The following is a 387,759-nucleotide window of genomic DNA, read 5'->3' on the forward strand; positions in this document are numbered from 1 at the left end:
ACCCGGGGCGAGCCGAACGGGGGCTACGTCGTCGACGTCGAGGACGCCCAGCGCCTCACCTGGGGCGGCGAGTTCATCCACGGCGCCCCGTGGTCCGAAGGCGACCAGGGCAGCACCAACGTGTCCCACGGCTGCACCAACCTCTCCGCCGCCGCCGCGGACTGGCTGATGAAGATCACCCAGGTCGGGGACCTGGTCACCGTCAAGGGCACGGAGGTCGAGCTGGACGAGGGCAACGGCTGGACGGCGTGGAACGTGAGCTGGGAGGAGTTCGCCAAGGGCAGCGCCCTGCCGGTACCGGCAGGGCTGCGGCCCAGCCCGAGCCTTGCGCCGCAGCCGAGCGCGGTGGCCGGCGGGTCACCCGCGCCGGCACCGTCGGGCAGCGGCGGCTGAGCGGACCGTCAGCCCGGGTCCCGTCAGTCCACCGGGACCCGGGCCACCCCGCCGGCGGTGAGGCTGCCCAACCAGAGCCGGTCGCCGTGCTGTCGTACCCCGGTGACCATGGGATAGCCGCCGCCGGGGCCGTGCAGGGTCCGCAGCACCCGCCCCTCGCCGTCGACCTGCGCCACCAGGGCGTACCGCAGCGGCTTCGGCTGCACCGCGGCCGGCAGCAGCGCGACCAGCTGGCGCAGTCGCGGCCGGGGCAGCAGCCGTTCCAGCGCCCGCACCCGAGGGCTGGGCAGCGCCAGCCAGTACGTCCCGTCGCCCACCGCCGACAGGTTGTCCGGGTACGCCGGCAGGTCGGTCAGCACCGTCACCGTGCCGTCGGGGAGCGACACCCGCACCAGGCGGTGCGTGGCCGTCTCGGCCAGCAGCAGGGCGGACTCGTCCGGGGTCAGCGCCAGCCCGTTGGGGAAGTACAGCCCGGTGCAGACGATCTCGGTGCGCCCGCTGGCCGGGTCGTACGCCAGCACCCGCCCGTTGGGCCGGTGCTCCAGCAGGTCCCGCTTCCAGTGCGAGAGCGGGAACCGCACGGACGAGTCGGTGAAGTACACGGTGCCGTCGCGGGCCACGGCGGCGTTGTCGGCGAGGTGGGGCCGCTCGCCGTCGCCGCCGAGCTGGCGCACCGCGCCGTCGCCGGTGATCCGCAGCAACCCCCGGTAGGCGTCGCAGACGACCAGGCTGCCGTCGCGCGGGTCCAGCTCGACGCCGAGTGGCCGGCCACCGGTCTCGGCCAGCAGGCGGGGCGGGCTGCCGGCCGGCGCGTCGACCGGCCACCACCACAGCCGGCCGTCCTCGGTGCCGCTGACCAGCCGGCCCACGCCGTCGACCAGGACGTCCTCCGGGCCGGCGACGCCGTCGGGCAGCGGCAGCAGCTCCACGTCGTCGAGCCGGGTGTCGGTGGAGGTCCACGGACCGTCCAGCGGGGGCGGGACGGTGGCGGGTTCGCGCACGGGGCGGATCAGCCGGGGTCCGCGGGCTGGGGGAGCGGCCATCGGCCCATTCTCGCCCCTCGCCGTGCCTGCCTGCCCTTCGCCGGGCCGTCTCGCCCCTCACGCCGGGCCCCGGCCCTGGTCCGGCGGGGGACGGGGTCCCCCTCAGGGAGGACACCGAGGTCCCGGTCCTCCTGCCCTGGGATTACCCGGATCCACGGCCGTGGTCCGAGGGAACTGTCGGTGGGCCGGGATAGGTTTCGAGGCATGGCAGAGCGGGACGACCGGCTCCACGTGCAGGTCAGCGTCGACGATGAGGCGGTGCGCCTCGGGGTGGTCGGCGTGGTCGACATCGCCACCGTCGGGGTGTTGCGGGCCGCGCTCTGGGCCGCCCCGGCGCGTGCGGAGCTGCGCGTCGACCTGTCGCAGGTGACCGTCCTGTCCGCCGCCGGGGTCCGCGCGCTGGTCGCCGCCCACCTGTGGGTCCGGGCGCGGGGCGGGGAACTGGTGCTCGTGCGTCCCGGCCCCGTGGTCGACCGGGTGCTGCGCGTCACCGGTCTGCGCCGGGTCGTCCCTGTCGTCGACGAGCTGCCCCGGCGGGTGCTGGTGGGGGTGTGAGCGCCGGTGCCGGCAGCGACCGCCGCCGGCACCGGTCGCTGGTCAGCGCACGCCGATCAGGTCCACCACGAAGACCAGCGTCTCGCCGGGCTTGATCACGCCACCGGCGCCCCGGTCGCCGTAGCCCAGGTGCGGCGGGATGGTCAGCCGCCGCCGGCCGCCGACCCGCATCCCGACCACGCCCTGGTCCCAGCCGGCGATGACCCGGCCCCCGCCCAGCGGGAACTCGAAAGCCTCGCCCCGGTTCCACGACGCGTCGAACTCCCGGCCGGTGGAGTGGGAGACCCCGACATAGTGGACGCGGGCCACCTGGCCCGGCTGGGCCTCGGGGCCGTCGCCGACGGTGACGTCCTCGACGACGAGGTCAGCCGGGGGCGCACCCTCGATCGGGCCCACCTCGGGCTTGCCTGCTGCCTGGTTCATGCGGCTGTCTCCTGCCGTGTGGTCCTGTCCGGTCTCCTGCGATCCTGCCGGATCGTGTCCCGCCGATGGCCACGGGCCCGGCCGTGCCCCGACATGGTGGAGCGGACGTCACCGGTGGTGACGTCCGCTCGGGGAGGGGGCCGGTCAGCGCAGCCAGCCGTTCCGCTGGACGATGTCCAGCTTGGCCCAGGCCCGGCCGAGGCCCCACGTGTCGCCGGCGTTGACGAGGGCGAGCACGGCGAGCACCGCGGCGTAGACCAGGTGGTCGTCCATGAACGGGTTGTTCGTGGGAGGCAGGGCGGCCGTCCACATCATGACCAGCATCAGGCCGCCGGCGGCGGCGGCGACCCGCACGCCGATGCCCAGCATCAACGCCGTGCCGATGGCCGCGAGACCGATCATGAACAGCCAGTCCGCCCAGGCCGCACCGGCCATGCCGGCGTAGAAGTCCTTGAACGGGCCGGCGGTGCCGTGGGTGAGGAAGCCCCTGGTGGGGCTGCCCCCGTTGATCCAGGCGTTCTTCGTCTCGGTGGCGAAGCCCAGCCCGAAGACCTTGTCCAGGAAGGCCCAGAGGAAGACCCAGCCCAGCGCCAGGCGAAGCCCGGCGAACAGGTAGCGGGTGGCCCGCTCCCGGGGGGTGTCGGCCGCCGGAGTGATGGTGGCGGCGGGGGTCCGCTCAGTCGTCGCGGTCATGGTGTCCACGTCCCTTCGGTGTCTGCACCGCGTTTCCGGTGGCATATCCATTACAGCCAGCGGTGGAACAGGCGGGCAGGGCCGAACGGGAGGTACCGGCCCGGGACCTTGGACCCCTCTCGCCCGGGCCCGTCGGCGGGCCCGACGCGCGGCGCGTCGACAGCGACGCGGCGGCCGGCGCGGTGCGGCGGCGTCGACCGGGGGCGTCACGACGGCCGGTCAGGTCGACGGGCGGGTGACCGTCAGGTGGACGGGCTCGCGGTCCGGCCCGGACGGCCGTCTCCACGGGGCGGGGTGACCGGCCGGGCGAGCTGGGCGGCGAGCACCGTGGGCGCCTCGGCCAGCGACGGGCCGTACCAGGTCAGGTGCCGGCCGGACAGCAACGCGCAGGGCACTCCCGGGAAGGCGTCCGGCCCGTCGGCGGCCGTGAACCGGTACGGCTCGTCGGGCAGCACCACCAGCTCCGGTTCTCGGCCCCGCAGGTCGGCGAGGTCGGGCCGCGGATAACGCTCCGGGTCGGCGTCGTACACGTTGACGACCCCGAGCCGGCGCAGCACGTCCCCGGCGAAGGTGTCGCTGCCGAGCACCACCCAGGGCCGCCGCCACACCGGAACCGCTGCCCGTCGGGGCCGGGTGGGCGGGGGCAGCCCGGCCCAGGCGCGTCGCGCCGCCACCAGCCAGTCCGGGTCGGCTTCGGCCCCCAGGGCCCGCAGCAGGCCGGCCAGTTCGGACAGCGCGTCGTCGACGGTGCGCGGGTAGGTGACCCGCACCTGGACGCCGGCGGCGACCAGGGCGTCCGCGTCGACGCGCCGGTTCTCCTCGACGTTGACCAGCACCAGGTCCGGGCGCAGCGCGAGGATCCGGTCCAGGTCGGGATACTTGGTGCCGCCCACCCGGGCCACGTCCAGGTCGGCCGGGTGGGTGCACCAGTCGGTCGCGCCCACCAGCACCCCCGGCAGGGTGACCGCGACCGCCTCGGTCAGCGACGGCACCAGCGACACGACCCGCATGATCGTCCCCCTTCCGCGACCGGCGCCCGTCGCCGTCGCACTGCCACCGCCGTACACCGGCGTGCCCGGGTCGATGCACCCGTTCGGCGTGCCCGGACCCGGCGTGTCTCCGTGCCGGCCGGTCAGCCGACCGCCGTGGCGACCTGCGGGGACACCGTGGCCACCGGCACCCGCTCCCGCACCGCCCAGTCCAGCGCCCGACGTACCTCGCCGACAGGCAGCGGACGGCGGTCGGACACGCCCACGGCCGCGTGCACCGCGAAGGTCACGAAGGGGTACGACCGGGCCAACGCCTCGACCCGCGCGCGTACCTCGCTGGCAACGGCGAGCGCCCCGGTCTCGTCGAGCGCTGGCAGCACCAGCAGGTAGTCGTGCGGGGCGAGCCGCACCGCACGGTCGACGGGGCGCAGCGCGCCGGTGAGGGCGGCGATGACGGCCTGGGTCTCACGGGCCACGCCACGCCGGCCGAGGCGCGCCGGCGCACCGGCCGGCTCCTGCACCCGCACGGCCACCAGGGCGACCGGCAGGGTTCCCGAGGCAGTGACCCCGTCGACGCCGGTCCAGCGGCGCAGGCCCGGCACGTCGAGCAGCGGCCCCGTCTCGTCGGCGGGCGGGGCGACCCGGCGGGCCCGTTCGACGCGGTCCGCCAGCAGTTGGATGGCGGCCTGGGCGCGGGTCTCGCCGGGGGCCGGCGGAACGTCGCGGACCCGGTCCAGGGTGTGGTCGATCGCCGTCCGGGCGGCCGGGGGCAGCCGGTCGGCGAGCTGGTCCCGCAGCCGCACCACCTCGTGCAGGGCGTCGTCCCGGCGGAAGCTCCAGTCGCCGTCGAACAGCCGGCCCGCCTCCAGGGTCGTCGCGTCGGGCGCCACCTCCGCCCGGTCGTACGCGACGAGGGCCGCGCCGAACCGGGGCGTCAACGCCACCACCGTCCACTCCCGCGCCAGGTCCTCGGTCTCGGCGAGGTCCACCGGGTACGCCCCGACGGGCGACTCCCCGAACGACTGCCCCACCACGCCGACCACGGTGACCGCAGCCCTCCGGGAGATCCGCTCGTACAGGGCCCGTTCCCGGGCGAAGTACGGCATCCGTTGGAACAGCGCGAGCACCACCAGCGGCCCGTCCTCGGCCGTGGCCAGGGCCGCCCGTTCGATGGCGTGGGAAACCGTCACGAGGGCCCGCTTGGTCAGCCGTTGCGATGCCTGTCCACTGTGCCGCACGTCGGGAGCCTAACCGTGGGGGGTCCCGGTGTCGCGCCGGAGGCGACACCGCAACGCGTCGTCGTCGGTGGCGGGGAAACCACGATCCGTAGGGGGCGGAAAAACTTGTCCCGCCCGTTGAACCGCGACCACCGTCGCTCCGTACCTAAGCGGGAATGGACAGGATCTCCCCACCCGCGTCGCCAGGCGCGGGAGACGGTGCGGAAAGGGCATCGTCGTTCATCGACGTGCCTTGGGCGCGTGCGGCGGTCAGCCGCCGGTCGCGCCACCTCAATTCCGTTCGGTCCGCCGAGGTCACGTATCAGATACCGGATCGAGAAGGAGAGCAATTCGATGCGCAGGTCCCCACGGGCGCGCCGGTCGTCCGGTAACGCGCGGAGCAAGCGGCTGCTGGCCGTCGGCGCCACGATCGCCGTCTTCGGTGGCGTCGTCGCCGTGACCCAGATCTCGTCGGCCGGCGACCGGCGGTCGAACAACACCACGCGTCCGGCGTCGGCGGCCTGTGTCGAGCCGAGCCCGGGTGCGACGGCACCGGCCCGCCGCGGTGCCACCACCACCAGGACCTGGCAGGACGGCCGCTGGGTGAACAACCACTGGGGTGACGGGCAGCAGTCGGTGCAGGAGTGCCGGCAGACGCGCGCCCTGGTCACCGGGGGTGGCGGGTCCGCCGTCGCCTGCCCGGACGTGGTGAGCCGGCTGCCGCGGGTGCCCGATCGGGCCCGAGCCGAGGTGGACCGCAATCTGGCGCTGTTGCAGACCCAGATCACCGAAGCCGACAGGCGGCTGGCCGCCGAGGGCGACAGGGGTGAGAACTTCATCCGGAACGCGATTCTCGGGCCGTTGGCCAGTAAGCGTCAGGCGACGCTGGACCGGATCACGATCGCGATCGACCGATTCGGTCCGCGCCCGAACGGGCTGCGGCAGTTCGTCCGGTGTCAGGTGCAGCCGTTGAATCCGAATGACGGCGGTGGCAACGGCGACAACGGCGGCGGAAACGACGGCGGCGGAAACGACAGCGACGCGCCCGGTGCCGGGCTCGGCGTGCTGGCCAACAACTGCGACGACAGTCGCCTCCAGGCGCACGACGGTTTCCAGCGGGGCAGCCGCTGCGTCAGCACGGCGTTCGGTGAGGTGGGCTCCGCCGAGAACAACCCGGGGCTGCTGATCACCGATTTCCCGCAGCAGGTGGGCCGCAACCAGCCGTTCACCCTGCGGGTCACCACGCGCAACCTGGTCCGCGACCGCTTCCTCGCCGCCGGCCAGGGCGGTTACTACGTGGAGAGTTCGCTGCTCAACGAGCAGGGGCTGACCCGCGGTCACTTCCACACCGCCTGCCGGATGCTGGGCGACGGTCGTCAGCCGCCGAACCCCGCCGACGTCCCGGCGTTCTTCGTCGCGACCGAGGACAGCCGGGGCGGTGCCGAGCCGGACGACGTGAACATCCAGATCCCCGGGCTGCCCGAGTCGGGAATCGCGCAGTGCGCGGTCTGGGCGGGTGACGGTTCGCACCGGCTGCCGATGATGGAACGGGCCAACCAGACCCCGGCCTTCGACGTGGTCCGGATCCAGGTCGACTGACCCGACGCAGACGGGTCGGGGCCGTCCGGGTGGACCCGGGCGGCCCCGACGACGTGGTGACCCGGCCGACGGGCCGCCCACGTTCACGGGGCCGCCCGCCTGCACGCCGCGACGAACCGACCCCGCGCGTCGGTCGGGACCGGTGGACGTGGAAATTGCCGCCCCCGGGTCGACGGTGGGGCCGGACCGATTTACTGCCGTGACCCCACCGATGCCGGATCGTTATCGCTGCGCGGCTCAGCGGTTCTTGTACGCCTCGGCCACCTCGACCGGGATGCGCCCCCGCTCGGAAATCTTGTAGCCGTTCTTGGCGGCCCATTCGCGGATGGCCCGGTTCTGCTCCCGGTCCATTCCCGAGGTGCCCGAACCGGCGGTCCGTCGGGGTGCCCGCGCGGACTCCACCGCGCCTCGACCGATTCGTCGGCCTGCGCTGATGTAGGGATCCAGAGCCTTGCGCAGGACTCCCGCGTTCTCGTCTGAGACGTCGATGGTGTACGCGACGCCGTCGAGGCTGAACTCGACCGTCCGATCGGCTTTTCCGCCGTCGAGGTCGTCGGTCAGGACCGTGATTACTTTTCTCGCCATCGCCGTTACTCCCTGTGTGGGGCGGGGTGTGGTCAAAGTCTGACTGATCCGCCGGCAATTACGCAACAAAGCGCGCACTTTCCTTACGGCGGGTCGCGTTTCCTGTTGCCGAAATCTTCCAGGCGGGAAACGCTGGCCGGCAATATCCGACGAGGCGCAGTGGTGTTCGCGGTATGTGCGCGGGGCGCGGTTCCGTGTCCTGGGTCACAGTCCCGGCGGCCGGGCGTGCGGGCAGGACGGGTCGGCGCAGCCCGGCGGCCGGGCGTCCACGGCCGGTCGACGCACCCGGACCGCGTCGACGTGACGAGGGCCCCGCCCGGATGGGAGAGGCCCTCGGCTCAGTGCCGTTAGCGGCGGCCGAAGTCCCGTTCGCGCCGGTCTCGTCGCTCGCCGCCGTCGAAGCGCCGGTCACCGCCGTCGAAGGGGCGCTCGCCGGCACCCTCGTCCCGGTCTCGGCGCACGGTCGCCTTGCGTCCCTTGATGGTGCTGCCCCGCAACCCGGCGATCACCTCGTTGGCCACCCCCACCGGCACCTCCACCAGGGAGAACCGATCGGCGATCTCGATCGAGCCGATGTCCCGCCCGTTGATTCCGGTCTCGCCGGTGATCGCGCCGACCAGGTCCTGCGGGCGTACCCCGGCACGCCGGCCCAACCCGATGAAGACCTGCGTGGTACCGCCGGCGCGGGGGCGACTCGGGCGGCGTTCACCCCGGCTCTCGTGCCCCCCTCGGCTCTCCCGCGGCGCGCGGACCGAGATCTGCGGGATCTCCTCCTCCTCGTCGGCGGTGCCCGGCAGGGTCGCCTCGTGGGCCAGCCGGACCGCCGCGAGGGCCACCTCCATCAGGTCGAACTCGTCGCTGAGGGTCTCCACGATGACCCGGAACGGCTCCAGGTCGTCTTCCAGGAGGCTCTCCCGCAACGCCGCCTGGGTCAGCTCAAGCCGTCGGGTCCGCAGATCCGCGACCGTGGGAATCTTGTCGACGGTGATGCGTTGGCCGGTGACCCGCTCGATGGTCTTGAGCATCCGGTGTTCCCGCGGCTCGGCCAGCGTGATCGCCACGCCCTCCCGGCCGGCCCGGCCGACCCGGCCGATGCGGTGCACGTACGACTCGGGGGCGGACGGCACGTCGTAGTTGACCACGTGGCTGAGCTGCTCGACGTCGAGGCCGCGGGCGGCGACGTCGGTGGCGACCAGCAGGTCGGCCGTGCCCGCCCGCAACCGCCCCATCACCCGGTCGCGTTGCTCCTGGCTCATCCCGCCGTGCAGCGCCTCGGCCCGGTAGCCGCGCCCGTTCATCGTCTCGGTGAGCCGGTCGACCTCCTCGCGGCTGCGGCAGAACACGATCGCCGCCGTGGGCGACTCGACGTCCAGCACCCGGCCGAGCGCCGCCGGCTTGTGTGCCCGCGCCACGAGGTAGGCGCCCTGCCGCACCCGGGGTGCCTCGCCCGCCACCGGCTGCTCGCGGGCGATGAGGATCCGGACCGGGTCGGTGAGGTGCTGCCGGGCCATCCCGTCGATGCGCGACGGCATCGTCGCGGAGAACAGCACCGTCTGCCGCTGCGCGGGCGCGTGTTCCAGGATCGCCTCGATGTCCTCGGCGAAGCCCATGTCGAGCATCTCGTCGGCCTCGTCGAGGACGACGGTGGCCAGGTTGCCCAGCCGCAACGTGCCCCGGGCGATGTGGTCCAGGGCCCGTCCCGGGGTGGCCACCACCACGTCCACGCCGGTGTCCAGGGCCCGCAGCTGCCGGCCGATCGGCTGGCCGCCGTAGATGGGCAGGACGCGGGCGCCGAGGTCCTTGCCGTAGCGGTGGAACGCCTCGGAAACCTGGACGGCCAGCTCACGGGTGGGCACCAGCACCAGGGCGACCGGATCCCCGCCGGGACGGTCGTCCGGCATCCGTTGCAGCAGAGGCAGGGCGAAGGCGGCCGTCTTGCCGGTGCCGGTCGCCGCCTGCCCCAGCAGGTCCCGCCCGGTCAGCAGGGGCGGGATCGCCTCCCGCTGGATCGGCGTGGGCTCCTCGTAGCCCAGGGTCGACAGCGCCCCCAGCAGCTCGGGGCGCAGGCCCAGGTCGGCGAAGCTGCCCGCCTCGTCGGCGGGGTCGGGGGTGGCGGGGTCGGTCGGTACCGGTGCGGAACTCATGGGTCAAGCTTTTCATCACGCCCGTGGGCCCGCTGCGGCGACCGCCGCAACACGTCGGCGGCCCCGGGCAGGCTCTAGCCTGGCGGGGTGCGTACCGTCGAGCTGATCTGTTGCGCGGAGCTGGACGCGGCCGTCCGGGCGGCCTGGGACCGGCTCGCGACGGCCGGCCTGCCGAGCCTCGCCCGTAACACGCACCCCACCAACCGGCCGCACCTGACCCTGGCCGCGGTGGACGCCTTCCCGCCCGGCGCGGTCGCCCGGCTGGCCGGGTTGATGGCCGCGGCGCTGCCCCTGCCGGTCCGGCTGGGCGACGTCACCGTGCTGGACGGCAGCGCCCCGCTGGTCTGGTTGGTGGAGCCCAGCGCCGAACTGGTGGCGTTGCACGCCGACGTCTGGGCGGCGCTGGCCGACGCCGAGGGGCGCCGTCGGTGGCACGCCCCGGGCCGGTGGATCCCACACCTGAGCCTGGCGCTGCGGTTCCGGGACGCGGACCGGGAACTGGCCCGCGCCGTCGTCGGCGGCGCGCGGCCCGGCGGCGGGTTCCCGGCCGCCCGCAGCTACGACGGCGCGACCCGGACCGTCCACCCCCTGAACGGCTGAGTGCAGGATCAACCCGGTCCGATCTTTTGCGGGGGCGTTGCGCGGGGTTTAATGGCCGGTAACTTGTGGCGCTCGCCACAGTGAGACCCCTGGGGGGCCGCCGGCAATGTTGCAGGTGCGGAATCTGGAGGTCGTCTACGACGACGTCATGCTGGTCCTGCGCGGCCTCAGCATCACCGTCGCGCCGGGCGCGATCGTCGCGCTGCTCGGAGCCAACGGCGCCGGCAAGACCACGCTGCTGCGGGCGCTCACCGGCCTGCTCGACATCCACCACGGCGCCGTCGTGCGGGGCGAGGTGACCCTGGACGGCGAGCCGGTGCACCGGCTGCGGCCCGCGGCGATCGTCCGCCGGGGGATCAGCCAGGTGATGGAGGGCCGGCGGATCTTCGGTGAGCTGACCGTCGAGGAGAACCTGCGTCTCGGCGGGCACACCGACCCCCGGCGCGTACCGGCCCGGCTGGACGAGGTGTGGGACATGTTCCCGGTGCTCGCGCAGCGGCGCCGCCGGCCGGCCGGTTACCTCTCCGGCGGCGAGCAGCAGATGCTGGCGATGGGCCGGGCCCTGATGGCCGGGCCCCGCTACCTGCTGCTGGACGAGCCGAGCCTCGGTCTCGCCCCCCGGCTGGTCGAGCAGATCCGCGAGCTGATCGTGCGGATCAACGCCACCGGCACCGCCGTGCTGCTGGTCGAGCAGAACGCCACCATGGCCCTGTCCGTGGCCGCGCACGGCTACGTGCTGGAGACCGGCCGGGTGGTGCTGGACAAGCCGGCCGAGCAACTGCTCGCCGACGACGACGTCCGTGAGTTCTACCTGGGACTGCACGCCGGTGACGGCCACGCCCGCCGGTCGTTCCGGGACGTCAAGCACTACCGGCGACGGAAGCGGTGGTTGTCGTGACCGGAATCCTGCACTTCGACGACGTCCGGCTCAGCTTCGCCGGCGTCCAGGCCATCGACGGGGTGAGCTTCACCGTCGGCGCCGACGAGCTGTTCGCCGTGATCGGCCCGAACGGCGCCGGCAAGACCTCCATCTTCAACGTGCTCTCCGGGGTCTACCGGCCCCAGTCGGGCCGGGTGGTCTTCGACGGCGTCGACCTGCTCGGCCGCCGCCCGCACGAGATCGCCGCCCTGGGCCTGGCCCGCACCTTCCAGAACGTCGAGCTGTTCGCCAACCTGACCGTCCTGGAGAACCTGCTCCTCGGCCGGCACCACCACCTGCGCTACGGCCCCCTCGCGGCCGTGTGGTGGCGCGGCCGGGCCCGCCGGGAGGAACTGGCCGCACGGGCCGCCGTCGAGCGGATCGTCGACTTCCTGGAACTGGAGCAGTGGCGGCGGATGCCCGTCGGGCTGCTCCCGTACGGGGTGCAGAAGCGGGTGGAGCTGGGCCGGGCACTGGCGATGGAACCGAAGCTGCTGCTGCTCGACGAGCCGGTCGGCGGGATGAACCTCGAGGAGACCGAGGACATGGCCCGCTACATCCTCGACGTCCGGGAGGAACTGCGCATCCCGATGGTGCTGGTCGAACACGACATGGGTCTGGTGATGGACCTGGCCGACCGGGTGATGGTCGTCGACTTCGGGCAGCCGGTGGCCACCGGCACCCCGGCGCAGGTCCAGACGCACCCGGACGTGCTCCGCGCCTACCTGGGGGAGGTGACCACGGCATGAGCGAGCGTCAGCGAGCGAACCATCGCCACGGTCCGCAGGTGCCTCGTGCCGGCGCGGAGCGAAGCGGAGGGGCGGCATGAGCGCCACGACCGCGCCGTCGGGCGCGTCCACCGTCGGAGCCGCCGGTGCCGCCGCCACGACGATCGCCTCCCGGGTACGCGCACACGCGCACGCCACCCCCCGGCGGGTCGCGATGCGGCAGAAGGTCCACGGCATCTGGGCGGAGACCACCTGGGAGTCCTACTGGGACACGGTGCGCACCGTCGCGCACGGTCTGCTCGCGCTCGGGGTCGTTCCCGGCGACCGGGTGGCCGTGCTGGCCGAGAACTGCCGCGAGTGGCTCTGGACCGACGTGGCCACGGTCGTGGTCCGGGCCGCCACCGTCGGGCTGTATCCGACGAACCCCGCCGACGAGGTCGGCTACCTGCTGGCCCACTCCGGCGCGCGGGTGCTCGTCGCCGAGGACCAGGAACAGGTCGACAAGGCCCTCGCGGTGCTCGACGACTGCCCGCACCTGGAGAAGGTGGTGTACGTCGAGCCGCGTGGCGTCCGGGGCCGCTACGACCATCCGGCGCTGCTGGCCTGGGACGACCTGCTGGCGATGGGGCGGGCGCACCGGGACGCCCACCCGGACGCGGTGGACGAGCTGATGGCCGCCGCCACCGACGACGACCTGGCCACCCTCATCTACACCTCCGGCACGACCGGCCGCCCGAAGGGCGCGATGCTGACCAACGGCAACGTCGACTTCGCGGTGCGTACGGTGACCGACGGCGGGGGCCTCGCCGACCCGGCGCCCGGCCCGGACGACCTGACCCTGTCGTACCTGCCGTTGTGTCACGTCGCCGAACGGGTCTTCACCACCTGGAGCAATGCCGGCGCGGGCGTGCAGGTCGCCTTCGCCGAGTCGATCGCCACCGTGCCGGCGAACCTGCGCGAGGTGCAGCCCACGCTGCTGTTCGGGGTGCCCCGGATCTGGGAGAAGATCCTTGCCACGGTCACCACCCGGGTGGCGTCCGCGTCGCCGCTGAAGCGGGCCGTGGCCCGGTTCTGGCTGCGGGTCTCCGACTGGATCGGTGCCCGCCTCGTCGACACGGGGGGCCGGCACACCGCGGCCACCCGGCTGGCGTACGCCCTGGGGTGGGTCTTCTGCTACCGCGCGCTGCGCGAGCGGATCGGGGTGGGCAAGGTGCGCTACGCCGCCTCCGGCGCGGCCCCGATCGCCCCCGAGGTGCTGCGCTTCTTCATGGGCATCGGAGTGCCGATGCACGAGGTGTACGGCATGACGGAGAACTCGGCCATCGCCACCGGAAACCGGCCGGGCCGGGTGAAGCTCGGCACCGTCGGCGAGCCGCAGTCCGGCGTGGAGCTGCGCATCGACGAGACGACCGGGGAGATCCTCACCCGCCATCCGGGGGTGTTCGCGGGTTACCGGGACGACCCGGACGCCACCGCCGCCGTGCGGGACGCGGACGGCTGGCTGCGCACCGGCGACGTGGGGGAGTGGGTCGACGGCACCCACGTGCGGATCACCGGCCGGGCCAAGGACATCATGATCACCGCCGGGGGCAAGAACATCGGCCCGGCGGGGATCGAGAACGAGCTGAAGACCTCCCCGTACGTCAAGGAGGCGGTGCTGGTCGGCGACCGGCGCCCGTACCTGGTGGCGCTCATCGGCATCGAGGCCGACACGGTGGGCCAGTGGGCGCAGGCGCGGCGGCTGCCGTACACCACCTACCGCGACCTGACCACCAAGCCCGAGGTGGTGGAGCTGGTCCGCTCGGTGGTCGACGAGGTCAACCGCCGACACCCGCCGGTGGAGCAGGTCAAGCGGTTCCGGCTGCTGCCCCGCGAACTCGACCAGGACGACGGGGAGCTGACCGCCACCCAGAAGGTACGCCGGGAGGCTGTCGCCCGGGCCTTCGCCGACCTGGTCGACGAGCTGTACGGCCCCGGAGGTGACCGGTGACGCAACTCGTCGAGGCCCTGCTGCGCGGCCTGGGCACGGGCAGCGTCTACGCCCTGCTCGCCCTCGGCTTCGTGATCATCTACAAGGCCACCCGGGTGATCAGTTTCGCCCAGCCGGCGTTCATGCTCGCCGGGGTCGTCGCGGTCACCTACCTCACCCCGGCCGTCGGCTTCTGGGCGGCCCTGCCCCTGGCGGCGGTCGGCACCGGGCTGCTCGCCCTCGGGGTGGAACGCACCGCCGTGCGCCCGATGGTGGGTCGCCCGGCGTTCGTCGTCGCCATCATCACCCTCGGCGTGGACGTCGCGGTGCGGGTCGTGGTCAACGCCTTCATCGGCCTGGACGTCCGGCACGTCGGCGACCCGTGGGGGCTGCGCACCCTCGTCGTCGGACCGGTGGAGGTGCAGCAGCGGCACCTCGCCGCCGTCGTCGCCGCCGGGTTGCTGGTCGCAGCCCTGTTCGCGTTCTTCCGGTTCACCCGGACCGGGCTGGCGATGCGCGCGGCCGCGCTGGACCAGGAGGCCGCGCTGGCCCACGGCGTCTCGGTCGGCGCGGTCTTCGCGCTGAGCTGGGCACTCGCCGGTGGCCTCGCCGCCGTCGCCGGGACCTTCGCCGCCGCCGGTGGCAGCGTCGACGGGGCGCTGTGGCTCATCGCGCTGACCGCCCTGCCGGTGATCATCCTCGGCGGGCTGGACTCGCTGCCCGGCGCGGTGGTCGGCGGACTGGCGGTGGGCGTGCTCCAGGAGCTGACCGCCACGTACGCCAACGACGTCGCCTGGCTCGGCGGCAACGTCTCGGTCATCACCCCGTACGTGCTGATGCTGATCGTGCTGCTGGTGCGCCCGTACGGGCTGTTCGGCACCCGGGAGGTGGAACGGGTATGACCAACTCACCGCCGCGCGGGCGGCCTCTGCTGCGCACCTCGTACGCGCAGGATCTCGCGCTGCTCGACACCCCGGCCAAGCGGTGGTGGACGGTGGCGCTGCTGGTGCTGGCGTTCGCATTGCCGCTGCTGCTCACCGACGACCTGTTGCAGTTGCTCGCGGTGGGCTGCGTGGCCGCGATCGGGGCGATCGGCCTGGGCCTGGTCACCGGGTACGCCGGGCAGGTCTCGCTGGGCCACGCGTTCTTCCTCGGCATCGGCGCGTACACGGCGGCGGCGCTCAGCGGCGACCCCGACGGGCGGGTGATCGGATTCGGTGTCACCGACATCGCCCTGTGGTTGCCGGCCGCGGGCCTGGTCGCCGGCCTCGCCGGGGTGCTCGTCGCGCCGTTGGCCACCCGGCTGCGCGGGCTCTACCTCGCCGTGGTCACCCTCGGCCTGGTCTTCATCGGCCAGCACGTGTTCAACGAGTGGTCGGCGCTGACCGGCGGCGCGGGGGTCGGGCGGGAGGCGGCCACCCTGGAGTTCCTCGGCCGGCCGATCGCGGTCACCGACGGCGTCGCCACCCGCGACCAGAAACTGTTCTGGCTGATGCTGGTGCTGCTGGTCGTCTTCGCGGTGGCGGCGCGCAACCTGGCCCGCTCCCGCGTCGGGCGGGCGTTCACCGCGATCCGCGACCGGGACATCGCCGCCGGGGTGATCGGGGTGAACCTGGCCCGCTACAAGACCGTCGCGTTCGCGGTGTCGTCGTTCTACGCCGGCTGCGCCGGCGCGCTGCTCTACACCATCACCGGGTTCTTCGACCCCGGTTCGTTCAGCCTGCTGCTGTCGGTGCAGTACATCGCCATGGTGCTCATCGGCGGCGCGGGCACGATCTCCGGCGCCATCGCCGGGGCGTTCTTCATCACCCTGCTGCCCCGGCTCACCCGGGAGTTGCAGGCGTGGGTGCCGTTCATCAGCACCCAGCCGAACGAGGTGCCCAACGTCTTCCAGGTGGAGACGATCCTCTACGGCGTCCTCATCATCGTCTTCCTCATCTTCGAACCACGCGGGCTGTTCGGACTGTGGGTCCGGGCCCGTGCGTACTGGAAGGCGTGGCCGTTCTCCTACTGACCCCAAGCGAGGAAAGCCATGGGAAGACCGACGTCGCGGATCGCCCTCGGGGCGGCCGTGGTCCTGCTGGCCGGAACCCTGACCGCCTGCCGGGGCGGTGACACCACCACCGACGACTCCGGGATCAAGACGGACGTGGGCGTCACCTCCGAGCCGTGCCCGGAGGCGGTCGACACGAACAAGGGCTGCATCTATCTCGGCATCATCTCCGACCTGACCGAGGGGCCGTTCCGGGCCCTGGCGGTGCCGATCACCGACGCGCAGAAGGCGTTCTGGAAGCGGGTCAACGCCGCCGGCGGCATCGGCGACTACGAGGTGGACGTCACTCGCCACGTACGCGACAACAAGTACAACCCGCAGACCCACAACCAGGCCTACCAGGAGATCAAGCCGAACGTTCTGGCGCTGGCGCAGAGCCTCGGCTCACCCACCACGGGGGCGATCCTGGCCGACATGAAGGCCAACAACGTGATCGCCGCTCCCGCCGCGTGGACGTCGGGTTACGCGTTCGAGGACGTCATCGTCGAGTCCGGGGCCAACTACTGCGTCGAGTCGATGAACGCCCTGGACTACGCGCGGGAGGCGTACAACCCGAAGTCGGTCATGGCCGTGCACCTGGCCGGCGACTACGGCGACGACGCCGCGGCCGGGGTGAAACTCGCCGCGCAGTCGCTCGGGATGACCTTCAGTGCCGTCAAGACCGACTCGGGCGCGGACAAGCAGGCCGGGGCGATCCAGGCCGTTCTTGCCGGCAAGCCGGACCTGGTGGTGCTCACCATGGGGCCGGCGGACGCGGCGACCATCGTCGGCCAGGCCGTCGCCCGGGGCTACGCCGGCCGGTTCATCGGCACCAGTCCCACCTGGAACCCGGCGCTGCTGCAGAGCCCGGCCGCCCCGGCGCTGCTGGCCCGCTACGAGCAGTCCGCGCCGTGGCACACCTGGAGCAGCGACACCCCGGGTCACCGGGCACTGCGCGAGGCGCTGCCCGGGGTCACCCCCAACGACGGCTACACCGCCGGCTGGGTGTGGTCGTACCCGATGAAGGCGGCGCTGACCAAGGCGGTCGCCGACGGCGACCTGACCCGGGCCGGTCTGCTCACGGCGGTCACGTCGCTGACCAGCGTGGACTACGAGGGGATGCTGCCCGCCACCGCCGGCAACTACGCCGCCGGCCCGAACGACGGCGCGGTCCGGGTGACCGCCATCTACAAGCCGGACCAGGCTTCGCCGACCGGGGTGACCCTGGTGCGGGACCTGTTCACCGGGCCGACGGCGCAGGCGTACACGCTGGATCGGCCCTGCTACGAGAAGCTCTGACCCGCTGCCGCTGCCGCTGCCGCTGCCGCTGCCGCTGCCGGTGATGGTGCCGGGCCCGCACGGGTCCGGCACCCGGCGGCGGTGCGGGCCCGGTCGCCCCGCCGGGGACGCCCGTCACGCTTCGGGGGTGGACCGGGGGATGCCGGTCGCCCTTCGGGGCGGACCCGGGGGTGTCGGTCGCCCTTCGGGGCGGACCCGGGGGTGTCGGTCGCCCTTCGGGGCGGACCCGGGGGTGTCGGTCCACCTTCGGGGCGGATAGGAGGATTGTTCGGGCTCCTCCCGTAACGGGCGGTTACTGTGTGCGACATAGTAGCCACGGTAAGGGAAGGGGCTGACCATGCGAGTGCCCAGTCGGAGCCCGGGTCAGCGGTCCGGCCCGCCCGGCTTCCCGGTCCGCCGCCGGCCACCGTCCATCCCGCCCGGCCCCGCGTCCCCGGTTCCGGACCTGGACGCCTACCGGGCCGCCGTGGCCGAACTCCTGGTCGAGGTCGGGGCCCTCGCCGGCGCCCCCGGTGCGGCGGCCCGGCAGGTCCTCGTCGACCAGCGACTGCGTGAGCCCGCGATCGCCGTCGTGCTCGACGCCACCAGCCAGGGCCTGGTGGGGGCGCGGGAGACCCTGCTGCTGGAGATGGCCCGCCACCAGCCCGGCCCGCACAGCTGCGCCGACCTGACCGCGCTCGTGCGCGGCTATCTGCTGTCCCGGATCGACATCATGTGGTGGCGGGACGCCGTCCCCTTCCTCACCGACGACGAGGTGCCGCGCAGCACCGAACTGGTCGACCTGGAGTGGCTGCGCCGCCGCGATCTGCTGAGCTTCCGCTACGCCGAGCAGCCCCGAACCCTGTTCGGTCGCGGGATGCGGGCGGTGCGGCACCGGCTGCGACCCGTCGCCACCCCGCGTGCCGAGGGCCTGATCTTCCCCCGGGCCCGCCGCGAGGTCGTGGCGCTGCTCAACGACATCGGCCGGGAGTTCGCCGCGACCGCTCCGCCCGGCAGCCCGCCGATGTGGGTGACCAGCCTGGTCCGCAGTCGCGAGCACCAGCACCGGCTGCGTCGCCTCGGGCACGCCGCTCTGGTGCCCAGCGCCCACTGCCTGGGCTGGGCCGCCGACCTGGCGGGGGAGGGATGGGACCGGCCCGGGGTGCGGGACGCCCTCGCCGGGATCCTGCTGGCCCGTCAGCGGGCCGGCGAGATCAACGTGGTCGACGAGGGGCGGGTCTGGCACGTGTGCCTCGCCCCGTTCGCAGCGCGGCGCCTGCGCCGGGCGTATGAGACCGAGATGGCGGCCTGAGGCGATCTGCCACACCGGGCCGGCGCGGGCGGCCGACTGCCGTCCGGCCCCTCGACAGGCCGAGTCGGATAGCCGACTCGGCCTGCGCTGCGCTGTCGCCCTGGGCGATTTTGGCTTGCACCTTATGCCATCTGAACTGCGGAAATGGTAGAAATCAATAGGCATCCGTCACTGAATGTGAGGGCGGATCAGATTTCCTCGCCAAAGCGGTTGGGCAACAGGCATGCGCACTTCCAGACGACAGACCGGCTCTGCTGCCTCCTCCCTTCCGTGGCGGTCTCCACCGTTCCCGCAGAGGGAGAAAACCACATGACCCTGGTGCACCGTGTCCATCCGCGGGCGGCCCTCGTCGCCGTCCTCGTCCTGCTCGCCAGCCTGCTCGTCGTGCCTCCCGCCGCCTCGGCGCGCGCCCCGGACCGGTCCGCCGTGCCCATCTCGTCCCTGACCTCCCAGCGGGGTCCGCTCGCCGCCCCGACCGTCACCGTCGAGGCGGAGGCCGATCCGACTCCGGCCGTCCGGCCCCGACCGCCGGCCGCGCCGGCGGCACCCACCGCGACCCGGCGAGGCACCACGGCCACGGTGACCTGGAAGGCCCCCGCCGCCCGGGGCGCGGACATCACCGGCTACGTGCTGACGGCGTACCGCAACGGCAAGAAGGAGAAGTCCGGGTCCTTCGACGCCGCCGAGACCACCCGGAAGGTGCCCCGGCTGACCAAGCGGGGGACGTACACCTTCACGGTGGCCGCGAAGAACGCGGTCGGCACCGGCCCGGCCAGCCCGCGCTCGAAGGCCGCCCGGCTGGTGGCCCTGCCCGGCCCGCCGACCATCATCGCGGTCACCGCCGACACCGCGTCGGCGGTGCTGAGCTGGACGCCCGGGCCCAGCGGTGGCCTGCCGATCACCGGCTACGTGATCACCCCGTACGTCGGCGGAGTCCGGCAGGCATCCCAGAGCTTCGGCCCGGCCACCACGAACACCGTCACCGGCCTGACCCCGACCACGACCTACCGGTTCACCGTGTCCGCCCGCAACGCCGAGGGCATCGGAGCCCCGTCGGCGCTGTCGGATCAGGTCACGGCGAACGTGTCGCCGACGCTGCTGTTCGACCCACCGCCCTCCGGCACCGTCGGCGTCGCCTACGTCGCCACCCTGAACGTCACCCACGGCGTGCCGCCGTACGTCTGGTCCGTCGAATCGGGCACCCTGCCGCCGGGGTTGCTGCTCAACCCGCTCACCAACGGCATCTCGGGCGTGCCGGCGGTCGAGGGTGACTACCCGTTGGTGATCCGGGTGGTGGACTCGGCCGGCCACACGGGCACCCGGCTGATCATCCTCGTGATCAACCGGGCCCCGGTGCTGAACTTCCCGGACCCGCCGCTGGGCGAGGTCGACGCTCCCTACGCCGACCAGTTCACCGTGATCGGCGGGACCGCGCCGTTCACCTGGTCGCTGGCCGCCGGCACGGTGCCGCCCGGCTTGACCCTAGCCCCGGGCACCGGCCTGCTCCACGGCCGGCCGACCGCCGCCGGGACCTATCTGTTCACGGTGCGGGTGACCGACGCCAACGGGGTCAGCGCCACCCGCAACATCCGGCTCGTGATCCAGCCGGCCAGCGAGATCACCCTGATCGCCTCGACCAACGCGACCACCTTCGGCACGGCCGTCCACTTCGACGCCATCATCGGCCCGGGGGTCGCCGAGGGCTCCATCACCCTCATCGACGAGCAGCCCAACGGGGTGGAGACTCCGCTGGGCACCTTCCCGGTGCAGCTCAACAGGGCCTCCTTCGACATCCAGGTGCCGGCCTTCGGGGTCAACCAGTTCCGCGCCCAGTACGACGGGGTCGACCCACTGGGCGAGGCCGTGTCGAACACCGTCAACGTCGAGGTCTCGGCAGTCAACGGCCAGGTGCTGATCCAACAGTTCGCCCAGTCCGGCATCACCGGCCTCACCGACCAGTACGTCTCGCTGTACAACGCCACCGACCTGCTCCTGCCGCTCGTCGGATTCCAGATCCAGGTCCCCGGCGGGCCGACCGTCGTGTTGCCGGGCAGCGCACGGCCGATCCCGCCGCGCCGCGGATTCCTGGTGGCCGCCGTCGGATACTCGTTGACCAACATCCAAGCCGACCTGGTCGTGCCGAGCCTCGGCCAGGGTGGCCTGCGGTTGATCGCCCCGGACGCGGCGAACACCTTGGTCGACGCCGCCGGCCCCACCCCCGGCTACTTCGAGAACACTCCGCTGCCGGCGTTCAGCGGTCCACCGTTCGTCCACCATGCCTGGACCCGGTTGATGGTCGGCGGGCGGCCACAGGACACCAACGACACCGCCGCGGACTTCCGGCTGGTGTCCACGGTGCTCGGGCCGATCAACGGCGTGCCGTCGGCGCTGGGCACCCCGTCACCCCGCAACAGTCTGGGCAGCTACCAGCAGAACGCCGCCATGCAGTCGACGCTGCTCGACCCGGCAGCCGCCCAGAGCGCTCCGCCCAACCGGGTCCGCACCCCGAACATGCTGGTCATCCGCCGAACCATCACCAATCGGAGCAGCGCGCCGATCATCCAGGCGCGGGTGCGGATCACCAGCCTCAGCCAGGAGAACGGTGCGCCGTACCCGGGCCCGACGTCGCCCGCGGTGCACTCGCACCTGCGCCTGGTCAATCCCGCCAACCCGACCAGCTCAATAACCATCAGTGACGGTCGGACGCTGCTGGTGCGGAACCTGTCCATGGACCGGCCCGCCACCGACCCGCCGGGCGGCGGGCTGGCCACCACCCTGGAGATCCCGTTCGATCTCGGTGGGCTGCGGCCGGGCGGCCAGGTGCACATCGCCCTGACCTTCGCCGTCGACAAGCCGGGACCGTTCTGGATCGCCTACGACATCGACGCCCTCGGCGGCGGGGCGGTGCCGACCGCGGTGAAGGACCTCAAGGGCGCGAAGGCAGCCAGACAGCGGGAGTTGGACGCCCGCCGACTGGCCGAGTCGAGGAAGCTGAGCGTCATCCGGGGCACTCTGCGCTGACGTGCGGCACGGTGCGGGTGGCCGCTCGACGACGAGCGGCCACCCGCACCGTGTCCGCCACACCGGTCGTTGACGAGAGCGGGAAGGGGGACCATGTCGACAGGCGGTCGGTTCGTCTACGGCCTGTGCGTGCGAGGGCTCGACGGGGTCGAGGAACTCTCCGCGCCCGGCGAGGCCGGGGACGGCCACATCGCGGTGCACGTCCGCCAGGCGACCGGGCCGCCACCGCCCCCGGCCCCGACGGACACCCAACGGGGGATCCGGGTGCTCGCCGACGGGCGGACCCTGGTCGTGGACCGGCTCCGGGGGACCGCGACCTTCTACGGCCCCGCCCTCACCCCGGACGTGCTGGCCCACCCCTACCTGGCCCCGGTGGCGACGATCTTCAACCGGTGGGCCGGGCGGGAGACCTTCCACAGTGGTGCCTTCGTCCAAGGCGGGCGGGCCTGGGCGGTGGTCGGCCCGCGTACCGCCGGCAAGAGCAGCCTGCTCGCCACCCTGGCCGCCCGGGACGTGCCGGTGGTCGCCGACGACATCCTGGTCGTCGACGGCAACCACGTGTACGCCGGCCCTCGTTGCGTCGACCTGCGGCAGCCCGTGCCGGGCACCGGGCAGCCCGGCCGGCTGGTCCGGGCCGGTGACCGGGTACGCGTCGCACTGCCGCCGATCGAGCCGAGGGTGCCGTTGGGCGGCTGGATCTTCCTCCGCTGGGGCGGGGCGGTGGAGCTGACCAGGGTGCCCGGCTCGGTCCTGCTGGCCCGGCTCGCCGGGCAGCGGTCCTGGCCCCGCCTGCCCTCGGACCCGGCGGCGTTGCTGACGATCGGGGCGCTGCCCGCCTGGGACCTCACCCGGCCGCGGGACTGGTCGGCGCTGGTCGCCACCCACCGCGTGGTGGAGGGCACCCTCGACGCGCAACGGGTGGCCGGAGGGGTCCGGTGAGCCGCTCGGCGACCGTCGCGGCCGCCCGCCAGCTTGCCCTCGACGCGACCGCCGTGGCGACCTGCGCCGCCCTGGCCGACCGGAGGGTGCCGGCCGTGCTGCTCAAGGGCGCCGGACTGGCCCGCCGGCTCGGCACCGAGGGTCGCCGGGCTTACACCGACGTCGACCTGCTGGTCGCCCCCGCCACGTTCGACCTCGCGGAGCGCTCCCTGGCCGACCTCGGCTACCGCAGCGTACTGCCCGATGGCTGCCCGGATCCGCGCCTGCACTGGTACGAGCGCCCGTGGTCGGTGCCGGGGCCGGTGCCGCTCACCGTCGACCTGCACCGGGGCTTCCACGGCGTGCCCGACCGGGAGGCGTTCTGGAACACCCTGTTCGCCTCGGTCGAGCGGGTGCGGCTGGCCGGTGGGTGGATCCTGGTGCCCGACCGGCCCGGCACGGCCCTGCAGGTCGCCCTGCACGCGGCCAGTCCGGGCCCCTCCACCCGGCCGTACGCCGACCTGGAGCGCGCACTGGACGTCTTCACGCCCGAGGTCTGGAGGGCGGCGGCCGGTCTCGCCGGGCAGTGCGGGGCGCTGCCGTTCTTCGCGTTCGGGCTGCGCCTGGCACCCGCCGGCGCCGTGCTGGCCGCCGAGCTGGGCCTGCCCCGCCGGGCGACTCTGGCCCAGTGGACCAGGGCCCGGCAGGCCACCGCCCCCGCGCAGGTGCTGGCCCGGCTCGCCGACCTACCCACCAACCGGGAGCGGCTGCGGCACCTGGCGCCGCACCTGTTCCCCCGGCCGGCCGCGCTGTGGCACACCAGCGCCCTGGCCCGCAGTGGCCGCACCGGGCTGCTGCTGGCCTACCTCGTGCGGACCGCCCGGTACACCGCCAGCCTGCCCCGGGCGGCCAACGAGTTGCGTGCGGCGGCCCGGTTCGTCCGGCACGCCGACCGTGACTGACCGGGGCCGTTCGCGGGCGCGGGCGCTGGTCGGGGCGTACCGCCGGGGTGGCCTTCCGGCGGTACGCCCCGCGTTCTGGGCGGCGCGGGCCGTCCGGTCGGTGCGGGCCCAACTCAGCCGGCGGACGATGGACGACATCCGGCTGCCGGGGCCCCCGGACGTCGCCGCCGCCCACCCCGGCGTGGTGCGCGGAGTGCTGCGTCGGACGGGGGCCAACTGTTCGGAACGCTGCCTGGTCCTGCAACGGTGGTACGGCGGTCAGCGGGTCGCCCGCACGGTCGTCATCGTGGTGACCGCCCCCAGCTCCGGGTTCCACGCGCACGCCTGGCTCGACGGTGACAGCGACGCCGAGCGGGAGGCCATGGTGGAGATCCTACGCCGCCCCGTCCCACCCGCCTGGTTGACGCCGCGGCGCGGAGCCGCTGAGGCGTGGGCGGGGCGACGCTAGCGGCGCCGGGCGATCAGGGACGTTGCAGCAGGTCGTGCCGGAGCAGCTCGTCGAGGAAGGTGGCCACGTCGGCACTCGCCCGGTCCCGGTCAACCCGGGCGCCCTCCATGAGCGTGGCGACCAGTTCGGTGCTGGTCGCCCCACCGACCAGGCGCTGCCAGAGCAACGTTGCGTTGCGGTCGAGCCCGAAGTAGACCGACCGGGCCGTGTCCAGGACGACCACCTCCTCGCCGGCCAGCCGCCAGGCCACCCGAACCGGGTCCACCCGGTGCACGGTCTCCTGCTGGGTCACCATGTCACCTCCGTGTCAGGTTCGGATCTGTTCGCCGGCACGCGGGGTGCGGGCCGGGGCGGCGGCGGGTTGGCCGCCAGCCAGAGCTGCTGCACCAGCCCGGCGGTGCCGCCCGGTATCGGCCACCGGGACCACAGCTCACGCAGCGCGGCGACGTCCACCAGATCCGGATCCACGCCGGTGCCGTCCCACGAGGCGACGAATCCGCGGGTCGGGTCCCGGAAGAACACCTCCAGGAAGCGGGCCTTGCGGCGCGGCCAGGTGATCTCGGCGGGCAACGACCCGCCGGAGATCTCGGCGACGAGGGCGTCCCGCGAGACGTGGCGGCGGTGCCCGGCACGCTCGGCCAGCGACGTGTGGAACCCACCGTCGAGCAGCGGATGGATCAGCGTGACGTCGTGGTCGGCGGCGACCGCGCCGAAGGCCGAACAGGTCAGCAGTAGGTCACGGCGTCGCAGGTGCCAGTCGATCCGTGCGCCCAACGGCCTCGGCTCGTGGCGTTGCTCCGCGCGGTACGCCCGGTGAACCTCGCGGGCCACCGGCGGGTGCAGCCAGGGGAAGCCCGCCAGCGGAAGGCGTCGGCGGCGCAGCCAGGCGCGGACGTCGTGGCGCAGCCGCCCCACCCGGGCCCGGGTCGACGTGGGCGGTGGCCGTCGCCATCCCGCCAGGACCTGGTCGCCGCCCAGACCGGTGAGCAGCGAGCCGCCGGCGGCGATCTCCACGATCGGCAGGTGCAGGTGCAGGTTCACCGGGTGCAGCACTCCGTACCGGTGCAGGAGCCTGCGCGCCACCGGACCGACCAGGTCCAGGTCGTCGTCGGCCGACAGGACCTGCCACGACCCGCCGACGGCCAGCGCGCGCACCACCCGGTCCTGCCACGCGGACTCGTCGGCCCGAGGCGCACCGGTGAACCGCCAGGTGACCGGGACCGGGTCCGGTAGTCCTTCCCGCCGGGCGACCCGGACGGCTGCGGCCAGGACGAGCGAGGAGTCCAGCCCACCCGAGAAGCTGACGACGCAGGGTGGCCTGCGCAGGGCGGGCAGCACGGCCTGTTCCAGCGCGACGAGCGGGTCCGCGACGGTCGCCGCAGCGCAGCGGACCGGCGGGCCCACACCCAGCATGGTGCCGGTGCAGATGTCGTAGGGGATCGGCCGGAGCATGGGCACCTCACTCGCGGGTCAGGGTTCCCCGCCGGGCGGCCACTGCCAGCGCCCGGTGGAACAGCAGGATCGACATCGGCAGCAGCAGCGCGGTGGCGGCGAGCAGCGTGAGGACGGACATGGCCCACGGCCCGCCGGACAGGGCCCCGCGCAGGCCGTCCAGCGCGAGGCGGCTGGGCAGCACGACGGTCAGCTCCGGCAGGACGCCGGGCAGGGCGGTGACCGGGAAGTACGTACCGGAGAGGAAGGACAGCCCGACGACGGCCAGCCGGGCGATCGCGTCGCCGTGCCCGACGACGACGGCGATCGCCGCCAGCGCGATGCCGACGCTCATCATGGCCGCACCGCCGACCAGCAGGAGGGCCGCCACCGCCCACCAGTGCGCCCGTGCCACGGGCAGGCCGAGCAGCGTCCCGAGAACGAGGAGGTAGACGGCGGCCCGCAGCAGCGCGAACAGGAACGGGTAACCGGCCAGCCCGACGGCCAGCGCCCCCACCGGCAGTGGCTGGGCAGCCAGCAGTTCCAACGTCCCGCTGCGCTGCTCCCGGCTCACCCGGGACGTTAACTGGCTGGTGGCGGCCTGTACGACGAGCATGAAGGTGAGGCCGGCGGCGACGAAGTCGAAGTAGCTCGCCGAGGGGAATCCCCCGTCGGTCGACGGGGTCAGCACCCGGGAGATGAACAGGTAGACGACCAGGTTCACCACTCCGAAGACGAAGTCGAGCAGCAGCGGCCAGCGGAGCAGGTGACGTTCGCCGAGGTCACGGCGGACCAGCGCGAGGACGGTGGCGGCGAGGCCGACCGTCGACGGCCGGCCAGCGGCACCGGCGCGGTCGGTCGACGGTCGGTCGGTCCGGGTCGGTGGCGTCATCCGGGCCGTCAGGGTGAGTTCCTGCTGACACCGGCTCCGGTCGTCGGTCTGGTGCGAGGCGACGACGACGGTGAGTTCCGACCGCCGGTCGAGGGCCTGCCACAACAGGCCTCGGGCGTGCTCGTCGAGGGACCGCCCCGGTTCGTCCAGGAGCAGGAGCGCGGGCGTGCCGACGAGGGCGCGGGCGACGCTGACCCGCGCCCGCATCCCGGCCGAACAACGCTCCACCGGGACGGCGGCGTAGCCGACGATGTCGAGTTCCTCCTCGACCCGGGCCACGGCACCGCGCACGACCCGCCACGGCAGCCGCAGGCGCGCGACGAACGCGATGTTCTGGTGGGCCGAGAGCTTCTCGTAGAGGCGGTGTTCCGGCGCGAGGCAGACGCCGGTCAGCTGGCGGGCGGCCGACGAGCCGACGGGATGGCCGTCGACCGTGGCCCGCCCGGAGTCGAGGGCGAGGGTTCCGGCCAGGCACCGCAGCAACGTGGTCTTGCCCGATCCGTTGGGGCCGCCCAGGAACAACCGGTTCCCCGCCGCCACCTCCAGATCGAGTCCGCCGAAGATGCGGAGCCTGCCGAACCACCGTGCCGCCTGACGGATTTGGAGCATCAGGAGTGGACCGGTGTGCCGTGGCTCGGTGGCTCAGAGCGATCCGTCGCCCTGGCCTCCCAGCCCGTCGTCCGGCCCCACCGTGCCGCCTCTGGTCAACTCGGCGAGAGTTCCCAGGCGCCGGATCGTCGGCGGATGGTACTCCGGTGCGCCGGTCGAGTCCGTCCCCACCTGGTTGTCGTGCTGCTGAACCATGGTGCTCCGATCATGCTCGGGGTTTGTGCGGCTCAACGAGCTTCCAGGGTGGACAGTTACGCCAGGCCTGCCGGGTGACGGGCTTCCGTCAGATGTTGCGTCGGTCGGCTGTCGACGGGTCGACCGGCGGCCGGCGGCACCGCCTGAAGAAAGGTGGTCCCGCCGGCCGCCGGGGTGGTGGCACCGGTCAGCCGGCCGGGGGGTACGGATCGTTCTGGTAGGTGTACTCGGTCTCGATGCGACCGTCGGCGGTGTGCACCACGAGCTGGCTGGGCTCGTGGGCGTGGGCGGCCTCGCGGCCGGCGTCGACCGCGCGTTGCTTGGTGTCGTACGTGCCGACCACGTTGCTGCCCTGCTCGACCTTCCACCCGCCACCGTTCGGCACGACGTGGTACTCGTTGCGCTTCATGGTCACCTTCCTCCCGTTCGTGACGGGTGTGGTACCCGCGACGGTCGGGAAGAAACCGCGGTCGATGGTGCCCCGGGACGCGGGCCGGGCCCGCCCCCCCGGTCGGGGTCGGGCCCGGTGCTGTTGCGGGATGTCACGCCGGGGCCGGCGTCACCAGCTCAGGTACCAGGGCTGGGTCTGCACGTTGAGCCGGGGGTAGTGCACGAACTTGGCCGTCCAGGTCCGCCAGTCGTTGAGTTCGAGCACGTCCAGGCCCTTCTGGATGTCGGACGAGTAGATGTGCCCGTTGTAGTAGTAGGTGGACCAGGCGCCACCCACGATGAGCTGGGTGTCCGAGAGCGGCCCGCGCTCCCAGAAGGCGATCTCCTTCGGCTTGCGGGAGTCGGTGAAGTCCCACACCGAGACGCCGCCCTGATACCACGCCTGGACCATGATGTCCTTGCCGAGCACCGGGATCAGCGAGCCGTTGTGGGCGACGCAGTTCTCGGTGGCGGCGTTGACCCGCGGGATCTTGTAGTAGCTCCGGAACTCCATCGTCCGGGCGTCACCGCGGCCGGTGATGTCGTAGATGGCGTTCGCGCCCCGCTCGGGGCCGACGGTCTCGTTGCAGGTGGCCCCGCTGCCGCCGCCCAGCTCGTCGGTGAAGACCACCTTGGTGCCGCGGTTGTTGAAGGTGGCCGAGTGCCAGAACGCGAAGTTGGTCGTGTCCCGGACCCGGTTGATGACCCGGGGCGCCTCCCGGTCGCTGATGTCCAGCAGCACCCCGTCGCCCATGCAGGCGCCGGCGGCCAGGTCCTTGGCAGGGTAGACGGTGATGTCGTGACACCCGCTGGTCGCCGAGCCGCCCTGCCGGCCCTCGTACCCGCCGTCGGGGAACAGGTTCGGTGTGGCCACCAGCGCGGCCTCGGCCGGTTTGTGCAGCGGCACCTTGACGATGCTGATCGAGTCGTGCGGCGGCTGGCAGTCGGGGAACTCCGCCCGCGGGCTGTACGAGGAGACGTACAGGTAGACCGAGCGGCCCCGCTTGGCCGGGACCAGGGTGTGGGTGTGCGAGCCGCAGGCGGTCTCGACGGCGGCGACGTAGCGCGGGTTGGCCTTGTCGCTGATGTCGAAGACCTTGATGCCCTCCCAGGACTCCTTGACCGTCGCCGACTGGGACGTGCTGGCGCACGAGTCGTCGCTGCGCGACGAGTCGGTGGACAGGAAGAGCAGGTCACCGTGGACGGAGATGTCGTTCTGCGCCCCCGGGCAGAGCACCTGGGACACGATCGTCGGGGCGCTCGGCCGCGAGATGTCGTAGACGACGAACCCGTTGTAGTTGCCGACGTACGCGTACCTGCCCTGGAAGGCGATGTCGGTGCCGAGTGCGGCGGTGGTGTCGAACGGCGCCTGTTTCGGCAGGTTGGCGATCTGGCGCAGGTTGGGGCTGCTGGAGATCTCGTCGACGCCCAGGGGGGCCTCGACGGCCGCCGCGGCGGCGGGCTCGGCCGCCTCCGTCACCGTCCGGGCGTGGCCCGGTGGTGCCGCCGCGACGGTGGCGAGGAGGATGCCGGTCGCGGCCAGACTGACAAAGCGCAGTTGCCGCCCCCGTGGCATGGTGAAGCTGATCATCGGCGACGCCCTTCGAAAGGGGGATTTCGATGGTCGGTACCTTACTCTCCGACGAGAGTCATCGATGTGATCTGGATCACATTAGCGTGCTGTCGGGAGTGGATACGATCGCTGCGACCTCGACCGGAGAGGAGGTCGCATGACCGCCCGACGTGGACGGCTGCTCGCCGTCGTCACAGCGGTGGCCGCCGCTGTCCTGGTCGCCGCCGTGGTCGTCGACGATGGCGACGACCGGCCGGCCGGGCCCACCGCCGCACCGGTCGCCGCAACCACCACACCGGCCACCGGCGGGCCCGTCGTGATCGTGCCCGGCCGGCCCGGCGAGGCCGCCGTCACCCGCCCGGCGGGCGAGGCCCGCGCCGACGCGCCGCCGCGGCACAACACCCTCGACACGTGGTATGTGCGGATGATGATCCCCCACCACGAACAGGCGTTGGAGATGGCCCAGCTGGCCGCCGGGCGGGCCGCCGACCCACGGATCAGCGCCCTGGCCGACCGGATCCGGGCCAGCCAGGCCCCGGAGATCGGGGTGCTGCGCGCCTGGCTCACCGAACGCGGCCTGTCCGCCGAGGTGGCTGGCCACGACCACCGCGCCATGAGGGGCATGCAGTCGCCGGAGGCGATGAGCCGCCTGGCCGCCGCCCGGGGCGTCGAGTTCGACCGGATGTTCGTGCGGATGATGACCGACCACCATCGCGGGGCGGTGCAGATGTCCGTCGACCTGCTCGGCGTGGGCGCCGACCAGCGCCTGCAGGAGTTCGCCAACTCCGTCGCCACCGAGCAGAACGTCGAGATCGACCGGATGCGCGACCTGCTGCCGGCCTGACCCCGACGACGGGGGCAGCGGCTCCTGGTCGTGTCGGTGCGTCGGCGGCGGCGCCGTCAGAGGTGTTCGACCGTGGGCCCGCCGCACCGGTGCCGGGTGTCGAAGACGTACCGGGCGTGGCGTACCACCAGGTCGTAGTCGAACACGTCGTGGTCGGTGACCACCACCACCGCGTCGGCGGCGAGCAGTTCCCGCTCGGTGAGGTCGACCATGACCACGCCGCCGGGCAGGTGGTGCGGCTCGGCGTACGGCTCGACGGCGTGCACCTCCGCGCCGAGGTCCAGCAACCGGCGGGCCACGTCCACCGCTGGCGAGTCGCGCATGTCGCCGGTGTTGCGTTTGTAGGCGAGCCCCAGCAGCAGCAGCCGGGAACCGGTCACGGGTCGCCCGGTGCGGTTCAGCCCGGCCATGACGCGCTGCGCCACATGCTCGGGCATCGCGTGGTTGACGTCGTTCGCCAGCTCGACGAACCGGAACTGGCGACCGAGTCGGCGCTTGACCTGCCAGGACAGGTAGCACGGGTCGATCGGCAGGCAGTGCCCGCCCACGCCCGGCCCCGGCCGGAAGGCCATGAAGCCGAACGGCTTGGTCTCCGCCGCCGAGATCGCCTGCCACACGTCGATGTCCAGGTGGTGCGAGAGCATGGTCAGCTCGTTGACCAGGGCGATGTTGACCTGGCGGAAGGTGTTCTCGAGCAGCTTCGTCAGCTCGGCGACCTTGGTGGAGTCCACCGGCACGGTCCGCTCCACCAGCCGCCGGTAGAAGCCGTCGACCCGTTCCAGGGCCGCCGCGTCCACTCCGGAGACCACCTTCGGGGTGTTCTCCAGCCGCCAGATCCGGTTGCCCGGGTCGATGCGCTCGGGGCTGTAGCCGAGGTGGAAGTCGCCCGGGCTGCGCAGCCCGCTGGCCGATTCGAGCAGGGGGCGCAGCAGTTCCTCGGTGGTGCCCGGGTAGGTGGTCGACTCCAGGATGACCGTGCAGCCGGGGCGCAGGTACGGGCCGATGCCGACGCCGGCCTGCTCCACGAAGCTCAGGTCGGGGGTGCCGTCGCGCAACGGCGTGGGCACGGTGATGACGCAGATGTCGAACCCGCCCGCGTCGGCGTACTCGGTGCTCGGGTGGTAGCGACCGCTGCTGAGGGCGCGCCCCAGCCGGTCGGCGGGGATGTCCTCCACGAAGGAATCCCCCGACGCCAGGCGCTTGACCCGGTCGGCGTCGACATCGAGGCCGATCACGTCCAGGCCGGCCTCCACCGCCCGCATGGCCAGCGGCAGACCGACGTATCCCTGGCCGATGACGACCAACTTCTCCACGTTCACCCGGACTCCCGACACCAGATGCGATAACTCCCGGTAAGGAGACTAGAGCGCAGGGTGGTGCCGTACGTCCGATTCGGGGAAACCGGGGTTCATGGGACAGCCGGGTCAGCCGGTGACCCCCGTGGCGTCGCCGCCGCCGGCCCCGCCGGTGCCGCCGGCCCCGCCGTCGTTCCCGCCGTCGTTGCCACCCCCGCCGGAGTCCGGCGGGGGTGCCGTGGTGGTGGTCGGCGTCGGGCCGGTGGTCGGCGTGGTCGGTCCCGGCTCGCCGGTCGTCGGCGCCGGCGCCGGCGAGGTCGTCACCGGAGCCGGGGACGTCGGCGGGATGGAGTCGCTGGGCTGCGGAGTCGTCGGTTGCGGCGACGCGGACTCCGTCGGGCTTCCGGTCGACCCGGCCGGCAGCATCGGTGGCAGCGGGTCCGTCCCGGGCTGCTCCTCGCTCGGTGATGCCTCGACGTCGCCCGGTTCGCTCGCGGGAGCGGTGGTCGGCAGGTTCACCGCCGGTGTGTTGGCCGTGTCGGTCGCGCCCAGAGCCGCACCGAGCGCGGTGAGCGCGACGAGAACGGCGGTCAGTGCGCCCACCAGGGCGCCCCGCCGACGCCGGCCCGCCGCCCCGCCGACCGCCGCGACCGGCAGGTCCGTCCGGGTGTCCGGCCCGGCGCCGCGCAGCGGGGCCGCCGGCGCGACCAGCGCCGTCGCCGTCGCCGTCGAACTGCCCGAGACGGCGGCGCGGGCGGCCTCGGCCATCGTCGCGCCGCTGGAGAACCGGTCCACCGGGTCTTTCGCCAGCGCGCGGGCGACCAGCGCCCGGACCGCCTCGGGAACGTCGTGCGGCAGCTCCGGTGGCTCGTCGTCGAGGTGCCGGACGGCGACCTGGAGGGGATTGTCGCCGGTGAACGGCGGGCTGCCGGTCAGGCAGCAGTAGGCGACGGCACCGAGGGCGTACAGGTCGGTGGCACCGGAGACGGGCCGCCCGGCGGCCTGCTCGGGCGCCATGTAGAGGGCGGTTCCGGGCACGGCGTTGGTGCTGGTGATGCTGGTCACGTTCGACGAACGGGCCACGCCGAAGTCGACCAGCACGACCGTGCCGTCCTCCTGGACCAGCAGATTGCTCGGTTTGACGTCCCGGTGCACGATCCCACCGAGGTGCGCGGCGTGCAGGGCCTGGGCCGCCTGCGCCACGATCGACATGGTCTCGGCGACGTCGATGCGACCCTCAGCCTCGATCCGCTTGGACAGCGGCTGGCCGGTGACGAACTCCATGACGAGGTAGTCGGCCCGGCCGCCGTCGGGCAGGTCGTCCTCGCCGCAGTCGAAGACCTGGACGATTCCCGGATGGCGCAGGGCCGCCATGATCCGTGCCTCGGCGCGGAACCGGGCGATGAAGTCGGGGTCGGAGACCAGCGCGGGCAGCAGGACCTTGACCGCGACCTGCCGGCCCAGCACCAGGTCGGAGGCGCGCCAGACGTCGCCCATGCCGCCGGTGGCGACACGCTCGTCCAGGCGGTACCGACCGCTGAGTACGACCTCCGATGACAACACAGCATAACCGTACCCACTCCCCGGGCACCCGGCTCGCCGCGGTGGGTCGCCTTCGGGTCGCCGAGGGCCCGCCACGCGGTCGGACCCACCGCCCCAGCGGGATCGGCGTCACCGGCCGGACGCGTACGGTGACGACGCCCGCCGGATCGCTGCCGGACCCGGGCCGCTCGGGCCCCGGGTGGGCCGTGGCGGGCGCGTGGCTGTCACGGGCGGGCGCGTGGCGTCACGGGCGGGCGCGTGGGCGTCACGACCACCGACCGCGTTACGGCGAACCGCCGTCCGGTGTGATAGACAATTCTCACCTTCGGCTCCGCCGGTGGCGACGCGTGCGGTGGGTCGTGCTCCTGTCATTGGTCCGGTTCAGGTCCGCCGCCGACGTCGCCGCTGCGAGCCGCGGTCGTCCGCGAGCCGTGGCCGACCTTCCGACCGGGCAGCCAGTCCCGGCACGACCATGCCAACGGGGGGCCCAGGTGCGCGGACAGGTCTGTTCGACGGGCCGGGCAGGCGTCACACCCACCCCCGGTCCACACCGCCGGGGTGCCGTCGACGAGCGGGGGACGGGGCCCCGTGTCCGGTGAGCTGACCGAGGCTGTCGCCGCGGCCCAGGCCGGCGACGAGGGGGCCTTCCGTTATCTCTACCGCACCCTCCAACCCGGCCTGCTGCGCTACCTCACGGCGCTGGTCGGCGCCGACGCGGAGGACGTGGCCTCGGAGACGTGGCTCCAGGTCTCCCGTGACCTGTCGTCCTTCACCGGCGGCGAGTTCCGCGCCTGGACGGTGACCATCGCCCGCAACCGGGCCATGGACCACCTGCGCCGCCAGCGGCGACGCCCCGCGCTGCCGGTCCCGGTGCAGGCCCTCGCCGACCTCGCCGCAGACGTCGACACCGCCGAACGGGCCGGCGAGACCATCGGCACCGAGGCCGCGCTCGCCCTGATCGCGTCGCTACCGCCCCGGGAGGCCGAGGCCGTCCTGCTGCGGGCGGTCGTCGGTCTCGACGCCGAGTCCGCCGGACGGGTTTTGGGTCGCCGTGCCGGTGCCGTCCGCACCGCCGCCCACCGGGGTCTGCGCCGGTTGGCCGCCCTCCTGGACCGTGCCGACCGCGTCGATCCCGGCACGCCGGCGACGAACCCGCAGCCGGCGACCCCGCCCCGGCCGCGCGCCGCCCGCCCCCGGCAGACGCCGCACATCGAACCGGCGGACGGCTGACGTGAGGGACATCAGGATGATCTTCCGACGGTCCGGGCCCGACGCGGCCGACCTCGACGCCCTCCTCGCCGCGCCCCGCACCGGCGACCCGGCGGCCGACCCCGTGGCCGGCGTACTGCACGCCGCCGCCGCCCCGGCTCGCCCCGACGAACTCGCCGGCGAGGAAGCGGCCCTGGCCGCCTTCCGGGCCACCCGGGCCGCCGGCCCCGCCCCGGTCGCGCCGCAACGTCGTCGTCGCCCCGCCGCCGGTGCTGTGGCCTGGCTCGCGGGCGTGGCCGCCGTCGCCACCGCCGGAGCGGCGTTCGCCGCGGCGGCCCTCGACCAGCCGACCGCACCGCCGCCGCCCGGGCCCCAGGCACCCGCACCGCCCACCGCCCCGGCCACCGCGTCCGCGACGGCGGATCCGACAGCCACCGACGGCCGGGACGACTCCACCACCGGGGCGCCCACCACCCCCGACGGCGCGACCACCGCCCCGCCCGACGGCGCCACCGCCGTCCCGGCCCCCTCACCGACGCCCTCCACCAGCGGTGGCACCGCGCCCGGCGACTCGAACAGCACCGCCGACCTGGCGGGCAAGTGCCGGGCCTACCTGGCGAAGTCCCCGCGGCAGCGGGAGCGCGCCCTCGACACTCCCGCCTTCGCCGAACTGGTCGCCGCAGCCGGTGGGCGTGACCAGGTCACCGCGTACTGCGAGGGGCTGGTCCCGCAGGAGGCGTCCGCCCCGCGGGCCGGCTCCGACCCGAGCACCGCGCCGCCCCCCGCCGACTGACCACCCGCCACCGCCACCGCTTCCGGCCCCGCTCCGCCCCGTTCCGGTCCCTCCCGGCCGACCCGGCACACCGGAATCCGCCCGGCACCCGGAGTTCCTCTGCTAGACACAAGATGGTGACGCTGTGGACGCCCCCGTCGATGACGGTGGGTCGCGGTACGGTGACACCGGTCGAAGTAGGCGCGGGGAAGGGAGCCCGGTCTGTGGTGACGTCGCCCGAGGTGGACACGATCAACGTCCTGCGGGACCACGCCGCCGCGGCGGGTCATCTCGCCCGGATCTGCTTCAAGACCGGCCCCCCGACCCACACCGGCGTCGAACTGGAATGGACGGTCCACGACGCCGCCGATCCCGCCCGTGCGGTGGACGCGGCGCGACTGCGGGCGGCGCTCGGGCACCACAGCCCCGCCACCCTCGACCCCGCCAGCCCGGCCCTGCGGCTCGGGCACGGCGGCACGGTGACCGTGGAACCCGGCGGCCAGGTGGAGATCTCCACCCCTCCGCAGCCCTCCCTCACCACCCTCATCGCCGCCACCGGCACCGAGATCGCCCAGCTCACCGGCCTGCTGCGCGCGGCCGGACTGGTCCTCGGACACAGCGGCATCGACCCGCACCGGGTGCCCCGCGCGGTCCTCGACACGCCCCGCTACCGGGCCATGCGCACGATGTTCGACCGTCGCGGACCGGCCGGGCGGACCATGATGTACAGCACCGCCGGCCTGCAGATCTGCCTCGATGCCGGCCAACCGGACCAGGTTCCCGCCCGCTGGGCCATGCTGCACGCCGTCGGGCCGCCGCTGCTGGCCGCCTTCGCCACCGCCCACCGGCACGCCGGGCGCTCCACCGGGTGGGCGTCGGCCCGGATGGCTGCCTGGTGCGACATCGACCCCGCCCGCACCGCCCCGGTCTGGACGCCGCAGACCGCCGACCGGGACCCTGTCGCGGCCTGGACGGCGTACGCCCTCGCCGCCCCGCTGCTGTGCCTGCGCGCGGCCGACGGCGACTGGACCGCCCCGGCCGGCGTCACCTTCGCCGACTGGCTCGACGGCGCGCTACCCCGGCCGCCCACCACCGACGACCTCGAATACCACCTCAGCACCCTGTTCCCGCCGGTGCGCCCGCGCGGCTACCTGGAGGTGCGCTACCTCGACACCCAGCCGGGTGACGGCTGGCGGATACCGCTGGCGGTGCTGGCCGCCCTGCTCAGTGGCGCCGACATCACGGCCGAGGCCAGGGCCGCGGCGACCGGGGTGGCGCACCGCTGGTCCGCCGCCGCCCGCGCCGGCCTGGCGGATCCGGCCCTGGCCGCCGCCGCGGCGAGGCTGCTCGACCTGGCATTGACCGCCCTGCCCCGGCTCGGGCTGCCGGCGGCCCTGCACGACGAGATCGACCGAGGCGTACGGCGGCGCCGCGCCGCCGCGGGAAGGGGAGACCGGTGACCGGGACCACGACCGGGCGTACGGGCGCGGAGGAGCTGCGTGGCCGCATCGCCGCCGAACTGGAGCGCACCCGCGCCCGTACGGTGCTGCTGACCGACGCCGTCGACGACGCGGACCTGATGCGGCAGCACTCGCCGCTGATGTCCCCGCTGGTCTGGGACCTGGCCCACGTCGGCAACCAGGAGGAGTTGTGGCTGGTTCGTGACGTCGGTGGCCGGGAACCGGTCCGGCACGACATCGACGACCTGTACGACGCCTTCAAGCAGCCCCGTCGTGACCGCCCGTCGCTGCCGCTGCTGCCGCCGGCCGAGGCACGTGCCTACGTGGACACCGTCCGGAGCAAGGTGTTCGACCTGCTCGACGGCCTCGCGTTCAGCGACCGGCCGTTGGTGGCGGACGGCTTCGCCTTCGGGATGATCATCCAGCACGAGCAGCAGCACGACGAGACCATGCTGGCCACCCACCAGCTGCGTGCCGGCCGGGCCGTGCTGCACGCCCCGCCGCCGCCCGAGCCGGCCGTACGGGTCGGCGGGGAGGTCCTGGTGCCGGCGGGCCCGTTCACCATGGGCACCGACACCGACCCGTGGGCGCTGGACAACGAGCGGCCCGCTCACCGGGTCGACCTGCCGGCGTACGCGATCGACGCGACACCGGTGACCAACGGGGCGTACCGCGCGTTCATCGCCGACGGCGGCTACGACGAGCCGCGCTGGTGGACCGCCGAGGGCTGGCGACACCGGCGGGAGGCGGGGCTGAGCGCGCCGATGCACTGGCGGCGCGACGGCGACGGCTGGGCGTACCGGCGCTTCGGCCGCTGGTCGCCGGTGCGCGACGACGAGCCGGTGGTGCACGTCTGCTTCCACGAGGCGCAGGCGTACGCGACCTGGGCCGGCAAGCGCCTACCGACCGAGGCGGAGTGGGAGAAGGCGGCCCGCTTCGACCCGGCCACCGGGCGGTCCCGGCGCTACCCGTGGGGCGACGACGACCCGACCACCGCCCACGCCAACCTGGGGCAGCGGCACCTGTGGCCGGCGTCCGTCGGCGCGTACCCGGGCGGGGCCTCGCCGCTGGGGGTGCACCAGCTGATCGGCGACGTGTGGGAGTGGACGTCGACGGCGTTCCGGGGGCATCCGGGCTTCCGCGCCTTCCCCTACCGGGAGTACTCGGAGGTGTTCTTCGGCGACGACCACCGGGTGCTGCGCGGGGGGTCGTTCGGCACCGACCGGTCCGCCTGCCGGGGCACCTTCCGCAACTGGGACTACCCGGTCCGGCGTCAGATCTTCAGTGGTTTCCGCTGCGCCCGGGACGTCCACCCGGACGAGGTGACGCGGTGAGCGTGGACGGTGGGACGGTGTTCGGCTGATGTGCCGCCACCTGGCTTACCTGGGGCCGCCGGTCTCCCTGCGGGAACTGCTGTTCGACCCGCCGTACTCGCTGCTGCGCCAGTCGTGGGCCCCGCGGGACATGCGTGGCGGCGGGACGGTCAACGCCGACGGGTTCGGGGTCGGCTGGTATCCCGGCGACGGCGAGCCGGTGCGCTACCGGCGGGCCCAGCCGATGTGGAGCGACCCCACGATCGCCCAGCTGGCGGCTGTCACGTCGGCCGGCGCGGTGCTCGCCGCGGTCCGTTCCGCCACCGTCGGCATGGCGGTGCTCGACGGCGCCGCCGCACCCTTCGCCGAGGGGCGGTGGCTGTTCAGCCACAACGGGGTGGTCCGGGGCTGGCCGGACTCGATGGTGCCGTTGGCCGGCGGGTTGCCGGTGCGTGACCTGCTGACGCTGGACGCGACCACCGACTCGGCGCTGCTGTGGGCGCTGGTGCGGCACCGACTGCGGGCCGGGGTGAAGCCGGCTCGCGCCCTCGCCGAGACGGTCACCGCGGTCGCCGTCGCCGCGCCCGGTTCCCGCCTGAATTTGCTGCTCACCGATGGGCACACCGTGGTGGCCAGCGCGGCCGGCCATGCCCTGTCCCTGCGGGCGACGCCCGCGTCGGTGGTGGTGGCGTCCGAACCGCACGACGACGAGACCGGCTGGCGGGAGGTGCCGGACGGGCACCTGGTGGAGGCCACCGCGACGGGCGTGCGGGTGCGCGCCCTCGCGGAGGTGTGAGGCGCAGGCACGTCGATCCGAGCCACGTCGATCCGAGCCACGGAGGGAAGCACATGAGCGCGGAACCGCTGGAGATCCACCTGGAGGAGCAGGACCTGGGCCGCAGTCTGCGTCACGACGTCCGGGTCGGTCTGACGGCCGACCCGAAGTGGCTGCCGCCGAAGTGGTTCTACGACGCCCGGGGCAGCGAGCTGTTCGAGGAGATCACCCGGTTGCCGGAGTACTACCCGACCCGGGCCGAACGCGCGATCCTGGCCGGGCGCGCGGGGCTCGTCGCGGAGCTGACCGGCGCGAAGACGCTGATCGAGTTGGGCAGCGGTTCCTCGGAGAAGACCCGGCTGTTGCTCGACGCGTTCACCCGCCGGGGCGGGCTGGGCACCTTCGTGCCGTTGGACGTGTCGGACAGCGCGCTGCGCCGTTCGACGGCGCAGATCGCCGACGACTATCCGGGGCTGCGGGTGCGGGGCATCGTCGGGGACTTCACCCGGCACCTCGACCGGCTGCCGGCGGGCGGACGGCGCTTGGTGGTGTTCCTCGGTGGCACCATCGGCAACCTGCTGCCGGCCGAGCGGGCGAACTTCCTGGCCGCGATGCGGGCCGCCCTGGAGTCGGGGGACTGGCTGCTGATCGGCACCGACCTGGTGAAGGACCCGGCGGTGGTGGTGCCGGCCTACGACGACGCGGCCGGGGTGACCGCCGAGTTCAACCGCAACGTGCTGCGGGTGCTCAACCGCGAGTTGGGTGCCGACTTCGATCCGGAGGCGTTCACCCACGTCGCCCACTGGGATCCGGAGCGGGAGTGGATCGAGATGCGGCTGCGCGCCGAGCGGCCGATGCGGGTGCGGGTGCTCGACCTGACGGTCGAGTTCGCCGCGGGCGAGGAGCTGCGCACCGAGGTGTCGGCCAAGTTCCGCCCCGCGGGTGTCGCCGCCGAACTGGCCGCCGCGGGTTTCGTGGCCGAGGCGTTCTGGACGGACCCCGATGCCCTGTTCGGCGTCACCCTGGCCCGCGCCGACTGAGCCGGGCGGGGGCGGTGAGGGCCACGCCGGTCCGCCCCCGCTGGTGCGGATCTCCACCCCCGCGGCGGACCTCCGCCCGGCTGGGCTAGGGTGGTCGCGCGAAGGGGAGTAGCCCCCAATGTCGTGGTCGACACACTGGTGCGTCGCGCACCCGGCCACGCGGCCTCGTTGCACGGGGCGGGCGAGACCTTCGACCCAGGCTGTCACAGCCGGGTCGAGGGCGCCCCGTACCTCCTCCCGGCCTGATCCGGAAGGATGTCATGGAGGGTTTCCTCGTCGCGCTGGTGGTCAGCTTCGGCGTCATCTTCGTCGCCGAGCTGGGAGACAAGTCCCAGCTCATGGCGCTGACCTTCGCCACCCGCTTCCGCACCGTGCCCGTGCTGATCGGGATCACCGTCGCCACCGCCGTGGTGCACCTGGTCTCGGTGGCGATCGGGTACGGGCTGGGTGCGGCCCTGCCCACCGGCTGGATCGCCCTGGTGGCGGGCCTGGCCTTCTTCGGGTTCGGGGCGTGGACCCTGCGCGGGGACACGCTCACCGAGGAGGAGAAGCGCAAGGCGGACAAGGGCGGCACGTCGGCCGTGGTGGCGGTGGGGGTGGCCTTCTTCCTCGCCGAGCTGGGTGACAAGACGATGCTGGCGACGATCACCCTCGCCACCCAGTACGGCTGGTTCGGCACCTGGGTGGGCTCCACCGTCGGCATGGTGGCGGCGGACGCGCTCGCCATCCTGGCCGGCCGGCTGCTCGGCCGGAAACTGCCGGAACGGACCATCAGGTACGGCGCGGCCGTGCTCTTCGCGGCCTGCGGGCTGTGGCTGGTGCTGGACGCGGCGGGCCAACTGGGCTGGATCTGACGACTAACGCCCGCCCGCCCGGGTAACGCTCCCGGGTGGAGCCGGGGGACGTGCTGCGCTCGGGGCACGAGGTGCTCGTCACGATCGTGGAGAGCGCGGGCGCGGTGGTCATCTTCGTCGGCGCCGTCTGGGCCGCGCTGCGGTTCGTCTGGGCCGGACTGCGAGGGCGGGACGCCGTCGGGTTCACCGTCATCCGACTGTCCCTGGGCCGGTTCCTCACTCTCGGCCTGGAGTTCCAGCTCGCAGCGGACATTCTCCGTACGGCGTTCGCGCCGACGCTCGCGCAGATCGGTCAGCTCGCGGCCATCGCCGCGATCCGGACCGCTCTGAACTTCGTCCTGAGGTGGGAGGTCGAGCAGGAGCAGCGGCAGGTGGGGCAGTCGGGCGGCGGCGGGTGAGGCCCGGCCGGCCACGGGCGCCGTGGCGGGCGACCGGCCTCGGGTGTGCCCGGAGCCGACCCCCGCCGATCACCGGTCGACAACCGCCGGAACCGACCGGGCGCCGACGGACGGCGCCCGGTCGGGCGCTCAGCCGCCCGGCTGCTGGTAGACGTCGGGGACGCCGTCCTGGTTGACGTCGACCTGCTCCTTGAGGGCGATCCGCCGGTACGCCGCGTTGCGGCGGGCCAGCACCACCGTGGCGGCCACCGCGGAGATCAGCGACCCGGCCAGCACGGCGGTCTTGACGTTGTCGCCGGAGGCGCTGTCCACCCCGAAGGCCAGCTCGCCGATCAGCAGCGAGACGGTGAAGCCGATGCCGGCCAGGAACGACACTCCGAGCAGGTCGGTCCAGGTGATGTCCTCGTCGAGTTCCGCCCGGGTGAACCGGGCCAGCAGGAACGTCGAGCCGAGGATGCCCACGCACTTGCCGACCACCAGGCCGAGCACGACGCCGAGCACGATCGGGTCGGTCACCACGGCCCCGAGGTCGGCCCCGCGCAGCGACACCCCGGCGGCGAAGAACGCGAAGACGGGCACCGCGAAACCGGCGGAGATGGGCCGCCAGCGGTGCTCCAGGTGTTCGGCCAGCCCGTTCCTGGCGTCACCGTCGCCGTCCTTGCCGCGCAGCACGGGGACGGTGAAGCCGAGCAGCACGCCGGCGACGGTGGCGTGCACCCCGGAGGCGTGCACCAGCGTCCAGGCGACCAGGGCCAGCGGGATGAGCGCCCACCACCACGTCTTGCGCTTCTGCACGAGCAGGCCGAACAGGGCGATGGGCACCAGGGCCCCCAGCAGCGGCAGCAGGCTGAAGCCCTCGGTGTAGAAGATGGCGATGATGGTGATGGCGAACAGGTCGTCGACGACGGCGAGGGTGAGCAGGAAGGCCCGCAGCCCCTGCGGCAGATAGGAGCCGATCACCGCGAGCACGGCCAGGGCGAACGCGATGTCGGTCGCCGTGGGGATGGCCCAGCCGCGCAGCCCTTCGCCGCCGCCGATGAGGTTCACCCCGACGTAGATGAGGGCGGGTAGCACCATGCCGCCGACGGCGGCCACCACCGGCAGCGCCGCCCTGCGGGGGTCGCGCAGCTCACCGGCGACGAACTCGCGTTTGAGTTCGAGACCCACCACGAAGAAGAAGATCGCCAGCAGGCCGTCGGCGGCCCACTTGGCCAGGCTGAGGTCGAGGTGCAGCGACTCGCCGCCGGACCACGGCACCCACTTGCCGAGCGCGGTGTAGGTGTCGCCCCAGGGAGAGTTGGCCCAGACCAGCGCGATCACCGCACCGACCAGCAGCAGGGCGCCGCCGACCGTCTCGGTGCGCAGCACGTCGGCGAGGAATCGGGCCTCCGGCCAGGACGTGCGGGAGAAGAGTCGGCGGTAGCCACCCGGGCGTTCGGTGGGCGGGGTGCGGTCGGACATGCGTGTGGTCCACCTCGTGGCTCGAGAAGGGCAGCGGAAAGCCAATCGCCGACCAGTCTTCCCGGCACACCTCCTGCGACCCTATCCAGCGCGCCGGCCCGTCGCGAGTGTGGCGGAAGCGAGACCGCCCACATCCTGGCCGGCTTCGTCACCGGTCGGAACCCGCCGTCCCGTTTTTCCACGCCCGGAAAGCGATTCCCGGCGGCCCCTGTCGAGGTTGGGTATGACGGCGCACATCGTCACCGGATAAAACGCATAACTCCGGACATAGCGCGCATGAAGCGCTTTAATGGTTTCACGAGATTCAAGTCGACCTTGGGGGTTTTCGTGAAGTTCTTTGGCGTTACCGGCCCGGTACGGGGGCGCGCCTGATGGACCTGTACCGCCAACTTCGTCTCGTGCGCCGGCACTGGTGGATCGTGCTGGTCACCCTGATGGTGGCGCTGGGCACGACCGCGCTGGTCACCATCCGCAGCGAACCCCGCTACGTGGCCTCGGTGACGTTCTTCGTCACCACGCCCAGCGAGGGCGTCGCCGCCGCCTACCAGGGTGGGCTGTTCCTTCAGCAGCGCATCAAGTCGTACGCGGACCTGCTGGTCAGCGACCGCCTGGCGCAGAGCGTCGTGGCGGAGGGCCAGGTCGGCCTCACCGCCGAGCAGATCCAGGGCCGGGTCAGCACCTCCACGGAGACCGGCACGGTGCTGCTGCGCGCCTCGGTCACCGACACCGACCAGACCCGCGCGCTGAAGCTCACCGAACTACTCTCGGCGAAGTTCGTCGACCTGGTGCAGAAGGTCGAGACGCCGCCGAGCGGCGAACCCGGGCCCATCAAGATCGAGATCGTCAGCGGCCCCCGGGTCTCCGCGAGCCCGGTCTCCCCGCAGCCGCTGCGCAACTTCACCATCGGCGGTCTGCTGGGCCTCGTCGCGGGCGTGGCGCTGGCCGTCCTGCGCGGCATGGCCGACGTGCGGCTGCGCGACGCGGCCGGCCTCCAGCGCGTCACCGGCAGCCCCCTGCTCGGGGAGATCCCGCTGGACACCGCGGCGCGCACGGCCCCGCTGATCGTCGGCGAGGCGGCGACCTCGGCCCGCGCCGAGGCGGTCCGCAAACTGCGCACCAACCTGCGTTTCGTCGACGTGCACGAGCCGGCCCGGGTCATCGCCGTCACCAGCGCCCTACAAGGCGAGGGGAAGACGACCATGTCCTGCAACCTGGCCATCGCGTTGGCCGAGGCCGGGTGGCGGGTGCTGCTGGTCGACGCCGACCTGCGCCGGCCCAAGGTGGCCGACTACCTGGGCCTCGACGGCGGCGTCGGGCTCACCGACGTGCTGGTGGGCGACGTCCAGGTCGGCGACGTCGTGCAGCGCTGGGGCGACAAGTCGCTGCTGGTGCTGCCCAGCGGCTCCACGCCGCCCAACCCCAGCGAGCTGCTCGGCTCCAAGGCGATGGCCGACCTGCTGCTGGGTCTGCGGGAGTCGGCCGACATCGTCATCATCGACACCGCGCCGCTGCTGGCGGTCACCGACGGAGTCGTGGTCGCCGTGCAGTCCGACGGCGCGCTGCTGGTCTCCCAGCAGGGCCGCACCTCCCGTACGCAGGTCGCCGCGGCGGCCCGGGCGCTGCACGCGGTCTCGGTGCGCCTGCTGGGTTGCGTGCTCAACATGGCCAAGGTGCCCAAGGCGGACGCGTACCAGTACGAGGCCTACCGGGTGGTGGCCGGGCTGGGCACCCCGTCGGTCCCGGCGGACCGGGCCACGTCCGGCCGGCACGCCGAGCACGCGGCGGCTGGCGTGAGCGACCGGACGCAGGAACTCACCCGGCTGCCCCGATGAGGGTGGCGAAGGGACGCAGCGACCGCTCGATCTCCTCGGCGCACCGCCGGAAGTCGGCGGCGGTGCCGCCGATCGGGTCCTTGAGGTCGTCCGCGTCTGCGGCGGCGGGCTGCATTCCCGACCGGGCGCGGGCCGCCGCCGCCACCGCGGCCCGCAGCAGGTCCTCGGTCGGGTCCACCCGGGGCTCGACGGCCGCCGCCAGCCGCCCGAACTGGCGCAGCGTGAAGGTGCGGTGCAGGGCCGCCGGGGCCAGTGCCGTACAGACCGAACGCTGGCGGCGGGTGGCGGTGAGCACCAGCGACGCCCCCGTCAGGTACTCGGGCAGCAGGGGCCGGCTACGGAAGGCCGTGGGGTCGCAGCCCGTGGCGGCGGCGATCGCCGCCGCGTACGGGTGCATCTGGAGCCCCTCGACAGCGTCGGTGCCGGCGCTGGCGACCTCGACCGGCCGGCCGGCGAGCACCCGGCGGGCGAGGTATTCGGCCATCGGCGACCGGCACAGGTTGGCGTGGCAGACGAACAACACCTTGTCGACCATCTGTTTCCCTCTCGTCGGCGGGGTCGCGGGCACGGTCGCCGCGATCCCGGGCGGGTCGCGGGGGCGACCGCCGTCGGAGGGGTTGCCGGCATCGTACGCGCGCGGCGGTGCCCGCGCGTCGCGTGCCGCGCCGGCCGGCCGGGCCGTCAGCGGGGTGAGCCGGTGCGGATCGGCATCCTGACCTACCACTTCCCGCCCGAGCCCGCGTTCGTCCCGGCCAGCCTCGCCGAACAGTTGGCCGCCCGGGGCCACGAGGTGCGGGTGCTCACCGGCTTTCCCGACTATCCGGGCGGCCACGTCTACCCCGGCTGGCGGCAGCGTTGGCGGCACGAGTCGCGCAGCGAGCGGCTCACCGTGCGCCGGCTGCCCCGGTACTGCGGCGGCGACGGCTCCGTGCGCAGCCGGGTGGCCTCGTGGCTGTCGTTCGCCGGCAGCGTCGCGGTGACCGGCCGCCGGTTCCTCGCCGACGTCGACGTGCTGTACGTGCACCAGCCGCCGGCCACCGTCTTCGCCTCCGCCGCCCTGGCCCGGTTGCTTCCCCGGCTGCCCATGGTGCTGCACGTGCCCGATGTGTGGGCCGAGGATGTCGTCGGGGGTGCCCCCGGCGGGCGGTGGCCGGCGCGACTGACGGCGGCGATGACCCGGACCTACCGGGCCGCGGCGGGCGTGGCGGTCGCCACGTCGTCGCTGCGCGACGCGGTGGTCGCCGCCGGGGCGGACCCGGCCCGGGTCCGGGTGGTGCGTACCTGGACCGACGAGCGGATCTTCCGCCCCACCGAGCCGGGGCCGCAGGCCCGCCGCCTGGTCCGCCGGGACGGCCGACGCGTGGTGATGCACGCGGGGACGATCGGCGTACGGCACGGCCTGGAGACGGCGGTGCGGGCGGCGGCGACGCTGGGCGACACGATGGACCTGGTGTTCGTCGGGTCCGGCGGGCAGGAGCGGCGGGTGCGGAGGCTCGCCGCGGAGCTGCGGGCCGACAACGTACGTTTCGTGCCGCGGCGTTCGCCGTTGGAGATGCCCGAGTTGTACGCCGCGGCCGACTACCAGTTGGTGATGCTGCGTGACCTGCCCGAGCTGCGCGGTGCGCTGCCGGGCAAGCTGCCCGCGGTGCTGTCCTGCGCCGCCCCGGTGGTCGCCTCGGCGGCGGGGGACACGGCGGCCCTGGTGGAGCGCGCCCGTGCCGGGCTGTCGTGCCCGCCGGAGGACTGGGCGCAGCTCGCCGACCGGTTCTGGCTGGCCGCGACCATTCCGCCGGCGGCGCGGACGGAGATGGGCCGACGCGGCCGGGAGGCGTACCTGCGGGAGATGTCGCTGTCGGCGGGGGTGGACCGCGTCGAGGAGATGCTGCGTGGGGCCGCCGTCACGCGAACGTCCTGACCGGCGAGCGGCACTCACGTACCGGTCAAGAGCGTCATTCCCGACCCACGTCGATCGTTAGGTGTTAAGAACAATGGTGCCTTCTGTCCGAATCCTGGAGTGGAGAGCGGAGTGACGCAGAGCGAGAGCCCGCGTCGGCGGCGGTCCCGCCGGCGCCGACGTCGTACCCGGCTGCGTCGTGCCCTGCTCACCGCGCTGGTGGTGGGGTCGGTGCTGCTGACCTCGGCCGGCTGGGTCGGGTTCCGGGGCTGGCAGGCCCGCGCCCACCTGCTCAACGCCGCCGGACTGGCCGGCGAACTGAGCGCGCAGGTGGTCGGTGGGGACACCGCCAGGGCGCACCGCACCCTGGCCGCCCTCCAGCAACAGGCGGGCGCGGCCCGGGCCGTCACCTCGGACCCGGGGTGGTGGGTGGCCCGACGCACCCCCTACGTCGGCGACGACCTGACGGCGGTACGCCAGATCGCGATCGCGATCGACGACCTGGCCCGCGCGGCGTTCCCGGCGCTGCTGCGCACCGATCTGACCGGGCTGGTGCCGCGCGACGGGCAGCTCGACGTCGGCCGGCTGCGGGCCGTCGGCGCGGAGTTGTCCGAGGTGGACCGGGAGGTGCAGCGCGTCCGCGCCGACCTGACGGCGGTGCCCGTCGAAGACCTGGTCGCCGAGGTCCGCGCCGCGTTGGTCCGGTTGCGTGACGAGATCGACCAGGTGGCGGCGCTGACCGCCGCGGCGGACCGGGCCACCCGCCTGCTGCCGCCGCTGCTCGGGATGGACGGGGCGCGGCGCTACCTGCTGGTGTCGCAGAACCCGGCCGAGCTGCGTGCCACCGGCGGCATGATCGGGGCGTACGCCGTCCTGGAGGCCGACCGGGGCCGGATCCGGATGGGCCGCCAGGGTGCCAGTGGTGACCTGGGGATGTTCGATCCGCCGTTGAAGCTGCCGGCCGAGGTGCGACGGCTCTGGGCGGATCTGCCGGGCAGATATCCGGCCGACGTGAACCTCACCCCGCACTTCCCGACCGCAGCGGCCCTCTACCGGGAGATGGTCCACCGCCGCACCGGTGTGCGGGTCGACGGGGTGATCGCCATCGACCCGGTGGTGCTGTCCTACCTGCTCCGGGCCACCGGTCCGGTGATGGTTCCCGGCGGTACGCCGCTGACCAGCGAGAACGCTGTCAAGACACTGCTGAGCGACAGCTACCGGCGGCTGGACCACCGGGCGCAGGACCGCTACTTCGCGGCAGCCGCCGCGGCGGTCTTCGACGCCTTCCTCACGAAGAATGTTGACCCTAAGGTGTTGTTGTCCGCATTTGACCGTGCTATCACCGAACGCCGGATATTGTTCTGGAGTGCCCACCCGGCGGAACAGCGGACGTTCGGCGACAGCCGGATGACCGGGACGCTTCCGGACCAGGACACCGTGCCGACGGTCGGCGTGTTCCTCAACGACGGCAGCGGCGCGAAACTCGGCTACTACCTGCGGCCGACCGCCACCCTGGCGGTCGGGGACTGTCACCACGACGGTCGTCGCGAACTGCGGCTGCGGGTGACCCTCACCTCGTCGGCGCCGACGTCCGGGCTCAACCGGTCCGTCCTCGGCCTCGGCCTGGCGGGAGACCCGTACACCGTCCGCACGTTCGTCTCGGTCTACAGCCCGGCGGGCGGTGCGGTGCTCGAGGCCCGACTCGACGGCGCGGCAACGTCGGTCGCCACCGGCACCGAGCGCCGCCGCCAGGTGGCCACGGCGAACGTCGAGGTCCCGGCGGGCGGCACCCGGAGCCTGGAGGTCTCCGTGCTGACCGGACGGACCCGTGCCGGAGCCGCCGAGCTGTGGCTCACCCCGACCGCCACCCCATGGACCACCCAAGTAGTTACCGCACCAAGCTGTGACCAGTAGGAGGGAACCAAAAATGCGGCTATCCCGCATCATCATGGCGCTCGCGGTCGGTATGGCCGTGGTGGCCGTGCCGACCGCGGCGGGGGCGGCACAGCCGCAGCCGGCGCCCACGATCACCGATACGCCCCAGCCACCGCCGTACCCGCCCGCCGTCGCCTCGCTGACGGTCAGCCGGTCCACGATCTTCCTCGGGGAGTCGGTCGTCCTCTCCGGCAGCGGCTTCGCGCCCAACGAGACGGTCGACATCGTGGTGTCGGTGAATCCGCTCGCCGCGCCGGCACCCGGCCTGGCCCGGCGCGGTGACGGCAGCACCGTCGCCCTGAGGCCGGTGGCCTTCCAGGCGAACGCGCCGCTCAGCTTCACCGTGCAGACCAACGCGGCCGGTGAGTTCAGCACCACGTACACCCCGGACGTGACAGGCCGGCTCATCTTCACGGCGACCGGTCGCGAGTCGGGCCGCACCGCCACCACGGAACTGCGGGTGCTGCCCAAGCGCCAGCCGTTGCCGGTGACGGGCAGCAGCCTCGACACGCCGATGAAGGTCGGTGGCGGGCTGGTCGGCGCGGGCGCCGTCCTGCTGCTCACCACGCTGGTCTGGCGTCGCCGCCGGTTCGGCTCGGGAGCGGCCCACTGATCCGTGCAACGACCCGGGCAGTGCCCGGGGTGCGAGATGCGTGCCCGTCGGACCTGGTCCGGCGGGCACCGTCGCGTCGGGTCGACAGCGGGTTGCGGCATGGGTGCCCGGACAGGGCACGGGCCGCCGACGCACGCTCATCGGCGGTGGTTGCCGACGATCTCCACCAGCGCGGCGACCAGCGCCAGGGTGATGATTCCGGCCGCCAGCAGCAGGGACCGCCCGAAGGCGGTGGTCCAACCGTCGTCGCCCACGGCGGAGAAGAACACCGCCCCGACGGCCGCGATGCCGGCGGCCGAACCGACCCGCTGCCCCGTCTGCAACATCCCCGCACCGCTGCCGGCCTGGGGCACGGGCACCTGCGACAGGGTCAGCGTCTGGTTCGGCGCGATCACCAGGCCGCTGCCCAGCCCCGCCACCAGCAGCGGCGCGGCGGTCACCCAGGGCACCGGAACACCGTCGGGCACCAGCGTCAGCACCCCGACCACCGCTGCCAGGCCCGCCACCACCGTGGCCAGTCCCACCGCCACCAGCCGCCGGCCGAACCGGTCGACGATCCGCCCACCGATCGCGGACGTGGCGGCGGAGCCCAGCGCGAACGGGGTGATCGCCAGGCCGGCGACCAGGGCGCTGTACCCGAGCCCGTTCTGCAGGTACAGGGTGAACACGAAGAAGATCGCGGTGAAGCCGCCGAAGTAGACCAGGGCGATCAGCGAACCGAGCGCGTACGACCGCAGCCGGAACAGCCGCAGGTCGAACAGGGGCTCGTGGCGTCGCCCGTACCACCGCTCCCAGACCCCGAACCCGGCCAGCGTCAGCAGGCCGGCGGGGACGAGCAGCCACCAGGCGGTTCCCCGCCACTGCTCGCGTTGGATCAGCGGCAGCAGGACCAGGGTCACCCCGATGCCGAGCAGCAGCACTCCGACCGGATCCAGTGGGCGGTGACCGGGGGCGCGGGTCGGCCGGGCGGGCAGCAGCCGCCAGCCCAGGACGACGGCGACGATCCCGACCGGAACCTTGACGAAGAACACCCAACGCCAGCCGTGCTCCGTGCCGCCGCCGGCGATGAGCAGCCCGCCGAGCAGCGGCCCCACGGCGGTGGACACGCCGATGGTCGCGCCGAGCAGGCCGAACGGGCGGCCCCGCTCCGGCCCCCGGAACAGCTGCTGGATCAGCCCGGTCACCTGCGGGTTGACCAGGCCGGCGGCGGCGCCCTGAAGCAGCCTGGCGGCGACCAGCCAGTCGGGGGAGCGGGCCGTCCCGGCCAGCGCACTGGTGAGAGTGAACAGGGCGATGCCGAGCACGAACGCGTTGCGCCGGCCCCGGACGTCGCCGAAGCGTCCGGCGGGCACCAGCACCAGCCCGAACGTCAGGGCGTACCCGGACAGCACCCACTGCAGGTCGCTGGGGGACGCGCCGAGCGCCGCCTCGATCGACGGGACGGCCACGTTGACGATGCTCACGTCGAGCAGCGTCATGAACGCGGCGACCAGCCCCACCCCGAGGGCCTGCCAGCGTCGCCGGTCGTCCGGCGGATCGGTCGTGCCGGCCGCAGCGGACGCCGGGCTCATGGTGACTGGCCCTCCGTCGGTCGCGGATCCCCGAGCGCCACCCCGCCTGCGGGGCGACGACGTGGGCCGTCAGGTCAACTGCTGCGCACAGAACCGGGGGCCGAAGTCGAGCCCTGCCATCGGGGAGTCCTCCCGGTGCAGCAGGTTCTTCTCGGTGAGCAGGTGCAGCGGGGCGTGCAGCTGCTCCTCGCTCAGGCCGCACTCCTCGGCGATCAGGTCCGGGTAGGGCACCTGCCCCCGTGCCTCCAGGGCCGCCACCGCGTCGTACACCCGTGCCTCGACGTCCGACAGCTGCACCTGTTGCATGGCGTCCTCCTTCTGCTCCCGCCTCGCGCGGGCGGTCCGCCGCGCGGTTACCCCCTGCCGAGGCGAAGATGCGCGTGGCATGCCGGCCGTCGTGCCGCCGCCCGCGCACCGCCGACGTCGCCTAGGCTGCACCGGGTGACGGTCTGGGATCTGGCGGTGGTCGGTGGCGGGCCGGCGGGGCTGTCCGCCGCGTACGTCGCCGCCCGCGCGGGCGCGCGCACCCTGGTGGTGGAGCGCGCGACGCATCCGCGGTACAAGACGTGCGGCGGCGGGCTGATCGGCACCTCACTGGCGGCGGTGCGCGAGCGGATCGAGGTTCCCACCCACGACCTGGTCGACCGGGTCACGTTCACCCGCGACGGCCGGCGGGGCTTCACCCGGCGGCATTCGGCCGGGCCGCTGGTGGCGATGGTCCGCCGCGAGGAGTTCGACGACCGGTTGCGGGCCGCGGCGATCGCCGCCGGGGCGCAGGTCCGTCAGGGAGTCGCGGTCCGGGCGCTCGAGCAGGAAACCGACGGGGTACGCCTGCGGCTGGCCGACGGGACGGGTGTGCGGGCGCGGGCGATGGTCGGCGCGGACGGCTCCTCCGGGGTCAGCGCCCGGCACGTGGGGGTCCGTCACCGGCAGGTCGACCTGGGTCTGGAACTGGAGCTGCCGGTGCCGCCCCCGGAGCAGGAGCGCTGGCGGGGTCGGGTGCTGCTGGACTGGGGGCCGCTGCCCGGCTCGTACGCGTGGGTCTTCCCGAAGTCCGACCGGCTGACCGTCGGGGTGATCGCGGCGCGGGGCGAGGGGGAGCGGACCCGGGCCTACCTGCGCCGGTTCGTCGAGCGGCTGGGGCTGTCCGGGGTGGAGCCGGCACACGACTCGGGGCACCTGACCCGCTGCCGCACCGAGGACGCGCCGCTGCGGCGGGGGCGGGTCCTGGTCGCCGGGGACGCGGCCGGGCTGCTGGAGCCGTGGAGCCGGGAGGGGATCAGCTACGCGCTGCGGTCCGGGCAGTTGGCGGGGGAGGCGGTCGTGGCCGGCGACCTGGCGGGATACGAGCACGCGGTGGGTCGGGCGCTCGTGCCGGCGATGCGGGCCGGCCACCGCCTGCTGGATGTCTTCTCCCGTCGCCCGGAGGTGTTCCACGCGGCGTTGGCCAGCCCGCCGGGCTGGCGCATGTTCGTGGGGTTCTGTCAGGGCCGGTCGAGCTTCGACGAAACCCTGCAACGGGTTCCGGTACGGGCGGCGTTGACCCTGCTCGACCGCCTCCCGGCAGCCAGGAGAGCCGTAGCGGACCTGCCGTCGTGACCGGCGTGGCGACCGAGGTGCCGCCAGCCCTTCTCCCAGGATCCTAGGACGCCTTGGCGGTGGTGTCGCCTCGCACCGATGCCCGACACTGTCCCTGTCGGAAGGGGAGCCACCATGGCCCGGACACCCGAACCGTTCACCGACGACGAGTACGCGTTCCTGCGCCACGCCCGCTTCGGGGAACTGCCCCCCGCGGTGCGTCCCGAGGAACGGATCGCTGCCACCGAGACCGACGCGCGACGCGACCGCCCCGAACCGGCCGACGGTCCACACCGGTGGGACCTGCGCCACGGCGGAATCTGACCGACCGTCCCGACCGGCACCGTTTTCGCCCATGCACGCGGGGTAGGGCATCCGGCAGCCCATCCGTGACCAGCATGCGCGAGGAGATCGTCCGTGAGCGAGGATCAGCACACCCAGCAGGACCCCACCACTCAGTACGGCCAGCGGTCGGGCCAGCCGAACCAGCAGCAGTCGCCGCCCGGCCGTACGGGCGAGATGGCACCGGAGCCGGACCACGGGGAGGAGACCTACCGGGGTACCGGCAAGCTCGACGGGAAGAAGGCGGTGATCACCGGCGGTGACTCGGGCATCGGCCGGGCCGTGGCGATCGCCTTCGCCCGGGAGGGCGCCGACGTGCTGATCTCCTACCTGGGCGAGGAGGAGGACGCCGACGCGCGGGAGACCGTCCGGCTGGTCGAGGCGGCCGGCCGCACCGGTGTGGCCGTTCGCGGCGACATCGCCGACGAGGGCACCTGCCACGAGCTGATCGACCGGGCTGTGCGCGACCTCGGCGGCATCGACATCCTGGTGAACAACGCCGCGTACCAGATGGCGCAGGACAAGGGCATCGCCGGAATCAGCACCGAGCAGTTCGACCGGGTGTTCAAGACCAACCTGTACGCGATGTTCTGGCTGTGCAAGGCGGCCCTTCCGCACCTGGGCGAGGGAGCCACCATCATCAACACGTCCTCGATCCAGGCGTTCGACCCGTCTCCGCAGCTGCTCGACTACGCCACCACGAAGGCGGGCATCGCCAACTTCACCAAGGCACTGGCCGCGGATCTCGCCGACCGGGGGATCCGGGTCAACGCGGTGGCGCCGGGGCCGATCTGGACGCCGCTGATCCCGGCCACCATGCCGGAGGGCAAGGTGGAGAAGTTCGGCCAGGACACCCCGCTCGGGCGTCCCGGCCAGCCGGCCGAACTGGCACCCGCGTACGTCTTCTTCGCCTCCCAGGAATCCAGCTTCGTCACCGGAGAGATCCTCGGTGTCACCGGTGGCCGGTTCACCAAGTGAGCCGACGCCGTCGGCGGGGCACGCCCGGTGGCCCCGCCGACGGCCGGTCCTCGGTCGGGCGGATGGCCAGCCTGTGCACCGACCGGGGCCGGCACGCATGTCTGCCAAGGTGAGCGGTCTGGGGCCTGGTGTCCGGTTTCGGGGTGTGGTCGGGGTCGCCCGCGGGTGGGAATGGCGGGTGGGTGGGGGTGGTTGTGTGGGGTGGCTGATCGAGCAGGGCCCGTGCCACCTCGGGTGCCGCGACCCCCCGGTGGGTTCCGGGGAATGGGTCGGGCCGGTCGGTGGTTACACATGGTCCCGGCGCCGTGAGGGGCATCCCCCGGTACCGGACATTCCCCCTTGGTTCTTTGAGCGCCTGTCGGTGCTTGCACCCACCGTGTCCCCCCTTGTGGTGGGTGTCGACCCCCGAACGGAGCTGTTGTCATGACCTCGAAGCTGCTGCGTAAGAGTGTGTTGGGTGTTGCTGGTCTGGCGTTTGCCGGTGGCATGGTTGCTGGTCCGGTTTCGGGTGCGGTCGCCGCGCCGGCCGAGGCTGCCCCGGTGACGGCGGTCGTGCAGGCCGAGAAGGCGGGTAAGCCGGACATGGGCAAGCTGGTGCCGCATGGTGTGCAGGGCGCCCAGTCGCGTATCGACCTGTCCGACGAGCAGGTCGCCAACGCCAGGGCGATCATCGCGGCGACGAAGAAGGCCGGGATGGACGAGCGTGCCGCCGTGGTCGCGATCGGTACCGCGTTCCAGGAGTCGAAGCTGGAGAACCTGGGCCATCTGGGTGACCGTAACGACCACGACTCGCAGGGCCTGTTCCAGCAGCGTCCGTCCAGCGGGTGGGGCACGGTGGAGCAGATCACCGACCCCGAGTACTCGACCCTGGCGTTCCTGAAGGGCCTCAAGCAGGTCGACGGCTGGCAGGACATGCCGCTGACCGTGGCCGCGCAGACCGTCCAGGTCTCGGCGTACCCCGACCACTACGCCCAGTGGGAACAGCAGGCCGCCGACCTCGTCGCCGAACACTGGAACAGCTGACCCCCCCGGACCGACCCACACAGACTTTCCACACAGGGGGAACCAACCGCTGGCCGGCACCCGACACCGGGTGCCGGCCAGCGGCGTACGCGAGGGTGTCAGCAGGCGGGGTAGAGACGTCGGGTGCCCACTCCGGCGGCGTACGCGGTCCGGTCGCTGAACCGACATCCGTAGCCGGGAGCGGCCACCACCCTCGGGTCGGTCACCGTGTCTCCGGCGGGCCGGCTGCCGGTGCGTACCCACGACACCAGGTCGTCCCAGGCGGCCCCCGCCTCGGTGGGGGTGAACTCGCAGTGCTGCGCGGCGCGGATGGCGCGCTGCACCACCAGTCGGCTCTTGCCGTGTCTCGCCACGTCCCGGGCGTAGACCTGCTCCATGCTGAACGGCACGAACAGGTCGCCGAGGTTGTGCAGGCTGACCACCGGCGCGGTGGGCCGACCGGCGATCCGGGGCACCTCGGTCAGGGTGGGCAGCAGCCGTTGCAACACGTTCTCCGGGGCGACTCGCTGCACGGCGGCGTTCACGTCGACCGGGGAGTTCGGCCGGTACCGGGTCAGCAGGTTGGTGGCGAGTTGCCCGGGGCGTTCGGCGGGGGAGTCGCCACCGTCGGTGGTGCTGATGGCGAAAAGGAAGTCCTTCCACACCGCGAACGACGCCTCCGCGCCGGGGCGGGGCCCGCCGGAGCGCGCGATGGTGATGTCCCGCAGTTGTCGGCCGCGCGGGTCGACGATGTCCGGGCTGGTCGGGGTGACCCCGGTGAGGCCCAGCGCCACCTGGATGCGCGGGACGGCGTTGGTCAGGTAGTCAGGTGGCGTGGGGTAGGCGCGCACCCCGGCGAGGGCCTGGGCGACGAGGTTGTAGTCGAGGAAGAAGTCGAGCAGCGCGTGGTCGCCGAGCACCCCGCACATCGGCAGGCCGCCGGCGTAGAAGCCCGGAAACTGCTCCAGCGACCGGGCGATGACGTAGCCGCCCATCGACACCCCGGCCAGATAGGTGCGGTGCGGACGCTTCACCAGTCGGCGGAAGTGGTCGGCCAGGTCCTTCGTGGCGAGCACCCCGGCCCGGATGTCGAAGCCGTTGCGGTAGTACGACGAGGCGGCCCAGGCGTACCCCTGTTCGAGGAGGCGCTGGCGCAGCCCGAAGCCGGGCGTCTCCGGGGTGAGCACCGGGTCGTGGCCGCGGTAGCCGTGCGCCCACATCACCAGGTCACCGTTCCAGGCGGCGGGAACCTCGATGATGTAGCCGGAGTGCCGGTGCACGCCCTGCCGGACAGTGGTGGGTGTGCCGCCGACGACCAGCGGGGCCAGCGGCGGGTTACTGATGGTGTAGCCGGGCAGCGGCTGCGTGCCGTCGGAACGGCGGTCCGGGCCGGCGGTCGCCGGCGCTGCCCCGGCGAGGCCCACCGCGAGGGTGAGGGCCACGCCGGCGGCCAGCAGCCGTCGGAGGGTACGGGTGGTGGCGGACAGCATCGGCTCTCCCTCGGACGGTGGTCGCCCGGGTGAGCGGGCGGGACGGGTGCCTACCGACCGGTAGGGATCTGACCGTAGGCCCGCGGTTTCGCCGGTGTCAATGACCGCCTGACCGCTCGGTCAGTCAGCCGGACGGCCCCGCCCCACCGCCGCTCACCCCCCGCATCCAGGGCGGACCGCCGTCCCGACTGATCCGCGGTGTCCCCGCGTCCGTACTGCGGGTCGGGGACTGTGAGAGGGAGGCAGGATGGCGGTGTCGGGGCAGGAGCCGGACCACCGGGCGCACCCGGAGGAACTGGCACAGGGCGGCGACGCGGAGACGATGCCCGAGATCACGGTGTTCGGGGACGCTGCGCCGGTCCCCGGCGTACCCGCCGACGAGACCCGGTCGTCGTGGCCGTACGGGGCCCGGCTGCTGGCCGCCGCCGCGGTGGTCGTGCTGGTCCTCGGGGCCGTCGCCATGGTGCTGACGCTCTCCGACACCCGGCGGCTCGGCGACGCCCTCACCGGCAGCCGGCGGGTGCCGGTTCCCCCGGTCACCGTGGCCGGTCAACCCGGAGGGCTGGGTGCCGCCGCCGATCGGCCCTTCGACTCGGCGCCCCTGGCCGGTCGACAGCGGGCCACGTTCGAGCTGGTCGACGGACTGACCGTCGTCGACCTGCGGATCGAGGACCTGGGCGACGAGCTGTATCGCGTCGCCGCCCCGCAGGGCTCGGCGGTGCGCCCGCGACCCGAGGTGCGCGGAGACCGGGTACGACTGCGGGTGACGCGTGCCGGCGGCACCGGCCCGGGCGCGGTCGAGGTGCTGCTCACCTCACGGGTGGCGTGGCGACTGCGGTTCACGGGCGGGGTGACCGAGCAGCGGCTGGATCTGGCCGGCGCGCGACTTGCCGGGCCGGTGGAGTTGGCCGGCGGTGCCACCCGCACCGACCTGACTTTGCCCCGGATCCGGGGTTCCCTGACGGTGCGGATGACCGGTGGGATGAACGACCTCACCGTCACCGTTCCGGACGGCCCTCCGGTGCGGGTCCGCGCCGCGTCCGGTGCCGGCACCGTCCGGGTGTACGACGTGCGCGACGCCGGCGTGGCGGCCGGTGCCCTGATCGGCTCACCGAACTGGGACCGGTCGGCCGACCGGGTCTACCTCGACCTGGTCGCCGGGGCGAACACGGTCACCGTCAGGGCCGGCTGACGAGGCCGGTCCCCGACGGCCCGCGGCGGCGTACGCTCGGGCGGTGGAGCGCACCGAATCGATGCCGGCGCAGACCCGACCTCCCGGCATGGCGACGGCCGATCCCGGCAGTGTTCTGCTGCCGGGGCACGACGTGCCGCTGGGCCGCTACACGACGGTGCGGCGGCTGCTGCCGCAGCGGCAACGGCGGATGATCGGCGCCTGGTGCTTCGTCGACCACTTCGGCCCCGACGACGTGGCCCACCGGCCCGGCATGGAGGTGCCGCCGCACCCGCACACCGGCCTGCAGACCGTCACCTGGCTGCTCGACGGGGAGATCCTGCACCGCGACAGCCTCGGCAACATCCAGCCGATCCGACCCGGTCAGCTCAACGTGATGACCTCCGGGCACGGCATCGCCCACTCCGAACGCTCACCCGAACGGCATCCGCCGGTGATGCACGGGGTGCAGCTGTGGGTGGCGCTGCCCGACCCGGCCCGCTCCGGGCCGGCCGCCTTCGCCCACCACGCCGACCTGCCCCGCTGGCGCGACGGCGACGCCGACGTCACCCTGCTGGTCGGCGAGCTGGCGGGGCAGCGGTCCCCGGCGGTGGTGCACACCCCGCTGCTCGGCGCGCAGGTCGAGCTGCGCGGTGTCGCGCCGACCACCCTGCCCTCGCGCCCCGACTTCGAGTACGGGCTGCTCGCCCTGTCCGGTGCCGCGCGGGTGGACGACGTGCCGCTGGCCCCGGGTGCGCTGCTGTGGCTGGGGGCCGGGCGGGAGACGCTGACCCTGGGCGGCACCGCCGGCACCCGGCTGCTGCTGCTCGGTGGCACGCCGTTCGAGGAGCCCCTCGTCATGTGGTGGAACTTCGTGGGTCGCTCGCACGAGGAGATCGTCGCCGCCCGCGAGGACTGGACGACCGGCCGGCGCTTCGGCGTGGTGGCCGACGACCCGGCTCCGCCGCTGCCCGCGCCGGCGCTGCCCGGCACCCGGCTCAAGGCCCGCGACCGCAGTGGCGGTGTCCACGGCTGACCTGCGGGGCGTGGGGTTCGCGCGGGCAGCACGACAGCCCTACCGACCATGATCGTTCGGGTGTTCTCCGCCACACGTCGGCGGTTTCTGGCCGTTCGGCTGATGGGCTTGACGTAAGGTGTAGGCGGCAGTGATGCCCGCCCGGTTCGGGCGAACGTCACCCGCCTGGTGGGCGCGACCCGGTTCGGGCGCGCATCGTCACCAGCGCAGGTTTCCAGGCGCCCCGGGACGCGGTTCGCGACCCGGGGTGCCGGCGTGCGTGGGGCCGTCCACCTGGCCGCCGGCCGCATCGCGGTCGCCCGCGCCGTCGGCGGTTCCCGCGCCGGGTCAGATGCCGCGCAGGTGCTGTGACACCCGCTGGTGCCGCTTGTCGCGGGCCTGCTCCGCCCGCTGCGCCGCATCCACCTCCGGCGCGGCGTCGATCCCGGCGGAGCGCGCGACCTCGGTGTCGTTGGCGTACCGCACCGGCGGCAGGGCCCGCAGGGCACGCAGCACGTCCGGCGGCGCGCCCTCCCGTTCGGCCTCACGCAGCACGGCGTCCTTCTCGGCCGGGTAGTCCAGGCTCGACAGGTACTGCAGGACGTCGGCGTAACTGGCCATGGTGTCGGCTCCTCGCAGGCTCGGGTCCGGTCACGACCGGCGGCGGTTACCCGCCCGGCCGGCGGTCACGCGCCCCGGGACGGATCGTTTCCGCGCCGGGTCCGCGGGTAACCGGCCGCCGTCGAAAGGGAGTACGCGATGAACTACGACACCTTCGTCGACCAGGTGGCCTGGCGTACCGGGACCGCACCGCAGCGGGCGGTGGAGCTGACCCTTGCGACGCTGGAGACCCTCGCCGAGCGGCTGACCGGCGGGGAGATGCTCGACCTCGCCACCCAGCTGCCGCGACCCCTGGCGATCGTGCTGCGCCCCACGCCGCACACCGAGGCGGCGGACCGGTTCGGTGCCGCCGAGTTCGTCGCCCGGCTGGCCCGACGGGGCGGCGTCGAGGAGCCCGCCGCCCGCGACGTCGCGCGGGCGGTGTTCGTCACCCTGCGGGAGGCGGTCACCGGCGGCGAGTTCGACGAGCTGATCACCCAACTGCCCCGCGACTACCGCGACATCGTCGAACCCGCACTGGCCCCCGGTGCCACCCTGCGTCGCGCCTGAGCACCGCCGTCGGTCGACCGCGCGGATCGGCTCCCCGGCGGGTGCGACCGCCGACGTGGTCCGTGCCCTCAGGCGACCGCGCCCGCCGCGCGTAGCGCGGCGACCCGGGCGGCGTCGAAACCCGCCTCGGCCAGCAGTTCGTCGGTGTGCTCGCCGGGCTGCGGCGGTGGGCGGCGCACGGCCGTCGGGGTGCTGGAGAACCGGGGCGCCGGGGCGGGCTGGACGGCCCCGTCCCGCTCGACGAAGGTGCCCCGGGCCGCCAGTTGGGGGTGTCCCGGGGCCTCCGCCCAGTCCAGGACGGGGGCCACGCAGGCGTCCGAGTGCGCGAGCAGGGCCGTCCACTCGTCGCGGGTACGGGTGCGGAACAGCCGGGCCCAGGACTCCCGCAACGCGGGCCAGTTCCCCGGGTCGGTCCGGTCCAGTGCCTCGTCGGGTGGCAGCGGAAAGCCGGTGCGCCGCACCAACTCGTCGTAGAAGCGCGGCTCCAACGCCCCCACCGCCAGGTGCCGGCCGTCGGCGCACTCGTACGTGTCGTAGAAGGGCGCGCCCCCGTCGAGCAGGTTCACCCCGCGCGGATCCTGCCACATGCCGAGCCGTCGCAGGGCGTGGATCTGCGTGCTGAGCACCGCGACACCGTCGACGATGGCCGCGTCGACCACCTGGCCCGGCGCGCCGGCGCGCACCGCGTACAGCGCCGAGACGATGCCCAGCGCCAGCATCATTCCCCCGCCGCCGAAATCCCCGAGCAGGTTCATCGGCGGCACCGGTCGCTGCCCGGCCCGGCCGACACCGTGCAGCGCCCCGGTCAGGGCCAGGTAGTCGATGTCGTGACCGGCGTACGGGGCCGCCGGGCCGTCCTGGCCCCAGCCGGTCATCCGCCCGTACACCAGGCGCGGGCGTACCGCGTGGCAGTCGGCCGGACCGAGGCCGAGCCGTTCGGCCACCCCCGGGCGGAACCCCTCGATCAGCGCGTCCGCGCCCCCGACCAGCGCCAACACCACCTCCCGGCCGCCAGCCGTCTTGAGGTCCACCCCGATCGAGCGGCGACCCCGGTTGAGCAGGTCGGGATGCGGGGTGCCGAACGCGGACGGGTCCACGTCGGTGACCCGGTCCACCCGCACCACGTCCGCCCCCAGGTCGGCGAGCATCATCGCGGCGAACGGGCCGGGCCCGATCCCGGCCAGCTCGACCACCCGCACGCCGGCGAGCGGGCCCGTCGCCGCGTCCTCGGTCATCGGTCCACGATAGGCGCTCACCCGGCGCGGCCGTAAGGCCGGCGGTGGACTCGCCGGAAGCGGGCCCCGGATCGCGGCGTCCGGCACGACGTCCGGCCCCGACGGCACCGGCACCCCCGGGGTGGTCGACCTGTCCCCGACCCGGCGGACACCGCCCGTGACCAGCACCGCTCACCGTGCCCCGCCTGGCGGCCCGAATCCGGCTGACCTATCTTTGTCCAAGCGAGGGGAGTACTTCCCACGAACCATGCCGGTCAGTACGGCGTGCCCAAAGCACGCCTCGGGTGGTTGCCCACGAAATAGTGGGTGAAGGAGACCTCGAACATGACACGGTGTTCGAGGAGGCTCCATGACCGAGACCCTGTACCTTGCTGCCGAACTGCAGTCGGTGGGCACACCCGCGCTCTGGGCGATCACCATCGGCGGGGTCATCGCGCTGTTGGCGCTCGACTTCCTGGTGACCAGACGACCACACGAGGTGTCGATCCGGGAGGCGTTGGGCTGGTCGGCCTTCTACATCGCGTTGCCGCTGGCCTTCGGTGCGTGGGTGTGGTCCCGGTACGGCTCGAAGCAGGGCGTCGAGTACCTGACCGGCTACCTGGTCGAGAAGTCCCTCTCCGTCGACAACCTGTTCGTGTTCATGCTGCTGCTCGCGGCGTTCGCGGTGCCCCCCGTGCTCCAGCAGCGGGTTCTGCTGTTCGGCATCACCGGCGCGCTGGTCCTGCGCGCGGTCTTCATCGCCATCGGCGCCGCCGCGCTGCAGACCCTCGACTTCGCCTTCCTGATCTTCGCGCTCATCCTGCTGGTCACCGCGGCCAAGCTCCTGCGTGACGCCGTCACCGGCCACGAGCAGGAGGTGGACATCAGCAAGATGCGGTCGGTGCGCCTGCTGCGCAAGGTGATGCCCGTGGTCGAGGAGTACCGGGGCACGAAGATGATCGTCAAGGAGGCCGGCCGGTGGGCGTTCACCCCCCTCGCCCTCGTCGTGGTCGCCGTCTTCGCCACCGACATCGTCTTCGCCGTGGACTCCGTCCCGGCCGTCTACGGCATCACCGAGGATCCGTACCTGGTGTTCGCCACCAACGCCTTCGCGCTGCTCGGTCTGCGGGCCCTGTACTTCGTGCTGCACGCCGCGCTCAGCCGCCTCGTGCACCTGACCTACGGGCTGGCCATCATCCTGGCGTTCATCGGCGTCAAGCTCGGCCTGCACTGGGCGCACGGCATCTGGGAGGGGGTGCCCGAGATCCCCACGCTGGCCTCGCTCGGCGTCATCGTCGGCGTCCTGGTGGTCGTGACGCTCACCAGCCTCCGGGCGACCCGTGGCCTCACGAAGGGCGAGAAGGAGATCGTCGCCGGGAAGCGGTGAACCGCTCGCGGGGCGATGTGCGGCAGACCGGGGTGCCCGGCGGGAGGCCGGCCGGCATGCCGCACATGCCATGGATCCGCGCGTACGGATCCTCGAGCGTCAGATGCGCGAGGTGAAGGTGACGAGGAAGCGGTGCGGGACGATGGTGCCGGTGTTGTCGAAGCACACCGTGTCCACCTCGGCGTTCGTGGAGTACGACCACGGCTGGGTCAGGTGGCAGTAGTTCGACCCGGGGCCCTGCGCCACCACCTGGGCGTGGGTCTCCTTCACCCCCAGCTGCGGAAACGTCGCGAGGTAGCGACCGGCCGGGGCCAGCGCGACCACCGGGTTGACGCCGACACCGAGCACCGAGTTGTCGTTGGTCGGGCCGCCGGCCGCCGGGCCCCGGTGACCGAAGCGGGTGGGCGGGGCGACCGACCCGACCACCGACCGGCGGCGGTGGTACGACAGCGTGAAGTCGGTGTTCGTCAGCGTGCCCGCGTGGTCGAAGCAGTGGACGTGTGCCACCACGTCGGTGCCGGATGCGAACCAGGTGTAGATCTTGCAGCGGCGCGGGCCGGCGTTGGGCTGCACGGCGGTGACCTGCACGTTCCCGGCCAAAACCCCGGCCAACCCGACACCCGGCAGCTTCACCGCGTACTGCCCGACACCCAGCGCGCCGGCGCCGTTGCCAGCTCCCGTCGAGTTGTACGACTGGGCCACGGCCGCACCGGCGGTGACCTGCGTGTACGCGTGCGCGGTGCCGGCCGGCAGCACGCCGGAGCTGGTCGTCCACAGCACGGTGAACGGGGTGTCGGCCCGCTCGCCGCCCGGCTTGTGACACTGGACGTCGACCAGTTCGTCGGCTCCGGACTGGTACCAGCGGACCACCTCGCAGTAGTGACCGGTGCGGTTGACCGGCGTCACGTGCGGTACTCCGCGCGAGCCCAGGCCGATCTGCGGGAAGCGGACCAGGAACCGGCCGGGACCGAGGTTCGCGCCCTGCGCCCAGGCCGCCGGGAAGGCGGTCTTCCAGCTGCCCCACTGCCTGCTGGTGTCCAGCACGGTCCAGGCCGGCACGGTGGGGTCCGCGACGTACGCGAAGCCCCACCGGTCGGCGGTGGCCGCCGTGGCGGGGGTGGCCGGTGTCAGCGTGCCGGCCGCCAGGACGGCGCCCAGCGCGACGGCCAGTGATCGGATGCGCATCGTTCCTCCTCGGTTGGGGATCGTTCGCCACGCATCCTGCGCCGTCGTGGTCCTTGGTCACAGTCGGCTGCCCGGCCGGCTACTGTCGGGTGTCGGCGCTCGACCGTGCGGGTGGGTCTGTTTCACCCCGACCGAGCCGGCGACGTTTGCCCCGCACCTCGCGGGGAACCGATCCCCAATGACGAAGCCTCGTGTGGTGATCGTGGGGGCCGGTTTCGCCGGTTACCACGCGGCCAAGACGTTGAGCCGGCTGGCCCGCGGCCGGGCCGAGATCGTCCTGCTGAACTCCACCGACTACTTCCTGTACCTGCCGCTGCTGCCCGAGGTGTCCGCCGGGGTGGTGGAACCCAGCCGGGTCTCGGTGCCGTTGACCGGCACCCTCGACGGGGTCCGGGTGGTGATCGGCGAAGCCGACCACGTCGACCTGCAGAACCGCTGGGTCGGCTTCACCCAGCCCGAGGGCGACCGCAACCGCCTGGCGTACGACCGGTTGGTCCTGGCCGTCGGCAGCGTGAACAAGCTGCTGCCCATCCCCGGGGTGACCGAGTACGCGCACGGCTTCCGCGGCCTGCCCGAGGCGCTGTACCTGCACGACCACGTGATCCGGCAGATCGAGCTGGCCGAGCAGGCCGAGGACCCGGCCGAGCAGCGGGCCCGGTCCACCTTCGTGGTGGTGGGGGCGGGCTACACCGGCACCGAGGTGGCCGCGCACGGCCAGCTGTTCACCGACCAGTTGACCGCCCAGCGGCCCCGGCTGAAGATCCGCCCCCGGTGGATGCTGCTCGACGTGGCGCCCCGGGTGCTGCCGGAGCTGGACCGGCGGATGTCCCGCACCGCCCACAAGGTGCTGGACCGGCGCGGGGTGGACGTGCGGATGGGCACCTCGGTGGCGGTCGCCACCGCCGACGGGGTCGAACTCACCGACGGCGACTACGTGCCCACCTGCACGTTGGTCTGGTGTGTCGGGGTGCGGCCGGACCCGTTCGTGGCGGAACTGGGCCTGCGTACCGAGAAGGGCCGGCTCGTGGTCGACGAGTACCTCAACGTGCCCGGCTTCCCCGAGGTGTACGCCTGCGGCGACGCCGCCGCCGTGCCCGACCTGACCCGCCCCGGCGAGATCTGCGCGATGACCGCGCAGCACGCCCAGCGGCAGGGCAAGCTGGTCGCCCGCAACATCGCGGCGTCGTACGGGCAGGGGCGGCGCAGACCGTACAAGCACCACGACCTGGGCTGGGTCGTCGACCTCGGTGGCAAGGACGCGGCGGCCAACCCGCTGAAGGTGTCCCTGTCCGGCCTGCCGGCCAAGGCGGTCACCCGGGGCTACCACCTGCTGGCCATGCCGGGCAACCGGGTGCGCGTCGGCGCGGACTGGATGCTCGACGCGACGTTGCCCCGCCCGGCGGTGCAGCTCGGCCTGGTGCCGGCCCACGCGGTGCCGCTGGAGAGTTCCTCACCCGAGGTGCCGGTGCGGGTGGCCCGCTGACCGCTGCGCGTCGGTTCGGCCGTCGGCGTGGCACCGGTGCGCGTCGACTCCGCCGTCGGTGGGGCACCGGTGCGCGTCGGCTCAGTCGCCGGCCAGGGCGGCGTCGGTGACCGGGCGGGCCCCGGCGACGAAGGCGTCGAGAGCACCGGCGTGCCGCACCCCGCCCGGCACCGGATCCCGGGCGGCCCGCGCGGCCAGGCGCTGCACCGGCAGGTCACCGGGCCGGTGCGCGGCGGCGAACACCAGGTTGCCGTAGCGCCGCCCCCGCAGCATCCGGCGGTCGGCGACCAGGCAGACGTCGGCGAAGACGGCCCGCAGCGTCGCCGCCTGCACCCGGGCGAAGACCAGCGGGGGCAGGTCGGTCACGTTCACCACGTACTGGCCCTGCGGGCGCAGGATGCGGGCCACCGCGGCGACGAACTCGACGGTGGTGACGTGACCGGGCATCCGGGCGGCCCGGTAGACGTCACCCACCACCAGGTCGTACGCCCCGGCCGGGGCGTCGGCGACCGCCTCCCGGGCGTCCGCCACGTGGACGCGTACCTGTGGCGGTGGGTCAGGCAGCTCCCGGCCGACCAGGTCGACCACCGCCGGATCCCGTTCGACGACGAGCTGGGTGGAGCCCGGCCGGGTGGCGGCCAGGTACCGCGGCAGTGTCAGGGCCCCGCCGCCCAGGTGCAGCACGGCCAGAGGGCGGCCCGGCGGGGCCGCGAGATCGGCCAGCGCGGCGATCCGTCGAACGTACTCGAAGTGCAGGTGACGGGGGTCGGCGATGTCGACGTACGACTGTTCGATCCCGTCGGCCAGCAGCCGGCGTCCGGTGCGACGGTCCGGGTCGACGAGCAGCTCCAGCCGCCCGGTGGCGCGTTCCATGGTCCGGCACCGTATCCCACCACCACCGGCGACCCGGAGGGCCGCCGATGCGCAGGCCCGGCCGCTGAGCGGCGCAGGCCGGCCGCCGGGCGCGGGCCGGTGGGTGTCACCGGCCGGCCCGCGCCGGTCCGAGGTCAGCCGGTCATGCCGGCGCCCGCCTCGTCGATCGCGGCGTCGACGGCGTGGGCCAGCTCGACGTCCGGGGCGGTGATCGCGTCGGCTGCCCCGGAGAAGACCGTCAGCACCGCCGTGCCCGGGTCGGGACGCCCGATGCGCGGGCTGCGCCCGATGTCCTCCCGCACCTGCTCGACCCGGTCGAGAACCCGGTCGAGGTTGTCCGCCGGAAGCTCCACGGTCCGGGTGAGCGACCGACCGTCACCGGACCAGTAGGGCAGGTCCGCCAGGGCCGCCCGGAGTTGCGCCTGCGTCAGCGGGGCCGTGACGGTGGACGCACCGACCACGCCGCCGCCGACGTCACCGGGCTCCAGCAGTTCCCGCAGGCCGTCGGGCACGTGCAGCGACTCGACCAGGTCGGCGTCGCGGGCCGCCAGGGTGGCCAGGGTCGCCTCGGCCTGCCGACGGGCCTGTTCCGGGCTGCGTCCGCTCATCCGGCTCACCTCCGTCAGGAAGCCGGGCAGGTCCGCGTGGCGCTCGATGCCGTCCACCGGCACGACGTCGTGCAGCGACGACGGCACGGCGGTCAGCAACCGCTGCCGGTCGGCCTCGCCTAGGGCCCAGGCCAGCGCCAGCACGGTGGCCTCGGCACCCACCTTGGCGGTACGGAAGTCGACCCCGGCCCGGCGACCGATCTCGTCGACCAGTTCCCGGTACCCCATCGCGGTGATCCCCGGGGCGGCCGGCTCGGGCGCGGTGCGCGGCCGGGGACGCTCGGGGACGCCGGCCGGCGGTGGGGCGGGGCCGCCCCGGGTGCTGTCCGCCTTGTGCCGGCTGCCCGCCGGCAGCGGCCCGGACCGTCGTCCCGTGTCCAGGTGGGTGAGCTGCTTCGAGGCGCTCAGGCTGGCGCCGGTCTCGCTGGCCTGCCTGCCGCGTTCGCGGGCCTGCCGGGCCAGGGCCCGGCGGCGCTGGTTGTCGCCCTCCATCTGCTTGCGCATGGTGACACCTCACTTCGATGCGGCTGCTGCCTTGCGCCGATCGCGTTCCCGGCGCCACCGGGAAGGAAACGGCCCGCGCCGGGGCCGCGGCGTCGTCGTGAGGTTCATCCCGGCGGGGTGAGGGAGCCTCACCCGCCGGTGGCACACCATCGGGACGGACTGGGGGAACGTCCGAGGTACGCGGAAGGAAGGTCGCCATGAAGCGGATCGTCGAGATCGTCCCCGCCCGACCCGGTTGGTACGCCCGCTGGCGGGTGTCGCCCGACCTCACCCGCTGTTACCCGGTGAGCCTGTGGGCGTTGCTCGAGGAGGCGGACGGCACCGGCCGGGAGGTGATCGGCGTCGACTGCGTGGGTCAGTGGCCCGGCAGTGACGACGCGCAGGCGGGCACGGAGTTCGTCCGCTACCTGTTCCAGACCCCAGACTCCGGCACCCCCGAAGACGTCGAGCCGCCGTCCGAGGTGCCGGCGGGCGGCACCCGGCGCGCGCCGGGCCCCCGGCTCCAGCCGGCACCGGCGCCCTGAGCCATCCTCCCGCCCCCGGCCCCTGGTCCCAGGGCCGGGGGCACCCCCCTGCCGTCTGGCCGATCCCTCTCGAGGGGATCCGCCGGACGTCGGGATGCCGCGATTCCGCAGCTGTCGGTTGGCGCTCCCGCGACTCAGCCGACCTCGCGGATCACGCTGTCGCCGACGACGTCGGGCAGTTCCAGCAGCTCGGTCAGGCCGGTGCGGTCCAGCAGAGCGCGCAGCTGGGAGCTGACGCCGGTCAGCCGGACGCCGTCACCGGTGCGGCGGAGCACCACGAAGGCGCTCAGCCCGGAGGAGTCGCACAGCCCCACGCCGGCGAGGTCGACGACCAGCTCCCGATGGCCGTCGCGGCGCAGCTCGGCGGCGGCGGCGATCAGCTCCGGGGCGGTGTCGTAGTCGAGGTCACCGGTCAGCCGCAGCCGGGCGGGGCCGGTGTCGAGCCGGGTCACCTCGATCATCAACAGCTGGGGGGACACCCTCCCATGGTGTCAGCTCGCGACCCGGTCGCCAACCAGGGGGGTCGTGGCGCGTCACACGCCGGTGGGCTGTCCACTCGGGCTCGCCGACGGGACCCGGGAGCCGGCGACGGGACGTCGCAGCAGCCCGCTGATGCCCGTCATGTCGAGGATCGCTTCCAGGAAGCGCGGCACCGACCGCAGCCGCAGGGTCGTGCCCGCCTGTTGCCCCTCCCGCCAGGCGTGCACGATCACACCCAGCCCGGTGCTGTCGATGAAGATCAGGTCGCCGAAGTCGAGCACCAGCTCGGGCGGGGCGTCGAGCAGCACCGCGTCGACCTCCGCGCGCAGCGGCGCGGCGGTGGTGTAGGCCAGATCGCCACCGACCCGGATCACGGGCGCACCGGGATCGCACCGGTCGACGGAGAGCCTCAGCGGTGTCGACTCGGGTTTCCGCCCATGAGACAGCACGATCACGCCTTTCCGCAGGCCGCCGGTCGGGCTCGGGACCTCCGGATCGTAACAACACCTTCGTCGCCGCGCGCGGCGACGAAGGTTACCGCCGGCCAGGGCCGGGCGCTGAGGTGGCGGTGCCCGGATACCGGCGTAGGCTGAGCGGTGGGGGATCCGACCACCGTGGCCCCTGCCGGTCACGTGGAGACATCGACGAAGGAGTGGGGCTCAAGCTGGTGAGTGGTGCCGACGTCAGGGACTTCGACCCCGGCGACGGACGGATCTCCACGCCGCATGTCGCCCGGGCGTCGGCGTGGTCCGCCGCCGCGCCCCGGTCCGGCTCAGCCCCGGTGCTGCCCGCTCTCGCCCCCGCACGTGCCCAGGCCGCCCCCGACTGGTCGGAGGTGGTCGAGCACTTCCGGGAGGGCCTGGTGGTCTGCGACGCCGACGGCGTCGTCCGGCACGTCAGCCCGGTCGCGGAGCGGTTGCTGCCGGAGGTCGCCGCCGGTGAACTGCTCGCCGCCGCCGGCATCGGTGGTCTCGGCCGCGACGACGGCGCGGAGTTCACCCATCAGGGCCGCCGGCTGCGAGCCCGCCGGGTCGCCCTGTCGGCGGGCCGTAGCTGCTGGTATGTCGAGGACGTCAGCGACAGTGTCAGCCGGGCCGACGCGCTGCTCGCCGAGCGGGCCCGGTCGGCGTTCCTGGCCGTGGCAGGGGAGCGGCTCGGCAACCCGCTGCATCCCGACCGCGCCGCCGCGGCGGTCGTCCGGCTGGCCGTGCCCACCCTGGCAGAGGTGGCCGTGCTCGTGCTCGCTCCCCGCTCGGGGCGGGCCCGGTGGTGGCGGGCGTCCCGCGCCGACGACGACGCGCCGAACGTCGACCGGGGCGTGCTCGCTGCCGCCGACCTGCCCGCCGCGATGATCGAGGCGCTGGGCGGGGCCGAGCCGCACGCGGTCGACTGGCTGGTGGAGCAGGCTCTGGAGGCGGGCTGGCTGCCCGGCCTCGACTCCGCCGACGTGTGCGCCCGGGTGGTGCCGCTGCCGGGCCGGGAGGCCCCCGCCGGGGTGCTCCTCGTCGCCCGCCGGGCCACCCGCTGGTACGACCACGCCGACGTCGAGTTGATCCGGGCGTTCGCGGGCCGCGCCGGGGCGGCGCTGACCACCGCCCTGCTCTACCGCGACCAGGCCGAGGTCGCCGACACCCTCCAGGCCAGCCTGCTGCCGGTGGAGCCGGTGGAGGCCCCCGGCGTGCAGTGGGGCACCAGCTACCGGCCGGCGCAGGCGGGGCTGCGTATCGGCGGCGACTTCTACGGCTCGCACCGGCTGGCCGACGGCGGGTCGGTGTTCTTCCTGGGCGACGTCTCGGGCAAGGGCGTGGAGGCGGCCGTGTTCACCGGCCAGCTCCGCCAGTGCCTGCACGCGCTGCACCGGGTGGAACACCAGCCGGGCCGGCTGCTCAAGCTGCTCAACGACGCGCTGCTGGAGACCACCCAGGCGCACGGGCAGGGCCGGTTCGCCACCATGGTGCTGGGCGTGGTCCGCCCGCATCGCGACGGCGGGTTGTCGTTGACCCTGGCCGGGGGCGGCCACCTGCCGCCGCTGGTGCTGCGCGCATCGGGCGAGGTCGAACAGGTGCCGCTGCGCGGCATGCTCATCGGCGTGGTTCCGGACCCGCGCATCGGGGAGGTCACCGTGCACCTGGCGCCCGGCGAGACCTGCCTGCTCTACAGCGACGGGGTCACGGAGGCGCGGGGCGGCCGGCGCGGCGACGACCAGTTCGGCACGGACCGCCTGATGCACGCCGTGTCCGGCTGCCACCGGATGCCGGCACCCGCTCTGGCGGAGCGGATCGAGCAGGTCACCTGCGACTGGCTGGGGCACGGTGACCACGACGACATCGCGGTGCTGGCCCTGCGCGCCACCGGTCCGGGCGGTCGTCCGGCCCGTCACCTGCACGCCGTGCCCACCACGACCGGGCCAGCAGCGGCTGAGGGTCCCCGATGACCGGGCCGGCCACGGCGTACGCGGGCTATCTGGACCGGCTGGAGGAGGCCGACGAGTACGGCGCCGTCGACGTGGCCCTCGGGCTGCTCGACGCGGGGGTGCCCGCCGAGCGGATCCTGTTGGACCTGGTCGCCCCCGCACAGGCCGAGGTGGGGGAGCGGTGGGCCCGCAACGAGTGGAGTGTCGCGCAGGAGCATGCCGCCACCCACATCAGTGAGCGGGTCGTCGCGGCGGTCGCGGCCCACACGAATCCGCGTCCGAACCGGGGCCGGATCGTGGTGGCCTGCATGGACGGGGAGTGGCACGCGTTGCCGCCCCGGCTGGTCGCCGAGGTGCTGCGACTGCGGGGATGGCAGGTCACGTTCCTCGGGGCGAGCGTGCCGGCCGCGCACCTCGTGTCGTACCTGCACCGGCACGACGCGCACGCGGTGGCGCTGGCCTGCGCGCTGCCGATGCGGCTGCCGCACGCGCACCGCATGATCGAGGCGTGTCGCCGCTCCGACGTGCCGGTGGTCGTCGGCGGGCGCGGGTTCGGGGTGGACGGCCGCTGGGCGCGGCGTCTCGGCGTGCTCTGGGCGCCCGACGCGCCGACGGCTGCGGATCTGGTCGCCGACGAGCGGGCGCTGCGCCGCACGTCGCCGGCGCGCCTGTCCCACCTCGCCGACGACGAGTACGCGAGCCTGGTGAAGCGACGCGGTGAGCTGATCGACTCGGCCCTGACCGACCTGGGGGAACGCACCCCGTCCATCCGCGACTACACCCCGGCGCAGCTGGATTCCACCGTCGGCGACCTGGGTCACCTCGTGGACTTCCTGGCCGCCGCGCTGTACGTCGACGACCCGTCGCTGTTCGTCGAGTTCGTGGAGTGGCTGGTCGCGATCCTGGTCAGCCGGGGCGTCCCGGCGGTCACCGTGGCGACGACCCTCGAACACCTCGGGCGGGTGCTGCACGACTTCCCGCGGGCGGCCCGCTACCTGGAGGCGGCTCGGGCGTCGCGTGGCCTGCTGGCCGCGCCGTCACACCGCTGACCGCCCGCGTCATCGATCCGCTGACCGCCCATCCCGGTCGTCGCGCGCGTACACTTGTTCCACTGCAAGCGTCTGCCTGCGGCAGAGCGAGGGGAGTCCGTTGACGTTCACCGTCACGTATGGCACGCACGAGGGTGGCGGCACGCGCCTGTGCCTCACCGGTGAGTTGGACCTGAGCACCGTCCCGCAGCTCGACGCCGTCATCGACCGCCTCACGGCGGCGGGGGAACGTAAACTGCTGGTCGACCTGTCGGAGCTGACGTTCTGCGACTCCACCGGCATCGCCGCCTTCGTGCGTGGCGACAACCGGGTCGCCGACGACGGCGGCTGGCTGCGGATCACCGGCGCGACCGGCCGGGTCGACCGGGTACTGCAGGTCACGGGCCTCGCCGAGGTGCTCAGTCACGGCGCCGACCCGGCGTGAGCGCCGGGCCCACGATGGGCTAGATTTCCCGCCAGCACGGTGACCCTCGGGTCCCGTCCCCGCCGAGCAGAGACAGGTGGATCCATGGGTGCAGAGACTGCGAGTCCGGTTCGCATCCTCGTGGTGGACGACGATCCCGGTGACGTGCTGATGATCGAGGAGGCCCTCGCCGACTCCGACGTCGAGAAGGTCATCGACGTGGTCAGCGACGGTCAGGAAGCGATGGAGTTCCTGCGCCGCGAGGGCCGGCACACCGACGCCCGGCGTCCCGACGTCATCCTGCTGGACCTGAACATGCCGCGGATGGACGGGCGGCAGGTGCTGGGCGAGGTCAAGGGCGACGAGGACCTGCGGACCATCCCGATCGTCGTGCTGACCACGTCGAACGCCGACACCGACATCGTCGGCAGCTACACGTTGCAGGCCAACGCGTACGTGACCAAGCCGATCGACCTCGACGACTTCAACGACGTGGTGCACCGCATCGACGAGTTCTTCGGTCGCGTCGTGGTGCTGCCCAAGCGGGTCTGACCGTGCTGTCCAGCGGGTCTGACCGTGTCGCCCGGGCGGCTCTGACGGTGTTGCCCGAACGGGTCTGACCGCTCGGCGTAGCGGTCCCGTCGGCGGATGCCGACGACTTTTCCCGAACCGACCCGCGAGGCGTCCGGGCGGCCGAGGATCCCAGGTGGGAGCACCGTCGGCTGCCTGGGGGGCGACAGCATGAGGTTCACCGTCGTGGAGATCGGCTACGACCAGTGGCAGGTGGACGCCCACCTCGCCGACCTGGGGATCCGGGCCGCCCGGCTCGCGGCCCGGCTGGAGGGCCTGGGGTCGGGCCGGGACTGGGACCTCGTGCGCGGCGAGGCGGCCGGCTTGTGCGACCTGGTGGGTCGGCCGCCGCTGGCCGCCGCCCCGTATTCCGTCGCCCTGGCCGGCCCGGCACCCTCGACCAGCTCGGCACCCCCGGCTCGCAGCCGGGGGACGACCGCGACCGAGCGGGAGGCGGCGCAGATCCTGGCCCGCGCCCGCGCGGAGCTCGACGCGGCACGCGCGGAGGCGCGCCGGGTGCGCGAGCGGGCGTACGCGGAGGCGGTGGCCGCCCGCCGGAAGGTCGAGGAGGCGTTGCGGGCCCGGGACCGGCGTGCCACCCGCCTGGCCGAGCTGCTGGACGGCCTGCCGGTCGAACGGGTGCCGGCCGAGACGGCCACGGCTGCGGCGGCGCGGCCCACCGAGGGACGCCAGGCGGCGCGGCCCGTCGACGGGCGCCGGGTGGCGCGCTGAGAATGGCTCAGCGCAGCGCGGTAACCACCGTGGTGGCCCGCTGCTCGTGCCGGGCGTAGGCGTCCGGGAACGCGGAGACCTGCACGGCCTGGGCGGCACCGGTGAGGCTCATCTCCTGCCAGCCGGGGACCTCCCGCAGAGCCTCGTAGAAGGCCCGGGCGGCGTACGACGGACGCATCAGCTCCCGCACGGTTCCCCAGCCGCTGCTGGGACGCTGCTGGAACAGCCCGACGGAGTCGTGGTCGGAGCCGCTGCCCTCGTCGGTGTACCGGTGGGACTCCGGCAGCACGTCGCTGGCGAGGTTGTGCAGGTTGCTCTCCTGCAGGGCGGTGGCCACGGCGATCACCTGCGCCCGGCGGGGCATCTTCATGGCCACCCCGACGTCGACAATGATCTTGGCGTTGTCCATCTGGGTCTGGGTGAGCCCGGCCACCGGCGTCGGCCGGCGGGGCTTGGCGGGTTTCCTGGTCGGCTGGCGGGTAAGCGTGGGGGAGGGCTTCGCGGTGGGACCGGGGCTGGCCGGGGTGGGGGAGGCGGTCCGGTTCAACGACCGTGAGGCGGCCTGTTCCTCGGCGGCGGCGGCCCGGTCGGCGATCGCCTCCGCGACCGGATCCCGTAGTGGCCCGTCGGTGTCGCGGATCCCGACGAAGGCCACGGCCCCCAGGCAGCAGGCGACACTGGTGGCCATGGCCGCCCGGACCGGGGTGCTGGCCAGCAGGGCCCGGCCGCGGCGCGGGGGGACGACGGCCCGATGGCGGCCGATCCGCCGTTCGGCCGACGGGGCGTCGGTCGACCGGGTCTCGGATGTGGCGGCGGTCGACTGCTGGTCGCTCTGGTGATCGGCAGGCACCCGCCGAGGCTAGAAAGTCGCGGGCCCGTTGCCATCGGCCTGATCGGTGGCCTGCACCACATTTGGCGGCGCTCGACCGGATCTTCGACCCCGAAGCTCCACCGATACGACGAAGCGCATCTGTCCGACTTTACGGCTATGCCGTAAAGGCACGGGCATAAGCGGCGGGGTGGTGCGCGTGCGGAGACCCCGTCCGGGACCGGGACCCGGTCCACCGAACGGTCGACGGCCCGGTGCCCGCCGGGCCCCGGCGGTCACCCTGTCGGCCGACCTCGCCGGACCCGGCATCCCGCGCCCACGGGCCCCCGCCGTCTCCGCGTGGGACGGCGGGGTGTCAGGCTCGACCGGGCATGCTCAGCGCCGGCCATCTCCGCCGGGTGGCGGTCAACCCGTGCCAGCTCACCGTCGGGGTGACGGTCGCCCGATGCCGGCTCAGTGGCGGCCGTTCTCCGCCGGGGTGACGGTCAACCGGTGCCGGCTGGCGTCGCCGCTGGAGAACGGCCACAGCCGGTCGGCGTACTCGACCAGCTCGGCGAGCTGCTCCCGGCTCAGTCCCGCCGAGGAGATCGAGGCGTGCACGTCCGCCCGGTACCGGCCGTCGTCGTCGCGGCCCAGCTTCGCCTCGGCGCGCACCTGCACCGTGTGCGCCTCGTTGGTGATCTCCCCGGCCGCCTCCACCGCTGCGTGATGCAGGCAGGAGGCGAAAGCGGCGGCGAGTAGCTGCTCGGGAGTCAGTCCGGAGCAGTGCGGCGCCAGCGGGGACGCCAGGGCGGTGGAGAGTTCACCGTCGTCGGTGCGTACGTGGCCGCCCTCGGCGGTCGCGGTGGCCACCTCGTTCAGCCAGGAACTCGGATCCGGCATCGCGTTCCTCCCGTCAGTCACCCGCCCGGCTACCCGACGCCGGTCCGGTGAAACGCGAGCGCGGCCTCCCGCCCTGCGGGCACCCGACGTCCCCACCCCTGCGGGCATCTGACGTCCCATCCCTGCGGGGCGGTGGTGCCCCGCCCGGTGGATCAACCGGCGCGGCGGGTCCAGTCCAGGACCGCGGCCTCGGTCGCCTCGGCCGCCGCCCGTTCCGTCCACGGCGACACGGCGGCGGGACGGGGGCGCGGCGGCACCGGCTGGTGCATCGGGACGTACACCCGGGCGTCGACCGCCTCGGCCAGCAGCAGCGCCGCCATCAGACTGCTGGGCCGGCGGGCCGGGTCTTCGGCCAGGCACCGCTCGCACAGATCGGCCACCTCGACGGGCAACCCGGTGACCGGCGGCAGCGGTCGTGGTGGCTGCCGCCGGCGGCTGCCGAGCAACTGGGTCATGGTCCCCGCGGCCGGGTACGGCAACTGCCCGGTGAGGCAGTAGTACAGCAGCACACCGAGGGCGTACATGTCGGCGGCGGGGGTGGCCGGGGCCCGGTCCAGCTGCTCCGGGGCGAGGTAGGCGGGGGTGCCGACCACGATGCCCTCGGGAGTCGGGTCCGGCGCGCCGGTGGGGGTGGCGATGCCGAAGTCGAGCACCTTCACCCCGGCCGGGGTGAGGATCACGTTCGCCGGCTTCACGTCGCGGTGCACGATCCCGTGCGCGTGGGCGGCGGCCAGCGCCGCGCTCACCTCCGCGCAGACCCGCACCGCGATCCGCCAGTCCAGCGGGCCGGCCCGCAGGTGGGTGGCGAGGGTCTCGCCCTCGGCCAGCTCCATCACGATGTACGGCGTCTGCCCGTCGGGCGGCGTGCGGCAGGTCCCGAAGTCGTGCACGCTGGCGACGTTGGGATGCACCAGACGCGCCGCGGAACGGGCCTCGGTGCGGATCCGTTCCACCGGGTCGTCCCCGTCCCGGCTGCCGGGCGACATCAGCTTCACCGCGACCGGGCGGTCGAGCACCTCGTCGTGGGCCCGCCAGACCTCCGACATGCCTCCGACGCCGATGCGCTGTTCGAGCCGGTACCGCCCGTCCAGCGTCTTCATCGACCGCTCCTCGCCCTCGTCCGCGCGGGCCCCGACCCGCGGCTTCCGCTTCTACCCCGCCCTCGATCAGGGCAAACCGGCACCGGCGCGGCCGTGGCGGCGGTAGCTTGCGAGCCGGACGACGCCGCGGCGGGGAGGGGGACGGCATGAGCGAGGTGACCGTACGGTTCGTCGGCGGCCCGGCGCACGACCTGGTCCGTGCCGTACCGGCCGGGGCCGACGGGGCGCCGCCCGACCGGTGGGTGCTGCGGCATCCCGAGGGCCCGGCGGCCCCCGAAGCCGACCACCTCTACGAACGGGACCGGCCGGTCGGCGAGGGGAGCTGGACGATGCGCTACGTCCGCACCGACCCGCACGGGATGACCGAGTGACCCCCCGCCGCCCGTGGCCGGGTGCCCCCGCGCGCCGGCTGGGCGTGTGACACGCTGGTCGGCGTGTACCGGGAACGGCCCGCGGGGATCGCCGGCGCGACACTGTGGACCAGCACCGCGCCGGTCGACGTCGGGCCCACCCGGGTCCTGCCGGACGGCTGCCTGGACCTGCTGTGGTCCAGCCGGGCCGGGCTGCTGGTGGCCGGGCCCGACCGCACGGCGTTCCTGAGCGTGAGCGCGCCGGGGGAGCGCTGGGTGGGCCTGCGGTTGCCGCCGGGCGTCGGCCCGGCCGTGCTGGGCACGCCGGCGGTGGAGCTGCGGGACCGCCGGGTGTCGCTGGCCGACCTGTGGGGCGCGCGGGTCGTGGCGCCGCTCGCCGAACGGGCGCAGACCGACGCCGGAAGCGTCCTGGTCGAGGTGGCGGCGCGGCGACTGCGGGCCGCCGGAGGGCCCGACCCGCTCGGGGCGCGGGTGGCCGCCGCGCTCACCGCCGGGGCCACGGTGGCCGCGACCGCCGCCCGGGTGGGTCTCGAACCACGGGTGCTGCACCGCCGCAGCCGACACCTGTTCGGGTACGGCCCGAAGACCCTCGCCCGGATCCTGCGGATGCGCCGGGCGCTGGAGCTGGCCCGCACGGGGACGGCGTTGGCCGAGGTGGCGGTCCGCTGCGGGTACGCCGACCAGGCCCACCTCACCCGCGACGTGCGGGATCTGGCGGGCGTGCCGCCGACCGCGCTGCTGCGTTGAGCGGGCCCGCTCCTCAACCGTCGGCGAGCGGGGCCTCGTCGTCGAGCGGGGCGAACAGGTCCACGCCGTTGCCGTCGGGGTCGTGCAGCACCGCGTACCGCTGGCCCCAGACCGCGTCCCACGGCTCCTTCGCGCCGTGGTGGCCGGCGTCGGTCAGCTCGGCGTACCAACGGTCGACCTCGGCCGGGTCGACGCAGCGGAAGGCGAGGCTGACCCGGGGGCTGCCGGTCGGCGGCGTCCAGGTCGGGTCGAACGCGCGGATCGTCGCCACGGTGTCCCAGGCGAGCCGGAGGCCACCGGGCAGCGTCACCTCCACGTGCGGTTCGGTGTCGGCGTCGGCGGGGATGTCCAGGCCGAGCCGCCGGTAGAAGGCCAGGGTGCGGCCCATGTCCGTGCTGGTCAGGCCGACGAGGTCGAAGCGTGGCGTCATGGGGCGACGGTACGACGCCCGGCGGTGGGCCGTCTTGAACGGAACGGACCGGGGCGATGTACGCGGTGTGGCCTACTCGCCACGGTACGTCGCGTACGGTGTCAGACAAGTCCGGTTTGTTGACTCGTGTCCCGCCTGGGGATGCGGTCGAGGAATGCCGGTGTCGAGACGGTGAGGGAAGGAGCGGGTCGGTGAACCATCTGGCCTACCTGGACGCGGGATCCGGCAGCCTGATCGTGCAGGCGGTGGTCGGCGGCGTGGCCGGCGTCGCGGTGGCCGCGAAGCTGTACTGGCGGCGGCTGGTCGCCAGGTTCCGCCGGCAGCCCACCGACCAGCGCTGAGCCACCGGGCATGACTGTCTCCCCCACCGACCTGCGCCCCGAGCCGGGTTCCTTCCGCGACCCCGCCAACCGGGTCTTCCACGCCGGCGACGACGTGCTGCGCGGCCTCGACGTCACCGCCGCCGCCCAGTGGCGGACGCTCGCGGCCAGCGAGTTCTTCCCGCCGCTGCTCGCCGCCGGCAAGGTCTGCGGCACCGAGGAACTGACCGGGCGGCCGGTGCCCGCGCCGTGGGCCGCCGTGCTGCGCCACGAGCGGATCCCGTTCGTCTCCCACCCGTACGAATGGTCCTTCGCCATGCTGCGCGACGCCGCGCTGCTGCACCTGGAGATCCTGCGCGCGGCGCTGCCGGCGGGCTTCACCACCAAGGACGGCTCGGCCTACAACCTCCAGTGGCGCGGCACCGCCCCCGTCTTCATCGACGTCGGTTCGTTCACCCCGCTGCGTGACGGGGAACCCTGGGCCGGCTACCGCCAGTTCTGCCAGACCATGCTCTACCCGCTGCTGCTCGGCGCGCACCTCGGCGTCGACTTCCAGCCGTTCCTGCGCGCCCGGGTCGAGGGCGTCGAACCGGACCAGATGCGCCGGCTCCTCGGCGGCGTCCGCCGGTTCCGGCCCGGGGTGCTCACCCACGTGCACCTGCACGACGCCGCACAGCGCCGCAACGCCGCCGCCAGCACCGCCGAGGTCCGCGCGCAGCTGCGCGCCGCCGGGTACACCCGGGAGCTGGCGCTGGCCGGTGTGCGCGGCATCGAGAAGCTGGTCCGCCGCCTCGACCACCGCCCCGGCGGCAGCCACTGGGTCGACTACCAGCGCACCTGCGGCTACACCTCCGACGATCGCGCGGTCAAGGAGCGGGTCGTCACGGCGGCGCTGACCGACCGGCGACCCCGCCTGGTGCTCGACCTGGGTGCCAACGACGGCCGGTACGCCCGGCTCGCCGCGCGGCACGCCGACCACGTCGTCGCCGTCGAGCAGGACCCCGCCGTCGTCGACCAGCTCTACCGTGCCCTGCGGGCCGAGGGCGACCGGCGCGTCCTGCCCCTGGTGATGGATCTGGCCGACCCCTCGCCCGGGGGCGGCTGGCGGGGGGTGGAACGGGCCTCGTTCGCCGACCGGTGCCGCGCCGACCTGGTGCTCGCCCTCGCCGTCGTGCACCACCTGGCGATCGGGCGCAACGTGCCGCTGCCCGAGGTGCTGGACCTGCTCACCGGCCTGGCCGCGCCAGGTGGGCGACTCGTGGTGGAGTTCGTGCACCCGGAGGACCCGATGGCCCGGCGGTTGCTCGCCAACAAGCCCGACGGACTGTTCCCCGACTACCGCCGCGAGGAGTTCGAGCGGCTGCTGACCGCCCGGGGCCGGGTCGAGGAGCGCACCGAACTGCCCTGCGGCACCCGCACCCTCTACCGGGTGGCCCTGGGTGGCTGACCCCGAAGCCCGGCGCTGGTGGGCCGGATGGCGGGGTGAGGCCGGCCGGGCGCTGGAGATCGCCGCGCTGGTCGGCCTCACGGTCACCCAGCCCCTGCTCGACGTGCTCGGGCAAAGCCCCGACTTCTTCCTGTTCCACCGTGCCGACTCCGGCGACATCCTGCTGCTGGTGGCGCTGGTGGCCGTCGTACCCACCGTGGCGGTGGCGCTGCTCGGCGCGCTGAGCCGGCTGGCCGGGCCGACTGCCCGATCGGCGACCCACACGGTGCTGGTGGGGCTGCTGGTCACCGCGCTCGCCATCCAGGTCGGCCGGCACGTGACGCCACTGCGGGGCGTACCGCTGCTGGTGGCGGCGGCGGGGCTCGGCGCCGCCGGGGTCGCCGCGTACCGGCGCTGGCGGGCCCTCGGGCGGGCGCTGCGGGTGGCCGCCGTGGGACCACTGGTCTTCGTGAGCCTGTTCGTCTTCGTCTCCCCGACCTCCGCGGTGCTGCTGCCGCGCGGCCCGGGTGGCGCGGCGGGCACCGCCAGCGGTGAGCTGCACCCGCCCGTGGTGCTGTTGGTGCTCGACGAACTGCCGCTGGTGTCCCTGCTCGGCCCCGACGGCCGCGTCGACGCCGCCCGGTTCCCGCACTTCGCCGAGCTGGCCGCCGGGTCGACCTGGTACCGCAACGCCACCGGGGTCAGCGGGTGGACGCCGTACGCCCTGCCGGCCATGCTGACCGGCCGCTACCCGCGGCGCGACGTCGCACCGCACTACTCGCACCACCCCGACAACCTGTTCACCGCGCTCGGGGGCCTGTACGACATCCGCGCCGAGGAGAGCATCGCCCGGCTCTGCCCACCCAGCCGCTGTGAACAGGCGACGACCCGCGAGCAGGGCCTCGGCGTGCTGCTCCGCGAGACGGGTGGTCTGCTGCGCCACCTGGCCGCCCCGGTGGACAGCCGGGTCGACCCGGAGGACTCCTACCGGGAGCGCACCGCCGAGGAAGCCGGCATCGACGCCGCCGAGCCGGTGCCGAACGACCCGAAGTTCCGCTGGGACCACCTCGACGTCAACCAGCCCGCCCGGTTCACCAGCTTCCTGCGCGGTCTGACCCCCGCCGACCGGCCGACGCTGCACTTCCTGCACCTGCTGATGCCGCACTCGCCGTGGACGTTCCTGCCCTCCGGGGCGCGCTACACCGGGCCGCCCGACCTGCCGAACGAGGGCGACGGCTGGGTCGAGCTGGCCCGCCAGCGGCACCTCGCCCAGCTCGGCTACACCGACCGGCTGATCGGCGAGACGCTGCGGACGCTGCGCGCCTCCGGCCTGTACGACCGGGCGCTGCTCGTGGTCACCGCCGACCACGGGGTCAGCTTCACCAACGGCGCCCAGGGCCGCGGGATGGACGCCATCCGCGCCGCCCCCGACGAGGTCGCCTGGGTGCCGCTGTTCGTCAAGAGCCCCGGCCAGCGCGACGGGCGCGTCGACGACCGCAACTGGCAGCACGTCGACCTGCTGCCGACGATCGCCGACGAGGCCGCCGTCCGGCTGCCCTGGAGCGTCGACGGCCGCTCCGCCCGGCACGAGCCACGCCCCGGGACGGGCCGGCCGTTCTACGACCGGCCGGGTGAGCCGACACCCCTCACGGGCGGGGTGCCGTCCCCGCCGCCGCCACCGGCACCTCACCCGCTGGTCGGCACCGCCGTCGGTGACGCGCCGGCCGGCGGCACCGCCCGGGTGGCCGACCTGGCCGCCTTCCGCGCCGTCGACCCCGACGAGGGCACCCTGCCCGCCATGGTGTGGGGGACGGTGCCCGGCGACGTGCCCGACGGCACCCTGCTGGCGGTCGCCGTCAACGGCACCGTCCGGGCCGTCGTGCCCGTCGTCTCCCCGGATCCGGGTGGTCGCCGCTTCGCCGCGCTGCTCGCCGACGACCGGCACTTCCGGGCCGGCGACAACCGGCTGGACATCTACCGCGTGGACCCGGCCGGCGGGTTGCGCCGGCTCACGCTCTCCTGATCCCCGCCGTCCCCGCTGTCGCATTCCGTCCAGGTCCCCGTGCCGCCGGGTCGGAGAATGCGTGCCGCCCGGCCCGGGTTCCGGTGCCCCCCGCGGGGTTCCGTGCCGCCCTCAGCCGGGTGTGGGTGCCGGCTCCAGCGGGGTTTCCGTGCTTCGCCGGCGGGGTTTCCCCGCCGCCCGGTCGGGAAGGTGGTGATGCAGACCTCACCGCGGAACCACGACGAGCGGTATCGCCGCAACCGCAATTACGGTAGAAGCGAAGGCAATTCAACGTAGATCTGCCGGCGAAGCGAGGAACCACATGACGGAAGTCAAGCTCGATCACCCCGGTGGGCAGCTGTCGATGCCGGTGCAATCCGCAGTCGAGGGCCCCGCCGGCATCGGGGTGAGCAAGCTGCTGAAGGAAGCCGGGATGACGACGTACGATCCCGGTTTCGTCAATACCGCCGCCTGCTCGTCCGCGATCACCTACATCGACGGGGATGCCGGGATCCTGCGGTACCGCGGCTACCCGATCGAGCAGCTGGCCGAGAAGTCCTCCTTCCTGGAGGTCTCCTACCTGCTGATCTACGGTGAGTTGCCGACCCAGCAGCAGCTCACCGACTTCAGCGAGCGGATCCGGCGACACTCGCTGCTGCACGAGGAGATGCGCCGGTTCTTCGACGGGTTCCCCCGTGAGGCACACCCGATGGCGGTGCTGTCGTCGGCGGTGAGCGCCATCTCGACCTTCTACCAGGACAGCCTCGACCCGTTCGACTCCGAGCACGTCGAGATGTCGACGGTCCGTCTGATGGCGAAGGTCCCGACCATCGCCTCGTACGCGTACAAGAAGTCGATCGGCCAGCCGCTGCTGTACCCGGACAACTCCCTGGGCTACGTCGAGAACCTCCTGCGGATGACGTTCGGCGTGCCCGCCGAGCCGTACGAGGTCGACCCGGTGATGGCCCGCGTGCTGGACATGCTGTTCGTGCTGCACGCCGACCACGAGCAGAACTGCTCCACCTCCACCGTCCGGCTGGTGGGTTCCAGCAACGCCAACCTGTTCGCCTCCGTCTCGGCGGGGGTGAACGCCCTGTTCGGCCCGCTGCACGGCGGGGCCAACCAGGCCGTGCTGGAGATGCTGGAAGGCATCCAGGCCGAGGGCGGCGACGTGCACTCCTTCGTCCGCAGGGTCAAGGACAAGGAGGACGGCGTCAAGCTGATGGGCTTCGGCCACCGGGTCTACAAGAACTACGACCCGCGCGCCGCGATCGTGAAGAAGGCCGCCCAGGACGTGCTCGGCCGGATGGCCAAGCCCGACCCGATGCTGGACATCGCGATGCAGTTGGAGGAGATCGCGCTCGCCGACGACTTCTTCGTCTCCCGGAAGCTGTACCCGAACGTCGACTTCTACACCGGCCTGATCTACAAGGCCATGGGCTTCCCGACCAAGATGTTCACTGTCCTGTTCGCCCTGGGCCGGATGCCGGGCTGGATCGCCCAGTGGCGCGAGATGATCAACGACCCGGAGACCAAGATCGGTCGTCCGCGGCAGGTCTACACCGGTGCCGCCGAGCGCGACTACGTGCCGTTCGAGCAGCGCTGACCCGACGGTCCCCGCTGGTCGACGGTCACTGACGGTCGCCACCTCCGGTCGACCGGTACCCCGCACGGCGAAGGCCGCCGATCCACGTGATCGGCGGCCTTCGCCGTGGTCGGACCGGCCGGGCGAACGGCCGTCCGGTCGACGGCAGCCCCGATCGACCGTGTCGCGGTGGCGACGGCCGTTCTGCGAGGACCGTCCGGCTGTGCTCGGCAGCCGTCAGCGCAGGCCGGCGGCGGCCAGCAGGTTGCCCTCGGGGACCGGGGCGAGGGTCCGGCCCGCCGTCATCCGCTTCGCGACACGTTCGGCGGTGAAGGCGGGCACCTGTGCGATGGCCGCCGCGTACGCCGACGCGGTGCGGCTGGCGATGGCCGACCAGCCGTACTGCTCGTGCACCAGCGCCCGGGCCCGGCGGGCCATGGCGCGGGCCCGCTCCCGGTCCGACAGCACGGCGTGCACCGCGTCGGCGAGGCCGTGGGGGTCGTGGGGGCGGAAGGTCATGCCGGTGACGCCCGGTTCGACGATCTCGGCGAGCCCGCCGGTGGCGGAGACGGCGAGCGGGGCCCCCGCGGCGGCTCCCTCCAGGGCGACCATGCCGAAGGGCTCGTAGATGCTGGGCACCGTGAAACAGTCGGACGCGGCCATCACGGCCGGCAGGTCGGTGCCGCCGAGGAAGCCGGGGAGGCTGACCGTGTCGGCCAGGCCGAACCGGTGCACCTCGGCCTCCAACTCGGCCCGGTAGGGGCCGTCGCCGACGATCACCGCGCGCAGCCCGGGGTGCTGTTCCCGCAGCCGGGGCAAGCCGGCCAGCAGGTGCTGCACGCCCTTCTCGTAGACGAGGCGTCCGGCGAAGGTGACCAGCGGGCCGTCGGCGGCGAACCGGGCCCGCGCCCGGGCCACCGCTGCGGCGGGTACCCGCCAACGGTGTGGCTCCACCCCGTTGGGCACCACGTCGACCCGGTCGGCGGGCACGCCGAACAGACCGGTGACCTCGTCACGCATGTAGCCGGAGCAGACGATGACCCGGCCGGACTCGGTGCTGAGCCAGTGTTCGACGCCGTGGATGGTGCGGTTCATGTCGTCGGGGAGCCAGCCCTGGTGTCGGCCGGCTTCGGTGGCGTGGATGGTGGTGACGAGGGGGATGTCGAGGTGTTCGGCGAGGGTGATGGCGGTGTGGGCGACGAGCCAGTCGTGGGCGTGGATGACGTCGTAGGTGGCGGATTCGGTGGCGCGGAGGGCGGCTCGGGTGAGGGTGTGGTTGAAGGCCATGGTCCAGGCCAGCAGTGAGTCGGTGGCGAGGGGGAAGGTGACGGGGTCTTCGGCGGCGCGCAGGATGCGGACGCCGTCGGCGTATTCCTCGTGGGGTGCGCCTTCGGTGTGGCGGGTGACGACGGTGACGTGGTGGCCGGCGGTGGCGAGGGCGACCGAGAGGGCGTGTACGTGTCGGCCGAGGCCGCCGACGAGGACGGGCGGGTACTCCCAGGAGAGCATCAGGATCCGGCGGGTCTGCGGCGGTGTGCCCGGCCCGGCCAGAGCCGGGACGTGCGGTCGCGAGGTGAGCGTGGGCCGGTGCAGCCGGTCCGGGGCGGTGGCGGGGTGCCCGCCTACCCGCAGCGTCGTCACAACAGTCTCCATCCATGCAGGAAGGTACGCGCCGGCGTCGATGACGGCGAACGGGGAGGGTGGTGGGGGAGGGCCCGGAGACCCGGTCGGTGACGCGCGTGCGCGCGCCCCGCGTCAAGCAAAGGGCATGCCGGCCGATCCCGCATCTCGAAGGTGGGCACAGTGACCGATGACACCGCAAGGGTTCACCTGGCATCAGTCAGGCGGATACCGGTCATTCACCCGTTCGGATGGATTGGCCACGCACTGTGCGGGGCAATATCCGCCCCGCATGCCACCTGCTCCACCGCGTGGTGTGCTCATGGTGCGGTGCGCGCTCATGATTCAGTGCCGAAGGAGCGACATGCAGGTCTGGCCGGGTGAGCGGTATCCCCTGGGCGCCACCTACGACGGGATGGGCACCAACTTCGCGATCTTCTCCGAGGTGGCGGAGCGGATCGAACTCTGCCTCTTCGACGAGTGGGACACCGGCGCGGAGCGGCGCGTGGAGCTGCGCGAGGTCGACGCGTACGTGTGGCACGCGTACATCCCGGGCATCGAGCCGGGCCAGCGGTACGGCTACCGCGTGCACGGGCCGTACGACCCGGCGGGCGGGGCGCGCTGCAACCCGCACAAGCTGCTCATCGACCCGTACGCGAAGGCCGTCGACGGGGACGTGCAGTGGGACCCGGCGGTCTACGACTACGTCCACGGCGACCCGGACCGGATGAGCGAGACCGACTCCGCGCCGTTCATGCCGAAGTCGGTGGTGGTGAACCCGTTCTTCGACTGGGGCAACGACAAGCCGCCCCGGACCCCGTACCACCACTCGGTGATCTACGAGGCGCACGTGCGCGGCCTGACGATGCGCCACCCGGACATCCCCGAGGAGCTGCGCGGCACGTACGCGGGCATCGCCTCCCCGCCGATGATCGAGCACCTGACGCGGCTTGGGGTGACCGCGATCGAGCTGATGCCGGTGCACCAGTTCGTGCACGACCACCGGCTGGCCGACCTGGGGTTGCGCAACTACTGGGGTTACAACACCATCGGCTTCTTCGCCCCGCACCACGGCTACTCGGCGCTGGGTCGTCTCGGCCAGCAGGTGCAGGAGTTCCGGGGCATGGTCAGGGCGCTGCACGCCGCCGGGATCGAGGTCATCCTCGACGTGGTCTACAACCACACCGCCGAGGGCAACCACCTCGGTCCGACGCTGAGCTTCAAGGGCGTCGACAACGCCAGCTACTACCGGCTCAGCGAGGCCGATCGGCGCTACTTCGTCGACTACACCGGCACCGGCAACAGCCTGAACGTGCGCAGCCCGCACTCCCTGCAACTGATCATGGATTCGTTGCGGTACTGGGTGACCGAGATGCACGTCGACGGCTTCCGGTTCGACCTGGCCGCCACCCTGGCCCGCGAGTTCTACGAGGTCGACCGGCTGTCCACCTTCTTCGAGGTGGTGCAGCAGGACCCGGTGGTCAGCCAGGTCAAGCTGATCGCCGAGCCGTGGGACGTCGGCCCCGGCGGCTACCAGGTCGGCAACTTCCCGCCGCTGTGGACGGAGTGGAACGGCAAGTACCGCGACACGGTGCGCGACTTCTGGCGCGGCGAGCCGGCCACCATCGCCGAGTTCGCCTCCCGCATCTCCGGCTCCGCCGACCTCTACCAGGACGACGGCCGCCGCCCCTTCCACAGCATCAACTTCGTCACCTGCCACGACGGGTTCACCCTCAACGACCTGGTGTCGTACAACGACAAGCACAACGCCGCCAACGGCGAGGACAACCGGGACGGGGAGAGCCACAACCGGTCCTGGAACTGCGGCATCGAGGGGGCCACCGACGACGCCGGGGTGCTCGCGCTGCGGGCGAAGCAGCGGCGCAACTTCCTCGCCACCCTGGTGCTCTCCCAGGGCGTGCCGATGATCGGCCACGGCGACGAACTGGGCCGCACCCAGCACGGCAACAACAACGCCTACTGTCAGGACAGCGAGCTGGCCTGGCTCGACTGGGAGCACGCCGACACCGGGCTGCTGGAGTTCACCCGCCGGCTGGTCGACTTCCGCCGCCGCCACCAGGTGTTCCGCCGCCGCCGGTTCTTCACCGGCCTGCCCGTGCGCGGTCGCGAGGTCGACGAGCCCCTGCCCGACCTGGCCTGGTACACCCCCGACGGCCGGGAGATGACCGACCAGGACTGGGGCAACGACTTCGGCCGCGCCGTCGCGCTGTTCGTCAACGGCGACGGCATCCGCGAACGCGGCCAGTACGGCCAGCGCCACCAGGACAACTCGTTCTGGCTCTGCTTCAACGCCCACGACGCCCCGCTGGACTTCACGCTGCCGCCCGTCGAGTTCGGGCAGCGCTGGGAACTGGTGATCAGCACCGCCGAACCGGAACCCGACAAGAGCACCGTGGTCGAGGCGGGCGGCGTCATCCACGTGCCGGACCGCTCGCTGGTGGTGCTGGAGAGGACGACCTGACATGCCCACCACCCCCCGCGTCGGCGCCACCTACCGGGTGCAGGTGCGCCCCGGCTTCGACCTCGACACCACCGCCGGCATCACCGGCTACCTCGCCGACCTCGGCGTCACCCACCTCTACAGCGCGCCGCTGCTGACCGCCACCCCCGGTTCGGCGCACGGCTACGACGTGGTCGACCACCGCGCCGTCAACCCGGAGCTGGGCGGGGAGGCCGGCCGGCAACGGCTGCTGCGGGCGCTGCGCGAGGTGGGTCTCGGCCTGGTGGTCGACATCGTGCCCAACCACGCCGGGGTGGCCGTGCCGTCGGCCAACCCGGCCTGGTGGGACGTGCTGCGCCGGGGGCGCGACTCGGCGTACGCCCGCTGGTTCGACATCGACTGGCGGCGGGGCCGGCTGCTGCTGCCCGTGCTCGCCGACACCCCCGACGCGTTGGACGACCTGAAGCTCTCCGACGGCGAACTGCGCTACCACGAGCACCGCTTCCCGGTCGCCGACGGCACCGGCGACGGCTCCCCCCGCGAGGTGCACGACCGCCAGCACTACCAGCTGGTGTCGTGGCGGCGCGGCGACGCGGAACTGACCTACCGCCGGTTCTTCGCCGTCTCCGACCTGGCGGGCCTGCGGGTGGAGGACCCGGAGGTGTTCGCCGCCACCCACGACCTCGTCCTGGCCTGGGCGGCGGCCGGGCAGGTCGACGGCATCCGCGTCGACCACCCCGACGGGCTGCGCGACCCCGCCGGCTACCTGGCCCGGCTGCGCGCTGCCGCGCCCGACGCGTGGCTGATCGTGGAGAAGATCCTGGAGTACGGCGAGGAGCTGCCGGCCTGGCCGGTGGACGGCACCACCGGGTACGACGCCCTGGCCGCCGTCGGTGGACTGTTCGTCGACGGCGACGCCGAGGACGACTTCACCGCCCTGGACACCCGACTGACCGGCCGGGCCACCTCCTGGGCGAACCTGACCCACGACACGAAACTCGCCGCCGCCACCCGGCTGCTGTCGGCGGAGCTGACCCGGCTCGCCGCGCTCGCTCCCGACGTGGAGACCGCCGCCGCCCGCGCCGCGCTGGCGGAACTGGCCGCCGGGTTCGCCGTCTACCGCGGCTATCCGCCCGAGGGCGCCCGGCACCTGGCCGCCGCCCGCGCGGAGGCCGGCCGCCGCCGTCCCGACCTCACCACCGCCCTGGACGCCGTCACCCGTCGCCTGCGCGACCCCGACGACGAGCTGACCCGCCGGTTCCCCCAGTTCACCGGCGCGGTGATGGCCAAGGGCGTGGAGGACACGGCCTTCTACCGGTGGAGCCGGTTCGTCGCGATCAACGAGGTCGGTGGCAGCCCCGCCCACTTCGGCACCCCGCCCGCCGAGTTCCACCGCTTCGCCGCCGCCCGGCACTCCCGCTGGCCGGCGAGCATGACCACCCTGTCCACCCACGACACCAAGCGCGCCGAGGACGTACGGGCCCGGCTGGCGGTGCTCTCGGAGCTGCCCGACCGGTGGGCGGAACAGGTCACCCGCTGGTCGGCCGCGCATCCGCTGCCCGACCCGGCGCTGGCGCACCTGCTGTGGCAGTGCGCCGTCGGCGCCTGGCCCATCGAGCGGGAGCGGCTGCACGCGTACGCGCAGAAGGCCGCCCGGGAAGCCTCGGTGTCGACCTCGTGGGCCGACCCCGACCCGGTCTTCGAGCAGGCCATGCACGACCTGGTCGACGCCATGTACGACGATGCGGTGCTGCACGCCGAGCTGACCGGGTTCGCCGCCGCCGTCACCCCCGCCGGCTGGTCGAACTCGCTGGGCCAGAAGCTGGTGCAACTGGCCATGCCGGGGGTGCCCGACACCTACCAGGGCACCGAACTGTGGGACAACTCCCTCGTGGACCCCGACAACCGCCGCCCCGTCGACTTCGCCGTACGCCGGGAGTTGCTGGCCCGCCTCGACGGCGGCTGGCTGCCGGAGGTCGACGCCGGTGGGGCGGCGAAGCTGTTGGTGGTGTCGCGCACCCTGCGGGCCCGCCGCGACCACCCGGAACTGTTCACCGGCTACCGTCCGGTGCCGGCACACGGGCCGGCCGCCCGGCACGCGGTGGCCTTCGACCGGGGTGGCGCGGTCGCCGTCGCCACCCGCCTGCCGCTGCGCCTGGCCGCAGCCGGCGGCTGGCGCGACACGACTTTGTCACTTTCCGTCAACGACGTCATCGACCTGTTCACCGGCCGCGTCTACGCTGGCGGTCAGGTCCGGCTGGCCGACCTGCTGGCCAGCTATCCCGTCGCGCTGCTCACTCCCACCACCGGATCCGGGGAGGCTGCGTCATGACCGAGTTCACGGTCTGGGCACCGGAGGCGTCGCGGGTGCGGCTGCGCCTGCCGGGCGTCGCCGACCACGACATGAGACCCGCCCGGGAAGGCTGGTGGCGGGTCGAGGTGCCCGATGCCGGCCCCGACTACTCCTTCCTCCTCGACGACGACGATCGGCCGCTGCCCGACCCCCGATCGAGGTGGCAGCCCGAGGGGGTGCACGGCCCGAGCCGCCGTTACGACCACGCGGCGTTCGACTGGACCGACGGGTCGTGGACCGGTCGACAACTGCCCGGCAGCATCCTCTACGAGCTGCACGTCGGCACGTTCACCCCCGAGGGCACCTTCGACGCCGCCATCGGCAAGCTCGACCACCTGGTCGACCTGGGCGTCGACATGATCGAGCTGCTGCCCGTCAACGCCTTCAACGGCGAACGCAACTGGGGCTACGACGGGGTCTGCTGGTTCGCCCCACACGAACCGTACGGCGGGCCCGACGGCCTCAAACGTCTCGTGGACGCCGCCCACGCCAAGGGCCTGGGGGTGATCCTCGACGTCGTCTACAACCATTTCGGGCCCTCCGGGGCCTACGCGCCGCTGTTCGCGCCGTACCTGGGCGAGGGCGACAACCCGTGGGGGCGGGCGGTCAACCTCGACGGCCCGCACTCCGACGGGGTGCGTCGCTACATCGTCGACAGCGTGCTGATGTGGCTGCGCGACTACCACGTCGACGGGCTGCGCCTGGACGCCGTGCACGCCATGCCCGACTCCCGCGCCACCCACCTGCTGGAGGAGATCGCCGTCGAGGTGGAGTCGCTGTCGGCGCACCTGGGTCGGCCGCTGTCGTTGATCGCCGAGTCCGACCTCAACGACCCCCGACTCATCACGCCCCGGGAGGCCGGCGGGTACGGGCTGCACGCCCAGTGGAACGACGACGCCCACCACGCCCTGCACACCCTGCTCACCGGCGAGCGGCAGGGCTACTACGGCGACTTCGGCTCGATGGAGTGCCTGGTGGAGGTGCTCACCGGCGGCTTCTTCCACACCGGCACCTGGTCCAGTTTCCGCAACCGCCACCACGGCCGTCCCGTGGACCGGCAGCGGACGTCCGGGCACCGGTTCGTGGCCTACCTGCAGAACCACGACCAGATCGGCAACCGGGCCACCGGCGACCGGATCTCCGCTTCGCTGTCGCCGGCGCTGCTGCGGGTGGGCGCGACGCTGCTGCTGACCGCGCCGTTCACCCCGATGCTGTTCATGGGGGAAGAGTGGGCGGCGTCGACGCCGTGGCAGTACTTCACCAGCCATCCGGAGCCGGAGCTGGCCTCCGCGGTGGTCACCGGCCGACGTCGGGAGTTCGCCGCGCACGGGTGGGACACCGACGACGTGCCGGACCCACAGGACCCGCAGACGTTCCTGCGGTCCCGGCTGGACTGGGCCGAGCTGGACAAGCCCGAACACCGCGACATGTACGAGTTCCACCGGAAGCTCATCGCGTTGCGCAAGTCGCGCCCGGACCTGTCGGACCCGCGCCTGCACACCCTGGACGTCCGGCACGGCGACCGGTTCCTGGTGATGCGGCGGGGCGGCTGCCTGGTGGCGGCGAACCTGGCGGACAAGCCGCAACGGGTGACGCTGCCGGGGGTGGCGCGGCGGGTGCTGCTGGCGACGGGGGCCGGGGTGACGGTGATGCGGGACCGGATCGAGCTGCCGGCGGAGACGGCGGCGATCGTGGCGCTCTGACCGCCAGCCAGGCGTTCGACCTGGGCCGCAGGAAGAGTCCACCAAGGACGGACGCGGTCCACGTCGACGGATGGCCGGTCGTCCTTGACCGACACCTCGGGCCGCCCTAACCTCGACACTCGATCGGGTTGCCGTGGTACCGCCCGTCGTCGTGAGGGAGGTTTCCTTGACCGCAGCCGGCCCGGAGGTCGTCACCGTCAACGTCGCGCTGGAGACCGTCTGGGACGCGGTGAACGACGTCGCGTTGTGGCCCTCGCCGCTCGACGACGCCTCCACCGTCCACCTGCTGCGCCAGACGCGGGACAGTCGCGAGCTGGAGATCTCCGTCGGCACCGGGACCTGGGTGCTGCGACAGACCCTCGACCCGGGGCCCCGTACGACCGACCCGGCGGCCCGCACGACCACCTTCGGCGTTCGCGACGCCGCCGCGTCGACCGCCGGGTGGCAGCGGCTCGTGCTGCGGGCGGTGCCGGGTGGCACGGAGTTGCGCTCGGAGACCGAGGGTGACCCGCCCCCGTTGACGCTGCCGGTTGCCCGGCTGGCCGAACAACTGCGCGATGTGCCAGCCCCGGCACCGGTCGACGACCCCCGCGCGGCCGCTCGGGGCCTCGCCGACCAGATCGCCGCCTCGGCCGCCCGCCACTGCCGTGCCCACACCCTCTCCGGGGGGCTCGTCGCGCAGTTGCGCGCGGCCGGCCTCTACACGATGGGGCTGCCGCGCTCACTGGGTGGCAGGCAGTCCGACTTCCGCACCATCGTGGACGTGGTGGAGGAGCTGAGCCGCGCCGACGGGGCCACCGGGTGGCACGTCCTCACGGGCAACACCAACGCCTTCCTGGCCTGGTTGGATCCGGCGGTCGCCAAAGGGCTCCTGGCCGGCGCCCCGTCTCCCGCCCTCGCCGGCTCCACCGCCCCGAACGGTCGGGGCACCCGCAGGGAGGACGGCGGGTTCCGGGTGAGCGGTCGGTGGCCGCTCTGCTCCGGGAGTACCCATGCGGGTGTGCTGATGGCCGGTTTCCTCGTGGACGGTGACCCGCCCGGGCCGGGACCGCTGCCGCCGGCCCGGGTCGGGTTCTTCCCGGCCGAGGCGGCCACCCTGCTCGGCACCTGGCGTCCGATGGGCCTGGAGGCCACGGGCAGCCACGACCTCGAACTGGCCGGGCTCGACATCCCGGCGGAGGCCACGGCGGCCCCGCACGTCGAACCGGCACGCCACGACGGCGAACTCTACCGACTGACGCCGTACAACATCCTCATGGTGCTGCTCGCCGGCTTCCCCCTCGGGATCATGCGGCGGGCCGTCGACGACGCCACCGCCCTGGCCCGTACGAAGTTCCGCGCGGGCAGCCGCAGCCCCATGATCGACGATCCGGAGACGGTGTCGACGCTGCTCGACGCCGAGTCGGCGTTGCGCGCCGCGCGGGCCCTGGTCCACGAGACGTTCGACGAGGCGTGGCAGGCCCTGGCCGCGGGTGACCAGCTGTCCGACCGGCAACGGGCGGCCATCGCCATGGCCGCTGGCCACGCCCTGCGCCGTGGGCGGGAGGTGGCCACCGCCATGCTCCGCCTCGGCGGGACCGGGGCGTTGAATCTGGACCACCCGTTGCAGCGCTGCCTGCGTGACGTGCACGCCGCGGGCCAGCACGTCGGCTTCGGCGACGACCTGCGGCAGCGCGTCGGCCGGACCTTCCTGGGCCTGGAGACGTCTCCCGCGCTCCACCAGGTGTGACCGCCCGATCCGGCCTGCCCCGACGAACGAGGTGACGATGACGCAGGCGACGACCTTCGACCGCGTGCCGGACACGACCGACGCGCAGGAGCCCGCGCTGTTGGCGGCGGCCCGTGCGTTGGCTCCGGAGATCGAGGAGCGGGCCACCGAGTTGGAGTCCGAGGGGACCCTGCCGGTGGACCTGGTGACCCGGATCCGCGACGCCGGGCTCTTCTCGATGGCGCTTCCGCCTGCGCTCGGGGGACCTGGGGCGGACCTGCGCACCATCGTGTCCGTGGTCGAAGAGATCTCCCGTGCGAACGGTTCGGCCGGTTGGACCGTCCTCATCGGGCAGGGTTCGGGCTTTCTGGGGTGGGTCGACCCGGACGTGGGTCGGCAGATCGTCGAGGCCGTGCCCCATCCCGTGATGGCGGGCTCGCTGGCACCCACCGGATGGGGCACGGTCGCCGACCCGGACTCCTACGTCCTGTCGGGCCGGTGGTCGTTCAACTCGGGCTGCTGGCACGCGGACTTCGTCCAGGTGGCGTTCTTCGTTCGGGACGGGGATGGTCCGCGGCTCGGGCCCTCCGGTCAGCCGGTCATGCGCTTCGCCCTGCTTCCGGCGCGGGAGGCGGAGATCCTCACCACCTGGGACACGATGGGGCTGCGCGGCACCGGCAGCGACGATCTCCTCATCAGCGACGCCGTGGTGCGGCACGACTGGACCCTCGACCCGATCTTCGAGCCGGCGCGGCACGACGGCCCGCTGTACCGGCTCTCACACTTCAGCTATCTGATGACGCTGATGGCAGGCTTCCCCCTCGGCGTCGCCCGGCGTGCGCTCGACGAGTTCCGCGATCTCGCCGAACGGGAGTCCCCGCCGGGCACCCGGCACCCCCTGGCGCACGACCCGATGGTCCAGGCCCGGCTGCTGCGGGCGACCACCGCACTGCGCGCGGCTCGCCTGCTGGTCTTCGACGCGCTGGACCAGGTGTGGGACGAGGCCCGGGGCGGTGCGGTCGAGCCGCGGACGCGGGCCTGCCTGGCCGCCGCCGTGCAGCACGCGCAGCGGACGGCGGAGGAGGTGGTGCAGTGGGCGTTCCAGACCTGTGGCGAGCCGGCCCTGTACGCCTCCCACCCGCTGCAACGCTGCTGGCGGGACATCACTGCGGCCGGCCAGCACATCGCGTTCGGTGCCGACACCGAACGGCGTACCTCCCGCACCGTGTTCGGCCTGGAACGGGAGCAGTTGCACCTCGTCTGACGCGTCCGGGCCGGCGGCGAACTGGTCGTTCGACGGCCCACTCAGCTACCGGGGGCGCCACCGGGCAGGATCCTCGTGGCCGTCCACCAGCCGGATCGAGGCCGCCAACTCCAGCGCGTCGTCCCGGCCTCCCACGGCCGTGTCGGCGCGCTCACTCAAGACCGTCAACTGGGCTACGCACGTGGCGCACCCGCCGGGGAGCTGCGCCACCCGGTAGATCCCTTCGCCGCTCCTGCGCCAATCGATCGCGGTGGCGGCACGGCCGGACACCGTGACGTCGTCGGTCTCGGAGTGGCGGCCACCGGCCAGGCTCTCGGTGCTCAGACCGACCACGAGGTCGTACCTCAGATAGCTCTGGTGATCCTCGATCGGCCCCGGCAGCAGGTAGCTGGAGTAGGCCCGCAGCGGGCCGTCCTCGGCCCATTCCAGGACCACGCCGCCGAGCACGGCGTCGTCGGGCAGTTCCACCGCCCGGAACGGCAACGCCAGTGGCGTCTCCTCCCAGCGAACTCCCTCGGCCACCTGACGCGTGATCTCCTCGGGGCGGTCCACACCGTGGACCGTCAACCGCATCCAAGCGTCCGGTGCGTACTCCCACGACAGCACGCGGCCATCGGGCAGCTCGTTCTGGAAGGCGGGACGACCCTGCACCGGCGCGACGGAGTCACCCGGGACGCTCAATCCGGCCTCTTCGTCGTACTCCCGATCGTAACGGTGGACGTCGATGCCCCGCGCTGCCATCCGGACCTCGACGTGCCACTCCCCGGCGGATGAGCGTCCGCCCTCCTGCTCGGTGGCCGAGGCACCCACGGCTGTTCCGTTCACCGTCATGGTGTGCATGTCGTGCTCGGTGTCGTAGCGAACAAGGCGGGCGGGGCCGGGCAGGTGGCCGAGGCGGAACAGTTGCTGGCCGGGAGCGAACTGGGCGGGCACCGACCTGGGCGGGCCGTCCGAGGTGTCCGGCTCCGGTCCCCGTCCGGCGGCCCACACGGTCAGGCCCGCCGCCACCGCCACCACCGTCGTCATGATCCCCAGGAGCAGGAAACGGCGGCTGCGCCGCTGGCCTCGGGCCGGTCCCATCTCGACGTCGGGTGCGGGCGAGGCCCCGTCCGTTCCGTTCGCGTCACTCGCCACGGGCGTCCTCCCAGCTCGGTGCACCGGCGCGACCCGGGGAGTCTACGGTCGGCCCGTCGTCGTCGCTGCCCGTCGACCGCGCGGTGTCGCCGACCGAGCAATCACGGGATCACTGGATGGCCGAGCCGCCGGCAAGGTACACCGACGTGGTCCGGGCTCTGGCCTGGATCGCCGCGCTGACACGTGGGGCGACGTTGCCGGGTAACCGCTGCTCGGCGAGGCGGGGCGGGAAGAAGGCGAGATCCTGGATCTCTTGTCGACACAGGGTGGAGCTTTCGAGGTTGGTGACGGTGCCGCAGTCGAAGGTGAAGTGGACAAGTGCGCGTGGCCGCTCCTCTGCCGGAAGCGCCCAGTCCACGACGAGCAGGTCTTTCACCACGACACCGATACCCAACTCTTCCTGAACCTCCCGGACGCAGGCGGCGTGCGGAAACTCGCCTTCATCAACGTAGCCGCCTGGAAAGGACCAGTGGTTGCGGTAAGTGGGTTTGACGAGGAGCACGTTGCCGGTCGGGTCGGTGATGAAAGCGGCTGCCGCCGCGTAGAAGGCGGGCAGGTTGGCGTACCAGATGGCGGGCTCCGTCCAGGTCACGTCGGTGACGCTAGCCGATGTCCATCGGCCAGGGTCTGCGTCACCTGGGCGGTGGCGCGGTCTCCAAGGCAACGAGGAGTTCCTTGACCTGGGCTTCTGCCTGATGTGGCCTCAGCGTGCCGACGAACTCGCGGACGCGCTGCCTCACTCGTGCGGAGTGGACCTTCGAGACATGCTGCGCCGATTCCCAGCCCCAGCCGCAGGAGGCGTCGACGTCACCGGCGCGGGCATGGGCCGTGGCGATGACAGTGGTGTGCAGGGCGAGTGTCCGGGCGTTCTGGCCCGCGAGTGAGATCGCAGCGGATGCGTGTCGCAGTGCTTGCGCGTGCAGGCCGAGGTCGCTGAGAGATTTCAGTGCGGCACCAGCGAAGTGGGCAACGCCGAAGTAGTTGACCCAACAGGGACTGCTGCCTGGGCCTGTGCGATCGAGGGCCCGCTCGGCTCTGGTGAGTGCGATCTGGCAGGCGCGCTTCTCGCCTGAACGTCCGTACGCGCTGGCAGCAGCGGTGTAGAGCCGGGCGCGGACAGCAGCAGGTGCGCGGCCTGCGCCGTCGATGGCTGCTTCCGCGAGGCGGGCGGCGTCCTTCGTGTGCCCGAGGTAGACCGCCTGGGTGGCGAGGTTGGCGAGTAGGTGAGCACCGTGAAGGCGGTCGCCCGCTGTCTTCGCGAACCGTAGGGCGATGGTCAGGTGCTGTTGGGCGAAGCCGTGGTCGCCTGCGTCATAGGACATGAAGGCGAGTTGGCCCGAGAGCGCTGCTGTTGCTTGCATCAGGTCGCGGCCGACTGCCTCGGTGTACGTGCCGCGCAGCATGGGGGCGACCTGACGGGCGAGGAGATCGGCCATGAGGTTCCGGAAACGAGGGGAACCGCCGCCGTAACGTCGATCAAGGTCGGTGAAGTGGTCGGCGAGTGCACGAAGCGATTGGACGTCGCCATTCGTGACCCGTTGCCGGCCGCTGCGTGTGACCGGTCTGTCGGGCAGGTCGTACCGCCAGGCAAGCGTGGCACGCAGTGCCTCGCTGCTGTCGAACGTTGCGTCGGTCTGAACACCGTGCTGGTTGGCCAGTGCCACCCAAAGTCGCTCGGCGGCGTCGACCGCGTCGACCGTGGATGTGGGATAGGGGACGCACGCGGGCGTTCGTGCGGCAAGAAACCCCAGTTCCGAGACATCGACCCGACGTTTCAGTCTACGGCTGAGCACCTCGGTCATGGTGACCTGGACATGGTTCGCAGGGCGGCGACCGCGCAGCCACCAGTAGACGCTGGCAGCGTCGTAGCGCCACGTCCCGTGGACGCGGCCGGCGTGGTTGAGTTGGCGGGCGAAGGCGGCATGAGCGTGGCCATAACCGGCTTCGCGCAGCAATCCGTCGAACGCTGCATTCGCAACTGGCCGCACCACGGCATGTGCCTCCAGAGACTGTCCGACTACTTTCCGCGATCTTATGCGTGTGGCGGCACCTGTGGGAGACCGCGCAACCCCGCACAAGCTCCGCGTCAGGCCAGCGCAACGGCACACATCGGCCGCCACCTGTTCCGTCGCCCAGCCTTCGGTTTCTCTGCATACAGCGGCGTCATCGATGACGCTCCCGTGGCGGAGGTGTAGATGGAGCAGGACAAGCCGGTGAGCCGGGGCGAGAGGATCGAGGCGGCCGAGCGGGAAGCCGCGAAGCAACGCCTCCTGGAGCAGGCCGAGGCGGAGCGCGTACCCGTGACGGACACCACCCGGGCGGTGCCGGACCGGCGGTGGCGGCGTGAGCGGTGACGAGCTGCCGATCGGTCGGCGGGTGGCGCGCTGGCGGGTACGGCGGGGGATGACCCAACAGGTGTTCGCCGACCGGTTGGGCAAGTCGAAGAGCTGGGTGGACAAGGTGGAGCGGGGAGCCAGGCGGTTGGACCGGTATCCGACGGTCCAGCAGATCGCCGAGGTGCTGCGGGTCGACCCGATGGTGCTGCTCGGCCAGCACCGGCCGCCGCACCAGCGCGACGCCCGTACGCCGGACGGGGTGGACGGGATCCGGGCCGCGCTGGCCCGCTACGACCGTGAGCCCGGCCACCCGGTGCCGGGCGTCGAGGTGCGGCGGCAGGTCGAGTACGCCTGGTCGAGCTACCAGCACGCGCACTACGCGCAGCTGGTGCGGGCGGTGCCGGGGCTGCTGGCCGCCGTGCAGGGCTCGTCGGGGCGGGAGGTGCTGGTGCCGGCGTACCGGATCACCGCGTCGGTGCTGGTGAAGCTCGGCGCGGCCGACCTGGGCTGGCTGGCCGCCGACCGGGCGATGGGTGCGGCGGGCGGCGACGCGGTGCTGGCCGCCACGGCGGCGGTGTCGGTCGGGCAGGCGCTGCGGGCGCAGGGCCGGCACCGGCTGGCCCTGGCCGCGACGCTCGCCGCCGCGAGCCGCCTCGGCACCGGCCCGCAGGAGGTGGCCGTGCACGGGACGCTGCTGCTCCAGGCCGCGCTGGCCGCCGCCGGCTGCGGCGAGCAGGGCCGGTGTGCCGAGCTGACCGGGCGGGCCGCTGGGCTCGCCGCCCGGATGCGGGCGGGGGAGGATCCGCAGCGGACCGCATTCGGGCCGGCCGCTGTCGAGTTGGCGCAGGTGGTGACGGCGATCGAGGCAGGGGACGCGGGGGCGGCGGTGCGCGGGCACTCGGCGGTGCTGCGGCGCGACGGGTGGCGGCGGCTGCCGGCCGAGCACCGGGGCGCGTACCTGGTGGACGTGGCGCGGGCGTACCTCCAGATCGGTGACCTGCGGGGCGCGGCGCGGGCGCTGGTCGACGCCGATGCCATCGCGCCGGCCGAGGTCCGGTGCCGGCCTGTCGCCCGTACGGTGATCGCCGAGATCGCCCAGCGCCACCCGGCACCGGCCGGCGTGGCCCGCCTGGCGTCGCTGGTCGGCCTCACCCGGTGACCCGGCTGGTCCTGTGCGCGGCCTGCCGGAGCTGCTGCTGCTGCGGCGCCGGCCGGGTTCACTGCCGCCGCCGGGGCACCCGGCGTTGATGAACTCCCATATTCTCGTACCCTGCGGTGACCCGTACGGAGGTGCGTGTGGAGGGCTGGCTGTCGTCCGGTCCGGTGGGGCTCGTCTCGGGTGCGGTGGCCGGCCTGGTGTTCGGGGTGCTCTTCGAGGACCCGCTCAAGGCATTCGTACGGCGGGTCGGCCGGGCCGCGGTGGGACTCGTCCGGGGCCGCCGCGACATCCCTCGACCGGGTCGTGAGTTCCGGCTGGGCCCGTTGCACGTGCCGTGCCAGATCATGGAGGGCGACGGCGAGCGGGCCATCGAGCCACGGCATGTCCGGGTCCTGGTCAATCCCGTGGACGTCCAGTTGCCCCTGGAACTTGTTGAGTGGCGCTCGGAGGTCCTCGCCGAGCAGGAGCGCAGACGGCGGTCCGGCGAGGTCAACCACTGGAACGGGCCGTGTTACGCGGTCGACGACCTGATCGTGTCCCGGACCGGGCCGCGCGAGGAGCCGGAGATCACCCTCATCCTCAAGTACTCCGACTATCACACGTTCCTGACGACGCAGCGGTTGGACCGGCGCTTCCGGGACGGTTCCACGCCACGCAGCCGCTACCTGGACGGGCGTGAGCCGTGCGACGTACCCGACTTCATGCGTACGACGTTCGGCCTGAACATGGCGGTCGTCACCGCCGACGGCTGGTTGGTGCTGTCCTGGCGCAGCAATCGTCTGGGGTCCGGGCAGGGCCTGTGGAACTCGTCGGCCAACGAGGGGCTGTCACGGGACAAGGACGGCGCGGGCGCCGGCCCTCCGGACCTCTTCGCGGCGGCACGCCGGGGGCTGTCCGAGGAGTTGCACCTGCCGCCCGACTCGTACGACCTCCGGCTGCTCGCGTTCACCGTGGTCACCTCGCTGAGCCAGTGGGGTGTCTGCTTCCTCACCCGGCTGCACGACATGTCGCGCGAGGAGTTCGAGGCGCACGTCTCCCGGGGCGTCGAGGACGGGTGGGAGCATCGCGAGTTCGCGCTGGTCCCGTTTCGGCCGGAACCGGTGCTGCGGCACCTGCTGCGCCGGGACCTGCGGGACCTCTGGGCACCCACCGCGCCGGTGCTCTACTACCTCGCGCTCGTCAACGCGTACGGTCGGAGGGCGGTCGACGCGGCTGCCGCCCGGGTGTTGCGTACTCCGTCCTGACGGCAGCGTGGCCGGGCTCGCCGGCAGCGGCCGGGTCCGTCGAGCCGGGCGTCGCACCAGACCCGGTACGCATCACCCGGGATGTGCCCGGATGGGTCAGAGTCCGGCGGCGGCGTCGTACCGGCGGCGCAGGTCGGCCATCTCCGAGGGGGCCAGCGCCTCCCGGAGGGCCGGCTCAGCGTGCTCGGGCGGGAACATCTGGCGCAGCCGGTCGACGAACATGACGTCGGCGGTCGCCTCGACCACCTGGATGCCCGGAGGGTCGGTCGACCTGTCCATGATGACCGGCCCGGCCAGCTTGACCGCCCAGTCCCAGGGACGCTTCGGTTCGGCGATCCCGCAGAGGTGGAACCCGTAGACCGTCCGCACGTCGGCGAGCGTGGTCACCTCGGCCGGCTCGTAGCCGTAGACGTGGACCCCGCAGATCACCGCCGGCTTCGCCGCCGCCGTGTTGGTCGCCTGCTGGACGTCGTGTCCGGCGTGGTGGTGTTGCTCCGGGTCGGCCTGTTCGAGGGTGGTACGCATCCAGGTCGTGATCTGTCCGGTCAGGTCCGCCGGCTGCGACTTCGAGATGGTCGAGTCGACCAGGACGAACGCACCGGCCAGCGCCGCCAGCAGGATCACCTCCGTCCACACGAAGGGGTTTCGGTGCCACCCCGCGAATCGGGAAACCATCGCTTTCTCACCTCGTCGCCGGTCGTGGTGGGTCGGGCAGGTTGCCCGACGTCGTGAATGGCCCGGACGATGCGGCGTGCGGACGGCTGCCAGGGCGGCGCACTGCCGGTGATGAGAGAGGCTCCCGTGCTGGCCGTTCCCAGCGCGGTTGCCCCCGCGCTGCGGCGATTGAGCCATTCCAGCATGCCCCGACGGGTGCCGGCAATATCGACCGCCCTCAACGCTGGACGCCTCAGCACGTGGACATGCCCCGGGAGAGTCTTCGACTTCGCCATTCGATTTGCATGACCATGCGTTCTGGCGCATACTTTTCCTCGTGTCCAAGGTTCTCACCTCCCTGCCCACCGGTGAACGGGTCGGCATCGCCTTCTCTGGCGGTCTCGACACCTCCGTCGCGGTCGCGTGGATGCGCGACAAGGGTGCCGTCCCCTGCGCCTACACCGCCGACATCGGCCAGTACGACGAGCCCGACATCGGCTCGGTGCCCGGTCGCGCGCTGCGCTACGGCGCCGAGGTCGCCCGTCTGGTCGACTGCCGTGCCGCCCTGGTCGAGGAGGGATTGGCGGCGCTGACCTGTGGCGCCTTCCACATCCGCTCGGGCGGCCGGGCCTACTTCAACACCACGCCGCTGGGCCGGGCCGTCACCGGGACGCTGCTGGTGCGGGCGATGATCGAGGACGACGTCCAGATCTGGGGCGACGGCTCGACCTTCAAGGGCAACGACATCGAGCGGTTCTACCGGTACGGCCTGCTGGCCAACCCGCAGCTGCGCATCTACAAGCCGTGGCTCGACACCGACTTCGTCACCGAACTGGGTGGGCGCAGGGAGATGTCGCACTGGCTGCTCGACCGGGGCCTGCCCTACCGGGACAGCACCGAGAAGGCCTACTCCACCGACGCCAACATCTGGGGTGCCACCCACGAGGCGAAGACCCTCGAACACCTCGACACCGGCATCGAGACGGTCACCCCGATCATGGGGGTCCGATTCTGGGACCTGTCGGTGGAGATCCCGACCGAGGACGTCACGATCGGCTTCGACCAGGGCCGCCCGGTGACGATCAACGGCAAGGAGTTCGCCAGCGCGGTCGACCTGGTGCTGGAGGCCAACGCCATCGGCGGCCGGCACGGGCTGGGCATGTCCGACCAGATCGAGAACCGGATCATCGAGGCCAAGAGCCGGGGGATCTACGAGGCGCCCGGCATGGCGCTGCTGCACGCCGCGTACGAGCGGTTGGTCAACGCCATCCACAACGAGGACACCCTGGCCAACTACCACAGTGAGGGCCGCCGCCTCGGCCGGCTCATGTACGAGGGGCGCTGGCTGGACCCGCAGGCGCTGATGCTGCGCGAGTCGCTGCAACGCTGGGTCGGTACGGCGGTCACCGGCGAGGTGACGCTGCGGCTGCGCCGGGGTGAGGACTACTCCATCCTGGACACCACCGGCCCGGCCTTCAGCTACCACCCGGACAAGCTGTCCATGGAGCGCACCGAGGATTCGGCGTTCGGCCCGTCGGACCGGATCGGCCAGCTCACGATGCGCAACCTCGACATCGCCGACTCGCGGGCGAAGCTGGAGCAGTACGCCACCCTCGGCATGGTCGGCGGTGCGCCGCAGCGGATGGTCGGCGCCGCCCAGGCGGCCTCGACCGGGCTGATCGGCGCGATGCCGCACGGCGGTGCGGAGGCCATCGCCTCCCGGGGCGTCCCCTCACCCGAGGACGAGGCGCTCGACCGCGCCGCGATGGAGTTCGGCGTCGACTGACCGGTTCCGGTTCCGGCTCCGCGAGCACGCCGCCCGGACCCGACCCGGCCGGGTCCGGGCGGGCGCTGTTCGTCAGGTCACCGTCGCCAGGTGGGTGGCGATGTCGGCGGCGATCTCCTCCGGGTGTTCGCCGTTGATCGCGTGTGAGGCGTCCGGATACACCTTCACCGTGCCGTCCGGTAGGACGCGTCGGGCACGATCGGCCCCGGCTACGGAGTCGTGCATCCGGGACTTTCCCGCCAACAGCGTGAGCACCGGCATCCGGACGCCGGCGAGCTGCTCGTCGCCGAGCCGGTCCGGGGTGGGCAGCTTGAGCACGTACGCCTGCATGCCGGCCTCGATCATGTCGGCGACCGGGACGTCCTCGACCGGCGCGTCGTTCGCCGTCCAACTGGCGAAGTCGTCCCGCCACGAGCGGGGGAGCCAGGGCAGGCTGGCCGGGATCGACCGGACGACCGCCTGCCAGGCCAGGTCGGTGAAGACCAGCACCGGCTCCAGCAGGATCACGCTGGCGATCTTCTCCGGCCGACGGGCCGCGAGGTTCATGGCGGTCCAGCCGCCGATCGACAGGCCGACCAGGTGCAGCCGTTCGACCGGCAGGGCCCGCACCACCTCGTGCAGCCACCGGGCCTGATCCTGCGCGGATTCGATCGGGCGCTGCTGGACGCTCATGCCGGGCTCGCCGAGCAGATCGACGGTGTACACGTCGCGCAGGCGCAACAGCGAGGGCAGGTTGTCGGCCCACACCGGCGACGGGGCGGCCCGGCCGGGCAGCAACAGCAGCGGAGCCGAACCGGGGGAGGCACCGGCGAAGTGGTAGACCCGCACCACCCCGTAGCTGGTTCGGATGTCGAGCGAGCGGTCCGGCTCGGGCAGCTCGGCCATCGCCCGCCGGTACGCAAGAAGGAACCGGTCCTGTGCCTGGGCCGAGACGAAGTAACCGACCGGGGAGGGGCGGTGCAGCGCGAATCCGGCGGCGACCGCCAGGGCGGCGAGCAGCGCCGCACCGCCGATGATCCATCGACGGCGGTGCCTGATGCGGGGTACGCGGAGTCGCATGTGGTCCACCTTCCGTTGCCGTGGGTGGTGCTCTCCGCTGCCATTCTACCGAGCGGTTAGTTTTTCAACCACGCGGTAGAAAGACCGACCGACCGGTCAGGCACCGGAGCGGCCGGTTACCCTGCTCGGGGCCACCGCACGACAACGACACGGGGCGCCGAGCGCGACACCGAGCACCGTGTAGGACATCGAGCACCGTGTAGGACACCGAGGACCGTGTATGACGCCGGAAGCCGTTACCCGCAAGGGCCGTCCCGACCGGCCGCTGACCATCACCGAGCAGGCCCGCCGCGCCCAGCTCGTCCGGGTGACCATCGACCTGGTCGCCCGGCACGGTCACGCCGGCACCTCCCTGGCCCGCATCGCCGAGGCGGCCGACCTGTCCAAGGCCGCCGTCCTCTACCACTTCCCGTCGAAGGACGCCGTGGTGCGGGCCGCCTACGCGACGGTCATCGAGGCGCTCACCACGGCTGTCGGTGCGGCCGTCGCACAGCGGGACGGGGCCGCCGCGCTGGAGGCGTACGTCCGGTCGCTCGTCGGCCACCTGCGGACACATCCCGACCACGCCCGGATGATCATCGAGGCGATCTCCGGGGAGGCCGGCGGCGACGACGGACCCCGCGCGACCTCGCGACAACGCAGCGTCGCGGACCTGATCGAGGCCGCCCGCTCCGCCGGGGACTACCGCGAGCAGACCGACCCCGACCTGCTCGCCGTCCTGCTCAACGGCGCGATCGACGCCATCGTCGCCGAGCAGCTCGCCAGGCCCGAGTTCGACAGCGCCCGCGCCGCCGACGAACTCGTCGACCTGGTGAACCGGGCGTATCGAAACCCGCCCCGCTGACCGGGGCGGGTTTCGCCGAAGGTACGGGGCGTCCACGCCGAAGGTACGGGGCAGCCTCGGTCGCTGCCGAGTTGCGGCGAGATGAGCCATGCCCGAGGTTGGAGGGGTTGACCGGTGCGGGGAGCGGCCCCGCGCGCTGCCGTCCCCGGGGCGGTTCGCGTCTGGGCCGGCGGGAGGCGGGTCGGTCCCATGACTGCTGTGGCGGTCCTCACGGGCGTACTGCTCGTGGGGCTGGTCCTGGTCGACGCCGCCCTGACCGCACTGTCGCTGGTCGGCGGGGCCGGCCCGGTGACCAGACTCGTGTCACAGGGGGTCTGGGCCGCGGCCCGTCGCCTCGGCGGCACCGGCCCCCGACGTCACCGGCTGCTGCGGTGGACCGGCACCGTCGTGCTCCTGATCACCTTCGTGACGTGGGTGGCCGGCCTGTGGATCGGCTGGTTCCTGGTGTTCGTCGGGTCTCCGGACGCGGTGCTCGACCAGTTCGGTCGGCCCGCCGACACCTGGTCACGGGTCTACTTCGCCGGCTTCTCGATCTTCACCCTGGGTGTCGGCGACTACACCCCCGGCACCACGGCGGCGCAGCTCGCGACCAGCGGTGCGGTCCTCACCGGCCTGTTCCTGATCACCCTGGGGATCACCTACCTCATGCAGGTGGTGCCGGCGGTGGTCGACAAGCGGACCGTCGCCGGCCACGTCGCCGCCCTCGGTGTGGATCCCGTCGACGTCGTCCGGCGTGGCTGGACCGGGGACCAGTTCTCCCCGATGTTCGAACAGCACCTGACCAGCCTGACCGCCGAAGTGATCCGGCTCGGTCAACGGCACCTGGCGTTCCCCGTGCTGCACTACTTCCACGCCGGCACCCGAGCCGGGTCGGCCCCGGTGGCGGTGACGGTGCTCGACGGGGCACTGCTGCTGCTCCGCGACGGCGTCGATCCCGGGCACCGACCCGACACCGGCGCGGTGCGGCCACTGTCGCGGGCCGTGCGACAACTCGTCCTGGCCCTCGACAGCGCCCTCATCCACGCCGTCGACGAACCGGTGCCCGCGCCTCGGCTGGCCGACCTGGAACGGGCCGGTGTGCCGGTCGCCGACGCGCGGGCCTACGCGTCCGCCGTCGAGCGCTACCGGGCGCACCGGTGCCGCCTGCGGGGCTGGTGCGCCTCCGACGGTTGGGACGACACCGACCTGCGGCTCACCGGCGACTGACGCAGCCGTGACGGCCCCACCCCTTGCGGCGGCGGGTCACCGTCCCAGGTGCACGTACGAAGCCCAGGCCGTCGGGGTGTCCGGGTAGCGCGTCCGGGCCGCCAGTGCCGCCCGGTGCAGCGCCTCCGCCGCGCCCACCGGGGCCGAGGTGGCACGCTCGGCGAGCAGCCCCGAATACACGTCGTCGGTCGTCCGCCGGGCCACCGGGTCCTTCACCGCCCACAGCGTGGCGACGACCTGGCCGAAGCCGGCGGTCAGGAAGCCCGCGGCCAGGTGCACCGCCTCGTCGGCCAGAGCCGGTCCCGACACCGCCGTCTCGCAGGCGGACAGGAAGGCCAGTTCACCGCCGTCCGCCCGCAGCCGCACCAGCCGGTCGACGGTGAGCGCGCCGTCGACCGGCGACGACAGCAGCAGCCGACTGGCCGACGGATCGGCCAGGTCACTGCGGGCATGACAGGCGAAGTGTGCCCAGGCGTGGCCGGGCAGGGCCGCGAGCACCTCCGCCGCACCCGCCTGCGCTGCGACGAGGTCGGTGTGTTCCGCGCCGAACCGATCCCGCAGGCCGGCCACCTCCCGGCGGGCGGCCGGCAGCCGGGAGCCGTCGGTCGTCCCGCCGGGGCCGGGCAGCACCAGGCACAGTCGGCGCGGCAGGGGCACCGGGGCCGCCCGCCGGCAGTAACCCAGAGACCGGATGGTCGGCACGACCGACGAGACCACCGCGTCGAGTGCGCCGTGGTCGCCGGCGGTGGCGGCGTGCAGCGGCAGGGACGCGAGCAGGCCGGTGGGTACCCACCACACCCGGGGCGGTCGACCGGCCGGGGTCGGCTGACCTCGCCGGTCACCTCGATTCGGCGTCGCCGTCACACCAAGTCGGGTGAGCACCGGCCCGACGGTCGACGACCACAGCCACCGCAGGATCTCCCGCATCGCCTCCTCGTTACCGTCGTGGGTCGCCGTGACGAGCTGCCCACCCCGGCACGCCGGTGCCGGATGCGGGTCTGGTGTGCCTCCGACGGCTGGGACGACACCGACCTTCGCCTCACCGGCGACTGGCGGAGCTGAACTACCCGGCGGGGTGCCGTTTCCCGGCCTATCGCGGCGGGCAGCATGACTGCTGCCGCGTCGTCGACCGGGAGGCCAGGACATGCCGAATTCCCGCACCGCTGTTCTCACCGCTGGCCTCACCGGTCTCGCGCTCACCCTGGCGGGATGCACCGCACCGGCCGAGCCCGTCGCGCCCACGGCCGCCGCGCCGTCGGCGGCCACGTCCGTGCCGGAGCCGACAGCAACCCCGGAGCCGACTGCCAGCCCGGAGCCGACGACATCGGGTTCCGCCTCCGCCGAGCAGATTCTCGACGGCAACCGGCAGATCCACATCCACCTCGTCGAACCCGCCGGCACCCTGCACGTCACCGAGGAGGGCCGACTCACCATCGGGCCGGCGCCGGTGGACTCCGGGCTGCTCGTGCTCGTCCCGTCGGGCAACGGCACCCATCTGATCATGACGGCCGCCACCGCGAACGGGGAACCGTCCTGCATGGGCATCCGGCACAACGGCATCAGCCCGCTCACCGTCGTCGCGGCGGCCTGCGACGCCCGCCGGGGCGGTCAGCTGTTCACCATCAGGCCGGTCGGGAACACCGCCGGCGAGCCGGCGTACTCGATCAGCAGCAGGTCCGCGTACCTGCAACGGGCCTCCTCCGGTGAGCTGATCGCCGAGGAACTCGGTGACGCCCCGCTGCGGACCACCTTCCGCTTCGACGACCAGGGTGTGGCCCCGGCGCGACCCGGCGAGTGACCGCCGCGGATCCGGGACGGGTGTCGAGGCCGTCCCCGGTCAGCTGCCGGCGGCGGCGACGGCCGGAGAGCCGACCGACCGCGCCCTGACCTGGTCGTCGCGGTCGGCGGCCTCGTCAGACCGGTGCCATGTCGTCCTGCCGGGCCGCCTTCACCGGCCCCTCGACCGTGGTCGCGCGGTCCACGAACCACGACCGGGTGGCGATCACACCGGCCGCCACCATGACGGCGGCGCCGACCAGGACGGCCGGGTATCCGACCCGGCCGGCGACGGCGAGCCCGACGCTGCCGGCGAGCAGCGAGGCGAGGAACGAGAAGCTCGCCAGCACGGTGAAGTCCGTTCCCGCACTCTCCGGGCGGCTCAGGTCCATGTTGATGGTGTTCACCACCGTGGAGGTGGCGGCGTACGCCGTGCTCAGGCCGATGGCCGCGACCGCCGCGGCCGTGCTGCCGCCCGACCCGAGCGCCAGCGGCAGCAGCCCGGCGATCGCCAGCAACTGGGCGATGCCGAAGGCCAGCATCGCCCGCCGCCGGCCGAGCCGACGCACCAGGAGCCCACCGCCGACCGCGCCGAGCATCGCCACCACCCCGCCGACCACGTTGACCACCGTGCCGATGGCCGACAGCGACCAGCCGGCGTCGACCAGCATCGGCGTCACGAGCGAGTAGGCGCCGCTGATGCCGATCCAGAACAGCGGCAGCAGGCCCAGCGCCCAGCGCGCCACCCCGGGCACCCGGAAGACGCTCACCAGTACGCCCAGCCCGACCCGGCCCGCCGCCACCGGGCGGGCCGGTTCCCGGTGGCGCCACACCTGCGCCGCCGGCAGGAGCGTGAACGCCGCGAGAGCGACCACGGCCGCGGTCCAGCCCCACCGGTCGTAGATGATCAGCACTCCGCCGCCGCCGAGCATGTTGCCCAGGTACCCGCCGGCGACCTGGATGCCGTTGCCCAGCCCTCGGGCGGCGGGGTCGAGGGCCCGTACCGCCAGGGCGTCGGCGGCGATGTCCTGCGTCGCCGACAGCAGGACCACCAGGCCCGCCAGCAGCATCAGCGAGCCGAAGTCGTCGACCGGGTCGACGACGAGCAGGCCGAGCAGTCCCACCGCCATCGCCGGCTGGAGCACCAGCAGCCAACTGCGGTAGTGACCGTGCCTGGTGCTGCCGAACCGGTCGACCAACGGCGACCAGAGGAACTTCAACGCCCAGAACAGCCCCAGCAACTGGGCGACGCCGAGCTGCTCCAGCGACGCGCCCCGGTCCCGCAGGATCGCGGCGAGGCCGGTGTAGAAGAAGCCGAGACCGAGGAACTGGCTGACGTACAGGCCGGCCAGCAGGCTGTAGGTGCGCGCCGGGGCGCGGCCCGGGGCCGACGCTTCGGACATGGACGCGACCATCCCTTCGACACCGTCGACCGCACCGGACGGGCGGCGTACGTCAGGTAAGGCTTACCTAAGCCCTCGTCGTGGTCAAGGGGTGATCACGAATCCCAGTTCAGCGCCACGTCCTCCGGCGTACCGGTGCGGAACTCCGGCGGATCGTGCAGCAGGAAGTCCCGGTGACTGATGTTCCACGCGTACGCCCCGGCCATGGCGAAGACGAGGACGTCGCCCACCGCGACCGGGCCGACGTCGGCCGCGCGGGCGAGCACGTCCCTCGGAGTGCAGAGCTGGCCCACGACCGTCACCGGCGCCCCGTCGGTGGCCGGACCGCGCCGACCACGGCGGTGCACCCGCACCGGCTGCGAGTGGCCCTTCGCGGCCGGGGTGCGCAGGTGGTGGGTGCCGCCGGCGACGACGACGAACCACTGCCCGTAGGAACGTTTCACATCGACCACCTCGGTCAGGTACCAGCCGCAGTAGGCGGTGACGGCCCGGCCCGGTTCGATCCGCAGTCGTACCGTCGGATGGGCGGCCAGGGCCGCACCCAGCAGCCGCCCGTAACCGGGCCAGTCGAACCGGGCGTCCGGGGCGGCGTAGTCGACGGCCATGCCCCCGCCGGCGTTGACCTCCGTCGCCCCCACCTCGGCGACCGCCCAGTCCAGCACCGCGCGGGCCGTCGCGGCGGCGGCCGGCGCGTCGAGTCCGCTGGCGAGATGGGCGTGCACCCCGCGCACCCGCACGCCGGCCGGCGGGTCGGCGGCCAGGTACGTCGCCTCCTGCGGCGACATGCCGAACGGGCTCGGCCCGCCGCCCATCACCAGGCTCGCCCCGCCCGCGTCACCCGGCAGGTTCACCCGCAGCAGCACGTCGACGGTGCGGTGGGCGGCGTGGGCCAGCCGGGCGAGCCGGTGCAGCTCCGCGGGGGACTCGACGTGGACCCGGCCCACCCCGGCGGCCAGCGCGGCGACGAGGTCCTCGTCGGTCTTGCCCGGGCCGGCGTAGGCCGCCGCCGGGCGATCGGGCAGCACCGTGGCCAGGTGACGCAACTCGCCCTGGCTGGCGGCCTCGAAACCGTCGACGGTGCGGGCGAGGGTCCGCAGGATCCCCGGGTCGGGGTTGGCCTTGACCGCGTACAGCAGATCCACCCGGTCGGGCAGGACCGCCCGGATGCCGGCCACGTGGACGGCCAGGGCATCGAGGTCGTAGACGTAGGCGGGACGGGTCACCGGGCACCGCCGAACGGGCCCGGCACGGTCACGTAGGGGGCGTTGCGGTCAGCCGCCCGCTGCCAGCGGACCAGCAGGTTGGCCTTGGCGGGCAGCGGGGCACCGGCGAGCAGCGCCGCCAGTTCCGGTGGGCCGCCGAGGTCGGCGTGGCTGGCCTCGACGACGGCGTGGGCCACGTTCCACAGCTCGGCCTCGATCCCGGGCCGGCCGTCGGCGAGGGCACCGGCCAGCCCGCCGAGGTGGTTGACGAACAGGCAGTAGGCGATCCGCCGGTACGCCTGCGCCGGCGAGTAGGCCACCTCGCGGGGCAGGCCGACGGGCCAGGTCGGCACGCGGCCCGTGTCGAGCTTGAGTCCTTCCAGGTCCCGCAGCACCAGCCGGACCGGCCGACCCGCAGCGTCCCGGACGACCAGGACGTTCTGCAGGTGCGCCTCGGGCACGACGCCGTGCGCCAACCACAACCGCAGGACGGCGGGGACCAGCAGCCGGACGTAGCTCCGCCACCAGCCGACCGGGTCGGCGACGGTCAGTGGCGCGGCGGCCAGCGCGGCGGCCAGCACCACGGACTCGCCGGGCCGCACGTGCGCGCGGATGCCGGTCCGGACGATCGTCCCGTACGCCTCGTCGAGACCGGCGAGGTCGACCGTGCGGTAGGCCGGTTCGGTGAGGACACCGACGCCGGGCGGGAGCGCGACGGTGGACAGGTGCCGGGTCAGCGCCACGGCCCCGGTCAGCTCGTACCGGGCGTTCTTGCGCAGGCAGTTGGTGATTCGCACGTGCAGGCTCGCCTTGAGGAACAGGTCGGCGGCCGGCGCGTACAGGGTGCGGACGCTGGCGGTGGGGCGCAGCGGCGCCCCGGCCGGGCCGAGGACCCGCAGCCGGCGGTCGGCCGGCGGCACGAGCGAGAGTTGCCACGGGTGCACCGGCAGCAGGCGGTGTCCCGTCGGGGCGGCCGGTGGGTCCAGCTCCGCGACGAGGTCGTCGAAGGGACCGTCCTCGGCCAGCAGCTCCGCGGGCACCGCGAGCCAGCTCAGCCTGACCGAGGTGCGCAGTTCCGGGGCGTGGCGCCGCCAGCCCACAGGGTCGCCGCCGTGCCACTTCGGACTGGGGTGGTGCGGGTGGCCGTAGACCAGGGACTGTTCCGAGGCGACGTAGGCGTCGGTCACCGGGTCGCCGGTCGGCGCGGGATCACGGGCGGGCCGCTCGCGCAGCACCAGGTCGATGGCCCCGCGACTGGCGGCCACCTGGCCGACGAACTCGTCGTTGCGGGTGCCGGTGCGGGTGGCCAGTTCGGCGGCGAACAGTTCCGCGAGCACGACGGCGTCGACGGTGTGGCCGGCGTCCGGCCCGACGCCGTGCCCCCGGTCCGCCGGGCGGTCGACGTCGGCGATGGTCGATCCGGGCAGGCACCGGACCTGGCCGGTGTAGCGGTGCGCCAGGATCGGCGAGATCCGCGTGACGCGGCACAGCACCGTCCGGTCGAGGTGGCGCAACCGCACCCGGGCGGTGCCGCCGACCATCTCGACGTCTCCGTCGGGAGCCGCGACCTCCCGCAGGTAGCAGCCGAACAGGGCGTGCGCGGAGGCCAGATCGGCGGTCTCCGACGGTCGCGCGGGCGGTCGGGTCGGGGCCGGTGCCGCCGGGCAGCTCACGGTCCCTCCCGCAGGGAGCCGGGGCCCGACCGCAGGTAGTTGGGGCCCGACCGCAGGTAGTACTTGTTGATGTCGGCACAGCCGAGCCGCTGCTTGGGCAGCAGAGTGCCGGCGGTCAGCATCGCCTTGACCGGAAGCCGGTCGGCGAGCAGCACCCGGTCGACGAGCCGCCGCGCGTCGGGCCCGGCGGCCCACCGGTCGCGGGCAGCGCGCAGTCGGGGCGTCACCAGGTCAGCGGGGGAGCCGACCGGCACACCCTGCCGGGCCAGGGCGAGCAGCGGCGCCGCCGCGGCCAGGTGCACGGTGATGGTGACGAACACGTCGACCAGTTCCTCGGGGCCACCGACCCACATGCGGCCGTCCCGCAGGGCCAACCCGGCGGCGTGCCGACGATCCAGGCGGGCACCGTCGTTGTCCTTGTAGAGCAGCCGTACCTCACCGTCGCCGGGAACGACGAGGTGGATGTTCTGTGGATGCGCCTCCAGGGCCACTCCGTAACGTAACCACAGGAACACATGCCAGTCGAGGAGCAGGTCCAGATAGGACCCGAGCAGGCGGGACGGGTCCGCTCCCGCGACGCGTTGGGCCACGGTGCCCGCGTCGGGATCGGTCGCGGCGAGTGCCGCCACGGGCACCACCGTCGCGTCGCCCAGCCCGGCTGGTAACCGCCGCAGGAGGAACGCGCGCAGCTCGTCGCCTCCGCAGTGGCCGAAGGTGCCCTCGTCGGCGTGCAGGATCCGCCCGGCGAAAGCGGGCTCACCCGCGGCGAGCCGGTCCAGCAGCGCGGCGACGGCGGCCCCGTCGGCGAGCGCGTCGGGAGACAGGGTGCGCCGGTTCCGGGTGCCCAGGGTGGCGGTGGGCAGCGGCAGTTTCAGGTGCGTCGCGGGGTCGGCGGCGAGGGCGACCGTGCGCATCGACAGGGTCGGTCGTACCGCGACGGCGGGTCGGTCGACGGCCGGCAGGTCGGCCCGGTCGGCGGTGAGCGGATGCACCGGCAGGAGCACCTGACCGGGCCGTGGCGGCGCGGGCCACCAGTCGGGCAGCGGGCCGGTCAGGCGCAGCTCCCCGGCGGGCACCGGCAACCAGCGCAGGGTGAAGACCCCGGCGTGCTCGGGTGCGTACCGGCGCAGGTCGGCGGCGTCGAGGCCGTGCCGGCACCGGTCGGTGGGGTAGACCGGGTGGCCGGCGCGGGCGGCGAGCACGTCGTCGAGCAGCGCACCCGCGTAGCCGTCGGGTGCGGCCGCCCGCGCGGCGCGGAGCCGGGCGTACGTGCGGTCCCGGGTGGCGGCGGCCAGCCGCCGGGCGAGCAGGTCTCCGGCGCACTCGTCGGCGAAGGCCCGCCACCCCCGCTCGGCGTCCGGGTCACCCCGGGGCGCGAGCTGGACCAGCAGCTCCGCCACCGTGTCCACCCGGCGGGCCGGCCCGCCGGGCCGGTGCACGTGCAGCTCCGGGCGGGCGAGCCGCAGGTCGTGCTGGAACCCGTCGGTCCGCACCGGCATCCGCAGCCAACCGTCGCCGAGCGACACCCGCCACCAGCCGGGCCCGTCGGGCCGCCCGTCCCCGCCCGCCCCGAGGCGGCCCTCCCGCAGCAGCGCGTCGACGACCCGGCAGAACACCTCCCGCTCCGCCGCGTCGGTCACGGGGCGATCACCCACTCGAGGTCGGCGCGGAAGTCCGCCAGCGCACGGCGCACGGTCGCCGGATCCGGACCGATGCCGTGCAGAACCGCCAGGTAGTCGCGGTTGGTGCCGGTGCGGGGAGCCGTGGCACCCAACGGACGCAGGGGACGGCAGCCCAGGTGGACGTCGTCGCGTCGTACGTCGACGCCGCCGGGGGCGGCGACGAGGGTGCCGCCACGGTCGGCGCAGACGTACTCGACGCGGGCCCAACGGTCGACCGTCGCCGGGTCGGGCAGGGGCAGCGCCGACAGGGGCTCGCCGAGATGCAGCCGGATGACGTACTCGAACAGCGGCACGCCGAGCAGCTCGGCCAGGATCAGGTCCATCCGGTCGCCGATCAGGCGGTCGTTGACCTCGATCAGGCGGGGCCGGTCGTCGTGGCGGACGTACTCGGTGTGGCAGGCGCCGAAGCGCACCCCGATCGCGTCGAGCTGGGCGTGCAGCCGGGCCGTGACCGCCGCGTCCGTCGGGGCCCAGTCGAGGGCCAGCTCGGCGAAGGTCGGCGGTGGGCCGAGACCGGTCCGCCAGCCGCCGAGCACCGCCAGACCGGTCGCGTCGCCGATGGTCTCGTGGGTGCGGACCTCGCCGGCCAGGTACTCCTCCACCACCAGGGTGACGTCGGGTCGCCGCCGCCGCACGTCGGCCACCCGGCGGGTCAGGTCGTCGCCGTCGACCACCAGGTACGCGTCCTCGCTGGCGACGCCGTCGCGCGGTTTGACCACCGCCGGGAACCGGTCGAACCGGGGTGCCTGCTGTGGTGTGACGACGACCGTACGGACCTGGTCGAGGTCGGCGTCGACGATCGCCCGGCGGGTCGCGGCCTTGTCCTTGCACCGCCTGGCCGCCTCGGGGTCCTTGCCCGGCAGACCGAGTCGACGGGCGGCGGACGCGGTAGCGGCCTGGAGGTGGTCGCTGTTGGACATCAGGCCGGCCGGGGCGGGGCCCGTCGCGACCGCGTCGGTGACCGCCACCTCGTCGCGCACGGCGCAGGCCCGCACGGGCGTCGACGGGGGCCACTGGCCCGGCCGGTCGGTCAGCACGGTGACCGGCAGCCCGAGGTTCCGCGCCGCCGGCAGCAGGCCGTCGAGCACCGCGTCGGTCGGGTTGAGCGCGGTCAGGTAGAGCACGTCCGGACCTCCGCCGCGCGGGCCGGCCGGCCAACTGGCCCCGGGCGGGCGGACCGTGCCGCCGCGCGGACGCGGCGCGCCCTCAGCGGGCGCTCCAGTAGGCCAGCGACTGCACCTGGTGCTTGCCCGCGCCGAGCCCTCGACGCAGGTGCCGGGTGATCGCGCGGGTGCTGGCCGCCTCGCACGCCACCCAGTAGAGGGCACCAGCGTCGACGGCGGGCAGGCCGGCGGTCACCGTGTCGACCAGGTGCGCGCCGTTGTCGCGGCGCGGCACCCACCGGACCTCGTGGTGGTCGCGGGCGCGTGGCGTCAACGCCTTCTCGCCCTCGTGCGCGTACTCGAGCCAGAGCGTCGCCCCGACGCCGTCAGCGGCGTCGAGCAGGCTGTTGACGGCCGGCAGCGACGCGGCATCGCCCACCAGGTAGAGATGACCGGGCGTCGGGTCCGGCATGGTGAACGCGCTGCCCTGCACGGTCGCCTCGACGGTGTCCCCGGGTCGGGCCGTGCTGGCCCACCGGGCGGCGCATCCGTCGTGCAGGGCGAACTCCAGGTGGAACCGCCCGGTCGCCGGGTCTGGGTCCACCAGGGTGTACGCCCGCTGGTGTGCCCGGCCGCCGTTGTCGAACCACAGGCGGATCCACATCGTGGGGTGGAGCGCGTGGCTGGCGAGCAGGTCGCCGCCGTCGACGAGCAGCCGCCGGTACCGGTCCCCGACAGGCTGGTTGTCGAGCACGGTCAGCCGATGGTCCTTCCCGCCCATCGCCCGCAGGACGACACCTTCCCAGCTTCGCTTCACGTTCACTCCGATCGGGGCGGGCCGGCAGGGGAGACCCGGCGGTGCCGGGCGGGTGGGGTCATCGCGAGGTGTGCAGGGGCAGCGACCGGACGAGCATGCGGTGTGAGCGCCAGCCGGGGAACGGCACGAGGTTCCCGACGTGGTGGAAGCTCATCCGCTGGAGGGCCCGCCACACCCGGACGTTGGTCTCGGCGACCGCCATGCTGACCCGTTCCTCCGGGCGCCGGCCGAGCAGTTCGGTGACCATCCGGATGCCGAGCCGCTGCCGGCGGAACTGCGGCAGCACGAACGCCTCGCAGATGGCGAAGGTGCGCCCGGTCCACTCGACGGTGAGTTCCGGGTCGCCGATCAGGTTCAGGTCGCGCCACCACAGCGTGTCCGGCGGCAGCGGGCAGCCCATCACGGTGCCGACCGGCCGACCGTCGACGTACGCGACGCCGGCCTGGAACCCGGGTGCCTCGGCGGTCCACCGCAGGCGCTCGGCCGGCGACGGTACGCAGTGGTCGGGCAGGTGCAGGTCGGCCGCGTGCACCTGCTGGTAGGTCGCGGTGAGCGCCTCGATGTCGACCTCACTCGTGATCACGACCTCGCTGTCGCAGCCGTCCACTGCGGGAGCCATCATCGGCGTCGACACTGTTCAGTTCCTCCCCTTTGGTTAGGCTAACCTAACTCATGGGGAGGGGTCAGGCAAGACGCGAGGACACCTCGCCGACCGGCCCGGACCCGGCCAGCCTCACAGTCAGGGCAGCGGCCACTCGTGGACGGGACGGTTGCTGTGCATCAGCGTCACGTAGTGCCGCACCACCTCGCGCAGCGCCTCCGGCCGGTCCAGGTGGTCGGCCGACTCCAGCCGGTGCAGAGTCTCCACCTGCCAGGTCGCGCCGTTGCGGCCGGTCAGACAGCGCTGCTCGATGATGCCGAGCAGCCGGTCCCGCTCACCGGGATCGACGCCCCAGCGGTCCAGGCCGTGGTGGGCCAGCGGCAGCAGCCGGCGCAGCACCAGCTCGGTCACGGGCAGGTAGCCCAGGCCCGGCCAGAACACCTGTGCGTCGATGCCGTGCCGGGCGCAGGTGGTGAAGTTCTCCTCGGCGGCGCTGAACGACATCTGCGACCACAGCGGCCGGTCGGCCTCCGCGAGGGCCCGCACCACCCCGAAGTAGAACGCCCCGTTGGCGATCGTGTCCAGCACCGTCGGCCCCGCCGGCAGGACCCGGTTCTCCACCCGCAGGTGCGGCCGGCCCTTGAGGACGTCGTAGACGGGGCGGTTCCAGCGGTAGATGGTGCCGTTGTGCAACCGCAGCTCCGCCAGCTTCGGCACCCCACCCTCGGCCAGCGCCCGCGCCGGGTCCTCCGGGTCGCACACCGGCAGCAGGGCGGGAAAGTAGCGTACGTTCTCCTCGAACAGGTCGAACACCGTGGTGATCCACCGTTCCCCGAACCAGACCCTGGGGCGTACCCCCTGGGCCTTGATCTCCTCCGGCCGCGTGTCGGTCGCCTGCTGGAACAGCGGGACGCGGGTCTCGCGCCACAGCTCACGGCCGAAGAACAGCGGCGAGTTGGCCCCCAGGGCCACCTGCACCCCGGCGACCACCTGCGCGGCGTTCCAGTAGTCGGCGAACTGGGCAGGGCTGACCTGGAGGTGGAACTGGGTGCTGGTGCAGGCCGCCTCGGGGGTGATGGTGTCGGCCGTGACCGACAGCCGCTCCACCCCGTTGATCGCGATCGGCAGGTCCTCGCCCCGGGCCGCGAAGATCTGCTCGTTGAGCAGCGCGTACCGGGGGTTGGCCGACAGCGTCGCGGCCGTCAGGTGCTCGGGTTCGACGGTGGGCAGGATGCCGATCATCACCATGTGCGCCCCGACCGTGCGGGCCCGCTGCTCGGCCGCGTTCAGGCTGGCCCGGACGTGTTCCTCGAAGGCGGCGGTGCCGCCGCCGGCCAGCCGGCGGGGCGCGACGTTGATCTCCACGTTGAACTGGCCCAGCTCGGTCTGGAAGGCCGGATCGGCGACGGCGGCCAGCACGTCTGCGTTGCGCATCGTCGGCAACGAGTCGTCGTCGACCAGGTTCAGCTCGATCTCCAGCCCGGTCATCGGCCGGTCGACGTCGAACCGGGACTCCCGCAGCATCTCCGCGAAGACGTCCAGGCAGCGCCGGACCTTCTCCCGGTATCTGGCCCTGTCCTCCCGACTGAAGGTCCGCACGCCGACGTCCTCGCCCATGGTCACCACCCTGTCACCGCTGGTGCCTCCAACGTCGCACGTTTACCGGGACCGGGGAAGACCCGAGGACCTTTCCGTGTCGCCCGGCCCCCCCCCGCGTCCCGCTCCGACCGTGGTGCCCGAAGGTCGCCGTCGCCGTCGCCGTCGCCGCCGGGGTGCGGTGATCCCCGTCGCGTCCCGTCCGGCGGCGGTGGGAGGCGTCGACGCGGCTAGCATGGGTCTCGTGCGTGAGACGGTGACCCGGTTGTTCGTGGTGGCGGCGATCGCCGAGGCGATCTCCTGGGCGGCCCTGCTGGCCGGCATGGCGGTCAAGTACGGCCCGCCCGCCAACGAGCTGGGCGTGCAGATCTTCGGGCCGATCGACGGCGGGCTGTTCGTGGCCTACGGCGTGCTGGTGCTGGCCGTGGCCCGCCTGCACCGGTGGAGCCTGCCGGCCACCGCCGTGGCGCTGGCCTGCGCCGTGCCGCCGTTCGCCACCCTCGCCTTCGAGCGGTGGGCCCGCCGGCGCGGCATGCTCCGCGTGAGCCGCGAGGCGACCCGTGAACCCGCCACCGTCGGCTGACCGGGCGACCCGCGAGCCCGCCGATCGTCGGCTGACCGGGCGGCCCGAGCCCGCCGATCGTCGGCTGACCGGGCGGGTTGACGCGCGCGACGCGGGTGCCGGGAGCGTCAGACCAGCGCTGCGCCGGCGACCACGGCGGCGAGCAGCAGTGCCCCCAGGAACGCCTGGAGCAGCAGCGGGGGGCCCAGATGCGACCACAGGGTCGCCGTGCGCGGCGTGAGCAGCTGGCCGGTCGTCAGGTTGACGATGCGCTCGATCTTGGGGGGCAGGTCGGGGTCGCCCTGCGGGCGCAGGGTCACCTGCACGTGGTCGGCCGGGTGCAGGGCGCTCTGCGGCAGGTGCCCGTGCAGCTCGACCTCGTACAGCAGGCCGTCCGCGTCGCGCAGCCGAACCGGGGTGACCAGGTATTCCGGGCCCTTCTTCAGGTCCTTGAAGCGGCGCCGGGACGCGCCCGAGCCGGCGGACCGCACCGCCCGCACCAGGCGCGCCAGCAGCCCCACCACGCCGGCTGCGGCGAGCACCGCCACCAGCACCGGCTGCCCGACGCGGATCTCCCGGGCGTAACCGTCCATCAGCCGGACGACCCGCGCGGTGAGGATCCGCTGTGCGGGGCGGTGGATCCGCCGGGATTGCAGCTCGCTGTCCAAGGTCACACCACCCAGAGTCCGGTTTCCGATACGTATCGTATCGATCCTCCGGGTTGAACGACGTGAATGAAAACCGGTCACGCGACCGGCGGGCACAGGTGACAACGCGGGTGGCGCGGGTAAGCGCAGGTCCGAGCTGGAAAGGGGTCGAGCATGCAGCTGTCCTTCCTGCGCCCGCTCTACGACCGTCCGGGCCCGTGGTGCTCGGTCTACCTGGATGCCTCCATGGACACCGAGGACGCCCATGCGGCCCTCGATCTTCGCTGGCGCGGCCTGCAGCGTCAACTGGTCGAGCAGGGTGCCGACGACGCGTCGCTGAACGCACTGGACCGGGTGGTCCGGGGGCACGACCCGATGGCGGGCGACTACGGCATCGCCGTGTTCGCCAGCGGGGGCCGGGTGGCGCTGTCGGAGTACCTGTCCGCGCCGCCGCTGAGTGACCTGGCCGCGTACGGGCCGTTGCCGCACGTGATGCCACTGCTCGCCCAGCGCGGCGAACAGGTGGCCTGGGTGCGGGTGCTGGCGGACCGCACCGGCGCCGACGCGACGGCGGTCAGCGCCGGCGGCATTCCCCGGCGGGCCCACGTCGACGGCCGGGAGGACTTCCCGCTGCGCCGGGTGCAACCCGGTGGCTGGTCGCAGTCCCGCTACCAGCGGGCCGCCGTGGAAGCGTGGCACCACAACGCCGGCGACGTCACGGCGGCCACCGTCGAACTGGCCGAGAAGGTCGGTGCGGAGGTCGTCGTGGTGGCCGGCGACATCCGGGCCACCGGCATGATCGCCGCCCAGATGCCGGACCGCTGGCAGGACATGGTGGTACGCACCGACGCCGGCTCCCGGGCCGGGGGCGCCGACCCCACCCTGCTGGACGACCTCACGGTGCAGACCGTCGCCGAGGTCGCCGACCAGCGGATCTCGGCGGCACTCGACCGGTTCGGCATGCAGGAGGACGTCGGCGCGGGCCTGGAAGCCGTGGTGGCGGCGCTGCAGCGCAACCAGGTCGACACGATGCTGATCGTCGACGACCCGTCGGCCGTCGGTGAACTGTGGATCGGGCCGCAGCCCACCGACATCGCCACCGACCCGGGGCAGCTCGCGGCCATGTCCGTGGCGCAGCCGCAGCGGGTCCGCGCCGACGCCGCCCTGGTCCGGGCGCTGGTCGGCACCGACGCGAAACTGACCGTGCTGGGCCCCGACGAGGCCCCCGACCTGACCGACGGGGTGGGCGCGGTGCTGCGCTACGTCGACCCCGCCACCCCGGGGCGCGCCGATGGCTGAGCACACCGTCGCCGACGTGGTGGTCGAACGCCTGCGGGCCTGGCGGGTGCCGCGGGCGTTCGGCTACCCGGGGGAGGCCGTCGCACCCGTGGTGCGGGCCCTGGACGACGCGGGCGGCGACCCGGAGTTCGTCCCGGCCCGCCACGAGGAGACCGCCTCCTTCATGGCCACCGGGCACGCCAAGTTCACCGGCGGCATCGGCGTCTGTCTCGCCACCCAGGGGCCCACCGCCGTGCAACTGCTCAACGGCCTGTACGACGCCAAGCTGGCCAGCAAGCCGGTGGTGGCGATCATCGGCGAGGACGTCTCCGGACCGCTCGGCGGCGCGCACCAGGAGATCGGCCTGAGCCGGCTGTTCGCCGACGTGTGCAACCAGTTCGTCCGGTACGTCGGCACCCCCGCCCAGGTGCCGTCCCTGCTCGACGAGGCGTTCCGCACCGCCGCGGCCACCCGCAGCCCCGTCTGCGTGGTGCTGCCCCGGCACCTCCAGGAGTCCGCCGTGCCGGACCTGCAGCCGTACGCCACCGGGTTGCTCACCGCCACCCCCGGCGAGCCGCTGGCCCGGGTGCTGCCGCACGACGCGGACCTGGACGCCGCCGCGCACCTGCTGGGCAACGGGCAGCGCACCGCCATCCTGGTGGGGCAGGGGGCCCGCAACGCGGCGCCGGAGGTGGTGGCCCTGGCCGACCGGCTCGGCGCGGGGGTGGCCGTCTCGCTGCTGGGCAAGCCGGTGCTCGACGAGCGGCTGCCCTTCCACACCGGGGTGCTCGGCGAGGTCGGCACCTCGGCCGCCGCCGAGCTGATGGGCGGCTGCGACACCCTGCTGCTGGTCGGCACCAACGACCCGTGGACCGACTACTACCCGCTGCCCGGCCAGGTGCGCACCGTGCAGATCGACATCGACGGCCGGCGGGTCGGCTCCCGCTACCCGGTCGACGTGCCGCTGGTCGGCGACGCGGCCGAGACGCTGCGGGCGCTGCTCACCCGGGTGCCCGACCGCCCCAGACCGTCGTGGCGCGCGACGGTGGAGGGCTCCGTGGACCGGTGGCGCGGCGAGGCCGCCGGCCGGGCCGACCTCCCCGCCGAACCGCTGAATCCGCAGCTCGTACTCCAGGAACTGTCCGCCCGGATGCCCCGCAGCGGGGCCGTCGCGGTGGACGTCGGTGCGGTCCTCTACTGGTACGCCCGCCACCTGCGCCTGCCGGTCGGGGTCAACGCGCAGCTGTGCGGCACGCTCGGCTCGCTCGGCTGTGCCCTGCCGTACGCGGTGGCGGCCAAGCTCGCTGCGCCCGACCAGCCGGTGGTGGCGCTCGTCGGCGACGGAGCGATGCAGCTCAACGGCCTGGCCGAGCTGATCACGGTGGCGCAGCACTGGCACCGGTGGCCGGATCCACGGCTGGTCGTGCTGGTGCTCAACACCCGCGACAACTCCGGTGCCGGCCGCTCCCGGCACCTGCCCGCCGACGCCACCCGGCGGCACGTCGACGTCCCGTACGCCGGTTGGGCGCGTCTGCTCGGGATGCACGGGGTCCGGGTGGACCGCCCGGACCTGGTGGGCGCGGCGTGGGACGAGGCATTGGCCGCCGACCGCCCCTGTGTGCTGGAGGCGGTGGTCGACCCCGCCGTCGACCTGGCGCCGCCGCAGCCGGCCTTCGTCGACCTGCGCGGCATCGTCGCCGACGGGGACGCCGCCCGGATGGTCCGCGACCGGGTGCTCGGCACCCAGGTGGCCGTCGAGGCCGACGACCTCGTTTAACGGTGCCGGGGCAGGGCACCACTGGTCTCGGTCAACCCTGGAGGTCGAATGTCCACGCCCACCGATCGGCGGTACGGTCCCGCCCCGCTGCCGCAGCCCCGCGGCCCCGTCTCCGCGGCCCTGCGCGCGTCGCTGTGTCGGGCCCCGCACGACCTGCCGGCCGGGCTCGCCGGGTGCCTCGACGGGACCGACCCGCTCGTCGACGAGGACCTCCAGCTCACCCTGTTCCTCTGCTACGAGCTGCACTACCGGGGCTGGCGTGGCGTCGCCGACGACTGGGAGTGGCAACCGTCCCTGCTGGCGCTGCGGGCGTCCGCCGAGCGCACGTTCGAGTCGGCGGTGCGCGACCTGGTGGGGACGCCGCCGCCGGTGTCCGCCGGACGGGTGCCGAAGGCCCTCGCCGACCTGGCGGCCGCCGACGACGGTCCGGCCCTGGCCGCCACCCTGCAACGGCGGGCCACACTGGAGCAGTTCCGCGAGTTCGTCACCCACCGCTCGATCTACCACCTGCGCGAGGCGGATCCGCACAGCTGGGGTCTGCCCCGCCTCGGCGGGCCGGCGAAGGCCGCCCTGGTGGAGATCCAGATGGACGAGTACGGCAACGGCCGCGCCGAGCGCATGCACGCCGAGCTGTTCCGTCGCACCCTGGGCCGGCTGGGCCTGGACACCGGCTACGCCGCCCACCTCGACGCGGTGCCGGCGGTCACGCTCGCCACCAACAACCTGATGTCACTGTTCGGGCTGCACCGTCGGCTGCGCGGGGCGTTGCTGGGCCACCTGGCCGCGTACGAGATGACCTCGTCGCTGCCGAACCGGCGTTACGGCAACGGGCTGCGCCGCCTCGGGTTCGACGAGGCGGCCACGCGCTTCTACGACGAGCACGTGGAGGCCGACGCCGTGCACGAGCAGATCGCCGCCCACGACCTGTGCGGTGGCCTGGTCCGGCAGGAACCGGCGCTGGCCGGCGACGTGCTGTTCGGCGCGGCGGCGGCAATGGCCCTGGACGCCCTGTTCGCCGCCCACCTCCTCGACTGCTGGGCGGCCGGCGGCTCCTCGCTGCGCCGCACGATCCCGGCTGCGGCCTTCCCGGCGGTGGCCGGTGCGTCGGTGGCTTCCCCGGCGGGGGCCGGTCCGTCGGTGTCCGGTCCGACCCGGCTCAGAGAAGCGGCCTGACCGCCGGCCGGGCGCTCAGCCGCGGAAGTTGACCGCCTTGTGGGTGCCGTCGCAGAAGGGCTTGAGGGCGGACTTGCCGCACCGGCACAGGGCGACCGTGCGGCGGCGTGCGTCGATCGGCTGGCCGTCCGGGGTGACCAGGGTGAAGTCGCCCCGCACCAGCAGCGGGCCGTCCTCGTACGGGGTGATGGTGGCGCCGGTCGGCTCGTCGTCTGCCTGCATGGGCGGTGAAGTGCCCGGGAGGGCGGCGGTGAAACCGTCCGGCGGCTCATCCCCGGCGCTGCCGCACGCCACGACGCCCGGCCGGGGATGTCCGGGCCGGGCGTCGCGGTTCGGCTCACACCGTGGTCGTGCGGTCGATCAGGGCTGCGTCACGGGGTGGTGATGCCCAGCGTGTAGCTGCCGGACCCGCTGTACGACTCGACCTGGTAGCGGTAGTAGCCGGCGGTGCCGTTGTAGCTCAGGGTCTCGTCCCCGCTCGGGGTGTACGCCCCGGCGACCTGGACCCAGCCGCTGCCGCTCCACTTCTGCAGGTAGAGGTCGAAGTCGGCGCTGTTCGGGCCGTCCAGGCAGGCCCGGTGGGTGCCCGAGGCCGAGTAGTAGTAGCTACCGTTGGGCTGGATCTGCTGGCCGCCCGAGGAGAGCGAGCCGGTGTAGGTCGACTCGTAGCCGCTGCACCCGGTGGGCGGAGGCGGCGGGTTGCCGCCACCGCCGCTGGTGCGCAGCGTCAGGCCGTAGCGGGACAGGATCTCGTTCACCGGCTGGAAGTAGGTCGTCCCGCCGGAGGTGCAGTTGCCGGACCCGCCGGAGGTGACGCCCTGCGCCTGCTGGCCGGAGAGCCACGAGCCGCCCGAGTCGCCCGGCTCGGCGCAGGCGTTGGTGCGGGTCATCCCGGTGACCGCGCCCTCGGCGTAGTTCACGGTCTGGTTCTTGGCCTGGATGGTGCCGCAGTGCCAGCCCGTCGTCGAGCCGGAGCGGCAGACCGCCGCGCCGATCGCGGCCTCGGTGGAGCCGGCCACGGTCACGTTGCCACCGGCGTAGTTGTTCACCCACGGCTGCGGGGTCCAGTTGGAGTTGGTGGAGACCCAGGCGTAGTCGTTGCCGGGGAACGAGGAGCCCTGGAAGGTGCCCTGCGCCACCCGGTTGTAGCCCTGGGTCGCGGTGCCGACGGTGCCGCAGTGGCCGGCGGTGACGAACCCGCCGGTGACGGCGAAGCCGACGGAGCAGCGGCCACCCATGTAGTAGGCGTCGCCGCCGCGTACGTCGTACAGGGGTCGCGGCGCCTCGGTGGTGCCGACGATCCGGACGGCCGACTTGTCGACCTTGCTGGCCTTGACGAACGCCTCCGCGGCCGCGGCGTCACCGCGGGCGAGCACCACCACCGTGTTGCTGGCGACGTCGACGTACCAGCCGGGAACGGCCGCGGACGCCTTGCGGGCGGCGCGGTCCAGGCCCGCCTTGACCCGGTCGAGCTGGGCGGCGCTGCGTCCGACGACGGTGGTGCGGGCGGCACCGGCGGCCTTGGCCCGGTCGGCGGCGCGCTTGTTCGTCACGGCCACGACGAGGCCGCCGTCGGCGGCGTCCAGCCAGCCGCCGGCGTACGACGCGCCGAGGGAGCGGCGCAGCTTGGCGTCGGTGCGGCTGCCCTTCTCGTCCTTGACGATCCTGGTCCGCGCCTCAGTGGTGGTCAGGCCGAGGTCGCGACGCATCGCGGCGAGCATGTCGGGCGTGGCGGCGGCGCCGCTGGCCTCGACGGAGCTGCCGGCCGGCTCGCCGGCCGCCGAGGCGGTCGGGGGATTGACGGCGAGTAGGCCGACAGGCAGCAGCAGGGCTGCCGCCACGGTGGCGAATCTTCGCATCTTCGATGTCTCCGATCCTGGGGGGACAGGTTGTGACGGGGTTTCTCGGGGTTTCCCGGCGGTGTACGCCGTGGGAATGTCGCCACCCTAAATCGATACGTCCGGATGAAGATAGATCACGTCTCGCTCATACCGCCGGTGGACGCGTCGCCCCGACCCGCAGTGTGTGCGGTGGTCCGGGCCCTGCCGACGCCGGTGGGCCGGTGCGCCGCGGGCCGCCCACGCGTCGTCGTCCGGCCCGGGAGTCGCCATGGTCCCGGGACCGGCGAACCGCCGACGATCACCTGATTGATCCCGCTCAGCCGTGGATGCCCTGTTTGAACCGCATCGGGGCGGGAAGCCGGGCCGCGTGGTGAGCGAACGAGGCAAGGGGGGCCCGGTGCACGCGGTGCGCAAGGGGCTGACGGCCGACGGCGCCGGCCTGGCCGGCGACCGGGTCGTGGCGGCCGGCAGCGCGGCGCGCATCCTGGTCGCCGCCACGGCGCGGGCGTTGCGCGGCGAGGACTGCGCCGACCTCGGGCACGTGGGGCCGCTGTCCCGTTTCGTCGGCGCCCCCGAGCCCGTGCGGCGTGCCGCCGCCACCCGGGCCGCGGGCCGGGTGGCGCTGACCGCCGGGCAGACGGCGGAGGTCGACGCGGACCGGGTGGCCCGCTGGTTCACCGACCAGTACCCGCGCCGCCGCTGGCCCGGTCTGCTGCTCGGCTCGCCCCACGGGGCGGCGGCGCACCTCGCGGTCGCCCTGGGCGTGCCCTGGCTGCCCGCCGGCTTCGAGATGACCGCACACTGGGCCGGGGGATCCGTGGACCGGCCCCGCGCCGCCCTGGACCACGGTGCCGCCCTCACCGCCCGGCTGCTGGCCGCCAACCCCGACCTGCACGTCCGGCAGGTGCACTGCCCGGCCAGCCGGGGCGCGCTGGCCGGGGCCACGGTGTCGCTGGCCGCCCGGTGGCTGACCCTGCCGGCCGCGTACCGCAGGTTCCTGGCCGACCGGCTGGAACCCGGCGCGCCGGTGCTGCTGCTGTCCGATGCGCGCACCTGGCCCGTGCTGGACTCCGCGCCCGGCCACAGCTTCCAGGTGGGCTGCCCGGCCAGCGGCCTCGACCCGGTCGACTTCCACCCCGACAGCCACAACCTGCGGCAGGTGCTGCGGGCCGCAGGTGGCGACGACACCCCGTGGGAGCCACCCGAGGTCGGCGCCCCGCCGGGATACGCCGAACACGGCGTGGAGTCCGGATTCGACCACCACGTCCGGGAGTGGACGGGCCGGCACGGACATCCCCTGCACCGCATCCACGTTCCGTGGCCCGAGGCCCTCAGCGCCGCCATCGCCGACCTGTACAGGCGTTGGCTGCGTGCCGCCGGGAAGACCGGTGACCGCCTCGTCGTCGAGTGCGGTCGGCTGCTGGACCCGTGGCAGGTCGTCCGGGCCGGGATGGTGCCGTACTGGTGCGAGAACGCGACCCGGCGCAGCGTCGAGGGCGTCGAGTGGTGGCTGGCCGGCAGCGAACCGTTCAGTTCGGTCGACGTGCTGCCCGAGCCGCCGGGGATGCGCTCGCCCGCCCTCGCCGGGCTGCCGCAGTGGCTGGCCGTGGCCGGTTTCGGTCACCGCCGGCGGGCGTTGGACCGCGCTTCCGCCCGGGGCTACCCGGTCAGCTCCGTACCCACCCGGCGGGCCACGGAGGTGCTGCGGGCGCAGCCGTACGACCTGCCCACGCCGAAGCCACTGGCCGTGCCGGAGGCCCTCGCCGGGCTGCGGGAGGGCGGCGCGGCCCAGGGCCTGCTGGTCTGTTGAGGCGGTCCTGCCGAAACATCCTCGCGAACCCGTGCTCCCGTGATTGAGTACCTACGGAGCGGGAACACCGCTGGCTGCGACGGCCTGATCACGCCGCGCGGCGCAGCGCCGTCACCCGCTGGCATCCCAATCACGTAACCCACTTCCGGCCCGGTGCGTGGGACGACCCCACGCGCACGACCGGTTCCTGAGTTCCGGGCGGGGGACCTTCCTGAGGGAGGCGCGGATGTTCGGACAGACCACCACGACCACACCACCACCCAGCGATCGCGGCCTGGAGGACCTGGACGCCGCAGCGCTGGCGTACGCGGCACGGATCGAGGGCCTGCCACCGGAGCGACACCCGGAGGCCCGCGACGACCTGGTGCGCTTCGCGCTGCCGTTCGCCGGGCGGCTCGCCCGCCGCTACCGGGGCAGGGGCGAGCCACTGGAGGATCTGGAGCAGGTCGCCCGCCTCGGCCTGGTCAACGCCGTCGACCGGTACGACCCGGAGCGCGGTTCGTTCACCGCGTACGCGGCGATCACCATCGTGGGTGAGATCAAGCGCCACTTCCGCGACCGCACCTGGGGTGTGCACGTGCCCCGCCGGCTGCGCGACCTGATCCTGGAGGTGGGGCAGGCGACCTCGGCGCTGACCAGCGAGTTGTCCCGGGCCCCGTCGGTGGCGGAGCTGGCGAAACGGCTGGAGACCCCGGAGGAGGAGATCCTCGCCGCGCTGGAGTCGGCCGCCGGATACAGCCCGGCATCGCTCAACGCGCCGGTCGGCGGGGAGAGCTCCGCCGAGTTCGGTGACCTGGTCGGCGAGTCCGACAACGCCCTGGAGTCCGTCGATGACCGGGTGACGGTCACCGGCCTGCTGCACCGGTTGCCCTGGCGGGAACGCCGGATCCTGGCGATGCGCTTCTACGGCAACCAGACCCAGGCCGAGATCGCGGCCCGGTTCGGCATCTCCCAGATGCACGTGTCCCGCCTGTTGTCGCGGGCCCTGACCTGGCTGCGGCAGGCGATGCTGGCCGATGCACCACCGCCGTGGCAGAACGGCACCGCCGAGGCCGAGACCACCAGGACGCGGATCTCCGTGCGACAGAACGGCGACCGGGTGGTCGTCGAGGTCGGCGGCGAGGTCGACCGGGACGGTGCGGCCCAACTTCGCCGCGCGATGCTGGAGGCGGTGACCGGGCAGCCGTCCGAAGTGGTGGTGGACCTGGTCGGCGCGGGTGGGTTCGACGCGGGTGGGATCGCCGCGCTGGTGGCCGGCCGGGAGGCCGCCGCGCGCACGGGGGTGCCGCTGCGGTTGACCCGGGTGCAGCCGGCCGTCCGTCGCTCGCTGACGGCCGCTGGCCTGGCCCCGGCCCGCGAGGGCTGACCGACGCCGAAGGGGGCCGCCACCGCACGGTGCCGGCCCCTTCCCGCGCGTACGCGTACCGCGTCACCGGTCCGGTTCGTCGCCGCCGTCGCTGTGGGGGTGCCGCCAGCGGGGCGGGGTCTGCCGGGGCCTGCGGTCGGAGTCGAGGGGGTTGGGGTTCTCGTCCTCGTCCGGCGCGTCGCTGTCGGCGAAGCTGGGCCGGCGGACGTCCTCGGGCTCCGGCACCTCCACGGGCCGGGCGCCGGACTGCGGTGCCGGTTGGTACTCCACCGCGTCGCGGGCACCGCGTGCCCCGCCGGCGGCCGGGGACTCGGGCCGGTGCTTCTCCATGTGCAGTTCCTCGTGGAACTCCTGCGGTGGCTTGGTGGTGCGCTGCGGCAGGTCGCGGCCGAGGTCGGCGACGAGTGGGCCGTACTTGGCGTCGAAGGCGGGTCGCTCGGAGCGGATCCGGGGCATCCGGTCGAAGTTGCGCAGCGGCGGCGGGCAGGTGGTGGCCCACTCGAGGGAGTTGCCGAAGCCCCACGGGTCGTCCACGGTGACCATCGCGCCGTACCGCCAGGACTTCCAGGCGTTCCAGATGAAGAACAGGGTGGAGGCGCCGAGCACGAAGGAGAAGATGCTGGAGATCGTGTTCAGCGTCGTGAAGCCGTCGCTGGGCAGGTAGTCGGCGTACCGGCGGGGCATGCCCTCGCTGCCCAGCCAGTGGTGCACCAGGAAGGTGCCGTGGAAGCCGAGGAACATCGTCCAGAAGTGCACCTTGCCGAGCCGCTCGTCGAGCAGTCGGCCGGTCATCTTCGGCCACCAGAAGTAGAAGCCGCCGAAGAGGGCGAACACCACCGTGCCGAACAGCACGTAGTGGAAGTGCCCGACGACGAAGTAGGTGTCGTGGGTGTGCCAGTCGACCGGCGGGCTGGCCACCAGCACCCCGGTCAGTCCGCCGAACAGGAAGGTCACCAGGAAGCCGATGGCGAACAGCATCGGCGTCTCGAACGTCAGTTGCCCCTTCCACAGGGTGCCGATCCAGTTGAAGAACTTCACCCCGGTCGGCACCGCGATGAGGTAACTGAGGATGCTGAAGAACGGCAGCAGCACCTGCCCCGTGGCGAACATGTGGTGCGCCCAGACGGTCATGGAGACCACGGTGATCGCGATGGTGGCCAGCACCAGCCCGGTGTAGCCGAAGATCGGCTTGCGGGAGAAGACCGGGATGATCTCGGTGATGATGCCGAAGAACGGCAGCGCGATGATGTAGACCTCCGGGTGACCGAAGAACCAGAACAGGTGCTGCCACAGCATCGGGCCGCCGGTGTCCGGGTTGAAGACCTGCGCGTCGAGCAGGCGGTCGGCCAGCAGGGCGAGCAGGGCGGCGGCCAGCAGCGGGAACACCAGGATCACCAGCACGCTGACGAACAGCATGTTCCAGGTGAAGATCGGCATTCGGAACATGGTCATCCCCGGCGCGCGCAGCGTCAGGATCGTGGCGATCAGGTTCACCGACCCGAGGATCGTGCCGAGACCGGAGATGACCAGGCCGGTGATCCACATGTTGGCCCCCGTGCCGGGGGAGTGCTCCACGGTGCTCAGCGGCACGTAGGCGGTCCAGCCGAAGTCCGCCGAGCCCTGCGAGGTGAGGAAGCCGCCGATGACCATCAGCCCGCCGAACAGGTACAGCCAGTACGCCAGAGCGTTCAGCCGGGGGAACGACACGTCGGGCGCGCCGATCTGGATGGGCACCAGGTAGTTGGCGAAGCCGAACGCCGCCGGGGTGGCGAACAGCAGCAACATCACCGCGCCGTGGGAGGTGAACATCTGGTTGTACTGCTCGGCGGAGAGCAGTTGCAGGCCGGGACGGGCCAGTTCGGCCCGGATCAGCATCGCCTCCAGCCCGGCGACGATGAAGAACCCGAACGAGGTGAGCAGGTAGAGGATACCGATCTGCTTGTGGTCGGTGGTGGACAGGAACCGGCGCAGCGAGTTGCCCGGGACGGGCGTACGCAGGGGGCCGGGGTAGCCGCCGAAGTGGGCCGGCGCAAGAACAGCCGGCCCCCGGTCGTTTCCGGGCTCGGTGGTAACCCGCTTGGGCATGAGTCTCACCCCGTCATGGCGACAGAAAGGACGGGCACGGCATGCCGGCCCTTCGACCATGTAACCAGGCGAGAGGGGTAAATTCGGTCAATTCGCGGGCAGCGTGGCCCAGACGGCCTTACCGTCACCAGCCGGGGCGCTGCCCCAGCGCCGTGCCAGCTCCCGCACGAGCAGCAGCCCTCGGCCACCCTCGTCGCGTACGCCCGGGGCCCCCGGGCGGGCCGTCGCCTGGCTGCCGTCGACCACCGCGAGTTGCAGCCACGGCCGGCGCAGCGTCACGGTGACCTGCATGGGCGTTCCGGCGTGCCGGACCACGTTGCCGACCAGCTCGCTCAGCACCACCGACGCCGGGCCCACCGCCTCGGGCAGGTTCCACCGCGCGCAGGCGTCGGTCACCAGGTCCCGGGCTCGCCGGCAGGCCTCCGCCACCGGCTCCAGACGGATCCGCAGGCGCGGCGACGCGGCGGCCTCCGCCGCCCGGGTGGCCTCCGCGCGACTGCCCCGGACCAGCACCCCGCGGCACGCGGCCGACTGGGTCAGCCAGCTCGCGGCCGGCGGTGGCGGCGCGCAGAGGACGAACGGCACGGCCGGCCAGTCCGCAGCCCGCCGGGCGGCGGCGGCGAAGACCGAGAGCGCGAGCCGGTCCTGCACCGCCACGTCGGCCAGGTCGACCACGAGGGCGTCCGGCTGTGCCGCCAGGCAGCGGTCGAGCACCCCGTGCACGGCACGGGTGGTCGCCAGGTCGAGGTCACCGGCGAGCCGCACGACGGTCACCGGGTGACCGTCGCGTATCTCACAGGTGATCCGGCTCGGCATCCTGCACCCCCACTGCGCTGCCTCGGGAAGCTCAGGATCTACCCGTCCCCGCCCCACCGGAAACCGGCCCCACCCGCCTGCGACCTCCGTCACCCCTGGTGGCCGCCCGGACCGGGACGGTCACGCCGCCGCCATCCGGCGGCGGGGCACCCGGTGCCGCAGCTGCGCCAGGGGCGGGCGTTCGTCGACGGAGACGTCCGTGACGACGATCTCCCGGTCGAGGTTGGGCAGCGCCTCGGAGCCACCCCGGCGGAACTGGGTCAGCACCTCGGCGGGCAGCGCCCCGGGCACCGCCCAGCCGCGCCGTTGCAGTCGCGACCACGCGGTCAGCATGATCTGGGCGGACATCCTGCCGAGCGCGGCCGTGTCCTGGTGCCGGTGTTTGCGCTCGCCCAGGTCCACCTGGGCCAGGGCGTCGAGCCCGACGAGGTCGAGCAGGTCGATCAGCATGGCCGTCTCCACGCCGTAACCGGAGACGAACGGCACCTGCTCCAGCACCGAGCGGCGGCCGGCGTACTCGCCGGCGAGGGGCTGCACGAAGCCGGCGAGCTCCGGCCAGAACAGGTTCAGCATGGGGCGGGCCATCAGTTCCGTCACCCGGCCGCCCCCGTCGGCCTCCACACCGGCCGCCCCGACCAGCGGCCGGTGGTAGAAGCCCTTCACGAAGGCCACCGACGGGTCGGTCAGCAGCGGACCGACCAGCCCCGTCACGAAGTGCGGCCGGAAGTCCCGCAGGTCGGCGTCGACGAACGCGACCACATCCCCCTCCGCCGCGGCCAGCCCGGCCCAGAGTGCGTCGCCCTTGCCGGTCAGCCGGGGCAGCCCCCGGGTCATCGCGTCCTGGCCGACCACCTCGGCGCCGGCGGCCCGCGCCACCCGCGCCGTGCGGTCGGTGGACCGGGAATCCACCACGATCAGCTCGTCGACCAGCGGCACCCGGTCCATCAGGTGCTCACGGATGGTCGACACGATGGCCCCGACAGTGGCCTCCTCGTTGCGGGCCGGCAGCACGACACTGACCCGGCTGTCGCCCTTGGCCCGCATCAGGCGTCGGGTCGGCCAGTCGCCGGCCGACGTGGTCCGGTAGGTCGACCACGCCTCCACCACCGGTGAGACCGAAACATCACTGTCCCGCACAGGCACCCCCTGATCGTGGCGGAATAACCGGCCGTGGATTTCCCACGTCCCGCCGAGCGCTAACCGGATGTGTCGCGTACAGCTTGATCACAGAGGTTCCCCGGCGCGTTTTCGGGGGATGAACGTTGGGTTGCGCTCACCCGGGAGTGGCTGCTCGCGCTCCCTGCGCAGGAGCGCCGCCGGATGGTCCGCCGGACGCGCCGCCGGCCGGAGCACCGGATGATCCGCGCCGGCCCGACCGGGGTGCCGGGGCCGGCTACCGTTCCCGCCATGAGCGCCTCCGATTCCCGGCCGGTCGGCCTGGCCGCTTTGCTGCCCTACCTACGTGCCCACCGCCGCGCTCTCGCCGTGGTGGGCGCACTGTCGCTGGCCGGGGCGGCGGCCTCCCTCGGCCAGCCGCTGCTCACCCGGTCGGTGCTCGACGCGGTAACCGTGGGCCGCCCCGTCGCCGCGCTGGTCACGGCCCTGGTCGGCCTGGTGGTGGCCGCCGCGGCGATCGGCGGGTTCCGAGATTATCTGCTGCAACGCGCCGCCGAGGGGGTGGTGCTGGGCACCCGGCGGCGGTTGGCCGGGCACCTGCTGCGGCTGCCGATCGCCGAGTACGACCGCCGCCGCACCGGCGATCTGCTCTCCCGGGTCGGCTCCGACACCACCCTGCTGCGGGCGGTGGTCACCTCCGGGTTGTTCGAGGTGGTCACCGGGGCGGTCATGGTGGTCGGGGCGGCGGCCGCGATGCTGCTGCTGGACCCGGTGCTGTTCGGGATCACCCTGCTCGGGGTGGCCCTCGGTGCCGGCTTCGCGATCGGCGTGGCCCGCCGGGTCCGGGGGCTGGCCCGCCGCGCCCAGGAGCAGGTCGGGGAGATGACCTCGGCGGTGGAACGGGCCATCTCCGCGGCACGGACCATCCGCGCCGCCCGCGCCGAGCGCCGGGAGGCCGAGACGGTGGGGGTGAGCGCCTCGCGGGCGTACGAGGCGGGGCTGCGGGTCGCCCGGGTGCAGGCGGTGGTGGGGCCGGTCAGCGCGCTCACCGTCCAGGGTGCCTTCCTGCTGGTGCTGGCCGTCGGCGGGGCGCGGGTGGCAGCCGGGGCGATCACCGTCGGCGACCTGGTCGCGTTCATCATGTTCCTGTTCTTCCTGGTGCTCCCGCTGGGCCAGGCGGTGCACGCCTACACCCAGTTGCAGGCGGGCCTGGGCGCGTTGCAGCGGATCGAGGAGATCCTGGCTGTCCCGGCGGAGGCCGACGACCCGGCGCCGGGCCGGGCGGGGGCGCCCGTGGCAGGGCCGTCGGTCGGTGCGGCGGCCGGTGGGACGGCCACCCGGCCGGTGGCGATCGAGTTCGACCGGGTCGGATTCGGCTACCCCGGGGGCCCGCCGGTGCTGCACGAGGTGACCTTCACCGTCGCGGCCGGCACCCGGACCGCGTTGGTCGGCCCCTCCGGCGCCGGCAAGTCGACCCTGCTGGCCCTGGTCGAACGCTTCTACGAGGTGACCTCCGGGTCGCTGCGCCTCGACGGGGTGGACGTGCGCGACCTGCCCCGCGACGTGTTGCGCGCCCGGCTCGGCTACGTCGAGCAGGAGGCCCCCGTGCTGGCCGGCACGCTGCGGGAGAACCTGCTGATCGGTGCGCCCGACACCACGCAGGAGCGGCTGCGGGGCGTGCTCGACGAGGTCAACCTGGGCCACCTGGCGCGGCGGACCCCGGAGGGGTTGGACGTGCAGGTGGGCGAGGGCGGGGTGCTGCTCTCCGGCGGGGAACGGCAGCGGCTGGCCATCGCCCGGGCCTTGCTCGCCGGGCCGCCGGTGCTGCTGCTGGACGAGCCGACCAGCAACCTCGACGCCCGCAACGAGGCCGCCCTGCGGCGGGCCATCGACGCGGTGGCCGTCCGCCGGACCCTGCTGATCGTCGCGCACCGTCTCGCCACGGTCGTCGACGCCGACCAGATCGTGGTCGTCGACGGCGGCCGGGTGGTCGCCACCGGCACCCACGACGAGTTGACCGTGGTCAGCCCGCTGTACCGCGAGCTGGCCACCCACCAGCTCCTGGTGGCCTGACCGGCCCGTCGGTCCGGGGCGGGGCCGGCCGGGGCGTGCCGCGTCGGCGGGTGCGGCGGGGCGGGCCGGGCGGGCCGGGCGCGGGGGTCCGCCGGGGCGCGCGGCAGGGCCGGCCGCGACACCCGGCGGCCGGGCCGCCACCGAGCGTCCGGGTCGCGTACCGTTGCCGCTCATGGGTGTGTCGCAACGGTTCAAGAGCAGGTTCCGCCGGTTCCTCCAGCGCCCGGGGACGACCGTCGACCTGGCGCCGCTGGAGAAGCTGCTGCCGGCCATCGAGGCCCGCGAGGATGAGCTGTCGGCGCTCGATGACGCCGAGTTGACCGAGGCCGCCGGCGCGGCCTCCGGCTACGAGGAGATCTGCGCGATCGGCCGCGAGGCCGCCCGCCGCGGCATCGACCTGCGGCCGTACGACGTGCAGCTGCTGGGCGCGATGGCGCTGCTGTCGGGCAAGGTGGCCGAGATGGCCACCGGTGAGGGCAAGACCCTCACCGCCGCGATCGCCGCGTACGGGCACGTGCGGCTGGGCAACGGGCCCGTCCACGTGATCACCGTCAACGACTACCTGGCCCGCCGCGACGCGCGGTGGATGGAACCCGTCTACACGCTGCTGGGGCTGTCGGTGGGCTGGGTGAACGAGGCGTCCACCCCGGCGCAGCGGCGGGAGGCGTACGCCTGCGACGTCACCTACGTCTCGGTCAGTGAGGCCGGTTTCGACTATCTGCGCGACCAGCTCGTCACCGACGTCGCCGACCGGGTCCAGCCCCCACTGTCCACGGCGATCGTCGACGAGGCCGACTCGATCCTGATCGACGAGGCCCGGGTGCCGATGGTCCTGGCCGGCTCGGTGCAGGGTGAGCAGGATCCGGTGCACACGGCCGCCGCGTTGGTGCGGGGACTGCGCAAGGGGAAGCACTACACGGTCGCGGAGGACGGCCGCAGTGCCGCCTTCACCTCCGCCGGCCTGGCCGCCGTCGAGGCCAAGCTCGGCATCGACCTGTACGACGAGGAGCACGTCGCCCAGCTGTCGGCGGTGAACGTGGCGCTGCACGCCCACGCGCTGCTGCACCGCGACGTCGACTACATCGTGCGCGACGGCTCGGTCGAGTTGATCGACGAGATGCGGGGCCGGGTGGCGCAGCGCCGCCGCTGGCCCGACGGGTTGCAGGCGGCCGTCGAGGCCAAGGAGGGTCTGGACGCGACGGCCGAGGGCGAGGTGCTGGGCACGATCGCCGTGCAGGCGTACGTCGGGCTGTACCCGGTCAAGTGCGGCATGACCGCGACGGCGGTGCTGGTCGGCGACCAGCTGCGCGAGTTCTTCGGCCTGGAGGTGGCGGTGATCCCGCCGAACACGCCGTGCGTGCGGGAGGACGAGCCGGACCGCATCTACGCCACCCGCGCGGAGAAGGAGGAGGCGCTGGTCGACGAGATCCGGCGCAACCACGAGCGGGGCCGTCCGGTGCTCGTCGGCACCCTCGACGTGAAGGAGTCCGAGAGCCTGGCCGCCGCCCTGCACGCGGCGGGGGTGCCCAGCGTGGTGCTCAACGCCAAGAACGACGACGAGGAGGCGACGATCATCGCCGAGGCCGGCGCGTACGGCGCGGTGACCGTCTCCACGCAGATGGCCGGCCGGGGCGTGGACATCCGCCTGGGCGGCAGCGACCAGGCCGACCGGGACCGGGTGGCGGAGCTGGGCGGCCTGTACGTCATCGGCAGCGGCCGGCACGACAGCCGCCGGGTCGACGACCAGTTGCGCGGCAGGGCGGGCCGGCAGGGCGACCCGGGTGGCTCGGTGTTCTTCGTCAGCCTGGAGGACGACCTGGTGGTGCGGCACGCGGGCGACGCGGTGCCGCCGTCGCCGCGGATGAACGCCGACGGACTGGTCACCGACGAGCTGGTCGACTATGCGGTGGAGCACGCCCAGCGCGTCGCCGAGGGCGTCAACCACGAGATCCACCGCAACACCTGGCGCTACAGCGTGGTCATCGAGCAGCAGCGCAAGGCGCTCGCCGAGCGGCGGGAGCGGTTGCTGACCAGCGACGTGGCGGCGCTGATGCTGCTGGACCGGCTGCCCGAGAAGGCCGGGGAGATGGATGAGGACCTGCTGGCCCGGGTGGCGCGCTCGATCGCGCTCTACCATCTCGACCGGCTCTGGGCCGAACACCTGGCGGAGCTGTCGGAGGTGCGCGAGGGCGTGCACCTGCGGGCCCTGGGCCGCCTCGATCCGCTGGACGAGTTCCACCGCTCGGCGGTTCCCGCGTTCAACGAGCTGGTGCCGGAGATCGAGCGGCGCACGATCGACACGTTCACCGAGACCGAGTTCGACGACGACTGGGAGCCGGACGCGGCGAAGCTGGTGCGGCCCAGTGCCACGTGGACGTACCTGGTGCACGACAACCCGTTCGGTTCGGAGCTGGACCGGCTTATCGCCTCGGTGGGGCGCCGGCTCGGGGCGGGCTCCCGCTGACCCGACGCCCTCTCCCGGCACCGGGCCGGGGGAGGGCACCTCGTTCTGCTCCGTTTCGACCCCTGTTGCCGGGGGTACCACGGCAGGTCCGTAGAGTCGGGGGAGAAACCAGACAAATGAGACGGGTGGCGACGCCGGCCGGGCCAACGGGGGCGCGAGCGGGAGCGGTGGAGGCTGGGGGCCGGTGAACCTGGAGACGCGGGACCCGGTGGTGCACACCCTGGGCGTGCTGGAGATGGCCGCCCTGTTGCGGGAACTGACCGCCGGGCTGCTCACCGTCGACGACTTCGACGAGGGGCTGTCCGCGCTGGTGCGGATCACCCGGGACGCCCTGGTCGGGGTGAGCTGGTGCGGATTCACGGCCCTGCGGGCGGGCGAACCGGCCGGCGTGGCGGCGTCCGACCCCGGGCTGGCCGAGCTGGACGACCTGCGGCGGGCCTCCGACTCGCCGGCCCTGGACGCCATCCGGCGCCGCGAGATGATCCGCGCGGAGGACCTGGGCCGGGAGACCCGGTGGCCCACCTGGACGCCCCGGGCCCGCGAACTCGGGGTGCAGGGGGCGATCTCCGCCCCGGTCGACATCGACGAGCAGGTGATCGGCGCGATCAACCTGTACGCCGCCACCCCGGAGACCCTGACGACCGGCCACCAGCTCACGGCGATGCTGCTGGCCGAGCACGCCGGGCTGCTGCTCGCCGCGGTACGCGACCGCGCCCGCCGGGCCGCGCTGGCGGGCGAGCGGGGCTCGGCGCTGCTCGGCGACGGGGTGGTGGGCCAGGCGATAGGGGTCATCATGGCCCAGCGGGGTTGCCCCGCCCCGGAGGCCCTGGAGGTGCTGCGCAGCGCCGCGACGTCGCTGACGATCCCGCTGCACGAGGTGGCGGAGCGGCTGGTCAGCACCGTGGCGCGCCCCCGGGACACCTGACCCGGCACCCTCGTGCGTCCCTCCGGCAGGTCGACCGCGTGCCACCGACGGGCCACGCGTGCCGTTTCGTCGGCCCGGGCCACGGGTAGCACCCTGGATTCACGTTCTGATCGACCTGGGGGAGAGACGATGCAGAGCCGGCTGCGGGTGCAGGGCCATCCCATCCAACCGATGCTGGTCACGTTCCCGTTCGGGCTCTTCGTCTGCGCGGTCGTCTTCGACCTGACCGACGTCCTCGGCGGGCCGGCCTTCCTCGGCCTGGTGGGCTACTGGACGGCGGTCGCCGCGCTGTTCGCCGCCGCCCTGACCACCGTCGCGGGCATGGTCGACCTGTGGGACGTTCCCGCCGACCGCACCCGGGCCACGGCGATCACCTTCAACCTGCTCAACGTGGCCATGTCGGCGCTTTTCCTGATCTCCTGCCTGGTGCGGGCGGACGCACCGCAGAGCGGCGCCTCGACGGTGCTGCTGGGCACGGAACTGGTCGGCCTGGCCGTCGGCGCGGCCGGGGTACGCCTGGGCGCCCGGCTGATGCGCCAGTTCGAGGTCGGTCGGGCCGACGCGACGTCTCTCGACGCGTTGCGCGGCGTCACCGGCTCCACCGTGGAGATCGCGCGTCCCCGGTCCTGACCGCCGAAATCTGGTTGCCGGCATCCGCCGGATGGGCCAGGCTCGGGCGGTGACCGCCCAACCGAGTCTCGACGACCTCCTGGCCGAGGGCGGTGCCGCGCCGATCGCCGGGTGGACCTTCGACTGGCTGGCCGGGCGGGCCACCGAGGAGCGTCCACCGTGGGGCTACTCGCGGCTCGTCGCCGCACGGATGGCGACGGTCGACTCGGCGCTCGACGTGGACACCGGCGGGGGGAGGTGCTGGCCGAGGTCCCCCGGCCGCCGCGGCTGCTGGTGGCCACCGAGGGGTGGCCGCCGAACGTGCCGGTGGCCCGGCGGAACCTGGTCCCGGTCGGCGCCACCGTGGTGGCGGTGTCCCCGGGCACGGGGCTGCCGTTCCGCGACGCGGCCTTCGACCTCGTGGTCAGCCGGCATCCGGTGCGTACCGACTGGGCGCAGACCGCCCGGGTGCTGCGACCGGGTGGGACGTTCCTGTCCCAGCAGGTCGGCCCCGGCAGCCTACGCGAGCTGAGTGAGGCGATGCTGGGCCCGCTGCCGCCGGACCGGCGGCACCCGGGTCAGGCGGTGGCCGCCGCCCGCGCCGCCGGGCTGGAGGTCACCGACCTACGGGAGGCGCGGCTGCGGACCGTCTTCCACGACGTGGGCGCGGTCGTGTGGTTCCTGCGCAAGGTGGTGTGGACCGTGCCGGGCTTCACCGTGCAGCGGTACCGGCCGCAGTTGGCCCGCCTGCACGAGCGGATCCGCGCCGACGGCCCGTTCGTCGCCCACGCCCGGCGTTTCCTGATCGAGGCCGTCCGGCAGCCGTCCGACTGATCCGACCCGGCCGACCGCCTGCCGGGTCGTCGGCGGTCACCGGGAGCGGAGCAGCGCCAGCATCTCCGGAAGGTCGAAGAACTGGGCGGTCTCCACGGCCGACGGGCTGCCGTGGCCCGGGTCGGCGCCCGCGTCGAGCAGTGCGCGGACCGCGCCCGTGCTGCTGCGGAACACGGCGGCGGCCAGGGCCGTCTGCCCGCGGTCGTTGGTGCGGGTGTGGTCGGCGCCCCGGGCCAGCAGCGCGGCGACGGTGTCTGGGTGGGCGTGGTATGCCGCGAGGATCAGCAGCGTGTCGCCCTTGTCGTTGGTCAGGTCGACCGGCAGCCCGGCGTCGACGTAACCGGCGATCTCGCCGGTCGTGCCGTCGCGCGCCAGGTCGAACATCCGGTGTGCGAACTCCAGGGTCTCGGCGTCGAGTTCCTCACTCACCGACTCAGGGTAGTCCGCCCCGGCCCGCCCCGCCGGGCGAGGACGGCATCGCCGCATTCGACGAGTGTCCCCCTCGGAACCGGGCCTGCGCGCGGGCGGCGGCGCCGGCCCGGTGCCCGCAGGGGTGGGCCGGCACCGCCCCCGTACGCCGGGGTGACGATCGGGTGTCTCACGGCCGTTACGAAATGCGTCTCCTGGGAGCGCGAACAGTCCTCGTGACCGGGGTGTCCCCGATTCGCGGCACGGCCAACGACGACGAACGCGAACCGGGCGGGGACCCCCCGTACCCGGTCAACTCGGCGGCTCTGCTGTAATCATCTGGCTTCGTACGCAGAGCGAGCGCTCGGCTCCGATGTGTCCGTCAAATGTCACATTCATGCAACGCAGCCGCCCCTTGACCCTCGCAGAGGCGCCGGGAAGCATCGATGAAGCGGCGTCCCGGGCCGTGGGGAGATACCCGGACCAGCCAAGGAGGACCATGTCGGTCAGCCCCGCCTCGTCGCGCGCCGGATGGCATACGTCCCAGCCCGCGGTCCCCGGTCGACCTCCCGGCGGCCAGCGTCGACCCGCCAACACCCCGGCCCCGGTGATCACCGTGACGCTGTCGATCCCGCTCGCCGGCGAGGAGTCGCTCACCCCGTCGGCCCGACGGCTGCTGGAGGCCGCCTGGGAGATGGTGGAGCGTGGTGAGGGCACCATCTCCACCACCGCCCCGGTGGAGCGCCGTCCCGACCCGGTGCCCGCCGGCCGGGGCCCGGCCACCTCCCGGGCGCTCGCGCCCACCGTCCCGACCCTGCACATCCTCGCCTCGTCCCGGTCGGTGCTGCGCGACGGCGAGCCGCTGCCGCTGACCCGGCTGGAGTTCGACCTGCTGCTACACCTGGTGGCTCACCCGCGTCGCGTCTTCACCCGCCTGCAACTGCTCAACGCGGTCTGGGGCTACGAGCACGCCGGTGTGCGCACGGTCGACGTGCACGTGCGTCGGCTGCGTGGCAAGGTCGGCGTCGAGGTCCCCCTGGTCACCACCGTCTACGGCGTCGGCTACCGGCTCGCCGACGACGCCCGGGTGACCATCGACCGCGCCGGCTGACCGCACCGCCACAGCCTCCGGTGAACGGCGGGGCCGTCGCGCCCGCAGCGGCCGTGGCGGGCACCATGAGGCCATGCGCGTACGGCCCATCTCCCCGCAGCGACTCGTCGCCGTCCTCGTCGACCGGATCGCCGACCAGCGCCCGCCGGGGCGACTGCGGGTCGCGGTGGACGGTGCCCCCGCCGCCGCCCCCGACACGCTCGCTGCCGCCCTGCTGGCCCCGCTGCGGGCCCGGGGTCGTCCGGTGCTGCACGTGCGGTCCGAGGACTTCCTGCGGCCCGCCTCGACCCGCCTGGAGCACGGCCGCACCAATCCGGACTCCTACTACGAGGGTTGGGTGGACCAGACCGGCCTACGCCGGGAGGTGCTCGACCCGGCCGGGCCGCACGGCGACGGGCGGTTGCTGCCCTCCCTGTGGGACGCCCGGGCGGACCGGGCCAGCCGCGCCTCCTACGTCGACCTGCCACCCGGCGGCGTCGTCCTGGTCAGTGGTGCCCTGCTGCTCGGCGCCGGCCTGCCCTTCGACCTCACCGTGCACCTGCAGGTCTCGCCGGCCGCGTTGGCCCGGCGCACCGAGCCGGCCCACGCCTGGACGTTGCCGGCCTTCCACCGCTACGCCGACGAGGTCGACCCGGCCGGGTTCGCCGACGTCGTCGTGCGGGTGGACGACCCACGCCGGCCCGCGCTCGTGGAGTCGGGAGCCTCGTCGGTTTGATCCGCCGCAGCCGGGGGTATTCGCCCGGCTCACAGCGCACCGGCGACGCCCGGGCGCCGCGCGAGTGGGCACGGCCCGCTCCGGCACACCACGAGAAAGGCAGGCAGCGATGCTCGTCCACGACACGGTCGGCACGGGCCGGTCCCAGGCGGAGACCGACCAGATCCGGCTCTCCCTGCAGGCTCGCTACGACGAGCTGTCCGCGGAGTACGAGCAGGCGGTGCTGCAGAGCCAGGTGCTACGCCTGGTGGAGGTCGGCGACACCGCCGGGGACGACCAGGCCGACAGCGGCACCAAGACCGCGGAGCGGGACACCGCGCAGTCCCTGCTGCGTACCATCCTCGACCGTCGCGCCCAGTACGAGCACGCCCTCGACCGGCTGGCGGAGGGCACCTACGGCTGGTGCGAGGGGTGCTCGGCGGCGATTCCCGTGGAGCGGCTGGAGATCTTCCCGTCCGCCACCAGTTGCGTGACCTGCAAGCAGAACCGGGAGCGGCGGGCCGCCTGAACCGAGGACTGGTCCACCCGCACCGGGTGAGGCGGCCTCACCCGCGCGGGCGGCAGCGTGGCAGGTGCGTGCGGTCGAACGCGACCGCCCGAGCCGACCGGTCGGAGGTGACGGCGATGACACGTCGGGTGGAATCGGAGCGGCGTCGCGGCGTCGTGCTGCACGTCGTCGGGTCGACCGGCGGTCGTCGTCGGGCGCCCCGCGGTGGCGGAGGCAGCCCGGTGCGGCCACGCGGCGGTCCGGTGGGGCCGCCGCGCCGCCGGGGCGACGGAAGCCGGCACACCGAGCTACGGGGGTGGACAGATGGCTGAGCAGTTGCATTCCGCGTTCGAGTCCTCCATGGACAAGACGAACGTCATCCTCAAGGAGATCGAGCAGGCGTACGGCTGGCCGAAGGAGCAACGCAACCAGTCGTACGCGGCGCTGCGCACGGTGCTGCACCTGCTGCGGGACCGGATGCCGGTGGCGGAGAGCGTCGAGTTCGCCCAGCAGCTGCCGGTGCTGGTGCGGGGCATCTACTTCGACGGCTGGCAGCCCGAGAACGTGCCGATCAAGCTGAACCGCGACGACTTCCTCTACGAGGTCCGTCAGGGGTTCCCGTACGACGTGCAGGGCGGCCCGGAGCAGGTGGTGCGGGTGGTCCTGGACACGTTGCGCCGGCACGTGACCCAGGGCGAGTGGCAGGACGTGAAGTCCACCATGCCCGGCGACCTGGCGAAGATCATCCCTTGATCGGCAGTCGCCCGGGGCCGCCCGCCGTCCGGTGGGCGGCCCTCGGGCGTCACCACAGGTCGAAGTGGAACACCTCGAAGGTCACGCCGTAGCGGACGCCGAGCCGACTGCCCGCCGGCCGGGCCAACCCCTCCAGGAACTCCTCGGCGTCGAAGCTGCCGTCACCGAGGCCGCTCAGGTACGCCTCGTGCGCCCGCAGCGAGGCCACCCCCCGGTCGAAGGTGGCGGTGACGTCGACGCCGTGGGCCGAGCGGGGCGAGGCCACCGCCCACACCTGGCGCACCCCGTTCCACGGCTCGACGCCGTCGGTGAGCTGCTCGGGAAAGATCCAGCGGTTGCCGGCGTCGCGCACCGCGTCCAGCGTCGCCCGGCCCACCGCGATGTGGTCGGCCTGGTTGAGCGTGTCCCCGCCGTCCCAGGTGTCGCGGAAGTTGTTGGTCAGCACGATCTCCGGCCGGTGCCGGCGGACCGCCGCCGCGAGTTCCCGGCGCAGCGGCACGCCGTACTCCAGGATGCCGTCCGGCAGGCCGAGGAACTCCACCGTGTCCACGCCGACCAGCGCCGCCGACTCCCGCTGTTCGGCCTCGCGGACGACCCGGGCGCGCTGCGGTGACATCCCGTCGATGCCCGCCTCGCCGCTGGTGACCAGGCAGTAGACCAACTGCTTGCCCTGCTGCGTCCAGCGGGCCACGGCCGCCGCGCCGCCGAACTCCAGGTCGTCCGGGTGGGCCACGACAACCAGCGCACGCTGCCAGTCCTCGGTCACCGGCTCCAGTGACTCGGTCATCCGCACCTCCGTGCCTCGCGTCCGACCATCGTGCCACCGCCGGTGACGTCCCGCCGCCCTGCGCCGTGCGCAACCACGTCCCGACGCCGCCACGAGCCGTGGGCCACCAGCTCCGACGGCCGGCTCGACCCCGGCCGTGCGCCGTTGTCGCGGACCGGCCCGCCGAACGGCCCCGGCGGCCCGGTCCGGGCGTCTACGGTGGGTTAGAGAAGATCGAGCGCGGGGTACCACCCGCTGCACGAGCAACCCCGACGCACGGCGGGGTGGTACATCCGAGGGGGGCACCGATGCCACTGAACGACGACGACATGCAGACCACCGGCGGCGGCGGTCTGGAGGGCCCGGCCGACGGCGGTGCCACGCCGGGTCACCAGGACGGTGGCGCGGACGGTGGGGCGGAGGGCCCGGCCGACGGCGGTGCGACCCCGGGTCACCAGGACGGTGGCGCGGACGGTGGGGCGGAGGGCCCGGCCGACGGCGGTGCGACCCCGGGTCACCAGGACGGTGGCGCGGACGGTGGGGCGGAGGGCCCGGCCGACGGCGGTGCGACCCCGGGTCACCAGGACGGCGGCGCCGACGGCGGCGCACGGTAACCGGTCCGACATGACGCATCTCGACCCGCCGGGCGGCCACGGCCGCCCGGCGGTCCCGTCCGCATCCGCCGCAGCGGCCCTGGCCCGGTGTGTCAGCGTCGAACCGGCGAAGTTCGCCACCGCCCACTGGGGGCGGACCCCGCTGCTGTCCCGGGCCGCCGAGCTGCCAGACCCCGGCTTCACCGACCTGCTCAGCCCCGCCGACGCCGACGAACTGCTCAGCCGGCGCGGGCTGCGCACCCCGTTCCTGCGCGTGGCCAAGGACGGCCAGTTGCTGCCGGCGGCGCGCTACACCGGCGGCGGCGGTGCCGGCGCCGAGATCGGCGACCAGGTTCTCGACGAGCGCATCCTGGAGCTGTACGCCGGCGGGGCGACACTCGTGCTGCAGGGCCTGCACCGCATCTGGCCCGCGTTGATCGAGTTCACTCGTGACCTGAGCACCGCCGTGGGCCAGCCGTTGCAGGTCAACGCCTACCTCACCCCGGCCGGCAGTCAGGGTTTCGCCACCCACTACGACACCCACGACGTCTTCGTGCTCCAGGTCGACGGCCGCAAGCACTGGCGTGTCCACCCGCCGGTGCTGCCCGACCCGCTGGAGCGGCAACCGTGGGGCGGACGCGCCGACGAGGTGTCCGCCACCGCCGAGGGCGAGGCCGCGCTCGACGTGACCCTCGAACCCGGCGACGCCCTCTACCTGCCGCGCGGTTGGCTGCACAGCGCCCAGGCGCAGGAGACCAGCTCGCTGCACCTCACCGTCGGAGTGCGCGCCCTGACCCGGTACGCCATGGTCGAGGAGCTGCTCGCGCTCGCCGCCGAGGACCGGCGACTGCGGGCCACCCTGCCCTTCGGCACCGACCTGGCCGACCCCGACGCCATCGAGCCGGAGCTGACCGAGACGGTCGAGGCGTTGCGGGACTGGCTGTGCTCCGCCGACCCGGCCGCCGTGGCCGAGCGCCTGCGGCAGCGGGCCTGGCCGGCCGCCCGGCCCGCGCCGATCCGGCCGCTGGCCCAGGCCGCCGCGCTGACCGCCGTCGACGCCGACAGCCGGGTCGCCCCGCGTGCCGGTCTGCGCTGGCGGCTGACCCGGGAGGCCGACCGGGTGGCGCTGCGCCTGTTCGACCGCACCGTCACCCTGCCCGCCTCCTGCGAGCCGGCCGTCCGCGCCCTGCTCACGGGCCCGGTGGCCCGCGTCGGTGACCTGCCGGGCCTCGACGACGACGGCGATCGCGTCACCCTCGCCCGTCGCCTGCTGCGCGAGGCCGTCCTGGTGCCGGCCTGACCGGCACCAGGGTCCACTGCGTGCTCAGCGCGGGGCGACGACCAGGAGCAGGAGGGTGGCGGCCAGGCCGGCGGCCACCACGACGATCACCGGCCGGGGGGTGAGCACCGCGTGCCGGCGGTCGGCCAGCAGCTTCGCCGGCACCAGACCCGCCAGCGGGCCCAGCAGCGTCACCACCAGAGCCAGCACCGGCAGGCCGACCGCCAGGTCACCGCCGTTGCGGTCACCGAGCGCCCGCGCACCGGCCCCGAGGGCGTACGCCACCACCGCGCCCGCCACTCCGTACAGCGCCAGCAGCGGATTCACCGCGGACGGCAGCTCGCCCGGCTGGCGGGTGCGGCGCAGCAGGTCGCGTACCCCCTCCAGCAGCGGCGTCGGGTCGCCGGTGGCCCCGTCGGCCGGGCCCGGAGGCGTGCCCGCCCGCCGCCCACCGCCGCCCAGCCGGGCGTTGAGTTCCTGCCACAGCACGGCCGCCTCCGTCTCGACCCGCTCCTGTTCCTCCCGTGCCGCCACCAGCTCCTGCTCGGCGCGGTGCAACTCGTCGTCGGCGTCCGCCACGGCGCGGTCCGCCGCCGCGCACTGCTGTGCGTACCACTCCTGCGCCTCGTCCCGCTGCTGGCGCACCCTGGTGGTCAGCTCGGCCAGCCGTCGTAGCTGAGCCGCGTACGACTCACTGGTCACCGGTTCGTTCATCGGGACGGACCGTACGGGATGATCGTCTGCCCGGTGCGGTGCACCGCCCGGTCGAAGAACAGGCCCCGCCACGGCCGGGGATACCAGTCCGGCCCTCCCGTGCCCGGGTACAGCGACGAGCCCAGCTCTCCGCCGTGGGTGTCCAGCGCCACCCAGGCGCCGATCTGGTCGGTGCGCGCCGCCGGGCCGCCCAGGTCGGCGCGCATCCGGGCCACGCCCCGCCACCAGGCCAGCACGTGGGTGCGCCGCTCCGGCCCGTCGTGCAGGATCCGCCGCAGGTGCTCCAGACCGGAACGACCGCCGACGCGCCCGGCGAGCGAGCCGGCCGCCGCGTCGACCGCGAACAGCAGCAGGTAGTGCGGTGCGCCGCCGCCCGAGCCACCCAACCCCTGCGCCGTCTCGGCCATCAGCTCCGCGACGGTCTCCTCGTCGTACCAGGCGGCGTCGTCGGCCAGATCCTCGTACAACGCGCGGGCCGCCGGGTCGGCGTCCGGATCCAGGCAGGCGATGGAGAACCGGGCGCTGCCCGGCCGGTGCTGCCGGGCCAGGGAACGGGCGGCGGCGTCGAGCACCGCGCACGCCTCGTCGATCCGGGTGCCCAGCACGGCGAGGTTGCGCCCCGGCGCGCGCGGCAGCCGCATGGCGGCGGAGCGGGCCTGCACGTCGATGATCTCGCCGAGCAGGGCCACCGGCCCGCGCGGCGTACCGACCTGCGGCGCGGCCAGTGCCCGGAAGTCCGGCGCGTCGACCAACCGGGGGACGGCGTCGCCGTCGAAGAGTCGGGCCGGGGCGGCCTCGGCGGGGCGCATCCGCCACAGCCGGTGCTGCAACCCGCTCCAGGTCTCCCAGTCACCCGCCGAGGGGATCCGCGCCACCTGGTTACCCTCGGCCAGCCCGGACTCGGCGTTGACGACCGCGTGGTACTTGGGCAGCGACTGCGCGGCGTCGTTCCGCTCGGCCAGGATCCGCAGCGCCTTGGGCAGCGCGATGCGCAGGGTGAACTGGGCGACCAGCGCCGGTCGCCCCCACAACGCCTCGATGCCCCGCACGTCCTGTGAGGCCAGCACCAGGTGGATGCCCTGCGACCGGCCCCGCCGGGCCAGGTCCTCCAGCAGGTCGGCCGCCTCCCGGGCCACCGCGTCGCGGCCGGCGAGCAGCATCTGGAACTCGTCGACGACCGCCACGATCCGCGGCCAGTGCCCCGCCGGGTCCACCGCCCGCAGCTCGGCCAGCTTGGTGACCTCGTGCTTCTTCGCCGCGTCAGCGCGCCGACGCAGCTCCTCGGCGAGGAATCGCAGCAGCGCCAGGCCGAACTCCCGGTCGGTGTTGACGTTGATGCCGACCAGCCGCATGTGCGGCAGCCAGCTCGGGTCCCGCCGCCCCTGCGCGAACCGGGCGAAGGACACCCCCTCCTTGAAGTCGAGCAGGTAGAACTCCAGCTCGGCGGGGGAGTAGCGGGACGCGAGCGCGCCGATCCAGGCGAAGATCAGATTTGTCTTCCCGGTGCCGGACGGGCCGCCGATCAGGGCGTGCGGTGGGTAGTCGCCGAGGGTGAGCAGCACCGGCCGCCCGTCCGGGCCCTCCCCGATCGGCGCGGTCAGCGCGACGGCCGAATCCTCCCGCCACATCGACTCCGGCGGCGGCAGCAGATCGGTGAACGGGGTGGGTGCCGGCCCGGCACTGACCACCCGAGCCACCTCCCGGCAGGTCAGCGTGAGCAGGGTCGCCGGGGGCGGCGGGTCGAGGCGCACCGGCAACGGGCCGATCCACGCGCCGTCGGGCTCCACCCGTACCCGCGTCACCGACGGCGCGTCCGGCAGCGCCACCCCCCACACCACCAGATGCACCCCGCACGCCGCGCCGGCCCGGACGATCCGGTCGAGCTGGCCGCGTTCGTGTCGGGACAGTTCGTCGCCGCCGAGCAGCACGGCCACCCGCCACGGTTCCGGTCGGCGGCCCGTCGCCTCGGCCAGCTCCCGCAGCGAGGCGTGCTCGCCGGCCAGCACGGTCTCGTTGATCCGGCGGATCTGCTCCACCAGGTCGTCGAGGAGCCCGCCCAGCCCGCCCGGTCCGACGAAGGTGAGCAGCCCGGCCGTGCCCAGTGGGGCGAAGCCGGCCAGGCCCCCGCCGAGCTGGTCGGGGTCGTACCCGACGAGCCGCACGGTGCCCGGCGCGCCCCGGCCCACCGCCCGCAGCAGCAGCGCCGCGACGACCGTCTCGCAGCCCCGTTCGTCGCCGGTGAGCGCGACGTGCCCGCCGTCGAGCAGCGGCAGCAGCGCGGGCACCGGTTCGGCCCCGGGCACCCGTACCGTGCCGATCCGCGCGGCGCCCGGCGGTTCGGCCCGCGACACCGGAGTGGGACGCCAACCCGCCCACTCGGCGGAACCGGCCCCGGGCGCCGCCCGCTCGGCCGCGGCGGCGGCCCGACGGGCCAGCTCGGCGATCCGGGTGGCGTGCCGGGCCTCGATCTCGGCCAGCCGGCGGTCCCGCTCGGCACCGACCCGCTCGGGCACCACCCCTGCCGCGCGCCGCACCCGTGCCGCCCGTTCCCGGGCCGCCGCCAGGTCGGCCGACGCGGTGGCGAGGCGGGTGCGGGACGCGCCGAGCGCCTCGGCGAGCATGCCCCGGACCCGGTCGACCAGTTGGGCACGCCGGTCAGCCATCGACGCCCCGACGTCCCGTCGGGTCGGTGCCGGGCGGCGGTCCGGGTCGCGACGGCGGGCGCGACCACGGCGCGTCCCGCCGGGTCGCCGCACCGTCCCGCCGGGACGCGGCCTCACCGCCGGGCCGGGGCGGCGACACCCCACCGGTGGCCTGGCGCGGCGGTGCCTGGCCGGTGGCCCGGGGCCGCGTGCGATCCTCGGCCCGCCGCGGTGGGTCCGCCGGCTGCGCGGCGGTGGGCGCTGCCCGGGCGGGCAGGTCCCGGCCCAGCCGGTCGAGCAGCACGCCGGTGAGCACCCCGGCCGTGACGGCCGGATCGGCGGCGTGTGGCTGTTCCGCCTCGCCCCGCCGGGGCGGGGGCATCCGGCAGACCCGGGTGAGCAGCGTGTCGAGCACCGGCGCGGGCAGGCCGGGCAGCAGGTCACGCACCCGGCCGTCCAGCTCCCGGTGCAGCCGGGGCAGGTCGTCGGCGCGGGGCGGATGCCCCAGCAGTTCCCCGGCCAGGTTCCGCAGCAGCGGCGGCGCGACCGCCGCCAGGCCCAACCCTACGTCGGCGTGGGCGCGGCGCAGCTCGGCGTGCAGCCGGTCCCGGTCCCCGGCGCGTACGCCGCGCACCACCCGGCGCAGCAGCTCGTCGGAGTCCTCGACCCGCTCGTCGGCCTCGTCGGGTGGTCCCTCCCGCCCGCCGGTCAGCTCCGCCACCCGCACCGCCCACCAGCGGCGCAACCGCACCTCACCAGCAGGCTCCGGCGCGTCCCCGGGCGGGGCCGCCTCGCGGGGCGCGTCGTGGACGGGCTGGCGCTGCTGCTCGGCGCGGGGCGGGGGCGCGCCGTCGGGGGCGAGCCCGATCGCGGCCAGGTAGGCGGCCAGATGCTCCTGCGCGACACGCAGCGCGTATCCGGCGGTCTCGGCGTGTTCCGTGGCGGCGGACAACTCCGGCACGCCCATCGGATTGGCCGACTCCTGCCGGACCCAGCGCAACCGCTCGGCGGCGAGCCCGAACTTCTCCAGCGCCTGGGCCAGCAGGCCCGTCGGCAGCTCCTCGGCGGCGGCGCGGACCTGCGCCCCGACATCCTCGACGATGGACACTCCGCCGCCTAGAGGGTCGCGACGTAGAGCTGCGCCTGCTCGACCGCGACGAGTGTGGCGGCGAGGCAATCCTCGAGTTCCTGGCTGGCCTGTGTCAGGGAGGCCTGCGCGGCCTCGACCGTCTCGTGACCGCTGCCCTCCAACGCCCCGGCCAGGGTCTGCTGTGCCTCGGACAACTTCTCGCCGGCAGCCTGCACCGCACTCTGGCCGTCGCCGATCTGTTGCAGCGCGACATCGATGGCTGCCTTGAGCTCGGCGACGCTCGCCACGGCGGAACCTCCTGGGGGCGGGGAGGTCTCCATTAGAGCGCACTGCGGCGGACGAGAGAACATCCGCCCTGTGAGTGTTCCTGCCCTACTGACCGGTTGTCACCCGAGTGCGCCGGGAGTCCGTGAGATGGGACTTCCACGACCCGTCAGTCGCGCAGCCAGCGGGGGCCGTACACCTCGGCGCCGAGCGTCGTGACCCGTTCCCGCAACCGCCGGTCGGCGGTGACCACCAGCCGCCGGCGCTCCGGCGCGGCGGCCACCAGGTCGACCACCGCGTCGTCGCCGGAACCGCTCGCGGCGACCACCCGCACCCCGTCGACCCCGGTCACGTCCCGCGCGGCACCCTCCACCACCAGCACCACCTCCACCGGCGGCGGCAGCCGTGCCGGCACCCCGCCGGCGGCCAGCGGGACGAGGGTGTCGCGCAGCCGGGCGGTGGCCCCCGCGCGGTCGCGCCACCAGCCGTCCGGGCGGGACCCGACCACGTTGGCGGCGTCCACGATCAGCAGCGGTGTCGAGTCCATTCCCCCAGCCTGTCACCCCCGGCCCCCGGCCCCGGCCCACCCGGCCCCGCCCGGCGTGGCGTTTGTCGGGCCGACCGCCGGGTAGCCCCAGGCGACCGTGGCGCGGCGGAACAGCGGAGGACAGAGATGATGGGACCCGGTGACTTCGGCTCCGACCCCTGGGACGAGTTCCTCGCCCGGTACTTCGGCCGGGGCGAGGGTGGGCGGCGGCCCGCGCACCGGGTCGACATCACCCGCCTGATGACCGCCGACGCCCGGGAGATGCTGGCCGACGCGGCCCGCCGGGCCGCCGAGAAGCACAGCAACGACCTGGACACCGACCACCTGCTGTGGGCCGCGTTGCAGCGGGAGCAGCTGCGCGACCTGGTTCGACGGGCCGGTGCCGATCCCGACACCCTGCTCAACGCTCTCGGCGGCAAGGGACAGGGCGCTCCGCAGGGTGAGGTGCCGCCCCACCTGTCCCTGACGCCCGCGGCGAAGCGGGCGCTGCTCGACGCCCACCAGTTGTCCCGTGCCATGGGGGCCAACTACATCGGCCCCGAGCACATCCTCATGGCGCTGCCGCTGAACCCCGAGTCCCCGGCGGGACGGATGCTGGCCGCCGGTCGCATCCAGCCCGAGTCGTTGCAGGCCGCCAACGCCGAGCGCGGGCCGATGACCGGCCCGAAGCCCGACCGGGGCACCCCCACCCTCGACCAGTACGGCCAGGACCTCACCGACCTGGCCCGCAACGACCAGATAGACCCGGTGATCGGGCGCGCCGACGAGATCGAACAGGCCGTGGAGATCCTGTCCCGCCGGACCAAGAACAACCCGGTGCTGATCGGTGAGGCCGGCGTCGGCAAGACCGCCATCGTCGAGGGCCTGGCGGAGCGGATCTGCGACGGCGACGTGCCGCAGACCCTGCTCGGCAAGCGGGTCATCCAGCTCGACCTGGCCGGGCTGGTCGCCGGCACCCGCTACCGGGGCGACTTCGAGGAACGACTGAAGAAGGTGATCGAGGAGATCCGCACCCACCGCGAGGAACTGATCATCTTCCTGGACGAGATCCACACCCTGGTGGGGGCCGGTGGTGCCGGCAGCGAGGGCGGGATGGACGCGTCCAACATGCTCAAGCCCGCCCTCGCCCGGGGTGAGCTGCGGGTCATCGGCGCGACCACCCTCGACGAGTACCGGCGCAGCATCGAGAAGGACGCGGCGCTGGCCCGCCGCTTCCAGCCGGTGTTCGTGCCCGAGCCCACCGTCGAGGACACCGTCGCCATCCTGCGCGGTCTACGTGACCGCTACGAGGCCCACCACCAGGTCCGGTTCGCCGACGAGGCGCTGATCGCCGCCGCCGAGCTGTCCGACCGGTACGTCACCGACCGGTTCCTGCCGGACAAGGCCATCGACCTCATCGACCAGGCCGGTGCCCGGATCCGGCTGCGGACCCGCACCCCGGACTCGGACGTGCGCGAGCTGGAACAGCAGCTCGACGAGGTGCGCCGGGACAAGGAGCAGGCCGTCGCCGACGAACAGTACGAGCGGGCGTCCGCCCTGCGGGACCGGCTGAGCGAGCTGGAGGAGCAGATCCGCCGGGCCCGGGGCGACGAGGGCGGCAGCCACGTGCCGTCGGTGGGGCCGCAGGACATCGCCGAGGTGGTGTCCCGGGCCACCGGCATCCCCGCCAGCCAGCTCACCGAGGAGGAACGCGACCGGCTGCTGCGGCTGGAGGGGCACCTGCACGAGCGGGTCGTCGGGCAGGACGACGCGGTCACCGCCGTCGCCGAGGCGGTGCGCCGCTCGCGTACCGGCCTGGCCGACCCCGACCGCCCGATGGGCAGCTTCCTGTTCCTCGGCCCCACCGGCGTGGGCAAGACGGAGCTGGCCCGCTCCCTCGCGGAGGCCCTGTTCGGCGAGCCCGACCGGATGGTCCGGGTGGACATGAGCGAGTACCAGGAGCGGCACACCGTCAGCCGACTGGTCGGCGCGCCGCCCGGGTACGTCGGGTACGAGGAGGCCGGCCAGCTCACCGAGGCGGTGCGCCGCCGCCCGTACGCGGTCGTGCTGCTCGACGAGATCGAGAAGGCCCACCCCGACGTGTTCAACATCCTGCTCCAGGTGCTCGACGACGGGCGGCTCACCGACAGCCAGGGCCGCACGGTCAACTTCCGGAACACCGTGCTGATCATGACGAGCAACCTCGGGTCGGAACTGATCACCGGCAGCCAGCGCGCGGTCGGCTTCGGCGCGGGTGCCCCCGGTGACCAGCAGGAGAGTGACGAACTGCGCGAGCGGCTGATGCGCCGGCTCCAGGAGAACTTCCGGCCGGAGTTCCTCAACCGCATCGACGAGGTCATCATCTTCCGCCGGCTGGAGGTCGAGCAGCTGCGCCAGATCACCGGACTGCTGCTGGAGGAGACCCGCCGCCGGCTGCACGCCCAGGACATCCAGGTCGACATCACCACCGCCGGCGTCGACTGGCTGGCCGAGCACGGCTACCAGCCGGAGTTCGGGGCGCGTCCGCTGCGCCGGATCATCCAGCGCGAGGTCGACAACCAGTTGTCCCGGATGTTGCTGGAGTCGACCGTCTCGCCCGGCCAGAAGGTCACCGTGGACGCCCACGACGGGGCCCTGACCTTCGACGTGGCCGCCGGAGACCGGGGGCACACCACGGCGACGACCACACATCCCCGATGAGCGGAGGGTGGCGATGACCGAACCCGAGGAGACCGGGGACGAGGCCGAGCGCCCCGAACCGATCCTGGCCCCGCCGACGGCGAACCCGACCCGCGTGCAGGTGCCGCCGGAGGGCGCGGGGCAGCGGACCGACGAGCGGAACCCGGGGCCGTCCGGGTCGCCCGCAGAGGAGGGCTGATGGTACGCGAGCAGCGGCTCGACCCCGAGGTGGAGGAACTCTGGGAGGACTTCCACGCCCAGGTCAATGTGCCGTCGGAACAGCTGCGACAGTGGCTGCTCACCCGGGGCTCCGGAGAGCAGGCGTTCGGCCCCGACCCGGATCTCGACCTGCCCGAGCCGGGCCGGCACATCCTGGCGGTGCTGCGCAAGCGCAAGGTGGACCTCACCCCGCAGGACGTGGAGGTGATGCGCGACGCCGTGGACCGCATCCGGTCCCTGACCGACGCCCGGCCGCCGCGCGGCTCCGCCGACGACGAGTGGCGGCACGCCCTGCTCGACCTGGGCCACGACGTGCTCGTCGAGCGCTGACCGGCCGACGCGACGTGCGGCCGGTCCGGTCGACCGGGGCCGGGCCGTCAGAGGTGGTCGGGGTCCAGGGTGGGGATGGACAGGCCGGCGGCGTCGGCGGCGGCCGCGCGGTCGGCCCGGGTCCGCTCCTCCCGGCTGAGCAGGGTGGCGTACTCGGCCACGTCGGCGGGGTCGGGCACCTGCGGCAGGCGACGCAGGAACGCCTCCACGTCGCGGGCGGCGGCGGTGTGCGCGGCGGCGGCCTGCCGCAGGAGGTCACGGTCGTCGGTGGAACCCGGTTCGGTCATGCCGCCGGATACCCGCCGTCACGCCGTTCGCACCCCGCCGGTGCCGGCCGTCGGCACGGCCGTCGTGGTGGACCGCCGCACCCCGAAGGCCGGGTTGCGTAGCAGCCACGCCAGGTACGTCGGGTGTGGTGTCAGCGCGTCGGTGTACGCCGCCAACGCCGTGTCCAGCACCAGGTCCGCCATCCGGGCGGCCGGGGATTCCGGATGCCAGCCCAGCATCAGCCGCCAGCGCAGCGGGATGCCCGCCAGTCGCCGGGTGACCAGGCCCGCCACCGGCCGGAACGTGGCCTGGCACAGGGCCACCGCCTCGCCCGCGTCCACCAGGTCGATGCAGCCGCGCACGTCGACCTCGTACACCTTGCGGGGGGTGAAGCCGGCGCGGGCGCACGCGGCGGCGAAGCAGTCGCCGAAGCACCCGTCGCCCGGTGCGGCCACCCACTGCTCGTGGCGCAGGTCGCCCAGGTCGACCTCGTCCTGCCCGGCCAGCGGGTGGGCCTCCGGCAACAGCACCAGCACCGGGTCGATCGCCACCTCCCGCCAGCACAACCCGAAGTCCGCCGACGGCGTCGAGTCACCGCAGACCCCGGTCAGCGCGTAGTCCAGCCGCCCGCCCGCCACGAGCTGTGCCAGCTCGTCGACCGACCAGGACGCGTGCGTGGTGATCTGGGCCTGCGGCTGCTCGGCGGCGAGCCGGTGCACCAGCCGACCCAGGATGGGGCTGTTCACCCCACCGATGCGGTAGCGGCGGGGTGCGTCGCCGGCACTGGCCAGTCGGGCGGCCTCGTCCTGCAACCCCTTCATCGCCGGCAGCAGCACCCGGGCGCGGGCCAGGACCAGTTCGCCCAGTGCCGTCGGCCGCGCGCCACGCCGGTCGCGTTCGAACAGCGGCCCGCCCAGGGTACGTTCGATGCGCTGGAGCTGTGCGGTCAGCGCCGGCTGGGCCAGGCCCAGCGTCGAGGCCGCCTTGGTCACGCTCCCGGTCTCCGCGATCGCGCAGATCACCCTAAGGTGACGCAACTCCAGGTTCATATTGTGACGGTAGGACTAGGCAGCACCCGGCGGAAGGGCTAGGACGAATCAACGACCGTGAACGTGTGCGGTGTTGATCACTGTCGATCACTCGGTGGGTGGCTCCGTCAGGTCCCGCAGGTGGGTCGACCGCCCGGTCACCGCGTCGCGAACCTTGTCGACCACACCCACCGCGGGCTCCACGATCCGGTTCCACGGCGGCGTCGTCGGAATGCCCGAGTGCGGCCGGGTCGGCGCGGCCTCCTCGGCGATCTCCAGCCGGTTGCCGAGCCGGATCAACTCCTCCTCGGTGGCCGAGGCGCGCAACCGGTCGACCAGGTCCCCGACCGCCGCCACGTGCGCATCGATCCGCGTCGTGACGTCGTCGATACTGCCCCGGCCGAGCCCTCGCAGCGCGGACCGCAGCCCCGCGTCCGCGGCGAGCACCTCGGCCACCCGGTCGTCGGTGCCGGGGACCGCGGCCCGGACGGCCGGCAGCAGGTACTGCTCCTCCGCCGACAGGTGCCGGGACAGCTCCGCCACCAGCACGTCGAGGGCACCCGCCGGGTCGGCGTCCGGGTCGGCCAGCCGGCGGGTCAGTTCCCGCAGCTGCCGGTGCTCGGCGTCGACGAGGTCGGCGATGCTGCGCCCGCCGGGCCGGTGCTCCTCACCGGGTACGGGCGGCAGCGGTGGCAGGTTGACGGTCATGGTGCCCTCCTCGGCTGGCGGGCGGTGCGACGACGGAAGCGGGTCCGCTGGTACCCGCCGGCCGTCGCCGCGAAACTCCGGACCGGCCGGGACGGGGCCGGGCCGCCCGCCGGCTGGTATGAAGGGGCGATGACGAGCGACCCCGCCCCCACCCTGCCCGATCCGACCGTCGAGGTCGTCGACCTGTGCCGCGACCTGCTGCGGATCGACACCACCAACACGGGGGACACCACCACCAGCGCGGGTGAGCGCCGCGCCGCCGAGTACGTGGCGGAGAAGCTCGCCGAGGTCGGCGTCTCCCCGGTACTGCACGAGTCGGCGCCCGGCCGGGCCAACGTCGTCGCCCGCATCCCCGGGGCCGACCCGAGCCGGCCCGCCCTGCTCGTGCACGGCCACCTCGACGTGGTGCCGGCCGACGCCGACGAGTGGTCGGTGCACCCGTTCTCCGGTGAGCTGCGCGACGGCTACCTGTGGGGGCGGGGCGCCATCGACATGAAGGACTTCGACGCGATGGTGCTGGCCGTCGTGCGGCACTGGCAGCGCACCGGGGTCCGTCCGCCCCGTGACATCGTGCTCGCCTACACCGCCGACGAGGAGGCGGGCAGCGACTACGGCGCGCACTTCCTGGTGGAACGGCACCGGGAGTTGTTCGACGGCTGCACCGAGGCCATCGGCGAGGTGGGCGGCTTCTCGTACTCGGTCGACGCCGACCGGCGGCTGTACCTGATCGAGACCGCCCAGAAGGGCATCGACTGGCTGCGGCTGCACGCCCGCGGCCGCCCCGGCCACGGCTCGATGATGCACGACGACAACGCCGTCACCGCCCTCGCCGAGGCGGTCGCAAGGGTCGGCCGGCACCGCTTCCCGGTCGTGCTCACCGACACCGTACGGGCGTTCCTGGAGCAGGTCTCCGACGTGCTCGGCATCGAACTGGACCCGGACGACCCGGAGGCCGCCATCGCCAAGCTCGGCCCGATCGCCAACATCATCGGCGCGACGGTCCGCAACACCGCCAACCCCACCCGGCTGGCCGCCGGCTACAAGGACAACGTCATCCCCGGCCGGGCCACCGCCACCATCGACTGCCGCAGCCTGCCGGGCCAGTCGGAACTGCTGGAACGCCAACTGCGCGAGCTGGTCGGCCCGGACATCGCCATCGAGTACGTCCAGCGCCAGCCGGCCCTGGAGACCACCTTCGACGGCGACCTGGTCGATGCCATGTCCGCCGCGCTGCGCGCCGAGGACCCGGGTGCCCGGCCGGTGCCGTACATGCTCTCCGGGGGCACCGACGCCAAGGCGTTCTCCCAGTTGGGCATCCGCTGCTTCGGCTTCGCACCGCTGCGGCTGCCCGCCGACCTGAACTTCTCCGCGCTGTTCCACGGCATCGACGAGCGCGTCCCGGTGGACGGACTACAGTTCGGCGTGCGGGTTCTCGACCGGTTCCTGCGCACCTGCTAGCCCGCGTCACCTCCGACGCGGTACCCGAAGAACGTGAAGGGGACGCCTCACATGACCGACCAGCACGGTGAGCTGGACGCCGCCCTCGAGCGCGTGATCGAAGCGGCCCGCCACCACCTCGCCGCCGTCCGCGCCGCGCAGGGCCGGATCGACGACGACGACGTCTGGCAGGCGTACGTGGCGTTGAACAACGCCTCCTACGCCTACGACGAGCAGCTCCTGGACGCCTTCGGGGAGGTCACCCCGTGGGACGTCGACTCGATCGACCCGGACGAGGCCGACCAGCGTCTCGGCGGTGCCGAGGGGGTGGAGGCCACCGACCCGCACCCGACGGTGATCTCGGTACGTCAGCGACGCGACTACCGGGTGCCCAGTGTCTCGGCGCTGCTGCGGGTGGCCGAGGTGGCCCGCCGGGAGGGCAGCCCGGCCGACGAGGACGTGGCCCCGGTCGAGGGCGTCGGCGAGGCGGTGCTGGAACTGCTGCAGAGCGGGGACGGCTCGCTCGGCGCGTTGGACGTGCCGGAGCTGGAACCCCTCGACGGGGTCGTCATGGTCAGCGAGGTCGGCACCCCCGTCGACCTGGAGTCCTTCGACGACGACGACCCGGTGGGGCCGTTCCAGCCGGCCGTCGACGACCGGCTGGTGGGCCGGCTCGACGAGCACCCCTTCCTGGAGTCCGACGACGAGCACGACCACGTGCACTGAGCCGGCCGGGCACCCGGGGCCGTCCTCGTGACGGGCCCCGGGCGCCCCGGGTGGCCCCGGTATGACAGGCCCGCAGGACCGACAGGCCCCGCTCAGTACGACAGGCCCGGCTGCGGCTGGGTGACCCGCCGACGTCGCAGCACCACCTGCCGCGTGCCGTCGCGGAACAGCCGCACCCGGGCCAGTTCCCAACCGGAGAACTCCGCCTGGATCGCCAACTGCGCCGCTGCGGTCGACCGGTCGACGTTCGGCGGCAACCGCAGCGGCGCGTACTCGTAGTCCATGGGCCCTATGCTGCCCAGCCCGTAGGCTCACCGCCACCCCTTCGACGGTGAGCCGCGCCGCGCCGGGGTCGTCAGCCGTCGCGTTCGGGGTAGCCGACCTCCACGGCCGACACGTCGTCCAGCGCGGTGGTGATCTCCTCGGGCAGGGTCATCCGTTCCACCTGCAACGCGCCGAGCAGTTGCCCGGCGGTGCGGGCGCCGAGGATCGGCGCGGTCACGCCGGGCCGGTCCCGGATCCAGGCCAGCGCCACCTCCAGGGGCGACACGCCGAGCCCGCCGGCGGCCGTGGCGACCGCCTCGACGATGCTGGAGCAGCGCGGTTCCAGGTAGGTCGCCACGAACCGCTCGAAGTGTGGCGACACCGCCCGGGAGTCGGCCGGCCGGCCGTGCCGGTACTTGCCGGTGAGGACTCCCCGCCCCAGCGGCGACCAGGGCAGCACGCCCAGCCCCAGGGCATCGCAGGCGGGCAGGACCTCGCGCTCCACGCCCCGCTCCAGCAGCGAGAACTCCACCTGGGCGGCGACGATCGGCGCCCGTCCCGGCCAGGCCGCCTGCCAGGACGCGGCCCGGGCGGTCTGCCAGCCGGAGAAGTTCGACACCCCGACGTAGCGGACCCGGCCACTGGCCACCGCGTGGTCCAGCGCCGCGAGGGTCTCCTCCAGCGGCGTGTCGGGGTCGTAGCCGTGCACCTGGAACAGGTCCACGTGGTCGGTGCCGAGCCGGCGCAGTGAGGCGTCGAGGGTCCGCAACAGGTGGCCGCGCGAGCCGTCGCGCCGTCGTCCGCTGCCCGGTCGCAGCCCGGCCTTGGTGGCGATGAGCAGTTCCTCGCGGGGGACCAGGGTGCCCAGCAGCGAACCGATCACCGATTCGGCGTCGCCGTCGCCGTAGACGTCGGCGGTGTCGACCAGGTTGCCGCCGGCGTCGAGGTAGCTCTTCAGTTGCGCGGCAGCGTCGTCGGCGTCGGTGTCCCGGCCCCACGTCATGGTGCCGAGAGCGAGCCGCGAAACCGCCAGCCCGCTTCGGCCGAGCGGTCGCTGTTGCATGCGTGAACCTTATTTCGAACCGGGCCGGGACCGATATCCTCGCTTCCGCCGAGTCTGCCCGGCGTGGCGCCGTCCGTCCGTCCCGGGCCACGCCGCCTGCCCGGACTCCGTGTCACGGCCACCCCCGGTTCGGCCGCCGGGGCCGGTCACGGCCACCGCCGTCGGCTGCTCGGACCCCGGTCCCGGCCACCGTCGTCCGGCCGTCAGGGCCATCTCCGCTCGCAGGGGGCGAGCCGGTGATCGTCTCCGACATCGGCATTGCGTAACCTGATGCGACCTGCGGATGGGGGAGGACCAGTGCGACTCGGGCTCAGCCTCGGATATCAGACGGCGTGGAGCACACCCGCCGACCACCTGGCTCTGGCCCAGGAGGCGGACCGGCTCGGCTACTCGGTGGTGTGGGCGGCGGAGGCCTACGGCTCCGACTCGCCGACCATGCTCGCCTGGATGGCCGGCCAGACCGAACGGATCGACGTCGGTAGCGCCGTCATGCAGATCCCGGCGCGGACCCCGGCGATGACCGCGATGACCGCCGCCACCATCGACACCCTCTCCGGCGGCCGGTTCCGCCTGGGCCTCGGCGTGTCCGGGCCGCAGGTCTCGGAGGGGTGGCACGGGGTCCGGTTCGGCAAGCCCCTGGCCCGGACCCGAGAGTACGTCGACATCGTCAAGATGGCGGTGGCCCGCAAGGACGTCGCCTACGACGGCGAGTTCTACACGCTGCCGCTGCCCGACGGCCCCGGCAAGGCCCTGCGCCTCGGTTTCCACCCGCCCCGCGAGCACATCCCGATCTACCTGGCCGCGGTCGGCCCGAAGAACCTGGAACTGGCGGGCGAGATCGCCGACGGCTGGCTTGCCGTGTTCTACGCCCCGGAGTTCGCCGAGGAGCAGCTGGCGGCGGTGCGTGCGGGCCGGGCGAAGGCCGGCAAGGAGCTGGCCGGCTTCGACGTGGTGCCGTCGGTGCCCGTGGTGCTGGGCGACGACGTCGCCTCGTGCGCCGAACTGGTCCGCTGGTATGCGGCCCTGTACGTCGGCGGCATGGGCAGCCGGCAGCAGAACTTCTACAACCAGCTGGCCACCCGGATGGGCTACGGCGACGCGGCCCGCGAGGTCCAGGACCTGTACCTGGCCAAGCGCCAGCGTGACGCCGCCGCGGCCGTGCCGCTGGAGTTCATCGACCGCACCTCCCTGCTGGGGCCGAAGGAACGCATCGCCGACCGCCTGCGGGAGTACGCCGCCGCGGGCGTCACCACCCTGTCGGTGACCCTGTTCGTCGCCGACCGGGACAGCGGCGTGCAGACCCTGCGGACCGTCGCCGAGGCGCTGGATCTCTCGGGAGTCGGGGAGTGACCTGGGTCGAGGCCATCGTCCTGGGCATCGTCCAGGGCCTGACGGAGTTCCTCCCGATCAGCTCGTCGGGGCACCTGCGGATCACCTCGGCGATCTTCTTCGACCAGGACGCCGGTGCGTCGTTCACCGCGGTCACCCAGCTGGGCACCGAGGCCGCCGTGCTGCTCTACTTCGCCAAGGACATCTGGCGGATCAGCCGTACCTGGATCGTGGGTCTGTGGGACCGTTCGGTGCGGACCAGCCTCGACTACCGGATGGGCTGGTACGTCATCGTCGGCTCGATTCCGATCGGGTTGCTCGGCTTCCTGTTCAAGGACCAGATCCGGGAGACCGCCCGCAACCTGTGGCTGGTCGCCACCACCCTCATCGTGTTCGCCTTCGTGCTGGCGTTCGCCGAGTACTGGGGCCGGCAGACCCGGACCCTGGAGAACTTCCGCATGAAGGACGGCGTGGTGATGGGCCTGGCCCAGGCGATGGCGCTGATCCCCGGCGTGTCCCGGTCGGGCGGCACGCTCACGGCCGGTCTGCTGCTCAACCTGACCCGGGAGACGGCGGCCCGGTACTCGTTCCTGCTGGCTATTCCGGCGGTGGTGATGTCCGGGATCTTCAGCATCGGGGACGTCTTCGAGCCGGCCGCCGCGGGCACCGCGGTGCCGAGCGTGGCGCAGATGATCGTCGCCACGATCATCGCCTTCGGCGTCGGGTACGCGGCCATCGCCTGGCTGCTGCGCTACGTCGCCCACCACACCCTGTACGTCTTCGTGCTGTACCGCGTCGCGCTGGGCACCCTGGTGCTCGCCCTGTTGATGACGGGCACGATCAGCGCCACCTGATCGACGGTTGGTGACGCCGCTGGCCGGCACCCGGTGTCGGGTGCCGGCCAGCGGTTTCGTTCCCCCTGTGTGGAAGGTCTGTGTGGGTCGGTCCGGGGGTCAGTTGTTCCAGTGTTCGGCGACGAGGTCGGCGGCCTGCTGTTCCCACTGGGCGTAGTGGTCGGGGTACGCCGAGACCTGGACGGTCTGCGCGGCCACGGTCAGCGGCATGTCCTGCCAGCCGTCGACCTGCTTGAGGCCCTTCAGGAACGCCAGGGTCGAGTACTCGGGGTCGGTGATCTGCTCGACCGTGCCCCAGCCGCTGGACGGGCGCTGCTGGAACAGGCCCTGCGAGTCGTGGTCGTTACGGTCGCCCAGGTGGCCCAGGTTCTCCAGCTTCGACTCCTGGAACGCGGTACCGATCGCGACCACGGCGGCACGCTCGTCCATCCCGGCCTTCTTCGTCGCCGCGATGATCGCCTTGGCGTTGGCGACCTGCTCGTCGGACAGGTCGATACGCGACTGGGCGCCCTGCACACCATGCGGCACCAGCTTGCCCATGTCCGGCTTACCCGCCTTCTCGGCCTGCACGACCGCCGTCACCGGGGCAGCCTCGGCCGGCGCGGCGACCGCACCCGAAACCGGACCAGCAACCATGCCACCGGCGAACGCCAGACCAGCAACACCCAACACACTCTTACGCAGCAGCTTCGAGGTCATGACAACAGCTCCGTTCGGGGGTCGACACCCACCACAAGGGGGGACACGGTGGGTGCAAGCACCGACAGGCGCTCAAAGAACCAAGGGGGGAAGAACAAGAGGGGGAGGATCCGTCCGGGCCGGGGGCGGGGGATGCCCCTCACGGCGCCGGGACCATGTGTAACCACCGACCGGCCCGACCCATTCCCCGGAACCCACCGGGAGGTCGCCGCACCCGAGGTGGCACGTGCCCTGCTCGATCAGCCACCCCCCACAACCACCCCCACCCACCCGCCATTCCCACCAGCGGGCGACCCCGACCACACCCCGAAACCGGACATCAGGCCCCAGACCTCGCGCCCTTCGCGGCGTGGCAGAACGCGGAGGTGATCGCCGGCGCGGACTTTAGTCGGGCGACCGTGCGGTCCCGCGCCGTGCAGGCCGACGTCGGTTGTACCGGACAGGCTCTAGGGTGGGCAGGGTGGCGACGCTTCTGCTTCTGCGGCACGGCCGCACCACTGCCAACGCCGACGGCGGGCTTGCCGGCCGACAGCCGGTCGAGCTGGACGACACCGGGCGGGCGCAGGCCGCCGCGGTGGGTGAGCGGCTGCGTGGGCTGCCGCTGGCGGCGGTGGTGACCAGCCCGCTGATCCGCTGCCGGCAGACCCTGGAGTTGGCGTTGCCGCAGGCCGTGCCGATTGTCGAGGACGGCCTGATCGAGTGCGGCTACGGCGCCTGGGAAGGGCAGCCGCTGAGGAAGCTGGCGAAGGAGCCGCTGTGGCCGGTGGTGCAGCAGCACCCCAGCGCGGCGGTCTTCCCGGACGGGGAGGCGATGGCCGCGATGGCGGCCCGGGCGGTGGCGGCGGTGCGGTCCTGGGACGCGCGCCTGACCGCCGAGCACGGGCCGGAGGCGGTGTGGCTCGCGTGCAGCCACGGTGACGTGATCAAGGCGATCGTCGCGGACGCGCTGGGCGTACACCTCGACCTGTTCCAGCGCATCGTCGCGGATCCGGCCTCGGTGACGGCGATCCGCTACACCCCGCTGCGGCCGTTCCTGATCCGCCTCAACGACACCGGCGGTGATCTGTCCGGCCTGGTGCCGCCGCCGCGCAGGAAACGACGTCGGACCGCCCGCGCCGAGTCGGACGCCGCGGTGGGCGGCGGAGCGGGTGCGGCGCCGCGGTGAGTCCGTCCGGCGCCGCGCCCGGGGTGGGTGGTCCCGGGCATGGGCGCGCCGGTCCGGCGATTCGGGTCGGTGGGGTACGCGGTGTCCGGGGCCGCCGGATAGGGTCGTGGGTATGAGCCACCAGGTGCACGCCTTCGAGCCGCCGGAGCGGTTCGTCGCCGGGACGGTCGGGGCGCCCGGAGAGCGCACGTTCTTCCTCCAGGCGCGCGGTGGCGGCCGGCTGGTCAGCGTCGCGTTGGAGAAGGTCCAGGTCTCCCTGCTGGCCGAGAAGCTGGAGGAGTTGCTGTCCGAGGCGCAGCGCCGGTTCGGCGTGGAGCTGCCCGACGCCGCCCCCGCCCCCGGCGACAACGAGCCGCTGGACACACCGGTCGACGAGGAGTTCCGGGTCGGCACTCTCGGCCTGGCCTTCGACGTGGACACGGCCACCGTGGTGATCGAGGCGATCGCCGTCGGGGAGATCGAGGCCGACGACGTCGAGCTGGGCGAGGCGGTCGTCGACGACGACGACGAGGACGACGACGTCGTCGTCGAGCCGGACGACGACCTGGACCGGCTGCGGGTGCGCCTCACCCCCGAGGCGACCCGTGAGTTCATCGAACGCGCCCGTCGTGTGGTCAACGCCGGCCGTCCGCCCTGCCCGCTGTGCGGCCAGCCGTTGGATCCGGCCGGTCATCTCTGCCCCCGGAACAACGGCTACCACCGGTGACCTCGTCCGACCTGGCACCCCGGCGGGACGGCACCGCCGCGCTCCGGTTGCTGCGCGACGGTGAGCTGGAGGTCGAGGGTCGGCTGGTCGACGCGTCGAACACGACGCTGCGTGGCGTGCTCACCCACGGCGCGACGACGGCACGGTGCGTGTACAAGCCGGTGCGCGGGGAGCGTCCACTGTGGGACTTCCCGGACGGCACCCTCGCCGGCCGGGAAGTCGCCGCGTACCTGGTCTCCCGGGCCACCGGATGGGATCTGGTGCCGCCCACGGTGTTGCGGGAGGGGCCGTTCGGTCCCGGTTCGTGCCAGCTGTGGATCGACGAGCCGGCGGGCGTGGAGCCGTTGGTCGGGTTCGTTCCCGCGGACGCGTTGCCGCCCCGCTGGTTCCCGATCGCGGCGGCCCGCGACGACGACGGCAACCCCTACGCCCTCGCGCACGCCGACGATCCTCGGCTGGCCCGCCTCGCCGTGCTCGACGCCGTGATCAACAACGCCGACCGCAAGGGCGGGCACGTGCTGCTCGGCCCGGACGACCGGGTGTACGGGGTGGACCACGGGGTCAGCTTCCACGTCGAGGAGAAGTTGCGCACCGTGCTGTGGGGTTGGGCCGGCCGACAGTTGCCGCCCGACGTGATCGAGGTGCTCGACGGCCTCGCCCGGCAGCTCGGCGCGGATCTCGGTGACGAGCTCTCCGAGCACCTGACGGCGGGCGAGGTGGCGGAGCTGTCGGGGCGGGTGGCGCGGTTGCGCGACGCGGGGCGGTTCCCGCAGCCGCCGAGGGACTGGCCGGCGGTGCCCTGGCCACCCATGTGAGCGGCTGTCACGTTGATCACCCGTGGGGTGGTCCGCCGTCGTCGTACGGCTGGTTAGGCTGACGGTCATGGAGTCTTGGGTGGGTCACGAGGTGCCACGGCTGCCGGGTCGCGGCGGTCCGGTGCGGTTGTACGACTCGGCGCGGCAGGGCGTGCATCCCAGCGTCCCGGCCGGCCCGGCGGGAATGTACGTCTGCGGCATCACCCCCTACGACGCCACCCACCTCGGTCACGCCGCCACCATGATCACCTTCGATCTGGTGCAGCGGATGTGGCGCGACGCCGGGCACGAGGTGCGCTACGTGCAGAACGTCACCGACATCGACGACCCGCTGCTGGAACGGGCGGCCCGCGACGGCGAGGACTGGAAGGTCCTGGCGATGCGGGAGACCGCCCTGTTCCGGGAGGACATGGAGGCCCTGCGGATCATCCCACCGGCCCACTACGTCGGCGCCGTGGAGTCGATCCCGGACATCGCCGACAAGGTCCTCGTGCTGCTCAAGGACGGTGCGGCGTACCGGCTCGACGACGGCACCGGCGACGTCTACTTCGACGTCTCCGCCGCCCCGGCCTTCGGCTACGAGTCCAACCTCGACCGGGCGCAGATGCGGGAGATCTTCCCCGAGCGTGGTGGCGATCCCGACCGGGCCGGCAAGCGTGACCCGCTCGATCCGCTGCTGTGGCGCGGTGCTCGGCCCGACGAGCCGTCCTGGCCGGGCGGTGACCTGGGTCCGGGGCGTCCCGGTTGGCACATCGAGTGCGCGGTGATCGCGTTGAACCTGCTCGGCGACCGGATCGACGTGCAGGGTGGCGGCAACGACCTGCTCTTCCCGCACCACGAGTGTTCCGCCGCGCACGCCGAGCGGCTCACCGGCGTCGCGCCGTTCGCCGGTCACTACGTGCACGCCGGCATGATCGGCCTGAACGGCGAGAAGATGTCGAAGTCCAAGGGCAACCTGGTGTTCGTGTCCCGGCTGCGGGCCGACCGGGTCGACCCGATGGCCGTGCGGCTCGGCCTGATGGCCGGCCACTACCGCGCCGACCGAGCCTGGACCGACGACCTGCTCAGCGCCGCGCAGCGTCGTCTGGAGCGGTGGCGGCGGGCCGCCGCGGTCACCGCCGGGCCGTCGGGGGAGGGCTTCCTGGCGGGGGTACGCGCGCGGCTCACCGACGATCTGGACACCGCGGGTGCCCTGGCCCTGGCCGACGACTGGGCCGACGGGGCCCTGGCCGGCGTGGGTGACGATCCGCATGCCCCGGCCCTGTTCGGCACCACGCTCGACGCCCTGCTCGGCATCCGGCTCTAGCCTCGCCCAGTCGCAGTCGCAGTCGCAGTCGCAGTCGCAGTCGCAGTCGCAGCCGCAGCCGCAGCGGTAGCGCCTCGGCCTCAGCCCAGGACCAGGCCGGGGTCGGGGTCCGGTTCGGGGGCCGGCCCGGGGATCCGGTACTCCTCGGTCAGCGTGGTGACCGGGCCGGGCCAGGTGGCCTGGGCCACCTCGATCGGCTTGCGGCGGTCGTCGTAGGCCACGTGCAGCAGGTGCAGCACAGGAGTGTCGGGGCGGATCTGGAGGATCTCGGCCTCCTCCCGGCTGGGCTGGCGGGCGCTGATCGTGTCGGTGGCCGACGCGTAACGTCGGCCGGTGGCCTCCTCGGCCTCCTGGTAGAGCGGCCGGCCGAACGCCTCGGCCCGCTCCAGCGAGGTGCCGGCGGTGTCGGCGGGCAGGAACCAGGAGGCGCCCACCTCGACCGGTGAGTCCTCGGTACGCACCAGGTGCCGGCGGCACAGCAGGTCCGTGCCGTCGGCCACCCCGAACGCGTCGGCCACCTCCGGTGGGGCGGGGGAGCGGCCGACGGAGACGAGGTGCTGGCGGTACCGGGCGGCCAGGTCGGTGTGGTAGCCGCGAAAGCCACCGTAGCGGCCCCGGGACAGCCGGTTGAGCCGTCGCCGGGTGCCCCGGACGTACGTGCCGGAGCCGGGCTTGGTGATCAGGATGCCCTCGACGCGGAGCTGGTCGACGGCGCGTTGCACCGTCTGCTTGGCCACCCCGAACATCTCGGCGATGGCCGGGATGGAGGGCAGCCGCTCGCCCGGCCCCCAGTCCCCGCGGCGCACCTGGGCCTTGAGCTGTGCGGCGATCTGCCGGTGGGGGAACTCGGCGGCTCCCGGATTGATCTGCAACGCCCGCCTCCTCATGACAGCTAGGTTCCTAGGATGCCCTAGCGAGGGTGAGCGCGCCACCCGACACCCAGACGAACCGTGGCCCCGGACCTGACGGTCCGGGGCCACGAGGCAGTACGGAGGGGGATTACCAGGAACCGGCGGTGGGGCCGGCGGAACCACCCCGACGGCGCAGGTACTTCTCGAACTCCTGGGCGATCTCGTCCCCGGTCAACGGGGTGATGCCGGCGTCACCGACCCGTTCCTCCAGCTCCCGCACGTACTCGCCCAGCTCCGCGTCCTGCTCGGCGGCGCTGCGCACCCGCTGCTCCCACTCCGCGGCCTCCTCGGCCAGGTCGGCCATCGGCACCGGCAGGTCGAGCACCTCCTCGACCCGGTGCAGCAGAGCCAGGGTGGCCTTCGGGCAGGGCGGGTTGTTGGCGTAGTGCGGCACGTGCACCCAGAACGACACCGCGTCGACCTCGGCGCGGGAACAGGCGTCGTGCAGCACGCCGACGATGCCGGTCGGGCCGTCGTAGCGGGTGGGGGTGAGCTGGTAACGCTGCGCGGCCTCGGCGTCGGAGGCCGATCCGCTGATCGGCAGGGGCCGGGTGTACGGCACGTCGGCGAGCAGCGCGCCGAGCAGCACCACCCGCTCGACCTCGAGGCTGTGGCAGATCTCCAGCACCTGCTCGCAGAACGTGCGCCACCGCATGCTCGGCTCGATGCCGCGGATGAGCACCACGTCGCGGTCGGTGCCCTCGGGGCTGGCCACCATGAACCGGGTGGTCGGCCACTCGATCCGGCGGGTCGCGCCGTCGGCCATGGTGATGGTCGGCCGGCTGACCTGGAAGTCGTAGAAGTCCTCCGGGTCGAGTTCGGTGACCTCGCGGGCCTGCCAGACCTGTTCCAGGTGCTCCACGGCGGCGGTCGAGGCGTCGGCGGCGTCGTTCCAGCCTTCGAAGGCGCAGATGGCCACGGGAGACCGCAGCACCGGCAGCCCGTCGAACTCCGTCACGCCGTCACCTCGCCCCGCTCGTTCCGGACGGCGCCGGGGGTCTGCCCGGTCGCCCGCCCGCCGGGCACGGAGGCGTCGCTGTAGTCCTTCACGTCTGCCAGCCTACGTGCCGGGGCGGAATGCGGCCCGTCGGCCGCGCCGGTCGGGCCGCCGCACCCCGCGGTGCCGGGCGGGTGGGGCGGACGCCGTCCCGGTGGTGTCGGGCGGGGTGGGACGGGGCGGATCGCCGGCCGGGCGGGGTCGTCCGACAGAATGTGGGAAGCGGCCCCGCCGGACCGTGCGCCGGTGGGTGTCGCACTAACCTGGGACCGTGCGGACTTCGTTCATCGACGCCCTGGCCGACCGGATCCTCGTCACCGACGGGGCGATGGGCACCATGCTCCAGGCTGCCGACCTGACCCTCGACGACTTCGAGGGCCACGAGGGCTGCAACGAGGTGCTCAACGTGACCCGGCCCGACGTGGTGCGCGGCGTGCACGAGGCGTACCTGGCGGCCGGTGCCGACTGCGTGGAGACGAACACCTTCGGCGCAAACCTGGCCAATCTCGGCGAGTACGACATCGCGCACCGCATCCGGGAGCTGTCGGAGGCGGGTGCCCGGATCGCCCGCGAGGCGGCCGACGCGTACGCCACGCCCGAGCGGCCCCGCTACGTGCTCGGCTCGATCGGTCCCGGCACCAAGCTGCCCACCCTCGGCCACGCCGCGTACGCGACCCTGCGCGACGCGTACGCGGAGAACGCCGCCGGCCTGATCGCCGGTGGCGCGGACGCCCTGATCGTCGAGACCTGTCAGGACCTGTTGCAGGTCAAGGCCGCGGTGGTCGGTTCCCGGCGGGCGATGGCCGAGGCCGGCGTCAGCGTCCCGCTGATCTGTCACGTCACGGTGGAGACCACCGGCACCATGCTGCTGGGCAGCGAGATCGGCGCGGCGCTCACCGCGATCGAGCCTCTCGGGGTCGACCTGATCGGCCTGAACTGCGCGACCGGCCCGGCGGAGATGAGCGAACACCTGCGCTACCTGTCGCAGCACGCCCGGGTGCCGCTGTCGGTGATGCCGAACGCGGGTTTGCCGCAGCTCACCGCCGACGGCGCGGAGTACCCGCTGACCCCGGTCGAGCTGGCCGACGCCCTGGAGCAGTTCGTCACCGGCTACGGCGTCTCGCTCGTCGGCGGGTGCTGTGGCACCACGCCGGAACACATCCGGATGGTGGCCGAGCGGCTGCACGGTGCCCGGCCGGCGCAGCGCGAGTCCCGCCGGGAGGCCGGGGTCTCCTCGATCTACCACCACGTGCCGTTCGCGCAGGACGCGAGCGTGCTGATGGTGGGGGAGCGCACCAACGCCAACGGCTCGAAGGCGTTCCGGGAGGCGATGCTGGCCGCCGACTGGCAGGCCTGCGTGGAGATCGCCCGCAGCCAGGCCCGGGACGGCTCGCATCTGCTGGATCTGTGCGTCGACTACGTGGGCCGCGACGGCACCGCCGACATGCGCGAGCTGGCTGGCCGGTTCGCCACCGCGTCCACCCTGCCGGTCATGCTCGACTCGACCGAGCCGGCGGTGATCGAGGCCGGGCTGGAGATGCTCGGCGGCCGGTGCGTGGTCAACTCGGTGAACTTCGAGGACGGCGACGGCCCGCAGTCCCGGTACGCCCGGATCATGCCGGTGATCCGGGAGCACGGCGCGGCGGTGGTCGCGCTGCTGATCGACGAGGAGGGACAGGCCCGTACCGCGCAGTGGAAGGTCCGGGTCGCCGAGCGGCTCATCGGCGACCTGACGGGTCGGTGGGGGATGCGCCGGGAGGACATCCTCATCGACGCGCTGACCTTCCCGATCGCCACCGGTCAGGAGGAGACCCGCCGCGACGGCATCGAGACGATCGAGGCGATCCGGGAGATCGCCCGGCGCTGGCCGGGAGTCAACTTCACTCTGGGCATCTCCAACATCTCCTTCGGCCTGAACCCGGCGGCCCGGCAGGTGCTCAACTCGGTGTTCCTGCACGAGTGCGTGCAGGCGGGGCTGACCTCGGCGATCGTGCACGCCAGCAAGATCCTGCCGATGTCGAAGATCCCCGACGAGCAGCGCGAGGTCGCCCTCGACCTGGTCTACGACCGGCGCCGCGAGGGGTACGACCCGGTGCAGCGGTTCATCCAGGTCTTCGAGGGGGTCGACGCGGCGTCGGCGCGGGCGACGCGGGCGGAGGAGCTGGCCGGGTTGCCGCTGGACGAGCGGCTGCGGCGACGCATCATCGACGGTGAACGCAACGGCCTGGAGGCCGACCTGGACGAGGCGATGGCGCAGGGGCGCACCCCGCTGTCCATCATCAACGACATCCTGCTCGACGGGATGAAGGTGGTCGGCGAGCTGTTCGGCTCCGGGCAGATGCAGTTGCCGTTCGTGTTGCAGTCCGCCGAGGTGATGAAGACCGCGGTGGCCTACCTGGAACCCCACATGGACAAGGCCGACGACGGTGGCAAGGGCCGGATCGTCCTGGCCACGGTCAAGGGCGACGTGCACGACATCGGCAAGAACCTGGTCGACATCATCCTGTCCAACAACGGCTACGAGGTGGTGAACATCGGCATCAAGCAGCCGATCACCGCGATCCTCGACGCCGCGCAGGAACACCGCGCCGACGCCATCGGCATGTCCGGGCTGCTGGTCAAGAGCACGGTCATCATGAAGGAGAACCTGGCCGAGATGGCTGCGCGCGGGGTCGCGGAGCGTTGGCCGGTGCTGTTGGGTGGCGCGGCGCTGACCCGGGCGTACGTGGAGGACGACCTGCGGTCGGTGTTCCCCGGTCAGGTGCACTACGCCCGGGACGCGTTCGAGGGCCTGTCCCTGATGGACCGGGTGATGGCGGCCAAGCGCGGCGGCGCGCCGGTGGTGGACCCGCAGCGGGAGGCGGCACTGGCGGCCCGCCGGCAGCGTCGTGAGCGGCAGCGGGCGGTTGTCACCGAGTCCCTGCCGGAGTTGAGCGACGCGTCGGTGCGGTCGGACGTGGCCGTCGACGTCACCGTGCCGACGCCGCCGTTCCTGGGCACCCGCGTGGTGAAGGGGGTGCCGCTGGCCGACTACGCGGCGCTGCTCGACGAGCGGGCCACCTTCCTCGGGCAGTGGGGGCTGCGTGGCGCGCGGGGCGGCAAGGGCCCGTCCTACGAGGAACTGGTCGAGACGGAGGGCCGGCCACGGCTGCGGTACTGGCTGGACCGCCTCATCGCCGACAAGGTGCTGGAGGCGGCTGTGGTGTACGGCTACTTCCCGGCGTACTCCGAGGGCAACGACCTGGTGGTGCTCGACGAGGAGGGGCGGGCGGAGCGGGCCCGGTTCTCGTTCCCCCGACAGCGGCAGGAGCGGCGGTTGTGCCTGGCCGACTTCTTCCGCCCGCGCGGCGACCAACCGGACGTGGTGGCGTTGCAGCTGGTGACGGTCGGCCAGCCGGTCAGCGAGTACGCGGCGAAGCTGTTCGCCCGCAACGAGTACCGCGACTACCTGGAGGTGCACGGCCTGTCGGTGCAGCTCACCGAGGCCCTGGCCGAGTACTGGCACCGGCGGATCCGGGCGGAGCTGACCCTGCCGGACGGTCGAACGGTCGCCGACGACGACCCGGCCGACCTGGCGGGTCTGCTGCGCACCGACTACCGGGGCTGCCGGTACGCGTTCGGCTACCCGGCCTGCCCGGACCTGGAGGACCGCGCGAAGATCGTGGAGCTGCTGGGTGCGGAACGGATCGGGGTGCAGCTGTCGGAGGAGTTCCAGCTGGTCCCGGAGCAGGCCACCGACGCGATCGTGGTGCACCACCCCGAGGCCAGCTACTTCAACGCCAAGTGACGTCGTCACCTGTCCTGAGGTGCGCAAACGCTGTCCCGATGGGCTGGTCCCGCAGGGGCTGAGTCGCAGCAGCACCACAACCGGCTCGACGGCGTGCCCGGCGTCAGCGCTCCACCGCCGCGAGGACCGCCCGGGCCACACGCTGGCGCGTCCGGGCCGAGACCGACACCCGCAACGTGGCGGCTGCCCACGTGCTGGAGAAGCTCGGGTTCCTGCGTGAAGGGGCGTTGCGGGAAGACTGCGTCGTGGACGGCGAGGTCTCCGACTCATGGGTCTACGGGCTGATCAGGCGGGAGTGGCGGCCGTCGTCCGAGCCGGTTCCCGTCCGCTGAGTCCTCGCTCCCTCGCAAGGCGTCGCCTGGCATCCGGGTACTTCGCTGCGCTGCGTCGAGGGAACGGCACCGGCACTCTCCTGCCGCGATCAGCAGGCTGAGACGCGGTACCTCTACCAGGACGGACGACTACCAGGACGGACGACGAGGACAACCGAGTGACGGCCTGGCGCGGTCGACGGAGCTTCACCCCAGGAGCGTTGAACTGTCGGGTCGTCGTGGCCGTACCAGACCCAGTGGGCGTGCCGGCCGTACCGTCGGGGTACTGGGCCGGCATCACCGCTCGCCGGGAGGTGTTGTGGCGACACGTGGGGGACGCGGACCGCTCGTCGGGCTGACGCTGGCGCTGGTGGCTGCCGCCGGGTGCCTGGCACCCGGTCTGACCGACCCGCAGGGGCAGCCCGGCCCCGTGCCGAGCGGCGGGACGGCGGGGCCGCCCGGCGTGCAGCAGACCCGCGCCGACGGTACCGACACCGTCGAGGAGTTCAGAGAGGACGTGGCGGACGCGCAGCGCACCGCCGAGCGGTACTGGGCGCAGCAGTTCCGCGCGTTCGGGCGGTCGTTCCAGCCGATCCGGCAGATCGTTCCCTATCAGCGGGACGGCGAGGTCTCCTGCGGTGGGCAGGAGGTGCCCCGTAACAACGCCGTCTACTGCACGCTCAGCGACTACATCGCCTACGACATCAACTGGTCGTTCGGCGCGTTCCGGCAGGTCGGTGACGCGTTCGTGTTCTATCTGATCGGGCACGAGTACGCCCACGGAATCCAGATCCGCCTCGGCATCCGCTACTCGTTCACCATCCAGCAGGAACTGCAGGCCGACTGCATGGCCGGGGCGTACCTGGGTGACTCGGTCCGCGATGGCCGGCTGACCGTGGAGGACGGTGACCTTGAGGAGTTCCGCGACGGTCTGCTCGCCGTCGGTGACGACCCTGACCAGCCCTGGTTCGCCGAGGGCGCGCACGGAACCCCCGAACAACGGGTCGAGGCGTTCTTCCGGGGTTACGAGTCCGGTCTGTCGGCCTGTGGGCTGGGGTGAGCGGCCCCGCCACGGTCGGGGACACCAGTCCGGCGGCCTCCCGGGCCGGCCGGACCGGGGCCGACGTCTAGCATGATCCGGGTGACCACCACCGCTGTTCCCCATCCCGCCGCCGTGCTGTTCGACATGGACGGCACGTTGGTCGACAGCGAGAAGCTGTGGGACGTGGCGTTGCAGGAGTTGGCCGCCGTCTACGGTGGCGTGCTGTCCGCCGCCGCCCGCCGGGCGATCATCGGTACCAGCATGGCCGATGCGATGCGCATCCTGCACGACGACCTCGGCCAGCCGCACCGGGATCCGCAGGCCAGCGCAGCGTGGATCGACGCCCGGATCCTGGAGCTGTTCCGCACCGGCCTGCGGTGGCGGCCGGGGGCGCTGGCCCTGCTGCGGGCGGTCCGCACGGCGGGCATCCCCACCGCCCTGGTCACCTCCAGTGGTCGGCCCCTGGTGGAGGTGGCGCTGGACACCCTGGGTCGGGACAGCTTCGACGTGGTGGTCTGTGGTGACGAGGTGGACGCCGCCAAGCCGCACCCCGAGCCGTACCTGACCGCGGCGCGGCTGTTGGGGGTGCCGATCGGCCGCTGCGTGGCGATCGAGGACTCGCCGACCGGGGTGGCCAGCGCGTTGGCCTCCGGGGCGGCGGTGCTGGCGGTGCCGGCGGAGGTGCCGCTGGGCCCGCTCGACGGCGTACACCAGCTGGACAGCCTCACCTCAGCGGACCTGGAACTGCTCGCCGCGCTGCTCGGCGAGCCGCCGGTCGACGCCTGACCGCCCGGCGTGCCGGGGGCCGCTGTCGACCCGCGCACCTCCAGGGCCGTCGACGGCCCGCACATGCCGACGGGCCTCGGTACGCGCCGACGGGCCCGGCCGTGCGGCCGGACCCGTCGGGTGCGTCGGTGCTCAGTCGTGGGCGATGGCGCCCAGCACGTTGATCCGGGCGGCCCGGACCGCCGGCAGCACTGCGGCCACCACGCCCACCAGCGCGGCCAGGCCGAGGAACACGCCCATCTGTCCCCAGGGCAGCACCAGGTCGGTGATCCCCTCGTCGCGCAGCGCCTCCACCACGGCGGCGCCCAGGCCGGTGCCGACCGCGACGCCGAGCAGCGCCCCGAATACCGAGATCACCACCGCCTCCACGGTGATCATCAGCATGGTCTGCGACCGGCGCAGGCCGATCGCCCGCAGCAGCCCCAGTTCCCGGGTGCGTTCCAGCACCGACAGCGCCAGGGTGTTCACGATGCCCAGGACCGCGATCACGATGGCCAGCGCCAGCAGGATGCGGATCATCGTGAGGAGCACGTCGAACTGGCCGGTCTGCTGCTCGATGAACGCGTTCCGGTCGGCCACCGACACCTCGGGGCTGTCCACCAGCAACGCCTCGACCTGAGGCTGCACGTCGGCGACCTCGGTGCCGGGGGCGAGCTGGATGTAGCCCTGGATCGGCTGGGGGAGGGTGAAGTCCCGGGCCGCCTCGGCCGGCAGCGTCACCGGGTCGAGGAACGGCACACCCTCGTAGATGCCGCTGACGGTGTATGTGCGTTGGTCCCCCCGGGCGAGCTGCACCGGCACGGTCGAACCGACGGTGAGCCCCCGGGACTCGGCCACGTCCGAGCTGACCAGCATCTGGTCCGGTGCGAGCCGGTCGATGTCACCCGCAGCGGCCTTCGCGCCGAAGATCCGCCGCAGCGCCGACACGTCGCTGCTCGCCCCCACCCAGGTACGCTGGCCGCCCACCTGGGCCAGGTCGCCGAACGTTCCGTTGACCAACTGGACCCCGGGGATCGCGGCAGCCCGGTCCAGCACCTCCCGGTCGAAGGTCGGTGGCCGCGGGCCGGTCGCCGCGCCGGCGATCACCAGCTCGGCCTTGATGTTGTCCTCGGCCAGGCCCGCCAGGCTGCTCTTGGCCGAGTCCAGGATGACCGTCACGCCGGTGACCAGGGCGATGCCCACCATCAGCGCGGCCGCCGTGATCGCCGTGCGGCGGGGGTTGCGGCCGGAGTTCAGCCGGCCCAGCTTGCCCGGCACCGAGCCGGAGAAGACGGAGCCGAGCAGCGCCACCACCGGCCGGCTGATCAGCGGGGTCAGCAACGCCACCCCGATGAACGAGAACAGGACGCCGCCGAGGATGGTGGGCAACGTGTTGTCGCCGGCGTTGCCGCTGAGGCCGAGGAACAACAGGGCCGCGCCGATCGAGGTGACCACCGCTCCGCCGACCGTGATCTTCGTCAGCGGCCGGTCGGGGGTGGCGACGTCCTGCATGGCCGCGATGGGCGGGATGCGGGACGCGCGCAGCGCCGGCAGCAGCGCCGCCAGCACCGTGATCACCAGTCCGACGGCGAACGCGCTGATCACCGCCGAGGGCGGAACGGCGATGCCCGCCAGGCTGAGCCCGGCGAACGTGCCGAACAGGTATGCCAACAGCGCCCCGATGCCGATGCCGGCGGCCAGGCCCAGCACGGAGGCGATGAGGCCGACGGCGATCGCCTCCAGCACCACCGAACCGATGACCTGCCGTCCACTCGCCCCGACGGCCCGCAACAGGGCCAGCTCCCGGGTGCGCTGCGCCACGATGATCGAGAAGGTGTTGAGGATCAGGAAGGTGCCGACCAGCAGCGCCACCGCGGCGAAGCCGAGCAGGATCCGGTTGAAGAAGGACAACCCGTCCTTCAGCCCGGACGCCATGTCCTCGGACAACTGCGCGCCGGTCTTGACCTGGAACTCACCGCCGAGCGCGGCGGCCACCGAGTCGCGCAGCGCCTCGTCGGTCATGCTGCCGGCGGCGGTGACGGTGATGCTGCTGAACGTGTCCGGCTCGCCCAGCATGAGCCGCTGGGCGGTCGGGGTGGTGAACATGATCTCGTTCGCGCCGCCGATGGAGTCCCGGTCACCGCTGTAACCGAAGACGCCGACGATGGTGAACTCCTCCTTCGGCTCCAGCGGGGTGAGCACACCCACCCGGTCGCCCACGGCGACCCTGCCGGCCTCCGCCAGTGCCTTGTTGATGACGATCTCGTCGTCGGCCTGCGGGCCGCGCCCCTCGCGCAGCTGCACCAGCTCGCTCTCGCCCAGCCAGTTGCCGCCCAGCTGCGGCGGGCCGAAGGAGGCCACCGCCTTGCCGTTGCTGCCGATGAGCCGGGCACCCTCGGCGACGACGACGCCGGTCGCGTCCGCCACCCCCGGCACCGCCCGCACCCGGTCGACCGTGGCCGCCGGCAGCGGCGGGGAGATTCCTCCGCCCTCCATCTCGCCCGGGGCCAGCTTCGGCTTGGCGGCCACGTTGACGTCGATGTCCTCGTACGCGTCGGCGAACACCTGGTCGAAGGAGCGGCCCAGGGTGTCGGTGAGCACGAACGCGCCGGAGACGAACATGACGCCCAGCACCACCGCCAGCCCCGACAGGACGAGACGGACCTTGCGGGCCAGCAGGCTCTTCAGTGTCGCCCGGAACATCAGCGGGCCACCTCGGCCACCGTGTCGAGCTTCTTCATGGTGTCCAGCACAGTGTCGGCGGTCGGCTCGATGAGCTCCGAGACGATCTGCCCGTCGGCGAGGAACACCACCCGGTCGGCGTACGCGGCGGCCGTCGGGTCGTGGGTGACCATGACGATGGTCTGCCCGTGCTCCCGCACCGAGTTGCGCAGGAAGTTGAGCACCTCCGCGCCCGAACGGGAGTCCAGGTTGCCCGTCGGCTCGTCGGCGAAGATCACCTCGGGGCGAGCGACCAGGGCCCGGGCACACGCCACCCGCTGCTGCTGACCGCCGGACAGCTGCGCCGGCCGGTGGTCCAGCCGGTCCCGCAGCCCGACCGTGTCGATCACGGTGTCGTACCAGGCCTGGTCCGGCTTGCGGCCGGCGATCGACAGCGGCAGCAGGATGTTCTCCTTCGCCGTCAGCGTCGGCAGCAGGTTGAACTGCTGGAAGATGAACCCCACCTTGTCCCGGCGCAGTGTGGTCAGACCCGCGTCACCGAGCCCGGTGACCGTGGTGTCGCCGATGTGCACCGTGCCCTTCGTCACCGAGTCCAGCCCGGCCAGGCAGTGCATCAGGGTGGACTTGCCGGAGCCCGACGGGCCCATGATCGCGGTGAAGCGGCCCCGCTCGAACTCCGCGGTCACCCCCCGCAGCGCGGTCACCTGCGCCTCGCCGCTGCCGAACACCTTCCACACGTCGCTCGCCCGGGCCGCGGCCTGCGTCTGCGGGCCTGTCGTCGCGGTCACGTCATCAACCTCTTCCGTCTGTTCCGGTCCGCGCCGCCCCCGCTGGTTCGGCGCGGCAGTCCCATCATGGGTGCCCGACTGTGCGCTGCCGTCCGCCTCCGGTCGGAGCCGGAACGGATTTCCCCGCTGCGGGTCACCCCCACGCCGGCTCAGGGTTGCCCCCGAGACGATCGCCGCCCGACCAGGTCACCGGTCGGGCGGGACCGATGCTGCACAGTGCCGCCGCGTGAGGGTCAACCCCGGGACACCGTCTGGGGTCACGGTATGTGCCAAAGGCAACAGGGCCGTCGCCGCGAGGTTTCCGGCAGGGGTACGCGCCCGCCTACGCGCCGGGCCGGACCAGTCCCGACTCGTACGCCAACACCACCGCCTGCACCCGGTCACGTAGCCCCAACTTGGTCAGCACGTGTCCCACGTGCGTCTTCACCGTCGTCTCGCTGACCGACAACGCCCGCGCGATCTCCGCGTTGGACAGCCCTCGGGCCACCTGCACCAGCACCTCCCGTTCCCGTTCGGTGAGGGCGTTCATTGCCCGCGGTGGAGCCGCCGCCGGGTCGGGCAGCGCGTCGGCGAACCGGTCCAGCAGCCGCCGCAGGATCCGCGGTGCCACCACCGCGTCGCCGGCCGCCACCGTCCGGATCGCCGTGACCAGGTCGTCGGCCGGCACGTCCTTGGCGAGGAAGCCGCTCGCCCCGGCCCGCAGCGCCCCCACCACGTACTCGTCGAGGTCGAAGGTGGTCAGGATCAGCACCCGCACGGGCAGTCGCGCGTCCACGATGGCGCGGGTGGCGGCGACCCCGTCCATCCGGGGCATCCGGATGTCCATCAGCACCACGTCGGGCAGCAGCCGGCGGGACAGGTCCACCGCCTCCACCCCGTCACCGGCCTCCGCGACGATGTCCAGGTCCTCCTCGGCGCCGAGCACCATCCGGAAGCCCGTGCGCAGCAGTGGCTGGTCGTCGGCGAGCAGGATGCGCACCGGACGTGCCGGTGTCGTCGCCTCGGCCATCTGAGCCCTCTCGTCATGGTCGTCACCGGCGACGCACGCCGCCGGCAGAGTCATCGCCCCGGCGGTTCACGCCGCCGTGTCGACCGGAATCCTCGCGTACACCCGGAACCCGCCGCCCGCGCGCGGCCCGGTGCGCAGGACTCCACCGTAGAGGCCGACCCGCTCCCGCATGCCGACCAGGCCGTGTCCGATCCGGTCGGGCGCCGGTGTCGGCCCCCGCCCGGTGTCGGACACCTCGACCTCCACGGCGTCGGACGTGACGCCCACCCACACCTGCGCGGTGGCCGAACCGGCGTGCTTGAGGGCGTTGGTCAGCGCCTCCTGGACTATCCGGTACACGGTCAGGGCCACCCCCTCCTCCAGCGTCCCCGAGGTGCCGTCGACCCGCACCGTCACCGGCAGTCCCGCCTCCCGCACCTGCTCGGCCAACGCCTCGATGCCCGCCAGTCCCGGTTGCGGCGTCAGCTCCGCGGCCGGTTCCGCCTCCGTCCGCAGCACGTCGAGCAGCCGACGCAGCTCCCGCAGCGTCGCCCGGCTGGTCTCCTCGATGGTGACCATCGCCTCCTCGGCGGCGTCCGGGTCACGGCGCAGCACCCGGCGTACCCCGGTGGCCAGGACCCCCATCACGCTGACGTGGTGGGCCACGACGTCGTGCAGCTCCCGGGCGATGCGTCGCCGCTCGTCGGCGACCGCCTGCTCGGCCACCGACCGCTGGTTGTGCTCGGCCACGCGGGCGCGTTCCCGCAGCGCCTCGGTGGTCGCCCGCCGCGCCCGCACCGACCGGCCGACCGAGTACGACACCACCCCCACCAGGATGTTGTTGACCACCAGGTAGGCCGCGCCGATCTCCGCCGTGCTGTCCAACGGAACCAGGGTGTTGGCCGCGGCCACCGGCAGCCACAGCAGCACCGCCGCGGCAGTCGCGGGTCGCGCCGGGCGGTACGCGGCCATCGTGTAGGTGAGCACGACGAACGTGAGGCTCTGCGCGGCGGGCGCCAGGTCGATCGTGGCGGGCACGGCCAGGGTCGCCACCGCCGCTGCCACCGCCGGCCACGGCGCCACCCGGCGCAGCACCACCGGGGCGGCGCACAGCACGCTCCAGCCCAGCGCCGCGCGCAGCGGCCCGGGCCAGAACTCCCGCGGCGTCGCCAGCGTGAACACGACCTCCGCGAGGACCAGCACCACGGCCAGCGCGACGTCCCCCACGAGGGGGCGCTCCCGCAGCCACGCCCACCGCACCGGATGCATGCCTCGACGCTAGCGGGCCTACGGCCGGGGAGATCCTCACCGGTGGTGACGACCGTCTCCTCCTCAGGGATGAGGGCGTCTTCTCACCCCGCCGACATCCCGACCCGGCCCGCCGGGACGCGCCCCGGCGGTGATCAGTCGTCGGCGCCCGGCGGGGTGGGGCCGGACCGGGCGTCGCGCAGCGGATCCGGTGTCGCGGCGGCCTCCGGGAACGGCGGCGGGGTGCCGCCGAAGCTGGGGCAGTGGGCCTGGTGGCTGCACCAGTCGCACAGTCGGCTCGGTCGGGGGCGGAAGTCCCGGGTCGCGGTGGCCTGCTCGATGGCCCGCCACAGCGCCACCACGGTGCGTTCGAACCGGACCAGTTCCTCGGCGTCGGGGGCGTAGTCGCAGACCTCCTGGTCCTTGAGGTAGAGCAGCCGCAGCACCCGCGGCACCACGCCCCGGGTGCGCCACAGCACCAGCGCGTAGAACTTGAGCTGGAACAGCGCCCGTGCCTCGAACGCCTCGCGGGGGGCGCCCCCGGTCTTGTAGTCGACCACCCGAAGGGCCCCGTCGGGCGCCACGTCCAGCCGGTCGAGATAGCCCCGGATCAGCAACTCGTCGTCGACCACGGCCGAGATCAGGCTCTCTCGCTCGGCGGGCTCCAGCCGGCGCGGATCCTCCACCGCGAAGTAGCCCTCGAGCAGGCCGGCGGCTGACCGCAGGAACCCCTCCACCGCCGCGGTGTCCGTGTCGTCGAACAGGCCGGCGAACTCCGCCTGCTCGGTGACCAGCCGGTCCCACTGGGGGGCGACCAGGTCGCCGGCCGCCTGCGGGGTGCGGTCGGTCGCCGGCAGGTCGAACAGCCGCTCCAACACGGCGTGCACCAGCGTGCCCCGGGCCTGCTCGACGCTCGGCCGCTCGGGCAGCCGGTCGATGCTGCGGAACCGGTAGAGCAGGGGACAGGTCTTGAAGTCGGCCGCGCGCGACGGTGACAGCGAGGCCCGCACGGTCGCCGGCACCTCCGCCGGGGTCGGGGGCTGCTGGATGATCACCTGGTCCGCCGTCATGTCCCCGAAGGGTAGGGCACCGGTGTGACAGCGGCTGCGTCGCCGCACCGGTGCATGATCGCCACCGCGTAGCATCGGGACGGTGGAGCAGACGCGGCGACCGCGCCGGGACCGACGTGCCGGCCTGACCGTCGGCCGGGTCCTCGGGGTGCCGCTGCACCTGAGCCCGTCGATGCTGGTGCTGGTCGTCCTGGTCACGGTCGTGTACGCCGAGTTCGCCCGCCAGCAGCTTGGGCTTCCCCAGGTCTCCGGCTACCTGATCGGCGCGGGTTTCGTCGTCTCGCTGCTCGGCTCGGTGCTGGCCCACGAACTCGGGCACGCCCTCACCGCCCGCCGCTTCGGCATCGGTGTGCGGGGGATCACCCTGGAGCTGCTCGGCGGCTACACCGAGATGGACCGGGACGCCCCGTCCCCCCGGGTGGACCTGCTGGTCTCGTTGGCCGGGCCGGCGGTGTCCGCGGTGCTCGGGGCCGCCGCCGTCGCCGCGACCCTGGCCCTGCCGGACCGGACCGTGGCCAACCAGCTCGCCTTCCAGCTCGCCGTCAGCAACGTCGTCGTCGCGGTGTTCAACCTGCTGCCCGGACTGCCGCTGGACGGCGGCCGGGCGCTGCGGGCGGCCGTCTGGGCCCTGCGCGGGGACCGGCACACCGGAACCGAGGTGGCCGGCTGGGTGGGTCGGGCCGTCGCGGTGGGCACCGCCCTGACCGTCGCCGTGCTCGCCGCCACCGGGGTGCTCGCCCTGTTCGCCCTGCCGCTGATGGCCCTCGTCGCCGTCACGCTGTGGCGCGGCGCCGGCCAGTCGATCCGGTACGCCCGGATCAGCCGTCGCCTTCCGCTGGTCGACCTGGCCCGGTTGGCCCGCCCGGCGCTGCCCGTGCCCACCGGCACCCCGCTGGCGGAGGCGCAGCGCCGCGCAGCCGCCGCCGGGCCACACGTCGCCGTGCTGGTCACCGACACCGCCGGGCGGCCGTTGGCCCTGGTCGAACCGGCCGCCGCGGCGGCCGTCCCAGCCGGGCGCGGGCCCTGGCTGGCCGTCGACGCCGTGGCCCGGCCGTTGACCGGCCTGCCCCGGCTGCCCGTCGGGTTCGACGGGGAACGGGTGATGGAGACCGTGCGGGCCCACCCGGCCGCGCGGTACGTGGTGACGGCAGGCGAAGATGTCGTCGGCGTTCTGCACATCGCGGATCTGGCTCAGCTGCTCGAACCTCAACGGAAGATGAACTCGTGACCGCAACTCCCTCCACCGCCCCGGCCGACCCGGACGCCACCGCGCCCGCCGACACCCCGGCGCCACCCCCGGTGCACCGCGGGCCGTTCCGGCCCGGCGACCGGGTGCAGCTGACCGACCCCAAGGGGCGGATGCACACGGTCACCCTGGAGCCAGGCAAGGCCTTCCACACCCACCGCGGGATCCTCGCGCACGACGACCTGGTCGGCCTGCCCGACGGCAGCGTGGTCACCACCACCGGCGGCGGCACCGCGTTCCTCGCGCTGCGGCCCCTGCTGTCGGACTACGTGCTGTCCATGCCGCGCGGCGCGCAGGTCATCTACCCCAAGGACGCGGCGCAGATCGTCGCGATGGGCGACATCTTCCCCGGCGCCAGGGTCCTGGAGGCCGGGGCCGGCTCCGGCGCGCTGAGCTGTTCCCTGCTGCGCGCCGTCGGCACCTCCGGCGAACTGCACTCCTACGAGCTGCGCGATGATTTCGCCCAGATCGCCCGGCGCAACGTCGAGTCGTTCTTCAACGGCCCCCACCCCGCCTGGCGGCTGCACGTGGGCGACGTCGGGGAGTGCCGCGAGACCGGCTTCGACCGGATCATCCTGGACATGCTCGCCCCCTGGGAGAACCTCGACATGGTCGAGCGGGCGCTGCTTCCCGGCGGCGTCTTCATCGGCTACGTGGCGACCACCCCGCAGCTGTCCGAGCTGGTCGAGGCGCTGCGCGAGCGCGGCGGCTGGACCGAGCCACGGGCCTGGGAGTCGCTGGTGCGCGACTGGCACGCCGAGGGCCTGGCGGTGCGCCCCGACCACCGGATGATCGCGCACACCGCGTTCCTGGTGTCCGCGCGTAGGCTCGCCCCGGGAGTCACCGCGCCGCCCCGGCGGCGCAAGCCCAGCAAGGGTGCCGAGGCGTACGAGCAGCGCCGGCGGGCCCTGCGCGAGGCGGAGGCGGCCCGCCAGGCCGCCGCGGCCCGGGCGGCCGGGGTGGAACCGGAGACGACGGAGGGGGCGGACAGGCCGTGACGGCGGTATCGGGCGGCTGGGCGTGAGCAGGTGGAGGTTGCCGGCCGGGTTGGTGCGGCGGTGCCGGCCGGGAGCGGCGGCATGAGCGGCCCGGGGCTGGGCGGTGGCGACCTGCCGGCGGTGTTTCCGGACTGGTCGCCCTACCAGGACCTCGAATCGGCGGCGCGGGCCTACCTGCGTGACCCGGACGTGGCCCTGGAGGCCCTCGACGGGGTGCTGCGCGGGGCGAAGGTGCTCGGCTTCACCCTGGAACGGTTCGTCAACGAGGTCAACGGGGTGTGGCAGGAGGTCGTCGTCTGCGACGGTAGCCGGCTGATCCTGTGGCACGGCGAGGACGTGCCACCGGGGGAGGGGCCACCGGGGGCGATGACCTCGTCGCTGCGGGTGGTGCCGGTCTCCACCGTCACGGAGGTGGGCTGCCGGCGCCGACTGTTCCGCCACGACGACGGCCGGATCCGGGTCGACAGCATCGACGTCTACCTGTTGCTGAGTTCGCTGGACGAGGCCCCGCCCAGCGAGGAGGCCGTCGGTGGGCCCCGGCACGACGCACTGCGCTTCGGCAAGACCCTCGACGACGGCGGTGCGGGGCAGATAGCCCGGCTGGAGGAGTTCGCCCGGCTGGTCGCCTCGGTGGTCGGCCGGCCGCTGCTGTGAGCGCGTCGGCGCGGCGGATCCCGCCGGGCCGACGCCGCGGGTCAGCCCTCCTCGGCGGCCGGGCCGGCCACCTCGACGTCGTCGCTGCCGCGCACCACGTGGATGCACTCGCCGGGGCACTCCTTCGCCGAGTCGATCACCTCGAGGCGCAGGTGTTCCGGCACGCCGACCCGGCCGCCGGGGGTCTGCACCAGCTCACCGTCGGGGCCCTTCACGTAGGCCAGGCCGTCGATGTCGAACTCGAAGACCTCCGGTGCGTACTGCACGCAGAGACCGTCCCCCGTGCACAGGTCCTGGTCCACCCAGACCTGCAGCTGATCGGTCGCGACGTCGGCCACCTGCGCACCCCCCATGTTCTCCCGTCCCACGCACCGACGGTACCCGAACGCCCGGACCGGCCCGCCAGGCCACCCTTGGCGATCAAGGTTCGGTGACGAGGGCGTTGCGTGGGACCGAATCGGCCTCATAGCGGCTAGTGTTAGGGCAGAACGTTCAAGCCCCCCGGGGAGGTGGGACGTGGCACGCAGCGACGACGCGGACTCGCGCGCCGCACGGTGGGAGAAGGAGGCCCACGATCTCTCCACGCAGGTCGCGTTCCTTCAAGAGGAACTCGCCCTGGTGCGGCGCAAGTTGACCGAAAGCCCCCGACACGTCCGGCAGCTCGAGGAGCGCCTGGCGGCCACCCAGGCGCAGTTGGCGCGGCTGACCGAGAACAACGAACGACTGGTGAGCACCCTCAAGGAGGCTCGCGCGCAGATCGTCACCCTCAAGGAGGAGATCGACCGCCTGGCGCAGCCACCCAGTGGCTACGGCGTCTTCCTCGCCCGTCACGACGACGGCACGGTCGACGTCTTCACCGGCGGCCGCAAGCTGCGCGTCGCCGTGTCCCCCTCGCTGGACGTCGCGGAGTTGCGACGCGGCCAGGAGGTGCTGCTCAACGACGCCCTCAACATCGTCGACGCGTTCGGCTACGAGCGGGTCGGCGAGGTGGTCATGCTCAAGGAGATCCTCGCGGGCCCCGAGGGCGCGCCGGGCGACCGGGCGCTGGTGGTGTCCCACTCCGACGAGGAGCGGATCGTGCACCTGGCCGAGACCCTGATCGGTTCGCCGATCCGGGCCGGCGACTCGCTCATGATCGAGCCCCGCTCGGCGTACGCGTACGAGCGGATCCCGAAGAGCGAGGTCGAGGAGCTGGTCCTGGAGGAGGTGCCCGACGTCGACTACACCGACATCGGCGGCCTCCAGTCACAGATCGAGCAGATCCGTGATGCGGTGGAGCTGCCCTTCCTGCACGCGGACCTGTTCCGCGAGCATCAGCTCCGCCCGCCCAAGGGCATCCTGCTCTACGGCCCGCCGGGGTGCGGTAAGACCCTGATCGCGAAGGCGGTGGCCAACTCGCTGGCCAAGAAGATCGCCGAGCGGGAGGGCAAGGAGAAGCACACCAGCTTCTTCCTCAACATCAAGGGACCGGAGCTGCTCAACAAGTACGTCGGCGAGACCGAGCGGCACATCCGGCTGATCTTCCAGCGGGCCCGGGAGAAGGCCAGCGAGGGCACCCCGGTCATCGTGTTCTTCGACGAGATGGACTCGATCTTCCGGACCCGGGGCTCCGGTGTCTCCTCCGACGTGGAGAACACCATCGTCCCGCAGTTGTTGAGTGAGATCGACGGCGTGGAGGGCCTGGAGAACGTCATCGTCATCGGCGCCTCCAACCGGGAGGACATGATCGACCCGGCGATCCTGCGGCCCGGCCGGCTCGACGTGAAGATCAAGATCGAGCGGCCGGACGCCGAGGCTGCCAAGGACATCTTCTCCAAGTACATCCTCTCGGGGCTGCCCCTGCACCCCGACGACCTGGCCGAACACGGCAGCGACCCGCAGGCCACCGTTGCCGCCATGATCGACGCGGTGGTCCTGCGGATGTACTCCGAGACCGAGGAGAACCGCTTCCTCGAGGTCACCTACGCCAACGGCGACAAGGAAGTCCTCTACTTCAAGGACTTCAACTCCGGCGCGATGATCCAGAACATCGTCGACCGGGGCAAGAAGATGGCCATCAAGGAGTTCCTCACCTCCGGTCGCAAGGGGCTGCGGCTCCAGCACCTCCTCGACGCCTGCGTCGACGAGTTCCGCGAGAACGAGGACCTGCCCAACACCACCAACCCCGACGACTGGGCCCGCATCTCCGGCAAGAAGGGCGAGCGGATCGTCTACATCCGCACCCTCGTCTCCGGCGGCAAGGGCACCGAAGCCGGTCGGTCCATCGAGACGGCCAGCAACACCGGCCAGTACCTCTGACCGCAGCGAGCGCGCCGGAGCCCGTGACCATCGGCGGTCACGGGCTCCGGCGTGTGCGGCCCTGCGCCCGATCAGCGACCCTCCGGACACTCCGGTAGAATTCGGTGACCGCGTCCGCCCACCGCAGAGGAACCTGCGTGCCTGTCGAGCAGACCGTCGCCGATCCACCGGAAGCCCCGGTGCGGGTCACCGGCCCTCCCGCCCCGCCGTCATCCCGACGGTCCCGGGCCCTGCGCCGCCTCGCCGTCGGGCCGGTGGCCCTGGGCGTCGCCTGGGGCGTACCCGTCGCCGCCGTCGAGGTCGACGCCCACTGGGTCCTGCCTCCGCTGCTCCTGCTCACCACGGCCAGCCTGCTACGCGCCGGTCGCACCCTGCTCGACCGGCTGCTGCTCGCCGTCCTGCTGCTCGTCGGCCTCACCACCGTGGCCGGGACGCTGTTCGCCGTCTGGCCCTGGGGCATGGACCCGGTCGCCGTCAGCGGCACCGCCCTCACCACGCTCTCCGTCGCCGCGCTCGTCACCGGCCGGCGACCCGCTCTGCCCCGACCCGGCTGGATCGACGCGTTTCCCGTGCTCGGCGCCGCCGCAGCCGGCTGGTATCTCGCCCAGCCCGTGCTGCGCGCCGACGACCCCGTCGAGCGGTACACCATGCTCATCCGTGGCGAGGACTACCTGCGCCACCTCGCCCTGGTCGACGTCATCGGCCGGCACGGCGGTCACGTCTTCGTCGACCCCGCCGCCACCCGGGACCAGATCGCCTCCCTGCTGACCTACTACCCGCAGGGCTGGCACCTGCTCGTCGCGCTGCTCGACGGGCATCTCCACCCCGCCGGCCGGTACGGCGAAGCCGCCGTCGAACCGTTCCTGTGGTGGAACATCGCCGGCTTCGGGCTGCTCGTGCTCACGCTGCTCTGGGCCGCCCAGCGACTGCCCGGTCCGCTGCACCCCCTGCACCGCGGCGTGCTGACCGTCGTCGTCGGATCCCTCGTCCTCGGCACCCAGCTACCCCGGCTGCTGATCTCCGGCTACCCCACCGAAACGCTGGGTCTCACCCTCACGGTCGCGCTCGCCGCCCTGGTCGCGCGTCCCGCCGCCGTGCCCCGTGAACACCTCGTCCTGCTCGGCGTGCTGCTGACCGGTATCGGGTTCAGCTACTACCTCTTCCTGCCCGCCGCCGCCCTGATGGTCCTCGGTGCGCTGGTCGCCCAGAGGCGCACGGTGCGGCGCGTCCGCTACACCGCCGTCGTCGTCGGCCTCGCCGCCGCCGTGTTCGCTCCCACCCCGCTGCTGCTCGGAGTGTTCCGCGCCGACCAGACCGAGGCGCTCACCGCGACCGTCGGACCGGACCTGACCGAGACCTGGCTCGCCCTGGGCGGCCTCGGCGTGTTCGTCGTGCCCGCCCTGGTGGTGCACGCCGTCCGTGCCCGCCGCGCCGATCCCGCCCGCCGCGCCGATCCCGCCCGCCGCGCCGATCCCGCCTGGTGGCGCTGGTTGTTCGTGTTGGCCGTCAGCCTCGCCCTGACCTTCGCCATCGCTCTGGCCAGCATCATCCTCGGCGGGGAACCCGGGTACTACTTCAACAAGGCCGGCCACCTCACCACCGTGCTGCTGATCGTGGGCTTCGCCGCGGTGGTGCGGCTGTTGCCCACCCCGCGCCGGGACCGCGGGCCGGCACGCCGGGCGGTGACCACCGTCGTGGCCGCTCTCACCGCGACCGCGGTGGCCGTGACCGCCGTCGCCCTGGGCGGCGTCACCGGCTGGCACCGCAGCCTGCTGGTGGTCGAGCAGCAGACCTGGGCGCAACGCTGGGTGCACCAGCCGGTCGACCAGCCCAGCCGGGCGGCGGTGGTGTGCGCGGAGGTCAACCGCCGCTATCCGCCCGTCGACGGCGTCACCACCATCGTCCTCGACCGTTCGGCGTTGCGGTCGTACGCGGAGAACGTCTGTGTGTCCACCCTTCAGGGCACCACCGCGCAGACCGAGATCGCCATCTACAACATGATCTTCAGGGAGCCCGGCCGGACGTGGCAGATCCTGCACCGCGTCCCCGGCGACATCCGCTTCATCGTCACCGACCCCGGCCCGCGTACCCGGGTCAAGAAGCTCCTGCGCGACCTGCCCGACATGCGGGACCGGGTCACGTTCGTCGAGATGTTCGTGGTGGAGCCGCTCGAATGAGGCGACGTCGCCACGCTCCGGGCACACGCCGTGCCCCCGCCGCCGTGGAGTCGGACTACGCTCGACGTGACGGGGAACGGGTCGGGCGAGCGAAGCGGGTAGGTCGATGAGCGTAAGACGGATCATGGGCACCGAGGTCGAGTACGGCATCTCCGTTCCCGGCCAGGCGGGAGCCAATCCGATGGTCACCTCGTCCCAGGTGGTCAACGCCTACGGAGCGCGTCCCGAACTCACCCGCGGCGGTCGGGCCCGCTGGGACTACGAGGAGGAGTCGCCGCTGCGCGACGCCCGCGGCTTCACCTACTCCGGGGCCGCCTACGACCCGGCGGAGGCCCTCGCCGACGAGGATCTCGGGCTGGCCAACGTCATACTGACCAACGGGGCGCGACTCTACGTCGACCATGCCCACCCCGAATACTCCACCCCCGAGGTCACCAACCCCCGTGACGTCGTCCGGTGGGACAAGGCGGGCGAGCGGGTGATGGCCGAGGCCGCCCGGCGCGCCGCCACCATCCCGGGCACCCAGCCGATCCACCTCTACAAGAACAACACCGACAACAAGGGCGCCAGCTACGGTGCGCACGAGAACTACCTGATGCGCCGGCAGACGCCCTTCGCCGACATCGTGGCGTACCTGACGCCGTTCTTCGTCACCCGCCAGGTGGTCTGCGGTGCCGGCCGGGTCGGCATCGGCCAGGACGGCGGCCAGAGCGGCTTCCAGGTCTCCCAGCGTGCTGACTTCTTCGAGGTCGAGGTCGGCCTGGAGACCACCCTCAAGCGGCCCATCATCAACACCCGCGACGAGCCGCACGCCGACGCCGACAAGTACCGCCGGTTGCACGTCATCATCGGCGACGCCAACCTGTCGGAGATCTCCACGTACCTGAAGGTCGGCACCACCGCGCTGATTCTCACGATGATCGAGGAGAAGGCGCTCGGCCCGGACCTCGGCATCGCCGATCCGGTCGGCGAGCTGCGTGCGGTCAGCCACGACCCGTCGTTGAAGCACCTCATGCGGCTGCGTGACGGGCGCCGGCTGACCGCCCTCGACGTGCAGTGGGCCTACCTGGAGCGGGTGCGGTCCTTCGTGGACGAACGGTACGGCGCCGATGTCGACGAGCAGACCGCCGACGTGCTCGACCGCTGGGAGGGCGTGCTGGACCGGCTCGGTCGCGACGTCATGCTCTGCGCCGACGAGCTGGACTGGGTGGCCAAGTTGCGGCTGCTGGAGGGCTACCGCGAGCGGGAGAAGCTGGCCTGGGGCTCGCACAAGCTGCAACTGGTCGACCTGCAGTACTCCGACGTGCGCCCGGAGAAGGGCCTCTACCACCGGCTCGTGTCCCGGGGCGCGATGAGGACGCTGCTGCCGGAGGAGGAGACCCGCACGGCGATGACCGAGCCGCCGGAGGACACCCGCGCCTACTTCCGGGGTCGTTGCCTGGCGCAGTACGCCTCGGAGGTGGTCGCCGCCAGCTGGGACTCGGTCATCTTCGACGTCGGCCGGGAGTCGCTGGTGCGGGTGCCGATGATGGAGCCCGAACGGGGCACCCGTACCCACGTCGGCGCGCTGTTCGACCGCTGCGCCAGCGCCAAGGACCTGCTGGAGACGTTGACCGGCGGCTGAGCGTCGGATGTCGGGGAGCCCGTCGCGTGCCGCGAGCCGGCGCGCGGCGGGCTTTTCGTCGCTCCCGCGAGGTAAGTTCGTCACAGACGATCGTGGAGGAGGCAGTCATGGCCACTCGTGACAGCGGTGGGCAGTCCCAGTCCGGCAAGTCGCGGCAGGGCGAGGAGATCGAGGACGTCACCACCGAGGCGAATCCGGAGGTCGCCGAGCGGCACGCCGAGATCACCGAGGACGTGGACGACCTGCTCGACGAGATCGACTCCGTCCTGGAAGAGAACGCCGAAGAGTTCGTGAGAGGATATGTCCAGAAAGGGGGTCAGTGACCTCGGTATCCGATTCACCTTGGCTGATCGGGCAGGTTCTGCCCCCGGTGCAACCGGTCACCATCGCTGCGCCTGCCACCGCGACGAATGGCGCGCGCACGCCCAGTTGCTGCTGGCCGTGCCGCTGGCGCAAGGCGACCGCTGATGCGAGCCGGGTGTCACCCCGCCCGCAGTGGCGAGACCGGGGAAAGGCTTCACGGCGGGATCCGCGGGGGTGAAGATCCCCAACATCTGGACCACGATCATCGCACCGGCGGGGTGCGCGGGATACTCTGCTTCAACTGCAACGGTGGTCTTGGCCGGTTCCGGGACAGTCCCGCGAGGCTGGCCAGGGCGATCACGTACCTGAGAGGAACCACGTGGCAGCGGGTTTTGATCCATCCGGGCGTCTACCAGATGTGTTCACCAACGCGGGGACGTCCTCATTCACAACTTTCCTGAGCAGGGTGGCCCCCGAGATGCTGCCCGGTCGCCGGCCGCTGCCGCCGGGCATGGCCGCCGACCTGGCACCGCACGCCACCACCATCGTGGCCATCTCGACCGTCGGCGGTGTGGTGATGGCCGGCGACCGACGGGCCACCATGGGCAATCTCATCGCCCAGCGGGACATCGAGAAGGTGCACCCCGCTGATGCGTACTCGCTGGTGGGCATCGCGGGCGCCGCCGGCATCGGCATCGAGCTGATGCGACTGTTCCAGGTGGAGCTCGAACACTACGAGAAGATCGAGGGCGCGATGTTGTCCCTCGACGGTAAGGCCAACCGACTGGCCTCGATGATCCGGGGCAACCTCGGCGCGGCGATGCAGGGCCTGGCGGTGATCCCGCTGTTCGCCGGGTTCGACCTGGCCGCCAGGGACCCGGCACGGGCCGGGCGGATCTTCAGCTTCGACGTGACGGGCGGCCCCTACGAGGAGACCGGCTACGACGCGATCGGCTCGGGGTCGCTGTTCGCGAAGTCCGCGCTGAAGAAGCGGTTCCGCGCCGGGCTGTCCGTCGACGACGCGACGCGCCTCGCGGTGGAGGCGTTGTACGACGCGGCCGACGACGACACCGCCACCGGCGGGCCGGACCTGACCCGGCGGATCTACCCGGTGGTGATGACGGCGACGGCGGAGGGCACCCACCGGCTGACCGACGCCGAGACGGCCGCCATCGCCGAGAGCGTGGTCTCCGGCCGGATGGAGAACCCGGGCGGCTGACCGCCCGCACCGACGCTGACCGCCCGCACCCGACAGCAGCCCCCGCACAGCCTCTGAAGGAGAACCGCCGCCGTGGCCATGCAGTTCTACGCCTCGCCCGAGCAGATCATGCGCGACCGCTCCGAGCTGGCCCGCAAGGGCATCGCCCGGGGGCGCAGCGCGGTGGTCCTGAGCTATGCCGGCGGGGTGCTCTTCGTCGCGGAGAACCTCTCCAGCGCCCTGCACAAGGTCAGCGAGATCTACGACCGGATCGGCTTCGCGGCCGTCGGCCGCTACAACGAGTTCGAGAACCTGCGTCGTGCCGGGGTGCGGATGGCCGACCTGAACGGCCTGAGCTACGACCGGCGGGACGTGACGGGCCGGGCGCTGGCCAACGCGTTCGCCCAGACCCTGGGAGCGATCTTCACGGAGCAGTCGAAACCGTTCGAGGTGGAGATCTGCGTGGCGCAGGTCGGGGCCGCACCGGAGGAGGACGAGCTGTACCGGCTCACCTACGACGGCTCGGTCAACGACGAGCCGGGCCGGATGGCGATGGGCGGCCAGGCCGAGGCGATCACCGGGGTGCTCAAGTCGAACCACCGCCCGGACATGTCGCTCGGCGAGGCGGTGAAGGTGGCCGTGCAGGCCCTGAGCACCGTCGGCGGGGAGGGCGGCGCGGCACGCACGATCGCGGCGAACCAGCTCGAGGTGGCGGTGCTGGACCGGCAGCGGATCGGCCGTACCTTCCGCCGGATCACCGGCGCGGCGCTGACCGCGCTGCTCGACGGCGACACCGCCCCGGCGGGCGAGGAGCCGGCCGGCGGGCCGTCCACCCCGACGGTGCCGACCGAGCCGGCGCACAAGCCGACGACTTCGGCCGGTTCCGCGGATCTGGAGGACAAGTCGGGCGAGAACGCCGCCGAGTAGCCGGTACGTGACGACGCCGGGCCCCGCCGCGCCGGGGCCCGGCGGGACCACCTGTCGCAGGCGGCGAATCCGGAGGTGCGGGGTGCGGACGACCCGACGCCGCCCTGCGCCGCAGGAACCTCCCGCCGCCGGAACCTCGTGCCGCCCGGGATCTCCCGCTGCCCAGGACTTCATGCCGCCCGGAAGCTGCCCGGCGCGGGGTCAGCGACGGGGCAGCAGCGGGCGGACGGCCGCCCAGTAGGCGGCGGCGACGGCGTTGAACACACCCATCCCCGGCGGGGAGTCCACGTTCGAGGGGGCGACCCGGGCGGTCATCATCGCAGCGATCACCCCGTCGGCGACGGTGCGTTCGGCCTGCAACTGCCGGCGACGGCCGCGCAGCCACCCCCGGTGCTGCCACAGCCAGGCCCAGCCGCGGAGCTTCTGCCGGCTCCACCCGCCGGCCACGGCGGCGGCGAGCATCGCGGCCTCGGTGAGCAGCAGCATCGGGGCGAGCAGGGCGAGGGTGCGGCCCTGGTAGGTGGTCAGCAGGGTGATCAGCCGGTTCCGTTCGACCAGGTAGAGCTTGAGGTCGTTGCGGGAGAACTCGTAGTGGTGCTTGACGACGGCGTCGGGAACGTACTCCAGTCGCAGGCCGCGTTGCCACAGCCGCAGGCTCAGTTCGGTGTCCTCGTGGTAGGCGAAGTACTCGGCGGCGAAGCCGTCCAGGTCCTCCCAGAGCCGGCGGTCGATGACGAAGCAGCAGCCGCTGAGGGACGGGACCGTCGTGCGGTGAGCGTGGGCGGTGGCGGGTTCGCCGTTGCCGCCGGCCCAGGACAGGCCGGTGAAGTGCAGCGGATTACCCGAGGTGTTGATCAGTTCCGGGGTTTCGGCGAGGCGGATGGAGGCCATCGCGGCACCGACACCCGGTTCGGCGGCCACGGCGACGGTCTTCGCGAGAGCGTCGGGGGCGACGATCGCGTCGGAGTTGACGAAGGCCAACCAGTCGCCGGTGGCCTCGGCGGCGCCGACCCGGCAGCCGCCGGAGTAGCCGGTGTTGGCCTCGGGGCGCAGCACGCGAACGCCGGACAACCCCTTGACGACGTCGATGCCGTCGCCGGTGCATCCGTTGTCGACGACGATCAGCTCGACGTCGACGCCGGTGCTGGCCAGCACGGCCCGAGCGGCGTCGACGAGCCAGGGTTCCGTGCCGTAGGCGAGCATGACCGCGGTGACGCGGGGTGGGATCATCGGGTGCCTCCGGTGGTGGCGGGTACGGCGGCCGGCGCGGGCGGTGTGGCGGTCACGGGCGTGGGGCGCCGCAGCAGGGCGGCCATGACGGCAGCCACCACGACGGCGCCGACGGTGTAGCCGAGTTCGACCCGCAGGGCGACGGACAGCGGCGCCAGGGTCGCCAGAGCGAGAGCGGCCACGCCGACGACCCAGGCCAGTGCCTGCGCGCGATGCCGGTCGAGGGCGAGCAGGGCCTGACCGAGCACCATCGCCCACAGGTAGGCGACGGTGGCCAGGGACAACCAGGCGAAGTCGCCGTGACCGAGCACGCCGGGGGCGTCGAACAGGGCGCGGACCAGCCACGGGCCGAGCGCGACGGCGAGCAGCCCACCGCCGACGCCGAGGGCGGTGACGATGGCCAGGGCCCGGCGCAGCAGCGAGTGGAAGGCGCTCAGGTCGCCGGTGGCGGCGCTGGTGGACAGGCCGGGCAGCAGCGCCGCCTGCATCGAGCCGAACACGAACAGCGGGATGCGGACCAGCACCAGGGCGGACAACAGCGCCCCCGCGGTGGCCACGTCACCGGGGTCGAGCAACTGTGCGTTGATCACGCCGACGTTGACGACGACCTGGGAGAGCAGACTGGAGACGGTGAGCAGCCCGAGGCCGCGCAGCAGGGGCCGCCAGTCGACGGGCGCGCCACCGCCGACGGCGCGCAGCACGGGCGGGGCGGTGAGGGCGGCTGCCAGCAGCGGGGCGGCGACCAGGACGGCGCCGTACCAGACGGGATCGGTGACGCCGGTCAGGCCGAGCACGGCCACCAGGCCGATGCGCAGGCCGCCGTCGACGCCGAGCTGGGTGCCGTACCACGGGAAGAGCTGGAGCCCGGAGAGCACGCCGCGGGTGGTGTGCGAGACGGCGAGCGCGACCAGCGCCCCGACCAGCACCGTCACCAGCGTGGTGTTCCCGGCGAACAGCCGGTCGGCGAGCAGGTCGCCGGTGGCGGCGGTGAGGGCGACGAGCAGGCCGAGGGTGACGGTGGCGACGGCGGCACCGCGGGCGAGCACCGGCCCGGGCGGCAGGCCCCGGGTGCGGCGGGCGGCGACCAGGCGGGCCACCTCCTGCTCCACGGGGAAGAACACGCCGATGCCGACGGTGAACACGATCGACCAGAGCACCGACAGCGCGGAGTAGTCGGCGGCGGTGAGGCTGTGGCCGGCGACGGCCAGGTGGACGTACGAGGCCAGGCCGACCAGGGCCAGTCCGGCGCCGACGGCGAGGGTGCCGGGGGGTACGAGACCGATCAGCCGGCGCATCACCGGCGGATCATGGCGAGGGTGAGCACCGCGAACGCCCGACCGAGGTAGATCATGGCCTTGGCGGGGGAGTGGCTGGGGGTGCCGGCCATCCGCCGCCGCATCGCCACCGGCACCTGCCGGATGCGGTAGCCGCGTCGGGCGGTGTGGACCAGCGTCTCGACGGTGTCGCCGAGGTACTCCACCGGGTACCAGTAGGCGAACATGTCGATGACCCGCCGGTTGGCGGCGCGGAACCCGCTGGTGGTGTCGGTGAGGCGGGTGCGGGCGACGCGGGAGAGCACGGCCGAGAGCATGACCATCGCCCAGCGGCGGGGGCCACGGACCGTGTAGTCACCCTCACCGGCGAAGCGGGCGCCGATGACGAGGTCGTTGTCGTCGAGCAGGTCGACGAGCTTGGGCACGTACCGGGGGTCGTGCTGGCCGTCGGCGTCGATCTGGATGGCGACGTCGTAGTCGTGGTCGCGGGCGTAGCGGTAGCCGAGCCGCATGGCCCCGCCGACGCCGAGGTTGTAGGGCAGCCGGGCGACGCGGGCACCGGCGACGGCGGCGACGGCGGCGGTGCGGTCGGTGGAGCCGTCGTCGACGACGAGGACGTCGACGCCGGGTAGTTCCCCTCGGACCTCGGTGACCACCTCACCGATGCTGCCGGCCTCGTTGAGGGCCGGGATGATGATCAGGACGCGCTTGCCGTTAACCATCGTGGGACACCAGTTCGTCTCGGGCGGTCTCGGTGCGGGCGGCGCGGTCGGCCTCGACCTCGGCGCGGAGCAGGGCCAGGTCCTCGGCGAGGGTGCGGGTCTCCTCCTCCAGGGCGCTGACCTCCCAGCTGAGGTGGATGCAGACCAGCAGCAGGAAGACGATGCCGAGGAAGAGGACCAGGCTGACGCCGGAGACCACACCGAGCATGTTGGCGACATCGTCGAGCAGCCTGGGGAACAGCGACAGCGGGATGACGATGAACAGCAGGCCGAGCCAGAGCATCGCGTACTTCTCGCGCAGCTGCCGCCGGCGAAGCAGTTCGACGATCGTGCCCAGCAGGATCAGGCCCGTCAGGCCGGTGACGAGGGTGAGCTTCATGCGACCTTCCACGGCGGTGCGGAGGCGAACGCGGCGGCCAGGGTGGACCGCCAGTGGGGTAGGGGTGGTAGGCCCGCCGCGGCCCAGCGGTCATGGCCCAGAACACTGTACGCGGGTCGGAGGGCGGGCCGGGGAAACCGGTCGCTGGTGGTGGGCCGGACCCGTTGCGGGTCGAGCCCGGCCAGCTCGAACACCTCCCGGGCCAGGCCGTACCAGGTGGTCTCGCCCGCGCAGGTGCCGTGGTAGACGCCGGGAGCGGCCCGGCCGGCCACGGCCGCGTCGGCGAGCGCGACGAGCCGTTCGGCGAGGGTGCGCGACCAGGTGGGCTGGCCGTGCTGGTCGTCGACCACGTCGAGGTGGTCGCGCTGCCCGGCCAGGCGCAGCATGGTGGCGACGAAGTTGGGTCCGTGGGCGCCGTAGAGCCAGGCGGTGCGCACCACGTAGCCGGCGTCGGGCAGCAGGTCGGTGACGGCCCGTTCCCCGGCGAGCTTGCCGCGCCCGTACGCGTTGACGGGTGCGGTGGGCGCGTCCTCCGGGTACGGCGTGGTGGCGTCGCCGGGCAGGACGTAGTCGGTGGACACCTGCACCAGGCGGGCGTGGTGGGTGGCGCAGGCCCGCGCGAGGTGGGCGACGGCGGTGCCGTTGACGGCGGTGGCGGCGTCCTCGTGGGTCTCGGCACCGTCGACGTCTGTCCAGGCGGCGGCGTTGACCACCGTGTCGTGGCCGGCGACGGCGGCGTGGACCGCGTCGGCGTCGGTGATGTCGAGTTCGGCGCGGGTGGCGGCGGTCACCGTCAGGTCGGGCCGGTCGGCCAGCACGGCCAGCAGGTCCCGGCCGAGCATGCCGCCGGCGCCGGTGACAAGGAGCCGGGTCATGCGGCCGGGGTCGCCTTCAGCGGCTCCCACCAGGCCCGGTTGTCCCGGTACCAGCGCACGGTCTCGGCCAGGCCGTGATCCAGGTCGATGCTGGGGGCGTACCCGAGCTCCTGGTTGATCTTGGTGATGTCGAGCGAGTAGCGGCGGTCGTGGCCCTTGCGGTCGGCCACCGGCACCACCCGGTCCCAGTCGGCGTCGCAGGCGGCCAGCAGCCGCCCGGTCAGCTCGCGGTTGGTCAGCTCGGTGCCGCCGCCGATGTGGTAGACCTCGCCCGCACGGCCCTTGACCTGCGCCAGCGCGATGCCCCGGCAGTGGTCGTGCACGTGCAGCCAGTCGCGGACGTTGCCGCCGTCGCCGTACAGCGGCACGGTGCCGCCGTCGAGGAGGTTCGTCACGAACAGCGGGATGACCTTCTCGGGGAACTGGTACGGCCCGTAGTTGTTGGAACAGCGGGTCACCACCACGTCCATGCCGTGGGTGCGGTGGTAGGCCAGGGCGAGCAGGTCCGAACCGGCCTTCGAGGCCGAGTACGGCGAGTTCGGGGCGAGCGGCCAGTCCTCGGTCCACGAACCGGTCTCGATCGAGCCGTACACCTCGTCGGTCGACACGTGCACGAACCGGCCCGTGCCGTCCCGCAGCGCCGCGTCGAGCAGCGTCTGGGTGCCCAGCACGTTGGTGGTCACGAACGGCGCGGCCCCGGCGATCGAGCGGTCGACGTGTGACTCCGCCGCGAAGTGCACGATCACGTCGTGACCGGGCACCACCTCGTCGACCAGGGCGGCATCCCGGATGTCGCCGACGACGAAGCGCAGGCGCGGGTCGTCGGCGACCGGCGCGAGGTTGGCCCGGTTGCCCGAGTACGTCAGCGCGTCGAGCACGGTGACGGCGGTGGGCTCCAGCGGCGGCATGGCCGTGGCGCTGCCGCCAGGGGCGCCCAGCAGCATGCGGACGTACTCCGAACCGATGAACCCGGCTCCGCCGGTGACGAGGATCCTCACGGGTCCGGAAGTCTACGCGAACCGCCCGACAGTGCCTCGCCTGCCGACGCGTGGCCGCCGTGCGGGCCGGCCGGTAGGCTCCCCCGGTGCGCGGAATCCTTCTCGCCGGCGGCACCGGTTCCCGGCTCTGGCCGATCACCCGGGCGGTGTCCAAGCAGCTGATGCCGGTCTTCGACAAGCCCATGATCTACTATCCGCTCTCCACCCTCGTGATGTCCGGGGTGCGGGAGATCCTGGTGATCACCACGCCGGAGGACCAGGAGCAGTTCCGGCGGCTCCTCGGCGACGGGAGCCAGTGGGGGCTGCGGCTGGAGTACGTCACCCAGGCCCGCCCCGAGGGCATCGCGCAGGCGTTCGTGCTGGGTGCCGACTTCATCGGCGACGAGGCGGTGGCGCTGATCCTCGGCGACAACATCTTCCACGGTGCCGGCCTCGGCCGGCAGCTCGCCGCCGGCGGTGACCCGGCCGGTGGCCGGGTGTTCGCGTACCCGGTGGCCAATCCGCAGGCGTACGGGGTGGTCGACTTCGACGCCGACGGCCGGGTGCTGTCAATCGAGGAGAAGCCGGAGCGGCCGAAGTCCCGGTACGCCGTGCCGGGGCTGTACTTCTACGACAACCGGGTGGTGAAGATCGCCCGCACGCTGACGCCCAGCGCCCGGGGCGAGCTGGAGATCACCGCGGTCAACGAGGCGTACCGGCGGTGGGGTGAGTTGTCGGTCACCGTGCTGGACCGGGGCACCGCCTGGCTGGACACCGGCACGTTCGCCTCGATGATGCAGGCTGCCGAGTTCGTCCGGGTGATCGAGGAGCGGCAGGGCATGAAGGTCGGCTGCGTGGAGGAGGTGGCCTGGCGGGCCGGGCTCATCGACGACGCACGGCTGCGCGAGTTGGCCGAGCCGCTGACCAAGAGCGGCTACGGCGACTACCTGCTGGGTCTGCTGGCCGAGAAGCACGGGCAGGTGCGGCCGTGAAGATCCGTCCGCTGAGCGTCGAGGGGGCCTTCGAGATCATTCCGCAGCAGCACGGCGACCCGCGCGGGCTGTTCATGGAGTGGTACCGCTTCGACCGTCTCGCCGAGGCCGTCGGCCATCCGCTGCGACTGGCCCAGGCCAACATGTCGGTGTCGGCCCGGGGGGTGGTGCGCGGCCTGCACTTCGCCGATGTCCCGCCCGGCCAGGCCAAGTACGCCACCTGTGTCCGCGGGGCGGTGCTGGACGTGGTGGTGGACCTGCGGGTCGGCTCGCCGACCTTCGGCCGGTGGGAGGGCGTCCGCCTTGACGACGTCGACCGGCGGGCCGTCTACCTCAGCGAGGGGCTGGCGCACGGCTTCTGCGCGCTGACCGACGACGCGACCCTGAGCTACCTGTGCTCCACCGCCTACAACCCGGCCGTCGAGCACTCGGTGCACCCGCTGGACCCGGACCTGGGCGTCGAGTGGCCGGTCGAGCAGCCGCAACTGTCCGCCCGGGACGCCGCCGCGCCCACCCTGGCGCAGGCCCGCGCGGACGGGCTGCTGCCCCGGTACGACGCCTACCGGGCGTGGGTGGCCGGGCTCGGGCCGGACGGTGTCCCGCCCCCGGGGGAGGGCTGAGCGCACGACTGCGGTCGCGACAGTGACGAACGGGGCCTCCGGGCGGCTAATGTCTCATCATGGAGCGGCGAATCTTCGGCCTCGAGACCGAGTACGGCGTCACCTGCACCTACCGCGGGCAGCGCCGGCTTTCCCCCGACGAGGTCGCGCGGTACCTGTTCCGGCGGGTGGTGTCGTGGGGTCGGTCGAGCAACGTTTTCCTGCGCAACGGCGCCCGCCTCTACCTCGACGTCGGTTCCCACCCGGAGTACGCCACCCCGGAGTGCGACTCGGTGGTCGACCTGGTGGCCCACGACCGGGCCGGTGAGCGGATCCTGGAGGGGTTGCTCGTCGACGCGGAGAAGCGGCTGCACGACGAGGGCATCGCCGGTGAGATCTACCTGTTCAAGAACAACACCGACTCGGCCGGCAACTCCTACGGCTGTCACGAGAACTATCTGGTGTCCCGGCACGGGGAGTTCGGCCGTCTCGCCGACGTGCTGATCCCGTTCCTGGTCACCCGACAGCTCATCTGTGGCGCGGGCAAGGTGTTGCAGACCCCGCGCGGCGCGGTCTACTGCCTGTCGCAGCGGGCGGAGCACATCTGGGAGGGGGTGTCCTCGGCGACCACCCGCAGCCGGCCGATCATCAACACCCGCGACGAGCCGCACGCCGACGCGGAACGTTACCGGCGGCTGCACGTCATCGTGGGTGACTCCAACATGAACGAGGTCACCACGCTGCTGAAGGTGGGCTCGGCCGACATCGTGCTGCGGATGATCGAGGCCGGGGTGGTGATGCGTGACCTGACGCTGGAGAACCCGATCCGGGCGATCCGCGAGGTGTCGCACGACATCACCGGCCGGCGCAAGGTGCGGCTGGCCTCCGGCAAGGAGGTCAGCGCGCTGGAGATCCAGCAGGAATACCTGGCCAGGGCCACCGAGTTCGTGGAGCGTCGGGGCGGCGACCAGACCGCCAAGCGGGTCGTCGAGTTGTGGGGCCGGGTGCTGCACGCGGTGGAGACGGGCGACCTGGAGCCGGTGGCCCGGGAGATCGACTGGGTGACCAAGCTGCGACTGATCGAGCGCTACCAGCGCAAGCACGACCTGCCCCTGTCACATCCCCGGGTCGCCCAGATGGACCTCGCCTACCACGACCTGCGCCGTGGCCGGGGCCTCTACGCGCTGCTGGAGCGGCGCGGTGACGTCGACCGGATCGCCACCGACCCGGAGATCTTCGAGGCGAAGGAGACCCCGCCGCAGACCACCCGGGCGCGGCTGCGCGGCGAGTTCATCCGGCACGCCCAGGAGAAGCGGCGCGACTTCACCGTCGACTGGGTGCACCTGAAGCTCAACGACCAGGCGCAGCGCACGGTGCTGTGCAAGGACCCGTTCCGCGCGTACGACGAGCGGGTGGAGCGCCTGATCGCCAGCATGTGACCGGGACCGCGGGGTCCGGTCCGGCGGTCCCCGTCGGGCCGGGCCCCACCACCGGGTACGCTGGCCGCGCCATGTTTCCTTCCGAACCCCGCGACCGCGGCTCCGAGCGGCAGAACTGGGTCGAGCGTCGCCGCGAGAAGATCCGCGCCGAGATCGAACGCAACCGCCGTGGCGAGTACACCGTGCCCACCTGGGTGCTGGCGCTCGCCCTGGCGCTGATCGTCGGCGCCTGGGCCGCCCTGATCATTCTCGCCTGAACCGTCGTCTATCGCCCGAACCGCGCCGGGCGCCCGCCGTCAGCGTCCGAACGGCACCGGCAGGATCGCACGGACGAAGTGAACGTCCCCCCGGCGGAGCTGGCACCATCGATGCCGCAAGGGTGGTGCCGGCGCGTGACCGCGCGGGCGTTCGGCAGGCGGGAGACGGCGTGGCACACATCGACCTCGGACTCGACGAGCGGGCACACCCGGGCATCAACGGGCCGATGCTGTTCCGCCCCGAAACCGCCGGGCCGCTCAACCAGCTCGCGGAAGCCCTGCTGCGGGCCCCGCACCCGACCCTCACCGCCGGCGAGCGGGAACTGATCGCCGCCTACGTGTCCGGGCTGAACGAGTGCCGGTTCTGCTGCGCCTCCCACTCGGCGTTCGCCGCGGCCCAGTTGCCGGCGGGGATGCCGCTGGTCGACCAGGTCCGCGCCGACCCCGCCACCGCCGAGATCAGCGACAAGTTGCGGGCCCTGCTGACCGTCGCGGCGGCGGTGCAGCGCGGCGGCCGGGAGGTGACCGGGGCGCACGTCGACGCCGCCCGCGCGGCTGGAGCGACGGACCTGGAGATTCACGACACGGTCCTGATCGCGGCGGCGTTCTGCATGTTCAACCGCTACGTCGATGGGCTGGGCACCCTCGCCCCCGACGATCCGGCGGTCTACGAGATGTCGGCCCGGCGCATCGTCGCCGACGGCTACCGGGCGACCTGAGCCGTCGGTGCCACGGGCGACCTGCCTGCTCACAAGCACCCCGATGACCTGCCTGCCCTCTCCGCGCCAGCCCGGCGCACCGGGCGCGCCGGGCGGCGACCCGGCTCAGGCGAGCAGGTGCGCGGCGTGTCGGCCGGCCGCCGCCGCGGAGAGGAAGTAGCCGTGGTCGGCGTCGAGCCCGCGGCCCATCGTCGACAGTGGCACCGCGGCCCGGCGCAGCGCCGCGTCCAGGCCGTCGGTGGGCACCCGCACCACCGCGTGCCGCCCGGCCAGCGGCGCGAGGGCCGCGTCAACCTGGGCGGCCAGCGCCGGGTCGAGGCCGTCGGGCACCACCAGCTCCGCCCGGGCCAGTGCCACCCGGCCGTACGCGGTGAGGCTGTGGTGTGACACGCCACGGTGCCGGGGTCGGGGGTCGGCGGCGGAGATGCGGAGCGAACCGACGGGCCGTCCGCCCAGGGCTGCCGCGGCGTTGACCGCCTCACCGACGGCGACCCCGGAGAAGCCCCAGCGGGTGCCGGTGCCGAGATTGCCGGGGCCCTGCGCGACGATGGCCACGTCGGCGTGCAGGACGTGTCGGGCGGCGAGCAGCCCCACATGCAGGGTCGAGGCCTCCAGGTCCCCGCCGAACGCCTGCCCCACGCTGACCGTGCCGACCAGGTCTTCGCGCAGCCCGGCCAGGGTCCGGGAGAACCAGGCCGGCAACGCCCCGCCGTCGGTGAGCACGTACGCCACCCGTGCGTCCGGGGCGTCCGCGCGTACGCCGGCCAGGATCGCCGGCAGCGCGGAGTGCAGGTCGGCGGTGACCACGGGCATCCCCGCCACGTCCTCGGCGGTCTCGAGCACGGGGCGGTGCGGGGACGCCTCCTCGTCGACCCCCAGCAGGATCGGTTGCAGAGGGGTGTAGCGGGCCTTGACCAGGTGCCCGGCATCCCGCGTGTCCTGCGCCTGGGGCGGGTCGGCGGGCAGCCGGTCGGGCAGCGCGACCACCAGGGCGTACCCGCCGGTCCCCAGACCCATCAGCAGTGCTCCGGCGTTGAGCAGCACGCGGTCGCCGGGCTCCGGTTCGCCGACCAGGGCCGGGTAGGCCAGGGCCCGCATCGGGGTGCCGTCGGGCAGCGTGACGTCGAGTTCCACCGCTCCGGCCCACCGCCGCCGTAGCGCCGTCACCGTTCCTGCCCGCCATCGCACCATGTCCGGCACGCTAGCGGGCGGCGCGGCCGGCGGGCGCAGCCGGGGCTGCCCTGGTCGGTGTCGGACCGGGACGCGGAGTGTCGCGGTGTCCCGGTGTGATGACAATGCGTGATGCCGCATTCGGTGGTGTCGGCCGGTGGTGACGCCCCACGCCGAGCCGCCCCTGTGGGTCGGTCGTCCCGGAACTGCGCAGCTCACGGTCGGTGTGCTCGGGTGCCCGTCGGCGACCGGGGGACGCGCCCCGCGTGGGTGCGTGCGCCGGGCGATCGGCTGCTAGCGTCTACCGCGTGTCGCGGACCCGCACCGAACGCCTGGTCAACCTGGTGATCTGCCTGCTGTCCACGCGGCGGTTCCTGACCGCCGCGCAGATCGCCGCGACCGTTCCCGGTTACGAGCACGACCCGGACGACCCCCGCGAGCACGAGGCGTTCCAGCGCAAGTTCGAACGCGACAAGGCCGAGCTGCGCGACCTGGGCGTGCCGCTGGAGACCGGTACGGCGAGCGTCTTCGACACCGAACCCGGTTACCGCATCGCCCACCGCGAGTACGCGCTGCCCGACATCCCGCTCGAACCGGACGAGGCCGCAGCCGTGGGCATCGCGGCGCGCCTGTGGCAGCACGCCGGCCTGGCCGCCGCCGCCTCGTCGGGGCTGGCGAAACTGCGCGCCGCCGGGGTGGACGTGGATCCGCAGGCCACACTGGGTCTGGAGCCGATGGTGACGGTCGACCCGGCGTTCGCGCCGTTGACTGCCGCCGCGCGGGACCGCCGGGAGGTGGGTTTCGACTACCGGGTGCCCGATCGGGACGCGCCGACCCGACGCCGGGTGCAGCCGTGGGGCGTGGTCTGCTGGCGGGGCCGGTGGTATGTGGTCGGCCACGACCTGGACCGCGACGCCACCCGTTGCTTCCGGCTGTCCCGGGTCGTCGGCCCGGTCCGGGTCACCGGCCTGCCCGGCGGTTACCGGCCCCCGGCCGACGTCGACCTGATCAGCCACGTGGCCCGGTGGTCCGGGCCCGTGGAACGGGCCGGACGGGCGACGGTGCTGGCCGCTCCCGGCCGGGCGGCCGGGCTGCGCCGTTGGGCGCTGAGTGTCACCTCCGCCGCCGACGGCGACCGGCTGGTCCTGCCGTTCGCCGATCCGCACACGTTGGCGGGTCAGCTCGTCGGCTACGGTCCCGACGTGCGGGTGCTCGACCCGCCCGAGGTGCGGGAGGCGGTCATCCAGCGGCTCAAGGAGATCGCCGCCCGCCACGACGCCCTGGCGGTGGCCCGGTGAGCGCGAGGAGTGAGCTTGCGAGCCCCGCAGTCGTGAGCGGAGGGGTTGTGGTGAGCGCGAGGAGTGAGCTTGCGAGCCCCGCAGTCGCCAGCCGAAGGAGGTCGCGGTGACGCGTCCGAGCACCCGTGGGGGCTCCCGCACCTCCGCCGACCGACTGGCCCGGCTGCTGAACCTGGTGCCGTACCTGCTGGCCCGGCCCGGCATCGAGATCGCCGAGGCGGCCGGCGACCTCGGCATCACCGGGCGGCAGCTCCGGGAGGACCTGGAACTGCTCTGGGTGTGCGGGCTGCCCGGGTACGGTCCCGGTGACCTGATCGACATGGCTTTCGACGGTGACCGGGTCACGATCACCTACGACGCCGGCATCGACCGTCCGCTGCGGCTCACACAGGAAGAGGCCCTGGCCCTGGTCGTGGCGCTGCGGATGTTGGCGGAGACGCCGGGGGTGGCCAACCGGGAGGCGGTCGAGCGGGCTCTCGCCAAGATCGAGAACGCGGCCGGTGACCTGGTCGCCGCGCCGGTCGAGGTCCGGCTGTCCGGCGACAGCCAGCGGGTGGAGGCTTTGCGCGCCGCCGTGGAGGGCGGCCGGGCGCTGCGCATCACCTACTACACGCCGGCGCGGGACGAGACGACCGAGCGGGTGGTGGATCCCCTGCGGGTGCTGATGGTCGGCGGCCGGGCGTACGTGGAGGCGTGGTGCCGCCGGGCCGAGGCGGTCCGGCTGTTCCGGGCCGACCGGATCGACGCCGTCACCGAGTTGGCCGAGCCGGCGGTGGTGCCGCCGCAGGCCCAGCCCCACGATCTCAGCGGGGGCGTCTTCCGTCCCTCGTCGGACCTGCCCTTGATCACGCTGCGGATCGGGAGGGGCGAACGCTGGATCACCGAGTACTACCCGTGTGAGCGGGTCGAGGCCGACGGTGAGCAGTGGTTGGTCTCGCTGCGGGTCACCGACCTGGGGTGGGCCCGCCGCTTCGTGCTCGGGCTCGGGCCGCAGGTGACCGTCCTCGCCCCGGTGGAACTGGCCGAACAGGTACACGCCGCCGCCGTGGCCGCCCTCGACGCGTACGCCACGCCCGCCCCCGATCTCGCCGTGCCGCGTGACGCCGACCCGGCGGGGACGGCCGGCAGCAGATAGGCTGACCGCCGTGCTGAAGTGGATCGTGCTCGCGCTGGTGTTGCTCCCCCTCGTCGCGCTCGCGCTGGCCGTCCGGCCGGTGCTGGCGCGGCTGCCTCGGCTGCGCCGGGCGGCGGTGGCGTTGCAGCGGCGCGCCGCCGAGGCCGAGTCGCTGCGCGTGGCGGCGGAGAGCCTGCAGGAGCGCGCCGAGGGCCTCCAGGAGCGCCTCGACACCACGGAGCGCAGGCTGACCCTCATCAGGGCCAAGCGCGGGGGCTGATCGACGGCTGTCGGGACCGCTGCGCGGTTACTGCGCGGTTGCCTGCCCGAACGTGCACGAACGATCCTCCGGCAACGGTTGACGGGACACTTCCGGTTGGCCGAGACTTCACCCGCCGAGACGAACCACCACCGCCCCGGCGGGTGTCAAGCCCCTGCGACACACGTACGATGGGCTGCGCACACCCTCATCGACACAGAGCGACTGGAGCTTCCCATGGGTGCCCTCAAGCCGTGGCACATCGCCGTACTCGTGGTCGTGCTGATCCTGCTCTTCGGCGCGAAGCGGCTCCCCGACGCCGCGCGCTCGCTGGGTCGGTCGTTGCGGATCATCAAGGCCGAGACCAAGAGCCTCCAGGACGACGACCGTGACCTGGCCAGCAAGGCCGACGCGCAGGCCGGCTACCAGCCGTTGCCGCCGCAGTCCGGCCAGCAGGCCCCGTACGCGCAACAGCCCTACCAGGCCGCGCCGCAGCAGCCGGTCGTCGACCCGGTGCAGCGCGTCCGCGACAACTGACCGAGGGCCCGATCACCGTGGCCTTCGCCCTGCGTAAGCGCGGCCCGAGCAAGTTCGTGCAGGCCGCCGACGGCTCGATGACACTGGTCGAGCACATCCGCGAGCTGCGGAACCGGCTGTTCAAGGCTTCGTTGGCGATCCTCGTCGGGTTCGGTGTCGGCATCTGGCTCGCCGGGCCGGTGCTGAGCATCCTCAAGAAGCCCTACTGTGATCTCCCGCAGGCGCAGACCACGAACGGCGCCTGTGACTTCGTGCAGCTCGGCCCGGCCGACCTGTTCCTGCTCAACCTCAAGATCGGCCTCTGGGTGGGGCTGCTGCTGGCCGCGCCGATCTGGCTGTACCAGCTCTGGGCGTTCATCGCGCCCGGCCTGCACCGCCACGAGCGCCGCTACGCGTACCTCTTCACCGGCCTGGCTGCGCCGCTGTTCGCCGCCGGCGCGGTGCTGGCCTACTTCGTCACCGCCAAGGGTCTGGAGTTCCTGCTCCAGATCTCCGGCAGCGAGATCAACACCACCCTCGACATCACCCGCTACGTCTCCTTCGTGACGAACCTGATCCTGCTGTTCGGGGTGGCGTTCGAGTTTCCGTTGATCGTGCTGATGCTCAACTTCGTGGGCATCGCCAGCGCGAGGCGGCTGCTGGGCTGGTGGCGGATCGCCGTCTTCGTGTTCTTCGCCTTCGCCGCCGTGGTCACCCCGACGCCGGATCCGTTCGGCATGACGGCGCTGGCGTTGTGCCTGTGCGCGCTGTACTTCGCCGCTGTCGGTGTCGCCTTCCTCAACGACAAGCGCCGGGGCCGTGGCAAGGAGGTGTACGCCGGTGTCGGCGATGACGAGGCGTCCCCGCTGGAGGCCGACCCGGAGCCGGTCGAGGCGGGGCCACGGATCGACGCGACCGCCCCGATCGGCGTGCCGACACCGGTCGACGCGCCGGCCCCGATCGACCGCCGCTACGACGACATGACCTGACGCGGCGTCGCTCCGACACGAGACAAGCCCCCCGGTGATCCGGGGGGCTTGTCTCGTGTCGGGAGCCGGTCGGCGGTGGACCGCCGCGAAGAGATCCAGGGCCAATACCGTACTGCGGTGCCCACCGTCACCCCGGCAGTCGGCAATCCGTCACCGCGCCTCCACGGCCTGCGATGGCGTGAACGGCTGAATACGATGTGGCGACGTCCTTGACGAGAGAGGTCCCCTCCCCGTGCGTCGTCCGACGTTCCGCCGTCCACCCGCCGTCGTGCGGGAGGGTGACGCGCCGTTGCCGCAGCGAAGGGCCACGGTCGCCCGGTTCGTGCTGCTGGGAGCTGCTGTGGGCGCCGGGTTCCTCGTCGGTGTCCTGGCCGGTGGCCCGGCCAGCGCGGACTCGCGGGGCGGGTCGTCGGCCGACGCTCGACAGCGGGGGCCGGGCCTCGGCCAGCTCGGGGAATCCCTCGACGGGCTGGTCGCTGACGTCGTCACCCCCGTCGTCGCCTCTGTCGGACGTGCGGAGGGCTCGCGTGCCGGCCAGCCTCGCGACCGGTCACCCGACCCGTCTGTGACCGGGCGACCGGATGGCGGTCGCGGCGGCCCCGGCGACGCTTCGCAGCGGTCTCGACCGGGTCGAGACCGCTCGCCGGAGCGGCCGTTGACCGCGCGTCCCGCCCAGGAGCCGGCGGCGTGGCCGTTGACCGACCGTTCCGCCCGCGGGTCGGCGGCGGAGGGGGCGGCGGGCAGGCACGGGTCGGGCCGGCGGGTGTCGGACGAATCGTCGACCCGGTCGGGCGCGCCGGTCGTCGATGTCGACTTCCGACCCCCGGCCGAACCGGTCGTGGTCCTGCCGGAGGTGGCCGGGGCGGCGACCGACCCGGCACCACGGCCCGGAGCGAAAACCACCCCGGCACGGCCGGTGGTGGCGGCGCTGGACACCTTGCGGCCGGCGACCGTCGTGCGGCCGGTGTCCGGAGTGCTGCCCACCGTGCGCCCCGCGCTGCCCACCGTGCGCCCCGCGCTGGCCACCGTGCGCCCCGCGCTGGCCACCGTCGTCGGGGCGGTGTCGTCCGTCACGGAGGCGGTGATGACACCCGTCGCCCGGCTCGTGGGGGTGATCGCGCCCACGCTGCCCGGCGCACCGGTCTGCCCCGACTGGTCGGCTCCCCCCGTCGGTGGTCCGATGCCCTGCGTCCCGCCCGATGATCTGACATCGGGTGTTCCGGCGGCGCTGCCGCGTCAGGCGGAGGCGCCGGAGCCGTCGTCCGCACCACCGTCGGCGGTCGGAACGCCTCCGGCCGCGGGGACCGGTGTGGTGCCCGGACCGCACCGGACCTCGACCGGTCGACCGGGCGCAGGGCATGGATCGACGCCCGGGCCGACGAGCTTTCCGCAGCGCCCCGGTGTGCCCGGTAGCGACGGTGTCACCTGGGCCGACGGCGGTTCCGGACCGACGTACGGGCTGACTCTCGACGTGGGTGTGTCCACGGCGGCCACCGACGCCCGGCCTGACATCTCTCCGGGTGGCGGGCGGGCGGGCCGGTTCCCCGGAGTCGCCGCCCGCCCCGGCTGAGTCCGCCCCGACCCGCCCGCGCACCGCCGGTCCCACCGGCTGGTCGCCCGGGGTGGTCGTTCGGGTGCCCGTGACCGTGGAGCTACCTGTCACGGGCTCGGACCAGTCCTTCGCGCGCTGTCGGCCCGTGCGGTCCCGTCGAGAGGACCGGTGGCCGCAGCGCGTACCCGAGATCGGAGCTACGTGGTGATCCGCGTTGTGGTTGGCGAAAGTATGGGTCTGCTGCGCAGTGCCTTGTGCGCGGCCCTGGCAGGTGAGGATGACATTGAGGTTGTCGCCGAGGTGACCGGGATCGGCGGGTTGCCCGGGGTGTTGCGGCGGCACCGGCCGGACGTGGCGCTGGTGGATCTGGCGTCGGACGCCCCGGACCCGATCAAGGTGATCATCGAGATCGCCGAGGCGGCACCCACGACGGCGGTGCTGGCGCTCAGTGCCCGGTGGAGTCCGGGCCTGGTGGAGGAGGCACTGACGGCCGGGGCGAGGGGCCTGGTCGGCAAGAACGAACCCCTCCACGAACTGGTCCGGGCGGTGCGGTCGCTCGCGGCGGGGGAGCGGGTCATCGACGCGGCCGCTGCCGCCATGGCGCTGCGGCCGTCCGCGGGTCCGCTGACCCGACGGGAGGTCGAGGTGTTGCGGATGGCCGCGGAGGGGTTGCCACTCAAGGAGATCGCCCGACGGCTGTTCCTGGCCCACGGCACGGTGCGCAACCACCTCTCGGCGATCATGCGTAAGACCGGGGCCCGCAACCGGATGGAGGCGGTCTGGCTCGCGCGTCGCGACGGCTGGATCTGACCGTGGGGGTGGGGCCACCCGCAGCGGTGGTCCCACCCCCGCCGCACCGCCGGCGTGGTCGCCGTGCCCTGCGGGTCGTCGCTGTCGACACGTCCGCCCGGCCGACGGTCACCGACGTTCCGGTACGACGGCCGTCGGCGGGCGGAACCGGCGGTGTCGTGTTTGAATGCTGACAGTCCGTGATCTGTCTGACGAAGCACGGGAGTCAACGGTGATCCGTACCCTGCTCGCTCTCGACGGTGCCCTGGTCCGTGGCGCACTGTCCCTCGTGCTGGCCGCGGAGGACGACATCAGCGTGGTCGCGGAGGTGGATCGCGGCGACGTGGTCCAGTCGACCATCCGGTTACGGCGTCCGGACGTGGCGGTGGTCGACCTCGGCCTCGTCGAGGACCTGCCGGTGGCCGGCACCTGCCCACTGCTGGTGCTCGCCGAGCCCCGCCGGGCCCGGAACCTGCACACCGTGTTCACCCCGTCCCGCGCCGTCGGCATCCTCGGCAGCGACGTCCCACCGCAGCGCGTGGTCGACGGGGTCCGCCGGCTCTCCCGTGGGGAGCCCGTGGTCGACGCGGAGCTCGTGATGGCGGCGCTGCACCGGGACAGCCCGCTGACCCCGCGTGAGACGGAGATCCTCGACCTGACGGCGGGTGGTGCGCCGGTCACGGAGGTGGCCGGGTCGCTCGGACTGGCTCCCGGTACCGTTCGCAACCATCTCGGCCGGATCATCCGGAAGGCGGGCGCGCGGACCAGGGTGGAGGCGGTCCGGGTGGCCCGCGACGCCGGGTGGATCTGACCGGACGCCCGGTGCCGTCCGCGCGGGCGTCAACTGTCAACTCACCCACTGCTGGACCGATCCCGCCATGCTCGCGGTCAGCCCTGGCGCGGCGACCCGGCGGCGGCACGGTCATCCGTGGTGGCACGGTCATCTGCGGTGGCACGGTCATCCGCGGTGGTGTCGCCGGACGGCGCCGCCGCGAAGCCGTCCCAGTGTCCGACGAGTTCCCGGTAGGCGGGTGAGCGGGCGAGCAGTTCCTCGTGGGTGCCCACCACCGGGCCGTCCTCATCGAACATCAGCACCCGGCGGGCGCGGGTGGCGGAGCTGATCCGGTGGGCGACGACCACCAGGGTGCCCGGTCGCCGGGCGAAGGCCCGCTCGACGGTCGCCTCCAGCGTCGGGTCCAGGTGGCAGGTGGCCTCGTCCAGGATGACCAGCGGGGCGGGGGCCAGGTACGCGCGTACCGCGGCGATCAGCTGCCGTTCACCTGCGGAGAGGGTGGCGGGCTCTACCGAGGCGGTGAGCCCGCCCAAGCGGCTGGCGAGAACGTCGGCCCTCAGGGCGGCCAGCGCGGCCTGAAGGGTCGGGTCGTCGGCCTCGGGGCGCAGGTAGCGGAGGTTGTCGGCCAGGGAGCCACTGAACAGGTACGCCTCCTGCGGCACCAGCACCCGCAGGGCGGCCAGGTCGGCGGGTGCGACGGCGGCCACGGGCCGGCCGGCGAGGTGGACCGTGCCACGCCCCGGCACGGCCAGCCCGGCGATCAGCGTGGCCAGGGTGGACTTGCCGGCACCGCTGGGACCCACCACCGTGAGATGGTCCCCTGCGGGCAGCGTCAACGAGAAGTCGTCCAGCACCGGCCGGGCGTGCGGGCCGTACCGGAAGGTCAGGTTGGCCAACCGGACCGCCGGTGGGTCTTCGCCGGCGACATTCGATGCCGGGGCCGCAGCGGTGCCGCCCGATGCCGGGGCCGCAGCGGTGCCGCCCGGCGTCGGGGCCGCAGCGGTGGCGTGTGGGCTGCCGCCCGGGGGTGGCCCGCAGGTGTGCAGGATCCGTTCCAGGGTGACGGCGTAGCGCAGCCCACCACCGCCGAGGCCCTGCACCACCGCGTGCAGGGCCGGTTGCAGACCGGTGGTGACGTAGACCAGCGCACCGAGCACCGCGCCGGTGCTCAGCCCGCGCCGTACCAGCCACGGCGCGGCGAGCAGCAGGACCACCACGGGCAGCCATCCGCCCAGCCCGAGGCTGAGGCTGCGCAGCGCGGACATCCGGGCCAGGGTCCGCTCGGTGCCGGCCTGCACCCTGATCCGGCGGTCGACCTCGGCCACCACCCGTTCCTCGGCACCGCAGGCGACCACGTCACGGTGCCCGCCGAGCGCGGTCGCCGCCGACCGGCCGAGGGCTTCGCCGGCCCGAACCTGGGCCCGCTGGTGTTCCAGCATCGCGGGTAGTGCGGCGACGAAGACGGCCAGCCCCGCGATCAGCGGAACCGCCACCAGCGCCGCGACCGTCGGATCCAGCGCCAGCAGGCCGAGCAGAGCCGCGCCGGCGCTGAACAGGAATCCGCGCACCACCATGACCAGACCGCCGAAGGTGTCCCGGACGATCTCCACCTGGTGGGTCAGGCGGGCCACCGGTGCGCTGTCCGGGCGGCCGCCGGCCCGGGTGGCGTCGTGCAGCGCGCCCGTGACGACCAGGCGGGCCAGGTCGTCGCGGAACGGTTCCACCACGGCACCGAGGCTGTGGTACACCCGGCCGGTGGCCGCCGCGCCGACGACGACGGCCAGGGCGAGCCCACCCAGCCAGGCCAGGCCGGTGGCGAACCGGCCGGCGAGGAAGCCCTGGTCGACGGCACGGGCGACCAGCAGCCCGACGAGCAGCGCCGGCAGCGACTCGACCACCGACCAGGCGGCGAGCCGGCCGACGTCCCGGCGGCGGGCCCGCAGCGCCCGCCACGTCGTCCGACCGACGTCCGCGCCGCTCACCGGGGGGCCCCGTCGGACCCGAAGACCGCCCGGTAGTCCGGGTCGTCCCAGAGCCGGCGGTGCGGTGCGAGGGCGCGCAGCCGACCACCGTCGAGCCAGGCGACGAGGTCCGCCGCCGCCGCCGTCGTCACCCGGTGGGTGACCACCAGTCGGGTACGCTCCGCGCCCCCGCCCGTGACCGCGCGGGAGATCCGGTGTTCGGTGGCGGTGTCCAGGCTGGACGTCGCGTCGTCCAGGATGAGCAGCCGCTCGGCGTGGAACGCGCGGGCCAGCCCGAGCCGTTGCGCCTCGCCCCCGGACAGCGGTGTGTCCAGCAGGCGGGTGCGGAAGCCGTCGGGCAGCCGGGCGACGACCTCGGCGACCTGCGCGGTCCGGGCCGCCGCCAGTACGGCGGCGGTGGCCGGTGCGCCGGTGTCGGGCGGCCGGGCCGACTGGTCGGGCAGGCCGAGCCCGATCGCGTCGTGCACCGTCTCACCGACCAGCACGGGACGGTCGAAGGCGTGGCCCACCGCGCGCCGCAGCGCGGCCGGGCTCAGTCGGGTCAGTCGCACCCCGTCCAGCAGCACCTCGCCGGTGTCCGGGTCGTGCAGCCGGCCGGCGACGGCGGCGAGGGCGGACTTGCCGGCACCGGAACGCCCTACGACGGCCACCGTGGCGCCGGCCGGAACGTCCAGGTCGATCCCGCGCAGGACCGGCCGTCCGTCGTCGGCGCGGACGCCCACCCCGCGCAGCCGCAGGTGGCCGTCACCCGCCGGCAGGGGTTCGTCGCCGCCGGGGCGTACCTGGTGCGACAGCGGTTCGGCGATCCGGCGGCCCGCCGCCCGGCTGCGGACCAACCGGTTGAGGGTGGCCAGCACCGCGCCGAGGCCGGCACCGAGCGCGGCGTACTGCACCGCGGCGACCAGCTGCCCGGGGGTGAGCCAACCGGCGGTCAGCGCGTACCCGCCGACGGCAACGACAGCGACCTGAAGCAGGGGTGCCACGGCCGCGACCCTCGCGCTCGCCCGGGCCAGCAACCGCCAGCCGAGCCGGCCGTAGCTGCGCAGCTGCGGCAGCGGCGCCAGCACCCGGTCGCGTTCCGCCTCGGTGGTGCCGGCCGCGGCGATGGTGCGGGAACCTCCGAGTGCCTCCAGCAGCCGACCGGCGATCACGCCCAGCACCCGCTGGTAGCCGGTGGTGGCCGCCGAGGCGTCGGTGACGAACGTCGCCATGAGCGCCGTCAGCAGGGCCAGCCCGGCGAGGAGGGTGAGCCCGAGCACGGGTTCCAGCAGGAACAGCGCCACGGCGCTGCCCAGCGGGGGCAGGACCGCGACTGCGCCCAGCACCACGGCGGTGCCGGCCTGACCGGCGTCGGCGGCCTGCCCGGCCAGCCGGCCGACCAGATCACCGACCGGATAGCGGCGGACGGCCCGTACGTCCAGTGCGAACAGATGTCGCAGCAGGCGTCGGCGGAGGCGGGCGGTTGCCCGAGCAGCCCCGTACCCGCTGGCGAGGTCGCCGAGGATGTCGGTGGCCAGCAGGACGACGACCAGGGCGCAGGCCACGAGGGGCCAGGTGGGGGACGCGTCGCCGCCGACGGCGGCGTCGACCGCCAGCCCCAGCGCCGCCGGCAGCGCCAGTTCGGCGGCCGCGCCGGCCAGTGCCACCACCACCAGCAGGGCGGTCCAGCCGCCGCCGTCGCGGACCACCCTGAGCAGCAGGCGGTCCTCGCCGGTCAGCGTCCGCATCGGTCCTCCCGGTGATACGGCGTGGCCCTGGACGGTGATGTCACCGTCCAGGGCCTCGCGTGGTGCGATCCGATCAGTTGCAGGTCGTGACGGACAGCGAGCTGTCGCCACAGAGCAGCAGGCTCGCCTGGCTTCCGCCGCCGGTCCGGTCGGCCGGAGCAGCCTCCATTGCCTGAAGGTCGAGGAGCGCCATGTCGAGTCACCTCCTTCTACGAAGTGGGGTCAGGTCAGTTGCAGGTCGTGACGGACAGCGAGCTGTCGCCGCAGAGCAGCAGGCTCGCCTGGCTTCCGCCGCCGGTCCGGTCGGCCGGAGCAGCCTCCATTGCCTGAAGGTCGAGGAGCGCCATGTCGAGTCACCTCCTTTCACCAAGTGGGGTCAGGGTCGCCCCCGCCGTCGCGGGGGAGTCTGGTGCGCCGGTGAGGGGCGCGAGGAAGGGCAGGGTCGCCAGGTCGCCGGTTCGGGCGGCGGCCAGTGCCAGCAGCACGCCCGCGGTGCCCGTGGCGAGGTCCATGGACAGCCGCAGCAACTGTTCGCCGGGGAAGGCGGTGCCGTCCCGGTAGGGCAGCGCGTGCCAGGCCAGGCGCCGGACCTGCGCGTCCAGTTCGGGTCGCAGTTCCGGGTCGTCCGGCTGCGCGGCGAGGTAGGCGATGATGCCGGCCCGCCCCGCGAAGAGGCCCGTCTGCGCGTAGAACGGTGATCGTGCGACGCGGCGTACCCCGGCGCTGGCCTCGGCGAACTGGTCGTCATGGCGGTGGCGCAGGTACTGGTCGAGGACGAGCCCGATACCGACGCTGCCCTGCCCCAGGTAGGGCATGGTCCGCCAGCCCTCGTTGACCTCGAGTGCGCCGTCGGGGCGTACCACGCAGCGGCGCAGGTCCTGCCGCAGCGCGGTGGCGGCGTGGTCGAGCAGGGCCGGGTCACCGGTCAGCTCGTACAGTCGCACCAGCAGCAGCGCCGGCCCGGTGCGGCCCCGCAGCAGCCCGGCGTACGGATGCCGCCCGCCGCTGACGTCGCCACCTGGATCGTCGGCGAGCCGGTTCACCAGTTGGTCGGTGACCCGCCAGGCCGCCTCTCGCAGTGCGGGTTCCCCGGTGCGCCCGGCCAGCTCGGCCAGGTTGAGGGCGATGCCGGCCAGTCCGTTGGCCAGGCTGTGGTCCAGCTCGGTCGTCGACTCGCGCAGGCAGATGTCGAGCACGTCGAGCGCGTCCTGCCGACGGTCCAGCAGTTCCAGGGCGTACGCGACGCCGTGCAGGCCGTCGTAGAAGCCGCACCGGGTGCCCGACGGGGGTGAGGTGGCCCGACGGACCAGCCACTGCTCGTGTTCCGGCCAGCGGCCTGCGCCGCTGCGGTGCAGCGCGTACAGCACGCCGGCCGCGCCGTGAGCGAGGTTGAGCCCGCCGCTGCGGAACTGTTCGATGTCACCGGGGAACAACCGGTCGTCGCGCTCCGGTGTGGCACTGGCGAGCACGGCCCGGGCGAGCCGGTCCCGGTCGACGGACGGGACGTTCTCGGCGGGTGCGGCCTGCTCGTCGTCGGGTTGTTTGCGCGCGCCGGTGATCTCGGTGACCGCCGCGTCCAGGTAGGACCTCGGCACCGGGAAGGCGTCGGCGATGACGTCGGCCAGGTGTGCCGCCTTGGCCGGGGCGAGACGGAGCAGTTGGGTCAGCGGCAGGAACAGCGCGAGCCGCAGGCACGCCAGGGCGTAGTGGTCGACCGCCGGACCGGTCCGGTCCCGGGGTGCGGCGAAGCCCTGGTTGCGCAGGCCCGGCCGGCGGTGCCCGTCGACCGGCGCGGCGACCTCGAAGTCGACCAGCGCGACCCGGCCGTCCGGGCGGAGCATGATGTTGAACAGGTGCAGGTCGCCGTAGACCAGGCCGCGTGCGTGGATCGCCCGGACGATCTCGTCGACCTGACGGTGGACGTCCAGCGCCCAGCTCGCGTACGTCGCACGGTCGTCGTCGGTGGCGTCGGCGTCGATCAGTGGGTAACGGTCCACCAGGACCTTGTTCAGGGGGCGGCCCTCGATGAACTCCAGGGCGAGGAACCGGTGGTCGCCGAGGGTGAACTCGTCGTGCACCCGGGGCACCTGCGGCAGGTCGGCGAGCTGGCGCAGGACGGCTGCCTCCCGGGCGAGCCGGGTGACGGCGTCGGTGCCGTCGGCGTCCAGGCCGGCGTGCGGTCGGGCCTCCTTGAACACGAGCTGGGTGTCGGTGCGCAGGTCGCGTCCGACGTACAGGCCACCGCCGTTGGAGAAGTGGATGACCTTCTCGATCCGGTACGGCATCTCGTCGGTGCTGGTCGCGTTGCGGGCGGCCAGGTGCGGGGCGAGGAAGTCGGGCAGTGTCACCCAGGACGGTACGTGGAAGACCGGGTCGCGGCGGTCCGGCACCAGGGTGCCGGTCTCGTCCTCGACGGCCGGGACCACCTGGCCGTCCGGCGAGTGGCAGTACCGGGCGGCGAAGCCTCCGTAGCGGACGTACACCGGCCCGGCGCCGTAGCGCAGGTCGCTGAGGATGTACGGGCCGGTCTCGCCGGCGAGCAGCTCGTCGAGCTCCTTGCAGACCAGCTCCAGCTCGGCGTCGTCGCGGGGGTAGACGGTGACGAACTTGCCGCTGGCGGCGCGGGCGGCGTACTTGGAGTTGCGCAGCAGCAGGGTGCGGGGTCCGCGCAGGAACTTGAAGGACAGGCCGCGGGGGACGCAGTAGTCCCAGACGGCGTCGAGCACCCGGTCGGCGTTGGCGAGGGTGGCCGAGACGTGCACCTTCCAGCCCTGCTGCGGCAGGCGTTCACCGGCCGGGGCGTGGATGAGCCAGTCGTCGAGTGGTTCCCGTCGCCAACCCTCGGGCAGTGGCCGGCGTGCCACCTCGAAGGTGGGCTGCGCGACGGCGCTGCCGAGGGAGTCGTAGAACAGCGGGTCCGCAGCGCAGTAGCTGTCGTAACGTTTGTCCACTGTGCCCCACTCCCTCCATCTACCCGGGCCGGTTGCGGTCCTGTTGATGGATTCGATTCTGGCCGTTCGGCCAATGGCGTCCCCAGTGCTTTCAGTCATTCGGATGAATGCGTGCTGCACGATCGGTCATGACAAAAGACAGTTGCGGCGTAGCCGGTGGGACGTGCCCTGTTCCGGGCCGATCGCCCGTTCGCGCTGCCCGTTCCCGCCGCCCGACAGGCGCCGGGCAGGCATGACGGCGTCGACGCCTGCCGGTACGGTGCACGCCGTGACCGCAGCCGATCAGCCCTCCGGCGGCCCGCTCCCTGTCGGGCCCGTGGCCGTTCTCGCCAACCCCACCGCAGGGCGCGGCCGGCATCGCGACCTGCTGCCGCAGCTGCTGGAGCGGCTGGCCGCGGCCGGTCGACCGGTGCGGCTGTTGACGGCGGACAGCCCCGCGCGGGCCGAGGCGGCCTGCCACGAGGCGGTCACCGCCGGGGTCGGTGCGTTGGTCGCCGTGGGTGGCGACGGCACGGTGCACCGGGCGTTGCAGGCGGTCGCCGGGACGGCGGTGCCGTTCGGCCCGGTGCCGGCGGGCACCGGCAACGACTTCGTGGGTGACACCGGCTTCCCCGCCGACCCGCTCGCCGCGGCCGAGGTGATCGCCGCTGCCCTGCGGGAGGGCCGGAGCCGCCCGGTGGACCTCGCCTCGATGACCGGGCCGGGCGGCGTGCGGCGCTGGTACGGAGCGGTCCTCGCCGCCGGGTTCGACGCGGTCGTCAACGAGCGGGCCAACCGGATGCGCTGGCCGCGCGGGCCCCGCCGGTACGACCTGGCGATCCTGGTGGAGCTGGCCCGGCTGCGTCCACGTCGCTACACGCTGCGCCTGGACGGGCAGCCGCACGAGGTGGACGCCGTGCTGGTGGCGGTGGGCAACTGCGCCAGTTACGGCGGCGGCATGCGGATCTGCCCGGACGCCGATCCGAGCGACGGGTTGCTCGACGTGGTGGTGGGTGGGCGGTTCGACCGCCGTACCCTGATGCGGGTCAAGCCGCGCATCTACGCCGGCAGCCATGTGACGCATCCGCTGGTGCGCAGCTACCGGGCCCGCACCGTGGAACTGACCGCCGAGGGCATCACCACGTACGCCGACGGGGAACGGTCGCTGGGCCTGCCGGTGCGGATCACCGCGATGCCCGGTGCGCTGCGGCTGCTGCGCTGACCTGGCCGCCCGGCGGTCAGCCGCCCTCCGACGAGCCGTACGCCCCGACTGCCCCGCCGCCGTGGACCGGGCCGCCGCGACCCCGTCCCCACTCGGTCGCGCCGCCCTCCGCCACCCGCCCGGAGCCGGTCAGTGTTCCGGGTGCGCTGGTCGTGGCCCTGCCTCCGCTGGTCGTGGCCCGGCTCCGGTGAGCCGACCGAGCCATTCGGCGAGCAGTGCCCGTTCGGCGGCGGTCAGGTCGCCGGCCACCTCGGGCAGGGCGGCCCGCAGGGCGACGGCGTGCCGGACCGCCCGGTCGGGCGGGCGCACCGCGCGGGCGGCGGGGCTGTCGGCGCAGACGGCCGCCACCACCGCCTCGCGGGTGGCCGGGGACAGGCCCGGGTCGCCGCCCTGGATGAGGGTGAGGGTCGTTCCGCAGCTCGCCGCGTGCACCATCCCGGCGGCGCGGGCCACGTCGACCCGGAGCCGGCCCGCCGCGGCGACCCGGGCGACGAGGTCGTGGAAGATGTCCGCGGCCACCCGGGCGGCGGTGGGTCGTACGCCGGGGCGCGGATCGCCGTACATCAGGGTGTGGAAGGCGGGGTTGGCCACCCCGAAGTCGACGTGCATGTCCCAGCCCCGGCGCAGGGCGTCCACCGGGTCGTCGGCGGGTTCCCGGGCCGCCTGCGCGTGCAGGTACGCGGCGAAGCCGTAGCTGACGGCGGCGTCGAGCAGTCCGCGCATGTCGCCGAACTGCCGGTAGATGGTGGGTGCCTGCACGGCGGCGACCCGGCTCACCGCGCGGGTGGTGACCGCGTCGCGGCCACCCTCGGCGAGCAGCGCGGCGGCGGTCCGGACCATCCGGTCCCGGGCGGGCAGCTCGCCGGCACTCATCGCGGCGCTAACGCGGGGACGTTAACGGTGTGGTGAACCACCGATGTCATGATCGCGTTATCGGTGCCTCGCCGGCCGGACCGCCGCAGGCCAGGTCGAGGACGGCCCCCAGGCCGTTGGGCCGGCCCGCGTCGGCGGCCGGCAGCACCAGCACCGCACAACCGGCCGCGACGGCACCCGCATCGGCCGGGGTGTCGCCGACCATCAACGCCTCCTCCGGGTCGACGCCGAGCATCCCGCAGGCCCGCCAGAAGATCGCCGGGTCCGGCTTGCAGCGCCCCACCTCGTACGACAGGACGAACGCGTCGACCAGGTCCGCGAGTCCCCACGCCGCGAAGTGCGGCCGGATGTCGAAACCGATGTTGCTGACCACCGCCACCCGTACCCCGGCGTCGCGCAGCGCGGCCAGCGTCGCCGCCGTGTCCGGGTACGGCACCCAGCCCTCGGGAAGCAGCACCCGCTCGTACAGGGCCTCGGCGAACCCGTCGATCCCGGCGTCGACGGTCGCGGCGAGCCCCGTGTACGCGCCCCGGTGGGCGTGCTCGTACAGGTCGCGGTCGGCCCACAGCTCCGCGAGGCGGGGCGGCACCCGGGCCGGCAGCGGACCGCCGGCCCGACCGGCGGTCACCAACCGGTCGGCCAGGGACGTCGCGCGTATCCGCTCCAGGGGCACCCCGCAGGCCGCCGCAGCCGCCAGCACCCACTCGCGGGGATCCTCGACCTGCGCGAGGGTGCCGTGGAAGTCGAACAGCACCCCCCGCACCGGCCTGCGGGACGGCCCGCGACGGGCGGTGGCGTCGGAGTCGCGCGTGGCGGGGGACGGTTCGGCATGATCCGGCACGTCGTGCACCCTACCGACCCGCTCCGACCGCTCCACCGCACGGCCTTGCCGGGTGCCCGTCGGTGGCACGCACTAATCTTGAAGACATGTCGAGCCCCGCCGAGCGGTACGCCGCGGCGCGCCGCCGGGCCGCGCAGGCCTCACAGTTCCCGGCGCTGGACGAGTTCGCCCTCGATCTGGGGTTCGACCTCGACGACTTCCAACGCGAGGCGTGCCAGGCCCTGGAGCGGGGCAGCGGTGTGCTGGTGTGCGCCCCGACCGGTGCCGGCAAGACCGTGGTCGGTGAGTTCGCCGTGCACCTGGCGCTGCGCGGCACCCCGGCGGCACCCGCGCCCGGCGACGGCGTGCGGCGCAAGTGCTTCTACACCACGCCGATCAAGGCGTTGTCGAACCAGAAGTACCACGACCTGGTGGAACGCCACGGAGCGGCCCAGGTCGGGCTGCTCACCGGCGACAACGCCATCAACGGCGACGCGCCCGTGGTCGTGATGACCACCGAGGTGCTGCGCAACATGCTCTACGCCGGCTCGGCCACCCTCGAGGGCCTGGCGTACGTGGTGATGGACGAGGTGCACTACCTCGCCGACCGCTTCCGGGGCGGGGTCTGGGAAGAGGTGATCATCCACCTGCCGGCGTCGGTGACCCTGGTGTCCCTGTCGGCGACGGTGTCCAACGCGGAGGAGTTCGCCGACTGGCTGGTGACCGTGCGCGGCGAGACCGCCGTGGTGGTCAGCGAGCACCGGCCGGTGCCGCTGTGGCAGCACATGCTGGTCGGCCGGCGGATGTTCGACCTGTTCCACGACGCCGCCGCCGCCCGCAAGCACGACGTGCACCCGGAACTGCTGCGCTACACCCGCGACACGATGCGCCGGCTGGAACTGGGCGAGGGGCGCAGCGTCGGCCCCGGCGGCGGGCGGCGCGGCCCCCGGTGGCGCGGCCCGATGCGCCCCGACATCGTCGACCGCCTCGACCGGGAAGGGCTGCTCCCGGCCATCCTGTTCATCTTCAGCCGGGCCGGCTGCGCCGCCGCCGTGCAGCAGTGTCTCGCCGCCGGGCTGCGGCTGACCTCTCCCGAGGAGCGCGCCGAGATCCGCCGGGTGGTGGAGTCGAGGGTCACCGCTATCCCCGGTGAGGACCTGACGGTGCTCGGCTACTGGGAGTGGCTCGACGGCCTGGAGCGGGGGCTGGCCGCCCACCACGCGGGCATGCTGCCGGTGTTCAAGGAGGTCGTCGAGGAGCTGTTCGTGCGTGGCCTGGTCAAGGCCGTCTTCGCCACCGAGACCCTGGCCCTGGGCATCAACATGCCGGCCCGCTGTGTGGTGCTCGAGCGGCTGGTCAAATACAACGGCGAGGCGCACGTCGACCTGACCCCGGGTGAGTACACGCAGCTCACCGGCAGGGCCGGTCGGCGCGGCATCGACGTCGAGGGGCACGCCGTGGTGGTGTGGTCCCCCGAGACCGACCCCCGGCACGTGGCCGGGCTCGCCTCCGCCCGCACCTATCCGCTGCGATCGAGCTTCCGGCCGTCGTACAACATGGCGGTCAACCTGGTCGGCACGGTCGGTGCCGAGCCCGCGCGGGCGCTGCTGGAGTCGAGCTTCGCGCAGTTCCAGGCCGACCGGTCGGTGGTCGGCCTGGCCCGCCAGGTGCAGCGCAACACCGAGACCATCGAGGCGTACGGGGCGGAGGCCGCCTGCCACCACGGCGAATTCGAGGAGTACTTCGCGTTGCGCGTGGCCATCGCCGACCGTGAGCGCGCCATCGCCCGCCAGGGGCAGACCCAGCGCAAGGCCGCCGCCGTGGCGTCGCTGGAACGGCTGCGCGTCGGCGACGTGATCCGGGTGCCGTCGGGGCGCCGGGCCGGGTTGGCCGTGGTGCTGGACCCGGCCACGGGCGGCTTCGGCGAGCCCCGCCCGCTGGTGCTCACCCAGGACCGGTGGGCCGGCCGGGTCAGCCCGGGGGACTTCACCACTCCGGCCGAGGTGCTCGCCCGCATCCGGGTGCCGAAGCACTTCAACCATCGCAACCCGGGCGCGCGGCGGGACCTGGCGGCCGAGGTCAGCGGCACCGGGCTGGACCGGCACGGCGGTCGCCGGGGCGGCCGGTCCCGGCAGGCGGTCGGCGAGGACCACCAACTCGGCCAGCTGCGTGTCGAGCTGCGCAGGCATCCCTGCCACGCCTGCCCGGAACGGGAGGACCACGCCCGCTGGGCGGAGCGGCGTCGGCGGCTGGAGCGCGACACCGAGGAGCTGCGGCAGCGGGTCGCCGGGCGGACCGGCTCCCTGGCGCGGACGTTCGACCGGATCGTCGCACTGCTCACCGCACGCGGATACCTCACCGCCGGCGGCGAGGTCACCGACGCGGGCCGCATGCTCGGCCGGATCTGGACCGAGGCCGACCTGCTGGTCGCGGAGTGCCTGCGTCGTGGCGTGTGGGACGGGCTGTCCCCGGCGGAGCTGGCCGCCGCCGTGTCGGTGGTGGTCTTCGAGGCCCGGCGCGACGTCGACGAGCGGGCCTCCCTGCCGCGTGGCGGGGTGTCCGACGCCGTCGACGCGACCCTGCAGCTGTGGAGCGAGATCGAGGTCGACGAGGCGGCCCGGGAGCTGACGGTCACCCGGGAACCCGACCTGGGCTTCGCCTGGCCGATCTACCGGTGGGCGCGCGGCGAGGCCCTGGCGAAGGTGCTGGCCAGCGGGCACGCCTTCGACGGCGAGATGCCGGCCGGCGACTTCGTCCGGTGGGCGCGTCAGGTGGTCGACCTGCTCGGCCAGCTCGCCGACTCCGGTGGCGCGTCGGCGGGGGTGCGGGCGACGGCGCGGCAGGCGATCGCGGCGGTCAACCGGGGTGTGTTGGCCTACCACGCCACCGCCTGACCGTCACCCACAGTGACGGTCAGGCGCTGAACCGACGCATCCCACGGTCACGACAACAGCACCCCCCGCAGTGCCCGGGGGGTGCTGTTGCACCTGCTCAAACGGTCCCCGATCATGTGTGCGGCGCGTCTGCTACGTGCCGGTAACGGATCTGAGGGGAAGCCGCTGTGGCGGAAATCAATCACTTTGAGTACGGGTGGATCACGCCAGCGCTCAGCTATGCGCTGTCGGTGCTGGGCTCGTTCCTCGGCCTGATCTGCGCCACCCGCATCCGGGCCGCGCAGACGGGCGCGCAGCGGGCGTGGTGGGGCGTCCTGGCCGCCTGGGCCATCGGCGGCACCGCCATCTGGACGATGCACTTCATGGCGATGCTCGGCTTCGCCGTCGACGGCACCCGCATCCGGTACGACGTGCCGATCACGGCCGCCAGCGCGCTCATCGCCGTGGTGGCCGTCGGCATCGGCCTGGCCATCGCCGGCACCGGCCGCCCGGCCGCCCCGCGTCTGCTCGTCGGCGGGCTGTTCACCGGGGCCGGGGTGGCGGCGATGCACTACACCGGCATGGCCGCCATGCGGCTCGACGGCCGGCTGGCCTACGACAGCACCCGCGTCGCGCTGTCCGTCGCGATCGCCGTCGTCGCCGCCACCGCCGCGCTGTGGCTGGCGGTGACCGTCCGGCGAGGGCTGGCGATCTTCGCCTCCGCCCTGGTGATGGGCGTCGCGGTCAACGGCATGCACTTCACCGGCATGAGCGCCCTGTCGGTGCACCTGCACGAGCGGCGGGGTGAGGTCACGGGCGCCGGGGTCAGCACCCTGCTCGTCCCGATCGTGCTGCTCGTCATCTTCGGCGTGGTGGGGCTCGTCTACGCGCTGCTCGCCGTGCCCACCGACGACGACCGGGCGGGTGCGGCGTACCTGGCGGCCCGGCGTGGTCCGGAGCCGGCGGCGGACGGACCGGCGCTCGTCGCCGCGCCGGATCCGGTCGGCCTGCGCGCCCGCGCCACGCTCGCTCAGCCCGGCGCCCCCTTCCCGTCCCGTCGGGACCACCCGCCCCGCTGAGCGTGCTGCCCTGCCCAGCCGCGTTGCTTCGCTGAGTCGTGCCGCCCGGCAGCGCCGGGGCCGACCCCCGCGCGGGGCGCGGCCCCGGCCAGCCGGGCTCCCGGCGCGCCGGCTCAGCGGTTGGCGAGGGCGTCGACCAGGCGGCGGGTCGAGCCGGCGAGGTTCCACCGCCCGGCCAGTTCGAGCAGGCGGTCGGGCTCGGCCGGCGCGGCGGGCAGCTCGGTGACCAGGTCGGGCAGTGGCACGTCGAGGGCGACCCGGACGACCTTCGGGGCCACCGCCAGGTAGTCGCGCGCCGCGGTGAGCTTGGCACGCAGGCCCGGGGCGAAGCCGGCGGACGGGTCGTCCAGGGCGGCGAGGATGCCGGCGATGTCGCCGTAGCGCTCCACGAGCCGGGCGGCGGTCTTCTCGCCGACGCCCGGCACCCCGGGCAGTCCGTCGCTGGGGTCGCCGCGCAGGGCCGCGAAGTCGGCGTAACGGTCGGCGGGCACCCCGTAGCGGGACCGGACGGCCGCGTCGTCGCAGTCGTCGAGCTTGGCGACTCCCCGCCCCACGTAGAGCAGACGCACCCCCCGCGTGTCGTCGACGAGCTGGAACAGGTCGCGGTCGCCGGAGACGACCTCGACGGGGCCGGGCTGGGTGACCGACAGGGTGCCGAGCACGTCGTCGGCCTCGTAGCCGGCCGCGCCGACGACGGTGACGCCCACCGCGGCGAGGACGTCGAGGATCATCGGCACCTGGGGGCTGAGCGTGTCGGGCACCACCTCGCCGCCCTCCGGGGCCACCCGGTGTGCCTTGTACGACGGCAGCAGGGCCACCCGCCAGTCGGGTCGCCAGTCGTGGTCCATCGCGCACACCATCCGGCCGGGCCTGCGGGTGCGGATGAGCTGGGCGAGCATGTCGAGGTAGCCGCGCACGGCGTTGACGGGCTGACCGTCGTCGGTCTTCGCCGCGGACTCGGGGATGCCGAAGTAGGCCCGGAAGTAGAGGCTGGGCGCGTCGACGAGCATGATCGGGGTCTGCTGTGCCACGCCCGACAGCCTGGCACATCCTTCCGACATCGCGGGGACGGCGCGGCGGCGTCAGCGCCCTGGCGCGGTACCCGGACCGGCCGGGCGTCGGTCGTGGCGGGCGGACGGACACGCGGGCCACGGAACGAGAACAGGAAGGCGGCCATGACCATGTCGACGCGGCTGACACTGACCACGGTCAACCTCGACACGCCCGATCCGGCGGCGCTGGCCCGCTTCTACGGCCGGCTGCTCGGATGGACTATCGAGGTGGAGGAACCGGACGACGTGATCCTGCGGTCCACCGACGGCTCGGTGGGCCTGTCGTTCCAGCGGGAACCCGCGTACGTGCGGCCGACCTGGCCGGCCGAGCCGGGCCGCCAGCAGATGATGGCGCACCTGGAGATCGGGGTCGAGGACCTGCCCGCCGCGTTGGAGCATGCGCTGGCCTGCGGCGCGACACTGGCGGCGTACCAGCCGCAGGAGGACGTGCGGGTCTGTCTCGATCCGGACGGTCACCCGTTCTGCCTGTGGTTGAGGTGACCGGCCCGGCCGGCCCGGGCCGGCGGACGGCCGGCGCTCCACGTGCGCCGGACCTGACCCCTTCCCGTGTCCCGAACGAGCGTTAAGCTGAGCGGGTGGGAGACGAGGAGTTGTACCCGCCCGCCCGGCTGGCCGCCGCGCAGCGCGCCACCGCCGCCGCCGGCCTGGACGCGCTGCTGCTCAGCCCCGGCGCCGACCTGCGCTACCTGACCGGCTACGACGCCCATGCCGGGGAGCGGCTGACGCTGCTGGTGCTGCCGGCGCACGGCGAGCCGACGCTGGTCGTGCCGGCGTTGGAACGCCCCGCCGCGGAGGCGTCCCCCGCCCCGGCCACCGGGGTGCGGATCGTCGACCACGCCGACGGCACCGACCCGTACCCCCTGGTGACGGCGGCCCTCGGCGGGCCGGCCGGCGCGGTGGGCCTGGCCGACCGGATGTGGGCCGAGCAGGTCCTCGCGCTGCGCGCGGCACTGCCCGGCACCTCGCAGCGGCTCGCCTCCGAGGTGGTGCGTGAGCTGCGGATCCGCAAGTCGCCGGCGGAGGTCGCCGCTCTCGCGGAGGCTGGCGCGGCGATCGACGCCGTGCACGCCCGGATGGGGCGGTGGCTGCGCCCCGGCCGCACGGAGGCCGAGGTGGCCACGGACATCGCGGCGGCCATCCGGGCCACCGGGCACGTCACCGTCGACTTCGTCATCGTCGCCGCCGGGCCCAACGGCGCGAGCCCGCACCACGGCACCTCCGACCGGCCGATCGGGCCGGGGGAGCCCGTGGTGGTGGACATCGGCGGCACGATGCCCTCGGGGTACCGCTCCGACTGCACCCGCACCTACGTCGCCGGCGGCCCCGCCCCGGCGGAGTTCGACGACCTGTACGCGGTGCTGCACGCCGCGCAGCGCGCCGCCGTCGCGGCGGTCCGCCCCGGGGTGACCGCCGAGGCCGTCGACGCCGCCGCCCGGGACGTCATCGCCGCCGCTGGCCACGGTGACGCCTTCCTGCACCGTACGGGCCACGGCATCGGCCTCGACGGCCACGAGGAGCCGTACCTGGTGGCGGGCAACGCCCGGCCGCTGGAGCCGGGGATGGCGTTCTCCGTCGAACCGGGGATCTACCTGGCGGGCCGGTACGGCGCCCGCATCGAGGACATCGTCGTCTGCACGGCGGACGGCGGGCAACGGCTCAACACCACCCCCACGGAGCTCATCGCGCTATGACTGTCGACCGGATCCTGCCCACCGACGAGGCCCACGACCTGCTGGAGCTGGCCACCGAACTCGCCGACCGGGAACTCGCCCCGAAGGCCGCCGACTTCGAGGAGCGCGCCGAGTTCCCCCGCGACGTGCTGCGCACCCTGGGCCGGGCGGGCCTGCTGGGGCTGCCGTACCCCGAGGAGCACGGCGGGGCGAACCAGCCGTACGAGGTGTACCTGCAGGTGCTGGAGATCCTGGCCGGCCGGTGGCTGGCGGTCGCCGAGGCGGTCAGCGTGCACACGCTGTCCTGCTACCCGGTGGCCCAGTTCGGCACGGACGAGCAGCGCAAGCTGCTGCCGGACATGGTCGGCGGGGAGTTGCTGGGCGCGTACTGCCTGTCGGAGCCGCAGGGTGGTTCGGACGCCGCCGCCCTGACCACCAGGGCGGTGCGCGACGGCGACGACTACGTGCTCTCCGGCACGAAGGCGTGGATCACCCACGCCCGGGTGGCGGACTTCTACAACGTCTTCTGCCGTACGGGTGGACCCGGTCCGAAGGGCATCTCCTGCCTGCTGGCCGACCGGGGCACGCCGGGCATCGCGCCGCAGGCCGCCGAGCGGACGATGGGCCTGCGGTCGTCGCCGGTGGCCCAGGTCGCCTTCGACGACGCCCGGGTGCCGGCCGACCGGTTGATCGGCGGCGAGGGGATGGGCTTCACCATCGCCATGTCGGCGTTGGACTCCGGTCGGTTGGGCATCGCCGCCTGCGCGGTGGGCCTGGCCCAGGCGGCGTTGGACTACGCGGTTGGGTACGCCGGGCAGCGCCAGCAGTTCGGTCGGGCGATCATCGACTTCCAGGGGCTCGGTTTCACCCTCGCCGACCACGCCACACAGATCAGTGCGGCGCGGGCGTTGCTGCTCTCGGCGGCGCGACTGCGCGACGCCGGGCGCCCGTACTCGATCGAGGCGGCGAAGGCGAAGCTGTTCGCCACCGACGTGGCGATGCGGGTGACCACCGACGCGGTGCAGGTGCTCGGCGGGGCGGGCTACGTGACCGACCATCCGGTGGAGCGCTACATGCGCGAGGCGAAGGTGTTGCAGATCGTGGAGGGCACCAACCAGATCCAGCGGTTGGTGATCTCCCGCGGCCTGGCCGGACGGTAGCGGGCGGGGACGACGGTGCGGCGGATGGCTGGGGCGGCCGGTCGGGCCGACGCGGGCGCGAGCGTCGTCGCACCGGGGCGGCTTTCCCGGTAGGTTGCACGCCGTGGAGGAGATCGACCGCGCCATCGTCGCCGCGCTGACCGCTGACGGCCGGCTGTCGTACACCGACCTGGCGGAGCGGGTGGGCCTGTCGGTGTCCGCCGTGCACCAGCGGGTGCGGCGGCTGGAGCAGCGCGGGGTCATCAAGGGGTACGCGGCGCGGGTGTCCTTCGAGGCGATGGAGTTGCCCCTGACGGCGTTCGTGGCGATCCGCCCGTTCGACCCGTCGCAGCCGGACGACGCGCCGGAGCGGCTGGCCCACCTGCCGGAGATCGACTCCTGCTACTCGGTGGCGGGGGAGGACTTCTACCTGCTGCTGGTGCGGGTGGCGAGCCCGGCCGACCTGGAGCGGGTGCTCCAGGCGATCCGGACGGCGGCGAACGTGACGACCCGGACGACGGTGGTGTTGTCCACCGCGTACGAGGGGCGGCCGCCGAAGATCAGTGCCGGGCCGCCGACCCGGGGGCGGGGCCGGGCGGTGGGGGAGGGGACTGGTTCCACCGCAGGATGACCCGTCGTCCGTGTTCGTGGCCGAGCACGGACAGGGTGGCGGTGTCGAGCCGCAGCAGTCCACCGGCGGACGGGGGCAGGCCGATCCAGCGGGCGCCGAGCACCCGCAGGGCGTGGGCGTGGCCGACGAGGGCCACGGTACCGCGGTCGAGCAGCGGGTGCACCCGGGCGAGGACCCGGTCGAGTCGTTCGCCGATCTCGCTGGGGGATTCCCCGCCGGGGCAGCCGTCGGACCAGATGGTCCAGCCGGGGTGGGCGTCGCGGATGTCGGCGGTGGTGCGGCCCTCGTACTCGCCGTAGTTCCACTCGGCGAGGTCGGCGTCGGTGTCGGTGACGGGCAGTCCGGCGAGCTGGGCGGTGCGCAGGGCCCGGGTGCGGGGGCTGGTGAGCACGGCGGCGAAGTGGCGGCCGGCGAGGTGGTCGCCGAGGGCGCGGGCCTGGCGTTCGCCGTCGGGGGTGAGCGCCAGGTCGGTGTACGAGGTGTGCCGGTGGCTGGCGCTCCAGGTCGTCTCGCCGTGGCGGACCAGCAGGATCTCGCTCATGCCCCCAGTCAACCAGGGTGGCGGGGTGGTCGCGCCTGTCCGTCCCGGATCGGTCGGGACTACTACCTAGAATCCTAGGACGCCTTACCGGGTGTGACCCCTCCCGCCACCGTTTCGACCGCCGACCCCCGGGAACTCGACAACGACGCGGTGCACCCCGCCGCGCGAACCGCCAAGCCCAGGCAGGGAGGCGACATGAGCTTCACCGACAAGGCGAGAAACAAGGTCGAGGAGCTGACCGGCGCGGCCAGGCGGCGCATCGGCGACATGACCGACAACGAGCGGATGCGATCGCAGGGCAGCACGCAGCAGGGCGAGGCCCGCGCGAAGCAGGTTGGCGAGCACGCGAAGCAGTCCGGCCGGACGATGAAGGACGCCGCCACGAGGTGACGGCGGTGATCAGGTTCGCCCCCGGGTCCGGTGCGGACGCGGGGGCGAACGGTGCCCGGGGGAGGGTCAGTCGTCGTGGTGGGTCTGCCACCATCGCCGGCCGGCCTCGGGCAGGGTGTCGATCGGGTCGTAGTAGGCGTACCGCTTGTTCAGGGCCTCCAGGTCGGCGGACTCGATGGAGGTGCGGTAGTTCTTCGTCCAGTACGAGATGCCGCGCTCGCGGTCGTACTCGGTGAGCATGTGCACCCAGCGCTTGCCGACGAAGGGCACGTCGCAGACGATCCGGGGGGTGGCGTAGCCGGGCAGGTAGCCCATGATGTCGTGCTGGAGCTGCTGGGCGTGCCAGACGGGGACCCGCCAGTGTTCGGCGTTGGGGATCATGTCGCACATGTAGAAGTAGTACGGCAGGATGCCCGCCTCGCCCTGTAGGGCGAAGCACAGGTCGAGCAGGTCGGGAGTGGTGTCGTTGACGCCACGCATCAGTACGCCCTGGTTGCGGACGTCGCGGACGCCGACGTCCAGGGCGGTCTGGGTGGCCCTGGCGACCAGCGGGGTCAGCGACTGGGCGTGGTTGACGTGGGTGTGGATGGCCAGGTTGACACCACGTCGGGCGGCGGTGCGGGCGACCCGCTCCAGGCCCTCGACGACGTCGGGCTGGAGCCAGTGCTGGGGCAGGCCCATGAGGGCCTTGGTGGCGAGTCGGATGTCGCGGACGGTCTCGATGTCGAGCAGCCGCATGAGGTAGGACTCGAGGTTGCGCCAGGGCACGTTGGCGACGTCTCCGCCGGACACGACGACGTCGCGGACGCCGGGGTGGGCCCTGAGGTAGGTGATGTGGGCGTCGTACCGGTCGACGGGCTTGAGGGTGAGCTTCAGCTTGTCGACGGCGGGGGTGGAGTTGCCGACCAGGTCCATGCGGGTGCAGTGGCCGCAGTACTGCGGGCAGGTCGACAGCAGCTCGGCGAGGACCTTGGTGGGGTAGCGGTGGGTGAGGCCCTCGGCGACCCACATGTCGTGTTCGTGGAGGGAGTCTCGGCTGGCGTACGGGTGTGACGGCCAGTCGGTTCGGCGGTCGGAGGCGACGGGGATCATGTAGCGCCGGACGGGGTCGGCGAGGAACGCCTCGGTGGTCATCGGGGCGAACGGGACCATCGTGTTGAGCATCTGTGGTGGCACCAGCATGGACATGGTGGCCAGGGCCGTCTGGTCGGCGTCGAGGTCGGCGTAGAAGGTCTCGTCGACCAGGTCGCCGAGGACGGTGCGCAGCTGCTTGAGGTTCTTGACGCAGTTGACGCGTTGCCACTGTGCGCTCTCCCACTGGTCGCGGGTGACGTGGCGCCAGCCGGGGAAGCGCGTCCAGTCGGGTTCGACGAGGGGGGCGCGGCGGTACTCGTACGGCTGGCCGGCGGCGGGTGGTGTGGCGGCGGGGGCCGGTTGGGGCGCGGGGATGGTCTCCACCGGCGGTCGGGTCTGGGTCACGGCCCCTCCTCTGGTGCGGTGCGGATGATCAGCGGCCCCGAAGGCTACTGGAAAATATCCGGTGAAGAAATTAGTCTGCCGTAAGTTTTCCCGCTAGGCGAGTCCTGGGCGGGTCTTCGGGTGGTACGGCAGGGGAGGTTGGCGTGACGTCACCGGTGGGGCTGCATCGTGTCGTGGAACCGGTGGGGGTGCTGCCGCAGGCCGCCTGGCGGCTCGACGCCGGGGCGGAGATCGCGCCGAACGAGGTGCGGATTCGGGTGGAGCGGCTGAACCTGGACGCGGCGAGCTTCCGGCAGCTGTGGGAGAAGCACGGCGGGGACGGTGACGCGGTCCGTGCGGAGGTGCTGGAGATCATCTCCACGCGGGGGAAGATGCAGAATCCGGTCACCGGCTCGGGCGGGATGCTGATCGGCACCGTGGAGGAGGCCGGTCGCCGCTCGCCGCTGGGGCTGAAGGTGGGTGAGCGGGTGGCGACGCTGGTGTCGTTGACGTTGACGCCGCTGGTGGTGACCGACGGGTTGGCCCGGTGGGACGGGCGCGGCGAGCAGGTGCCGTGCGACGGGTGGGCGATCCTGTTCGCTCGTTCGATCGCGGCGGTGTTACCGGCCGACGAGGATCCGCAGCTGTCCCTGGCGGTGCTGGACGTGTGTGGGGCGCCGGCGTTGACGGCCCGGGTGGTGGCGCGGGTGGTGGCTGAGCGGGCGGGTGTGGGTGATGTCCGGCCGGTGACGGTGGCGGTGATCGGGGGGGCGGGCAAGAGCGGGTCGTTGTCGTTGGCCGCGGCGCGGCGGGCGGGTGCGGGCCGTACGGTCGGGGTGGTTCCGGTGGCGGCGGAGCGGGACGCGTTGGTGGCGGCGGGGCTGGCCGATGTGGTGGCGCTGGCCGACGCGCGGGATCCGGTGGGGTTGTCGACGGCGGTGACGTCGGCGTTGGGCGTGCCGGCGGACGTGACGGTGGTGTGCGTGGACGTGCCGGGGTGTGAGCACGGGGCGGTGCTGGCGACCGCGGACGGCGGCACGGTGGTGTTCTTCTCGATGGCGACGAGTTTCGCGGCGGCGGCGTTGGGCGCGGAGGGTCTGGCTGCGGACGTGACGATGCTGGTCGGCAACGGGTACGTGCCGGGGCACGCGGAGTTGGCGTTGGGGTTGTTGCGGTCGGAGCCGGGGGTGCGGGAACTCTTCGGGGCCAGGTTGGCGGCAGACTGAGGCCATGACGAACCCCTCGATTCTGTACCGCGGTGGCGTGCTGCACTGTCCGGCCGATCCACGTGCGACGGCGTTGCTGGTGTCCGACGGCCGGATCGCCTGGTTGGGTGCGGCCGGTGACGCGCCGCGCGCGGATGTGGTGGTGGAGCTGGACGGGGCGTTGGTGACGCCGGCGTTCGTGGACGCGCATGTGCACGCCACCGACACGGGGCTGGTGTTGTCGGGTCTGGATCTGTCGTCGGTGCGGTCGGCGGGTGGGTTGCTGGACGCGGTGGCGGTGTTCGCGGCGGGTCTGCCGGGTGACGCGGTGGTGCTGGGGCACGGGTGGGACGACTCGACGTGGTCGGTGCCACGGTTGCCGGACGCGGCGGAGTTGGGGCGGGCGGCGGGTGGTCGGCGGGTGTATCTGTCGCAGGCGTCGATGCATTCGGCGTTGGTGTCGCAGGCGTTGTTGGCGGCGTGTCCGGAGGCGGCGGGGGTGCCCGGTTACGACGGGTCGGGCTGGTTGCGGCGGGACGCGCACCATGTGGTGCGGGCGGTGGCGCGGGGGTCGGTGACGCGGGCGCAGCGGGTGGCGGCGCAGCGGTTGGCGCTGGAGCATGCGGCGTCGTTGGGGGTGGCGGCGGTGCACGAGTGTGGTGGGCCGGAGATCTCTGACGAGGACGACTTCACGGGCCTGTTGGCGTTGTCGGGTGCGGGGGTGCCCGAGGTGTACGGGTTCTGGGGTGAGTTGTCGGGGGCGGCGCGGGCGCGGGAGTTGGGTGCGGTGGGTGCGGGGGGTGACCTGTTCGCGGATGGTGCGTTGGGGTCGCGGACGGCGCACGTTTCGCGGCCGTACCTCGACGGTGACGGGTGCGGGCACGGGTACGTGTCGGCGGAGCAGGTGCGCGATCACCTGGTGGACTGTGCGGCGCACGGTATGCAGGGCGGTTTCCACGCGATCGGTGATGCGGCGATCTCCACGGTGCTGGACGGGTTCGCGGCGGCGGCGGCGGAGCTGGGTACGGACCGGGTGCGGGCGGCCCGGCACCGGGTGGAGCATGCGGAGATCATGAGTAAGCGGTTGATCGCGGGGTTTGTGGAGTTCGGTGTGGTGGCGTCGATGCAGCCGGCGTTCGACCGGTTGTGGGGTGGTGCGGGCCGGATGTACGAGGCGCGGTTGGGGTTGGAGCGGTCGTTGGCGTCGAATCCGTGGGGGTCGATGCATTCGGTGGGGGTGGCGTTGGCTTTCGGGTCGGATTCGCCGGTGACGCCGGTGGATCCGTGGGGGTCGGTGCGGGCGGCGGTGGCGCATCACAGTCCGGCGCAGCGGATGAGTGTGCGGGCGGCGTTCGCGGCGCACACCCGGGGTGGGTGGCGGGCGGTGCGGCGGGACGACGAGGGTGTGCTCGCGCTGGGGGCGCCGGCGACGTTTGCGGTGTGGGAGACCCCGGCGGGGGTGCAGGGGGGTCTGCCGGTGTTGCAGGCGGCGGATCCGGAGGTGCGGGGTGCGGACGATCCGACGCCGTTGCCGGTGTGTCGGCGCACGGTGTTGCGCGGTGAGGTCATCTATGGGGAAGGCGTTTCGTGACGGGCAAGCTTGACCTGGATCCGGTGCTGGTGGCGCGGGCGCGGGAGTTGGCGCGGCGGGCGGGGCGGCCGGTGGTGGAGTTGGCGCGCAGCCACACGACGGTGTCGGTGGAGCGGGCGGTGTTGCGGTTGGCGGGGGTGGTGGGCGCCGACCCGGATGGGATTCCGTGGGTGAACCGTCTGGTGGAGGCGGTGGTCGCGGATGTGGGCCTGGGGCACGGGGTGGCGGTGCCGGTGTTCGACGCGCTGGTGCGGGAGGGCGTGTCCGATGTGACGGTGCTGGCGCAGAAGGCGGCGGCGGGGTCGGTGCGGTTCGAGGTGCCGGTGGGGAAGGCGGCGACGGTGGCCCGGCGGGCGGCGCGGCGGGCGGTCGCGGCGGGGGTGCGGTCGGTGGATCGGCGGCGGGTCGAGCGGGAGCGTCTGGTACGGCGGTACGGGGATCCGGCGCGGCGGCCGTGGATCTATCTGATCGTGGCGACGGGGGACATCTACGAGGACATTCCGCAGGCGCAGGCGGCGGCGCGGGCGGGGGCGGACGTGATCGCGGTGATCCGGTCGACGGGGCAGTCGTTGCTGGACTATGTGCCGGAGGGGGCGACGCGGGAGGGTTTCGCGGGGACGTACGCGACGCAGGAGAACTTCCGGCTGATGCGGGCGGCGTTGGATGAGTCGTCGCGGGAGTTGGGTCGGTATGTGCGGTTGACGAACTACGCCTCGGGTCTGTGCATGCCGGAGATGGCGACTCTGGCCGGTCTGGAGCGTCTGGACATGATGCTCAACGATTCGATGTACGGGATTCTGTTCCGTGACATCAATCCGGTTCGTACGTTCGTGGACCAGCGTTTTTCGCGGCAGGTGCACGCCCGCGCGGGGATCATCATCAACACCGGTGAGGACAATTACCTGACCACGGCGGATGCGGTGGACGAGGCGCACACGGTGACGGTGTCGCAGTTACTCAACGAGTATTTCGCGCACGAGGCGGGGTTGGCGGACTGGCAGTTGGGGTTGGGGCACGCGTTCGAGATCAACCCGGATGTGCCGGAGTCGTTGCGGTTGGAGTTGGCGCATGCGTTGTTGGCGCGGGAGTTGTTTCCGGACGCGCCGTTGAAGTGGATGCCGCCGACGAAGCACATGACGGGGGACGTGTTCCGGGGGAATCTGCTGGACGGGTTCTTCAACCTGGTGGGTGCGCTGACGGGTCAGGGGATCCTGTTGGTGGGGATGATGACGGAGGCGGTGGTGACGCCGTGGTTGTCGGATCGGGACATCGCGTTGCAGAACGTCCGTTACGTGCTCGGTGCGGCTGGTGGGCTGGGTGAGGACTTCGTGCCGGCGCCGGGCGGCTTCATCCAGCAGCGGGCCAACCGGGTGCTCGGTGAGGCGGTGGATCTGTTGGAGCGGATCGGGGAGCAGTCGTTGTTGACGGCGATTGCCGAGGGCACGTTCGGGATCATGAAGCGGCCGGCGGACCGGGGTAAGGGCCTTGACGGGGTGGCGGCGCACGAGGCCGACTACTACAACCCGGCCACGGAGATCCTGGAGCGGGCGTCGTGAGTGGCGGGACGATCGTGCGGCCGTACGGGGACACCACGGGTGACGGCATGGTGCAGGTGTCGTTCACGTTGCCGGTGCCGCATGACAGGCGGGCCGAGGGGGCGGCGGTGCAGTTGGCGAACCGGATGGGTGTCGATCCGGCGATGCTGGTGCACGCCAAGCCGATCGGGGACGGGTTCACGTTCTTCGTGGTGTACGGGCGGGTGAACCACCTGGTGGATCTGGGTGCGGTGCAGGTGGTGGAGCGTGACTTCCCGTTGTTGGGGGCGAAGGAGGTCAACGCGGTGGTGAAGCAGCGGTTGCGTCGGAAGCTGTCGGTGGTGGGGGCGTGTATCGGCACGGACGCGCACACGGTGGGCATCGACGCGATCCTGAACGTCAAGGGTGTGGCGGGGGAGAAGGGCCTGGAGTACTACCGGGAGTTGAAGGTCACCAATCTGGGTGCGCAGGTCAGTGTGCCGGAGTTGGTGGAGGCGGCCCGGGTGGAGCGGGCCGACGCGGTGCTGGTGTCGCAGGTGGTGACGCAGCGCGACGCGCACCTGCACAACACGCGGGAGATGTCGGCGGCGTTCCGGGAGGCGATGCCGGCGGGGAAGCGGCCGTTGCTGATCGTCGGTGGGCCGCGGTTCGACGAGTCGATGGCTGACGAGTTGGGGGTGGACCGGATCTTCGGGCGGGGCACCACTCCGGGTGTGGTGGCCAGTTACCTGGTGCACGCGTTGATCACGAGTAAGAGGGCGAAGGTATGAGTGACGCACGGCTGGGGTTGACGGTGGTGCACCGGCGGTACGTGCCGTATGCGCATGCCCATTACGCGGGGAACCTGGTCGACGGGGCGTACGTGTTGGGGTTGTTCGGGGATGTGGCCACGGAGGTGTGTATCCGCACCGACGGTGACGAGGGGTTGTTCGCGTCGTACGCGGACGTGCAGTTCCGGGCGCCGGTGCGGGCGGGTGACGTGGTGGAGGTGGTCGCCACCGTCTCGCGGGTCGGTGCCCGTAGTCGTGGCATCGACTTCGAGGCGCGGGTGGTGTGCCGGGGTCGTCCGGATCGGGGGGAGTCGGCGGCGGAGGTGCTGGTCGAGCCGGTGGTGGCGGTGACGGCCAGGGGCACGGTGGTCGTGCCGTCGGCGGTGTGAGGGTCGCGGCGGCGTGAGGGTCGCGGTCTGCGCGGACGTGGGGTCCACGTACACGAAGGTGGCGGTGGTGGATCTCGACGGTGGTGGGCTGGTGTCGGTGGGGTCGGCGCCGACGACGGTCGGCACGGACGTGCTGCACGGTCTCGACGCCGCGGTGGGCGCGGCGACGGCGGGGCTTCGGGTGCGGGGTGCGCCGTGGTGGGTGTGTTCGTCGGCCGGTGGTGGTCTGCGGTTGGCGGTGGTGGGTTACGAGCCGTTGGTGACGGCGCAGGCGGGTCGGCGGGTGGGTCTGTCGGCGGGGGCGCACGTGGTGCACGTGGCCGCGGGGCGGTTGGGTCGGGCCGGGGTGGCGGCGTTGCGGGCGGCGCGTCCGGATGTCGTGCTGCTGGTCGGTGGCACCGATGGTGGGGACGCCGACACGTTGGCCCACAACGCGACCCGGTTGGCGCGGGCCCGGTGGCGGGTGCCGACGGTGCTGGCGGGCAACGTGGCGGTGCGGGACGAGTTGGGGGCGTTGCTGGCGGGGGCGGGGGTGCCGGTGACGGTGGCCGACAACGTGCTGCCCCGCATCGGGGTGCTCGCGCCGGCGTCGGCGCGGGCGGCGATCCGGGAGGTGTTCCTGCGGCATGTGATCGGTGGGAAGCGGTTGTCGCGGGGTTCGCGGTTCGCGCGGTTGGTGCGGGCGGCGACGCCGGATGCGGTGCTGACGGGGGTGGAGGTGCTGGCCGACGCGGTCGGTGGGGACCTGGCGGTGGTGGACGTGGGTGGGGCGACCACGGACGTGTATTCGGTGCTCACGCCGGACGAGCGGGCTGTGGGGCCGGGTCGGGAGGTCGCCGGGGCGTTGTGGCGGGCCCGCACGGTGGAGGGGGACCTGGGGGTGCGGTGGAGCGCGCCGGGGGTGGTGCGGGCGGCGGTGCAGGAGCGGTTGGTGTCGTCGTCGGAGGCCGACGGGTTGGGTGTGGCGGCGGCGGCGCGGGCCGCTGATGCGGGGTGGGTGCCGGTGGACGCGGCGGGTCGGGCGGTGGACGTCCGGATCGCGCAACTGGCGGCGACGGTGGCGTTGCGGCGGCACGCGCGGGGCGCGGCGACGGGGGAGCGGGCGGGGCGGGACCTGCGGGATGTGCGGTTGCTGGTGGGTTCCGGTGGGGTGTTGCGGTACGCCGGCCAGGGCGACGCGGTGGGGGTGCTGGGTGCGGTGCTGGCCGACCATGCGGGTGGGTGGCCGTTGCCTCGGGCGGCGCGTCCGGTGGTGGACGGGGAGTACGTTCTCGCGGCGGCGGGCCTGTTGGCCGGTGAGGAGCCGGCGGCGGCGCGGGCGTTGCTGGTGGGTCACCTCGCGAGGTGACGGTGGCGCGGGTAGGTCGTGGCGACACGCCGGTGAGTTCGGGGCGACTCGGCGGGGGCGGGTTGACAAGTGCGGGGGTGCGGCACGTACCGTCTTTGAGTCCTACTACGGGAAGCGGCTGTTGTTCGCTTCGTCCCTTCGTCCGCTGGCCGAGCGACATGATGCACCGCGTCGCGGCGGCCAGGTCCAGCGGGCGGGGGTCGGCGGGGCGGCGCGAACCGGCCGCGGTTACCGGTGTACGGGCAGGGTGAGGTGCACGGCCAGTAGACAACGGCCAGGCGGGGGCAGCCAGTCCGCGTCGGGTCGGTCCGAAGGTCGGCGTGCCGCATCCTCGCCCCACCGGCCGGGAAGGGCCTGGGAGCATCGGGGCGCGGCTCACGCCGCGCCCCGATTTCGTGTCTACCGTCACTCTGGTTGTGGGTTGTGCCCCGCGGGTTCGGTCCCTCTGGGCGGGTGCGGCGGCGGTGGCCGGGTAGCCTTCGGCCCGTGATCCTGCCCGACCCGTCTGTGAGCACCCTCGACCGTGCCGAGCCGGCCCGGTCCGCCGGCGCCGCGCCCCGACTGTTGCCGCTGCCGGTGGCCGTGCTGATGGCGGTGGCCGCGGGGCTGGCGTTGCTGGTCGCGTTCCCCCCGTACGGGTGGTGGCCGCTGGCGCCGGTGGGGGTGGCGTTGCTGGCGGTGGCGACGCACCGGCGGCGGCTGCGCGCCGGGGCGGGGTTGGGGTTCCTGACGGGGGTGGCGCTGTTCGCGCCGCTGTTGTCGTGGACGAACCTGCACACCGGGTACCTGCCGTGGGTGCTGCTGTCGTTGTCGCAGGCCGGTTATCTGGCGCTGCTGGGTGCGGCGGCGGCGTGGGTGTCGCCGTTGGCCGACCGGTGGCGGCTGGGCTGGCCGGTGCTGACGGGGCTGCTGTGGGTGGGGCAGGAGGCGCTGCGGGACCGGACGCCGTTCGGTGGGTTCCCGTGGGGGCGGTTGGCGTTCAGCCAGGACGACTCTCCGCTGCTGCGGGTGGCTGCGCTCGGTGGGGCGCCGCTGGTCACGTTCGCGGTGGCGCTGGCGGGTGGGTTGCTGGCCGCCGCGGTGTGGCGGGTGCCGGGTGCCCGGCGGGCGCCGCGGGCGGGGGTGGTTGCGGTGGCCGGGTTCGTGGCGGCGGTGGGGCTGCTGGTCGCGGTCACGCTGGTGGTGCCGGTGGGTGCCGCGGGGGCCGGCCGGTCGGTCACGGTGGCGATCGTGCAGGGCAACGTGCCGCGGTTGGGGTTGGACTTCAACGCCCAGCGGCAGGCGGTGCTCAACAATCACGTGCAGGCCACTGTCGATCTGGCGGGGGAGGTGGCGGCCGGTGTGCGGCCCCGTCCCGATCTGGTGGTGTGGCCGGAGAATTCCAGCGACATCGACCCGTTGCGCACCCCGGCGGCCGGGCAGCGGATCTCGGCGGCGGCCGACGCGGTCGGCGCGCCGATCCTCGTCGGCGCGGTGTTGACCGGCCCGGGGCGGGGTCAGGTGCGTAATGCGGGGTTGCTGTGGCGGCCGGGTAGCGGCCCCGACCTGGAGCAGCTGTACGTGAAGCGGCATCCGGTGCCGTTCGCCGAGTACGTGCCGATGCGTGGGGTCGCCCGGATGATCAGCAAGGAGGTCGACCGGGTGCGGTCGGACTTCGTCGCCGGCACCGAGCCGGGGGTGCTGCGCGCCGGGCCGGTGGTGCTCGGCGACGTGATCTGTTTCGAGGTCGCCTACGACGGGGTGGTTCGGGACACCGTCACCGGCGGGGCGCAGTTGCTGGTGGTGCAGACCAACAACGCGACCTTCAACGTGGCGGAGGCCCGTCAGCAGTTGGCGATGGTGCGGTTGCGGGCGGTGGAGCACGGCCGGCCGGCGTTGATGGCCTCGACGGTCGGGGTGTCCGGGTTCGTCTCCCCGGACGGGCGGGTAAGCGACGCCACGGGGTTCAACACCGACGCGGTGGTGGTGCGGCAGGTGCGCCTCGCCGACGGGCGGACCGTGGCCACCCGGGTCGGGTGGTGGCCGGAGGTGCTGCTGGCCGGGTTGTGTGTGGCGGCTCTGGTGGGCGCGGGTGTGGTGCGTCGGCGGCGGGTGGGGACTCTCGGGTAGGGCGCGGTAACCGGTGGAGGGGAGCAGTGGTGGGCGAGGCGACGGACACCCGCACACGCACGACCGGCCATCCGGGGGTGGGGCGGGTGCTGGTGGTGATTCCGACCTACAACGAGGCCGACAACGTCAGCACGATCGTCGGGCGGGTGCGGCGGGCCGCTCCCGGGGTGGAGATCCTCGTCGCCGACGACAACAGTCCCGACGGCACCGGGGTGGTCGCCGACGCCCTGGCCCGCGCCGACGGGCAGGTGCACGTGCTGCATCGGGAGGGCAAGCAGGGCCTCGGTGCGGCGTACCTGGCGGGTTTCGCGTGGGCCGCCGAGCGTGGCTACGACGCGGTGGTGGAGATGGACGCTGACGGTTCCCACGCGCCGGAGGACCTGCCGAGGTTGTTGGACGCGGCTCGGGACGCGGATGTGGTGATCGGGTCGCGGTGGACGCGTGGGGCGCGGGTGGTGAACTGGCCGTTGCGGCGGTTGCTGCTGTCGCGGTGCGGGAACCTGTACGCGCGGTTGGCGTTGGGGATGCCGGTGTCGGACGCCACGGGCGGTTACCGGGTGTACCGGTTGAGTGCGTTGGCGGAGATCGATCTGGGGTCGGTGTGTTCGCAGGGGTACTCGTTCCAGGTGGAGCTGTCCCGGTTGGCGCACCGGGCGGGGGTGCGGATCGTGGAGGTGCCGATCACGTTCGCGGAGCGGGAACGCGGTGACAGCAAGATGAGTCCGCTGATCGTGGTGGAGGCGTTGTGGCGGATCACCGGGTGGGCGGTGCAGGACCGGCGGGTGGCGGTGCGGCGCAGCCTGCACGGCACCCCCGACGGTCAGGTGCGCTGGCCGTGAGACGGGTCGTGTCATGCTGGACGGGCGGGTCCGTCTCCGTCGGGGTGACGGGGGCCGTCGACCGGATGGGGTGAGATGCGCCGAGGACTGAGGTTCGTGCCGCTGGCCCTGCTGCTGGCCGTGGTGCTGGAGCTGGCGGTGTTCGTGCTCGTGGGCCGGGGGATCGGCTACGGCGCGGCGGTGCTGCTGGTGTTCGTGGCGTCGCTGTCGGGGTTGGTGCTGCTGCGTCGGGAGGGCATGCGGGCGTGGCGGGGTTTCCGGGACGCGGCGCAGTCGGGGCAGCCGCCGGGGCGGCAGGTCACCGACGGTCTGGTGGGGCTGTTGGGGGCGTTGCTGCTGGCGACGCCGGGTCTGGTCAGCGGTCTGGTGGGGGTGCTGCTGCTGGTGCCGCCGGTGCGGGGGCTGGCCCGGGGTGGGGTGCAGCGGGCCGCGGAGCGCCGGGTGTCGTCGATGGTGGCCGGTGACCTGTTCGGTCCGCGTCGGGTGCGGGTGCACCGCGGTGCCCCGCAGGCCGCCGCGTCTGCCCCGCCTGCGCAGCCACAGCAGGAGCCGGTGGTGGTCGACGAGGGTCGGGCCATCGAGGGTGAGATCGTGGAGCCGCGGCAGGGCTGAGCCCGCCGGTGGCGGTCAGGTGGGGTGGCGTGCCGTCCAGTGGTGTTCCTGGGCGAGGCGGCGCAGTGCCCCTGACGCGCGTTCCATGAGGATGGTGCCGAGGACGACCCGTTCGACGATCTCGTCGCGGGGCAGTTTGTCGTCGATGGCGGCGACTTCGGTGGCGGCGATGGTGTCGACCGCGTCGGCGTAGGGGTTCAGCAGCGCGGTGACGGAGTCGTCGTTGTCGACGGGCGGTGCGCCGGAGGCCCGTAGGCCGGCCAGGGCGGTCAGGACGGCGGCGAGTTCGTCCCGGGCCGGTGCATCGTTGCGGACCTGCCAGCCCCGCTGGTCGAGGAAGGCGTCGACGGCGCTGATCGCGCGGGTGCCGGCGGTGGTGTGGGCGCCGGTCTCGGCGAGGGCGTGGTGGGCGATGCCGAGGACCTCGTGCAGGGGTACGTCCTCGTCGTCGATGGCGTTGCACACCCGGCGGCTGGCGTCGACGCTGAGCCGGCCCGTTTCGATCAGCGCGCGGACCAGTCGCAACCGGCGGACGTGGGTGACGTCGTAGCGGGCCTGGTTGGCGGCGGTCGGGGTGCCTTTGGGCAGCAGCCCGACACGCAGATACCACTTGACGGTCGCGGTGGGCACGTCGGTGGCGCGGCTCAGTTCGGACAGGCGCATGGGGAGAGCCTACTCGACACAGAGAGCGGAGAGCAGTACTCTCCATTCCATGGTGAGAATACTCCTGGTGGGGGCGACCGGCGGGACCGGTCAGGCGGTGCGGGTCATGGCCGGCCCTGCTGGCCATGACGTGGTTGCCCTGGTCCGCGACCCGGCGGTGACCCGGCTGCCCGACGCCACGGTGGTCAACGGCGACGCTCGCGACGTCGCCGCCGTCAGCACCGCCCTGGCCGGCGTCGACGCGGTCGTCAGCTGCCTGGGGGTGCGGATCGGCCAGGAACCCGGCACCGTGCGTTCGGAGGGCACCGCCGCCCTGGTGGCCGCGATGCGGGCCGCCGGGGTGCGGCGACTGGTCTGCGTGTCCACCGTCGGGGTGGGCGACAGCGTCGCCGCGCAGAGCCGGCCCGCCCGGCTGCTGTGGCCCCGGCTGGTCGGGCGGGACCGGCTAGCCGAGGCCGAGCGGGCCGAGGCGGCGGTGCGCGGCAGCGACCTGGAGTGGACCCTCGTGCGCCCGACGCGCCTGGTCGACGGCCCCGACAGCCGGGTCGCCACGGGTGTCGACGTGGCGACCGGGCTGCGGTCGCAGGTGTCGCGTACGGCCCTGGCCCGCACCCTGCTCGACATGGTCGGCACCGGTGCGCACCTGCACCGGTGCGTCACCGTCACCGGGGCCTGACGGTCGAACACGACGAGAGCCCCCGGGCGGTCACCCGGGGTCTAGTCGCACGGACGGTCAGGCCCGGCCGCGCCGGGTGCGGACCTCCTGGAGCCGCTCGGCGAGGATGTCCTCCAGCTCGGCGATCGAACGCCGTTCCAGCAGCATGTCCCAGTGGGTGCGCGGCGGCTTGGCCTTCTTCTGCTCCGGTTCGCTGCCGTCGACCAGCCGGGCGACGCTGCCGTCGAACTTGCACTCCCAGGTCGTGGGGACCTCGGCGTCGACGGCGAACGGGACCTCGAACTGGTGGCCCTTGGCGCACAGGTACTCGCGGGTCTGACGCGGCGCGAGCTCCGTGTTGCGGTCGGATTCGTAGCTGACCGCGCCCAGTCGGCTACCGCGCAGCATGCGCTCGCCCATGATCGAATTCCCCTCGTTCGTGGTGCTGGTCTTCTCGGTGTAACGGTCCGTTTCCACCGGGCCATTCCCGACCGCGCGCGTCGCCGCGCCCACGGTGGGCCCTGACAAGGGTAACCGGCCACGGCAGCGGCCCGGCGGACCGTCACGACACCGGGGTCGGCGGCAACGGCAGCGGCAGCCCCGGCAGGCCGTCGATGCTCGTGGCCACATGCTCCTTGCCGGCGAAGTAGGCGCCGAGGGAGGCGTCGTCCTCCCGCGCGAACCGCCTGCCGTGCAGGTCACGGTCACCGTCGTAGATCATCGTCGGCACCGCGTAGCCGCAGGTGTCGCGGACCAGGTCGGCGGTCACCACCACGACCGCGCGCAGCCCGTGCAGGCCCGCGTCGATGTCGGGGAACCGGGCCAGCAGGCCGGGGAAGCGGGGATCGTCACGGAACACCGGCTCGCCGCGCCCGTGCACCCGCACGATGTTCGGCGGGCCGGTGAACGCGCACCACATCAGGGTGATGCGGCCGTTCTCCCGCAGGTGGGCGATGGTCTCGGCGTTGCTGCCGGCGAAGTCGAGGTAGGCCACCGTCCGGTCGTCGAGGACCGCCCACGAGCCCCGCAGGCCCTTCGGGGACAGATTGATGGTGCCGTCGCCGGCCAGCGGCGCCGTGGCGGTGAAGAACATCGGCTGCTCCTCGATGAAGGTGCGCAGCCGTCCGTCGATACGCTCGTACGTCTTACCCATCCCCCCATCATCGTCGTCCCGCCACCCCGACCGCTGCTCCGTCCCATCAGACGTCGAGGACCCGGCCGGTGGGGAGGAACCCGGCGGTCCCGGCCGGGCCCCTCCCCACCAGCCGCCGGCTGGTCGACCTGGGCGAACTGCCGGCTCCACGAATTCCACCAGAAACGGATCGTCGGGCGGCACTACCAGCTGGTGCGCCCACCCATACGATTCGGTGCGTGGACACAGTAGATCTACGGCTCGTGCTCGGCGTCGCCGACGGCGCCGAACTCCCGGCCCTCGCCCAGCGGCTCGGGCTCGGTGAGACGGCCGTGCGTAAGCGGCTGCGCCGGCTCTGCGGTTCCGGTGCGAACCCGTGGCTGCGCCGCACCGGCACCGACTACCACCTCACCGACCGGGGCCGGGACGCGCTCGGTGCCGTCGGTGAGGCGGCCGCCGCGGGCGCAGCGGTCTGCGACCTCGTCGGTGTCGACGTGCTGCCGATGCGGCACGTCCGGGTGGTGACCGCGGTCCTCGGGAGCGGATCGATCAGCGGCGCGGCCCGACAACTGGGGTTACCACAACCGTCGCTCAGCGCCCAGGTGACCCGGATCGAACGACGTTTCGGTACCGAGCTGTTCCAGCGGACCCCCGGCGGGGTGTCCGCCGCACCGGCGCTCGTCGAACTGCTGCCCCACCTGCGGCTGCTGGAGAAGGCGCTGTCCCGGCTGTCGGCGACGGGGATGCCCGACGACGATCCGACACTGCCCTGCGACCTGGAGGTGGTCTGCGAGTTCGGGTTCGCCGGGCTGCTCGACGCGCTCCGCGAGGAGGCCATGGTCGACGTGCAGCAGCACATCGTCAGCATCCCCGGCCCGGACTGGGCGCCGCAGATGCTCAGCGCCGACATCTGCGTCTACGCCGACCTGCCCCTGGCCAGCCTCGCCGTGCCGGCGGGATGGGACACCGCTGTCGCGTTCGAGGAACCGGCGTACGTGCTGCTGCCCCCCGGGGTCGGAGTCGACGGGGAGACCGTCGCGCTTCGGGAGTTGGCCGGACACGACTGGCTGACCGGGCCGGCGGGTAGCCGCAACCACCGGTCGGTCCTGGCCGTCTGCCGGGCTGCGGGATTCGCACCCCGGGTCCGGTTCACCGCGCTCAACGGCCCCAGCGGGCGGCACATCCTGCAGGAGGGGGCAGCGGTGGCCCTCACCGGCGCGACGCTGATCCCCGCCGGGGCGCCGCGCACCGTGCGGCTCGCCGAGGACGTCCGGGTCAAGGTGGTGGTCGGCTGGCGGCCCGGTGGCCCCGCCACCACGACCGCCGGATGGTTGGTGCGGTGGCTGCGCGGGCAGCACCTGCGGCGACTGGCCGAACGCCGCCCCGAGCTCCTCGCCGAGCTGCGGGCCGATCCTGCCGGCTGGCCCGGGTACGCCCAGGATTGAGACCCGGGTGGGTCAGGGTGTCGGGCGGGCCGGGGTGAGGCGAGCCAGCGCGGCGGCGAGGTCGCTGACCTGGTCGGCGAGCTGCGCGACCCGCTGCCGGGCCTCGTCCCGGTCGGACTCGGCGGCGCGCAGCCGCCCGGTGAGGTCCGCCAGGCCTGCCTGCGCGGCGGTCGCGGCGGCCCGCGCGGCGGCCAGTTCCCCCTGCAGCGTCTCGTGCCGGCCGGCGAGGGCGGCAAGCTCCTCGCGGGCCCGGTCCGCCTGCGCCACCGCCTGTTCGCGGGCCGCGTCGGCCTGCCGACGGTCCTGCTGGGCGGCGGCGGTCTGGGCGCGCGCCCGCTCCGCCGACGCGTGGGCCTGCGCGGCCTCCGCGCGCAGGCGGTCGGCCTCCGCACGGGACTGTTCGGCCTCCGTCCGTGCCCGGTCGGCGCGCTGCACCGCCTCCGCGGCGGCGCGGGCGGCGTGTTCGGCCTCGGCGCGGGCGGCGTCGCGTTCGCCGGTCAGGTCGGTGGCGCGGCGACGTTCGGCGTCCAGTTCCGTGCGCACGGTGCGTAGCTCGTGACGGGCCGAGTCACGGTCCCGTTCGGCCTGCACCCGTAGCGCCTGCGCGGCGCTGGCCTCCCGGCGGGCGGTGTCCTGGGCCTTCTCCGCCTGCTCGGTGCGGGCGTCGGCCGTCGCGGCCCGCTCCACCGCGCGCTGCGCCGCGTCCCGGGCGGCGTCGCGGTCGGCGATCGCCGCCTGCGTCTGCTGGCGGGCGCGGGCCGAGACGGCGGTGGCGTCCTCCGCGGCCCGCAGCGCCTCGTCGCGTTCGGCCTGCGCCGCGGCGACCTGCGCCGCGGCCTCGGCCCGCGCCTGGGCGAGCTGGCGTTCCACCCCGGCCGGGGACAGCTCGGCGTGCAGCGCCTCGGTGAGGGTCTGCACGACCTGGTCGAGCCGGTCCACCGCCTCCCAGGTGCGGGCCACCTGACCGGGCAGGCCGGGGGCGCTGCGGTGCCGCATCCGGGTGTTGCGGGAAGCCCGCTGGCAGGCGCCGTCGTTGTCCCGGCAGTAGCGGAACGGGCGGCCCGCACCGGCGCGCTGCGGCACCTCACGGCCACAGTGGGCGCAGGGACGGGTGTCGGTGGCGGGCTCGGCGTCCATCGGGGTGCGAGTCTAGTGCCGTACCGTCGCGGCGGTGCGCGCCGTCTCGTCCAGGGTGTAGCGGCGTTGCCGCAGCACGGCCACGACCATCAACGCCGCCGGCAGCAGCCCGAAGCCCCACCGGATCGCGTCGAGCGCGGCGGCCGGCTGGACGACGGTCTGCGTCGCCGTGGAGGCCACGAACCCCCCGGCTGCCAGACACAGGGCGTACGCCCAGGGGCCCAGGGCCGCGCCGGTGGCCTCGGTGGCCGTCCACACCCCGGTGTAGGTGCCCGCCCCCGCCGCGCCGCTGGCCCGGATGACGTCCGGCACCATGGAGAACGGCAGCAGCTGCATGCCGGCGAACGCCACCCCGAGCACCGCCACGGCCGCCACCAGCACCGGCAGCCCGGCCGGGGCGCCGACCGCCAGCACCAGGGAACCGGCGACGAACGCGCCCTGGGCGCTCAGCAGCGCCCGCTGCTTGCCGAACCGGCGGGCCACCGCCAGCCAGACGGGGGTGACCAGCAGCGCCGGCGCGACGAACGCCGCCACCAGCACCGTGGTCAGGCCGGGGCGGCCCAGCTCGTACTCGGCGTAGTAGGGCACCCCGGCGAGCACGAGGTGGGTGGTGGTGGACATGGCCAGGTAGGCGGTCACCAGCGCCCGGAACTGGCGGTCCCGCAGACTGGTGGTCAGGGCCCGCCACCCGCCGGAGTGCCGCGGTGCGGTGGCGGCGGCGAGCTGACGCAACCGGGCGATCCCGACGACCCCGACCAGCATGCTGAGCAGCATCCCCACGGCCAGCAGGACGGCCATCCGCCGGTAGCCCTCGCGGCTGGCGTCGTCGCCGCCGGCCAGCAGCGGCGCCAGCAGGCCGGACACCAGGATGCCCAGGGTCAGCACCACCATCCGGAAGGCCATCAGCCGGGTCCGCTCGTGGTAGCCGATCCGCAGGTCGGCGGGGGTGGCCAGGTAGGGCACCTGGTAGGCGGCGAACAGCAGGTTGCCGGCGACGAACGCCACCGCCACCCACGCGGCGGCCGACGCGCCGGTCAGTCCGCCCGGCACCGCGAACAGGCCGGCGAAGGCCACCGGCAGGACACAGCCGACGAGCAGAAGTCGCCGCCGGTGGCCCCGGCGGGCCTGCTCGACGTCGCAGCGGTGCCCGATCCACGGGTGCAGCAGCACGTCGGCGACCTTGGGCAGCAGCAGCGTCAGCCCGGCCAGCCAGGGCGCGACGGCCAGCACGTCGGTGAGGAAGTACAGCAACAGCAGGCCCGGCACGGTCACCCACACACCCATGCCGACCGATCCGGTGGCGAAGCCGACCAGCGGCCCGCGGGGCAGGTCGACGTCGGTGCGGCCCTGATCGAGACCCGTCATCGCGGCCCTCCCGTCCGGGCGTGCCGCCCGCCTCAATCCAACAGTCGTCGGATTGTAGGGGCAGAATGGCGACATGACCACGCCCCGCCGCCGACCCGGTCGGCCCCGCCGCGACGACGCGCCCCCCACCCGCGAGCGGGTGATCGCCGCCGCCACCGCGCTGTTCGCCCGGCGCGGCTTCGACGCCGTCGGGCTGCGGGAGGTCGCCGCCGCGGCCGGGGTCGACGTCGCCACGGTCTCCCACCACACCGGCACCAAGGCGCAGCTCTACGACGCCTGCTTCGCGCGGGTGTTCGCCGCCGAACGCGACGTGCTCCGGGCCGCCGCCGGCCGGGCCCACGCGGCCCTGGCGGCCGGACCGGCGGCGGCCCGGCAGGCGCTGCACGACCTGGTCGACGTGTTCGTCGACTTCCTGGAAGACCACCCCGAGACCACGGCGCTGTGGCTGCGCCGGTGGCTGGAGCCACAGCGGCACACCGAGCTCGACGCCCGGTACGCGGCACCGCTGTACGACCTGGTCACGCAGTTGTTGACCGCCGCCGCCGAGGCGGGCGCGCTGGCCGAACCCACTCCGCACGTCACGGTGCGCAGCCTGGTGTGGGCGGTGCACGGGCACGTGGTGGCCCTGGCCGCCGGGGTCGGCTCCGCCGCGCGGGAGCGGCGGGAGTTCCGGGCCTTCGTGCACCGCTTCCTCGACGCCCTCTACGGGCCGCGGGCTCTTGACGGGCGGGCCCACGCCGACCATTATCCAACGACTGTTGGATAAGTAGGGAGGGGCGGACGATGCAACCCACCGTGGCGGTCGTCGGTGCGGGCGCGGCCGGCCTGGCCACCCTCAAGGCGCTCGCCGACGCCGGGGTGCCCGCCGTGGCCTTCGAGTCCGGCGACCGGGTCGGCGGCCTGTGGGTGTACGGGGCGCCCGGCTCACCGGCGTACCGCACCCTGCACCTGAACACCAGCAGGTCACGTACCCAGTTCGCCGACCACCCGATGCCGGCGCACTGGCCCGACTACCCCGACCACACCCGCGTCGCCGGTTGGCTCACCGACTACGCCGACCGGTTCGGCCTGCACCAGGCGGTGCGGCTGCGACACACCGTCGACCGGGTGGTCGGCGAACCCGGGGGCCGGTGGACGGTGCACGCCGACGGGCCCGACGGCCCGGTCCAGGTCACCGTCGACGCGGTCGTCGTCGCCAACGGCCACAACCGGGTGCCCAAACCCACCCCGACGTACCCGGGCACCTGCACCGCCCGCCAGCTGCACAGCCACGCCTACCGCGGCCCGGAGCAGCTCGCCGGCCGCCGGGTCCTCGTGGTCGGCGGCGGCAACTCGGCCATGGACATCGCCGTGGACGCCTCCCACACCGCCGAGCGGACCCTGTTGTCGCTGCGCCGGGGCGTCTGGGTGGTGCCGAAGTACCTGCTCGGCCGGCCCTCGGACACCCTCAACGGGGCGCTGGCCCGGCGACTGCCGTGGCGGGTACGGCAGCGGATCAGCCAGGCCATGCTCGCCGCCACCGTCGGCCCACCCGGCCGCTACGGCCTGCCCGCCCCGGCCCACGGCTTCCTGCAGGACCACCCCACCCTTTCCGACGGGCTGCTGTCCCGCCTCACCCACGGCGAGGTCGAGGCCCGCCCCGGCATCGCCCGCTTCGACGGCGACCGGGTCACCTTCACCGACGGCCGCACCGACGAGGTCGACCTGGTGGTGTGGTGCACCGGCTACCAGGTCGACATCCCCTTCCTCGACCCGGCGCTGCTCGGCGACGGCGCGGACACCCTGCCGCTGTACCGGCACGTGTTCCACCCCGACGCCCCCGGGCTGGCCTTCGTCGGCCTGATGCAGTCGACCGGCGCGGCGTTCCCGCTGGTCGAGGCGCAGGCCAAGCTCGTCGCCGCGCAACTCGCCGGCACGTACGCGCTGCCGCCGCGGCCCGCGCGGGAGTCCGCCGTGGCCGCCGAACTGCGCGCCGCCACCACCCGGTGGGGCGCACGCCGACCCGCCATGCGGGTCGACTTCGACGCGTACCTGACGCAGCTGCGCCGGGAACTGGCCGTCGGCACCCGACGCGCGACGCGCGACCGGGCTGCCGCCGGACGGTCCCCGCAGGTGTCCCGGTGACCGCCCTCGACGGCCGGCGGGTGATCGTCACCGGCGCCCGCGGCACCATCGGCGGACACCTGTGCGCCGCCCTGACCGGGGCCGGCGCCCGGGTCGTCGGCTTGGACCTGCGCCCCGTCGACGGGGTGGAGGTGCCGGTGCTCGGCTGCGACCTGACCGACCCCGACGCGGTGCCCGCCGCCGTCGCCGCGGCCACCACGCGGCTCGGCGGACTCGACCTGCTGGTCAACAACGCCGGGATCGGTGGGCCCGCCCCGGCCGAACTGCCCCCCGACGAGGTGGTGCGCCGGCAACTGGAGGTCAACCTGCTGGCCGCCTGGCGGACCACGGCCGCCGCGCTGCCCGCGCTGGAGGCCGCCCGGGGACGGGTGGTGTTCGTGGCCAGCCGGATGGCGGTGCTGCCGCTGCCCCTGGCCGCCGCCTACGGGGTCAGTAAACGGGCCCTCGTCGCGTACGCCGACGCGCTGCGCCACGAGGTCGGCACCCATGTCGGGGTGAGCGTCGTCTACCCCAGCATGGTGGCCTCACCGATCCACGACAGCACCGCCGAGGCGGGGCTGTCCCTGCGCGGGGTGTCCCGACCGGAACCGGTGCACGGGGTGGTCGCGGCGATCCTGCGGGCGGCCACGGCCCGGCGGGCGCCCCGCGACGTCGCCACCACCGTCCGGGGCCGGGTCGAGCTGGCCCTGGCCCGGCACGCCCCCGCCCTGGCCGACCGGCTCGTGCGGCGTACGCTCACCGGCCGGATCGCCGCCGGTGACCTCGACGGCGCACCGCTGGCCGCCGGCATGCTCCGCCGCCACCGCGACCTCACCCGCTGACCCGTCAGGCGCCCCCCGGTAGCCGGGCGGGGAAAGTCAGGTCGACCGGAACCCCGGCGGGCAGGTCGACGTCGACCCCACCGTGCGGGCCGGTCACGTGGACCCGCTGCCCGACGGCCGAGGTCAGGCGCACCGTCACCCGCGTCGCGGTCCAGGCCAGTTCCTCGACGGTCAGCCGCCCCGGCAGGGTCACCCCACGCAGCACCCCGGCGTCCAGGCCCGGCAGGCGGGCCGGCAGCAGCCGCAGCAGCCCCGGCCGGGCCTGCACCAGCGACTCGACCAGCACGGCGGGCAGCGTGTGCGCGGCGTCGGCGTTGTAGGTCACCCGGCCGGGATTGTGGGCGCTCATCAGGGACCGGAAGAACATGTCCGCCCCGACGATCTTGCGCAGGTTCGCGGCCACCAGGTCACCGTCGCGCAGTCGGGCCGCCGCCAACGCCCGGTGCAGGCTGCCGTGCGCCGACAGGTTCTCGTCGCCGCGGACCGTCAACGCGCGGTGCGCCGCCGCCGCCAGCTCCGGCGTGTCGTCCGGGTTGATCTCGTCCAGCGGCCACACCGGGTAGAGGTGGCTGACATGCCGGTGGTCGTCGTCGGCGCGGTAACCGGGCCACGCCCACTCGGCCAGCGCGCCGCGCCCGTCCACCACGTAGTCGGGCAGCCGCGCCGCCAGCGCCGACCAGCGGTCCTCGCCGGTCAGCGCGGCGGCCAGCGTCAGGGCGTGCCGGGCGGCGGCGACGTCCATCGTGGCGTTGACCGCCGCCGGCACCGGCCGGTCGTCCGGGCCCAGCGGTCCGGTCTCCGCCGAGTACGACGGCACGATCACCAGCCGTCCGTCGTCGCCGGTGACGGTGAGGAACCCGGCGAAGAACTCCGCCACCTCCACCAGCCAGCCGGCCACCTCACCGAGGGGCTCCCCGGTGACCAGATGGTGCTCGTAGAGGGGCAGCAGCAGCCAGTGCGCGCCGGGCAGCCACGCCGCGAACGGCCACTCGGGATGCAGGTGGAACAGGTGCCCGTGTTCGCCGTCGGTGCGGCTGGGGGCCAGCAGCCCGGCCACGCCGTGGACGGCGCGGGCGTTGCGCCGCCAGTCGTCGACCTGGTCGCGGACCAGCCGGGCGTGTGCGGCGGTGACCTCCGGCAACGCCCCCAGGTTCGCTGCGGCCAGTTGCAGGTTCAGGTTCGCGTCGGTGGTGAAGTCACCCGCCCAGGCCGCGTCCCACGAGGCCAGCCACAGCCCGGTCAACCGCGGCGGCAACACCCCGGAGGCGCTGAACAGCAGGTACCGGCCGGCGTGGAACAGCCGTTCCAGCAGCGCCGGATCGAGCCGGTCCGGGTCGGCGGCCTGCCTGGCCAGCAGCTCACCGACGGGCAGCCGCCGGTCCTCCTGTGACACCCCCAGGTCGAGGCTGACCCGCCGGTACGGTTCCGCGTGCGCGGGCAGGTGCCGGGCCAGCAGAGCGGCGTAGTCGGCGTCGGCGTCGGCGAGCCGCCGCTCCCACCGCCCGGTGCGCCACCGCAGGTCGTCGACCCGGTCCAGGACGGTGGTCAGCAGCGCCGGCCCGGCGACCAGCACCCGGTCGCCGGCCGGTTCGGCGTCGCCGCGCACCAGGGTCAGGCCCTCGAAGCCGTACGCGCCGTCCGCGTCGGGGTAGCGGCCCCGCACCCGCAGGAACACCAGGCCGTCGCGGCGGTACGCCGTCACGTCGTAGTCCACGCTCGCCGGGCGGCCCGGCAGGTCACCGGTCGCCCCGACCGTGCACGGCCCCATGTCGAGTTCGGTGACGGCGAGCCGGTCGGCGCGGGAGACGAACGACCGTCGCCGCCCGCCGGACCACTCGGTGCGCACCTCACCGGTGTCGAAGTCCGTGCTGCGCCGGTAGTCACGCACCGGCGGGCCGTCGCCGTCGACGGTCAGCGCGAACCCCGGATGGTACGACTGGGTCCAGCGCAGCGGCCCGTCACCGGCGAGCAGCCGGCCCGCCTCGGCCCGCCGGCCGGTCAGGATCAGCTCCCGGATCCGGGGCAGCAGGGCGGCCAGTTCGGGCGGGCGGGCGTGCCGGGTGCCGTTGGGCAGCACGTACCGGTGGTGGTTGCAGACGATCCGTTCCGCGTACGGCACGCCGTACACCATGATCCCGTACTCGCCGTTGCCGGACAGGAACGCGTCCTCCCAGCTCTCGGCGGGAGCGGTGTCGACGATGCGGTGGGCGGACGCGGGCGGCCCGGACCTCACGGGTGGGCCCCGACCGGCGCGGCGGTGCTGTCCCGCACGGTCAGCCGGGGTGGCAGCAGGGTGGTCCGCGGGACCGGCTCGTCGGCGAGCTTACGCATCAGCAGCGACACCGACTGCTGGCCGATCTCCTCGGCGGGCACCGGCACCGAGGTCAGCATCGGGCTGGTCTGGGCGGCGAACAGGTCGGGGCAGATCGCGACGACGGACACGTCGTGCGGCACCCGCCGGCCGAGACCGGCCAGGGCGGCCAGCACCGGAGCGACAGCCGCCTCGTTCTGCACCATCAGGCCCGTCGTGTCGGGGTGACGTTCCAGCAGGTCCGCCACGGTGCGGTGGATGTCGGCGGCGCCCTCCTCGCAGGGCAGCACCACCGCGTCGACACCGTGGCGGGCGGCGGCAGCCGTCACGCCGGCGACGGTGCGGTGGGCGAAGCCGGTGCCACGCTCGTAGACGGCGGCCGGTGCGCCGAGCAGGGCGATCCGCCGGTGCCCCAACCCGGCCAGGTGGTCGACGCACACCTGACCGGCCCGTTCGAAGTCCAGGTCGACGCAGGTCAGGCCGGTGGTGTCGGCGGGCAGGCCGATCAGCACGCTGGGTCGCCCCAGCTCGGCTAGCAGCGGCACCCGCGGATCGTCGAGTTCCACGTCCATCAGCACGATGCCGTCGACGAGGGCACCGGCGGCGATGCGGCGCAGCCCCGCCGGCCCCTCGTCGGAGGTGAGCAGCAGCACGTCGTGGTCGTGTCGACGGGCGGCGGTGACCACAGCGGTGGCGAACTGCATCACCACGGGCACCTGGATGCCGGAGCGCAGCGGCAGGACCAGGGCGATCACGTTGGACCGGCGGCTGGCCAGGGCCCGCGCGCCGGCGTGCGGGTGGTAGCCGAGCAGCCGGATGCTCGCCAGCACCCGGTTGCGGGTCACCTCGGAGATGGCCCGTTTGCCGCTGAGCACGTACGACACGGTGCTCACGGCGACCCCGGCGTGCCGGGCGACGTCGGTGATGGTGGGCTGGTCGGGCGTGCGTCGCCCGCGGCCGGCCGTCACCGCCGCCCGCCCGCCGCCGGGCGGTCCGCGACCGGGTCGCCCTGCCGCCGGTCCGCGACCGGCCCGCCGTGCACCCGCAGGGCACCGAGCAGGCGCACGTCGCGGGCGGAGCGGCCCACCATGAGGGTGTGCGTGGCGTCCTCGACGACGAGGCCGTCCCGCTCGGCGTCCCACCAGGACAACTCGTCGGTACGCAGGCGCAGCGTCACCGTGCGTCGCTGGCCCGGGTCGAGGGTGATCCTGGCGAAGTCCCGCAGCTGGCGCAGCGGCTGCTTGGCGCGGGAGCGTCGTTGCCGGGTGTAGAGCTGCACCACCTCCACGCCCGGGCGGGCACCGGTGTTGGTGACCTCGACACTCACCTCGACCTCCTCGCCGACCGACGCCGTCCCCGCGCTCACCCGCAGGTCAGCGTAGTCGAACCGGGTGTAGCTGAGACCGTGGCCGAACGGGTACAGCGGGTCACCCCGGTGGTACAGGTAGGTGGCGTCGACGTCGACGATGTCGTAGTCGAGCAGGTCCGGCAGGTCGGCCGCGTCGGCGTACCAGGTCTGGGTGAGCCGGCCGGCGGGGTCGGCGTCGCCCAGCAGCACGTCGGCCAGCGCCGCGCCGTGTTCCTGGCCGCCGTGCGCCGACCACAGCACCGCCGGCACGTGCGCGTCGGCCCATCCGAGCGCGTACGGGTAGCTGCTGGTCACCACGAGGGCGGTGCGCGGGTTCGCGGCCCGGACCGCCCGCAGCAGTTCCTCCTGCCCGCGTGGCAGGGCCAGGTCGAGGCGGTCCTCGGTCTCCCGGCCGTTGACCATCGGGTGGTTGCCCAGCGCCACCACGGCCACGTCCGCGTCGGCGGCCAGCGCGGCGGCCTCGGCCGCACCGTCGACCACCAGGTCGACCGTGAACACGGTCGCGGTGTCCGCGGTGGCGGCGCAGGCGCGCAACCGGCCGCCGTCGTCCACGGTGACGTACCGGTCGGTGGCGAGGTGGTGCAGCAACAGGGTGCCGTCTGGGCGGTGGTGGAAGCGGAACGTCTCCCGCACCACCCAGCCGCCCGGTCCGGGACGGTCGTTGACGAGCGCCCCGTCGTCGTCGGCGCCGACGTGCCGTCCGTTGCCGACGGCCCGCAGCGCCACCGTGTCGCGACCCCAGTCGTACACGTCGAACCAGGCGGCGTCGTCGTCGAGGGTCAGTGGGCCGCCGTCGGCGGTGGCGGGGCAGCCCACGGCGCGTCCGTCGACACGCAGGGCGATCCGGTCGACTCCCGGGTGGGTGGTGACGACGGGCAGCCGCCCGGCGAGGGCTTCGCCCAGGGTCGTCGCGTACGGCAGGGTGCCGCTGTACCAGTCGGTGTGGACCAGGTCGGCGAGGGGACCGAGCACGGCCACCCGCGTCTGCGGGGCGAGGGGCAGCAGCGCCTCGTTGCGCAGCAGCACCACCGACTGCCGGGCGGCCTCACGGGCCAGTTCCCGGTGGGCGGGAGCGTTCACCACCTCGGGCGTCACCCCGGCGAACGGGTCGTCGCCGGGCGGGTCCAGGTCGCCGAGGCGTTCCCGGACGGTGAGGATCCGCCGTACCGCGGCGTCGACGTCGGAGATGTCGAGCAGGCCACGGTCGAGGGCCTCGGTGAGCCGGGTGACGGTGGGTGCGCTGTCGGCGTCGTCCTCGGTGAAGCTGTCGATGCCGGCGCGCAGGGCGGCGGCGAAACCGGTGACGTGGTCGGGCAGGTGGGCCTGCACTCCGGCGATGTTGGTGACGGCCCCGGCGTCGCCGACGACGAGCACGTCGGGCGCGAAGCGGCGCAGTTCGTCGGCGATCAGCGGGCTCAGGTGCGCCGGCACCCCGTTGACCAGGTTGTATGAGGCCATCACGGCCACGGCGGCACCGGCGGCGAGCGGGGCGCGGAAGGCGGGCAGTTCGTATTCGTGCAACACCCGCGGGGGCAGGTCGCTGGAGGTGGTGGCCCGGTCGGTCTCGTTGTTGTAGCCGAGGAAGTGCTTGAGCGTCGGGGCGGTCCGCAGCCGCCGCGGGTGGTCGCCGCGCAGCCCCTGGGCGTACGCGGTGGCGAGTCGCCCGGTCAGCCACGGGTCCTCGGACCAGCCTTCCTCGTTGCGGCCCCAGCGCGGGTCGCGCAGCGGGTTGACCACCGGCGCCCACACGTTCAGGCCGACCTGCTCGGGGTCGGCGTGGTGCTTGGCGCGCACCTCCTTGCCGGCGGCGTCGCCCACGGCCCGCACCAGGTCGGCGTTCCAGCTTGCGGCGAGGCCGACGACCTGGGGGAACACGGTGGCCGGTCCGAGCCAGGCGACGCCGTGCAGGGCTTCGGTGCCGGTGCGGAACGGGCGCAGGCCGAGCCGGGGGACGGGGGCCTGCCACTGGTGCAGCAGGCCGATCTTCTCGGCGGTGGTGAGCCGGCGCAGCAGGTCGTCGACGCGGGCCCGGGACGGGGTGGTGCTGTCGGTCATGGTGGGGTCGCCTTCCGTGTACTCTCCGACCGCCCGGTATCGAAGCGTTTCGACTCGGCGGCGGGGCGAGCGGTGTCGCGTGGTGGGGGTGTCGGCACGACGGTCGGCCCGGACGCAGGCGAAGCGCTTCGACAACCGTGCGAGAACAAGCCGCCCCGATTGCCCGGACGGGACGGCTCGTCTGAGGTTGGCACTGCCGGCCGGTCCGGTCAAGGCTTGCGGCGGCCCGCGTCGGTCAGTGGGCCGGCAGCCGACCGGACTCGATGCCGGCGAGCGCGGCGGTGGCCCCGCCGAGCGCCGCCGCGGTGGGCCCGAGAGTGGACGCGTCGAGCCGACAGCCCCCCGCGCCGGGGGCGTGGGTCCGCGCGGCCAGCTCCGACCTCGCCGCCGGCAGCAGCCAGGGGGACAGCACGGCGAGGTGACCGCCCACCACGACCGCCTCGGGGTTGAGCAGGTTCGCCAGCACCGCCACCGCGTGGCCGAGGTCGCGGCCGATCTCCGTCAGCGCGGCGTGGACGGCGGGGTCGCCCTGCCGGGCCAGCGCCTGGATGCGGTCCAGCTCGGGCAGGTAGTCGGTGACCGGCCCGTCGGCGTCGGCGTCGGGCAGCAGCCGCCCGACCACGGCGGGCAGGCCGGCCAGCGCCGTCAGGCAGCCGCGTCGGCCGCAGCCGCAGGCGGGCCCGGACTCGACGAGACCGACGTGGCCGATCCCGCCGGCGAAACCACGACTGCCGCGCAGGAGCCGACCACCGGCCACCACACCCGCGCCGACGGACGCCCCGCCGGTCAGGTGCACCAGGTCGGTCGTGCCGGCGTACCCGCCGTGGCGGTGTTCGGCCAGCACGGCGAGGTTGGCGTCCGTGTCGACGGCCACGGCGAGGTCGGGTTCGCGCAGCGCCGCACGCAGGTCGGCGGCGAGCGTGACGTCGCGCCAGCCCAGTTCCGTGGCCACCGGCACACTCCCGGTGGCGTCGACCAGGCCGGGCACCGCGACGGTCAGGCCGAGCACGGCCCGCCCCTGTGCGGTCAGTCGCGCGGTGGCCCGCCGGGTCAGGGCGGCCAGGGCCGCCACGGTGTCGGCGGGGGAACAGGCCGGGGTGGCGAAGGCCCGCCGCCAGGTGAGCAGCCGGTTGCCGCCCAGGTCGACCGCGGCGAGGACCAGCTCGTCGGCGGCGATCTGGGCACCGAGCGCGGCGTACGGTTCGCCGTCGAGCACCAGCATGGTGGCGGGTCGGCCGACGCGGTTCTCGGTGAGCCCGGTCTCGCGCAGCAGCCGCCGGTCGATCAGCTCGGTCACCAGGCTGGACACGGTGGCCTTGTTCAGGCCGGTCCGCGCGGCGATGTCGGCGCGGGAGCAGGGGGCGTGCAGCCGGACGTGGCGCAGCACCACGGCCCGGTTGGTGACCCGCACGTCGCCGAGGTCGGTCGGCTGGGGTTCGGTGTGGATGCTGATCACGATCTGTCCGTTTCCTGCGCCGACGGTGCGCGGTCCCGAGGAGGGGTGCGCCACCATCATCGCCTACCGGAGCGGACCGGCCCCTCGGCCGGTCCACCCTGTCCTGTGCGACGGATGACCGTCTCCTGAATGTTCGGTGGGATCCCCAACTAACTCTAGCGGGGGTCCGGCCCCATCCGGGCGGCACCCGTCCCGTCCAGTGCGGGTGCCGCCCGGGTGGTCAGCCCGCCTCGGAGAACAGACCCTCGACGGACCGAACGGTCACCGCCCCACCATTGAGCAGCAACCGGGCCGGGAGATCGGCGTCGCCGACCCCGGCGAGCACCAGCTGCCCCACCTGCAGCGGCCCTCGCGTCCACACCCGCAACTCGTCGCCGTCGCGGACCGCCTCGATCTCGGTGTCACCGTCGACGTCGTGCACCACCGTCCGGCCGTCGACCGCCCCCCAGCAGACCAGGGTGACGTCGCGGAACGGGCCCTCGGCGACGGTGTCGGCGGTCTCCACCAGCGGCAGCAGCGTGCCGTGGCGCACGTACAGCGGCATCCGCTCCAGCGGAACCCGGACGCGCAGGTGCTGCCCGCCGCGGTGTCGGTGCCCGGTGGCGGCGTCGACCCAGTCGTCGCCGACGGGCAGATACACGTCGCGTTCCCCGGACGGGTCGACGACGGGGGCGACCAGCAGGTCCTCCCCGAGGCGGTACTGCAGGTCGGTGGTCCAGGCGGTCGGATCCTGGGGAGTGTCGACCAGCAGGGCACGCATCACCGGGGTGCCGGTGCGGGCGGCCCGCACCGCCGCCGACCACAGGTACGGCATCAGCCGGTAGCGCAGCCGCAGCGCGGCCACGGCGTGCCGCTCGGCCTCGGCGGGAAACTCCCACGGCAGGCGACTGGTGGTGCCGTGCAGCCGGACCAGCGGAGACAGCGCGCCGAACTGGGTCCAGCGCACGTACAGGTCCGGTTCCGGGGTGCCGTGGAAGCCGCCGGTGTCGTGGCTCCAGAACGGCACTCCGGACAGCCCGTGCGACAGGCCGCCGCGCAGGGTGGAGGCCAGGCCCGGCCAGGTGGCGTTGACGTCGCCGCTCCACTGGACGCTGTGCCGTTGCCCGCCCAGATAGGAGGATCGGGCCCACACCGTACGGTGCCCGGCCACCTCCTCGGTCACGGCGGCGACCACGTCGTTGAACAGCAGCGCGTACACGTTGTGCAGTTCGACGCCGGTCATCCCGTTGTGGGCGACCGCGTCGGCGGGCACACCTTCGGCGAAGTCGGTCTTGAACACCGCGACGCCCTGCTCCAGCAGGGGCCGCAGCAGGCCGGTGAACCACTCGACGGCGGCGGGGTTGGTGAAGTCGACGATGGCGCAGGGCGGGTAGCTGCCGTGCCACACGTCCGCCACGTACGGGGAGCCGTCGGGTCGGCGCAGGAAGTATCCGGCCTCGGCGGCCTCGGCGTAGCGGGGGCTGTCGGTCATCAGGTACGGATTCATCCACAGGCACACCCGGAACCCCTGCTCGCGCAGGGCGGCCAGCATGCCGTCGGGGTCGGGGAACGCCTCGGCGTCCCAGCGCATGTCCGACCAGCGGCCGTCGACCTGCCAGTAGCAGTCCAGGTGCAGCACGTCGCAGGGGATGCCGCGTTCGCGGACGAGGCGGGCCCGCTCCAGCACCCGCTGCTGGCTGTCGGGGAAGAAGCCGGAGGAGATCCAGGCCCCGAACGCCCAGCGCGGCGGCAGGTACGGCCGGCCGGTGAGCGTGTCGAAGCGGTCCAGGATCTCGGCGGGGGTGGGGCCGGCGAGCACGTAGTAGTCGAGCAGGTCGTCGGGGACGAGGATCTGCACGCTGCTGTGGGTGGACTGGCAGACGTCGAACTGCACCGGCAGGCCGCTGTCGACCAGCACCCCGTAGCCGCGGTTGGACAGGTAGAACGGAACGTTCTTGTGGGACCGGTCCGACTCCCCGCCGAAGGCGTCGAAGTTCCACATCAGGGCCCGCTGGCCGCGCTTGTCCAGCGGGGTGAACTTCTCGCCGAAGCCGACGAACCGCTCGTCGCCGGGGGCCACGAAGCTCTCGTGCCAGGCGACGGTCGTCCCGTCGACGGTGGAGCGGCCGAACGGCAGGGTGCGGCGCCGGCCGCTGATGTCGCGGGTGCCCGGGTCCTGGCGCAGCAGCTCCCGGCCGTCGGGACGCAGGAACCGCAGGTGCCACGGGTCGAGCCGGATCTCGGCGACCAGCGAGCCGGCGTCGACGCGCACCGTCGCGTCGTCCACGGTGACCGTGGCGGGGTGGTCACCCGGCCGGACCAGCGGCAGCACGCGGGCCGAGCGGCTGCGGGCCTGCGGGTCCTCGGCGAGACGTACCCGGATCACGCCGTCGCCGGCGGAGTCGACCCGCACCACGGTGCTCGCCCCGTCGGAGAGGGTGGCCTTGACGGTGACCCCGTGCGGGTCGGTGCCGACGATCTCGGCCCGGCCGACGAGCGCGGAGCCGTCCTCACCGGGGCCCCGCACCGGCAGGTCGGGCGGATCGGCCACGAAGGTCTCGTACGGCACCAGCGGCGGGCGGTAGGGCATCGGCGTCTCCTCGAACAGCGGTTCCGGCGGCACCGATAGTTTCTTTAACTTCCCAACGAACTGTCAACGACTCTTACCGTCGCGCTCGCGAACCACCAGCGTTGACATGCCCCGACCGGCTTCCTAGTTTGATCACCTATCAAACAAACCTGGATGGTGGATCATGATTGGTGACGGTCGGCTCTGCTATGGCGGCGACTGGAACCCCGAACAGTGGCCCGCCGAGGTGTGGGCCGAGGACATCGACCTGATGCGGCGGGCCCAGGTGAACCTGGTCACCGTCGGCGTGTTCGCCTGGTCCCGACTGGAACCCACCCCCGGCCGGTACACCTTCGACTGGCTCGACCGGGTCCTCGACCTGTCGCACGACGGGGGGATCCGGGTCGCCCTGGCCACCCCCACCGCGTCCCCGCCACCCTGGTTCTCCCTGGCCCACCCGGACGCGCTGCCCGTCACCGCCGACGGCGTGCGCCTGCACCACGGCAGCCGCGACACCTACTGCGCCGCCGCGCCCGCCTACCGCGAGGCCGCGCGGCGCATCGCCGGCGCCCTCGCCGACCGGTACGCCCACCACCCGGCCCTGGCCCTGTGGCACGTGCACAACGAGTACGGCACCAGCTGCCACTGCGAACACACCGCCAGGGCGTTCCGCCGCTGGCTGGCCCACCGTCACGGCACCCTCGACGCCCTCAACGACGCCTGGACCACCAGCTTCTGGAGCCAGCACTACACCGACTGGGCGCAGATCACCACGCCCCGCGCCACCCAGTACCTGGCCAACCCCGGTCAACTGCTCGACTTCCGCCGGTTCTGGTCGGACACCCTGCTCGCCGCGTACACCGAGCAACGCGACCTGCTGCGCGCCGCCAACCCGGCCGTGCCCGTCACCACCAACCACGTCCTCGGCGACTGGGTGCCCGTCGACCACGCCCGCTGGGCCGCCGAGGTGGACCTGGTGGCGATCGACCACTACCCCGACGCGGTCGACGGCGGCGCCGAGGAACAGACGGCCCTCGCCGCCGACCTCGCCCGCGGCTGGGCCCGGCACGGCGGTACACCGGGCTGGCTGCTCATGGAGAGCGCCCCCAACCAGATCCACACCGCCGGCCGGATGCACACCAAGGAACCCGGGCGGATGCTGCGGCACAGCCTCGCGCACGTCGCCCGGGGATCCCGGGGTGCCATGTTCTTCCAGTGGCGGGCCCCCGTCGGCGGCGCGGAACGCTTCCACTCCGCCCTCGTCCCGCACGCCGGCCCGGACAGCCGGGTCTTCCGCGAGGCCGTGGAACTGGGCGGGCTGCTGGCCGACCTCGCCGAGGTCGACGGCCCCGTCGAGACGTCGATCGCGTTGGCCCGCGACGCCGGCAGCGACTGGGCGCTGCGCCACCCCGGCATGCCGTCGCCCCGACTCGACCACGACACCGAGGTCGCCGCCGCGCACCGGGCGCTGTGGCGGGCCGGGTACGCCTGCGACGTCGTCGTCCCCGGCGACCGGCTCGACGGGCACCGGCTGCTCGTGCTCCCCGCCCTCTACCTGGTCCGCGACGCCACCGCCGGCTGGGTTCGCGACCACGTGGCAGCGGGCGGGCACCTGCTGGTGACGTACCTCAGCGGGGTGGCCGACGAGCACGCCCGGGTCCGTCTCGGCGGCTACCCCGGTGCCTTGCGAGACCTGCTGGGCGTCCGGGTGGAGGAGTTCCACCCGCTCGCCGCCGACGACCGGTTGCCGCTGACCGGCGGCGGGACGGCGCGGCTGTGGTCCGAGACGGTTCGGCTGGCCGGCGCGCGGGCGGTGTCGACGTACGTCGGCGGGGTGCTCGACGGACTGCCGGCCGTCACCCGGCACGACCGGGGTGCTTCGACCATCTGGTACGTCTCGACCCGTCCCGACGACGACACCCACGGCCGGCTGCTGACCCAGGCGGCCCGGGTGGCCGGGGTCACACCCACCTGTCCCGGCGCGCCGCCGGGGGTGGAGGCGGTCCGCCGCCGCAGGGACAGAGCGAGCTGGTTGTTCCTGCTCAACCACACCGACCGACCGCAGCAGGTACCCGCCGCCGGGGTGGACCTGCGCACCGGCGCACCCGTCGAACGGGTCCGGCTCGACCCGGGTGGTGTCGCCGTGCTCCGCGAGACGGCCGGCTGAACCGGGCCGCCGCCGCCTCCCGGCGCGCGCTACGGTGGATCGGGAGGTGACTGCGGGTGTACGCGTGGGAGGCGGCGGTCGAGGCGCAGATCCGCGCCGCCCAGGAACGCGGCGACTTCGACGGCCTGCCCGGGGCGGGTAAACCCATCCCGGGTCGCGACCTGCCCTACGACGAGTCGTGGTGGATCAAGAGCCTGATCGAACGGGAGAAGCTGCCCGGTGATCTGCTGCTGCCCACCCCGTTGCAGCTTCGCCGCCGCATCGAGCGGCTGCCCGACGAGGTGCGCGACCTGCCCACCGAGCAGTCCGTGCGGGCGGTCGTCGCCGACCTGAACACGCAGATCATGGCCTGGCTGCGTACGCCCACCGGCCCCCGGGTGGTGGTCCGGCCCGTCAACGTCGACGCCGTCGTCGACCAGTGGCGGGAGCAGCGTCGCGGGTCACCGACCGCCTCCGGGGGCCCGCCCGCCGCGCCGCCACGGCGGCCCTGGCGTCCGTTCCGCCGCCGCCCGTCGGCCTGACCAGCAGGCGCCGGGGTCCTCGACGAGGTAGCGGCGCCTCAGCCCCGCGCCGCCCGCCACGTCCAGGACGTACGCCGAGGTCGGCCGGGCATCGTCCCCCGCCCGGTGAGCCATCGCAGCACCTCCGGCGCGGGACCGGCCGGCGCGTCCGGGAACAGCCGCGCCACCACCACGGCGGCCAACTGCGGCGGAATCCGCCACGGCACCCCCAGGCCCCGGACGATGTCGTCGGTGTGCAGCAACGTCTCGGCCACCCCCATCGCCGCGAAGCCCGCCGCGTCGCAGGGGCCGAAGTGCCAGGCCCGTACCTGTGGCCCGGCGGTGTCGACGGCGGCCCGCAGCAGCCCCGCGCCCGCCCGCACCACCTCCAGCACCTCGGCCGGCGTCGCCGTGGGGGAGACCACCAGATCGAACGGCAGGTACCCGTCGGTGGGAGCGCCGGCCACCTGCCCGGCGTAGGCCAGCAGGTCGTGGGCGACGTGGGCGGCGGTGGTCCAGCAGCTCCACTTCAGGCCGCCGGCCGCGACGGTCCAGTCCCGCCCGACCTGCGGGCCCAGCACGGCGAGCATCTCGGACGCCGCCTGCGTCACGTCGTTCCCGGTCGCCACCCACCGACCGTGGCAGCCGCTCGGGTCCGGCGCAACCCCCGCCCCGCCGACCGGCACGCCGATCGCCCCCACGAGACCCCCCGAGCGGTAGGTCGTGGCTCCGCCTCTCGACGTGCCGCATGTCGCGGTGTCCCGACATCGGAAGGCCCCAGGTGCCGCACCTCGCGATAACCCGGCGGCGCGGGCGGTGCCCTGGGCCGTGGCGTGCGGCAGCCGCCGGGACCCCGCGCACCGGGCCGGTCCGGTATCGTCGGCTCGGGGTCGAGAGGCGCTGCGACGGGCGACGCCCGCCACGCTCGACCCGCGAACACCACGACCCAAGGGCGCCTCCGATGATCTCGGAGGCGACGGCATGACTCGACCCGGAACCGGCGGCCCGGCCACGGCAGCTCTGCGGCAGGTGTTCGACGAGCGGATCGCCGTGCTCGACGGCGCGTGGGGCACGATGCTCCAGGGCGCCCGGCTGACCACCGCCGACTACCGCGGAACGGTGATCACCGACGAGCACCCCTACGACGTGACCGGCGACCCCGACCTGCTCAACCTGACCCGACCCGACCTCGTCCTGGACGTCCACCGCCGGTACCTGGCGGCAGGGGCCGACATCACCACCACGAACACGTTCACCGCGACGAGCGTCGGCCAGGCCGACTACGGTCTGGCGCACCTCGTCCACGACATGAACGTGGCCGGTGCCCGGCTGGCCCGACAGGCCGCCGACGAGGTGGGTGGCCGGTTCGTCGCCGGTTCCGTCGGCCCCCTCAACGTCACCCTGTCGCTGTCGCCCCGGGTCGACGACCCGGCGTACCGGACGGTCACCTTCGACCAGGTCGAGGCCGCGTACGCGGAGCAGATCGCCGCCCTCGCCGAGGGCGGCGTCGACCTGCTGCTCATCGAGACGATCTTCGACACCCTCAACGCGAAGGCGGCGGTCGCGGCCGCCCGCCGGGTCGCGCCACAGCTGCCACTGTGGATCTCGGTCACCATCGTGGACCTCAGCGGTCGCACCCTGTCCGGGCAGACGGTCGAGGCGTTCTGGCAGTCGATCGCCCACGCGCAGCCCCTCGTCGTCGGGGTGAACTGCTCGCTGGGCGCGACGGAGATGCGCCCGCACGTGGCCGAGCTGTCCCGACTGGCCGGCACCTACGTGGCCGCGCACCCGAACGCCGGCCTGCCCAACGCGTTCGGCGGCTACGACCAGACGCCGCCGCAGACGGCCGCGTTGCTGGGGGAGTTCGCCACGGCCGGGCTGGTCAACGTCGTCGGCGGGTGCTGCGGCACGTCCCCCGAGCACATCGCCCAGATCGCCCGCACCGTTCGTGGCGCGACGCCGCGCGCCGTGCCCGACGTGCCGGCGGCGACGCGGTTCAGCGGACTGGAACCGTTCACGATCGGCCCCGACACCGGCTTCGTCATGATCGGCGAGCGGACCAACGTGACCGGCTCCGCCCGGTTCCGCCGCCTCGTCGAGGCCGGCGACCACGCCGGGGCCGTCGACGTGGCCCTGGAACAGGTCCGTGGGGGCGCCAACCTGCTGGACGTCAACATGGACGCCGACCTGCTCGACAGCGAGCAGGCGATGACCACCTTCCTCAACCTCATCGCGACCGAGCCCGAGGTGGCCCGCATCCCGGTCATGATCGACAGCTCCCGGTTCAGCGTGCTCGAAGCCGGCCTCAAATGCGTGCAGGGCAAGGGCGTGGTCAACTCGATCAGCCTCAAGGAGGGCGAGGAGACCTTCCTGGCCCAGGCCCGGGTGATCCGCGCCCACGGCGCCGGGGTGGTCGTCATGGCGTTCGACGAGCAGGGCCAGGCCGACACCGTCGAGCGCAAGGTGCAGATCTGCGCCCGCGCGTACGACCTGCTCGTGCACTCCGCGGGCTTCCCGCCACAGGACATCATCTTCGACCCCAACGTCCTGGCCGTCGCCACCGGCATCGCCGAACACAACGGCTACGGCAGGGCCTTCATCGACGCCCTGCCGCTGATCAAACAGCGCTGCCCGGGTGCCCGCACCAGCGGCGGCATCTCCAACCTGTCGTTCGCGTTCCGCGGCAACGACGTCGTGCGAGAGGCGATGCACTCGGCATTCCTGCTGCACGCCGTACGGGCCGGCCTGGACATGGGCATCGTCAACGCCGGTCAACTCGCCGTGTACGAGCAGATCCCCACCGAGCTGCGCGACCTCGTCGAGGACGTGATCTTCGACCGCCGTCCGGACGCCACCGACCGGCTGGTCGCCTTCGCCTCCACCGTCACCGGCGGCGGCACCCGCCGCGAGGTCGACCTGGCCTGGCGCGCCGCGCCTGTCGCCGAGCGGCTGACCCACGCGCTGGTGCACGGCATCACCGACCACGTCGAGGCCGACACCGAGGAGGCCCGGCAGTTGCTGGACCGTCCCCTCGACGTCATCGAGGGCCCGTTGATGGACGGCATGAAGGTCGTCGGTGACCTGTTCGGGGCGGGCAGGATGTTCCTGCCGCAGGTGGTCAAGAGCGCCCGGGTGATGAAACGGGCCGTCGCCTACCTGGAGCCCTACCTGGAGAAGGAGAAGGCCACCGGCCGGGGCCAGGGCAAGGTCGTGCTCGCCACCGTCAAGGGCGACGTGCACGACATCGGCAAGAACATCGTCGGCGTCGTGCTCGGCTGCAACAACTACGAGGTGATCGACCTGGGGGTGATGGCCCCGACCGCCCGGATCCTCGACGCGGCGGTCGCCGAGGGCGCCGACGCCGTCGGCCTGTCGGGGCTGATCACACCGTCACTGGACGAGATGGTGGCCGTCGCCGAGGAGATGCGGGCCCGAGGTCTGCGGATGCCGCTGCTGATCGGCGGGGCCACCACCTCCCGGCAGCACACGGCGGTACGCATCGCCCCCGCGTACGACGGCCCGACCGTGCACGTGCTCGACGCGTCCCGGGTCGTCGGGGTCGTGTCGGACCTGCTGGACCCGGGCCGCGCGCAGACCCTGGACACGGCCAACCGCGCCGAGCAGCAGCGACTGCGCGAGCAGCACGCCAACCGGGTCGCGCGCCCTCTGCTCACCCTGGCGCAGGCCCGCGACAACCGGGAACGGGTCGACTTCACCGATCTGCCGGTGCCGGCGTTCACCGGCCTGCGTGTCGTCGAGCCGTCCCTCGCCGAGCTGCGCGACATGATCGACTGGCAGTTCCTGTTCCTGGCCTGGGAGCTGCGCGGCAGGTTCCCGGCCATCCTCGACCAGCCCGTCGCCCGCGAGCTGTACGACGACGCCACCGGGCTGCTCGACACGATCGTGGCCGACGGGTCGCTGCGGGCGCGCGGGGTGTACGGCTTCTGGCCCGCCCACGCCGAGGGCGACGACGTCGTGCTCGACGGGGCCGGCGTACGCCTGCCGATGCTGCGCCAGCAGACCGCCAAGCCGCAGGGCCGCGCGAACCGCTGCCTGGCCGACTACGTCGCGCCCGCCGGCGACCACCTCGGCGGGTTCGCGGTCGCCGTGCACGGCGCCGACGACCTGGCCGCCCGGTTCGAGGCCGACCACGACGACTACCGCGCCATCATGGTCAAGGCCCTGGCCGACCGGCTCGCCGAGGCGTTCGCCGAGCACGTACATCTGCGGGCGCGGCGGGAATGGTTCGAACCCGACGCCGACCCCCGCGTGGAAGACCTGCACGCCGAGAGGTTCCGCGGCATCCGGCCGGCGTTCGGCTACCCGGCCACTCCCGACCACAGCCTGAAGACGGAACTGTTCGACCTGCTCGACGCCCACACGCTCGGCCTGGGCCTGACGGAGTCGTGGGCGATGACCCCGGCGGCGGCGGTCAGCGGGCTGATCCTCGCCCATCCGGCGTCGCGGTACTTCACCGTCGGGCGTGTCGGCCGCGACCAGGTCGAGGACTACGCGTCCCGGCGGGGCCTGCCGCTGGCCGAGGTGCAACGCCGGCTGCGGCCCAACCTCGACTACGAGCCCTGACGGGCCGGTCCGCTGACCCGGAGGTGACGGTGGACGACGACGTACGGGCCTGCTTGCGGCAGCGTGGCGCCGGGCAGATCCCCATCCGGGTGGCACGCTGAACGCCCACCTGTGCCGGTTCTGGATCTCGTCGGGCAGGACCCGCGGGTCCTGCCCGCCTGATGGCAACCGCCCTGGCGCGTGACGCTGGGCCGTGAAGACGTTCGAGGCGGCCCAGCAGCCCCACGTCGACATCCTCCCGCGTGCCGGGCACACGACCGGCACGCACCAGGCCGGGGCCTGCCCCGAAGGTGAAGGTCAGGAGGAACGACGGTCAGGTCCAGTAGAGGACGCGGCACGGCGGCACCCGGGCGGCCAGCTCGCGCTCGAACCAGGTCCGCAACTCGGTCATCACCTCGCGCGGGTACACGTACTTCACCGCGCCGAACTTGCCGTACTTGCGGCTGCGTGACGCCTCGTCCATCTCCACCCGGGTACGCGGATACCAGCCGAGCAGCACCTCCCTGCTGCCGGGCGTGAACCGGTGGGTGATCAGCTCGGCGGTGAGGTCGAGCCCGGGCACCCCGGCCACGGCCGCCGCGACCTGGTCGAGGAGCAGACCGTAGTGCTCCCGCCAGTCGGGCAGCGGCATGATCGGGGCGATCGTCAGGCCGACCGGATAGCCGTCGAGGGCCAGCCGGCGCAGTGCCGCGAGCCGGGCCGCGACGGTGGCGGTGCCGCCCTCCATCCGGGTGCTGACCGGCGCGCAGTTGACGCTGAACCGCACCCGCGTACGACCGGCGTGCGGCAGGCCCACGAACGTGTCGACGTCGGCGTACTTGGTGGTCCAGCGCAGCTGCACCGGGGCCTCCCAGGCGGCGAAGTGTTCCACCGCCCGCCGCCAGCTCCCGGTCAGGTGCTCCAGGGCGAGGGGGTCGGTGTAGCAGGACGCCTCGAACGTGGTGCCCTCGTCGGCCCGCTCGGCGCTGCGGCTGGTCACCGTGCCCCGTCCGGTGTAGTCGGCCAGCCCGGCGAGGATGTCGTCGACGTCCGCGTACACCCGGGTGACCGGTGGACCGGACAGCGAGCCGGCGAGGTAGCAGTACTGGCAGTGCGCCGGGCATCCCTCGGCCAGGTCGAACCGCCAGTCCGCGCTCGGGGCGATCGGTTGCAGTTTGCGCCGTGCGGGCGGGCTCACCACGATCGCCATGGTCGACTTCGCCCGCGCGTAGGTCTCCCGCTCGGTCTGTCCGCGTACCCCGGTCAGCCGGTTGGCGCGCAGCCGCTCGACCTCGATGCCGAGGGCCTCGACCCGGGCGGCGATCCGTCGGCCGTGCGGATGGTCCAGGGCGGCCGGGGTGGCGACGACCCGCCGTGGGGTCCAACGGCGTGCCGGGTGGGCGGGTGGTGCCAGCCCGGCCAGGTCGCGGGTCGGTACGCGTTCACCGCTGGCGTCGTGCGGTGCCGGGGGTACGTCCACGGCGAGCGGCTCGTCGACGTCCACGGTCTCGGTGTCCGGCCTCATCCGGCGCGGGTACCCGGTGCGGCGGTGATCCCACCTGCCGCGCCAGGGCGTCGGTTGGTAGTACCGGCGGTGCTACCGGCGAGGTAGGCTCGGCCCCATGACCGCGAAGCGCTCCATCAGCGTCCCCGACGACGTCGCCCGGTGGCTCGACGGTCAGCCCAACGTCAGCGCCGCGATCACGGCGGCCGTCCGCGCGCAGATGGCCGGCACCCAGCTCGACGAGGTGCTGCGCCGCGCCGGCATGGAGGTCACCGACGCCGGCAAGGCCCGCTGGCGGGACCGCCTGGCCACCCCGATCCCCGACGAGGCCCTAACCGAAGGGCGGCGCCTGCTCGACGAGGCCGCGTGAGCGGCGACCAGGTCGCCGTGGTCCTGGACGCCACCACGCTCGCCGCGTACGTCGACGGGCAGGTCGCCGTCGGCGAACTGATCGCCGAGGTGGCCGACGAGGGCCGCCTCGTCGGTGTGCCGGCCGCCTGCCTCGCTGCCGCCTACGCCGCCACGAGCAGCGAGGTCGGCGCCGCCCTGCTCACTCTCCTGACCGCCACCCCGACCGTCACCGTGCTGCCTCTCGGTGCCGATCCCGGCATCGACGACGCCCGCCAGGCCGGCGTTCTCGCCCGCGCCGCAGGTGGCGACATCGCCATCGGCCATGCTGCCCGGGCCGCTCTCGCCCACCAGGCGCACCTGGCCACCACCGCCCCCGGGCCGGCCGCCGCCGTGCTGCCCGCCGGCTGGAGCATCCTCGACCTCAGCCAGGCGTGACCGCCGGCCGCCGCGCAGACGCTGCTCGTCGGCGCGTGGCGAACAGGTGTTGCCGTGACGGGCCGTTCGTGGTGGACGGGACCCGGCCGTCAGGGTTCGCGGGCGCGGAGGTAGGCGTCCAGGTCAGCGGCACCCTTGAGCATGGCGCGGCCCCGGGCGGACAGGCGGGCCTGCCAGTCGCGCAGGGTCGACTCCAGCGGGGCGACGCCTCCAGCGGAGCGGACCTGCGTGATCAGCGGGGCGATCTGCTCCACCAGGTGGCCGCCACGCCTGAGCTGGTGGACCAGCTGGGCGTCACGTACGTCAGCCGCGCCGTATATCCGATATCCGGTCAGCGGATCGCGGCGCGGCCGGACCAGCCCGGCGTTCTCCCATTTGCGCAGGGTGGCCGGGCGGAGGCCGAGCCGTCTGGCCAGGGGACCGATGAAGGTGTCGCCGCGTTCCTGCGGCACGGGCGCAAGATCGCGGAGCGCGGCTTCGACGGTCTGGAGGGTTCGACGGTCGTCGAGGAGTTGGCCGTGGCTCTCGTCGATGAGCCGCAACGCGTCTTCGGTCGCGTCCCGGTTGACCGCCTGCATGATCAGAGTGGCCGTCTGGTGACCATGCCCGGACGCGAGGGAGAGGAACGCGCGTAGGGCGCACGCGTGCAGCGGGGTGTAGGTGCGGTAGCCGTGCACGGTGCGTTCGGCGGCGGGCAGGATGCCGACGCCCTCGTAGTTCCTGATCGCCTGGGTTGACAGGCCGTGCTCGCGCGCCAGGTCAACGGGCCTCATGGTTGCTTCACCAGTTGAAGGTCTATCGCCCCAGGAGCGGGATTTCGCTGAAAAGTTTACACCGTGGGTTCAACGATACGGTTTAAGGCATGGGTATCAACGACGCGGCCCGGCCGCTCGACGGTGCGGTCGTCTCGGGGTTTCTCCGGTCGCTTCCCGCCAAGCCACTGCTGCTCGGTCTGGGCGAGGCCAGGCACTTCGTGGAGGAGTTGGGGGAGCAGCGCAACGAGATCTTCCGGCATCTGGTCGAGCATGAGGGCTACCGGTCGTTCGCCATCGAGAGCGACTGCCTCAGGGGACTCGTGGTCGACGACTACGTCACGACAGGCATTGGCGATCTCGACGACGTCATGGATCGTGGCTTCAGCCACGGCTTCGGCGCGTCACCGGCCAACCGGGAGCTGGTGCGCTGGATGCGCGCGTACAACGAGGGGCACGACGAGAAGCTCCGGTTCCACGGCTTCGACGGGCCGTTGGAGTACTGGGCCGCGAGCCCCCGCCAAGCGCTCACCGGCCTCCACGGCCTCCTCGACGGCCCGCTCCCGTGCGCGATGGAAACCCTGGACACGCTGCTCGGCCCCGACGACCGGTGGACGAACGAAGCCACCGTCATGGACCCGTCGCAATCGGTCGGCCGGTCCGCCGACGCCCAGCGGTTGCGGCTGCTCGCCGACGATCTGGTGGCGCTGCTCGACACGCAGGCGCCGCGGCTGAGCGCGGAGGCCAGAGAGAGGGCGGCGCTGTACGGGCGTACCGCCGTCGGCCTGCTCCGTTACCACCACTGGATGGCCGACACGTCGCCGACCCGGATAGCCAGACTGTCGGGCCTGCGGGACGCCATGATGGCCGCCAACCTGCGCGCCGTCGCCGAGAACGGCCCGGCCCTGGTCTTCGGCCACAACCTCCATCTGCAACGGAGCAAGAGCTTCATGCCGCTCGGCGACCAGCAGTTGGAGTGGTGGAGCGCGGCGGCCATCGCCGAAACGCACCTGGGCGACCGGTACGCCTTCCTGGCCTCAGCCCTCGGCACGGTGGGCGACGACGCCCCGCCCTCGGACACCGTCGAGGGCCTGCTGTCCACGCTTCCGTGGGACCGTTCCCTCATCGACGCCCGCCGTCTGGCCGCGACCATCACGAAGCCCGCCCCGCGCATCTCCCACGATGTCGCCTACTTCCCGTTGGACCCGGCTCACCTCGACATGATCGACGGCGTCGTCTTCCTCAAGGAGGCTGTCAGGCTGGGTCGATTCGGGTGACCGGCCACGGGGTCGAGGAAGAGCGGTACGGCGGTTACGGCTCTTGAGGACCAACGCTCGGAGAAGTCCCGTTAGGCAGGATCAACTTCTCTGGTGGTCTGGAGTGGTGCCGCGTACGGTGATCGCTCATGTCATCGACGGTGAGCTTCTTGTCGCAGGCGGAGATGGATGGGTTCGGCCGGTATGCCGAGACGCCGCCGAACCGCGAAGCGCTGGAGCGGGTCTTCTTCCTCGATGACGCGGATCGTGAGCTGGTCGCGGAGTATCTTGGGGCGCACTCGCGACTGGGTTTCGCCCTGCAGTTGGTGACGGTTCGGCAGGTGGGCCGGTTTCTGCCGGATCCGTTGGATGTGCCGTCGGCGGTGGTGGACTACGTGGCGGTCCAGCTGCAGATCGAAGATCCGTCGTGTGTGAAGCGATACCTGGAGCGGCGTAACACCCGGTATGAGCATCAAGCGGCGCGTCCGGTGGTGTGGTGGTCGTGGCCGCGATCTCCTCTGTCGTGGGCCTTCGGGTGAACACGCCGCCGCCGTCGCTGAGAAAGCTTCGTGCACCGACCGCGCGTACGAGCTCGGGATCAGCGCCGGCGTTGAGCCAGTCGGTGGGTGCGTCGGCCGCCTGTTTCTCGATCCAGGCGTCACGTTGTGCGGCATCGAAACGGCGTCCGTACCCGAACGTACGCCGCAGTTCCTCGGCGGCCTGCGGGGTGCGGAATTGCCCGAAAGTACGGGAGACGGTCTGCCGGTCATCAAGGACCAGCCCGTCGACGATGCAGATCCCGCTGGGCTCGACGAGGCCTGCGGCAGTTACCGCGGTGACGGCGTAGCCGCCGGTGGAGTGGCCGACCAACAGCGGGCTTTCCCAACCCGAGGGGTAACGACAACGGCCAGATCGCGCCAGTACTGTTCGGCGGTTCTCGACTCGGCGGTGCTGTGGCCGTGGCCGCGCAGGTCGACGGCGATCACCCGATGTCGCGGCAGAAGGCCCGCCACTACCGCTTCCCACGCGGCGGCGTTGTGCCCGCTGCCGTGCACGAGAAGCACGGGATACCCGGTGCCGCCGTGATCCAGGGCGGTCACCGTGCCGCCGTCGACCTCGAAAAAGATCTCTTTACTCACGTATTCCAGCCTTTCTTGACCGCATTCAGGGAACCGGTCTCCATCACCACCCACACCAGGCCGTCCTCGATCCATAACCCGTGCGGCTCTCGCCCAGGCAATTGGTGAAGGGTCACGTCGCCGTCGGCGGCGATCTGGGCCAGCTGGGCAGAGCCCCACAGCGTGACCCAGCATCCGCCATCGGTGTCGGCCGCTACGGCGTGTGGCCGGCATGCGGCGTCGGTGAAGCTGATCTTCTCTACCGAGCCGGACGGATCGACACGACCAACGCAGCCGCCGGCGATGTCCGCGTACCAGATCCCCGCTGGGGAGGCGGCGATGCCGACCGGCGCGGCAGGCGCCCTGCCAGCGGGTAGTTCGACAATCCGTACCGCACCGTCGTTCACGTAAGCGAGGGCACTGGCGGCGTTGAGCGCAACCCACGGTCGGCCTGCACCATCGACGGTGAGCATCGCCGCCCGAGCCTCGGGAACCGGCAGGTCGAGCATGGTCAAGTCCCCCGATGCGGTAACTATCCTGCCAATCTGGTTGAGGCCCGGTGCGGTAAACCAAACTCCACCGTCAGGCGCAGCGGCGATGCCGTAAGGCGCTGATCCGGGTGCCAGGTCGATCACCGTGTGGTCGCCGGAGGCGTCTCGTCGGCTCAGCCGATCGTCGGTACGGGTGCACCAGAGCGCGCCGTCAGAGGCGACGGCCAGCAGCATCGGATGACCGTCACTGCGAGGAAGGCACTCGTGCCGGAACGAGGAACCTGCCTCACCGCCGACCGGAGTTTCGGCAGGCGTGAACCGTGCGAGTCCCGGCGGAGTCAGAACCGTCATCCACAAAGTCCCGGCGGTGTCCCCGGTCACGGCGTACGGTGTCCAACCCGACGGCAGGACTACCTCACGACACAGTGTTGTCTCAAGTGGTGGCATCAGCCCTCCATCCGTAAACGCTACGGATGTAGCATTAGGCACATGACGTCAGATGCGCAAGTCCCTTCCGTCTTCTCCGGGAAATCCCGGCCCGGCGGCCGAACCGCCCGCACCCGCGAACGCGTACTCGACGCCGTCGCGTCACTACTCCTGGAAGGCGGCTACGACGCCGTGACCATGGACGCCGTCGCAGCACGCTCGGGAGTCCATCGCACCACCGTCTACCGCCGCTGGCGCGACACCGGCGGCCTGCTCGCCGACTCCCTCGACGCCGCCCGCGAACACCCATGGGAACCGCCGGACACCGGCTCACTACTGGACGACCTGCTCGCCATCAACCGCCAGATCGTCGCCGCCCTGACGCAAGAACCATCAATCACCCGGGCACTCGTCGCCGCGTCGTTCCGCTCCCCGGCCGCCGCCCACGCGCTCCGCTCATTCTGGGAGAACCGCTACGCCCACGCTGCCGTCGCCGTCCAACGAGCAGTCCGCCGAGGCGAGGCCATGAAAGACATCGACGCACGAACCGTACTGATCGCTTCCAGCGCACCGATCTTCTACGAACTGGTGCTCATGCGATCCCCGATGCCAGAAGACATCGCCGAACGCTATGCCCGAGCAGGCGCCGCAGTCGCGGCCGGCCGGCCCTGACCCCATCACCAAACCGGGCTGCGCCGGCAAGACACCTCTACACACTCCGGTCGGCGATGTCGCGTACTTCCCCCGCTGAAGCTACCCTCCGCCGCCGGAGGCACCCGGATTCATGGGGACGCAGCATCGAGGGCGCGGCTGAGCGTCCAACGGGAGACCCGTAGTTTTGCGGCGACGGCGGTCCGAGTTTGCCCGGCACCAAGCAAGATCCGGGCATCGGCGATCTGCTCGGGTGTCAGCGCGCGCGGACGGCCGCCAACCCGGCCTCGGGCGCGGGCGGCGTCGAGGCCTTCGCGGGTGCCCTTGACGATCTGCTGACGCTGAAACTTCGCGATGGCAGCGAACACGGTGAAGATCAGCTCGCCGCACATGTCGTCGCTGGTGTCGAGCACGATGCCGTCGAGCGTGCGGAAGTGGCGGCCGTCAGCGTGCAGGTCGTCTTCGACGATGGCGAGCAGTTCACGGGTGTCGCGGCCGAGCCGGGTCAGGTCGAGAACGACAAGGGGGTCACCGCGGCGCACGTGGTCAAGGGCTGCGGCCGGGCCGGGTCGGCTGGTGCCCTTCTTGCCTGAAGCCTTATCGAGATAGACCCGGGCGCAACCGACGGCTTTGAGGGCGTCGATCTGGCGAGCCAATTCCTGGGCGTCGGTGGACACCCGGGCCAGCCCGACTAGATCCTCACGGGAGCTCGGGTCATCGTTGAGGATCACAAGATCCTTCACAGCGCCCTCCAGTGAATGAGATTCCCCCACCGTAGCGAGAACGGCAGTTTCGAGTCTTCTGCTACACGCCGGTTTTGCTACATAGTTTCGCTACCGGTTTCGAGGGCAGATTGCCGCCGGCGAAGACGTTGGCGGGCGTGGAGCAGAAACGATCGTTATTGCCCCACGTCGCACCGCGACGCCCGCCCACCAAAGATGATCTTGCCTAACGGGACTTCTCCGAGCGTTGGCCCTCAAGGGCCGTTACGTAGCTAGGAGATCGCCCGATACTGGAAGCCATGGAGCGTTGCCGTGGCGCGCTCGGCTGGCTTGTCGTCCGGCGAAGAGACGAGGATTGCGAGCACGTCCCCTGAGCCGTAGTCATCGTCCACCGTGAGCGTGATCACCTGATTACTGTCGAAGGTGAATACGGTCACTGTGAGCTTTTGTTCCTCCACGCGGACGGTGATCTGCGCCCGCGTGAACGTGCGGGTGGGTTTGCCAGCTGTCACGGTCGCTCGGGGTTCGAGCCGAAGGATTTGGACACCACCCGAGGCGCACGCCGACACGCCGTACTTGTCGCGCATCAGAATGCCGATACATGACGTGGGACCTAGAGCGTCGGCGTGGAGGGTGATCTCGTACGCGGGCGGAAAGGCCCGACCGGGCCAGTCGAACGAGACGCTGGCGTCCTGGTAGAGCGCCCGCTGACCGGTACAGGTGACCTTGCCCTCCAGGAGGGTCCAGCGTGCCCCACCCTTGTCGCATTCCGCACCAGGCGCATCGGCCTGGTAGAGCTCCGGCAAGGTGGGCCTGGTTGCCAAGTGTGTTGACAGGCGGCCAACGAGCCCCTGTGACACCTCGAATGTGCGCCAGAGCAGTCCTCCGCACAGGCCCAGCACGATCAGAAGAAGAAGTGTCAGCACGGCACCCCGCACCGGTGGATGATGATGCGTCTCGATGCTGACGATGCCGCTGATGGCAATGCCGTCGTGATCGGCGGTCGCGTTGCCAGAGTCAGTCACGGTGTTCTGGGCCCGTCCGGCACCGGCGTGCGGAACGGAGGTCTCGCCGGGCGTCACGCACGTCGCCGGAGCTGGACACCGGTGTTCGCCACCGAGCCCGGCCCGTCGGCGGTCGCATCACCCGAACGTGCGATCTGTGCCGGCCGTTCGACACCGGCCGCCTGCAGTCCGGTGTTGGCCTGCCCGCCGCCCGTGGCGTGGGCCGCGCCGGTGTCTTCACTTCGGTCCGGCTCAGGCGTCGGCACACCTCCCGGCGACGGCGGGGGCAGGAGGTACGGCGTGCCCACGGCGACCAACGCCACCACCGCACTGATACCGCTAGCCACCTTGTCGGCCTCGTCTAAGCCCACCACAACCAGGTGAACCGCCAATGCGACGACGATCACGCCGAACAGCACGCGTCCAGCCCACACCCAGGGCCGGGTCCGACGAGGCACAGCAACCTCCACATCGCCGCGATCAGTTCACTGGCTACGAGCTTCAGTCTTTGGATACGCACCACTCATGGTGGTGGCGCAGTAACCCGACCTCGGTGGCGGCGTCGGCGACGGGCGGAAGGGCCTCGTAGCCGCGCACGAGCCGCCGGTGCTGCATCAGCCAGCCGAAGGTTGGTTCCACGACCCACCGGCGGGGGCTGAACCTGGAGGCTCCTCCCGGCGAGCAGGTGCCGGCTGTCGACGGAGTCCTGCACCGACGCAACCCCCACCCGCGCCGCTCGCCACGCGGTCAGCACCGGCTCGATCAACGTCCACCGCTCATCCGCCGGATCCGACCGATACCACGCCGCTTCACACCCATGCGTGCTCAACGAACCGGAGCGGGGGGCGTCACGGCTGGCGCAGCCACCCAAGCGCGAAGCGTCGACTTCACCGCCGCGTCAGCGGGCAATTATCGAATTACGTTGACCGGCAATCCGAAAATCAGGCGGGAGGAATCGGGCATAACGTCTGCGCACCATAATGACTGTTATTGTGCGTGCTGCCTCCGTGGTCGGATCGGCCGGTAATGGCGTGGCGGGGGGCGTATGCCGGTGGCAGGGTGTGCGGGGTGACGGCACAGCAGGTGGCGGGGGCTCTCGCCGATGACGGGCGGCGGCGGGTGTTCGCCGCGATCGTGCTGGGCGACCCGGACGTCGCGGCGGTGGCCGCGCGCACGGGCCTGGCCGCGCGGGAGGTGGCGACAGCGGTGCGCCGACTGGGCGACGCGGGGTTGGTGGTCGCCGGCGGAGGTGACCTGAGGGTCGACGCGGACGGGCTGCGGGACCTGGCGCGTACGCCGGGCACCCCGGCGGGGGAGCGCGGTGCCGAGCCGGGCGACCGGGTGCTGCGCACGTTCGTGGGCGACGGGGTGCTGCGTGGACTGCCGGCGCAGCGGGGTCGGCGGCGGGTGGTGCTGACGCACGTGGCCGCCGAGTCGTTCGAGCCGGGGGTGCGCTATCCGGAGCGGGCCGTGGACGAACGGCTGCGCGCCTGGTGCGCGGGGGGCGGATCGGATCACGTGACGCTGCGCCGTCACCTGGTCGACGAGGGTCTGTTGGCCCGGGAGCGGGGTGTGTACTGGCGGACCGGGCCGCCGAGTTGACGCCCGGTGAGTCGCGCGCTATATAGGAGGAGGAAGTTGAGTCGCCTGGACTCAACCCCAGACACCTTCGGCCAGAGGAACCGAGGAGGCCCGCCATGTTGATGCGCACCGACCCCTTCCGCGAGATCGACCGGATCGCCGAGCAGTTCTTCGGCACCACCAGCCGGCCCGCGATCATGCACCTGGACGCCTACCGCGACGGCGACCACTTCTACGCCGCGTTCGACCTGCCCGGCGTCGACCCCGACAGCATCGACTGCACCGTGCAGCGCAACGTGCTGACCGTCCGCGCCGAGCGCCGTCGCCCCACCGGCGACGGGGTCGAACTCGTCGCCGCCGAGCGCCCCATGGGCACCTTCAGCCGGCAGGTGTTCCTCAGCGACACCCTCGACACCGACAAGCTGGAGGCCGGCTACGACAACGGGGTGCTCACCCTGCGCATCCCGGTCGCCGAGCGCGCCAAGCCGCGCCGGGTCGCCGTCACCACCAGCGGCGACGGCCGCAGGCAGATCGACGCCTGAACCGATGCGGCCTGCGGACTCGCTTGGGCCGCAGGCTGCTCACCTGACCGGCAGGGCGCGGGACGGACACCGGTCCCGCGCCCTGCCGGATAATCGGTGGCGCGACCGCCGCCGCCGCCGACAGACTTCACCACGTCCCCGCAGCCGGGCCCCGAGGAGCCGACCGACACATGTGAGATCCCGCCGGACGCGGCCGGGCCGACGCCCCGCCGCCACGCGCACCGACCGCCCGCGACCCCGCGGGCTGGTCCCGCCCGTCGTCCCGCGGAGGTCCACCCGTGCTGAAAGCCACATCCGTCTGCAAGCAGTACGACGGCGAGCCCCTGTTCAGCGGCCTCGACATCGTCTGCAACCCCGGCGACCGGGTCGGGCTCGTCGGCCCCAACGGCGTCGGCAAGTCCACGCTGCTGCGGGTGCTCAGCGGTCAGGAGGCCCCGACCCGCGGCCACGTGGCGCTCGCCCCGGGCACCCGGGTCGGCCACGTCACCCAGCAGGTTCCCGACCCCACCGCCACCGTCGGTGACCTCCTCGCCGACGCCCTCGGCGAACTGCACGACCTCGAACAGCTCCTGCGTCGGCTCGAACGGCAGATGTCCGCAGGCGACACCGCCGCCGTCGCGGCGTACGGGCAGGCCCAGGACAGGTGGACGACGCTGGACGGCTGGCGGGCCCGCGCCCGACTCGACGACGTCCGGCAGCGTCTCGGCGTCGACCACCTCGACGACGACACCCCGCTGGCGCAGGTCAGCGGCGGCGAACAGGCCCGCCTCACCCTCGCCCGCGCACTGCTCGACAACCCGGACCTGCTGGTCCTCGACGAGCCGACCAACCACCTCGACGCCGACGGCATCGACTGGTTGGGCCGCTGGCTCGCCGGGTTCCCCGGCGCGGTGCTGGCCGTCAGCCACGACCGGGCGTTCCTCGACCGGGTGGCGACCCGGATCGTCGAACTCGACGGCATCCACGACGAGCCGCAGACCTACCCCGGTGGCTGGAGCGCCTACCGGGCGGAGAAGGCCCGCCGGTGGGAGCGCCTGCTGCTCGACTACGAGGCCCAGCAGAAGGACCACCAGCGGTGGCTGGCCGACATCGCCCGCACCAAGGAACAGGCGCGCGGGGTGGAGGAGAGCGTCCGTACCGGCCTCGGCGCCGACCAGACCCGCCGCTACGCCAAGAAGGTGGCCCGCAAGGCCAAGGCCCGCGAACGGCGGCTGCGTCGGCAGATGGAGTCGGTGCGCTGGATCGCCCGGCCGCAGACCCGCCCGCCGCTGAGCCTGGCCTTCCCGCAGCACACCACCACCGCCGACGAGGTGCTCCACCTGCGCGGCGTGGGCGTGGACGCCGGTGGACGTACCCTGCTCGACGGGCTTGACCTCACCATCGGCGGCGGCGAGCGGATCCTGCTGGCCGGGCCCAACGGCTGCGGCAAGACCACCCTGCTGCGGGTGCTGGCCGGCGAACGGCCCCCCGACCGGGGTGCGGTCACCGCCGGCGGGCCGGTGGCGCTGCTGCCGCAGACCCACGACACGCTGCGCACCGACGTCACGGTCCGCGACTTCTTCCGCTCCCGGGTGCCGGTGTACGCCGACGACGCCGAGGCGCTGCTGGCGGCACACCTGTTCGGGCCCCGGCAGTGGGACGCCCGGCTGCGCACCCTGTCGGCCGGGCAGTTGCGCCGGCTGCTGCTCGCGGTGCTGGTGAACAGCCCCGCGCAGGTGCTGCTGCTCGACGAGCCGACCAACTACCTCGACGTCGACGCGCTGGAGGTCGTGGAGGAGGCACTACGACAGTTCCGCGGCACGCTGGTGCTGGTCAGCCACGACACCTGGTTCGCCTCGGCGGTCGGCGTGACCCGCCGGTGGCGGGTCGTCGACGGCGGTGTCCTGGACGAGCCCGTCGCGGTCCCCGGCGGTGGGGTGGCCGACGGCGGGGTCGCGGGCGGCGCCGCCGACGTTGGATGATCGGAATCCTGCCGGCGCGCCTGTTCGCCAACCCCTCCGGCCGTTGAGAACCTCTTTCACATGCGTTTCTCCGACGTGCCGGTGCTGGCCCGCCCGACCGCCCGGCCCGACCTACCCGGCACGCCGGCCGACTTCACCGACGCCTGGCTGCGCAACCGCCGGCTCAGCGACCACACCCGCGACGCGTACCGGCGTGACGTCGCCGGCTGGCTGGCCTGGTGCGCCGCGCGGGAACTCGACCCGCTGCGCGCGAACTTCCTGCACGTCAACGCCTACGGCCGGGACCTGGAAGCCACCGTCGCGGTGCGCAGCGGTCGACCGCTGACCCCCGCCACCGTGGCCCGCAAGCTGTCCGCCCTGTCCAGCTGGTACGACTTCCTGGTCAAGCTGCGCGTCATCGACGCCAACCCCGTCGCCGGCGCCGACCGTCCCCGCGTCGACCGGGACCACTCCGCCACCATCGGACTCAACCCCGAAGAGGTCGACGCGCTGCTCGCCGCCGCCGACGCCGACACCGGCCCGACCGCCGCCCGCAACCGCGCCGCGATCGCCCTGCTGGCCGACCTCGGCCTGCGGGTGGGGGAGCTGGTGTCGCTGAACCTGACCGACCTCGGCGCGGAACGGGGACACCGCAGCGTCCGGTTCGTCGGGAAGGGCGGCAAGGCCCGCCGCCGCGCGCTCACCCCCGGCACCGCGTACGCCCTCGACGCCTACCTGGCGCAGCGCGCCGCCGCCCGAGGCGTCACCGTCGACCAGCTCACCGGCCCGCTGCTGGTCACCGCCAGCGGCGCCCGCCTCGACCGGCACTCCGTGTTCCGGATGGTCCGCCGCCTCGCCCACACCGCCGGCATCCCCGCCTGGGCGCAACTGTCGCCGCACTCGCTGCGCCACGCGTTCGCCACCACCGCCCGCGCCGAGGGCGTGCCCCTGGAGGACGTGCAGGACGCGATGGGCCACGCCGACCCCCGCACCACCCGCCGCTACGACCGCGACCGGCACAACCTCGACCGCGACCCGGCGTACGTCATCTGGGCCGCCCGCGCCCGCCGCCGCACCTGAACCCCCGGCCCGCTTTCCGGCCCGCCGACCCGGCCGATTCTCTACGGTCGAGGAGTGGGCGATGGGCAGCCGTGGAGCCGGCCCGCCCGGCCACGCCGACCGGTGCGCACCGGCCTGGTGTTCGCCGGCGCGGGCGTCGCCCTGTGCTGCGTCGGGGTGGCCGGGCTGGGCGCCTGGAACGTGCAGGTCGTCACCGGCGCCTCCGGACCGGTCCGGGAGACCGCCGACGAGTTCCTGCGCCAGGTCGGCTCCGGCGACACCGACGGCGCCTACGACCGGTTGTGTTCCGACACCCGCACCCGGTGGAGCGAAGTCGGCTTCACCAGCTGGGTCCGCACCCCACCGGTCGTGCGCGACCACGAAATCGTCGACGTGTCGGTGACCACCCGCGGCGGCCGCCCCCACGGCACCGTCACCGTCACCCTCACCCGCGAGGGAGGCACCACCGAGCAGCGGGAACTGACCGTGGTCAAGGAGGACGGGTCGTGGCGGGTTTGCGGCGACCCGTACTGATCAGGCCGCCGCCGGCTCCCGCTCGGGCACCAGCCGCCCGTCCCGCAGCACCAGCACCCGGTCGGCCAGCTCCACCAGCGTCGGGTCGTGGGTGGCCACCAACGCCGTCATTCCCCGCGCCCGCACCAGCGCCCGCAGCAGGTCCATCACCGAACGGCCCGTCTCCGAATCCAGCTGACCCGTCGGCTCGTCGGCCACCAGCAGCGGCGGATCGTTGGCCAGGGCCCGCGCGATCGCCACCCGCTGCTGCTGCCCGCCCGACATCTCGTACGGCCGCTGCGCCGCCTGCCCGCCCAGGCCCACCAGTTCCAGCAGCACCGCCACCCGCTGCTCCCGCTCGGCGGCCGGCACCTTCGCCAACCGCATCGGCACGCCCACGTTCTCCGCCGCCGACAGGATCGGGATCAACCCGAACGACTGGAACACGAAACCGATGGTGTCGCGGCGCAACGCCAGCAGGTCCCGCTCCCCGGCGCCGGTCACCTCCCGCCCGGCCACCCACACCCGACCCGACGTGGGCCGGTCCAGCCCGCCCACCAGGTTCAGCAGCGTCGTCTTCCCGGCCCCCGAACGGCCCCGCACCGCGACCAGCTCACCCCGCCCGGCGCGGAACGACACGTCCCGCACCGCGTGCACGACCTGCCCCGCGCCGCGGTACTCGCGGTGCAACCCCTCGACCCGCACCAGCTCGTCGCTCACCGTGCCACCTCCTCGTCGCCGGAGCGGACCTGCACGTGGTCCGGCTCCAAGGTCAGCCTGACCCGGTCCCGCAGCGCCAACGCGTCGACGAACCCGGCCGGCAACTGCATCCGCCCGGCCCGGTCCAGCACCGCGTACTCCTCGGTGACCAGTTCCTCCACACCGTCGGCACCGACCCGCGCCGAGCGGCGTACCTCGGAGGCGGTCCGGCCGTCGCGGATCGCGACGGTCCGGCGGACCTGCGCGGCGACCTGCTGGTCGTGGGTGACCACGACGACCGTCACGCCCAGCTCCGCGTTGATGGTGCGCAGCGCCGCGAACACCTCCGCCGCGGTGGCCTCGTCCAGCTCACCGGTCGGTTCGTCGGCGAACAGCACCTCCGGGTCGTTGGCCACCGCCACGGCCACCGCGCAGCGCTGCTGCTCGCCGCCGCTCATCTGCCCCGGCCGGCGCTGCGCGCAGTGACCGACACCCACCATCTCCAGCAGCTGCGCCGCGCGGGACCGCGCCGCCCGACCCCGGCGACCGGCCAGCCGCATCGGCAGCTCCACGTTCTCCCGCGCAGTCAGGTACGGCAGCAGGTTGCGCGATGTCTGCTGCCACACGAACCCCACCGTGTGTCGGCGGTACGCCAGCCGCTTACCGGCCGACATGGTCAACAGGTCGTAGCCGGCCACCCGGGCGATCCCCGCCGTCGGCGTGTCCAACCCGGACAGGATGTTCAGCACCGTCGACTTGCCGGACCCGGACGCCCCCACGATCGCCAGCAGCTCACCCCGGTCGACGACCAGATCCAACCCCTGCAGGGCGACTACCTCGACACCCTCGGTGGTGAAGATGCGCACCAACCCGTCACACACGATGTGCCCGCGCAGCCGGTCCGCGCCACCGGCGCGGTCGGCGGCGCGTTGCGCGGCCCGCCGCTGAAGCGTGACAAGGTCCGGTACCTCCCGGACGACGGTCATGAGTTCTCCTCTCCCACCCGGAGCACCTCACCGAGACGCATCCGTCGGTTCACCAGGTTCTCCACCGCGAGGCCGGCGACCAGCCCGACCACGACCAGCGCCAGCACCCCCGCGACCACCCGCGGGTCCAGGTGGTCGCGCACCGCCGCCCCCGGGGTGAACGCCGACAGGCCCAGCGTGTCGCCGAGCAGCCGGGGCAACGCCACTCCGACGGCCGCGCCGGCACCCGCCGCCACCACCACCAGCGGCACCAGCTCGTAGACCAGCAGCCGGCGGCCCTGCCGCGCCGACAACCCCATCGTGCGCAGCCGGGACAGCACCCGACCCCGCCCGGCGGCGTCGGCGACCACCGCGAACCCGACCGCCAGCACCGCCAGGGCCGCGCCGCCGGCCGCACCCGCCGTGAACGCCAACGTCAACACCGAGTTGGCGCCGGTCCGGTCCAGCTCCGCCCGGTACGCCCGCCGCGTCTGCACCGCGGCCGGCAGCTCCGGCTGCTCCACCGGCACCCCCAGCACCGCGCCCTGGTGGCGGCACTGCGCCTCGTCGGCCGTCGACAGCAGCCGCGTCGCGTCCGTCACGTCGCCGGCCACCAGGTACCGGTTCGCCACGATCGGGGTGTCCGCGTGTTCCGGCAACGCCTGCCAGGGCAGCACCACGAACCGTTCGCTGTCGGTGCCCAGCCCGGGAAACGTCGCCGCCACCGCGGCCACCGTGAACGCGTACACCCGGCCCTGCACGTCGGCCGCCCCACCACCGGCCAGCGACCGCGCCACGGCCGGAGACACCACCGCCGGGACCGGGCCGTCGCCCCGGGCGGCGGCCCGCAACGCGGCGGGCACGTCCACGTCGACGCCGCTACGCCGGGCCACCTGCGTGAACGCGGGAACGTCGACCACCATCACCCGCGCCTGCCCCACCAGCCGCGCTGCCGCGCCGGTGCCGGCCAGCACCCGACGGTTGGATTCCAGCCGCACCCGCGCCACCGCCGTCACCCCCGGCACCCGGGCCAGGTCCGGCCCGGCGTCGGTGGGGAAGGCGTAGCCGGTCAACCAGGCGTCACCCGGCACCACCAGATCGCTGGCCCGGTCCCGGGCCGCGCCGACCGTCGTGGTGACCACCCCACCGAACACGCCGGTGCTGACCGCCACGATCAGCACCGCCAGCGGTCCCAGGGTGACCGGCGCACCCCGGCCGGCGCGGGTCACGCCCAGGAACAGCACCGCCCCGCGCACCCGGCGGGCCGCCCGGTCCAGCAGCCGCAGCGGCCACGGCAGCACCCGCAGCGCCACCAGCGCGGCGGCCACCGCGACCAGCACCGGCACCGACGTCAGGTACACGTCGACGCCGTCGACCGGGGCCAGGCCCCGCCGGCGCAGCAGCACCACCCCCGCCACGGCCAGCGCCAGCACGCTGGCCTCGGCGGTGAGTCGCCGCGCCGACGGCCGCGACCGCGTCAGGTCCGTGCGCCCGGCGACCACCCCGACCCGGCGCTGCCCCACCATCGCCAGCACCGGCACCACCGCCGTGGTCAGGGCCACCAACCCCAGCAGGGGCCAGGTCCCACCGCCCCCACGACCCGGCACCGCCGTGCCGGCGAGCCAGCCGGCGAGCACCGCCAGCGGCTGCACCGGCACCGTCTCCGCGAGGGTCCGAACCCCGATCGCGGGAAGGGACGCGCCCCGGGCCCGCAGCAGCGCCAGCTCGGCACCGCGACGCCGCACCGCCAGCCCCGCCGCCAGCAGGATCAACCCGACCACACTGGCCACCAGCCCGGCCTGGACCACCGCCAGCAGGGCCCGCACCGCCCGCAGCTGCGCACCGAAGCGGTCCACCGCGAAGTCCAGTGAGGTCTGCACCACTGCGTCGGGTCGCCACTGCGTGCGCCGGGCCTGCGCCACGGCGGCACTGACCTGCGTCAGCTGCGACGCGTCCAGCCGTGTCTCGTCGACCCGGTACCGCCAGCCGTAGCGGGCCTGCGTCGCGGTGCGCACCGCCACCGAGTCCAGCCCCGTCCAGTCGGTGACGGCGATGGTGACGTACGGGTCGCCGTCGGTGGCCGGCACGATCGGATCCAACGCCGACGCCAGGTCGTCCCACACCGGGTCCGCCGCGTCGCGGGGGGTGAACACCCCGACCACGGTCGCGTCGGCCCGCGCGCCCCCGCCGGATCCGGTGAGGCGCAGCCGCGTGCCGGGCGCCAGGGACAGGGTCCGGGCGGTACGCTGCGACACCGCGAGTTCCACCGGCTGTCCGGGCCGTGTCGCCGGCCACCGCCCGGAGGTGAGGGTGGCGGCCTCCTCGACGCCTGTCTGGGCACGCAACCCCACCTGCTTGGCCGCCCCGCCGTTCATCGGCGCGACGTCACCGTCAGCGGTCATCGTCTCCGGTGCCAGCCACGCCCCGTACCACCGCTGCCCGATCAGGTCGGGCAGCGGCGACGGCAGCGCCTCGGCGATCGGATCGAGGTCGGCCAGCCCGGCGGCGGCCGTGCCCACCCGCTCGGGCCGCTGGTCCACGGTGACCGACAGGTCGCGGGCCTGGTGCGGCAGCCGCACCAGGTCGGCGCGCAACGCCTGGTCGGCATGGTGGTTGGCCAGCCGTGGCGCGGCCGTCAGCAGCAGCGCCGCCACCAGCCCCAGCACCGCCAGCAACCCCACCTGACCGGCGTACGCGCGGATCCGTCGACCCGCCGCCCAGCCCGCGACGCGACTCACTGTCCCTCCCCGATGCGCAGCTGCGCCGCGGTCAGCCGCCGACGCACGGTCATCGCCGCAGCCGCGCTGAACGCCAGCGCGAGCAGCAGCAGCCCCAGGCCGGTCGCCGTGACGGGCAACCAGTCCACCTGCAACAGCGGCGGCGGGTCGGGGCGGTCCGCCGACGGGGTGAGGATCACCAGCGGGGCCATCGTCGCGGCCACCGCCACGCCCACCACCACCCCGACGAGCACCCCCGTGCCCGCCAGCAACGCCTGCTCGGCGAGCAACGAACGGGCCACCAGCCGGTGCCCCGCGCCGAGGGTGTGCAGGACCGCCAGTTCCGAGGCCCGCCGCCGGGCGGTGGCGCTGACGTCCACGGCCACCCCGACGGCGGCCAGCAGCACCGCGGCCAGGGCCGCCGCGAACAGCGCCCCCCGCGCGCCGACGCCGAACGGGTCGCGGGCCAGTTCGGCGGCGACGACCCGCCGGTCCAACACCGTCAGCCCGCCCAGGGTGTTCGCCGCCGCGGCGGCCTGCCCGGCCTGTTCCGGCCGTGTCGCCAGCCACCACTCCTGTGGTGGACGGACGATCCCGTGGTCGTGGAAGACCCGGTTGCTCAGCGACGGCAGGTCCGCCAGCAGCGCCGCGTCCCCCACGTCGCCGGGCAACGCCGCCGGCGCGGCGACGACGGTGACGTCGACCTCGGCTCCGCCGAGGAACAGCCGGGTCTGCGCACCGACGTCCAGTCGCAGCTGCGTCAACGCCGCCGGGGTGACGGCGACCGGCACCCGCCCGACGGCCGGCCGGGTCACGCCGATCTGCACCGTCGACGGAGCGAACCGTCCGCCGGTGGTGGTGGTGTCGCGGGCGTACCGGGCGGTGAGGGCGTTGCCGGTGGCGGTGGGAGCGGCCACCGGGCCGGCCCGGTCGACGACCTGCCACGGCCCGCCGACGGTCAGGTCCACGGGGGTACCCGGGGAACCGGCGGGCCCGGCCCGCAGGTCCGTCAACCGCCAGTCCACGACAAGCCCGGCGCTGCCGACGGTTTCGGCCGTGAACCCGGCCAACCGCCACGGCCCGGAACCGGCCGGCAGGTCCACGGCGAACCGTGCCTGCTCGTCCTGGCCGGTCACGCCCAACGCCACCCGCCGGTGCCCGCCCCTCGGGTCGACGAGCACCGCCCAGCTGCGCACCGGGGTGACCACCCGGCTGCCGCCGACCCGGGTGGACAGCCGCCCGGTCAGCCGCCGCGCGTCGGCCGGCAGGGCCACGTCGGCCGCTGTGACCCGCTGCGCGCTCAACGCCCCGAACAGCTCCGCGGGGGACCCACCGGCCAGGTCGGGTCGGATGCGGACCACCGCCGCCGCGGCGGCGGCGTCGAACGCCAGCACCGTGGCCGGATCCCCGGCCGGAGCGACGCGCAGGGTGTCACGCCACGTCGCCAGGGCCGACGCCACCCCGGTCAGCCCGGTGAGCTGGTCGCCGCGGCCCGGCGGCGCGGCGCCGTCGGCCTCGACCAGACGCAGGTCCGCGCCGGCGCGGTGGGCGGCCTGGTCACCGAGGGACCGCTGGGAGGTGCCGGCCAACGACCAGGCCAGGGTGCCCACCGCCACGGCGAGGGCGAGCAGCAGCACCGGCCCGGCGTGGGGGCGCCGGCCCGCCTGCCAGGTGCCCAGCATGAGCGCCGTCCACGGTCGGCGGTCCACCCACCGCTGCGCGAGCCGGGTCAGCGGCGGCAGCAGCCGCAGGGCGAGCACCGCCCCGGCGAGCACCCCGAGGGTCGGCGCGGCGGCCAGCAGCGGGTCGACGCCCAGGTCGCCGCCCTGGGACCGGGACAGCGGCGAGGAGTACCGGCGCAGCTGGTACCAGCCGAGCAGGGCGGACCCCACCAGCACGACGTCCAGCCCGGCCCGCTGCACCACGCCCCGGCGGCTCGGCCGGGACCGGCTGGCCAGGTCGGCGACGTAACTGTCGCCGCGCCGCAGGCTGGGCGCGAGCATCGCCAGGGCGCAGCCTGCCGCGGCGAGCCCGGCGACCAGCCACACCATCGCGTCGAGGCCGTCGTCCAGGCGCAGGGACACCGCGGCCAGCGCCGGCAGCCGACCGGCCTGGCCGAGCAGCTCGACGGCGGCGAGTGGGGCGAGGACGGCGGCGGGCGCCACGACCAGCACTGCCTCCCGGGCGGCCAGCGCGGCCACCTGCCAGCGGGCGGCACCCCGGGCACGCAGCAACGCGGTCTCGCCGCGCCGCTGCTCGGTCAGCAGCACGGCGACCAGCAGCAACGCGTACCCGCCGAGCACGACCACCAGCAGCATCGGGGTGACCAGTGCGGACCGGCCGACGAGCGTGGCCCGTTGCAGGCGTTGCACCAGGTCGTCCAGTGCGGTGCTGGCCACGGCCGAGTCACCCAGCCCGGCGGCGGCCGGCGTGTGTGTGCTGACCCTGCGGGCGGCCTCGGCGAGTCGGTCCAGGCCGCCGGCATCCGCCGCCGTGAGGTCGGGTTCGACGAGCCAGCCGAGGGAGGCGTTGGTCAGGAACCGGGCGGTGAAGTCCTCGCGGTGCACGGTCAACGGCCCGTAGGTGGCCGAACCGGGCAGCACCCCCGACGCGGTCTCCGGGGCCAGCCGCCAGTAGGGGTCCCGCGGGTCGGTGGGCGTCCACACCCCGACCACCGCCATGTCGGTGACCGAACCGGTGAACCCGTCGGTGACGGGGATCCGGTCACCGACACCGACCCGCAGCACCGACGCCACCGGCTGCGCCAACGCCACCTGCACGGCCTCGTCGCCGGGGCGGGGCCAGTCGCCGGCGGTCAACCGGGCGTGCGCGGCGAGGTCGTCGAGGAACACCACGGAGGCGTACGTGGTGCCACCGCTGTCGGGCACCGCGTCGCCGGTGTCGCCACGCAACTGCCGCCCGGCGGCGTACCCGGCGGCGTTGACGCGGGCCGGCACGCCGGCCAGGTCCACGTCGAGGCGGGTCCGCAGCGTCTCGTCGCGTTCCCGCAGGGCCCCGGCGGTACGGCCCGCGGCGGCGCGGACCAGGATCGTCTGCTCCTCCGCGGTGGCGCCCGACAGCACCGTACGGGTGCCGGAGTCGACCACTTCGCGGTGGTACGCGGCGAGCCCGGTCAACGCCACCGTGGCCACCAGGGTCGCCCCCACCGCCGCGAGGAGCAGCCCGACGGTGCCCCTGGCGCGTCGCAACGCGAGCCTCATGTCGTCGTGCCCCCCGCTGTGCCTCGGCCGCGACGCCGGTCGCCGCTGCCGTCACCGCAAGGAGCACCGAGGCCCCGCGAAAGGTTCGCAGGGTGATCAGACCGTTATCCGGCCTCAGGCACGCGGGCCGAGGTCCCCGGTGCGGTGGTGCCGCCGGCACAGCACCTGGTAGCGCACGTCGGCCGTGTCCACGGTGTCTCCGATGACGACCTGTTCACCCTCGCGGACCACCCGACCGTCGACGACGCGGGCGTTGAGCAGCCCCTCGCGTCCGCACCAGCACAGCACCTCGACCTGGATGCGGGCCACCTCGTCGGCCAGTTCGAACAGCCGCTGGGCGGCGGGGAACAGGCAGGACCGGAAGTCGGTGGCCAGGCCGAAGGCGTACACGTCGACGTCGTAGCCGTCGACCAGTTCGGCCATCTGCTCGACGTGCGCGACCGTGTAGAAGCTCGCCTCGTCACAGATCAGGTAGTCGATGCGTACCCCTTCGGCCCACGTGCCGCGGACCAGGGCGAGCAGGTCGAGGTCGTCGGTGACCTCGACCGCGTCGTGGGCCAGACCGATGCGGGTGGTGACCCGCGGCCCCAACGACCGGTCGATGCGGGTGGTGACCAGCCCCCGGCGGCCCTGCCGGGCGTGGTTGTGGTTCATCTGCAACGCCATCGTGGACTTGCCGCAGTCCATCGGGCCCCAGAAGAACTTCAGCGCCGCCGCGTGCAGTGGCCGGCCGTCCGCACCCCGCGCCGCGGCGCACCCGGTGGAACTGTCGCCGGGCCCCAGGGGGCGGGCCAGGCAGGTCGGGGAGGCGGCGTCGTCGGTCACGGACGGGCAGCCTAGCCGATCGACGCCGCCGGATCGGTGCGGCGCGGCGCGGCGACGGGTCTCACAGCACGCGCGGGGGCGTGTTCCCGGCGGCCACGATGGCCCGCCGCATCGGTACGGCCAGCAGCAGCAGGAACCCGACCACGAAGAAGATCAGCAGCGACACCAGACCCACCCGGTAGGAGTTGGTGAGCTGGAACACCAGGCCGAACGCCAGCGGCCCCAACCAACTCGTGCCCTTGTCGCTGATCTCGTAGAAGCCGTAGTACTCGCCTTCCTTGCCGGCGGGGATGAGCTGGCTGAACAGGGACCGGCTCAGTGCCTGGCTGCCACCGAGCACCAGACCGATGGCCGCGCCGAGCACCATGAACGGCACGGGCGCCTCGGCGGGCAACCGGAACGCGGCGAGGATGACACCGGTCCACAGCACCAGGCTCAGCAGCACCGTCTTCCACGCGCCGATGCGGGTGGCGAGGGCGCCGAGCAGCAGCGCCCCACCGAACGCGAGGAACTGCACCAGCAGGATCGTCACGATCAGGGTGCTCTGCCCGAGCCGCAGCTCCTCGGTCCCGTACTGGCTGGCCAGTGCGATGACGGTCTGGATGCCGTCGTTGTAGACGAGGAACGCCAGCAGGAAGTACAGCGTCAGCGGGTACGCCTTGATCCCCCGCAGGGTGCGGCCGAGTTGCCGGAACCCGCCGGTGAGCACGTTGCCGCCGTCGGCGACCGCGACGGCGGTGGGGTGTTCGCGCAGCCACCGCAGCGGCACCAGCGTGAACAGCGCCCACCACACGCCGGCCGAGACGATCGACCATCGCGCCAGGTCCAGGGTGCGCTCCGGCTGCCCGTTGTCGAACGTCTGCACCGCGACCAGGTTCAACGCCAGCAGCAGGCCGCCGCCGAGGTAGCCCAGCGCCCAGCCGCGGCTGGAGATGCCGTCGCGGTCGTCCGGGCCGCCGAGTTGCGGCAGGAACGAGTTGTAGACCACCACGCCCGCGCCGAAGGCGATGTTGGCCACCAGGAACAGCGCCCCGCCGAGCAGGTACGCCTCGCCGGTGACGAACAGCATGGAGACGGTGGCGGCGGCGCCGGTGAACGCGGCCGCGGCCAGCAGCCGCTTCTTGTGTCTCGTCCGGTCGGCCACCGCCCCGACGACCGGCAGCACGAACACGGTGAGGAACACCGACAGCGACACCAGGTACGGGAAGTACGAGCCGGCGGCCACCTTGATGCCCAGCGGGTACACGTACCCGGCGCAGGTGTCGGCGCCCAGCTCACAGCCGGCGGCCAGTTCGGTGACGGTGGTCAGGAACGGGCCGAGGAACACGGTGATGACGGTGGTGGAGAACGCCGACATCGCCCAGTCGTAGAAGTACCAGCCGGTGCGTTCGCGCCGGGTGCTGGCCGGCAGTGGGGTGTCGCGCGCCGCGGGGGTCGCGGTCTCGGCCATCGGTTCCTCGTCGGTGCTCAGGCGGCCCAGTGGCCGCGGCTGCGGTAGACGTCGCGCAGGACGCCGACGTGATCGGTCATGATGCCATCCACCCCGAGATCAAGTAAGTCGTGCATCTCGGCAGGTTCGTCGATCGTCCAGACGTGCACGTGCAGGCCGAGACGGTGGGCCAGGCGCAGGAACCGGCGGTCCACCACGGGCACCCGCCCGTAGCGCACCGGCACCTGCGCGGCCACCACCGACGGTGGCAGGCGCACCGGGCGGCCGGCCAGCGACGCCAGCCGCAGCCGCGCCACCTCCCGCATGCCGAGGCTGGTGGCGACCCGTCCGCCGGTGGCCGCCCGCAGTCGGGCCAGCCGGGCGTCGCTGAACGAGGCCAGCAGCACCCGGTCACCGGCACCGGCCCGGGTCAGCGCCGCGACGGCCGGTTCGACGGCGCTGTCGGCCTTGACGTCGACGTTGAACCGCACCTGCGGCCAGGCGTCGAGGACCTCGTCGAGGCGGGGCACCACGGCGGCCCCGCCGACGCGCACCGACGCCAGGTCAGCCCACCGCAGGTCGGCGATGCGCCCGGGTTCGCCGGTGACCCGACGCAGGGTGGGGTCGTGGAACACCACGGCCACCCCGTCGGCGGTGGCGTGCACGTCGGTCTCCACGTACCGGTAGCCGAGCGCGATCGCCCGCGCGAACGCCGCGGCGGTGTTCTCGTCGCCGTCGGCCGCACCACCGCGGTGGGCGAACGCCAGCGGCGCGGGAGCGTCCAGGTAGAGGGTCGGCACGCTGGGCAGTATGCCGGCCGCCGGTGACCGGAGACCGACCGACCGGCGGACGGCGGGTTGGCGGGGCGTGTCCGGCCGTCGGCGGGGCCCGCCACCCCAAGACTGCCGGATGCCTGACAGTGACGGCGGCACAACTGTTGGTCATGGTGATGATGGGTCCATGACGCCGTGGACGTTGTCCGGACCGGACCGTCAGGCCGGGTCACCATTACTGCGCCCGGTGGTGCAGTCCCGTCCGCTGGATCCGCTGCCGCCCCGGCTGACTCCGCCGCCCCCGCCGGCACCGCCACGGCTGCCGGCCGGTGCCGGGCTGCTGGCGGGCGCGGCCGTGCTCGTCGGCAGCCCCTGGGTCAACGAGCAGCTCAGGCAATGGCAGTCCGAGCTGGTCAAGAGGGACGACGGCATCGTCGGACTGATCACCGGCATCGGCAACACGGCCCTGTACGGACTGACCTGGCTGAGGTGGGACCTGGGGCTTGAGGACGGCCCCGACCTGACGTACCGGCTGTCGGAGAACCTGCGGACGGTGCTGTTCATCGTGCTCGCCCTGTGGCTGCTGCGCCGCCTCGCCGCAGCGACGCCGGTGCCGCCGCGTGGGCACCGCGCCCTGGTGGCGTTCGCCGTGCCGGTGCTCGCCGCGGTGGCGGCGGCCATCGGCGGGCTGGTCGTGCTGCTGTTCGACGACGGTGGCCACGCCCGCCAGCTGACCTCGCCATACTTGGTGCCCGACACCCTGTCCTCCGCGCTGTTCTGCGGCAGCGTCTTCGGAGTCCTGCTGGCGTGGCTGACGGCACGCCGAAAGCCACCGGCCACCGATCCCACCGCATCCACGCCACGGAGGTGAGCCGGATGGTGCTACGCGACGAGGTCGACATTTCCCCGGGGGAGCCTCCGCCCGACGACCCGCACCGGGACAGCGACACCGAGGCCACCCGGTACCTGTGTGTCGCCGCGTACACCGACGAGGAGTTCACCGATCGGGTGCTCAGCGAGGTGTGCGACGACGAGTTGCGCGCGGTCGCTCCATCGGTGGGCTTCGACCTGGCTGCGGTGCTGCGGCACTGCCTGCACGCCCGCCGCCGCCGGCAACGCCGCGACACCTGGCTGGTCGTTCTGGGGGGCGTGGCGGTGCTGCTGTCCCCACTGTCGACCCTGGTGGTCGGCGCGGCGATGGCGTTCGGGACGGCCCTGGCCCCGTTCCGCCCGACCCGGCACGGCCCGGCCGGCCCGCTGCTGGGCGTGCTGTCCGTCGCGATGGTGTCGCTGCTGGTGCTGCTGCAGATCAGCCTGGTGTCGCCCAGCGACGGTGGCCTGGCGGATCTGGCGGTCGGCCGGCCGTGGCTGGCCCTGCTGTTCGGCGTGGCCGCGTGGCTGGTGCTGGTGGGCTACCTGATGGGCACCCGGCAACTGCTGGTGATGCGGCTACGGCGCGACTTGTTCGACCCGGCTCCCCGGGACCTGCCCCAGCCGGGCCGCTTCGCCGCCCGGCTGGCGGCCGTCGCCGAGGCGCAGCGCGGCAACGTCACCGTCTACGGCGGGTACGCCCCGTTCGTCGGGCACGGCACCCCGGTGGCCGGTTGGTCGTTCGCCCTGCCGATCCTGCCCGTCGGGCAGGAGCCGGGCCTGTTCGGTCCCGGGGCGGGCGGGGACCGGCAGCCGGCCCTCTTCACCGTCGTCGACCTGATCGACCACGTGCGGCAGCGGTTGACCGCGATCCGGTGGGACCCCGCCGGTGATCCCGACCCCGACGCGGGCCGCCTGGCGGGGCTGCGCCTGGAAGACCGCGTCTTCGTCGGTGGGCACCTGCTGACCGGAGACGCGCGGCTGCTGCCCGACCGGGCGCGGATGCCCCGCCAGCGGTGGTCCCACGCGCAGGTCCTGCAGGTGGCCGCCCATCCGCAGGGCGCGGCCCGGCACTACCTGTGCGCCGTGGTGCCGTCGTGGGGTGGGGAGGTCGTGGCCTCCACGTTCCTGCACTTCTCCACCGACGGCCGGGTGCTGTATCTGGAGTGCGCCCGCACGGTGCTGGAGCCGCCACGGTTGGCCTACCACGACGTGGACCGGCTGCCCGAGGTGCTGCCGCCGAGCCAGTTCGCCCAGCTGCTGGCCACCGCGACCGAGCGACTGCTGCGCACGGCGCTCGGCGCGCCGGGGCGGCTGCTGCGTGACCTGGTGGCCGCGCTGCGGCGCAACCCACGCCAGGCGCGGCTGCGCCGCGCCGCGCAGGAGGACCTGGGCTACGACTACGGGACCCGGGTCGGGGTTCGGGAGCTCGCCGCCGGCTCCGGCTACCACAACTACTTCCAGGTGCTCGACGCCGCGAAGCACCTGAAGGTGGTCGAGCGGCACGTCCTGGCCGCCATCGTCGACTTCCTCGACGAGCGGGGCGTGGACACGGCGGAGTTCCGGATCCGGCAGACGACCATCCTGAACCAGGGGGTGATCCAGACCGGTGGGCTCAGCGTGGTCGGCAACCAGGCCGTCGGCACCGGGGCGCAGGCCCAGCAGCAGACAACCGGGACGGCCGCACCGCGCGCCCGCCGGGCGGGGGAGAACTAGCCAGGGGAGGCGACGGCGTGTCCGACAACTCGACCAACTACGGCATCCACCAGTCCGGTGGGGTGAGCCAGGTGGGCAACCAGGCGGTGGGGCCCGGCGCGCACGCGGTCGGCGGGAGCCTGGCCGCGACGACGCCCACCGGGGTCGACGTGCCGGCGTTGCTGGCCCAGCTGCTGAAGCTGGTGGAGCAACACCGGGCGCAGCTGCCGCAGCCGGCGCATGCGGTGGCCGCCGAGTTGCGGGCGCAGCTGGGCCGCCCCGACGTCGAGCCGGCCCGGGTGACGGTGCTGTTGCACCGGCTGGCGGCGCTGGCCAGCCCCGTGGCGCCGGTCGCGGCGGCGGTCACGGAGGTGCTGAAGGCGGTGCAGGCCGCCTGAGGCCGGTGGCCGATCGCCGGAGGGTCAGCCGGTGCGACGGCGGTGCACCCGGGTGAGGTCGACGGGCCGGCCGGGGTCGACGTGCCGGGGCCGGTCGGGTTCGTCGGGGCGCAGCGGGGCGAGGGTGTCGGTGAGCGCGTCGATGATCCGGTCGGTGGCGTGCCGGGCGGCGCCGGGTGTGTCGGGATGCAGTCCGCCCAGGTCGACGGGGTCGCCGAAGTGCACCCGCAGCACGGGCCGGCGGGTCAGGCTGCGGGCGAGGCCACGCAGCATGCCGCGGGGCGCCCGGTAGGGGAGTACTTCGTGGGAGCCCCACTGGGCGACGGGTACGACGGGCGCGTCGCAGGTGAGCGCGAGGCGGGCGGTGCCGGTCTTGCCCCGTTCGGGCCACATGCCGGGGTCCAGGCCGATGCGCCCCTCGGGATAGACGAGGATCGCGGAGCCCGAACCGACCGCCGCGGCGGCGGCGTCGAGGGCGCGGTGCACGGCGGCGGTGCCCCGGTCGACGCGGATGTGCCCGGCGCGGCGCATCGCCGCACCGATCAGCGGGGCGCGGAACAGCCCTCCGGTGGCCATGATGCGCGGTGCGACGCCGCGGGCCCGGCAGGCGGCGGCGAGCACCACCGGGTCGAACGGGCTGATGTGGTTGGCGGCCAGGATCAGGGGCCCGTCGCGCAGCGCGGCCGGGATGTCCCCGGTGACCTCCAGGCGGGCCAGCAGGGCGACGACGGCGCGGGCGAGCAGCTGGGCGGCGCGCCAGATCAGCGGCGGTCGCCAGGGGGAGTGGGTGGTGTCCATCAGCCGGTCATGATCGCATGCCCGCGCCACCGTGGGGTGTCACGGTGGGCCGGGGGACCGGGGTGATCAGGGTCATTGGTCCCGGGCCGGTTCGGGCCCTGCGTCCCTGCCGACACCCCTACGACGGGAAGTAGTATTTACTACGTCTCGTAGTATGAAGAGCCTGGGGGGTTGCAGGTGGACGCGTTGGACGTCGCCCGCTGGCAGTTCGGTGTCACCACCGTCTACCACTTTCTGTTCGTGCCGCTGACCATCGGCCTGTCCGTGCTGGTGGCGATCCTGCAGACCCTCTGGCACCGCACCGGCGACGAGAAGTACCTCAAGCTCACCAAGTTCTACGGCAAGCTCTTCCTGATCAACTTCGCCATGGGCGTGGTCACCGGCATCGTGCAGGAGTTCCAGTTCGGCATGAACTGGAGCGACTACTCCCGCTTCGTCGGCGACATCTTCGGCGCCCCCCTGGCCATCGAGGCCCTGGTCGCCTTCTTCCTCGAATCCACCTTCATCGGCCTGTGGATCTTCGGCTGGGACCGGCTGCCCAAACGCCTGCACCTCGCCGCCATCTGGGCCGCCGCCATCGGCACCAACCTGTCGGCCTACTTCATCCTCGCCGCGAACTCGTTCATGCAGAACCCCGTCGGCTACCGCATCAACCCCGACACCGGCCGCGCGGAACTGACCGACTTCGTCGCCGTCCTCACCAACAAGGTCGCGCTGATCACCTTCCCGCACACCATCGCCGGCGCCTTCCTCGTCGCCGGGTCGCTGCTGGTCGCCGTCGCCCTGTGGCACCTGATCCGCAACCGCGACAGCGCCGACACCCCCGCCTACCGGTTCGCCGCGAAGTTCGGCGCCTGGGTCACTCTCGCGGCCACCGCCGCCGTCATGATCACCGGCGACATCCAAGGCAAGATCATGACGCAGGTGCAGCCCATGAAGATGGCCGCCGCCGAGGGCCTGTACGAGACCGAGAGCCCCGCGCCGTTCTCCGTACTCACCATCGGCAGCCTCGACGGCTCCCGCGAACTGTTCGCCATCAAGATCCCGTACCTGCTGTCCTACCTCGGCACCGGCGACCCCGACGGCACCGTCGCGGGCATCAACGACCTCCAGGCCCAGTACGCCACCCAGTACGGCCCCGGCAACTACGCCCCCATCATCCCGGTCACCTACTGGAGCTTCCGCTTCATGATCGGCTTCGGGCTCGCCGCCGCCGCCATCGCCCTGCTCGTGCTCTGGACCCAGCGCAGGGGCCGCACCCCCACCAGCCGCTGGTTGCTGCGCGCCGGCCTCGCCATGCCCGTGCTGCCCCTGCTCGCCAACTCCTTCGGCTGGATCTTCACCGAGATGGGCCGCCAACCCTGGATCGTCTTCGGCGAGATGCTCACCCGCGACGGCGTCTCCCGCAGCGTCTCCCTCACCGAGGTCCTCACCTCCTTCACCGCCTTCACCCTCATCTACGCCACCCTCGCCGTGATCGAGGTCAAACTCCTGATCCACTACGCCAGGGCCGGCGTCCCCGACGTCACCGAAACCCCCGCACCCGACGACACCGACGACGCCGAGCGCCCGCTCGCCTTCGCCTACTGATCCCGGAGCCCCACGTGGAACTGACCACCATCTGGTTTCTCCTCGTCGCCGTCCTGTTCACCGGCTACTTCATCCTCGAAGGCTTCGACTTCGGCGTCGGCATGCTGCTCCCCGTCCTCGGCCGCGACGACCGCGAACGCCGAGTCATGATCAACACCATCGGGCCGGTCTGGGACGGCAACGAGGTCTGGCTCATCACCGCCGGCGGCGCCATGTTCGCCGCCTTCCCCGAGTGGTACGCCACCCTGTTCTCCGGCTTCTACCTGCCCCTGCTGCTCATCCTGCTCGCCCTCATCGCCCGCGGCGTCGCCTTCGAATACCGCCACAAGCGCCCCGAAGCCACCTGGAAACGCCGCTGGGACACCGCGATCGTCGTCGGCTCACTCCTACCCGCGATCCTCTGGGGCGTCGCCTTCGCCAACATCCTGCGCGGCGTACCCCTCGACGCCGACCACGAGTACGTCGGCGGCCTGCTCAACCTGCTCAACCCGTACGCGCTGCTCGGCGGCGCCACCACCCTGGCCCTCTTCCTCACCCACGGCGCGGTGTTCATCGCCCTCAAGACCGTCGGCGACATCCGCGACCGCGCCGCCACCCTCGCCGTACGCCTCGGCGTCGCCACCGCCGGCCTCGCCGTCGCCTTCCTCACCTGGACCCTGACCATCCGCTCCAGCACCACCGCCGTCGTGTTCGCCGTCGGCGCGGCCCTCGCCCTGCTCGGCGGCCTCGCCGCCGCCCACGCACGCCGCGAAGGCTGGGCGTTCACCGGCACCGCCGTCGCCATCGGCCTCGCCGTCGCCACCCTCTTCGCCGCCCTGTTCCCCAACGTCATGCCGTCCACCCTGGACCCCGCCGGCACCCTGACGGCCACCAACGCCGCCTCCACCCCCTACACCCTGACGATCATGACCTGGGTGGCGGTGATCTTCACCCCCATCGTCCTGGCCTACCAGGGCTGGACCTACTGGGTGTTCCGCAAACGCATCGGCGTCGCCCACATCCCGCAACACTGACCCGACCCACGTCCCGCAGCACCGACCCGCCGCCGGGCGGCCGCGACCCTCCCGCGGCTGCCCGGCGGCCCACCCACGACGACCGGCCCTCGACACCCACCACCACCCCCGCAGAAGATGACCGGGTGACCCACCACCACTACAGCACCACCGTCACCTGGACCGGCAACCTCGGCACCGGCACCAGCGGCTACCGCGACTACCGCCGCGACCACCACGTCACCACCGACGGCCGCCCACCCATCCCCGGCAGCAGCGACCCCACCTTCCGAGGCGACCCCACCCGCTGGAACCCCGAACAGCTCCTACTCGCCTCCCTGTCCCAGTGCCACATGCTCTGGTACCTGCACCTGTGCGCCGACCACCACATCGTCGTCACCGACTACGTCGACCACGCCACCGCCACCATGACCACCGACGACACCGGCACCGGCCGCTTCACCGACGCCCTCCTACGCCCCCACGTCACCGTCGCCGACCCCACCACCGTCGAGACAGCCACCGCCCTGCACACCGCCGCCCACCACGCCTGCTACATCGCCAACTCCGTCACCTTCCCCGTACGGCACGAACCCACCGTCACCGCGACCTGAACGCCACAAAACCGCTTCGACACCGCCAGCACCGCGACTAGGGTCCAGCCGTGTCCACCACCATCCGCGAACTCACCACCGACGAACTCACCGACGCCTGGCACCTCGGCCGCCTCACCTTCGGCTCCGACCCGCAACCCCCGGCCAACCTCACCACCCCCACCGCCGACGCCACCCGACACGGCGCCTTCGACCACACCGGCCGCCTCGTCGGCAAAGCCGTCGACCTGCACCACCACCAGTGGTGGGCAGGCCGCACCGTGCCCACCGCCGACGTCGCCGGCGTGGCCGTCGCACCCGAAGCCCGCGGCCACGGCACCGCCCGTGCCCTCCTGCGCGCCCTGCTCACCACCGCCCGCGACCGCGGCGCCGCCCTCAGCGCCCTCTATCCCACGACCGCCGCCCCCTACCGCGCCTGCGGCTGGGAGGTCACCGGCGAACTGCGCACCCTCGAACTACCCACCGCCGCGCTCCCCGCCCACCGACCGGCCCCACACCTCACCGTCCGCGCCGGCACCCCCGCCGACCTGCCCGCCACCGCCGACCTCTACCAACAGGTCGCCCGACACCGCACCGGCCTGCTCACCCGCCACGGCCCCCGCTTCGAACCCGGCGACGAACCACCCTTCGACGGACTCACCCTCGTCGAACACGACGGCCACCTCGTCGGCTACGCCGGCTGGAACCGCGGGCGCGGGTACGGCCCCGACGCGATCCTCACCGTCGAAGAGGCCCTCGCCACCACCGGCGACGCCGCCCGCACCCTCATCGGCAACCTCGCCACCTGGCACAGCGTCACCCCCACCATCCGCCTGGTCCCGCTGCCCGGCGACGCCGTCACCGCCCACCTGCCCCTGGAAGTCGCCCGCGTCCAGCACCGCGACACGTTCATGCACCGCCCCGTCGACATCGCCCGCGCCGTCGAAACCCGCGGCTGGCCCGCCCACACCCGCGGCCACGTCACCTTCACCCTCACCGACGACCTCGCCGACTGGAACACCGGCACCTGGCACCTCGACGTCGCCGACGGCGCCGCCACCCTGCGACCCACCGACACCGAACCCGCAGCCCACCTCACCGTGCGCGGCTTCGCCCTGCTCCACGCCGGCGTCACCACCGCCCACGCCGCCACCCAGGCCGGGCTGCTGCACCCCACCGGCGGCCACCACCCCGGCGAACTCGACCTCCTCGCCGCCGGCCCACCCGCCCACCTGCTCGACTACTTCTGACCCCTCCACCGGCAGGGGCCGGGCAGGGGGAAGACCCCCGCCCGGCCCCTGCCGACAGCGCACACCACGACCAGATCGGCGCCGTCAGCCCGCCTCGCGCAACTCCGCCAACCGCGCCTCGATCTCCGCCAACTCCGCCCGCAGCCTCTCCGCCTGCTGCTCCGCCTCGGCCCGCTCCACCGACAGGATCTGCTCCACCGCCTCGTGCACCCCCGGCACATCCACCAGCGCCACCATCCGCAACGCCTCCGCCGGCTTCACCACATACGGCTTCGCCAACACCTTCGCACCCTGCTGCGCCGCCACCGTCCACTCACCCTCGGCATACGCCAACGTCACCGTCAACCCCGCCGGCCCCTTCGGCTTCACCGCCTTCGCCGCCTTCACCACCCGCCGCGCCGGCTTCGCCTCCGCCGCCTCCACCACCGGCTCCTCCCGCCGCTGCGCCGGCACCCGGTCCAACACGAACTCCGGCTCCGCCGCCACCGCAGGCACCGGCGCCGGCTCCTCCACCTTCGCCTCCCGACGCCCCGCACCCCGCGGCGCGACCGCCACATCGGTGGGGGAGAAGGGCAACTCGTCACGCCCGAACCGCACCACCACGAACTCGTCAGACACCGCCGGATCGGTCAGCTCCACCACCTGACCCACCTGCCCCGCGATCTGACCCGCCGCAGCCGTGAACACCACCTTCGGCCGGCGCCCCGCCGCCAACGCCTCCCGGATGCTGCGCACCTCGTCATCGGACAACCCCTGGCCAGCGGCACCCATCAGCAACCTCTCCCGTACACCCGTTCCGACGCCTGCCTTGATACCAGCCCACCCCGACAACCGGAAGATCAACCCCCCAGCACCCGCAACGCCCGATCCGCGTGCTCCTGCACCCCCAACTCACTGTGGACCACATCCCGCACCCGCCAGTCCGTCCCGATCACGAACGTCATCCGCCGCGTACCCAACGGCCCCAACGGCAACCACCGCCGCGCCCCGAACCGCCGCGCCACCACCCCCTGCGGATCCGACAACAACGGAAAGTCGAACCCGTACCGGCGCGCCAACCGTGCCTGCCGCTCCACCGGATCCCGACTGATCCCCACCCGCTGCGCACCCACCACCCCGAACCGCGTCGCAAGATCCCGGAACCGCCGCCCCTCACCCGTACACACCGGACTCAACGCCGACGGATAGAAGAACACCACCACCGGCCCCCGCGACAGGAACTCCGACAACCGCCGCAACCGACCCAGATCGTCCGGCAACTCGAAGTTCTCCACCACATCACCCACCAGCAGCCCCGACATTGCAACCCTCCACACCGCGCGACAACACCCGCTGCCATACCTGCGCCACGCACCGCCGATACGTCACACACCCCCGGTAACCTCACCCCGACACGACACAGGGGAGAGGCACTGACCCACAGGGGGAGGGGCAATGGCACCCGTCACCGTCATCACCGGCGGCATCCGCGTCAACGCCGTCACCCCCGGCATCATCCGCACCGACATCCACGCCCTGTCCGGCCAACCCGACCGACCCGACCGCGCCGCCCCGCGCATCCCCCTCGGCCGACCGGGCGAACCCGACGAGGTCGCCGCCGCCATCGCCTGGCTCCTCAGCCCCGACGCCTCCTACACCACCGGCGCGATCCTCCGCGTCGCCGGCGGCCTCTGACCCACCCCCGCGAGCCACACCATGACCACCACCGAACCCTCGACGTACCCGACGCCCGACTGCACCACGAGATCCGCGGCTGCGGCCCGCTAGCGACACCCGCGGGCGTTCAGGCGCGCGGCCTGGCGCATCAGGTGGTCGCGCTCCGCGAGGTTCTCGGCCCTCCGGGCCGCCTCGGCATACCGCCGCGCCGCCGTCACCAGGTCACCGTCACGCTCGTGCAGATACGCCGACACCGCCGCGTAGCGAGGCAGTGAGTCGTCCAGCGCGGCCAGCGCCGCCAACCCCGCACGCGGTCCGTCGGCCTCACCGACAGCCACCGCACGGTTGAGTCGGACCACCGGGCTGTCCGTCAGAAGCGTGAGTTCGTCGTACCACTCGACGATCTGCACCCAGTCGGTCTCCCCGGCGGTGGGCGCGTCAGCGTGCAACGCCGCGATGGCGGCCTGGGCCTGGAACTCACCCAGCCGGTCACGGGCGAGAGCCGCCCGCAGGATCTCGACCCCCTCGGCGATCAACCCGGTGTCCCACCGACCACGGTCCTGCTCGGCGAGCGGCACCAGGCTGCCATCGGGCGCGGTCCGGGCGGCACGCCGGGCGTGATGCAGCAACATGAGGGCGAGCAGCCCCGCCACCTCGGGGTGGTCGATCGTGGCCGCGAGCTGCCGGGTGAGCCGGATGGCCTCGGCAGAGAGGTCGACATCACCACCGTAACCCTCGTTGAAAACCAGGTAGAGGACACGCAGGACGGTGGCGACGTCACCGGGCCGGTCGAACCGCACCCCGGCGACGGTGCGCTTGGCCCGGCTGATGCGCTGCGCCATGGTCGCCTCCGGCACCAGACAGGCCCGGGCGATCTGGCGGGTGGTCAGTCCACCGACGGCGCGCAGCGTCAGCGCGACCGCCGACGACGGCGTCAACGACGGGTGGGCACACAGAAAGTACAGCTGGAGCGTGTCGTCCACCATGGGCGTCGGCCCGGGCACCGGCTCCTCGTCGACGAGGCTCTCCCGGCGGCGGCGCGCGGCATCCGCCCGGGTCGCGTCGAGGAACCGGCGCCAGGCCACGGTGACCAGCCAACCCTTCGGGTCCCGTGGCGGGTCGGCCGGCCAGGCGCGGACCGCCTCGACCAGCGCGTCCTGCACGGCGTCCTCGGCCGCCGTGAAGTCTGCGCCACGGCGGACGAGGATGCCGAGCACGCTGGGCGTGAGGCTGCGCAGCAGCGCCTCGTCCACCGTCAGTCGGTGATGGTGGGCGGCGCGGTCAGGAACGGGCGCACCTCGAGCCACTCGTGGATCGGTTTCCCGTCCGCACCCGGAGCGGCCGACAGCTCCCCGGCCAGCTCGATGGCGCGGTCGTAGCTGTCGACGTCGATCACCATCCAGCCGGCGATGAGGTCCTTGGTCTCGGCGAACGGGCCGTCGGTGACGGGTGGGCGCCCTTCGCCGTCGTACCGCACGAACGTGCCCTCGGGGGCGAGCGCCTGGCCGTCGACGAACTCGCCGGTCTGCACGAGTCGGTCCGCGAAATCCTGCATGTACTGCATGTGAGCCGAGATCTCCTCCGGCGTCCACCGGTCCATAGGCACGTCGTTGACGGGTGCCGGAGCGCCACGGTAGTGCTTGAGCAGCAGATACTTGGCCATCTCGTCCTCCTCGGTGCTGGCGTGATCCCGTTCGGTCCACGTTCACTGCGGGGACGGAGCCGGTCACGGGTTCTCGACACCCCGCTGTCCGCCATTGTGGCGGTGAGCCCGGATGCCGCACGCAGGACACGGCCGGTTGCGGATTGGGTCGGCTGCACCCCTCGCCTCCGGCACAGCGAAGGATTCGATAATCTACATTATGTCAAGTTGGAGTGGTCGTCCCGCTCCCCGCGCCCCGGACCCGACCTCTACGCGGCGACGAACTGGACGAACTCCAGGAGCAGGAACGCGGCGAAGAGGAGCATGACCATGCCGGAGATCCGCTCGAACCACAACGCACGGCGTGGTGTCAGATAGCGGCGCAGAGCTGCGGCTCCTGCGGCGAGGAAGAGAAACCAGATCCAGGAGGCGCTCAACGCGCCACCGGCGAACAGCATGCGTGACGTTTCTGCCTGAGCGGCCACGGCAGACCCGATCACGCCTACCGTGTCGAGGATCGCGTGCGGGTTCAACAACGACACCGCCACGGTACGGCGAATCACGCTCCTGACCCTGAGTGCCTCGCTGGCCTCCAGCCGCATGGTCGTCGCCGTGCTGCGCCAGGACTGCACACCCAGATACGTCAGGAACGCGGCTCCACCCAGCAGGAGTGCCCCACGCAGCGCCGGGAAACCGGTCAGCAGGCCGGAGACGCCGGCGGCTCCGGCCAGGATGAGCAGCGTGTCGCAGCAGCCCGCGGCGATGACGGCCCAACCCGCTCGGGGCCAGCCCACGGCGAGGCCCTGCCCGACGACGAAGACGTTCTGCGCGCCGATCGGCACGATCAGGGCCAGCCCGAGAGCCAGGCCCGCCAGATAGGTGGTCTCCATGCCTATGCGCGGGCTCGGACGCTGACCTCGGCGGTGGCGTGGGCGGCACCGAGCAGGTGACGGGTAACGCGTTTCGCCTGCGGGGCGACCAGGGCGGTCAGCGCCTGGGCCGCCTCGTCCAGGGTCGACTGCCCGACCGCACCCGGTACGCCCTCCAGAAGGAACAGGACGTTCTCGACGTTGGAGGTCACCTTGGTGCGCTCGGCGTCGCGGTGGTTCCAATGCCTGGTCAGGACGGAGAAGTCGTCGGCGTAGACGACTTCTCCGGGGCGCGGCTGCTCGGTGGTCTCCGGCTCCCCCAGCGGGGTGAAGACGTCGCCGTCGCGCGCCAGGCGCAGGTGCAGGTCCCCGCGCACGGCGTCGAGGTCGAACGCGCCGGCGGGCAGCCCGTGCCGAACGGACACGGCGTTGTACGCGTCGACTGGCCCGTTGACGCGTGGTAGCTGACCGGTGCGTGCCAGCCGTCGGCACAGGGCGTCGACGCTGGGCCGCACCCTGCGCGGATTAGTTCCGAAGCGGCGGTAGATGGCGTGCCACACGGCGATCGGCGGGTCGTCCTCGGTGGACGGGGCCCACGAGCCGTCGGCCACGGATGCCTCCAAGGCGGTCAAGGCGCGCTCGGCGGCGGGCCACGAGTCGGCGCCCGCCACCCCCTCCGCGACGACGAGGGCGATGACCACCTCGGGGTACCCGCTCAGCACGGTGTGGTCGATGTGCAGTGTGGTCATGCCGTTGCCCTGTTCTCTGTCCAACCGGTACGGGGCCGTTGCCGCACCCGAGTGCGATACCTGATCTTGCTTCGGTACTCGTCATCCTCGCTGAGGAGCACCCGGTGCAGCTTCGCCAACTGGTGGTGCGGCACTCCCGGCCACATGTGGTGAATCGTATGGTAACCGTCGCCGTGAGGGTGAATGAGCAGCCGCTGCGCCAGCCCGAGATTGCTGACGGTGGCGGCGAACACCGTGTCTGCCTCGCGGTAGACGTGTTCGCTGCTCTCGCCGATGAAGCGCACCACCGGCAGGGCCACCAGGTGTGCGACCAACCACGCCAGCGCGGCAGAGCCCGCCCAGACCGGCCCGCCCAGAAGCCATCCCGGCAGTACTATCACGACGGCGCACCACGCGAAGGGCAGGAGCGCTGTGCCGGGCGCCGATCCGAGGGTGTCCAGCCAACCGCGCTGGTACGGCACAAACCGGCAGAGTAGGCCGACAGCGTATGAGCCCAGGTCGGACCGGTCGAGGTCCTCCAGGTCGAGCTGCTCGTAGCGTTGCCGGTCCGGGTCGGCGGCTGTCCCGAAGCGCCCGTGGTGCACCAGATGACTCTGCCGGTAGTCCGCGATCCGCGCACCGGTGGGTACGCCGGCCAGGACAGCGGCGAGGACGTCACCGAGGGTCCGGTGCCGCCGGCTCCAGTTGAAGTGCGACGCTTCGTGGACGAGGCATTCCAGGGCACGCAACTGCCGCGCCGCGACGACCACGCCGAGGAGTACCGCCGTACAGATCACCAGCCAGCCCGCATGTCGAACCGCAGGTGACGTGGCAGCCAGGAGGACCACCGGAATCGTCAGGTGGTCGAGGACCGCGACGGCGGTGGTGCGCCACACGTTGGTCGCGTGCGCGCGGGCGATGGCGTCACGGAGGGCGATCGGGTTCCTGTATCCCCTCCGGTATCCGGTTTCGACGGTGCTTGGTTCCATTGTGCGCTCGTCGGATGTCACGGGAGCGCTCCTCCGTTCCGGGTGCGGTCGAACATGGTTACGAGCGGCGCGAGGCAGTCGCGGGAAGGGTTGTGCGGGCGTCAGCCGGCCACGATGAGGGCGCGGCGACGGGGCGGGGTGTCGCGTGGACACCACGTCCGTGCGGGGCTGTGCGGCATGGGTTCGCGGGGCAGGGTCGGTGACCCTGGCGACAGGGCCCCGTCGGAAGTGCTTGCGCCCGCCGTTGATCTACGCATGTCGAGACTCCCCCGTAGAGGCTCGGATCTGCCGGCGAAGACGGCGCACGGCGATCCCGCGCAGCTCGGCTTCGGCGCGCCAACCTACCAACGGATTCGCATGCCACGGGCCCGTGAACACGCACCGTGACGTGGCCGTGTCGCACGCTCGGGCGCAGGTATTGCCGTTACGCGGAGATGTTGCTATGGCGACGCTGCGTCGCGGGCGGGAGGTGGTGCGACGCTCGGCGCCGGGCCTCCGCGAGGAGGTTCATCCCCGCCGGCTGACGTCGCGAAGCGGCACGCAACAGTGATGGACGCAGCCTCGAACAGTGATGTATTTAACTTCGTCGCATTGCGGAGTGTGAAGAACTTCCCCACTTCGAGTGGCCACCCCAATGCGAATTTCATGCATAATATCCCTTATGCATGACAAACAGGACGATTCGGTGTGTCGGCTGCTGGAAGAGTTCCTGATCGCCCGGACCACCCGCAAGCCCTCCCCCCACACCCTGGCCGCCTACCGGCGGGACCTGACCGCCGTCGCCACCCTCGCCGCCGAACTGGCCGCCCCTCCCCTCCCCCTCGACGCCCTACGGATCGGTGACCTGTCCCCCCGGCTGATGCGGGCAGCGTTCGCCCGGTTCGCCGCTCCCCGCTCGGCGGCGTCGGTGCACCGCGCCTGGTCGACCTGGAACGGCTTCTTCTCCTTCCTGGTCGCCGAGCAGGTCGTGGCGGGCAACCCGATGCCGGCGGTGGACCGCCCACGTGCCCCGCTCCCCCAGCCCAAGCCGCTGCGCGGCGACGACACCCCGGAGCAGCTGCTGGCGGCGGTGTCACGGTCCGAGGGCCGCCAGCGTGACCCGTGGCCCGAGCGGGACGTGGCGGTGCTGGCGTTGGCCCTGTGTGCCGGGCTCCGGCTGTCGGAGCTGCTGGCGTTGCGGGTGGGTTCCCTGGCCGGTCGGCCGGGCGAGCGGCGGGTCGAGGTGGCCGGCAAGGGTGGGCGGCCCCGGGTGGTGCCGGTCGAGCCGGACCTGGACGGGGTGTTGGCGGCCTACCTGGACAGTCGGGCGCGGCGCTTCGGTGCCCGGTCGGTGCGGCCGGACTCGCCGCTGCTGGTCGACCGGGCGGGTGAGCCGCTGCGTCGGGGCGGGCTTCAGTATCTGGTGGAGTCGTGTTACCGGCGGGCGGGTGTCACGGACCGGGTGCCGCGTGGGGCGCGGTTGCATGCGTTGCGGCACACGTTCGCGACCCGGTTGGCGGAGGACGGCGCGGGTGCGGCGGAGATCATGCGGCTGTTGGGGCACGCGTCGTTGGCGTCCTCGCAGACGTACATCGAGGTGACGGCGGGTCAGCAACGTGACGCGGTGCGCAGCATGCGTACCAACCGGGCGTTGACGGGGCTCGTGCGGCCGTGAGGGTGGGTGCGGCGCGTGCGGTGGCAGCGGCGTGGGTGCGACGGTACGCGGCGCGGGATCCCCTGGTGGAGGGGGCGTTTCTCAGTGGGTCCGTGCCGGGGTTGCCGGTGGATGCGGTCCTGCCGGTGTGGTCGGACGTGGACGTGGTGGTGGTGCGGGCGGAGCCGGCGGAGAAGGTGGGCAAGTTCGGGTGGCGGGGGGTGCTGCTGGAGGTCACGGTGGTGACCTGGGCGGAGTTGGGTTCGGCGGAGGATGTGCTGGGCTCGTGGGTGTTCGCGCCGAGCCTGCGGCGCGACGGGGTGTTGTGGGATCCGTCGGGGCGGTTGGTGGCGTTGCGGCGGCGGGTGGTGGCGGGGTTCGCCGACCCGGTGTGGGTGGCGCGGCGGTGTGCGGGGGTGCGGCAGCGCGCGGAGGTGGGGTTGCGGGCGGTGACGGACGTGGGGCCGTTGCACGCCCAGGTGTCGGGGTGGTTGTTCCCGACGTCGTTGACGGCGGTGCTGCCGCTGGTGGCGGCGGGGGTGGATCCGACGGTGCGGCGGCGGTACGTGGTGGCGGCGGAGGTGTTGGCGGCGTACGGGATGGGGGGTCGGTATCCGGCGTTGCTGTCGCTGCTGGACGGCGGTGGGGTCGGTGTGGGCGCGGTGCGGGCTCATCTGGCGGGGCTGGCGCGGGTGTTGGCGTTGGTGGCTCCGGTGGCGCGGACGCGGTTCTTCTTCAGTGGCGATCTGGCGCCGTCGGCCTGGCCGGTGGTGTTGGCGGGCAGCGCGGACCTGGTGGCGGTGGGGCGGCACCGGGAGGCGATGTTCTGGATCGTGGCGACGTACGCGCGGTGTCTGGCGGTGGTGGAGGTGGACGCGCCGGAGTTGGTGGAGGAGGTGTCGGCGTTGCTGGAGGCCGCGGTGGCGGATCTGGGGGTGGCGTCGGCGGTGGCGCGTCGGCGGCGGGCGCTGGAGGTGTTGGCGTTTCTGCCGGGGTGGTGTGAGGAGGTGCGGGGGCTGGTGGGGCGGTGAGGTGTCGGGGTCAGCGGCGGGCGGCGTGCAGGGCGTTGCGGAAGAGCATGGCGACGGTGGTGGGGCCTACTCCGCCGAGGCGGGGGGTGATGGCGGCGGCGATGTCGGCGCAGCGTTCGTCGACGTCGGGTAGGAGTCGTCGGCCGGCGTAGCGGACGCCGCCGCCGATGACGACGGCGCCGGGGCGGATGTGGTGGGGCTGGATGATGCCGGGGACGCCGGCGGCGGCGATGAGGATGTCGGCGCGGCGGGTGTGCGCGGTCCAGTCGGGGACGCCGGTGTGGATGACGGTGACGGCGGCGTCGGCGGTGGGTCGTTTCTGGGTGAGCAGGAGGGCGAGGGGGCGGCCGAGGGTGGCGCCGCGGCCGAGGATGACGACGTGTCGGCCGGCGACGGGGATGTGGTGGTGGTCGAGGAGTGCTTCGATGCCGGCGGGGGTGCAGGGGGTGGGGCCGGGTAGGCCGAGGGCGAGGCGGCCCATGTTGGTCGGGTGCATGCCGTCGACGTCCTTGTCGGGGTCGAGGTGGTGCAGGGCGCGTTCGTGGTCGAGGTGGGTGGGCAGGGGGTGTTGGAGTAGGACGCCGTGGACGTCGTGGGCGGTGTTGAACTGGTCGATGACGTGGTGCAGGTCTGCCTGGGTGGCGGTGGCGGGCAGGTGGACGTGAGGGCTGGTGAAGCCGAGTTCGGTGGCGTGGCGTTGTTTGATGCGGATGTAGCCGGCGCTGGCGTCGTCGTCGCCGACGAGGATGGTGGCGAGGCTGGGGGTGACGCCGGTGGCGCGGAGGGTGGTGACGTCGGCGGCGACCTGGGTGAGGATCTTGTCGGCGACGGGGTGGCCGGGCAGGAGTCTGGCGGGCATGGCGCTCCTCGGGGCGCGGGCCCAGGCGGTCGACCCGCGTGTGAGGGCTCCCCGATGGTTGTCCATCCTCCGGCCGCCGGTCGCGCGTGCGGCCATTGTGGCATCAGCCGAGGTCGACGACCAGTGGTCGGTGGTCGGAGATGGTGGACGCGGGTGTGGTGACGGCGGTGACGGGTGGTAGCTGTTCGATTCCTCGGGGGTCGGCGAGGATGTGGTCGAGTTGGATGCGGGGTTGGCCGGCGGGGTAGGTGGGGCGGCGGCCGAGTGGCTGCCAGCCGGAGATGGCGCGGGCGAGGCCGGCGGGCAGGTTGAGGTCGCCGAGCAGGATGCGGGGTGTGGGGAGGGTGCGTAGGGCGCGGACGACCTGGCGGAGTTGGTGGGCGTTCCAGCCGGGGACGAAGGACAGGTGGGTGGCGGCGACGGTGAGGGGGCCGTGGGGTGTGTCGAGGACTGCGGCGAGGACGACGCGGGGTTCGTCGCGCAGGAGGATGAGGCCGCCGTGGGGGCCGGGGATGTAGACCGGGGAGCGGACGGGGGCGGGTCGTAGGCGGGTGACCTGCCAGGTGGTGACCGGGTGGCGGGTGACGAGGCCGACGCCGTAGCAGGGTTCGCCGTGGCCGTCGTCGTCGTGGGTGAGGGGGCGGAACTGTTCGCCGGGGGTGCCGACGACGGCGGCGGCGAAGCGGTGTTCGGGGGCGTCGAGGGCGTGGGCGGCGATGGCGGTGAGGTCGTGGTGGCCGCTGCGGGTCTGGTCGCGGTCGACTTCCTGGAGGGCGAGGACGTCGGCGTCGAGGGTGGTGACGGCGGCGGCGAGGCGGTCGGGGTCGACGAGGCCATCGGTGAGGGAGCGGCCGTGCAGCAGGTTGAACGTGGCCAGGCGCACCGTGTCACCTTACGTGGTGGTGGCACTGTTGCCGGATGGTGAAGGTGCTGCTGTGTTCGATGTTGGTGTTCGTGGCGGTGGGGGCTGTCGGGGTGTGGGTGCGGCGTCGTCGGGGTCGGTGAGGCTGGCGGCGGGCGGAGTCGCGGGCGCCGTGGTGGGTGGTGAGGCTGGCCACAGGCGGTGCCGTGGGGGTGGGGGCGGTGGGAAGAATGCCGCCCGTGGAACTGGACCCGGTGACCCTGTCGACGTTGCTTGCCGCCGCTGTGGTGGCGGGGTGGGTGGACGCGGTGGTGGGTGGTGGTGGGTTGTTGTTGTTGCCGGCGTTGTTGGTGACGGGGATGCCGCCGGCGACGGCGTTGGGGACGAACAAGCTGGCGGCGATCGCGGGGACGTCGACGGCGGCGGTGGCGTACGCGCGGCGGACGGCGGTGGACTGGGCGGTGGCGGGTCCGGCGGCGGTGGTGGCGGTGGTGTGTGCGGGGGTGGGTGCGGCGTTGGCGGGTGCGGTGCCGCCGTCGGCGTACCGGCCGGTGGTGTTGGTGGTGTTGGTGGCGGTGGCGGTGTTCGTGGTGGCGCGGCCGCGGGTGGGTGTGGTGGCGGTGCCGGGGCGGCGGACGCGGCGGCGGATGGTCGGGGCGGTGGTGGTGGCGGGGGTGGGGATCGCTCTGTACGACGGGTTGGTGGGGCCGGGGACGGGGACGTTTCTGGTGTTGGCGTTGACGGGGTTGGTGGGTGCGGACTTTCTGGGTGCTTCGGCGATGGCGAAGGTGGTGAATGCGGGGACGAATCTGGGTGCGTTGGTGGTGTTCGGGGTGACGGGGCACGTGTGGTGGTTGTTGGGTGTGGCGATGGCGGTGGGCAACGTGGTGGGGGCGCTGGTGGGGGCGCGGATGGCGTTGCGGCGGGGTGCGGGGTTCGTGCGGGTGGTGTTGTTGGTGGTGGTGTTGGCGTTGGTGGTGCGGTTGGGGTGGGCGCAGTGGGTGCAGGGGTGATGGTGTCGGCCGTGGGATGGATGGTGCCGGCCGCGTGGTGGGGGCGGCCGGCACCGGGGTGTGGCGGGGTGGTCAGGCGTGGCGGACGATCTGGTCGTGGTCGAGGCGGGGCAGGCGGGGTTTCCAGGCGTCGGGGCCGGGGTGGCCGATGTTGACCAGGAGTAGGGATTTCCAGCCGGTGTCGGTGAAGAACTCGGTGTCGACGCCGGTGGTGTCGAAGCCGGCCATGGGGCCGGCGGCGAGGCCGGCGGCGCGGACGCCGAGGAGGAAGTAGCCGATCTGGAGGGTGGCGTTGAAGCGGGCCAGGGTGTCGCGGTCGGTGGGGTTGGCGGCGAAGTGGGCACGCATGCCGGGGCGGATCGGGTAGATGGTGTCGAGGTGTTCGTGGAAGTTGGTGTCGGCGGCGAGGACGGCGACGACGGGTGCGGTGGCGGTCTTGGCGCGGTTGCCTTCGGCGACGTGGGTGAGTAGGCGTTGGCGGTTGTCTCCGGGGCGGATGAACAGCACTCGCAGGGGTTGGGTGTTCATGGCGGTGGGTGGGTATTTGGTCAGGTCGATGATGGCGTGGAGCTGGTCATCGCTGACGGGGGTGTCGGTGAAGGTGTTGGCGGTGCGGGCTTCGGTGAACAGTTGGGCCTGGGCGTCGGGGTGCAGGGTGATCAGGTGGTCGGGCAGGACGTTGGTCACGGGTTCTCCTCGGGACACGACAGCTGGGCTTCCCGCACGATAGCAGCTAGCTTTTTAGAAGCGGCTGGTTTGCGATGAGGGCCACGTATGCTGGTGTCATGACGGTCCCCTCCCCGGTCGACGGTGACACCCGGGCCTGTCCCGGCGGGTTGACCCGGGCGTTCGCGTTTCTCGGCAAGCGGTGGAACGGGATGATCCTGGGCACCCTCGCGCAGGGGTCGGCCGGTTTCGCGGAGCTGACCCGGGCGTTGCCGGGGATCAGCGAGTCGGTGTTGTCCGACCGGCTGGGTGAGCTGAACCGGGTGGGTCTGGTGACCCGGACGGTGCGGCAGGGTCCGCCGCTGGGGGTCAGTTACGGCCTCACCGAGCGTGGGACGGCACTGTTGCCGGCGCTGGATGCGCTGGCCCGCTGGGCGGACGAGAACCTGCCCGCCGAGGGGCCGGAGGGCTGCTGAGAGGCCGGAGGGCTGCTGAGCGCCGCGACGGCGAAGCCCTGCCGGGTGCTGGTCGCCCTGCCGCGCTTGGCTCCGGTGCGGCCGCGGGCCTGCCGGCTGGGGCACGTCGGCCGGCGGCAAGCTCCTCGCGGGCCCGGTCCGCCCGGCGGGCGGCGGGTCAGTGGCGGCGGGGTGAGTCGAAGCGGCCGGCGCGGATCTCCCGCAGTGCGCGGCGGCGGGTGTCGCCGCGCAGCGTGTCGACGTAGAGACGTCCGTCGAGGTGGTCGGTCTCGTGTTGCAGGGCGCGGGCGAGGAAGCCGTGGCCGGAGATGGTGAGCGGTTCGCCGTGCTGGTCGAAGCCGTGGGCGGTGGCGTGCAGGGCGCGGGGGGTCGGGAAGTACATCCCGGGGATGGACAGGCAGCCCTCCTCGTCGTCCTGTAGCTCGGCCGACAGTTCGAGGGTGGGGTTGACCAGGTGACCGCGGTGGCCGTCGGCGTCGTAGACGAACACGCGGGCGGCCACGCCGATCTGGGGGGCGGCGACACCGGCGCGGCCGGGGGCACCGAGCAGGGTGTCCATCAGGTCGGTGACCAGGGCCCGCAGTTCGGCGTCGAAGCTGGTCACCGGGTCGCAGGGACTGCGCAGCACGGCGTCGCCGATGATCCGGATGTCCCGCATGGTCATGGTGGCAGTTTACCGGTCCGGGTCGATGGCCGGGGTTCGGTGGTCGCGGTGGCGCAGGAGTGCCTCGACGCCGTCGAGGAGGCGTTCCAGGCCGAACTCGAAGGCCCGGTGCGGGTCGGTGGCGGCCTGGTACTCCTGGCCTGCGGTGGCGCCCACCCGCACGGCGAGGGGGTAGCGGCGGGGGTCCATGGCGCGTTCGAGGTACGGGGCGTGGGCCTGCCACCACTGCTGTTCGGTCATGCCGGTGCGGTCGGTGGCCCGGGCGGCCTCCACGGCGGGGCGGACGGCCCCGTGGACGTAGCCGTTGACGAGGGCGACGACGGCGTCCATCTCCAGGTCGGTCAGGCCGATGCCGTCGACGGCGCGCAGTTCGTGTTCGTACTTGGCGATGACGTGGGGGCCCAGGGGTGGGCGGGTGGTGGCGACCTGCAGCAGCCAGGGGTGGCGCAGGTAGAGGTCCCAGTTGGCGTGGGCGATGCGGCGCAGGCGTTCCCGCCAGCCGGTGGCGGGGTCGTCGGGGAGGACGGCTTCGCCGGTGACGGTGTCGAGCATGACGTCGAGCAGTTCGGCCTTGCCGGGGACGTGGGTGTAGAGGGACATGGTGCCGACGCCGAGGTTCTCGGCGACGCGGCGCATGGACAGGGCGGGCAGGCCGTCGGCGTCGGCGATGTCGATGGCGGTGCGGACGATCCGGTCGACGGACAGGTCGGGACGGCCTCTGCGGCTGACCCGTTCACGGGTGCGCCACAGCAGGGCGAGGCTGCGGGCGGGGTCGCCGGTGCCGGAGTACTCGGTGGTCACCCCGGCACTGTAGCCGTACGGTGTACGGCGCGGGAGGTGGGTCGGGGTGCGGCGCTCGGGGTCGCCCGCAGCCTCGACCGCGGCCACACCTCGACCTCGGCCACGCCGTGGCGGCGGACGCGGCGGCCGGTGGGGCTCAGGTCGGGCTGGTGGCTCAGGTGAGGGCGGCGCGGATCGGGGCGGCCTTCGCGGCGGCTTCGGCGACCTCCGCGTCGGGGTCGCTGCCCCAGGTGATGCCGCCGCCGGCCCACACGTGGACCGCCTGGGCGTCGACGGCGGCGGTGCGGATGGTCAGGCCCAGGTCGACCCGGCCGGGGGTGACCCAGCCGAGCGCGCCCATGCTGGCGCCCCGGCCGACGGGTTCCAGGGTGGCGATCCGGTCGAGGGCGGCGAGTTTCGGGGCGCCGGTGACCGAGCCGCCGGGGCACAACGCGCGCAGCAGGTCGGCCAGGCCGAGTCCGTCCGGGCAGGCGGCCGAGATGGTGGACTCGGCCTGCCACAGGTCGCACCAGCGGCGGACGGCGAACAGGTCGTCGACGCGGACGCTGCCGGTGCAGGCGACCCGGGCCAGGTCGTTGCGTTCCAGGTCCACGATCATGATGTGTTCGGCGCGTTCCTTGGCCGAGGCGAGCAGGTCGGCGCGGCCGGCGGTGGTGGCCGGGCGGGTGCCCTTGATGGGGCGGGTGATCAGCCGGGCGCCGGTCACCTCGACGAGGGTTTCGGGTGAGGCGCAGCCGATCGCCCAGCCGGGGCCGGTGAGGACGCCGCCGTAGCGGGCGCCGGGCAGCCCGGCCAGCCGCGCCAGGGCGGGCAGCGGGTCGCCGGTGCAGGGGGCGGCGGCGTGGCCGACGAGGTTGACCTGGTAGACGTCCCCGCGGCCGATGGCGGCGCGGACGGACCGCACGGCGTCGGCGTGCTGGGCGGGGGTCCAGCTCGGCGTCCAGTCACCGAGCCACCAGCCGGCGGGCGGGGCGTGGGGCGCGGGGCGCGGGGCGCGGGTGTGGCCGTACACGACGGCGACGAGGTCGGGCAGGTCGACGGGGTCGGGTGGGCCGGTCGGTGCGCCGGCGAGCAGTGCACCGGCGGCGGCCGAGACGTAGAGGGCGGCGCCGCACACGCCGTTCGGGTCGTGTGCGGCGGCGGGGCGGGCCAGGTCGTCCAGGGGTACGCCGTGGGCGGCGAGGAACTCCTGCACGGTGACGGCGGGGTCGCCGCCGTCGGTGCGGCGCCACTGCCAGCGGGCCCGTTCGACGAGGGTGTCGCGGCATGCGGCCGGCGCTCCCGGCGCATCGACCCCCATGCGTGGGAGCGTTTCCACGACGTCTGGCCCCTTACCTCTCATCCGTTCAGTGGATTTCCCACGCGCCACGCGCACTTCTGCTCGATAGCACGTGCGTGCGCTTGGTACCGTGCGTCACTGGTCATGTGAACCATGACACAGTGCCCCCACAGTCCGGAGAACCCGATGTGTCAGCACCAACCCACCTGCCCCTCCGCCGAAGCCATCGACCGGGAAGCGGCCAGGGTCATCGCCTGCTTCCCTGAACAGGGATGGAGCCTGCTCTGCAACGGTGTCATCGTCTTCGAGGACACCGGCGAACTGCTTCCCGACGGCAGCAGCATCGCCCCGCACCGCGGGCCCGCCCGTCACGCCCTCGCCGCCTGAACGGTCACGATCCGTCACGAAAGTGTCCGCGCCGCCCAGGCTAGTCCCCCGGCAGGGACGACATCAGCCCAGGTCGGCGGCCCGCCGGGGCGGGTACCGCAAACCCACCGCCCCGGCGCGTAGCGCTCCGCTCAAGCCTCGAACGCCTCCGGCGCGGGACAGGAGCAGACCAGGTTCCGGTCCCCGTACGCCCCGTCGACCCGCCGCACCGGCGGCCAGTACTTCCCCGCCCGGTCCACCCCGGCCGGGTACGCCCCCACCGACCGCGGATACGGGTGCTCCCACCCGTCACCGGACACCATCGCCGCGGTGTGCGGCGCGTTGGCGAGCGGATTGTCCCCCGCCGGCCACCGCCCCGACCCCACCTGGTCGATCTCCGCCCGGATCGCGATCATCGCCGCGCAGAACCGGTCCAGCTCCGCCAGATCCTCACTCTCCGTCGGCTCCACCATCAACGTCCCCGCCACCGGGAACGACATCGTCGGGGCGTGGAAACCGTAGTCGATCAGCCGCTTCGCCACGTCGTCGACCGTCACCCCCGTCGCCTTCGTCACCGGCCGCAGGTCCAGGATGCACTCGTGCGCGACGAGACCCTTGTTGCCCGCGTACAACACCGGGAAATGGTCACGCAGCCGCGCCGCCACGTAGTTCGCCGCCAACACCGCCACCCCGGTCGCCCGGGTCAACCCCGCCGCACCCATCATCCGCAGGTACGCCCACGGGATCGGCAGGATCCCCGCCGACCCGTACCGCGCCGCCGCGATCGCCGGCCGGCCCGGCCCGTCACCACCCAGCGGATCCCCCGGCAGGAACGGCGCCAGGTGCGCCCGCACCGCCACCGGACCCACCCCCGGTCCACCCCCGCCGTGCGGAATGCAGAACGTCTTGTGCAGGTTCAGGTGCGACACGTCCGCCCCGAACCGGCCCGGCCGCGCGTACCCCACCAGCGCGTTGAGGTTCGCCCCGTCGACGTACACCTGGCCACCCGCGTCGTGGACCTTCGCACACAGCGACGCGATACCCGTCTCGTACACCCCGTGCGTCGACGGGTACGTCACCATAATCGCCGCGAGGGTGTCGCGGTGCCGGTCGAGCTTCGCGTCGAGGTCGACCAGGTCGACGTTGCCGTCGGCGTCACAGCCGACCACCACCACCCGCATACCCGCCATCACCGCCGACGCGGCGTTCGTGCCGTGCGCCGACGACGGGATCAGACACACGTCCCGGTGCCCCTCACCCCGGCTGCGGTGGTAGGCCCGGATCGCCAGCAACCCCGCCAACTCACCCTGCGACCCGGCGTTGGGCTGCACGCTGACCGCGTCGTAGCCCGTCACCTCCGCCAACCAGCCCTCCAACCGGCCGATCAGCTCCCGGTACCCGGCCGTCTGCTCCGGCGGCGCGAACGGGTGCACGTGCGCGAACTCCGCCCAGCTCACCGGCTCCATCTCGGTGGTGGCGTTCAGCTTCATCGTGCACGACCCCAGCGGGATCATCCCCCGGTCCAGGGCATAGTCGAAATCCGCCAGCCGCCGCAGGTACCGCAGCATCGCCGTCTCCGACCGGTGCGCGTGGAACACCGGATGGGTCAGGAACCCACCGCAGCGGGCCAACCCCGCCGGCAACGCCACGTCGACGTCACCGTGCCACGCCGGCACCCCGAACGCCGCCCACACCCGCTCCAGGTGCGCCACCGTGGTCGTCTCGTCACACGACACCCCCACCCGGTCGGCGTCGACCAGCCGCAGGTTCACGTTCCGCTCCGCCGCCGCCGCGACCACCTGCGCCGCCCGGCCCGGCACCGTCGCGGTGACCGTGTCGAAGAACGCGACGTCGGCGACCTCGACGCCCCCGGCGCGCAGCCCGGCCGCCAACCGCGCCGCCATGCCACGGGTACGCGACGCGATGTCCCGCAGCCCGTCCGGGCCGTGGTAGACGGCGTACATGCCGGCCATCACCGCCAGCAGCACCTGCGCGGTGCAGATGTTGCTGGTCGCCTTCTCCCGCCGGATGTGCTGCTCCCGGGTCTGCAACGCCAACCGGTACGCCGGGTTGCCGTCGGCGTCGCGGGACACCCCGACCAGCCGACCCGGCAGCATCCGCTCCAGCCCGGCGCGCACCGCCAGGTAACCGGCGTGCGGCCCCCCGAACCCCATCGGCACGCCGAAGCGCTGGGTGGTGCCGGCGGCGATGTCCACGCCGATCTCCCCCGGCGCCCGCAGCAGGGTCAACGCCAGCAGGTCAGCCGCCACCGTGACCAACGCCCCGGCCGCGTGCGCCGCCGCCACCAGCGGCGCATGGTCACGCACCGCACCCGACGCCCCCGGATACTGCAGGTGCAGACCGAAGAACTCCGCCGGCAACTCCTCCCGGTCGACGTCGACGACCCGCACCTCGATGCCCAGCGGCTCGGCCCGGCCGGTGAGCACCGCGACGGTCTGCGGCAGCGTGTCCGCGTCCACCACGTACACCTGACTGCGGGTCTTCGACGCCCGCCGCGCCAACGTCATCGCCTCCGCCGCGGCGGTGCCCTCGTCCAGCATCGACGCGTTCGCGGTGGCGAGCCCCGTCAGGTCGGTGACCATCGTCTGGAAGTTCAGCAACGCCTCCAGCCGACCCTGGCTGATCTCCGGCTGGTACGGCGTGTACGCGGTGTACCACGCCGGGTTCTCCAGCACGTTACGGCGGATCACCGCCGGGGTGTGGGTGCCGTGGTACCCCAGGCCGATCATCGACACGGCCACGGTGTTGCGGGCCGCCAGGGCCCGCAACTCCGCCAGGGCGTCGTGCTCGCTGACCGGATCCGGCAGGTCGAGGGTGCCGTGCCAGCGGATCACCTCGGGAATCGCGGCATCCATCAGCTCGTCGATCGAGGCGTACCCGACGGCCTCCAACATGCGGGCCTCGTCGGCCGGGGCGGGACCGATGTGACGGTCGGCGAACTGCTCAGCAGTCATGGACGGCGCTCCTGCGGGGCGGGGTCGACGGGTCGGCCCTCCCCCTCTGTCACGCCCCGACGCGGCGCTCCACAGTGCCTGCCCGCGAGGTCCTTTTGCCTGAGAGGTTCCGGGGAGGATTTGCCCCTTCGGCGCCGCCCCCGCAGAGGGCGGTCTCTCCCACACGGGTGGTACCGGCATGGTCAACGCTACCAGCGTCGCCGCCCCCGACCGACGTCGTACCCCCGACCGGGCTACCGCACCACCGGCGGCACACCAGCCGGAGCCGCCCCCACCCGCCCCGGCCCCACCGGCACCCCACCGACCAGCCGGTCGGCCAACGCCGGCAACAGCCGACCCAACGGCGCGTCGACGGTCACCGCCGCGTACGCGTCCCCCCGCGTCGGCCCCTGGTTGACGATCACCACCGGCACACCGAGCTTCGCCGCCCGCAGCACGAACCGGCGACCCGACATCACCGCCAACGACGACCCCAGCACCAGCAGCAGCCGCGCCGCCTCCACCAGAGCGAAACAGTGAGCCACCCGCTCGGCGGGAACGGTCTCCCCGAAGAACACCACGTCCGGTTTGAGCATGCCCGTCCCGCACACCGCGCAGCCGACCGTCCGGAACCCGGCCACCTGCTCGTCACCGAGCTCCACGTCACCGTCCGGATTCACCGCCCCCGCCACCGCGTCGAACCCCGGGTTCACCTGCCGCAACCGCAGGTCCAGTTCCTCCCGCGACGTCCGGTCACCGCAGCGCAGACACACCACCTCGTCGAGCCGGCCGTGCAGCTCCACCACCCCCGTCGCCCCCGCCGCCGTGTGCAGCCCGTCGACGTTCTGCGTGACGATCCCGTCCACCAGACCGCCCTGCTGCAACCGGGCCACCGCCCGATGCCCGTCGTTCGGCCGCGCCCGCGCGATCAACCGCCACCCCAGGTGGCTGCGCGCCCAGTAGCGCCGCCGGGCCGCCGCGTCACGGGTGAACGTCTGGTACGTCATCGGGGTGTGCCGCCGCGCGACACCACTGGGCCCCCGGTAGTCCGGGATGCCCGACTCGGTGGACAGCCCCGCCCCGCTGAGCACCACCACACCACCGCCGGCCACCAGGGACGCCAGCGCCTCGAACCTCACCGTCACCCCACCATGCTGCCTCGCCGCGCCCACGATCGGCGACCACGTCCCCCACCCCCACCGTGACCCGGAACACCCGCCGCGGCAGCACCGGCCGCAGCCGGCCGCTAGGTTGACGGTATGCGCGTCGTCATCGCCGGAGGACACGGCAAGATCGCCCGCCTGCTGGAACAGGAACTCGCCCGCCGCGGCGACACCGCCGTGGGGCTCATCCGCAACCCCGACCACGCCGCCGCCCTCACCGCCGCCGGCGCCCACCCCGTCGTCTGCGACCTCGAACACGCAGACGTCGACGAGGTCGCCACCCACCTCGCCGGCGCCGACGCGGCCGTGTTCGCCGCCGGTGCCGGCCCCGGCAGCGGCGCCGCACGCAAGGACACCGTCGACCGGGCCGCCGCCGCGCTGCTCGCCGACGCCGCCCAGACCACCGGCGTACGCCGCTACCTGCTGATCTCCTCCATGGGGGTCGACCAGCCGCCTGCCCCCGGCACCGACGGGACGTGGGCCGCCTACCTGCGCGCCAAGAAAGCCGCCGAGGACGACCTGACCGGCCGTGACCTCGACTGGACGGTCCTGCGACCCGGTCGCCTCACCGACGACGAACCCACCGGACACGTCACCCTCGCCCCGCACACCCCCCACGGGGCGGTCACCCGCACCGACGTCGCCCGGGTCCTCGTCGCCCTCCTGCACGCCCCGCACACCGTCGGTCGGGTCCTCGAACTCGTCGGCGGGAACACCCCCGTCGCCGACGCCGTCACCCACGCCTGACCACCACGGGCCGGCCCCCCGCCCGGGGCCGGCCCGTGGTGGTCGGTCGCTCAGCGCTGCTGGTGGCGAGGCAACGCCGCCGTCGGCGTCGACGCCGCACCCACCGCCGGATTCTGCTGCTCCCGCGTCAACCGGTCCATGGTGCGCGCCAGATGCTCACTGCCGTCATCCAGGTGCCGCGCCGCCGCCTGCATGTGGGAGATCATCATCTCCCCGTAGATCCGCAGCGCCTCCCGCGCGGCCACCCCGTCGTCGAACGTCGACCCGGCCGAGGCACGGTAGTCCTGCACCGCCCGCTCGGCCTCCTGCCGGGCCTCCTCCACCGCCGCGCGCACGTAACTCTCATACTGCACCCGGGCATACTCGGCGACCCGCCGCGCGTAGTCGTGGGCCTGCGCGATGATCTGCTCCGCCTCCCGTTGCGCCGCCGAGAGCAGATTCACCTCCTTCGCCGCCGGCAGGTTCACCGACGCCGCCCCGGCACTCGGGATCACCCCGTGCCGGTGCAACTCCACCCGGTCGTTGAGCCGCTCGTTCTCCGCCCGCAGGTTCGCGACCTGCGTCGCCAACAGATCCAACTCGTCGGCCACCTGCACGCGGAACCGATCCACATCCGCGTTGTCGTAGCCACGACGCGCGAACGACGCCGACGCGAACTCCCACCGGCGAACCCGGTCGGCGGTCATCCGCACCTGCACACCACCGGACACCTGCCCGCCGTCGTAACTACCGATCGGACTCGCGCTCACCGGGCCCACCGTCCGTTCACGACTGCGGGGCACCGCTCCGCCGCACTCCTCGGGCCTGCCGTTCGTTCGCGACTGCGGGGCTCGCTGCGCTCACTCCTCGCGCTCACCGGGCACCTCCGGAAATGTCAGGGGTGGACGGCCGGTCCACCGCCGTGCGCCACGACGGCCCGTACCAGTGCTTACCCAGGCCCTCGTGGTGCAGCTGACCGGCGTGGTAGCCGGCCTGCTGCAACGTCGCCACCGAATGCGACACCATCTCGTCCGACCCGCACACGTACACGTGACGGGAACGCCAGTCACCGTCGGTCAACGCCCGATCCACCGGATGGACGACCTCCCCTGGCCGGTTCACATCCAGACCCACCACACAGGTCACCGTCAGCCCCGGATACGACGACGCCAGCTTGTCGATCGCCTCGCTGTCGTAGAACTCCGTGCGGGACCGGGCCCCCACATACAGGTCCACCTTGCGGCGGGAGCCCTCCGCCACCACCTGCTCCACCAACGCCTTCACCGGCGCCCAGCCGGTGCCACCGGCCAGCAGCAACAGATCCGCCGACCCGGCCGACCACAACGTCAACCGGTCCCCCACCGGGGCCGCAAGATGGATCTGGTCGCCCGCCGCGCACCCGTACACCAGCCGCGACGACACCGCCCCACCCGGCACCGCCCGCACGTGCAACTCCAATGTGCCGTCAGCGCGGGGCGCGTTCGCCGGCGAGTAGTACCGCCACGACCGCACCGCCGGATGCGACACCCCGATCGACTGACCGGGGGTGAACGGCAGTAGGTACTGCGGACGCACCGTCAACACCGCCACGTCGAAACCCCGCCGCTCGTGAGCGACGATCTCCCCCACCCACCACGGCGGGTTCACCGCCTCCGCGGCCTCCGCGGCCTCGATCATGACCTGCGACACCAACCCGTACGCGGCCGCCCAGTCCTGGGCCAGTTCGTCGGTCCACCGCTCGGCCAGGAAATGCCGCAACGTCGCCAGCAGCGCCTCCCCGACCGCCGGATAGTGCTCCGCCCGCACCGCGAACTTACGGTGATCGGCCCCCAGATCCTGCAGGAAACCCATCAGCCGGTCCACCTGGTCCACGTTCGACACGATGTGACCCAGTGCGGTCACCAGCCGGTCCCGCTGACCGGCCATGTTCGTCGGGAACATCTGCCGGGTCTCGGGATGGGTCAGGAACAACGTCGAATAGAAGTAGAGGGGCACCTGGTCGCCGTGCGCGGCCACCACCGCCCAGCTCTGCTTGAGCCGAGGAACGTCCACGCTCAGGCGCCCGCCGGGTTCCCGCCGGCCACCACCTGGTCCTGCACCTGCGCCAGCACACCCTGCACGTCGCTGATCACGTCACCGGGCACCCCCAGCTCCGCCAACGTCGCCGTCAGGTGCCCACCGACAGCGACGTAGTGCTCCACCGGGATGTGCAACGGCTGGTGCGCCTCCGCCAACCCCCGACCGGCGTACTCGTTCGGCCCACCCAGCACCACCGTCAACATCAACGCCAGGTGCCGGCGCTGACCCACCATGTCCACCTCGGCGAAGTAGCCGGCCAACTCCGGGTCTGCCAGAACCTTGTCGTAGAACAGCTCGACAGCGGCCTTCACCGCCGCGGCACCACCGATGCGCTCGTAGTGGGAGGTCGGGGTGGTCTCTTCGGTAACCGTCACGGATGGTCCTTCCAGCGTGAAAGGGGTCGCGCGGAGGTTCGACGCGCGGGGACATCGCGGACCGCCGCCATGAGCCCATCCGTGCGAATAGGCAGGAATCGACGAAACCGCGTGTCGGACGATAGCGTGCCGTCGCCGCCCCGTCACGCCCGCCCTATCGGATTCCCGACACCACAGCCCGCAGACGCGGGCACCGCCCACACCCGCCACCCGCGCACGCCCCCACGGTGACCATGCCCCGTGCGGTCGCCCCCACCACGCCCCGCACCCACGGACCGACCGTCACCAGACACCATGGACAGCCGTGACCGTGGACGGCACACCGGACAACCACAACCGGGCCGCCGACCCTGATGACCCGCTGAACGCCGCCGGTCCGCTCAGCCTGCGCGTCGCCGCGCCCGCCGCGCCGCCAACTCGTCGCCCACCGGATCCTCCACCGGAGCGGCCGGCCGCTCCGGTTCCACCGCCGGTTCCGCCGGCAGGTGCGACAACGACCCCTGGATCTCCTTGAACGCACCACCGATCGCGATGCCGAACACCCCCTGGCCGCCCTGCAACAGGTCGACCACCTCCTCCGGCGACCGGCACTCGTACACGGTCGTCCCGTCAGAGATCAACGTGATGCCCGCCAGGTCGCCCACCCCACGCGACCGCAACGCCTCGATCGCCTTACGGATGTTCTGCAACGACACCCCGGCGTCCAACAGCCGCTTCACGACCTTCAACACCACCAGGTCGCGGAACGAGTACAACCGCTGTGTCCCCGACCCCGACGCGTCCCGCACGCTCGGCACCACCAGCGCCGTCCGCGCCCAGTAGTCCAACTGCCGGTAGCTGATCCCCACCGCATGGCAGGCCGTCACACCACGGTAACCCACCGCACCGTCACCGTCAGTTGCCGACCCTGGCGTCACACCCGGCTCGTCCAGTCCCGTACCCGCACCGGGATCTCGCGGTTCGTGCATCCGGACAACCTCCCCGCCCGTGCGGTGACCCGTCGCTTCCGCAACGTGCACCCCTCGACACGGCAACCCTATAGCGACCGCCAAGGGTTACCCCGGAGAAAGCACCGCGACACGCCGCGCATCGACAGCGACCAACGTCACCATCACTGAGAGTCATCCACCGACGATGAATCCCACCGCCGGCACGAAAGCAGGCTCAGCCCGCGAAATCCTCCGGACGCACCTGCTCCAGGAACTCGCGGAACTTCTCCACCTCGTCCTCCTGCTCGTCGGGAATCACGATCCCCGCCTCACTGAGGACCTGCTCCGCACAACGAATCGGGGCACCCACCCGCAACGCCAACGCGATGGAATCACTCGGCCGGGCCGACACCCGCACCCCGTCACCGAGCAACAGATCCGCGAAGAACACGTTCTCCTTCAACTCCGTGATCTCCACCGCCTGCAACGGGGCCTTCAGCGCCGCCAGCACATCCCGCAACAGATCATGCGTCAACGGCCGAGCCGGCTTGACACCCTGCTGCTCGTAGGCGATCGCCGTCGCCTCGACCGCGCCGATCCAGATCGGCAAGTAACGGTCCCCTCGACCTCCCTGAGCAGGACGATCGGCTGGTTACTCGGCAGCTCCACCCGAACCCCGACCACGCTCAGCTCGCGCACCGCCGCCTCCGTGTCGTTGTCACCTACGCCGCACCGCGCCCTTCCCTGCACGGTACACGGACCGCGACACGGCCGTCCCACGCGCTACCCGCACACGCCCGCGCCAGAAGAGGGGTTACCCCGGCAAGCCTACGACACGCCCCCGGGACACATCTTCCCCCACGGCCCCGCCGCACCTCACCGACCCAACGTCGACCGCAACCCCACCCGCACCAACGCGGCATGCAACTGCTGCGACAACGCCACCAACTCCCGCGCCGTCTCCGCCGCCCGCGCCCGCGCCGCCGGGTCACTCTGCCGCACCAACGGCGCCACCAACTGCGCGAACAACCCGACCTCACGATCCGCCGACGTCCGATAACCACGAAGATGCCGCGGCTGGAACCCGTACGCCGCCAGACCCGCCACCGCCGCCGCGATCACCAACGCGTCCGCGTCATACCACCCCGGCGGATCCGGCACCACCAGACCCAGCCGCTCCAACTCCGTCAACGTCGACTCGTCGACACCACTACGCGCCACCAGATCAGCCCGGTCGAGCCGCACCTGCGACGACTCGACCGGCTGCCCCCGGCCCGGCACCTCGCCATCCGGACCCACCGCCACCAACGTCGGCCGCTGCCGACCCGCCGCCTCCTCCGAGACATCCCACTCGGCGAGCTGCGCACGAATCACCCGCAACGGAAGATACTGGTCCCGCTGCGCGGACAGCACGAACCGCAACCGCGCCACGTCATCCCAGCTGTACTTCCGGTAACCCGACGCCGTCCGCTGCGGCTCCACCAGGCCCTCGGCCTCCAGGAACCGCAGCTTCGAAATCGTGACGTCAGGGAAATCCACCCGCAGCTGGCCCAGCACCTCACCGATGCTCATCAGCGGATGCGCACGACCAGCCCCGGACGGCGTCGACGCCGCAGGATCATTCACCCCCGGCCGGCCTCCTCCGGACGCGGACCGGCAATGAACACCACCCGAAACTTGCCGATCTGCACCTCGTCACCGTTGCTCAACGTCGCCGCCTCGACCCGCTCCCGGTTCACGTACGTGCCGTTCAGGCTGCCCACATCCCGCACCGTGAACGTCCCACCATCCCGGTGGAACTCCGCATGCCGCCGCGACACCGTCACATCATCGAGGAAGATGTCGCTGTCCGGGTGCCGACCACTCGTCGTCACATCATGATCCAGAAGGAACCGGGCACCCGCGTTCGGACCCCGGCGAACCACCAGCAGCGCCATCCCCGGAGGCAACGAGCCGGACATCCGGCTCGGCACCACATCGGTGTCCGGCCCCTCCAGCACTTCGTCCAGCGAACCGAGATTGAGCGTCGAAGTGACGTCGAGCGGGGGGAACTCGTCGCCTGGGCGCGTCATGCGGACCACCTCACGGATCTGTTTCGGTCGGCGTCGGGGTAATGGCGGGTCTGGCCGCCGGGCGGTCACTCACCCGGCGGCTGGCTCCCCGTGCCCGGAAAGGCGATCCCGCGACGCACAACTATGGGTTCTCGGTCGACTGGGCGAGCCTAGCCAGCGCCGAAAAGCAGGGCAACCGGACGCGCGGAGAACCCGCCACGCCGGAAAGGGCACGCTCAGCTCTCGGTGAGCTCGCGATACGCACCCGCGGACAGCAGCCCGTCGACCGCCGCCGGATCGTCCGGAGTGATCTCCACCAACCAACCCGCACCATACGGATCAGTGTTGATCAACTCAGGGGTGTCACCCAACGCCTCATTGCGCGCCGACACCGTGCCGCCCAGCGGGGCGTAGATCTCCGACACACTCTTCGTCGACTCGATCTCACCCAACGACTCACCGGCCGCCACCGCCGCACCGGCCTCCGGCAACTGGACATAGACGATGTCACCCAGAGCATCCTGCGCGAAATGGGTGATACCCACCCGCACGGCACCACCACTCCCGGCCGCCACCCACTCGTGCTCGGCGGTGTAACGCAGATCCTCAGGAATCACCAGACGCGTCCTTCATCCATCGAGGCACCAGCGTCAAACCGGCGCCGGCCGCGCCGGTCAGGAGACCGGACGGGCGTGTTCCAGCGAGATCGGCGCGTGCAGCGCCGAAACCTCGGCAACCTCACGATCCTCAACGATCACGTTACCGCCGTCGCCCGCCACCGACGCCACCACCCCACCAGGAATGTTGAGCGCCGTACGCATCGTCGCCGGATCACCGATCACCGTGATCGTGAACGGACCCGTCAACCGGCGCCCGTCCACCACCAGCGCCCCGTTGTCCCCGTTCAGGAAGTACGTCGACGCCACGACCCGCACCGCGACCCCACCGCCACCGGAGATCTGCATCGCCTCCGCGCCCGCACCCCGCAACTCCTGCACCGCGTCCAGCACCCGACTCGCCGAGATCGGTTCGCCCCCACCGGCCACGAACCGCACCGACAACCCCGGACCACGCGCCGGCAACGTCCCCGCCAGGATCCCCAACTCGTCCGCCCGCCGCGACGCCTCCTCCAACGCCACCCGGCGACCCTGCTCACCCGACCGCAACTGCCGCTGGCTCTCCTCCAACGCGGCGATGTCCTGCCGCAACCGGACCTCCCGCGCATCCAGGTCATACAAGATCCGCACCAGGTCCTCCTGACGCGTCGCCGCCACCGTCGGATCCGTCGACGTCGTGCGCAACTGCACCACCAGCGTGAACCCCAGCAACGCCAACAACGCCGCGATCATCAACGCCGCCGTGCTCACCCGACGCCCGGACCCCGCACCCACCGCCGGCGCGGCCACCTCCTCCACCGCCCGCGACAGATCCACCGTCGCCGCGTCGTCGTCCGCCTTCGCGTTCCGCTCCGGCTCCGCACGCGGCGAACCACCCGGCACCAACGGACTCACCTCGTCCGGATCCGGCGCGTCCGGACGAGGATCCGGCTCACCGGCCGGCCCCTGCGGACGCGTCGGCCCCGCCGGCTGAGGCCAACCCGTACCTGTCTCGGTGTGCTCGTCACTCACGACACAAACCTACGCCCGGAACAGGTGTCGACGAATCGCCGCCACATTCCCGAAGATCCGCACCCCGAGCACGACCACCACACCGGTCGACAACTGCCCGCCCACGCCCAACTGGTCGCCCAGATACACGATCAACCCGGCCACCAGCACGTTCGATATGAACGACACCACGAACTGCTTGTCATCGAAGATCCGGTCCAGCTTCGCCCGCACCCCACCGAACACCGCGTCCAACGCCGCCACCACCGCGATCGGCAGGTACGGCTGCAACGCCGCCGGCACCGTCGGATCGAACCACAGCCCGAGGACCACACCGGCCAACAGGGCCAGCACCGCGATCATCGACCACCTCCGGAGGGACTGGCAGACGCCCCCGGACCGGACGGCCGGGGACTGACGGAACGATCGCCGCCCGACGGTGACGAACTCGGACTCACCGAGGGCTCCGCGTAGCGTAGCCGCGGCTCCGGAGCCGCCGGCAGGGTGAGGTCGTCGACCTCCCGTACCCCGAACGACAAGCCCGTCTCCTGCGCCACCTTCCGCATCGTCAACGCACTACGACTGCGCCCGTACCGCTGGGCCATCGACCCCGGCCCGATCGCCGACACCTCGTACGGCCCGGTCACCGGACGGAAGTCCACCAGGATGGCCTGCCCCGCCGACCGGATCGTCGACGTGGCCGTCAGGCGCTGCCCGTTGATCGCGATCGCCTCGGCCCCCGCGGCCCACAGGTCGTTCGCCACCCCCTGCAGGTCGCTGTAGATCACCCGCGACGGGCCCACTCCCGCGCCCGTCACCACGTCAGGATTGCCCGGCGCGTCCGCCAACCGCACCAGCACCCCGTCCCCCCGCACGCGACCCAACCCGGTGGCGGCCTCCAACTCCCGCAGCCGCGCCGCCTGCGACCCCGTCAACGCCGCCTCCCGCTGCCGGCTGACCTCCGTACGCAGCTGGTCGGCGCGCTCCGACAACGCGTCCGTCTCCCCCTGCCGCTGCTTGATCTGCGCCACCAGGCCCGAGCGTGCCTGCGCCCGCCCCGGCTCGTCGGCCATCGCCTGCCGGTACGCCACCGCGAACAGGAAACCCAGCACCACGATCACCACGAGGCTCACCGTGCGCACCGACCAGCCCCGCCACCCGGCGGGACGGTCGTCGTCGCGCCGCGCTGCCGTCGCCTCCGCGTAGCCGGGCTCCAACGGGTTGCGGAACAGCTCGGTGAGGAAGTCCGGGGCGTACACCCGGTCCGTGCGCCGGCCGGGTCGCGGGTCTCCGCTCATGCCGCCCCTCCCCCGTCCCGGACCGCGCGGACCAGGCGGACGGTCTGCACGACGTACATCACGCCGGCCACCCAGTAGAGCACCAGACCCCACCACGCCAGACCCCAGCCCACCGCCGCGGCCACCGTCGCCACGTCGGGGACCACGGCCGCCACGAGCAGGACGGGGAACGCCCCCAGCAGCAGAAAGGTGGCGGTCTTACCGACGTAGTGCACCGGCGGTGGGCCGTAGCCGTGGCGGCGCAGCACCGCCAGCGAGCCGAGCAGCAGCATCTCCCGGAACAGCAACGCCGCCGTGAACTGCCACGGAACCACCTCACGGATGGTGAAGGCCACGAGGGTGGCGAGGATGTAGAGCCGGTCGGCCAGCGGGTCCAGCAGTTCACCGAGGCGGCTGACCTGCCGCATCCGGCGGGCGACCCAGCCGTCCACCCAGTCGGTGGTGCCACCGACGGCCAGCACGACGACCGCCGCCACGTCGGCGTGCGCGACCAGCAACAGCCACAGGAACAGGGGCACGCCGAGCAGTCGCCCGAAGCTGATCAGGTTCGGCAGGGTGAACACCTGGTCGCTGATGCCGGCGGTGCCTGCCGGATCTGTTGCCCGAGCCGGCCGACGCGACACCGAACCTCCTCCGCGACGCGCTTCCGCCGCGCCCGGTCAGGTACGGACGCGCGGAGGGTCGTACGCGCTGTCGGCCGGCTCGACGCCGGCGCCCGCTGCGATCCCGGACCGGGACCTCCCCCTCGGCTCGCCGACCCCGTCGGTGATCACGTGGTGGCGAGCTGCGCTGCCACTATATCGGGCCGATCCGAGCGGCCTGGTCCTGAGCTTTTCCCGCTGGTGGTGTGTTTGCCTGTCGTGTGGTGAGTGTCACCACCGCTAGGGCGTCCTAGGATGGAACTGTCCGGTCAGGCCGGCCAGCCGGGGGTGTCCCTGGCTTGGTCACCGGACGCGGCCTGGGCGAACGCCGCGAGCGCCGTCAACAGCTCGCGCTGCGCGTGGGGCGGCATCCGGTCCAGCACCGACTGCACCGCCCGGTGCCGACGGGCCGTCAGCTCCCCCAGCAGCTCCTGCGCGGCGCTCGTGGGCACCAGCCGCACCTCACGGCGGTCCCGCGGATCGACCACCCGCCGCAGCAGGCCGATGGCCTCCAGCCGGTCACACAGCCGGCTCGCCGAGGAGGGCACCACGTCCAGCAGCTCGGCCAGCCCGTTGACGTTGAGCTGAGGCCGGCTACTGACCAGGGACAGCACCCGAAGCTGCGTCGGTGACACGGTCAGCTGGTGACGGGAGGCCGCCGACTCGAGCACGCCGACCAGCGCCGCTGCCGCGTCGTCGATCGCCGCGGCGAGATCCGGTGCTTCCACGCGGCGTCCCCTGCCATCGTTGCGCTGGTGTCCGGTCCCGGCCACCGCCCCCGGCTCACCTGTCGCCGAAACCACGCCAGTCCAGGCAGACGACGACCGCGTCGTCGTGCAGGTCACCCGTCGCGTGGAAGGCGCGCAGTTCGCGCAACACCGTACCAACCGCCTCCGTCGGCGGTTGCAGACGCGTTGCCCTCATCGCACGGGTCATCGCCCGGTCGCCGTACGGCTCGGCCCCACTCGGATCAGCCGCCCAGACCCCGTCCGACACGACGAACAGCCGGTCCCCCGGCTCCAGCGTGAACTCCTGCACCTCGTACCGGGTCTCGGCGAACATGCCCAGCGGCAACTGCTGGTCCAACGGGATCCGCCGCACCGCCGCACCGCGCAGCCGCCACACGTGCGGCGAACCGGCGTCCACCGCCCGCACCCGGCCCGTCGCGCAGTCGACCTCCAGCAGCAGGGTCGCCACGTGCCGACGCCCCCGGTGCTGGTAGTAGACCGTGTCGGAGGCAAGTTCCGCCTGCTCCACGAGGCCGCCACCGGAGCGCCGGGCGTTACGCATCGCGTTGACCACCAGCGCCGTCAACATCGCCGCGGACAGGCCGATGCCGTCGCCGTTGAGGGCCGTGACGGTGAGCCGGTCGTCGTCGAGGGACCAGTCGAAGTGGTCGCCGCCGACCGTGTAGGCCGGCTCCAGCTGACCACCCAGGCGGAACGCGGCATGGTCCACGCTGCGCCCCGGCAGCAGCTCCCACTGCATCTCGGCGGCCATGCTGAGCCGCTCACGCCGACGGGCCCGCCGGTAGCGGTCGGTCTCCCGGTCCGCCGCGCGCAGTGCCACCGCGAGATCACCGGCAACGTCCACGGCCCACTCCGTCACCGAGTCGCCCGGCGGCGCGGGCAGGTCGACGGTGAACACACCGAGCCGCTCGCCGCGCACCGACAGCGGCAGGTGCAGTCGACAGACCCCGTCGACGCCGGTGTCCAGGATGGGCTCCTGGCTGCTGAAACACCGCTGTGCCGCACCCCGCTGCGCCAGTGGCGCCCCGTCGGGGCGGTCCGCGTCGAGCACCGGCCACAGCCCCGTGCTCCGGTAGTCGGCCAGCAGCACCTCGGTGCGCGACGCGCCGACGGCGGCGCGGACGACCCGATCGGCCACCTCCACCACCCGGTCGGGCGGGGCCGCCCGCAGGGCACGGGAGACCGCCGGGGGCACCTGCGACATGACAGCCTCCGAACATTTGCCGTAAGGCAAACATCATACGGAGGCGGGTGACACCCCGATCACCCGGTCGACCGCACGGCGATCCCGCCGTGGAACGCGTCCGGCACCGCCGGCACCGGGCCCTCCGGACGCCACCGGGTCACCGGCACGATGCCGTCCCGCGTCGGTGTCCACCGCCCCAGCAGCGGACGAAACGACGACGGCGACCGCATCCGGAACTGCGGCCCCATCATCGCCAGGGCCTGCGGATACCCCGCCAGCTCCTCCGTGTCGAAGTCGATCGCCAGGTAGCTGCCCGGCGCGACCGCCTCGTACAGTTCGTCGAGGGTACGGGTGAGCGTCGCGTCGTCGAGGAACGCGGCCAGGCCCAGGAACACCACCCCCACCGGCCGTCGGCCCCAACCCGACAGGAACCGGTGCAGCTGCGCCCGGTCGATCGTGCCGAAGTCGGTGGCATCGCCGAAACCGTAGCCGGCCCGGTCACTGCCGGCGAGGATCCGCTGCCCGAGGCGGATCGTCACCGGGTCGACGTCGGTGTAGAGCACCGTCGCCTCCGGCGCGGCCTCGTGCACGTTGCCCATCGTGGGCACGCCCCCACCGAAGACCAGGAAACCGTCCACCCCCGTCGCCGCGATGGCCCCCACGGCCCGGCCGAGGAAGGCGCGCAGCTCCCGGAACACCGGCGCGCACGGGCCGTACGCCTGCTCGAACGCCCGCGCCGCCGCGACGTCGACCGGGAAGTGGTGCCTCCCGCCGAGCCAGTGGTCGATCATCCGCGCGGTACTGGGCTGGTCCGGCTCCTGCATCGACGACGTCCTCTCCCCGAAATCGTCGTCAGCGTACCCAGCACGACGCCTGCCGCGGTATCGCCGCGCGGGCGGGGTCCCGGCGGCGATACTGGGCACGGCGGCGGGAGGTGATCGGTGAACTCGGCGAACGGTGCGGCGGTCGTGGTCGGCGTGGACGGCTCGGAGTCGGCCCTGCGGGCCGTGCGGCTGGCCGCCACGGAGGCACACCGCCGCCACCGCGCACTGCGGGTGGTGCACGGCTTCATCTGGCCGCTGCTGCACTCACCGATCCATCCGGCCACCGAGGGGCCACCCGGCGGAGGGCTGCGCCACCAGGCCGAACAACTGGTCCTCACCGCCGTCACCGAAGCCGAGCAGGCGTCCCCCGGCCTGCGCGTCACCGGCGAGATCATCGACGGCGAGGCCGCCGCCGTGCTGGTGGGCGAGGCGCCCACCGCCGCGATGATCGTCCTCGGTGACCGTGGGCTCGGCGGCTTCTCCGCGCTGCTGGTCGGCTCCGTCGCCGTCCAGGTCGCCGCGCACGCCGACTGCCCCGTGGTCGTGGCGCGCGGCACCGCCCGCACCGACGGACCCGTCGTCGTCGGCGTCGACGGCTCCGAGCTGTCCCTCGCCGCAGTCGGGTTCGCCGCCGAGACGGCCGCGCTGCGCGACGCGCCCCTGGTGGCCCTGCACGCCTACCGGCACCCCGTGTCCACCGGCCCCGGCGACATCCAGCCCCTGGTGTACGACGAGTCGGAACTGCGCGCCGACGAGGAGCGGGCGCTGGCCGAGACCCTCGCCGGAATCGGCGAACGGTACCCCCGACTGCCGGTCACCCGGGAGCTGGTGCGCGGGCGGCCCGCGAAGGTCCTCGCCGAGGCGTCCCGCCGCGCCCAACTGCTGGTCGTCGGCGGTCAGGGACGCGGTGAGCTGAGCGGGCTGCTACTCGGCTCCGTCAGCCAGTCGGTGCTGCACCACGCCGACTGTCCGGTGGCGGTGCTGCGCACACCCCCGGTGACCCCCGACGGTGGGGTTGGTCCCGGCGAGGGCGGGTAGACGGGCGCGTACCCGCACGGGCACGACGACCGGAGGAGGCAGCGATGCCAGGACCACGGCCGGGCAGCAACGCGTACGACAAGCAGCGGGCGCGGATCCGCAACGCGATCGACGAGTCGGGCCGGCGCGTGCCCGACCACAAGGCCGACGACGTCGCCAACCGGATCCTGCAGGACGACCGGGGGCAGCGGGGCTTCGCCCGGGGCGACCGGGCGTACGGGCCCAAGAGCGGCCGCGAACCCGGCGACCCGAAGTGAGGGCCGGTCACCTGGCCGACGGCGCCGTCGCGGGCGCCGTCGGCAGCACCGCGCTGAACGCCGTGAGCTACCTCGACATGGTGCTGCGGGCCCGGGCGGCCAGCAGCACCCCCGAGGAGAGCGCCCGGCGGTTGGCCGGGCTCGCCCACGTGGACCTGGGGCCGGAGGACCGGGCGGCCCACCGCCGCTCGGGTCTCGGGCCGCTGCTCGGCTACGGCCTGGGCCTGGCCGCAGGTGTCGGTTTCGCGGCCCTGACCAGGGGGCGGAGGATGCCGCTGACCCTGGCCACCGCCCTGCTCGGCGGTGGCGCGATGACCATGGCGGACGGGTCCATGACCCTGCTCGGGGTGACCGATCCGCGGCAGTGGCGGCGGGTCGACTGGCTCGCCGACCTGCTACCGCACCTGGCGTACGGGATGGCGGCCGCAGCCACCTGGAACCGGCTGCGGCCGCCCACGTCGGGCCGGAGGCGTTAGCCCCGGTCGCCGTCGACAGTGGCCGGGGCGTCAGTCCCGGCCACTGTCGTCACTGGCCACCGGCTCCTCCGTCGGACCGTACGGCGACACCTGCCCCTCGGGAACCGGCCGACCCGTGTCACCGGTCGAGTGGCCCCGGTTGCGGGGCTGGGCCCCGGGCCCGGGACCCTTGTTGTCCTGGGTGTTGGCGCCCCTGGCGTTGCGTCGGAACTCCTGCTGCTGCGGATTCGTCACGGCTGTACTCCCTCCGGGTGGACGGCACGGCACCGCCGCGTGCCACCGGCGGCTTACCCGCCGCTGTCGGGGGCATGCCGGGCCCACCCACGGCGGGGAGGGCTATCCGGCCGCGAGCCGGGTAACCCCGGACCGTGGGCGACGACCGGAACGTGGCCAGGGTCCTACTGGACCGGCGGGGACACACGTACGCGCAGGAGGCGGGCATCACGCTCGCCGACCGGCCCGCCCCGCTGTACCAGTTGCTGGTGCTGACCACCCTGCTGAGCACCCGGATCCGGGCGCAGGTGGGGGTGGCGGCAGCGCGGGAACTGTTCGCCGCCGGCTACCGCACCCCCCAGGCGATGGAGGCGGCGAGCTGGCAGGACCGCGTCGACGCCCTCGGCCGCGGCCACTACCGGCGCTACGACGAACGGACCGCCACCATGCTCGGCACCGGGGCGCGGCTGTGCCTGGAGCGCTGGCACGGTGACCTGCGGCGGCTGCACCGCGCCGCGGGCAACGACCCGGCGTCGCTGCGCCGGCTCCTCACCGGGTTCCCGGGTATCGGTCCCACCGGCGCGGACATCTTCCTACGCGAGGTCCAGGCGGTGTGGCCGGACCTGCAGCCGTACGCCGACAAGCGGGCGGTGGCCGGGGCGCGGCGACTCGGCCTGCCCGCCACCCCGGACCGGCTGGCCGACCTCGTCGACGACACCGAGTTCGGCCGGTTGGCCTCCGCACTGGTGCGGGTGGCGTTGGGCGAGGACTCCCCCGCCGAGATCAGCCGCACCGCCCGCTGAGCAGGGTCACTTGGTGGTGGTGCCACCCGGCTTGGTCAGGTGCCACACGAGCAGAGCCGCCGCCAGGGCGAGCACGACCAGCCCACCGGACAGGCCGCCCTCCTCCTCGGGTCCCCGACCGGCGGTGCCGAAGTAGATCACCGCCAGGCCGGCGAGCACCGTCAGGAACGTCCGCAACCCTCGGTCCTTCACGTACCGCACCGTACGGACGACGGAGCCGGCCGGGACGGGTTTCGCAGCCGGTGTCGCCCGACCGGGCGACGGCTCAGCCCGACCGGGCGACCGCTCAGTCGGTCTCCAGGTCGTCGAGGGAGATGCGGTGCGACATCAGCCACCGGGCCAGCGCGGACATGCCGAACAGCCACAGCGGCGCGGACTCGGTGGTGCCGTTCGTCGCGAACACGGCGAACCGCAGGTCGGGGGCCCGGTACGCCTCGATGCGCCACCGGTGCTGCTTGTCCCGCCAGATCGCGGACGGATCCATGCCGTCACGGTAGGGGCGGCGCCCCCGCCCGCGCGGCCCGATCGGCTCAACCTGCCGGCACGAACCCGCTGACGTGCCGACGACCGCCGGGGGGCCGCGACCTCAACCGGCGACGACCTCCCGGGCGTCGCCGGGCAGCCGGCGGGTCACCCCACGCCGGTCCAGCAGCTCCAACAGCGGCACCGCCACCCGCCGGGTGGTGCCCAACGCCTGCCGGGCCGCGCTGAGGGTGAACGGCTGCGGCAGCCCGGCCAGCACCGCCGCCGCCCGTTCGGGCACGCCGGGCAGCAGCACCACCGCGTCGGCCAGCCGCAGCAGCGCCCCCGCCCGCACCGCCGCGCCGATCTCCCGGGGGCCGAGGCCGAACTCGCGGAGCCGGTCGGCCTCGGGGGCCCGGAACGGCTGGTCGGCGTATGCGGCGCGCAACCGTGCCACCGCCCGGGCCACCGGTTCGGGTAGCGCGTCGGCGCCGACGGTGCTGATCCGCCCCTGCGCCAGCCGCAGCGGTGGGCGGACCAGGGCCTCGACCAGGTGACGGTCCGGAAGGTCCAGGCGTCGGCGCAGCGCCTCGACCGGGGCGCCCGGTTCGAGGGGGTGGTCCCGGGCGTACCGGTCGACCTCGACGGCCAGCCGGTCGCCGAGTTCCCGCCAGTGGTCGGGGTCGGCCAGCCAGTCACCGGTCACCGGCTGCCCCGCGACCGGCACCCCCGCGCGACGCAGGTCGGTGGCGCGGGCCAGGCCCCGCCGGCGCAGCTCACCGGCCAGGTCGGGGCAGCCGTCGAGGGTCGCCAGCAGGGCCGCCCGGTCCGCGGCGGCGCCTCGCCGGGTCAGCGGCGGCGGGGACACGTCGAGGACGGTCACCCCGCCGGCGACGTGGTGGCGGCCCGGGTCGCGTAGCAGCGCCCGGTCCCCCAGGCGCAGCGGCAGTGGGCGGGCCAGCCGCAGCCGGCAGGTGTCCCCGCCGAGCGGGCGTACGCGCACCGCCACGGCGGCCGACCCGACGTGCAGGGTGAGGGTCGCCGGCAGGTCCGCCACGGGGTCGCCCACCACCCGCACGTCGACCAGGGCGGTGCGGCCGAACCCGTCGGGGGTGAGCAGCGCGTCGCCGCGTCGCAGCCGGTCCCGGGGCACACCGCGCAGGTTGACCGCCACCCGGGCCACCGCCGCCACCTCCGGTCGCGGCGAGCCGAGGCGGTGCAGGCCCCGCACCCGCACCCGCTCACCGGATCCGGCCAGCTCCACCTCGTCGCCGACGCGCAGCCGGCCACCACCGAGAGTGCCGGTGACGACGGTGCCGGCACCCCGCACCGTGAAGGCGCGGTCCACCCACAGCCGCACCGGCGGACCGGCGTCGGGGGCGGGCAGCCGGTCGGCGAGCCGGTCCAGCGCGGCGCGCAGCCCCGGCAGGCCCGCGCCGGTGACGGCGCTGACCGCGACGGCCTCGACGCCGCCGAGCGAGGTGGCGGCCACCTCCGCGCGCCCCCGGGCCAGGGCCGGCCCCGGGTCGGCCAGATCCGACCGGGTCACCACCAGCAGTCCGTACGCCACGCCCAGCGCGTCCAGCGCGGCCAGGTGCTCGGCGGACTGCGGCATCCACCCCTCGTCGGCGGCCACCACCACCAGCGCGGCGGGAGCGGGGCCGACCCCGGCCAGCATGTTCGGCACGAACCGCTCGTGGCCGGGCACGTCGACGAACGCCACGGTGCGCCCCGAGGGCAGGTGCGTCCAGGCGAAGCCGAGGTCGATGGTCATGCCCCGGCGTCGTTCCTCGGCCCAGCGGTCGGGTTCCATCCCGGTCAGGGCCCGCACCAGGGTGGACTTGCCGTGGTCGACATGCCCGGCGGTGGCCACCACGAACATGTCAGGTGGCCCCGGTGACGGCCAGCACGGCGGCGCGTACCGCCTCGTCGGCGGCGGCGGGCACGCCCCGCAGGTCCAGCAGCAGCCGGCCCCGCACCACCCGGCCCAGCACCGGCGGGTCACCGAGGCGCAGCGGCGCGGCGTACCGCTCGGGCAGCGCGAGGGCCCAGGAGGCCAGCTCGACGCCGGGTGCGCCGCCCCCACCGACGACGGCCACGGCGGGCACCACCTCGGCCGCGCAGCCGTCGGCGACCAGGCTTTCGCGCAGCCGGTCGGTGCGCACCCGCAGGTCGCCCGGGTCGGTGTGCAGGGCCGTGTGGGTGGGGGTGGCCGGGCCGCCGAGGGTGGCGGTCAACGCGGCCAGGGTCAGCTTGTCGACCCGCAGCGCCCGCGCCAGGGGATGCCGACGCAGCCGGTGCACCAGGTCGGCCTGGCCGAGCAGCAGCCCCGCCTGGGGGCCGCCGAGCAGCTTGTCACCGCTGGCGGTGACCAGGGCCGCCCCGGCGCGCAGGGTGGTCGCCGCGTCGGGTTCGTCGGGCAGCAGCGGGTCGGGGGCGAGCAGTCCGGAGCCGATGTCGACGACCACCGGCACGCCCAGCGTGGCGAGGTCACCCACGGGCACGGCGGCGGTGAAGCCGGTGACCCGGAAGTTGGACGGGTGCACCTTCAGCACGAACCCGGTGCGGGGGCCGACCGCGGCGGCGTAGTCGGCGAGGGTGGTGCGGTTGGTGGTGCCGACCTCGCGCAGTCGGGCGCCGGTGCTGGTGAGCAGGTCGGGCAGGCGGAACCCGTCGCCGATCTCCACCAGTTCGCCGCGGCTGACGACGATCTCCGCGTCGGCGGCGAGGGCGGTCGCGGCGAGCGCCAGGGCGGCGGCACCGTTGTTGACCACGTGCACGGCCGCCGCGTCGGGCACGGCGGCGGCGAGCGCGGCGACGGCGTCGCGGCCCCGCCGGGCCCGCCGGCCGGTGTCGAGGTCCAGTTCGACGTCGGTGTGCCCGGCGGCGGCGACCAGGGCGGCCACGGCCGCGTCGGACAGCGCGGCCCGGCCGAGGTTGGTGTGCAGCAGCACCCCGGTGGCGTTGACCACCCGGCGGGGCAGCGGCGGCGGCAGGGCGGCCAACGCGGCGTCGCGTACCCGATCGGGGGTGATCTCGCCGCGCCGGGCGCGGGCCTGGGCGGCCCGGACGGCGGCCTTGACCCGGTCGCGGCCGACGGTGCCGGCAGCCGCCGTGAGGGCGGGATCGGCGAGCAGGACGTCGGTGCGCGGCACCCGGCGTCGCGGATCGTCGCCCACTGTCATCCCTCCGCACGCTGGCGGAGACGGACGGGAATCGAACCCGCCTGGCCCGGATCCCGGACCACACCGGTGTTGAAGACCGGGAGGGGCACCAGCCGCCTGAACGCCTCCACGCAGCATTTGACCACAGGGCCGGGTGCGGCGGTGCGGCTACCCCGTCGGCCCGGCCGCCCGCCGGGCGAGACGTTCCCGCTGCGGGAGCACCACGTATCTCGGGTCCGTGGCGGAGATGATCCCCGCGTGGAACACGCCGAACCGGGTGGCCAGCGACGCGGCGAGCAGCGCCGCGCCGGACGCCGCGGACAGCAGTCGGCTGCGCCGGCCGAGCAGTGCCCCGGCCACCCCGACGGCGGTCAGCGCCCGGCCCGCGCGCAGCAGCCGGCCCGCGCGGCCCGTGCGGTAGGGCTCGCTGAGCAGGCCGAGGCGGGTCTCCACCTGGTGCGCGCCGGCCAGTTCCAGGGCCGCGCCGGCCACCGCCATCCGCCGGGCGGGCCCGGCCTGCCCGGGCGGCACGGCGAGCAGCCCCACACCGGCGCCACTGGCCAGGGCACTACCCGCGAAGATCACCGGCAGGTGGGGGTAGGCCTCGTGCCACGACGGCACGGCCGTGTCAGCCAGCAGCACCCCGGTGTACGTGGCCAGGGCCGGCGCGGTCACCGCCGCCGCCAGCCCCGCGGCGTGCCCGACGGGTGGCAGCAGTCGGCGGGCCACACCGGGGGCACCCCGTGCCGGCAGCCACGCCGCCGCCTCGGCGACCGCCGCGATCCCGGCCGCCGGGCCGTACGCGGTGAGGATCCACGTGCCGACGGACATCGGCGAGGTCGGCTTGGCGACCCGCAGCATGTGGTGGAACCGCTCGGGACGCCCCAGGTCGCTGACCAGCAACGCGGCGCTGGCGGTGACCGCGCCGAGGGCGGTGACCCGACCGGCGCGGCGCAGCGCGGCACGACCGGTGAGCTGCCCACCCGCCGCGAGCAGCGACGAGCCGGCGGCCAGCCCGCCGGTGAACAGGTACGCGGCGATCTCCCACGTCCAGACGGGCGCCTTGAGGATCGGCCGCCCGTAGTACGAGGTGAACTCGGCCGGCGGCACGGCGAGTTCCTCGCCGCCACGGCGGCCGTCCCGGAACCGGCGGAAGCGGTCGCCGACGGGCGGACGGTGCGTGCCACCTGCCGCGTCGGCCGACAGACGGTCGGGCCCGTGACCCCCGTCGGCGGCGGGCCGACCGGCGGCGCTCACGACGACCCGCCCACGAAGGCGGCGACGGCCGCCGCCGCCATGGCCAGGGCGGCCAGCCCGGCGCGTCGCCACATCCGGGGCAGGTCCCGGGTGGTCACCACCGGGTCGGGTGGCAGGCCGTACACCTCGGGCTCGTCGAGCAGCAGGAAGAACGCCCCGTCGCCGCCCACCCCGTCGGTGGGGTCGTTGCCGTACAGCCGGGCCTGCGACACGCCCCGCTCGTGCAGGACGGCCACCCGCGAGTCGGCGCGCTCGCGCAGCTCGTCGAGGGGCCCGTACTGGATGGACTCGGTCGGGCAGGCCTGCGCACAGGCCGGGGTCAGGCCGGCGCCGACGCGGTCGTAGCACAGGGTGCACTTCCACGCCCGACCGTCGCCCTGCCGCTTGTCGATCACCCCGTACGGGCAGGCGGAGACGCAGTAGCCACAGCCGTTGCAGATGTCCTCCTGCACCACCACCGTGCCGAACTCGGTGCGGAACAGCGACCCGGTGGGGCAGACGTCCAGGCAGGCCGCGTGGGTGCAGTGCTTGCACACGTCCGACATCATCAGCCAGCGGAAGTCGGTGCGTCCGTCGGCGTCGCCGGTACGCCCGGGCGGCTGCGCGCCGGGCATGCCGAGGAACTGTGTCGTCGTGCCCGCCGGAGCCGGGTGGGCGGGACGGGACTGCTCCACGAACGCCACGTGTCGCCACGAGTTGGCCGTCAGCGCCCCGGTGTTGTCGTACGACATGCCGAGCAGGTCCAGCCCGGAGCCCGGCACGTCGTTCCACTCCTTGCAGGCCACCTCGCACGCCTTGCAGCCGATGCACACGCTGGTGTCGGTGAAGAAGCCCATCCGGGGTGGCGCGGCGGACCAGCCTGCCTCCGGGGCCGGGTCCAGCGGCCCGGACAGGCTGTTGGGGTCGGGGATCACAGGTCGCCTCCGTCGGTGCCGGTGGCCGCCGGGCCGGGGGTGACCGTGGGCGCGGGACCGCCCGGCACCAGGCCCGCGCGGCGACGGTAGTCGGCCACCAGGTCGCGCAGGGCCGCGCCGGTGGGCCGGCGGCCGGGACGTACGTCGCAGGTGCCGACCTTGCTCTCCTGGATCAGCACGTTCGGATCGCAGGTGATGCCGAACAGGTCGTTGGCCGAGTCGCCGGTGACCAGCCCCTCGAACCCGAAGTGGTACGGCAGCCACACCTGGTGGATGACCCGCCCGTCCACCCGCAACGGGGTGAGCCGGGCGGTGACCAGCACCCTCGCCTCGATGACCGCCCGGCCGCTGACCAGGTGCGCCCAGCCCAGGTGGGCCAGCCCGACCTGGGCGGCCAGCTCCGGGGAGACCTCCACGAACATCTCCGGCTGCAACTCGGCGAGCGGACGCACGGTGCGGCTCATCCCGCCGGCGGTGTGGTGTTCGGTGAGCCGGCTGACCGTGAACACGTACGGGAAGACCTGACTGTGTTCCTGCGGCGGACTGGGGTTCACCGAGTTGACCGGATGGTCGTACACCTTGCGGGTCGGGTTGGCCTGCGGGGCGTACAGCGGGTTACGCACCGGCGACTCCGCCGGCTCGTAGTGGGTGGGCAGCGGGCCGTCGAGCACCCCGCTCGGCGCGTACAGCCAGCCCTTGCCGTCGGCCTGCATGACGAACGGGTCGTCGCCGGCGATCCCCGCCGGGCCCGTGGCACCGGCCGGCGGCCGGTAGGAGGGTGGTTTCGTCCGCTCGAAGTCCGGCACGTCGTAGCCGGTCCACTCCCCGGCCTCCTCGTCCCACCACACGTACCGTTTGCGGTCGCTCCACGGCCGCCCCTGCGGGTCGGCGGAGGCCCGGTTGTAGAGGATGCGCCGGTTCGCCGGCCACGCCCAGCCCCACTCGGCGGCCACCCAGTTCTGCTCGTGCCCCGGCTTGCGGCGGGCCGCCTGGTTGACGCCGTCGGCGTACACCCCGGCGTAGATCCAGCAGCCGACGGCCGTGGACCCGTCGTCGCGGGCCTGCGCGAACGACGACAGCGGCCGGCCGGTGGCGACGTCGTACCCGTTGATCTCGCGCAGCACCGCCTCGGCGTCGGGTTCGTCGTGCGGGCCGTGCGTGGGATAGTGCCACGCCAGGTCCAGCAGCGCCCGGTCCCGGGGCAACGTCGAGCCGGCCAGCTTCTCCCGCAGCCGCAGCCCCAGGTGGTAGAAGAACCACAGCTCCGAGCGGGCGTCGCCCGGCGGGTCGACGGCCTTCTCCCGCCACTGCACCAACCGCTGCGTCTGGGTGAAGGTGCCCTCCTTCTCCACGTGGGAGGCCGCCGGCAGGAAGAACACCTCCGTGCGGCACTCCTGCGGCACGATCTCCCCGGTGGCGACCTCGGGCCCGTTGCGCCAGAATGTCGCCGACTCGATCAGGAACAGGTCGCGGACCACCAGCCAGTCCAGGTTGGCCATGCCCAGGCGCTGGGCCCGGCCGTGCGCCGAGCCGACGGCCGGGTTCTGACCGAGCAGGAAGTAGCCCTTCACCTTGCCGTCGATCATGTTGAGCACCTGCTGGTAGGTGCCGTGGTCGCCGGTCATCCGGGGCAGGTGGCCGTAGCAGAAGTCGTTGTCCGGTGTCGCCGCGTCCCCCCAGTACGCCTTCAGCAGGCTCGCCGCGTACGCACGGGCGTTGCCCCAGAAGCCCTTCTGGCCGGGGTGGCGGATGCTGTCCACCCAGTCGTCGAAGGTCTCGTGCTTCGCGTGGTGCGGCATCGGCAGGTAGCCGGGCAGCAGGTTGTACAGGGTCGGGATGTCGGTGGACCCCTGGATGCTGGCGTGTCCGCGCAACGCCAGGATGCCCCCGCCGGGGCGGCCCATGTTCCCCAGCAGCAGCTGGATGATCGCCCCGGTGCGGATGTACTGGACCCCGACGGAGTGCTGCGTCCACCCCACCGAGTAGATCAGCACGCCGGTACGCTCCCGGCCGGAGTTCGCCGCCCAGGACTGTGCGAACTCCAGGAACGCCTCCCGACCGATGCCGCAGACCCGCTCCACCATCTCCGGCGTGTAGCGGGCGAAGTGCCGTTTGAGGATCTGGTAGACGCAACGCGGATGTTGCAGCGTCTCGTCGCGTTCCACGTCGCCGTGCACCGGCGGTCCGTGCGACTCGTGCCGCAACCCGGCGGCGGTGTCGCGCTCGTCGGCGGTGTGCCCGCTGCCGGAGTCGCTCTCGTGGCCGGCGTACTGCCAGCTGTCCTGCTGGTAGCTGCCCGTGGCCGGGTCGAACCCGGAGAAGTACCCCGCGCCGTCCTCGGTGTCGACGAACTGCTCACTGACGATCGTCGCCGCGTTGGTGTAGGCCAGCACGTACTCCCGGAAGTCCAGCTCGTTGTCGAGGATGTGCCGGACCACCCCGCCGAGCAGGGCGATGTCGCTGCCCGCGCGGATCGGCAGGTGGACGTCGGCCTTCGCGCTGGTGCGGGTGAACCGCGGGTCGACGTGGAACACCTTCGCGCCGCGCCGTTTCGCCTCCATCACCCACTGGAAACCCACCGGGTGGGCCTCGGCCATGTTCGAGCCCTGGATGACGATGACGTCAGCGTTCGCCACGTCCTGCTGGAAGTCCGTCGCACCACCGCGACCGAAGCTGGCCCCCAGACCGGGGACGGTGGCGGAGTGTCAAATCCGGGCCTGGTTCTCGATCTGGAGCGCCCCCATGGCGGTGAACAACTTCTTGATGAGGTAGTTCTCCTCGTTGTCCAGCGTCGCCCCGCCCAGGCTGGAGATGCCGAGCGTCCGGTTCAGCGGCCTGCCCTCGGAGTCGACGTCCTCCCACGTCTGCGCGCGGGCGGCGAGGATCCGGTCGGCGATCATGTCGAGCGCCGTGTCGAGGTCCAGGTCCTCCCAGTCCGTCGCGTACGGCCGCCGGTAGCGCACCGTGGTCTGTCGCAGCGGGCTGCTGACCAGGCTCCTGCTGGCCGAGCCCTTCGGGCACAGCCGGCCACGGGAGATCGGGGAATCCGGGTCGCCCTCGATCTGGGTGACCTGACCGTCGGTGACGAACACCCGCTGCCCGCAACCGACCGCGCAGTACGGGCACACCGATCGGGCCACCCGGTCGGCGGTCTCGGTGCGTGCGGTCAGCGCGGCGCTGCGGGCCGACTGCGCCGCCGCGCCCCGCCCCAGCGGGTCGGTGCCGGTGAGCTGCCGGTAGACGGGCCAGCCCTCGATGAAGGTCCGCAGACCCATCGGCGCACCCCCTCCCGGCTCGTCCCAGTCGACCTTAGGACAGGAGGTCATCCGGCCGCGACCCGAGCCGCCGATCCGGTACGCACACAGCACCGCCCCGAGCCTGACGGCTCGGGGCGGCACCGGTGTCGGTGTGCAGGTCGCCTCTCGGCGAGTGGCGCGACGCGGCTCCAGCCGGACGGTATTCCGCGTCGGCATTGTGGTGAGGCCCGGGGACACTGGACACACCGACGGTCGGTACAACCCACCGACCGCGTCTGTTATTTCCCACCCGCCGGGGATTCACTCCTGTCCGCCACCCGGTTTACCGGAGCCGCCTCTGGTGGGCACCAGGCCCGGGGGCTGGCAAGCGCGTTCCGCGCCCCGGGCTGTCTCGCCTGCCCGAAACTGCCGGTCCACTTCCCCACGGCCAGCAGAGCCGGTGCGGCGTTCCTCGTCATGATCGGCGCGACCCCCGCCGTCATCTTCTCCCCGGCAGCGCCGGCCCGGGCCGGCGGATGACGCGAGCCCTACGGTCACCGGGCATCGTGGTGCTGGTGCCGCTGGTGGTCAACCGGCAGGATGACGGAGCCGGGTGACAGGACACCGGGCGGGCGTCGGAGGGGTCGGTCTTCGTGGTTCAGCAGCGCCCTGGCAGCGGCCGAAGCAGAGGGCGACGCCCAGGCCCAGGCGGCAGCTCACCTCAACATCACGGGTGGCCTCGTCCGCCAGAGCCGCCGCACCTGCCGGCCCCGGGTGCGGGGCCGGCAGGTGCGGCGAAGGTGTCATCAGAAACGGGTCACCAGAGCTGGGAGACGATGTCGGCCGCCTGCTCCTCCCACTGCGCGTAGTGGAACGGGTAGGCCGAGACCTGCACCGTCTGCGCCGCAGTGGTCAGTGGCAGGTCCTGCCAGCCGCCGACGTTCTTGAGAGCCTCGAAGAACTTCGTCGACGCGTACTCGGGATCGGTGATCTGCTCCTCACTGCCCCAGCCGCTGGACGGCCGCTGCTGGAACAGTCCCTGGGAGTCGTGGTCGTTGTACGCACCCAGGTGACCGAGGTTGTACAGCTTCGACTCCTGCAACGCGGTCGCGATGCCGATCACGGCACCCCGCTCACCGACACCGGTGTCCTTGGCCACCTCGATGATGGTCTTCGCGTTCTGCCGCTGGGCGTCGTCGAGCGGGATGCGCGACTGCGCACCCTGCACCCCGTGCGGGATCAGGTCCGCGCGGTTGGGCCTGCCCTGCGCCGGCTCGCCGGCGGCACCGCCGGCGGTCAGACCCGACTCGACGGTGCTGCCGGTCGCGGCCCGCCCGGTGGCCCGGTCGATCGCCGCCACGGCACCCTCGTGGGGGCCGGCGGTGATCGGCGCGGCGACGGCGCTGGGCCCGAAGGCCAGGCCGCCGAGCACGGCCACACCCGCCACGCTCAGCGCGGCCCTGCGGTTCGTCACTTCCTGCGCGATGGCCGGGAGCCATCGAGCGAAGTCGGACCTCACGATGGTTGCCCTTTCGATCGTGCGAGCCGCTCCGGTCTGAGCCGCTCTCGGGGGATCCGGCGTCTCGGCCGGGTTCAGCCGCGCCGGTACGGGGGACACAACCCGGGCGGTCTGTCGGGCATTCCGGAACTGACCCGCAGCAGGCGAAATGCGACACCGCTCACCCCGGCAACCCGACATCAGGGCCCGGACGTCACCGACGTGCGTGCGGGGTGCCGAACCGCACCAGGACGTGCCAGAGCTGCTTGAGCTGTTGCAGGGTGAACGCCGCCGGCCCCCGGTCGGCCCAGCGGTCCGGTTCGGTCACCACCGACCCGGCCGCCAGCCCGATCAACGCCGCGTCCAACGGCGCACCGGGGCGGCCGAACTCACGGTGCACCCGGACGGCCAACGGCGGGATGTCCGGGCCGCGGAACTCGGCGTCGACGGCATCCACCGGCAGGGCGAAACCGGCGTGCCAGCGCAGCGGGAGGTCGTGTCGGCGGGCCGCCTCAGCCAGCGTCGCACCCACCCGCGTGCCACGGAAGGACGGGTCCACCACCAGGCACTCGACGTCGCGGTCCAGCCGCAACTCGCCGTGGACCTGCGCCTCGACGTAGTCGTCCAGCGCCCGGCCCGGCAGGTCGCCCGTCGGCTCCCCGCTCCGCAGCAGGTGGCGGACCAGGGTGCGCACGTCCGTCCCCGGCCGGCCCAGGCACGTCCCCGTGGCGGCGGTCGCAGCCAGCAGGGCGGCCAGCACCGGTTCGAACCGCTCGACCGTGCCCAGGTCGGCCGGCCCGAGGTGACTGTCACCGAAGCTGAACGTGGCGCGGGTCAGCACGTGCGGGCGCAGCCGCAGGTGGCAGGATCCGAAACGGGGGCAGGCCCCGTCGGGATGGTCGAGCAGGTTGAGCCCGCCGTACTTGGGCCGTTCGGCGGGGCGTACCCCGGGAACCTGGTAGGCGCCCCCGAACATGGCAGCCTCCCAGCGGTCCCGGTCGCCACCCGGACGGGCGGTCAGCCCACCGTTGGAGATCCCCGTCTCGAACTGGCTGCGGTACACGCCCTCGGCCGCGAGCGCTCCGGCGACCGTGCGACGGTCGGCGAGCAGCCGGTCGGGGTGGAAGTTCACGGTGATCCGCCCGCACCGGCTGATCGCCGCGACCAGCCGCTGCGGCTCGTGGCGCACATCGCAGCCGGCCAGCGCGCCGGTGATCGCGGCAACTGCGGCGGGGCGGTCCCGCGACGCCACCGCGCGGACATGCGCGACGGCAGCGCGCTGCGCGGGCGTCAGGGCTGCGCCCCGGTGGGCTCGGTGCACGACGTGCAGTGTCGCCACGCGCCGACATCCGGCGCAATCCGGATTCCGTTCGCCGCAGCGGGCTCGTGCCGTTGGCCGGGGCCGGGGATACAGTGGGGAACGCTGACCGGAAGGCGGTGCGTGGTGACCGCTGTGCTGGTCGACCAGGTGAGACTCGGCGACCACGTCTGCTGGACGTACGACGACGAGAGCGACGCGCTCGCCGCCGTCGGTCGTTTCGCCGCCACCGGGCTGCGCCTGGGGCAGCGGGTGATCTGCCTGCTCGACACGCTGGCCCCGACCGCGGTACGCGACGCGGTGGGCGGGCCCGCCGACAGCGCGTACCCCGAGGGGCGGCTGCGCCTCCTGCCCGCCACACAGGGCTACCGCACCCACGGGCCCTTCCTTCCCGACCGGCTGATCACGCTGCTGGCCGGGGAGATCGCCGCAGCGCAGCAGGAGGGTGCCACCGGGCTGCGGCTGGTCGGCGACCTGGCCCCGGTGCTGCGCGACGGCACCCCACATGAAGACCTGTGCCGCTACGAGGCACAGGTGAACGGCCTGTTCCCCGACGGCGGGGTGGCCGGGTTGTGTCTCTACGACCGGAGGTGCTTCCCCGCCGACTGGCTGCGGGCGGTCGCCGCCGCACACCCGGCGACGGTGGGGCCCGACACGGCCCGCTCGTGGACGCCGCTGCTGCGGGCGTACCGGACCACGGACCCGCCCGGGCTGCGGCTGGTGGGGCAGGTCGACACGAGCAACCGAACGGCGTTCGCCGCCGTACTGGCCGACGCGGTGCGGCGAGGGCCGGCGGACCACCCGGTGGTGCTGGACCTCTCCGGGATCAGCTTCGTCGACGTCGGGGCGGCTCACCTGCTGGCCGAGGCCGGCAGAGGCGGGCGCGGCGTGCGCCTGACCGGTTGCCGGCCGTCGACACGGCGGCTGCTCGATCTGGTACGCGCCACCGACCCCACCGGGCTGCCGGCATGACGACGCCGGACACCTCCGTCCACGAGGGACTCCTCTACCTCGGTCGGCAGGGCCTGCTGGCGGGTGTCCTGCCGTTCGTCGTCGACGGTCTCGCCGCCGGCGAGCCGGTGCTGGTGGCGATGCCCGAGCCGCATCTGGTGCTGGTGCGCTCGGCCGTGAGGGCCCCGGCACGGATCACGTGGGTGGACATGGAGGTCGCCGGCCGCAACCCGGGGCGGATCACCCCTTGGGTGTTGCAGGCGTTCATCGATCGGCACGCCGGACGCCGGGTGCGGCCGGTTCGCCGCCCGACCGACCGGCGCGCCGGCCCCCCGTCAGTGCCCCCGGGCCAGCCACTCGTCGAGGTGCGGGGCCTCCGCGCCGATGGTGGTGCTGTCGCCGTGACCGGTGTGCACCACCGTCTGCGGCGGCAGGGTGAGCAGCCGGTCCCGGATGGAGACCACGATCGTGCCGAAGTCGCTGAAGGATCGGCCGGTGGCACCGGGCCCGCCGGCGAACAGCGTGTCGCCGGTGAACACCACGCCCAGCCCGGCCGAGTGCAGGCAGCACGCCCCCGGGCTGTGGCCCGGGGTGTGCAGCACCGTCAACGCCGTCCCGGCGACCTCGACCGTCGCGCCGTCGCGCAGCTCACCGCCCGGCGGCTCGTCCGGATGCACCATGTCCCACAGCACCCGGTCGTCGGGGTGCAGCAGCACCGGTGCGCCGGTGGCCCGGGACAGCGCGGGCGCCACCCGGACGTGGTCGTCGTGGGCGTGGGTGGCGACGACCGCCCGGACCCGACGCCCGCCCACCACGGCGAGGATCGCCCCCACGTCGTGCGGGGCGTCGACCACCACACACTCGGCGTCGTCGCCGACGACCCACACGTTGTTGTCGACGTCGAAGCTCTGCCCGTCGAGGGTGAAGGTGCCGGAGGTGACGGCGTGGTCGATGCGGACGGCCATCAGAACACCACCACCGAACGCAGCACGTCGCCCCGGTGCATCCGGGCGAACGCCTCCTCGACGCCGTCGAGGCCGATCTCCTCGGTGACGAAGGCGTCGAGGTCGAGGCGACCCTGCAGGTACAGCGCGGTGAGCATCGGGAAGTCGCGGCTGGGCAGGCAGTCGCCGTACCAGGAGGACTTCAGGGCACCGCCCCGGCCGAACACGTCGAGCAGCGGCAGGTCCACCGTCATCTCCGGCGTCGGCACGCCGACCAGCACCACGGTGCCGGCCAGATCCCGGGCGTAGAACGCCTGCTTCCAGGTCTCCGGGCGGCCCACCGCGTCGATCACCACGTCGGCACCGAAGCCGCCCGTGGCCGCGCGGATCTCCTCGACCGGGTCGGCCGCGGAGGCGTCGACGGTGTGGGTGGCCCCGAACCGGCGGGCCAGGTCGAGCTTGCGGGCGTCGGTGTCCACCGCCACGATCGTCGTCGCACCGGCGAGCGCCGCACCGGCGACGGCGGCGTCGCCCACACCGCCGCAGCCGATCACCGCCACGGAGTCGCCCCGGGTGACACCGCCGGTGTTCATGGCCGCCCCGAGGCCGGCCATGACCCCGCAGCCCAGCAGCCCGACGGCGGCGGGCCGCGCGGCCGGGTCGACCTTCGTGCACTGCCCGGCGTGGACCAGCGTCTTCTCGGCGAACGCCCCGATGCCCAGCGCCGGGGTCAGTTCGGTGCCGTCGGTCAGCGCCATCTTCCGGGTCGCGTTGTGGGTGGCGAAGCAGTACCAGGGCCGGCCCCGCCGGCAGGCCCGGCACTCCCCGCACAGCGCCCGCCAGTTCAGCACCACGAAGTCGCCGGGCGCGACCCCGTCGACCCCCTCCCCCACCTCCTCGACGACGCCGGCCGCCTCGTGCCCCAGCAGGAAGGGATAGTCGTCGTTGATGCCGCCCTCGCGGTAGTGCAGGTCGGTGTGGCAGACCCCGCAGGACAGCACCCGCACCACGGCTTCGCCGGGCCCCGGGTCCGGCACCACGATGGTGGCGACCTCCACGGGCGCGCCCTTGCTGCGGGAGATGACCCCCCGGACCTCCTGGCTCACGCTCTCCTCCGTCTCCGCACCGACCGTGGTGCCGCCGTCCATCCACGCGGCGGCGTGCCGGGTGCGGCGACGACGCCGGTGGGATCCTGCGCCGAACCTACCGCCGATCAGCGTCGCCGGCTCACCGACCGGGCCAGGGGCACCGGTCAGCCGGCGGCACCGCGGCCGGATTCGCCGTCACCGCCGACGGCTGCCGGCGCGGCGGCGGCCGGGTCGACGGCGGCCGACCCGGCCGACCCGGCCGACCAGAATCCGGCCAGCAGGTCGCTGAACTCCTGCGCGCACTCGATCTGCGGCATGTGTCCGCAGCCACGGAACAGGTGCGTGCGGGCCCGGGGCAGCCGATCGCGCGCCGCGTCGAGATGCAGCGCCGGCAGGATCAGGTCCCGGTCGCCCCACACGACCAGGGTGGGCACGTCGAGACGCTCCACCCCGGCCAGCAGCTCCTCGCGCCACCGGTCACCGACCCCGCGGAAGGTGCCCAGGTCACGGGCGGTCTCCAGCATCACCCGCGCCGCGTACGGACGGCGGGCCACCTCCAGCGCGTACGCGATGCGCTCGGCGGTGGCGAACGACGGATCGCAGAACAGCGACAGTTCCGCCCGGCGGGCGGCGAAACGGGTGGGCCGCAGCATCAACCTGCCCAGGGGACGCAGCGCGAGCAGCCGCAGCGCGATGGTCACCTCCCGGCCGAAGCCGGCGCTGTTGACCAGAGCGAGGCTGGCGACCCGGGCCGGGTCGGCCACGGCGACGCGCATGGCCACCGCCCCGCCCAGCGAGTTGCCGACCAGGTGCACGGGCGCCTCGACGCCGACCGCGTCGAGGTAGCGACCGACGAACCCGCCCAGTGCCTCGAGCGTGCAACGCCCCGCCGGCGGCAGTGAACCGCCGTAGCCGGGCAGGTCGACGCTGTGCACCCGGTACCGGTCGGCGAGCAGTTCGTGCTGCTCGGTGAAGTCGCGCAGCGTACGCCCGATGCCGTGCAGCATCACCACCGGCGGGCCGTCGCCGTCCACCCGGTGCCGGACGCGTCGCCCGTCGACGGTGAGATGCCGGTGCCCGCTCACGACCGCTGCCCCGGGGCGTCGGCGGTGGGCGCGGCCGGGTCGGCGGTCGACGGCGGGTCGACCCCGGGGTTCCCCTCGGCGGACGCGGCCGGTTCGGCGGGCGGCCGGGTCGACCCGGCCCCGGGGGCCGGGCGGCCGGCCCGTCGGGCGGGGTCGCCGGCTGCGGCGTTGAGCCCGGCGACGAGCAGCCGGCCGTACGAGGCGGGCGCGAGTCGGGCCAGCAGATCGGGCAGCTTCGCCGACCAGCCGATCAGGACGCGGCCCCGGCGGCGGCGCACGGCGCGCAGGATGACCTCGGCGGCCACGGCGGGATCGATGCTGAGCAGCTTCTCGAACTGCCGCCGGCCCGTCTCGTACTCCTCGGGGGACACGCCGCTGCCGATCCGGGCGTTCTCGGCGATGCGGGTGCGGATTCCGCCGGGGTGCACCGACGTCACCCCGATGCCGTCGTCGACGAGTTCGTGGCGCAGGGCCTCGGTGAAGCCGCGCACGGCGAACTTGCTGGCCGAGTAGGCGGCCTGGCCGGGTGGTGCGATCAGCCCGAACAGGCTGGAGACGGTGACCAGGTGGGCGCCGGACTCGGCCTTGAGCGCGGGCAGCAGGGCGTGGGTGAGCTGCACGACGGCCCGGAAGTTGACGTCGATCACCCACTGGAACTCCTCCAGCGTCACCTGGTCGAACCGGCCGCCCAGCGCCACCCCGGCGTTGTTGACCAGCAGCCGGATCCGGGGGTGACGGTGCCGGACCTCCTCGGCGACCCGGGCGGTGGCGTGGGCGTCGGCGAGGTCCACCACGTGGGTGACGAGCTGACAGTCGGGGTGTGCGGCGCCGATCGCGGCGGCGACCGCGGCGAGCCGGTCGGCGTCCCGGTCGAGCAGCACCAGGTCGCTGCCCCGGCGGGCCAGGCCGTGCGCCAGGGCCTCCCCGATGCCGCTGGCGGCGCCGGTGACCACGGCCGTGCCGGCGGTGAAGACGAAGGTACGCACTGTGCGGGCTCCTCTCCGAACGGGCCCGGCCGGGGCCGGGCGGTTCGCTCAGCCGACGGTGGTGCCGGTGGAACGGTCGGCGGCACCCGGCCGCGACGCGGTGCCCGCCTGGGAGAACCGAACCCCCTCGTCGGCCAGCCGGCCGTGGCGCATCAGCAGCACGTCCCGGGGATAGTTCTGGTGCAGCCGCCAGGGTGCGCGGGCACCCTGCTTGGGCAGGGCGTCGACGCTGCGCAGCACGTACCCGGCGGTCAGGTCGATGATGGGGGCCAGCTCACCGTCGGGCGGCGGCAGCGGGGTGGCGACCTGCTGCCCCGTGCGGTCGAGGTGGCGCAGCAGGCGGCACACGTACGTCGCCACGAGGTCGGCCTTCAACGTCCAGGAGGCGTTGGTGTAGCCGACGGTCATGGCGAAGTTCGGCACGCCGGAGAGCATCATGCCCTTGTAGGCCACCGTCCGGGCCAGGTCCACCGGCGTCCCGTCGACGGTCAGCGTGGTGTCGCCGAGGGCCAGCAGGTTCAGGCCGGTGGCGGTGACGACCACGTCGGCCGCCAGCTCGGCGCCGGAGGCGAGCCGGATCCCGGTCTCGGTGAACGTGTCGATCGTGTCGGTGACGATCGAGGCTCGGCCGTTCGACAGGGCGGTGAACAGGTCGCCGTCGGGCACCACGCACAGCCGCTGGTCCCACGGGTCGTAGCGGGGCGAGAAGTGCCGGTCGACGTCGTAGCCGGCGGGCAGCCGTCCCTTCGCCGCCCACCGCAGCAGCTTCTTCACCAGGCCGGGGGCACGGCGACTGACCTGGTAGTTGGCGGTCGCCAGCAGCACGTTCTTCCACCGCACCACCGGATAGAGGGCCTTCTCCGGCAACACCCGCCGCAACGCGTCGGCGAGGACGTCGCGGGAGGGCCGCGCCAGCACGTACGTCGGTGAACGCTGGAGCATGGTCACGTGGGCCGCCCGCTCGGCCAGGGCCGGCACCAGGGTCACCGCCGTCGCGCCACTGCCGATCACCACGATCCGCTTGCCGGTGTGGTCGAGGTCGGCCGGCCAGTGCTGCGGGTGCACGACCTGCCCGGTGAACCGCCCGATGCCCGGGAACTCGGGCGTGTAGCCGGCGTCGTAGCGGTAGTAGCCGCTGCAGATGAACAGGAAACCACAGGTCAGGGTGACGGTCTCGGCGGTGTCCGCCCGGTGGACGCGCACCGTCCACACCGCGCGTTCGCTGTCCCACTCCGCGCCGACCACCCGATGGTGGAAACGGACGTGCCCGGTCACGCCGTACTCGTCGGCGGTCTCGCGGACGTACCGGCGGATGGAGTCCCCGTCGGCGATGGCCTTCGGGTCGGTCCACGGTCTGAAGGAGTAGCCGAGGGTGTACATGTCGGAGTCGGAGCGGATACCGGGATAGCGGAACAGGTCCCAGGTGCCACCGATCGCGCCCCGCGCCTCGAGCACCGCGTACGTCTTGTCGGGGCAGTTGCGTCGCAGGTGGCAGGCCGCGCCGATCCCGGAGAGCCCGGCACCCACGATGAGCACGTCGACGTGGTCGGAGGACATCACGACTCCTGATCCCGAGGTGGTGACCCCGGACACTATCCACCGCCGTCGACAACCGTCAACACCCTGTCGAGAGACGTCGACAGCCCGTCGAGGGGGTGTACGATCGACGCTCATGACACCCGCCCGTACCGCCCCCCGTGACGCGAACCCACGCGGACGCCGCGCGGCCCGCTCGGCGGGCGACGAACGGGAGTCGGCCATCCTCGCCACCGCCGAGCGGCTGCTCGCCGAGCGCTCCTTCGCCGAGATCTCCATCGACGACCTGGCCCGCGGCGCGGGCATCTCCCGCCCGACCTTCTACTTCTACTTCCCGTCGAAGGACGCGGTGCTGCTGACCCTGCTCGACCGGGTCACCGAGGAGGCCGACGCCGCCGCCGGCGACGTGCTCGACCGGCTCGCCGAGGACCCGCGCGCCCGCTGGAGGGAGCTGATCGGCCGGTTCCACGAGACGTTCGGCGCCCACCGGGCCGTGGTGCTGGCCTGCGCCCAGGTCCGCGGCACCAACGCCGAGGTGCGCCGCCTGTGGGCCACGGTGCTGGAACGCTGGGTGCAGGCCATCACCACCGCCGTCGAGGCGGAACGCCGCCGGGGCGCTGCCCCGGCGGGGCTGCCGGCGCGGGACCTCGCGATCGCGCTGAACTCGATGAACGAGCGGGTGTGGTATGCCACCTTCGCCGGCGACGGGCCGGCGGTGGCCGACGCCGACGTCGTCGACGTGCTGCTGGACGTGTGGCTGGCCAGCATCTACCGCGACACCACGGCCCCGCCGGCCGCGGGTACGGGTCAGATCGTCTCCCCCGGCGACAGGTACCGGTAGCCGGGAACCGTCTCGGCGAACCAGCCGTTGACGCTGGCCAGGCCCCGCTCGTTGAGCTGCGCGTCGTGGATGGCCACCACCCGTGACGAGTCGGTGGCCGTGGCGAAGTCGACGGCCTCGGTGAGCTTCAGCCACGACGCCTGCGCCGGCACGAGCAGCGTCCGCACCGGCCGACCGGGCGCGACGAGTGAGTCACCCGGGTGGTAGACCTCGTCCTCGACGAGGTAGCCGAGGTTGGCACAGTCCGGCTGTCCACCGTGGATGGTGGCGTGCCGACCCCCGACGGCGGCCACGGTCAGCCCGGCGGCGGTGAACCGTTCCCCGGGGCGTACCCGGGTGACCGGCAACGGCGCGAGGTCGGGCAGCACCGCGCCATGCGGGGCGTACACCGGCACGCCCAGGCCCGCCAGTCGCAGCACGTCCACGTGGTCGGTGTGTTCGTGCGTGACCAGCACGGCGTCCGCGCCGGCCAGGGCGCGCGGCTCGCTCCACGTGCCCGGGTCGATGACCAGCACCGTGCCGTCGTGTTCGAGGCGTACGCAGGAATGCGTGTACTTGGTGATCCGCACTGCCCGAACCTACGCCCCGCCTGGTGGTGGGTGTGGCCGCGGGCGCGGGGTGCCCCGGGTCACCACCCGTAGGGCGTCCTAGGATGCTAGGTGGCACGCCTCAACCCGGGATCACTCTGGTCACCGCGATGGTCTGGGCCAGTTCACGGTCGCCGCAGGTGGCCGGTCGGGTGGTGAGCGACCCCTGCACCGTGACCCGCTGCCCCGCCGTCAGGCCCCGTGCCGCGTCCCCGGTCAGCGCCCACCGCCGCGCCCCGACCAGCAGCATCAGACAGTCGCCGTCGCGCTCGACCGTGCCGGTGAGCGTCCGCCCACCCCAGGGCAGCCCACCGGGCACCTCCCCACCGGACGGCCTCGGGAACGCGGTGGTCCCGGGCAGTGGCGCGGCGGTGCCGCCGGCCGGCGGCGGGTCGGAGGCGGGTCGCGTGGGCGACGCCGGCGGCTGCCCGGGCACACCGGGCGGCCCGGTCGGAGCGGCGGAACCGAGCGGAGGAGCTGGCGACGCCGGCTGCGGGGAGCCGGGAGACGACGGGTCGCTCCCGTCGCCGCAGCCCGCCGTCAGGCCCAGCAGGCCGATCACGCCCAGCACCACCGGCATTCGTCGCACCGTGACCACCTCCGATCGGACGCCCCGCCGCCCCGCCCGCAGGTCAGAGCCGGTAGAAGCGACGGTAGCGGCGGATCAGCCGCCACTGCACCAGCACGGCCGCCGCGGTCAGCAGAATCATCACCAGCGTCGCCGCCGCCGCGTAGCCGTAGCGAAGGTACTCGAAGCCCGTCTGGTAGACGAACAGCGACAGGTAGGTCGTCGAGTACGGCGGCGGCCCCCCGTCGGTGACGACGAACGCCGGTACGAAGGTGAAGTGCAGGCTGGCGATGGCGTCACGGACGGCGAGCAGCGCCAGCACCGGCGCCATCATCGGCAGGGTGATCCGGCGGAAGACGTCCCAGCCGGTGGCGTCCTCGACGGCGGCCATCTCGTACACGTCGCGGGGCAGGGCGCGGCGCGCGGCGAGCAGCACCACGAAGGTCTCCCCCATGGTGAACAGGCTCATCAGGATGATCGCCGCGCGGGCGTCGGTGGGGTCGGTGAGCCACTGCGGCGGAGTGCGGCCCAGCGCGGTCAGCCCGTTCTCACCGCCGGTGCGCAGCACCTGGTTGATCGGCCCGTACAGCGGGTTGAGCAGCCACAGCCAGAGCAGACCGTAGGCGATCTCCGGCACCGCCGTGGGCAGCAGCGCCGCCGTGCGGGCGGTGCCGACGCCGCGGGCCCGCCGGTGCAGCAGCAGCGCCAGGCCGAGCGCGAACAGCACCCGCAACGGTACGGCGATCAACGCGAACACCAGGGAGTTGACCAGGGCCGTACGGAAGATCGGGTCGTCACCGAGGGCGACCAGGTTGTCCAGGCCCACCCAGGTCGGCGGGCGCAGCAGGTCGTAGGAGGTGAACGCCAGTGCCAGGGTGACCAGCGCGGGCAGCAGCACCAGGCCCACCAGGCCCACCAGGTACGGCGCCAGCATCAGCGCCAACTGCCGGCGGGCGCGGGTGTCCGGTCGGGTCACGGGGCGTACCGGCGGCCGGAGACGGCATGGAACACGTGCGTGTCGGCCCAGCGGACCGCGACGCGTACCGCCGAGCCTCTGCCTGGTCGGCGGGCCGCCGGCACCCGGGCGACCACCGGCGACCCGGCGGCGAGGGTGACGTACGCGTAGGCGTCCTCGCCGACCACCTCGACCCGGTCGACGACAGCCTCCGCGCCGTCGTCCGGGGCGAGGACGACCGCCTCGGGCCGGAACCCGATGAGCAGGTCACCGGTGGGTAGCACCGGAGCGTCGCCGGTGGGTGTCACCGGGCCGGTGGCGGGGAGCAGGTTCATCGCCGGGGAGCCGACGAACCCGGCCACGAACGTGGTGGCGGGGGCGCGCCAGATCTCGTCGGGTGTGCCCACCTGCTCGACGCGCCCGTCACGCAGCACCGCGATGCGGTCGGCGATCACCAGGGCCTCGGTCTGGTCGTGGGTGACGTGCACCATCGTCGCGCCGATCCGGTCGTGCAGAGCCCGCAGCTCGGTGCGCATCTCCACCCGCAGCGCCTGGTCCAGGTTGGACAACGGCTCGTCGAGCAGGAACACGTCCGGCTCGCGGACCAGGGCGCGGGCCAGGGCGACACGTTGGCGTTCACCGCCGGAGAGCTGCCCGGGACGGCGGCCCAGCAGCGCGGCGCAACCGACCGACTCGGCGGCGGCACGGGCCCGTTCGCGAGCGACCGCGCGGGGGGTGTCGCGGACCTCCAGCCCGAAGGCGATGTTCTCGGCGACGGTCAGGTGCGGGAACAGTGCGTACGACTGGAACACCATCGACACGTCACGGCGGCCGGGGCGCAGGTCGGTCACGTCGCGGCCGGCGATGCGCACCCGCCCGGCGGTCACCGGTTCCAGGCCGGCCACCACCCGCAGCACCGTGGACTTGCCGGCGCCGGAGGGCCCCAGCACGACCAGCAGTTCACCCCGCTCGGCGGTCAGGTCGACGCCGTGCAGGACGGTCGCGTCGCGGTAGGCGGCCGAGACGCCGTCGAGGACGAGCCCGGTCTCGCTCACCCGTTCTCCCCCCGGGCGAACATGGGCCGGGTGATGACGTCGAGGTCGCGGACCACGTCGTCGAGCCTGTCGCCGCGGTGCACGGCGTTCTCCAGGATGCCGTAGCTGGCGTCCTCGATCTCGGGCCAGGTGGACACGGTCGGCAGCGCCCGGACCGTGGGGATGGCGTCGAGGAACACCTGCGAGTTGCGCGGCGGACGGGTCGGATCGAGGAAGGCCGGCGAGCGGGACGTCTCGATGTGCGAGGGCACCGTCCGGCCGGTGGCGGCGATGATCCGCTGCCCCTCGGCGGACATGGCGTACTCCATGAACCGCCAGGCGGCGTCGGCGTTGCGCGCTCCCCTGGTCATGCAGTAGGCGTCGGAGTGCAGCACTCCGACGGGCTGCCGGTAGACCGGCAGCGGAGCGACGTCCCACTCGAAGCCGGTGACGGTGCGGAAGTTGGTGGTGGCGCGTCGGGAGGTCATCAGCATGGCCAGCCGGCCGTTGAGGAACCGCGACTCGTCGTCCTCGGCCTCGACCTCGGCGTCGCTGGGCACCACCCCGTACGCCTGCCGCAGGTCCACCAGATTCTTCAGCGCCTCCCGGGCGGCCGGGGTGTCCAGAGTGAGACGGGTCGGCTTGGCCGGGTCGTCGACGATCTCGCCGCCGTTGGACCACACCATCGGCGCGAGGCGGATGATCGACGTTTCCACACCGAGTCCGTGCACGACGGGCAGCCGGGCGGCCCCCTCGGCCTCGGTGCCCCTGATGACCAGGCCGCGGCTGTCGCGGGTCATGGCGGTGGCGGTGCCGACCAGGTCGTTCCAGGTCCAGCCGGCCCTCGGCTCGGGCACGCCGTACCTGGTGAACAGGGTGCGGTTGAAGTAGACGGCCAGGCTGGAGACGTTCTGCGGCAGGCAGAGCTGCTTGCCGTCCCAGCGGAACGCCTCCATCGCCACCGGGTAGTAGTCGGCCGGGTCGACGGCGTCGGAGGCGGCGATGCGGTCGTCGAGCGGCGCGACGACGCCCTTGGCGGCGAACTGCCCGTAGAAGCGGTAGTTCATCAGGAACAGGTCCGGTGGGGAGCCACCGGCCACGGAGGTCGCCAACCGGGCCAGCAGGTCCTTGCGGTCGCTGGCCTCGATGAGCTGCACCCGCTCCCCCGGTCGGGCCCTGCCGTACGCGTCGATCAGGGTGCGGTAGGCGGCCAGTTCCTCGGGCGCGCCGAACACCAGCAGCCGCACCGGTCCGCCGCCCGACGTCGCGCCGGAGCCGCAGCCGGTGGCGGCGAGCACGGCGGTCAGGGCGAGCGCGAGCAGGGCTTTGGGTCTCATCGGAGCGTCCCGTCAGTCGTCGTGGTGCAGGAAACGCCGCTGGGCGAGCACGAAGACCAGCAGCGCCGGGACCGTGGCGACCACCGCCCCGGCGAGGAAGACCGGGAAGTTGGTCGGGTCCAGCAGCGACAGGGAGCGCAGCGCCAACGGCAGGGTGAACAGGTCGCGGTCGTACACGTAGATCAGGGGGTCGAGGAAGTTCGACCAGGTCAGCACGAAGGTGAGCGCGGTCAGCCCGGCGGTGACCGGGCGGACCAGCGGCAACGCCACCCGCCACCAGGTACGCATCGGGCTGAGATCCTCCACCAGGCAGGCGTCGTACAGGTCGGCTGGCAACGCCCGGAACGCCAGATAGTAGACCAGGACGTAGAGGGGTGAGGTGCCCAGCAGCGCCGGGGTGATCAGCGGGACCAGCGTATCGGTCAGTCCGAGGAACCGGAAGATCGCGAAGCGGGGCACCAGCAGGGTGGTAGCGGGCACCATCAGCGCCGCCAGTGACGCCACCACGACGGTGGCGGTGACGCGCGGCGCGAGGCGGGCCATGGCGAAGCCGGCGAGGGACGCGACGAGCACGCTCAGCGGCACCGCGACGACCGCGACCACGACGGAGTTGAACGAGGCGCGCAGCAGGCCACCCAGGTCGAGGGCGCGCTCGTAGCCGACGGTGGACACCGGGTCCGGCACCAGTTGCGGAGTCGGTGGGGGCGGCAGCCCCGGCTCGGTGAGGGAGCCGGCCACCAGCAGCAGCAGCGGTGGCACGAAGACCAGGATCACGAAGGCCGCACCGAGGGTACGCCACAGTCGGGCGACCCGGTCGGGCAGCGGTGAGGGGCCGCTGGCGCGGCCCCTCACCGGGAATGTGCCGATTGTTGTTCCTCTACTTCCCGAGCGGGAGCTTCCAGGCGCCCAGGCCGTGCGAGGCGGCGTAGAGCACCCGCTCGCCCGGCACGATGGTCAGCCCGGCGACCTCGACGTTCGGCATGCCCGCCGCCGCCTTGGTCCAGGTGGTGCTCCCCTTGGCCAGCCGCAGCACACCGAAGTCGGTGGCGGCGTACAGGTCACCGGTGACGTCGTCGCGGACCAGGTCGGTGATCGGCTGGTCCCCGAAGTCGTACGACCGGTCGGCCCACGTCGCGCCGGCCTCGCCGACGGTCACCTCGAACGCGTGCCCGGGGGTGGCCGGGGTGTTCGAGTTGAAGCCGCTGTAGGAGACCCACGCCCGGGCCGGGTCGGCCGGGTCGACGTGGATGCTGGTCGGGAAGCGGTTGGGGGTGCTGGCGGTGTCGACCCGGGTCCAGGTCACCGCGGAGGCCGGCTCGGCGTCGGCGTTGCGGCTGACGAAGATCCGACCGGTGCTGGTGGCCGCCCACGCGGTGGAGGCGTCGGACGTGACCCGCTCGATCACGGAGACGGCTCCGCCGGCCCGATCGCCCCACGCGGCGTCGGTCAGGTCGTTGGCGCCCAGCGGCTCCCAGTCGCCGCAGACGTCCTCGTAGGTGCCGTCCCACGAGTTGCAGATCCGGTCGGCCTCCTCCAGGCTCCGGTCACCCAGGCCGAAGGTCTTGGTGCGGTAGACGGTGCGGCCCGTGCCGGCGAACATGGTGCCGCTGACCTTCGGGTCGCTGATCACCGGGGCGTAGAACAGGCTGCCCGGCTGACCGAAGATCGGGTCGGCGGTCCAGATCCAGCTGCCGATGTCACCGTTGGCGAAGTTCACCTCGGGCGAGACGTCGTAGAAGGTGTGGAAGCGGAACTCCTTCTTACCGACGTCCCAGCCGGACGCGCCGCCGTCGCCGATCATGGTGTTGATCCAGCGCCGCCGCTCGCCCTTGTTCTCCCAGGTGCCGTTGTCCTGGGTGCCGCCCTGGAGCTGGTTCACGTCGTGCGGGCTGACCGACAGGCTGATGAACTGCAGCGTGTTCATGCCCTTGTTGATGCCGTCGAGCTTCGACGGGATCTTCGACAGCATCTGCTTGCAGCGGTCCTTCTGGGCCTGCGTGGTCAGGTTGCGGTCCGGGTTGTCGCACCAGGCCGAGCGGTCGACGAACTGGCCGCTGGAACGCATCAGGCCGCCGTCGTTGGCCTCGAAGAACTGGTACGGGTTGCGCGGGTTGGTGACCAGGGCGTGCTGGTCGGGGTGCAGCCCGTTGGGGTGCAGCTCGTCGGTGCCGTCGTAGGTCATGTCGTAGCCGCTGACCCCGGCGTCGGTGGACAGCACGACGGCCCGCTTGTGGGCGATCGTCTCGCCGTAGACGTACGAGCCACCGGTGTAGACGATGTCCGGGTGCCCCTCGGGGTGTGCACGAACACGTCGTACCAGCACTGGCCGCCGCACTGGTTGTAGGTGGCGAAGCCCGGGTCGGCCGGGTTGGAGCTGGTCAGGTCGGTGAACGTGGGGGTGCCGGAGGCGACGTCGTCGCTGCGCAGCAGCCGCGCGTACGGGTTGCCGGTGTTGCCCTCGTAGACGTACATCCGGGTCTTGCCGTTGGGCAGGGCGGTGACGTCGATCGCCGGACGGGTCTGGAACAACTGGGCGTTGAGCGACGGCTTGATCTGCGCCCAGGTCGCGCCGGCGTCCATCGAGCGCCAGACGCCCCGGGCGTACGAGGCCGCGTACACGATGTCGGCGTTACGCGGGTCGAGCTTGACCTGGCGCACGCCGCGCGGCGAGCACGAGGTGGTGTTGGCGAACTCCGCCGCGCTGCCGGTGCACTCGGTGACGTCGGCCGAGCCGTTGTGGACGAACGACCAGCTCCGGCCGCCGTTGGTGGTCTTGTAGAGGCCCCACTTCTCGGCGTCCGGCACCGGCCGGGTCACGCCGCCGCAGCAGGAGCTGGACATGCCGCGCAGGGCGGTGGTGGTGGCGACGTAGATCGTCTTCGGGTCGCCCGGCTTGATGGTGATCTCACCGATGCCCTTGCCGGCCAGGACCTTCTTGCCCAGCGGGCCGGACCAGGTCAGGCCACCGTTGGTGGACCGGTACAGGCCCACCCCGGCGACGCAGCCGGAGGCGCAGACGTTGGCCTCACCGGTGCCGACGTAGATGGTCAGGCCGGTGCGGTCGTTACGGTCGATCTTCACCGAGCCGGCGGCGTTGATGCCCAGTGGCCCACCCAGGTAGAACCACTTGGGCTCGGCCGCGAGGACGTTCAGGGTGCCCCAGACGCCGCCGCCGGCCGGAGTGGCGTACGCCCGGCAGAGCAGCCGGTTGCAGTCGGGGCTGATGTCGATCGAGGTGACCCGGCCGCCGGCCACGTACTCGTTGGGCACGTAGTTGAAGGCGTTGCGGTACTCGGTGAAGGGGTAGAGGGCCTCGCTGGGGCCCACGTTCACCCATTTCCGACTGCCCCGGAAGCGCTTGTCGGCCGCGGTGAACGCCGCCTTGCTCCGGTCGACCTGGGCGATGCTGATCGAGTCGGCCGGGTAGGCCCGCTCGAGGAACTCCTGCTGGGCGGCGTTGCCCGGCCCCTCCGGCGACATGCCGTCGTTGCCGGGAGCCGCCCGCCGGAGGCGTTCGAGGTGGGCACCGAGCCCACCGGGCATCTCCCCGTCGCCCGCGGTGACGGCGGCCGGCGCCTCGGTGCCGGCAAAGTGGATTCCTACCATACCGGTCGATGCCACGAGGACACCGACCGCCAATCCTACGAGAAGATGGCGACGTCTGCGCTTCACCAGGGTCCCTCCGCCAGAAGAAGGCGTCACCGCAGCGCGGCACACCCGGGATTGGCGACCGTCGCTGGCAGCGTCCACGCAGGAATATGGCAGAGGGAGTCGGCGCAGGCAATAGAGCTTCTCCCAGCCGATCGGACACACTTGAGAAGGCGCAGGTGACAGTTCGTGTCGGCGGGCCGTCCGCGCCGCCCCCGCTTCGCGGGCTCCCGCCGGCCCTTCCGCAGCCCGCTGCGGCCGGGGGGCCGCGCCGACCCCGCCCTCCGGGCACCGTCGGTTGGGCAGGGACAATGGCGGTTCAGCCCACCGGCAGGAGGAGGAACGGTCAGCGTGTCGGACGTCGCCCCCCACGCGGCTGACCTGCGCGCCGACTGCGCCCGCTGCGTCGGCTTGTGCTGCGTCGCACCCGCCTTCGCCGCGTCGGCGGACTTCGCCGTCGACAAGCCGGCCGGGCAACCGTGCCGCAATCTGACACCGGACTTCCGCTGCGGCATCCACTCCGAGCTACGCGCCCGGGGCTTCCCGGGGTGCACCGTCTTCGACTGCTTCGGCGCGGGACAGCGGGTGACCCAGGTGACCTTCCGCGGCCGGGACTGGCGGACCGCCCCGGGGACCGCGAGACAGATGTTCGACACCTTCGCCGTGCTGCGCCCGCTGCACGAGCTGCTGTGGTATCTCACCGAGGCGCTGGCCCTGCACCCACCGGCGGACCTGCGGGACGGGTTGACCGCCGCGCTCACCGAGACCGAGCAGCTCGCCGCCGGCCCACCGGCGACCCTGCTCTCGCTCGACGTCGAGGCACACCGGAGCCGGGTCAACGTGCTGCTGTCGCGTACCGGCGACCTGGCCCGTTCCCGGGGCGGCCGGGCCGGGGCCGACCACCGCGGCGCACGGCTGTTCGGCGCCGATCTGCGGGGCACCGACCTGCGCCGGGCCAACCTGCGGGGTGCGCTGCTCATCGGTGCCGACCTGCGCGGGACTGACCTCACCCTGGCCGACCTGACCGGTGTCGACCTGCGCGGCGCCGATCTGCGCGGCGCCGACCTGTCCGCCAGCCTCTTCCTGCACCAGTCACAGCTCGACGCGGCCCACGGCGACCAGCACACGGTCCCACCCGCCGGGCGGGTCCGCCCCGTGCACTGGGCGGCGCTGCCGCTGACCGTGGTCCGCCGGCAGCACCCGGGCGGTGGCAGACGCCACGCTCGCCGCCGCCGCTGACCGTCCCGAACCCCGCCGCCGCTGACCGCTGCCCCGGCCGCGCACCGCTGGTTCGTCCCGCCAGTGTCCGACCCGGCGGTGGTGACGTTTCGCCCCCGCCGGCTCGGGAACCCGGCGACCGCAGTGACCGCGCGTTTGTCGACGACCGAGCGGGGCAGGAGTGGGGCATGAGCGAGGAGCAACGGCACGACCTGGCCGACACCGACGAGCCCGACGGCACCCCCGCCATGGAGGCGTCGCTGCGCCCACCCGGCGAGTCACTGCACACCACCGACGACACCGGCGACGACTTCGCCGACCTGCCTGCCGACGACCGACGGTCGGCCCGGGAGATCAGCCGGGCCGGCTACGACGTGCACGACGTCTCCGGCGCGGGTGACCCGAACCGCGAGTAGTCCGCCCGGAGGTCACCGGCTGGCGGCCGTCGCCCTGGCCTCGGTCATACCCCGGTTGGCGAGCGCGTCCGCGCGCTCGTTCTCCGGATGGCCGTTGTGGCCCTTGACCCACAGCCAGGTGATCCGGTGGCGGGCCCCGGCCTCCTCCAGCCGCTGCCACAGGTCGGCGTTCTTGACCGGCTGCTTCGCCGACGTCAGCCAGCCGTTGCGCTTCCACGAGGCCAGCCAACTGGTGATGCCGTTGCGCACGTAGGTGCTGTCGGTGTGCAGTTCCACGGTGACCGGCCGGGTGAGGCTCTCCAGGGCCCGGATCGCGGCCATCAGCTCCATCCGGTTGTTGGTGGTCGGGCTGGCCTCCCCGCCGCACAACTCCCGCTCGTGGCCGCCGTAGCGCAGCACCGCGCCCCAGCCGCCCGGCCCCGGGTTGCCGCTGCACGCGCCGTCGGTCCAGATCTGCACGGCCCGGCCGGCCACCTCGTCCACCATGCCGGCAACCTACCGAACGTCCACCGGTGTCCCGGCGCAGGCACCCGGCCCGGCGCCGCCTTGACCCGCCGCCTTGACCCGCCGCCTTGACCCGCCGCCTTGACAGGATCCTCACCGGACCATGAGGGCGGTTCCCGCCCGCGGTTCAGCCCCGCCCGTCGGTGGGTGCCGGGTCGGCGGTGACGGCGGAGTCGGCCACCGCGGGCGGCACCGCCCAGGGCCGGCGACGGGACGGGGCGAGCCGGTCGCGCAGCCGCGCGACGGCGTCACCCGTCGTGGCGGCGACCATCGGGGCCAGCCGGGCGGAGCGCATGACGGCCAGGTCCTCGGCCACGGTGGTGTCGCCGTCGAGGAAACGCAGCACCCGTTCCGCGGGGTTGCGCGCGAAGAGCCGGTCGAAGAACTCGGGGCCGCCGACCCCGCCGGCGTCCAACGCCCGCAGCGCCACCGCGTCCATCCACAGGTGACGACGGGGGTACGCGGACGCGGGCACCGGCGGCCGGCCGGCGGCCAGGGCCGCCGCGACCTGGTCGGCCTGGCGGTGCATGGCGGAGAAGGTGAACCCGGTCGACGGTCGGGTCGCGCCGCCGGCCGCGCCCAGGCGCACCACCCGGGGCGACGGGCGGGCGGTGAACGGCCCGTCGGTCATCGGGATCACCCCGTTCTCCACCTCCCGCACGGTGAGCCGGGCCGGGTCGAGCCCGAGGAGGCGACGGTAGCCGGTCAGCGCCGCGTCGTACGCCGCCCCGGTGAGCAGGGCCGGGGAGAACTCGGTGTACTCGACGAGGGCGTACCGGCTGCTGACCGGCAGGACGTAGCCGAAGGAGACGCCCCGGGCCGGCTGCGGGGTGCGGAAGTCCATCAGCACCGCCCGCCCCGGGTCGAACAGCGGACCGTCCGCTTCCAGCCACCAGCCACGAAAGTGCTGCAACCAGTTGGTGCGTCCGGGGCGGCTCGGCGGACGGGGCCGGGAGTCCAGCACCCAGCGGGCGCGGGCGACCGGGTTGTCGCCAGCACGGATCGCGACCCGGTCGCCGTCGTCGTCGAGCATGTCGACGCCCGCGCGGATGCGGATGGCGCCGAGGTGCCGCTCGGCCTCGGCAGCCCGGTCGTAGACCGGGCCCGAGCGCAGCATCGCGTACCGCAGGGGGGTCAGGTCGAGGACGCGGCGCCCGGCCGGTGTCGCCACCTCGACCTGCTGCCAGCTCGCGGCGAGCGCGTCGTCGAGGTCGCTGCCCGGCTGTCCCCAGAACGCCCAGGTGCGGTCCTGCCCCCGACGGTGCACCGGGTCGACCACGGCGATCCGCAGGCCGCGCACGCCGTGCCGGACGAGGGCCGCGAGCACGAGCGACGCCGCGCCCCCGCCGCCGACCAGGGCGAGGTCGACGTCGACCGGTGTGCTGTCCACCCCGACCACGCTGCCACATCCGCCGGCCCGGGGCGCGTCGGGGCGGTCAGGCGGGAAACCCCGTTGATCGGGGTACGCGGCTGTGCGAGCGTCGCCGGGTGGACGAATACCGTGCGGTGAACCGGGCCAGTTGGGACGAGCGGGCCCCCGCCCATGCCGCCTCCCCCGACTACGCGGTGCGGCGGTTCCTCGACGACCCGGCGTACCTGAGCGAGGTGGTCCGTTTCGACCTGCCCCGGCTCGGCGACGTGGCCGGGCTGCGCGGGGCGCACCTGCAGTGTCACATCGGCACCGACACGGTTTCGCTGCACCGGCTGGGCGCGCGGATGACCGGGCTGGACTTCTCGGGGGCGTCGCTCGAGCAGGCCCGGGATCTGGCCGCACGCACCGGCGCCGACGTCGACTTCGTCGAGGCCGACGTGTACGACGCGCCGCAGGCCCTCGGCGGGGAGAGGTTCGACCTGGTCTACACCGGGATCGGCGCGCTGTGCTGGCTGCCGGACGTGCGCCGTTGGGCGCAGGTGGTGTCGACGGTGCTGCGGCCCGGCGGCCGGTTGTTCCTGCGGGAGGGCCACCCGATGCTGTGGGCGCTGGACGACACCCGGCCCGACGGGGTGCTCGCCGTGGCACACCCGTACTTCGAACGGTCCGAGCCGACGGTGTGGGACGAGGGGGGAACGTACGTGACGACCGACGCGACGTTCACCCACAACCGGTCGTACGAGTGGAACCACGGGCTGGGTGAGATCGTCACGGCCCTACTCGACAACGGTTTCGAGTTGACCATGCTCATGGAGCATGACAGTGCCCCGTGGGACGCGCTGCCCGGCCATACGGTGAAGGGCGAGGACGGGGAACACCGCCTGCGGGACCGCCCCTGGCGGCTACCGCAGACGTACACGGTGCAGGCCCGCCTGCGGTCCTGATCCGCTGTGCAGGCCCGCCCGGATCCGCGTATGCCGCTGGCCGGCACCCGGTGTCGGGTGCCGGCCAGCGGTTTCGTTCCCCCTGTGTGGAAGGTCTGTGTGGGTCGGTCCGGGGGTCAGTTGTTCCAGTGTTCGGCGACGAGGTCGGCGGCCTGCTGTTCCCACTGGGCGTAGTGGTCGGGGTACGCCGAGACCTGGACGGTCTGCGCGGCCACGGTCAGCGGCATGTCCTGCCAGCCGTCGACCTGCTTGAGGCCCTTCAGGAACGCCAGGGTCGAGTACTCGGGGTCGGTGATCTGCTCGACCGTGCCCCAGCCGCTGGACGGGCGCTGCTGGAACAGGCCCTGCGAGTCGTGGTCGTTACGGTCACCCAGGTGACCCAGGTTCTCCAGCTTCGACTCCTGGAACGCGGTACCGATCGCGACCACGGCGGCACGCTCGTCCATCCCGGCCTTCTTCGTCGCCGCGACGATCGCCTTGGCGTTGGCGACCTGCTCGTCGGACAGGTCGATACGCGACTGGGCGCCCTGCACACCATGCGGCACCAGCTTGCCCATGTCCGGCTTACCCGCCTTCTCGGCCTGCACGACCGCCGTCACCGGGGCAGCCTCGGCCGGCGCGGCGACCGCACCCGAAACCGGACCAGCAACCATGCCACCGGCAAACGCCAGACCAGCAACACCCAACACACTCTTACGCAGCAGCTTCGACGTCATGACAACAGCTCCGTTCGGGGGTCGACACCCACCACAAGGGGGGACACGGTGGGTGCAAGCACCGACAGGCGCTCAAAGAACCAAGGGGGGAAGAACAAGAGGGGGAGGATCCGTCCGGGCCGGGGGCGGGGGATGCCCCTCACGGCGCCGGGACCATGTGTAACCACCGACCGGCCCGACCCATTCCCAGCCACCCCGGTCACCCGAGGCCGCCATCCGGAGACGCCCACCCACGAGGCAGGCACGAGCCCTGCTCGATCAGCCACCCCACACAACCACCCCCACCCACCGACCATTCCCACCCCCGAGCGCCCCACCAAACCCCCTGAAACCGGACGCTATTCCCATCACGGACACCCACCACAGACGACGTCAACTTGTACCAAGGGGGCAACTGTCGGCGAGTTCGAGACAACCGGCGCGCGCCGCCATGGTTCTCGCCGGGGACGCCAGGTTCGTCCGGCACATCTGACAGGACAGCCGCCCCGGTCACGTCGTGGCGGCGTTTCCGCTGTTCGCTCTGCCTTCGGGGTGGACACGTGACGGCAACGAGGAATTCTCGTTTTCACCCGATCGAGGGCTCAACCCGCCTAGTGTTGGGCACACCGGTGCTAGTCACGGAGTTGGCCACCCGAACGACGTCCCACGGATTCAGCGGACGAAAGTGAGGGAAGACGCGTATGCAGGCAAAGACTGTTCTCGTGTCGGCGGCGATCGGTGTGGGTCTGGGCACGCTGCTGCTGCCGGGCGTCGCACTGGCCGACACCACGGTGTCCCCGGCCACCACCCCGGTCGGCGGGACCGTCGTGCTCACCGCGACGACCTGCGACCCGAGTTCCGGTGACGCGATCTTCCGCGTCACCGGGCCGGACCGGGACCAGAACGTGCGATCCACCACGGCTGCGGCAGCCGGCGGCCTGAGCGCCGAACTGTTCACCGCCGGGTTCACCCTGGGCACCTACACCGTGGCCGCCACCTGCGGGGACGGCAGCCCTGACGGTACGGCCACGTTCACCGTCACCCCCATCGGCGGTGCGCCGGCCGGTGGTCGCGGTGACGGCGACGAAACGGGGGCGATCGCTGCCGGGGCCACCCTGCTCGGCACCGCCGCCGGAGGGGCGCTCATCCTGGCTCGCCGCAGGCGGCATGCCGTCACGGCCGCCGCCACGCTCTGAGCGACGATCCGACACACCACGTCCCTGGACGGGTGCCCGCACCGGTGACACCGGCGCGGGCACCCGACGGATCGGAGGTCCCCGTGCGGACGTGCCGCCCGGCGGTCACCCTGGTCACGCTGCTCGCGGCGGCCGGGGTCGCCCTGGTCGGGTTCGGCCTGACGGCGGGCACACCGCGACCGCCACAGCCCGATCCCGCCCACGCGCCCGGCGGGCCACGCGCCGCGCCCACGCTGCCGCCGTTGCCCCGTGCCGACCCCGTGGAGGTGCAGGTCCCCCGCATCGGCGTACGTGCCCCGCTGGTGCCGGTGACCGCCGACGCGACCGGGACGCTGGAGGTGCCGCCGTTGCACCAGCCCACCGTGGCCGGCTGGTACCGGCCGGGGGCCAGTCCCGGCGAGAACGGCAACGCGGTCATCGTCGGGCACGTCGACTCCCGGGCCGGGCCGGCGGTCTTCTTCGACCTGGGTCGGCTGCGGCCCGGCGACAGGATCCGGGTGTCCCGCGCCGATGCCCGGGTGGTCACCTTCGTCGTCGATGCCGTCGGGTCGTACCCGAAGGACCGCTTCCCCACCGACCTCGTCTACGGCCCGACCAACGGATCCGGCTTACGGCTGGTCACCTGCGGGGGCCGGTTCGACGGAGCCACCGGCGACTACAGCGACAACGTGGTCGTCTTCGCCACCCGGGTCGCCTGAGGGCCGGACGCCACGGCGAGGAGGCACCACCACCGCCGCGTGCCCGGCCACTGGGAACACCAAGTAGGGCCTGACGGATCGGCGGCACCACGACGGCACACCGGCCTGCGCAAGCCGCCGCGGCGGTCAGGTGAGCCGGCACAGCCCCCGGCAGCGGTCAGGTGAGCCGGGCCAGGAAGCCCCGGACCTGCTCGCGGGCACGATCGGTGATCTCCGGGCCGTGAGTGAAGGCGGCCACGTCGTAGTCGGCCTCGCCGAGGACGTGGGCGGAACGCTGGGTGAGCCGGAAGTCGCTGCAGAACGCTCTGACCGGCCAACGGATGCCAGCCACATTGAACAGGGCGTCACCGGTGACGAGCACCCGGGTCGGCTCGTGCAGCAGCGACACGTGACCCGGCGAGTGGCCGGGGGTGTGCAGGACACGCAGGCCCCCGGCGACGTCCAGGAGGTCTCCGTCGGCGAGCGGCTGCGACACCTCGACGGCGGGAAACCGGCCGCCGGCCAGCCGGGAGAGAAGCCGACCGGCCGTGCCGGTGGGGTCGCCAGCCGGCGGGCGGCCCGATTCGGCGTATGGCGCGTCGGCGGCGTGGGCGGCGACCGGGGCGCCGGTGCGGCGGGCCATCTCGGCCGCACCGCCCGCGTGGTCGGGGTGGGCGTGGGTGAGCACGATCCGGGTCACGTCGGCCGGCTGCTTGCCGATGGCCGCGAGGCCGCGCACGATCCTGGCGGGGGCCCGCGTCACCCCGCAGTCGACCAGGGTGACGCTGCCGTCGTCGTCGACCAGGGCGTACGAGTTGATCATCGATCGGCCGAGGGTCGGGATGCGCCAGACGCCCGGGGCCAGGGCGACGGCTGCGGGACTGGCCATGGGCAGGAGCCTAGCGGACATCAGCCACCGCCACTGTCCGCCACGTCGACCCTTCACCGCAGGTGGACCCGGGCCGGCCCCGCCCGCCACGGGTTGGGAGAGAATGCCCGGGTGGGAAAGCGCAGACCCGGGAACACCTCGGCCGGACCGTGCCCGTGTGGCGGCGGCCTCCCGTACGGGCGGTGCTGCGGGCGGCTGCACGCCGGCGCGACGGAGGCGGCGACCGCCGAGGCGCTGATGCGCTCCCGCTTTGCCGCCTTCGCTGTCGGCGACATCGCGTACCTGCTGCGCAGCTGGCACTCGACGACCCGGCCGGCGCGGCTGCGCCTCGACCCCGGTCAGCGCTGGACCGGCCTGGAGGTCGTCGACACCGCCGGAGGCGGGTTGTTCGACACCACGGGGGTGGTCGAGTTCCACGCCCACTACCGGGCCGGTGGCCGCCCCGGGACGCTGACCGAGCGCAGCCGGTTCGTCCGCGAGGACGGCCGCTGGTTCTACCTGGACGCCGAGGAAAGCTGAGCGGTCCTCGGAGGCTGCGGCCTCCGAGGCAGCCGCCCGACCGAACCGCTGCCCGACGCAGCCGCCCGATCCAACCGCTGCCCGACGGGCCGGGACGACGACGTCCCTTGTCCGCCGCCCCGACGCCGGCCGGGACGACGACGTGACGCACCCGCCGCCCCGGCCACGTTCAACCCGCCGCCGTCACCCGCCGCACCCCGTCGCGCCGGATCGCGAGCAGCGCCGCGAGCAGGAGGTACGGCAACGCGGCGACCGCGAAGGCGACGCCGTTGCCGGCGACGGTGGCGACCAGCCCGTACGCCCCGTACACCACGATGACCGTCCCGTCGGTGGCCATGCCCGCCAGCGAGGTGACGGTGGCCCTCCCCCGCCCGATGATCCGGGCCTGCAACCGCGCGTCGGCGAGCACGGTGGCCAGCCGCAGACCGCAGAACGCCACCGCGACCAGTAGGAACCCGGCCGGCGCGCCGGACAGCGCCCCGGCGGCGAGGGCGACGCCGGACACCGCCAGCAGACCCGCGTACCCGCGACGGCGCAACCGCTCCCCCGCCGGCGCGGCCAGCCCACCGGCGACCTCCCCGAGGGTGACCGTGAGCAGCAGCAGCGGCACCGTGGCGAGCGCGACTCCGGTGTCACGGGCCAGCAGCGGCGTGTACTCGTCGAGCGCACCCCAGACCGCGCCCACGGCGGCCAGCAGCAGCACCGCGGCCCGGACCGCCCGGTCGTCGCGGGCCTCGGCGAGCCCGGCCCGCAGGCTGGCCGCCCAGCCGAGATCGTCGTCGTCGGCATCCTCGGCGTCGGTCGACCCGGCGCGGCGGTCCTCGGGCAACCGGGCGGCGACGGCAGCGGCGAGCAGGCAGGCGGCCACGCTGGCCGCGCCGACGGCCGGGTAGCCGCCGAACGCCAGTACCGGCCCGGCCAGCCCGATCGCCACGAGCACGCCGAGCGTGCCGGCGGTGCGGGCCCGGCCCATGATGCGGGCGTACCGGCCGGCGGCGGCACGCCGGTCGAGTTCGGTGAAGACGAGGGCCTCCAGCGCCCCGGACGCCAGTGCGCCGCCGGCTCCCCAGAGGACGAAGCCCACCGCGAACGCGGGGTAGGACGGCAGCAGCACCCAGAGGGCGAATCCTGCTCCGCTGCACAGCGGTGCGAGGCACAGCAGCAGCCGGCGGGACGTCGCGTCGGCCCAGGCGCCCGAGGGCACCTCCAGGGCGATGCTCGCCACCGACCAGAGCACGAACAGGGTGGAGATCTGCCAGACGGACAGGCCGGTGTCGCTGAACAGCAGCGCGTACACCGGGTAGAGCAGCACCAGGTCGGTGAGGAACGCGTACGCGTAGAGGGTGCCCGCCAGTCGGCGGACGTCACGGGACGCGCGAACGGGTGAGGTGGTCATGAGGCCTTCCTGTGGGCTCGGAGCGGACGCCGGACGTACGGCGACCGCGGCGGCCCTCGGCCTCTAGCGGTGCATCAACATCGCCAGGTCATGGCGGTGATGGTAGACGCCACGACCACGACCGCGCACGCAGGTCGGGGTGGACCCGGCGAGGGTCCACCCCGACGTGCGGCGCGACGGTCGTCAGCGGCGGAACTGCTGCGGGTCGGTCGGCGGGATGACCATGGTGGACTCGCTGTCACCGTCGGCTGGCTGGGCCGGCACGGCGGGCCCGGCCGAAGCGACCCGCTCGGCGTCCGGGCCGGTGGCGCGCGGCAGCGGTGTGGTGGCGTCGGGGTCCACCCGTTGGCCGGCGACCACCTGCGTGGCGTCCGGGTCGTCAGCGACCACCTGCGTGGCGTCCGGATCGTCGGCAGGGCTGGTGGCCGGTGCCGGGTCGGCCGTGCGGGCCTCCGCGTCGCGGCGGCCGGCCGAGTAGGCGCGGGCGTGCGTGGCGATGGTGCGGGACTCCTGCTCGGCCCGGGACAGCCAGGTCTCCCAGCGGCTCTGCATCGGACGGACCAGGCCGCCGCCCACGCCGACGACGAGGATGCCGCCGACGGTGGCCAGCACGGCGACCAGCACCGGGGTCGTCACCGAGGTGGCCACCCCGATCTGGTTGAGAGCGGCGATGATCCCGAGGCCGAGGATGAAGGCCGAGGCGATCGTGGCGAGCAGCCGGCCGTACGACAGACCGCCGAGGGCACCGGAGATGATGTCCCTGACGGCGGCGGCGATGGCGGCGGCGACCACGACGATGACGATCGCCACGAAGGCGCGCGGCAGCCAGGCGATGACGCCGGCGATCAGGTCGGAGATCGGGTTCGGGCCCCACACGCCGAACGCCAGGTACAGGGTCAGCAGCAACACCCCGTAGTAGGCGAGCCGGGCGACGATGTCGCTGGCGTCGTAGCGGGACCGGGCCAGTGCCCGGCGGATGCCGCCGCGTTCCACGGCCCGGTCGAACCCGACCCGCTCCAGCAGCTTGTCGACGAGTTTGAGGACGCCCTTGGCGACCAGCCAGCCGGCCACCAGGATCGCCACGAAGGCGAGCGCCCTGGGCAGGAAGAGCAGCACGGCACGCAGGGCATCCCCCGCCGCGTCGCCGAAGTTGTCACGCATCGGATGGTCCTCCAGTGGGGGTCGTCGGTGCGGCCCGACCTACCCCGGCCGACGCGGCGGGAAACCCCGGGCGGCGTCAGCCCCGGCAGGCGTACGCGACCTCGGCACTGGCCTGACCCGTCGTCGGGGCGACGAGGTTGACGGTGGCCGTCTCGGTGGTGGCGCCGACACCGCTGAACGTCCAGCGCAGGGTCAACTCGACGCTGCGCTGGCCCCGGCCGACCCGCTCGGTGAGCACGGCCCCGGGGGCGCTGTCGGAGCGGAGCCACTGGTATTCCACGGTCCCGGCGCGGCCGTTGGTGGTGACGGTGGCGATCACGTCGACGGTCACGTCGCAGCGGTCGCCAGCCGGCTGCGGCACCGCGACGGTGACGCCGGTGACCTCCAGCGGGCTGAGTCGCTGCCAGATCCACAACCCGACCGCGGCGAGCAGGGCCAGGGTGAGCAGTGTGGACAGCACCGTGGTCGCGCTGCGCCACAGCGACCGGCGAGGGCGGGGCGGGGTCGCCGGCCAGGCCGGGGCGGTCGGCGGTGCGGGCGGCACGCCCGGCCCGAACCGGACCTCCCCGCCGGGAGCGGCCGTGGGGACGGCGTGGCCCGTCGGGCCCGGTTCCACCGTGGTACGCCCGGCCGACGCGGTCGGCTCGTCCCAGGCCGCGTGCGTGGGCTGCGCGTCCCAGGCCGCGTGCGTGGGCTGCGAGCCGGGGGTCAACCGGACGGTCTCGTCCGTCGGCGGAGGTGCCGCGGCGGCCAGGTAGCCGGTCGGCTGACCCTGGCCGACGTGCACGGTCGGCTCCCCACCGCCCAGGTACACGGTGGGCTCACCACGGCCGACGTGCACGGTCTGCTCCCCACCGCCCAGGTACACGGTGGGCTCACCACGACCGACGTGCACGGTCGGTTCGGCGGGCGCGGCGGCGAAGCGTTGCGTCGGCAGCGCCCCCTCGGCCGGGACACGGCGGGTGGGCAGCGCCTCGGTCGCGTCGTCGGGCTGGGTCATCTGTCAGGGCCTCCTGTCCGCCGTGCCGGTCAACCCGGGGTGCAGAACGACTGGAGCGTCACGTAGGTCGTGCCGCCTTCTGCGGTGTTGCCGGCCGCGTCGGTGGCCGCCACCCGGACCGGGATCCGGGTGGTGGCTCCGGGACGGGGCAGATCGCGGAGCATTCCCCGGAAGACGCCACGCCCGGCCGAATCCATGGCCACGTCGTAGGACCTCTTGCCCAGGGTGTAGCGGAACCGGACCCGCAGCTTGTCGGCGGCCGTGCGGTCGTCGGTGACCGTGGCGGTGACGACGCTCGACGTGGGCCCGTACGGGCAGCCGGCCGGGTCGAGGACGGCGGGGCTGACGGACGGGCCCTTGACGGCGGGCGCCCTGACGTCGGGCGGGGGCGACGGGCTCTTGCTGGCCGTCGGGGTGGGCGCGGGCGGGGAGCTGGGTCTGGTGGGCGTGGGTGGACCGCCGGGTGTGGTGGGCGCGGGCGGGGCACCGGGCGTGGCGGGCGCCGGCGGGGCCGTCGCCGGTGGCGCGTCGCCGGTGGCGGAGGGCGACGCCTCGACGGTGGGGGTGATCGTGGGGGTCGGGGTGACGGCCGGCAGCGTCGCCGGGGTGAGACTGGTGACGGCCTCGGGCGCGGCGGCCGGGACGAAGGGTTCGTCGCGGGCGGCGTAGCTCAGTCCGGCACCGCCGACGACCAGGACGGACACCACCGCGCCGGCGACGAGCGCGCGGCGGGCGGACCGGCCCCGACCCAGCCGGGACCACCTGCCGGTGCCGCCGCCGAGGGTCGTGGTGGCGACGCTGGTCGCGCCGCCGCTGCCCTCGGGAAACGGGAACAGCGCGGCGAGCAGGGCGGCGCGTCGGGCCAGCTCACGCAGGCCGCGTTCCTCCCACTCCGGCCCGTACGCGCCCGCCGCGACCTCCTCGAGGGTGGCCAGGAAGACGTGCGCGGGTTGGGGTCGTTCGGCGGGTTCCTTGGCCATGCCGTGACGCAGCAGGCCGTGCACGGGGGCGGGCGCGGCCTCGGTGGGCACGGGCGCGGCGGTGTGCTGCCGACGCAGGGTGGCCAGGTCCTGTCCCTCGAAGGGGGGCCGCCCGGTGAGGCACTCGTAGAACGTGGCGGTGGCGGCGTAGATGTCGCAGGCCGGGCTGGCCGCAGCGCCGGTCCACTGCTCGGGCGCCATGTACCGGGGGGTTCCGGTGACGCTGGCACCGGAGGTGGCGCCAGCGGGCATGGCGATGCCGAAGTCGGCGAGCTTGCTGGTGCCCGCTGCGCTGACCAGCACGTTCTCCGGCTTGTAGTCGCGGTGCACGACGCCGCGGCTGTGGGCGGCCCCGAGCCCGGAGAGCGAGCCCTTGAGTACGCACAGCGCGGCCTCGGGGGTGGTGGGCCCGTTGGCGCGCAGCATCTGGCGCAGCGAGACGCCGTCGACGAGTTCCATGACGATCGCGGCGCCGCCGGGCGCCTCCACGTACTCGTAGAGCCGGGACACGTGCGGGTCGTCGATCTCGGCGAGCAGCCTCGCCTCGTCGCGGAACGCGGTGCGGAAGGACGGGTCGTCGCCGAGCGCCGCCGTGAGGTACTTGACGGCGACGGGGGTTCCCGTGGCGTCGTGCACGGCCAAGTCCACCCGGCCCGACGCGCCCGCGCCGAGCCTGCGCACCGGCGTGTAGCCGGACACCTGCCAGTCGCTCACCCGGTCACCTGCCCCACGGTGGTCATTGTCGTCGACGCGGGCCAGGGCGTCATCGGTGCAACGGGTGCTGCTCCGCGCCGGACGTCCGCCGGTGGGCGCAGCCTCCGGTGGCGGCCCGGCGCGGGCGCACGGCGATCATGGTCGGTAACGGACACGGTCCCTTGATAGCAGGTGTCGGCAACGCCCTTGCCGCCCGCCGGGCCCACGCCCGTGACCTGCACTAGGGTGCTGACGTGACCGGCAGCGCGACACCCGAACCCCGGACCGGCGGGACGATGACCACCCGACGCTGGCTCAGCGTGATGCTGCTGGCCATGTCCCTGCTCGTGGCGGTCGGCGGTGCGGTCGGCGCGGCCGTGCTGACCCACACGGCGAACGTCTCCGACCGGCTGGCCGACCGGATCGCCCCGGCCCGCACGACGGTCGGCCTGCTGGACAGCGCGCTGCTGAGCCAGGTCGCCGCCCTGCGTGGGTACGTCGTCACCGGCGACCCCCGGCTCGCGGACTCCTACCGGCGCGGCGTCGAGGAGCAGCAGCGTCTCCAGGCCCGGCTGCGGACGCTGCTGGCCGACGAACCCGCGACGCTGCGCGAGCTGGAACGGGCGGGCCGGCTCGTCGACCGCTGGCGGGCCGAGCACGCCGACGCGATCTTCGCCGCCCGCGCCGGCGGTGCCTCCGCCGAACAACTCGCCCCCCAGGTGGGCCGTGCGGTCGTGCCGTTCGAGGCGGCCCGGTCCGCGTTGGTGGGGGTGGTGGGCGAACTTGACCAGGTACGCGACGCGGGCCGCGCCGACCTGGCTCGTGCCCGCGGCCTGCGCGACCTGACCTTCGTGACGATCCTGGCCGCCCTGCTGCTGTCCGGCGTCGCCGGATCGGTGCTGGTGAGGGTGACGGTGCTGCGCCCCCTGGAACGCCTCGGCGCGGAGGTGCGCCGGGTCGCCGCCGGCGACTTCCACCACCGGCTGCGCCCCGGTGGCCCCGCCGACGTGGCGCGGCTGACCAGCGACGTGGAGACGATGCGCCAGCGGGTGGTCGACGCCCTCGAACGCAGCCAGCGCGACCGGGCCGCCCTGGAGCAGCAGGCCGCCGAGCTGCGCCGCTCCAACGAAGACCTGGAACAGTTCGCGTACGTGGCCTCCCACGACCTTCAGGAGCCGCTACGCAAGGTGGCCTCGTTCTGCCAGATGCTGCAACGACGGTACGCCGACCAACTCGACGACCGGGCCCGGCAGTACATCGACTTCGCGGTGGACGGCGCGACCCGGATGCAGGAACTGATCAACGACCTGCTGACGTTCTCCCGGATCGGCCGGGTGTACGGCGACCTGCGCGAGGTCGACCTGACCGGGTTGCTCGCCCAGGCCGAGGCGAACCTGTCCCGCGCGGTCGAGGAGGCCGGGGCGACGATCACCAGCGATCCGCTGCCCGTGGTGCGGGGCGACCCGACGCTGCTGACCATGTTGTGGCAGAACCTGCTCGGCAACGCGGTGAAGTTCCGCCACCCCGAGCGCGCCCCCGTGGTCGACGTGGCGGTACGGGAGGACGCCGAGCAGTGGTCGTTCACCGTGACCGACAACGGCATCGGTATCGACCCGCGGTTCGCCGACAAGATCTTCGTCATCTTCCAGCGGCTGCACCCGCGCAGCGCGTACCCGGGCACCGGCATCGGGCTCGCCGTGTGCAAGAAGATCGTCGAGTACCACGGCGGCGCGTTGGTGCTGGACGAGGCGTACACCGGCGGGGCCCGGTTCCGGTTCACGCTGCCCCGACCGGCGGTGGCCGAACCCGAACAGGCAGCCGTACCCGGGCAGGCAGGTCCACCCGGGCAGGCAGGCGAGCCGGCCGCGACGGAGCCGGCGGCGCGCTGAGCCACCGACCCGACATTGGATCTGGTCACCGACGGTCCCCGCGCCCCTACGATGACGCCCCGAGCGAGAGGGGTCGACGTGATCGAGCGGTTCAGCACGCTGTCCACGCCGCTGGTGGCGGACGCCTGCGTCCGGCTGGGCGTGCCGCCACGGGTGGCACCGGCGGGCGTGCGACCCGTGGTGGCGGGTCAGCGTCTCGCCGGCCGGGTGCTGCCGGCGCGACACCACGGCAGCGTGGACGTGTTCCTGGAGGCGTACGGCGGGGCGGCTCCCGGTGACGTGCTGGTCGTCGACAACGCGGGCCGGTCGGACGAGGCGTGCGTGGGCGACCTGACGGTGCTGGAGGCCGCGGCGGCCGGGGTGGCGGGGCTGGTGGTGTGGGGGCTGCACCGGGACACCCCGGAGCTGACGGCGATCGGCCTGCCGGTGTTCAGTTACGGCAGCCTGCCGCTGGGGCCGCTGCGGGTGGACGGGCGGGATCCGCTGACGCTGGCCAGCGCCCGGTTCGGCCCGCACGTGGTGGACGCGACCGACGTGGTTCTCGCCGACGACGACGGCGTGTTGTTCGTGCCGGCCGAGCGCCTGGCGGAGGTGCTGGCGACGGCGGAACGGATCGCGGCCACGGAACGGGAGCAGGCGCGCCGGATCCGGGCCGGGGAGACACTGCGCGCCCAGACGGCCTTCGCCGACTTCCTGGCGGAGCGGGCCGCCGACCCGTCGCTGACGTTCCGGCGGCACCTGCGGCGAATCGGCGGGGCCATCGAGGAATGATATCGACGGTGGCCTCTTCCGCCTCCGACCGCAGCGGCAATATCCTCCACTGCACAAGCGGCCAACGAAGCTGACTTTCACCGTCGCCCATTCCCCCGTGGCCGCGGAGGAGATGCCATGCCTGTCGAGCACACCGAGGTGGACCGCCGGACCCTGCTGCGCGCCGGCCTCGGCGCCGCCACGGTCGCCGTCGTCGGAAGCAAACTCGCCATCCCGGCCGCCGCGCACGCCGACGCCGGCGCGGACCTGGACTGGATCATCAGCTGTGACGAGTGGGACGCCCGGCCACCCCGGAACCCGCTGACCGTCAGCGGCATCGCGACCAACAAGATCATCCTGCATCACATGGCCTTCCCCAACGTCACCGACTACTCCCGGGAGCAGGCCGTCCGGCTGGCCCAGGACTGCCAGCGTCTGCACGTCGACGGCAACGGTTGGTCGGACACCGGGCAGCACTTCACCGTCAGCCGCGGCGGATACGTGCTGGAGGGGCGGCGCGGAAGCCTGGAGCGCCTGCGGGCCGGGGACCGGCAGATGGTCTCGGCGCACTGCCCCGGAGAGAACACCCGCGCCATCGGCATCGAGAACGAGGGCACCTACGTCGACCAGACGCCACCCGAGGCGCTGACGGACTCCCTGGTACGCCTGTGCACGGCCGTCTGCCGGCGGTACGGGCTGCACGCCCACGACATCTTCGGGCACTGGGACTTCCGCACCACCCAGTGCCCGGGCGCGGCCTTCTACCACCAGTTCCCGGCCGTACGGCGGCGGGTGTTCCAGGCCCTCGGCACCGACCTCGGTGACGTGCCGGCCCGCCGCTGGCCGGACCTGTGGCGATTCGTCAGCGCCCCCAGCGTCCGGGTGGCGCAGTACCTGCTCGCCCACCGGGGGTACGCCGTCGACCCGACCGGCGTGTTCGACGCGGACACCGTCGCGGCGGTGCAGGACTGGCAGGCCCGCAACGGCATCCCGGTGGACGTCGACGCCACCCTGACCGCCGCGACCTGGGAAACCCTCGCGCCGGAGCTGGGCCGCCACGCGACCGGCCTGCCCGTCGAGGCGGTGCAGTACCTGCTGAACGTCAAGGGCTACGTCGAGGTCACCGCCACCGGCACCTACGACCACGTCACCCGACGGGCCGTTCAGGACCTCCAGGCGCTGCACGGGCTGCCCCGCGACGGCCGCATCGGCACCGACACCTGGTGCGTGGTGGTGGGCGGGGTGCTCCGGCGGTCCTTCCGGCGCCGCTGAACACCCCCCGGGGTGGGCGGAGACCTGTGCCGCTCCGCGCACCCCGGGGGCGCCCGGTCGAGCGCGCCTGACTGGTCCACCCACCCCGAGCTGTGACGATTGGGCGGTCCGGACCCCGAGGAGGGCGCTGTGCAGACGCGAATCGACCCGTACCTGAGCTTCCCCGGCACCGCCCGCGATGCCATGCGGTTCTACCGGGACGTCTTCGGCGGAGAACTGACCATGGACACCTTCGCCAGCTTCGGCACCGACGACCCGGCGCTGCGCGACAGGATCATGCACGCCCGGCTCGACACCACGACCGGCCCGACCCTGGTGGGCTCCGACACCGCCCCGGACACCGAGCATCAACCGGGCAACCACATCGCCGTCAGCCTCAGCGGCGACGACCGGGAGGAACTACACGGCTACTGGGACGCGTTGTCGGCCGGCGGGACGGTGACGGTGCCGATGGACAGGCAGATGTGGGGCGACGAGTTCGGCATGTGCGTCGACCCGTACGGCGTCGGGTGGATGGTCAACATCAACACGCCGGAGTCCTGAACCCGGCGGACGCGGCCGAGCGCGCGGGCGTGGTGTGCGCGGGCATGGTGACGCTGGGTGTGTGCGCGGGCGTTTGAGGCGCGGCCCGACCGGAAAGGTTGCCGGAATGAGCTGGGCCCGCCGCGCCATACCCGCCGCCGTCACCGCCCTGGCCGCCCTGGCGGCCCGCGACCTGCTGCAACGCGACCACGCGCTGCTGCGCAACTTCCCGGTGCTCGGCCGGGGCCGCTACCTGCTGGAGTCGATCGGACCGGAGCTGCGCCAGTACATCGTGGCCGGCAACGACGAGGAGCGACCGTTCACCCGCGACCAGCGTCGCTGGGTGTACGCCTCGGCGAAGCGGCAGAACAACTACTTCGGCTTCGGCACCGACAACGACATCGAGCACACCCCCGGCTACCCGGTCATCAAGCACCGCACGTTCGGTCGAGCGGTCCCCCCGTCCGCGCCGACGGCGGGCCACGACGTCCGGCTGCCCTGCGCGAAGGTGCTCGGCGGCGCGCGGGGCCGCGCGCGTGCCTTCCGCCCCGAGTCGGCGGTGAGCATCTCCGGGATGAGCTTCGGCTCGCTGTCGGGTGCCGCCGTCGAGGCGCTCAACCGCAGCGCGGCGCTGGCCGGTTGCCTGCACAACACCGGCGAGGGCGGGCTGTCGCCGTACCATCGGCGCGGCGGTGAGCTGGTGTTCCAGATCGGCACCGCGTACTTCGGCTGCCGCGACGGGCACGGCCGGTTCAGCCTGGACCGGCTCAGGGACGTCGTCGCGGGCGCTCCGGTACGCGCCCTGGAGATCAAGCTGAGCCAGGGCGCCAAGCCCAGCCTCGGCGGGCTGCTGCCGGCGGCGAAGGTCTCGGCGGAGATCGCCGCCACCCGGGGTGTCCCGGAGGGCGTCGACTGCGTCAGCCCGTCGCGGCACGCCGAGTTCTCCGACTGCGACAGCCTGCTCGACTGGGTGGAACTCCTGGCCGCCGAGACGGGCCTGCCGGTGGGGATCAAGTCAGCCGTCGGCGACCTCGAATTCTGGCAGGAGCTGACCACCCTGATGCGGGACACCGGCCGGGGCGTCGACTTCGTCACCGTCGACGGGGGTGAGGGCGGCACCGGCGCCGCGCCGCTGATCTTCTCCGACTCGGTGTCGCTGCCGTTCCAGCAGGGCTTCGCCCGGGTCTACCGCGTCTTCGCCGAGCGCGACCTGCACCACCGGGTGGTGTTCGTCGGCTCCGGCAAGCTCGGCCTGCCCGACAACGCGGTGGTCGCGTTCGCGCTGGGCTGCGACATGGTGAGCGTGGGTCGGGAGGCGATGCTGGCGATCGGCTGCATCCAGGCGCAGAAGTGCCACACCGACACCTGTCCCACCGGCGTCGCCACCCAGAACGCGTGGCTCACCCGGGGCCTCGACCCGGCGTCGAAGGCCGCGCGGGCCGCCAACTACGTCCGGACGCTGCGGCGCGACCTGGTCAAGGTCGCCGAGGCGTGCGGGGTGGAACACCCGGCACTGATCGGCACCGATGCGATCGAGATCCTCGGCGGCCGCACCACCTCCACCCCGCTGCGCGAGGTGTACGACTACCACCCCGACTGGGGCCAGCCGTCGCCCCGGGACCGGGCGGAGATCGTCCGGCTGATGTCCGGCGCGGCTCCCCAGGGCGGCACCGCCCCGCCCTCCCCCACCGCCCAGGGCTGACCGCACACGTCAGGGCAGGTCAAACCCTGCCTGTCGAACAGGTGTGCGAAGATTCGGGGGTGTCCCACGAGGCGAACGTCCTGCACGCCGACCTCGACGCGTTCTACGCGTCGGTCGAGCAGCGCGACGACCCGCGCCTACGGGGGCGGCCGGTGATCGTCGGCGGGGGCGTGGTGCTGGCCGCCAGCTACGAGGCGAAGGTCCGGGGCGTCCACAGCGGGATGGGCGGCGGGCAGGCCCGCCGGCTGTGCCCGGACGCGGTGGTGGTACCGCCGAGGATGGCGGCGTACAGCGCGGCCAGTCGGGCCGTGTTCGAGATCTTCCGGCACACCACACCGCTGGTGGAGGGGCTGTCCATCGACGAGGCGTTCCTCGACGTGGGTGGCCTGCGCCGGTTGGTCGGGCCGCCCGCCGACATCGCCGCCGCCCTGAAGCGCGCCGTGGGTGAGCAGGTGGGCCTGCCGATCACCGTCGGGGTGGCGCGCACGAAGTTCCTGGCGAAGGTGGCCAGCGGGGTCGCCAAGCCCGACGGGCTGCTGGTGGTGCCGCCGACCGGGGAACTGGAGTTCCTGCACCCGCTGCCGGTGGAGCGGCTGTGGGGGGGTCGGCCCGGTCACCGCCGCGAAGCTGCGTGAGCGGCGGATCCGCACGGTCGGGCAGGTCGCCCGGCTCGGCGAGGCGACCCTGGTGTCACTGCTCGGCGCCGGGGCGGGCCGGCACCTGCACGCCCTGGCGCACAACCGCGACCCCCGGCCGGTGCAGGTCGGCCGGCGACGCGGGTCGATCGGCGCGCAGCACGCCCTGGGTCGCGTCGACCACGGCCCCGCCGACCTGGACGCCACCCTCGCCGGACTGGTCGACCGGGTCACCGCGCGGATGCGCCGGGCCGACCGCAGCGGCCGGACGGTCACCCTGCGGCTGCGCTTCGGCGACTACACCCGGGCGACCCGCTCGCACACCCTGGCCAAGTCGACCGACGACACGGAGGCGGTGCTGCGTGCCGCCCGCGCGCTACTGCACAGGGCGCTGCCGGAGATCGACCGACGGGGAGTGACGCTGATCGGCGTCTCGGTGGGCAACCTCGACGACGGGCACGTGCAACTCACGCTGCCGTTTCCCACCGGATCGGGCGCCGCATCGGGCCCGGCGCCCGGGGCGCACCTCGACGCGGCGGTCGACGCGGTCCGGGAGCGGTTCGGCGCCACGGCGCTCACCCGCGCCGTCCTGCTCGGCCGGGACACCGGCCCGCAGGTGCCTCTGCTGCCCGACTGACCCGCGCCGACGCCGGCCCGACCACGGCAACCCCGGCCGTCGCCGGGACAGCCGGGACAGCCGGGCGGCGGGCGGCGGGCGGCGGGCGGCGGGGACAGTCGGGTGTCCGGACAGTCGAGCGGGCAGGCAGGTGACTGGTCCAACCAGTTGACGGGTTGATGTGTGGTGGGACACACTCTGGCGTATGGCGTTCGTCCCCGTCACCCGTGCCTCCGTGTCCGACCTCGTCTTCGGCCAGCTGCGTGACGCGATAGTGCGCGGCGACTACCAGCCCGACGACACCCTGCCGGGCGAGCGCGAACTGGCCGCCGCGTTCGAGGTGAACCGGCACGCCGTCCGCGAGGCGCTGCGCCGCCTCCAGCAGCTCGGGCTGGTCAGGGTCAGCCAGGGCGGCGCGACCAGGGTCCTGGACTGGCGGGTGCACGCCGGGCTCGACCTGGCGCTGTCGCTGGTGCAGTCCGACGATGTGCTGCCGGTGGGCACGCTGGTGCGGGACATGATGGACATGCGGGCCTGCATCGGCGTCGACGCCGCCCGGCTCTGCGCCCGACGCGCCGACCAGGCCACCCGCGACACGGTGGTGCGGGCCACGGAGGAGTACGTGGCGCTCGCGCCCGACCTGCCCGCGATGGGTGCGGCCACCATCGAGCTCTGGCGGCACATCCTGCGCGGCTGCGGCAACATCGCCTACCTGCTGGCCTTCAACAGCCTGGTGGCCGGGGCCCTCGCCGTGGGCGAGGTGCCGCCGCAGCGGCGTGCCGCCGAACTGCTGGACGTCGCCGGGCACCGCCGGCTGGCCGCCGCGATCGCGGAGGGCCGCGCGGACGACGCCGCCGAGCAGGCACGGATCCTGCTCACCGCTCCCCTCACCGCCACCACCAGAAAGGACAGTCCGGCATGATCCCCGCCGTGCTGTACGCCGTCCCGGCGTTCCTGCTGCTCATCGTCGTGGAAGCCGTCTCCTACCGGTTCGCCCCCGACGACGACGAGCGCGGCTACGAGTTGCGCGACACCGCGACCAGCCTGACCATGGGCGCCGGCAGCCAGGTCATCGGGGTGCCGTGGAAGCTGCTCACCATCGGCCTGTACGCCGCCGCGTACACGGTCTCCCCGTGGAAACTCGACCCCACCGACTGGTGGGTGTGGGTGCTGCTGTTCTTCGCCGACGACTTCGCGTACTACTGGTTCCACCGGGCCCACCACGAGGTACGGGTGTTCTGGGCCGGGCACGTCGTGCACCATTCCAGCGTCTTCTTCAACTTCTCCACCGCCCTGCGGCAGAGCTGGACGCCGATGACGTCCCTGCCGTTCTGGCTGGGCCTGGCCCTGGTCGGCATCCCCCCGTGGATGATCTTCCTCCAGCAGTCGGTGAGCCTGCTGTACCAGTTCTTCCTGCACACCGAGCGGATCAACCTGCTGCCCCGGCCGATCGAGTTCGTGTTCAACACCCCCTCGCACCACCGGGTGCACCACGGGTCGAACAACGAGTACCTGGACCGCAACTACGGCGGAATCCTGATCGTCTGGGACCGGCTGTTCGGCACGTTCGAACCGGAGCGGGCCGCCGTCCGGTTCGGACTGACCACGAACATCGCCACGTACAACCCGCTGCGGGTGGCCACCCACGAGTACGGCTCGATCTGGCGGGACCTCCGCTCGGCGACCTGCTGGCGACACCGTCTGGGCTACCTGTTCGGCCGTCCCGGCTGGCAGCCGGCCCGATGAGGCACGCGACGGGCCGTCAGCCGGCCCTGCTGTGGGCCTTCGCCGCCGTGGCCCTGGTGGAACTGGTCGCGGTCGCCCTCGACGTACGCGCGGTGCAGTGGCTGGCCAAGCCGCTCCTGGCCCCCCTGCTGCTGGTCTGGCTGTGGCGCGTACGCGGGCGCTTCGACGCCGTGGCGGTCGGCCTGGTCTTCGCCGCCGCCGGCGACGTGGCCCTGCTGGTGTCGGGGCAGCCGGCGTTCCTGCTGGGCATGGCCTGCTTCCTGGGTACGCAGGTCGCGTTCACCACCGCGTTCCTGCGGCACCGCCGTCCGCCCGTGGTGGCGGTCGTGGGCTACCTGCTGCTGTGGGCGGGTGCCAACGCGCTGCTGTGGGGGCAGCTCGGCGCGCTGCGGCTGCCCGTGCTCGGGTACAGCCTGGCGCTGTCGGTGATGGCGGCGACCGCGACGGGCGTCTCCCGCCAGGCGGCCGTCGGCGGCGCGCTGTTCCTGGTCTCCGACCTGCTGATCGGGGTGGACGCGGCCGGCGCCACCCTGCCGGGCCACGGCCTGCTGGTGATGACGACCTACATCGGCGCGCTGGTGCTGATCACCACGGCCTGGGCGGGCCGGCCCGACCCGTCGTCGCGGTCGGTCAGCAGCGCCGCTGACCTGCGCCCGACCGATGGCGTCAGATCGTGAGGACGGTCTTCCCGGTGGCGTGGCCCGCACCGATGTGACGGAGCGCCTCCGCCGCCTCGGCGAGGGGGTACGTGCGGTCGACGACCGGCCGTGGTCGGCCGGCCTCGATCGCCGCGGTCACCTCGCCTTCTACGCGGGACCGCCGGGCTGCCGGCCCGCCCGCCGTCCCGGCCGATTCCGCCGGGGACACCACGCAGCGCCACCAGTTGGTAACGTGTCGGCGTCTGGTGGTATCGGGAGAGGGTCGCATGTGGGCGGATCAGGCTGCGCTCGACGCGGCCACGCAGGGGCTCGACGAGTGGGAGGCGTCCTTCGCCGACCAGGCCGTGCGGGCGAAGGCCCTGTCTGCGCAGGTGCAGTCGCTGAACGGCACCGCGAGTAGCCCCGACCGGGCCGTCGAGGTGACCGTCGACTCGTCCGGCCTGCTGGTCGACCTGCGGCTCGACGAGACCGTCCGGCAGCGGTCCGCCGCCCACACCGCTCGGGTGATCGTGGAGACGACCCGGGCCGCCCACACCGACCTGCTCCGCCAGGTCAGCGCCACGGCGGCGGCCGTCGGTGGCGGCGACCCGGCCGGGCAGGCGATCGTCGACACCTACCGGCACCGGTTGAACGCCGACGAGACCCCGCCCGACATCCCGCGGTGACGCACCTCCCGGCGTCAGCGGCACGGCTCAGGTCAGCACGATCGGGTTGGTGAGGGCCGCCATCCGCCCGTCCGGGTGACGCACCTCGCCCCGGACGAAGCCCGCCTCCTGCGCCGTCGTCCGCCACTCCACCGTGCCCGCCCCGTCGGCGGGTAACCCCTCACGGTGCACCGTCCCACGTTCGGCATGCAGGGTGACAAGGCCGGACGGCACGCCACGGACGGCCAGCCGCACCACGATCGGGGCGTCGTCGGCGACGAGACACTCGCCGACCCCCGCCGCCTGCCCGTCGGCGGTCGCGGTGAACTCAAGGTCGACGACCGACGACCCGGCGACCCAGCTCCGGCCCGCCCGCAGGCCGGCGAGCACGGCGTCGGCGGTCAGCTCGTCGGCACGGACCACGGTGTGCGGGGTGCCGAGCTGACCCGCCAGGTGGGCGTCGCTGTTGCCCACGGCCGGACGCCACCGTCCCCGGTGGACGTCGTAGGCCAGGCCGCGCGCCCACTCGGCCAGGGCCGCCTCGTTGTCGGCGTTCCACGGCAGGTCGGAGGCCCACAGCCCGTTCCACACCTCCACGGCGTCGAACCAGCGGTACGGGTAGGCCAGGGTGCCACCGGGGTACGGCGCGTGGGGGTGGGCCGCCACGCACACCCCACCCGCCCGGCGCACCGCGTCGAGCTGGCCGCCGACCGCCTCGTCGCGTACGCCGTAACGCCAGTCGACCGGGACTGCCGCCTCGACGCCCAGCGCCAGCCAGTGGCCCGTGACCGTGGTGACCTCCCGACCCGGGATCACCAGCAGGTCCGCACCGGCGTACGGGGCCCAGTCGGCGTGGCCGAGGGCGCTGTTGTGTTCGGTGGCGGCGACGAAGTCCAGACCGGCGGCGCGAGCCTCGGCGGCGAGCAGGTCGACAGTCAACTCCCCGCCGCTGGAGCGCACCGAATGCACATGGAAGTCGCCCCGGTACCAGCCGGGTCGCCGTCCGTCGACCGCTCTCACATCCCGCCCGTCGGGGTGCCGCTGGTGACCGTCCGGCATGAGCGGAGCGTACCGGGCGGTCAGGTCCCGTTCGGACCGTCACGGTGTGCCGCCACGGAATGGGAATTGCGTGGTCGTAGCCGTTGTCAGGGGCCTCTTGTCCCCCGGCGGCAGCTCGGGCGGGCGCTGCGCGACCTGCGCACCGAGGCGCGCACGACCCTCGACGGCGCCGCCGAGGCCATGCAGTGCAGCCGGCAGAAGATGTGGCGCATCGAGACCGGCCTCGGCCCCACCCGCGCCGTCGACGTCAAGGCCCTGTGCGACCTGTACGGCGCGACCCCCGAGCTGACCGGCGCGCTCACCGCCCTGGCCAACGAGACAAAGGCCAAGGGCTGGTGGCACTCGTACGGCGACGCCGTTCCCGACTGGTTCGAGTTGTACGTCGGCCTCGAATCCGCCGCCTCGCGCCTCCGCGAGCACGACGACACCCTGGTTCCTGGGCTACTTCTAACTCCCGGCTACACCCGTGGCGTTTACGAGAACCGGCCCGACATGCCGAGAAGGTCTGGGCGAGCCTCCTCAGCCTGGCACTTGATGAGGAACAATCAAGGGGCATGATCGGCAAGATCAAGGAGGAGGTCCATCATGGCTGACGACCTGCTCGGCGCGCGGTGGCGCAAGAGCACCCGCAGCGGCGACAACAACGGCAACTGTGTCGAGGTCGCCGACAACCTGCCCGGCCTCGTCGCCGTACGCGACAGCAAGAACCCCGCCGGGCCCGCCCTCGTCTTCTCCCCCGCCGCCTGGGCCGCCTTCGTCGACTCGACCGGGCCGGCCCGCTGAGGCCGTGATCCCCGAGGTCGGTGTCGGCGGACCCCGTTCGATCCCGCTGTCGCGTATGACGGGGATCTGACTGACACCCGCCGCCGGGCCGCTTCCACTGGAGACGGGCCGAGGGCCGGGAGGAACGATGCACCACACCTCGTCGCAGGACGTGCTGACCGTACGCCGGCTGCGCCTCGGCGTCGGCGTCGTCGGCACCGCCCTGCCTGTCGTCCTGCCGGTCGGTTTCGTGCTGGTCACCGGCGACTCCCGGCTGCTCGGCTCGATCAGCGGTTACTACCACACGCCGATGCGGGACGTCTTCGTCGGCAGCATGTGTGCCATCGGGGTGTTCCTGATCAGCTACCGGTACCGCCGTTTCGACGACGTGCTGACCAGCCTGGCCGGGGTGCTGGCGATCATGGTGGCCCTGTTTCCGACCTCGCTGGACACGGTGGGTGCGCTCAGTCGCTCGGACGTGCTGGTGGGGCGGGTGCACGGGGTGGCGGCGGCCGGCCTGTTCGCGCTGTTGGCGGTGATCTCGCTGTTCCGCTTCCCGATGCACGGGGGTGGTCGGGTACGCAACGGCGTCTACCGGGTGTGCGGGGCGGTGATCCTGGTGGCGATCGTGGTGGCGCTGGCGAGCGTGCTGCTGCCCGAGTCGGTCCGCGACGCGGCGAAGCCGGTCTTCTGGGCCGAGGCGGTGGCGGTGCTCGCGTTCGGGGTGGCGTGGCTGGTCAAGGGTGAGTCGCTGTTCCACCGGGGCGCGGTGCCGTGATCAGGTCGGCGAACAGGTCGGCGGCGTCGTCGAGCAGTTCCCGGTCGCCGGTGGTCAGCAGGTCGAGCAGCAGCCCTCGGGTGGCGGCGAGGCCGAGGCGGGCCCGGCGGCGTGCCTCGGCGTCGTCGAAGCCGAGTCGGCGGAACAGTTCGGTGACGGGTTGCGCCCACGCGGCGATGACGGTGGCTC

The 387,759-nt window shown here is 73.3% G+C and carries 362 protein-coding genes, 1 tRNA gene, 8 pseudogenes and 1 riboswitch (1 of these 372 cut by a window edge); of the genes and pseudogenes, 190 read left to right on the forward strand and 181 right to left on the reverse strand.

The genetic code is table 11. The annotated features are described in order from the left end of the window. Positions 1 to 393, forward strand: partial view of a L,D-transpeptidase gene (locus GA0070616_RS25525; RefSeq protein ID WP_091088538.1) — the end only. Its footprint begins 876 nt before the window's first position; 393 of the gene's 1,269 nt are visible here — the last part of the coding sequence; its start codon lies off the left edge, out of view; it ends in the stop codon at positions 391 to 393. Positions 394 to 416: 23 nt separating this feature from the next. Here the strand turns inward: GA0070616_RS25525 and GA0070616_RS25530 are convergent, their stop codons facing one another. Then, the gene (locus GA0070616_RS25530; RefSeq protein WP_091088541.1) at positions 417 to 1,436 is read right to left on the reverse strand and encodes an SMP-30/gluconolactonase/LRE family protein; all 1,020 of its coding nucleotides are present in this window, start codon (positions 1,434 to 1,436) and stop codon (positions 417 to 419) included. Positions 1,437 to 1,640: 204 nt separating this feature from the next. On the opposite strand from GA0070616_RS25530, the gene GA0070616_RS25535 reads away from it, so the two are divergent. Further along, entirely contained in the window at positions 1,641 to 1,991 is a 351-nt protein-coding gene (locus GA0070616_RS25535; protein ID WP_091088545.1) for an STAS domain-containing protein, read from the forward strand. Between the two features lie 42 nt (positions 1,992 to 2,033). Here GA0070616_RS25535 and GA0070616_RS25540 read toward each other — a convergent pair whose 3' ends face one another. The 4 genes from GA0070616_RS25540 to GA0070616_RS25555 all read right to left on the reverse strand — a co-directional run bounded on the left by GA0070616_RS25540 (position 2,034) and on the right by GA0070616_RS25555 (position 5,334). Continuing rightward, positions 2,034 to 2,414 (reverse strand): FKBP-type peptidyl-prolyl cis-trans isomerase, encoded by a 381-nt coding sequence (locus GA0070616_RS25540; RefSeq protein WP_091088548.1) that lies wholly within the window; start codon positions 2,412 to 2,414, stop codon positions 2,034 to 2,036. Between the two features lie 144 nt (positions 2,415 to 2,558). Continuing rightward, entirely contained in the window at positions 2,559 to 3,107 is a 549-nt protein-coding gene (locus tag GA0070616_RS25545) for a DoxX family membrane protein (protein WP_091091645.1), read from the reverse strand. Positions 3,108 to 3,349: 242 nt separating this feature from the next. Continuing rightward, positions 3,350 to 4,117: a helical backbone metal receptor gene (locus tag GA0070616_RS25550; protein WP_091088551.1), complete on the reverse strand. Its 768-nt coding sequence runs from the start codon at positions 4,115 to 4,117 to the stop codon at positions 3,350 to 3,352. A 122-nt stretch (positions 4,118 to 4,239) separates the two neighbouring features. After that, positions 4,240 to 5,334: a DICT sensory domain-containing protein gene (locus tag GA0070616_RS25555; RefSeq protein WP_091088555.1), complete on the reverse strand. Its 1,095-nt coding sequence runs from the start codon at positions 5,332 to 5,334 to the stop codon at positions 4,240 to 4,242. A 333-nt stretch (positions 5,335 to 5,667) separates the two neighbouring features. Here GA0070616_RS25555 and GA0070616_RS25560 point away from each other — a divergent pair, with 333 nt between their 5' ends. Beyond that, positions 5,668 to 6,912: a hypothetical protein gene (locus GA0070616_RS25560; protein ID WP_091088558.1), complete on the forward strand. Its 1,245-nt coding sequence runs from the start codon at positions 5,668 to 5,670 to the stop codon at positions 6,910 to 6,912. Between the two features lie 237 nt (positions 6,913 to 7,149). On the opposite strand, the gene GA0070616_RS25565 is transcribed toward GA0070616_RS25560, so the two are convergent. Beyond that, positions 7,150 to 7,497 carry a histone-like nucleoid-structuring protein Lsr2 gene (locus tag GA0070616_RS25565; protein WP_091088561.1) on the reverse strand — a complete coding sequence of 116 codons (348 nt, stop codon included), beginning with the start codon at positions 7,495 to 7,497 and terminating at the stop codon, positions 7,150 to 7,152. A 347-nt stretch (positions 7,498 to 7,844) separates the two neighbouring features. After that, positions 7,845 to 9,641 carry a DEAD/DEAH box helicase gene (locus GA0070616_RS25570; RefSeq protein WP_091088566.1) on the reverse strand — a complete coding sequence of 599 codons (1,797 nt, stop codon included), beginning with the start codon at positions 9,639 to 9,641 and terminating at the stop codon, positions 7,845 to 7,847. An 87-nt stretch (positions 9,642 to 9,728) separates the two neighbouring features. On the opposite strand from GA0070616_RS25570, the gene GA0070616_RS25575 reads away from it, so the two are divergent. The 12 genes from GA0070616_RS25575 (at position 9,729) to GA0070616_RS25625 (ending at position 23,828) form a co-directional block, all read left to right on the forward strand. Next, a complete protein-coding gene (locus GA0070616_RS25575) occupies positions 9,729 to 10,241 on the forward strand; it encodes a 2'-5' RNA ligase family protein (protein WP_091088568.1) in 513 nt (170 codons plus the stop codon). 106 nt (positions 10,242 to 10,347) lie between these two features. Continuing rightward, positions 10,348 to 11,139 carry an ABC transporter ATP-binding protein gene (locus GA0070616_RS25580; RefSeq protein WP_091088572.1) on the forward strand — a complete coding sequence of 264 codons (792 nt, stop codon included), beginning with the start codon at positions 10,348 to 10,350 and terminating at the stop codon, positions 11,137 to 11,139. Further along, positions 11,136 to 11,909, forward strand: a complete 774-nt coding sequence (locus tag GA0070616_RS25585) for an ABC transporter ATP-binding protein (protein WP_245712898.1) — start codon at positions 11,136 to 11,138, stop codon at positions 11,907 to 11,909. Before GA0070616_RS25580 ends, GA0070616_RS25585 begins: the two co-directional genes overlap by 4 nt. 76 nt (positions 11,910 to 11,985) lie before the next feature. After that, complete coding sequence (locus GA0070616_RS25590; RefSeq protein ID WP_091088581.1) at positions 11,986 to 13,878, forward strand: AMP-dependent synthetase/ligase; 1,893 nt, start codon at positions 11,986 to 11,988, stop codon at positions 13,876 to 13,878. Beyond that, complete coding sequence (locus GA0070616_RS25595; protein WP_091088584.1) at positions 13,875 to 14,759, forward strand: branched-chain amino acid ABC transporter permease; 885 nt, start codon at positions 13,875 to 13,877, stop codon at positions 14,757 to 14,759. Before GA0070616_RS25590 ends, GA0070616_RS25595 begins: the two co-directional genes overlap by 4 nt. Further along, the gene (locus GA0070616_RS25600; RefSeq protein WP_091088586.1) at positions 14,756 to 15,871 is read left to right on the forward strand and encodes a branched-chain amino acid ABC transporter permease; all 1,116 of its coding nucleotides are present in this window, start codon (positions 14,756 to 14,758) and stop codon (positions 15,869 to 15,871) included. Before GA0070616_RS25595 ends, GA0070616_RS25600 begins: the two co-directional genes overlap by 4 nt. Before the next feature lie 18 nt (positions 15,872 to 15,889). After that, entirely contained in the window at positions 15,890 to 17,188 is a 1,299-nt protein-coding gene (locus GA0070616_RS25605; protein ID WP_091088589.1) for an ABC transporter substrate-binding protein, read from the forward strand. A gap of 337 nt (positions 17,189 to 17,525) precedes the next feature. Next, the gene (locus GA0070616_RS25610; RefSeq protein ID WP_091088593.1) at positions 17,526 to 18,479 is read left to right on the forward strand and encodes a DUF5715 family protein; all 954 of its coding nucleotides are present in this window, start codon (positions 17,526 to 17,528) and stop codon (positions 18,477 to 18,479) included. Between the two features lie 309 nt (positions 18,480 to 18,788). Further along, entirely contained in the window at positions 18,789 to 21,500 is a 2,712-nt protein-coding gene (locus GA0070616_RS25615; RefSeq protein WP_175440204.1) for a fibronectin type III domain-containing protein, read from the forward strand. A gap of 93 nt (positions 21,501 to 21,593) precedes the next feature. Then, positions 21,594 to 22,439 (forward strand): hypothetical protein, encoded by an 846-nt coding sequence (locus GA0070616_RS27805; protein ID WP_139128995.1) that lies wholly within the window; start codon positions 21,594 to 21,596, stop codon positions 22,437 to 22,439. Beyond that, positions 22,436 to 23,380 carry a nucleotidyltransferase family protein gene (locus GA0070616_RS25620; protein WP_139128996.1) on the forward strand — a complete coding sequence of 315 codons (945 nt, stop codon included), beginning with the start codon at positions 22,436 to 22,438 and terminating at the stop codon, positions 23,378 to 23,380. The genes GA0070616_RS27805 and GA0070616_RS25620 overlap by 4 nt, the downstream gene beginning before the upstream one ends. Then, positions 23,373 to 23,828, forward strand: a complete 456-nt coding sequence (locus GA0070616_RS25625; RefSeq protein WP_091088601.1) for a lasso peptide biosynthesis protein — start codon at positions 23,373 to 23,375, stop codon at positions 23,826 to 23,828. The genes GA0070616_RS25620 and GA0070616_RS25625 overlap by 8 nt, the downstream gene beginning before the upstream one ends. 13 nt (positions 23,829 to 23,841) lie before the next feature. On the opposite strand, the gene GA0070616_RS25630 is transcribed toward GA0070616_RS25625, so the two are convergent. The 6 genes from GA0070616_RS25630 to GA0070616_RS25650 form a co-directional block, all read right to left on the reverse strand. Then, entirely contained in the window at positions 23,842 to 24,123 is a 282-nt protein-coding gene (locus GA0070616_RS25630; RefSeq protein WP_091088605.1) for a PqqD family protein, read from the reverse strand. After that, a complete protein-coding gene (locus GA0070616_RS25635; RefSeq protein WP_091088608.1) occupies positions 24,117 to 25,280 on the reverse strand; it encodes an asparagine synthase-related protein in 1,164 nt (387 codons plus the stop codon). Before GA0070616_RS25635 ends, GA0070616_RS25630 begins: the two co-directional genes overlap by 7 nt. 7 nt (positions 25,281 to 25,287) lie before the next feature. Beyond that, the gene (locus tag GA0070616_RS25640; protein WP_091088612.1) at positions 25,288 to 26,760 is read right to left on the reverse strand and encodes an ABC transporter ATP-binding protein/permease; all 1,473 of its coding nucleotides are present in this window, start codon (positions 26,758 to 26,760) and stop codon (positions 25,288 to 25,290) included. Positions 26,761 to 26,793: 33 nt separating this feature from the next. Continuing rightward, positions 26,794 to 26,955, reverse strand: coding sequence for a lasso RiPP family leader peptide-containing protein (locus tag GA0070616_RS27810; RefSeq protein WP_139128997.1), 162 nt, complete (start codon positions 26,953 to 26,955; stop codon positions 26,794 to 26,796). A gap of 187 nt (positions 26,956 to 27,142) precedes the next feature. Beyond that, the gene (locus GA0070616_RS25645; protein ID WP_091088616.1) at positions 27,143 to 27,364 is read right to left on the reverse strand and encodes a DUF2188 domain-containing protein; all 222 of its coding nucleotides are present in this window, start codon (positions 27,362 to 27,364) and stop codon (positions 27,143 to 27,145) included. A 150-nt stretch (positions 27,365 to 27,514) separates the two neighbouring features. Continuing rightward, on the reverse strand, positions 27,515 to 28,975 hold the full coding sequence (locus GA0070616_RS25650) for an LVIVD repeat-containing protein (protein ID WP_091088620.1): 1,461 nt from the start codon (positions 28,973 to 28,975) through the stop codon (positions 27,515 to 27,517). Positions 28,976 to 29,114: 139 nt separating this feature from the next. On the opposite strand from GA0070616_RS25650, the gene GA0070616_RS25655 reads away from it, so the two are divergent. Further along, positions 29,115 to 29,801, forward strand: coding sequence for a DUF305 domain-containing protein (locus tag GA0070616_RS25655; RefSeq protein WP_091088622.1), 687 nt, complete (start codon positions 29,115 to 29,117; stop codon positions 29,799 to 29,801). A 56-nt stretch (positions 29,802 to 29,857) separates the two neighbouring features. On the opposite strand, the gene GA0070616_RS25660 is transcribed toward GA0070616_RS25655, so the two are convergent. Both GA0070616_RS25660 and GA0070616_RS25665 read right to left on the reverse strand, forming a co-directional pair. Further along, positions 29,858 to 31,120 carry a nucleotide sugar dehydrogenase gene (locus GA0070616_RS25660; RefSeq protein ID WP_091088625.1) on the reverse strand — a complete coding sequence of 421 codons (1,263 nt, stop codon included), beginning with the start codon at positions 31,118 to 31,120 and terminating at the stop codon, positions 29,858 to 29,860. A 105-nt stretch (positions 31,121 to 31,225) separates the two neighbouring features. Further along, entirely contained in the window at positions 31,226 to 32,659 is a 1,434-nt protein-coding gene (locus GA0070616_RS25665; protein ID WP_091088629.1) for a serine/threonine-protein kinase, read from the reverse strand. 567 nt (positions 32,660 to 33,226) lie between these two features. On the opposite strand from GA0070616_RS25665, the gene GA0070616_RS25670 reads away from it, so the two are divergent. The 8 genes from GA0070616_RS25670 to GA0070616_RS25705 all read left to right on the forward strand — a co-directional run bounded on the left by GA0070616_RS25670 (position 33,227) and on the right by GA0070616_RS25705 (position 40,459). Further along, complete coding sequence (locus GA0070616_RS25670; RefSeq protein WP_091088633.1) at positions 33,227 to 33,868, forward strand: RNA polymerase sigma factor; 642 nt, start codon at positions 33,227 to 33,229, stop codon at positions 33,866 to 33,868. A 16-nt stretch (positions 33,869 to 33,884) separates the two neighbouring features. Beyond that, entirely contained in the window at positions 33,885 to 34,640 is a 756-nt protein-coding gene (locus GA0070616_RS28375) for a hypothetical protein (protein WP_091088637.1), read from the forward strand. A 203-nt stretch (positions 34,641 to 34,843) separates the two neighbouring features. Beyond that, positions 34,844 to 36,079: an ergothioneine biosynthesis glutamate--cysteine ligase EgtA gene (egtA, locus tag GA0070616_RS25680; protein ID WP_091088641.1), complete on the forward strand. Its 1,236-nt coding sequence runs from the start codon at positions 34,844 to 34,846 to the stop codon at positions 36,077 to 36,079. Continuing rightward, positions 36,076 to 37,413, forward strand: a complete 1,338-nt coding sequence (gene egtB, locus GA0070616_RS25685; RefSeq protein ID WP_425412971.1) for an ergothioneine biosynthesis protein EgtB — start codon at positions 36,076 to 36,078, stop codon at positions 37,411 to 37,413. Before egtA ends, egtB begins: the two co-directional genes overlap by 4 nt. Positions 37,414 to 37,441: 28 nt before the next feature. Then, complete coding sequence (gene egtC, locus GA0070616_RS25690) at positions 37,442 to 38,188, forward strand: ergothioneine biosynthesis protein EgtC (protein WP_091088644.1); 747 nt, start codon at positions 37,442 to 37,444, stop codon at positions 38,186 to 38,188. 53 nt (positions 38,189 to 38,241) lie between these two features. Next, a complete protein-coding gene (gene egtD / locus GA0070616_RS25695; protein WP_091088648.1) occupies positions 38,242 to 39,207 on the forward strand; it encodes an L-histidine N(alpha)-methyltransferase in 966 nt (321 codons plus the stop codon). A 260-nt stretch (positions 39,208 to 39,467) separates the two neighbouring features. Next, entirely contained in the window at positions 39,468 to 40,061 is a 594-nt protein-coding gene (locus GA0070616_RS25700; RefSeq protein WP_091088652.1) for a TMEM165/GDT1 family protein, read from the forward strand. 35 nt (positions 40,062 to 40,096) lie between these two features. Further along, a complete protein-coding gene (locus GA0070616_RS25705; protein ID WP_091088655.1) occupies positions 40,097 to 40,459 on the forward strand; it encodes a DUF1622 domain-containing protein in 363 nt (120 codons plus the stop codon). Positions 40,460 to 40,588: 129 nt separating this feature from the next. Here GA0070616_RS25705 and nhaA read toward each other — a convergent pair whose 3' ends face one another. Next, positions 40,589 to 41,920: a Na+/H+ antiporter NhaA gene (gene nhaA, locus GA0070616_RS25710; RefSeq protein WP_091088658.1), complete on the reverse strand. Its 1,332-nt coding sequence runs from the start codon at positions 41,918 to 41,920 to the stop codon at positions 40,589 to 40,591. A 371-nt stretch (positions 41,921 to 42,291) separates the two neighbouring features. On the opposite strand from nhaA, the gene GA0070616_RS25715 reads away from it, so the two are divergent. Further along, entirely contained in the window at positions 42,292 to 43,752 is a 1,461-nt protein-coding gene (locus GA0070616_RS25715; protein ID WP_091088661.1) for a tyrosine-protein kinase domain-containing protein, read from the forward strand. Here GA0070616_RS25715 and GA0070616_RS25720 read toward each other — a convergent pair. After that, on the reverse strand, positions 43,733 to 44,287 hold the full coding sequence (locus GA0070616_RS25720; RefSeq protein ID WP_091088664.1) for an arsenate reductase/protein-tyrosine-phosphatase family protein: 555 nt from the start codon (positions 44,285 to 44,287) through the stop codon (positions 43,733 to 43,735). The genes GA0070616_RS25715 and GA0070616_RS25720 overlap by 20 nt on opposite strands. A 162-nt stretch (positions 44,288 to 44,449) precedes the next feature. Here GA0070616_RS25720 and GA0070616_RS25725 point away from each other — a divergent pair, with 162 nt between their 5' ends. The 3 genes from GA0070616_RS25725 to GA0070616_RS25735 all read left to right on the forward strand — a co-directional run bounded on the left by GA0070616_RS25725 (position 44,450) and on the right by GA0070616_RS25735 (position 48,194). Beyond that, entirely contained in the window at positions 44,450 to 45,667 is a 1,218-nt protein-coding gene (locus GA0070616_RS25725; RefSeq protein WP_091088668.1) for a glycosyltransferase family 4 protein, read from the forward strand. Between the two features lie 111 nt (positions 45,668 to 45,778). Then, positions 45,779 to 47,560 carry a DUF4012 domain-containing protein gene (locus tag GA0070616_RS25730; RefSeq protein WP_091088672.1) on the forward strand — a complete coding sequence of 594 codons (1,782 nt, stop codon included), beginning with the start codon at positions 45,779 to 45,781 and terminating at the stop codon, positions 47,558 to 47,560. Positions 47,561 to 47,573: 13 nt separating this feature from the next. Next, a complete protein-coding gene (locus tag GA0070616_RS25735; protein WP_091088675.1) occupies positions 47,574 to 48,194 on the forward strand; it encodes a hypothetical protein in 621 nt (206 codons plus the stop codon). A gap of 137 nt (positions 48,195 to 48,331) precedes the next feature. Here GA0070616_RS25735 and GA0070616_RS25740 read toward each other — a convergent pair whose 3' ends face one another. Both GA0070616_RS25740 and GA0070616_RS25745 read right to left on the reverse strand, forming a co-directional pair. Further along, on the reverse strand, positions 48,332 to 49,765 hold the full coding sequence (locus tag GA0070616_RS25740; protein ID WP_091088678.1) for an MFS transporter: 1,434 nt from the start codon (positions 49,763 to 49,765) through the stop codon (positions 48,332 to 48,334). A gap of 69 nt (positions 49,766 to 49,834) precedes the next feature. Beyond that, a complete protein-coding gene (locus tag GA0070616_RS25745) occupies positions 49,835 to 50,071 on the reverse strand; it encodes a hypothetical protein (protein WP_091088681.1) in 237 nt (78 codons plus the stop codon). 135 nt (positions 50,072 to 50,206) lie between these two features. Here GA0070616_RS25745 and GA0070616_RS25750 point away from each other — a divergent pair, with 135 nt between their 5' ends. From GA0070616_RS25750 to GA0070616_RS25765, 4 genes are all read left to right on the forward strand, one after another. Further along, a complete protein-coding gene (locus tag GA0070616_RS25750) occupies positions 50,207 to 51,364 on the forward strand; it encodes a geranylgeranyl reductase family protein (protein ID WP_091088685.1) in 1,158 nt (385 codons plus the stop codon). 114 nt (positions 51,365 to 51,478) lie between these two features. Continuing rightward, the gene (locus GA0070616_RS25755; RefSeq protein WP_091088688.1) at positions 51,479 to 51,667 is read left to right on the forward strand and encodes a hypothetical protein; all 189 of its coding nucleotides are present in this window, start codon (positions 51,479 to 51,481) and stop codon (positions 51,665 to 51,667) included. Positions 51,668 to 51,760: 93 nt separating this feature from the next. Then, on the forward strand, positions 51,761 to 52,663 hold the full coding sequence (locus tag GA0070616_RS25760) for an SDR family oxidoreductase (protein WP_091088691.1): 903 nt from the start codon (positions 51,761 to 51,763) through the stop codon (positions 52,661 to 52,663). Between the two features lie 423 nt (positions 52,664 to 53,086). Beyond that, the gene (locus GA0070616_RS25765; RefSeq protein ID WP_091088695.1) at positions 53,087 to 53,686 is read left to right on the forward strand and encodes a hypothetical protein; all 600 of its coding nucleotides are present in this window, start codon (positions 53,087 to 53,089) and stop codon (positions 53,684 to 53,686) included. A 98-nt stretch (positions 53,687 to 53,784) separates the two neighbouring features. On the opposite strand, the gene GA0070616_RS25770 is transcribed toward GA0070616_RS25765, so the two are convergent. Next, a complete protein-coding gene (locus GA0070616_RS25770) occupies positions 53,785 to 55,155 on the reverse strand; it encodes a hypothetical protein (RefSeq protein WP_091088698.1) in 1,371 nt (456 codons plus the stop codon). Between the two features lie 247 nt (positions 55,156 to 55,402). Between GA0070616_RS25770 and GA0070616_RS25775 the strand changes: the two genes are divergently transcribed. Beyond that, positions 55,403 to 56,347 (forward strand): cell wall-active antibiotics response protein, encoded by a 945-nt coding sequence (locus GA0070616_RS25775; protein ID WP_245712899.1) that lies wholly within the window; start codon positions 55,403 to 55,405, stop codon positions 56,345 to 56,347. A gap of 43 nt (positions 56,348 to 56,390) precedes the next feature. Further along, positions 56,391 to 57,362, forward strand: a complete 972-nt coding sequence (locus tag GA0070616_RS25780; protein WP_091088702.1) for a pirin family protein — start codon at positions 56,391 to 56,393, stop codon at positions 57,360 to 57,362. A 327-nt stretch (positions 57,363 to 57,689) separates the two neighbouring features. On the opposite strand, the gene GA0070616_RS25785 is transcribed toward GA0070616_RS25780, so the two are convergent. Continuing rightward, the gene (locus GA0070616_RS25785; RefSeq protein ID WP_091088706.1) at positions 57,690 to 57,962 is read right to left on the reverse strand and encodes a DUF2795 domain-containing protein; all 273 of its coding nucleotides are present in this window, start codon (positions 57,960 to 57,962) and stop codon (positions 57,690 to 57,692) included. A gap of 138 nt (positions 57,963 to 58,100) precedes the next feature. Between GA0070616_RS25785 and GA0070616_RS25790 the strand changes: the two genes are divergently transcribed. Beyond that, positions 58,101 to 58,511 (forward strand): DUF2267 domain-containing protein, encoded by a 411-nt coding sequence (locus GA0070616_RS25790; RefSeq protein ID WP_091088709.1) that lies wholly within the window; start codon positions 58,101 to 58,103, stop codon positions 58,509 to 58,511. Positions 58,512 to 58,579: 68 nt separating this feature from the next. Here GA0070616_RS25790 and GA0070616_RS25795 read toward each other — a convergent pair whose 3' ends face one another. Then, positions 58,580 to 59,746 carry a CaiB/BaiF CoA transferase family protein gene (locus tag GA0070616_RS25795; protein ID WP_091091656.1) on the reverse strand — a complete coding sequence of 389 codons (1,167 nt, stop codon included), beginning with the start codon at positions 59,744 to 59,746 and terminating at the stop codon, positions 58,580 to 58,582. 349 nt (positions 59,747 to 60,095) lie between these two features. Here GA0070616_RS25795 and GA0070616_RS25800 point away from each other — a divergent pair, with 349 nt between their 5' ends. Beyond that, complete coding sequence (locus GA0070616_RS25800; RefSeq protein WP_091088713.1) at positions 60,096 to 61,112, forward strand: TerC/Alx family metal homeostasis membrane protein; 1,017 nt, start codon at positions 60,096 to 60,098, stop codon at positions 61,110 to 61,112. Positions 61,113 to 61,211: 99 nt separating this feature from the next. Here the strand turns inward: GA0070616_RS25800 and GA0070616_RS25805 are convergent, their stop codons facing one another. Next, positions 61,212 to 62,297 carry a hypothetical protein gene (locus tag GA0070616_RS25805; protein ID WP_091088718.1) on the reverse strand — a complete coding sequence of 362 codons (1,086 nt, stop codon included), beginning with the start codon at positions 62,295 to 62,297 and terminating at the stop codon, positions 61,212 to 61,214. A 178-nt stretch (positions 62,298 to 62,475) separates the two neighbouring features. Here GA0070616_RS25805 and GA0070616_RS25810 point away from each other — a divergent pair, with 178 nt between their 5' ends. Then, entirely contained in the window at positions 62,476 to 63,780 is a 1,305-nt protein-coding gene (locus tag GA0070616_RS25810; RefSeq protein ID WP_091088721.1) for an NAD(P)/FAD-dependent oxidoreductase, read from the forward strand. An 81-nt stretch (positions 63,781 to 63,861) separates the two neighbouring features. Here GA0070616_RS25810 and GA0070616_RS25815 read toward each other — a convergent pair whose 3' ends face one another. Next, entirely contained in the window at positions 63,862 to 64,653 is a 792-nt protein-coding gene (locus tag GA0070616_RS25815; protein WP_091088726.1) for a spermidine synthase, read from the reverse strand. A gap of 134 nt (positions 64,654 to 64,787) precedes the next feature. Further along, on the reverse strand, positions 64,788 to 65,765 hold the full coding sequence (locus GA0070616_RS25820; protein ID WP_091088728.1) for a 4a-hydroxytetrahydrobiopterin dehydratase: 978 nt from the start codon (positions 65,763 to 65,765) through the stop codon (positions 64,788 to 64,790). A 197-nt stretch (positions 65,766 to 65,962) separates the two neighbouring features. On the opposite strand from GA0070616_RS25820, the gene GA0070616_RS25825 reads away from it, so the two are divergent. Further along, a complete protein-coding gene (locus tag GA0070616_RS25825; protein WP_091088732.1) occupies positions 65,963 to 66,289 on the forward strand; it encodes a hypothetical protein in 327 nt (108 codons plus the stop codon). A gap of 134 nt (positions 66,290 to 66,423) precedes the next feature. On the opposite strand, the gene GA0070616_RS25830 is transcribed toward GA0070616_RS25825, so the two are convergent. Further along, complete coding sequence (locus tag GA0070616_RS25830; RefSeq protein WP_245712900.1) at positions 66,424 to 66,768, reverse strand: STAS domain-containing protein; 345 nt, start codon at positions 66,766 to 66,768, stop codon at positions 66,424 to 66,426. Between the two features lie 54 nt (positions 66,769 to 66,822). After that, positions 66,823 to 67,224 carry an STAS domain-containing protein gene (locus GA0070616_RS25835; RefSeq protein ID WP_091088736.1) on the reverse strand — a complete coding sequence of 134 codons (402 nt, stop codon included), beginning with the start codon at positions 67,222 to 67,224 and terminating at the stop codon, positions 66,823 to 66,825. 212 nt (positions 67,225 to 67,436) lie between these two features. Between GA0070616_RS25835 and GA0070616_RS25840 the strand changes: the two genes are divergently transcribed. The 5 genes from GA0070616_RS25840 to GA0070616_RS25860 all read left to right on the forward strand — a co-directional run bounded on the left by GA0070616_RS25840 (position 67,437) and on the right by GA0070616_RS25860 (position 71,936). Continuing rightward, entirely contained in the window at positions 67,437 to 69,203 is a 1,767-nt protein-coding gene (locus GA0070616_RS25840; RefSeq protein WP_091091662.1) for a PP2C family protein-serine/threonine phosphatase, read from the forward strand. Continuing rightward, entirely contained in the window at positions 69,200 to 70,231 is a 1,032-nt protein-coding gene (locus tag GA0070616_RS25845; RefSeq protein WP_091088739.1) for a cobalamin B12-binding domain-containing protein, read from the forward strand. Before GA0070616_RS25840 ends, GA0070616_RS25845 begins: the two co-directional genes overlap by 4 nt. A 100-nt stretch (positions 70,232 to 70,331) precedes the next feature. Continuing rightward, positions 70,332 to 70,655, forward strand: a complete 324-nt coding sequence (locus GA0070616_RS25850) for an STAS domain-containing protein (protein WP_091088743.1) — start codon at positions 70,332 to 70,334, stop codon at positions 70,653 to 70,655. 84 nt (positions 70,656 to 70,739) lie between these two features. Beyond that, positions 70,740 to 71,186 (forward strand): response regulator, encoded by a 447-nt coding sequence (locus GA0070616_RS25855; protein ID WP_091088746.1) that lies wholly within the window; start codon positions 70,740 to 70,742, stop codon positions 71,184 to 71,186. Between the two features lie 189 nt (positions 71,187 to 71,375). After that, positions 71,376 to 71,936 carry a hypothetical protein gene (locus tag GA0070616_RS25860; protein WP_091088749.1) on the forward strand — a complete coding sequence of 187 codons (561 nt, stop codon included), beginning with the start codon at positions 71,376 to 71,378 and terminating at the stop codon, positions 71,934 to 71,936. Between the two features lie 7 nt (positions 71,937 to 71,943). On the opposite strand, the gene GA0070616_RS25865 is transcribed toward GA0070616_RS25860, so the two are convergent. From GA0070616_RS25865 to GA0070616_RS25875, 3 genes are all read right to left on the reverse strand, one after another. Further along, entirely contained in the window at positions 71,944 to 72,786 is an 843-nt protein-coding gene (locus GA0070616_RS25865) for a hypothetical protein (protein WP_175440205.1), read from the reverse strand. A 432-nt stretch (positions 72,787 to 73,218) separates the two neighbouring features. Then, the gene (locus tag GA0070616_RS25870) at positions 73,219 to 73,647 is read right to left on the reverse strand and encodes an OsmC family protein (protein WP_091088754.1); all 429 of its coding nucleotides are present in this window, start codon (positions 73,645 to 73,647) and stop codon (positions 73,219 to 73,221) included. 152 nt (positions 73,648 to 73,799) lie between these two features. After that, the gene (locus GA0070616_RS25875; protein WP_091088756.1) at positions 73,800 to 74,747 is read right to left on the reverse strand and encodes a serine/threonine-protein kinase; all 948 of its coding nucleotides are present in this window, start codon (positions 74,745 to 74,747) and stop codon (positions 73,800 to 73,802) included. 146 nt (positions 74,748 to 74,893) lie between these two features. Here GA0070616_RS25875 and GA0070616_RS25880 point away from each other — a divergent pair, with 146 nt between their 5' ends. Together GA0070616_RS25880 and GA0070616_RS29250 are read left to right on the forward strand one after the other, a co-directional pair. After that, positions 74,894 to 75,118, forward strand: a complete 225-nt coding sequence (locus GA0070616_RS25880) for a hypothetical protein (RefSeq protein ID WP_091088760.1) — start codon at positions 74,894 to 74,896, stop codon at positions 75,116 to 75,118. Between the two features lie 63 nt (positions 75,119 to 75,181). After that, the gene (locus GA0070616_RS29250) at positions 75,182 to 75,865 is read left to right on the forward strand and encodes a helix-turn-helix transcriptional regulator (RefSeq protein WP_091091668.1); all 684 of its coding nucleotides are present in this window, start codon (positions 75,182 to 75,184) and stop codon (positions 75,863 to 75,865) included. Between the two features lie 13 nt (positions 75,866 to 75,878). On the opposite strand, the gene GA0070616_RS25890 is transcribed toward GA0070616_RS29250, so the two are convergent. Beyond that, on the reverse strand, positions 75,879 to 76,295 hold the full coding sequence (locus GA0070616_RS25890) for a VOC family protein (protein ID WP_091088763.1): 417 nt from the start codon (positions 76,293 to 76,295) through the stop codon (positions 75,879 to 75,881). Positions 76,296 to 76,486: 191 nt separating this feature from the next. On the opposite strand from GA0070616_RS25890, the gene GA0070616_RS28380 reads away from it, so the two are divergent. From GA0070616_RS28380 to GA0070616_RS25905, 4 genes are all read left to right on the forward strand, one after another. After that, positions 76,487 to 76,636, forward strand: coding sequence for a hypothetical protein (locus tag GA0070616_RS28380; RefSeq protein ID WP_175440206.1), 150 nt, complete (start codon positions 76,487 to 76,489; stop codon positions 76,634 to 76,636). A 10-nt stretch (positions 76,637 to 76,646) separates the two neighbouring features. After that, positions 76,647 to 78,062 (forward strand): class I SAM-dependent methyltransferase, encoded by a 1,416-nt coding sequence (locus tag GA0070616_RS25895; RefSeq protein ID WP_091088767.1) that lies wholly within the window; start codon positions 76,647 to 76,649, stop codon positions 78,060 to 78,062. Then, complete coding sequence (locus GA0070616_RS25900; protein WP_091088770.1) at positions 78,055 to 80,064, forward strand: sulfatase-like hydrolase/transferase; 2,010 nt, start codon at positions 78,055 to 78,057, stop codon at positions 80,062 to 80,064. The genes GA0070616_RS25895 and GA0070616_RS25900 overlap by 8 nt, the downstream gene beginning before the upstream one ends. Positions 80,065 to 80,365: 301 nt before the next feature. Next, positions 80,366 to 81,649, forward strand: coding sequence for a citrate synthase (locus GA0070616_RS25905; RefSeq protein WP_091088773.1), 1,284 nt, complete (start codon positions 80,366 to 80,368; stop codon positions 81,647 to 81,649). A 216-nt stretch (positions 81,650 to 81,865) separates the two neighbouring features. Here GA0070616_RS25905 and GA0070616_RS25910 read toward each other — a convergent pair whose 3' ends face one another. Beyond that, entirely contained in the window at positions 81,866 to 83,269 is a 1,404-nt protein-coding gene (locus tag GA0070616_RS25910) for a glycosyltransferase family 4 protein (protein WP_091088777.1), read from the reverse strand. A 343-nt stretch (positions 83,270 to 83,612) separates the two neighbouring features. Here GA0070616_RS25910 and glgX point away from each other — a divergent pair, with 343 nt between their 5' ends. The 5 genes from glgX to GA0070616_RS25935 all read left to right on the forward strand — a co-directional run bounded on the left by glgX (position 83,613) and on the right by GA0070616_RS25935 (position 92,737). After that, positions 83,613 to 85,730, forward strand: a complete 2,118-nt coding sequence (gene glgX / locus GA0070616_RS25915; protein WP_091088780.1) for a glycogen debranching protein GlgX — start codon at positions 83,613 to 83,615, stop codon at positions 85,728 to 85,730. Between the two features lies 1 nt (position 85,731). Next, complete coding sequence (gene treY / locus GA0070616_RS25920; RefSeq protein WP_091088784.1) at positions 85,732 to 88,041, forward strand: malto-oligosyltrehalose synthase; 2,310 nt, start codon at positions 85,732 to 85,734, stop codon at positions 88,039 to 88,041. Beyond that, entirely contained in the window at positions 88,038 to 89,765 is a 1,728-nt protein-coding gene (treZ, locus tag GA0070616_RS25925; RefSeq protein ID WP_091088788.1) for a malto-oligosyltrehalose trehalohydrolase, read from the forward strand. Before treY ends, treZ begins: the two co-directional genes overlap by 4 nt. A gap of 166 nt (positions 89,766 to 89,931) precedes the next feature. Further along, positions 89,932 to 91,494: an acyl-CoA dehydrogenase family protein gene (locus tag GA0070616_RS25930; protein WP_175440208.1), complete on the forward strand. Its 1,563-nt coding sequence runs from the start codon at positions 89,932 to 89,934 to the stop codon at positions 91,492 to 91,494. A gap of 37 nt (positions 91,495 to 91,531) precedes the next feature. Beyond that, positions 91,532 to 92,737: an acyl-CoA dehydrogenase family protein gene (locus GA0070616_RS25935; RefSeq protein WP_091088795.1), complete on the forward strand. Its 1,206-nt coding sequence runs from the start codon at positions 91,532 to 91,534 to the stop codon at positions 92,735 to 92,737. A gap of 45 nt (positions 92,738 to 92,782) precedes the next feature. On the opposite strand, the gene GA0070616_RS25940 is transcribed toward GA0070616_RS25935, so the two are convergent. The 3 genes from GA0070616_RS25940 to GA0070616_RS27820 form a co-directional block, all read right to left on the reverse strand. Further along, positions 92,783 to 93,871 (reverse strand): hypothetical protein, encoded by a 1,089-nt coding sequence (locus tag GA0070616_RS25940; RefSeq protein ID WP_091088798.1) that lies wholly within the window; start codon positions 93,869 to 93,871, stop codon positions 92,783 to 92,785. Positions 93,872 to 93,980: 109 nt separating this feature from the next. Continuing rightward, positions 93,981 to 94,463 carry an NUDIX domain-containing protein gene (locus GA0070616_RS25945; RefSeq protein ID WP_245712902.1) on the reverse strand — a complete coding sequence of 161 codons (483 nt, stop codon included), beginning with the start codon at positions 94,461 to 94,463 and terminating at the stop codon, positions 93,981 to 93,983. A 40-nt stretch (positions 94,464 to 94,503) separates the two neighbouring features. Beyond that, on the reverse strand, positions 94,504 to 95,826 hold the full coding sequence (locus GA0070616_RS27820; RefSeq protein ID WP_139128999.1) for an NsdA family TPR-like regulatory protein: 1,323 nt from the start codon (positions 95,824 to 95,826) through the stop codon (positions 94,504 to 94,506). Between the two features lie 240 nt (positions 95,827 to 96,066). Here GA0070616_RS27820 and GA0070616_RS28385 point away from each other — a divergent pair, with 240 nt between their 5' ends. The 3 genes from GA0070616_RS28385 (at position 96,067) to GA0070616_RS25960 (ending at position 98,610) form a co-directional block, all read left to right on the forward strand. Next, the gene (locus GA0070616_RS28385) at positions 96,067 to 96,225 is read left to right on the forward strand and encodes a hypothetical protein (protein WP_175440209.1); all 159 of its coding nucleotides are present in this window, start codon (positions 96,067 to 96,069) and stop codon (positions 96,223 to 96,225) included. Then, positions 96,215 to 97,366 carry a helix-turn-helix domain-containing protein gene (locus GA0070616_RS25955; RefSeq protein WP_091088804.1) on the forward strand — a complete coding sequence of 384 codons (1,152 nt, stop codon included), beginning with the start codon at positions 96,215 to 96,217 and terminating at the stop codon, positions 97,364 to 97,366. Before GA0070616_RS28385 ends, GA0070616_RS25955 begins: the two co-directional genes overlap by 11 nt. A gap of 116 nt (positions 97,367 to 97,482) precedes the next feature. Continuing rightward, positions 97,483 to 98,610, forward strand: a complete 1,128-nt coding sequence (locus tag GA0070616_RS25960) for an NUDIX hydrolase (RefSeq protein ID WP_091088807.1) — start codon at positions 97,483 to 97,485, stop codon at positions 98,608 to 98,610. Positions 98,611 to 98,706: 96 nt separating this feature from the next. On the opposite strand, the gene GA0070616_RS25965 is transcribed toward GA0070616_RS25960, so the two are convergent. Beyond that, positions 98,707 to 99,285 carry a hypothetical protein gene (locus GA0070616_RS25965; RefSeq protein WP_091088811.1) on the reverse strand — a complete coding sequence of 193 codons (579 nt, stop codon included), beginning with the start codon at positions 99,283 to 99,285 and terminating at the stop codon, positions 98,707 to 98,709. Positions 99,286 to 99,601: 316 nt separating this feature from the next. On the opposite strand from GA0070616_RS25965, the gene argG reads away from it, so the two are divergent. After that, positions 99,602 to 101,050 (forward strand): argininosuccinate synthase, encoded by a 1,449-nt coding sequence (argG, locus tag GA0070616_RS25970; protein WP_091088815.1) that lies wholly within the window; start codon positions 99,602 to 99,604, stop codon positions 101,048 to 101,050. Between the two features lie 72 nt (positions 101,051 to 101,122). Here argG and GA0070616_RS25975 read toward each other — a convergent pair whose 3' ends face one another. Further along, entirely contained in the window at positions 101,123 to 102,109 is a 987-nt protein-coding gene (locus GA0070616_RS25975) for an alpha/beta fold hydrolase (RefSeq protein WP_091088818.1), read from the reverse strand. A gap of 220 nt (positions 102,110 to 102,329) precedes the next feature. On the opposite strand from GA0070616_RS25975, the gene GA0070616_RS25980 reads away from it, so the two are divergent. After that, positions 102,330 to 102,953: a TetR/AcrR family transcriptional regulator gene (locus GA0070616_RS25980; RefSeq protein ID WP_091088821.1), complete on the forward strand. Its 624-nt coding sequence runs from the start codon at positions 102,330 to 102,332 to the stop codon at positions 102,951 to 102,953. A gap of 198 nt (positions 102,954 to 103,151) precedes the next feature. Further along, positions 103,152 to 104,159 (forward strand): potassium channel family protein, encoded by a 1,008-nt coding sequence (locus tag GA0070616_RS25985; protein ID WP_175440210.1) that lies wholly within the window; start codon positions 103,152 to 103,154, stop codon positions 104,157 to 104,159. A 36-nt stretch (positions 104,160 to 104,195) separates the two neighbouring features. Here GA0070616_RS25985 and GA0070616_RS25990 read toward each other — a convergent pair whose 3' ends face one another. Then, entirely contained in the window at positions 104,196 to 105,086 is an 891-nt protein-coding gene (locus tag GA0070616_RS25990; RefSeq protein ID WP_175440211.1) for a CHAT domain-containing protein, read from the reverse strand. A 217-nt stretch (positions 105,087 to 105,303) separates the two neighbouring features. Between GA0070616_RS25990 and GA0070616_RS27825 the strand changes: the two genes are divergently transcribed. Next, positions 105,304 to 105,957 carry a hypothetical protein gene (locus GA0070616_RS27825; RefSeq protein WP_139129001.1) on the forward strand — a complete coding sequence of 218 codons (654 nt, stop codon included), beginning with the start codon at positions 105,304 to 105,306 and terminating at the stop codon, positions 105,955 to 105,957. A gap of 115 nt (positions 105,958 to 106,072) precedes the next feature. Here the strand turns inward: GA0070616_RS27825 and GA0070616_RS25995 are convergent, their stop codons facing one another. From GA0070616_RS25995 to GA0070616_RS26030, 8 genes are all read right to left on the reverse strand, one after another. Then, positions 106,073 to 107,338, reverse strand: a complete 1,266-nt coding sequence (locus GA0070616_RS25995; protein WP_217628237.1) for an MFS transporter — start codon at positions 107,336 to 107,338, stop codon at positions 106,073 to 106,075. A 95-nt stretch (positions 107,339 to 107,433) separates the two neighbouring features. Continuing rightward, a complete protein-coding gene (locus tag GA0070616_RS26000) occupies positions 107,434 to 108,561 on the reverse strand; it encodes an alanine racemase (RefSeq protein ID WP_091088836.1) in 1,128 nt (375 codons plus the stop codon). Next, positions 108,558 to 110,213, reverse strand: a complete 1,656-nt coding sequence (locus tag GA0070616_RS26005; protein WP_245712903.1) for an IucA/IucC family protein — start codon at positions 110,211 to 110,213, stop codon at positions 108,558 to 108,560. The genes GA0070616_RS26000 and GA0070616_RS26005 overlap by 4 nt, the downstream gene beginning before the upstream one ends. Then, positions 110,210 to 111,853 (reverse strand): IucA/IucC family protein, encoded by a 1,644-nt coding sequence (locus tag GA0070616_RS26010; protein WP_091091675.1) that lies wholly within the window; start codon positions 111,851 to 111,853, stop codon positions 110,210 to 110,212. Before GA0070616_RS26010 ends, GA0070616_RS26005 begins: the two co-directional genes overlap by 4 nt. Further along, positions 111,850 to 113,019, reverse strand: a complete 1,170-nt coding sequence (locus GA0070616_RS26015; protein WP_091088840.1) for an ATP-grasp domain-containing protein — start codon at positions 113,017 to 113,019, stop codon at positions 111,850 to 111,852. The genes GA0070616_RS26010 and GA0070616_RS26015 overlap by 4 nt, the downstream gene beginning before the upstream one ends. 82 nt (positions 113,020 to 113,101) lie before the next feature. Continuing rightward, positions 113,102 to 113,815 (reverse strand): siderophore-interacting protein, encoded by a 714-nt coding sequence (locus GA0070616_RS26020; RefSeq protein WP_091091683.1) that lies wholly within the window; start codon positions 113,813 to 113,815, stop codon positions 113,102 to 113,104. A 58-nt stretch (positions 113,816 to 113,873) separates the two neighbouring features. After that, positions 113,874 to 114,437, reverse strand: coding sequence for a GNAT family N-acetyltransferase (locus tag GA0070616_RS26025; protein ID WP_245712904.1), 564 nt, complete (start codon positions 114,435 to 114,437; stop codon positions 113,874 to 113,876). Positions 114,438 to 114,554: 117 nt separating this feature from the next. Then, positions 114,555 to 116,033, reverse strand: a complete 1,479-nt coding sequence (locus GA0070616_RS26030; RefSeq protein ID WP_091091688.1) for a glutamate-cysteine ligase family protein — start codon at positions 116,031 to 116,033, stop codon at positions 114,555 to 114,557. 214 nt (positions 116,034 to 116,247) lie between these two features. Between GA0070616_RS26030 and GA0070616_RS26035 the strand changes: the two genes are divergently transcribed. Continuing rightward, complete coding sequence (locus GA0070616_RS26035; protein WP_091088843.1) at positions 116,248 to 116,595, forward strand: DUF3817 domain-containing protein; 348 nt, start codon at positions 116,248 to 116,250, stop codon at positions 116,593 to 116,595. A gap of 107 nt (positions 116,596 to 116,702) precedes the next feature. On the opposite strand, the gene GA0070616_RS26040 is transcribed toward GA0070616_RS26035, so the two are convergent. After that, complete coding sequence (locus tag GA0070616_RS26040; RefSeq protein ID WP_091091691.1) at positions 116,703 to 117,242, reverse strand: hypothetical protein; 540 nt, start codon at positions 117,240 to 117,242, stop codon at positions 116,703 to 116,705. Positions 117,243 to 117,395: 153 nt separating this feature from the next. On the opposite strand from GA0070616_RS26040, the gene GA0070616_RS26045 reads away from it, so the two are divergent. The 3 genes from GA0070616_RS26045 to GA0070616_RS26055 are packed head-to-tail and all read left to right on the forward strand — an operon-like array spanning position 117,396 to position 121,449. After that, the gene (locus GA0070616_RS26045; RefSeq protein WP_091088847.1) at positions 117,396 to 118,520 is read left to right on the forward strand and encodes a baeRF2 domain-containing protein; all 1,125 of its coding nucleotides are present in this window, start codon (positions 117,396 to 117,398) and stop codon (positions 118,518 to 118,520) included. Then, positions 118,513 to 120,276, forward strand: coding sequence for a thiamine pyrophosphate-binding protein (locus GA0070616_RS26050; RefSeq protein ID WP_091088850.1), 1,764 nt, complete (start codon positions 118,513 to 118,515; stop codon positions 120,274 to 120,276). Before GA0070616_RS26045 ends, GA0070616_RS26050 begins: the two co-directional genes overlap by 8 nt. Before the next feature lie 48 nt (positions 120,277 to 120,324). Continuing rightward, on the forward strand, positions 120,325 to 121,449 hold the full coding sequence (locus GA0070616_RS26055; RefSeq protein ID WP_091088853.1) for an iron-containing redox enzyme family protein: 1,125 nt from the start codon (positions 120,325 to 120,327) through the stop codon (positions 121,447 to 121,449). Positions 121,450 to 121,464: 15 nt separating this feature from the next. Here the strand turns inward: GA0070616_RS26055 and GA0070616_RS26060 are convergent, their stop codons facing one another. Both GA0070616_RS26060 and GA0070616_RS26065 read right to left on the reverse strand, forming a co-directional pair. Next, positions 121,465 to 121,671, reverse strand: a complete 207-nt coding sequence (locus GA0070616_RS26060; protein WP_091088856.1) for a CDGSH iron-sulfur domain-containing protein — start codon at positions 121,669 to 121,671, stop codon at positions 121,465 to 121,467. A gap of 149 nt (positions 121,672 to 121,820) precedes the next feature. Next, positions 121,821 to 123,308 (reverse strand): S1 family peptidase, encoded by a 1,488-nt coding sequence (locus GA0070616_RS26065; protein ID WP_175440212.1) that lies wholly within the window; start codon positions 123,306 to 123,308, stop codon positions 121,821 to 121,823. Positions 123,309 to 123,687: 379 nt separating this feature from the next. Between GA0070616_RS26065 and GA0070616_RS26070 the strand changes: the two genes are divergently transcribed. Both GA0070616_RS26070 and GA0070616_RS26075 read left to right on the forward strand, forming a co-directional pair. Beyond that, entirely contained in the window at positions 123,688 to 125,100 is a 1,413-nt protein-coding gene (locus GA0070616_RS26070; RefSeq protein ID WP_425412972.1) for a hypothetical protein, read from the forward strand. Between the two features lie 226 nt (positions 125,101 to 125,326). Beyond that, complete coding sequence (locus GA0070616_RS26075; protein WP_091088860.1) at positions 125,327 to 126,466, forward strand: SigB/SigF/SigG family RNA polymerase sigma factor; 1,140 nt, start codon at positions 125,327 to 125,329, stop codon at positions 126,464 to 126,466. A 63-nt stretch (positions 126,467 to 126,529) separates the two neighbouring features. Here the strand turns inward: GA0070616_RS26075 and ctaD are convergent, their stop codons facing one another. The 3 genes from ctaD to GA0070616_RS26090 all read right to left on the reverse strand — a co-directional run bounded on the left by ctaD (position 126,530) and on the right by GA0070616_RS26090 (position 130,471). Then, positions 126,530 to 128,551: an aa3-type cytochrome oxidase subunit I gene (ctaD, locus tag GA0070616_RS26080; RefSeq protein ID WP_091088862.1), complete on the reverse strand. Its 2,022-nt coding sequence runs from the start codon at positions 128,549 to 128,551 to the stop codon at positions 126,530 to 126,532. Positions 128,552 to 128,638: 87 nt separating this feature from the next. Continuing rightward, positions 128,639 to 129,367 (reverse strand): ATP-binding protein, encoded by a 729-nt coding sequence (locus GA0070616_RS26085; RefSeq protein ID WP_091088866.1) that lies wholly within the window; start codon positions 129,365 to 129,367, stop codon positions 128,639 to 128,641. A 120-nt stretch (positions 129,368 to 129,487) separates the two neighbouring features. Next, complete coding sequence (locus tag GA0070616_RS26090; RefSeq protein ID WP_245713036.1) at positions 129,488 to 130,471, reverse strand: glucosyl-3-phosphoglycerate synthase; 984 nt, start codon at positions 130,469 to 130,471, stop codon at positions 129,488 to 129,490. A 303-nt stretch (positions 130,472 to 130,774) separates the two neighbouring features. Between GA0070616_RS26090 and GA0070616_RS26095 the strand changes: the two genes are divergently transcribed. The 5 genes and pseudogenes from GA0070616_RS26095 to GA0070616_RS26115 all read left to right on the forward strand — a co-directional run bounded on the left by GA0070616_RS26095 (position 130,775) and on the right by GA0070616_RS26115 (position 137,388). Then, positions 130,775 to 132,556 carry an ABC transporter ATP-binding protein gene (locus GA0070616_RS26095; protein WP_091091702.1) on the forward strand — a complete coding sequence of 594 codons (1,782 nt, stop codon included), beginning with the start codon at positions 130,775 to 130,777 and terminating at the stop codon, positions 132,554 to 132,556. A gap of 172 nt (positions 132,557 to 132,728) precedes the next feature. Further along, a complete protein-coding gene (gene secA2 / locus GA0070616_RS26100) occupies positions 132,729 to 135,020 on the forward strand; it encodes an accessory Sec system translocase SecA2 (RefSeq protein WP_091088874.1) in 2,292 nt (763 codons plus the stop codon). Positions 135,021 to 135,204: 184 nt separating this feature from the next. Then, positions 135,205 to 135,945 (forward strand): GAF and ANTAR domain-containing protein, encoded by a 741-nt coding sequence (locus tag GA0070616_RS26105; RefSeq protein WP_091088878.1) that lies wholly within the window; start codon positions 135,205 to 135,207, stop codon positions 135,943 to 135,945. A 129-nt stretch (positions 135,946 to 136,074) separates the two neighbouring features. After that, on the forward strand, positions 136,075 to 136,575 hold the full coding sequence (locus tag GA0070616_RS26110) for a DUF2231 domain-containing protein (RefSeq protein WP_091088881.1): 501 nt from the start codon (positions 136,075 to 136,077) through the stop codon (positions 136,573 to 136,575). Positions 136,576 to 136,606: 31 nt separating this feature from the next. Then, a pseudogene (locus GA0070616_RS26115) lies at positions 136,607 to 137,388 on the forward strand (class I SAM-dependent methyltransferase). 36 nt (positions 137,389 to 137,424) lie between these two features. Here the strand turns inward: GA0070616_RS26115 and GA0070616_RS26120 are convergent. After that, positions 137,425 to 137,772: an ankyrin repeat domain-containing protein gene (locus GA0070616_RS26120; protein ID WP_425413014.1), complete on the reverse strand. Its 348-nt coding sequence runs from the start codon at positions 137,770 to 137,772 to the stop codon at positions 137,425 to 137,427. Between the two features lie 523 nt (positions 137,773 to 138,295). Here GA0070616_RS26120 and GA0070616_RS26125 point away from each other — a divergent pair. From GA0070616_RS26125 to GA0070616_RS26140, 4 genes are all read left to right on the forward strand, one after another. Continuing rightward, positions 138,296 to 138,907: a winged helix-turn-helix domain-containing protein gene (locus GA0070616_RS26125; protein ID WP_091088888.1), complete on the forward strand. Its 612-nt coding sequence runs from the start codon at positions 138,296 to 138,298 to the stop codon at positions 138,905 to 138,907. Between the two features lie 73 nt (positions 138,908 to 138,980). Then, positions 138,981 to 139,622, forward strand: a complete 642-nt coding sequence (locus GA0070616_RS26130; protein WP_091088892.1) for a nucleoside/nucleotide kinase family protein — start codon at positions 138,981 to 138,983, stop codon at positions 139,620 to 139,622. Positions 139,623 to 139,731: 109 nt separating this feature from the next. Continuing rightward, positions 139,732 to 140,130 (forward strand): TraR/DksA family transcriptional regulator, encoded by a 399-nt coding sequence (locus GA0070616_RS26135; protein WP_091088896.1) that lies wholly within the window; start codon positions 139,732 to 139,734, stop codon positions 140,128 to 140,130. Between the two features lie 303 nt (positions 140,131 to 140,433). Then, positions 140,434 to 140,862 (forward strand): DUF2267 domain-containing protein, encoded by a 429-nt coding sequence (locus GA0070616_RS26140; RefSeq protein ID WP_091088899.1) that lies wholly within the window; start codon positions 140,434 to 140,436, stop codon positions 140,860 to 140,862. 49 nt (positions 140,863 to 140,911) lie between these two features. Here GA0070616_RS26140 and GA0070616_RS26145 read toward each other — a convergent pair whose 3' ends face one another. Beyond that, positions 140,912 to 141,649, reverse strand: a complete 738-nt coding sequence (locus GA0070616_RS26145; protein ID WP_091088903.1) for a PIG-L deacetylase family protein — start codon at positions 141,647 to 141,649, stop codon at positions 140,912 to 140,914. A gap of 287 nt (positions 141,650 to 141,936) precedes the next feature. On the opposite strand from GA0070616_RS26145, the gene GA0070616_RS26150 reads away from it, so the two are divergent. Then, the gene (locus tag GA0070616_RS26150; RefSeq protein ID WP_091088906.1) at positions 141,937 to 142,242 is read left to right on the forward strand and encodes a hypothetical protein; all 306 of its coding nucleotides are present in this window, start codon (positions 141,937 to 141,939) and stop codon (positions 142,240 to 142,242) included. A 10-nt stretch (positions 142,243 to 142,252) separates the two neighbouring features. Next, complete coding sequence (locus GA0070616_RS26155) at positions 142,253 to 143,521, forward strand: cupin domain-containing protein (protein WP_091091706.1); 1,269 nt, start codon at positions 142,253 to 142,255, stop codon at positions 143,519 to 143,521. A gap of 24 nt (positions 143,522 to 143,545) precedes the next feature. Here GA0070616_RS26155 and GA0070616_RS26160 read toward each other — a convergent pair whose 3' ends face one another. The 5 genes from GA0070616_RS26160 to GA0070616_RS26180 all read right to left on the reverse strand — a co-directional run bounded on the left by GA0070616_RS26160 (position 143,546) and on the right by GA0070616_RS26180 (position 148,757). After that, positions 143,546 to 144,214, reverse strand: coding sequence for a hypothetical protein (locus GA0070616_RS26160; RefSeq protein ID WP_091088909.1), 669 nt, complete (start codon positions 144,212 to 144,214; stop codon positions 143,546 to 143,548). Continuing rightward, positions 144,211 to 146,877 (reverse strand): FtsK/SpoIIIE domain-containing protein, encoded by a 2,667-nt coding sequence (locus GA0070616_RS26165; protein WP_091091708.1) that lies wholly within the window; start codon positions 146,875 to 146,877, stop codon positions 144,211 to 144,213. Before GA0070616_RS26165 ends, GA0070616_RS26160 begins: the two co-directional genes overlap by 4 nt. Beyond that, the gene (locus tag GA0070616_RS26170) at positions 146,870 to 147,964 is read right to left on the reverse strand and encodes a hypothetical protein (RefSeq protein WP_091088913.1); all 1,095 of its coding nucleotides are present in this window, start codon (positions 147,962 to 147,964) and stop codon (positions 146,870 to 146,872) included. The genes GA0070616_RS26165 and GA0070616_RS26170 overlap by 8 nt, the downstream gene beginning before the upstream one ends. An 8-nt stretch (positions 147,965 to 147,972) precedes the next feature. Further along, positions 147,973 to 148,233 (reverse strand): hypothetical protein, encoded by a 261-nt coding sequence (locus tag GA0070616_RS26175; RefSeq protein WP_091088916.1) that lies wholly within the window; start codon positions 148,231 to 148,233, stop codon positions 147,973 to 147,975. Positions 148,234 to 148,379: 146 nt separating this feature from the next. Further along, positions 148,380 to 148,757, reverse strand: coding sequence for a hypothetical protein (locus GA0070616_RS26180; protein WP_091088920.1), 378 nt, complete (start codon positions 148,755 to 148,757; stop codon positions 148,380 to 148,382). Positions 148,758 to 148,883: 126 nt separating this feature from the next. Here GA0070616_RS26180 and GA0070616_RS26185 point away from each other — a divergent pair, with 126 nt between their 5' ends. From GA0070616_RS26185 to GA0070616_RS26190, 3 genes are read left to right on the forward strand one after another with little or no spacing between them, the layout of a single operon-like run. Next, complete coding sequence (locus GA0070616_RS26185) at positions 148,884 to 151,436, forward strand: ATP-dependent Clp protease ATP-binding subunit (protein ID WP_091088923.1); 2,553 nt, start codon at positions 148,884 to 148,886, stop codon at positions 151,434 to 151,436. Between the two features lie 13 nt (positions 151,437 to 151,449). After that, entirely contained in the window at positions 151,450 to 151,614 is a 165-nt protein-coding gene (locus tag GA0070616_RS28390; protein ID WP_175440213.1) for a hypothetical protein, read from the forward strand. After that, on the forward strand, positions 151,614 to 151,964 hold the full coding sequence (locus GA0070616_RS26190) for a DUF3140 domain-containing protein (protein ID WP_091088926.1): 351 nt from the start codon (positions 151,614 to 151,616) through the stop codon (positions 151,962 to 151,964). The genes GA0070616_RS28390 and GA0070616_RS26190 overlap by 1 nt, the downstream gene beginning before the upstream one ends. 47 nt (positions 151,965 to 152,011) lie before the next feature. On the opposite strand, the gene GA0070616_RS26195 is transcribed toward GA0070616_RS26190, so the two are convergent. The 3 genes from GA0070616_RS26195 to GA0070616_RS26205 all read right to left on the reverse strand — a co-directional run bounded on the left by GA0070616_RS26195 (position 152,012) and on the right by GA0070616_RS26205 (position 153,967). Further along, complete coding sequence (locus GA0070616_RS26195; RefSeq protein WP_091088930.1) at positions 152,012 to 152,251, reverse strand: hypothetical protein; 240 nt, start codon at positions 152,249 to 152,251, stop codon at positions 152,012 to 152,014. Positions 152,252 to 152,269: 18 nt separating this feature from the next. Continuing rightward, positions 152,270 to 153,280 (reverse strand): LysR family transcriptional regulator, encoded by a 1,011-nt coding sequence (locus tag GA0070616_RS26200; RefSeq protein WP_091088934.1) that lies wholly within the window; start codon positions 153,278 to 153,280, stop codon positions 152,270 to 152,272. Between the two features lie 87 nt (positions 153,281 to 153,367). Continuing rightward, positions 153,368 to 153,967, reverse strand: coding sequence for a hemerythrin domain-containing protein (locus tag GA0070616_RS26205; protein ID WP_091088937.1), 600 nt, complete (start codon positions 153,965 to 153,967; stop codon positions 153,368 to 153,370). 129 nt (positions 153,968 to 154,096) lie between these two features. Here GA0070616_RS26205 and GA0070616_RS26210 point away from each other — a divergent pair, with 129 nt between their 5' ends. Beyond that, on the forward strand, positions 154,097 to 155,425 hold the full coding sequence (locus GA0070616_RS26210; RefSeq protein ID WP_091091713.1) for a M20/M25/M40 family metallo-hydrolase: 1,329 nt from the start codon (positions 154,097 to 154,099) through the stop codon (positions 155,423 to 155,425). A 51-nt stretch (positions 155,426 to 155,476) separates the two neighbouring features. After that, positions 155,477 to 156,130, forward strand: coding sequence for a hypothetical protein (locus tag GA0070616_RS26215; protein ID WP_091088941.1), 654 nt, complete (start codon positions 155,477 to 155,479; stop codon positions 156,128 to 156,130). 92 nt (positions 156,131 to 156,222) lie between these two features. Here the strand turns inward: GA0070616_RS26215 and GA0070616_RS26220 are convergent, their stop codons facing one another. Continuing rightward, on the reverse strand, positions 156,223 to 156,414 hold the full coding sequence (locus GA0070616_RS26220; RefSeq protein WP_091088946.1) for a DUF5703 family protein: 192 nt from the start codon (positions 156,412 to 156,414) through the stop codon (positions 156,223 to 156,225). 71 nt (positions 156,415 to 156,485) lie between these two features. Next, positions 156,486 to 157,457, reverse strand: a complete 972-nt coding sequence (locus GA0070616_RS26225) for an aldo/keto reductase (RefSeq protein ID WP_091088950.1) — start codon at positions 157,455 to 157,457, stop codon at positions 156,486 to 156,488. Positions 157,458 to 157,754: 297 nt separating this feature from the next. Between GA0070616_RS26225 and GA0070616_RS26230 the strand changes: the two genes are divergently transcribed. Together GA0070616_RS26230 and GA0070616_RS26235 are read left to right on the forward strand one after the other, a co-directional pair. Further along, positions 157,755 to 158,807, forward strand: coding sequence for an LLM class F420-dependent oxidoreductase (locus GA0070616_RS26230; protein WP_091088953.1), 1,053 nt, complete (start codon positions 157,755 to 157,757; stop codon positions 158,805 to 158,807). Then, the gene (locus GA0070616_RS26235; RefSeq protein WP_091088956.1) at positions 158,804 to 159,640 is read left to right on the forward strand and encodes an undecaprenyl-diphosphate phosphatase; all 837 of its coding nucleotides are present in this window, start codon (positions 158,804 to 158,806) and stop codon (positions 159,638 to 159,640) included. The genes GA0070616_RS26230 and GA0070616_RS26235 overlap by 4 nt, the downstream gene beginning before the upstream one ends. 99 nt (positions 159,641 to 159,739) lie before the next feature. Here GA0070616_RS26235 and GA0070616_RS26240 read toward each other — a convergent pair whose 3' ends face one another. Continuing rightward, positions 159,740 to 160,339 (reverse strand): hypothetical protein, encoded by a 600-nt coding sequence (locus GA0070616_RS26240; protein ID WP_091088959.1) that lies wholly within the window; start codon positions 160,337 to 160,339, stop codon positions 159,740 to 159,742. Between the two features lie 451 nt (positions 160,340 to 160,790). Here GA0070616_RS26240 and GA0070616_RS26245 point away from each other — a divergent pair, with 451 nt between their 5' ends. The 4 genes from GA0070616_RS26245 to mshC all read left to right on the forward strand — a co-directional run bounded on the left by GA0070616_RS26245 (position 160,791) and on the right by mshC (position 164,331). Beyond that, positions 160,791 to 161,504: an MSMEG_4193 family putative phosphomutase gene (locus GA0070616_RS26245; protein WP_091088962.1), complete on the forward strand. Its 714-nt coding sequence runs from the start codon at positions 160,791 to 160,793 to the stop codon at positions 161,502 to 161,504. A 112-nt stretch (positions 161,505 to 161,616) separates the two neighbouring features. Further along, complete coding sequence (locus GA0070616_RS26250; RefSeq protein WP_091088966.1) at positions 161,617 to 162,210, forward strand: DUF3090 domain-containing protein; 594 nt, start codon at positions 161,617 to 161,619, stop codon at positions 162,208 to 162,210. After that, on the forward strand, positions 162,207 to 163,025 hold the full coding sequence (locus tag GA0070616_RS26255; protein WP_091088969.1) for an SCO1664 family protein: 819 nt from the start codon (positions 162,207 to 162,209) through the stop codon (positions 163,023 to 163,025). The genes GA0070616_RS26250 and GA0070616_RS26255 overlap by 4 nt, the downstream gene beginning before the upstream one ends. Before the next feature lie 67 nt (positions 163,026 to 163,092). Continuing rightward, positions 163,093 to 164,331, forward strand: a complete 1,239-nt coding sequence (gene mshC, locus GA0070616_RS26260; protein WP_091091716.1) for a cysteine--1-D-myo-inosityl 2-amino-2-deoxy-alpha-D-glucopyranoside ligase — start codon at positions 163,093 to 163,095, stop codon at positions 164,329 to 164,331. Between the two features lie 80 nt (positions 164,332 to 164,411). On the opposite strand, the gene GA0070616_RS26265 is transcribed toward mshC, so the two are convergent. Both GA0070616_RS26265 and GA0070616_RS26270 read right to left on the reverse strand, forming a co-directional pair. Continuing rightward, positions 164,412 to 165,203, reverse strand: a complete 792-nt coding sequence (locus tag GA0070616_RS26265) for a GntR family transcriptional regulator (RefSeq protein WP_091088972.1) — start codon at positions 165,201 to 165,203, stop codon at positions 164,412 to 164,414. Between the two features lie 127 nt (positions 165,204 to 165,330). Then, positions 165,331 to 166,200 carry a PAC2 family protein gene (locus GA0070616_RS26270; RefSeq protein WP_091088975.1) on the reverse strand — a complete coding sequence of 290 codons (870 nt, stop codon included), beginning with the start codon at positions 166,198 to 166,200 and terminating at the stop codon, positions 165,331 to 165,333. A 310-nt stretch (positions 166,201 to 166,510) separates the two neighbouring features. On the opposite strand from GA0070616_RS26270, the gene metH (GA0070616_RS26275) reads away from it, so the two are divergent. The 4 genes from metH (GA0070616_RS26275) (at position 166,511) to GA0070616_RS26290 (ending at position 172,165) form a co-directional block, all read left to right on the forward strand. Further along, positions 166,511 to 170,026, forward strand: coding sequence for a methionine synthase (gene metH, locus GA0070616_RS26275; protein WP_091088979.1), 3,516 nt, complete (start codon positions 166,511 to 166,513; stop codon positions 170,024 to 170,026). Between the two features lie 176 nt (positions 170,027 to 170,202). Next, positions 170,203 to 170,358 carry a GNAT family N-acetyltransferase gene (locus GA0070616_RS26280; protein WP_217628238.1) on the forward strand — a complete coding sequence of 52 codons (156 nt, stop codon included), beginning with the start codon at positions 170,203 to 170,205 and terminating at the stop codon, positions 170,356 to 170,358. Positions 170,359 to 170,656: 298 nt separating this feature from the next. After that, a complete protein-coding gene (locus GA0070616_RS26285; RefSeq protein WP_091088981.1) occupies positions 170,657 to 171,397 on the forward strand; it encodes a neutral zinc metallopeptidase in 741 nt (246 codons plus the stop codon). Positions 171,398 to 171,511: 114 nt separating this feature from the next. Further along, the gene (locus GA0070616_RS26290) at positions 171,512 to 172,165 is read left to right on the forward strand and encodes an HAD family hydrolase (RefSeq protein WP_091091719.1); all 654 of its coding nucleotides are present in this window, start codon (positions 171,512 to 171,514) and stop codon (positions 172,163 to 172,165) included. Between the two features lie 132 nt (positions 172,166 to 172,297). Here the strand turns inward: GA0070616_RS26290 and GA0070616_RS26295 are convergent, their stop codons facing one another. The 5 genes from GA0070616_RS26295 to GA0070616_RS26315 all read right to left on the reverse strand — a co-directional run bounded on the left by GA0070616_RS26295 (position 172,298) and on the right by GA0070616_RS26315 (position 178,920). After that, on the reverse strand, positions 172,298 to 174,847 hold the full coding sequence (locus GA0070616_RS26295) for an ABC transporter permease (RefSeq protein WP_091088985.1): 2,550 nt from the start codon (positions 174,845 to 174,847) through the stop codon (positions 172,298 to 172,300). Further along, positions 174,847 to 175,614, reverse strand: a complete 768-nt coding sequence (locus GA0070616_RS26300) for an ABC transporter ATP-binding protein (protein WP_091088989.1) — start codon at positions 175,612 to 175,614, stop codon at positions 174,847 to 174,849. Before GA0070616_RS26300 ends, GA0070616_RS26295 begins: the two co-directional genes overlap by 1 nt. 322 nt (positions 175,615 to 175,936) lie before the next feature. Beyond that, positions 175,937 to 176,623, reverse strand: coding sequence for a response regulator (locus GA0070616_RS26305; protein ID WP_091091723.1), 687 nt, complete (start codon positions 176,621 to 176,623; stop codon positions 175,937 to 175,939). A gap of 66 nt (positions 176,624 to 176,689) precedes the next feature. After that, entirely contained in the window at positions 176,690 to 177,871 is a 1,182-nt protein-coding gene (locus GA0070616_RS26310; protein ID WP_091088995.1) for a sensor histidine kinase, read from the reverse strand. Positions 177,872 to 178,005: 134 nt separating this feature from the next. Continuing rightward, the gene (locus GA0070616_RS26315; protein WP_091088998.1) at positions 178,006 to 178,920 is read right to left on the reverse strand and encodes a RecB family exonuclease; all 915 of its coding nucleotides are present in this window, start codon (positions 178,918 to 178,920) and stop codon (positions 178,006 to 178,008) included. Between the two features lie 82 nt (positions 178,921 to 179,002). Between GA0070616_RS26315 and GA0070616_RS26320 the strand changes: the two genes are divergently transcribed. The 3 genes from GA0070616_RS26320 to GA0070616_RS26330 all read left to right on the forward strand — a co-directional run bounded on the left by GA0070616_RS26320 (position 179,003) and on the right by GA0070616_RS26330 (position 181,818). Continuing rightward, positions 179,003 to 180,148, forward strand: coding sequence for a M50 family metallopeptidase (locus GA0070616_RS26320; protein ID WP_425412973.1), 1,146 nt, complete (start codon positions 179,003 to 179,005; stop codon positions 180,146 to 180,148). Next, the gene (locus GA0070616_RS26325; RefSeq protein WP_091089001.1) at positions 180,145 to 181,164 is read left to right on the forward strand and encodes a tRNA (adenine-N1)-methyltransferase; all 1,020 of its coding nucleotides are present in this window, start codon (positions 180,145 to 180,147) and stop codon (positions 181,162 to 181,164) included. Before GA0070616_RS26320 ends, GA0070616_RS26325 begins: the two co-directional genes overlap by 4 nt. A gap of 81 nt (positions 181,165 to 181,245) precedes the next feature. Then, a complete protein-coding gene (locus GA0070616_RS26330) occupies positions 181,246 to 181,818 on the forward strand; it encodes a hypothetical protein (RefSeq protein ID WP_091091730.1) in 573 nt (190 codons plus the stop codon). Between the two features lie 41 nt (positions 181,819 to 181,859). Here GA0070616_RS26330 and GA0070616_RS26335 read toward each other — a convergent pair whose 3' ends face one another. Beyond that, a complete protein-coding gene (locus GA0070616_RS26335) occupies positions 181,860 to 182,156 on the reverse strand; it encodes a ferredoxin (protein WP_091091732.1) in 297 nt (98 codons plus the stop codon). A gap of 178 nt (positions 182,157 to 182,334) precedes the next feature. Here GA0070616_RS26335 and arc point away from each other — a divergent pair, with 178 nt between their 5' ends. The 7 genes from arc to prcA all read left to right on the forward strand — a co-directional run bounded on the left by arc (position 182,335) and on the right by prcA (position 190,345). Then, a complete protein-coding gene (gene arc / locus GA0070616_RS26340; protein WP_091089004.1) occupies positions 182,335 to 184,116 on the forward strand; it encodes a proteasome ATPase in 1,782 nt (593 codons plus the stop codon). Positions 184,117 to 184,253: 137 nt separating this feature from the next. Beyond that, a complete protein-coding gene (locus GA0070616_RS26345) occupies positions 184,254 to 186,293 on the forward strand; it encodes a hypothetical protein (protein WP_175440214.1) in 2,040 nt (679 codons plus the stop codon). A gap of 106 nt (positions 186,294 to 186,399) precedes the next feature. Further along, entirely contained in the window at positions 186,400 to 187,917 is a 1,518-nt protein-coding gene (dop, locus tag GA0070616_RS26350) for a depupylase/deamidase Dop (protein WP_091089007.1), read from the forward strand. A 107-nt stretch (positions 187,918 to 188,024) separates the two neighbouring features. Next, positions 188,025 to 188,240 (forward strand): ubiquitin-like protein Pup, encoded by a 216-nt coding sequence (locus GA0070616_RS26355; protein WP_067366797.1) that lies wholly within the window; start codon positions 188,025 to 188,027, stop codon positions 188,238 to 188,240. A 144-nt stretch (positions 188,241 to 188,384) separates the two neighbouring features. Continuing rightward, positions 188,385 to 188,681: an endonuclease domain-containing protein gene (locus tag GA0070616_RS26360; protein WP_245712906.1), complete on the forward strand. Its 297-nt coding sequence runs from the start codon at positions 188,385 to 188,387 to the stop codon at positions 188,679 to 188,681. Beyond that, positions 188,600 to 189,439: a proteasome subunit beta gene (gene prcB / locus GA0070616_RS26365; RefSeq protein ID WP_175440215.1), complete on the forward strand. Its 840-nt coding sequence runs from the start codon at positions 188,600 to 188,602 to the stop codon at positions 189,437 to 189,439. Before GA0070616_RS26360 ends, prcB begins: the two co-directional genes overlap by 82 nt. A 72-nt stretch (positions 189,440 to 189,511) precedes the next feature. Next, the gene (prcA, locus tag GA0070616_RS26370; protein ID WP_091089016.1) at positions 189,512 to 190,345 is read left to right on the forward strand and encodes a proteasome subunit alpha; all 834 of its coding nucleotides are present in this window, start codon (positions 189,512 to 189,514) and stop codon (positions 190,343 to 190,345) included. A 201-nt stretch (positions 190,346 to 190,546) separates the two neighbouring features. On the opposite strand, the gene GA0070616_RS26375 is transcribed toward prcA, so the two are convergent. The 6 genes from GA0070616_RS26375 to rfbB are packed head-to-tail and all read right to left on the reverse strand — an operon-like array spanning position 190,547 to position 195,823. Further along, complete coding sequence (locus GA0070616_RS26375; protein ID WP_091089019.1) at positions 190,547 to 191,575, reverse strand: glycosyltransferase family 2 protein; 1,029 nt, start codon at positions 191,573 to 191,575, stop codon at positions 190,547 to 190,549. Beyond that, positions 191,572 to 192,870 (reverse strand): lipopolysaccharide biosynthesis protein, encoded by a 1,299-nt coding sequence (locus GA0070616_RS29255; protein WP_281188629.1) that lies wholly within the window; start codon positions 192,868 to 192,870, stop codon positions 191,572 to 191,574. Before GA0070616_RS29255 ends, GA0070616_RS26375 begins: the two co-directional genes overlap by 4 nt. Next, entirely contained in the window at positions 192,870 to 193,571 is a 702-nt protein-coding gene (locus GA0070616_RS26385) for a glycosyltransferase family 2 protein (protein ID WP_091089023.1), read from the reverse strand. Before GA0070616_RS26385 ends, GA0070616_RS29255 begins: the two co-directional genes overlap by 1 nt. Beyond that, entirely contained in the window at positions 193,564 to 193,950 is a 387-nt protein-coding gene (locus GA0070616_RS26390; RefSeq protein WP_091089026.1) for a DUF2304 domain-containing protein, read from the reverse strand. The genes GA0070616_RS26385 and GA0070616_RS26390 overlap by 8 nt, the downstream gene beginning before the upstream one ends. Further along, the gene (gene rfbD, locus GA0070616_RS26395) at positions 193,947 to 194,825 is read right to left on the reverse strand and encodes a dTDP-4-dehydrorhamnose reductase (RefSeq protein WP_091089029.1); all 879 of its coding nucleotides are present in this window, start codon (positions 194,823 to 194,825) and stop codon (positions 193,947 to 193,949) included. The genes GA0070616_RS26390 and rfbD overlap by 4 nt, the downstream gene beginning before the upstream one ends. Then, a complete protein-coding gene (rfbB, locus tag GA0070616_RS26400) occupies positions 194,822 to 195,823 on the reverse strand; it encodes a dTDP-glucose 4,6-dehydratase (RefSeq protein WP_091089032.1) in 1,002 nt (333 codons plus the stop codon). The genes rfbD and rfbB overlap by 4 nt, the downstream gene beginning before the upstream one ends. A gap of 86 nt (positions 195,824 to 195,909) precedes the next feature. Between rfbB and rfbA the strand changes: the two genes are divergently transcribed. From rfbA to GA0070616_RS26425, 5 genes are all read left to right on the forward strand, one after another. Continuing rightward, the gene (gene rfbA / locus GA0070616_RS26405; protein ID WP_091089036.1) at positions 195,910 to 196,794 is read left to right on the forward strand and encodes a glucose-1-phosphate thymidylyltransferase RfbA; all 885 of its coding nucleotides are present in this window, start codon (positions 195,910 to 195,912) and stop codon (positions 196,792 to 196,794) included. Beyond that, on the forward strand, positions 196,791 to 197,414 hold the full coding sequence (rfbC, locus tag GA0070616_RS26410; RefSeq protein ID WP_091089039.1) for a dTDP-4-dehydrorhamnose 3,5-epimerase: 624 nt from the start codon (positions 196,791 to 196,793) through the stop codon (positions 197,412 to 197,414). The genes rfbA and rfbC overlap by 4 nt, the downstream gene beginning before the upstream one ends. Before the next feature lie 59 nt (positions 197,415 to 197,473). After that, on the forward strand, positions 197,474 to 198,832 hold the full coding sequence (gene pafA, locus GA0070616_RS26415) for a Pup--protein ligase (protein ID WP_091089042.1): 1,359 nt from the start codon (positions 197,474 to 197,476) through the stop codon (positions 198,830 to 198,832). Positions 198,833 to 198,903: 71 nt separating this feature from the next. Next, positions 198,904 to 199,089: a hypothetical protein gene (locus tag GA0070616_RS26420; protein ID WP_091091736.1), complete on the forward strand. Its 186-nt coding sequence runs from the start codon at positions 198,904 to 198,906 to the stop codon at positions 199,087 to 199,089. Between the two features lie 170 nt (positions 199,090 to 199,259). Then, a complete protein-coding gene (locus GA0070616_RS26425) occupies positions 199,260 to 199,808 on the forward strand; it encodes a carboxymuconolactone decarboxylase family protein (protein ID WP_091091743.1) in 549 nt (182 codons plus the stop codon). A gap of 105 nt (positions 199,809 to 199,913) precedes the next feature. Here GA0070616_RS26425 and GA0070616_RS26430 read toward each other — a convergent pair whose 3' ends face one another. Continuing rightward, positions 199,914 to 200,999, reverse strand: coding sequence for a DUF3866 family protein (locus GA0070616_RS26430; protein WP_091089045.1), 1,086 nt, complete (start codon positions 200,997 to 200,999; stop codon positions 199,914 to 199,916). 287 nt (positions 201,000 to 201,286) lie between these two features. Here GA0070616_RS26430 and GA0070616_RS26435 point away from each other — a divergent pair, with 287 nt between their 5' ends. From GA0070616_RS26435 to GA0070616_RS26470, 8 genes are all read left to right on the forward strand, one after another. Continuing rightward, positions 201,287 to 202,276, forward strand: a complete 990-nt coding sequence (locus tag GA0070616_RS26435) for a helix-turn-helix transcriptional regulator (RefSeq protein ID WP_091089047.1) — start codon at positions 201,287 to 201,289, stop codon at positions 202,274 to 202,276. A 106-nt stretch (positions 202,277 to 202,382) separates the two neighbouring features. Beyond that, complete coding sequence (locus GA0070616_RS26440) at positions 202,383 to 203,411, forward strand: helix-turn-helix transcriptional regulator (RefSeq protein ID WP_091089051.1); 1,029 nt, start codon at positions 202,383 to 202,385, stop codon at positions 203,409 to 203,411. 10 nt (positions 203,412 to 203,421) lie between these two features. Further along, positions 203,422 to 203,670 carry a hypothetical protein gene (locus tag GA0070616_RS26445; protein ID WP_091089053.1) on the forward strand — a complete coding sequence of 83 codons (249 nt, stop codon included), beginning with the start codon at positions 203,422 to 203,424 and terminating at the stop codon, positions 203,668 to 203,670. Between the two features lie 216 nt (positions 203,671 to 203,886). After that, positions 203,887 to 204,186 carry a Sec-independent protein translocase subunit TatA gene (tatA, locus tag GA0070616_RS26450; protein WP_091089056.1) on the forward strand — a complete coding sequence of 100 codons (300 nt, stop codon included), beginning with the start codon at positions 203,887 to 203,889 and terminating at the stop codon, positions 204,184 to 204,186. A gap of 17 nt (positions 204,187 to 204,203) precedes the next feature. After that, positions 204,204 to 205,154 carry a twin-arginine translocase subunit TatC gene (tatC, locus tag GA0070616_RS26455; RefSeq protein WP_091089060.1) on the forward strand — a complete coding sequence of 317 codons (951 nt, stop codon included), beginning with the start codon at positions 204,204 to 204,206 and terminating at the stop codon, positions 205,152 to 205,154. A gap of 655 nt (positions 205,155 to 205,809) precedes the next feature. Continuing rightward, positions 205,810 to 206,724, forward strand: a complete 915-nt coding sequence (locus GA0070616_RS26460) for a hypothetical protein (RefSeq protein ID WP_139129002.1) — start codon at positions 205,810 to 205,812, stop codon at positions 206,722 to 206,724. A gap of 213 nt (positions 206,725 to 206,937) precedes the next feature. Further along, positions 206,938 to 207,516, forward strand: a complete 579-nt coding sequence (locus GA0070616_RS26465) for a response regulator transcription factor (protein WP_091089067.1) — start codon at positions 206,938 to 206,940, stop codon at positions 207,514 to 207,516. Between the two features lie 211 nt (positions 207,517 to 207,727). After that, positions 207,728 to 208,306 carry a response regulator transcription factor gene (locus GA0070616_RS26470; protein ID WP_091089069.1) on the forward strand — a complete coding sequence of 193 codons (579 nt, stop codon included), beginning with the start codon at positions 207,728 to 207,730 and terminating at the stop codon, positions 208,304 to 208,306. A gap of 77 nt (positions 208,307 to 208,383) precedes the next feature. Here GA0070616_RS26470 and GA0070616_RS26475 read toward each other — a convergent pair whose 3' ends face one another. The 5 genes from GA0070616_RS26475 to lanKC all read right to left on the reverse strand — a co-directional run bounded on the left by GA0070616_RS26475 (position 208,384) and on the right by lanKC (position 214,948). Then, a complete protein-coding gene (locus tag GA0070616_RS26475; protein ID WP_091089073.1) occupies positions 208,384 to 210,270 on the reverse strand; it encodes an ATP-binding cassette domain-containing protein in 1,887 nt (628 codons plus the stop codon). Beyond that, positions 210,267 to 211,997, reverse strand: a complete 1,731-nt coding sequence (locus GA0070616_RS26480; protein WP_091089076.1) for an ABC transporter transmembrane domain-containing protein — start codon at positions 211,995 to 211,997, stop codon at positions 210,267 to 210,269. The genes GA0070616_RS26475 and GA0070616_RS26480 overlap by 4 nt, the downstream gene beginning before the upstream one ends. A 73-nt stretch (positions 211,998 to 212,070) precedes the next feature. Beyond that, positions 212,071 to 212,190: a SapB/AmfS family lanthipeptide gene (locus GA0070616_RS26485; protein ID WP_091089080.1), complete on the reverse strand. Its 120-nt coding sequence runs from the start codon at positions 212,188 to 212,190 to the stop codon at positions 212,071 to 212,073. Positions 212,191 to 212,224: 34 nt separating this feature from the next. Further along, positions 212,225 to 212,344: a SapB/AmfS family lanthipeptide gene (locus tag GA0070616_RS26490; protein ID WP_091089080.1), complete on the reverse strand. Its 120-nt coding sequence runs from the start codon at positions 212,342 to 212,344 to the stop codon at positions 212,225 to 212,227. A 6-nt stretch (positions 212,345 to 212,350) separates the two neighbouring features. Next, entirely contained in the window at positions 212,351 to 214,948 is a 2,598-nt protein-coding gene (gene lanKC / locus GA0070616_RS26495; protein ID WP_091089083.1) for a class III lanthionine synthetase LanKC, read from the reverse strand. A gap of 259 nt (positions 214,949 to 215,207) precedes the next feature. On the opposite strand from lanKC, the gene GA0070616_RS26500 reads away from it, so the two are divergent. Continuing rightward, complete coding sequence (locus GA0070616_RS26500; RefSeq protein WP_245713037.1) at positions 215,208 to 216,149, forward strand: diacylglycerol/lipid kinase family protein; 942 nt, start codon at positions 215,208 to 215,210, stop codon at positions 216,147 to 216,149. 129 nt (positions 216,150 to 216,278) lie between these two features. Here GA0070616_RS26500 and GA0070616_RS26505 read toward each other — a convergent pair whose 3' ends face one another. Continuing rightward, a complete protein-coding gene (locus tag GA0070616_RS26505) occupies positions 216,279 to 217,022 on the reverse strand; it encodes a TetR/AcrR family transcriptional regulator (protein WP_091089089.1) in 744 nt (247 codons plus the stop codon). Between the two features lie 46 nt (positions 217,023 to 217,068). Beyond that, a complete protein-coding gene (locus GA0070616_RS26510) occupies positions 217,069 to 217,785 on the reverse strand; it encodes an HAD family hydrolase (RefSeq protein WP_091091746.1) in 717 nt (238 codons plus the stop codon). Between the two features lie 164 nt (positions 217,786 to 217,949). Between GA0070616_RS26510 and GA0070616_RS26515 the strand changes: the two genes are divergently transcribed. Then, positions 217,950 to 220,736, forward strand: a complete 2,787-nt coding sequence (locus tag GA0070616_RS26515; RefSeq protein WP_091089093.1) for a DEAD/DEAH box helicase — start codon at positions 217,950 to 217,952, stop codon at positions 220,734 to 220,736. A 167-nt stretch (positions 220,737 to 220,903) separates the two neighbouring features. Continuing rightward, positions 220,904 to 221,794, forward strand: coding sequence for an MHYT domain-containing protein (locus tag GA0070616_RS26520; protein ID WP_091089096.1), 891 nt, complete (start codon positions 220,904 to 220,906; stop codon positions 221,792 to 221,794). A 113-nt stretch (positions 221,795 to 221,907) separates the two neighbouring features. On the opposite strand, the gene GA0070616_RS26525 is transcribed toward GA0070616_RS26520, so the two are convergent. After that, positions 221,908 to 222,855, reverse strand: a complete 948-nt coding sequence (locus tag GA0070616_RS26525) for a 5'-3' exonuclease (RefSeq protein ID WP_091089099.1) — start codon at positions 222,853 to 222,855, stop codon at positions 221,908 to 221,910. Between the two features lie 114 nt (positions 222,856 to 222,969). Here GA0070616_RS26525 and GA0070616_RS26530 point away from each other — a divergent pair, with 114 nt between their 5' ends. The 4 genes from GA0070616_RS26530 (at position 222,970) to GA0070616_RS26545 (ending at position 226,307) form a co-directional block, all read left to right on the forward strand. Beyond that, entirely contained in the window at positions 222,970 to 223,347 is a 378-nt protein-coding gene (locus GA0070616_RS26530) for a VOC family protein (protein ID WP_091089103.1), read from the forward strand. 95 nt (positions 223,348 to 223,442) lie between these two features. Beyond that, complete coding sequence (locus tag GA0070616_RS26535) at positions 223,443 to 224,558, forward strand: M24 family metallopeptidase (RefSeq protein WP_091089105.1); 1,116 nt, start codon at positions 223,443 to 223,445, stop codon at positions 224,556 to 224,558. Then, complete coding sequence (locus tag GA0070616_RS26540; RefSeq protein WP_091089108.1) at positions 224,555 to 225,697, forward strand: acyl-CoA dehydrogenase family protein; 1,143 nt, start codon at positions 224,555 to 224,557, stop codon at positions 225,695 to 225,697. Before GA0070616_RS26535 ends, GA0070616_RS26540 begins: the two co-directional genes overlap by 4 nt. A gap of 103 nt (positions 225,698 to 225,800) precedes the next feature. Further along, positions 225,801 to 226,307: an Lrp/AsnC family transcriptional regulator gene (locus tag GA0070616_RS26545; RefSeq protein ID WP_091089110.1), complete on the forward strand. Its 507-nt coding sequence runs from the start codon at positions 225,801 to 225,803 to the stop codon at positions 226,305 to 226,307. Here the strand turns inward: GA0070616_RS26545 and GA0070616_RS26550 are convergent. After that, on the reverse strand, positions 226,237 to 226,848 hold the full coding sequence (locus tag GA0070616_RS26550; protein ID WP_091089113.1) for a histidine phosphatase family protein: 612 nt from the start codon (positions 226,846 to 226,848) through the stop codon (positions 226,237 to 226,239). The genes GA0070616_RS26545 and GA0070616_RS26550 overlap by 71 nt on opposite strands. A gap of 195 nt (positions 226,849 to 227,043) precedes the next feature. Between GA0070616_RS26550 and GA0070616_RS26555 the strand changes: the two genes are divergently transcribed. Next, a complete protein-coding gene (locus GA0070616_RS26555; protein WP_091091750.1) occupies positions 227,044 to 227,238 on the forward strand; it encodes a CsbD family protein in 195 nt (64 codons plus the stop codon). 66 nt (positions 227,239 to 227,304) lie between these two features. Here GA0070616_RS26555 and GA0070616_RS26560 read toward each other — a convergent pair whose 3' ends face one another. Continuing rightward, on the reverse strand, positions 227,305 to 228,717 hold the full coding sequence (locus GA0070616_RS26560) for a KamA family radical SAM protein (protein ID WP_091089117.1): 1,413 nt from the start codon (positions 228,715 to 228,717) through the stop codon (positions 227,305 to 227,307). Between the two features lie 143 nt (positions 228,718 to 228,860). Here GA0070616_RS26560 and kdd point away from each other — a divergent pair, with 143 nt between their 5' ends. The 9 genes from kdd (at position 228,861) to GA0070616_RS26605 (ending at position 239,094) form a co-directional block, all read left to right on the forward strand. Continuing rightward, positions 228,861 to 229,922, forward strand: coding sequence for an L-erythro-3,5-diaminohexanoate dehydrogenase (gene kdd, locus GA0070616_RS26565; protein ID WP_091089120.1), 1,062 nt, complete (start codon positions 228,861 to 228,863; stop codon positions 229,920 to 229,922). Between the two features lie 4 nt (positions 229,923 to 229,926). Then, complete coding sequence (locus GA0070616_RS26570) at positions 229,927 to 231,492, forward strand: amidohydrolase (protein WP_091089124.1); 1,566 nt, start codon at positions 229,927 to 229,929, stop codon at positions 231,490 to 231,492. Continuing rightward, the gene (gene kamD, locus GA0070616_RS26575) at positions 231,489 to 233,048 is read left to right on the forward strand and encodes a lysine 5,6-aminomutase subunit alpha (RefSeq protein WP_091089127.1); all 1,560 of its coding nucleotides are present in this window, start codon (positions 231,489 to 231,491) and stop codon (positions 233,046 to 233,048) included. Before GA0070616_RS26570 ends, kamD begins: the two co-directional genes overlap by 4 nt. Further along, positions 233,045 to 233,797 (forward strand): lysine 5,6-aminomutase subunit beta, encoded by a 753-nt coding sequence (gene kamE / locus GA0070616_RS26580; protein ID WP_091089130.1) that lies wholly within the window; start codon positions 233,045 to 233,047, stop codon positions 233,795 to 233,797. Before kamD ends, kamE begins: the two co-directional genes overlap by 4 nt. Beyond that, positions 233,794 to 234,186 carry a 3-aminobutyryl-CoA ammonia lyase gene (gene kal, locus GA0070616_RS26585; protein ID WP_091089134.1) on the forward strand — a complete coding sequence of 131 codons (393 nt, stop codon included), beginning with the start codon at positions 233,794 to 233,796 and terminating at the stop codon, positions 234,184 to 234,186. Before kamE ends, kal begins: the two co-directional genes overlap by 4 nt. A 13-nt stretch (positions 234,187 to 234,199) precedes the next feature. After that, complete coding sequence (locus GA0070616_RS26590; RefSeq protein ID WP_091089138.1) at positions 234,200 to 235,534, forward strand: glutamate mutase L; 1,335 nt, start codon at positions 234,200 to 234,202, stop codon at positions 235,532 to 235,534. A gap of 453 nt (positions 235,535 to 235,987) precedes the next feature. Then, entirely contained in the window at positions 235,988 to 237,643 is a 1,656-nt protein-coding gene (lnt, locus tag GA0070616_RS26595; protein WP_425412974.1) for an apolipoprotein N-acyltransferase, read from the forward strand. A 29-nt stretch (positions 237,644 to 237,672) separates the two neighbouring features. Then, positions 237,673 to 238,482 carry a polyprenol monophosphomannose synthase gene (locus GA0070616_RS26600; protein ID WP_091091752.1) on the forward strand — a complete coding sequence of 270 codons (810 nt, stop codon included), beginning with the start codon at positions 237,673 to 237,675 and terminating at the stop codon, positions 238,480 to 238,482. A gap of 75 nt (positions 238,483 to 238,557) precedes the next feature. Further along, complete coding sequence (locus tag GA0070616_RS26605; RefSeq protein WP_091089145.1) at positions 238,558 to 239,094, forward strand: FxsA family protein; 537 nt, start codon at positions 238,558 to 238,560, stop codon at positions 239,092 to 239,094. A gap of 15 nt (positions 239,095 to 239,109) precedes the next feature. Here GA0070616_RS26605 and GA0070616_RS26610 read toward each other — a convergent pair whose 3' ends face one another. After that, positions 239,110 to 239,757, reverse strand: a complete 648-nt coding sequence (locus tag GA0070616_RS26610; RefSeq protein WP_091089148.1) for a MerR family transcriptional regulator — start codon at positions 239,755 to 239,757, stop codon at positions 239,110 to 239,112. A 49-nt stretch (positions 239,758 to 239,806) separates the two neighbouring features. Here GA0070616_RS26610 and GA0070616_RS26615 point away from each other — a divergent pair, with 49 nt between their 5' ends. Then, complete coding sequence (locus GA0070616_RS26615; protein WP_175440216.1) at positions 239,807 to 240,433, forward strand: NAD(P)-dependent oxidoreductase; 627 nt, start codon at positions 239,807 to 239,809, stop codon at positions 240,431 to 240,433. Between the two features lie 57 nt (positions 240,434 to 240,490). Here GA0070616_RS26615 and GA0070616_RS26620 read toward each other — a convergent pair whose 3' ends face one another. Beyond that, entirely contained in the window at positions 240,491 to 240,832 is a 342-nt protein-coding gene (locus GA0070616_RS26620) for an RNA polymerase-binding protein RbpA (protein WP_046564157.1), read from the reverse strand. A gap of 142 nt (positions 240,833 to 240,974) precedes the next feature. Beyond that, on the reverse strand, positions 240,975 to 241,565 hold the full coding sequence (locus tag GA0070616_RS26625; protein ID WP_091089154.1) for a pyridoxamine 5'-phosphate oxidase family protein: 591 nt from the start codon (positions 241,563 to 241,565) through the stop codon (positions 240,975 to 240,977). A 218-nt stretch (positions 241,566 to 241,783) separates the two neighbouring features. Between GA0070616_RS26625 and GA0070616_RS26630 the strand changes: the two genes are divergently transcribed. Continuing rightward, on the forward strand, positions 241,784 to 242,989 hold the full coding sequence (locus GA0070616_RS26630; RefSeq protein ID WP_139129003.1) for a LysR family transcriptional regulator: 1,206 nt from the start codon (positions 241,784 to 241,786) through the stop codon (positions 242,987 to 242,989). 12 nt (positions 242,990 to 243,001) lie between these two features. Here the strand turns inward: GA0070616_RS26630 and GA0070616_RS26635 are convergent, their stop codons facing one another. Together GA0070616_RS26635 and GA0070616_RS26640 are read right to left on the reverse strand one after the other, a co-directional pair. Further along, the gene (locus GA0070616_RS26635) at positions 243,002 to 244,126 is read right to left on the reverse strand and encodes a coiled-coil domain-containing protein (RefSeq protein WP_091089162.1); all 1,125 of its coding nucleotides are present in this window, start codon (positions 244,124 to 244,126) and stop codon (positions 243,002 to 243,004) included. A 12-nt stretch (positions 244,127 to 244,138) separates the two neighbouring features. Next, positions 244,139 to 245,491, reverse strand: a complete 1,353-nt coding sequence (locus tag GA0070616_RS26640) for an MFS transporter (RefSeq protein ID WP_091089165.1) — start codon at positions 245,489 to 245,491, stop codon at positions 244,139 to 244,141. 73 nt (positions 245,492 to 245,564) lie between these two features. Here GA0070616_RS26640 and GA0070616_RS26645 point away from each other — a divergent pair, with 73 nt between their 5' ends. Genes GA0070616_RS26645 through GA0070616_RS26655 form a run of 3 tightly spaced genes read left to right on the forward strand, consistent with a single transcriptional unit; the run spans position 245,565 to position 248,436 of the window. Continuing rightward, positions 245,565 to 246,257, forward strand: coding sequence for a TetR/AcrR family transcriptional regulator (locus GA0070616_RS26645; RefSeq protein WP_091089168.1), 693 nt, complete (start codon positions 245,565 to 245,567; stop codon positions 246,255 to 246,257). 17 nt (positions 246,258 to 246,274) lie between these two features. After that, positions 246,275 to 247,615 carry a flavin-containing monooxygenase gene (locus GA0070616_RS26650; protein WP_091089172.1) on the forward strand — a complete coding sequence of 447 codons (1,341 nt, stop codon included), beginning with the start codon at positions 246,275 to 246,277 and terminating at the stop codon, positions 247,613 to 247,615. Further along, positions 247,612 to 248,436, forward strand: a complete 825-nt coding sequence (locus GA0070616_RS26655; RefSeq protein WP_091089175.1) for an SDR family NAD(P)-dependent oxidoreductase — start codon at positions 247,612 to 247,614, stop codon at positions 248,434 to 248,436. The genes GA0070616_RS26650 and GA0070616_RS26655 overlap by 4 nt, the downstream gene beginning before the upstream one ends. 4 nt (positions 248,437 to 248,440) lie before the next feature. Here the strand turns inward: GA0070616_RS26655 and GA0070616_RS26660 are convergent, their stop codons facing one another. The 5 genes from GA0070616_RS26660 to GA0070616_RS26680 all read right to left on the reverse strand — a co-directional run bounded on the left by GA0070616_RS26660 (position 248,441) and on the right by GA0070616_RS26680 (position 258,229). After that, on the reverse strand, positions 248,441 to 250,669 hold the full coding sequence (locus tag GA0070616_RS26660) for a glycosyl hydrolase family 95 catalytic domain-containing protein (RefSeq protein ID WP_091089178.1): 2,229 nt from the start codon (positions 250,667 to 250,669) through the stop codon (positions 248,441 to 248,443). After that, positions 250,666 to 251,715, reverse strand: coding sequence for a LacI family DNA-binding transcriptional regulator (locus tag GA0070616_RS26665; RefSeq protein WP_091089182.1), 1,050 nt, complete (start codon positions 251,713 to 251,715; stop codon positions 250,666 to 250,668). The genes GA0070616_RS26660 and GA0070616_RS26665 overlap by 4 nt, the downstream gene beginning before the upstream one ends. Continuing rightward, positions 251,712 to 254,171 carry a glycoside hydrolase family 3 C-terminal domain-containing protein gene (locus GA0070616_RS26670; protein ID WP_091089185.1) on the reverse strand — a complete coding sequence of 820 codons (2,460 nt, stop codon included), beginning with the start codon at positions 254,169 to 254,171 and terminating at the stop codon, positions 251,712 to 251,714. The genes GA0070616_RS26665 and GA0070616_RS26670 overlap by 4 nt, the downstream gene beginning before the upstream one ends. Positions 254,172 to 254,406: 235 nt before the next feature. Beyond that, positions 254,407 to 255,627 carry an ROK family transcriptional regulator gene (locus GA0070616_RS26675; RefSeq protein ID WP_091091756.1) on the reverse strand — a complete coding sequence of 407 codons (1,221 nt, stop codon included), beginning with the start codon at positions 255,625 to 255,627 and terminating at the stop codon, positions 254,407 to 254,409. Between the two features lie 220 nt (positions 255,628 to 255,847). Continuing rightward, the gene (locus GA0070616_RS26680; protein WP_245712909.1) at positions 255,848 to 258,229 is read right to left on the reverse strand and encodes a TIM-barrel domain-containing protein; all 2,382 of its coding nucleotides are present in this window, start codon (positions 258,227 to 258,229) and stop codon (positions 255,848 to 255,850) included. 130 nt (positions 258,230 to 258,359) lie between these two features. Between GA0070616_RS26680 and GA0070616_RS26685 the strand changes: the two genes are divergently transcribed. Both GA0070616_RS26685 and GA0070616_RS26690 read left to right on the forward strand, forming a co-directional pair. Further along, positions 258,360 to 260,342 carry a beta-galactosidase gene (locus tag GA0070616_RS26685; RefSeq protein ID WP_091089188.1) on the forward strand — a complete coding sequence of 661 codons (1,983 nt, stop codon included), beginning with the start codon at positions 258,360 to 258,362 and terminating at the stop codon, positions 260,340 to 260,342. A 56-nt stretch (positions 260,343 to 260,398) separates the two neighbouring features. Further along, on the forward strand, positions 260,399 to 260,863 hold the full coding sequence (locus GA0070616_RS26690) for a DnaJ family domain-containing protein (RefSeq protein ID WP_091089191.1): 465 nt from the start codon (positions 260,399 to 260,401) through the stop codon (positions 260,861 to 260,863). Positions 260,864 to 260,901: 38 nt separating this feature from the next. On the opposite strand, the gene GA0070616_RS26695 is transcribed toward GA0070616_RS26690, so the two are convergent. Next, positions 260,902 to 261,432: a maleylpyruvate isomerase N-terminal domain-containing protein gene (locus GA0070616_RS26695; protein WP_091091762.1), complete on the reverse strand. Its 531-nt coding sequence runs from the start codon at positions 261,430 to 261,432 to the stop codon at positions 260,902 to 260,904. Positions 261,433 to 261,823: 391 nt separating this feature from the next. On the opposite strand from GA0070616_RS26695, the gene metH (GA0070616_RS26700) reads away from it, so the two are divergent. Further along, a complete protein-coding gene (metH, locus tag GA0070616_RS26700) occupies positions 261,824 to 265,426 on the forward strand; it encodes a methionine synthase (protein WP_091089199.1) in 3,603 nt (1,200 codons plus the stop codon). Between the two features lie 313 nt (positions 265,427 to 265,739). Here the strand turns inward: metH (GA0070616_RS26700) and GA0070616_RS26705 are convergent, their stop codons facing one another. Next, positions 265,740 to 266,930, reverse strand: coding sequence for a spore photoproduct lyase family protein (locus GA0070616_RS26705; RefSeq protein ID WP_217628239.1), 1,191 nt, complete (start codon positions 266,928 to 266,930; stop codon positions 265,740 to 265,742). Positions 266,931 to 267,027: 97 nt separating this feature from the next. Here GA0070616_RS26705 and GA0070616_RS26710 point away from each other — a divergent pair, with 97 nt between their 5' ends. Beyond that, entirely contained in the window at positions 267,028 to 267,279 is a 252-nt protein-coding gene (locus GA0070616_RS26710; RefSeq protein ID WP_091089202.1) for a hypothetical protein, read from the forward strand. Further along, positions 267,276 to 267,695 carry a hypothetical protein gene (locus tag GA0070616_RS26715; RefSeq protein WP_091089206.1) on the forward strand — a complete coding sequence of 140 codons (420 nt, stop codon included), beginning with the start codon at positions 267,276 to 267,278 and terminating at the stop codon, positions 267,693 to 267,695. The genes GA0070616_RS26710 and GA0070616_RS26715 overlap by 4 nt, the downstream gene beginning before the upstream one ends. Positions 267,696 to 267,784: 89 nt before the next feature. Here GA0070616_RS26715 and GA0070616_RS26720 read toward each other — a convergent pair whose 3' ends face one another. Beyond that, positions 267,785 to 268,468, reverse strand: a complete 684-nt coding sequence (locus GA0070616_RS26720; protein WP_091089210.1) for a TioE family transcriptional regulator — start codon at positions 268,466 to 268,468, stop codon at positions 267,785 to 267,787. Positions 268,469 to 268,557: 89 nt separating this feature from the next. On the opposite strand from GA0070616_RS26720, the gene GA0070616_RS26725 reads away from it, so the two are divergent. Both GA0070616_RS26725 and GA0070616_RS26730 read left to right on the forward strand, forming a co-directional pair. After that, positions 268,558 to 269,724, forward strand: a complete 1,167-nt coding sequence (locus GA0070616_RS26725) for an erythromycin esterase family protein (RefSeq protein WP_091089211.1) — start codon at positions 268,558 to 268,560, stop codon at positions 269,722 to 269,724. Positions 269,725 to 269,852: 128 nt separating this feature from the next. Beyond that, the gene (locus GA0070616_RS26730) at positions 269,853 to 270,242 is read left to right on the forward strand and encodes a DUF4158 domain-containing protein (RefSeq protein WP_091089215.1); all 390 of its coding nucleotides are present in this window, start codon (positions 269,853 to 269,855) and stop codon (positions 270,240 to 270,242) included. Between the two features lie 288 nt (positions 270,243 to 270,530). Here the strand turns inward: GA0070616_RS26730 and GA0070616_RS26735 are convergent, their stop codons facing one another. Together GA0070616_RS26735 and GA0070616_RS26740 are read right to left on the reverse strand one after the other, a co-directional pair. Next, the gene (locus GA0070616_RS26735) at positions 270,531 to 270,842 is read right to left on the reverse strand and encodes an alpha/beta fold hydrolase (protein WP_217628240.1); all 312 of its coding nucleotides are present in this window, start codon (positions 270,840 to 270,842) and stop codon (positions 270,531 to 270,533) included. Further along, complete coding sequence (locus tag GA0070616_RS26740) at positions 270,839 to 271,759, reverse strand: Vgb family protein (RefSeq protein WP_091089222.1); 921 nt, start codon at positions 271,757 to 271,759, stop codon at positions 270,839 to 270,841. Before GA0070616_RS26740 ends, GA0070616_RS26735 begins: the two co-directional genes overlap by 4 nt. Positions 271,760 to 271,801: 42 nt before the next feature. Here GA0070616_RS26740 and GA0070616_RS26745 point away from each other — a divergent pair, with 42 nt between their 5' ends. Next, positions 271,802 to 272,410 (forward strand): TetR/AcrR family transcriptional regulator, encoded by a 609-nt coding sequence (locus tag GA0070616_RS26745; protein WP_091089229.1) that lies wholly within the window; start codon positions 271,802 to 271,804, stop codon positions 272,408 to 272,410. Between the two features lie 110 nt (positions 272,411 to 272,520). On the opposite strand, the gene GA0070616_RS26750 is transcribed toward GA0070616_RS26745, so the two are convergent. The 4 genes and pseudogenes from GA0070616_RS26750 to GA0070616_RS29510 all read right to left on the reverse strand — a co-directional run. After that, positions 272,521 to 273,132 (reverse strand): recombinase family protein, encoded by a 612-nt coding sequence (locus tag GA0070616_RS26750; protein WP_245712911.1) that lies wholly within the window; start codon positions 273,130 to 273,132, stop codon positions 272,521 to 272,523. Positions 273,133 to 273,383: 251 nt separating this feature from the next. Next, entirely contained in the window at positions 273,384 to 274,193 is an 810-nt protein-coding gene (locus GA0070616_RS26755) for a hypothetical protein (protein ID WP_091089233.1), read from the reverse strand. Then, a complete protein-coding gene (locus GA0070616_RS26760) occupies positions 274,190 to 274,534 on the reverse strand; it encodes a hypothetical protein (protein ID WP_091089236.1) in 345 nt (114 codons plus the stop codon). Before GA0070616_RS26760 ends, GA0070616_RS26755 begins: the two co-directional genes overlap by 4 nt. Before the next feature lie 154 nt (positions 274,535 to 274,688). After that, positions 274,689 to 274,766, reverse strand: a pseudogene (locus GA0070616_RS29510) (IS5/IS1182 family transposase); the annotation flags it as partial. 417 nt (positions 274,767 to 275,183) lie between these two features. Here GA0070616_RS29510 and GA0070616_RS26770 point away from each other — a divergent pair. The 5 genes from GA0070616_RS26770 (at position 275,184) to GA0070616_RS26790 (ending at position 279,771) form a co-directional block, all read left to right on the forward strand. Further along, complete coding sequence (locus tag GA0070616_RS26770) at positions 275,184 to 275,717, forward strand: DUF2087 domain-containing protein (protein WP_091089239.1); 534 nt, start codon at positions 275,184 to 275,186, stop codon at positions 275,715 to 275,717. Between the two features lie 95 nt (positions 275,718 to 275,812). Then, positions 275,813 to 276,238, forward strand: coding sequence for an Hsp20/alpha crystallin family protein (locus tag GA0070616_RS26775; RefSeq protein ID WP_091089242.1), 426 nt, complete (start codon positions 275,813 to 275,815; stop codon positions 276,236 to 276,238). A gap of 278 nt (positions 276,239 to 276,516) precedes the next feature. Beyond that, the gene (locus GA0070616_RS26780) at positions 276,517 to 278,199 is read left to right on the forward strand and encodes an ABC-F family ATP-binding cassette domain-containing protein (protein ID WP_091089245.1); all 1,683 of its coding nucleotides are present in this window, start codon (positions 276,517 to 276,519) and stop codon (positions 278,197 to 278,199) included. A 60-nt stretch (positions 278,200 to 278,259) separates the two neighbouring features. Beyond that, complete coding sequence (locus GA0070616_RS26785) at positions 278,260 to 279,258, forward strand: tyrosine-type recombinase/integrase (protein ID WP_091089247.1); 999 nt, start codon at positions 278,260 to 278,262, stop codon at positions 279,256 to 279,258. 54 nt (positions 279,259 to 279,312) lie between these two features. Continuing rightward, complete coding sequence (locus GA0070616_RS26790) at positions 279,313 to 279,771, forward strand: Rv0361 family membrane protein (protein WP_091089250.1); 459 nt, start codon at positions 279,313 to 279,315, stop codon at positions 279,769 to 279,771. Here GA0070616_RS26790 and GA0070616_RS26795 read toward each other — a convergent pair whose 3' ends face one another. From GA0070616_RS26795 to GA0070616_RS26825, 7 genes are all read right to left on the reverse strand, one after another. Continuing rightward, a complete protein-coding gene (locus GA0070616_RS26795) occupies positions 279,772 to 280,470 on the reverse strand; it encodes an ABC transporter ATP-binding protein (protein WP_091089253.1) in 699 nt (232 codons plus the stop codon). After that, entirely contained in the window at positions 280,467 to 281,435 is a 969-nt protein-coding gene (locus GA0070616_RS26800; protein ID WP_091089258.1) for an ABC transporter ATP-binding protein, read from the reverse strand. The genes GA0070616_RS26795 and GA0070616_RS26800 overlap by 4 nt, the downstream gene beginning before the upstream one ends. Next, positions 281,432 to 284,152 carry an FtsX-like permease family protein gene (locus GA0070616_RS29260; protein ID WP_091089262.1) on the reverse strand — a complete coding sequence of 907 codons (2,721 nt, stop codon included), beginning with the start codon at positions 284,150 to 284,152 and terminating at the stop codon, positions 281,432 to 281,434. The genes GA0070616_RS26800 and GA0070616_RS29260 overlap by 4 nt, the downstream gene beginning before the upstream one ends. Further along, positions 284,149 to 287,352, reverse strand: a complete 3,204-nt coding sequence (locus GA0070616_RS26810) for an FtsX-like permease family protein (protein WP_091089265.1) — start codon at positions 287,350 to 287,352, stop codon at positions 284,149 to 284,151. The genes GA0070616_RS29260 and GA0070616_RS26810 overlap by 4 nt, the downstream gene beginning before the upstream one ends. A gap of 114 nt (positions 287,353 to 287,466) precedes the next feature. Further along, entirely contained in the window at positions 287,467 to 288,177 is a 711-nt protein-coding gene (locus GA0070616_RS26815) for a thymidine kinase (protein WP_091089269.1), read from the reverse strand. A 61-nt stretch (positions 288,178 to 288,238) separates the two neighbouring features. After that, positions 288,239 to 289,627 (reverse strand): MFS transporter, encoded by a 1,389-nt coding sequence (locus GA0070616_RS26820; RefSeq protein ID WP_091089272.1) that lies wholly within the window; start codon positions 289,625 to 289,627, stop codon positions 288,239 to 288,241. A gap of 17 nt (positions 289,628 to 289,644) precedes the next feature. Beyond that, positions 289,645 to 290,415, reverse strand: a complete 771-nt coding sequence (locus GA0070616_RS26825; RefSeq protein WP_425413015.1) for a glycerophosphodiester phosphodiesterase family protein — start codon at positions 290,413 to 290,415, stop codon at positions 289,645 to 289,647. Between the two features lie 151 nt (positions 290,416 to 290,566). On the opposite strand from GA0070616_RS26825, the gene GA0070616_RS26830 reads away from it, so the two are divergent. Genes GA0070616_RS26830 through GA0070616_RS26840 form a run of 3 tightly spaced genes read left to right on the forward strand, consistent with a single transcriptional unit; the run spans position 290,567 to position 293,342 of the window. Continuing rightward, positions 290,567 to 291,250, forward strand: a complete 684-nt coding sequence (locus GA0070616_RS26830) for a hypothetical protein (RefSeq protein WP_139129004.1) — start codon at positions 290,567 to 290,569, stop codon at positions 291,248 to 291,250. Positions 291,251 to 291,255: 5 nt separating this feature from the next. Next, entirely contained in the window at positions 291,256 to 292,965 is a 1,710-nt protein-coding gene (locus GA0070616_RS26835) for a hypothetical protein (RefSeq protein WP_091089282.1), read from the forward strand. 17 nt (positions 292,966 to 292,982) lie between these two features. Beyond that, positions 292,983 to 293,342: a hypothetical protein gene (locus tag GA0070616_RS26840; RefSeq protein ID WP_091089286.1), complete on the forward strand. Its 360-nt coding sequence runs from the start codon at positions 292,983 to 292,985 to the stop codon at positions 293,340 to 293,342. A gap of 24 nt (positions 293,343 to 293,366) precedes the next feature. On the opposite strand, the gene GA0070616_RS26845 is transcribed toward GA0070616_RS26840, so the two are convergent. Further along, positions 293,367 to 294,140, reverse strand: coding sequence for a lysophospholipid acyltransferase family protein (locus GA0070616_RS26845; RefSeq protein WP_091089289.1), 774 nt, complete (start codon positions 294,138 to 294,140; stop codon positions 293,367 to 293,369). 177 nt (positions 294,141 to 294,317) lie between these two features. Between GA0070616_RS26845 and GA0070616_RS26850 the strand changes: the two genes are divergently transcribed. The 4 genes from GA0070616_RS26850 (at position 294,318) to GA0070616_RS26865 (ending at position 298,565) form a co-directional block, all read left to right on the forward strand. Next, complete coding sequence (locus tag GA0070616_RS26850; RefSeq protein WP_091089294.1) at positions 294,318 to 295,730, forward strand: cytochrome ubiquinol oxidase subunit I; 1,413 nt, start codon at positions 294,318 to 294,320, stop codon at positions 295,728 to 295,730. Positions 295,731 to 295,744: 14 nt separating this feature from the next. After that, positions 295,745 to 296,743, forward strand: a complete 999-nt coding sequence (gene cydB, locus GA0070616_RS26855) for a cytochrome d ubiquinol oxidase subunit II (protein WP_091089298.1) — start codon at positions 295,745 to 295,747, stop codon at positions 296,741 to 296,743. Between the two features lie 125 nt (positions 296,744 to 296,868). Beyond that, on the forward strand, positions 296,869 to 297,336 hold the full coding sequence (locus GA0070616_RS26860; protein ID WP_091089303.1) for an OsmC family protein: 468 nt from the start codon (positions 296,869 to 296,871) through the stop codon (positions 297,334 to 297,336). 50 nt (positions 297,337 to 297,386) lie between these two features. Beyond that, positions 297,387 to 298,565: a GNAT family N-acetyltransferase gene (locus tag GA0070616_RS26865; protein WP_091089306.1), complete on the forward strand. Its 1,179-nt coding sequence runs from the start codon at positions 297,387 to 297,389 to the stop codon at positions 298,563 to 298,565. Between the two features lie 84 nt (positions 298,566 to 298,649). Here the strand turns inward: GA0070616_RS26865 and GA0070616_RS26870 are convergent, their stop codons facing one another. Further along, positions 298,650 to 299,336, reverse strand: coding sequence for a hypothetical protein (locus tag GA0070616_RS26870; protein WP_091089310.1), 687 nt, complete (start codon positions 299,334 to 299,336; stop codon positions 298,650 to 298,652). 68 nt (positions 299,337 to 299,404) lie between these two features. After that, positions 299,405 to 299,866 (reverse strand): peroxiredoxin, encoded by a 462-nt coding sequence (locus GA0070616_RS26875; RefSeq protein WP_091089313.1) that lies wholly within the window; start codon positions 299,864 to 299,866, stop codon positions 299,405 to 299,407. A 160-nt stretch (positions 299,867 to 300,026) separates the two neighbouring features. On the opposite strand from GA0070616_RS26875, the pseudogene GA0070616_RS26880 reads away from it, so the two are divergent. After that, positions 300,027 to 300,239: pseudogene (locus GA0070616_RS26880) on the forward strand (SDR family oxidoreductase); the annotation flags it as partial. 89 nt (positions 300,240 to 300,328) lie between these two features. On the opposite strand, the gene GA0070616_RS26885 reads toward GA0070616_RS26880, so the two are convergent. The 5 genes from GA0070616_RS26885 to GA0070616_RS26905 all read right to left on the reverse strand — a co-directional run bounded on the left by GA0070616_RS26885 (position 300,329) and on the right by GA0070616_RS26905 (position 304,449). Beyond that, positions 300,329 to 301,474 (reverse strand): RNA polymerase sigma factor, encoded by a 1,146-nt coding sequence (locus tag GA0070616_RS26885; protein ID WP_091089317.1) that lies wholly within the window; start codon positions 301,472 to 301,474, stop codon positions 300,329 to 300,331. Between the two features lie 2 nt (positions 301,475 to 301,476). Continuing rightward, on the reverse strand, positions 301,477 to 301,884 hold the full coding sequence (locus GA0070616_RS26890) for a YciI family protein (protein ID WP_091089321.1): 408 nt from the start codon (positions 301,882 to 301,884) through the stop codon (positions 301,477 to 301,479). A 248-nt stretch (positions 301,885 to 302,132) separates the two neighbouring features. Next, a complete protein-coding gene (locus tag GA0070616_RS26895; protein WP_091089324.1) occupies positions 302,133 to 302,753 on the reverse strand; it encodes a LysE/ArgO family amino acid transporter in 621 nt (206 codons plus the stop codon). Positions 302,754 to 302,755: 2 nt separating this feature from the next. Beyond that, entirely contained in the window at positions 302,756 to 303,481 is a 726-nt protein-coding gene (locus tag GA0070616_RS26900) for a B3/B4 domain-containing protein (RefSeq protein ID WP_091089327.1), read from the reverse strand. Beyond that, the gene (locus GA0070616_RS26905) at positions 303,478 to 304,449 is read right to left on the reverse strand and encodes a fatty acid desaturase family protein (protein WP_091089330.1); all 972 of its coding nucleotides are present in this window, start codon (positions 304,447 to 304,449) and stop codon (positions 303,478 to 303,480) included. Before GA0070616_RS26905 ends, GA0070616_RS26900 begins: the two co-directional genes overlap by 4 nt. 661 nt (positions 304,450 to 305,110) lie before the next feature. On the opposite strand from GA0070616_RS26905, the gene GA0070616_RS26910 reads away from it, so the two are divergent. Together GA0070616_RS26910 and GA0070616_RS26915 are read left to right on the forward strand one after the other, a co-directional pair. Beyond that, on the forward strand, positions 305,111 to 306,103 hold the full coding sequence (locus GA0070616_RS26910) for a tyrosine-type recombinase/integrase (protein WP_091089334.1): 993 nt from the start codon (positions 305,111 to 305,113) through the stop codon (positions 306,101 to 306,103). 107 nt (positions 306,104 to 306,210) lie between these two features. Next, entirely contained in the window at positions 306,211 to 307,113 is a 903-nt protein-coding gene (locus tag GA0070616_RS26915; protein ID WP_245712912.1) for a hypothetical protein, read from the forward strand. Between the two features lie 10 nt (positions 307,114 to 307,123). On the opposite strand, the gene GA0070616_RS26920 is transcribed toward GA0070616_RS26915, so the two are convergent. Together GA0070616_RS26920 and GA0070616_RS26925 are read right to left on the reverse strand one after the other, a co-directional pair. Then, a complete protein-coding gene (locus GA0070616_RS26920) occupies positions 307,124 to 307,972 on the reverse strand; it encodes a bifunctional 5,10-methylenetetrahydrofolate dehydrogenase/5,10-methenyltetrahydrofolate cyclohydrolase (RefSeq protein ID WP_091089341.1) in 849 nt (282 codons plus the stop codon). 103 nt (positions 307,973 to 308,075) lie between these two features. Next, a complete protein-coding gene (locus GA0070616_RS26925; protein WP_091089345.1) occupies positions 308,076 to 308,855 on the reverse strand; it encodes an endonuclease/exonuclease/phosphatase family protein in 780 nt (259 codons plus the stop codon). A gap of 209 nt (positions 308,856 to 309,064) precedes the next feature. On the opposite strand from GA0070616_RS26925, the gene GA0070616_RS26930 reads away from it, so the two are divergent. Then, a complete protein-coding gene (locus GA0070616_RS26930; RefSeq protein ID WP_091089348.1) occupies positions 309,065 to 309,847 on the forward strand; it encodes a TSUP family transporter in 783 nt (260 codons plus the stop codon). A gap of 72 nt (positions 309,848 to 309,919) precedes the next feature. Here GA0070616_RS26930 and GA0070616_RS26935 read toward each other — a convergent pair whose 3' ends face one another. Beyond that, a complete protein-coding gene (locus GA0070616_RS26935; RefSeq protein ID WP_245712913.1) occupies positions 309,920 to 310,534 on the reverse strand; it encodes a malonic semialdehyde reductase in 615 nt (204 codons plus the stop codon). Between the two features lie 98 nt (positions 310,535 to 310,632). Between GA0070616_RS26935 and GA0070616_RS26940 the strand changes: the two genes are divergently transcribed. Then, a complete protein-coding gene (locus GA0070616_RS26940; protein WP_091089351.1) occupies positions 310,633 to 310,989 on the forward strand; it encodes a winged helix-turn-helix transcriptional regulator in 357 nt (118 codons plus the stop codon). A gap of 157 nt (positions 310,990 to 311,146) precedes the next feature. On the opposite strand, the gene def is transcribed toward GA0070616_RS26940, so the two are convergent. The 3 genes from def to GA0070616_RS26955 all read right to left on the reverse strand — a co-directional run bounded on the left by def (position 311,147) and on the right by GA0070616_RS26955 (position 313,823). Further along, positions 311,147 to 311,653 (reverse strand): peptide deformylase, encoded by a 507-nt coding sequence (gene def, locus GA0070616_RS26945; protein WP_091089356.1) that lies wholly within the window; start codon positions 311,651 to 311,653, stop codon positions 311,147 to 311,149. A gap of 9 nt (positions 311,654 to 311,662) precedes the next feature. Beyond that, positions 311,663 to 312,454 carry a TetR/AcrR family transcriptional regulator C-terminal domain-containing protein gene (locus GA0070616_RS26950; protein ID WP_091091775.1) on the reverse strand — a complete coding sequence of 264 codons (792 nt, stop codon included), beginning with the start codon at positions 312,452 to 312,454 and terminating at the stop codon, positions 311,663 to 311,665. A 154-nt stretch (positions 312,455 to 312,608) separates the two neighbouring features. Further along, positions 312,609 to 313,823, reverse strand: coding sequence for a chorismate-binding protein (locus GA0070616_RS26955; RefSeq protein ID WP_175440217.1), 1,215 nt, complete (start codon positions 313,821 to 313,823; stop codon positions 312,609 to 312,611). 96 nt (positions 313,824 to 313,919) lie between these two features. Here GA0070616_RS26955 and GA0070616_RS26960 point away from each other — a divergent pair, with 96 nt between their 5' ends. Beyond that, positions 313,920 to 314,120 (forward strand): DUF5999 family protein, encoded by a 201-nt coding sequence (locus tag GA0070616_RS26960; RefSeq protein ID WP_091089363.1) that lies wholly within the window; start codon positions 313,920 to 313,922, stop codon positions 314,118 to 314,120. A 131-nt stretch (positions 314,121 to 314,251) separates the two neighbouring features. Here the strand turns inward: GA0070616_RS26960 and gcvP are convergent, their stop codons facing one another. Both gcvP and GA0070616_RS26970 read right to left on the reverse strand, forming a co-directional pair. Continuing rightward, positions 314,252 to 317,074 (reverse strand): aminomethyl-transferring glycine dehydrogenase, encoded by a 2,823-nt coding sequence (gcvP, locus tag GA0070616_RS26965; RefSeq protein ID WP_091089368.1) that lies wholly within the window; start codon positions 317,072 to 317,074, stop codon positions 314,252 to 314,254. Positions 317,075 to 317,151: 77 nt separating this feature from the next. Beyond that, a riboswitch (glycine riboswitch) is annotated at positions 317,152 to 317,246 on the reverse strand. 61 nt (positions 317,247 to 317,307) lie between these two features. After that, positions 317,308 to 318,198 carry an NAD-dependent protein deacetylase gene (locus tag GA0070616_RS26970; RefSeq protein WP_091089371.1) on the reverse strand — a complete coding sequence of 297 codons (891 nt, stop codon included), beginning with the start codon at positions 318,196 to 318,198 and terminating at the stop codon, positions 317,308 to 317,310. 114 nt (positions 318,199 to 318,312) lie between these two features. Between GA0070616_RS26970 and GA0070616_RS26975 the strand changes: the two genes are divergently transcribed. Further along, complete coding sequence (locus GA0070616_RS26975; protein ID WP_091089375.1) at positions 318,313 to 318,963, forward strand: NAD(P)H-binding protein; 651 nt, start codon at positions 318,313 to 318,315, stop codon at positions 318,961 to 318,963. Positions 318,964 to 319,013: 50 nt separating this feature from the next. Here GA0070616_RS26975 and GA0070616_RS26980 read toward each other — a convergent pair whose 3' ends face one another. The 15 genes and pseudogenes from GA0070616_RS26980 to GA0070616_RS27050 all read right to left on the reverse strand — a co-directional run bounded on the left by GA0070616_RS26980 (position 319,014) and on the right by GA0070616_RS27050 (position 330,680). After that, positions 319,014 to 319,712, reverse strand: a complete 699-nt coding sequence (locus GA0070616_RS26980) for a DivIVA domain-containing protein (protein ID WP_091091779.1) — start codon at positions 319,710 to 319,712, stop codon at positions 319,014 to 319,016. Between the two features lie 103 nt (positions 319,713 to 319,815). Next, positions 319,816 to 320,994: a globin domain-containing protein gene (locus GA0070616_RS26985; protein WP_091089379.1), complete on the reverse strand. Its 1,179-nt coding sequence runs from the start codon at positions 320,992 to 320,994 to the stop codon at positions 319,816 to 319,818. A gap of 2 nt (positions 320,995 to 320,996) precedes the next feature. Continuing rightward, on the reverse strand, positions 320,997 to 321,395 hold the full coding sequence (locus tag GA0070616_RS26990; protein WP_091089383.1) for a group I truncated hemoglobin: 399 nt from the start codon (positions 321,393 to 321,395) through the stop codon (positions 320,997 to 320,999). Positions 321,396 to 321,775: 380 nt separating this feature from the next. Next, positions 321,776 to 322,363, reverse strand: coding sequence for a MerR family transcriptional regulator (locus GA0070616_RS26995; protein WP_091089388.1), 588 nt, complete (start codon positions 322,361 to 322,363; stop codon positions 321,776 to 321,778). 196 nt (positions 322,364 to 322,559) lie between these two features. Next, positions 322,560 to 323,023, reverse strand: a pseudogene (locus GA0070616_RS27000) (bifunctional nuclease family protein). Between the two features lie 177 nt (positions 323,024 to 323,200). Continuing rightward, positions 323,201 to 323,896, reverse strand: coding sequence for a transcriptional regulator FtsR (gene ftsR / locus GA0070616_RS27005; RefSeq protein ID WP_175440218.1), 696 nt, complete (start codon positions 323,894 to 323,896; stop codon positions 323,201 to 323,203). A 50-nt stretch (positions 323,897 to 323,946) separates the two neighbouring features. Continuing rightward, entirely contained in the window at positions 323,947 to 324,396 is a 450-nt protein-coding gene (odhI, locus tag GA0070616_RS27010; RefSeq protein ID WP_091089392.1) for an oxoglutarate dehydrogenase inhibitor Odhl, read from the reverse strand. A 215-nt stretch (positions 324,397 to 324,611) separates the two neighbouring features. Further along, positions 324,612 to 324,992 (reverse strand): glycine cleavage system protein GcvH, encoded by a 381-nt coding sequence (gene gcvH / locus GA0070616_RS27015; RefSeq protein WP_091089395.1) that lies wholly within the window; start codon positions 324,990 to 324,992, stop codon positions 324,612 to 324,614. Between the two features lie 57 nt (positions 324,993 to 325,049). Then, positions 325,050 to 326,003 carry a DUF881 domain-containing protein gene (locus GA0070616_RS27020; RefSeq protein WP_091089397.1) on the reverse strand — a complete coding sequence of 318 codons (954 nt, stop codon included), beginning with the start codon at positions 326,001 to 326,003 and terminating at the stop codon, positions 325,050 to 325,052. A gap of 9 nt (positions 326,004 to 326,012) precedes the next feature. Beyond that, the gene (locus GA0070616_RS27025; protein ID WP_091089400.1) at positions 326,013 to 326,345 is read right to left on the reverse strand and encodes a small basic family protein; all 333 of its coding nucleotides are present in this window, start codon (positions 326,343 to 326,345) and stop codon (positions 326,013 to 326,015) included. After that, entirely contained in the window at positions 326,342 to 327,280 is a 939-nt protein-coding gene (locus tag GA0070616_RS27030) for a DUF881 domain-containing protein (RefSeq protein WP_091089404.1), read from the reverse strand. The genes GA0070616_RS27025 and GA0070616_RS27030 overlap by 4 nt, the downstream gene beginning before the upstream one ends. Beyond that, entirely contained in the window at positions 327,277 to 327,903 is a 627-nt protein-coding gene (clsA, locus tag GA0070616_RS27035; protein WP_091089409.1) for a cardiolipin synthase ClsA, read from the reverse strand. Before clsA ends, GA0070616_RS27030 begins: the two co-directional genes overlap by 4 nt. Before the next feature lie 287 nt (positions 327,904 to 328,190). Beyond that, positions 328,191 to 328,649: a MarR family winged helix-turn-helix transcriptional regulator gene (locus tag GA0070616_RS27040; RefSeq protein WP_091089413.1), complete on the reverse strand. Its 459-nt coding sequence runs from the start codon at positions 328,647 to 328,649 to the stop codon at positions 328,191 to 328,193. A gap of 55 nt (positions 328,650 to 328,704) precedes the next feature. Beyond that, complete coding sequence (locus tag GA0070616_RS27045) at positions 328,705 to 329,874, reverse strand: PP2C family protein-serine/threonine phosphatase (RefSeq protein ID WP_091089416.1); 1,170 nt, start codon at positions 329,872 to 329,874, stop codon at positions 328,705 to 328,707. A 59-nt stretch (positions 329,875 to 329,933) separates the two neighbouring features. Beyond that, on the reverse strand, positions 329,934 to 330,680 hold the full coding sequence (locus GA0070616_RS27050) for an SAM-dependent methyltransferase (protein WP_091089419.1): 747 nt from the start codon (positions 330,678 to 330,680) through the stop codon (positions 329,934 to 329,936). 117 nt (positions 330,681 to 330,797) lie between these two features. Between GA0070616_RS27050 and GA0070616_RS27055 the strand changes: the two genes are divergently transcribed. Genes GA0070616_RS27055 through GA0070616_RS27065 form a run of 3 tightly spaced genes read left to right on the forward strand, consistent with a single transcriptional unit; the run spans position 330,798 to position 332,451 of the window. Next, positions 330,798 to 331,718, forward strand: a complete 921-nt coding sequence (locus GA0070616_RS27055; protein WP_091089423.1) for a universal stress protein — start codon at positions 330,798 to 330,800, stop codon at positions 331,716 to 331,718. A 44-nt stretch (positions 331,719 to 331,762) separates the two neighbouring features. Then, the gene (locus tag GA0070616_RS27060) at positions 331,763 to 331,975 is read left to right on the forward strand and encodes a phosphatidylethanolamine-binding protein (RefSeq protein WP_091089427.1); all 213 of its coding nucleotides are present in this window, start codon (positions 331,763 to 331,765) and stop codon (positions 331,973 to 331,975) included. After that, entirely contained in the window at positions 331,972 to 332,451 is a 480-nt protein-coding gene (locus GA0070616_RS27065; protein WP_091089430.1) for a hypothetical protein, read from the forward strand. The genes GA0070616_RS27060 and GA0070616_RS27065 overlap by 4 nt, the downstream gene beginning before the upstream one ends. Before the next feature lie 30 nt (positions 332,452 to 332,481). Here GA0070616_RS27065 and GA0070616_RS27070 read toward each other — a convergent pair whose 3' ends face one another. Beyond that, positions 332,482 to 332,685, reverse strand: coding sequence for a hypothetical protein (locus GA0070616_RS27070; protein WP_091089432.1), 204 nt, complete (start codon positions 332,683 to 332,685; stop codon positions 332,482 to 332,484). A 134-nt stretch (positions 332,686 to 332,819) separates the two neighbouring features. Here GA0070616_RS27070 and GA0070616_RS27075 point away from each other — a divergent pair, with 134 nt between their 5' ends. Beyond that, positions 332,820 to 333,467 carry a hypothetical protein gene (locus GA0070616_RS27075; protein WP_091089436.1) on the forward strand — a complete coding sequence of 216 codons (648 nt, stop codon included), beginning with the start codon at positions 332,820 to 332,822 and terminating at the stop codon, positions 333,465 to 333,467. 6 nt (positions 333,468 to 333,473) lie between these two features. On the opposite strand, the gene GA0070616_RS27080 is transcribed toward GA0070616_RS27075, so the two are convergent. The 10 genes and pseudogenes from GA0070616_RS27080 to GA0070616_RS27125 all read right to left on the reverse strand — a co-directional run bounded on the left by GA0070616_RS27080 (position 333,474) and on the right by GA0070616_RS27125 (position 345,319). Next, entirely contained in the window at positions 333,474 to 333,659 is a 186-nt protein-coding gene (locus GA0070616_RS27080; protein WP_091091787.1) for a hypothetical protein, read from the reverse strand. Between the two features lie 94 nt (positions 333,660 to 333,753). Continuing rightward, positions 333,754 to 333,951 carry a hypothetical protein gene (locus GA0070616_RS27085; RefSeq protein WP_091089439.1) on the reverse strand — a complete coding sequence of 66 codons (198 nt, stop codon included), beginning with the start codon at positions 333,949 to 333,951 and terminating at the stop codon, positions 333,754 to 333,756. A gap of 102 nt (positions 333,952 to 334,053) precedes the next feature. After that, on the reverse strand, positions 334,054 to 335,811 hold the full coding sequence (gene selB / locus GA0070616_RS27090; RefSeq protein ID WP_091089443.1) for a selenocysteine-specific translation elongation factor: 1,758 nt from the start codon (positions 335,809 to 335,811) through the stop codon (positions 334,054 to 334,056). A gap of 1 nt (position 335,812) precedes the next feature. Further along, on the reverse strand, positions 335,813 to 337,114 hold the full coding sequence (gene selA, locus GA0070616_RS27095) for an L-seryl-tRNA(Sec) selenium transferase (RefSeq protein ID WP_091089446.1): 1,302 nt from the start codon (positions 337,112 to 337,114) through the stop codon (positions 335,813 to 335,815). A gap of 12 nt (positions 337,115 to 337,126) precedes the next feature. Beyond that, positions 337,127 to 337,222: transfer RNA gene (locus GA0070616_RS28395), tRNA-Sec, on the reverse strand. Between the two features lie 39 nt (positions 337,223 to 337,261). Next, on the reverse strand, positions 337,262 to 338,350 hold the full coding sequence (nrfD, locus tag GA0070616_RS27100; RefSeq protein WP_091089450.1) for an NrfD/PsrC family molybdoenzyme membrane anchor subunit: 1,089 nt from the start codon (positions 338,348 to 338,350) through the stop codon (positions 337,262 to 337,264). Beyond that, on the reverse strand, positions 338,347 to 339,261 hold the full coding sequence (locus tag GA0070616_RS27105) for a 4Fe-4S dicluster domain-containing protein (RefSeq protein WP_091091791.1): 915 nt from the start codon (positions 339,259 to 339,261) through the stop codon (positions 338,347 to 338,349). Before GA0070616_RS27105 ends, nrfD begins: the two co-directional genes overlap by 4 nt. Before the next feature lie 5 nt (positions 339,262 to 339,266). Next, a pseudogene (gene fdh, locus GA0070616_RS27110) lies at positions 339,267 to 342,539 on the reverse strand (formate dehydrogenase); the annotation flags it as partial. Positions 342,540 to 343,317: 778 nt separating this feature from the next. Next, a complete protein-coding gene (locus GA0070616_RS27120) occupies positions 343,318 to 344,019 on the reverse strand; it encodes a hypothetical protein (protein WP_091089459.1) in 702 nt (233 codons plus the stop codon). Between the two features lie 193 nt (positions 344,020 to 344,212). After that, positions 344,213 to 345,319 carry a DUF3626 domain-containing protein gene (locus tag GA0070616_RS27125; protein ID WP_245712914.1) on the reverse strand — a complete coding sequence of 369 codons (1,107 nt, stop codon included), beginning with the start codon at positions 345,317 to 345,319 and terminating at the stop codon, positions 344,213 to 344,215. A gap of 123 nt (positions 345,320 to 345,442) precedes the next feature. Here GA0070616_RS27125 and GA0070616_RS27130 point away from each other — a divergent pair, with 123 nt between their 5' ends. Continuing rightward, positions 345,443 to 346,288, forward strand: a complete 846-nt coding sequence (locus GA0070616_RS27130) for an MEDS domain-containing protein (RefSeq protein ID WP_175440219.1) — start codon at positions 345,443 to 345,445, stop codon at positions 346,286 to 346,288. Positions 346,289 to 346,602: 314 nt separating this feature from the next. Here the strand turns inward: GA0070616_RS27130 and GA0070616_RS27135 are convergent, their stop codons facing one another. From GA0070616_RS27135 to GA0070616_RS27155, 5 genes are all read right to left on the reverse strand, one after another. Beyond that, positions 346,603 to 347,232, reverse strand: a complete 630-nt coding sequence (locus GA0070616_RS27135; RefSeq protein WP_091089468.1) for an MBL fold metallo-hydrolase — start codon at positions 347,230 to 347,232, stop codon at positions 346,603 to 346,605. After that, positions 347,232 to 348,317 carry an S-(hydroxymethyl)mycothiol dehydrogenase gene (locus tag GA0070616_RS27140; protein WP_091091794.1) on the reverse strand — a complete coding sequence of 362 codons (1,086 nt, stop codon included), beginning with the start codon at positions 348,315 to 348,317 and terminating at the stop codon, positions 347,232 to 347,234. The genes GA0070616_RS27135 and GA0070616_RS27140 overlap by 1 nt, the downstream gene beginning before the upstream one ends. 146 nt (positions 348,318 to 348,463) lie before the next feature. Then, entirely contained in the window at positions 348,464 to 349,384 is a 921-nt protein-coding gene (locus GA0070616_RS27145; RefSeq protein WP_245712915.1) for an alpha/beta fold hydrolase, read from the reverse strand. After that, the gene (locus GA0070616_RS27150) at positions 349,381 to 350,370 is read right to left on the reverse strand and encodes an SDR family NAD(P)-dependent oxidoreductase (protein ID WP_091089472.1); all 990 of its coding nucleotides are present in this window, start codon (positions 350,368 to 350,370) and stop codon (positions 349,381 to 349,383) included. The genes GA0070616_RS27145 and GA0070616_RS27150 overlap by 4 nt, the downstream gene beginning before the upstream one ends. A gap of 48 nt (positions 350,371 to 350,418) precedes the next feature. Then, positions 350,419 to 351,930 (reverse strand): flavin-containing monooxygenase, encoded by a 1,512-nt coding sequence (locus tag GA0070616_RS27155; RefSeq protein ID WP_217628241.1) that lies wholly within the window; start codon positions 351,928 to 351,930, stop codon positions 350,419 to 350,421. A 112-nt stretch (positions 351,931 to 352,042) separates the two neighbouring features. On the opposite strand from GA0070616_RS27155, the gene GA0070616_RS27160 reads away from it, so the two are divergent. Then, positions 352,043 to 352,747: a TetR/AcrR family transcriptional regulator gene (locus tag GA0070616_RS27160; RefSeq protein WP_091089478.1), complete on the forward strand. Its 705-nt coding sequence runs from the start codon at positions 352,043 to 352,045 to the stop codon at positions 352,745 to 352,747. Here GA0070616_RS27160 and GA0070616_RS27165 read toward each other — a convergent pair. From GA0070616_RS27165 to GA0070616_RS27195, 7 genes and pseudogenes are all read right to left on the reverse strand, one after another. Beyond that, complete coding sequence (locus GA0070616_RS27165) at positions 352,714 to 353,316, reverse strand: MBL fold metallo-hydrolase (RefSeq protein WP_091089482.1); 603 nt, start codon at positions 353,314 to 353,316, stop codon at positions 352,714 to 352,716. The genes GA0070616_RS27160 and GA0070616_RS27165 overlap by 34 nt on opposite strands. Before the next feature lie 100 nt (positions 353,317 to 353,416). Next, entirely contained in the window at positions 353,417 to 353,923 is a 507-nt protein-coding gene (locus tag GA0070616_RS27170; protein WP_139129005.1) for a hypothetical protein, read from the reverse strand. 43 nt (positions 353,924 to 353,966) lie between these two features. Further along, positions 353,967 to 354,836 (reverse strand): carbohydrate ABC transporter permease, encoded by an 870-nt coding sequence (locus GA0070616_RS27175; protein WP_091091799.1) that lies wholly within the window; start codon positions 354,834 to 354,836, stop codon positions 353,967 to 353,969. Between the two features lie 38 nt (positions 354,837 to 354,874). Further along, positions 354,875 to 355,912: an ABC transporter ATP-binding protein gene (locus GA0070616_RS27180; protein WP_091089489.1), complete on the reverse strand. Its 1,038-nt coding sequence runs from the start codon at positions 355,910 to 355,912 to the stop codon at positions 354,875 to 354,877. Further along, positions 355,909 to 357,228, reverse strand: a complete 1,320-nt coding sequence (locus GA0070616_RS27185; protein ID WP_091089492.1) for an ABC transporter substrate-binding protein — start codon at positions 357,226 to 357,228, stop codon at positions 355,909 to 355,911. Before GA0070616_RS27185 ends, GA0070616_RS27180 begins: the two co-directional genes overlap by 4 nt. Before the next feature lie 12 nt (positions 357,229 to 357,240). Next, the gene (locus GA0070616_RS27190; RefSeq protein ID WP_091089495.1) at positions 357,241 to 358,080 is read right to left on the reverse strand and encodes a carbohydrate ABC transporter permease; all 840 of its coding nucleotides are present in this window, start codon (positions 358,078 to 358,080) and stop codon (positions 357,241 to 357,243) included. Positions 358,081 to 358,105: 25 nt separating this feature from the next. Continuing rightward, positions 358,106 to 360,900, reverse strand: a pseudogene (locus GA0070616_RS27195) (exo-alpha-sialidase). A gap of 327 nt (positions 360,901 to 361,227) precedes the next feature. On the opposite strand from GA0070616_RS27195, the gene GA0070616_RS27200 reads away from it, so the two are divergent. Further along, positions 361,228 to 362,115, forward strand: a complete 888-nt coding sequence (locus tag GA0070616_RS27200; protein WP_091089499.1) for a pentapeptide repeat-containing protein — start codon at positions 361,228 to 361,230, stop codon at positions 362,113 to 362,115. A gap of 167 nt (positions 362,116 to 362,282) precedes the next feature. Beyond that, positions 362,283 to 362,510 (forward strand): hypothetical protein, encoded by a 228-nt coding sequence (locus tag GA0070616_RS27205; RefSeq protein ID WP_091089502.1) that lies wholly within the window; start codon positions 362,283 to 362,285, stop codon positions 362,508 to 362,510. Positions 362,511 to 362,522: 12 nt separating this feature from the next. Here the strand turns inward: GA0070616_RS27205 and rnhA are convergent, their stop codons facing one another. Both rnhA and GA0070616_RS27215 read right to left on the reverse strand, forming a co-directional pair. Continuing rightward, a complete protein-coding gene (gene rnhA, locus GA0070616_RS27210) occupies positions 362,523 to 362,996 on the reverse strand; it encodes a ribonuclease HI (RefSeq protein WP_091089506.1) in 474 nt (157 codons plus the stop codon). A 145-nt stretch (positions 362,997 to 363,141) separates the two neighbouring features. Further along, positions 363,142 to 364,404, reverse strand: a complete 1,263-nt coding sequence (locus GA0070616_RS27215) for a lycopene cyclase family protein (RefSeq protein ID WP_091091802.1) — start codon at positions 364,402 to 364,404, stop codon at positions 363,142 to 363,144. Between the two features lie 98 nt (positions 364,405 to 364,502). Here GA0070616_RS27215 and GA0070616_RS27220 point away from each other — a divergent pair, with 98 nt between their 5' ends. Further along, positions 364,503 to 365,330: a class I SAM-dependent methyltransferase gene (locus GA0070616_RS27220; protein WP_091089510.1), complete on the forward strand. Its 828-nt coding sequence runs from the start codon at positions 364,503 to 364,505 to the stop codon at positions 365,328 to 365,330. A gap of 116 nt (positions 365,331 to 365,446) precedes the next feature. On the opposite strand, the gene GA0070616_RS27225 is transcribed toward GA0070616_RS27220, so the two are convergent. Then, a complete protein-coding gene (locus GA0070616_RS27225; protein ID WP_091089514.1) occupies positions 365,447 to 366,046 on the reverse strand; it encodes a hypothetical protein in 600 nt (199 codons plus the stop codon). Positions 366,047 to 366,726: 680 nt separating this feature from the next. On the opposite strand from GA0070616_RS27225, the gene GA0070616_RS27230 reads away from it, so the two are divergent. Further along, entirely contained in the window at positions 366,727 to 367,221 is a 495-nt protein-coding gene (locus GA0070616_RS27230) for a hypothetical protein (RefSeq protein ID WP_091089518.1), read from the forward strand. An 83-nt stretch (positions 367,222 to 367,304) separates the two neighbouring features. Then, positions 367,305 to 367,919: a class F sortase gene (locus GA0070616_RS27235; protein ID WP_091091804.1), complete on the forward strand. Its 615-nt coding sequence runs from the start codon at positions 367,305 to 367,307 to the stop codon at positions 367,917 to 367,919. 157 nt (positions 367,920 to 368,076) lie between these two features. Here the strand turns inward: GA0070616_RS27235 and GA0070616_RS27240 are convergent, their stop codons facing one another. Beyond that, positions 368,077 to 368,787: an MBL fold metallo-hydrolase gene (locus GA0070616_RS27240; protein ID WP_091089521.1), complete on the reverse strand. Its 711-nt coding sequence runs from the start codon at positions 368,785 to 368,787 to the stop codon at positions 368,077 to 368,079. Positions 368,788 to 368,898: 111 nt separating this feature from the next. On the opposite strand from GA0070616_RS27240, the gene GA0070616_RS27245 reads away from it, so the two are divergent. Beyond that, positions 368,899 to 369,306: a YchJ family protein gene (locus GA0070616_RS27245; protein ID WP_091089524.1), complete on the forward strand. Its 408-nt coding sequence runs from the start codon at positions 368,899 to 368,901 to the stop codon at positions 369,304 to 369,306. A gap of 169 nt (positions 369,307 to 369,475) precedes the next feature. Here GA0070616_RS27245 and GA0070616_RS27250 read toward each other — a convergent pair whose 3' ends face one another. The 4 genes from GA0070616_RS27250 to GA0070616_RS29265 form a co-directional block, all read right to left on the reverse strand. Further along, the gene (locus GA0070616_RS27250; RefSeq protein WP_091089527.1) at positions 369,476 to 370,702 is read right to left on the reverse strand and encodes an MFS transporter; all 1,227 of its coding nucleotides are present in this window, start codon (positions 370,700 to 370,702) and stop codon (positions 369,476 to 369,478) included. A 183-nt stretch (positions 370,703 to 370,885) separates the two neighbouring features. Beyond that, positions 370,886 to 371,863 (reverse strand): mechanosensitive ion channel family protein, encoded by a 978-nt coding sequence (locus GA0070616_RS27255; protein ID WP_091089530.1) that lies wholly within the window; start codon positions 371,861 to 371,863, stop codon positions 370,886 to 370,888. Positions 371,864 to 371,939: 76 nt separating this feature from the next. Beyond that, entirely contained in the window at positions 371,940 to 372,863 is a 924-nt protein-coding gene (locus tag GA0070616_RS27260) for a hypothetical protein (protein ID WP_091089533.1), read from the reverse strand. A 29-nt stretch (positions 372,864 to 372,892) separates the two neighbouring features. After that, on the reverse strand, positions 372,893 to 374,557 hold the full coding sequence (locus GA0070616_RS29265; protein WP_091089536.1) for a serine/threonine-protein kinase: 1,665 nt from the start codon (positions 374,555 to 374,557) through the stop codon (positions 372,893 to 372,895). 233 nt (positions 374,558 to 374,790) lie between these two features. On the opposite strand from GA0070616_RS29265, the gene GA0070616_RS27270 reads away from it, so the two are divergent. From GA0070616_RS27270 to GA0070616_RS27310, 9 genes and pseudogenes are all read left to right on the forward strand, one after another. Further along, on the forward strand, positions 374,791 to 376,425 hold the full coding sequence (locus GA0070616_RS27270) for a sensor histidine kinase (RefSeq protein WP_217628242.1): 1,635 nt from the start codon (positions 374,791 to 374,793) through the stop codon (positions 376,423 to 376,425). A 78-nt stretch (positions 376,426 to 376,503) separates the two neighbouring features. Beyond that, the gene (locus tag GA0070616_RS27275) at positions 376,504 to 377,196 is read left to right on the forward strand and encodes an RraA family protein (RefSeq protein ID WP_091089540.1); all 693 of its coding nucleotides are present in this window, start codon (positions 376,504 to 376,506) and stop codon (positions 377,194 to 377,196) included. A gap of 117 nt (positions 377,197 to 377,313) precedes the next feature. Continuing rightward, the gene (locus tag GA0070616_RS27280) at positions 377,314 to 378,447 is read left to right on the forward strand and encodes a peptidoglycan recognition protein family protein (RefSeq protein ID WP_091089544.1); all 1,134 of its coding nucleotides are present in this window, start codon (positions 377,314 to 377,316) and stop codon (positions 378,445 to 378,447) included. 129 nt (positions 378,448 to 378,576) lie between these two features. After that, on the forward strand, positions 378,577 to 378,990 hold the full coding sequence (locus GA0070616_RS27285; RefSeq protein WP_091089548.1) for a VOC family protein: 414 nt from the start codon (positions 378,577 to 378,579) through the stop codon (positions 378,988 to 378,990). A 106-nt stretch (positions 378,991 to 379,096) separates the two neighbouring features. Then, positions 379,097 to 380,671 carry an FMN-binding glutamate synthase family protein gene (locus tag GA0070616_RS27290; protein WP_091089552.1) on the forward strand — a complete coding sequence of 525 codons (1,575 nt, stop codon included), beginning with the start codon at positions 379,097 to 379,099 and terminating at the stop codon, positions 380,669 to 380,671. A 59-nt stretch (positions 380,672 to 380,730) separates the two neighbouring features. After that, positions 380,731 to 381,943 (forward strand): annotated as a pseudogene (dinB, locus tag GA0070616_RS27295) (DNA polymerase IV). 184 nt (positions 381,944 to 382,127) lie between these two features. Continuing rightward, on the forward strand, positions 382,128 to 382,844 hold the full coding sequence (locus tag GA0070616_RS27300; protein WP_091089555.1) for a FadR/GntR family transcriptional regulator: 717 nt from the start codon (positions 382,128 to 382,130) through the stop codon (positions 382,842 to 382,844). Beyond that, entirely contained in the window at positions 382,841 to 383,668 is an 828-nt protein-coding gene (locus tag GA0070616_RS27305) for a sterol desaturase family protein (protein ID WP_091089558.1), read from the forward strand. The genes GA0070616_RS27300 and GA0070616_RS27305 overlap by 4 nt, the downstream gene beginning before the upstream one ends. Further along, positions 383,665 to 384,345 carry a lysoplasmalogenase gene (locus tag GA0070616_RS27310; RefSeq protein WP_091089561.1) on the forward strand — a complete coding sequence of 227 codons (681 nt, stop codon included), beginning with the start codon at positions 383,665 to 383,667 and terminating at the stop codon, positions 384,343 to 384,345. Before GA0070616_RS27305 ends, GA0070616_RS27310 begins: the two co-directional genes overlap by 4 nt. On the opposite strand, the gene GA0070616_RS29065 is transcribed toward GA0070616_RS27310, so the two are convergent. After that, complete coding sequence (locus GA0070616_RS29065; RefSeq protein ID WP_245712916.1) at positions 384,335 to 384,466, reverse strand: zinc-binding dehydrogenase; 132 nt, start codon at positions 384,464 to 384,466, stop codon at positions 384,335 to 384,337. The two genes, GA0070616_RS27310 and GA0070616_RS29065, sit on opposite strands and share 11 nt — an antisense overlap. Positions 384,467 to 384,593: 127 nt before the next feature. Here GA0070616_RS29065 and GA0070616_RS27320 point away from each other — a divergent pair, with 127 nt between their 5' ends. Beyond that, a complete protein-coding gene (locus GA0070616_RS27320) occupies positions 384,594 to 384,992 on the forward strand; it encodes a YbaB/EbfC family nucleoid-associated protein (RefSeq protein WP_091089568.1) in 399 nt (132 codons plus the stop codon). Positions 384,993 to 385,019: 27 nt separating this feature from the next. Here the strand turns inward: GA0070616_RS27320 and GA0070616_RS27325 are convergent, their stop codons facing one another. Further along, positions 385,020 to 386,030, reverse strand: a complete 1,011-nt coding sequence (locus GA0070616_RS27325; RefSeq protein WP_091089572.1) for a CehA/McbA family metallohydrolase — start codon at positions 386,028 to 386,030, stop codon at positions 385,020 to 385,022. A gap of 66 nt (positions 386,031 to 386,096) precedes the next feature. Here GA0070616_RS27325 and GA0070616_RS27330 point away from each other — a divergent pair, with 66 nt between their 5' ends. The 3 genes from GA0070616_RS27330 (at position 386,097) to GA0070616_RS27340 (ending at position 387,570) form a co-directional block, all read left to right on the forward strand. Beyond that, positions 386,097 to 386,588, forward strand: coding sequence for a helix-turn-helix domain-containing protein (locus tag GA0070616_RS27330; RefSeq protein WP_425412975.1), 492 nt, complete (start codon positions 386,097 to 386,099; stop codon positions 386,586 to 386,588). A gap of 27 nt (positions 386,589 to 386,615) precedes the next feature. Beyond that, a complete protein-coding gene (locus GA0070616_RS27335) occupies positions 386,616 to 386,813 on the forward strand; it encodes a DUF397 domain-containing protein (RefSeq protein WP_091089577.1) in 198 nt (65 codons plus the stop codon). A gap of 127 nt (positions 386,814 to 386,940) precedes the next feature. Beyond that, positions 386,941 to 387,570, forward strand: a complete 630-nt coding sequence (locus tag GA0070616_RS27340; protein WP_091089579.1) for a hypothetical protein — start codon at positions 386,941 to 386,943, stop codon at positions 387,568 to 387,570. Here the strand turns inward: GA0070616_RS27340 and GA0070616_RS28400 are convergent. Continuing rightward, a pseudogene (locus tag GA0070616_RS28400) lies at positions 387,530 to 387,759 on the reverse strand (hypothetical protein); the annotation flags it as partial. The gene GA0070616_RS27340 and the pseudogene GA0070616_RS28400 overlap by 41 nt on opposite strands.

The organism is Micromonospora nigra, assembly GCF_900091585.1.
GTDB classification, from domain to species: Bacteria; Actinomycetota; Actinomycetes; order Mycobacteriales; family Micromonosporaceae; genus Micromonospora; species Micromonospora nigra.

Coding starts and splice junctions, on each gene's coding strand:
- GA0070616_RS25530 (WP_091088541.1), bottom strand. CDS start 1,436: ATGGCCGCTCCCCCAGCCCGCGGACCCCGGCTGATCCGCCCCGTGCGC.
- GA0070616_RS25535 (WP_091088545.1), top strand. CDS start 1,641: ATGGCAGAGCGGGACGACCGGCTCCACGTGCAGGTCAGCGTCGACGAT.
- GA0070616_RS25540 (WP_091088548.1), bottom strand. CDS start 2,414: ATGAACCAGGCAGCAGGCAAGCCCGAGGTGGGCCCGATCGAGGGTGCG.
- GA0070616_RS25545 (WP_091091645.1), bottom strand. CDS start 3,107: ATGACCGCGACGACTGAGCGGACCCCCGCCGCCACCATCACTCCGGCG.
- GA0070616_RS25550 (WP_091088551.1), bottom strand. CDS start 4,117: ATGCGGGTCGTGTCGCTGGTGCCGTCGCTGACCGAGGCGGTCGCGGTC.
- GA0070616_RS25560 (WP_091088558.1), top strand. CDS start 5,668: ATGCGCAGGTCCCCACGGGCGCGCCGGTCGTCCGGTAACGCGCGGAGC.
- GA0070616_RS25565 (WP_091088561.1), bottom strand. CDS start 7,497: ATGGCGAGAAAAGTAATCACGGTCCTGACCGACGACCTCGACGGCGGA.
- GA0070616_RS25570 (WP_091088566.1), bottom strand. CDS start 9,641: ATGAGTTCCGCACCGGTACCGACCGACCCCGCCACCCCCGACCCCGCC.
- GA0070616_RS25580 (WP_091088572.1), top strand. CDS start 10,348: ATGTTGCAGGTGCGGAATCTGGAGGTCGTCTACGACGACGTCATGCTG.
- GA0070616_RS25590 (WP_091088581.1), top strand. CDS start 11,986: ATGAGCGCCACGACCGCGCCGTCGGGCGCGTCCACCGTCGGAGCCGCC.
- GA0070616_RS25600 (WP_091088586.1), top strand. CDS start 14,756: ATGACCAACTCACCGCCGCGCGGGCGGCCTCTGCTGCGCACCTCGTAC.
- GA0070616_RS25605 (WP_091088589.1), top strand. CDS start 15,890: ATGGGAAGACCGACGTCGCGGATCGCCCTCGGGGCGGCCGTGGTCCTG.
- GA0070616_RS25610 (WP_091088593.1), top strand. CDS start 17,526: ATGCGAGTGCCCAGTCGGAGCCCGGGTCAGCGGTCCGGCCCGCCCGGC.
- GA0070616_RS25615 (WP_175440204.1), top strand. CDS start 18,789: ATGACCCTGGTGCACCGTGTCCATCCGCGGGCGGCCCTCGTCGCCGTC.
- GA0070616_RS27805 (WP_139128995.1), top strand. CDS start 21,594: ATGTCGACAGGCGGTCGGTTCGTCTACGGCCTGTGCGTGCGAGGGCTC.
- GA0070616_RS25630 (WP_091088605.1), bottom strand. CDS start 24,123: ATGGTGACCCAGCAGGAGACCGTGCACCGGGTGGACCCGGTTCGGGTG.
- GA0070616_RS25635 (WP_091088608.1), bottom strand. CDS start 25,280: ATGCTCCGGCCGATCCCCTACGACATCTGCACCGGCACCATGCTGGGT.
- GA0070616_RS25640 (WP_091088612.1), bottom strand. CDS start 26,760: ATGCTCCAAATCCGTCAGGCGGCACGGTGGTTCGGCAGGCTCCGCATC.
- GA0070616_RS27810 (WP_139128997.1), bottom strand. CDS start 26,955: ATGGTTCAGCAGCACGACAACCAGGTGGGGACGGACTCGACCGGCGCA.
- GA0070616_RS25645 (WP_091088616.1), bottom strand. CDS start 27,364: ATGAAGCGCAACGAGTACCACGTCGTGCCGAACGGTGGCGGGTGGAAG.
- GA0070616_RS25650 (WP_091088620.1), bottom strand. CDS start 28,975: ATGATCAGCTTCACCATGCCACGGGGGCGGCAACTGCGCTTTGTCAGT.
- GA0070616_RS25655 (WP_091088622.1), top strand. CDS start 29,115: ATGACCGCCCGACGTGGACGGCTGCTCGCCGTCGTCACAGCGGTGGCC.
- GA0070616_RS28375 (WP_091088637.1), top strand. CDS start 33,885: ATGATCTTCCGACGGTCCGGGCCCGACGCGGCCGACCTCGACGCCCTC.
- egtC (WP_091088644.1), top strand. CDS start 37,442: ATGTGCCGCCACCTGGCTTACCTGGGGCCGCCGGTCTCCCTGCGGGAA.
- egtD (WP_091088648.1), top strand. CDS start 38,242: ATGAGCGCGGAACCGCTGGAGATCCACCTGGAGGAGCAGGACCTGGGC.
- GA0070616_RS25700 (WP_091088652.1), top strand. CDS start 39,468: ATGGAGGGTTTCCTCGTCGCGCTGGTGGTCAGCTTCGGCGTCATCTTC.
- nhaA (WP_091088658.1), bottom strand. CDS start 41,920: ATGTCCGACCGCACCCCGCCCACCGAACGCCCGGGTGGCTACCGCCGA.
- GA0070616_RS25715 (WP_091088661.1), top strand. CDS start 42,292: ATGGACCTGTACCGCCAACTTCGTCTCGTGCGCCGGCACTGGTGGATC.
- GA0070616_RS25720 (WP_091088664.1), bottom strand. CDS start 44,287: ATGGTCGACAAGGTGTTGTTCGTCTGCCACGCCAACCTGTGCCGGTCG.
- GA0070616_RS25735 (WP_091088675.1), top strand. CDS start 47,574: ATGCGGCTATCCCGCATCATCATGGCGCTCGCGGTCGGTATGGCCGTG.
- GA0070616_RS25740 (WP_091088678.1), bottom strand. CDS start 49,765: ATGAGCCCGGCGTCCGCTGCGGCCGGCACGACCGATCCGCCGGACGAC.
- GA0070616_RS25745 (WP_091088681.1), bottom strand. CDS start 50,071: ATGCAACAGGTGCAGCTGTCGGACGTCGAGGCACGGGTGTACGACGCG.
- GA0070616_RS25755 (WP_091088688.1), top strand. CDS start 51,479: ATGGCCCGGACACCCGAACCGTTCACCGACGACGAGTACGCGTTCCTG.
- GA0070616_RS25765 (WP_091088695.1), top strand. CDS start 53,087: ATGACCTCGAAGCTGCTGCGTAAGAGTGTGTTGGGTGTTGCTGGTCTG.
- GA0070616_RS25770 (WP_091088698.1), bottom strand. CDS start 55,155: ATGCTGTCCGCCACCACCCGTACCCTCCGACGGCTGCTGGCCGCCGGC.
- GA0070616_RS25775 (WP_245712899.1), top strand. CDS start 55,403: ATGGCGGTGTCGGGGCAGGAGCCGGACCACCGGGCGCACCCGGAGGAA.
- GA0070616_RS25785 (WP_091088706.1), bottom strand. CDS start 57,962: ATGGCCAGTTACGCCGACGTCCTGCAGTACCTGTCGAGCCTGGACTAC.
- GA0070616_RS25790 (WP_091088709.1), top strand. CDS start 58,101: ATGAACTACGACACCTTCGTCGACCAGGTGGCCTGGCGTACCGGGACC.
- GA0070616_RS25795 (WP_091091656.1), bottom strand. CDS start 59,746: ATGACCGAGGACGCGGCGACGGGCCCGCTCGCCGGCGTGCGGGTGGTC.
- GA0070616_RS25800 (WP_091088713.1), top strand. CDS start 60,096: ATGACCGAGACCCTGTACCTTGCTGCCGAACTGCAGTCGGTGGGCACA.
- GA0070616_RS25805 (WP_091088718.1), bottom strand. CDS start 62,297: ATGCGCATCCGATCACTGGCCGTCGCGCTGGGCGCCGTCCTGGCGGCC.
- GA0070616_RS25810 (WP_091088721.1), top strand. CDS start 62,476: ATGACGAAGCCTCGTGTGGTGATCGTGGGGGCCGGTTTCGCCGGTTAC.
- GA0070616_RS25815 (WP_091088726.1), bottom strand. CDS start 64,653: ATGGAACGCGCCACCGGGCGGCTGGAGCTGCTCGTCGACCCGGACCGT.
- GA0070616_RS25820 (WP_091088728.1), bottom strand. CDS start 65,765: ATGCGCAAGCAGATGGAGGGCGACAACCAGCGCCGCCGGGCCCTGGCC.
- GA0070616_RS25825 (WP_091088732.1), top strand. CDS start 65,963: ATGAAGCGGATCGTCGAGATCGTCCCCGCCCGACCCGGTTGGTACGCC.
- GA0070616_RS25845 (WP_091088739.1), top strand. CDS start 69,200: ATGACCGGGCCGGCCACGGCGTACGCGGGCTATCTGGACCGGCTGGAG.
- GA0070616_RS25855 (WP_091088746.1), top strand. CDS start 70,740: ATGGGTGCAGAGACTGCGAGTCCGGTTCGCATCCTCGTGGTGGACGAC.
- GA0070616_RS25860 (WP_091088749.1), top strand. CDS start 71,376: ATGAGGTTCACCGTCGTGGAGATCGGCTACGACCAGTGGCAGGTGGAC.
- GA0070616_RS25870 (WP_091088754.1), bottom strand. CDS start 73,647: ATGCCGGATCCGAGTTCCTGGCTGAACGAGGTGGCCACCGCGACCGCC.
- GA0070616_RS25875 (WP_091088756.1), bottom strand. CDS start 74,747: ATGAAGACGCTGGACGGGCGGTACCGGCTCGAACAGCGCATCGGCGTC.
- GA0070616_RS25880 (WP_091088760.1), top strand. CDS start 74,894: ATGAGCGAGGTGACCGTACGGTTCGTCGGCGGCCCGGCGCACGACCTG.
- GA0070616_RS25890 (WP_091088763.1), bottom strand. CDS start 76,295: ATGACGCCACGCTTCGACCTCGTCGGCCTGACCAGCACGGACATGGGC.
- GA0070616_RS25895 (WP_091088767.1), top strand. CDS start 76,647: ATGACTGTCTCCCCCACCGACCTGCGCCCCGAGCCGGGTTCCTTCCGC.
- GA0070616_RS25905 (WP_091088773.1), top strand. CDS start 80,366: ATGACGGAAGTCAAGCTCGATCACCCCGGTGGGCAGCTGTCGATGCCG.
- glgX (WP_091088780.1), top strand. CDS start 83,613: ATGCAGGTCTGGCCGGGTGAGCGGTATCCCCTGGGCGCCACCTACGAC.
- treY (WP_091088784.1), top strand. CDS start 85,732: ATGCCCACCACCCCCCGCGTCGGCGCCACCTACCGGGTGCAGGTGCGC.
- treZ (WP_091088788.1), top strand. CDS start 88,038: ATGACCGAGTTCACGGTCTGGGCACCGGAGGCGTCGCGGGTGCGGCTG.
- GA0070616_RS25935 (WP_091088795.1), top strand. CDS start 91,532: ATGACGCAGGCGACGACCTTCGACCGCGTGCCGGACACGACCGACGCG.
- GA0070616_RS28385 (WP_175440209.1), top strand. CDS start 96,067: ATGGAGCAGGACAAGCCGGTGAGCCGGGGCGAGAGGATCGAGGCGGCC.
- GA0070616_RS25965 (WP_091088811.1), bottom strand. CDS start 99,285: ATGGTTTCCCGATTCGCGGGGTGGCACCGAAACCCCTTCGTGTGGACG.
- GA0070616_RS25975 (WP_091088818.1), bottom strand. CDS start 102,109: ATGCGACTCCGCGTACCCCGCATCAGGCACCGCCGTCGATGGATCATC.
- GA0070616_RS25980 (WP_091088821.1), top strand. CDS start 102,330: ATGACGCCGGAAGCCGTTACCCGCAAGGGCCGTCCCGACCGGCCGCTG.
- GA0070616_RS25990 (WP_175440211.1), bottom strand. CDS start 105,086: ATGCGGGAGATCCTGCGGTGGCTGTGGTCGTCGACCGTCGGGCCGGTG.
- GA0070616_RS27825 (WP_139129001.1), top strand. CDS start 105,304: ATGCCGAATTCCCGCACCGCTGTTCTCACCGCTGGCCTCACCGGTCTC.
- GA0070616_RS25995 (WP_217628237.1), bottom strand. CDS start 107,338: ATGTCCGAAGCGTCGGCCCCGGGCCGCGCCCCGGCGCGCACCTACAGC.
- GA0070616_RS26025 (WP_245712904.1), bottom strand. CDS start 114,437: ATGATGGCTCCCGCAGTGGACGGCTGCGACAGCGAGGTCGTGATCACG.
- GA0070616_RS26030 (WP_091091688.1), bottom strand. CDS start 116,033: ATGGGCGAGGACGTCGGCGTGCGGACCTTCAGTCGGGAGGACAGGGCC.
- GA0070616_RS26035 (WP_091088843.1), top strand. CDS start 116,248: ATGGGTCTCGTGCGTGAGACGGTGACCCGGTTGTTCGTGGTGGCGGCG.
- GA0070616_RS26045 (WP_091088847.1), top strand. CDS start 117,396: ATGCAGCTGTCCTTCCTGCGCCCGCTCTACGACCGTCCGGGCCCGTGG.
- GA0070616_RS26050 (WP_091088850.1), top strand. CDS start 118,513: ATGGCTGAGCACACCGTCGCCGACGTGGTGGTCGAACGCCTGCGGGCC.
- GA0070616_RS26055 (WP_091088853.1), top strand. CDS start 120,325: ATGTCCACGCCCACCGATCGGCGGTACGGTCCCGCCCCGCTGCCGCAG.
- GA0070616_RS26060 (WP_091088856.1), bottom strand. CDS start 121,671: ATGCAGGCAGACGACGAGCCGACCGGCGCCACCATCACCCCGTACGAG.
- GA0070616_RS26065 (WP_175440212.1), bottom strand. CDS start 123,308: ATGCGAAGATTCGCCACCGTGGCGGCAGCCCTGCTGCTGCCTGTCGGC.
- GA0070616_RS26075 (WP_091088860.1), top strand. CDS start 125,327: ATGTTCGGACAGACCACCACGACCACACCACCACCCAGCGATCGCGGC.
- ctaD (WP_091088862.1), bottom strand. CDS start 128,551: ATGCCCAAGCGGGTTACCACCGAGCCCGGAAACGACCGGGGGCCGGCT.
- GA0070616_RS26085 (WP_091088866.1), bottom strand. CDS start 129,367: ATGCCGAGCCGGATCACCTGTGAGATACGCGACGGTCACCCGGTGACC.
- GA0070616_RS26095 (WP_091091702.1), top strand. CDS start 130,775: ATGAGCGCCTCCGATTCCCGGCCGGTCGGCCTGGCCGCTTTGCTGCCC.
- secA2 (WP_091088874.1), top strand. CDS start 132,729: ATGGGTGTGTCGCAACGGTTCAAGAGCAGGTTCCGCCGGTTCCTCCAG.
- GA0070616_RS26110 (WP_091088881.1), top strand. CDS start 136,075: ATGCAGAGCCGGCTGCGGGTGCAGGGCCATCCCATCCAACCGATGCTG.
- GA0070616_RS26120 (WP_425413014.1), bottom strand. CDS start 137,772: ATGTTCGACCTGGCGCGCGACGGCACGACCGGCGAGATCGCCGGTTAC.
- GA0070616_RS26125 (WP_091088888.1), top strand. CDS start 138,296: ATGTCGGTCAGCCCCGCCTCGTCGCGCGCCGGATGGCATACGTCCCAG.
- GA0070616_RS26130 (WP_091088892.1), top strand. CDS start 138,981: ATGCGCGTACGGCCCATCTCCCCGCAGCGACTCGTCGCCGTCCTCGTC.
- GA0070616_RS26135 (WP_091088896.1), top strand. CDS start 139,732: ATGCTCGTCCACGACACGGTCGGCACGGGCCGGTCCCAGGCGGAGACC.
- GA0070616_RS26140 (WP_091088899.1), top strand. CDS start 140,434: ATGGCTGAGCAGTTGCATTCCGCGTTCGAGTCCTCCATGGACAAGACG.
- GA0070616_RS26145 (WP_091088903.1), bottom strand. CDS start 141,649: ATGACCGAGTCACTGGAGCCGGTGACCGAGGACTGGCAGCGTGCGCTG.
- GA0070616_RS26150 (WP_091088906.1), top strand. CDS start 141,937: ATGCCACTGAACGACGACGACATGCAGACCACCGGCGGCGGCGGTCTG.
- GA0070616_RS26155 (WP_091091706.1), top strand. CDS start 142,253: ATGACGCATCTCGACCCGCCGGGCGGCCACGGCCGCCCGGCGGTCCCG.
- GA0070616_RS26160 (WP_091088909.1), bottom strand. CDS start 144,214: ATGAACGAACCGGTGACCAGTGAGTCGTACGCGGCTCAGCTACGACGG.
- GA0070616_RS26165 (WP_091091708.1), bottom strand. CDS start 146,877: ATGGCTGACCGGCGTGCCCAACTGGTCGACCGGGTCCGGGGCATGCTC.
- GA0070616_RS26180 (WP_091088920.1), bottom strand. CDS start 148,757: ATGGACTCGACACCGCTGCTGATCGTGGACGCCGCCAACGTGGTCGGG.
- GA0070616_RS26185 (WP_091088923.1), top strand. CDS start 148,884: ATGATGGGACCCGGTGACTTCGGCTCCGACCCCTGGGACGAGTTCCTC.
- GA0070616_RS28390 (WP_175440213.1), top strand. CDS start 151,450: ATGACCGAACCCGAGGAGACCGGGGACGAGGCCGAGCGCCCCGAACCG.
- GA0070616_RS26190 (WP_091088926.1), top strand. CDS start 151,614: ATGGTACGCGAGCAGCGGCTCGACCCCGAGGTGGAGGAACTCTGGGAG.
- GA0070616_RS26195 (WP_091088930.1), bottom strand. CDS start 152,251: ATGACCGAACCGGGTTCCACCGACGACCGTGACCTCCTGCGGCAGGCC.
- GA0070616_RS26200 (WP_091088934.1), bottom strand. CDS start 153,280: ATGAACCTGGAGTTGCGTCACCTTAGGGTGATCTGCGCGATCGCGGAG.
- GA0070616_RS26205 (WP_091088937.1), bottom strand. CDS start 153,967: ATGACCGTCAACCTGCCACCGCTGCCGCCCGTACCCGGTGAGGAGCAC.
- GA0070616_RS26210 (WP_091091713.1), top strand. CDS start 154,097: ATGACGAGCGACCCCGCCCCCACCCTGCCCGATCCGACCGTCGAGGTC.
- GA0070616_RS26215 (WP_091088941.1), top strand. CDS start 155,477: ATGACCGACCAGCACGGTGAGCTGGACGCCGCCCTCGAGCGCGTGATC.
- GA0070616_RS26220 (WP_091088946.1), bottom strand. CDS start 156,414: ATGGACTACGAGTACGCGCCGCTGCGGTTGCCGCCGAACGTCGACCGG.
- GA0070616_RS26225 (WP_091088950.1), bottom strand. CDS start 157,457: ATGCAACAGCGACCGCTCGGCCGAAGCGGGCTGGCGGTTTCGCGGCTC.
- GA0070616_RS26240 (WP_091088959.1), bottom strand. CDS start 160,339: ATGACCTCGAAGCTGCTGCGTAAGAGTGTGTTGGGTGTTGCTGGTCTG.
- GA0070616_RS26250 (WP_091088966.1), top strand. CDS start 161,617: ATGAGCCACCAGGTGCACGCCTTCGAGCCGCCGGAGCGGTTCGTCGCC.
- mshC (WP_091091716.1), top strand. CDS start 163,093: ATGGAGTCTTGGGTGGGTCACGAGGTGCCACGGCTGCCGGGTCGCGGC.
- GA0070616_RS26295 (WP_091088985.1), bottom strand. CDS start 174,847: ATGTTCCGGGCGACACTGAAGAGCCTGCTGGCCCGCAAGGTCCGTCTC.
- GA0070616_RS26305 (WP_091091723.1), bottom strand. CDS start 176,623: ATGGCCGAGGCGACGACACCGGCACGTCCGGTGCGCATCCTGCTCGCC.
- GA0070616_RS26310 (WP_091088995.1), bottom strand. CDS start 177,871: ATGCATCCGGTGCGGTGGGCGTGGCTGCGGGAGCGCCCCCTCGTGGGG.
- GA0070616_RS26315 (WP_091088998.1), bottom strand. CDS start 178,920: ATGACGGCGGACCAGGTGATCATCCAGCAGCCCCCGACCCCGGCGGAG.
- GA0070616_RS26330 (WP_091091730.1), top strand. CDS start 181,246: ATGAGCGGCCCGGGGCTGGGCGGTGGCGACCTGCCGGCGGTGTTTCCG.
- dop (WP_091089007.1), top strand. CDS start 186,400: ATGAGCGTAAGACGGATCATGGGCACCGAGGTCGAGTACGGCATCTCC.
- GA0070616_RS26355 (WP_067366797.1), top strand. CDS start 188,025: ATGGCCACTCGTGACAGCGGTGGGCAGTCCCAGTCCGGCAAGTCGCGG.
- GA0070616_RS26360 (WP_245712906.1), top strand. CDS start 188,385: ATGCGAGCCGGGTGTCACCCCGCCCGCAGTGGCGAGACCGGGGAAAGG.
- GA0070616_RS26375 (WP_091089019.1), bottom strand. CDS start 191,575: ATGATCCCACCCCGCGTCACCGCGGTCATGCTCGCCTACGGCACGGAA.
- GA0070616_RS29255 (WP_281188629.1), bottom strand. CDS start 192,870: ATGCGCCGGCTGATCGGTCTCGTACCCCCCGGCACCCTCGCCGTCGGC.
- GA0070616_RS26385 (WP_091089023.1), bottom strand. CDS start 193,571: ATGGTTAACGGCAAGCGCGTCCTGATCATCATCCCGGCCCTCAACGAG.
- GA0070616_RS26390 (WP_091089026.1), bottom strand. CDS start 193,950: ATGAAGCTCACCCTCGTCACCGGCCTGACGGGCCTGATCCTGCTGGGC.
- rfbD (WP_091089029.1), bottom strand. CDS start 194,825: ATGACCCGGCTCCTTGTCACCGGCGCCGGCGGCATGCTCGGCCGGGAC.
- pafA (WP_091089042.1), top strand. CDS start 197,474: ATGGAGCGGCGAATCTTCGGCCTCGAGACCGAGTACGGCGTCACCTGC.
- GA0070616_RS26420 (WP_091091736.1), top strand. CDS start 198,904: ATGTTTCCTTCCGAACCCCGCGACCGCGGCTCCGAGCGGCAGAACTGG.
- GA0070616_RS26430 (WP_091089045.1), bottom strand. CDS start 200,999: ATGGTGCGATGGCGGGCAGGAACGGTGACGGCGCTACGGCGGCGGTGG.
- tatA (WP_091089056.1), top strand. CDS start 203,887: ATGGGTGCCCTCAAGCCGTGGCACATCGCCGTACTCGTGGTCGTGCTG.
- GA0070616_RS26465 (WP_091089067.1), top strand. CDS start 206,938: ATGGGTCTGCTGCGCAGTGCCTTGTGCGCGGCCCTGGCAGGTGAGGAT.
- GA0070616_RS26480 (WP_091089076.1), bottom strand. CDS start 211,997: ATGCGGACGCTGACCGGCGAGGACCGCCTGCTGCTCAGGGTGGTCCGC.
- GA0070616_RS26485 (WP_091089080.1), bottom strand. CDS start 212,190: ATGGCGCTCCTCGACCTTCAGGCAATGGAGGCTGCTCCGGCCGACCGG.
- GA0070616_RS26490 (WP_091089080.1), bottom strand. CDS start 212,344: ATGGCGCTCCTCGACCTTCAGGCAATGGAGGCTGCTCCGGCCGACCGG.
- GA0070616_RS26505 (WP_091089089.1), bottom strand. CDS start 217,022: ATGAGTGCCGGCGAGCTGCCCGCCCGGGACCGGATGGTCCGGACCGCC.
- GA0070616_RS26515 (WP_091089093.1), top strand. CDS start 217,950: ATGTCGAGCCCCGCCGAGCGGTACGCCGCGGCGCGCCGCCGGGCCGCG.
- GA0070616_RS26525 (WP_091089099.1), bottom strand. CDS start 222,855: ATGTCGGAAGGATGTGCCAGGCTGTCGGGCGTGGCACAGCAGACCCCG.
- GA0070616_RS26530 (WP_091089103.1), top strand. CDS start 222,970: ATGACCATGTCGACGCGGCTGACACTGACCACGGTCAACCTCGACACG.
- GA0070616_RS26540 (WP_091089108.1), top strand. CDS start 224,555: ATGACTGTCGACCGGATCCTGCCCACCGACGAGGCCCACGACCTGCTG.
- GA0070616_RS26550 (WP_091089113.1), bottom strand. CDS start 226,848: ATGAGCGAGATCCTGCTGGTCCGCCACGGCGAGACGACCTGGAGCGCC.
- GA0070616_RS26555 (WP_091091750.1), top strand. CDS start 227,044: ATGAGCTTCACCGACAAGGCGAGAAACAAGGTCGAGGAGCTGACCGGC.
- GA0070616_RS26570 (WP_091089124.1), top strand. CDS start 229,927: ATGACGAACCCCTCGATTCTGTACCGCGGTGGCGTGCTGCACTGTCCG.
- kal (WP_091089134.1), top strand. CDS start 233,794: ATGAGTGACGCACGGCTGGGGTTGACGGTGGTGCACCGGCGGTACGTG.
- GA0070616_RS26605 (WP_091089145.1), top strand. CDS start 238,558: ATGCGCCGAGGACTGAGGTTCGTGCCGCTGGCCCTGCTGCTGGCCGTG.
- GA0070616_RS26610 (WP_091089148.1), bottom strand. CDS start 239,757: ATGCGCCTGTCCGAACTGAGCCGCGCCACCGACGTGCCCACCGCGACC.
- GA0070616_RS26615 (WP_175440216.1), top strand. CDS start 239,807: ATGGTGAGAATACTCCTGGTGGGGGCGACCGGCGGGACCGGTCAGGCG.
- GA0070616_RS26620 (WP_046564157.1), bottom strand. CDS start 240,832: ATGGGCGAGCGCATGCTGCGCGGTAGCCGACTGGGCGCGGTCAGCTAC.
- GA0070616_RS26625 (WP_091089154.1), bottom strand. CDS start 241,565: ATGGGTAAGACGTACGAGCGTATCGACGGACGGCTGCGCACCTTCATC.
- GA0070616_RS26635 (WP_091089162.1), bottom strand. CDS start 244,126: ATGGACGCCGAGCCCGCCACCGACACCCGTCCCTGCGCCCACTGTGGC.
- GA0070616_RS26640 (WP_091089165.1), bottom strand. CDS start 245,491: ATGACGGGTCTCGATCAGGGCCGCACCGACGTCGACCTGCCCCGCGGG.
- GA0070616_RS26645 (WP_091089168.1), top strand. CDS start 245,565: ATGACCACGCCCCGCCGCCGACCCGGTCGGCCCCGCCGCGACGACGCG.
- GA0070616_RS26650 (WP_091089172.1), top strand. CDS start 246,275: ATGCAACCCACCGTGGCGGTCGTCGGTGCGGGCGCGGCCGGCCTGGCC.
- GA0070616_RS26670 (WP_091089185.1), bottom strand. CDS start 254,171: ATGACCGACAGCACCACCCCGTCCCGGGCCCGCGTCGACGACCTGCTG.
- GA0070616_RS26685 (WP_091089188.1), top strand. CDS start 258,360: ATGATTGGTGACGGTCGGCTCTGCTATGGCGGCGACTGGAACCCCGAA.
- GA0070616_RS26695 (WP_091091762.1), bottom strand. CDS start 261,432: ATGCTCGCCGTGCTGGGCCCGCAGGTCGGGCGGGACTGGACCGTCGCG.
- metH (WP_091089199.1), top strand. CDS start 261,824: ATGACTCGACCCGGAACCGGCGGCCCGGCCACGGCAGCTCTGCGGCAG.
- GA0070616_RS26705 (WP_217628239.1), bottom strand. CDS start 266,930: ATGAGGCCGGACACCGAGACCGTGGACGTCGACGAGCCGCTCGCCGTG.
- GA0070616_RS26710 (WP_091089202.1), top strand. CDS start 267,028: ATGACCGCGAAGCGCTCCATCAGCGTCCCCGACGACGTCGCCCGGTGG.
- GA0070616_RS26720 (WP_091089210.1), bottom strand. CDS start 268,468: ATGAGGCCCGTTGACCTGGCGCGCGAGCACGGCCTGTCAACCCAGGCG.
- GA0070616_RS26725 (WP_091089211.1), top strand. CDS start 268,558: ATGGGTATCAACGACGCGGCCCGGCCGCTCGACGGTGCGGTCGTCTCG.
- GA0070616_RS26730 (WP_091089215.1), top strand. CDS start 269,853: ATGTCATCGACGGTGAGCTTCTTGTCGCAGGCGGAGATGGATGGGTTC.
- GA0070616_RS26740 (WP_091089222.1), bottom strand. CDS start 271,759: ATGCCACCACTTGAGACAACACTGTGTCGTGAGGTAGTCCTGCCGTCG.
- GA0070616_RS26745 (WP_091089229.1), top strand. CDS start 271,802: ATGACGTCAGATGCGCAAGTCCCTTCCGTCTTCTCCGGGAAATCCCGG.
- GA0070616_RS26775 (WP_091089242.1), top strand. CDS start 275,813: ATGTTGATGCGCACCGACCCCTTCCGCGAGATCGACCGGATCGCCGAG.
- GA0070616_RS26785 (WP_091089247.1), top strand. CDS start 278,260: ATGCGTTTCTCCGACGTGCCGGTGCTGGCCCGCCCGACCGCCCGGCCC.
- GA0070616_RS26800 (WP_091089258.1), bottom strand. CDS start 281,435: ATGACCGTCGTCCGGGAGGTACCGGACCTTGTCACGCTTCAGCGGCGG.
- GA0070616_RS26810 (WP_091089265.1), bottom strand. CDS start 287,352: ATGAGGCTCGCGTTGCGACGCGCCAGGGGCACCGTCGGGCTGCTCCTC.
- GA0070616_RS26820 (WP_091089272.1), bottom strand. CDS start 289,627: ATGGCCGAGACCGCGACCCCCGCGGCGCGCGACACCCCACTGCCGGCC.
- GA0070616_RS26830 (WP_139129004.1), top strand. CDS start 290,567: ATGACGCCGTGGACGTTGTCCGGACCGGACCGTCAGGCCGGGTCACCA.
- GA0070616_RS26835 (WP_091089282.1), top strand. CDS start 291,256: ATGGTGCTACGCGACGAGGTCGACATTTCCCCGGGGGAGCCTCCGCCC.
- GA0070616_RS26845 (WP_091089289.1), bottom strand. CDS start 294,140: ATGGACACCACCCACTCCCCCTGGCGACCGCCGCTGATCTGGCGCGCC.
- GA0070616_RS26870 (WP_091089310.1), bottom strand. CDS start 299,336: ATGGGTGCCGCTGGCCAGGGGTTGTCCGATGACGAGGTGCGCAGCATC.
- GA0070616_RS26875 (WP_091089313.1), bottom strand. CDS start 299,866: ATGTCGGGGCTGCTGGTGGGTGATGTGGTGGAGAACTTCGAGTTGCCG.
- GA0070616_RS26890 (WP_091089321.1), bottom strand. CDS start 301,884: ATGGCCAAGTATCTGCTGCTCAAGCACTACCGTGGCGCTCCGGCACCC.
- GA0070616_RS26895 (WP_091089324.1), bottom strand. CDS start 302,753: ATGGAGACCACCTATCTGGCGGGCCTGGCTCTCGGGCTGGCCCTGATC.
- GA0070616_RS26900 (WP_091089327.1), bottom strand. CDS start 303,481: ATGACCACACTGCACATCGACCACACCGTGCTGAGCGGGTACCCCGAG.
- GA0070616_RS26905 (WP_091089330.1), bottom strand. CDS start 304,449: ATGGAACCAAGCACCGTCGAAACCGGATACCGGAGGGGATACAGGAAC.
- GA0070616_RS26910 (WP_091089334.1), top strand. CDS start 305,111: ATGCATGACAAACAGGACGATTCGGTGTGTCGGCTGCTGGAAGAGTTC.
- GA0070616_RS26920 (WP_091089341.1), bottom strand. CDS start 307,972: ATGCCCGCCAGACTCCTGCCCGGCCACCCCGTCGCCGACAAGATCCTC.
- GA0070616_RS26930 (WP_091089348.1), top strand. CDS start 309,065: ATGCCGCCCGTGGAACTGGACCCGGTGACCCTGTCGACGTTGCTTGCC.
- GA0070616_RS26940 (WP_091089351.1), top strand. CDS start 310,633: ATGACGGTCCCCTCCCCGGTCGACGGTGACACCCGGGCCTGTCCCGGC.
- def (WP_091089356.1), bottom strand. CDS start 311,653: ATGACCATGCGGGACATCCGGATCATCGGCGACGCCGTGCTGCGCAGT.
- GA0070616_RS26960 (WP_091089363.1), top strand. CDS start 313,920: ATGTGTCAGCACCAACCCACCTGCCCCTCCGCCGAAGCCATCGACCGG.
- gcvP (WP_091089368.1), bottom strand. CDS start 317,074: ATGACTGCTGAGCAGTTCGCCGACCGTCACATCGGTCCCGCCCCGGCC.
- GA0070616_RS26975 (WP_091089375.1), top strand. CDS start 318,313: ATGCGCGTCGTCATCGCCGGAGGACACGGCAAGATCGCCCGCCTGCTG.
- GA0070616_RS26995 (WP_091089388.1), bottom strand. CDS start 322,363: ATGCACGAACCGCGAGATCCCGGTGCGGGTACGGGACTGGACGAGCCG.
- ftsR (WP_175440218.1), bottom strand. CDS start 323,896: ATGAGCATCGGTGAGGTGCTGGGCCAGCTGCGGGTGGATTTCCCTGAC.
- odhI (WP_091089392.1), bottom strand. CDS start 324,396: ATGACGCGCCCAGGCGACGAGTTCCCCCCGCTCGACGTCACTTCGACG.
- GA0070616_RS27025 (WP_091089400.1), bottom strand. CDS start 326,345: ATGATCGCGGTGCTGGCCCTGTTGGCCGGTGTGGTCCTCGGGCTGTGG.
- GA0070616_RS27030 (WP_091089404.1), bottom strand. CDS start 327,280: ATGAGCGGAGACCCGCGACCCGGCCGGCGCACGGACCGGGTGTACGCC.
- GA0070616_RS27045 (WP_091089416.1), bottom strand. CDS start 329,874: ATGTCGCAGGTGCCCCCGGCGGTCTCCCGTGCCCTGCGGGCGGCCCCG.
- GA0070616_RS27050 (WP_091089419.1), bottom strand. CDS start 330,680: ATGCAGGAGCCGGACCAGCCCAGTACCGCGCGGATGATCGACCACTGG.
- GA0070616_RS27060 (WP_091089427.1), top strand. CDS start 331,763: ATGCCAGGACCACGGCCGGGCAGCAACGCGTACGACAAGCAGCGGGCG.
- GA0070616_RS27085 (WP_091089439.1), bottom strand. CDS start 333,951: ATGGATCCGTCCGCGATCTGGCGGGACAAGCAGCACCGGTGGCGCATC.
- selB (WP_091089443.1), bottom strand. CDS start 335,811: ATGTTCGTGGTGGCCACCGCCGGGCATGTCGACCACGGCAAGTCCACC.
- selA (WP_091089446.1), bottom strand. CDS start 337,114: ATGACAGTGGGCGACGATCCGCGACGCCGGGTGCCGCGCACCGACGTC.
- GA0070616_RS27135 (WP_091089468.1), bottom strand. CDS start 347,232: ATGGCCGTCCGCATCGACCACGCCGTCACCTCCGGCACCTTCACCCTC.
- GA0070616_RS27160 (WP_091089478.1), top strand. CDS start 352,043: ATGACACCCGCCCGTACCGCCCCCCGTGACGCGAACCCACGCGGACGC.
- GA0070616_RS27175 (WP_091091799.1), bottom strand. CDS start 354,836: ATGCTGGCGCCGTACCTGGTGGGCCTGGTGGGCCTGGTGCTGCTGCCC.
- GA0070616_RS27185 (WP_091089492.1), bottom strand. CDS start 357,228: ATGAGACCCAAAGCCCTGCTCGCGCTCGCCCTGACCGCCGTGCTCGCC.
- GA0070616_RS27205 (WP_091089502.1), top strand. CDS start 362,283: ATGAGCGAGGAGCAACGGCACGACCTGGCCGACACCGACGAGCCCGAC.
- rnhA (WP_091089506.1), bottom strand. CDS start 362,996: ATGGTGGACGAGGTGGCCGGCCGGGCCGTGCAGATCTGGACCGACGGC.
- GA0070616_RS27225 (WP_091089514.1), bottom strand. CDS start 366,046: ATGACGTCGAAGCTGCTGCGTAAGAGTGTGTTGGGTGTTGCTGGTCTG.
- GA0070616_RS27230 (WP_091089518.1), top strand. CDS start 366,727: ATGCAGGCAAAGACTGTTCTCGTGTCGGCGGCGATCGGTGTGGGTCTG.
- GA0070616_RS27240 (WP_091089521.1), bottom strand. CDS start 368,787: ATGGCCAGTCCCGCAGCCGTCGCCCTGGCCCCGGGCGTCTGGCGCATC.
- GA0070616_RS27250 (WP_091089527.1), bottom strand. CDS start 370,702: ATGACCACCTCACCCGTTCGCGCGTCCCGTGACGTCCGCCGACTGGCG.
- GA0070616_RS27255 (WP_091089530.1), bottom strand. CDS start 371,863: ATGCGTGACAACTTCGGCGACGCGGCGGGGGATGCCCTGCGTGCCGTG.
- GA0070616_RS27260 (WP_091089533.1), bottom strand. CDS start 372,863: ATGACCCAGCCCGACGACGCGACCGAGGCGCTGCCCACCCGCCGTGTC.
- GA0070616_RS27280 (WP_091089544.1), top strand. CDS start 377,314: ATGCCTGTCGAGCACACCGAGGTGGACCGCCGGACCCTGCTGCGCGCC.
- GA0070616_RS27290 (WP_091089552.1), top strand. CDS start 379,097: ATGAGCTGGGCCCGCCGCGCCATACCCGCCGCCGTCACCGCCCTGGCC.
- GA0070616_RS27300 (WP_091089555.1), top strand. CDS start 382,128: ATGGCGTTCGTCCCCGTCACCCGTGCCTCCGTGTCCGACCTCGTCTTC.
- GA0070616_RS27305 (WP_091089558.1), top strand. CDS start 382,841: ATGATCCCCGCCGTGCTGTACGCCGTCCCGGCGTTCCTGCTGCTCATC.
- GA0070616_RS27310 (WP_091089561.1), top strand. CDS start 383,665: ATGAGGCACGCGACGGGCCGTCAGCCGGCCCTGCTGTGGGCCTTCGCC.
- GA0070616_RS27320 (WP_091089568.1), top strand. CDS start 384,594: ATGTGGGCGGATCAGGCTGCGCTCGACGCGGCCACGCAGGGGCTCGAC.
- GA0070616_RS27325 (WP_091089572.1), bottom strand. CDS start 386,030: ATGCCGGACGGTCACCAGCGGCACCCCGACGGGCGGGATGTGAGAGCG.
- GA0070616_RS27335 (WP_091089577.1), top strand. CDS start 386,616: ATGGCTGACGACCTGCTCGGCGCGCGGTGGCGCAAGAGCACCCGCAGC.
- GA0070616_RS27340 (WP_091089579.1), top strand. CDS start 386,941: ATGCACCACACCTCGTCGCAGGACGTGCTGACCGTACGCCGGCTGCGC.